General features: G+C 42.9%; 358 protein-coding genes, 2 tRNA genes, 13 pseudogenes and 4 riboswitches (1 of these 377 cut by a window edge). Of the genes and pseudogenes, 88 read left to right on the forward strand and 285 right to left on the reverse strand.

Going from position 1 to position 414900, the window contains the following annotated elements:
* The 17 genes and pseudogenes from DWZ38_RS00545 to DWZ38_RS23225 all read right to left on the reverse strand — a co-directional run.
* Window positions 1-1068: the 5' portion of a hypothetical protein gene (locus DWZ38_RS00545; RefSeq protein WP_117849391.1), read on the reverse strand. It extends 45 nt beyond the left edge of the window; the window shows 1068 of its 1113 coding nt (coding positions 1-1068); the start codon lies at window positions 1066-1068; the stop codon falls past the left edge of the window.
* Window positions 1069-1242: 174 nt separating this feature from the next.
* Entirely contained in the window at window positions 1243-1641 is a 399-nt protein-coding gene (locus tag DWZ38_RS00550) for a hypothetical protein (protein ID WP_117849392.1), read from the reverse strand.
* A 12-nt stretch (window positions 1642-1653) separates the two neighbouring features.
* Window positions 1654-4758, reverse strand: coding sequence for a glycoside hydrolase family 3 C-terminal domain-containing protein (locus DWZ38_RS00555; RefSeq protein WP_117849393.1), 3105 nt, complete (start codon window positions 4756-4758; stop codon window positions 1654-1656).
* Window positions 4759-5147: 389 nt separating this feature from the next.
* Window positions 5148-6530 carry an SGNH/GDSL hydrolase family protein gene (locus DWZ38_RS00560; RefSeq protein ID WP_117849394.1) on the reverse strand — a complete coding sequence of 461 codons (1383 nt, stop codon included), beginning with the start codon at window positions 6528-6530 and terminating at the stop codon, window positions 5148-5150.
* Window positions 6531-6791: 261 nt separating this feature from the next.
* Window positions 6792-7943, reverse strand: a complete 1152-nt coding sequence (locus DWZ38_RS00565; protein WP_178105237.1) for an ATP-binding protein — start codon at window positions 7941-7943, stop codon at window positions 6792-6794.
* 190 nt (window positions 7944-8133) lie between these two features.
* Window positions 8134-8829 (reverse strand): LytTR family DNA-binding domain-containing protein, encoded by a 696-nt coding sequence (locus DWZ38_RS00570; RefSeq protein WP_117849396.1) that lies wholly within the window; start codon window positions 8827-8829, stop codon window positions 8134-8136.
* A 225-nt stretch (window positions 8830-9054) separates the two neighbouring features.
* Window positions 9055-11508: a glycoside hydrolase family 2 TIM barrel-domain containing protein gene (locus DWZ38_RS00575; RefSeq protein WP_117849397.1), complete on the reverse strand. Its 2454-nt coding sequence runs from the start codon at window positions 11506-11508 to the stop codon at window positions 9055-9057.
* Window positions 11509-11759: 251 nt separating this feature from the next.
* Complete coding sequence (locus tag DWZ38_RS00580; RefSeq protein WP_117849398.1) at window positions 11760-12911, reverse strand: cellulase family glycosylhydrolase; 1152 nt, start codon at window positions 12909-12911, stop codon at window positions 11760-11762.
* Between the two features lie 134 nt (window positions 12912-13045).
* Window positions 13046-14350, reverse strand: coding sequence for an alpha/beta hydrolase-fold protein (locus DWZ38_RS00585; protein WP_117849399.1), 1305 nt, complete (start codon window positions 14348-14350; stop codon window positions 13046-13048).
* A 153-nt stretch (window positions 14351-14503) separates the two neighbouring features.
* Window positions 14504-15424 (reverse strand): methyltetrahydrofolate cobalamin methyltransferase, encoded by a 921-nt coding sequence (locus DWZ38_RS00590; protein ID WP_117849400.1) that lies wholly within the window; start codon window positions 15422-15424, stop codon window positions 14504-14506.
* Between the two features lie 269 nt (window positions 15425-15693).
* Window positions 15694-16230, reverse strand: coding sequence for a DUF2284 domain-containing protein (locus DWZ38_RS00595; RefSeq protein ID WP_117849401.1), 537 nt, complete (start codon window positions 16228-16230; stop codon window positions 15694-15696).
* A 4-nt stretch (window positions 16231-16234) separates the two neighbouring features.
* The gene (locus DWZ38_RS00600) at window positions 16235-18052 is read right to left on the reverse strand and encodes an ASKHA domain-containing protein (RefSeq protein ID WP_243000102.1); all 1818 of its coding nucleotides are present in this window, start codon (window positions 18050-18052) and stop codon (window positions 16235-16237) included.
* Between the two features lie 556 nt (window positions 18053-18608).
* Complete coding sequence (locus DWZ38_RS00605; protein WP_117849403.1) at window positions 18609-21971, reverse strand: EAL domain-containing protein; 3363 nt, start codon at window positions 21969-21971, stop codon at window positions 18609-18611.
* Between the two features lie 166 nt (window positions 21972-22137).
* The gene (locus tag DWZ38_RS00610; protein ID WP_117849404.1) at window positions 22138-23181 is read right to left on the reverse strand and encodes an alpha/beta hydrolase; all 1044 of its coding nucleotides are present in this window, start codon (window positions 23179-23181) and stop codon (window positions 22138-22140) included.
* 68 nt (window positions 23182-23249) lie between these two features.
* The gene (locus tag DWZ38_RS00615) at window positions 23250-25727 is read right to left on the reverse strand and encodes a glycoside hydrolase family 2 TIM barrel-domain containing protein (protein ID WP_117849405.1); all 2478 of its coding nucleotides are present in this window, start codon (window positions 25725-25727) and stop codon (window positions 23250-23252) included.
* Between the two features lie 366 nt (window positions 25728-26093).
* Complete coding sequence (locus DWZ38_RS00620) at window positions 26094-26945, reverse strand: hypothetical protein (protein ID WP_117849406.1); 852 nt, start codon at window positions 26943-26945, stop codon at window positions 26094-26096.
* A 113-nt stretch (window positions 26946-27058) separates the two neighbouring features.
* Window positions 27059-27211, reverse strand: a pseudogene (locus tag DWZ38_RS23225) (DUF6783 domain-containing protein).
* Between DWZ38_RS23225 and DWZ38_RS23230 the strand changes: the two are divergent.
* Window positions 27149-27334, forward strand: a pseudogene (locus DWZ38_RS23230) (DUF6783 domain-containing protein); the annotation flags it as partial. The pseudogenes DWZ38_RS23225 and DWZ38_RS23230 overlap by 63 nt on opposite strands.
* 281 nt (window positions 27335-27615) lie before the next feature.
* On the opposite strand, the gene DWZ38_RS00630 reads toward DWZ38_RS23230, so the two are convergent.
* The 9 genes from DWZ38_RS00630 to DWZ38_RS00670 form a co-directional block, all read right to left on the reverse strand.
* A complete protein-coding gene (locus DWZ38_RS00630) occupies window positions 27616-29145 on the reverse strand; it encodes a DUF1593 domain-containing protein (protein ID WP_117849408.1) in 1530 nt (509 codons plus the stop codon).
* Window positions 29146-29286: 141 nt separating this feature from the next.
* Window positions 29287-30807 (reverse strand): ABC transporter substrate-binding protein, encoded by a 1521-nt coding sequence (locus DWZ38_RS00635; protein ID WP_117849409.1) that lies wholly within the window; start codon window positions 30805-30807, stop codon window positions 29287-29289.
* Window positions 30804-31595: a helix-turn-helix domain-containing protein gene (locus DWZ38_RS00640; RefSeq protein WP_021924307.1), complete on the reverse strand. Its 792-nt coding sequence runs from the start codon at window positions 31593-31595 to the stop codon at window positions 30804-30806. Before DWZ38_RS00640 ends, DWZ38_RS00635 begins: the two co-directional genes overlap by 4 nt.
* Before the next feature lie 71 nt (window positions 31596-31666).
* Window positions 31667-33367 carry a histidine kinase gene (locus DWZ38_RS00645; protein WP_117849410.1) on the reverse strand — a complete coding sequence of 567 codons (1701 nt, stop codon included), beginning with the start codon at window positions 33365-33367 and terminating at the stop codon, window positions 31667-31669.
* A 99-nt stretch (window positions 33368-33466) separates the two neighbouring features.
* Window positions 33467-35077 carry a DUF1593 domain-containing protein gene (locus DWZ38_RS00650; RefSeq protein WP_178105238.1) on the reverse strand — a complete coding sequence of 537 codons (1611 nt, stop codon included), beginning with the start codon at window positions 35075-35077 and terminating at the stop codon, window positions 33467-33469.
* A 235-nt stretch (window positions 35078-35312) separates the two neighbouring features.
* Window positions 35313-37343: an amylo-alpha-1,6-glucosidase gene (locus DWZ38_RS00655; RefSeq protein ID WP_117849412.1), complete on the reverse strand. Its 2031-nt coding sequence runs from the start codon at window positions 37341-37343 to the stop codon at window positions 35313-35315.
* 156 nt (window positions 37344-37499) lie between these two features.
* Window positions 37500-38558 carry an alpha/beta hydrolase-fold protein gene (locus DWZ38_RS00660; RefSeq protein WP_178105239.1) on the reverse strand — a complete coding sequence of 353 codons (1059 nt, stop codon included), beginning with the start codon at window positions 38556-38558 and terminating at the stop codon, window positions 37500-37502.
* 62 nt (window positions 38559-38620) lie between these two features.
* Window positions 38621-41656: a glycoside hydrolase family 3 N-terminal domain-containing protein gene (locus tag DWZ38_RS00665; protein ID WP_117849414.1), complete on the reverse strand. Its 3036-nt coding sequence runs from the start codon at window positions 41654-41656 to the stop codon at window positions 38621-38623.
* 266 nt (window positions 41657-41922) lie between these two features.
* Window positions 41923-44694: a glycoside hydrolase family 3 N-terminal domain-containing protein gene (locus tag DWZ38_RS00670; RefSeq protein WP_117849415.1), complete on the reverse strand. Its 2772-nt coding sequence runs from the start codon at window positions 44692-44694 to the stop codon at window positions 41923-41925.
* Window positions 44695-45077: 383 nt separating this feature from the next.
* On the opposite strand from DWZ38_RS00670, the gene DWZ38_RS00675 reads away from it, so the two are divergent.
* On the forward strand, window positions 45078-45782 hold the full coding sequence (locus DWZ38_RS00675; protein WP_117849416.1) for a LytTR family DNA-binding domain-containing protein: 705 nt from the start codon (window positions 45078-45080) through the stop codon (window positions 45780-45782).
* A 1-nt stretch (window position 45783) separates the two neighbouring features.
* Window positions 45784-47238, forward strand: a complete 1455-nt coding sequence (locus tag DWZ38_RS00680) for a sensor histidine kinase (protein WP_117849417.1) — start codon at window positions 45784-45786, stop codon at window positions 47236-47238.
* Between the two features lie 161 nt (window positions 47239-47399).
* Here DWZ38_RS00680 and DWZ38_RS00685 read toward each other — a convergent pair whose 3' ends face one another.
* The 10 genes and pseudogenes from DWZ38_RS00685 to DWZ38_RS00725 all read right to left on the reverse strand — a co-directional run bounded on the left by DWZ38_RS00685 (window position 47400) and on the right by DWZ38_RS00725 (window position 56963).
* The gene (locus tag DWZ38_RS00685) at window positions 47400-47846 is read right to left on the reverse strand and encodes a DUF1934 domain-containing protein (RefSeq protein ID WP_021925187.1); all 447 of its coding nucleotides are present in this window, start codon (window positions 47844-47846) and stop codon (window positions 47400-47402) included.
* A 118-nt stretch (window positions 47847-47964) separates the two neighbouring features.
* Window positions 47965-48786: a glutamate racemase gene (gene murI, locus DWZ38_RS00690; RefSeq protein WP_117849418.1), complete on the reverse strand. Its 822-nt coding sequence runs from the start codon at window positions 48784-48786 to the stop codon at window positions 47965-47967.
* 17 nt (window positions 48787-48803) lie between these two features.
* Window positions 48804-48956 (reverse strand): annotated as a pseudogene (locus DWZ38_RS23235) (DUF6783 domain-containing protein); the annotation flags it as partial.
* Window positions 48957-49040: 84 nt separating this feature from the next.
* Complete coding sequence (locus DWZ38_RS22005) at window positions 49041-49271, reverse strand: hypothetical protein (RefSeq protein ID WP_178105240.1); 231 nt, start codon at window positions 49269-49271, stop codon at window positions 49041-49043.
* A gap of 123 nt (window positions 49272-49394) precedes the next feature.
* Window positions 49395-51338 (reverse strand): GerAB/ArcD/ProY family transporter, encoded by a 1944-nt coding sequence (locus DWZ38_RS00700; protein ID WP_117849420.1) that lies wholly within the window; start codon window positions 51336-51338, stop codon window positions 49395-49397.
* Window positions 51335-52990 (reverse strand): spore germination protein, encoded by a 1656-nt coding sequence (locus DWZ38_RS00705; RefSeq protein WP_178105241.1) that lies wholly within the window; start codon window positions 52988-52990, stop codon window positions 51335-51337. Before DWZ38_RS00705 ends, DWZ38_RS00700 begins: the two co-directional genes overlap by 4 nt.
* 242 nt (window positions 52991-53232) lie before the next feature.
* Window positions 53233-53907 (reverse strand): GntR family transcriptional regulator, encoded by a 675-nt coding sequence (locus DWZ38_RS00710; RefSeq protein WP_021925183.1) that lies wholly within the window; start codon window positions 53905-53907, stop codon window positions 53233-53235.
* A 12-nt stretch (window positions 53908-53919) separates the two neighbouring features.
* Window positions 53920-54774 (reverse strand): 4-(cytidine 5'-diphospho)-2-C-methyl-D-erythritol kinase, encoded by an 855-nt coding sequence (gene ispE, locus DWZ38_RS00715; protein WP_021925182.1) that lies wholly within the window; start codon window positions 54772-54774, stop codon window positions 53920-53922.
* A gap of 141 nt (window positions 54775-54915) precedes the next feature.
* Window positions 54916-56472, reverse strand: coding sequence for an SPOCS domain-containing protein (locus DWZ38_RS00720; RefSeq protein ID WP_117849421.1), 1557 nt, complete (start codon window positions 56470-56472; stop codon window positions 54916-54918).
* An 80-nt stretch (window positions 56473-56552) separates the two neighbouring features.
* Entirely contained in the window at window positions 56553-56963 is a 411-nt protein-coding gene (locus tag DWZ38_RS00725; protein ID WP_021925180.1) for a protease complex subunit PrcB family protein, read from the reverse strand.
* A 186-nt stretch (window positions 56964-57149) separates the two neighbouring features.
* On the opposite strand from DWZ38_RS00725, the gene DWZ38_RS00730 reads away from it, so the two are divergent.
* Window positions 57150-57890, forward strand: coding sequence for a lysophospholipid acyltransferase family protein (locus DWZ38_RS00730; protein WP_117849422.1), 741 nt, complete (start codon window positions 57150-57152; stop codon window positions 57888-57890).
* A gap of 159 nt (window positions 57891-58049) precedes the next feature.
* On the opposite strand, the gene DWZ38_RS00740 is transcribed toward DWZ38_RS00730, so the two are convergent.
* Complete coding sequence (locus DWZ38_RS00740) at window positions 58050-58847, reverse strand: AraC family ligand binding domain-containing protein (RefSeq protein WP_117849424.1); 798 nt, start codon at window positions 58845-58847, stop codon at window positions 58050-58052.
* 251 nt (window positions 58848-59098) lie between these two features.
* Between DWZ38_RS00740 and DWZ38_RS00745 the strand changes: the two genes are divergently transcribed.
* Entirely contained in the window at window positions 59099-61510 is a 2412-nt protein-coding gene (locus tag DWZ38_RS00745) for a glycoside hydrolase family 3 protein (protein WP_117849425.1), read from the forward strand.
* A gap of 20 nt (window positions 61511-61530) precedes the next feature.
* On the opposite strand, the gene DWZ38_RS00750 is transcribed toward DWZ38_RS00745, so the two are convergent.
* Window positions 61531-62049: a nucleoside recognition domain-containing protein gene (locus DWZ38_RS00750; RefSeq protein ID WP_117849426.1), complete on the reverse strand. Its 519-nt coding sequence runs from the start codon at window positions 62047-62049 to the stop codon at window positions 61531-61533.
* Between the two features lie 330 nt (window positions 62050-62379).
* On the opposite strand from DWZ38_RS00750, the gene DWZ38_RS22010 reads away from it, so the two are divergent.
* From DWZ38_RS22010 to DWZ38_RS00770, 5 genes are all read left to right on the forward strand, one after another.
* The gene (locus tag DWZ38_RS22010; RefSeq protein WP_178105242.1) at window positions 62380-62529 is read left to right on the forward strand and encodes a hypothetical protein; all 150 of its coding nucleotides are present in this window, start codon (window positions 62380-62382) and stop codon (window positions 62527-62529) included.
* Window positions 62526-63440: a LysR family transcriptional regulator gene (locus DWZ38_RS00755; RefSeq protein ID WP_117849427.1), complete on the forward strand. Its 915-nt coding sequence runs from the start codon at window positions 62526-62528 to the stop codon at window positions 63438-63440. The genes DWZ38_RS22010 and DWZ38_RS00755 overlap by 4 nt, the downstream gene beginning before the upstream one ends.
* A gap of 183 nt (window positions 63441-63623) precedes the next feature.
* On the forward strand, window positions 63624-64439 hold the full coding sequence (locus DWZ38_RS00760) for a DUF3100 domain-containing protein (RefSeq protein ID WP_021925174.1): 816 nt from the start codon (window positions 63624-63626) through the stop codon (window positions 64437-64439).
* Window positions 64440-64901, forward strand: a complete 462-nt coding sequence (locus DWZ38_RS00765) for a hypothetical protein (protein ID WP_021925173.1) — start codon at window positions 64440-64442, stop codon at window positions 64899-64901.
* Window positions 64902-64930: 29 nt separating this feature from the next.
* Window positions 64931-66265 carry an amidohydrolase gene (locus tag DWZ38_RS00770; RefSeq protein WP_117849428.1) on the forward strand — a complete coding sequence of 445 codons (1335 nt, stop codon included), beginning with the start codon at window positions 64931-64933 and terminating at the stop codon, window positions 66263-66265.
* 184 nt (window positions 66266-66449) lie between these two features.
* Here the strand turns inward: DWZ38_RS00770 and DWZ38_RS00775 are convergent, their stop codons facing one another.
* Window positions 66450-68003, reverse strand: coding sequence for an IS1182 family transposase (locus DWZ38_RS00775; protein WP_117849429.1), 1554 nt, complete (start codon window positions 68001-68003; stop codon window positions 66450-66452).
* Window positions 68004-68114: 111 nt separating this feature from the next.
* Window positions 68115-69179 (reverse strand): Ig-like domain-containing protein, encoded by a 1065-nt coding sequence (locus DWZ38_RS00780; RefSeq protein WP_117849430.1) that lies wholly within the window; start codon window positions 69177-69179, stop codon window positions 68115-68117.
* A gap of 3 nt (window positions 69180-69182) precedes the next feature.
* On the opposite strand from DWZ38_RS00780, the pseudogene DWZ38_RS00785 reads away from it, so the two are divergent.
* Both DWZ38_RS00785 and DWZ38_RS00790 read left to right on the forward strand, forming a co-directional pair.
* A pseudogene (locus DWZ38_RS00785) lies at window positions 69183-69383 on the forward strand (FAD-dependent oxidoreductase); the annotation flags it as partial.
* A pseudogene (locus DWZ38_RS00790) lies at window positions 69382-69653 on the forward strand (TrpB-like pyridoxal-phosphate dependent enzyme); the annotation flags it as partial. The pseudogenes DWZ38_RS00785 and DWZ38_RS00790, both read left to right, overlap by 2 nt.
* Window positions 69654-69770: 117 nt before the next feature.
* Here DWZ38_RS00790 and DWZ38_RS00795 read toward each other — a convergent pair.
* Complete coding sequence (locus tag DWZ38_RS00795; protein ID WP_117849431.1) at window positions 69771-70493, reverse strand: hypothetical protein; 723 nt, start codon at window positions 70491-70493, stop codon at window positions 69771-69773.
* 159 nt (window positions 70494-70652) lie between these two features.
* Between DWZ38_RS00795 and DWZ38_RS00800 the strand changes: the two genes are divergently transcribed.
* Window positions 70653-71342: a peptidoglycan-binding protein gene (locus DWZ38_RS00800; protein WP_117849432.1), complete on the forward strand. Its 690-nt coding sequence runs from the start codon at window positions 70653-70655 to the stop codon at window positions 71340-71342.
* A 174-nt stretch (window positions 71343-71516) separates the two neighbouring features.
* Here the strand turns inward: DWZ38_RS00800 and DWZ38_RS00805 are convergent, their stop codons facing one another.
* Window positions 71517-72158 carry a hypothetical protein gene (locus tag DWZ38_RS00805; RefSeq protein ID WP_117849433.1) on the reverse strand — a complete coding sequence of 214 codons (642 nt, stop codon included), beginning with the start codon at window positions 72156-72158 and terminating at the stop codon, window positions 71517-71519.
* Between the two features lie 241 nt (window positions 72159-72399).
* Here DWZ38_RS00805 and DWZ38_RS00810 point away from each other — a divergent pair, with 241 nt between their 5' ends.
* Both DWZ38_RS00810 and DWZ38_RS00815 read left to right on the forward strand, forming a co-directional pair.
* Window positions 72400-73257: a hypothetical protein gene (locus DWZ38_RS00810; protein WP_117849434.1), complete on the forward strand. Its 858-nt coding sequence runs from the start codon at window positions 72400-72402 to the stop codon at window positions 73255-73257.
* Between the two features lie 87 nt (window positions 73258-73344).
* Window positions 73345-73749 carry a hypothetical protein gene (locus tag DWZ38_RS00815; RefSeq protein WP_117849435.1) on the forward strand — a complete coding sequence of 135 codons (405 nt, stop codon included), beginning with the start codon at window positions 73345-73347 and terminating at the stop codon, window positions 73747-73749.
* Window positions 73750-73824: 75 nt separating this feature from the next.
* Here DWZ38_RS00815 and DWZ38_RS00820 read toward each other — a convergent pair whose 3' ends face one another.
* The 10 genes from DWZ38_RS00820 to DWZ38_RS00865 all read right to left on the reverse strand — a co-directional run bounded on the left by DWZ38_RS00820 (window position 73825) and on the right by DWZ38_RS00865 (window position 84511).
* Entirely contained in the window at window positions 73825-75213 is a 1389-nt protein-coding gene (locus DWZ38_RS00820) for a glycoside hydrolase family 32 protein (protein WP_117849436.1), read from the reverse strand.
* 107 nt (window positions 75214-75320) lie between these two features.
* Window positions 75321-76160, reverse strand: coding sequence for a carbohydrate ABC transporter permease (locus tag DWZ38_RS00825; RefSeq protein ID WP_117849437.1), 840 nt, complete (start codon window positions 76158-76160; stop codon window positions 75321-75323).
* Window positions 76157-77041, reverse strand: a complete 885-nt coding sequence (locus DWZ38_RS00830) for a sugar ABC transporter permease (protein WP_021924801.1) — start codon at window positions 77039-77041, stop codon at window positions 76157-76159. The genes DWZ38_RS00825 and DWZ38_RS00830 overlap by 4 nt, the downstream gene beginning before the upstream one ends.
* Before the next feature lie 72 nt (window positions 77042-77113).
* The gene (locus DWZ38_RS00835; protein ID WP_117849438.1) at window positions 77114-78397 is read right to left on the reverse strand and encodes an ABC transporter substrate-binding protein; all 1284 of its coding nucleotides are present in this window, start codon (window positions 78395-78397) and stop codon (window positions 77114-77116) included.
* Window positions 78398-78541: 144 nt separating this feature from the next.
* Window positions 78542-80155, reverse strand: coding sequence for a response regulator (locus DWZ38_RS00840; RefSeq protein WP_117849439.1), 1614 nt, complete (start codon window positions 80153-80155; stop codon window positions 78542-78544).
* Window positions 80127-81932: a sensor histidine kinase gene (locus DWZ38_RS00845; protein WP_117849440.1), complete on the reverse strand. Its 1806-nt coding sequence runs from the start codon at window positions 81930-81932 to the stop codon at window positions 80127-80129. Before DWZ38_RS00845 ends, DWZ38_RS00840 begins: the two co-directional genes overlap by 29 nt.
* Window positions 81933-82002: 70 nt before the next feature.
* Window positions 82003-82395: a VOC family protein gene (locus DWZ38_RS00850; protein WP_117849441.1), complete on the reverse strand. Its 393-nt coding sequence runs from the start codon at window positions 82393-82395 to the stop codon at window positions 82003-82005.
* Between the two features lie 98 nt (window positions 82396-82493).
* Window positions 82494-83069 carry a nucleoside recognition protein gene (locus DWZ38_RS00855; RefSeq protein WP_117849442.1) on the reverse strand — a complete coding sequence of 192 codons (576 nt, stop codon included), beginning with the start codon at window positions 83067-83069 and terminating at the stop codon, window positions 82494-82496.
* Between the two features lie 105 nt (window positions 83070-83174).
* Entirely contained in the window at window positions 83175-83711 is a 537-nt protein-coding gene (locus DWZ38_RS00860) for a DUF3877 family protein (protein ID WP_117849443.1), read from the reverse strand.
* Window positions 83708-84511, reverse strand: coding sequence for a GNAT family N-acetyltransferase (locus tag DWZ38_RS00865; protein ID WP_117849444.1), 804 nt, complete (start codon window positions 84509-84511; stop codon window positions 83708-83710). Before DWZ38_RS00865 ends, DWZ38_RS00860 begins: the two co-directional genes overlap by 4 nt.
* Before the next feature lie 316 nt (window positions 84512-84827).
* Here DWZ38_RS00865 and DWZ38_RS00870 point away from each other — a divergent pair, with 316 nt between their 5' ends.
* Window positions 84828-85367 carry a nitroreductase family protein gene (locus DWZ38_RS00870; RefSeq protein WP_117849445.1) on the forward strand — a complete coding sequence of 180 codons (540 nt, stop codon included), beginning with the start codon at window positions 84828-84830 and terminating at the stop codon, window positions 85365-85367.
* A gap of 97 nt (window positions 85368-85464) precedes the next feature.
* A complete protein-coding gene (locus DWZ38_RS00875; RefSeq protein WP_117849446.1) occupies window positions 85465-86586 on the forward strand; it encodes a DUF362 domain-containing protein in 1122 nt (373 codons plus the stop codon).
* Between the two features lie 54 nt (window positions 86587-86640).
* Here DWZ38_RS00875 and DWZ38_RS00880 read toward each other — a convergent pair whose 3' ends face one another.
* The 5 genes from DWZ38_RS00880 to DWZ38_RS00895 form a co-directional block, all read right to left on the reverse strand.
* Window positions 86641-87975: an ATP-binding protein gene (locus DWZ38_RS00880; protein ID WP_117849447.1), complete on the reverse strand. Its 1335-nt coding sequence runs from the start codon at window positions 87973-87975 to the stop codon at window positions 86641-86643.
* A 24-nt stretch (window positions 87976-87999) separates the two neighbouring features.
* The gene (locus DWZ38_RS22425; protein WP_178105243.1) at window positions 88000-88233 is read right to left on the reverse strand and encodes a hypothetical protein; all 234 of its coding nucleotides are present in this window, start codon (window positions 88231-88233) and stop codon (window positions 88000-88002) included.
* Window positions 88203-90242 carry a beta-galactosidase gene (locus DWZ38_RS00885; protein ID WP_117849448.1) on the reverse strand — a complete coding sequence of 680 codons (2040 nt, stop codon included), beginning with the start codon at window positions 90240-90242 and terminating at the stop codon, window positions 88203-88205. The genes DWZ38_RS22425 and DWZ38_RS00885 overlap by 31 nt, the downstream gene beginning before the upstream one ends.
* Window positions 90243-90409: 167 nt before the next feature.
* The gene (locus DWZ38_RS00890) at window positions 90410-91645 is read right to left on the reverse strand and encodes a glycoside hydrolase family 43 protein (RefSeq protein WP_147342959.1); all 1236 of its coding nucleotides are present in this window, start codon (window positions 91643-91645) and stop codon (window positions 90410-90412) included.
* Complete coding sequence (locus DWZ38_RS00895) at window positions 91642-92244, reverse strand: hypothetical protein (RefSeq protein WP_117849450.1); 603 nt, start codon at window positions 92242-92244, stop codon at window positions 91642-91644. The genes DWZ38_RS00890 and DWZ38_RS00895 overlap by 4 nt, the downstream gene beginning before the upstream one ends.
* Window positions 92245-92496: 252 nt before the next feature.
* On the opposite strand from DWZ38_RS00895, the gene DWZ38_RS00900 reads away from it, so the two are divergent.
* Entirely contained in the window at window positions 92497-93258 is a 762-nt protein-coding gene (locus DWZ38_RS00900) for a PIG-L family deacetylase (protein WP_117849451.1), read from the forward strand.
* Window positions 93259-93312: 54 nt separating this feature from the next.
* Here DWZ38_RS00900 and DWZ38_RS00905 read toward each other — a convergent pair whose 3' ends face one another.
* The 4 genes from DWZ38_RS00905 to ileS all read right to left on the reverse strand — a co-directional run bounded on the left by DWZ38_RS00905 (window position 93313) and on the right by ileS (window position 103385).
* Complete coding sequence (locus tag DWZ38_RS00905; protein WP_330600049.1) at window positions 93313-93684, reverse strand: PD-(D/E)XK nuclease domain-containing protein; 372 nt, start codon at window positions 93682-93684, stop codon at window positions 93313-93315.
* 107 nt (window positions 93685-93791) lie between these two features.
* Window positions 93792-97316: a leucine-rich repeat protein gene (locus DWZ38_RS00910; RefSeq protein ID WP_117849453.1), complete on the reverse strand. Its 3525-nt coding sequence runs from the start codon at window positions 97314-97316 to the stop codon at window positions 93792-93794.
* Window positions 97317-97613: 297 nt separating this feature from the next.
* Window positions 97614-100091 carry a glycogen/starch/alpha-glucan phosphorylase gene (locus tag DWZ38_RS00915; protein ID WP_347518578.1) on the reverse strand — a complete coding sequence of 826 codons (2478 nt, stop codon included), beginning with the start codon at window positions 100089-100091 and terminating at the stop codon, window positions 97614-97616.
* Window positions 100092-100232: 141 nt separating this feature from the next.
* Entirely contained in the window at window positions 100233-103385 is a 3153-nt protein-coding gene (gene ileS / locus DWZ38_RS00920) for an isoleucine--tRNA ligase (RefSeq protein WP_117849455.1), read from the reverse strand.
* 493 nt (window positions 103386-103878) lie between these two features.
* On the opposite strand from ileS, the gene DWZ38_RS00925 reads away from it, so the two are divergent.
* A complete protein-coding gene (locus tag DWZ38_RS00925; protein ID WP_117849456.1) occupies window positions 103879-105120 on the forward strand; it encodes a D-alanyl-D-alanine carboxypeptidase family protein in 1242 nt (413 codons plus the stop codon).
* Between the two features lie 30 nt (window positions 105121-105150).
* On the opposite strand, the gene DWZ38_RS00930 is transcribed toward DWZ38_RS00925, so the two are convergent.
* The 7 genes and pseudogenes from DWZ38_RS00930 to DWZ38_RS00960 all read right to left on the reverse strand — a co-directional run bounded on the left by DWZ38_RS00930 (window position 105151) and on the right by DWZ38_RS00960 (window position 109889).
* Window positions 105151-106113: a 3'-5' exonuclease gene (locus DWZ38_RS00930; protein WP_117849641.1), complete on the reverse strand. Its 963-nt coding sequence runs from the start codon at window positions 106111-106113 to the stop codon at window positions 105151-105153.
* A 333-nt stretch (window positions 106114-106446) separates the two neighbouring features.
* The gene (locus DWZ38_RS00935) at window positions 106447-106881 is read right to left on the reverse strand and encodes an Hsp20/alpha crystallin family protein (RefSeq protein ID WP_021924877.1); all 435 of its coding nucleotides are present in this window, start codon (window positions 106879-106881) and stop codon (window positions 106447-106449) included.
* Between the two features lie 226 nt (window positions 106882-107107).
* Window positions 107108-107431: a hypothetical protein gene (locus DWZ38_RS22015; RefSeq protein WP_178105244.1), complete on the reverse strand. Its 324-nt coding sequence runs from the start codon at window positions 107429-107431 to the stop codon at window positions 107108-107110.
* Window positions 107432-107514: 83 nt separating this feature from the next.
* Window positions 107515-107613, reverse strand: a pseudogene (locus tag DWZ38_RS00945) (short-chain dehydrogenase); the annotation flags it as partial.
* A 196-nt stretch (window positions 107614-107809) separates the two neighbouring features.
* Complete coding sequence (locus DWZ38_RS00950) at window positions 107810-108076, reverse strand: histidine kinase dimerization/phospho-acceptor domain-containing protein (RefSeq protein WP_147342960.1); 267 nt, start codon at window positions 108074-108076, stop codon at window positions 107810-107812.
* A 158-nt stretch (window positions 108077-108234) separates the two neighbouring features.
* Window positions 108235-109158: a SufD family Fe-S cluster assembly protein gene (locus tag DWZ38_RS00955; protein ID WP_117849459.1), complete on the reverse strand. Its 924-nt coding sequence runs from the start codon at window positions 109156-109158 to the stop codon at window positions 108235-108237.
* A complete protein-coding gene (locus tag DWZ38_RS00960) occupies window positions 109158-109889 on the reverse strand; it encodes an ATP-binding cassette domain-containing protein (RefSeq protein WP_021924875.1) in 732 nt (243 codons plus the stop codon). The genes DWZ38_RS00955 and DWZ38_RS00960 overlap by 1 nt, the downstream gene beginning before the upstream one ends.
* Window positions 109890-110070: 181 nt before the next feature.
* Between DWZ38_RS00960 and DWZ38_RS00965 the strand changes: the two genes are divergently transcribed.
* Window positions 110071-110466, forward strand: coding sequence for a NifB/NifX family molybdenum-iron cluster-binding protein (locus tag DWZ38_RS00965; protein WP_117849460.1), 396 nt, complete (start codon window positions 110071-110073; stop codon window positions 110464-110466).
* Between the two features lie 127 nt (window positions 110467-110593).
* Here DWZ38_RS00965 and DWZ38_RS00970 read toward each other — a convergent pair whose 3' ends face one another.
* Both DWZ38_RS00970 and DWZ38_RS00975 read right to left on the reverse strand, forming a co-directional pair.
* Complete coding sequence (locus DWZ38_RS00970; protein WP_117849461.1) at window positions 110594-111505, reverse strand: DMT family transporter; 912 nt, start codon at window positions 111503-111505, stop codon at window positions 110594-110596.
* 88 nt (window positions 111506-111593) lie between these two features.
* A complete protein-coding gene (locus DWZ38_RS00975) occupies window positions 111594-112826 on the reverse strand; it encodes an MYG1 family protein (protein WP_117849644.1) in 1233 nt (410 codons plus the stop codon).
* A 282-nt stretch (window positions 112827-113108) separates the two neighbouring features.
* Here DWZ38_RS00975 and DWZ38_RS00980 point away from each other — a divergent pair, with 282 nt between their 5' ends.
* The gene (locus tag DWZ38_RS00980) at window positions 113109-113921 is read left to right on the forward strand and encodes an EAL domain-containing protein (RefSeq protein WP_243000103.1); all 813 of its coding nucleotides are present in this window, start codon (window positions 113109-113111) and stop codon (window positions 113919-113921) included.
* Between the two features lie 34 nt (window positions 113922-113955).
* Here DWZ38_RS00980 and DWZ38_RS00985 read toward each other — a convergent pair whose 3' ends face one another.
* From DWZ38_RS00985 to DWZ38_RS00995, 3 genes are all read right to left on the reverse strand, one after another.
* A complete protein-coding gene (locus DWZ38_RS00985; protein WP_117849462.1) occupies window positions 113956-114975 on the reverse strand; it encodes a M14 family zinc carboxypeptidase in 1020 nt (339 codons plus the stop codon).
* Window positions 114976-115028: 53 nt separating this feature from the next.
* Window positions 115029-115892, reverse strand: a complete 864-nt coding sequence (locus DWZ38_RS00990; protein ID WP_117849646.1) for a Sir2 silent information regulator family NAD-dependent deacetylase — start codon at window positions 115890-115892, stop codon at window positions 115029-115031.
* 283 nt (window positions 115893-116175) lie between these two features.
* On the reverse strand, window positions 116176-116325 hold the full coding sequence (locus DWZ38_RS00995) for a 4Fe-4S binding protein (protein WP_117849463.1): 150 nt from the start codon (window positions 116323-116325) through the stop codon (window positions 116176-116178).
* 104 nt (window positions 116326-116429) lie between these two features.
* Window positions 116430-116543: riboswitch (FMN riboswitch) on the reverse strand.
* A 13-nt stretch (window positions 116544-116556) separates the two neighbouring features.
* On the opposite strand from DWZ38_RS00995, the pseudogene DWZ38_RS01000 reads away from it, so the two are divergent.
* A pseudogene (locus DWZ38_RS01000) lies at window positions 116557-116911 on the forward strand (helix-turn-helix domain-containing protein).
* Window positions 116912-117114: 203 nt separating this feature from the next.
* Here the strand turns inward: DWZ38_RS01000 and DWZ38_RS22430 are convergent.
* Window positions 117115-117336 carry a hypothetical protein gene (locus DWZ38_RS22430; RefSeq protein WP_207661309.1) on the reverse strand — a complete coding sequence of 74 codons (222 nt, stop codon included), beginning with the start codon at window positions 117334-117336 and terminating at the stop codon, window positions 117115-117117.
* Between the two features lie 56 nt (window positions 117337-117392).
* Window positions 117393-117812, reverse strand: a complete 420-nt coding sequence (locus DWZ38_RS01010; RefSeq protein ID WP_117849464.1) for a hypothetical protein — start codon at window positions 117810-117812, stop codon at window positions 117393-117395.
* A 222-nt stretch (window positions 117813-118034) separates the two neighbouring features.
* Between DWZ38_RS01010 and DWZ38_RS01015 the strand changes: the two genes are divergently transcribed.
* The 5 genes from DWZ38_RS01015 (at window position 118035) to DWZ38_RS01030 (ending at window position 122834) form a co-directional block, all read left to right on the forward strand.
* Entirely contained in the window at window positions 118035-118544 is a 510-nt protein-coding gene (locus DWZ38_RS01015; RefSeq protein ID WP_117849465.1) for a helix-turn-helix transcriptional regulator, read from the forward strand.
* A gap of 142 nt (window positions 118545-118686) precedes the next feature.
* Window positions 118687-119715 carry a LacI family DNA-binding transcriptional regulator gene (locus DWZ38_RS01020; protein ID WP_117849466.1) on the forward strand — a complete coding sequence of 343 codons (1029 nt, stop codon included), beginning with the start codon at window positions 118687-118689 and terminating at the stop codon, window positions 119713-119715.
* A 204-nt stretch (window positions 119716-119919) separates the two neighbouring features.
* A complete protein-coding gene (locus tag DWZ38_RS22020; protein ID WP_021924862.1) occupies window positions 119920-120090 on the forward strand; it encodes a sugar transporter family protein in 171 nt (56 codons plus the stop codon).
* Window positions 120091-120102: 12 nt separating this feature from the next.
* Window positions 120103-121299 carry a glycoside-pentoside-hexuronide (GPH):cation symporter gene (locus tag DWZ38_RS01025; protein ID WP_262579966.1) on the forward strand — a complete coding sequence of 399 codons (1197 nt, stop codon included), beginning with the start codon at window positions 120103-120105 and terminating at the stop codon, window positions 121297-121299.
* Between the two features lie 26 nt (window positions 121300-121325).
* Window positions 121326-122834: a DUF5605 domain-containing protein gene (locus DWZ38_RS01030; RefSeq protein ID WP_021924860.1), complete on the forward strand. Its 1509-nt coding sequence runs from the start codon at window positions 121326-121328 to the stop codon at window positions 122832-122834.
* Window positions 122835-123053: 219 nt separating this feature from the next.
* On the opposite strand, the gene DWZ38_RS01035 is transcribed toward DWZ38_RS01030, so the two are convergent.
* The 27 genes from DWZ38_RS01035 to DWZ38_RS01165 form a co-directional block, all read right to left on the reverse strand.
* Complete coding sequence (locus DWZ38_RS01035; protein WP_021924859.1) at window positions 123054-124586, reverse strand: DUF5605 domain-containing protein; 1533 nt, start codon at window positions 124584-124586, stop codon at window positions 123054-123056.
* A gap of 658 nt (window positions 124587-125244) precedes the next feature.
* Window positions 125245-126825, reverse strand: coding sequence for a glycoside hydrolase family 43 protein (locus DWZ38_RS01040; RefSeq protein WP_021924858.1), 1581 nt, complete (start codon window positions 126823-126825; stop codon window positions 125245-125247).
* Between the two features lie 124 nt (window positions 126826-126949).
* The gene (locus DWZ38_RS01045; protein WP_117849468.1) at window positions 126950-128239 is read right to left on the reverse strand and encodes a trehalase family glycosidase; all 1290 of its coding nucleotides are present in this window, start codon (window positions 128237-128239) and stop codon (window positions 126950-126952) included.
* A gap of 4 nt (window positions 128240-128243) precedes the next feature.
* The gene (locus DWZ38_RS01050; RefSeq protein ID WP_117849469.1) at window positions 128244-129071 is read right to left on the reverse strand and encodes a carbohydrate ABC transporter permease; all 828 of its coding nucleotides are present in this window, start codon (window positions 129069-129071) and stop codon (window positions 128244-128246) included.
* 14 nt (window positions 129072-129085) lie between these two features.
* Entirely contained in the window at window positions 129086-129964 is an 879-nt protein-coding gene (locus DWZ38_RS01055) for a sugar ABC transporter permease (RefSeq protein WP_117849470.1), read from the reverse strand.
* A 98-nt stretch (window positions 129965-130062) separates the two neighbouring features.
* Window positions 130063-131367, reverse strand: coding sequence for an extracellular solute-binding protein (locus DWZ38_RS01060; protein WP_021926254.1), 1305 nt, complete (start codon window positions 131365-131367; stop codon window positions 130063-130065).
* Between the two features lie 289 nt (window positions 131368-131656).
* Window positions 131657-132730 (reverse strand): response regulator, encoded by a 1074-nt coding sequence (locus DWZ38_RS01065; protein WP_117849471.1) that lies wholly within the window; start codon window positions 132728-132730, stop codon window positions 131657-131659.
* Between the two features lie 10 nt (window positions 132731-132740).
* Window positions 132741-134474 carry a sensor histidine kinase gene (locus DWZ38_RS01070; RefSeq protein WP_117849472.1) on the reverse strand — a complete coding sequence of 578 codons (1734 nt, stop codon included), beginning with the start codon at window positions 134472-134474 and terminating at the stop codon, window positions 132741-132743.
* 43 nt (window positions 134475-134517) lie between these two features.
* On the reverse strand, window positions 134518-137160 hold the full coding sequence (locus tag DWZ38_RS01075; RefSeq protein WP_243000105.1) for an alpha-L-rhamnosidase: 2643 nt from the start codon (window positions 137158-137160) through the stop codon (window positions 134518-134520).
* A 77-nt stretch (window positions 137161-137237) separates the two neighbouring features.
* A complete protein-coding gene (locus DWZ38_RS01080; RefSeq protein WP_117849474.1) occupies window positions 137238-138038 on the reverse strand; it encodes a 3-keto-5-aminohexanoate cleavage protein in 801 nt (266 codons plus the stop codon).
* An 83-nt stretch (window positions 138039-138121) separates the two neighbouring features.
* Window positions 138122-139549 (reverse strand): four-carbon acid sugar kinase family protein, encoded by a 1428-nt coding sequence (locus tag DWZ38_RS01085; protein WP_117849475.1) that lies wholly within the window; start codon window positions 139547-139549, stop codon window positions 138122-138124.
* Between the two features lie 68 nt (window positions 139550-139617).
* Complete coding sequence (locus tag DWZ38_RS01090; protein ID WP_117849476.1) at window positions 139618-141579, reverse strand: beta-L-arabinofuranosidase domain-containing protein; 1962 nt, start codon at window positions 141577-141579, stop codon at window positions 139618-139620.
* A gap of 137 nt (window positions 141580-141716) precedes the next feature.
* Complete coding sequence (locus tag DWZ38_RS01095; RefSeq protein WP_117849477.1) at window positions 141717-142433, reverse strand: GntR family transcriptional regulator; 717 nt, start codon at window positions 142431-142433, stop codon at window positions 141717-141719.
* Between the two features lie 113 nt (window positions 142434-142546).
* Window positions 142547-144550, reverse strand: a complete 2004-nt coding sequence (locus DWZ38_RS01100; RefSeq protein ID WP_117849478.1) for a beta-galactosidase — start codon at window positions 144548-144550, stop codon at window positions 142547-142549.
* A 27-nt stretch (window positions 144551-144577) separates the two neighbouring features.
* On the reverse strand, window positions 144578-145396 hold the full coding sequence (locus DWZ38_RS01105; RefSeq protein WP_319017790.1) for a carbohydrate ABC transporter permease: 819 nt from the start codon (window positions 145394-145396) through the stop codon (window positions 144578-144580).
* Window positions 145386-146270, reverse strand: coding sequence for a sugar ABC transporter permease (locus DWZ38_RS01110; RefSeq protein ID WP_117849479.1), 885 nt, complete (start codon window positions 146268-146270; stop codon window positions 145386-145388). The genes DWZ38_RS01105 and DWZ38_RS01110 overlap by 11 nt, the downstream gene beginning before the upstream one ends.
* A gap of 105 nt (window positions 146271-146375) precedes the next feature.
* A complete protein-coding gene (locus DWZ38_RS01115) occupies window positions 146376-147656 on the reverse strand; it encodes an extracellular solute-binding protein (RefSeq protein ID WP_117849480.1) in 1281 nt (426 codons plus the stop codon).
* Window positions 147657-147828: 172 nt separating this feature from the next.
* A complete protein-coding gene (locus tag DWZ38_RS01120) occupies window positions 147829-148494 on the reverse strand; it encodes an aspartate/glutamate racemase family protein (RefSeq protein ID WP_117849481.1) in 666 nt (221 codons plus the stop codon).
* Window positions 148495-148608: 114 nt separating this feature from the next.
* Window positions 148609-150663, reverse strand: coding sequence for a beta-galactosidase (locus tag DWZ38_RS01125; RefSeq protein ID WP_117849482.1), 2055 nt, complete (start codon window positions 150661-150663; stop codon window positions 148609-148611).
* A gap of 21 nt (window positions 150664-150684) precedes the next feature.
* A complete protein-coding gene (locus tag DWZ38_RS01130; protein WP_117849483.1) occupies window positions 150685-153327 on the reverse strand; it encodes a hypothetical protein in 2643 nt (880 codons plus the stop codon).
* A 69-nt stretch (window positions 153328-153396) separates the two neighbouring features.
* On the reverse strand, window positions 153397-154428 hold the full coding sequence (locus DWZ38_RS01135; protein WP_117849484.1) for a hypothetical protein: 1032 nt from the start codon (window positions 154426-154428) through the stop codon (window positions 153397-153399).
* A gap of 28 nt (window positions 154429-154456) precedes the next feature.
* Entirely contained in the window at window positions 154457-157954 is a 3498-nt protein-coding gene (locus DWZ38_RS01140) for a glycoside hydrolase family 2 TIM barrel-domain containing protein (protein WP_117849485.1), read from the reverse strand.
* Window positions 157951-160323 (reverse strand): glycoside hydrolase family 2 TIM barrel-domain containing protein, encoded by a 2373-nt coding sequence (locus DWZ38_RS01145; RefSeq protein WP_117849486.1) that lies wholly within the window; start codon window positions 160321-160323, stop codon window positions 157951-157953. The genes DWZ38_RS01140 and DWZ38_RS01145 overlap by 4 nt, the downstream gene beginning before the upstream one ends.
* Before the next feature lie 40 nt (window positions 160324-160363).
* A complete protein-coding gene (locus DWZ38_RS01150; RefSeq protein ID WP_117849487.1) occupies window positions 160364-162910 on the reverse strand; it encodes an alpha-L-rhamnosidase in 2547 nt (848 codons plus the stop codon).
* Between the two features lie 204 nt (window positions 162911-163114).
* Window positions 163115-164824: a hypothetical protein gene (locus DWZ38_RS01155; RefSeq protein WP_117849488.1), complete on the reverse strand. Its 1710-nt coding sequence runs from the start codon at window positions 164822-164824 to the stop codon at window positions 163115-163117.
* 98 nt (window positions 164825-164922) lie between these two features.
* The gene (locus DWZ38_RS01160) at window positions 164923-165828 is read right to left on the reverse strand and encodes a carbohydrate ABC transporter permease (protein WP_117849489.1); all 906 of its coding nucleotides are present in this window, start codon (window positions 165826-165828) and stop codon (window positions 164923-164925) included.
* 12 nt (window positions 165829-165840) lie between these two features.
* Window positions 165841-166797 carry an ABC transporter permease subunit gene (locus DWZ38_RS01165; RefSeq protein WP_117849490.1) on the reverse strand — a complete coding sequence of 319 codons (957 nt, stop codon included), beginning with the start codon at window positions 166795-166797 and terminating at the stop codon, window positions 165841-165843.
* A 221-nt stretch (window positions 166798-167018) separates the two neighbouring features.
* On the opposite strand from DWZ38_RS01165, the gene DWZ38_RS01170 reads away from it, so the two are divergent.
* Genes DWZ38_RS01170 through DWZ38_RS01180 form a run of 3 tightly spaced genes read left to right on the forward strand, consistent with a single transcriptional unit; the run spans window position 167019 to window position 171327 of the window.
* Window positions 167019-168860 carry a sensor histidine kinase gene (locus DWZ38_RS01170; protein WP_117849491.1) on the forward strand — a complete coding sequence of 614 codons (1842 nt, stop codon included), beginning with the start codon at window positions 167019-167021 and terminating at the stop codon, window positions 168858-168860.
* Between the two features lie 42 nt (window positions 168861-168902).
* Window positions 168903-169682, forward strand: coding sequence for a helix-turn-helix domain-containing protein (locus DWZ38_RS01175; protein WP_117849492.1), 780 nt, complete (start codon window positions 168903-168905; stop codon window positions 169680-169682).
* Window positions 169675-171327: an extracellular solute-binding protein gene (locus DWZ38_RS01180; protein ID WP_117849493.1), complete on the forward strand. Its 1653-nt coding sequence runs from the start codon at window positions 169675-169677 to the stop codon at window positions 171325-171327. The genes DWZ38_RS01175 and DWZ38_RS01180 overlap by 8 nt, the downstream gene beginning before the upstream one ends.
* A 69-nt stretch (window positions 171328-171396) precedes the next feature.
* Here DWZ38_RS01180 and DWZ38_RS01185 read toward each other — a convergent pair whose 3' ends face one another.
* The 6 genes from DWZ38_RS01185 to DWZ38_RS01210 all read right to left on the reverse strand — a co-directional run bounded on the left by DWZ38_RS01185 (window position 171397) and on the right by DWZ38_RS01210 (window position 179468).
* A complete protein-coding gene (locus tag DWZ38_RS01185; RefSeq protein ID WP_117849494.1) occupies window positions 171397-172824 on the reverse strand; it encodes an alpha-L-fucosidase in 1428 nt (475 codons plus the stop codon).
* A 66-nt stretch (window positions 172825-172890) separates the two neighbouring features.
* Window positions 172891-174348 carry a sialate O-acetylesterase gene (locus tag DWZ38_RS01190; RefSeq protein ID WP_117849495.1) on the reverse strand — a complete coding sequence of 486 codons (1458 nt, stop codon included), beginning with the start codon at window positions 174346-174348 and terminating at the stop codon, window positions 172891-172893.
* A gap of 295 nt (window positions 174349-174643) precedes the next feature.
* Window positions 174644-176119 (reverse strand): glycerol kinase, encoded by a 1476-nt coding sequence (locus DWZ38_RS01195; protein WP_117849496.1) that lies wholly within the window; start codon window positions 176117-176119, stop codon window positions 174644-174646.
* A gap of 187 nt (window positions 176120-176306) precedes the next feature.
* Window positions 176307-177239 carry a transketolase C-terminal domain-containing protein gene (locus DWZ38_RS01200; RefSeq protein ID WP_117849497.1) on the reverse strand — a complete coding sequence of 311 codons (933 nt, stop codon included), beginning with the start codon at window positions 177237-177239 and terminating at the stop codon, window positions 176307-176309.
* On the reverse strand, window positions 177232-178065 hold the full coding sequence (locus DWZ38_RS01205) for a transketolase (protein WP_021924883.1): 834 nt from the start codon (window positions 178063-178065) through the stop codon (window positions 177232-177234). Before DWZ38_RS01205 ends, DWZ38_RS01200 begins: the two co-directional genes overlap by 8 nt.
* A gap of 2 nt (window positions 178066-178067) precedes the next feature.
* Window positions 178068-179468, reverse strand: coding sequence for an L-fucose/L-arabinose isomerase family protein (locus tag DWZ38_RS01210; RefSeq protein WP_117849498.1), 1401 nt, complete (start codon window positions 179466-179468; stop codon window positions 178068-178070).
* A gap of 342 nt (window positions 179469-179810) precedes the next feature.
* Between DWZ38_RS01210 and DWZ38_RS01215 the strand changes: the two genes are divergently transcribed.
* Window positions 179811-180818 (forward strand): LacI family DNA-binding transcriptional regulator, encoded by a 1008-nt coding sequence (locus tag DWZ38_RS01215; RefSeq protein ID WP_117849499.1) that lies wholly within the window; start codon window positions 179811-179813, stop codon window positions 180816-180818.
* A 151-nt stretch (window positions 180819-180969) separates the two neighbouring features.
* A complete protein-coding gene (locus DWZ38_RS01220; protein WP_117849500.1) occupies window positions 180970-181671 on the forward strand; it encodes a LytTR family transcriptional regulator DNA-binding domain-containing protein in 702 nt (233 codons plus the stop codon).
* 34 nt (window positions 181672-181705) lie between these two features.
* Here the strand turns inward: DWZ38_RS01220 and DWZ38_RS01225 are convergent, their stop codons facing one another.
* From DWZ38_RS01225 to dinB, 21 genes are all read right to left on the reverse strand, one after another.
* On the reverse strand, window positions 181706-182623 hold the full coding sequence (locus DWZ38_RS01225; protein WP_347518463.1) for a Sir2 silent information regulator family NAD-dependent deacetylase: 918 nt from the start codon (window positions 182621-182623) through the stop codon (window positions 181706-181708).
* On the reverse strand, window positions 182592-183365 hold the full coding sequence (locus tag DWZ38_RS01230; protein WP_117849502.1) for a protein-ADP-ribose hydrolase: 774 nt from the start codon (window positions 183363-183365) through the stop codon (window positions 182592-182594). The genes DWZ38_RS01225 and DWZ38_RS01230 overlap by 32 nt, the downstream gene beginning before the upstream one ends.
* Window positions 183362-183973: a 4Fe-4S binding protein gene (locus DWZ38_RS01235; RefSeq protein ID WP_117849503.1), complete on the reverse strand. Its 612-nt coding sequence runs from the start codon at window positions 183971-183973 to the stop codon at window positions 183362-183364. The genes DWZ38_RS01230 and DWZ38_RS01235 overlap by 4 nt, the downstream gene beginning before the upstream one ends.
* Window position 183974: 1 nt before the next feature.
* Window positions 183975-184697, reverse strand: coding sequence for an SPASM domain-containing protein (locus tag DWZ38_RS22025; protein WP_243000106.1), 723 nt, complete (start codon window positions 184695-184697; stop codon window positions 183975-183977).
* 10 nt (window positions 184698-184707) lie between these two features.
* The gene (locus tag DWZ38_RS22030) at window positions 184708-185394 is read right to left on the reverse strand and encodes a tyrosine-type recombinase/integrase (RefSeq protein WP_178105245.1); all 687 of its coding nucleotides are present in this window, start codon (window positions 185392-185394) and stop codon (window positions 184708-184710) included.
* 269 nt (window positions 185395-185663) lie between these two features.
* Window positions 185664-186182: a ClbS/DfsB family four-helix bundle protein gene (locus DWZ38_RS01245; RefSeq protein ID WP_117849504.1), complete on the reverse strand. Its 519-nt coding sequence runs from the start codon at window positions 186180-186182 to the stop codon at window positions 185664-185666.
* A 54-nt stretch (window positions 186183-186236) separates the two neighbouring features.
* On the reverse strand, window positions 186237-186839 hold the full coding sequence (locus DWZ38_RS01250) for a Type 1 glutamine amidotransferase-like domain-containing protein (RefSeq protein ID WP_117849505.1): 603 nt from the start codon (window positions 186837-186839) through the stop codon (window positions 186237-186239).
* 219 nt (window positions 186840-187058) lie between these two features.
* On the reverse strand, window positions 187059-187529 hold the full coding sequence (locus DWZ38_RS01260) for a methionine--tRNA ligase subunit beta (protein ID WP_117849506.1): 471 nt from the start codon (window positions 187527-187529) through the stop codon (window positions 187059-187061).
* Window positions 187530-187805: 276 nt separating this feature from the next.
* Window positions 187806-189041, reverse strand: coding sequence for a tyrosine-type recombinase/integrase (locus DWZ38_RS01265; protein WP_117582150.1), 1236 nt, complete (start codon window positions 189039-189041; stop codon window positions 187806-187808).
* A gap of 32 nt (window positions 189042-189073) precedes the next feature.
* Entirely contained in the window at window positions 189074-189250 is a 177-nt protein-coding gene (locus DWZ38_RS01270; RefSeq protein ID WP_004611640.1) for a hypothetical protein, read from the reverse strand.
* Window positions 189251-189384: 134 nt separating this feature from the next.
* Entirely contained in the window at window positions 189385-189597 is a 213-nt protein-coding gene (locus DWZ38_RS01275) for a DUF6462 family protein (RefSeq protein WP_004611639.1), read from the reverse strand.
* Entirely contained in the window at window positions 189581-190018 is a 438-nt protein-coding gene (locus DWZ38_RS01280) for a type II toxin-antitoxin system PemK/MazF family toxin (RefSeq protein WP_117582148.1), read from the reverse strand. Before DWZ38_RS01280 ends, DWZ38_RS01275 begins: the two co-directional genes overlap by 17 nt.
* Window positions 190019-190020: 2 nt before the next feature.
* The gene (locus DWZ38_RS01285) at window positions 190021-190392 is read right to left on the reverse strand and encodes a recombinase family protein (protein ID WP_004611637.1); all 372 of its coding nucleotides are present in this window, start codon (window positions 190390-190392) and stop codon (window positions 190021-190023) included.
* Between the two features lie 10 nt (window positions 190393-190402).
* The gene (locus tag DWZ38_RS01290; protein WP_117582146.1) at window positions 190403-190723 is read right to left on the reverse strand and encodes a helix-turn-helix transcriptional regulator; all 321 of its coding nucleotides are present in this window, start codon (window positions 190721-190723) and stop codon (window positions 190403-190405) included.
* A complete protein-coding gene (locus DWZ38_RS01295) occupies window positions 190713-190865 on the reverse strand; it encodes a hypothetical protein (protein WP_199412695.1) in 153 nt (50 codons plus the stop codon). Before DWZ38_RS01295 ends, DWZ38_RS01290 begins: the two co-directional genes overlap by 11 nt.
* Window positions 190866-190927: 62 nt before the next feature.
* Window positions 190928-191335, reverse strand: a complete 408-nt coding sequence (locus DWZ38_RS01300; RefSeq protein WP_117582142.1) for a recombinase family protein — start codon at window positions 191333-191335, stop codon at window positions 190928-190930.
* 150 nt (window positions 191336-191485) lie between these two features.
* Window positions 191486-191833, reverse strand: a complete 348-nt coding sequence (locus DWZ38_RS01305) for a helix-turn-helix transcriptional regulator (protein WP_117582140.1) — start codon at window positions 191831-191833, stop codon at window positions 191486-191488.
* A 170-nt stretch (window positions 191834-192003) separates the two neighbouring features.
* Complete coding sequence (locus DWZ38_RS01310) at window positions 192004-192207, reverse strand: hypothetical protein (protein ID WP_226801081.1); 204 nt, start codon at window positions 192205-192207, stop codon at window positions 192004-192006.
* Window positions 192208-192383: 176 nt separating this feature from the next.
* Window positions 192384-192638 carry a hypothetical protein gene (locus tag DWZ38_RS01315; protein ID WP_004611568.1) on the reverse strand — a complete coding sequence of 85 codons (255 nt, stop codon included), beginning with the start codon at window positions 192636-192638 and terminating at the stop codon, window positions 192384-192386.
* A gap of 5 nt (window positions 192639-192643) precedes the next feature.
* Window positions 192644-192886: a LexA repressor gene (locus DWZ38_RS01320; protein WP_077326115.1), complete on the reverse strand. Its 243-nt coding sequence runs from the start codon at window positions 192884-192886 to the stop codon at window positions 192644-192646.
* A gap of 42 nt (window positions 192887-192928) precedes the next feature.
* The gene (dinB, locus tag DWZ38_RS01325; RefSeq protein ID WP_117627418.1) at window positions 192929-194179 is read right to left on the reverse strand and encodes a DNA polymerase IV; all 1251 of its coding nucleotides are present in this window, start codon (window positions 194177-194179) and stop codon (window positions 192929-192931) included.
* 235 nt (window positions 194180-194414) lie between these two features.
* On the opposite strand from dinB, the gene DWZ38_RS01330 reads away from it, so the two are divergent.
* From DWZ38_RS01330 to DWZ38_RS01340, 3 genes are all read left to right on the forward strand, one after another.
* A complete protein-coding gene (locus DWZ38_RS01330; protein ID WP_117627417.1) occupies window positions 194415-195149 on the forward strand; it encodes an XRE family transcriptional regulator in 735 nt (244 codons plus the stop codon).
* Window positions 195150-195231: 82 nt separating this feature from the next.
* Complete coding sequence (locus DWZ38_RS01335) at window positions 195232-195432, forward strand: helix-turn-helix transcriptional regulator (RefSeq protein WP_117627416.1); 201 nt, start codon at window positions 195232-195234, stop codon at window positions 195430-195432.
* A 150-nt stretch (window positions 195433-195582) separates the two neighbouring features.
* Window positions 195583-196344 carry a MerR family transcriptional regulator gene (locus DWZ38_RS01340; protein ID WP_199412692.1) on the forward strand — a complete coding sequence of 254 codons (762 nt, stop codon included), beginning with the start codon at window positions 195583-195585 and terminating at the stop codon, window positions 196342-196344.
* On the opposite strand, the gene DWZ38_RS01345 is transcribed toward DWZ38_RS01340, so the two are convergent.
* The 52 genes and pseudogenes from DWZ38_RS01345 to DWZ38_RS01610 form a co-directional block, all read right to left on the reverse strand.
* On the reverse strand, window positions 196306-197427 hold the full coding sequence (locus DWZ38_RS01345; protein ID WP_117582137.1) for an IS1249 family transposase: 1122 nt from the start codon (window positions 197425-197427) through the stop codon (window positions 196306-196308). The two genes, DWZ38_RS01340 and DWZ38_RS01345, sit on opposite strands and share 39 nt — an antisense overlap.
* A 232-nt stretch (window positions 197428-197659) precedes the next feature.
* Window positions 197660-198982 (reverse strand): amidohydrolase family protein, encoded by a 1323-nt coding sequence (locus tag DWZ38_RS01350; RefSeq protein ID WP_347518479.1) that lies wholly within the window; start codon window positions 198980-198982, stop codon window positions 197660-197662.
* A gap of 12 nt (window positions 198983-198994) precedes the next feature.
* Window positions 198995-200881 carry an ABC transporter ATP-binding protein gene (locus DWZ38_RS01355; RefSeq protein WP_117529000.1) on the reverse strand — a complete coding sequence of 629 codons (1887 nt, stop codon included), beginning with the start codon at window positions 200879-200881 and terminating at the stop codon, window positions 198995-198997.
* A gap of 18 nt (window positions 200882-200899) precedes the next feature.
* Window positions 200900-202645, reverse strand: a complete 1746-nt coding sequence (locus DWZ38_RS01360; protein ID WP_117650382.1) for an ABC transporter ATP-binding protein — start codon at window positions 202643-202645, stop codon at window positions 200900-200902.
* 47 nt (window positions 202646-202692) lie between these two features.
* On the reverse strand, window positions 202693-203145 hold the full coding sequence (locus DWZ38_RS01365) for a MarR family transcriptional regulator (RefSeq protein ID WP_117528999.1): 453 nt from the start codon (window positions 203143-203145) through the stop codon (window positions 202693-202695).
* Between the two features lie 64 nt (window positions 203146-203209).
* Window positions 203210-203383 carry a cysteine-rich KTR domain-containing protein gene (locus tag DWZ38_RS01370; RefSeq protein ID WP_002779755.1) on the reverse strand — a complete coding sequence of 58 codons (174 nt, stop codon included), beginning with the start codon at window positions 203381-203383 and terminating at the stop codon, window positions 203210-203212.
* A gap of 51 nt (window positions 203384-203434) precedes the next feature.
* Entirely contained in the window at window positions 203435-205516 is a 2082-nt protein-coding gene (locus DWZ38_RS01375) for a TetM/TetW/TetO/TetS family tetracycline resistance ribosomal protection protein (protein ID WP_117849508.1), read from the reverse strand.
* A 303-nt stretch (window positions 205517-205819) separates the two neighbouring features.
* Window positions 205820-206056: pseudogene (locus DWZ38_RS01380) on the reverse strand (DUF6674 family protein); the annotation flags it as partial.
* 60 nt (window positions 206057-206116) lie between these two features.
* On the reverse strand, window positions 206117-206806 hold the full coding sequence (locus DWZ38_RS01385) for a SpoVG family protein (protein ID WP_117477954.1): 690 nt from the start codon (window positions 206804-206806) through the stop codon (window positions 206117-206119).
* Between the two features lie 3 nt (window positions 206807-206809).
* Window positions 206810-207208, reverse strand: coding sequence for a hypothetical protein (locus DWZ38_RS01390; protein WP_117477953.1), 399 nt, complete (start codon window positions 207206-207208; stop codon window positions 206810-206812).
* A complete protein-coding gene (locus tag DWZ38_RS01395; RefSeq protein WP_117477952.1) occupies window positions 207201-207818 on the reverse strand; it encodes a class D sortase in 618 nt (205 codons plus the stop codon). The genes DWZ38_RS01390 and DWZ38_RS01395 overlap by 8 nt, the downstream gene beginning before the upstream one ends.
* Window positions 207819-207831: 13 nt before the next feature.
* Window positions 207832-215484 (reverse strand): helicase-related protein, encoded by a 7653-nt coding sequence (locus tag DWZ38_RS23240; protein ID WP_117849509.1) that lies wholly within the window; start codon window positions 215482-215484, stop codon window positions 207832-207834.
* A 14-nt stretch (window positions 215485-215498) separates the two neighbouring features.
* Window positions 215499-215867: a hypothetical protein gene (locus DWZ38_RS01405; RefSeq protein ID WP_106492169.1), complete on the reverse strand. Its 369-nt coding sequence runs from the start codon at window positions 215865-215867 to the stop codon at window positions 215499-215501.
* Window positions 215864-216082: a DpnD/PcfM family protein gene (locus tag DWZ38_RS01410; protein WP_015567852.1), complete on the reverse strand. Its 219-nt coding sequence runs from the start codon at window positions 216080-216082 to the stop codon at window positions 215864-215866. The genes DWZ38_RS01405 and DWZ38_RS01410 overlap by 4 nt, the downstream gene beginning before the upstream one ends.
* A 27-nt stretch (window positions 216083-216109) precedes the next feature.
* Window positions 216110-217006 carry a hypothetical protein gene (locus tag DWZ38_RS01415; RefSeq protein ID WP_117568848.1) on the reverse strand — a complete coding sequence of 299 codons (897 nt, stop codon included), beginning with the start codon at window positions 217004-217006 and terminating at the stop codon, window positions 216110-216112.
* Between the two features lie 50 nt (window positions 217007-217056).
* A complete protein-coding gene (locus tag DWZ38_RS01420) occupies window positions 217057-218991 on the reverse strand; it encodes an NlpC/P60 family protein (RefSeq protein ID WP_333491329.1) in 1935 nt (644 codons plus the stop codon).
* Window positions 218992-219100: 109 nt separating this feature from the next.
* Complete coding sequence (locus DWZ38_RS01425) at window positions 219101-219598, reverse strand: aminoglycoside nucleotidyltransferase (protein WP_009247521.1); 498 nt, start codon at window positions 219596-219598, stop codon at window positions 219101-219103.
* An 84-nt stretch (window positions 219599-219682) separates the two neighbouring features.
* The gene (locus DWZ38_RS01430) at window positions 219683-221227 is read right to left on the reverse strand and encodes an ATP-binding cassette domain-containing protein (RefSeq protein WP_009247522.1); all 1545 of its coding nucleotides are present in this window, start codon (window positions 221225-221227) and stop codon (window positions 219683-219685) included.
* Between the two features lie 657 nt (window positions 221228-221884).
* Window positions 221885-224260, reverse strand: a complete 2376-nt coding sequence (locus tag DWZ38_RS01435) for a VirB4-like conjugal transfer ATPase, CD1110 family (protein WP_077326136.1) — start codon at window positions 224258-224260, stop codon at window positions 221885-221887.
* A 92-nt stretch (window positions 224261-224352) separates the two neighbouring features.
* Window positions 224353-224865, reverse strand: a complete 513-nt coding sequence (locus DWZ38_RS01440; RefSeq protein WP_055062573.1) for a PrgI family protein — start codon at window positions 224863-224865, stop codon at window positions 224353-224355.
* A 12-nt stretch (window positions 224866-224877) separates the two neighbouring features.
* Window positions 224878-225288, reverse strand: coding sequence for a DUF4313 domain-containing protein (locus DWZ38_RS01445; protein ID WP_055062572.1), 411 nt, complete (start codon window positions 225286-225288; stop codon window positions 224878-224880).
* 12 nt (window positions 225289-225300) lie between these two features.
* Entirely contained in the window at window positions 225301-226143 is an 843-nt protein-coding gene (locus DWZ38_RS01450) for a hypothetical protein (RefSeq protein WP_004611540.1), read from the reverse strand.
* Window positions 226144-226197: 54 nt separating this feature from the next.
* The gene (locus DWZ38_RS01455) at window positions 226198-226575 is read right to left on the reverse strand and encodes a hypothetical protein (protein WP_005340540.1); all 378 of its coding nucleotides are present in this window, start codon (window positions 226573-226575) and stop codon (window positions 226198-226200) included.
* 266 nt (window positions 226576-226841) lie between these two features.
* Entirely contained in the window at window positions 226842-227381 is a 540-nt protein-coding gene (locus DWZ38_RS01460) for a helix-turn-helix domain-containing protein (protein WP_227701393.1), read from the reverse strand.
* 123 nt (window positions 227382-227504) lie between these two features.
* Window positions 227505-229700 (reverse strand): annotated as a pseudogene (locus DWZ38_RS01465) (type IV secretory system conjugative DNA transfer family protein).
* Window positions 229701-229706: 6 nt separating this feature from the next.
* The gene (locus tag DWZ38_RS01470; RefSeq protein ID WP_004611534.1) at window positions 229707-230825 is read right to left on the reverse strand and encodes a PcfB family protein; all 1119 of its coding nucleotides are present in this window, start codon (window positions 230823-230825) and stop codon (window positions 229707-229709) included.
* Window positions 230825-231229 carry a hypothetical protein gene (locus DWZ38_RS01475; protein WP_077326142.1) on the reverse strand — a complete coding sequence of 135 codons (405 nt, stop codon included), beginning with the start codon at window positions 231227-231229 and terminating at the stop codon, window positions 230825-230827. The genes DWZ38_RS01470 and DWZ38_RS01475 overlap by 1 nt, the downstream gene beginning before the upstream one ends.
* A 9-nt stretch (window positions 231230-231238) precedes the next feature.
* Window positions 231239-232423: a hypothetical protein gene (locus DWZ38_RS01480; protein WP_117849510.1), complete on the reverse strand. Its 1185-nt coding sequence runs from the start codon at window positions 232421-232423 to the stop codon at window positions 231239-231241.
* A gap of 29 nt (window positions 232424-232452) precedes the next feature.
* Window positions 232453-233895: a relaxase/mobilization nuclease domain-containing protein gene (locus DWZ38_RS01485; RefSeq protein WP_330418087.1), complete on the reverse strand. Its 1443-nt coding sequence runs from the start codon at window positions 233893-233895 to the stop codon at window positions 232453-232455.
* Complete coding sequence (gene mobC, locus DWZ38_RS01490; RefSeq protein ID WP_117477940.1) at window positions 233882-234214, reverse strand: plasmid mobilization relaxosome protein MobC; 333 nt, start codon at window positions 234212-234214, stop codon at window positions 233882-233884. The genes DWZ38_RS01485 and mobC overlap by 14 nt, the downstream gene beginning before the upstream one ends.
* 4 nt (window positions 234215-234218) lie before the next feature.
* Window positions 234219-234740, reverse strand: a complete 522-nt coding sequence (locus DWZ38_RS01495; RefSeq protein ID WP_117477939.1) for a multidrug transporter — start codon at window positions 234738-234740, stop codon at window positions 234219-234221.
* Window positions 234741-235133: 393 nt separating this feature from the next.
* Complete coding sequence (locus tag DWZ38_RS01505) at window positions 235134-236111, reverse strand: DUF3991 and TOPRIM domain-containing protein (RefSeq protein WP_117606304.1); 978 nt, start codon at window positions 236109-236111, stop codon at window positions 235134-235136.
* Between the two features lie 4 nt (window positions 236112-236115).
* Window positions 236116-236655, reverse strand: coding sequence for a JAB domain-containing protein (locus tag DWZ38_RS01510; RefSeq protein WP_004611525.1), 540 nt, complete (start codon window positions 236653-236655; stop codon window positions 236116-236118).
* 109 nt (window positions 236656-236764) lie between these two features.
* Window positions 236765-237760 carry a DUF5688 family protein gene (locus tag DWZ38_RS01515; protein WP_117606303.1) on the reverse strand — a complete coding sequence of 332 codons (996 nt, stop codon included), beginning with the start codon at window positions 237758-237760 and terminating at the stop codon, window positions 236765-236767.
* A gap of 14 nt (window positions 237761-237774) precedes the next feature.
* Window positions 237775-238119, reverse strand: a complete 345-nt coding sequence (locus DWZ38_RS01520; RefSeq protein WP_117606302.1) for a helix-turn-helix transcriptional regulator — start codon at window positions 238117-238119, stop codon at window positions 237775-237777.
* A gap of 84 nt (window positions 238120-238203) precedes the next feature.
* Complete coding sequence (locus tag DWZ38_RS01525) at window positions 238204-243582, reverse strand: SpaA isopeptide-forming pilin-related protein (RefSeq protein WP_178105246.1); 5379 nt, start codon at window positions 243580-243582, stop codon at window positions 238204-238206.
* 91 nt (window positions 243583-243673) lie between these two features.
* Window positions 243674-244462 (reverse strand): hypothetical protein, encoded by a 789-nt coding sequence (locus DWZ38_RS01530; RefSeq protein ID WP_242987546.1) that lies wholly within the window; start codon window positions 244460-244462, stop codon window positions 243674-243676.
* A gap of 235 nt (window positions 244463-244697) precedes the next feature.
* Window positions 244698-244871, reverse strand: a complete 174-nt coding sequence (locus DWZ38_RS01535; protein ID WP_015516967.1) for a hypothetical protein — start codon at window positions 244869-244871, stop codon at window positions 244698-244700.
* A 5-nt stretch (window positions 244872-244876) separates the two neighbouring features.
* Window positions 244877-245326 (reverse strand): ATP-binding protein, encoded by a 450-nt coding sequence (locus DWZ38_RS01540; RefSeq protein WP_117568814.1) that lies wholly within the window; start codon window positions 245324-245326, stop codon window positions 244877-244879.
* Between the two features lie 8 nt (window positions 245327-245334).
* Window positions 245335-246255, reverse strand: a complete 921-nt coding sequence (locus tag DWZ38_RS01545) for a ParM/StbA family protein (protein WP_050755693.1) — start codon at window positions 246253-246255, stop codon at window positions 245335-245337.
* A gap of 51 nt (window positions 246256-246306) precedes the next feature.
* Window positions 246307-246561: a hypothetical protein gene (locus DWZ38_RS01550; protein WP_055062764.1), complete on the reverse strand. Its 255-nt coding sequence runs from the start codon at window positions 246559-246561 to the stop codon at window positions 246307-246309.
* A complete protein-coding gene (locus tag DWZ38_RS01555; protein WP_015567903.1) occupies window positions 246548-246697 on the reverse strand; it encodes a hypothetical protein in 150 nt (49 codons plus the stop codon). Before DWZ38_RS01555 ends, DWZ38_RS01550 begins: the two co-directional genes overlap by 14 nt.
* A gap of 546 nt (window positions 246698-247243) precedes the next feature.
* Window positions 247244-247528 (reverse strand): DUF6462 family protein, encoded by a 285-nt coding sequence (locus DWZ38_RS01560; RefSeq protein WP_005340582.1) that lies wholly within the window; start codon window positions 247526-247528, stop codon window positions 247244-247246.
* Window positions 247529-247531: 3 nt separating this feature from the next.
* The gene (locus tag DWZ38_RS01565; RefSeq protein ID WP_008395356.1) at window positions 247532-247990 is read right to left on the reverse strand and encodes a DUF6462 family protein; all 459 of its coding nucleotides are present in this window, start codon (window positions 247988-247990) and stop codon (window positions 247532-247534) included.
* An 8-nt stretch (window positions 247991-247998) separates the two neighbouring features.
* The gene (locus tag DWZ38_RS01570; protein ID WP_008395358.1) at window positions 247999-248220 is read right to left on the reverse strand and encodes a DUF6462 family protein; all 222 of its coding nucleotides are present in this window, start codon (window positions 248218-248220) and stop codon (window positions 247999-248001) included.
* Between the two features lie 239 nt (window positions 248221-248459).
* Window positions 248460-250055, reverse strand: a complete 1596-nt coding sequence (gene lysS, locus DWZ38_RS01575; protein WP_117849512.1) for a lysine--tRNA ligase — start codon at window positions 250053-250055, stop codon at window positions 248460-248462.
* Window positions 250056-250068: 13 nt separating this feature from the next.
* A complete protein-coding gene (greA, locus tag DWZ38_RS01580; RefSeq protein WP_117849654.1) occupies window positions 250069-250551 on the reverse strand; it encodes a transcription elongation factor GreA in 483 nt (160 codons plus the stop codon).
* A gap of 368 nt (window positions 250552-250919) precedes the next feature.
* Window positions 250920-251387 carry an Hsp20/alpha crystallin family protein gene (locus tag DWZ38_RS01585; protein WP_117849513.1) on the reverse strand — a complete coding sequence of 156 codons (468 nt, stop codon included), beginning with the start codon at window positions 251385-251387 and terminating at the stop codon, window positions 250920-250922.
* A 283-nt stretch (window positions 251388-251670) separates the two neighbouring features.
* Window positions 251671-252888 carry a tyrosine-type recombinase/integrase gene (locus tag DWZ38_RS01590; protein ID WP_117456825.1) on the reverse strand — a complete coding sequence of 406 codons (1218 nt, stop codon included), beginning with the start codon at window positions 252886-252888 and terminating at the stop codon, window positions 251671-251673.
* A 105-nt stretch (window positions 252889-252993) separates the two neighbouring features.
* Complete coding sequence (locus DWZ38_RS01595; protein WP_005423220.1) at window positions 252994-253188, reverse strand: hypothetical protein; 195 nt, start codon at window positions 253186-253188, stop codon at window positions 252994-252996.
* 457 nt (window positions 253189-253645) lie between these two features.
* Window positions 253646-253885, reverse strand: a complete 240-nt coding sequence (locus DWZ38_RS01605) for a helix-turn-helix domain-containing protein (RefSeq protein WP_005423216.1) — start codon at window positions 253883-253885, stop codon at window positions 253646-253648.
* On the reverse strand, window positions 253875-254306 hold the full coding sequence (locus DWZ38_RS01610) for a sigma-70 family RNA polymerase sigma factor (RefSeq protein WP_117456826.1): 432 nt from the start codon (window positions 254304-254306) through the stop codon (window positions 253875-253877). Before DWZ38_RS01610 ends, DWZ38_RS01605 begins: the two co-directional genes overlap by 11 nt.
* Window positions 254307-254803: 497 nt before the next feature.
* Between DWZ38_RS01610 and DWZ38_RS01615 the strand changes: the two genes are divergently transcribed.
* The gene (locus DWZ38_RS01615; RefSeq protein ID WP_005342894.1) at window positions 254804-255163 is read left to right on the forward strand and encodes a helix-turn-helix transcriptional regulator; all 360 of its coding nucleotides are present in this window, start codon (window positions 254804-254806) and stop codon (window positions 255161-255163) included.
* Window positions 255164-255277: 114 nt separating this feature from the next.
* On the opposite strand, the gene DWZ38_RS01620 is transcribed toward DWZ38_RS01615, so the two are convergent.
* From DWZ38_RS01620 to DWZ38_RS01630, 3 genes are read right to left on the reverse strand one after another with little or no spacing between them, the layout of a single operon-like run.
* Window positions 255278-255463 carry a cysteine-rich KTR domain-containing protein gene (locus tag DWZ38_RS01620; RefSeq protein WP_082419275.1) on the reverse strand — a complete coding sequence of 62 codons (186 nt, stop codon included), beginning with the start codon at window positions 255461-255463 and terminating at the stop codon, window positions 255278-255280.
* A gap of 29 nt (window positions 255464-255492) precedes the next feature.
* On the reverse strand, window positions 255493-255723 hold the full coding sequence (locus tag DWZ38_RS01625) for a hypothetical protein (RefSeq protein ID WP_055153262.1): 231 nt from the start codon (window positions 255721-255723) through the stop codon (window positions 255493-255495).
* A 37-nt stretch (window positions 255724-255760) separates the two neighbouring features.
* Window positions 255761-257140, reverse strand: coding sequence for an MATE family efflux transporter (locus tag DWZ38_RS01630; protein WP_055153260.1), 1380 nt, complete (start codon window positions 257138-257140; stop codon window positions 255761-255763).
* Between the two features lie 125 nt (window positions 257141-257265).
* Between DWZ38_RS01630 and DWZ38_RS01635 the strand changes: the two genes are divergently transcribed.
* Window positions 257266-257796, forward strand: a complete 531-nt coding sequence (locus tag DWZ38_RS01635) for a PadR family transcriptional regulator (RefSeq protein ID WP_117456827.1) — start codon at window positions 257266-257268, stop codon at window positions 257794-257796.
* A 63-nt stretch (window positions 257797-257859) separates the two neighbouring features.
* On the opposite strand, the gene DWZ38_RS01640 is transcribed toward DWZ38_RS01635, so the two are convergent.
* The 16 genes from DWZ38_RS01640 to DWZ38_RS01720 all read right to left on the reverse strand — a co-directional run bounded on the left by DWZ38_RS01640 (window position 257860) and on the right by DWZ38_RS01720 (window position 275094).
* Complete coding sequence (locus DWZ38_RS01640) at window positions 257860-258762, reverse strand: conjugal transfer protein (protein WP_117456828.1); 903 nt, start codon at window positions 258760-258762, stop codon at window positions 257860-257862.
* A 14-nt stretch (window positions 258763-258776) separates the two neighbouring features.
* On the reverse strand, window positions 258777-259784 hold the full coding sequence (locus tag DWZ38_RS01645) for a bifunctional lysozyme/C40 family peptidase (RefSeq protein ID WP_117849514.1): 1008 nt from the start codon (window positions 259782-259784) through the stop codon (window positions 258777-258779).
* Window positions 259781-261916 (reverse strand): YtxH domain-containing protein, encoded by a 2136-nt coding sequence (locus tag DWZ38_RS01650; RefSeq protein ID WP_117849515.1) that lies wholly within the window; start codon window positions 261914-261916, stop codon window positions 259781-259783. Before DWZ38_RS01650 ends, DWZ38_RS01645 begins: the two co-directional genes overlap by 4 nt.
* Window positions 261913-264366: an ATP-binding protein gene (locus DWZ38_RS01655; protein WP_117849516.1), complete on the reverse strand. Its 2454-nt coding sequence runs from the start codon at window positions 264364-264366 to the stop codon at window positions 261913-261915. Before DWZ38_RS01655 ends, DWZ38_RS01650 begins: the two co-directional genes overlap by 4 nt.
* Window positions 264353-264742, reverse strand: coding sequence for a conjugal transfer protein (locus DWZ38_RS01660; RefSeq protein WP_005611098.1), 390 nt, complete (start codon window positions 264740-264742; stop codon window positions 264353-264355). The genes DWZ38_RS01655 and DWZ38_RS01660 overlap by 14 nt, the downstream gene beginning before the upstream one ends.
* Before the next feature lie 112 nt (window positions 264743-264854).
* Window positions 264855-265355, reverse strand: coding sequence for an antirestriction protein ArdA (locus DWZ38_RS01670; RefSeq protein WP_347518581.1), 501 nt, complete (start codon window positions 265353-265355; stop codon window positions 264855-264857).
* A 60-nt stretch (window positions 265356-265415) separates the two neighbouring features.
* Window positions 265416-265907, reverse strand: coding sequence for an antirestriction protein ArdA (locus DWZ38_RS01675; protein WP_055200583.1), 492 nt, complete (start codon window positions 265905-265907; stop codon window positions 265416-265418).
* A 5-nt stretch (window positions 265908-265912) separates the two neighbouring features.
* Window positions 265913-266134, reverse strand: coding sequence for a hypothetical protein (locus tag DWZ38_RS01680; RefSeq protein WP_055060385.1), 222 nt, complete (start codon window positions 266132-266134; stop codon window positions 265913-265915).
* On the reverse strand, window positions 266131-266265 hold the full coding sequence (locus DWZ38_RS01685) for a DUF3789 domain-containing protein (RefSeq protein ID WP_081021271.1): 135 nt from the start codon (window positions 266263-266265) through the stop codon (window positions 266131-266133). The genes DWZ38_RS01680 and DWZ38_RS01685 overlap by 4 nt, the downstream gene beginning before the upstream one ends.
* Before the next feature lie 3 nt (window positions 266266-266268).
* On the reverse strand, window positions 266269-267474 hold the full coding sequence (gene mobT, locus DWZ38_RS01690; protein WP_207661310.1) for a MobT family relaxase: 1206 nt from the start codon (window positions 267472-267474) through the stop codon (window positions 266269-266271).
* A 185-nt stretch (window positions 267475-267659) separates the two neighbouring features.
* Window positions 267660-269051, reverse strand: coding sequence for an FtsK/SpoIIIE domain-containing protein (locus DWZ38_RS01695; protein WP_117849518.1), 1392 nt, complete (start codon window positions 269049-269051; stop codon window positions 267660-267662).
* Between the two features lie 13 nt (window positions 269052-269064).
* Entirely contained in the window at window positions 269065-269448 is a 384-nt protein-coding gene (locus DWZ38_RS01700) for a YdcP family protein (RefSeq protein ID WP_005423181.1), read from the reverse strand.
* A 15-nt stretch (window positions 269449-269463) separates the two neighbouring features.
* Complete coding sequence (locus DWZ38_RS01705) at window positions 269464-269787, reverse strand: YdcP family protein (RefSeq protein WP_008704175.1); 324 nt, start codon at window positions 269785-269787, stop codon at window positions 269464-269466.
* A gap of 177 nt (window positions 269788-269964) precedes the next feature.
* On the reverse strand, window positions 269965-273018 hold the full coding sequence (locus tag DWZ38_RS01710) for a VaFE repeat-containing surface-anchored protein (RefSeq protein ID WP_117849519.1): 3054 nt from the start codon (window positions 273016-273018) through the stop codon (window positions 269965-269967).
* 577 nt (window positions 273019-273595) lie between these two features.
* The gene (locus tag DWZ38_RS22590) at window positions 273596-274237 is read right to left on the reverse strand and encodes a hypothetical protein (protein WP_243000107.1); all 642 of its coding nucleotides are present in this window, start codon (window positions 274235-274237) and stop codon (window positions 273596-273598) included.
* Window positions 274195-275094, reverse strand: coding sequence for a transposase (locus DWZ38_RS01720; protein WP_243000108.1), 900 nt, complete (start codon window positions 275092-275094; stop codon window positions 274195-274197). The genes DWZ38_RS22590 and DWZ38_RS01720 overlap by 43 nt, the downstream gene beginning before the upstream one ends.
* A 621-nt stretch (window positions 275095-275715) precedes the next feature.
* Between DWZ38_RS01720 and DWZ38_RS01725 the strand changes: the two genes are divergently transcribed.
* The gene (locus tag DWZ38_RS01725; protein WP_117849520.1) at window positions 275716-277074 is read left to right on the forward strand and encodes an MATE family efflux transporter; all 1359 of its coding nucleotides are present in this window, start codon (window positions 275716-275718) and stop codon (window positions 277072-277074) included.
* A 115-nt stretch (window positions 277075-277189) separates the two neighbouring features.
* Here the strand turns inward: DWZ38_RS01725 and DWZ38_RS23245 are convergent, their stop codons facing one another.
* The 6 genes and pseudogenes from DWZ38_RS23245 to DWZ38_RS22035 form a co-directional block, all read right to left on the reverse strand.
* Complete coding sequence (locus DWZ38_RS23245) at window positions 277190-277402, reverse strand: glycosyl hydrolase family 65 protein (protein ID WP_347518583.1); 213 nt, start codon at window positions 277400-277402, stop codon at window positions 277190-277192.
* A pseudogene (locus tag DWZ38_RS01730) lies at window positions 277391-278047 on the reverse strand (reverse transcriptase domain-containing protein); the annotation flags it as partial. The gene DWZ38_RS23245 and the pseudogene DWZ38_RS01730, both read right to left, overlap by 12 nt.
* 357 nt (window positions 278048-278404) lie before the next feature.
* Window positions 278405-279700 (reverse strand): group II intron reverse transcriptase/maturase, encoded by a 1296-nt coding sequence (gene ltrA / locus DWZ38_RS01740; protein WP_117849656.1) that lies wholly within the window; start codon window positions 279698-279700, stop codon window positions 278405-278407.
* Window positions 279701-280457: 757 nt separating this feature from the next.
* On the reverse strand, window positions 280458-281747 hold the full coding sequence (locus DWZ38_RS01745; protein ID WP_117849521.1) for an IS110 family transposase: 1290 nt from the start codon (window positions 281745-281747) through the stop codon (window positions 280458-280460).
* A 182-nt stretch (window positions 281748-281929) separates the two neighbouring features.
* Complete coding sequence (locus DWZ38_RS01750) at window positions 281930-282886, reverse strand: PDDEXK nuclease domain-containing protein (protein ID WP_243000109.1); 957 nt, start codon at window positions 282884-282886, stop codon at window positions 281930-281932.
* Between the two features lie 150 nt (window positions 282887-283036).
* Window positions 283037-283183 carry a hypothetical protein gene (locus DWZ38_RS22035; RefSeq protein ID WP_173767103.1) on the reverse strand — a complete coding sequence of 49 codons (147 nt, stop codon included), beginning with the start codon at window positions 283181-283183 and terminating at the stop codon, window positions 283037-283039.
* Window positions 283184-283435: 252 nt separating this feature from the next.
* Here DWZ38_RS22035 and DWZ38_RS01755 point away from each other — a divergent pair.
* From DWZ38_RS01755 to DWZ38_RS22595, 3 genes and pseudogenes are all read left to right on the forward strand, one after another.
* A pseudogene (locus DWZ38_RS01755) lies at window positions 283436-283660 on the forward strand (SAM-dependent methyltransferase); the annotation flags it as partial.
* Window positions 283661-283747: 87 nt separating this feature from the next.
* Window positions 283748-284641, forward strand: a pseudogene (locus DWZ38_RS01760) (ATP-binding protein).
* Between the two features lie 44 nt (window positions 284642-284685).
* Window positions 284686-284961, forward strand: a complete 276-nt coding sequence (locus tag DWZ38_RS22595) for a hypothetical protein (RefSeq protein WP_243000110.1) — start codon at window positions 284686-284688, stop codon at window positions 284959-284961.
* 283 nt (window positions 284962-285244) lie between these two features.
* On the opposite strand, the gene DWZ38_RS01770 is transcribed toward DWZ38_RS22595, so the two are convergent.
* Window positions 285245-285340 carry a TnpV protein gene (locus DWZ38_RS01770; RefSeq protein ID WP_243000111.1) on the reverse strand — a complete coding sequence of 32 codons (96 nt, stop codon included), beginning with the start codon at window positions 285338-285340 and terminating at the stop codon, window positions 285245-285247.
* A 181-nt stretch (window positions 285341-285521) separates the two neighbouring features.
* On the opposite strand from DWZ38_RS01770, the gene DWZ38_RS01775 reads away from it, so the two are divergent.
* From DWZ38_RS01775 to DWZ38_RS22040, 4 genes are all read left to right on the forward strand, one after another.
* Complete coding sequence (locus DWZ38_RS01775; protein WP_117849522.1) at window positions 285522-286433, forward strand: AraC family transcriptional regulator; 912 nt, start codon at window positions 285522-285524, stop codon at window positions 286431-286433.
* Between the two features lie 88 nt (window positions 286434-286521).
* Complete coding sequence (locus DWZ38_RS01780; protein WP_117849523.1) at window positions 286522-287124, forward strand: HDOD domain-containing protein; 603 nt, start codon at window positions 286522-286524, stop codon at window positions 287122-287124.
* Window positions 287125-287135: 11 nt separating this feature from the next.
* A complete protein-coding gene (locus DWZ38_RS01785) occupies window positions 287136-287738 on the forward strand; it encodes a sugar O-acetyltransferase (RefSeq protein ID WP_117849524.1) in 603 nt (200 codons plus the stop codon).
* Window positions 287728-287874, forward strand: a complete 147-nt coding sequence (locus tag DWZ38_RS22040) for a hypothetical protein (RefSeq protein WP_173767099.1) — start codon at window positions 287728-287730, stop codon at window positions 287872-287874. The genes DWZ38_RS01785 and DWZ38_RS22040 overlap by 11 nt, the downstream gene beginning before the upstream one ends.
* Before the next feature lie 69 nt (window positions 287875-287943).
* Here the strand turns inward: DWZ38_RS22040 and DWZ38_RS22600 are convergent, their stop codons facing one another.
* Together DWZ38_RS22600 and DWZ38_RS22605 are read right to left on the reverse strand one after the other, a co-directional pair.
* Window positions 287944-288354: a hypothetical protein gene (locus DWZ38_RS22600; RefSeq protein ID WP_243000112.1), complete on the reverse strand. Its 411-nt coding sequence runs from the start codon at window positions 288352-288354 to the stop codon at window positions 287944-287946.
* 16 nt (window positions 288355-288370) lie between these two features.
* Entirely contained in the window at window positions 288371-288898 is a 528-nt protein-coding gene (locus DWZ38_RS22605; protein ID WP_243000113.1) for a hypothetical protein, read from the reverse strand.
* A gap of 190 nt (window positions 288899-289088) precedes the next feature.
* Here DWZ38_RS22605 and DWZ38_RS01800 point away from each other — a divergent pair, with 190 nt between their 5' ends.
* Complete coding sequence (locus DWZ38_RS01800) at window positions 289089-289541, forward strand: MarR family transcriptional regulator (protein ID WP_117849525.1); 453 nt, start codon at window positions 289089-289091, stop codon at window positions 289539-289541.
* Entirely contained in the window at window positions 289538-290308 is a 771-nt protein-coding gene (locus DWZ38_RS01805) for a sulfite exporter TauE/SafE family protein (protein ID WP_117849526.1), read from the forward strand. Before DWZ38_RS01800 ends, DWZ38_RS01805 begins: the two co-directional genes overlap by 4 nt.
* 301 nt (window positions 290309-290609) lie before the next feature.
* Here the strand turns inward: DWZ38_RS01805 and DWZ38_RS01815 are convergent, their stop codons facing one another.
* Genes DWZ38_RS01815 through DWZ38_RS01830 form a run of 4 tightly spaced genes read right to left on the reverse strand, consistent with a single transcriptional unit; the run spans window position 290610 to window position 293669 of the window.
* Window positions 290610-291455 (reverse strand): metal ABC transporter permease, encoded by an 846-nt coding sequence (locus tag DWZ38_RS01815; RefSeq protein WP_117849528.1) that lies wholly within the window; start codon window positions 291453-291455, stop codon window positions 290610-290612.
* A complete protein-coding gene (locus DWZ38_RS01820; RefSeq protein ID WP_117849529.1) occupies window positions 291452-292165 on the reverse strand; it encodes a metal ABC transporter ATP-binding protein in 714 nt (237 codons plus the stop codon). The genes DWZ38_RS01815 and DWZ38_RS01820 overlap by 4 nt, the downstream gene beginning before the upstream one ends.
* Window positions 292162-293238 (reverse strand): metal ABC transporter substrate-binding protein, encoded by a 1077-nt coding sequence (locus DWZ38_RS01825; protein WP_117849530.1) that lies wholly within the window; start codon window positions 293236-293238, stop codon window positions 292162-292164. Before DWZ38_RS01825 ends, DWZ38_RS01820 begins: the two co-directional genes overlap by 4 nt.
* A gap of 11 nt (window positions 293239-293249) precedes the next feature.
* Window positions 293250-293669, reverse strand: coding sequence for a transcriptional repressor (locus DWZ38_RS01830; protein ID WP_117849531.1), 420 nt, complete (start codon window positions 293667-293669; stop codon window positions 293250-293252).
* Between the two features lie 228 nt (window positions 293670-293897).
* On the opposite strand from DWZ38_RS01830, the gene DWZ38_RS01835 reads away from it, so the two are divergent.
* The gene (locus DWZ38_RS01835; protein ID WP_117849532.1) at window positions 293898-294854 is read left to right on the forward strand and encodes an L-lactate dehydrogenase; all 957 of its coding nucleotides are present in this window, start codon (window positions 293898-293900) and stop codon (window positions 294852-294854) included.
* A 127-nt stretch (window positions 294855-294981) separates the two neighbouring features.
* On the opposite strand, the gene DWZ38_RS01840 is transcribed toward DWZ38_RS01835, so the two are convergent.
* Genes DWZ38_RS01840 through DWZ38_RS01850 form a run of 3 tightly spaced genes read right to left on the reverse strand, consistent with a single transcriptional unit; the run spans window position 294982 to window position 297238 of the window.
* Entirely contained in the window at window positions 294982-295824 is an 843-nt protein-coding gene (locus DWZ38_RS01840) for a 4Fe-4S binding protein (protein WP_021925574.1), read from the reverse strand.
* Between the two features lie 4 nt (window positions 295825-295828).
* A complete protein-coding gene (locus DWZ38_RS01845; protein ID WP_117849533.1) occupies window positions 295829-295978 on the reverse strand; it encodes a CD1871A family CXXC motif-containing protein in 150 nt (49 codons plus the stop codon).
* Window positions 295979-295996: 18 nt separating this feature from the next.
* Window positions 295997-297238 (reverse strand): TlpA disulfide reductase family protein, encoded by a 1242-nt coding sequence (locus tag DWZ38_RS01850; RefSeq protein ID WP_117849534.1) that lies wholly within the window; start codon window positions 297236-297238, stop codon window positions 295997-295999.
* 176 nt (window positions 297239-297414) lie between these two features.
* On the opposite strand from DWZ38_RS01850, the gene DWZ38_RS01855 reads away from it, so the two are divergent.
* The 3 genes from DWZ38_RS01855 (at window position 297415) to DWZ38_RS01865 (ending at window position 302815) form a co-directional block, all read left to right on the forward strand.
* Window positions 297415-298089, forward strand: coding sequence for a response regulator transcription factor (locus DWZ38_RS01855; protein WP_117849535.1), 675 nt, complete (start codon window positions 297415-297417; stop codon window positions 298087-298089).
* Window positions 298086-299252: a HAMP domain-containing sensor histidine kinase gene (locus DWZ38_RS01860; protein WP_243000114.1), complete on the forward strand. Its 1167-nt coding sequence runs from the start codon at window positions 298086-298088 to the stop codon at window positions 299250-299252. Before DWZ38_RS01855 ends, DWZ38_RS01860 begins: the two co-directional genes overlap by 4 nt.
* 134 nt (window positions 299253-299386) lie before the next feature.
* On the forward strand, window positions 299387-302815 hold the full coding sequence (locus DWZ38_RS01865; RefSeq protein ID WP_117849536.1) for a glycoside hydrolase family 3 protein: 3429 nt from the start codon (window positions 299387-299389) through the stop codon (window positions 302813-302815).
* Between the two features lie 114 nt (window positions 302816-302929).
* Here DWZ38_RS01865 and DWZ38_RS01870 read toward each other — a convergent pair whose 3' ends face one another.
* The 3 genes from DWZ38_RS01870 to DWZ38_RS01880 all read right to left on the reverse strand — a co-directional run bounded on the left by DWZ38_RS01870 (window position 302930) and on the right by DWZ38_RS01880 (window position 306031).
* Window positions 302930-303073, reverse strand: a complete 144-nt coding sequence (locus DWZ38_RS01870) for an ATP-binding protein (RefSeq protein WP_243000115.1) — start codon at window positions 303071-303073, stop codon at window positions 302930-302932.
* A gap of 273 nt (window positions 303074-303346) precedes the next feature.
* A complete protein-coding gene (locus DWZ38_RS01875) occupies window positions 303347-305314 on the reverse strand; it encodes an oleate hydratase (protein WP_117849537.1) in 1968 nt (655 codons plus the stop codon).
* A gap of 156 nt (window positions 305315-305470) precedes the next feature.
* Window positions 305471-306031: a TetR-like C-terminal domain-containing protein gene (locus DWZ38_RS01880; RefSeq protein WP_021925080.1), complete on the reverse strand. Its 561-nt coding sequence runs from the start codon at window positions 306029-306031 to the stop codon at window positions 305471-305473.
* Window positions 306032-306276: 245 nt separating this feature from the next.
* Here DWZ38_RS01880 and DWZ38_RS01885 point away from each other — a divergent pair, with 245 nt between their 5' ends.
* The gene (locus DWZ38_RS01885) at window positions 306277-306828 is read left to right on the forward strand and encodes a prolyl-tRNA synthetase associated domain-containing protein (protein WP_021925081.1); all 552 of its coding nucleotides are present in this window, start codon (window positions 306277-306279) and stop codon (window positions 306826-306828) included.
* Window positions 306829-306933: 105 nt separating this feature from the next.
* Here the strand turns inward: DWZ38_RS01885 and DWZ38_RS01890 are convergent, their stop codons facing one another.
* From DWZ38_RS01890 to DWZ38_RS01905, 4 genes are all read right to left on the reverse strand, one after another.
* The gene (locus DWZ38_RS01890) at window positions 306934-307953 is read right to left on the reverse strand and encodes a sugar ABC transporter permease YjfF (RefSeq protein ID WP_117849541.1); all 1020 of its coding nucleotides are present in this window, start codon (window positions 307951-307953) and stop codon (window positions 306934-306936) included.
* On the reverse strand, window positions 307950-309011 hold the full coding sequence (locus DWZ38_RS01895) for an ABC transporter permease (protein WP_021925083.1): 1062 nt from the start codon (window positions 309009-309011) through the stop codon (window positions 307950-307952). Before DWZ38_RS01895 ends, DWZ38_RS01890 begins: the two co-directional genes overlap by 4 nt.
* Window positions 309011-310528 (reverse strand): sugar ABC transporter ATP-binding protein, encoded by a 1518-nt coding sequence (locus tag DWZ38_RS01900; RefSeq protein WP_021925084.1) that lies wholly within the window; start codon window positions 310526-310528, stop codon window positions 309011-309013. The genes DWZ38_RS01895 and DWZ38_RS01900 overlap by 1 nt, the downstream gene beginning before the upstream one ends.
* Window positions 310529-310674: 146 nt before the next feature.
* Entirely contained in the window at window positions 310675-311658 is a 984-nt protein-coding gene (locus DWZ38_RS01905) for an ABC transporter substrate-binding protein (protein ID WP_117849544.1), read from the reverse strand.
* A gap of 483 nt (window positions 311659-312141) precedes the next feature.
* Between DWZ38_RS01905 and DWZ38_RS01910 the strand changes: the two genes are divergently transcribed.
* Complete coding sequence (locus tag DWZ38_RS01910; RefSeq protein ID WP_021925250.1) at window positions 312142-313233, forward strand: GntR family transcriptional regulator; 1092 nt, start codon at window positions 312142-312144, stop codon at window positions 313231-313233.
* Window positions 313234-313239: 6 nt separating this feature from the next.
* Here DWZ38_RS01910 and DWZ38_RS01915 read toward each other — a convergent pair whose 3' ends face one another.
* From DWZ38_RS01915 to DWZ38_RS01950, 8 genes are all read right to left on the reverse strand, one after another.
* Window positions 313240-314844, reverse strand: coding sequence for a response regulator (locus DWZ38_RS01915; protein WP_243000116.1), 1605 nt, complete (start codon window positions 314842-314844; stop codon window positions 313240-313242).
* A complete protein-coding gene (locus DWZ38_RS01920) occupies window positions 314819-315850 on the reverse strand; it encodes an ABC transporter substrate-binding protein (protein WP_021925252.1) in 1032 nt (343 codons plus the stop codon). The genes DWZ38_RS01915 and DWZ38_RS01920 overlap by 26 nt, the downstream gene beginning before the upstream one ends.
* The gene (locus DWZ38_RS01925; protein ID WP_117849547.1) at window positions 315847-317328 is read right to left on the reverse strand and encodes a sensor histidine kinase; all 1482 of its coding nucleotides are present in this window, start codon (window positions 317326-317328) and stop codon (window positions 315847-315849) included. Before DWZ38_RS01925 ends, DWZ38_RS01920 begins: the two co-directional genes overlap by 4 nt.
* Before the next feature lie 42 nt (window positions 317329-317370).
* A complete protein-coding gene (locus tag DWZ38_RS01930) occupies window positions 317371-319374 on the reverse strand; it encodes a diguanylate cyclase (protein WP_117849549.1) in 2004 nt (667 codons plus the stop codon).
* Between the two features lie 194 nt (window positions 319375-319568).
* Complete coding sequence (locus DWZ38_RS01935; protein ID WP_117849552.1) at window positions 319569-320276, reverse strand: HAD family hydrolase; 708 nt, start codon at window positions 320274-320276, stop codon at window positions 319569-319571.
* 203 nt (window positions 320277-320479) lie between these two features.
* The gene (locus DWZ38_RS01940) at window positions 320480-321871 is read right to left on the reverse strand and encodes a trypsin-like peptidase domain-containing protein (RefSeq protein ID WP_117849554.1); all 1392 of its coding nucleotides are present in this window, start codon (window positions 321869-321871) and stop codon (window positions 320480-320482) included.
* 351 nt (window positions 321872-322222) lie between these two features.
* Entirely contained in the window at window positions 322223-322726 is a 504-nt protein-coding gene (locus DWZ38_RS01945) for a GtrA family protein (protein WP_117849557.1), read from the reverse strand.
* Window positions 322727-322768: 42 nt separating this feature from the next.
* Window positions 322769-325330, reverse strand: coding sequence for a glycoside hydrolase family 3 C-terminal domain-containing protein (locus tag DWZ38_RS01950; RefSeq protein WP_347518536.1), 2562 nt, complete (start codon window positions 325328-325330; stop codon window positions 322769-322771).
* Window positions 325331-325483: 153 nt separating this feature from the next.
* Between DWZ38_RS01950 and DWZ38_RS01955 the strand changes: the two genes are divergently transcribed.
* Window positions 325484-326053, forward strand: coding sequence for a TetR/AcrR family transcriptional regulator (locus tag DWZ38_RS01955; protein ID WP_117849559.1), 570 nt, complete (start codon window positions 325484-325486; stop codon window positions 326051-326053).
* A gap of 149 nt (window positions 326054-326202) precedes the next feature.
* On the opposite strand, the gene DWZ38_RS01965 is transcribed toward DWZ38_RS01955, so the two are convergent.
* The 13 genes from DWZ38_RS01965 to DWZ38_RS22045 all read right to left on the reverse strand — a co-directional run bounded on the left by DWZ38_RS01965 (window position 326203) and on the right by DWZ38_RS22045 (window position 336290).
* Window positions 326203-327420 (reverse strand): histidine kinase dimerization/phospho-acceptor domain-containing protein, encoded by a 1218-nt coding sequence (locus DWZ38_RS01965; protein WP_117849564.1) that lies wholly within the window; start codon window positions 327418-327420, stop codon window positions 326203-326205.
* A 232-nt stretch (window positions 327421-327652) separates the two neighbouring features.
* Window positions 327653-328306 carry a hypothetical protein gene (locus DWZ38_RS01970; RefSeq protein ID WP_178105247.1) on the reverse strand — a complete coding sequence of 218 codons (654 nt, stop codon included), beginning with the start codon at window positions 328304-328306 and terminating at the stop codon, window positions 327653-327655.
* 439 nt (window positions 328307-328745) lie between these two features.
* Complete coding sequence (gene larE / locus DWZ38_RS01980) at window positions 328746-329570, reverse strand: ATP-dependent sacrificial sulfur transferase LarE (protein ID WP_021925263.1); 825 nt, start codon at window positions 329568-329570, stop codon at window positions 328746-328748.
* Between the two features lie 268 nt (window positions 329571-329838).
* Window positions 329839-330768, reverse strand: coding sequence for a cysteine synthase A (cysK, locus tag DWZ38_RS01985; RefSeq protein ID WP_021925264.1), 930 nt, complete (start codon window positions 330766-330768; stop codon window positions 329839-329841).
* 214 nt (window positions 330769-330982) lie between these two features.
* Complete coding sequence (locus DWZ38_RS01990; protein WP_021925265.1) at window positions 330983-331192, reverse strand: hypothetical protein; 210 nt, start codon at window positions 331190-331192, stop codon at window positions 330983-330985.
* Between the two features lie 14 nt (window positions 331193-331206).
* Window positions 331207-331752, reverse strand: coding sequence for a histidine phosphatase family protein (locus DWZ38_RS01995; RefSeq protein WP_021925266.1), 546 nt, complete (start codon window positions 331750-331752; stop codon window positions 331207-331209).
* A gap of 37 nt (window positions 331753-331789) precedes the next feature.
* Window positions 331790-332530 (reverse strand): LytTR family DNA-binding domain-containing protein, encoded by a 741-nt coding sequence (locus DWZ38_RS02000; RefSeq protein ID WP_021925267.1) that lies wholly within the window; start codon window positions 332528-332530, stop codon window positions 331790-331792.
* Window positions 332531-332579: 49 nt separating this feature from the next.
* Window positions 332580-332795, reverse strand: coding sequence for a hypothetical protein (locus tag DWZ38_RS02005; protein WP_021925268.1), 216 nt, complete (start codon window positions 332793-332795; stop codon window positions 332580-332582).
* Between the two features lie 4 nt (window positions 332796-332799).
* Window positions 332800-334020: a M28 family metallopeptidase gene (locus tag DWZ38_RS02010; RefSeq protein WP_117849568.1), complete on the reverse strand. Its 1221-nt coding sequence runs from the start codon at window positions 334018-334020 to the stop codon at window positions 332800-332802.
* 134 nt (window positions 334021-334154) lie between these two features.
* Window positions 334155-334604, reverse strand: a complete 450-nt coding sequence (locus tag DWZ38_RS02015) for an energy-coupling factor transporter transmembrane component T (protein WP_330600077.1) — start codon at window positions 334602-334604, stop codon at window positions 334155-334157.
* A 70-nt stretch (window positions 334605-334674) separates the two neighbouring features.
* Window positions 334675-335925 (reverse strand): transporter substrate-binding domain-containing protein, encoded by a 1251-nt coding sequence (locus DWZ38_RS23050; RefSeq protein ID WP_117849570.1) that lies wholly within the window; start codon window positions 335923-335925, stop codon window positions 334675-334677.
* Window positions 335892-336110 (reverse strand): hybrid sensor histidine kinase/response regulator, encoded by a 219-nt coding sequence (locus DWZ38_RS23055; RefSeq protein WP_021925272.1) that lies wholly within the window; start codon window positions 336108-336110, stop codon window positions 335892-335894. The genes DWZ38_RS23050 and DWZ38_RS23055 overlap by 34 nt, the downstream gene beginning before the upstream one ends.
* A 36-nt stretch (window positions 336111-336146) precedes the next feature.
* Window positions 336147-336290, reverse strand: coding sequence for a hypothetical protein (locus DWZ38_RS22045; RefSeq protein WP_178105249.1), 144 nt, complete (start codon window positions 336288-336290; stop codon window positions 336147-336149).
* A 289-nt stretch (window positions 336291-336579) separates the two neighbouring features.
* On the opposite strand from DWZ38_RS22045, the gene DWZ38_RS02030 reads away from it, so the two are divergent.
* Together DWZ38_RS02030 and DWZ38_RS02035 are read left to right on the forward strand one after the other, a co-directional pair.
* Window positions 336580-338769, forward strand: coding sequence for a nitrogenase component 1 (locus tag DWZ38_RS02030; protein WP_178105250.1), 2190 nt, complete (start codon window positions 336580-336582; stop codon window positions 338767-338769).
* Window positions 338735-340096, forward strand: coding sequence for an oxidoreductase/nitrogenase component 1 (locus tag DWZ38_RS02035; protein ID WP_021925275.1), 1362 nt, complete (start codon window positions 338735-338737; stop codon window positions 340094-340096). Before DWZ38_RS02030 ends, DWZ38_RS02035 begins: the two co-directional genes overlap by 35 nt.
* Window positions 340097-340207: 111 nt before the next feature.
* Here the strand turns inward: DWZ38_RS02035 and DWZ38_RS02040 are convergent, their stop codons facing one another.
* From DWZ38_RS02040 to DWZ38_RS02105, 14 genes and pseudogenes are all read right to left on the reverse strand, one after another.
* On the reverse strand, window positions 340208-341164 hold the full coding sequence (locus tag DWZ38_RS02040; protein WP_021925276.1) for an ABC transporter ATP-binding protein: 957 nt from the start codon (window positions 341162-341164) through the stop codon (window positions 340208-340210).
* Window positions 341154-341948 carry an ABC transporter ATP-binding protein gene (locus tag DWZ38_RS02045; RefSeq protein WP_021925277.1) on the reverse strand — a complete coding sequence of 265 codons (795 nt, stop codon included), beginning with the start codon at window positions 341946-341948 and terminating at the stop codon, window positions 341154-341156. The genes DWZ38_RS02040 and DWZ38_RS02045 overlap by 11 nt, the downstream gene beginning before the upstream one ends.
* Before the next feature lie 2 nt (window positions 341949-341950).
* Window positions 341951-343480 carry an ABC transporter substrate-binding protein gene (locus DWZ38_RS02050; protein ID WP_021925278.1) on the reverse strand — a complete coding sequence of 510 codons (1530 nt, stop codon included), beginning with the start codon at window positions 343478-343480 and terminating at the stop codon, window positions 341951-341953.
* Window positions 343481-343566: 86 nt separating this feature from the next.
* Complete coding sequence (locus DWZ38_RS02055; protein ID WP_021925279.1) at window positions 343567-344388, reverse strand: ABC transporter permease; 822 nt, start codon at window positions 344386-344388, stop codon at window positions 343567-343569.
* On the reverse strand, window positions 344378-345325 hold the full coding sequence (gene nikB / locus DWZ38_RS02060; RefSeq protein WP_021925280.1) for a nickel ABC transporter permease: 948 nt from the start codon (window positions 345323-345325) through the stop codon (window positions 344378-344380). The genes DWZ38_RS02055 and nikB overlap by 11 nt, the downstream gene beginning before the upstream one ends.
* A 4-nt stretch (window positions 345326-345329) precedes the next feature.
* Entirely contained in the window at window positions 345330-346058 is a 729-nt protein-coding gene (locus tag DWZ38_RS02065) for a class I SAM-dependent methyltransferase (RefSeq protein WP_021925281.1), read from the reverse strand.
* 105 nt (window positions 346059-346163) lie between these two features.
* Window positions 346164-346357: riboswitch (cobalamin riboswitch) on the reverse strand.
* 86 nt (window positions 346358-346443) lie between these two features.
* Entirely contained in the window at window positions 346444-348027 is a 1584-nt protein-coding gene (locus DWZ38_RS02070; protein WP_021925282.1) for an AAA-like domain-containing protein, read from the reverse strand.
* Between the two features lie 76 nt (window positions 348028-348103).
* Entirely contained in the window at window positions 348104-348619 is a 516-nt protein-coding gene (locus DWZ38_RS02075) for a cysteine hydrolase (RefSeq protein ID WP_021925283.1), read from the reverse strand.
* Window positions 348620-348920: 301 nt separating this feature from the next.
* A complete protein-coding gene (locus DWZ38_RS02080; RefSeq protein ID WP_021925284.1) occupies window positions 348921-349406 on the reverse strand; it encodes a hypothetical protein in 486 nt (161 codons plus the stop codon).
* 57 nt (window positions 349407-349463) lie between these two features.
* Window positions 349464-349682 carry a glycine radical domain-containing protein gene (locus DWZ38_RS02085; protein WP_117849575.1) on the reverse strand — a complete coding sequence of 73 codons (219 nt, stop codon included), beginning with the start codon at window positions 349680-349682 and terminating at the stop codon, window positions 349464-349466.
* Between the two features lie 67 nt (window positions 349683-349749).
* Window positions 349750-350127 (reverse strand): annotated as a pseudogene (locus DWZ38_RS02090) (pyruvate formate lyase family protein); the annotation flags it as partial.
* 39 nt (window positions 350128-350166) lie between these two features.
* Complete coding sequence (gene ttdB, locus DWZ38_RS02095) at window positions 350167-350799, reverse strand: L(+)-tartrate dehydratase subunit beta (RefSeq protein ID WP_117849577.1); 633 nt, start codon at window positions 350797-350799, stop codon at window positions 350167-350169.
* 15 nt (window positions 350800-350814) lie between these two features.
* Complete coding sequence (gene ttdA / locus DWZ38_RS02100) at window positions 350815-351720, reverse strand: L(+)-tartrate dehydratase subunit alpha (RefSeq protein WP_117849579.1); 906 nt, start codon at window positions 351718-351720, stop codon at window positions 350815-350817.
* A 100-nt stretch (window positions 351721-351820) separates the two neighbouring features.
* Window positions 351821-353086 (reverse strand): SLC13 family permease, encoded by a 1266-nt coding sequence (locus DWZ38_RS02105; protein ID WP_021925341.1) that lies wholly within the window; start codon window positions 353084-353086, stop codon window positions 351821-351823.
* 413 nt (window positions 353087-353499) lie between these two features.
* On the opposite strand from DWZ38_RS02105, the gene DWZ38_RS02110 reads away from it, so the two are divergent.
* A complete protein-coding gene (locus DWZ38_RS02110; RefSeq protein ID WP_021925342.1) occupies window positions 353500-354411 on the forward strand; it encodes a LysR family transcriptional regulator in 912 nt (303 codons plus the stop codon).
* Between the two features lie 72 nt (window positions 354412-354483).
* On the opposite strand, the gene DWZ38_RS02115 is transcribed toward DWZ38_RS02110, so the two are convergent.
* The 3 genes from DWZ38_RS02115 to DWZ38_RS22620 form a co-directional block, all read right to left on the reverse strand.
* Entirely contained in the window at window positions 354484-355104 is a 621-nt protein-coding gene (locus DWZ38_RS02115; protein WP_021925343.1) for a hypothetical protein, read from the reverse strand.
* 150 nt (window positions 355105-355254) lie between these two features.
* On the reverse strand, window positions 355255-355710 hold the full coding sequence (locus DWZ38_RS02120; protein ID WP_021925344.1) for a YhcH/YjgK/YiaL family protein: 456 nt from the start codon (window positions 355708-355710) through the stop codon (window positions 355255-355257).
* A gap of 144 nt (window positions 355711-355854) precedes the next feature.
* Complete coding sequence (locus DWZ38_RS22620) at window positions 355855-356229, reverse strand: hypothetical protein (RefSeq protein ID WP_243000118.1); 375 nt, start codon at window positions 356227-356229, stop codon at window positions 355855-355857.
* A 424-nt stretch (window positions 356230-356653) separates the two neighbouring features.
* Window positions 356654-356729, reverse strand: a riboswitch (cyclic di-GMP riboswitch).
* A 151-nt stretch (window positions 356730-356880) separates the two neighbouring features.
* Here DWZ38_RS22620 and DWZ38_RS02130 point away from each other — a divergent pair.
* The 3 genes from DWZ38_RS02130 to DWZ38_RS02140 all read left to right on the forward strand — a co-directional run bounded on the left by DWZ38_RS02130 (window position 356881) and on the right by DWZ38_RS02140 (window position 358500).
* Window positions 356881-356952 (forward strand) — tRNA-Arg (locus tag DWZ38_RS02130).
* Between the two features lie 109 nt (window positions 356953-357061).
* Window positions 357062-357520 carry a DUF4869 domain-containing protein gene (locus DWZ38_RS02135; protein ID WP_021926607.1) on the forward strand — a complete coding sequence of 153 codons (459 nt, stop codon included), beginning with the start codon at window positions 357062-357064 and terminating at the stop codon, window positions 357518-357520.
* A gap of 5 nt (window positions 357521-357525) precedes the next feature.
* Window positions 357526-358500, forward strand: a complete 975-nt coding sequence (locus tag DWZ38_RS02140) for a hypothetical protein (RefSeq protein ID WP_117849585.1) — start codon at window positions 357526-357528, stop codon at window positions 358498-358500.
* 55 nt (window positions 358501-358555) lie between these two features.
* Here the strand turns inward: DWZ38_RS02140 and DWZ38_RS02145 are convergent, their stop codons facing one another.
* From DWZ38_RS02145 to DWZ38_RS02180, 8 genes are all read right to left on the reverse strand, one after another.
* Window positions 358556-359044, reverse strand: coding sequence for a GGDEF domain-containing protein (locus DWZ38_RS02145; protein ID WP_117849588.1), 489 nt, complete (start codon window positions 359042-359044; stop codon window positions 358556-358558).
* Window positions 359026-359439, reverse strand: coding sequence for a hypothetical protein (locus DWZ38_RS02150; protein ID WP_195588337.1), 414 nt, complete (start codon window positions 359437-359439; stop codon window positions 359026-359028). The genes DWZ38_RS02145 and DWZ38_RS02150 overlap by 19 nt, the downstream gene beginning before the upstream one ends.
* 55 nt (window positions 359440-359494) lie before the next feature.
* Window positions 359495-359791, reverse strand: a complete 297-nt coding sequence (locus DWZ38_RS02155; RefSeq protein ID WP_021926602.1) for a hypothetical protein — start codon at window positions 359789-359791, stop codon at window positions 359495-359497.
* 152 nt (window positions 359792-359943) lie between these two features.
* A complete protein-coding gene (locus DWZ38_RS02160) occupies window positions 359944-360816 on the reverse strand; it encodes a DUF3881 family protein (RefSeq protein WP_021926601.1) in 873 nt (290 codons plus the stop codon).
* Window positions 360817-360985: 169 nt separating this feature from the next.
* On the reverse strand, window positions 360986-362281 hold the full coding sequence (gene serS, locus DWZ38_RS02165) for a serine--tRNA ligase (protein WP_117849593.1): 1296 nt from the start codon (window positions 362279-362281) through the stop codon (window positions 360986-360988).
* Between the two features lie 169 nt (window positions 362282-362450).
* Window positions 362451-362975, reverse strand: coding sequence for a DUF4446 family protein (locus DWZ38_RS02170; protein WP_021926599.1), 525 nt, complete (start codon window positions 362973-362975; stop codon window positions 362451-362453).
* A 9-nt stretch (window positions 362976-362984) separates the two neighbouring features.
* Window positions 362985-363968 (reverse strand): ParB/RepB/Spo0J family partition protein, encoded by a 984-nt coding sequence (locus DWZ38_RS02175; protein WP_021926598.1) that lies wholly within the window; start codon window positions 363966-363968, stop codon window positions 362985-362987.
* The gene (locus DWZ38_RS02180) at window positions 363968-364735 is read right to left on the reverse strand and encodes an AAA family ATPase (protein ID WP_021926597.1); all 768 of its coding nucleotides are present in this window, start codon (window positions 364733-364735) and stop codon (window positions 363968-363970) included. The genes DWZ38_RS02175 and DWZ38_RS02180 overlap by 1 nt, the downstream gene beginning before the upstream one ends.
* A 917-nt stretch (window positions 364736-365652) precedes the next feature.
* On the opposite strand from DWZ38_RS02180, the gene DWZ38_RS02185 reads away from it, so the two are divergent.
* Window positions 365653-366609: an alpha/beta fold hydrolase gene (locus tag DWZ38_RS02185; protein ID WP_021926596.1), complete on the forward strand. Its 957-nt coding sequence runs from the start codon at window positions 365653-365655 to the stop codon at window positions 366607-366609.
* Window positions 366610-367379: 770 nt separating this feature from the next.
* Here the strand turns inward: DWZ38_RS02185 and DWZ38_RS22625 are convergent.
* The 16 genes from DWZ38_RS22625 to rpmH form a co-directional block, all read right to left on the reverse strand.
* Complete coding sequence (locus DWZ38_RS22625; protein ID WP_243000119.1) at window positions 367380-368069, reverse strand: IS200/IS605 family accessory protein TnpB-related protein; 690 nt, start codon at window positions 368067-368069, stop codon at window positions 367380-367382.
* A 76-nt stretch (window positions 368070-368145) separates the two neighbouring features.
* Complete coding sequence (locus tag DWZ38_RS22630; RefSeq protein WP_243000120.1) at window positions 368146-368370, reverse strand: hypothetical protein; 225 nt, start codon at window positions 368368-368370, stop codon at window positions 368146-368148.
* Window positions 368274-368708, reverse strand: a complete 435-nt coding sequence (locus DWZ38_RS22635; protein WP_243000128.1) for a hypothetical protein — start codon at window positions 368706-368708, stop codon at window positions 368274-368276. The genes DWZ38_RS22630 and DWZ38_RS22635 overlap by 97 nt, the downstream gene beginning before the upstream one ends.
* Entirely contained in the window at window positions 368599-368856 is a 258-nt protein-coding gene (locus tag DWZ38_RS22640) for a transposase (RefSeq protein ID WP_243000121.1), read from the reverse strand. The genes DWZ38_RS22635 and DWZ38_RS22640 overlap by 110 nt, the downstream gene beginning before the upstream one ends.
* A 471-nt stretch (window positions 368857-369327) precedes the next feature.
* Complete coding sequence (locus DWZ38_RS02200) at window positions 369328-371133, reverse strand: DUF4340 domain-containing protein (protein WP_117849595.1); 1806 nt, start codon at window positions 371131-371133, stop codon at window positions 369328-369330.
* Window positions 371133-372671 (reverse strand): GldG family protein, encoded by a 1539-nt coding sequence (locus DWZ38_RS02205; protein ID WP_117849598.1) that lies wholly within the window; start codon window positions 372669-372671, stop codon window positions 371133-371135. Before DWZ38_RS02205 ends, DWZ38_RS02200 begins: the two co-directional genes overlap by 1 nt.
* 14 nt (window positions 372672-372685) lie before the next feature.
* Window positions 372686-373549: an ABC transporter permease gene (locus DWZ38_RS02210; RefSeq protein WP_117849601.1), complete on the reverse strand. Its 864-nt coding sequence runs from the start codon at window positions 373547-373549 to the stop codon at window positions 372686-372688.
* Window positions 373550-373552: 3 nt separating this feature from the next.
* Window positions 373553-374641, reverse strand: coding sequence for an ABC transporter ATP-binding protein (locus tag DWZ38_RS02215; RefSeq protein ID WP_117849603.1), 1089 nt, complete (start codon window positions 374639-374641; stop codon window positions 373553-373555).
* A 192-nt stretch (window positions 374642-374833) separates the two neighbouring features.
* The gene (gene rsmG / locus DWZ38_RS02220) at window positions 374834-375568 is read right to left on the reverse strand and encodes a 16S rRNA (guanine(527)-N(7))-methyltransferase RsmG (protein ID WP_117849605.1); all 735 of its coding nucleotides are present in this window, start codon (window positions 375566-375568) and stop codon (window positions 374834-374836) included.
* A 55-nt stretch (window positions 375569-375623) separates the two neighbouring features.
* Complete coding sequence (mnmG, locus tag DWZ38_RS02225) at window positions 375624-377507, reverse strand: tRNA uridine-5-carboxymethylaminomethyl(34) synthesis enzyme MnmG (RefSeq protein WP_117849608.1); 1884 nt, start codon at window positions 377505-377507, stop codon at window positions 375624-375626.
* A 31-nt stretch (window positions 377508-377538) separates the two neighbouring features.
* Complete coding sequence (gene mnmE / locus DWZ38_RS02230; RefSeq protein WP_117849671.1) at window positions 377539-378912, reverse strand: tRNA uridine-5-carboxymethylaminomethyl(34) synthesis GTPase MnmE; 1374 nt, start codon at window positions 378910-378912, stop codon at window positions 377539-377541.
* A gap of 123 nt (window positions 378913-379035) precedes the next feature.
* Window positions 379036-380004, reverse strand: a complete 969-nt coding sequence (jag, locus tag DWZ38_RS02235; RefSeq protein WP_117849610.1) for an RNA-binding cell elongation regulator Jag/EloR — start codon at window positions 380002-380004, stop codon at window positions 379036-379038.
* A 25-nt stretch (window positions 380005-380029) separates the two neighbouring features.
* Window positions 380030-381313 carry a membrane protein insertase YidC gene (gene yidC / locus DWZ38_RS02240; RefSeq protein ID WP_117849673.1) on the reverse strand — a complete coding sequence of 428 codons (1284 nt, stop codon included), beginning with the start codon at window positions 381311-381313 and terminating at the stop codon, window positions 380030-380032.
* Between the two features lie 152 nt (window positions 381314-381465).
* The gene (yidD, locus tag DWZ38_RS02245) at window positions 381466-381690 is read right to left on the reverse strand and encodes a membrane protein insertion efficiency factor YidD (protein ID WP_021925157.1); all 225 of its coding nucleotides are present in this window, start codon (window positions 381688-381690) and stop codon (window positions 381466-381468) included.
* A 33-nt stretch (window positions 381691-381723) separates the two neighbouring features.
* Window positions 381724-382122, reverse strand: a complete 399-nt coding sequence (rnpA, locus tag DWZ38_RS02250) for a ribonuclease P protein component (RefSeq protein ID WP_021925156.1) — start codon at window positions 382120-382122, stop codon at window positions 381724-381726.
* Window positions 382123-382244: 122 nt separating this feature from the next.
* Window positions 382245-382379: a 50S ribosomal protein L34 gene (gene rpmH / locus DWZ38_RS02255; protein WP_005423866.1), complete on the reverse strand. Its 135-nt coding sequence runs from the start codon at window positions 382377-382379 to the stop codon at window positions 382245-382247.
* 818 nt (window positions 382380-383197) lie between these two features.
* Here rpmH and dnaA point away from each other — a divergent pair.
* The 27 genes from dnaA to DWZ38_RS02390 all read left to right on the forward strand — a co-directional run bounded on the left by dnaA (window position 383198) and on the right by DWZ38_RS02390 (window position 414647).
* A complete protein-coding gene (dnaA, locus tag DWZ38_RS02260; RefSeq protein WP_117849613.1) occupies window positions 383198-384562 on the forward strand; it encodes a chromosomal replication initiator protein DnaA in 1365 nt (454 codons plus the stop codon).
* A gap of 278 nt (window positions 384563-384840) precedes the next feature.
* A complete protein-coding gene (gene dnaN / locus DWZ38_RS02265; RefSeq protein WP_021924413.1) occupies window positions 384841-385956 on the forward strand; it encodes a DNA polymerase III subunit beta in 1116 nt (371 codons plus the stop codon).
* A 56-nt stretch (window positions 385957-386012) separates the two neighbouring features.
* Window positions 386013-386228, forward strand: coding sequence for an RNA-binding S4 domain-containing protein (locus DWZ38_RS02270; protein WP_021924414.1), 216 nt, complete (start codon window positions 386013-386015; stop codon window positions 386226-386228).
* Window position 386229: 1 nt separating this feature from the next.
* Window positions 386230-387321 carry a DNA replication/repair protein RecF gene (gene recF, locus DWZ38_RS02275; protein WP_021924415.1) on the forward strand — a complete coding sequence of 364 codons (1092 nt, stop codon included), beginning with the start codon at window positions 386230-386232 and terminating at the stop codon, window positions 387319-387321.
* A gap of 52 nt (window positions 387322-387373) precedes the next feature.
* Window positions 387374-390013, forward strand: coding sequence for a tetratricopeptide repeat protein (locus DWZ38_RS02280; protein WP_021924416.1), 2640 nt, complete (start codon window positions 387374-387376; stop codon window positions 390011-390013).
* A gap of 60 nt (window positions 390014-390073) precedes the next feature.
* Window positions 390074-390949 carry a 16S rRNA (adenine(1518)-N(6)/adenine(1519)-N(6))-dimethyltransferase RsmA gene (rsmA, locus tag DWZ38_RS02285; protein WP_021924417.1) on the forward strand — a complete coding sequence of 292 codons (876 nt, stop codon included), beginning with the start codon at window positions 390074-390076 and terminating at the stop codon, window positions 390947-390949.
* Between the two features lie 682 nt (window positions 390950-391631).
* Window positions 391632-392081, forward strand: coding sequence for a DUF1002 domain-containing protein (locus DWZ38_RS02290; protein ID WP_021924418.1), 450 nt, complete (start codon window positions 391632-391634; stop codon window positions 392079-392081).
* A 454-nt stretch (window positions 392082-392535) separates the two neighbouring features.
* The gene (locus DWZ38_RS02295) at window positions 392536-393441 is read left to right on the forward strand and encodes a S1 RNA-binding domain-containing protein (protein ID WP_021924419.1); all 906 of its coding nucleotides are present in this window, start codon (window positions 392536-392538) and stop codon (window positions 393439-393441) included.
* A gap of 17 nt (window positions 393442-393458) precedes the next feature.
* Complete coding sequence (locus DWZ38_RS02300) at window positions 393459-395126, forward strand: putative manganese-dependent inorganic diphosphatase (RefSeq protein WP_117849622.1); 1668 nt, start codon at window positions 393459-393461, stop codon at window positions 395124-395126.
* 35 nt (window positions 395127-395161) lie between these two features.
* Window positions 395162-395752, forward strand: coding sequence for a flavin reductase family protein (locus DWZ38_RS02305; RefSeq protein ID WP_021924421.1), 591 nt, complete (start codon window positions 395162-395164; stop codon window positions 395750-395752).
* Between the two features lie 60 nt (window positions 395753-395812).
* Window positions 395813-396328 (forward strand): shikimate kinase, encoded by a 516-nt coding sequence (locus tag DWZ38_RS02310; protein ID WP_021924422.1) that lies wholly within the window; start codon window positions 395813-395815, stop codon window positions 396326-396328.
* 89 nt (window positions 396329-396417) lie between these two features.
* A complete protein-coding gene (locus DWZ38_RS02315) occupies window positions 396418-397710 on the forward strand; it encodes a UDP-N-acetylglucosamine 1-carboxyvinyltransferase (protein WP_021924423.1) in 1293 nt (430 codons plus the stop codon).
* A 117-nt stretch (window positions 397711-397827) separates the two neighbouring features.
* A riboswitch (SAM riboswitch) is annotated at window positions 397828-397929 on the forward strand.
* Window positions 397930-398035: 106 nt separating this feature from the next.
* Complete coding sequence (gene metK / locus DWZ38_RS02320; RefSeq protein WP_021924424.1) at window positions 398036-399235, forward strand: methionine adenosyltransferase; 1200 nt, start codon at window positions 398036-398038, stop codon at window positions 399233-399235.
* A gap of 212 nt (window positions 399236-399447) precedes the next feature.
* The gene (locus tag DWZ38_RS02325) at window positions 399448-400380 is read left to right on the forward strand and encodes an SH3 domain-containing protein (protein WP_021924425.1); all 933 of its coding nucleotides are present in this window, start codon (window positions 399448-399450) and stop codon (window positions 400378-400380) included.
* A gap of 263 nt (window positions 400381-400643) precedes the next feature.
* Complete coding sequence (locus DWZ38_RS02330) at window positions 400644-401786, forward strand: HAMP domain-containing sensor histidine kinase (RefSeq protein ID WP_021924426.1); 1143 nt, start codon at window positions 400644-400646, stop codon at window positions 401784-401786.
* Window positions 401783-402472, forward strand: coding sequence for a response regulator transcription factor (locus DWZ38_RS02335; RefSeq protein ID WP_021924427.1), 690 nt, complete (start codon window positions 401783-401785; stop codon window positions 402470-402472). The genes DWZ38_RS02330 and DWZ38_RS02335 overlap by 4 nt, the downstream gene beginning before the upstream one ends.
* Window positions 402473-402505: 33 nt before the next feature.
* Window positions 402506-404056 (forward strand): aminotransferase class I/II-fold pyridoxal phosphate-dependent enzyme, encoded by a 1551-nt coding sequence (locus DWZ38_RS02340; protein ID WP_021924428.1) that lies wholly within the window; start codon window positions 402506-402508, stop codon window positions 404054-404056.
* A gap of 18 nt (window positions 404057-404074) precedes the next feature.
* A complete protein-coding gene (locus DWZ38_RS02345) occupies window positions 404075-404656 on the forward strand; it encodes a hypothetical protein (protein ID WP_021924429.1) in 582 nt (193 codons plus the stop codon).
* A gap of 192 nt (window positions 404657-404848) precedes the next feature.
* Complete coding sequence (locus DWZ38_RS02350) at window positions 404849-405838, forward strand: DNA polymerase III subunit delta' C-terminal domain-containing protein (RefSeq protein ID WP_021924430.1); 990 nt, start codon at window positions 404849-404851, stop codon at window positions 405836-405838.
* 1 nt (window position 405839) lies between these two features.
* The gene (locus DWZ38_RS02355) at window positions 405840-406739 is read left to right on the forward strand and encodes a stage 0 sporulation family protein (RefSeq protein ID WP_021924431.1); all 900 of its coding nucleotides are present in this window, start codon (window positions 405840-405842) and stop codon (window positions 406737-406739) included.
* Entirely contained in the window at window positions 406732-407472 is a 741-nt protein-coding gene (locus DWZ38_RS02360; RefSeq protein WP_021924432.1) for a tRNA1(Val) (adenine(37)-N6)-methyltransferase, read from the forward strand. The genes DWZ38_RS02355 and DWZ38_RS02360 overlap by 8 nt, the downstream gene beginning before the upstream one ends.
* A gap of 68 nt (window positions 407473-407540) precedes the next feature.
* Entirely contained in the window at window positions 407541-408386 is an 846-nt protein-coding gene (rsmI, locus tag DWZ38_RS02365; RefSeq protein ID WP_021924433.1) for a 16S rRNA (cytidine(1402)-2'-O)-methyltransferase, read from the forward strand.
* Between the two features lie 223 nt (window positions 408387-408609).
* Entirely contained in the window at window positions 408610-410532 is a 1923-nt protein-coding gene (gyrB, locus tag DWZ38_RS02370) for a DNA topoisomerase (ATP-hydrolyzing) subunit B (RefSeq protein ID WP_021924434.1), read from the forward strand.
* Between the two features lie 15 nt (window positions 410533-410547).
* Window positions 410548-413067 (forward strand): DNA gyrase subunit A, encoded by a 2520-nt coding sequence (gene gyrA, locus DWZ38_RS02375; protein WP_117849624.1) that lies wholly within the window; start codon window positions 410548-410550, stop codon window positions 413065-413067.
* Window positions 413051-413608: a hypothetical protein gene (locus tag DWZ38_RS02380; protein ID WP_021925030.1), complete on the forward strand. Its 558-nt coding sequence runs from the start codon at window positions 413051-413053 to the stop codon at window positions 413606-413608. The genes gyrA and DWZ38_RS02380 overlap by 17 nt, the downstream gene beginning before the upstream one ends.
* A 70-nt stretch (window positions 413609-413678) precedes the next feature.
* Entirely contained in the window at window positions 413679-414398 is a 720-nt protein-coding gene (locus DWZ38_RS02385) for a lysophospholipid acyltransferase family protein (RefSeq protein ID WP_021925029.1), read from the forward strand.
* Between the two features lie 161 nt (window positions 414399-414559).
* A tRNA-Ser gene (locus tag DWZ38_RS02390) sits at window positions 414560-414647 on the forward strand.
* The last annotated feature ends 253 nt before the right edge of the window (window positions 414648-414900 follow it).

Raw genomic sequence — 414900 nt, forward strand, 5'->3', positions numbered from 1 at the left:
AAGGATTGCCGGTGTATCACCTTTCATGAAGCCTGTCTTGTCTTCTTCTACAGTGTACTCTTTTCCATCATAGGTTGTCTTTGTCATCTGATCATCACCGTAGAAGTTGCACTCAAGGTAGAACTCTGTATGATCTTTGTTTGTAGATACTGTGCAAACAAGGTCAGCCTGGATGTCTTCGATTGTGTACTCTACTACTGTGTACTCGTCATAGTCTTTATTTGGCTCGAACTGTGCCTCTGCCGGAAGGTCTGCTGCTGTTGCTGCTGCACCATCAGTTGCCTCTGCGTCTGCTGCATCTGCATCATCAGCACCGTTGTCGAAGTATACCCACAGATCCTGCTCGATTGCTTTGTCAAGGATTGCCGGTGTATCACCTTTCATAAAGCCTGTCTTGTCTTCTTCTACAGTGTACTCTTTTCCATCATAGGTTGTCTTTGTCATCTGGTCATCGCCGTAGAAGTTGCACTCAAGATAGAACTCGCTGTTGTCTTCTTTTGCAGATACTGTGCAAACAAGATCAGCCTGGATGTCTTCGATTGTGTACTCTACTACTGTCCATTTGTCATAATCTTTGTTAGCTTCGAACATTGGCTCTGCCGGAAGCTGATCCTCTGTTACACCTTTGATTTCTTTCTTGTCGTCAGCTTTTGCATCATCGGAAGCTGCTGCATCACCGATTGGAACCCAGATGTTCTGCTCAAGAGCTTTGTCAAGGATTGCCGGTGTGTCACCTTTCATGAAGCCTGTCTTATCTTCTTCTACTGTGTACTCTTTTCCATCATAGGTTGTTTTTGTCATCTGATCATCACCGTAGAAGTTGCACTCAAGGTAGAACTCTGTGTGATCTTTGTTTGTGGATACAGTGCAAACAAGGTCAGCCTGGATATCTTCGATTGTGTACTCTACTACTGTGTACTCATCATAATCTGCGTTTGGCTCGAACTGTGCCTCTGCCGGAAGGTCTGCTACTGTTGCGGTAGCTGCCTCTGCAAATACAGAAACGCTTGTTGCCATAGAGGATGCCATTGCTGCTGCAAGTACAAGTGCTAAAACTTTTTTCTTCATGATTTTCTCTCCTTTTCTATTGTAACTGCTTGCCGTGCAGTTAACTTCTTACAGTCTTTTTGCAAACATAACATGCCAGATATATTTGCAATTGCTACAGTGTATTTCCACTGTATTTTTTCATTCCCAGGAACAGGTCATCTCACGCCTGTTCCCGGAAGATTCTCAGATAAATTACTCAGCCTCTTTTGCAACTGGCAGGAAGGAAGCTACGATATTAAGAATCATACCAACCACTGCAATGCTGCAGAAGATAATGAAGCTCATAATTGTGTCAATTCCATCCAGTCCGGAAACTACGTATCCGATCTGGTTTACCATTACAGAAGCGCTCCATACAGCTGCGCTTGCCATTAATACTGCATTTACAACCGGGATAAATCCGGTGATCACTTTATTGAAACCAACCAGTACAAAGGAAAGTACCGCAAGGACGATTGCTCCTGCCAGGAAATAATATACTGGCTGGAAAGTGTACATTACTTTTCCATAATAGATTGCTTCTACGATGGCGATAATGCCTGCTACAAGCGTCAGATACAGTCCGATTGATTTTTTTGTCTTATTCATCATCCGCACCTCCGATTACGCTTCTTTTTTGGATTTAACAGTTTTCAGGATTGTCATGATCAGGAACAGGAGTGTCAGTACTGCAAATGCAGTCTCAGCACCTGTCAGTGCATTCTGATACCAGGTTCTTACAGTCTGGATCTCAGTTGTGGAACTGATTCCGTTCATAGCATTGCTCTGTACCAGCTGATACAGGAAGTATTTGATGTTCTTCTTCATCATCTGCTGGAAGTTTACATCTTTCTCGATTGCCTTCTTGGATTCTGCCATAGCACCGATAGTAGAAGTATCATATGCGGAAGAGGTCAGTGTTCCGCCGCCGCCAGCTGCGGTTACGTCTCTCCAGTTCATGTAGTCCGCACCATTAATCATATCGGTTACGAACCATCCCTGATAGCCCCACTCATTTCTTGTAATGTTTTCAAGAAGATTCTTGTACGCACCAACGAAAGAAGTACCGGCACGGTTGAATGCTGTCATAACGCCCTGTGCATTGTTACTGCTCATGCACATCATAAATCCACGAAGCTCGTTCTCACGGGCTGCCTGCTCGGTCATAAAGGTGGACAGACCAGAACGGTTTGCTTCCTGATGGTTGAATGCGAAATGTTTCGGTTCAGCCATGGTTCCCTTGCTCTTAAAGCCAACGCAGAGAGCATTTCCCATGTAAGCAGTAAGAACGGAATCCTCTGAGTAATACTCATGGTTACGTCCGCAGTAAACAGTTCTGTGAAGGTTCAGACCTGGTGCAAATAAGGAGCTCTCATTTGCCCACAGACCATCTTCTCCAAGAAGCTCGCCTTCTCTTTCAACAAGGTCTTTGTTAAAGGTTGCTGCAACGATCGGCTCTGTTGGCATGGTTGCCATACGGTAAGTAGCCTTGTCATCTGTTTCTTCTGTATAGTAGTCTTCCTCAGAAAGGTCTTTTGACCATCTTACGAAATAACCGCCAACCTGGTCACCGGTGTATCCCAAAGGACCGTCGTTTGCGTATGTTCTTGCAAGCTGGATGGAATCGATATTCTCGAAGTCATCACCTGCTTTTTCAATGAACTGAATTGCCTCGTCCAGAGTAATCTGGTTCATAAGCTGATCCCACATCGGATCATCGAAGTCCAATGCTCCGGCATAGTTGCCATTCTCATCAAACTGCATCATGTCGATGAGCTTCATGCCATTGTCTGCGCCCCATGTAATGCCGCTTCCATCACCCTCATTCTCAGTGAGTTCGTACAGCTGATCGGTAAGACCTACCATCATAGCCTCAGTAGGTGTCAGTGACTCAATTGGCTCCCATCCCTTGGACCAGTCAGATCTTGTGGTATATTCAACAGTATCCTCAATCAGATTGTTGATATCCATATCCTGAAGCTGGTTCTCAACTCCTGCGGAATAGGTCTCAATGTCTGTATCTGCAAGATTCCATTTGATTGCATTGTCTGCGTTGATTTCGTCTGTCTCAGCAGTTTTTACAAGTCCGTCTTCATTGCCGTTCTTGTTTGCCAGTACATTGTTCAGTGCCTCATGGGAACCGTTTCCGATTGCGAAGTAGTAGTCTCCTGCTTCCAGTGACCATGCACCCTGTGTACCGTCTGCTTTCACAGCATCCTCATCATAGCTTGCCATGTAAAGAGGATCAAACTCGATGGTTACCTCTTCGGAAGCACCTGGATCAAGAACTTCTGTTTTTCCGTAACCGATGAGCTGGATTGCAGATTTCTCAAGACCGCCCTCTGTGTATGGGGACTGTACATAAAACTGAACTACGGATTTACCGGCAACGTCACCTGTGTTGGTTACATTTACTTTTGCTGTAGCAGTTCCGCCAACCTGTACATCTACAGATTCAAGCTTCTGCTCGAAGGTTGTATAGGAAAGTCCATATCCAAATGGATAAGAAACTTCGTTTGCATAATCCCATGCAGCGCCGTCAGAAGAACCTTCTGTTGTATCTGCATTTCCCTGTCCGAGAATCTCGTCCTCATATCTTGTCTCATAATATTTGTATCCGGTGTAGATTCCCTCGGATTCTACCAGATACCAGTCTGCTTTGTTTTCCTCAGTAAGAACTGCATCGGAGCCAGCCTGGGAATTGTTTGTGTAAAGATATACACCGTAGTTTACCATAGCCGGAGCGGATGTAGAGTTTACTGCATATGTATCAGCGATGTGACCGGATGGGTTCACCTCACCGGAAAGAACATCTGCTACACCGAGGAAGCCGTTTGCACCTGGCTCACCAGCCCATACGATTGCGCCGATTCCGTCATCGTTCTTCAGATCATCGATTTCAACCGGGTTGTTTGTGTTCAGAAGAACTACAACCTTTGTGCTGTGCTCTTTTGCAAGCTCGATCATGGCTTTCTCATTATCGGAAAGTGCCAGCGGACGCTCATAGCTGTCTGCCTCGTCTGCGCTTGTCATGTTCGGGTTGTAGTCGGAAGCCTCAGAGCTGTCACGGGAAATTACAACCAGTGCAACGGTGTCATCTGCTGACTTCAGAACATCGTCTGTGTAAATGCTCTCCGGTGCTTCGCCTACCTTGTAAGCTGCCGGATTCTCATACATGGTTCCGAAGGATGGCTGTAAAGAATGGCCATTCTTTCTGCCGTATGTTCCATTTACATCCTCACTACTGTACAGATCCAGCATATCCTGATTCAGAGAAAAGCCTTTCTCGGTCAGTGCAGTCTGGATGTCATACTGCTTCTGACCTGCTTCCGCATCAATGGAAACAGAGGATCCGATCATACCACCCAGAGTTGGATTGATGGAGTTCAATCCCCAAAGGGTGACCTTGTCAGAAGAAGTATTCAGTGGAAGGGTTGTATCTTCATTTTTGAATAATACAGTTCCTTCAGATGCGATTTCTGCTGCAAGAGCATCCTTCGCTGCGATTACCTCATCAAGGCTTGAGAACTCAGATTTGAAATAAGTGGAATCTGTTTTCTCTCCGTTACTTGTGTCTACGATCTTGTAGCTGGAAACTCCAAGACGTGTGTTGATGAATGCTGCATTGGCATCCACAATAGCCGATGCGCCCACTGTGACTGCAAGAAGACTGGCTGATACTGATGTGAGTCCTCTCCACAGACCTGCGGACTTTTTGTTGTTGCTCATAAGCTCCCTCCTTTTATATTTTGCGCTGCCACAGCGCGTAAGCTTATCTTTTATGGTAGTACTATAACAGATTTTTCCGCTCACGGCTCATTTCATGCGCAGACTGTCAATTTTCATACGCAAATTGCAACCGCTTTTGTCTATTTTCACAAAAACAAGCTTCATTTTTTGGTAGTATAGCACAAATACCGTTGGTAATGTTGTCCAATTGTGACTGGTTCCTATTCAAAAATGACACGTTAGCGGAACTGTTTCCGTCATCGTATCTGCATCTTTTCTGAAATCACGTTTTTAAGATACTTCCATTATAATCTGCAACTGTTAAATAGCAATACTACTGGCATGGACCGTCATTTTCACAACATGATCGGTGCAGTTAGAAATTATCCTTATTTATTTTCACCAAGGAACTCTGTCAGGTACTCTTCGATTACCGGGGTCCACCATTCTACATAGCCTTTGCGGAATGGATGAACCTCATCGTGCATGTACTCGTTGTACAGGTCTGTTCCGTAGATTGCGGTCATATCCTCATTATGGAACATATCTACAACTCCAATTCCCCATTTTTCCTGGATCTGAAGAAGCAAATCTACCATTTCCTCATAGTTTTCCTTCTCGGCATAGGTTCCTGTATAGAACACAACCGGGCAGCCGAAGGTTTCCTTTACATAAGAAATAATGGTTTCGATTGCTCCTGCAATTGTGGTGTCGTCAAAGTCAGCAGGGTCTGTGCTGTCAGTGACTTCTCCCATTGGTTTTCCTGTGGTTGCATCGTTGGTGGACAGCTGAACTACAAACAGATCCGGAGTCTCATCTTTGCTGATCAGCTTCATTCTTCCAACATAGGAGTCTTCCTTCTCGTTTACCAGTGTGGTAGCGCTGATGGCGTATTTTTCGCAAACAGTTCCCGGATGGTTGTCCTGGATGGCATCTACCATGGAATAATGTCCCCCGGCTTGTGCACCGTATGTTACAGAGGAACCAAGCCAGATAATATTAAGCCCTGCAAGAGGATCGGATGGGTCTGCTTCTGGAACTGTTTTCACTGTGTTATCGTATCCGGTTGGCACCTCACTTCCGGCAGGTGCCAGAAGAACATCTCCTACATATGGGAAAACCATTCCCTTCAGAGTCGGAGCCTTGCATCCAAATGCACAGGTAACCTTGATGGTGTCTCCAGCTTTTAATTCCAGGCTCTGTTTAATCAGAAATCTTCCGGAATCCGTGAGAGTTCCTTCGTCGTACTCTCCGTCTTCTGTGTAGGATGCAGGGGAATCTGCCGGAACCTGCAAATCTACAGGCACGGAAAAAGTTTCCCCGTCATTGATAGTAAAGGTAAACGGCTGGGAGCTGAATGCTGCCAGAACCTTAGATACGGTAAGGTACATATCATAAGTTCCTTCTGCACCTTCCGGGACAGTGTATACGATTTCTGTTCCCTGGGCTGCTGCACGGATCATGCCAACTTCTTCGTCATAGGAAGTCGGCTCTTTTTCGTTATCCGGGCCTACGCCTTCGCCCTCAGTGAAGACTGCTTCTGATGCAGGAAGAAGAACCTGGCCTTCTGCAAGTGTGTCTCCAGCTTCTGTACTCGTCTCTACACTTGCCTCAGTTTCAGTACCTTCTTCTGATTCGGTACTTTCTTCTGTCTCAACGCTCTCTTCTGATTCGGCTGTGTTTTCTTCTGCATATACAGTCATCCCTGTTGTTCCCACAGCGGAACCCATCATACACATCACCATAGCCATAATAAATGCCTTTCTTTTCATTTCCTCTTCTCCTTTTCGCTGCGATACCCGCAGGTTTTTCTACCAGTCAAAATACCACAGAAAAAGGGCTATCAGAACAAGGTGGCAAATTCATATGAAATTCTGGCAAAATTATAGCCAACCGCTTTTCCAATGATTTTTAACTCGTTTTTGTACACTTTTCCAACACTTTTTGATGTGTATCTGTACACTTTTCCAATTTTATTAACACTCAATAAAAAAATCCCCCAGAGTCATCCAGAGGATTTTAACTGTTGAATTTTAAAAATATTGCCCTGTGGGAAACAGCATGCTTACAACAAACAGGTTTCCCTCCTCGGAAATTCGGAGGTTTCCGTTGTATTTTTCCACAATGTACTGCATGCTTTTGGTTCCATAGCCATGAAATGCGGCGTCTTTTTTGGAGGACGCTACGGGCAAGCCTTCAGGGGAAAGTTCGGGGAAATGAGAGCAGTAGTTTTCAATTCTTACGCTGACGAAGCTGCCTTTTTGAAATACTTTCAGGAATATGTACCGCTTCTCTACAGCTTCTTTTCGCTCGTGTTCGATGGCATTGTCCAGGCCGTTTCCAAACAAGGAGGCCACATCAAGAGTCTTCATAAAATTTAAGGCTTCCCCGTCAACCATGCAGGTAAAGGAAATTTTCTCCCGCTGGCACAGAAGCTTTTTCTCTGTCAGTACCACATCCAGTGCTGCATTTTCTGTCTGGAATGTACTTTCATAGGCTTCCACTTTGGTCAGTACCTTCTCCAGTTCTTCTGTTTCCGAATTTTCCAGGCGCTGGATTTTGTGAATGTAATGTTTCAAATCGTGGGCGTTTCTGTTTACAAATTCCACGTTGCTTCTGGTCATCTCAAACTGCTTTTTCTCCAATTCCAGAAGCTGGCGGAGCTTTTCATTGTCTGCATTTCTTGTGCGAAGCTCCACAAATCCAAGGGCGACGCCAAGCCCCAGAATATCGCAAAGAATCAGCGGCGGATATACTACCCAGACATCCCGTATTCCATACATCCAGAATAAATAGTGCAGGAAAAATACAAAAATACCAACTGCGATCAGCCAGATCCATGCCGTATTGCTCAGCATATTTTCCAGCCTTTCCTTTGCAAATCTCTTTATGATCAGGAAATAGAAAACACTATAGATCAGCAGCATTAAAATTACCGAAAGTGAAAACTGTACTGTTACAGGTGCTCCGTAAAATATTGAATAAAAAATAACATTATACACGTTGGAGGACAGATTCTGGATAAATAAAGCCAGCATGCAGCTATACAATATTTCCTGGGAATCTGCAGCCAGGCAGAATTGCCAGAAGCCAAGACTGAGAAAGAATACGGTAAAGGAAAATACTCCTGAAACATAATTGCTGATTATATTCGGCAGCACAACAGAAAGCAGCAGAAAAATCATCCCACTGGTCAATGCCCGTAATAGAAAATTCTTTTTCTTTGGCAAATATCTTGTACAAAGGACTTCCGCGAAAAAAATCTGGAAAATATATCCATGCGCCTGGGTAATCCTAAACAAATCCATTTTTTCCATGTTATTGCTCCATGTCATTCTTATTGTTCCATAGCATTATCCACTTCATTGCTCTGCATCATTGTCCCATCTGCAAGGTCAGCCTGTCCAGGAATTCCTTTTTATATTTCTGGGAAAGAACGAAAGTCTGACCTGCTGCTTTGATTTCGTTTCCCTTCCATTCATCCACCATGGAAAGGTTCACCAGAATGGAACTGTTTACCAGCGCAAAATGACTTGCCAGAAAATATTCCTGAATCTCTTTCATCGTTCCCCGCATTTTGTAAACATCTCCGTGAACATGAAATTCCAGATAATGCTTGTTGCTTTCTATATATGTGATCTGCCCCGGAGAAACCTTCTTCGCTCCGTTTGGGATCTTAATATAGTAGGCTTCACTCCGGTCAATATGAGACAGAGCTTTTTCAAATTTGATGCAGAACAGCTCATAAGCCAATGGTTTCACAAGAAAATCGAAGGCATTCACTTCATAGCCCTTCAACGCATACTGCGCCATGCTTGTGATAAAGATAAGGCAGGTGTTGTCCCCTCTTTTCCGCAATGCGGCAGCTGTTTCCAGACCATCCATATGAGGCATTGCAATATCCATAAAAATCAGGTCGCAATCTCCCTTATAGTCATCCAGAAAATTCATACCGTTCTGAAATACCGTAATTTTGTACTGCGCTTCCTGTTCTTTTCCGTATTGTTCTATATATTGTAAAAGCTGTTTCTGATACTCCTGGTCGTCTTCTACTACAGCAATTGATATCATAGGGCAAGGTTCCTCCAGCTAGAGCGTGTTTGAAAAAGGCTTTTCTATATCTCTTTGTAATGCACAACAAGATATTCCAGCAAAGAAGCAGCCAGAATATCTTGTTCTTATTCATCTCTTGCAGCTATTCCTCCTTTTTGAGTGTCAGAATATCTGCATCTCTTTTTAATTATACAGGCATCACTGCCTATTATCCAGAACATATTGCAAAAAACGATAAATTATTTATCCAAGAATCTCCACCTCAGCCACTGCTTCGCCAAGGTCAGACTGTGCTTTTACAACTACTTTGCCAGCGCCGGATTGTGGACGAATGATAGCAAGGGCTTCGCCGTAGTAGGTGTCGGTTTCGGCGCTCTGGTAGCTTTCCGGATAGTATGGGCAGGCGCTGCCGAAGGCGAGGAGTTCGCCGCCTTCTACATCAAGCTTGATTCTGCCTCTTTCCAGTGGCTTGGTCTCACCGTTTTCGTCGGTGTAGCGCATTCTAACGTAGCAGAGATCGGTATCTGCATTCACGCGGGTAAGCTCTGGTTCTGCGCGAAGGACGGTTTCTTTTCCTGCTGTTTTCAGGGATTTCTCTGCAATTACATTGTCGTTTGCATCATAGGCAACTGCCTTGATTTCTCCGTTGTGATAGGTGGTATCAAAGAATACCTTGCAGTCGTTTTTCGGCTTCTTCGTTCCTACACACTCTCCGTTTACGTAAAGCTTTACGTGGTCTGCGCGGGTATAAACCTCAACTTTCGCTGCATTTCCGTCACAGCTATCCCAGGACCAGCTTTCCATGGCATTGGTCATTTTCCATGCGGATGGGGAGTGCGCATCTTTGGTGTGGTCAATCGGAACTACTGCAATTGCCAGGTCTTCCAGTTCGAAAGCCACTCTTGTATAAGTCATCTCGCCAAGAGGCTTTCCAGTAAGGTCGATTCTTCCGGAACCAGCGCTTACCCAGCCGCAGCCGCCATCAAAACGCGGTGCATAATCCTTGTACTCCCAGGCTCCGATTCCAACCTCTCCAAGATAATCCTGCGCTGCCCAGACAAAATCACCGATAATACGTTTGTCCCTTTTTGCTTCCTGCATAAATTGATAAGCATCTGCACAGAAGGTCTCGCTTCCCAGAATCATTCTCTTCGGATATTTCTTCAGGTCATGACGGTAACGCTTGATTCCATAGTTGTATCCGGCCACATCCATGTTTGCGTAAGCATCTCGTGTTTTTACATCACAAGGATAAAGAGTTGCCCCTGTTTTCATAAATCCGGCGCCAAAAATTCCGGCAACTGTGTTATAGAATTCACTTCCCACAGCCTTTTTCTTCTTGGCATTTTCCGCAGCTTCGTCTGCCTTTTTGTCACTGTAAACTCCAAAGCCCATAGAGCTTAAGAAGTTAAAGAAAATGTTGATTCCGCAGCTTACCGGGCGGGTGGAATCCAGCTCATGAAGTCTGTCTGTAAGGGATTTTGTAAGGGCAATTCCCTTTTTCTGAGCGGTTTCAGATACTTCATTTCCAGTGGAATACATAATCACAGACGGGTGGTTATAGTCCTTATCCACCATATCCTTCAGGTCTTTTCTGTAGTTATCCAGGATCTCATCTGCGTAGTCATATTTGGTTTTGTGGATGTACCAGCCGTCAATATACTCGTCCATTACCAGCATTCCCATCTCATCACAGGCACGAAGAAGCGCCTTGGAGCACGGGTTGTGAGCAGAACGGATTGCATTGTAGCCGGCATCCAGAAGAAGACGTACTTTACGGTGCTCTGCAAATTCGTAAGCGCAGGCACCAAGAAGTCCGTTGTCGTGATGGATACAGCCGCCTTTAAGAAGAACACGTTTTCCATTAATCTGGAATCCATTCTCCGGGGTGCAGCTTACCATACGGATACCGAAAGTTTCCTCCTGCACATCCTCTCCAAAGGTCACACGGCACACATACAGATTTGGTTCCTCTGGGCTCCACAGTTTCGCTTCCGGAAGTGCGATTTCACAGGAAAACTTGCCGTCCGCCTGAAGGATTTCCATTGCAGCAATGTTCTCCCCAGTGTTGCCTGCTGACTGATTTTCTCCTTCGCCCTGTGCAAAATTTCCTGCACTGGAAACTTCTCTGTTTCCACTTTTCTCCAAAATCTCAACTTTCACTTCGCCTGCAGTATTTGGCCATGCTTCCACGCGGATCTTCGGCTCTTTATAATCCAGAGTGGTGATCTTCACGCTGTCAAAACGCAGATGCTTTTTCGGCACTGTGTACAGCCAAACCGGACGGTAAATTCCGGTTCCGGAGTACCAGCGGCTGTTTGGCTGATCGTGGTTGATCACTTCCACGCGGATCACATTCTCTTCGCCGAATTTTACATGCTTGGTTGCATCCACATAAAATCCAATATAACCATAGGAATGATAAGCCACTTTTTCACCGTTGAGATACACAGTAGCTTTACGGTAAACGCCTTCAAATTCCAGGATCACTTTCTCTTCCTTTGCCTCTTCCGGAAGTGTGAAGGTTTTCTCATAAGTGTAGTCCTGCGCCTCATACCATCCTGTATTTACGCCGCCAGCACTTGTCTCGCTTCTCTCGTCTAACTGCATGGCATCGTGAGGAAGAGTCACTGCAAATGCGTGCTCTCTGTCACCTGTTTTGTAACAGAGCCAGTTATTATTGAAATTCTGTTTCATGTTTACCTCCTGAAATCTCCCATTTTTTCTAAAAAGCCTAATTATTGCTGTTTAGTGTGCCTAAAAATCATTCCTGCAATCTACACTCCCATACACAACCAGCAATTTCACATACTTTCTGACTATATACTATCAAACAAATAGCAGGCTGCACTATTTTAAGCGCAACCTGCCAAAAAATACACGCAAACTGTATAAATACACTTCATTCTTTATCCAGATTCTTATCACTACCTATTATATATTCTTCCTTACAGCTTTTCCATGAATCTATCCGTTCTCACTGGCATCCAACCTTTTTTCCAGCATCTGCATAAGTCCCAGGAATCCAGGCGAGTGGCATACATGGGCACTTCCTTATCCCGGTACAGCTGATAGTTCCAATAGAAGAAACCGGCAGTATCCTTCCATGCATTCAGCTGAAGAACAGCTGCCTTTCTGTACCATTTTTTGCGGTAATCTTCATACTCGTCACGGATTACCTCATGACCCTTTTTCTTATCCGCAAGCTCATTGCATACGCACCACTCACCTACAAAAACAGGGGTATATTTCTGGGCTTTCTTCAGCAGATGCTGCTGGTATGCAATGAATGCGCGGTATGCCCAGAAGCTGTGAATGTGTGTCACATCTTCCATTGCCTGGATATAAATATGAGTATCGATCATGACATTTTTCATGTGATGCTTTACGAAAAAGTCCTTCCACATTCCCAGGCGGAAACCATCATGAAATACGATTACTTTTTCCTCTGGCAGGATTTTGCGAAGCCGTCCGTAGGCCTGCACATAGAACTTTTTCAGGAATCTGCTGGAAACATGGCGGGAACCTTTGGCTTCTGCTTTGTCTGCTGCTTTCTTTCTGCTGGGTGCAGTCATATAAACGCTGAAGCTGATAGGCTCGTTGAGTACTTCGATTCCAAATAATTCTTCCCGGTCGCGATAGCGCATTGCCAGCCGCTCCAGCACGGTCAGTACAAATTCCACCTCATCCGGCTGCTGGCTCCACTTGCACACGCCCTCGATTCCGCCATTGTCATAGCTATTCTGTCCGCCGGGTGCAGTGTGAAGATCGACGAGAACCTTCAGTCCGTATTTTCCAGCCCAGTCAAAAGCTTTGTCCAGATATTCGATGCATCCGGAGTATGGTTCTCTGTCTCCAAAAATGAAATATGGTACCGGGATGCGTACGGTGTTTAATCCGTGAGAGGCAATGTTTTGGAAATCCTCTTCTGTTACGTAAGTGTCTCTGTGTTCTTTCATCATAGGCCAAAGCTTTTCTTGGGGTACGTTGCGGTTCAGCCAGGTTTCGTCTTCTGCTCCCGTTCCCTTGAAAATAAAAGGCTGCATCCATTTCTCAAGTACCAGCCAGTTGCCAAGGTTGGTTCCAATAATTTTGTCCATATTAAAATACCTCCCATATGTAAATTTCTGATACATCCAAGCCAAATGTTTTTCTCATATGCCAAACGCAGTAATGGCTACATTGACTGACGTAAGTGCGGCGTATGAAAAAATCAATCAAGTCAATATATTATTCAGAATATCTTCTGCAAATAATTATACAACGCCAAATGCCAGTTTCCCATAGAATGATACCTCATAGGAAATACGTCAAACGTCGTATTCACACCGCTGCGCAGCCTTGGCTCAATATCCAGAAGTGCCTGATAATCCTGTACCTGTCCAGGCAATGCAAAATCGAAATTACCGCTTGCCACATACAGATAATGAATTGGTAAATCTGCAAAATCCCCCGCCTGAATGGTATCCTCAAACGCCTGTGCATCCGTCCTGCTTCCGCTAAATGCCCCAAACCAGGAGAAATAATCCAGGCTCTGGCAAAGCACGGAATGATACATGGTCACAGCTCCACGAGATAATCCTGCAAAGGCCCTGTGATCCCTGCTCTCCGAAAATCCGACATCATCCGCTGATTTCGCATAAGTTGAATAAGAAGATTCAATCTCCGGCATCAGATCATTCCGCAGTTCTTTTGCAAAAAAATAGGTCAGCTGATCCAGATCCTCTACACAGTCATCCTCCACATAAAAAGTCGGCGTCACCACGATCAGCGGCTGAATATCCCCGCTGGCGATCAGATTGTCCAGCATAGTCTTGTTATATGGATTGGTTTTCAGCCAGTATTTTTCATCATCCCCTGTACCGTGCATGAGATATAAAATATTATACTCCCTCTCCTCTGAATATCCATATGGCAAATATACGTAAGCAGTTTTCGTTACAGTTCTCTCATCAGTTGCATAGGCTTTCGTTTCATAAACAACTTCCTCTACCGTTCCCGCCTGCTCCGGTTCAGCCCCATCATATTTTTCTGGCACTGCCCACAGCTCGTCCCTGGCCTGTCCATCGGCATTATGTGCTGCCTCATATCTCATTTTCCAGAATCCCAGTGCCCCTGCCGCAATCAGAACTGCTGCCAATAATGGAAAAACTGCCGCTTTTCCAACTGGTGTCTTTTTCCAGACCATATACCCAGTTCCCAGAATTCCCCCAACTGCCGCCACAATGCATTCCACCAGAAACATCCAGTTGAAGTAATAAGTGCTGGTAGAAAAATTTGTATTAAAATACAGGACAAACGCCGCCGCTCCAATCACCAGATACAAAAACGGCATCCTGCTTTTCCACGCAGCAACAGCCAGCAAAATGAACACTACCGCAATTACCCCGAATGTAATAAATGCTGTTTTATCCCCCAGCATTGCAAAACGGACAATGTCAATACAGGCGAATAAAATCAAAATCCCCGATGTAATCCGGCAAATCCAGTCCACCGCATCTTTCTCAAATTTTCTTTGTTTTTCATCACATATCTTCATTACTGTCCCACCTTATGTCTCAGATTATTTTACCACACTTATCAACAATATCAAACCCTTGCCCCTTTACGCCCCATCTGGCAAATTTAATCTATTTTCAGGCAAAAAAGAAACAGCCCTCTGAATTTAAACACTCAGAAAGCTGTCCCCATCTTAGAAGGAATTATCAAGTGCTTCCTGGACAGCCTGTCCGATTTCTTTATTTTTTCCATCCTGTGTTAATTTGAAAACCTTCTGCATTTTCTCATCAAGCGGAGATGCAGGAGCTGGCTGTGCTGCTTCTTCTGCGGCTTTGTTTCCAAACTTACCAATATACTCTAGACAATATTCATCACTCTCTAACAGTGCATTTGTGGCATAAATCATACCAATCATATTCTTGTTGGTAGGATCTACGATAGCACTGTCCATACCAGCATTCATAGCCAGCACCATAAATGCCTGGTTAATATTCTTTCTTACTGGAAGTCCGAAAGAAATGTTGGAAAGTCCACTGGTGATATGGATTTCCGGATATTCATATTTAATTCTTCTACAGCAGTCTGCAAATACAGTTAATGCGGTCTGGTCTGTTCCCAGTGTTACAACCAGTGGATCAATATGTAAACGGCTTGGTGCAATACCGTACTGTTTTGCTTTTTCCATAATTCCGAAGAAAATTTTCATACGGCGCTCTACGGAATCCGGAATTCCATCGTTATCGCAGAGAAGGGCTACACACTCCCAGTCTGTATCTGCGATCACTGGAAAAATAGTGTCAATTTTGTCTCCCTCAAGGGAAACAGAGTTAATAAGTCCCGGTCTTTTACAAAATGGAATGGCTGCGACACAGGATTTTGCACTTGGACTGTCCACACAGATCGGTGTGTCTGTCACTTCCTGTACAAGATCAATCATCCATTTCAAAGTTTCTACCTCTACGTCCTCTTCTACTGACGCACATACATCCAGAAATGTGGCTCCCGCTTCTGCCTGCATTCTGGCTCTTTCTCTGATCAGGTCCGCATCCTTCTCAGCGATAGCTTTGGCAACTGACGGAATGGATCCGTTCAGCTTCTCACCAATAATAATCATGGCATTTCCCTCCAATATGAAATTGTTTTTGCTGCTCATCAGCTGTTTTTTGACAGCTTTTATTGTTCTCTCCGCTTGAATGCCTCCGCTAAGACATTCTTTTCAACAAATTCATTTTATATCAGAAAAAGGGAATGCCGCTTCTCTTTTTTTCTCATTCCATTATACTATCTTACTGTGAATATTTTCACATATTATGATGAGTTCATAAAAAAAACAAAACGCTTCGTCATGTAAATATGAGTTGCATTTTGCTTTTTGATCTTATTTTATTTCAGTAAATAACAACTGGTATAGACAATTTTTCCTGAACCATAATAATAATCCAGATGATTTGCCTGACACACCTGCATGACCAGCATTCCATATGCTTCCATTGAGGAAAAAGCTTCCCCTGGAAAACGGCAGGGCGCATCCGGATAGGTACAGACCTTACACTTCGTACAGCATCCCGCTCCAATAGGCAGCATGTCCGGGTAAAACTTCCGCAGGTCTTTTTCCAATGCATAAAAGGATGCCTTGTGCATGTCCTCGATTCGCATCATTCCCTCCCCATCCATGGAATCTTCCAGTTGTCCAACAGTCTGCACCAGAATCCCCAGCTTGTACTTTCTTACTCTTTTTTCGCATTCTTCCAAAGTACCGCAGCCTGGAGGACAACTCCAGCATTTATTGTATTTATGACAGGAATCAGAAGCGCACATCTGACGAACTTCTGGTTTCAGTTCGATGGTATCACAGGCCAGCGGCACTGTATGGGTAAAACCATGGGACTGACATAATTCCTTTAGCTCTTTAAAATTCATTTTTTCACTTCCCAAATCCAAGCTCGTCTACGAAGCAGTCCTGAAACTCCGGACAAGCAGCCAGCTCCAGAAATTCAATTTTCTGTACGGCCTTTTCTGCTTCATGGCGCTCCTTTTTATTTAACAGTGCAATCTTTGCCCCTTCTCCGGCAGCATTTCCCACACAACTTACTTTCTCAGCAAAGTTTTCTGGAATCAGGCCGATTCGCGCGGCGTTCCTGGCGTTCATGTAATTCCCGAATCCGCCAGCCAGATACACAATCTGAACCTGAGTTTCTTCTACATTTTGTTTCTTCATTAAAAGTCGGATTCCCGCAGCAATGGCAGCTTTCGCCAACTGTACCTCACCAATATCTTTCTGTGTAAGATAAATTTCCCTTTGTGATTCCCCTGACGGCACAAGTACAAAGGTATCCGCTTTCACCTGCCCACTGTGCAAAATTCCGTTTTCGTCCAAAAGCCCAGTGCGCAGAAGTTCTGCTATCAAGTCAATCAGGCCAGAACCGCATAATCCTGTTGGCTTCTCATTTTCAATAGTAGTATACTGCCACTTTCCATTTTCATATTTCACATGGTCAATGGCACCTGGAAGTCCTCGCATTCCGCACTGGATTTTTGCGCCTTCAAATGCAGGCCCGGATGCTGCGGAGCAGGCAGCCAGACCATGTTTATTTCCAAGAATCATTTCTGTATTGGTTCCAATATCCAGAAGCAGTGTGGTTTCTTCTTTCAGATCCTGGCGAAGCGCCAACAGACACCCGCTGGTGTCTGCACCTATGTAGCCTGCAATGTTTGGAAGCAAAATAAGCTGGCCCTTTTTATGAATATGAATTCCATAATCAGATGCCCGTAACGTAAGCGGCTGACTGATTGCCGGAGTGTACGGAGCATGAACTAATGATGCAGGCGAAATTCCAAGAAACAGATGATGCATGCAGGTATTTCCAACAAGGCTGATCTGATAGATATCTCCGGCTTTTTGTGATTTTTCAATAAGGGTTTCTAATATTTCATTGATTGTCTTTCGCACACATTCACTCAGCGCTTCTGTGCCATGTTCCAACACATAATCGGCTCTTTGAATTACGTCTCCGCCATACTGCATTTGAGGATTCATCCGGCTTTCTGTTGCCAGAGTCTGTCCGTTTCTTCCATCAAGAAGATAGCCAACAATTGTAGTGGTTCCAAGATCGATAGCCGCTGTGAAAATGTTACAACATGCTTCTGAATATCCTGCGTCATTTCCAGACTGGTTTTGACAGAGATCCGCTTCCGTGTTGCTACTCTGCCGAAAATCCAGAATTTCATTCTCTGTATAGATTACTTCCCACACTGGCGCAAGCATCCTTTTCTCATATAAGATGCCAGAGAGCTGAACATCTGCAGCCCCCACCTTAATATATGGAACAGCACTGTTTTTGCACCCGATTTCTTCATGATCGTTATGAATTTCCCCGTCCCCATATACCGCAGCCAGCAGTCGTTCCCATTCTGACCTTTTTTCCCAAATCTCCGGTTTTTCCAGGCGGATCCTTTTCACCCGTAAATCTGGCTGGAAATTTACGTTTCTTGAAAATCCCTCACTGAGAATTTTTCCTCTTTTCTTCTTTCCCGGAATCTCCACCTGGCAGTCCCCTACCACCTTGGTCTGACAGGCCAGCACAGGATTTCCATTTACCTTCACCAGGCATTTTCCACAGCTTCCCTGCCCGCCGCAAGGCGCATCCGGCTCCAGCCCTGCCCGGATTTCCGCCTCCAAAACCGTTACCCCCAGCGGAACTTCCATACTGATTTTTTCCCTTACAAAATATACTCTTGCCACTGTCTTACTTGTCCAATCTTTCTATTATGCATTCATGCTCTTTCATCTTTTTGTCATAGCTTACCCCAACAAGCAATATATTTCCTGCATTTCTTCGATACTTCTCCCCAGTCAGAAGTAGAAACCGTATTCACATACTCTGCACGGATTTCATTATTGGGAATCTTTACTGTTTTATTTTCGTTGTCGTGTGCTGGACTGAATTGGTATATTTCAGCAAACCTGTCTTATCTACATAAATATCCGATGCCAGCACTTCCTGAAATTTATAATTCCCAGGATTCAGATAAGTTCCCAAATTTACACCTCATTTCTCCCAGCTACAAGCCTTACTTTTCAAATATACTTATTTTCATTATAGGAGAAATACTTTCCACCGTCAATTTGCAAAATGAAAAAGGATCTCTAAATCATTTTCTCCAAAATCTTATCTGACTTATTCAACGTCAAAAACATAATTCCGGTGCCCGCTGCCCAATGGGTAATATCAAAATCATGCCATAAGAATAATCCGTCCCGGTTAAGTGCCCAGAACGGATTATCATTTAACATTATTTTATTTCTCTACAAACTTCTCCACGAACTCCTCATACGGGCAGGGTCTTCCCCAGAAGAATCCCTGGCTGAAATCCGGCTGGAGGTTCCGGATCTTCGACCACTCTTCTTTATTCTCCACACCCTCAATGCAGAGTTTCAGGTTCAGATTGTGGATCATACTGCAAAACTGATTCAGAAGATAATATTCTCCCTCATCTGCCACTGCACTGGCTGTAAAGGAACGGTCAATTTTGATGATTGCCGGACCCAGCTCACTAAGGTAATGGAAGTTGGAATATCCGGTTCCAAAATCATCCAGTGCCAGCTTGATCTTCATTCGCTGCAGCTCTGTAAGGAAATGTCTCTCATTTATATTTTGCTCCAAAAGATCACTTTCTGTCAGCTCAATAATAAGCGCATCCGCCGGAAGCTTGGCTTTCTCCATAGCTGCGATCACATCCAAAATTACATCTGACTTGGCAGCCTGTACCTGTGAAATATTAATGCTGACCAGAAACTCCGGAAGCACTTCCCGGATCTGGCTGCATTTTCCCATTGCCTCACCCATCATCCAGCGTCCGGCAGGAATAATCAGTCCCGTCTCTTCCAAAATCGGAATAAATTCAGCAGGCGATACCATTCCGAACTTCTCTGAGATAAAACGCATCAGCGCTTCCGCGCCATAAAGCTTTCCGGTTTCTGACCGAAATACCGGCTGATAAAATGCGGTAAATCCCTTAAAGTCATTTATCACTGCATTTCTCAGTTCCTGTTTCAGCTCGCTTCTTCGCAGGAACTGCCGATATTCTTTTTCTTCAAATACATAACAGCGGTTTCTTCCAAGCTTCTTGGCTTCATTCAGGGAAAAATCCGTCAGCTTCATAGCTGCGGAATACCCCATCTCTTCTATGGCATGCAGCGGCAGGATTCCTCCTGAAATTGTAAACATCACAGTATATTCGTTATCTCTGATGAACTGATCCACAGATTCTCTCACTTTATCGTAAAGCTTCTTTACCTCCTTTACGCTCCTGGAAGAAAGATCCAGAATCATAAATTCATCGGAAAATAATCTGTATACCGTCTGATTTTCTGACATGCAGCCGGAAATGCAGACTGCTGTCTCACGCAGTACCTGATCTCCGTATTCCCATCCCAGATTCTCATTAATTTCTTTAAAATGGTCCAAGCCAAGGCGGATCAGATATCCGTTTTCAAAAGGCGGCTTCAGCTTTTTCAGATATTCTCTCAGTCCGGTTTCTCCCAATAATCCGCTGACATTATCCGCTTTCTGCCGTGCTCCGATCTCGTTGATGCAGCCTACCATGTACAGCGGCTTCATGTTTTCATCCCGCACAACATAGCCCCTGCAGTTAATCCAGATGGGTTCTCTTTTGGGATCCAGCCAGCGGTATTCCATATTGTGAATACTGCGGTCTGTACTCAGCAGATCTTTAAATTCTGCTTTCAAAAGAGGATAATCCGGTCCATATACAAACTCTCTGTGACACTCCATCACATCATGAAAAGCATTTTTCGGAATGCAGAACCGTTCCATTGCCTGAGGTGCAATATAGTAAAAATCCGTTCTGAAATCTATCAGATAAAGGTAATTGTCTGTACTCGGGCTGAGCAGGTCGATTACTTTGCAAAACTCCTCCGGTGTAATATCCTGGTACTCTTTTTCCTGGAAAATATCCTCTGCATTTTCCTGCGCCAGCATTTTTTCCATGTCGGCTGCTGCGGTGTCCATGCATGCACGGTTCAGCTTTTTCCTGCGCTTACGGCGGTAAAGCATGATATCGCTTCGTTTCGCAATATCCTTAAAAGCACGGTCTTCATCAGGCAGATAATAAGCATATCCGACGGATACACTTAATGGATAGGAGACCTTTTTGGCTGCTTCTTCAAGCAATATGTCCAGGCGTTTTATACGATCAGCGATCAGGTCTTTCTCATCATTGTGATACACATATGCGAATTCATCCCCGCCAATTCGGAAACAGTTCTGTGCCTCTTTAAAAACCTGGCGGATGCAGTTGTAGCACAGCTTAAGGGCTTCGTCACCTTTCTCATGTCCGAAATTATCGTTGATCACCTTCAGATTATCCAGGTCAAACAGCACAACGCCTGTTTTCTGCAGCTGCGATGCCTGTTCATCCAGCTGCCTGATGGTGTGCTCGTAAGCATTTCGGTTCATGGCTTCTGTAAGCATATCTGTGTTGGCAACCTTCAGCAGATACAAAACCTTCTGCTTCTCAACATACTGGTCATAAAAGCGGGACACCTGTATCCAGATCAGGGCAATAATAAATCCCATTGTTCCAAGAGGAAGGAATATGGATGTAGTCTTAAAATGTCTTGCATAGTATAAAATAAGCTCCGCAACGCCAAATCCCAGCACAATATATAAGGGATAGGTGAACTCCCTTGCAGACTCATTTTCTTCTACCCTTGCCTCATAATGAATAAGCACAAATGTATAAATAACGTTGCATATCATGAGAACATGGGTTACCGGGAGCAGCTGGAACATGTCCACGATTCCGGCACACTGAAGGATCACAGATACCGTCATATCCACCAGATAAAGCACCGGAAAATACAATGCGCCCTTACGGTATTTGCAGCTGCAGATATCGTAAACAAGGAAGTTAAAGGGAATCGGGAAAAGATAAAAGGTAAACAGATCCACATAGTATAAGGTTCTTCCATCCGGAATCAGAAACTGAAGAAATCCGCACTGCTGCAAGGACCACAAGGCAATCAATACAGAAAAGATTCCCAGGTTCAGGAAGATCTCATTTTTCCCTTCTACTTTGGTTTTTCTTTTGCTTTTTATTGCAAAAAAATAGAGCAGCAGACTTACCAGTCCTGTGAATAAAATACCGCAGCTGATAATAAATATGCCCAGGCTGTCGCTGAGGATCCTTAAGATGCAGTCTCCTCTGGTTCCCAGGTAAAGGCTGATGTTGTTTCCATAATATCCGGAATATGCAGGGAGTATACGGATTTCCAGTTCTTTCCCGGCACTGTTCTTGGGAATGTCTGCAATATGCCAGCAGGAACCTGGAGATTTCATGAATTTCGGAGCGTTTTCCTCATGTCCATACTGATAAATTTCTTCTCCGTCCAGCAGAATCTGCACGGACGTATGGGTGGTCTTGAACAAAAGCGACCTCGGAATGTCAAATTCCTCTGGCAGAACCAGATTCTTGGTCTTGATTTCTCCTGCCGTATCAGCCTCCGTTTCAAGCCTTACTGTATTATTAAAGGACACCCGCTCCCCACCCATGCTGCGGTTAAAAATCCAGCCAGTAAACCCAACCGCAAACAATCCAAAGACAATCAGAGCAATCCATAGTTTCTTTTCGATTCTCATAGCTCTCCTTCGTGTAAATCACACATGTAAACACATTCTGGAACTAGCATAGCAAAGTTAGCAATTTTTTTCAAGTATCGCCAAGGTTTTTCAGGAAGTTTTCAGGATACCGGAAAATAAAAAAATCTGGCATAGAGCATTTCTGCTTTTCTGCCAGATATTTGTTTTATTTTGCTAATTTTGTGTCCAGATATTCTTTTAAGGTTCCAAGATTCTCGTCGCTGTACAGCTGGTCGGCGGCGTGTTTGTAATTGTGGAAAAGCTTGTATTCTACCTTGTCTGCACCGATCTGTTCTGTGAGAAGTTCGTTCAGGCGCTCGGACTGCAGGTAGGGGACGCTTAGATCTGCATCACCGTGCCAGATCAGCACGCTTGGGCTGTTTTCCGGGGTAAGGTTCTTTTGGATATAGTACAGGGGGCTGTAGGTATCTTTTTCCTCCTGGGTAAGGGTGTTCACATCCTTACGCATCCAATAAGATTCCACATCATTATAGCCAGTATCCTTGATGGCATCGGTAAGCCACAGACCGGATGCCCACTGAACTACTTTCGGGATTTTCAGTTCCTTATAATCTGCTGCCTGGGTTCCGAATTCCATGCAACCGTAGTAGTTCAGGATTACCTGTACTTCACTGGAAACCGGATTATTCTCATCTTCTCCGATGAACGGCACACTATTGAATTCTTCGTCATTGGAAGCACCACAGATCACGGACAGATAGCCGCCTGCAGATTCTCCCCAAATAGCAAAACGCTCCGGATCGTATCCATATTTCTCAGCGTTGGCACGGAGGAAACGGATTGCGGATTTCACATCCTCCACCCCTGTCGGGAATGCAGCTTCCTGAGCCAGCCGATAATTGATGGAAGCACATGCATATCCATGATCACGGAAATAGCGGTACATCAGCTGTGCCTGTCTGGACTGGCTGTCATTAAAGACAAAACCGCCGCCATGAACCATTACGATCAGGGGCATTGGTTCATCACTGTCCGGCACATATAAGTCCAGATAATCGTTTTCCGATACCTCTGAATACTGCAATTTCTCGTAGGAGTTTCCTCCATCCCATTCTGTGGATTCATCCAGCTTCACAGAAGGTGAATACACATTATGAAAAACCACGCGAACTGCTTCATGGTTATATCCCAATATTCCTGCCACCACAGCAAGACAAATTCCGCCTATCATAAGACCTTTTTTCTTCATTTCATCTGCCTCTTTTCTTATTAGAAAACAGGTTTACAAGTCTCTCAACCGTAAACCTGTGATTTCATTTATTCACATGGAATTTCGGCTACATAAGACCGTGTCTCATCTGTCACTGTGACCTTCACAGGGCCGTTTCCGTCTGCCTGTACCACTGCCATGGCCTCACCATAATAAGTTGCCACCGTATCATCTGTATAGTTCCCTTTTACGTACGGTGCCGGACTGCCAAGGCCTTTTAGGATTCCATTTTCTACTGTCACCTTCAAATTGTGCTTCTCCATCGGCTTCCAGATGCCTTTTGTATCCGTGTACTGCAGCTGAACGAAAGCAAGTCCTTCTGGCTTCACGGATTTCTCCTCCGGTCTTACCTGTAGAATGGTCTCTTTTCCAGCGGTCTGCAGGGAATAGCGGTTGATTTCTTTTCCTTTTTCATCGTAAGAAACAGCCGTAATTTCGCCATCCTCATAGGTTGTGTTAAAGTTGGCGCGGCATTTTTTCACGTTCTTTTTGCCAACACTCTTGCCATTGATAAACAGCTCAACCTGAGCAGCTCTTGCATAAACCTCAACCTTTGCAGGCTCCCCGCTGCAGCCGCCCCATGCCCAGCTCTCCAGTGCTTTGGTCAGCTGCCAGCCAGTGAGACGAAGCTTTTCTTTCTGGTAAACAGGGTCTACTGCGATGAACGGGCCTGTCTCTCTTTCGAAAGCAACTCTGGTGTAGGCTGCCTCCGCACGAGGCTTTCCATTCAGGTCGATTCGGCCGTTTCCGCCAGTCATTCTGGTTGACGGATCTTCAAATTTATAGTCGGAATACTCGGCTGCGCCGTCTCCAACTTCACCGATATAATCCCAGCCTGCCCACACGAAATCACCGATGATTCGCTTGTTTTTCTTGGCAATTTCCCAAAAGCTGTATGCATCCTTGCAGAAGGTTTCGCTTCCAAGAATCAGACGATTAGGATACTTCTTAAGGTCATGCTTGTAACGGAAAATACCGTAATTGTAGCCTGCGATATCCATGTTCGCATAGGCATCCCTGGTCTTCAGATCACATGGATAAAGGGTGGCGCCACACTTCATGAAGTAGTCACCTACCAGGCAGGCGAGGGTATTGTAAAACTCACTTCCAACTGGTTTTTTCTTCTTTTCGGGCTTCGCAGCGGCTGCTTTCTTAGCCTGCTCTGCAGCGAACTTTTCTGCGTTCTCGGCGCTTTTTTCTGCCTTATCATCACTGTAAACTCCAAGTCCGATGGAACTTAAGAAGTTGAAGAAAATGTTGATTCCGCAGGTTACCGGGCGAGTGGAATCCAGGCTGTGAAGGTAGTTTGTCATCTCTCCGGTAAGGGCAATTCCTTTCTTCTGGGCGGTCTCTGCTACCTCATTTCCAGTGGAATACATGATAACGCTTGGGTGGTTGAAATCTTTATCCACCATATCCTTTAAATCCTGTTTCCACCAGCCGGCAAGCTGATTTGCGTAATCATATTTTGTTTTGTGGATGTACCAGACATCTACGTATTCGTCCATCATCAGCATTCCCACACGGTCGCAGGCATCCAGAAGTGCCTTAGAACATGGGTAATGTGCGGAGCGGACTGCGTTGTATCCGTTTTCCTTGAAAATACGCATCTTTCGCTCTTCTGCTTCTGGATATGTACATGCGCCAAGCACGCCATTGTCGTGGTGGAAGCATGCTCCGCGAAGGATTACGCGCTTTCCGTTAATGGTCATACCCACCTGCGGATTCCATACCAGTTCACGGATTCCGAAGGTTTCGGTTACTTGATCTTCACCAAATACTGCTTTGCAGGTGTAGAGGTTCGGGTGCTCCGTATCCCAAAGCTTTGCGTTTGGAACATCCAGCAGAAAGACTGCCTGATATTCTTTTGCAGGCTTTTCGCTAGCTGCAGATGCATTTTTTGTTTCATTATTCTGTGCAGCTACTGCTTTACTTTCTCCAATCGCAGTCAGGACTCTTTTTCCCTCAAATTCAATTTCAAGAGAAACCTCACCTGGCGCGGAGGTCTTTACTGCAACTTCGATCTGTGCCGGATTATAGCTTAATGTGCGGATTTTTACTCCGTTTACAGGAATGTATTTCTCACCGCCAATATGCAGATATGCAGGACGATAGATCCCTGTTCCTGAGTACCAGCGGCTGTTTGGCTGGTCTGCATTATGAGCAATTACTTTGACTTCATTCTCTTCTCCGTATTTGAAAAAGCCATCTGTATTTATGTAGAAATTGGTATATCCATATGGACGGCCTGCTACTTTTTTTCCATTTATGTGGACTTCAGCGTTATGGTAAACACCCTCGAATTCAATAAGGACTTTCTGATTCTCATATTCTTTCGGCACGGTAAATTTCTTGGTATACTCGTAATCTCCGCCGATGTACCATCCAATGTTTCCCTCACCGGTACTCTCCTGGGTACGCGGCTCGCTGAGCATGGCGTCATGGGGCAAAGTCACCGGATAAGCCGCCTCATCGCGGGTAAGACATTTACACATCCATCCTTTATTAAAATCAATCTTCTGCATACAGTAAACTGCTCCTTTCTTTTTCGTCAGACTTCTCTATCCTTTTCCAGCTTCCTCGCCAAGCGGACATATCTGCTTACGCAGACACCACTAAATCTGAAAGCCGATTTACTCCATTCTTAATCTGACTACAGTGTACCGTATTTCCCCGCCCCTGTGGCATGAAAAACGCGAACAGTACTTTTTTATACGCTAACTACCGACAGGAAATTTAGATTCAAAATTCATTTATCTATTTTGTACAAATTAGGTATCCTGTTTTTGTGCAAAACAATGAGGATGAAGATTTTCTCCATCCTCAGCATTAATATTCTTTTTAAATATGCCCAAAGCGGAAAACAGAATTAATTCTACACACTCTGCACTCTATTTTTCTGTAGCTGGCGTCAATCCCGCACACCATCTTTTCACTGTTTTCAACGGTATTTCTAATACATCTGCTATCTCAGTCTGCGGATAGCCTTTTGAAAACATCCGAAATACTTGTCTGCGACTCTTTTCATTCTCCCTTTTTCTCATCTCTTTCTTCATTTCTTTTCTCGTTGCTTCTCTCGCCTCATCCGCATACATTTGCATTGCTCCGTCCCATGCCTTACACACGTCTCTCACCTCCACGACATCATCATCTACTATGGTATACTGTTCCAGCAATATTGCCAGGAACCATCTGGTTTCCAGGCTTAGCTTTTGTATTTCGATTTTGTTATCTTCTATGTATTTTTTCAGTTCTTCTTTCTTACGGCTGTGGCTCATTAGGGAAAAAATATCCCGCCATTCGGTGTGGAACAATTGGGGATTTTGCTCATGGATATCTGCCATGCAAATATCATATTCCGGAAGAAGGCTGGAAAACTCACCTACTTCTTCTGGTATCTCCATCATCTCCTGCAGTTTTTTCTTACTTTGCCACCGCTCTTCTCCCAGATAAAGAACCTGGTGGAAAACCGGCACTAATGGACGTCTTTTTCTGTGTTTTCCTCTTTTCCTGTTTCTCTTCCGGGATTTCAGCTGATCCGTATATTCTACACCGTCATATGTAAAACATCTTACTGGCATTTCATAGTTCGCCCTGCTTTCGGCTTCACAGGCCAGAAGCACTCTGCATCCTGGCTTATCATGCAAGCGGAGAAAGTCCCGTTCCCTTTCCAGATATATAAATTTTACGCCGTTTTCGTCCGAACTCTTTATCTTATGTGTATTGCTGCCAATAGTCTGCAATTGGCATGAAACCCTTTTTTTCCTTTGTACTTCTTTCAAATAAGACGCTTTTATAATCTGCTTTCCTGCAAATAAAGTGCCATTTACAAGATCCGCAAAGCGCTCATTATCCCTTAAATACTCCTGTAGTCCCTAGAGCCTGTTTGAAAAATCATTCCTGCAATCTGCACGCCCCACTTTGCGGTATATTTTGCCCGAATTCAGTTGCCGTAGCCCGCTACGGCGCCCTCATCCGGACAAAATCTCCCACAAATTGTGACGCACATCTTGCAGAAAGCCTCTTTCAAACACGCTCTAGTCTTTTACACCCAAGCGCACCACCTTCTTTATTTTGCTTATTTCACAGGAATTATTTGCCGAACGGCCTGAATAAAATAGAAAACTCCTGAGATGTAAAATAAGCGTAGCATAAAGTACCGGGAGACGCAAGAACTTTATAAACCTTTAAGAGTTTATATATTAATTGTATCATTTTTATTTTATTTTTTCAATACAAAACACTATTTTCTAACATTCTTTACAGGCCCTTTACAGAAAAAGTCTTGCTGATTACTCGGCACGAAATAAGCAAAACTTCGGCTTTGCAGAATTTCCTATTTCATAAAAAAATAGCATCAGCCAGCTCCCTAACCAATGCTATTTCTTTATATCCTATTTCTTCATATCCTTTTTATTCCACCGTCACAATCACTCTCTGATAAGCTACCGGATTGGTTCCGCCGCCGTCTACGCCTTCCATAATAATATGGATAGTGTCACCGGATTTGGCGTCTTCCGGAATTGTAAAAGTAGCTGTCTCCTGGTTTTCACCTGATGCTGTCACCTCAATGGCAACCGGATTTCCATCCTCATCTTCAGCTTCCTCATAAGTATCTCCATATGGATAATGATACCAACGGAAGGTTGTAGTATCACCATCCGGATCCACTGCAGTTCCGTTTAACGTAATCTTGTCTCCAGCTTTCGCAGTCAGATCAATTCCCTCTTCCACAGAAACCTCTGGCAGATGATTGGCATCCTCATACTTGTCGGTCACGCACCATTTTGCTCTCATGGCAAAATCACTCTGGATTGCGGCAATCCACTGTGCAATTCCCTTTTCATTTCCTTTAGCAGCCTGGTACAGACGCACATCCGGATTTTCATCATTCTCCTTCAGGGCGTATCTACCGTCCCATCCGCCATAAGACAAATCCTCAAGGCTGCGAAGCCCGTTAGGAATGGTCACAAACCATGCCGGGGAATCTCCCTCAGAAAGGAAATCATACTGCTCGTAAGCATGTCCAACCCAGAGCGTGTCATCTCCAAGAAGTGCCTCATTGGTACCATACTGATCGGTATCTGCTTCTCCTTCCAGATATGTGCCGTCACCCCAGGTCACATATTTATCCATCAGCGCACCAAGATTCTGCTCAATATTCTCCTTCATCCATGCACTGCTCAGTTTTTCTCTGGACTCATCGGAAAGCTCCTCAAGAGTCGCCCATCTGTAACCATATGCAAGAGTAGAACCAGAAACATCTACCATACGCATAGACGGCCAGTTGGGCTGAATATAGTTCAAATAGCAGTCATCCTGCATTCCCCATGCAAAAAGAATCACTTTTTCACAAATACGATTGTAAAGCTCTTCCCAGCCTTCCTGGTCCTTATACTCTTCCTCAATAGACATCAATGCTCTTGCCACAGTGTTGGCACCGCCACCAACCTCGATATAAAGGGGTCTGTCATCCTCTGCCAGAATCCGCTCTTTCACCAACTCTGATCCTTCTGTCTCCTCGGAAGTATCACTTACGTTTTTAATATTTCCCACTTTTGTGATGGCACGAAGATCATCCGGGGAAGGATAGTCCTCATCATGTATCTTCAGATTGTCATAAACCTCTGCATACGCATCCAGAAATTCATACATCCAGTCAGTTCCCATCCATCTAAGGGATTCTGTAGTATCATCCCCACTGTAATGCAGTTTGGAACTGGTCTGTACGATTCCCTCCAGATCAATGTCGTTAGAATAAAGCAGCGTATGAATTAATGTGTTCATATCGTCCACTTCCCCGTCCTGTGTAACCAGAAGACGAGGCTTTCCCTCTGTTTTCGGAAGTGCCGTAGCAGAATCCGCCGCAAAAACAGACGCAGACAAACTCATAGTTCCAATAATAGTTCCAATCAGTACTGACAGCCATTTTTTCTTATGCATAATATTCTCCTTCTAAAAAAATTTACCCAGTTATCTTCTGCATTTTACCTTTACTTTACCACAACAAACATTTTTATGTTGTCCAATAATGACCAGATTTTTATTCAAAAATGACTTTTACATTTCCCATATGCAATGCCGTCACTCTTTCTCCTGCTCCTTCAGCCACACACCCAGCTGTCGTCTGTTTTCCTCAATAATTTTTTCCATCCCAGCCTCATCCAGTGCCTCCAGAAACTGATTCAGTGTCTTATCCGCATCCTCTGTCATTCCCGTTTCCAGCACCGGACGGTACTCATTCACCACTCTAGAAACCGCATCCACCTCCGCTGCAACCTGATCCGTCTGAAACACATACCCAAGTGTCCTGGACGGTTTGGAATCCTCAGAATAATTTTTCATAAAATCCCGCCAATCTGTACCGTTTTCTCCAAACTGATACACCTGGTCACTGTCCCCATAACAGGTAAAATAGCTGGAATACCCTACACTGCTGTTATCCTTGCCATCTGGATATGCAATAGTCTTTTCCCCTGTTTTTACATAATCTGTTCCCTCCCTGCCATTCTGCAGAAAATTGGCCAGATCACTGTTTGTGTAAATCAGATTCAGCAATTCCATAGCCTTCTGGGGATTCTTGCAGGAGCTGGTAATTCCCCAGGTAAATTCCTGCACAAGAGAAGTGGTTGTCCGGTTGGGCGTCATTGCTACCAGAACTTCATCGAAATCCAGACTCTTTTTGCTAACCAGATGAAGGGTTCCAAGGGACACGCTTGTCCACTGCAAAAACATTTCCCCTTCATTAAACATAGACTGCGCATCCACGCCGCTGTACAAAGAATCTTCCGGTATATATCCCTCATCCCGCCACAGCTTTATTGTCCGGCAAAAATCACGGTATTCCTCAGAAGCATATGCATTCACAATTTCCGTACTATTCAGCGGGTCAAAAATCACACCATAGTTCATATCCCCGCCGAAATCCTCCACGTCAAATAAAGAAGTAAAGGCAGACGAATCCACATTCCCTGCATTGCCGAAAGAAATCAGATAAACGCCCGTGTTCTTTTCCTTTAGCTGCTTTCCGATTTCTGTAAGATTCTGCAATTCCAATTGTTCTGGAACCTCTATATGATATTTCTCCGCAAGATCCTTGTTATAACCAATTCCAGATGCCCTGCCCGGATTCAGATTTGCACACACAGCATACACTTTGCCATTTAAAGAAGTAACCTTCAGAAGCTCTCCTTCTTTTTCCTGAAGATCTTTGCCGTATTTATCCAGAAGATCATTTAACTCTATCAAAGTGCCGTCTGCTGCCAGATCAGACAATGATGTGGTAGTTCCTGTATTCACCAGATCCAGCCGCTGAATCCCCATTTTGGCTTTCTTCAGCATATTGGCATGATCTCCGATGAAGCAGTTTACGATTTTCACTTTACAGGAAATCGCCGGAACTGTAATTTCGTTGATCAGTTCTTCTACTGCCTCTGTGTCCGGATATTTCGCGCCCAGCGTCAGATTTTCGATGGCAATCTCACAAACTTCATCTGCTTCCCCATTTTCCAGCGGGGATATCGTTTCTCTGTCCTGGCAACCCCAAAGCACTACCGCACTCAAAAGTGCCAGCCCGGCGCCCACCAGTATTTTTCCTTTTCTCATAGATCTGATGCCTTTCTGAATTCCCTGGGCGTCATGCTAAAAGTTTTCTTAAACAGTTTGATAAAATACCCGGAACTTGCATATCCCAGTTTTTCTGAAACGATTTCATTGTTCCAGTCTGTATTTCGAAGCAGTTCTTTTGCTTTTTCCATACGGCAGTTTGTAACATATTCCAGCACAGAAATCCCGGTTCTTTTCTTAAACAGCCGCATCATATACTGGGCATTCAGCGCTGCATAATCCGCAATTTCCGTGACAGTCAACGTCTCAGAAAAATGTTCCTGGATATAGGGAATCACTTTCCCGTCAATAATATTCTGCTGCCCTTCCGGAAAAGAAGTTTTCATTGCATCTGGAAAAAGCTTTTTCTCTTTTTCGTCCTTCTGGAATTTTTTCTGTATTTTTTCAACAGCTTTTTCCAGAACTGCTGTCATTTCATCTGTATCAAGAGGCTTGATCAGATAATCGCTGCACCCAATCTGCATGGCTTTCCGCATAAATTTATAATCCGGATAACAGGTGAGAATAATACATTCTATATTTTCGTCATTCAGATCTGCTTTTTCCCTTACGCTTGAAATAAATTCAAGACCGCTTTCCCCAGGCATTTCAATGTCACAGAGAATCAGGGAAATCATTTCCTCTTTCATGATCTCCCGGGCCTGAACCGCGTTGTACGCTCCGAAAGTTTCCGCAACGCCAAGGACCTTCCAGTCTATCCCATCCTGAAGTGTTTTCACACACTGTTCTTCATCATCTACAAGCAATGCTTTGATTTCCATTTCCATATTTTTGGCACTCCTCGCTCTCTATATATCACTGCCTCTTTTTGCAATAGCTGCCCAATCATAATTTGATATTATATTTCCTTCTGCTTCTGTAAATCCAGCAGAATATCTACCACTGCACCAGATGGCTCCTGATTATAAATATGGATCACATACTTATCTCCATAAATCAGCTTCAGCCTTGCCACCGAATTTCGGATTCCCACACCCAATTCTTCTGAAACAATTCCCTTCTCAAGAAACTCCTCCACTGCATCCAGGCTGTCATCTGAAAATCCAATGCCGTTATCTTTTACCTGAATCAAAATCTGGAATTCCTCCAGCTGTTTTACATTTACCTCAATCTTCGTCAGCTCCCCTGGCTTCAGGCCATGCTTAATGGCATTCCCCACAAAGCTCTCTATAATAAAGGGCGGAATAGGCACGATTTTCATTGCCGCTTCGCAGTTTACCTCATAGTCGAACCCATTAGGGTAACGCATTTTCTGCAGTCTCAGATAGTCCTGAATGTGTTCCAGTTCCTGTCCCAGCTGCACGTATCTGGAATTTACATTCACAACATAACGGTAATATCCAGAGGTCAGGCGAATCAGCTGCTTTGTTGTTTTCACATCATTTTCACTGTAATTATAAATGGTATTCAATGTATTCAGAATAAAATGGGGCTGGATCTGACGGCTCAAATACTGTAATTCTGTTTCTTTTCCAGCCAGACGGTCTTCATATATCTGGATCTTCAGGTTTTTGATATGATCCATGAGAAAATTAAACTCCTGAATCACTGCATCGAATTCCCGGCTGCAGTTCGACAGCTCCGGTATCCTGTAATCCAGATCACCTTTCTGGATAATATCCATACTTTTCTGAAGGTACGCCATAGGGGTCAGGATCCATAAATATAGGCAAATTCCGTACACCGCAAACAGCAGCAGAAAGACCGCTGCAAGGCCGGCAATTTCTCCTCCAACTGCCGGAAGCTGGCTTTCCAACGCCTGTTTTTTGATTTCTTTCACAAGATAAAAATCTGCCAGTTCACTGATGGTTCCAGCATAATACCAGCTGTCTTGTTCCTGGTCTTTATAAAGATTTTCTCCAAAAAACAGCCAGGCTTCTTTCTCCTCATCTGGTACCATCACCTGTCCATTTTCATCGCAGATCAGATATTTTTCTGCGCCTTCTCCATCTTGGAAATTCCCGGAGCTTTGCTGCAGATCTGCTGCAATATTTTCGTAAGAACTCCAGGCACCAATATAATAATTGTTGTAATCCAGCATGAAAAATAAATAAGCTTTTTCGCCGCACCATACTGTACTCCACTGGCTAAACCGGGATATGTAATCTTTGCTTTGCACCTGTTCTTTTACAAAATCCGAGACCTGAATGTCCTTCATATAATTATAAAAAACATCATTTTCCGGATAATATACAAACACAGTAAACCCGGAATCCATATCTGCTGTCTGACTGTTGATTTTTTCCAGAACTCTCTGGTTCGCAAGCCAGAATTCCGAGTCCTTTTCCTTCGCTGATGCAATATGCCGGAAATCCCCATCATCCATTACCAGATTAATCAGGCTGTTTCTCAGGAATTTCAGCTGCGTATCAATTCCTGACATTTCAATTTCCACATCAGACTGCAATTGGTTTATTTTTTCATTTCTCGCAGACTCCCTTTCCCGGATTCCTGTAAAAAGAAGCGCTGCGATCACTGGAACCGCAATGCACATGGTTACCAGAAAAAGCCTGACATTCAGAGATATTCGTTCTTTCAATTTTGGAAACTCCTGTAAAAAATAAATTCGTGGTACACTGCCTGTTCACATTGTACCACGAATTTGAGATGTTCAGTTATTCAAATTAAAAATACTCACTCAGGCAACCGTCACCATAACCTGTGCATATCTTGTCATCACTGCATCTGCATTGTCCTGAACTCTTAAGGTAAGGCAGAAGCAGTCACCGGAAGCTGCGTCTTCTGGAATAGTAAAGGAGCCTTCTGCGCTATCTGCTGTCCAGTTATAAATTGTTTCATCTTTTCCGCTATATACACAGCCTGTTGGCTCTGTACTCCAGGTTGCTGTACAATCATCCCCGTCAGGATCACTGACTGCTGCCGCAAAGGAAACAGTCTCTCCCGGTGCCGCGGTAAAATCTTTTTCGTCCATTTCTACAACTGGCGCATGGTTGCAGTTTTCATAGGTATTTACACACCAGTCAGCACGTGCAGCCCATTCAAGCTGAAAATCCAACAGGTATGGATTATATTTCTCAATATTGTTTGTCTCCGGATTTACATACTGTCCGGGAACTACACCGCCGGATAATGTAGACAGGTATCCCGCATCCTCTCCGCTGGCTGTGTAATAAGAATATCTTCCGCCATAGCTTCCGAAGGCACCATTTTCAAAACCACGGAGTCCGCAGGAATACAGACCGATAATGCCAGAGCTGTCGCCCTCCGCAATAAAGTCATAATCGTTATATTCTTTCTCGTAAACGATATTGGTTTCCCCGAACTGATACTTATCTTCTTCATTTTCCAGATGCTGTCCGTCATTAACCAGCTTGTAGACTCCCATCAGAGAACCGTGATCAAACTTGATATTCTCCTTCAGCCAGTCAGCCTGGAATGTGTAAAGTGCATCTGCCTGTCCGTTGATTGCAGTTGAGTATCCGGCATATCCGCAATTGCCAGATGCCATTACAAGATCCGGATATTTGTCTGCAATATAGTCTGTGAATGTAAAGTCCTGTCCGTTTCCGCTTATAAGAACCTTGTCACATACCTTCTGATAAATTTCATCCCACTGGTCTGTTTCTGAATATTCATCATAGATAGAAAGCAGTGCTCTTGCCACGGTGTTAAATCCGCCCCAGGAAAGAATGTAAAGGCTTCTTTCATCATCATCCAGAATTGCCTCTTTGATCAGATCAGAGCCTTCTGTATCTTCCCTCACATCTCCCTCAAACTGCACATTTCCGATTTTGGTAATGCTGGTCAGATATTCCGGGGTAGGATAACCTTCCGCATTCTGAGACAGATATTCATAGGCTTCTGCATATTCATTGTTCCAGAGATTGGAAAGCCAGTCAAGCGGCTGCGCACGGAACTCAGTCATATCCAGAGCTCCTTCTTCCCGGTTCTGGATGTGGTCCATTACCTCTCCCTGGGTATGCTCGCCGTCTCCGGTAAAGTGGCAAAAAGATCCGGACACCACGATTCCAGCCAGATCAATTTCATTAAAAAACAGGCTCTGGTGAATAAAGGAATTCATATCATCCACTTCCAGGTCAGAAGTAATGATAACCCTTGGTTTCTCATCCTCTCCCAGACGGATTTTTCTCTCCTGCGGAGTTGTAATGACTTTTCTCTCTGCCAGCTGCTCATCAATAGGCTTTACGATTCTTCCTGCCTGTGCCTGCACACTTGTGCCAACCAGCATAACACCGGTCAAAAACAATGCTATTATCTTTTTCTTCATATTCAATGTTCTCCTTTTACCGCTGCGGTAATCCTGCTGACCAGGAATCTTTCCCTTTGCTGTAAAAAGCATAGCATATGTTTTTTTCTGCATGTTACCCGATTATGACCAATTTATCGCTCGAAACTGACTTTTTCTAAATTCGAAGCGTACTGAGCAAAAAAGCACTGTCATAGAACTTTAACTTCACATGACAATGCTTTTATTCACTCATATCACTAAATATTCTCAAATATTACAGGCTTGTTTCCAGTTTCCTGCACTCCCCATTCACCTTCAGCACACCGCCCTCGGCGTTTGTCTCTACCTTCAGGTCTTTTCCGTCCCAGGTAAGGTGAACCTGGCCGTCTGCTACAGGAAGGGTGCAGTCGAAACTGTCGAAGAATTCAGTGTGAGGCTCCAGCTCGAATGCCTTTCCGCCAACTGCGGTGAACTTCAGGCCCATAAAATATTTCGCCAGAAAATAGATGGGGCTTGCGGCCCAGGCGTGGCAGAGGCTCTTGCCGAAGCGGTCGCCGTACATGTCATACTGCTCTTCCATTGGTGCCTTGGGGTCGAACTCTTCCCAGAAGGTTACCGCGCCGCGTTCCAGCATGCCGCCCCAGTAGCTGCGCATTTTGTTCAGCACGAACTCCAGATTTCCGGTCTGGCAAAGCATATCCAGTTCAAAGAAATTGAAGTACGGTGTGGTAATCGCCGGAATGGCATCATTCTTAATTACATTCTCCAGAATTTTCTCCTGCTCTTCTGCTGTTGCAATATGGAACAGAATTGCAAAAATATTGGCATGGCGAGTCACATTTCTCTTGCCGGATTCAAAGGAATCAATAAATGCGCCCTTCTCCTGATCCCAGTAGAATTTACGGATCTGGCTGATCAGCTTCTCATACTTCTCAGTGTATTCCGGATTTTTCTCCCCAAGGGCATCACTTACCTTCGCCATTGCCTGCCAGCATGCAGCAAACAGCATCTGCTCTGCGCAAAGGGCGCCTGTCTTGTCCATGTCTGCCCAGTCAATGTAGATCCAGTCATTCTCTCTTCCCACAAGGAAGCCGTTCTCATCCAGCTGTTCCTCACAGAACTCCATAAGAGAGCACATTTTCGGGTAAACCTGACGCACGAATTCCAGATTTCCGTACACTTCATAATGATAGAGCACGCCCAGAATCCAGAACAGGGAATAATCCATAATGGTATTGATATGTCTGGTCATCGGATCATTTCCGCGCAGCGCCAGAAGAGTTCTCTGATCAATATCCGGATCTGCCAGCAGATACTGGTTTACGAAAAAGCTCTGGTAAGCATCACCGGACCAGATCCATTTGTCACGCTTCACGCCATCCAGGAAAAAGATTCCGCTGCAAAGCCGGAAGGTATGCTCTGCCACATCCCAGATTTTGTTCAGCTTCTCATCATTGCTCTTAAAGGAAGCACGCTTCGGAAAATCCACATACTGATAGAATACGGTAATCTCCACATCCTCAGCCTTGCAGTCCGGAATAAACGCGAAACGTACTGCACAGCACGGGCATCTCTTTGTCACCGGATCCGGCTGCCAGCTGTAGTAGCAGTGCTCCAGATCAAGTGCCTCATCCTCAGACTCTCCGCAATAAACTTCTAAGCCACACTCTGCATTTCCCGCAGCACTCTTTCCTACGTTATTCTCTTCTGCAGCAATGTATCTTTCCTGATTATCTCCAGTCTCTTTTCGTTTGTCATTCACGTAAACAGCCGCAGTCAGTTCTGTCTCAAACTCCGCCAGCACGCCGCCGTTTACCTCTGTAATCTTCACCGGCCTGCACTCTTTCTCTGTATACTCCCAAACAGTGGGATTCTGCTCCGGCTTGGTGAAATACTTGCATACGCCAACCGGAACTGCAGGCTGGGAATAATCCTCGGCTGTCCAGGTCTTATCAGAATGAATCACTTCGCCCTGCACATAAGCGCATGGAAAAGCCTCTACACAGCCTGCGTGAATGGAAATTCTCACCTTTCCAGGTCCTGCTGTGATTTTCTTTCCAAATGGATATTTCTTCTCCCCATTTTCCCAGGTTACCAGCACATGGCCCACTGCATTGGAAAATACGGTAAAGCTAGTCTCCTGCTCCAGTTCATAAACGCGGCGAAGAGCCACACGGTTGCGGAAGCCCTCGCTCTTCCAGAATGCCGGCCAGCCAAAGCCTCTCTCCACACGACTGAAATTCTGCTTCATAGCGTGATATAATTCAAAGTCTCCCGGATACCAGATCCAAAATGTGTTTTCCATTTTCATTTCCTCCAGATTTATTTGATCGTTAAATTACTTTCTGCAAATTTATATCTTCTTACATTGTAAAATGAAACCTGGAAAAAAGCTACAGCATCCCACGCTCAAAACCCTACAGATTACGTTCAGGCGGTATCCGATTCTGAATTTCCAATTCTATTTCTTAAAGAAAACAAGCAAAGAATTATACAAATCTGCAATCCAGCAGTTATAGGCATGACCGCCTCCGTCAAACACCACCCACGCCACATTTTTATCCAGGGAAAAACGATCCGGCATTTTTTTCAGCACTTCATTCAGAAACTCTTCGTGATTTCCCAGGGAAAAATCCTCTGTTCCGTTTCCATTGTACCAATACTTAAAATCACAATTCTTGTATTCCTCTGACTCCAGAATGTCCTTAAACTCTTCCACATCTGCCCATACACCGGAGTAAGAGCCAATATAAGCAAACAAATCCGCACAGTGCATCATTCCGGAATTCACTGTTGTCTTTGATCCCCTTGATAATCCTGCAAAGCCTCGATGATCTCTTGTCTTTTGAAGCTTTGTCTCGCTTACATCTTTTCCTGCATAAGTGGAATAGGTGGACTCAATCAGAGGAATAATATCATTTCTAAGTTCCTTCCAGAAATACATAGGCCACTGGTCTGCATAAGGATCCTTTTCATTGTCAAACAGCTCCATTGGATCCAATTCCCGGTATCCCATCTCTTCTGTTGGAGAATAGTACGTTGGGGAAACCACAATCACAGGTTCACACTCTCCTGCTTCTATCATATTGTCCAGCACATTGCAGGTCACTTTTCCGGTGGAACTATCCCCGATCCAGTAATCCTCGAAGCCTCCGGTTCCATGAAGCAGATAAAGTATGTCATATTCCTGATTTTCATCATATCCGTATGGAAGATATACATTCACAGATTTCTCAAGCATAATGTTGCTTTCTCCTGTGACCGCCTCCAGAGCATAGGAATGACAGGTATATGTCAATGTTTCGACAGTCCCCTGTTCTTTACATTCTTCCGCATATGAAGGATCAAGCGGAAGGCTTGTGACAAAACCTTCTGTACCTGGATTTACAGTGCTTTCTTCTGCACAGTCCTGCTCCCATGCATTGATTTCCTCTACAGTATCCTGTGCCAGGACGATGCTTTCCCCTGCAAAAAGAAGCAGAAAAAACAGAGAATATCTCAATAGTTTCTTTGTCTTCATATGTCTCCTTTCCAAAAGAGGCCAGCGCATTATCTGCGCCAGCCTCTCATTATAAATCAATCTTATTTCGCAGCGTTTTCAGCTTCTGCTGCTTTCATTTTCTTTCTCTTAAGAAGAGCACGTACCAGTACAAGAATTGCAATCACGCCGATTACAACACCAGCTGTTACATTGACTTTCATGAAGAGCTTATCCATATTGGATTTTCCGCCAACCGGGTTCTCATCTCCTGCATATGCACCACTGTTTACAATTGTATACATGATGTTTTTGCATGCGTTGCGCATTGCCAGTGTTCCTGTTGCGCTCTGATTCGGGAACTGATTGGATGCTGCATTACCATATCCAAGCATCAGATCATTTCCGTTTCTTACGCAGTTCTCGGAAATCATGTAGCCATAGGATCCGTCATAGTCTGTGATTGCCATGCCGCGGAAGCCCCACTCATCGCGAAGAACGGTCTGAAGCAGGTCAGAGTTTGCACAAGCCGGAACGCTTCCAAGCCAGTTATAAGATGTCATCACAGCCATAGAGCCGCCCTCTAAGCCTTTAATACAAATTTCAAACGGTTTCAGGTAGATTTCTCTCATTGCCTGCTCAGAAACAAAGGTAAGCAGGAAGGATTCACGGTTTGTCTCCTGATCGTTTACTGCGAAGTGCTTAACATATGGGTACACACCCTTGCTTACTGCACCATTTACCTGGTTCATAGCCAGATATCCGGCAAGTACGCCATCCTCAGAATAATACTCAAAGTTACGTCCTGCAAACGCGGAACGATGTGTGTTCATAGCAGGTCCGTACCATCCATAGTTCTTAACATCTGAGAACTCCTGGCCCATAGATTCTCCAACCTCACGGGCAAGCTCTTTGTTCCAGGTCTGTGCAAGCAGTACCTCTGTCGGGTAAGAAGTACCATATGTCTTAGTTACAAAGTTGTTCAGACCGGCAGGTCCGTCACAATCAGATGTTGCGATCTTACCAACAGATGTAACCTCTGCTGTCTGCCATCCACCAACGTTGATCATGGTAGCCATATCTTCGTAAGTAAGCTGATCGAGAAGCTCATCCCATTTTGCGTCATCATAATCCACGCCTCTCAGATCAAAGAGGGTAAGACCATTGTCAGCGCCCAGAGTCGGCATCTTATCATCTGCGTTGTCGTATTTGGTGCTGTCATAAATACCAAATGTGTTTGCTTCTACTTCTGCACGAAGCTCATCAGACATCTGTGCTGCTTCTGCTGTAGGTGCTGCCCAGGAAGCTCCGGCATTCTTGAAGCCGTCTGCTCTGGAAAGCTGGATGAAGTCACCCTGTGTATAATCTTCAAATACGTTTACCGGAGCAGTCTTGTCTGTAGAACGTCCCTCTGTGCTGTAATCAATGTCCTCATCTACGGTAAAGGTTTCTTCTGCAATTACAGTGTGGGAATCAGAACGAACAGAAATTGTGTATTCGCCTGCCTCCAGGATATATCCGCCGCCAGCTACCTTGATCTCATCAGAATCATAGGAAGCCATATCCTCTTTTGCAATCTCGAAGGAAAGTGTCTGAGATTTTCCCGGCTCCAGTGTTTCTGTTTTCTCAAACTGAACAAGGTTTACAGATGCTTTTTCAATACCGCCGTTTGTGTAAGGAGGAGTATAGTAAACTTCTACTACATCTTTTCCGGCAACATCACCTGTATTGGTTACTTCAACATCAAAGGAAACGGTATCCCCATTGTCCTTGAAGTTTGTCATTGTCTTATCAAAGGTTGTGTAGCTTAAACCATATCCAAACGGATACTGCACGCTGCTTTCGTAGTCGATCAGACCTTCGTCAGCAGCTGTTTCATAGAATTTATAGCCAACATAAATTCCCTCTACGTAATTTACGAAAGAAACATTTCCCTTGTAGGAAGAATCTGCTGCAAGTGCCTGTGCTTTCAGATCATCTACGTTTGTGTATGGGAAGTTTCCAATATTGTTAATGTAGTGTGTGGAAAGCAGATTCTTAACATAAGTGTCTGCTGTTTTTCCGGATGGGTTTACAGTACCGTTCAGGATTTCACCAAGTGCTGTGAAACCAGTTTCTCCAGCTCCAGGTGCAAGGATAACGGATTTGATCTGCTCATAGTTATCAACCCAGTCAAGCTCCATTGTATTGTTTGCATTGATTACAACAATTACATTGTCAAATTCGGAGCAAACCTTTTCAATCAGCTGTTCTTCTGTTACAGAAGGCTCCAGATAAGACTCACCCTCTTCGAAATCATCATAGGAACCGTTGTTTGTATAGGTTGCATTCATGTAACGCCAGTTTGCAGGCGCATTGGAGGTTGCAAGTCCCTGATTGTAAGTGCCGTTGATAACAGCGCTCATGTTGGTAGGAAGGTCTGCACCCTCACCGCCAGGACGTCCAAGTACAACCATTGCGGTATCAGAGAAGTCTTTTGCTTCGTTCATGATATCGTCTGTGTAATGCTTCATGTTTGGCTCCGGCAGTGACCAGTCCTGAGCGGACATGGAAATAGTCGGACGCTCTGCACAGTATTCTGTGTACATATTGGAAAGTGTTTCATTTGTTTTATAGCCTGCATCCTGAAGAGACTGCAGAATGCTCACGTTTCCATCAGAATGAGATCCGGCAGAACCGGTTCCGCCATAGATCGGGCAGGTGGAATCCCAGCCAAATACATTCAGGTTTGTTACATCAGAAGATAATGGAAGAAGACCATCGTTCTTTACAAGAACCATACCTTCTTCTCCTACTTTTTCAATTGTGTCTTTGCTCTGCTGGATTGTCTCCTCAGAGAATTCTGCTTTTGATGCATTCAGGAAACCTGAAACGTTTGCATACATCGGACCATAGCAAATGGAATTCACAATGATCAGGACAGCAGTAAGAAATGCCATGAATGCTTCAAGACGAACTGCACAGCGAAATCCCTTTTTCGCAAAGTGAGCAAGGAACATCACAGCTACCAGTACAACAACTGCGGCAATAATTGCATAAATATAGCCTTCCAGCTGTGTAAGGTAAGAAATGAGGTCCGCTTCACTGACACCGAGATTGTACAGGGTTGGTCCAAGAAGCTTTACTAATAAATCAACCATTTTTCTCCTCCTTCATTTTATCCACGCGGCCGTAAAAATATGGCTCATTGGCGGTTGTTTCTTTTAACTTGAATTTTATCATAAATTCATATTGTATAGGACTTTACTTCACAAATTGTTGTGTTTTTGCATGAATTGTCTGCGACAGCCAGCCAAACATCTGCTTTTCGTTTAATCTGTTATCTTACGTAAATTTAAAGCCCGGCAAAGATTTCTCTCTGCCGGGCCATACTAAGCATTGACCAAGGCTTAGCTTAATATTTTATTTATTTGTTTGCTGCTTCATATGCAGAGTAGTCAAAGTTCTGTACCTTTGTAAGAGGCTCTGCTGTATATTTAGCTGTACGGTCATCATCGATCTTTCCGGACCAGTTAAGACCAAATGCAAAGTCATAGGTATTTCCTGCTGCATCTGTGTAGCATTCCATATCACGAGGAACATCCTCAAGCTGAGCTTCAACAGCTTCCATGTTTACAGGCTGCTGGAATACAAGGAGACCAGTTGGCTCTGTCTGTCCAAGGATAACTTCTGCTACAATATCCTCACGCTGCTGGTTGTAGTTTACAAGGATTACGTCTGCAAGAGGCTCAACCTCATCCCAAACCATTCCACGCTCCATCTTCATGGAAACGATTACCGGAACATCACCTGCGTTCTCGTTTGCATACTGAAGAGCTTCCAGATCGCCATAGTTCGGAACCTCGTGTGCTGTTACGCCCTTATAAGAACGGTTCTCTTTTGTTCCGTCTTCAAGAGTTTTTCCACCGATAGAAACTTCACGAGCTGTATCAGCTGTGTACTCGCCATACTGAAGGGATGCCGGATACCAAACCTCCTCAACATCGTCAGAAACCGGCTCGCCGCCGAATGCGCCTGACAGATGAGACTCATAGGAAGGAGCATATGCATTTGTCATACCAACAAGTACATAGTCGCAAGCTGCGATCTCGTCTGCTGTTGCACGTGTAAGATCATCTTTTGTATAGGTTGCATTTCCTTCAGCGTCTGCCTCACCGGTAGGATCGCCAAGGGTATCTGTTACAACATTGAAATACTGGCTAAGCTTGTCAATATCCATTCCCGGAGTCCATGTTGGAGTTCCTTCTGTGATACCACGCATCCATGTTGCGCTCCATCCTGTGTTGTATACATATGGTACGTATACGGTTGGTTTCTCAGAAGCAGCACCGTCAGCACTGATTGTTCCGTCGTTTTTAAGCATAACGATGGATTCTCTCTGGCCTTCTTTTGCGAAGTCGCTGGAACCGTCTGTTGTGATGATTGTATCAGCATAAGCTGTATCAACATATGGATTCTCGAATGTGTTAAGGTTCATCATTACAGCAACGAATTTCTCTGTTGCTGCACGCATGATCTCATCAGCTTTGTCCTGGCCGTCACGATCAACAAGAACACCATAAGCTGCTTTTGCTGTATCAACATCGCTGTATCCACCAAGAAGGTTTACACCATTTTCCCAGCTTGTTGCGATACGGTCAGCTTCTTCAAGGTCTTCAGCTCCCCAAACACCAGCGAACTGATATACACCCCAGTCAGTGATCTTAAGGCCTTCGAAGCCTGCCTCATCAAGCATGCCGTTCAGATATGTATTGTAAGCACCGGCCCACTCTCCGCCGTATGGGTTTCCGTCAGCGTCAACGTCAATACCATACTGTGTCATGATACCTGTAGTACCTGTTTTTCCAGGAAGGTTGAATGCACCATCAAAGAATGTGATCAGGTGTGCTTCCAGATTGTTTCCTGGGAATACTGCGTAACGTCCGCCATTTGCATGGTCATCACGTCCGCCTTCTGTGGAACCGTCACCAGAGAAATGCTTTGTGAAGCAGTATACGGACTCATCTCCCCATCCAAGGTCTTCACCGTTCTCATCATATGTGGACTGCATTCCATTGATATATGCTGTGGCAATGTCAAGTGTAAGCTGCGGATCCTCACCGTATGTGCCGCCTGAACGGGACATGATCGGGGAAGCGATATCAACCTGCGGTCCGAGAAGTGCATTCACACCAGCTGCACGATATTCTTTTGCTGTTTCCTGACCGATTTCAGCTGCAAGCTCTGTATCCATTGTGGATGCCAGGGAAAGAGTCTCAACAAGACCGGAAATGTTAGCCGGGTCAATGGAGATCATAGCCGGGATTCCGTAGAAGCTCTGCTCTGCAACTGCCTGAATTGCGTTTGCCCATTTTGCATGAGCAGTTCCGCCCTGTTTAATGTTACGGGTAACGCCGCCGCGTCCGCCCTGCATTAAGTAAGTATAAGAACCATCATCCTCAGCAAGAGGCTCTGTTGTGAAATCGCCCCAGCCACCGTGTGTCAGGACTGCTGCCATTTCCTCGCCCTGCATCTGGTTCACCAGATCAGCTGCACGCTCTTCTGTAGAGAGTCTCCAGTCCTCATATTTATCAAGCTCACCGTTCTGGTTCATATCCTTAAATGCATAGCCATCAGCTTCAAGAAGTTTTACTGCAGAATCAGCTGCCAGACCAAGAGTATCTCCATCTTCGTTCTCAACTTTAATCCAGCCATCTTCTGTAACGGAGATTGTATATTTTGCATCTGCACTTGGAACAATTCCACCAATTGCATCTGTTGCATCAGAAGCTTCCTCAGCCTGTTTGTATGGATCGTCTGCATTTGCAGCCTGCTTATACGGATCATCTGTAGCTGCTTCAGCCTGCTTATATGGATCGTCTGCGGCTGCACCTGCCTGCTTATACGGATCATCTGCGGCTGCACCTGCCTGCTTATATGGATCATCTGCGGCTGCACCTGCCTGCTTATATGGATCATCTGCGGCTGCACCTGCCTGCTTATACGGATCATCTGCGGCTGCATCTGCCTGCTTGTACGGATCATCGTCTGCGGCTGCTGCCTGCTTGTATGGATCATCTGCAGCTGCCTCTGCCTGTTTGTATGGATCATCTGCAGCTGCTACCGGAACTGCTGCTCCGCTTGCTGCCATACTTGCAGTAAGCATTAACGCCATCAAACGTCTGGTTCTCTGTTTCATATTGTTGTCCTCCTTTTTGTAAGAACTTAACTTTGTTCCTCGCTGTAATAAGAATATAGCACAAATCATTTCATTCTTTGCTTTACTTGCATAAATTGTTGTTTTTTTGCATTAATTGTTAAAAGTCCCGGTTGGTTAGTTATGTCTTTTGTTTATTATGCACATTTGTGTGGTTTGTTTTTTGTGCACTATTTCTAATTTCATTCATTTTGCAATTGTACTATGATGTTAAAAGGGCTGGCTGGTTTTTACCACTTGCACGCCCTGCGTAAACTATATATAATAGGAAAAAGCATGAACATAACATCTGATAAAGAATAACCAGATAACCATTTTTCACTCTGGTTTTATTATATTTATACGAACAGAAAAGGAAAAAATATATGATCAGAATTGCAATTGTGGAAGATGAAGAACAATACGTACAGCAGTTAACGGAATATCTTCAGGAATACCAGAAAAGTTCTAATGAAGAAATTGACATAACCGTATACCGGGATGGAGATGAGATCACTTCCAAATATAAATCTCAGTTTGATATTATTTTGATGGATATCCAAATGAAATTCGTAAACGGCATGACTGCCGCAGAAGAGATCCGCAGCGTTGATTCCAGCGTTGTCATTATCTTTATTACCAATATGACCCAGTATGCAATACAGGGATACAAGGTGGGGGCTATGGACTATATTCTGAAGCCGATCTCCTATTTCGCATTCAAGGAACGCCTCAATCAGGCAATTTCCAAGCTGAAGCACAGAAGCAGCAATTATGTTGTAATTCCTGTGAAGGGCGGAATTATTCGTCTTGATACCTCCGATATCTACTATATCGAAAGCCAGGGACATAATCTGATCTATCACACCTGCACCGGAGTTTACACAGCCTCCGGAACTATGAATGCAGCGGAAGAAGCCCTCACAAGCTATGGATTTTCCCGTGGAAACAAAAGCTATCTGATCAATCTGGCACACGTAGATGGAATCCAGGATAAATGTGCTATGGTAAAGGGCGAGAGCTTACAGCTAAGCCGTCCGCGTCAGAATGCATTTCTCCAGGATCTTACCAAATATTGGGGAGAAAATTAATATGTTACCATTATCCATATCTCCGAATATACCAAGAATTTATACTGCAATTGCAGAATGGCTTTCCTGTATGATCTGTCTCCTGGAAGTTAAGCATCGTGTAAATACCAGGCGCTTCATACTTATTTCTGCAGGCGTCTTATTTTTGCAGTCCATTTTCCTTTATCTTACTCCCGGGCTGGACAATTTACTGTGGATCTTATGTATGGCAGCTGCAGGACTTATGATGTATGCTTTTATTTATCTGTGTGCAGATGTGAACTGGAAGGATGCCGCCTATTACACCATACGCGCTTTTGTAATTGCAGAGTTTGCAGCTTCTTTTGAATGGCAGATTGATCTGTTCTTCCATGAAAGATCTTCACTTACTCCTGTACCGACGGGAAGCAGTATTCTGATCCTGGTTGTTTGCTATGCCATCTTATTTGGAATATGCGAGCGTCTATACCGACGCTACCAGTCAAAAGAACAGTCTCTGAATATTACAGGCAGAGAGCTGGCCTCTTATGCCATCATCGGACTGGCTGTTTTCTGTATGAGCAATTTCGGGTTCGTTGCTCCCGATCTTCCTTTTTATGGAAATTACTCTGACCAGATTTATAACGTAAGAACCCTGGTGGATCTGGGAGGCGTTGCCATTATGTATGCTTACCATGTGCAGCGTATGGATCTTCGCGTGCGTTATGAGCTGGAAAGTGTCCAGAATCTTCTTCACAATCAGTATGCACAGTATAAGCAGGCCCGTGAGGCAGTGGAATTGATCAACTACAAGTATCACGATCTGAAGCATCACATCATTGCCCTGCGTGCAGAGGAAAATATGGACAAGCGCAATGCTTATCTGAATCAAATGGAAGAAGAGCTGAAGAATTACGAGGCACAGAATAAAACCGGAAATAATGTGCTGGATGTTATGCTTACTTTGAAGACACTGTATTGCCAGAAGCATGGTGTTACCATGACCAGCGTTATTGATGGTACACTTTTTGATTTTATGAATGCGATGGATATCAGTTCTATTTTTGGAAATGCGCTGGACAATGCTATAGAATGCGAGCTGAAGATTCCAGATAAAGAGAAAAGGCTGATCCATATTAATGCGCATGCCAGAAAGAACTTCCTGATTATTCTGTTCGATAATTATTATGAAGGGGATATGAAGCTGGGGAACGGGCTTCCGGAAACTACCAAAAAGGATGCGCAATTCCATGGGTATGGACTGAAAAGTGTGCAGTATACTGCTCAGAAATATGGCGGCGCGGTGGATGTGAGCGCCAATGATCATTGGTTTCATTTGAAGATTTTGATTCCAATGCCGGCGCAGACGGAGACGGCGAAGGCGGGTTCGGACGGAGCTACTGAAACAGTGAACACAGTTGCTGCGACTGCAGCCACAGAGACAACGAAAGCTGCTGCAAATACAGCCAGGGAAAAAAATAACAATACTGCAATATAACAATACAGCCAGAAAGCACTTCTATTTTTGAAGAGATTTCTGGCTGTAGTTTTTTGTGAACAAATTTTGCTGCTTGTCTTTCGTCTACTTTGATATCTTTAAGTTTGGTCTGTTTTATTATCTTGAAAACCCCACCTGTGGGAAATTGGCTTCATTATTTCCTACAGCACAAATCCTGCGGCACTTTTGCCTTGTGCGTGAATATCCAGACAACAGTCTGCCACATGCTCCTGGTTTAAATCCAGGGAATAATTCACCTTCATATCAAGGCGGCTGTCGCTCTCTTTCAGTTCCAGATTGGTAGCGGAAATGCCCATTTCCAGGGTTCCAAAAGAAGTCGTGTAGAACGCCATGTTGCGCTTGCCCTGTTCAAATACCATGTGGGTATTTACCTGGCCCTTCTTGCGAACTTCCATTCCTTTCGGGGAAATCTTGATATAATTTACTGTGGGATCTCCGTGATCCTCCAGCATTTCCTCATAACGAAGATAGTGGCTGCCATTGCGGAAATAATACTCTCCCGGAACCACGATCTCAATCGGCTCATCCCCTTCCGGGGCATCCATCATATGTAAACCTTTTACATGAATTAAAACTTCTTTTTCCATGATTTTCTATCCATTTCTTTCTAACAGTGCAATCTGAATTAAATTCAGATTCGTTTTCTTTTGTATAATTACCTAAGCTTCTGCTAATAGTATTGATTCCAGGTTCTACATGTAGCTGTCAATATTTTTCAATATCAATCTTCTGTGTTTTCTCTACATCGAACGGCAGAATTGAGTTCGCAAAACCTTTGAATTTCTCCGCTAAATCGCTTACATAAAAGCGATATGGGAAATCGGACTGGCCCTGGCCTGTACTCTGCATATTCTGCTCCTTCAGAAGCTTTCCAAGCTCAAGAGCTGTCTCATATGCCGGATTCACCAGCTGAACACCCTCCCCCATGATCTGTCCAATAGTGGAACGAAGCAGAGGATAATGGGTACATCCAAGAATCAGTGTATCAATACCCTTTTCCTGAAGCTCTTTCAGATATCTGCTGGCAACCTCCACTGTCACTGGATCGTGTGTCCATCCCTCTTCTACAAGAGGAACAAACAAGGGACAGGGCTTGCCGATTACCGTAATCTCCGGGTCAATCTGCTTCAGAACCTTGGCATGAGTTCCGCTTTCAATGGTGCCCTCTGTGGCAATGACACCTACACGCTTGTTTCTGGTAACCTGCGCAGCTACCTTCGCACCAGCTTCGATCACACCTAAAATAGGAATATCAAATTCTTCCCTTACTGCATCCAAGGCAAACGCACTAGCAGTGTTGCAGGCAACTACAATCGCCTTCACCTGCTGCTCTTCCAGAAAACGGATAATCTGGCGGGAATAGCGAATAACAGTCTCTTTGGATTTGCTTCCATATGGAACACGGGCGGTGTCCCCGAAATATACGATTTTTTCTGACGGAAGATTCCGCATGATCTCGCGGGCAACAGTCAGTCCGCCGATACCGGAATCAAATACGCCTACAGGGGCGTCTCGGTCTATCTTCATTCATCTATCTCCAAATTCTATATTTCTTCCATTCTGTTCCCCCATTTTAACACCAAAGCACCGGGCTTGCAAGTATTTGTAAGCCCGGCACTAAACCATGTTTGTAAAAGCCTTTCTGCAAGATGTGCGTCACAATTTGTGGGAGATTTTGCCTGGATGAGGGCGTCGTAGTGGGCTACGACAACCGAATTCGGGTGAAATATACCGCAAAGTGGGGCGTGCAGATTGCCAGACAAAATTTAGCAATAGCATCATTACTTTACCAGATTCTGGAAAGTCTCCATAATCCAGAAATGAATTCTCGGCTTTGCTGCTTCTTTCTCATTCTCATCTGGATTCTCCATAAAACAGAACTGGGGATAAATGGTTCCCCACCAGGCGAGAAGCTCCGGGCTTTGCTTTTCATTTCCTATCACTGGGAAAATTAGTGAAGCAGACAAAATGGCAACGAATACATGATATTTTATTTTTCTTAAATACAACATAGGAATACCCCGCAAAATAAATTCTGCGATTGCGTTGCTTAGAGCATGTTTGAAAAAAGCTCTAATACCGCAATCGCTTATTAACAGGAGTATTCCCGGGATTCTGTGTCTGTATTCAAACTTTTAAAACACTACTTCCAATTCTTCCCCTTGAATTATCAGATCTGGTAATGCGGGAAGGGCGCCGCGGTCGTACATTTCGTGGTAAAGCTCTCGCAGGGTGACGGCCTGGCTTGGGCTGCCGTCTGGGTTATTTTCCAGAAGTCCCAGAAGGTATTCTCCCAGGGATGTTTCCTGGGGACTGCCCCAGCCTACCGCCTCCGCCGCATTGCTGCTGCGGAAAACATATACATTTTCTCCTATGGTGGGCTCCTGTTTCAGGTATTCCAGCACCTGTTCCCAGCGCCCGCCATCCAGAAGAGACTGCCCCAGTACCAGAATTTCAAGATGTCCCATGTCCAGATATTTCTCCTGGGTGCGGCTGTAAAGCTGCTCTATCTCCTGAAAGGAATCTCCACTAACTGAAGGCGCTGCATTTCCCTGGTCTTCTCCGTTTTTCTCCTGTCCGGTTGCTTTTGGCAAATCGGGCACGCCATAGGTCAGCTGAAATTTTCTATCTTCTATATCCGCGCCAAGAGCCAGCGGATACATCCGCTTCTCCGGCTCCACGCCGCCGCAGCCCGACAACGTAAAAAGCGATATCCCCAATATAATTACAACTACGCTGCACCTTCTTACATAATTACCTAAGTTTAATCCCTCTGCTGCTTTTCTCTGCCGAGCTATGTTAATCGAATTTTTCCCCCATCCTGCTCTATTTCTTTTTTTAAGATTACTGGGCTCTGCTTTTTTCTTCCACCGCTTTTTTCCCATTATAAAAAAGATGATCTGAATAATTAACATCCCTGGTACAAAAATGCAGCCCAAGTACATTTCAAAATAATCACGGATTCTAATGCCGCGAACTTCAGTCACCATGACAACGAAAACCAGCAAACCTATCCACACCCGCCCGGTCCCAAGCCCGGTCTTTTCCACAATTAAATGGCCGTAATGCAGAAAACTTCCCACAGAGAACAAAAGACTGTACAGCAGAAATCCCATCCAAAGTACATCGAACCGCGCCAACACATTTCCTGGCAGGTCCGCGCCTGCAAGCAACGGCAAAATGGGGTAATTTTCATATCGCAGCCGTCCCCAGCCAAAGACTGCCGGCAGAAGCAGCTCCGCGAGAATCAGCAGTACCCCCAGCGTAACCACCGCCAGGGCCACCGTTTTTCCGATGCTGCCCACATATCGAATCTCGCTCCGGTAACTTATATTTTTTTTCTCTCTTGCAGCCTTCTCATTTTCTGCTCTGTCCACTTCTCTCGCAGCCTTGCCTTCTTCTATAACATTTAAATTTCTCGTTTCTCTTACAATCCTTACATTTTCCGTGCTCTTCTTCCTGTCTACATGCTCCAGCAAAAATGGCAAAAGTCCCAGTCCGGAAAATGCACAGATCACATAATATCCGCTCTGCAAAATTCTTCTCCCGGAAAATTCAGAGTTCCACAGCATTTCCTGGAAATACTCCCATCTTCCCTGTCCGGCTGACAAAAGCAGCATCAGCACAACCGCCACAAGCACCAGTCCGCCTGATACCTCTCCAATCCGCCCTCTGCGCTGGATTCCCCGGTGAGTACCAAGACTGCACACGATCAGCGCAATCACACACAGCCACACTCTCTGCACTCCCGTACCAAGACTTACGGATACAATCTCTCCCAGAAGATCCAGCAGAAACGCCGCTCCCAAAATGCAGTAAACAAGATAAAAAATCCCCATCAGCCGCCCCAAAATTTTCCCCGCAGTTTTACACGGATTGGCGAAAGCATAGCCCAGCCGAATAAGAAAAATTACATAAAACAAAAATACCGCAACCGCCAGCAAAGTTCCAGTCAATCCGCTAAGGCCCTGATTCCGCCTCCCACGGAAAAGGCAAAGCAAAAATGGCGCAATGAAGGCGATCACGATCTGCCGATAAAGCTGCCGCTGTGAAATCCGGTTATTCTCTGCAAATTTCATTCACTCTCGCCTCCGTTCTTACCAACCTTGCTTCTTTCTTTCGGATCTTTTTGACTTCCCGAATTATGTGTTTCCTCTACTTCATTCTTTCGTAGCTTTTCTTTTTCCCAATTTCCAGAACCTTCTTCTGACTCATTCTGTCCCTCTTCTTCCTTCGCAGATCTCGTCCTCCGCAGCCGCACACTTTCATCCTCTTTGGCATACATCGGCCTTTTCCACCTTTTCCGAAAAGGCACCCTCAGGATTCCTGTTCCCGTCCCGTTTTCCCTCTTATATTTCACAAAGGGAACCAGATAGGGCACCCCGAAGCTGAGAAGTCCCGCCAGATGAGACACTGTCAGATACACCCCGATCACAATTCCAAAAATCCCCAGATATCCCCCCAGGAACAAAAAGAAATATTTCAAAAGCCGAAAAGCCGACGCAAACTCCTCATTTGGAATCGCCAGCGAGCCAAGAGCTGTGATTGCCACCACCATAACCACAATGGGGCTGACCAGATTTGCCTCCACAGCTGCAGATCCCACGATCAGGCCGCCTACAATTCCCATTGCATTTCCCAGTGCTCCCGGAATCCGCACTCCCGCTTCCCGGATCAGCTCAAAGGACAATTCCAGAAGTACCAGCTCCGCAATACTGGAAAAAGGCACCCCTTCCCTGGCCTGGGCAAAAGACAGAATCATATTCGTAGGCAAAATCTGTGTGTGAAACCGGATCACCGCCAGATAAAGCCCGGGAAGCAAGGTTGCCGCCGCCAGTGCCACATACCGCAGTGCCCGGAGAAAGGACGCCATCTCAAACCGATTGTACCAGTCCTCACTGCTTTCCATAAAACTGTTAAATACGCCCGGAAGAACCAGCGCAGAAGGCGAGTTGTCACACAACAGCACCACTTTTCCATTCAGGATTTCCTTGGATGCCCGGTCCGGCCGCTCCGTAGTCTGATACTGGGGAAAAGGGGAAAACCAGGAATCCTCTGTCAGCTGTTCCAGCATTCCGCTATCCAGAATCCCGTCAATCCGAAATGCTTCCAGCCGTTCCTTCACCTGCTCCAGAAATTCCTCCCGCACCAGATCTTCCATATAAACCATCTGCACCAATGTATGGGAACGTTCCCCTATATAAAATTCCACCACCTTCAATCGGGTATCCCGAAGACGTTTCCGAATCAGGGCGGAATTGGTTTTCACGGAATCGGAAAAGCCCTCTTTGGAACCACGAAGCACCTTTTCCATTTCCACTTCCGTAACACCCATGCTGGGGTATCCGGCGCTGGAAATTTTCATTGCCTGGTCAAAGCCATCCATAAAGAACACAGCATCTCCAGAAAGTACCCCGGTGAACACCTGCTCCATATCCGTCAGCTTTTTCACATCTGCAATTCCCAGACTGTTATATTCCACAAATTCCTGAATCTGCTCTGGCGAAATCTCCCAGAAATGCCCGATCATTTTTCCAAGTGCCGAGTCTTCCAGCATCATATTGGAGGTAGCCACTTCAATATAAACCATCAGACAGTCCACCTTGCGCTCCTCGCCGAGGCGCATCCGCCTGATCTGAATATCCCCACAGTCCTGCAGGCGCTCCCTTACATGCTTCTCATTTACACGAATGTCCTTTGAAATCATAACAATACTATCATTTTTGCTCATTTAAATCACCATATATAATTTCATAGTACACTGAAAATTAAGTATCTGTCATATTGACACAGGACGATTTTTTCATATACAAGATAAACTAAGAATGTGTTACAGCGACTACGACAATCTACATAGCCGTAATATATGGATATCCTGCAAGTCATTATGGTAATTTCCTAATATTTGCTGTACTACAATAAAAAAAAGACACCAGGTATCTCTCCCAGTGTCTCCCAATTCTAAAATTCTATTCATTCTTCCGCTCTGATTGCCTGGATGATTCCCATCCTCTGGTTCTCCAGGTGCTCGAAGGACAACTCCTGCGCCTTCTTCACATCCCGGTTGCGGATTGCATCGGTAATCTCCTCATGCTCCTTCACCAGACGGTTTCTCGCCTCATCTTCTTTTAGATACTCCACACGGTACCGATAAATCTGCTCTCTCAGATTATTCAGCACCTGCATCAGACGCTTATTATCTGCTGCCCGGTAAATAGCCTCGTGGAAATTCACATCCGCTTCGGCCATCTTCACCAGATCACCTTCGGCTGTGCTCTTCTGGAAATCCTGTGCTGCCAGTTCCAGTTCCCGCACATCCTCGTCTGTCATATTGGCGCAGGCCTTCTCAATAGCCATATTTTCCAGAGTGATTCTTACCTCCAGAACATCGTTCAGATCCTTCTCCGTAATGTTGGCAACCTGGGCACCTCTTCTTGGGATCATCACCACCAGGCCCTCAAGCTCCAGCTTACGCATGGCCTCACGGATGGGAGTTCTGCTCACTCCTAACTTCTCCGCAAGGGCAATCTCCATCAGTCTCTCGCCCGGCTTCAGCTCCCCTTTCAGGATTGCCTGGCGAAGTGTGTTAAAAACAACCTCGCGCAATGGAAGATACTCATCCATATGCACTGTGAAATCACTTGTCATTCGTATTTCCTCCTAAAAGACTTCCGTCGCAAAAACAGTCTTAGCCAGCTTGCTTTCCCTAAGTACTGCTGCCGCCTGTTCCATCTTCTCTCTGCTGTCAAAAATTCCAAAAACGGTAGGGCCGCTTCCGCTCATCATTGCCTTGCGGGCTCCGTGATTCTCCATCAGATCCTTGATTTCCTGAATAACCGGATACTTCCCGATGATTCCCGGCTCAAATACATTTCCCATTCTGGAAATCATTCCATCCAGATCACCTTCACGGATGGCAGTTACCATCCCGTCAATATCCGGATGCACTACGGCAGGATCATCTAGCTTCAGATTCTCGTAAGCTGTTTTAGTGGAAACATTTACTCCTGGCTTGCCTACCAGGACATAACACTGAGGAACTCTTGGAAGCCTGGTCAGCTTCTCACCGATTCCCTCTGCAAGAGCAGTTCCCCGCATTACGCAGTATGGCACATCTGCTCCTACCTTCACAGCGCGCTTCATCAGATCTTCCTCAGAAAGGCCGAGACCAAAAATCCGGTTCACTCCCACGAAAGCTGCTGCCGCATCAGAGCTTCCCCCAGCCATACCGGCTGCCACCGGAATGAATTTCTCCAGATTCATCGTCAGTCCCTCTTCAATATGAAATTCATCCATCAGCATTTTGGCGGCTTTATAGACAAGATTCCTTTCATCTGTGGGAACATACGGGATATTGGTGGTAAGCGTAATTCCCGGCTCTGCCTTTTTCTCAATTTCAAGCACATCATACATCTGTATGGTCTGCATGATCATGCGGACTTCATGGTAGCCGTCAGCGCGCTTCCCAACTACATCAAGTCCAAGATTTATTTTTGCAAGTGCACGTAATCGCATAATTCCCCTCCGCTTTTGTACTTTGTATACAATCTCTTACTTTTCTTATTGTAAAATATTTTTGTATTTTTTTCAATACATATGCGGAGGATTTTTGTTGGGGAAATTTATCATTACGCTCTGAAACGTTTGAAAAACAGGCTATCCTTCCACTTTTTTCACCAGCAGAAGCGGCATTCCCGGTGTTACCTGGTCGCTTTCCAGCTCGTTTAATGTGCAGATTTCCTCCACCGTTGTATAAAAATGCTTTGCAATATCCCACATAGTGTCCCCGCTTTTTACCACATAAACCGTGATTCCAGGCATTGCCTGGATTTTCTGCATGTCAAGGGGCTGCTCCTCTACCTTGCTGATGATCATCCTCTTTTCACACTGAAGCACCAGCACATTCAGGCTGATCACGGCTTTCACTTCGATTTCATTGCTGTCGATCATGGAGGTGGACAGCTGCTCCAGATCTGCCTGCAGGAAAAAGGTGCTGTCCTCAGTGATTCCGTTTGCCTCTATCACATGGGAAAATGGCAGCATGCCGTCAACGGAATAGAATGGCATCTCATCATTTCCTGTGATGTAAAGTATTTTCAGGAATACCACGCCTTCCGCCTGGATTCCATTTTCCACCACCTTTGTCTTTTCCACTTTGACTCTGCCCTGGCTGTGGCAGATCTGCAGGATTTTTCCTTGGCTCTCCTTCAGCTCGATCCGGTCAGAAACACGGCACTTGGAATCATTTCGCACCAGCAGGCTTTCCAGGCATTCCTCTTTTCCCTGTAAAATACACTCCTTCAGCGGAGAATATACGTCCAGGACCAGGTCGTGCTCTTCTTCCCGGTAAAGCTTCATATCCAGTTCCAGAACCACATCTACAGAAAGAACCCGCTCTTCCCCATCTGCGTCCGGCTTCACCTCTATGCTCTGGTGCATAACGGAAGCCGCAATGTTGGGAATCATGTCAGCCGTGCAGCCTGTGCAGTCCAGCTCTGTGTTAAATGGCAGCACATACTCTGCCCACTGAAGGGGATTTTCCTCATCCTCGCCGGAATAGAGGACGAAAACTGCCAGCTCACCCCTGGCTTTTATCATGTTGTCTTCCAGTCTCAGGTCAAGCCCGCGCACCTCAATGGTGTTCCACAAAAGCATATCGATATTAGGCTTGTTTGAAGCCAGGGTCACCTCATCCTTGATGCGCAAGGTATCCTTTTTATGTACCATCAGGCTCATCAGCTGTACCTTTTTCTTTTTCACGGAAATGCCATCCTCACTGATTTCTACCGGAAGCTGGATGCCTGTCATCTCATCTACCACTGCGTAAAAGGTGACGATTGCCTTGATATTCAGTTTTCTGGAATGGATCATGTGCACGCTGAGATCTTCAATTTCCCACTTCAGGCACATTTTGTCACCGCCTGCAATTCCTTCCAGATTCAGGGTCTCATCAAAGGGAAGCTTTGCCGCCAGGCTGCAGACTTTCTGGTCCTCTTCCCCCACATAGAGCACATCCGCGTTCAGGTTTCCGCTGATAAAAGCCTTGCCTTCGCTAAGGCGCACCTCGTCCATTACAATATCGCCTTTGCTTTGGATCAGCCTTCCCATATCCGGCTTTGCGTCCGGCACATTGTAATCCGCGTCAAAGGTTACCTGGCTGGTTGCCCGGCTTTTTACATGAAGCATCTGTACACTTTCTTTTCTTAATTCCACTACTCTCCACTCCTTTTGATTGATTAAAATTTCCCATATAAACTTTTGCGATCTGTCAAAAAGCCTCCCCAGGATATCTTCTACTCAAAAATCACAGGTTCCTTCCTGTAAGCCATCTTTACCACAATATAAGGATAAGACGGCGGACTTAAGGTAATTTTGGTATCTGACGGTCCGATTAGTTTTGTTTTGAAAAATATGGCCTGGGAGGTCACACCCAGTTCTTCCACCTGGATGCTGTAGCCTCCGCTCATCTGCTGTCCATAGCCTTTTATCAGAAACAGCTCCTTTTCGCTTTGATAGGTCATCTGAAATTCTTTTCCCTTCTTTTCCTCAATCAGGGCCGTCAGTTCTGCGGGCAGATTTTCCTGTTTTACAATGGAATATTCCAGAGGCTTTCGCGGCTCTTCCTCGATCTTAATAAAACGGCATCCTCCAAGAAAAAGCAGCGACCATAGAATCAGCCCCAGAACTGCTGCTGTTTTTTTCATCCGGTCACCTCAGTCTCCCCTGTTACTGCTTTGTTGCTCACAGCAACCTCCATTTATTTTATTCTATGTGGAATAAAAAAGATTTATTGCAAGAATTTTTCAAATTACATATAATAGACGTAAACACCGTGCAGCAGAGCGTGCTCTAAAAGGCTCTGGCACAGAATACAGAAAGGGAAATATCATATGATTCGTTTTATTTTATGCGTGATCGTCGTGGTTGGATTCCTGATTTTATCCATTCCGATTCTTCTTGTAGAATGGATTATCGGCAAGTTCAATCCCATGGCGAAAGAGATCAGTTCTCTTCGGATCGTTCAGGCGGTCTTTCGGTTCATCCTGTGGGTAGCCGGGGTGAAGCTTACGGTCATTGGGGAAGAAAATGTGCCAACGGACACTCCGGTTCTTTACATTGGAAATCATCGAAGCTTTTTCGATGTACCAATTACTTACCCCCGCTGTCCCATCCGCACAGGCTACATAGCCAAGAAAGAGATGGAAAAGGTGCCGTTGCTTTCCACATGGATGAAGCGTCTCCACTGCCTGTTCCTTGACCGCAAGGATATTAAGCAGGGACTAAAGACTATTCTCGCGGCTATTGAGAAGGTGAAATCCGACATTTCCATCTGCATTTTCCCAGAAGGTACCCGCAGCAAAAATGAGGATGAGCTGGACATGCTTCCGTTCCATGAGGGCAGCTTCAAGATTGCCACCAAGACAAACTGTCCGATTATCCCAATGGCCATCAGCGGTTCCGCCGACATCTGGGAAAGCCATTTCCCAAGGATCAAGAAGACCCATGTCATTCTTGAATACGGCAAACCAATCTACGTAGACCAGCTGGAAAAAGAGGACAAAAAGCACCTGGGCGCTTACACCCAGAATATTATTCACGAAATGCTGGTAAAAAACAGGGCGCAGTTATAACGCCCTGTTTTTTCGTCTCACCGCTTTCGGTGACTGGCCGTAGCGGTCTTTAAATTTCAGCAGAAACCCTTTGTAGTTGGTGATTCCGTTTTTGTCCAGGAGGAATGTGATGTTTTCGTCAGTTTCCAGGAGATCATTATAGAAATGTTCCATGCGGATCTAGTTTACATAAGCAAGGAAGGTCTGTCCAGTGTATTTGCGGAAAAGACGGCAGAAATGTTCGGGGGTAATGGATAAAAGTCCTGCCGCATCTGCCAGGGAAATAGTTTCGCCGTAATGTGCCTGCACATACTCCATGCACAGCTTCATCCGCTCCAGATCCCGCAATGCCCCGTGACTGCCGGAAGCCTCTTCCTCTGTTCGGATTCCTTCTGTGTAAAGAAGAAACAGCAGGCGATAAACAGCAGCCAGAACCAGCAGATGATAGCCCTCCTTTTTTTCCTGGTAAAGTCCGTCTATCTCGTGGAAGATTTCTGCCATCTTAAAATTCAAACTCGCTCTTGCCATGTCTCTATGTTTCTCACCATCCGCAGAATCTTCCGGTATTAATTTCTGACCGTCTTCCATCCTCAGTTCCTGAAAAGATTCCCTCTCCTTCTCCAGGTTATGCTCATTTATACTTCGATCTCCCGGTATAAACTCCTGAAATTTCAGCGAATTCCACCTGGGGGAAACTCGCTCCAGATGAACAGGCGGGATTTGAAGGAGAAAATACCTGGCATCCTCATGGGTATAAGTGTAATGAATATCATTGGAATTCACCAGAAAGATGTCCCCTTTTTTCAGTTCATAGCTCACATCATTAATAGATGCCGTAATCGCCCCGCCTGTCACGTAAACAATTTCCAGGTGTTCGTGCCAGTGAGCCGGCAGAAGCTGATCCCAGGTATTTACAAATGTAAAATGAAGTTTTCCAGGATGATCGTCCAGCACGTTTTCATATTCCGCGTTCATCATTTCACCGTCTTTTCCACAGCGTGTTTAAAAATTTTCTGTTCACTTTGCTAAAGTCAAAATACACCCTCTACTTTCAAATAAACTATACAATATTTCCTGTAAAATATCAAGAAAGCCCTACAAAAGAAGCAATAAACCATCTAGCACATACAACTATTTTCCAGTACAATAATCCTACAAAATACAAAACTGCCAGACAAACGTTTAAAAATTGCATAAAAAATATTTTATCCCAAGGAGGACACCTCAAAATGAACAAATGGACCCGAGTTAAATTTCAGCCAAACCTTCCATTAAAAGAAAGCGGCCGCGTAACCGCAAGCAAAGAACACATCCAGCTTTCCAAAGAAGCAGCCAAGGAAGGTATGGTTCTTCTGAAAAATGAAAATCACCTTCTCCCGTTAGCAGAAGGCACCCGCATCGCACTTTTCGGCAAGGGAAGCTTCGACTATGTAAAAGGCGGCGGAGGAAGCGGCGACGTTATGGTTTCCTATGTACACAATCTATATGATGGACTGAAAATGCAGGAAAATGCCGTACAGATTTATGAACCATTATCTGCATTTTACAAGACAGACATCCAGCACCAGTATGAAAAAGGTGCAGTTCCCGGAATGACTGTAGAACCGGAGCTGACAGCGGAGCTTGCTGACGGTGCCAAAGCCTTTGCGGATGTCGCCCTGGTTGTAATCAGCCGTTTTTCCGGCGAAGGCTGGGATCGTTCCAGCGTTGAGTGCAGCAACGAATTCAATCCCTGGGAAACGGAAACCTCTATGCCGAAAATTTCTGCTGAAGTTTTCCCTGATGGAGATTTCTATCTGACTGCCCGTGAAAAAGCAATGCTTGCTATGGTAAAGGAGCGCTTCGAAAACATCGCTGTTGTTCTCAATATCGGCGGCATCATCGATCTTTCCTGGATAAAAAACGATGACCAGATTGGTGCTGCTCTTCTTGGATGGCAGGGCGGCATGGAAGGCGGACTTGCCATGGCAGAGCTTCTTACAGGAAAAGACAGTCCATCCGGCAAGCTGGTTGATACCTTCGCAGCATCTGCTGACGATTATCCATCCACCGCAAACTTCCACGAATCCTTTGATTATGTAAACTATACAGAAGACATCTACGTAGGCTACCGCTATTTTGAAACCATTCCAGGCGTACAGGAGAAAGTCGTTTATCCATTTGGCTACGGACTTTCCTATACCACCTTTGCACTGGACACCACCGCAATGTGGGAAACAAAAGACCATATTTTTGCAGAGATTCAGGTAACCAACACAGGTGATATGGCTGGCAAAGAGGTTGTACAGCTTTATTTTGAGGCACCTCAAGGACTTCTGAAAAAACCATCCCGCCAGTTGGCCACCTTTGCCAAAACCCGTCTTCTTCAGCCAGGTGAAACGCAGCTGATCCGCCTTTCATTTGCCAAAGCAGACATGGCTTCCTATGATGATCTTGGAAAAATCCAGAAATCTGCATACATTCTGGAAAAGGGTACCTACAAATTCTTTATTGGAACATCGGTGAGAAACACAGAAGAGGGCATCCAGACCATGGAGCTTTCCCACAATATTATCACCAGACAGCTTACTGCCCATATGGTTCCAAGCAGTCTGAAAGAGCGCATGCTTTCTGATGGAACCTTTGAGGCACTTCCGCAAACCCAATGCAATGACATGAACCAGTGTGTATTTGAAAAAATGATTCCCGGAACCGAAGAGGGAATTACCCCCGGCATACGTGGCTGTGCACATGGTGCTCTTTTTGATAACTATGGCAAAAAACAGTTTATTGATGTGGCAGAAGGCAAGCTTTCCCTGGATGATTTTATGGAACAGTTAAGTGATGATGACCTGATTCATCTTCTTGGCGGCCAGCCCAATATGGGCGTTGCAAATACCTTCGGCTTCGGCAATCTTCCGGATTACGGAGTTCCGTCTATTATGACTGCTGACGGACCTGCCGGACTTCGTATCAGCGGCGACTGCGTCATCAACACAACTGCATGGCCTTGCGCGACCCTTCTTGCATGCACCTGGAATCCTGCACTTGTACAGCAGGTCGGACAGGCTGGTGCAAAAGAAGTGAAAGAAAACAATATCGCCGTATGGCTGACTCCTGCAGTAAATATTCACAGAAATCCTCTGTGCGGAAGAAATTTCGAGTACTATTCCGAGGATCCGCTTATTGCCGGAAAAATGGGCGCAGCAATGGTAAAGGGTATCCAGTCCCAGCATATCGGTGCTTCTGTAAAGCATTTTGCAGCGAACAACAAAGAAACAAACAGAAAGCACTGCGATTCCCGTGTTTCCGAAAGAGCTCTCCGCGAAATCTACCTGAAAGGCTTCGAAATCATAGTAAAAGAATCACAGCCATGGACCATTATGTCCTCTTATAATGCCATAAACGGACATCGCGCCTCCGAGAACCATGAGCTTCTGGAAGACATCCTAAGAGGCGAATGGGGCTTTGAAGGTATGGTTACCACAGACTGGTGGACCAGGGGAGAGCACTATAAGGAAATCAAAGCCGGAAACGATGTAAAAATGGGAACCGGATTTCCGGAACGTGTAAAAAAAGCTATGGAAATGGGACAGCTTGGACGTGCTGAGCTAAAGCACTGCGCAAGACGTGTTTTGGAGCTGATTCTGAAAATTGACTGATAAATGTACCAAAAACCTTTTTAATTTACGATCCAAATAGCAGCCATTATTCCCACAACCGTAGCAAGAAGTGCTCCCGGAAGAGTGAAACGGGTTTTCTTCACCTTTGTCATACCGAAATAAACGCTCATACAATAAAATACACTTTCCGTTGCGCTTAGGATAATGGCTGCCATAAAACCGATGGTGGACTCTGTTCCATGTTCCTTAAAAATGTCCAGAAGCAGGCTTGCTGCTGCACTGGATGAGAAAAGACGGACCAGTGCCAGAGGGACAATATCTCCGGGAATTCCAAGAGGACTGAGGATTTTCCCAAGAAGATCTCCCATATATTTCAAAAGGCCAGAGGCGCGAAGAACTCCAACTGCAGTCATAAGTCCGATTAAGGTTGGGCAGATTGATGCAATTGTTTTCAAGCCCTCCCGGGCGCCATCAAGGAAGTCCTGGTAAACATCCCTTCCGGACAAAAGACCAAAGCCAATGATTCCAAATAAAAGAAAGGGTATCATAAGATCGGACAGATATAACATGAATTTCATCTGGAACCTCCTGTTTCAGGTAAAACTGATACTATAATTCATTCTGAATAAGATCAAAAAAATCTGTTCAGAAATACTTTATAAGGTATGCCAGACATTGAAATAAATGATTATCCAGGAAAGATACTCTTCAAGATTTTTTGCATTGATCCCGCCCCTTGATTCATCTGATGTATTTATCGGATATTCTATTGGTCAAAATGCAATATTGGAATTTTGTCTAAATTTCTATATCTGTTTTTGTACATTTTAGCATTTTGACATTGAACCTGAAACACATTATCATAGGAAATAAGCTGCCTAATGAAACCATTCTGTCGGAACGTCTGAATGCAAAAATATTGTAGTTCCAAGACTGGTTCCTGTGTTGCAGATGCCATTGCAGCTCATGAGCCCCTCCGGACACAGGATGCCATGTATCTGCATCTGGTTTACAACCGTAAGAGAATTCAGATGATTAAAAAAGGAGACCTTATATGACACTGCAGCAAATAAGATATTTTATCAGCGTAGCTGAGTCCGGCTCTATCAGTGAAGCAGCCAAGCGTTTGTTTACAGCTCAATCAAGCATTTCCAGCGCTATTAAGGAAATAGAAAACACATATGACATTACTGCATTTATAAGAGAAAGCACAGGCGTACGTCTTACCAGAAGCGGCGAAGAGCTTTTAATTGAGTTTAAGGGAATTCTAAGCCGTCTTGACTACCTGGATGAGAAATATAACGGTTCCAAAAAACGGCCTTTAGGTCTGTCCGTTTCTGCCCAGCATCACATTTGCGGCATGGCCTCTTTTATTTCTGTCATCAATAAATTAAATGAACGCTATGGTTCCTATCACTGTGGTTTTTATGAATGCCGTACCTCAGAAGTACTGGATCGCGTAGAACGGGGACTGGACGATTTGGGAATTATTTTTTTCACAGAGCATAGCAAAGGACAGATGATTCAGGAATTAAGAAATCGTGGTATTATTTTTAATCACATTGTTTATCAGACAGCTCATGCTTACATATGCCAAAACCATCCACTTGCCAATAGCCAGGAAATTAATATTGAAGAAATGATACAATATCCTTTTATTTCCTATGATCGTTCACCTGACACGAACCCTGCTTATACTGATCTTATCATTCCAAATTATCAGGTAAAAAAAATAATCCATGTTTCTGACCGGGCAGCGTCCTATTCTGCTATGCGTTATTGCCATGGATTTGCTATTGGAAGTGGTTACAGATCTTTTGATGATAATTACAGTGACATTATTTCTCTGCCTGTCAAAAACGGAGTTCGCCTTGAAATAGGATGGATTTTACGTCAAAAGCATACACTTTCTGATACCGCCAGCCGTTTTGTGGAGCTTTTAATGCAGAATGAAGCTGTTTCTATGTAGATAAAGATCCGACGATTTTCTTATAAAAAAATAATGCAGTGAGAAAACACCTTTCTTGATATAGCGAAAAAAGCGATGGCTTCCCATCGCTTTTTGGTATGTTCGCAGAAACCAGCTCTCATGTTATACTTACAACGTAAATTGCTACGCACCTGCGCAGAAAAAAAGGAAGGAGTTTCTTATATGGAAAAACTAAAGATTGTCATCAAAAAGTACTGGAAAATTTACCTTGCCGCTCTGGTCATTTCCGCAGTCTGTGATCTGATCGGAACTGTTAAGCTTAACATTGGCGTTGGTACACTTACTCTGTTTCCGATGGTGTTTGCCGTCATATTCGGAGGGCTTTTAGGGCCGGATATTTTTAAAGTATTCAAAACTGAGGAATGTAAAATAGGCGGAAGTCTTGTTCTTGTGGTTTTGGCACCTTTTATGGCAAAAATGGGCATTTCTTCCGGTGCAAATCTTGCAAAACTGGTTTCAGTGGGTCCTGCATTACTTCTTCAGGAATTCGGAAACCTTGGAACGATTCTTTTATCTATGCCTCTCGCATTATTGCTTGGTTTAAAGAAGGAATCTATTGGTGCATGTTACTCAATTAACCGTGATTCAAACCTTGGATTAACTACAGATATTTTTGGACCGGACGCTCCGGAAACAAAAGGAACCTTTGCAGTTTATATCGTAGGTTCTGTAATCGGAACAGTATTTATCAGCATTCTTGCAAGCGTTGTAGCTTCCTGGAATATTTTCGATCCTATTGCTCTTGGTATGGCCAGTGGAGTAGGAAGTGGATCCATGATGACTGCTGCTGCCGGAACATTAGGTGAAATATACCCACAGCAGGCAGAAAATATTATGATTATGGGTGGTGCCAGTGATATGCTGACCGGTATTACCGGAATTTACATGGGTACTTTCGTAGGCCTTCCTCTTGCCAAAAAATTATACGCAATTTTAGAGCCTAAGATTGGACGCAAAAATAATCAGGAGGTTAAATAAATGGTCAGAAAATACTTCGTACAGCAGCTTGGACTGCTTCTCATGGTGTCTGTGATTATAATACTTACAAATGTAATTGGTTACAAAATGCCTGTAAAAGATTCCATTATTGGAGTTCTTTTACTGAGTGCTATTTCTCTTATCGGTCTTACTATAAGTAAATTTATGAGCCGATTTGTTAAGCTTCCTTCTATGATGTATGTATCCCTTCTCGGACTGCTTCTTGCATGTCCTGTTTCACCGGTAAAAGATATCGTAGTGGGAACTACGTCTTCTGTTGCATTTTTAGCTCCGGCTACAGCACTTGGTGCATTTGCCGGTATTTCTCTGGGAAAAGATTTAAAGGATTTTGCAAAAATGGGATGGAAGCTGGTATTGATAACCTTATTCGTAATTACCGGAACCTTTATATTCTCCGCTCTTGTTGCAGACGTTGTTTTGAAAATGACAGGAGCCATTTAACAATCATATGAGATGAAATGAGGTAGCTTATGGAAAACTATGATATTTTAATCAAAGATTGTCAGGTTTTGAATCCTGATATGAGCGTTTCATCCACCTGTTCAGTAGGAATTAAAGACACCTGGATCAAGAAAATCGGTTCAGCAGATGAATTCGCTGATAGTGTTGCCACAGAAACACTTGATGGAAAAGGTAAGCTTGTTATGCCAGGTTTAATAGACGGTCATACCCATACCTGTCAGCAGCTGTTAAGAGGTCGTGTTGCTGATGAATATCCTATGGTTTGGACTCGTTTCCTGGTTCCCTTTGAAAGCAATCTTCTCCCGGAAGATTCTTACGTCAGCGGACAGTTAGCCTGTCTGGAAATGATCAAAAACGGAACTACTGCTTTTGCTGATTCCGGCGGTGTACATATGGAGCGTGTGGCTGATGCAGTTATAGAATCCGGTATGAGAGCCGCAATAGCGAAATCCACAATGGATATGGGCAATGCTATTACAGGCGCAATGAAGGAAACTGCTTCTGAAGCTATAGACCATACAAAAGAGCTGTATAAGAACTATCAGGGAGCCGGCGATGGCCGTGTGGATATCTGGTTTGCTATTCGTCAGGTAATGACCTGCTCCAGAGATCTCATCACCATGGTAGGTGAATGTGCCAAAGAGCTTCATACAGGCATTCATGCGCATTTATGTGAGCATAAAGATGAAGTGAGCTTTTGCCTGCAAAATTATCAAAAACGTCCTGCTGAATTTTTAGATGAAATGGGAATTTTGGGTCCAAATCTTCTGACTGCACATAATGTTATGCTGTCAGACCATGATATTGCATTGATGGCAGAACGAGGAGTAAAAATGATCCATTGTCCAAGAGCCAACCTGGCAAATCATGGCTTCCCGAAGGCTCCTCAGATCCTGGAAGCTGGTGCAAGTGTAGGTTTGGGCTGTGATGGAGCAGCTCCTTCTAACCTGGATATTTTCGATGAGATGAAGGTTCTGCGTTATGCTATGCTGGCTTATTGGGGACTTCCTTCTTTTAATCCGGTAGTTATGACCTGCCCAACTCTTTTGAAAATGGCTTCTCAGGGAGGAGCAAATGCTATCGGACATGGCGATATTCTGGGATCTGTAAAAGAAGGAAAGAAAGCTGATCTGATTCTTTTAAATATTGATCAGCCGCATATTACACCAACTCAGAATCTTGTAAATACTATTGTAGATGCTGCAAATGGACATGATGTAATCGATTCCATCATCAATGGAAAGCTTGTCATGAAAAATCGTGAGGTACTTACATTAGATGAAGAGCGAATTCGCTTTGAAGCTACACAGCATATGAATGAAATCATAAAGAGAGCTTATTAAAAAAAGCAAAAGACTGCTATACCAGAATTTATCAGAGGGGGATGTGAAAAAACTCGATTGAGTTTTTTCGCATCTCCCTTTTTGTACCTGTTGTGTATAAATGACTGAAATCATGCGCAAAGAAAGCGCACTTCCCCTACCCCATAGAAATTCTTTTTTTGAATCTATGCGGCAGTTCTGTTTCTCATCTTTTTTTCTGATATTTATATAGATTGTGGCCTATCGCCACAAGTAAAACTTCCAGTTTGACTGAATGAATACCTCTTCGGACAATTCTCTTGTACCAACGGTCGTTTTTCATAATTCCGAAAGTGCCTTCTGCTTGTATCGAACGGTTCATTCGTAATAACGCACCGTGGATACTTTCCAGGTTTTCGATTACTTCCTGATGCATGGAAGTTAATTCCTGATTGATCCGAACGGTTCGATTCTTATCTGTCTTCTTACATTTCTCTGCATATGGACATCCACTACAGTCTTCGCATTCATACAATTCTTCCTTACGTCCGTATTGATTTCCCCTCACATTTTTTCTGTATAAAAAATGGAATGCTTTATCGTTAGGACATCTCATGACACCTTGCTCATCAATTCTGAAGTTAACTGCACGAAATGGATCTTCATGATATTTCTGATCCTTAGTTTCCTTTTTAAACATTGGAAATTTCATATACTTTTCAATTCCGTTCTGTTCACAGAAAATATAATTGTTGTATGAGCCATATCCAGCATCTGCCACAGGATATTTGGGATAGAATCCATAAGTTTGTTTGAAGTGCTCCATCAAAGGAACGAAACAATCCATATCCGAACGATAATGGTTCACGTCAACAACTGCAATATATTCATCTGTTACACCAATCTGTACATTATATGCTGGCAGAAGCTGATCATTGCCCATGTAATCCGTTTTGATACGCATAAAGGTAGCTGAGTTATCTGTTTTAGAGTAACTGTTTCGATTAGGACCACAGATTTCAATTTTTTGTATGTATTCTTGAAGTTTCTGACAGAAAGTAGTCAAGTGTTCATAATGACGCTGTTCTTTGGATTTTCGCTTTCCACTTCCGTAAACAAATGTACTTGTATCCAGTTCCCATAAAAGTACTAGCTGCTCAACGATTTCATTCAGATAATCCGGTACATACTCCTGATTTGTTGTGATCTGCACCCCGCTCCATGCGATTTCTGCATTAATCTCCTCAATCTCCGCAGTGATTTTTTCGTAAAGCTTGTAACGGAACTTTTCGGTAGCCTTCTTCCATCCCCAGGTATACTTGTTTGCATTTGCTTCAAACTTGGAGCCGTCGATGTAGAGATGTTGCAGATCTACATGCTCATCGTTAAAGATAGCATGATTGATGTCGTTAAAAATGTTTTCAATCTTATCTTGAAGTATTTCATTGATGAAATATCCAAAGGTTCTGTATGACGGAGTCTGATGATCCATGAGATACATGAACCTGATATTAACTTTGCAGTTGTCTTCCAGTTCTCTCAGAGAGCAGTAGCCGCTAGTCATAAATCCGAAAAGTACTGTTTTTAACATGTTGACTGGATTATATCTGAGTCGTCCGGTTGTGTACTCCGGAATATCCGTCAGATACTTGTTTAAATCGATTCCTCCCATCAATCTGTCAAATGTTAAAACAGGATCCAGCAGATCCAAACAATCTGAAAGAAACAGTGGTAAATATCCTTGTTTTGAATTACAATAATTATTGTGTAAAGTTTTCATCGCAAGTTAATTTTACCACAAAAATAGGACCTTTCGCATAAACGAATGGTCCTATTTCTTTTAGGGACTTATTTCACAGCCCCTTTTAAATGCAAAAAAATGACAAAAACTTCAATATTTACCAATCCAATGACTTATCGGTGTTTTGCTAATATAGTCAATTTGTTCTTTAATATATTGATAAGTTCTTGGCTGTTCTTTTTTTAGTTGGTTCCTGTTTAATACCCATCGCATATAAGAGTCAGCAAAGTATTCTGCAGCATTCTCTGTATGTCTTTTATCCTCTTCTTTTTTGAGTTGCTGCATTTTGTTTGTCAAATCAGAACGGTCAGTAATCCAGGCAACAAAATGTCCAAGTTCATGATATGTGACATTTTCAAGAGTTATCTGCTCACTGCCTTTCCATATTCTTTTAGATGTATCAAAAAGTTCTGTACTAAGAGTGATTGATTTATCATAGTCATATGTGCTTGTCAAACCATAAGTCCAATTGCCAATATTTCTATACTTCAACTTAAATCCTGTGGCATTAAATATATCAAGTATTTTTTGCTCTGCTTTGGGTGCAGCCTTTTTGATATCGTATTTTAATTTTGGTGTTGGAGTCGGAGTTGGCATAGATGAATAATATAAACCTAATGGCCTATCAAAAACTGTTATAATGCACTTGTAACGTTTTTTACCTGTTTTTGCATAGATATAAGCTACACCACTATTTTTAAATCTCGCTTTACCTGTTCGTGAAACAGAAGCTACTTTTGCATTACTGCTGCTCCAAGATACCTTTGATTTGCAGTGCAATAGTTTTAATTGAATTACCCTTCCAGTGGAGCTTGCAATATTTGAATAGTTTAATTTTGGATTATTTTTTTTCTTTTTCACAGTAACTCTACACACATATCTTTTTCCATTAAGATATCCAGTAATTTTTGCTTTTCCTGCCCTTTTGCCTCTAACTACTCCATTTTTATTGACAGAAGCAATCTTAGCGTTCGAAGACCTCCATTTTACTTTACGTTTCGCTCCATTGATTCTTAAGGTTATGGTTTTGTTAACATATACTGTTGCTGTCTTTTTATTGATTTTTGGTGCAGCGGATACAGATGTTGTTGATAGCATTAAACACAAAAACATGAAAAATATTGCAATTATTTTGTTGATTCTTTTTGCTTTCATATTCTCCCGAATACAGAGAAATTTAAAAATCTGGCGGCTCTGGACGAGGGAGGATATATCATTGCAGGAGAAGACTGTGTAACAAGTACACCGGGCATTTTTGCAGCAGGAGATATCAGGACCAAACAGCTTCGTCAGGTTGTAACAGCGGTTGCTGACGGTGCAAATGCCGTGATATCGGCAGAAAAATATTGTGATGTTTGAACAGACTTCTGTTTTTGAGGCGGCTCAGATGTTTCCCGCGTGGAAGGAATTCTTCCGGCGCCTGAAAGCGCTCATGCGATCCGGGCAGCTCTGGATGAAGCAATGAAATGTAAAGAGACTGGAGAAGAAAAGACTATTGTGTTTGGACTTACCGGAACAGGATATTTTGATATGTTTGCTTATGGAAGATATAATGATGGAGAAATGAGTGATTATATTCCCACAGATGCAGAACTCCAGGCTGGATTTGATGGAATTCCAAAAATTTAAATCGTAAGATTGCTTCTGTGGGAGTCCCGCAGTAAGTAAAATAAAAACCCGTACCCGGCAGCCGTGACAACATGGCAGCCGGGTATGAGTTTTGCTGGAGGATATGTTCTTGTTAGTTTATGCTTCCCCGAAATGATAGGCGACATTCAGTCCTTTGAATACGTCAGCATTTATTTGCATTCCTTCATATAATTTTATATAATCTTCAAAAGTCCTGTAGCGCTCAACGGAATCACACTGACTGCAGGGATTATCTATAGGAAATATTTCAGTGACACCGTCTGCTGTTTCGACAAATATAAGAGAACAGATACCAAAATTGTCGACCATTGCGAAAGAAACATATTTAGTCAGAGTGCCGTTTATCTGGATTGTGTTTTCTTTAAAGGCTTTTTCCTCTTCGGTTAAGCTGTCAGCAGAAAGCTTTCCCGTTTCGATTAAATATTGTTTGTCTTCAATATCAATGAGCTTTTTCCAGAAAGTTTCCGGGGAGCAGGAAATAAGCTTATTGATATTCTGTTTATTTTTGGAATACCAGACATGAACCTCTGAACCGCAGTATTTCTGAATGTCTTCCGGATTTTCGACTGATATGTCGACCTCTTTACCGTTGTCAGAGGTTACGGTACAAATATTAGTACTGTCTGAACAGGAAGAAAGTGTTCCTTTTATAAATGCATAGGTAATAGCTGATTCCGAATCGTAATATTCTCCGAAATCCTTGATATCATGGTAGACCATGGTTCCCAGAGGTTCTTCCGCCCAGGCGCTTTTTGGAAAAAATACACTTCCCAACAGAATATATGCAATACATGCGCCTTTAAAAAATTTTTCTTTCATATCGCTCCCTCGCTTTCCTTTGTTTTCAATATTGTATCATTATAAGAACATGAGGATGTAGTTGAAATTTTTCTTTAATTTTAGTTTCTGTTTTTCTTCATTTTATCTTTATATAAGGCAGATAACCGGTTATTAAAAAAATAAAGTGGAGAAAAAGATATGGCAACAGCAAGTACGATTATTAACATGGCAAGTAAAGAGATTGGAGTAAAAGAAACGGGGGTGAACAATGTCAAATATAATACGGAATATTATGGACGAGCTGTAAATGGTGAAAATTATCCATGGTGTGCAGTATTTGTATGGTGGGTTTTTAAACATGCCGGAGCTTCTGCTCTTTTTTGTGGCGGTGCAAAAACAGCTTCAGTTTATGAAGTATGGCGATATTATAATTCATTAGGACGCGTTTATAATACTCCGAAAGTTGGAGATCTTGCTATAGTTAGTACAAATAATGGAGGAACGTATGGGCATGTAGGAATTGTAAAAACAGTAACCAGCAGTGAAATTATTACTATAGATGGCAATTCTGGAGATGCAGTTAGAACGTCGAAGAGATCTATTGGTGGAAGAAAAATGTCATTTTGCAGACCTGCTTATGGTTCTAGCGATGGTGGAAGTACCGGAGGTAATTTATCTATGGGATCCAGCGGAACTGACGTCAGAGATATGCAGAGGAAGCTTATTGCTTTAGGTTATAGCTGTGGATCGGCCGGTGCAGATGGTGTTTTTGGACAAGGAACCTATGATGCGGTTTGTAGATTCCAAAGAACTTATGGACTGTCAGTGGATGGTATCATCGGACCGGCAACACGCGCTAAAATAAATTCTTTATATAGTCGTTTGTAAAACAATAATTTATAGATGATCATAACTAATTAAAAGTTGGTACACTGGAGTTTTGACTGATTTCAGTTGTACCAGCTTTTTATCTTTGTAGTAAGCAGGAATCAATAATTAAAGAAGTTATTATTTAAAAACCCGTACCCGGCAGCCGTGACAACATGGCAGCCGGGTATGAGTTTAATTTCCGATTATTTTTTTGCAGAAGCGTTGGGAATATGGCATAAAGATCTGTGCGACAGGACCTACGATAAAGGCACAGATAATAGTTCCCAGTCCAAAGGTTCCTCCAAGCAGAAAACCTGCGATCACAAAGAAGCAGTCTGTCAGGATGCGCACGATGCCGAAAGGTTTGTGACTTTTGTCGCTGATGACAATGGCAACCAGATCATTGGGACCTGTTCCCGCTTCCGATTTGATCACTATGGTCATGCCAAGAGCAAGGATGATACATCCTGCTACAAGGACGATGATGCGCACTGCTATGGGCAGAGAACTGTTGATACAGTCTCCAAGCAGGACGGTAAAAAGATCAATAATAGGTCCGCCAAGAAACATACAGATGATCGTTCCAATTCGTATGTAGCTTCGGTCAATGAAAAGCAGCACCATAATGATCAGAAAACAGATCATCATGTGAGTTCGTCCGTGGGTCCAGTTAAGAGCTGCCGGCCATGGGACACTGCGGAAGATTCCCTGCACAAGGACATTAAAGGGGTCAGTTCCCAGATTTGCCTGAATAAAAAAAGTCACACCCAGGTGAGCAACAGACAGACCGAAAACCAATAAGATAATTTGTTTGATTTTTTGTTTTGGCGTCATAATGTGTAGTTCCTTTTTCTTTATCTTATCAATATTTTATCATATCGGACAAGCTTATAAAAGCAGAATATCAGGAAGGTAAGTTTTACAAAATATGAATTTGCAGGTATAAAATAAAAATAAATAAAAAAGAAAAAAAGGAAATTATTCCAATAAGAGACGTAATTTTGACAGTTTCTGCAAAATGGATAAGTTAAAGGCGTATAATGAAAGAAAAATATTATGTCAGGAGGAAGAGAAAATGAACTACAAGAAATTGACAGCAGTATTTATGGCATTGGGAATAGCAGCAACGTGTTTTTCCGGATGCGGACTGACAGAGGGGAATGGAGGAACATCTGCTTCGGAACCGACCAAGGCGGCGGCCACAGCAGCACCAAAACCTACGAAAGCAGCTGCGCAGACAGGCTCAGGGTCTCAGTCCGGCAATATAGGAAACACATCTTCAGAAGCGGAAAAAGAAATTACATATATAAACGGAGTTTTAACAGATTCCGATGAGGACAGTGTAACAATCGAGTATGGATCTGACGGGGATTTTAATCAGACAACTTTTGATATCAGTAATGCGGATATTCAGATAGGCGAAAACAAGAAACAGGGGGGACCTTTAGCGGCAAATCTGAATCTTAAAATTGGATATTATGTGGAGAATGGAGATTACATTGCTGTTTCTGTATATGGAGACGGAAGTGAAAGTATGACCCCAAGCTGGGTTTATAATTATGAAATGAAGTCCGTCAGCGGAAATGTAAGATATAACGATGACTCTACCATGACAATAGAGACAGGCTCTGATGGAGATTTCTATGAAATGACTTTTGACATCAGCAGTGCAGAGCTGGATATTCAGGTAGATGAAGTGATCGGAGTCAGTGGTCTTAGAACAAGCCTTAATGTAGATGTAAATTATTATGTGAAAGATGGAGTGAACATTGCTACTTATGTATACAGCGATGGGACAGAATATTTTTCACCCAGTCAGCTGTATAATATGGAACAGAGAAATACCCAGGCAGAAGAGGATACGCAGGAGTATGAAGAATCCGGGGATGCAGATTATATAGACGAGGAAGAGGAAACTTCTGAGGATTATTAACAGGGAGGGCAGAATCAAAGGAAAATCATCATTTACAACAGGGGAAAGAGAAAAATGAGATACAAAAGAATGACAGCATGATTCATAATGCTTGGGATATTGCTGGCAGGTCTTCCGGGATGTGGACAGTCCCCGAATAATAAAGAGACCTCCTCTTCTGAGAGCAGTGCTGCCGACGAACCAGAATCGGAAATCATATATATAAACGGAGTCCTTACAGAATCTGATGAGGACAGCGTAACGATGGAATATGGTTCGGAAGGCAATTTTACACAGACTACCTTTGATATCAGCAATGCCGATATTCAGATAGGAGAAAGCCGGAAACAAGGCGGACCACTGGCAGCGAATCTGAAACTGGAAATTGGATATTATGTGAAAGACGGAAAGTACATTGCTGTTTCTGTATACGGAGATGGAAGCGAAAGTATGACGCCCAGCTGGATTTATAATCATGAACAGCAGACTATGGAGGGAAAAACAAAGGAATAAAACAGATATTAAAAAGGGGATGTGAAAAAACTCGATTGAGTTTTTTCGCATCTCCCTCTTTTCAGCTGCACTAAATTACTTCAACCCAGTAGTCACCTTACAATTTGTAACCCTCAGGCTTCCCTCAGAAGCAAACAGGGATAAGCTTTCTCCCGGTCTCTTGTATGCACGTGCATTCAAAGCCACACCATCCACATAAATGGTAGCAATTGTATCATCCACGATCATACGGATGTTGTATTTCTTTCCCGGGATCAGATCAATTGGTCTTTCCAGTCCGATGTTCTGATTTGCAGGCCATGGCCAGTTCGGTTTCTTCTCAAATACATAACGGTTCTCTGTAACATTAAATACAAACTGATAAGATTCTGCTTTGTCCTCATCCTCATAAAATCTCACGCCAAATGTTCTTGTGCCCTCAGAGAACTCCACATCTGCTTCAAATTTGAAAATGTCACCGGTATTTCTTCCAACAACTACTTCTGAACTCTTAGTTGGTGTGTCGATAACGAAATCATCCTTCTTTTCCTCTTTGTCAAAAGCATTCCATACAGTTTCCGGAATTCTTACACCAAGAGTGCCATCCTCTTTCTGGTATACCTCATGTGCCATAAAGGTTCCTGCCCAGATAAAGTTTTCATCGTCATCGTCTTTGTCTTTTGTTGCAACCCAGCCAAACAGGATTCTCTGTCCGTTCAGCTCAAAGGTACGTCCTGCATAATAAGCTCTGCCGTCGAATGCATCATCCTTTGGTGCGATCCATGGACCGTTCAAGCTCTTGCTCATGCGGTAAACCATTTTGCTTCTGTCACTGTATTCTGTTACAATGTGATACCACCAGTCACCAATTTTAAACAGGTCTGGCATTTCATGCATGGTATAAAGGTCCGGTGCCCAGAAATCACCTTCAAACTTCCAGTTTTTCAGATCCTTGGAAGTAAATTTAACGGTTCTTCCTGTCTGTCTTGTTTTTGGTCCCTGCAGTCTTGCTCCAAGAATCAGTAAATACTGGTCATTTTCCTCATCACGGATTACCCACGGATCTCTCCAGTCATCCGGATCATAGCCTTCCTGTGGAGTAAAGGTAAGAGCATCCTGAGTTTTGTGCCAGGTAACCAGATCATCACTATATGCATGCATCAGTACCTGAGATGGTTTTCCAAGTGCCGGATAATCACGGTTGTAGCCGGTGTAGAAAATATGATACTGTCCCTCTGCTTCAAAAACACTTCCTGCGAAAATAAACTGATCCTGCTCTTCGTCAGTTCCTCTTGGAATTGCCACGCCACAGTCTTCATAATGAACAAAATCGGAGGTTGTTGCTAAATCCCAGCCAAATGGCTCGCCAAACGGTCCTGGTTTTCTGGTATCTCTCTGATGATATAAATAAAATTTATCTCCATGTCCGAATGGCATGCAATCACCAAACCATGTTTCTGGAAACTGATAGTATAATTTCTGCATAATATATTCTCCTTTTCTTTACAGGCGTTCATACCACGCCGTTTTTTCTGATTTATAACCAACTCACAGTAATAATTAAAAAATCCTACATTAATGTCACGGTTTACTCATCCCTTCACAGCGCCTGCTGTCATACCTGCAAGCATCTTCTTGCTGCTGAAGAAATAGAAAATAAATACCGGGAGTACTGTAACTGTAATCGCAGCAAAGGTTGCGCCCCAGTCAGTCAGTCCCATGCTTCCCACAAAGTCATTCAGACCCAGTGTAATTGTTTTCATATCTGTGGATCTTGTAAATGTATAAGCATTAATATATTCATTCCAGCAGAAGACAGCCTGCATGGTAGCTACTGTAATGATGGAGTTCAAAGACATCGGCACTACCATTTTGAAAAAGCAGCCTATCGGAGAGCATCCGTCAATAATAGCGGCTTCCAGCATTTCCTCCGGGAAGAATTTATTGAAGGAATAAAACAGCTGGATGGAATAGGATAATGAAAATGCAATCTGCGGTAAAATGATCGCCGGATATGTATTGATCAATCCCATTTTGTTAAAAATACTAAACAGTGGAATTAAGGCAACCTGCATAGGAAGCATTAATCCAAGCAGGAAATAGTTCAGGATTATTTTTCTTCCTCTGAACTTGATTTTGCTAAGTGCAAATCCAGCCATCAGTGCAAATAAAAGTAATGGAACTAATACACCGATTAAAACAATAATACTGTTCTTAAAATAAGTCAGCATATGGCTCTTTGTAAAAACGTTAATAAAGTTTGTTAATATCCACTTAGATGGAAGCGCATATGCCGGAAGCTTTCTGAAGTCATCTAATGACTTAAAGCTGGAGGTAAATACATAGAAGAAGGGATACACCTGCATAATAACCAGGAATAACGCAATGACCCATTTAATAATGCTGGGAATGGAAACTTTTTTCTTTTTCATTCGTCTTCCCCCTCTCCTGAGAATTTACGGAATAATAATCCTACTACCATACAAATAATTACGATCATAATGGCTACGGCACTTCCGTATCCATATTTCATACTGCTGAAGGCCTGTTTGTACATATAGGTTGTCATAAGCTCTGATGCATTTCCAGGTCCGCCATGTGTCAGCAGGTATGAGAACTCAAAGGATCTCAATGATCCATTTAATACCAGAAGACAGTTGGCAATGATAACCGGTTTGATGTATGGAATTTTCACATACAGATATTCCTGCCATACTGCTGCTCCGTCAATCAATGCTGCTTCACCAAGTTCATCCGGTACACCGATCAGTGCTGCATAGAAAATAACCATATACAGTCCCAGATATTTATAAGCCTCTACAAACGCTGTTACGTACAGTGAAATCTGCGGATTTGATATCCACTCCATGAACTTGAATGAAGGGTTTATGAAGGATAAAATCTGATTCACGATTCCAATTGGTGTTACAGAGAACAGTTTTGTAAAAATCTGGCAGATTGCAACTGATGAAATTACTACCGGAATATAATACAAAGTCTGTAAAGCAACTCTGCCTCTTTTGATTCGGGAAAGAAGGACTGCAAACAGTAAGCCTCCAAATACCTGAATTGCCACATTGATAATCGTATAAACAATTGTATGCCATACTGTAGAGCGGAACACGGTATCTTGTGTTAAAAGCTCCACATAATTCTTGAATCCTACAAATATTTTCTCGCCTACACCGCTCCAGTCAAAAAAGCTGTAATAACCTGCCCATACAATGGACACAATAACAAATGCAGTATAGATAAGGAATGCAGGAAAAAGAAACATAAAAATTACTGATTTCTTTCCAAATGCTTTCTGCATAAGACTCTCTCCTTTCTTTAAAAGAGACTGGCAAATTTTCCGCCAGTCTCATTCCTGCACACTTAAAATTCTTTATTTAATAAAAGAATCACAGGTTTCAATAAATTCGTCTGGTGTGGTGATTCCCTGTGCCAGCTTCTGCTGTTCATCAACAATTTTTGTCATTACATCAGAATCAAGCTTGTCATCCCAGGAAGTCCATGCTGTTTCTGCGTCCTCGAACATTGGCTGAGTGTCATAGTACAGCTGCGGAAGTCCTTCTGGAAGAGAATCCTCGTTAAATGGAGAGAATACATGTGCCTGATTGTAGCAAGCATCGGAGAAGTTCTCGCACATATAATCAAAGAATTCCTGCATTGTATCATCATATGTAGCTTTATTAAAGCCTTCTGCAAATCCTGCATGGATCGGTACATTTGTAGCCATATTATCCATGCCTTCTGTATCCGGTACCGGGAAGAATCCGAGTTCTCCGTTATCATACATCTCTTCTGCCAGGCTGATCTGTCCGGAGCCGGTATAGAAGATTGCTCCTGTACCACCGAAGAACAGGTTGCATGCGGATGTAAAGTCTACACTTGCAAATCCAGGCTCAAAATATCCTTTTGTTCCAAGATCAGAAAGAAGATTTACTGCATATTTTGCAGACTCATTTTCACTAAAGGAATCTGTTCCTGCCTGATATCCCTGGATAAATTCAGGACCTGTTACTCTCCATGGAGAGAAGGAAAGGTATCTCATAAGCTGCCATGCATCGGAACCACCTACGATTACCGGAATCTCACCTAAATCTGCAATTTTCTGGCAATCCTCTTCAAACTCTTCCCAGGTTGTTGGTGCATCTGTAATTCCTGCATCTTCAAAAATGTCTTTTCTGTACATGAAGTATTCACAGTACAGACCCTGTGGAAACAGGTACAGATTTCCGTCATCTGCATCAGTAAGGAAATCGCGGATTGCTCCATTCAGTTTATCTGCATATCCGTTTCTTTCCAGCTCTGCACCTACATCAACCAGTGCATCAATGTCCTTGCAGGCTGCGGAAAGTGTTCCATTCGGGCATCCAAAGATGTCTGGAAGTGTATCACTGTTGATGTACATCTGCAGCTTTGTGAAATAGTCCTGCATATCGTTTACAAGTTCAATTTCATAATCCAGGCCTTTCTCGTCACAGAAGTTTTTCAGAAGATAGTCAAAGGTCTGAAACTGCTCTGTTGATTCCGTTCCTTTTAACAGTGCAGTAATCTTGGTTCTCTCGCTGTCTGCTGAAGCGGTTAACGCTCCCATTCCTGTCATAAGACCAGCTGTCATAGCTGCTGTCAGCACCAGAGATACCATTTTTCTCATATTTTTCATTTCATTTTCCTCCTTTTATTTTAGGTTTCCTCGCTTTTGATGATTTTATTTTACCTTCTGGTGCTTTTATAAACAATTGGAAATAAAAGTAAAAATGGGAGATTTGTACACAGTTTCCTTTTGTGCACAAATCTCCCATTGCTTTTAGATATGTTTACGGAACTCATTAGGGGTAATGCCGTATCGCTTTTTAAACACCTTAATGTAATATCCGAAATCCTTATATCCTACCATTTCTGCTATTTCATATTGCTTATAGCGATCATCTGCTATCAGCTTCTCCACATGCTTAAAACGCACATCTGTCAGATATTCCAGAAAGCTTTTTCCTGCATATTTCTTCAGAAGCCGGCTGATATAGGTTCGGCTCACATGAAACTTTTCTGTAAGATCATCCATTGAAATATCCGTGGCATAATTTTTCTCAATGTATGATAATATGCTCTGAACCAGCTTCCGGTTCCGCTCATCTGAGCCTTCTGTATTCTGCTTGATCAGTGTTCCAAACAGATTAAACATACAATTCAGGACTTCTTCTGTAGTTTCACATTGGGAAATTCGTTTTACTCCATCCTGAAGTACAGAAAAATTCCAGTTTTTATTATGTATTTCACTGTCCACTGCACAGGTGTATGGAAACTTCATACACCCAAACAGCAGATCCATTGCTGCAAATTTAACAGCTGCCCCATCCTCCGGTGCCTGGGCAAAAAGCTGGCGCAATTCCTCTTCCGCCTTTTCGAAGCTTTCCTGAAACAGTGTCATCATGAAGTGCATTCTTTCGCCTTGTGTGATCACAAACTCCTTCTGTTCCTCGTATTGCAGGTCTTCATATTTCAGAATAATGTTCATTCCAAGATAAATGCACTGTCTGCAAGCCTTCTGGGCTTTTCGGTACTGGGCATTCGCCTGATATTCATCTTCCGAAATATCACTGATTCCAAAATTCATGCATGCTTTCAAATACCGTTCCACTTCTTCCTGGATTTTCCCACAGGCCTGAAGTGCAAGATCCATACATTTCTGATTTTCTTCCTCTTTCGCAAACAAAAGTATGAAGTTATACTCAGCTGTAGCCGTATTATAATCACTCAACACCTGTATATTGTAATTGTTGAAAATTTCCTCAAAAATATTAATACAGGCAAATTCTTCAATCCATTTGTCGCCTTCGTGAAGTTGTTTTTCCCCAACTACCTTTCTTCCAACACATACAATGTATTTTTCGATGGTCAGCTTAAGGGATTTCGCCTGCTCCTGCACCACTCCTTTTCCCTGAAGCCTTCCATAGAGAAGATTTCCTGCAAATTTAGACCTTAGCTCCGGTACAGACTGATTAAAATACTTCTGTAAATCCCGAACCTCCTGCTGTTCTTCTTTTTTTGCACGTATTTCTTCAGCAAGCCTGGCTGCCATATTTTTTAATTCATCGTAATCAATGGGCTTCAGCAGATATTCCTTCACACCAATACTGATTGCTTTTTGGGCATAGGCAAAGCTGTCATAGCCTGTCAGGATTACAATGACTGTATCTGGATACATCTCGTGAGCCCGCTCGGCAAAATCCAGACCATCCATTCCAGGCATCCGGACATCTGTAAGAATCAGATCTGGCTTTATATGTTCCAGCTTTTCCAGTCCCTCCAGACCATTTTTCGCAGTAGCAGCCACCTGATATCCATAATCAGACCAGGGAAAAGAGCATAAACCATCCAAAATAATATACTCATCATCCAATATCATTACCTGAAGTTCCATCTTTCATAATCTCCTTCGCTTTTTTCAGAGGAATTTCCAGCACAACCAGAGTTCCCTTTTCTTTTTCTGATGTGATCGTCATTTTTGCTTTTCCGTGATATACATATTCCAGACGTTTTTGTACTGCATAAATACCCAGATTTGTATGTGTTCTTTCCGCCTTATGCTCCGGTTCTTCCTCCATTTTTAAAAGAGCTTCCAGCTTTTCTGCAGAAATTCCCACACCGTCATCCTTTACCTTAAATACTGCCATGTCATCCTGGATTTCTCCTGAAATATAGAGGAAACAATCCCAGGTGGCATTTTCGACTCCGTGAACAACTGCATTTTCAACCAGCGTCTGTATTACCATCTTAGGAATTTCCAGTTCATTCAGTTCCTCGTCTACCTCAATATACGAAGTAAATTTATCTCCGTATCTTGTTTCCTGAATAAAAAGATAGTCTTCAATATATTTCAGTTCTTCTTTCACACGTACCATGCTTCGTTTATTGCTGATGCTTGCCCTCATAAGGTTACTGATTGCAGTTACCATCCGGCAGATATTTTCTTCACCCTTTTTTCTGGCCATCCAGTTAATTGTATCCAGCACGTTATAAAGGAAATGGGGATTGATCTGTGCCTGTAATGCCTGAAATTCAATATCTTTATTTACCATTTCCATCTCTACAATCTGCTTCAGCAGCTTCTCAACCTTCTCAATGGTCTGGTTAAAAACCAAATTCATGGCTCCGATTTCATCTGCTCTTCCTTCCGGAAGGCGCACTGAGAAATCTCCTTTTGCAAATTTTTTCATAGCATTACTTGTTTTTTCAATAGGTCTTGTAATTCCGCGCGCCATAATATTAGCCAGAAGAATGCACAGAAGAATACTGATTCCGATCAACATCACAGTGGTTTTTTCCAGTTCCCGGGCCGTTTTCTGTAAAAAGCTGGTTGGAATCATCCCGGCAACTGTAAGTCCGGTTTCTGAGCTTGTCTGGTAAACAAGGTTGTAAGCTTTCCCATCCAGATTAAGCCACAGATTTCCGGAATTTCCATTAATCTGATCCACCCATTTCTGATCCTTCAGATCCATATTTTCCCCGGCACTTTCCAGAAGAATATTGTTATCCTGATCCAGCAAAAATATATGAGCCGACAAGGATTCCTGCGCCGTCAGTGTCATTTTCTTTAAATAACTGATTTTGATAGAAGCTCTTAAAATTCCAAGAGGCTCCATAGTCAATACATCTTTTATCTGTTTTGCCATATAGATCAGATTTTCGTCCACTGCATTATAGTAAACACAGCGTCCGTTGGAATTTTCTGCCATTGCGCAGGAAATTTCGGAGCTTTCTTCGTTAATCCCTCTGTCATTGGAAAGAAGATGGTTGGCACCGTTATAACCATACAGCTGAATATCATTTATATATATGCTTGTATAGCCCTGCAAAAGCAGTCTTCTGATCTGGCCGGCCCTTGAATAATAAGAATAAAGCTCGGACCCATCGGATTTATATGGTTTATCAGATTCCAGTTCTTCCTGTACAATACTGCTGTTTGCGATATATTCAAATGAATTTTCCACCATATCAAAATAATGATCAAGGTTAACAGACAGCTCATTGATCACTCCTGCTGACTGTTTCACAGTCTGCTCTGTTACAATTTCTGATGCAGACATAAACTGTAAAAAGCTGGCTGCCAAAAGTACAACCAGCGTAATGCTAAGTATACAATATAGATATTTTCTCTGAATTGAAAGATTCAGATACCATTTTTTTAACTGTTTCATTTTTCATCCACCTTATAAAAGCCGATACATTGTTTCAGGCAATGTACCGGCTTCCTGTTGTAAATATCCTTTATAAGTACTGACTGAATTCAACCTTCTCTTTATTCGGTCCTTCAATAGTGAAAAACTTTACTCCCTTTTCCCAGAATGGTAAAAAATGAATACTGTCCTGTGTGGTATTCAAGCCAGCCCCGTTAATGTACTGATAAATCTCTTCTATGTCCTTAACATCAAGTGCAACATGATCAATTGCTCCTGCACGAAGAGCTGCTGCGTGATTCTCATAGGTTTCCACAACCAGAGTTCCAAGCTTCAGGAATACAACCTTCTCGTCTGCTTCTTTGTTAACTGTTTCAAAAGCAGTTTCAAAGCCCAGTTTATGATAAAATTCTACGGTTTTATCAATATCGTTTGTTGGAATTCCGATATGCTGGACACCTGTTGAATAGTTTTTCAAATCCATCTTCCATTTCCCCTTTGTATAAATTTGTTTTTTCGAAAAGCTTTTTTACAATATACGCACAAGTTTTCTTATTTGTCAAGATTATAAATTCAGCTCATTTATTTCTTCCCATTCATAATCCTGCAAAATATCACTGCTGCCAGCGTGCTCATTCCGGTAGCAAAAATGGCAGGTCCTACGATTGCAGCAGGATTCGGACTGCCATACTGAGCGCGATAAGCAATCATATTGATGGGTAATAATTGAAGAGAGGAAACATTGATAATCAGAAATGTACACATGGATTTACTGGCAATTGTACTGTAACCATTTAGTCTGTCCAATTCCTGAAATGCCAGCAATCCAGAGCTGGTGCTTGCGTGACTCAGCCCAAGAAAATTAGAAAGAAAATTCAATGAAATATAATAATTGGCTTTCTCCTGATTCTTTAATTCAGGAAAGAGGAAGCGAAGAAGCGGCTGGATTCTCCTTGCCAGCTTTTCCACCAGCCCCGTCTGCTCTGCGATTTTCATAATGCCGGTCCAAAAGGCTGTGATTCCTGCAATTGCAATCACCAGATTCACGGCTTCCTTTGCCGAATTAATTATCGCTTCCGTTACCGCATCCAGGGTTCCTGCAAATGCTCCGTAAATCACCCCAAGCAAAAGCATTCCGCCCCAAAGATAATTCATCATAAAAAAATCCCTCACACAAGCATATTTTATAATATGTTTATGTGGGGAATACTTTTCTATGCATTTGAATATGTAATTGTGAAAATACGCAAAAAATCTGCTCTGTCAGAATCCGAACTCCTCATAATCCTCCGGCAGAAACCTATGATAAATAAAGTGAAAGCCTTCGTCTTTAAAACAATAGTAATAAATATCGTCCTCTTTAGCCACAAATCGGATATAAAAATCAAACTCTCCGTTATTCATATCCTGATACTCTGTTTTTTCCCCATAAGACGCAAACAGATTAAGCAGCTTTTCCTTCGTACAATCGTGCTGCTGAACCAGCTCGATAAGAACCTTGATGAACTCATTCTCTTTCATATTCTCATGTACATACACGCTGCCTGGTTCCGGAATATAAAAACAAAAACGGTCACCTCTGTGGGTAGCGGTCACCTGACCCAGCTTTTGTACCAGCGCTTCCGGCATATGTGATAATCTGGCAGCCATTTCATCTGCGCTGTCCCTGGCAGAAAAGAAATGATTCAGGGAAGACAGAGGATAATATAAATGAATCTTCTCCTCTTTGAATCCAAGCTTGGCCTGTTCTTCCTTTATTACATCTATTAAACTGTTTTCCAGCTTTTCAAATCCCGTCATAATTTCTCCTTTTTCACTTTATAAACCACATACTCGTGGCTGAAATGATAACCCAGCTTCTCTGCCAGCCCAACAGACATTTTATTGGCTGCATCCCAGTTTGGATAAAGCCCTCGTTTGTCACATTCCAGAAGCAGCCGCGCTGCTCCGATATATGCAAGACCTTTTCTGCGGTGGTCTTCACGGGTTACTACCTCAATTTCAATTCCACCATGGCAGCCAAGATTCTCGTCACTTCTTCTGCCATAACCAGAATAAGAGGATATTCCTGCGACTACTTCCCCGCCCGTTAAAATACAAACACCAAGTCCATACTCTCTGTATTGACTATAGCTTTCGTAGTTTGCTGTCAGGTCTTTGCTCCACTGTGTATCTCTGCAAATTTCAAAAAGTGCCTGGTCGATCAGTTTTATTTCGTACTCTCTCGGCAGACTTTGTGTTACCTTCTGAAGCTGCTTTAAATCAAAAACCCCAGGTTCCTTTTTAATTGCATAACGAACTGTTTTCTCGGCCTTCTCTCCGTAGCACTCCTCGATCATCTGTAACCAGTCATCATTTTGAGGCACCAAAATTACTTCCTCTGATGCACTGTTTGCCAACGCTCCGGAAATAACTTCTGAGTCCGTTTTTCCACTCAGGAAGCAGAAATCCCCAAGCATAACAGCACCGCTCTCCGGTTTTTCCAGAGAATCCACATATATTTTTCCCATTACGCCCTGCACCGCTGACCAGACTATACTATCCTGCCAGCCTGCAAAGAGGGCACTGGCTCTGCCTGTTTCTTTTAATTCACAAATCATACTATACTCCTTACGTGAATCACGCTCTGCCCCTTTCCCTCCTTGCTTAATTTGGTTAAGCAATTCCTACGGTTCTATATACTTATCAGGGGAGAAAGTGTATCCGTTCTTATATCTCACAGTTAAATAGAAGGTCTCTTTTCCATCTGTAACCTTTACAAAGCAAATCTTATTATCATCAAATTTGTCAGTAATGTCAATACTCTGGTTATGGAAATAACCCCATACTTTTCATAATTACTTTATCAATTGACTGATTGATTTTTCTTCTTAATAATGCCATAATAATAAAAAATTTGATTGAGGAGGTTTTCTCATGGAATTTCAGACACTTATTGAGAACAGAAGATCTGTGCGTAAATACAGTCCCAATACGGATATTTCCAAAGAACAGATCCAGCAGCTTATAAAGGCAGCCTTGGAAGCCCCATCATGGAAAAATACTGAAACAGGGCGTTATTATTGTGTTTTATCAGAGGATATGAAGCAGAAGCTTCGTAAGGAATGTCTGTGTTACGCTAATAACGATATAAAAACTGAGCATGCCGCTTTGATCGTCACTACCTTTGTACATAACCGCGCCGGCTTCCAGAAGGACGGCACACCTGATAATGAAATCGGTAATGGCTGGGGCTGCTATGATCTTGGTCTTCAGAATGAAAATCTGATCCTGAAGGCTGCAGAGCTTGGTCTTTCCACCCTGATCATGGGACTTCGCAATGCAGATAAGATTCGCGAAATGCTCTCCATCCCGGAATCTGAGACTATTGTCGCTGTTATTGCAGTAGGAACAGCAGATGAAGAACCAAGTCGGCCGAAGCGCAGAGAGCTTGAGGATGTTCTGAAATTTTTTTAAAGCATATTAAAAAATCTGGTAGCATCAAAACAGCTTGACATTAAAGCAATTACAAGAATATTATGAAAATAAATAAAAATCAGAAATGAGGTACATTATGGAAAAATCAACTGTTTATTTCACTGATTTTCGCTGCAAGGTTGGCACAAGCCAGCTGGACAAGCTGAAAAAATTATGTATCGCAGCCGGAATCAAAAATATCGACATGGATGGTAAATTTGTTGCCATCAAAATGCATTTCGGAGAACTTGGAAACCTTGCTTTCCTGCGCCCCAATTATGCAAAGGTAGTAGCAGATCTTTGTAAAGAGCTTGGTGGAATGCCATTCCTTACAGACTGTAACACCCTCTATCCGGGAAGCCGTAAGAACGCCCTGGAGCACATGGACTGTGCTAATCTGAATGGGTTCAATACTGTTACCACAGGCTGTCAGATCATTATCGGTGATGGACTTCGAGGAACTGATGATGTGGAGGTTCCCGTAGAAAATGCAGAATATTGTCCTACTGCAAAAATCGGCCGTGCTGTTATGGACGCTGATGTATTCATCAGTCTTACCCATTTCAAGGGACATGAGGCAACCGGTTTTGGCGGCGCAATTAAGAACATCGGAATGGGCTGCGGAAGCCGTGCAGGAAAAATGGCTCAGCACGCCAGCGGTAAGCCAGTCATCAATGAAGAGCTGTGCCGTGGCTGTAAACGCTGTGCCAAGGAATGCGGAAGTGACGCAATTACATATCCTGAGAAAAAAGCTGTTATCGATTATGATAAATGTAAGGGCTGCGGCCGCTGCATCGGTGCCTGCAGCTTTGATGCCATCCACAATCCACACAGCAATTCCAATGAGCTTCTTTGCCGCAAAATGACAGAGTATGCACAGGCAGTCTGTCACGGACGTCCATGCTTCCATATTGCCCTAGTTCAGGACATCAGCCCGAACTGTGACTGCCACGGTGAAAACGACGCTCCGATCCTTCCGGATATCGGAATGTTCGCAAGCTTTGACCCCATTGCCCTTGACCAGGCTTGTGTAGACGCATGTCTTGCAGCTGAGCCAATCCGCAACAGTCAGCTTGGTGACAACCTTGCGAAACCGGAATGGCATTGCCACCACAATCACTTTATGGATTCTAATCCGAATGTTGAGTGGGAAGCAACCCTGGACCATGGACAGAAGATTGGACTTGGTTCAAGAAGCTATGAACTGAAGAGAATTTAAACTTTAAATAAGGGGGTACCGCATTACTTTAAGCAATGCGGTACCCACTTATATTTAACCTCTTTTTGCCAGATATCTTTTAATCAAAAATGAGCAAAAATATGGAAATGTATAAATTCCATTTTCTATGCCCACATTACTGTCAGCCAGTTTTATTCCCCACTTAATATCACTGTAGTTTTCATTGTCAATCAACTTTCTTAGAGATTTTGAACGATTATTATTTGCCTTTACTTCAACTGGAACCAGTTCGTCTTTCGTTCTGACAAAAAAGTCTTCTTCTAAAGTTGCATTTTCTTTTTTGTAATAATATAGTCCTAAACCCTGTTTCAGAAATGCCTCTGCAACAAAGTTTTCATATAAAGCACCTTTGTAAACACCCATATTTTTATTTGCCCGTAAGTCCTCTTGGGCTTCCTCGTCCAAAGACGCAATCAGCAGTCCTGTATCCGGATAGTACAGCTTAAATTTCAATTCATCATAATTTCCCTTTAACGGTAATTCTGGATAATCCAGACAATAGCACACAGAAACAACTCCCGCATCCTTCAGCCAATCAATACAGCCCGAATACTCTCTGCTTCTTGCATTTTTCTCAATTTTACTTAACTGAAATTTTTTGTTCTCTTTTGCCAGCTGTACCGGAACACTTCTGTATACACTGGCAATTTTCGTTTGGTCTAATCCTTCTGCATATTTTCTAATATCCTCTTCATAATCTAGTTGAATTTGACGTTGAATTTCCAATGTATCGGAAAAGGTGTTCGTTTCTATATATTGCCTGATAACTGCGGGCATCCCCCCAAGCACGCAATATTCAAGAAACAGTTTTTTATAAACAGACAATTCCGTTTCAGAGAATACCTTCCCAGAACACATATGTTCCAGAATTTGTTCGATGTGTAAATCTGAGTAGCCTTTTGCCCAGAGAAATTCCTCAAAATCCATAGAGAACATTTCATAATCTGTTTTATATCCCACACTGTTACTGTGAATTTTTTTATAATTAATTTCCAGCAAAGAGCCGCTGCAGATTACATCAAATCTTCCATCCATCTTAAAAGACTTCAAAGAAGTGGAAATATCAGGAAATTCCTGCAATTCATCAAACACAATCAGAGTTTTTCCTGCAATAAATTTTTTAGAAGGATCAATGAGGGATATATTTTTTATAATATTTTCCACACTATATCCGTCACTTAATATAGTTTTATACTGCCCCTCCAGCACAAAATTTATAGAAACCACATTCTCATAATTCTCATCTGCAAAGTGAATAATAGATTCTGTCTTTCCAATCTGTCTTGCACCTTTAATGATTAGCGGAAGTCTGTTTTCTTTCTCCTTCCACTGCCTTAAGTAACTGTCTACCTTTCTTTTAAAATACATAACCTCACCCCTTCAAAAAGTCAATCACGTTTTTTGAGCTTTTATTCGCAGTTTTATCACGTTTTTCATTACTATTTTAGCACAAAAATCACGTTTTATGTATATTAAATTATTTAAACCTTTATCCGCTTTCCTATCAGCCACAAGCAGACTAGAGTGTGTTTGAAAAAAAATTCCGGCAAACAATGTCCTTCCACCGTTTGCCGGAACTTTTTTAAGATTTCTTTTTATGCTTCTTCCACAATTTTCACGCCCCACGCTGGCATTTGAAGGGCAGCCCCCTTTTCTACGGATGTATTTTCCAACAGTTCTTCGCCGTTCTTATATTCATAGGGCATTTCCAGCTCCACAGCACAATAATTCAGGAAATAACGAATAGTTTTACCCAGATCGTTGGTACCTTTTCGCACAATGATTGGGTAATGATACTTTGGGATTTCCACACCGGCTTCCGGAAGCACGGCTTTATAAACAGCCTTCAGTGTATCTTCATCTGTCATGCAGCCGATGTATACGGCCTGGCCTTTTCCGTAGTGGTTTCGGGTGATAGCGGCGTAATCTTTCCAATTATAGTGCTCGTAAGATGCCAGCACTTCTGCTCCCTCCGAAACCAGAAGCTCCATAAATACATTCGCAGCTGGGTGTGCATTGCCTTTCTGATCTGTTTTTTTCGGAATAATTTCCCCTGTTAAGCCCACATTTTTCGGGAAAGTGAACTGATCGTAATGGACTCCGAAGCAGTTGCTCAGAATATGCGGCTGTACCTCATGGCTTACCTTCACATTTTCGTTTGCAAAAGCACTCTTGAAGGACGCAATCAAAGTTCCTCCATTTTCCACGTACTGATTCAGTCGGTTCAGCAATTCGTCCGGTGCCGCATAAAGGGCAGGTACCACAATTGCCTTGTACTGATCCAGATTCTCAGATTCCGGCCATATAAAATCACATTCCACATTCATTCGATACAAAGTGTCGTACATCCAGCGCATTACATCATTGTAGCCGATTCCACCGTTTCCGGCTGCCCCCGGTGCCTGGTTTTGGATACCAAACCATTTCAATGCAGTAAGTGCTTCATTGCTCACAAGCACTGCCACATCATTTTTCTTTTTCAGATTTACCAGATGCTCTCCAAGACGGGCAAACTCATTTCCAATTATGCAGGCTTCCCGGTAAGTCGCATTTTCCTGGAAATCATGACTGAGAAGCCCCTTCCAGTAAGTTTCGCAGGCATTATGAATAGAATGCCAATGCCAGTACATCACGCAGTTTGCGCCAGATGCCAGGTGGCTGTACGCCTGCAGACGCAGCTGACCTTTATAGGGGGTCCAGCCTGGAAATCCCTGTGCTTCCGTTTCAAGCACCAGGTAATTGTCCTGCTTCAGGGAGCGGATCAGATCTCCGCCAAATGCAATCTCTGTTCCTGTAAGGTTATCCTGTGTAGGATGATAAATATCGGTTCCTGCAATCGTCAGGCATCTGGAAGCATGGAGATGATTAACATCTGGCTGCACTCCATAAGAAAATCCACGCCACTCAAAATCAAGATTATGTGTAATAAACTGATCCTCTCTTTTGTATTCATTCACAATATCTGCCTGCCAGCTAAGGAACCTGTCAACCAAGGTTCTCTGGAATTTTTCAAATTCTGCGCCAAGGCTTCCATTGATCGTACCACGTACATCCGGGAAATCTTCCCAGGCATTGATCCGATTGCTCCAATAGTCAAGGCCGAATTCATAATTTAAAGCATCCAGATCATCATGAAATTTTTCGCGAAGATACTTTACAAACTGCTCCTGCACATTTTTCCCTGCTGTTCCGTAATACTTGGTTTCATTATCCACCTGAAAACCAATAACACATTTTCTGTGAGCAGTGCGTTTCATCAGTTCACGAATCACCCGTTCTGCATAAAAAAGATACACCGGATGGGTAATGTCCATGATCTGACGGGCACCGTAAATGCCTCTTCCTCTTACTGTTTCAGCCAGCACCTCCGGATGCGCCTTCACCATCCAGGTAGGAACTGCGTAGGTAGGCGTACCAATGATCACATTGATTCCTGCAGCTTCCATGGCGTCCATTACTCTTTCTACGTGGGAGAAATCAAATATGCCTGGCTGCGGTTCACAGGTGCTCCATGTAGACTCCGCAATTCGAACGGTGTTGATTCCCGCTTTTTTCATCATTTCCACATCTTTGTCCAGGCGGTCATATGGCATATATTCGTCGTAGTATGCTGCTCCGTAAAGAAGTTCTTTCATGTTCATCCTCCATCTTTCCATCGTTTGCTATTATTGATTGTAACAAATTTGGGTTCCTGTTTATATCATATATTTCAGCAATTTATCATTTTTCTCATATATAATTTCTGTTCATTGGCCGCATGCCGCAAGATATTCTTTATGAACAAAATCTGTTCTTCGGACCTTTATTGGAGTATAAATTCTGATTCCCACTGAATTTCTACCTTATTGCCGTTGAAAGCAAGAGGCAGCCAGATGTATCTGGAATCTGCCAGATCCGTGCTGTTCCAGCGGTCTCCGAAGTAAATCCACTGACCGGATTTCGTCTGGAAAACGCAGGTGCTCTGGGTGTCAAAGGTAATGTCTCCATCTTTTCCCAGGCAAGGGTTTCCGTCGTTTTTCCATTCGCCGAAAATCTCATCTGCGGACCAGACCCGCGCCTGGTTGGACATCCATCCTGTGGTGCTGGAGGACATAAAGTAGTACCGCCCGTTTTCTCCCTTGAAAAGAACCGGAGCTTCCCGCATGGAGCCTGGGAAAAGGCGGATGAAATCTTCCTTGTAAACTGCCTCCTCCGGGTCTGCGGACAGGTATGTGTATTCCTCATTCAGCTTGGAAATGTACATGGTTTTGTTGTTTTCGCTGGTGTAGGCAATGTAAGCGATTCCGTCATCATCCTTGAAAAGGTTCATGTCTCGAGCTTCGCCTTTGGATGAGGGGAAACAGTCGATCTGGCCTTTTGGACACTGACTGAGACGGTATCTTCCAAGGAAACGAAAAGGACCTGCGAGGGAGTCGCTGATGGCTACGCCTGCCATTCCTACGTCATATTTGTAGAAATTTTTCTCAGTGCTGTCATCGCTGTGAAACCAGATTACGTATTTGTCGGTTTCCTCGTTGTACAGCATTTTCGGGCGCTCGATTACGGTATTTTTGTTGATGCAGTTATAGACTTCGTCCAGTTCTTCCTGGCTGTAATCCTGGTAAAGTTCCTGGAAATAGGAATCTTCCTCCAGCTGTTTCCGGGATTCCACTGCCCGAAGGACATCGCCCTGGAATTCCCAGTGGTACAGGTCATCGGATGTGTAGACTGCCACATCGTTGCCGAAATGGCCGGAGGACTTATCCTCGCCTACCCATACGTATTTCTCTGTTTTTCCGCCGTTGCCGTCTGGCACTGACATGAGCTGGATCTGGCCGCCGTGGGCCTGGATGGAATTACCGTCTGTGTCAAGCCAGGCGGCACCAGGGAGAATTGTGTCTTTCCCATCCACTGGCATTTGTAATTCTTCATTTACATACAACTGCGCACTCCCCTTCCCCAAACCGGAAAACAGGTCTGCGATGTCATAGAGTCCGCAGCCGCTTAAAGTTAAAGACGCTGTTATACAAACAGCTAATAGACCACCTATTTTTTTCAAAATATACCTCCCAATGCTGGCAGAACAGGAAATGCAGCTATCAAAACCAGCCCCAGACAGAACAATATTTTTCTTATAAGACTGTCGTTATTTTCTTTCAGCCGTGCTATTGTTAGAATCAAAAGCCCAATTCCATAAGGCATCAACGCCACACTATTGATTCCGCAAAATACAGCCAACAGTGCTGCTGCCAGTGAAACCAGCAATTCCAGAGCTTTTCCCCACACTGCTTCCTGAATTCCTCTGGTTTTCCACATCCATCCCAGCCAAATTCCACACAGCACTACGCTTCCAACTGCTGCCGCACGCATACAGCCGTTCATCCAGTCATCGCCTGTGGCATAAATAATTACCGCAGGGAACGCCCAGAACATTCCGAATATGTATAATATCCTGCTTAACAAACCAATCAGCTTCTGTTCTCTGCTGCCAAACCTTTTCCCTGCCTGCGCCATATCCAATATTTCCCCGAGAATGCAAAGTCCCATCCCCGCAACCACATACATCATGGTAAAAGACGGACTAAACACCATCCCCCGATACGCCGCCGCGAAGCAGACAATAAAACCAATTATAAATGCAAGATTCGTTTTTCTCATATTCTGCTACCTCAAAAATTGTACTTTCTTAAGTATAACAGTCTTTCTTCGGAAAAGCTATCTTAATCTTTTTGAAATGGCTGGAGCACTTCAAACATCGCCTTGTAACTTATGGGGAATATAGTATAATTAAGATAGTTATTTGAAATATAATGAAATCTGATTTCGTTTATATAAATGTTATGATATAGATGCCAAAAGGTCTTTTTACACTGATATCATACTAATAAAAGCAGAAATGGAGTACCTTACATGAACAATCATTTTTCCGCCAGTTCCAACGCTGGCAGAATTCTTTCCTGGCTGGCGCGGCACTGGAAACGGCTGCTGGCTGCAATTGTGATACTGGCTGCGATTGCCTTTGCCGGACATGAATTTTATCTTTTTTATCCTTATCTGAATCTGCCCCATGTAACAACTGCCGACCTGGATGCCCTTGATCTGGACGGGTACGACAAGGTGATGTTTGTGGCGCACCCGGACGATGATCTGCTCTGGGGCGGACGGCATTTGATTGAGGATGATTATCTGGTAGTGTGCATGACCCGGGGAAATGATCCTGTGCGAAGCGCAGAGTTTAAATCCGTGATGGAAGCCACTGGGGACAAATATCTGATTCTTTCCTACCCTGACAAAATCGGAAAAGATCGCAGCAGCTGGAGTTACTGGAAAAAGGATATGGAATCCGATATTGCCACTGTTCTGAACTATAAAGATTGGAAACAGATTGCCACCCACAATGCAGATGGTGAGTACGGTCATCACCACCACCAGATGACTCACCAGCTTGTAGAAGAAGCCTATAAAGAGACAAACTGCGGTGCTGATTTCTATTCTTTTGGAAAGTATTATGTAAACGACAAGATTCCCTACGACCTTGAGGAAATGCCTAAAGACCTTTACATCCAGAAGCGCAAACTGGCTAAGCTCTACGCCAGCCAACGGACTACCGTAAGAAAGATGTATCATATGCTGCCGTATGAATACTGGCAGGAGATAGCAATAGAAAAATAATGTATAACAACAACGGGCAGGCAACTCAACTAAGAGCTGCTGCCCGTTTCTAACTTATTCTTGCTCAATCAGCACTGTTTTTCCCGAAAACGCAAATCCCAAATGCCTGATATCTTCTTTTCGAATTCCCCGTGTTAAAAGCTCCGCATCATAATTTCTTTCCACAATCTGCTGTAAAGCGTTCTGTGCAGTTTCCTCCAGATTCTTTTCACGCTTTGCTTTATGCACTTTAAACTCTATTACGTATGCTCTTTTATTTTCCTCCAAAGGCTCCAGCATGATATCGTATCGTCCCAGACCGCTTTCCCGATTGGAGGTAATTCTGTATTTATCTGCAAGGTCGACCATCAGTCCCAGTACAAAGCCATGATAAAACCGCTCCGGTTCCTGCTGCTCCGCATTTTTCCCGAACCGATATGTATGTATTCATTATGGCACACTTAGAGAGTAAACTCAATCTGAAAAAGTTTAAATTAATACATAGCAATAGGCGGGTGGCTCGTCTGGGAGCACCCGCCCGTTAAAGGAATTACTTATCTGGTTTTCTTTTTGAATTTCTGAAGTATTATTAGTATTCCTTCTGCTGACAAGAACAATACAAGTATCCAGATTATTATTTTGCTTTCATCCCCTGTTTTTGTATTTGTTTCTTCCGGTGCTGTAGTCGGAGTCGGTGTAGCAGTTACAACCGAAGAAGCTGCAACAATAGAAGGCGCATCCGTTGGTGATGGCTCTACAGTCGGTGATGGCTCTAGCGGAGCTTTTTCAATGACAAATCCGGTGGTTGCGGAACCACTTTCAGAATTAATACTTAATGTATGTACTCCAACTGATAGTGCAGAAAGAAATTCTGAATGCAAAGTTATAATTGTACTTCCTTCTTTTTTGTCATAATTATTTTCATTAACAACTTCGTTATCAATTGTTACATTAATAAACTCTGAAAATGGGGCACTTGAACAGAAGGAAAGCGTTTTTCCGGAGTTTACTTGCCATTTTTCATTATATCCATCTATTATTCTCGGCGGTTCGGATTTTATAGCTCTTTTATACCCGCAAATTTTGCAAGCACTATCCTTTTCATTCTCATAAATATGGTCTGCTTCTTCTATTCTTTTCTGGCATACAGCACATTCTTTCCAGTGTTTGTCAGCATTTAACAACCAGTTCTCTCCGCCTTTATGACCTTCTGCCGAAATCTTGATAGTATCGAGACTGCCAATTTCATTTATTCCCTCTTTGTCCTGATATAATTTACCACATACACGACATGTGTAGTATTCTTCATAGCCGGGTTCCACACAGGTTGCTTCTTTCTTCTCTGTCTTTTCTAAGGCATGTCCTTGCGCTGAGATTTCTACCGGACTGCTGATTTCCTTTGTTCCTCCTTCATCTGCAAAGAGTTTCTGACAGGTTTTGCACTTCCAATAGCTTTCGTAGCCTCTCTCTGTACAGGTCGCTTCTTTCCTCTCCGTTTTTTCTAAAACATGTCCTTGTGATGGAATTTTTATCGGCTCACTGATTTCCGTTATTCCCCCTTCATCTGCAAAGAGCTTCTGACAGGTTTTGCACTTCCAATAGCTTTCGTAGCCTCCCTCGGTACAGGTCGCTTCTTTCCTCTCCGTTTTTTCTAAAACATGTCCTTGTGATGGAATTTTTATCGGCTCACTGATTTCCGTTATTCCCCCTTCATCTGCAAAGAGCTTCTGACAGGTTTTGCACTTCCAATAGCTTTCGTAGCCTCCCTCGGTACAGGTCGCTTCTTTCCTCTCCGTTTTTTCTAAAACATGTCCTTGTGATGGGATTTCTATCGCTCCGCTGATTTCCGTTGTTCCTCCTTCATCTGCGAAGAGCTTCTGGCAGGTTTTACACTTCCAATAGCTTTCATAACCGGGTTTCACACAGGTTCCTTCCTTTTTCTCTGTCTTTTCTAAGGCATGTCCATATGCTGGGATTTCTACCGGACTGAGGATTTCCGTTGTTCCTCCTTCGTCTGCGAAGAGCTTCTGGCAGGTTTTACACTTCCAATAGCTTTCGTAGCCTCCCTCTGTACAGGTCGCTTCCTTCTTCTCAGCCTTTTCTAAAGCATGTCCTTGTGCTGGAATTTCTACCGGAATGAGGATTTCTGTTGTTCCTCCTTCGTCTGCAAAGAGCCTCTGGCAGGTTTTACACTTCCAATAGCTTTCGTAGCCTCCCTCTGTACAGGTCGCTTCCTTATTCTCAGCCTTTTCTAAAGCATGTCCTTGTGCTGGAATTTCTACCGGAATGAGGATTTCTGTTGTTCCTCCTTCGTCTGCAAAGAGCCTCTGGCAGGTTTTACACTTCCAATAGCTTTCGTAGCCTCCCTCTGTACAGGTCGCTTCCTTATTCTCAGCCTTTTCTAAAGCATGTCCTTGTGCTGGAATTTCTACCGGAATGAGGATTTCTGTTGTTCCTCCTTCGTCTGCAAAGAGCCTCTGGCAGGTTTTACACTTCCAATAGCTTTCGCAGCCTCCCTCTGTACAGGTCGCTTCCTTCTTCTCAGCCTTTTCTAAGGCATGTCCTTGTGCTGGAATTTCTACCGGAATGAGGATTTCTGTTGTTCCTCCTTCGTCTGCAAAGAGCTTCTGGCAGGTTTTACACTTCCAATAGCTTTCGTAACCGGGTTCCACACAGGTTGCTTCCTTTTTCTCTGTCTTTTCTAAGGCATGTCCTTGTGCCGAGATTTCTACCGGACTGATGATTTCTGTTGTTCCTCCTTCGTCTGCAAAAAGCTTCTGGCAGGTTTTACACTTCCAATAGCTTTCGTAGCCTCCCTCGGTACAGGTTGCTTCCTTCTTCTCAGCCTTTTCTAAAGCATGTCCATATGCTGGAATTTCTACCGGACTGAGGATTTCCGTTGTTCCTCCTTCATCTGCGAAAAGCTTCTGGCAATTCGTACAACTCCAGTATCCTTCGTAGCCTCCCTCGGTACAGGTTGCTTCTTCTTTCTCGATTTTTTCAAGATTATGGTCTAACGCCTGAATTACTTCACTATCCTTGGTTGCTGTGCAATTTTTACAGTGAATGGATTTGACACCATCTTCTGTACAAGTTGCTGGTTGGTCAATTGTAAAATCGTCCTCCCAGTCATGTGAAGCTAATTCTCCATATGCCTCACCACAAGTCTGGCAAATCGCTTGTTCTGTGCAGCTTGCCAAACCGCCTGTATGCTCACACACATATCCGCACTCTTCACAAATTCCACTGTTCCACTCATGTACCTCTTCAGCCACGATCACTGCACCACAGCAATTCCATCTCTTTTCATGGCTGACAGCAGTCTTTATCCACTCTTCATTTCCCTCATCGTGCTCGCATTGAAATCCACAATCCAAACAGCCTCCTGCCTCCCATTTGTGCTGTCCATAACTGTCCTTCCACTGAATATCAGTAGTTGGACAATCTGGATCTATACAATTGTGCCAATGATGGGTTTTATCAGATTCCCAGGCCGAATCCGCTGTATGAGTATGGAAAGTCAGTTTTTCTATCCATCCTGTATTATTCTCACCTACCTGAACACTATCTTCCCATTGCTTTTGTGTGCCGTGATAGTAAATCGTTTGTATAGAATCCCAAGTTTCAAATATATTTGAACCAATTTTTATAACACTGTCTGCAATCCTGACATCAGTACAAGAATGCCCCGAAAAACTATATGCACCAACATTTGTTACTCCCGTGTCAATTACTATTGATATTATGGGGCATTCTACAGTTTCATCATTTAACGCCCACGGTGCGTCGCTGACGCTTGCATAATCTAAAGCATCTCCGCTTCCGCTAATAGTCAGTATCCCCTTATCATCCAAAGTCCATCTTACATTATCTCCAGCGACTCCACAAATACCGCTTTTCATTACGTTATCTGACGCTTCAGGCTCATTTTCTCTTTCCGTGGTCACAACACAGGCTTCAGGAGATTCTATATTTTCTGCCCAAATGGCAACAGGAAAATTCAATGCTGAGCCTACCATAATAAAAAACATCCCCAAAGCTTCTGTTTTTCTTATTTTCTTTAGTCCCTTTATTTTCATAAGCTCCCTCCTAACCTTTTATAATGTTATTCCTATCTTGATATCTATGAATTGCTCAGCAGCAAAGCTGCTCCCGCAATTCTCAAGCACTCGTAATCCCCTGATATTATTATAATCAATTATACAGTATTTTTTATATATTCACAATAATTTTGCGACAATTTATTTATGAAACAAAAAGCTGCATACACATTTGAGTGTAATACTCTTAATGTGTATGCAGCCTTTATTCTGCTTTTTATACACTTACAGTTAATCCACCGTACCCATTCAGATCCGATGTCTGACTTCTCTTATTTATTTCTCTGCAGCCTCACTGCTCTTAGTTACAGTAACCTTATCCAGATGCCAGATATCATCTACATACTCCTGGATAGTTCTGTCGGAAGAGAATTTACCACTGCATGCAGTGTTCAGAAGTGCCATCTTTGCCCACTTCTTCTCATCCTTGTAAGCAGCTTCCACTCTCTTCTGGGCCTCAGCATAGGATCTGAAATCTCCGAGAATGAAGTACTGATCTGCTCTAGAGCAGTTCTTGGTGTTCAGAAGAGAATCATAGATATCTCTGAACAGCTCTGTATCGCTGGAGAAGGTTCCATTGATCAGCTGCATCAGAACCTGACGGATCTCAGCATCTGTGTTGTAGATAAAATCTGGATCATATCCACCATGATTCTCATAATTAATGATCTGGTCAGCACTCATACCGAAGATAAATGCATTCTCCTGACCAACCTCCTCAACGATCTCTACGTTTGCACCATCCATAGTTCCAAGTGTAGGAGCACCGTTCAGCATAAACTTCATGTTACCTGTACCGGAAGCCTCTTTACTTGCAGTAGAAATCTGCTCTGAAACATCTGCTGCTGCAAAAATCATCTCAGCATTGGATACTCTGTAGTTCTCGATAAATACAACTTTAATCTTGCCATTGATAGATGGATCGTTGTTTACAACATCTGCTACACAGTTGATCAGTTTGATGATCTTTTTCGCACGCTCATATGCTGCAGAAGCTTTTGCGCCAAAGATGAAGGTTCTTGGATAGAATTCCATCTCCGGATGTAACTTGATCTGGTTGTACAGATAAATTACATGAAGGATATTAAGAAGCTGTCTCTTATACTCATGAAGTCTCTTAACCTGTACGTCAAAAATGGAGTGAGGATCAACTTCAACACCATTGTGCTCCAGAATATATTTTGCAAGACGTTGTTTATTCTGGAATTTAATGTTCATAAATTCCTGAAGAGCCTTCTCATCATCAGCGTATACCTTCAGCTTGCTGATCTGAGAAAGATCTGTGATCCAGTCTGGTCCAATATGGTCTGTGATCCATGCAGCAAGGTTCTGGTTTCCATGAAGAAGAAAACGTCTCTGAGTGATACCGTTAGTTTTGTTATTAAACTTCTCAGGCATCATCTCATAGAAGTCTTTCAATTCCTGATTTTTCAGAATCTCTGTATGAAGTCTTGCAACACCATTTACAGAGAAGCCTGCAACGATTGCAAGGTGAGCCATTTTAACCTGTCCGTCATAGATGATTGCCATCTTTTTGATCTTCTCATAGTTTCCAGGATATCTGTTCTGTACTTCGATGATGAAACGACGGTTGATCTCTTCGATGATCTGATATACACGAGGAAGAAGTCTGGAGAACAGCTCGATCGGCCATTTCTCAAGAGCCTCTGCCATAATGGTATGGTTAGTGTAAGCAACACACTTGGTAGTTACAGCCCATGCATCATCCCAGCCAAGACCTTCCTGATCCATGAGGATTCTCATAAGCTCAGCAACAGCCATAGTCGGATGAGTATCATTCATCTGGAATACAACCTTCTCGTGAAGCTTCTTGATATCATCGTGTGTCTTTTTGTATTTCTCAATTGCAGCCTGAATACTTGCAGATACAAAGAAGTACTGCTGTTTCAGACGAAGCTCTTTACCGGACATCTTATTGTCGTTCGGGTAAAGTACGTTTACAATATCCTTTGCAAGGTTCTCCTGCTCAACGGCTTTCTTGTAATCACCTTTATCAAAGGAATCAAATCCAAACTCTTCAATAGCAGCTGCATCCCAGATACGCAGTGTATTTACTACATTATTCTCGTATCCAACGATCGGCATATCGTATGGAATAGCCTTGACAGCCTGATATCCTTCATGGATGAATTTGTTCTGACCTGTAGCCTGGTCATATTCGACTCTTACATATCCGCCGAAATGTACCTCTTTGGCATACTCCGGACGACGAAGCTCGAATGGATAGCCTTCCTCAAGCCATGCATCCGGAACCTCAACCTGATATCCGTCTCTGATTTCCTGTTTGAACATACCATAACGATAACGGATTCCACAGCCGTATGCACTATATCCGAGTGTTGCAAGGGAATCAAGGAAGCATGCTGCAAGTCTTCCCAAACCACCGTTTCCAAGTGCCGGATCCGGTTCCTGATCCTCAAGCGCATTGATGTCAATTCCCAGCTCTTCAAGGGCTTCTTTCACCTCACCATATGCACCAAGGTTTAAAAGGTTGTTTCCAAGGGCACGTCCCATAAGAAACTCCATGGACATATAGTATACGATTTTCGGATCCTGTGCCTCGTAGGCGTTCTGAGTATCAAGCCAGTTATCAATGATAACATCCTTCACTGTGTAGCTTACAGCCTGGAAAAGCTGCTCCTGTGTTGCCTCTTCAAGCTTTCTGCGGTAAAGAAATTTAACATTATCTTTTACGCTTTTTTTAAAGGTTTCTTTATCAAACTGTTTGTCAATCATTTTGCTCCTCCTGTAATGTATGATTCAGGCAAGCCTGTTTTCTTATGAAAACACAGCTGCCAGAGTCTCAATCTTATTCGGTTGTACTGCAAACTATCATGATAGCAGGGGGCCAAAATTTCGCCCCTGCATTTTTTATTACAATTTGGTAACTCCAAGTGTTACATGTTCTTTATTAATGTTCCACTCTTTTACATAACCGTCTGTCTCACCATAGACAACTTCCTCAGCAAGAACCTCAGACTTAATCTCTGCCTCATTGGCTTTCATAGTCTCGATAATCTTGTCATTATCTTTTACAGAAACGCGGATCTTATCCATAACCTCAAAGCCAGCCTCTTTACGCATGGTCTGTACCTTACTGATGATCTCACGGACAAAGCCCTCTTCAATCAGCTCAGGTGTCAGGTTGGTATCCAGAACAACAGCGGTCTCACCCTCTGTCTCTGTTACATAGCCCTCTGTCTGTGCAGTCTCGATGAGCAGGTCTTCCTCTGTAAGCTCAACCTTGTTTCCATCGATATCAAGTACAAGAACACCGTTTGTCTTCAGCTCATTCATAGCCTGGCTTCCGTTGATCTGGGCAAGTGCGGTACGGATTCCGCCAAGAAGCTTGCCATATTTCGGTCCAACTGTACGAAGCTGCGGTTTGAAGCTGTAGGAAATGAAGGATTCCACATCCTCTGCAAATTTCACTTCTTTTACATTCAGCTCATCTGCAATAATGTCTGTGAAATATTTATCCATAACCTTCGGAGCTTTTACATACATGGTTCCAATTGGCTGACGGTTCTTGATATTTGCTGTATTACGGCATGCACGGCCAAGAACAACAACATCCAGAACTTCTTCCATATTTTCTTCCAGATCTTTGTTGATCCACTCTTCTTTTACTTCCGGGAAGTCACAGAGGTGGATGCTCTCAGGAGCATTTTTGTCCAGAGATCTTACAAGATTCTGGTAGATATCCTCTGTCATGAATGGGATCATCGGAGCTGCTGCCTTTGCAACAGTTACCAGTGCTGTGTAAAGAGTCATGTAAGCATTGATCTTATCCTGCTCCATTCCCTTTGCCCAGAAACGCTCACGGCAGCGTCTTACATACCAGTTACTCATCTCATCTACAAAGCCCTGAAGTGCTCTTGCAGTCTCCGGAATCTTGTAGTCGTTCAGGTCTTCATCAACGGTCTTTACAAGTGTATTCAGCTTGCTGAGAAGCCATTTGTCCATAACCGGAAGCTTATCATAATCAAGTGTATATTTTGTAGCATCAAAGTTATCGATATTTGCATAAAGTACAAAGAATGCATAGGTATTCCAAAGAGTACCCATGAATTTACGCTGACCTTCCTGAACAGCCTTGCCATGGAAACGGTTCGGCAGCCATGGTGCACTGTTGATATAGAAGTACCAGCGGATTGCATCAGCTCCGTAGGTCTCAAGTGCGTCAAACGGATCAACTGCATTTCCTTTGGACTTACTCATCTTCTGTCCGTTCTCATCCTGTACATGTCCAAGAACGATAACATTCTTATATGGAGCCTGGTTAAACAGAAGAGTGGATTCAGCAAGAAGGGAGTAGAACCATCCTCTTGTCTGGTCAACAGCCTCGGAAATAAAGTTTGCCGGGAACTGTTTCTCGAATAACTCTTTATTCTCAAATGGATAGTGGTGCTGTGCAAATGGCATTGCTCCGGAGTCAAACCAGCAGTCGATAACCTCCGGTACACGATGCATAGTGCCGCCGCACTTCGGACACTTCATGGTAAGCTCGTCAATATATGGGCGATGAAGCTCTACTGTCTTGGCGCGCTCGTCCCCTGTTTTCTCATAGAGATCCTGACGGCTTCCAACGGATTCCATGTGGCCGCAGCTGCACTCCCAGATGTTCAGTGGTGTTCCCCAGTAACGGTTACGGCTGATTCCCCAGTCCTGGACATTCTCAAGCCAGTCACCGAAACGTCCCTTACCAATGCTTTCCGGAATCCAGTTGATGGTGTTATTATTGCGGATCAGATCCTCTTTAACAGCTGTCATCTTAATAAACCAGGATTCTCTTGCATAATAGATCAGTGGTGTATCACAGCGCCAGCAGTGTGGGTAATCATGCTCAAATTTCGGAGCATCAAACAGCTTGCCTTCTTTTTCAAGATCAGCCAGCACCATTGGGTCTGCTTTTTTAACAAATACACCGGCATATGGTGTCTCCGCAGTAAGATCGCCCTTACCGTCTACAAACTGTACAAATGGAAGGTCATATTCACGTCCTACGCGGCTGTCGTCTTCACCAAATGCAGGCGCAATGTGAACGATACCGGTACCATCGCTCATGGTAACGTAATTATCGCATACAATATAGTGTGCTTTCTTGCCCTTGGATGCTACATAGTCACCTGTACATTTGAAAAGAGGCTCATATTCCTTGTATTCCAGATCTTTACCCTTGTAGGTTTCAAGAATCTCATATGCAGGCTCATCATCCTTTGCAAGCTTGCCAAGTACTTTGTCAAGAAGTGCCTCTGCCATATAATAAGTGTATCCGTCTGCTGCTTTTACTTTGCAATAAGTTTCATCCGGATTTACACAAAGTGCAACGTTAGAAGGCAGTGTCCACGGTGTGGTAGTCCATGCCAGGAAGTATGCATCCTCACCTACAACCTTGAAACGTGCAATTGCAGAACGCTCTTTTACTAATTTATACCCCTGTGAAACCTCCTGGGAGGAAAGAGGGGTTCCGCAGCGCGGGCAGTAAGGAACGATTTTAAAGCCTTTGTATAAAAGACCTTTGTTCCAGATTTCTTTCAAAGCCCACCACTCAGACTCAATGTAGTTGTCCTCATAGGTTACGTATGGATGCTCCATATCAGCCCAGAAACCAACAGTTGAGGAGAAATCCTCCCACATTCCTTTGTATTTCCAGACGCTTTCCTTGCACTGCTGGATAAACGGCTCCATTCCGTATTCCTCGATCTGTTCCTTACCGTCCAGACCAAGCTTCTTCTCTACCTCAAGCTCTACCGGAAGACCATGGGTATCCCATCCTGCCTTACGCGGAACCATATAACCCTTCATTGCACGGTATCTCGGAATCATATCCTTGATAACTCGTGTAAGCACATGGCCAATATGAGGTTTGCCGTTTGCTGTCGGCGGTCCGTCATAGAAGGTGTAAGTCGGGCCTTCTTTACGGTTTTCCATACTTTTTTCAAAAATATGGTTTTCTTTCCAGAACTCTTCTACTTTTTTCTCTCGTTCTACGAAATTCAAATTCGTATCTACTTTCTGGTACAAAGTTTTTTCCTCCTTTTTTTAATAAAAAGTCGATATAATAAGAAAAAGCCCTCATCCTGCAAAAGGACGAAGGCTGTCAGCACTCGTTATACCACCTGTTACAATGTACGGGCTCATGGCCGATACATGCTCCCGGTAACGGGGGAACGCCGTTATTCCCTACTGTGATTTCAGAAATAAAACTCCGGAGTGATGTTCGGCTGAATTTACTTGCGGCGGGCTCGCACCGTCCCCGTCTCGCTGTGCCTTTCAAAGCAGCTTACTGTCTCCATCGCAGTCTTTGCCTATTGTTTTTTCCTGTCCATTATAATGGTGAAAAATTCTATATGTCAAGTATTTAAGGCAAATTTGTCCTGAAAAAGGGGGATTTTATGGGAAAAGAAGGGGCTGGCATTTAAATTTCACAGTCTTTTAATAGTTTTACAGAGGTAAAGGTGGTATAATATGATAACGTATGTGACACGATTGCTTTAGAGAAGCAGAAAGGATTTTTATGAGTAAAAAAATATTTCATATGAAAATAAAGCGGATTTTCTGCGGCGCTCTGGCTGTAGGAATGCTTCTGGGACAGACCAGTTCTGTTCTTGCAGAAGCGGTTTCTTCTCCTACGCCTACCCCTAATCCCCATACCGAGTATTATGCACAGGCTGCGGATACAGATTCTATTGAGGGATGGCCAACCGGGCCCCAGATTGAAGCGCAGTCAGCAGTTCTTATGGACCTGAATTCGGAAGCGATCCTGTATTCCAAGAATGCGGATACCCAGCTTTACCCGGCAAGTATCACCAAGCTTCTCACCTGTCTTCTTGGCTGTGAGAATCTGGATACAAGCGCACAGATTACTTTATCCCAGCAGGCAGCTTATGGAATTGAGGCAGGAAGCTCTACCATTTATGGTGATGCGGGAGAGGTTTTCACCGTGGAGCAGGCTCTTATGGGACTGATGCTGGAATCTGCCAACGAGATGGCACTGGCCATTGGAGAAGAGGTTTCCGGTTCTGTGAAGAAATTTGTGGAACTGATGAATGCCAGAGCCCAGCAGCTGGGATGTACCAATACACATTTTAATAACCCAAACGGACTTCCGGATGAGACCCATGTGACCACTGCCAATGATATGGCGAAGATTGCCAAGGCAGCCTGGCAGAATGCCACATGCAGGAAGTTTTTCACCACGGATCTGTATGAGATTCCGCCGACTAATGTTTTCACAGAAACACGTTATCTGCTGAATCATCATAAGATGATGGCGGGCAGAGATTATGCTTACGACGGTGTCCTTGGCGGAAAAACCGGTTATACGGATGCTGCTGGCGCAACCCTTGTCACTTACGCAAAACGTGGAAATATGCTTCTTGTGGCAGTTGTTATGAATTCGGTGAATGGTGCATGGAGTGATACCAAGAGTCTTCTGGATTATGGATTTGATAATTTCGAACGTCAGAGGATTAAGGTGAGCATGAATCCGGTTCCGAAGGAGAACCTTCCAAGTGAGAAATATCTTTTAAATAATTGTGGGAATACGTATCCATTCTATTATACGAAGAATATTTATGTGACTGTTCCTATTGGAACGGATGTCAAGACGCTTACCCGGAAGCAAAGGGTTCTTTCCAATGCGGTTGGGCCGCTTCGGTTGAAGAGTAAGTATTATTTTAATGGACAGATGGTTGGATGGGGAATGCAGTATGAACGGTCGATTCTGGCGAATCTGCTGACAGTTCCAGGGGCGTGATGATCACGCCCCTTTTTAATATTCTGATATTTATTGTTTCGCGGATTCCTCCGCTTTCCTGCTTCGCTTCTTTGCTCGATGGGCCTCCCTTTTCTGGCGGATTTCTTCAGCTTCCTCGTCGGACACATTGGTCAGTGTTTTGATGGCGTAATACATGTTATTCTCGGTTTTGCGAAGCCTGATCTTTCCCATGACGAAGCCATGCTCCTGGCAGAGGGAAATGCTGTAATAGACCTTGGAATTATTCATGAACCAGCGGATCTTGCGCTTGGCTGGATTGTGACAAAGCGGACATTTGGTGCTGGTTACTTCACGATCCTTCATGGCTTTTTCCCTAGAATAAAATTCCCTTGAGACAAACTTATCATAAGTTGGATAGGATACATGGATCTCTTCTCTCTTGCTCTTGGGGTTCTGGTATACATCCAGGGATGAGTTGGGCAAAATATATTCATCTTCTATTTTCTGCAAAACGCACGCGGTGTAGTAAGCATCTCCAAGTGCGCGGTGAAACTCCATTTTCTTGGCAATGCCCATCTTGTCTGCGGCAAATTCCAGGGCGCGGCGCTCGTGATTTTCCTCGTAGCGGATGGCAAATAATTTCTGCACGTCATAGTAGGTTACGGGGCCCGGAATCATGGAAAGCTTGCCATAATACTTCATATTCCGCTGCAGTTCCATCACATCCTGATTTCCCCAGGTAAAAAATATATATTCCTCACCGCACCATTCCAGAAATTCTGTCACAGCCTGCGGAAAGGGCGTTCCATTCTGCAGATCCTTATAATTCATGTGGATCACTTCGTGGATGCTGTCATGAATCCAGTTGTACACCTGGGGCTTGATCAGGCGCTGAAAGCTGTCCACAATTTCTTTCTTTTCATTCAGTTTTACTGCGCCGATTTCTATGATTTCGAAAGGCAGACGGCTGTTGGACCACCTTTTCCCTCCCGGACTCTGATTCCACTCCAGGTCAAATACAATGTAGTTCATGATAAAGTTCCTTCTGTTTCCTGCTGTAAATTCCAGACAAGTATAACAGACTGCGGAAATGATGTAAAGAGAATCCCACAACAGCCGTGGATGTCCTTACACATGAAAAAGCCTGTCGGCGGGTACCGACAGGCGATGGGGGTATGAAACTATCTATATGAAAATTAGGAAATTTTTTTAAATTACAGGAATCTATATGAAAGAAGCTGTTATCAAATGGTTCAGGACTGCCATGTGCAACGAATACTAATTCGCAGTCATTCAAAATTCTTTACGCCAGCCGCCGCTTCTGGTTCACGGAGGGCGCATTATTTATGGTGTGGTCTGCTGTTTTTAGCCTTCAATAGAAATAAATTTCTTCTCTTCCGGCTCTTTCTTCTTGGCTTCCTTCGGGAAAGTAACGGTCAGGACGCCGTTGTCATATTTCGCATGAATGTCCTCATGCTCCAGATCCTTGCCTACATAGAAGCTTCTGGAACACTGTCCGGTGTAACGCTCTCTATGAACATATTTACCATTATTATCTTTCTCATCTTTATTCTCGGTTCTGGACGCCTGAATGGTAAGGTAACCTTCCTTCAGCTGAATCTTCACGTCCTCTTTGTGGAATCCCGGAAGATCCATGCTCAGTTCATAATTGCCATCTACATCCTTAATATCGGTCTTCATCAGCTCCGCATTTCTGTAACCTGCGTTGCTCTGACGCTCTGTCGGAAATCTCATCCAATCATCAAATAAATTCTCTCCAAAAATACTAGGCATTAACATAACTGATTCCTCCTTATATTGTGAACACTCTTGTGTTGAATTATCATTTTCATCAAAGGAACTGGAACTTTTCTTTTTCCTCTTCCTTTGTTCTGTACGTAATATAACACGTATTGTTAGCACTGTCAAGAGGTGAGTGCTAATTTTTTGTGAAGAATTTGTGAAGCCTTAAAATGAAAAAACAACTTCTAATATTAGTCTTTGTCCTATGGCGTAAAACAGCCGCTCAGTGGGAGATTGGCTCCGGCTGAACGGCTGTTTGGAATTTTGGAGTTATTTCTTTATATATTTGCAGATAGCTGACAGAACTTTGGTGATGTCCAGGGGTTGGGATATGTGCTCGTTCATTCCGGCTTCCTTGGATTCCTGGATATCTTCCACGAAGGCATTGGCGGTCATGGCAATGATCGGAATCGTTCCGGCGTCGGTAAGTCACGTCATAGGTGGTTTCTCCTGTATGGTCTTTTTCCGCAATTCCTATGGTAACGTCAAACTCATAGGTGTACAAAGCGTCTTTGGTTAATGCTTTTATTATGCTGTCAATATCCATTCCGTATTTATTCCTCTTGCCAAATGAACATACCTGTTCCGTGTTTCTTTTTTGCCTTTTAGCATACCCTTTGCAGGATGTGTAAATGCACCTTTGTCACTCATCAGAAGTTCTGCTACATTTGCCACTTCATCTGCGGTTCCAGGTCTTCCAGCCAGGCATTTTGCAAACATATCTTTGAATAATCTGCAGCTGTTTCAATCTCAAAAAGATCACCGCCTTCTGCCTTCTGAATAAATTCTTTATACTTTGGTCATCGATAAGTTTCACTAATCTATATGTGAGTGCTAACAGAAAAGCAAGAAAGACAAAAACTGCCAGACAGTGCTCTGTTATAGCGCCGTCTGGCAGTTCTTTACATGTAAAAAAATCCGATATTTAATCCAATATTTTGTCCTCTGGCAGATACTTCCGGATGATTTTACAGAGATCCTTCATCTCTATGGGCTTCACCAAATAATCGTCCATTCCGCATTCCAGGAGGCGTTCGCGGACACCGGTGATGGCATTCATCGGCGTACGGATCTCGTGAGACATGTTGGACAGGAACTCGGTTTTCATCCGGTTCTGTTCCTGGGCACTGTAGCGCTCCTCCATCATCTGCTTCGCCCTTTTAACCAGAAAATATTGGACTGATTGCCACAACCGAACCTGCCGCAAACATACGGGCAATCATCCGGTTGACCTGTTTCGTATTTTTTCAAACATATTTCGTCCCTCTGTAAAAGCTCCCAATTGTAAATATGAGCTATTTTACCCTATTTGGGGACGTTTGCATAGTAGGTATTTTATTATTTTTCTGTTTAACTCAGGAAATTCTCGATAATTACATTCTCTGCTTCCGCTTCGGTCATGCCAAGGGTACGGAGCTTCAAAAGCTGCTCATCGTTGATTCGACCGATGGCGGCTTCATGGATGATGGCGGCATCTACATGCTTCGCCTGAATCTCAGGGATGGAACCTACCTCTGCGTGATCCATGATAATGGAATCACACTGGATATGAGCATGACATTTATTTTTTCCAACTGCCTTAGGATGAAAAATCTGGGAAGAGTTTCCTTTTCCAACAGAACGGGAAATAATCTGGGCGGAAGAACCTGCGCCATTCATACAAACCTCAATATCAGACTCCGCTTTCTGCTCACCGTCTGTCATCAGACGCTCCAGAACAAACAGCTTGGAATCTGCGTCCATCTCCACATTGGTGGTACGGATCGTGGAATCTACCCCTTTGATCTGCACAGTATCCAAAGTGAATACAGAATTTTCCCCAAGTTCAATATTGGTTACCGGATTCAGGACCCTGCTTCCGGTTCCATTTCCTTCGCCGTAATGCTTCTCTTCATAATGAACATTGGCATTTTTTCCAACATGAAAGGTGTGAATGCCATCGTGACGGCTTTCATTGCATCCGCTGTTGTGGATTCCGCAGCCTGCAATAATATTCACGTCTGCACCGTCTTCCACATAAAAATCATTGTAAACCAGGTCTGTCATGCCAGATACGCTCACTACAACAGGGATGAAAACCTTCTCTCCCTGTGTCTTTCCATCAATAAAAATATCGATTCCCGGCTTGTCTTCTTTTTTCCGGATTTTGATGTGCTCACTGTCGCCATGACAGACGGAAATGCCATTCTGGCGCAGATTGTATGCACCTTTCTGCTCAAAACCTTCGCTGATCTTATCCAGCACGCCCTGGGTGGTTTCTTCTACTTTAATCATCAGCATTTGCCTCCTTCTGTCATGCACTTCTGACATTTTTCCTGCTGAAACAAGGTTGGGAAAACGTCCTCTTTGGTACCGTATTTCTTCACTTCTCCATCCTCGATCACCATGATCTTATCCGCCATGTTGATGATTTTTTCCTGATGGGAAATCAGGATCAGGCACTCTTTTTTCTCACGATGGATCTCCTCGAAACGCTTGATCAGCATGGAAAAACTCCACAGATCAATTCCGGCTTCCGGCTCATCGAAAATGCTCACTTTATGAGATTTGGCAAGAACGGTGGCGATCTCAATACGCTTCATTTCGCCGCCGGAAAGAGTTCCATCCAGCTGACGGTTCAGGTAATCCTCAGAGCAAAGTCCTACTGCGGAAAGAAGCTTGCAGCTTTCCTCCTCGGTCAGTTCTTTGCCAGCTGCAAGAGACAGCATTCTTGTGACTGTCATTCCCTTGAAACGGGGCGGTTGCTGGAATGCATAGCCGATTCCCGCATTGGCACGATGGTCAATATCATATTCCGTAATGTTCTCATCATCCAGATAAATTTCTCCGCTGTTTGCCTTCTCAATACCGGCAAGAACTTTGGCAAGAGTGGATTTTCCTCCGCCGTTGGGTCCAGTGATCACCAGCATTTCCCCATCCTTAACATCAAAACTGATGTGGTTCACCAGGCAGCGCTTTTTCCCTTCTTCATTCACTTCAAAAGTCAGGTTCTCTACTTTCAGCATATCTATACCTCTTTTGTGTTTTTTACTTTCTTATTGGAATGTACTCCTTATGGGAAAAGATGTCAACATTTCCTAGTAAGTTTTAGGACGTGTTTGAAACACGCTCTAGGTAAATATCATTGAAAATAAAGTATTTCAGCAGTATACTGGGAGTATGATTAATGGAGAAGGAGATTTTACTATGAAAATTGCAGTAACTTATGAAAACGGAGAGATTTTCCAGCACTTTGGACACACAGCAGAATTCAAGATCTATGAGGTTGCAGACGGCAAAGTTGTGAACGCAGAAGTGGTTGATACCAACGGAAGCGGACATGGTGCACTGGCTGGATTTCTGGTGCAGCATGGGGTGGATACCCTGATCTGCGGCGGTATCGGCGGCGGTGCACAGAATGCACTTGCGCAGGCAGGCATTCGTCTTTTCGGCGGTGTCAGCGGAAGTGCTGATGATGCGGTGAACGCACTGCTTGCAGGCAATCTGGGATATGATCCGAATGTACATTGCAATCACCATGACCATCATGAGGAAGGTCACAGCTGCGGGGATCATGGATGCGGAAGTCATTCCTGCCACTAAATTTTTCCTGATAAAATAACTGGATTGGAATAAAAAGGCTGGTATCCTACATGCTCATTCAATTAGAAAGTTTGAATGCAGCACGTAGAATACCAGTCTTTTTGTTATCTGTATTTTACCTCAATACTTAGCTCTCCTGCACCTTCACAGCCGACGTGGTCTTCTTCTGGGAAACGATCAGGCCTGCAAAAATCAGCGTGGAGCCGATTACGGATGCCACTGTCATTTTTTCATGGAGAACAAACACGGACAGCACGACTGTCACCACTGGTGATACATAAATGTACACGCTGGTTTTCACAGCGCCGATCCATTTGGTTGCCAGGTTCCATAGCAGGAAGCCAAGTGCACTTGCCCCCAGTCCCAGGAAAAGGAAATTCCCCACGACCTGAGGATTGCGGATCAGATCCGGATCCCAGGATGCTTTCTGCTGAATCAGCACAGGGATCAGGAAAATAATTCCATAGAAATAGATTCTTCTTGTCACTGCGATAGTCGGATAATCCCACTCCCCGATCTTTTTCACAAGGGCAGAATATGCGCCCCAGGAAATCATGGCCAGGAATGCAAGGCCGTCACCAAGCGGGTTCAAATTGAAGCTTTTCTGTCCGTTCATACTGATCAGAATTACACCTGCTATGGCAATTACAAATCCAATATAAAAGTAAAGTCCAGACTTCTCATTTTTAAAGAAAATCCCCACCATTACTGCCACAAAAAAGGGTGCACATGCCACAATAATCCCCACATTGGAAGCATATGTCATGGTCAGCGCCGTGTTTTCCAGCATGAAATACAGCACGATCCCGAATAATCCTGCACCTGCAAACGCAAGCTCCTGTCTGGGATTTTTCAGCTTCAGATGATGGGGATAAAAGATCAGCAGCGCCAGAAATGCAAGCACTGCACGGGTAAACAATACCTCCGCAGGCAAAAAATAGTTAAGCAAAACCTTAGTGGATACAAACGTTGCTCCCCACATGATCTGGGTTCCGCAAGCAAGGATATGTCCTGTAATCTGTCTTCTCTCTTCCGTCATTTTTAACTCCTGTTTCTTATCATATTTTCAAGCATACTCCAAGCACAATTAAATTCCGCTGAAATATGTCACATATTTTCTGTTTTTATTACGAACCGGAGGGAATTCTTACCAGAATCTGCTCCCCATTTTTCTCGGCTAATGTCAGAACTGGAATGTGTTTTTTCCGCAGCATATGCACCACCGGGTACGCCGCAAATGTGTTATTTCCTACAAAAACAGCTTCTGGTTTATACTTCAGAATCATCTTTACCTGATCCTTCACAGCTGCTTTCCACTCCTGTCTTTCCATCAGAATTTCCCCGTAAATGCCCAGCATTTCCAGTTCCGGAAGCTCTGGGAAATCAATGTGAACCACCTTTGCAGATTGCAGTTTGGGCAATTGCAGAAGCAGTTCATCAACGGAAAAATCTCCGCCGAAGTTCACAATAATGGGCTTTTCATGGAACTCTTCCAAGCTGATTTCACAGGCTTTTATGGCGTCCTCGAGGGTTCCGGCAGTCATAAGAAAGCCGCCCTTATGACAGAATCCTGCACTTTCAAGCCCGGTTTTCTCTATCAGTTCCTCATTTTCCAGGCCCAGCCATTCCACTGGAAAACTGCATTTATAGTTCAGGGAATACTCTTTTTTCTGTGACTGGATGCAGTAGCCGCCTCTGTTTGAGGGGAAAATCACAAAAGCAATTTCCGTCTCAGACAGCCGTTTCTGGCAGGGAACAAACTCAGGTAAAACCAGAATTTTCGACTCTTCTTTTCCTTTTTTCCCGGAAAGAATTGCCATCTCATGGGCTTCCAGAAGTTCCTCCACCCTCTTATCTGCACGCTCATTTCCACGATACCGCTCGAACTTATTTTCCAGAATCATCCCGGCTACACTTACGGCCTGGAAGAAGGCTTCATCGTTTCCGCCCTGTGCGTCCCACGCCGGATTAAAGTTGCCGATCAATGTGGCAAGCTCATTTTTCTCCCCTGTATTGTCGTTGTTATCAAGGGGCTGCACAAAGGACTGGTCGAACTTTTCCGCCAGTTCCTGACCAAGAATTTCCTCTCCAAGAGCCTCCCAGAGAAGTCCAAATGCCGCATAAGGCACTCCGTTTTCCCGGACGCGGCTGTCCTTCTGGTGATGGTCATACTGCCCCCGCCCAATGTCAAAAACAATGCCGTCGAAGTCTTCCGGAACCTTATTTCCTCTGGAAATGTTGATTTCCGGATTCAGGTACAGCAGCAATGCGGCTGAAAATACGTCGTCTGCGTGGAATTTTCCACTGTGGGTGAATGCAGACGCATTGTTTTTCTTTATCTGTTCTGATAAACTGCTCATAAATTTTTTACCGTTCTTTCTATATTCATATGTACTTAAAGCATTGTAACACAGGCCTTTGACAAAATAAATGCTGTTGAAGATATTTTTCCCCTGCAAAAAACGCCCTCCTGTTTTGAATACTGAAAAAGTTTATCAACAAGGTATTTTCTATACCGTATTCCTGGAATGAGTGTTATACTACTCGTTAGGCTATACTAACCTTTGTAACCAAACTTACTGCGGACACCTGCCTGCACAGTATGTCCGTTCCTGTAACCATTCAAAAAAGGAGGGTTCCTCGTGCCTTTAAACTTAACAGATTTTAATCACTTTTACATCATTAATAAAGTATGCGGACTGGAAAAACAGCGCCATTATCTGGAATCGCTTGGTCGAAAAGAATTCCAGATTTATTTCCAGCCAAAGATCAGCGGAAAGAGCCAGAAAATTGCCAGTGCCGAGGTGCTGATTCGCTGGAAACGTGCAGATGGGGAGCTGTGGTTCCCGGATAGTTTCCTTCCGATTCTGGAAGAAACAGGGGAAATCGAGGCTCTGGATTACTATGTTTATGAGGCGGCTTTCCAGTGGCTTGCAAACAGAAGAAGCGCAGGACTGAAACTGCTGCCGCTGTCTTTAAATGTCTCTCCGGTTCATTTCCGGAAGATCCATACCTTTACGAAAAAGGTTTTGCAGCTGATCCAGAAATACGAAATTCCGTCTGAATATCTGGTTTTTGAGATTACGGAAACTACTTATATTCACAACATTGAGGCAGTTAACAGCATGATTCGGTTCTTCCATGAGCAGAATATCCGCATCTCTATGGATGACTTCGGCTCTGGCTATTCTTCTCTGAATACACTGAAGGATATCCTGTTTGACGAGGTAAAAATCGACAAGCGTTTCCTCTCTGATGACCTTACTGAGAAAGGCAAAATTGTACTTCAGGAAATCTTCCACCTGCTGAAACGCACCAACAAATTTATCGTCTGCGAGGGCGTAGAAACCAAAGAAATGGTGGATTTCCTTATTCAGGAAGGCTGTGATGAACTGCAGGGGTATTATTATTACAAGCCTATGGAGATGGGGAAATTTGAGGAATTAATTGCATAAGACATCGGGCACCTGAAAATCAGGCGCCCCTTTTTTATATCAAATATTGCATTACTCTATACAGATTTATCCATAAATTATTATTTTTCTTATAAATTTCGGGATATTCTTCTGTGCTTAACGGGCATTCTCCGGCTCCGGTTTCGATGGTTATAGCGGGGATTTTCAGTTTCAGAACAAAGTAGTCGCTGCAGCCTGCGGTGGCTGCGGCATCCTGGATGGTAGAATGGAGAGGATAGCCAATTATGGTGGATGCATAGTTGGCAAGAGCCAGTTCTTTTTGGCGGAGATTTCCGCGACAGCCGTAGTCCCAATAAATGAGATTTCCGGAAGAATGATAGGAAATACAGCAGGCAAACTTGTATTTGCTGGCAGTGTGAAGAATGGCCTGGGTTTCCGGTTCGCTGGCTGGGGATGGGCCTTTATAGCCTTCTCCGCATGGAGCAGGTGCGCCTATGTAGGACGCCCAGCCTATATCGAAGTTTCGGTTTAGGTCTACGCCGCGGGCGTTAGCTTTCCACCTCTGGATAAAATTATTTGCTTCCTGCCTGCTTGCTGCACACTTTTTTACGATAGGATTTGCCAGTGCTGCATTCATATTTTGGCATAATGTGACGCCGTCGGGGTTTGCCATGGGGATGATATGAAAGCATATGTCTTGGATGTTATTTAGAGCTCTATGAATATACTTTTTATCTCTGGAAAATGTATGAATTCCATATACATCTTGAAATGAAGCGTATCGCTTACAGGATTGATTTTCCAAACATTTTCCAGTTTTTTGCCGCAAATAATCATTTATTTGGTTCATCATCAGAATTGTATTCATATATTCCCTAGCATGCATGGAAGCCTGTATCAGAATATGAAATCTGCTTTCTATATTTCCCAGAATTACTTCTGTAATGTCTCTTCCTTCTACACTTTTCCCAGCAGAATGCAGCTGCAAAAAAGCAGGATACTCCGCCTGCAAAGCGGCAAGATCCTGCTGCATTTCTTCATATGTATAGTACGGTATTCCCGGAGTAGAAACTGCTTTCTGATAATATTTCATGAGCGACTCCTGCAAAACATACTTCCCTTGCTAATATATTAGCGGCTACATAGTCACAATCTCTCAAAATCTCCCTCTATACAAATCGCCTGGTTCTGTAATTCCGTTGGGCAGGCGGCATCTCTGTAATTGATACATGCATAAACAGCCTTCGGATTGCCTGCGGTCATCTGCCAGAAAGGATATTTGATAATGCCGGGAGTGTTATAACCCACTCCAAGCTCGAGGAAAAGGACCTTCATTCCCTGGTGTCTGCGGATGAAATCATCATATCTGGAGGCAGCTTTGTGCCATCCATCATCTTCCACAAAGGTACTGTCCGCACGTAAATTCATGGTCATTGGAGCGCCGCATTTTGGACAATGAGGTACTAATTCTGACGGAACTGTCATTTTCAGTGCAGCGCGTTGCGGAGCAAGTAATGTGCCGTCTGCTGCCACAGTATAGCCCTGTGCTTCTACCATTTTCTCCACAATTTTCCGGTTATCATATGTCTCATGATGGCATGGTCTGCTGCACTGCCAGAGGCCATAATCTCCCTGTGTATAGAACATTCTATGTTTATCAAAACCAGCTTTCTGGAAACAGTGATCCACATTGGTTGTAAGCACGAAATAGTCCTTCTCCTGTACCAGCCTTAAAAGATTCTCGTACACTGGCTTCGGCGCATTCATATATCGGTTAATATAAATATATCTGCTCCAGTACCCCCAATATTCCTCCAAAGAATCAAATGGATAAAATCCGCCTGAGTACATATCCTCAAATCCATATTTTTCTGTAAAATCCCCGAAATATTTCGAAAATCGTTCCCCTGTATATACAAACCCAGCTGAAGTAGAAAGCCCGGCTCCTGCACCAATCACAACCGCATCCGCTTCTTCAATCGCCTCTTTCAGCTGCTGGATCTTCGCCATCCTTCTTCTGTAAAACAACTGATTTTTTTCTTTAAATAGAATATTCTTTTCTTCCATCTCTGCCCTCAAATATTCGTCCTGGATCTGCAAAAATCTGGGATTTATTTTCTTCGGCACTCGAACATTCATCAGCCCGCGCAAAAGCAGTTTCTGATCTTCCCGCTCTCTTGGAATGGACATTGTTCCATAATTTTCATTCTCTCGCTCATTTAAAAGCTCTTAAATCAGGAAAATTCGTCTCTCATTTTGGTTCATACCTGCCACTATCCAGTCCTTTCTCCGATTATTGTCCTCTCTTCATAATTGCCTGAGCAGGACAAGTTTCCACACATCTTCCACAGTGAAGACAATGATTCTGATCGATTTCCACCGGAATTTTACTAATATCAATACATTTCTGTGGACAGACGGAATAACATAGTTTGCAGCCAATACAGCCGTCATTGTCAGCATTCTCACCTGAAGCATTATCTTATTTTTTTCTTTAAAATTATTATCTTTATTTACATTCTCAATTTTTACAGTTTCTGTATTCATTGTTATCTCCTTTCATCCGGACTTTACCGTCGGTTACGGGATTTCGCCGTATCAGCCATATGGCGCGCAGACTATACTGCCGGTCAGGAATTTCACCTTGTCCTGAAGAACTATTTGTATCATCACAATGGAAAAACATAATGAATCAACATCCCAGTCCACAGCTCCCAATCTCCCAACCTGCCCCGTGGAGACTACCCTCACTCTCATCAGCGATAAATGGAAGGTGCTCATCCTCCGCGATCTGCTTACTGGCACCAAGCGGTTCGGTGAGCTGCGCAAATCCATCGGCACGGTATCTCAGAAGGTTCTCACCTCACAGCTTCGCCAGATGGAAGAATCCGGACTTCTCACCCGCAAGGTTTACGCCGAAGTGCCGCCAAGAGTAGAATAACACCCTGACCGAGCTTGGCTACAGCCTGAGGCCCATCATGGATGCAATGTGGGCCTGGGGAGAAAATTATAAGAAGCAGTATTCCTAAATTTATTCCATAATCAAAGAAAGAAATAAATCAAATTACTTTTCACGCATAAAAAAATCCGGAACTTTGACAAAGAATTAAAGTTCCGGATTTTATCCTTATAATCTGAATTGTTCTCCGGAAATGTCCCTGCATTCCACATAGAATGTTAGAGACATTTCCAGTCATCAAATTCCAATTCTAATATTTTCTCTGTAAATCATTTACCATCTTGGACCAGGGCCAAATGGGCCGCCAGGACCTCTGTGTCCGCCAGGGCCGTGATCAAAAGGGCCGCCGCACATAGGACCATGAGGGCCTCTCGGGCCACCCATCGGAGGTCCAAAGAACGGGCCGTGATGATGGTGATACGGGCCAAAGCCTCTGTAGCGACGCGGTCTGCAAATTGCCATGAGAATTAAAACGATTATAATAAGTGTTAACATAATTTTTTCCTCCATTTTTTCTATCTAATCAATAATTTAGCTTGCCATTCAAAATTTTAATACTGCTTCAGTCTCCTGAGAATCTGCTCCACCTGTGCAATCGCGTCATCGACCTGACGCTTTGCATCATTGATTTTCGACTGTACCAGCCAGTCGGCAACCACGCCGTCCCAGAAGAAATCGGCAAAGGTAAGAAAACCGCCGCAGTCAATTGACAAATCCGTATTGATCGTCACGTCCCTAAGCTCTTTCTGGAACTTCTTCAGATCATACTTGGCATTTTCCATCAGGTGGGAAGCGTTATCCATTTTGGAATGCTTGATCAGGTTTGTAATAAATCCGCCTCCAAACAAATCCACAATTCCCCAGTTCCCAGCTTTCTGAAGTTCTTCCCTTGCTGTCCTCAGGCTGCACAATGCGTTTTCACCAGCCTGTATCGCTTCACTCATTTCTTTCTGTAAATTGTAACCTTCCATTTCATTTCCCTCTTCTTTCGTGTTATACTAAATCCAGTCCGGAAAGCCAGTTTAAAAAGCTTTCTGTAATCTTTAACAGATGTTGTATTGAACTTTATGGGATGATTATAGTGTTTTTGCCTGGGAAAATACACCGCATTTATTGCGGAATAACCCCAATTATTCCGCAGACGCTGCGTAATATGAATTTCAACGCAGCACAAAAAACCAAACGCATCCGAAATGTTCGTAATACAGCAGGGAAAGGAAAAATCCATGGGAAGAAAATCCACCAGAGAAAATAAAACCATTTACCAGCAATTGCGTGAGGAAGACAACCTCCCCCGGGAAAAAGCCTCTGAACTTCTCGCATTTATTTCCGAGGACCGCTTAGAGCGCATCGAAAATGAGAAGGTACAGCCTGCCCCCGAGGACGTGATCCGCATGTCCCAGGTTTACAATGCCCCGGAGCTTTGCAACTACTACTGCTCACATGAATGTCCGATCGGTATGAAATACGTTCCTTCTATAGAGATGACCGAGCTTCCAGCAATCATTCTGGAAACCGTTGCCTCCTTAAATGCGGTCTACCCACTTACCAACCGCCTCATTGAAATATCCAGAGATGGGAAAATCTCCGAGGACGAAATTCCTGATTTTTCCAATATACAGGAGAATCTGGAGAAAGTTTCCCGGGCTATTGAAGCACTTCAGCTGTGGGTAGAGAAGGAAGTGCCCGCCAACCAGAATTAGACTTCATATGCGCCTGTTTTCCTCCTTGACTTGTTTAAATCAATAGTTTAAAATGTTTAAATATAAACATGAGTAAACCATACAGCTCCACCCGTAAGCAATTTTCACCAACCACATTTTCCCCGGAAAGGCAGGTATCCCTATGAAAATAAAAATGGTCGATGTCGCCAGACATCTTGGCATTTCCAAAGCCACCGTCTCCCTCGCAGTCAACGGCAAACCCGGCGTAAACGAACAGACCCGCCAGAAGGTTTTGGAATGCATAAAAGAACTGGAAAACAACGGCGGCGTGTTCCCGGAAAACTCCTCCTTCCAGAGTCCCGACGCACCGCACCGTCTGATCAAGGTGCTCATCATCAACCACCGCAAACAGGTTGTCTGCGACCCGGAGCTGGATTTGTGGACCGAAGTTCTGCGCACCTTTGACACAGAAGCAAGAACCCGCGGCTATCTCTACGGCCTTTCCTACATTAATGAAACGGAATACGAAACCAATGTGGTTATCGAAGAATGCAACACCGAGCTTGTTGCCGGCGTCATTGTTTTTGCCACGGAAATGCAGCCTGCTGACTATCCCATTCTGGAAAAAATCAACAAGCCCATTGTCCTTTACGACTACGAAGCCCCCGACGGCAAATACAACAGCGTCTGCATCGACAATGAAAGCGCGGTGAAAAACAGCCTGAACCTTCTGTACCAGGCAGGTGCATCCGATATCAAATACCTGTGCACCGGCAAAAGTATCTACAATTTCCAGAAACGGCGTGATGCTTTCCGCAACACCATGATCGGCAACGACCACATGCCCGCCAAAAGCGATATCATAAAGCTTGGCCACAACATTCCCACAATTACCGAAAATATGCTCACCTGGCTGGAGCACAATCCCCTCCCGGAAGGATTTCTTTTTGAAAACTACCAGATTTCCATTGGCGTCACCACTGCCCTTCGCAAACGTGGAATTAAATTTCCAGACCGTGTAAAAGCCATTGGCATTGACGAGATTCCGGATTACATCCTTTCCGGTGCCAAGCTGACTCAGGTCAGAATCCCTCATGCTGAGCGCGCTGCCATGGCCATGGACCTGCTGGACAAAGAAATCCATCAGCAGTGGACTACCCGGGTCAAAATCTACGCACAGCCAGATATTCTGCTGAGACAAAGCCTGTAAACAAACACCCTCATCCAGGGCGGATTTAAACAGAATCGTTTAAATTCGTCCTATTTTTACATCATTATGTTCAAATTCCACAGAATTCCTTTATATAAAACAGAGAAAACCCTGTTTTTGTGATTATTCTGTTGAATTTTTGTTGAATTATGATTAAAATATAGTTTTAAAACAAGTTTAAGAAAACGTACGGAGGTAAACAAAATGAAAGGCACAGAAAATGCATACGAAGGCGAAAACCGTTCCCTGCATATGAAAGAACGTATCGGCTACGGCGTCGGTGATTTCGCAAACAACATGATGTACACACCAGTCAACTCCTTCTTCACCTATTTCCTCACAAATGTTGCAGGACTTGGCGCAGGTGTGGTTTGAACCATTCTTCTGATCTCCCGTCTCCTGGACGGCGTCAGCGACCTGATCGTTGGTTCCCTGATGGAAAAGATCCACAGCAAACACGGTAAAGCAAGACCCTGGCTTCTGTGGTGGTGCATTCCATTTGCAGTGTCACTTGTTCTCATGTTCACAGCACCGGATTTTGGAACCACAGGTAAAATCATCTATGCGTTCCTCACTTACAACCTGGCAGTAACTGTTGTATACACAGCGATCAACCTGCCATTCGGTTCCCTTGCAGCTCTTATGACCAAGAACCAAACCGAGCGCGGCTATCTGAATATTTCCAAAATGGTATTTGCATTTGGCGGCGGTATGGTCGTAAACGCAGCAACTCTTCCACTTGTTAAATATTTCGGAAATGATTCTTCCGCATGGCAGAAAACATTCCTGATCTACGGTGTCGTTGCGATCATCTTTTTCCTGATCGTATTCTTCACCACCAAAGAAGCAGTTACCGAAGAAGCAAAGAAAGCCGGATCTGAAGAAAAAGTCAACATCCCACAGGCTCTGAAAAGCCTTATTAAAAACAAATATTGGATGATTCTTCTTGCAATCTTCTTTTTAAACAGCGTAGTAAACGCTTTTATCGGTGTAAACGTATACTATGCACAGTACATTATGAACGATGACAGCTTGGTTGGAAACCTTTCCATTTTCCAGAACATCGCTTCCTTCGCAGCATTTGCAATATGCACAGGTATCATCCGCAAGATTGGTAAACAGAAAATCGCCATCTCCGGTGTTGCAATTTCCTTCATCGGATATGCAATGGTACTATTAAATCCAACCAGCTATGCAGTTCTTTACATTGCAGCAATCATCAAAGGTGTTGGAAACGCAGCTCTTTCCGGTGTTATGTACGGAATGCTTGCTGACACAGTTGAGTACAACGACTGGAAATCCGGCATCCGCGCAGAGGGCCTTGTTTTCAGCGCAAACTCCATCGGACAGAAAATCGGTTCCGGTATCGGCTCCGCAGTTCTTGGCTGGGTACTTGCAGCATTTGGTTTCGTAAGCTCCTCCGCTGCACAGCCAGCTTCCGCAATCAGCGGAATCCGCGTCATCTTCTTATATGTACCGCTTGTTGTGTTCGCGATCATGTTCATCATCCTGTTATTCTACAAGCTGGACAAAGAGTATGGACATATTGTAGAAGACCTGGAGAAGCGTGCTAAGAGAGCATAAAAGTTTTCAAAAAGAAGGGAAAAATTATGGCAAAAACAGTAGAAAAATATAAAGTATTTGACCTGGAACTTTCCGGAACATCCCAGGGAAATCCATTTCAGGATGTACAGCTTACCGCTGATTTTTCCAATGGAATCCAGAAGCTTACCGTAAAAGGTTTTTACAAAGATCAGGGAAAATATGGCATCCGTTTCATGCCTCAGGCAGAAGGTAACTGGACTTATGAGACACACAGCAGCGACCCGCAGTTGGACGGCCAGACAGGTGAATTTCTCTGCACACCAGCCGCAGCAGGCAACCATGGACGTGTGTGCCTGAAAAAAGATGTACTTCCAAAGAAGGAAGTAAACTTCTATGTAACAGAAGATGAATTCCATTTTGCATACGAGGACGGCACCAGATTCCAGCCTTTTGGAACCACCTGCTACGCATGGGTCAACCAGTCCGAACAGGTGCAGGAGCAGACTTTGGAAACACTGAAAAACGCTCCTTTTAACAAGATCAGAATGTGTATTTTCCCAAAATTCTACACCTACAACACCACAGATCCGGAAAGATATGCATTCCAGGGAAACGCAAAAGACGGCTTTGATTTCTCCAGATTTGATAATGTGTTCTTTGAAAATCTGGAAAAAAGAATCCAGCAGCTGGACGAGCTTGGCATCGAAGCAGACATCATTCTTCTTCATCCATACGACCGCTGGGGCTTTTCCAAAATGACAAAGGAGCAGGATATTTTCTACTTATCCTATGCTGCAAGACGTCTTTCCCACTTCAAAAATATCTGGTGGTCCATGGCAAATGAATACGATCTGATGCCTCAGAAAACCGTAGAAGACTGGGATACTTACGCAAGAGTTGTAATGGAAAATGACCCGTACGGACACCTTCGTTCCATCCACAACTGCGTTCCTCTTTTTGACCACAACAGATCCTGGATCACACATGTAAGCGTTCAGCGTGTAGATGTTTACAAGACCGCAGAAATGGTTACAGACTGGAGAAACCAGTACCGCAAGCCTGTGATTGTAGACGAAGTTGGATACGAAGGAAACATTGATTTCGGATGGGGCTGCCTGACTGCACAGGAGCTGACCAGACGCTTCTGGGAAGGCTGCATGCGCGGCGGATATCTGTCCCACGGCGAGACCTATGTGGACCAGGGCGACCAGATCTGGTGGGCTCACGGCGGCACCCTTCACGGGGAAAGCACAGCCAGAATTGCCTTCCTGAAAGAGCAGATGGCTCAGCTTCCAGATGACATCCAGCCTCTTACTCTCACCCCGGAAAACCACGAAGAAAACTGGGATTCCGTATGCCTCCACGACGGCGAAAGCTACTTCCTGTACTACTACGGCTTCTTCCGCCCACTGTACCGCAACTACACGCTGCCAGCTGGAAAGAAGTACAAGATTGAACTGATCGACACCTGGAATATGACCACAGAAGAACTTCCGGAAGTTTATGAAGGAAAAATTCGGATTAAGATGGGGGCTAGACAGTATATGGCGGTGAGGATGAAAGAAGTGAAATAACTGCCGCGGATAGGCGCTGTCGCAGAAAGTTATTGCTAACGCATATCTGAAAAGTTCGTATAATATATGTATCACGATCTATGAAAAATATCGTTTAAGTAAAAACGATGTAAGTTGGCCGATCATTTATGTGCTTTTTATCGCACAAGTGATCGGCCTTATTTCATACAAAATCTAATATTGGAGCTGAAATATTTGCATCATCATTCCAGCTGCCTTTTACTTTACAGCTTTAATTCTCACCGCAATATATTCCTTGCCTGGAAGCTGGACGCGGAATTGTCCTTTGTGGATTCCGCCGTCTGTGATGGTCATTTCCCAGGTATCAATGATTTCTACCTGATACTCTGTGGTATCGTCGAAATAGAAGTCACGGAAGCTTGGGCGCATAAATGTATAGTAATAAATGAAATAGTCTTTTCTTGCCGGGAAGCCAGCTGCGCGGCAGGCAACTTCATCCCATTTGCATGGCATTGGTTCTACGCCAAGACCTGGGGTTTCTTCCATAATTTTTGCCAGGAATTTAATGCGCTCCGGGGAGGTTCCGTGCAGAACTCCGCCGTGTGACCACCAGAGAATGCGGTCCGGGCTGAGGTAAGTTTCACCGTGTCCCGGATATCCGCCGCGGCAGAATGCCTCCCAGAATCTTCTGGTCATTTCTTCTCCGCTGATGTTTCCCCAGCCAAACTGAATGTTTCCTTCATAGCAGATTTCATCCAGAACGACTGGCTTGTGGTACTTCTCACGCCACTCGTTTACCAGCTCGGAGGAACGGTAGGTTTCGGTTCGCTGGATGCTGCAGTGAGTTACCCATGGCAGGTTATAGTCGTAGTAAGCTTTGCAGTTGTGGATGGATCTCAGGTGGTGATATGGATCTTTTTCGCAGATGATTGCGGCATATCTTTCCCAGTCTGCGAGAGTTTTCTCATGCATCAAATCGTACTCATTGGCCAGTGACCACCATACATTGCGATATGCGGAAAAACGTGCCAGAACATATTTCCAGTAGCGGTCGTCATCTTCTGCCTTCATCATGGAAAATCCCCATCTATCGTATGGATGCATTACGATCAGATCTGCCTGGATGCCAAGGGCCATCAGCTTCTTAATACATTCTTCAATGTGCTGGAAATGTGCTGGATTAAATCTGGTAAAGTCCCAGTCATTTCCAGGTGCACAGCCGTTGTATTCGGCGAAATTGTTCTCATTTAATTCAGAAGTGTCGCAGGGTGTTCCCTCATACGGGTAGGTGATTGGCTCGTGAAGGTTGTAATCGTAGTGCTTCGGGAAAATGCAGAAACGGATTTTGTTAAACGCATTTTCTTCCAGGGTTTTCAGGGTCTGCTCCTGAAGCTTTTCATTCTGCAGGTTCCATACATAACAGGTAGTTCCAATACAATGATAAGGCTTGCCATCCTCGTAAGCCAGGTAATAGGTTCCGGCTACGCGGACTGGACCGTGGTTGTCTGCGGAAGGGGCTACAGCTTCAAAACTGCCGCTGACTTCTTCTGCGCTTTCTGTCTGGAAGGAAGATTCGATTTTAAATGTATATGTATCCACAAAAGATGGCATAAATCTTACTTTATAAACACCGTCTCCATCATAGAAACCGTCTACTGTTTTCTTCTCATTTTTACACTCAAAAGTTCCCTTGATCCACTGGTCGCAGAAAGGATTCCCCTCCTTCGGCCCCTTAACTGCAACCTCAAGGGTTCCCCATTTTTCCACAGTTTTTGCATAGTTCATTTCCATAATCAGATACTCCTTTTACTAAAAAATTTCTTTTTCCATAAACATAAAAACCCATGTTTCCTGCTACCATAATACGCCAGGAAACATGGGTTTTGCAATGGAACTTTATTAAGAAAATGTAGGAATTTATTAACCAAAAAGAGCAATCCTTTCATTATTTGTTTCAAACTTTAACTGCTCCTTTTAGCTTTTATATTATTCTTGACAAATTCATTTTAACAGGTTTTAATATATTAATAGACGTACTTTATTCGTATTTTGAGATGATATTTACGAGAAAAAAGAGGATCATAGCACCTTGACAATATAATATACTTAACCGGGTAGCCGGGGGACGTGCTTTCACTCGATCTGGACACCTTACCAGAAGGGAGTAATCATTATAAGTACTTATGAGGAATTGCAAATTATACTTACAACTGCCTTACTAATTGTTGCAATTTCTTTTATGCAAAATCACGAACTTGCTCATTTATAGCTATGATACTAAAACTTCCCACACCAGTACGGTGTGTTGAACATTGAAAATTCAATATTTCGGCCAATAAAAAAGGCATAAACCTGTTCCTCTTGGTATAATAGAGTTGTCGAAAAACCATTTTAACAAAGGTGCGAATCCCATTTTAGGTATGGGAAGTCTTAGTATGATACTAATTTTTTATTTCCTCAAAATCTCAAAATAATCAAAATCTGCCCATTTTCTTCCGCCTGTCATGTCGTGGCAGTACATGCCGAAGTGGGCGCCGGTGAAGCCCTCACTTTGTTCATCGGTGAGGATGTTGGTGGGGACTTCGGCCAATTCACGGAAATTCTGTCCGTCCAGGGAATAGTAGAATTTCGCGTGCAGGCCATCCTCGGTGGTAACGGTGCGCAGGAACAGGGGGCCGTTTTCGGGGATGGCAATCGGAGGGATTACATCATCCACTGCGAAGTGGCTGCTTCGGATTAAACGAAGCTTCGCTGGAATCTTCAGGTCAAGTGACGGACAACCATATTCCTCGTCTCTGGTTTTTACCAGAAGATAGAAGTTTCCCGTATCATACATGTAAGCCAAGCCAGCCATCTGTTCTCTGCATGTTGGCACAAAATCAATGCTGGTTTCTACTTGAACATGACGTGCCTGCTGGCGCCTGGCAATCATGCTGACGTTGCAGCAAGAATTCAGGGATTCCTGGCCATAGAGGCGCAGATAGCCCGGACGCTCGGTCAAACTTGCGTAGCTGTCATAAGACTGGCGCAGAGATGTGTAGCGCACATCCAAAACTCTCCCAAAGTCATCTCTCCCATAATCCTTCCCCTCTTCCTCCGGGAAAATATATTCTGCAATTCCCTCCGGTTCTTCCGTCTCCCATTGGCCAAACCTTCCGCCGCAGGCCAGGCGCAGCCAGCCATCTTCGTTCCACACCATTTTCTGAATTGCGGTCTCGCGGCCAAGGACGCACTGGCGGGTTCCTTTGGGTGGTCTTGCGCATAGATGCACCATGTACCACTCCCCATTCTGAGTGCATACAAGATCTGCGTGCCCGCACTTCTGCAGCTCCTCCGGATTTTCCACATCAGAAGTCAGAACCGGATTGCCTGTATCTTCCTCGTATGGTCCCCAAATGGAACGCGCTCTCGCCATAGTTGCCATATGCTCATAGCTGGTTCCGCCTTCTGCCATCAGCAGATAATAATATTCCCCAATATGGTAAATATGCGGTCCTTCTGTATAATTTCGCCCCGTGCCCGGGAAAACATTCTTCGCCTCTCCAACCAGACATTCCTGCACCGGGTCATACTCCTGCACCAGGATCCCTTTGAAATTATTGATCATATTCACCACATATTTTTTCCCATCTGTATCATGAAACAGGGAAGGATCGAACCCAGAACTATTCAGATAAACTGGTTCCGACCAGCCTCCCCGGATATCCTTTGATTTCACCACGTAATTATGGGTATTAAAAAATCCGCTGGTACGAGTCTTCACATCTGTATAAATCAGCCAGAAATACTCCCCGTCCCAAGAAATATCCGGAGCCCACACGCCGCAGGAATCCGGCTCTCCTACCATGTTCAGCTGGCTCATCCTGGTCAGTGGTGACGGCAGCTGCTCGTAATGCTTCAAATCCTTTGAGTGGTAAATTTTCACACCCGGCCACCACTCAAAGCTTGAATTTGCAATATAATAATCATCTCCTACACGGATAATACTTGGATCCGGGCAAAATCCCGGAAGAATTGGATTTTGAATCATCTCTTCTTACCTCCACTTTATAAAAAAAGATTGTAAAATCGCAACCTTGCTACAATCTTACAATCCTTTTCAATATACATTTTATGATACCAGTGGCAAAAGACCTTTTGACGCTTATATCATTTTATTTCTCATACAACGACTGCAGACACATTGGTTTCTTTCCTTCAAGCTCATCTGCCATATTCAGCGCCAGTATGTTCCAGTTGATAAAACCTCCATTCATAATCGGTTTCCCGTTAAATGGATCGTAATACTCATGAAGACTGCCCGTTTTTTCCAGATCATCTCCAAGAAGGCGCATGGTGCGCTTGTACATAATTTCCGCCTCCATGCAGTACCCGTAGTTCAAAAGTCCGCGAAATACCACATAGTTTGCAACCAGCCAGATCGGGCCAAGCCAGTTGGACGGATTATTGGTAACAGACAGGTCAAACATTTTCTCATCCTTTGAAAGCGTGGTCAGGCCAAAGTCTGAACCAAAGGTATCGGGATCAAAAATATGCTTCACCATATCTGCTGCCTGCTCTTTGGTAGCAATTCCTGCATACATGGGAATGAACCCAGACCATACACGAACCTTGATAGGCAGTGTTTTCCAGAAAACCCCAAGCCCCTGATGGAACCAATCGTATTTTCTGGTCTTAATATCTACATCGACGGAATAGAAAAAGCGGTCACGCTTATCCCAGCATTCCTGCTGGATAGCTGTAATCAAAGCTTCACGTTTTCCAAGAAGCTTCTTTGCCTCTTCCTCTTTTCCAAACTGGCGGTACAGCTTTGCGCCAGCCTCAAGCTCTACGCACATAAAGCTGTTCAGATAAATATTTGCAGTGGAAAATGACGGGCGGCCAAAAGTCGCCGGGTCATTATCCATACCGATCATAATATCATCCTGCCATACATACAGCCCACTGTTTTCGTGGAAATAATAGCGATCATAACAGTCGAAATATTTCGCTGCACCAGGCAGAAATTCCTCAGTCCAGCTGTAATCTCCTGTATAATCACTGATCAGGCACATCTGGCTGCAAAGGAAGGGCTTATGCATATTCATGATTTTTCCTTCTTTGTGCCGCATATTCAGATACGGCTCCGGCCAGTCTGCAACCTCGATCATCATAGGAATGTATCCGTCTTCAAGCTGATGATCAAAAAAGTTGCGAATATTTCCCTGTGCATGCTCTATAATTCTCGGCCTCACGGACGGATCCTCGTAAGAATCTGCCAGATTCAGGAAGCCGTATACGGACCAGTAGGTATCCCAGTCCCATACATTTCCATCATAAACAGAGCCTGGATCAATAAATGGATAGCGGATAAAGCTTCGCGGATTCTTCAGCACATCCTCCGTGTGAGACATTACAAAATTTTTCAGTTCCTGTCTGTACCGCTCTGTCCTTTTATCTTCCATAATATTAACCCTTTACAGCTCCTGCTGTCATACCTTCCATCAGTTTCTTATTCAGTGCCATGTACAGAAGCAGAAGCGGGAATACACTCATGGATACAGAAGCAAAGATTGCACCCCAGTTCTTGGATCCAAACTCATCAGAGAAATACAGAAGTCCTGTCTGAACTGTCTTCAGTGCAGAATCGCTGATGAATGTCATGGAAAACAGAAGGTCATTCCATTTGAAGAAGAACTGAAGTACCAGTACGGTTACAATGGAGTTCTTCATAAGTGGTGTTACAATATGCCACATCAGTCTGTAGATACCGCAGCCATCAATAACGGCAGCTTCCATAATGTCATCCGGGAAGGAGCGAAGATATCCCTGAACCAGATAGATGGAAAGTGACAAACCGAAAGCTATGTAAGTAATGATCAGACAGGTTCTGGTATTCAGCATATTTGTTTTGCTGTAAATCTGGAACAGCGGGATCAATGCGATTGCAACCGGAATCATAATACCGAAACGGAAATACTGTGCAACTGCATTTCTGAATTTCCATTTCATCTTGGTTACAGCGAAACCAACTGTCACAGAGAAGAATACGATAAATACCAGTGCCACTAATGTGGTAATCAAGCTGTTCTTAAAGAATGTGGACATGTGGCCTCTTGTCCATGCATCAGAGTAGTTCTGGAAATAAAAGCCATCGTTTAATGCATAGGCAGGTTTCTCACTCCACTCAGCCTGTTTCTTGAAGGATGCTGTAAGCATCCAGAACAGCGGATAAATTTCAATCATGCAAAGAAGGAAAATTACAATTCCTCGAAAAGCTGCTTTTACTTTTTTCATAATATTTCCTCCTTTCAGTCTTTCACATCAAATTTGTTAATAACAAGAGAACCGACTACACAGATCAGGAAAATCACGATTGCGATAACGCTGGCGTAACCCACCTTATTGTATGTAAATGCAACGTCATACATATACATGGACAGTGATTTGGTTGCGCTTCCTGGACCGCCCTTTGTAAGAGCCATAGCGGACTCAAACATTTTTACAGTACCGGAGAAGCTGAATACAAGGCTGGTGATTACCATCGGACGAAGCAGTGGAAGAAGAATATTCTTAAATAACTGCCATCCGCCGCAGCCATCGATTCTTGCTGCTTCCAGGATATCATCGGAGATATCAAGGAGTGCACCATAGAAAATTACGGAATAGAATCCCATGGCTACCCAGATATCCATTACACACAATGCCCAGAGAGCTGTGCTGGACTGGCCGATCCATGGCTGAACAAGGTTTGTAAAACCAAGAGAGTCAAGTAAGGAGTTTAACAGACCATAGTTTGGCTGAATCTCATAAATCTTTGCAAACAGCTGACCTACTGCAACAGTAGGAAGTACTACAGGGAAGAAAACCAGGGTTCTTACGATAGTTTTGCATCTCCTCAACCAGAATTTAAACATCAGGGAAAGTAAAAGTCCCATTCCAACCTGGCCAATGGTTACTACTAATACATATTTACAGTTTACTGTTAATGCATTTAAAAAGTTCTTGTCTCTAAAAAGTCTTGCATAATTGTCAAATCCGGCAAATTCCCACTGAAGTCCCGGGCTGCCGCTGAAAAATGAATAGTACAGCGACCAGATAACCGGTACCATTACGATGATAGTGTAAACAATTAACGCCGGAATTACGAAAAGGGATATCGCTTTCTTATTACCTAATACCTTGTTCATAAAATTCCTTCCTTTCTGATTTCTGACATAAAAATGGGAGTGTCTGTTGGCAAACACTCCCATTTGAAGTTCAAAGCTTATATTGCCAAAGCTGATACTTACTGCATGTCATATACGTCCTGGATGGACTGCATATATTCTTCGCCAGTCATTTCGCCGTTCAGCAGAGGCTGTACATTTTCCTGTGCAGTCTTGGAGATTTCGCTAGGCATTTTTGCTTCCCACCATGCAAATCCTTCTGTGGATTTGTCAATCTCATCAAGAACAAGCTTGGTGTAACCATCCATATCATCTGCTGCAACATCATATGTGTAACCTTTAACAGTTCCCTGCTCTTCCATTGCAAGGTTTCCGATGTTCTCCATGAAGTATTTCAGGAACCAGCCAGTAGCCTCGTCATATTTATCGTTATCAAGAGCAAGAATGTTACCACAATTCATAGAGTAAGAAGTTGCGGAGCTAACGGACTCATCTGCAACCGGAATGTTAAAGAATCCGATTCCGTCCTCGCCTGCCGGGTTCTGGGAATCATCTGTCAGGTTCTGTGTAAACCAGGAACCATTGTAGAAGATAGCAGCTTTTCCGCTCATCAGCATGGAACCAGCTGTGTTCATATCAACTGTTGTAATACCTTCTCCGAAGTATCCTTTCTCAGCCCACTCTGCAAGTTTATCAGCTGCAGCAACCAGCTTCTCATCTGTGTAAGGAACCTCGCCGTCAGCTGCTTTTGTCATGATGTCGTTTCCTGCTGTTCTTACTGCGTAAGCGTTGATCAGACGGGTTGCACCCCATTTGTCAGATCCGCCGGTTGTAAGAGGCTGGATACCAGCATCGGAAAGCTTCTGAAGAACTTCTTCAAATTCATCCCATGTAGTAGGAACCTCACATCCTGCCTGCTCAAACAGAGCTTTGTTGTACCAGAAGCCTTCTACGTTCAGTCCAAGAGGAAGATCATAAAGATCATCTGTTCCGGATAATCCTTTCAGAAGCTCAACAGCACCACTGTTCAAGTAATCAGCTGTTCCGATTTCATCAACTGCTTCGGAAATATCTTTTACTTTACCGGAATCGATCAGTACGCTAAGCGGAGCACCTGCTTCATAAGCGAACAGATCCGGAAGATCATTGGATGCTGCCAGTGTAGCGATTTTCTGCTGAAGGTTGTCAGAAGCAACCATCTCATACTCCCATGTGAAGTTCGGGTTTACGTTTTTCTGATAATCTTCACAAATCTTATTTAACAGCACACCGTTGTCATTATCTTCTGCCCAGATGGTAAGGATTTTGATGTTTTTCTCAAGCTGTGGATCCTCTCCTGAGTAATCTGCTGCAAATGTAGGAACTGCAAGCATGGTGCTTGCTGTTAATGCTGCCATTAAAATAGCTAATGCTCTCTTTTTCATTATAATTCCTCCAGAATTTTCAATTTTTGATTTTTGGTTAGCCAGTTACTTTTTTCGGTCTCGTTTAATGTTTTTCGCTTATTGTCTTTGTATCCCCGGGAAATATCTTATGCTTATATAATACCAGTTTCCCGTTCATTTACCAGTGCCTAATTTTTATGGTAATGTACAGTTTTTTTAGACTGTTTTATATAAAAATTGTAGTACATTCAGGTAGTTTATTATGCTAAATATGCAAAATACACATATCCAAAACGATGAATACGTGCACTTTGTATATACTCTTATATTATCCCTCTGGATTCCACACATTTCCTTTGTATTCATTGGGAGTCATGCCTTCATGCTTTTTAAAAATATCGCAAAAATATCTGTAATTATTATATCCTACCAGCTCGCTTACTTCATGAACCTTATATCCATCCTGAAGCAGCTTTTTTGCTTTCTTAATGCGCAGGTCTGTAAGATACTTTACATAAGAGGTTCCTACTTCTGTCTTAAAAAGAACACTTAAATATGCAGTACTCATTCCCACTCTGTCAGCAAGCTCGCTCAGTCCAATGTCCTGGTTGTAGTGTTCGTCCAGATATGTGAGCAATTCCAGGATCACCCTGTGTCTGCTTCCTGTCTGGTCTGCTGTCAGATGCTTGTTGATATCTGACAGTACACCTTCACCGTAAGCTTGTATCTGTTCCATAGTCTCACATTTTTCCATTTCCTGGAATGAAACCAGTGAACCACGCTCCACCTGCTTCTGACTCTCAATCAGCACATCACTAAGTACACAAAGATGCTTGTAAAATTCCCTCCTGAAATCCTGCACATCCGGATAGAGTTCCTTAAGGCAGGCGATAACCTGTCTGGAATATTCCCGAAATGATCCGGCATCTCCTCTTGTAATGCTTCGCACTCCACCCTCAAAAATCTGATCAAGCTCCTGGAATTTTTCCCTGTTAGCCTGTGCCTTTTTGTCATCTTCATATCTGGTTTTGGCCCATCCGCTTTCAACACGGGCAAGAGCATTTTTCAGCTTTTCTGCAGTAACCGGCTTATCAATATAATCCTTTACACCCAGGGTCAATGCTCTCTGCGCATACGCAAATTCAGAATACCCGCTAATTACAATAAAATTTGTATCCGGGCATTCATCCTTGGCAGCTTCGATAACAGACAAGCCATCCAGACCCGGAATACGGATATCTGTAATTACCACATCCGGCTTCTCATTTCGGATCACTTCAAGCCCCTGGATACCATCATAAGCAGCACCTACCACTTCATAATCCAGCTTCAATCGGGAAAGCAAAGCCTTGATCCCCTGCACTACAATATATTCATCATCAATCACAACTAAACGATACATAAATTCCTCCTTATTTTACCGGAACTACAATCGTCACTTTCGTTCCCTTTCCCGGACTACTTTCAAAGGTTACTCCATATTTTTCTCCGTAATTCAGCTTTATACGCTCAATTACGTTTCGCACACCGTAACCGTTCTCCAGTCTTGACATATCGTCAATTCCCACGCCATCGTCTTCAATGGTAAAGATCATATTGTTTTGCTCCTGCCAGCCTCGCAGGGAAATTTTACCTTTACCGATTTTCGGCTCAAGACCGTGATACATGGCATTCTCAATAAACGGCTGGAAAATAAAGGTGATTGTCTCCCTCTGGAGGATTTCTCTGCTGATATCCACAAACAGCTCAAAACGGTTATTGTACCTCATGTTCTGCAGCTTCATATAGCCCTGCATCCATTTTACGGAATCTGCAACCTTAATATATTTATTTCCGTTATTTAGTGCCAGCTTGAAATTATCGGAGAGTGCTTCCACCATCTCTGCCATCTGGTCATCCCCGTGCATAATTGCCACAAAATACAGAGAATCCAGGGTATTATAAAGAAAATGAGGATTAATCTGGGACTGCAAAAGCAAAAGCTCTGCCTCACGTTCATTCAGCTTTACAGCCATCAGATGCTCAGAAAGCTCAAGATTCGTATTAACCATTTCCTTAAACTTCTGACCAATACGGCCAACCTCACTGTAATCAAACTCTTCTGTAATATGACGTTCACCCTCGCCAACCTGTGCAATAGTATTTTCCAGCTGCTTCAGAGGCTGACTAATAGTTCTGGAAATAATTCTCGCCATAATGAAGCCTACAATAAGAACACAGCCTGCTACAAGAAATGAAAGCAGCCGAATTCCCTTGCTTTCCTCACTAAGTTCATTTTTTTCTACTACATTTACAATACTCCATCCTGTAGTATAGTTTGTAACAGAAGAGAAAAGATACAGACTGTTTTTTTCCGGATTGGAAAAGGCTTCCATAATAGCAGTTTCCCTCTTCTCATTTCCAACAAAATAAATCAGCTTGCCCTCCTCATCCAACACCATAAAATTGCTGGAATTAAAGCTTTCATTTCCCATGACAAAGGATTTTCCCAAAAGCTTCTGGCTAAGGCCAACTACCATATATCCCATTCCCTCTCCATCAGAAGGATTGATCATATATTTTGCATAACAAAAGCCGGCTTTAGATCCCACCGCCAGAATGCTGTCCTTAAAAAACACTTCTCGTCCCTTAGCTTCATTGGCTGCCTTTACCCAGTCCTCTTTCAGGATATCCTTATCTGCATAATACATATAGAAGTCATAGGTTCCCTGATTGATATTGTTCAGCTGATAAACATGTCCATACAAATCTGTAAATACAATATAGTTCACCCAAACCTGCTGACTGGCCATCTCATTTGCCACTTTTCGAAGCTTTGTCCGGTCACCGGAAGAAAATTTACTTCCTCCATATTTATTTCCGTTTTCCAGAATCTGCTGAAAAGACTTATCATTGAGAAAGCTTCGTCCAACATCCACAATATTTTTCAGATTCATATCCAGCACACGGCTGGAATTCTTAAGCGTAGATTGATAAGAAGCCCGGTAATTCTGCTCAATCGCATCAACAGAGGCTTTATATACAATATTCATCAAAACCCCAACACCTAAAAGGGTGATAAGAAACATGGAAAGAAAAATCTGGTTCTGAATACTCAGCTGCCTCCATGCTTTTTGTATTCCCGAAGCCTGTTTTTTCTTTTCCATATTCTCATCACCCTTTCATATTGTGCCGCAAAAATATTTTAAATTACTGTTCAAACACAATGTGGTAAGTTCCGCTTCCTGCTTCAGCACTCATGTAATCTGCTGCCTTCGTAAAGGTAAGCCCATCGCTTTTTACAACAGCTTTCGCCTGATCCAGACGAATCTGGGCAGTTGTGTTTACCGGAATCTGAACAGTCAAAAGAATCTGTGTTCCCTGGACTTCCCATTTTACACCAACATTGCCATAAATGCTATGATAATTTCCTTCTGTGTACTTCAGATTACCTCCGATTCGCGGATAAAGCACTGCATGCTTGAAGCCCGGCTGCTCCGGATCTGCCTCGATTCCAGCCATTGCGCGGTACATCCACTCTCCGATGGCACCGTATGCGTAATGATTGAAGGAGTTCATATCTGCGCTCCACATACTTCCGTCATCCTTCAGTCCATCCCAGTGTTCCCAGATTGTGGTAGCACCTTTCTTTACCTGATACAGCCAGGATGGGAAATCCTCCTTCAGAAGCAGATCATAAGCATCCTTCAGAGCATGGTTCTGACTCAGCGCATGGCAGAAATACGGAGTTCCTACAAATCCGGTAACCAGATGTCCGTTTTCCTTGGCCAGCAGTTTCTTCAAGCCTTCCACTGTTTTTTCAATATATTTCTCAGGAGTGAGCTGGAAATACAGTGCCACAATATGTGCGGTCTGTGTCTGAGCTGTCATATTACCCTCTGCGTCAAAGAAGGTATCCTGGAATTTCTTCACGATCTTACTGTAAAGCTCCTCATATTCTGCTGCCACATCATCCTTTCCAAGAGCCTTCGCCATTTTTACGAAAAGTCCGGTGGAATATGCATAGTATGCAGTGCAGGTCAGATCATTTGGAGTTGCACCAAAATAGCTTCCCTCTTCTGCATCCAGAGCAACCCAGTCACCAAACTGCAGCTTATAATTCCAGATATAATCCACAGCATGGGCACGCATGAAATCGATCCATCCCTTCATGCTATTATACTGTCTTTTCAGAATATCCTTGTCTCCATACATCAGATACATGGTCCACGGGTTGATGATTGCCGCATCGGCCCATGCTGCTGCAGAATGAGGTCCCTGGCTGAGAAGCCAGTTGCCATCTGTTCGGCCTTCTTCAATGTTCGGAACTACGTGCGGTACGCCGCCCTCCGGTGTCTGGTCAACCTCCAGATCACGAAGCCATTTCTTATAGAAGGTATATGTATTCATCAGATAGGTTGCTGTACGGCAGAAAATCTGCGCATCGCCAGTCCAGCCAAGACGCTCATCACGCTGCGGACAGTCTGTAGGCACATCCAGGAAATTACTCTTCAGTCCCCACAGGAAGTTATGGTGAAGCTGGTTCAGAAGCGGGTTTGAGCACTCCAGCTTTCCGGTGGAAGCCATATCAGAATGCAATGTGCATGCAGTAAAGTTTTCTGCCTTTGGCTCTCCCGGATAGGAAACGATCAGTGCATACTGAAATCCCATATATGTAAAGGTCGGATGCCAGGTAACAGTTCCCTCTTTGGCAAATGTATATTTCATAGTAGCCTTGGCAGCACGAAGGTTATCCAGATAAACATTTCCGTCTTTGTCCAGCACTTCAAAGCAGTGAAGCTCAATTACATCTCCTGGTTTTCCGGATGCAGTGACTTCAATGCGGCCTGCCATGTTCTGCGCAAAGTCCACAACCGTATCTCCTGCAGGAGTTTTAAAAATACGCTTTGCAGGAATGCGGTCCATTACGTGAACCTTGGCTGCATACTGAGCGCGCATTACCTCTGTATCAAAAAATACAAGCTGTACCGGCTTCCAGCTTCCGGAAGGTGTTCCTGCCTTTGACCAGTCTGGAATTTCCAGATTTGCATCATAGGTTTCACCATCATAAATTTCTGCAAAAACAACAGGAGAATCACAGCCGGTCCAGGAGGTATCTGTGCAGATAGATTCTGTGGTTCCATCTGTATAGCGGACCACGATCTCCATGGTAAAAGCTGTCTGATCACCATAATTGTTGCGAGCCTTTGTAAGTCCCATAACCCCCTTATACCAGCCAGGAGCAAGCATAGCACCGGCACCGTTTATACCCTTCTGCAGATATTCTGTTACATCATAGGTCTGGTAAAGAAGATGTCTCCTATAAGAAGTCCAGCCAGGTGTCATTTCATCCTCGCCAACCTTTCTGCCGTTCAGATAAAACTGATACAGGCCAAGGGCAGTGGTAAATGCATAGGCTTCCTTTACTTCTTTTTTAATTTCAAAGGTTCCTCTTACATAGGTTCCCTTGGAAACATTTTTGTAGGAATCGTCTGTCTCTGCTGATACGAAAGGAGCTTTCCATGCAGGTGCACCTTCCTCCCACTCACCATTTGCGCCTGCAAGTGCAGTTACAAAGGAAGCGGTGTCACTCCACAAAGTTTCTTCCTCTCCGTCTGCGGCTTTCACGCGGACAAAATAGCGTTTCGCATTTTCCAGGCTCCCCTTGGCATAAACATGAGCAGACTCCTCGGACTCTGTTTTTCCGCTGTTGTAAATCAAATCTGTAAAATCAGCATCCTTTGCAATCTGAAGCTCATAGGATTTCTGTTTTACATTTTTCTTATCGCTGACAAGCTCCCAGGCAAACTGCGGCATATGAGAAACACCTACAGGAGCTGTTTCATAATCCATATAAATTTTCTTAATTGCGAGCATTTCTTATCCTTGACCTTTCTTTATACAAACGATTCCTGTATGCAGGAATTCATTTAGCGTTTTCTAAGCTTCAGCATCTGTCTTGCCTCATCTGGTGTTGCAGGCTCCAGACCCATAGCGCGGATCAGGTTCACCAGCTTCTCAACAACCTGCCAGTTGTACTGGGCATCCACGCCATCTTCAAGATAATGGCTGTCTTCAAAACCTACACGGACTACAGTTGCGCCCATAGCGATAGCAGCTGCCAGGAATGTCCAGTTGTCACGTCCAAAATGAGTAACACCCCAAAGTGCATCGGATGGAACAAAGGAGCGAAAAGCTGCCAACATTTCAGGTGTAGGCTGCATGCCACCCTTGTGACCGAATACCAGGTTGAATAACATGGGGTCTGCAAATGGCTGCTCAGATTTCACAACTGCCATATTATGCAGCATTCCGATATCAAAAACCTCAGTTTCCGGAAGAATCCCTCTTTTATAAACTGCATCTGCACAGTAGCGGATATCATCAAAGGAATTGATATATACAGCTTCTCCCAGGTTTGTGCTTCCACCGTTCAGTGATGCACTCTCTACCTTGGGATAATCCAAGGGGTTACAGCGATCCTGAATATTCATGTCAGAGACACCACCTGTAGAAGCCTGAACAACTACATCTGTACGTTTCAAAATCTCGTCAAAGCACTCAGACATGTAAGAAATATCCGGTGTAAGGCTTCCATCCGGTTTACGGCAGTGAAGATGGCACATGGCTGCGCCAAGCTTTACGCTTTTCTCAACATCCTCTGCAAGTTTTACTGCATCCACACTGGTTCCTGCCTGTACAGGTGCCAGAGAAATAATTACTTTTCTCATCTTATTACCTCCCATTTAGCATCTCCCCCTCACCCACCGCTTAGTATTCCGCGCACTTGAAGCTGGGGAATGCTTATCTACGTTCAAATTAATTCTTCCACGATTTCCTTCAGAGTACTTACTTCTCCTACATTGCCTGGGAAAATAATATAAGGCATTCCGGGGAATTTACTCTCTTCTCCGGTCATCCAAACCGGAATTCCCTTCTTCACCTGACCCATAACCCGGGCTTTCTTTACATGAAGTGCCTTGGTTCCCACATCTGAGGATGTGATTCCGCCTTTTGCTATAATAAATTTAGGCTTCACCTGAAGCTTGCCGATAATGCTTGTCACAGCATTGGAAATTTTTACGGAAATCTGCAGTTTCTCCTCCGGAGTCATGTTCTCCGGTGCAAGAAGCTGTCTGCTTGTATAAATTACGACGGTTCTGCCTGAAAGGATTTTTTCCTCTGCTGCCTCCACCGTTCTCTCTACCTCTTTCTCCAGACCATTTTCTTCAAAAACGGTGTTTACCTGAAATTCCATAAAGTCAACCTGTCCGTCCAGTTCCTTCAGACAGTTCAGCTGGTCTGTAGTCTTCTTCACATGGGAACCGATCAGAACGATCCCACCGTTTTTGGTCGCACCTTCCAGCTGTGCTTTTCCTAAAAGAGGCTGGTCCAAGATGCGTCCCATTACCTTGGTAAAAGCAGCTGCTGTTCTTGCCATATAATGTTTTCCTTCTTTCATAGCAAGCGCCAGTGCTGCACAAAAAACCTTCAGATCTGCGTAGGAAACTGCGTTCACAATAATCTTTGCCATATCTTTCGCAGATATAAGCTTTGCTTTGATTCCCTGTATATCCAGCGCATTCAGTTCCTCCAGAGAAATTGTGATGCAGTCTTCTTTTTTATATTTTCCGGCTGTTTTTTCCTCTACATATTCCGTAAGGTCGGAGGATTTGTAGCCGAAGGTCTTGTCTTTTGCAAACTCTGTCATTCCGGCAGGAACCAGATTGTCCTGTTCTTTTACGTAATGGATATTATCCATTGTATAGCGTCCGCCTTCTGGGAAAAATGGACAGATAATCTCCCCATCAACAACAACGCCCTCGTTCTTTGTCAGGCCATCTGCCAGAAGCTGTGTTTCCAGCGGATAGTGACCTCTTAAAGTAGAATCTCCACGGGAAATAATCATAAAATCCTGTCCCAGTTCTCTGGCAACCTTTGCCACTCTTGCGGCAATATCCAGATGAACTCTTGTAGTTTCCTCTACAGAAAAGCTCCGTGAATTGGTGAGAATAAAAAACATGTTTTCTTTTTCCTCAAATCCCTTGCGAATGGATTCTTCTTCCCAGTCAGTATAAACCGACACATCATGAACGGTCTGCACACCAGTCGGATCATCATCCAGTACTACTATTTTTTTATGAAAACCTTCCATTGCCTGGGAAAGAAGCGCTTCTGCCTTATCGGCATCTGTTCTATCTCTTTCTGCGGCAGTCCGGAAGGGAATTACTTTGCATTCCATAGTTTCTATAACTCTCCATTCTGTTGGTGTATTATCGCCCAACCAATTGTGGGACACAGTGTTCATTTTTATACGGTATATGCAATTGGGAACCAGATTCTCATCTCGCCGTAATCACGATTATCCCAAGCATAATATGGGATCAGGCGTACATACTTTTTGCTCATACCGTGGTATTTCAGAGGCTGATATAGAGCATTTCTGTCAAACTCAGAACGATCAATCGTGTATTCCTCTGTCTCAAGAGCTGTCATTTTTCTTCCCTCGATTTCAAATTCAACAGGAGCAAACTCTGCATTCAGATCCAGATAAATATCATCCAGAGTCGTTGCATGGGTATCTACACTCTCGCAGCAATATACCAGCGGTCCACGTTCAATGGCAGCCTGTCCCACAGTTTCTTCAACCATGTTATTAGCTACTGTATAGCGGATCTTCATATCCAGATTCAGCTGTACATCCATGTTTTGCAGATCCTCCACAAGAATATCCAAATAGGTTCCTGCATCAGCTGCTGTTAGCTCACGGTTTGCGCCAGCGCCCTTAATAAAGCCGCCTGCAGCCCATCCCGGAACACGCAGTCTTAAGTGAACAGGCGCATTTACCTTCACATTCTTTGCTGTGAAGCGGATTGCTCCATCGAACGGATAATCTGTGGACTGCATCAGTGTGAATTCTCCTCCATTTTCCAGCTTCACCTGAGCTTCACTTGCACCGTACATACCGGTCCATACGCTGTTATCAGATGTAAGATATGCATATTCACTGGACTGGGCAATGGTTCTCGCCAGGTTTGGAGGACAGCAGTAGCTGAGAATATATTCACTTCTTGTAAGTGGCCAGATCAGCTTATAATCAAGCTTCTTGGCGCGTCTTAACATATTTTCATAGAAAAATCTTTTTCCATCCAGACTCAGTGCAGCTAGGTTGGTATTCAACATCATTCGTTCCAGAATATCAAAGTATTCTGCCTTTGGCTCCAGCTGGAACATGCGGTATGCCCAGAAAACGCCGCCAAGAGATGCACAGGTTTCATTGTATGCAGTAATATTCGGAAGCTGATATTCATAGCCATATGCCTGATGAACAAGCTGATGATCAAAAAAGTATCCATACGGAGAAGCGCCATTATACAAGGCTCCACATCCGCCAGTAATATAAAGCTTTTTATCCACAAGACTTCTCCATACTTTGTGGAGAACGTTAATATAATCCGGATCTTCCTCTTCCAGACAAAGATCCGCCACACCTGCATAGAGATAATTGGCACGAACTGCATGTCCAAGAATTTTCTCATGTTGCTTCAGCGGAATCTTATCCTGATTGTCATCCAAGCCGTTCTTTACGCTGTCACGAAGCGCGATCGCCTGCTTCGCAAGCTTCAGATAACGTTCTTCGCCAGTGGTACGATACATTTCCACAAGTCCCATATAATGGGAAGGGCAAACTGCAGTCTGAACCTCTCCTGTGCGCTCTGCCTCTTCATACAGATGCTCCAGATAATCTGCTGTTCTGGCTGCAATTGCAAGAAAGCTGTCCTTGCCTGTAATTCTTTTATGTACACAGGCTGCTGTAAACATATGTCCGAAGTTGTATACCTCGAAATCGTTAATATCTCCCATTCTGGAAACGCCGTTCCCGCTTCTTTCTCCAATGATCTGCTTGGTGGAAAGATAGCCGTCCGGCTGCTGTGCTCTTCCGATGAGATCAATGTATTTTTCAATCTCGTCCTTCAGAAGCTGGTTATCTGTCTGATAAGCCGTATAAATGGCAGATTCCATCCATTTATAAAAGTCTCCGTCTCCGAAAACAGTTCCGTCAAAATCTCCCTGCGCATCTCCGGCGCAGATTTTGAAGTTCTCTACTACATGGCTGATATCCTTGCTGTCAAACATGTGCTTCAGCTGAGGCACAGTGCTGTTCGCGCAGGTATCAAAGCGTTCCTTCCAAAGACCGCCTGTCCATTTTACTTTCATCCCGTCCAGCGCATGTACCTTCGCGTAAGGGGATTTGGTTGTATCTGTCAGCATGATTTTTCTCCTTTAATTATGCAGTTTTGTTATAAACACACTGCTTGCACATTATATAATATAAAAAATTTTACAGTTCTTTTTTTGAAATCTCAAGTCCACATTCTTTATTTTATGTCATGTTTTCTTCGCATGCTCTAACCTTCTGCCCAGAACTGATAATGCTCTGCCAGAACGCTTTCGATTTTCTGATAATTTTTTTCCAGAAGAAGATTGATTATCTTTTGATGAAGCAGAATGAATGTCTCTTTCTGATTCTTCTCCAGAACCAGCTCCACCGTTTTTTCCCTGGACGGAGTGGTAATTCGGTCTACATACTCATGTATGTTGCATAAAATAGGATTTTCCGTGCTTTCTACAAGAGTCAGATGAAAATCAACATCAGCCTGCAACACCTGCTTGGCAGTAACATTTTCGCTCAAAACAACTGTTTTCAGATTATCGAATTTCTTCAAAATCTGGTTCATCTTTTCATCTGTGATTCCGCCTATAATCTGATACAGCATTCCGGTATCCAGAACTTTACGAACCTGAATAATGTCTATTCTCATATTCTTATCCAGAAGAATTCCGTACAGCATCGGGTCTAACATTTTATGATTGTAGGTATCGTTTACAAAGGTTCCTTCCGCTCTTTTTATGTAAACCACCCCATACGCTTCCAGAATTTTAATGGCTTCACGCACAGAATTTCTTCCAATACCAAAATTTTCACACAGCTCCGGCTCAGTAGGAAGTTTATCACCTGGCTGCAGGTTTCCGGCAATAATCGAATCTGTAATCTGTTTCACTACCTGATTTACAACGCTGTCTTTATGAAGCCGCTTTTTCAGTAAATTTTTCTTTTCGGGCATATTTGCTCCCCCTGACTTTTTATAATATATACCGCACTATAAGCACCGGAAATCGCACTGCGCAGGAGTAGGCGATTTTCGGTATTTTAACTCTGGTATTATTATACACTACTTTACAGGCGTTTTAAAACAGCTACATCTCTTGCTTTCAAAATTAGTTTTTCATTTTCCGGCTGTGCCCCAATCAGATTTTCCCATTTGCCTTCCGGAAGCACTATCTGTTTCTCTTCCGCGTTATGATTCATGACAAAATAGAATTTGCCATTTTCATTTTCTCTGCTGGTTACCTCAATCCCTTCTTCCACCTGAAGTACCGGATGCACATCCGTCTCCTCGCATACCTTATGAACAAATATCTTTAAGAATGCCTCATCCGGCTGTGTTCCAAGATAATACGCTTTTCCTTTTCCGTATTCGTTTACTGTGACACAGGGCTCTCCTGCATAAAAATCACTTCCATAAGTTCCAAGTGCCTTTGCATTTTCCAGTCTGAGACGGTCGCACAGGAAGCTGCAGCTGTAGACTTCCTTATTTTTATTCATAATAATCTGATTGGTTTCTTCCGGATAAAGTGCATCTGTCTCTTCCACCCACAGACCAAATACATTGCGAAGCGGACCCGGATATGCCCCAAAGATGCAGCGGTCTGTTTCATCTGCAATGCCTGTCATATAGGTTCCAATCAATGTTCCGCCGTTTTCCACAAATTTAGTTAATCGCTCTGCAAATCCAGGCTTTATCATGTATGCAAGAGGTGCAACTACAACCTTATAGGAATCCAGATCACTTGTGAATTTCACAATGTCCACTGCAATGTTCTGCTTGTGGAATGCACGATAATAATGAGCCACCTGAAGCAGGTAATCCATATCCTTAGTTGGGCCGCTGCAAAGCTCCAGTGCCCACCAGTTGTCCCAGTCAAAGAGAATTCCTACATCGGCATTTGTTCTCGCATCCAGAATCTGTCCGCCAAGCTGATGAAGCTCAGCTCCCAACTGCTCAAACTCCCTGAAAATCCTGGTATCATCTGTTCCTGCATGGGAAATAATTGCACCATGGAATTTCTCCTGTCCGCCAACAGACTGACGCATCTGGAAATATAAAGAGCTGTCTGCACCATGGGCAATTCCCTGATATGCAAGAAGTCTTGCCTCTCCAGGTCTTTTCAGCTTATTATATGGCTGCCAGTTCTGTTGGTTTGGAGACTGCTCTGCAACCATGTAAGAAGCGCCGTCCTTTAGCCCTCTCATAATGTCATGCTTTAATGCCGGGAAAGCAGCGTCATCCTTTGGTGACGGATAGTTGTCCCACCCCACAATGTCCATATTTCTGGTCAGCTGGAACTGATTCAGCTTTTTAATAAATCCGGAAATATTACTGAACACCGGAATGTCCGGAGTAATTCTGCGAAGTACGCCAGCTTCGTTTAAGAAGCATTCCTCTGTGGTATCCGTAACAAACCGCTGGTAATCCAGCTGCTTTGCCGGAAAAAATCTGTCATCATCATTTCTTTCTGTGGGAAGCATGATGGTATCAAAATCATAAACTGTTCTCCCCCAGAAAGAGGTATTCCATCTCTTATTCAATTCTTCTGTGGTTCCATATTTCTTTTTCAGCCATGCACGAAACTTCTTCTCACAATTTTCGCAGTGGCAAAATGTACTGTACTCATTAGCAACATGCCATGCCACAAGCCCAGGGTAGTCTTTGTACCGAAGTGCCATCTGCTCTGCAAGAGCCGCTGCTCTTTCTCTGTATTTTTCGCTGTTTACACAATAAAAATTACGCATTCCGTGAGTACGCTTCAGTCCGTTATTATCCACAGGCATAATTTCCGGATATTTCTTGCTCATCCATTCCGGCTGTGCTGCAGTAGAAGTGGCAAGGCAAACGTAAATTTTATTTTCCCAGAGAATATCCAGAATCTTATCCAGCCATTCAAAATTATAAACGCCTTCTTCCGGCTCAAGCTTTGCCCAGGAAAAAACGGGAAGAGCTACATAATTGATGTGGCATTTCTTGAAATATTCCATATCCTTGCGGATGGTAGCCTCATCCCACTGATCCGGATTATAGTCTCCTCCGAAATAGAGTTCTTTTATTTTCTGTCCTTTCATTCCGATGTCTCCTTAATTGTTTGTATTTTATTTAACAGATCCTGTCATACCTTCAACGAAGGATTTCTGTAAGGTAAAGAATACAATGATTGTAGGCAATGTGGAAAGCACAATACCAACCATTGTCATACCGTAATCCGGTGTAAATCCGGAGGCAAGGTTTGCTACAACCAGCGGCAGTGTAAATTTCGTATCACTCTGCAGTGCGATCAGAGGCCACATGTAGTTGTTCCAGCTTGCCATGAACATGAATATTCCGGCTGCTGCATATGTGGACTTCATCATTGGCATAAAAATTTTGAAAAAGATCTGATATTCATTCAGTCCGTCCATTCTGGCTGCTTCCAGCGTATCCTTCGGGAAGGAATAGGCATTCTGCTTAAAGAAGAAAATCAAAAACGGAGAACCGATTGCCGGAAGAATAATTGCCAGATAATTGTTTAAAAGTCCCATTTTGGAAAACATACGGAACATTGGAATAATCTTTGCTGCAAAAGGTACCATCATGGATGCGATCAGCGCAAGAAAAAGAATTTCTTTTCCACGGCTTGGAAATACAACAAAGGCATAACCTGCAATGGAGCAGATTAAAAGACCTATACCGGTAACGATTACCGCCAGTAAAAGGGAGTTTCCAAATGCTCTCCACAGATTGGAATAGTTAAAAGCATTTGTAACATTTTCTGCCAGTTTATTTCCAAAGGTGAGTTTTCCCATGGTAATGTCAGCAGAGCTATTAGTCATTCCTACAATCATCCAGTAAAATGGGAATACACAAAGTAATGACAATGTCATCAAAAATACATGTTTAAAACCTTCACCAATTAAATGTTTTTTATTCATCATGATCACCTGTCACTTTCTTCTGAACGATTGTAATAAGTACAATGATCACCAGGACCACATAAGAAACAGCAGCTGCATATCCATAATTCGGAACATAGTTAAAGGACAGATCGTAAATGTACTCGGAAATAGTTCTGGTTGCATTTCCAGGACCGCCGCCAGTCAGATTTACAACCTCGTCAAACAGCTGAAGTGTGTTGGTTACTGCCATAATGCTGGTAAGGAAAATAATTGGCTTCAGGATCGGCATTGTGATCTTGAAGAAGGACTGTCTGAAATTAGCACCATCAATTTTGGCAGCTTCATATACTGACTTATCTGTATTTTGCAATGCAGATAAAAAGAAGATCATATAGTATCCGGAATAACGCCAGATCAGGGCAATGATGATAACAAATTTTGCCCAGACAGGATCCAAAATAAATGCAATTGGGGAATTAATCAGTCCAATTGATAACAGAACATGGTTCACAACTCCATCTGTTGCAAAAATGTTCTTAAACAGAATTGCGTAAGAAATAGGAGAAGTTACGCATGGCAGAAAGATGCAGGTTCTGTAAAAGCCTTTCAGTTTTAAGGTTTCAGAATTCAATAAGACAGCAACTAATAATGCAAGAAGCAGCATGATCGGGATCTGGATCACTGCATAAAATAATGTGTTTCCGATTGTTGTTTTAAACCCGGTATCATTGAGCATTCTTACATAGTTGGCTACGCCGCCAAAGGTCAGATTATTTCCTTTTCCTGTTTTTAAGGATAAAAGAAATGCCTGCACCATAGGGATATAACTAAATGCCAGAATCAGCACAGAAGCAATAATTACCATTGTCCAGCCAATACGGGAATTCTTTTTTTCCAATGTGCTACCTTTCATGGAATCTCCTTTCCGTTCTATATCCATTATCTTTTTATTTTAGAAAAGGGGCGAATCACTCCGCCCCCTTAATTTCTTTATTTTAATTATCTTGTTTACGTTTATTTACTGAATAGTCTGGTTAAACTGCTCTTCTGCCGCTGCTAATTCAGTATCCAGATCGCTGCCATTAAGGATGTTAGGAGTCACTGCAAGTAATGCGCTCTGGGCTTCTGCGCTGAATGCACCGGTGTTTACAGATGGAATTAAAGCTTCCCATTCTACCAGTGTTTTATTAATCTGCTGTCCGCTGAAGAAATCAGATGCAGCTTCTACAGCTTCACAATCAGATGCCGGAAGGTAAGTTCCGATGATGTTATTGCTCTTCATAAGAGAATCATACATCTCAACGCTTCCACCGAAAGTCTTGCCAAGGAATTTAGCTGCTGCTTCTGCATTCTTAGAGTTCTTCAGAACAAACCAGCTTGAACCACCCTGGTTGGAATAGTGAGTAGCACCTTCTGTACTCATCTTCGGAATAGGAGCCATTTTCCATTTTCCGCTCTGATCTTCACCAGCCATAATTGTAGATGTAATCCAGCTACCTCTCATAACACATGCTACATCACCATTGTTGATTGCTCCTGCAAATCCGGTCCAGTCACTTACTACCTGGCAGAAATCGGATTCATTAAGTTTTTTGAATACATCATAGCATTCTTTTAATGCATCATTATTTACGAAATCAGCATTTCCATCATTATCTGTGAACCATTTTCCAGTAGACTGAAGCATGATCTGGAACTCTGCAATATCATTCGGGTTGTAGGTCTGAAGCATATGTCCTTTTTCTTTCAGCTTCTCGCCAAGTGCAAGGTACTCATCCCATGTGAGATCCTGCATATCCTCATCGGTTACGCCGATTTCTTCCATATAATCGGTACGATAGAACAGTGCTGCAACACCAGTATCATATGGAACACCATATCCTACACCATCATAAGATACCATGTCTTTCTTGTATGATGCAAAATCATCATAGTTAATATAATCATCCATTGGCAAAAATGCATCTGGATAAGACATCAGATATCCCTGTGCATTTAAATCACTGATAGAAACAATATCCGGTAAATCATCTGTTACACCAGAAGCCAGTACAGTATGAATTTTCTGAAGGCAGTCTGCTTTGGACATTTCTACGAAATTTACAGTTACATCGTCATCCAGGCTATCGGCAACTTCAAATGTTGTACCGTTCATAGTCTTATCCCATGACCACACAGTCAGTTCAACTGGCTCATCTGTTGTCTCAGCTACTACTGTCATTGCCGGTGCAACTACACTTAAGACCATACTTGCAGCTGCGCACATACTAATTGCTACACGAGATACTTTCTTTCTCATTTCTTCACCATGTCCTTTCTATTACGTATAACGTAGGATGTTTAACTTGTTGATATTATACTATCATTTTAGACAAGTTTTGTAAATACTGAATAATAGCTGATTTTAGGTTCTTCTTTTTATGAACTTTAGCTAATATCTTTACCAAAAAAATCCGTAAAAATTAAAGCTTTTACAGTCCCTTTGCTTTCAGTGCTGCAGCCAGTGCCTGTGCTCCAAAGCGAGGGCTGGACAGTACCGGCTTACCGATTTTCTCATGAATTGCATCTTCTGCATATGCCATAGATCCCTGCGCCAAAAGAATCACATCTACCTGATCTGCAATTTCTTCTGCCTTTGCACAAAGAAGTGCTTTAAATTTATCCTGGTCTGCACCGAATGCGTCTACAAGTCCGTCAACCAATTCTACATGGCTGTTCATTTCTCTTGCAACACGGGAGACTGTATTCTTGGTAGGCTCCAGTGTGGTAGGAAGAGTTGCAAGTACGCCTACTCTCTTACCAAGGCGAGCTGCTTCACGGCACATTTCCTCATCAATACGAACGATCGGGATACCTGTATAGCGTCCGATATTCTGTGCGGCATCTGCAACTTCTCCAACAGAAGAGCAGCAGTTTAAAATTGCATCCGCTCCGTCAGAAACAGCCTGCATGTACATTCCGACAAGGCGAGCTGCTGCACCTGCAGTTACATAGCCATGCTCTCTTACCTCTGCAAGAATAGACGGATCCTGATAGTTGAGAATTTCCGGTGTATCTCCGAGATTTTTTCTGATTTCTTCGTTTACACACTCAATAAGCTCTGGTGTTGTGCTGGTATAAACAATTCCTAATTTCATTTTACTTGTCTCCTTCTATAAAATTTTTACGCTTCTAAAACTGTAAAAATTGTACGATTATTTTATATTTATCGTCAAGTCCAATTTCTTTATTTAGTGTCACATTTATTATTGTTATGGCTGTTTACAAATCACCGCCACATCATAAGCAGCTAGCGATAATATTCCGTTAATATCTTCTCCTGTGAGCAAATTCCTGCCTGTTACATTCTTTATCAGGGATTTTTCTCTGCCATGATTCAGATAGAATTCATAGGTAGTGTCTTCTCCCTGACGTTGATGGTATTCCACTTCTCCCGGAAGATCCTTAACTGCAATTCCGGCATCAGCAAGCATTGTTTCAAACAGACTTCCCATTTCTTCAGGTGCAACTCTTGCTGCTATGTAATAGGCACGACCATTTTCTCCGGTATGAGTATCGCTTTCCCATTCTTTTACAGTTAATGCGGCACTTCCCTCATAGAAATCAGTTCCATAGGAAGCCAGGATCTGTGCATCCTGAACCCGTAAGATTTCTGCGTAATCATATACAGTCCATTTTTTTCCATCAGGAAAACACAAGCTGTTTCTATCAGAGGAATATAAGGTGTCAATTTCCTCACTAATCACTCCGAACAACTCTGCCAGCCCGTCTCCTGGAAAACCGCCAAGATAGCACAAGGTATCTTTATCCACATATCCGGTAAAATAAGTGGCTAGAAGCTGACCGCCGTTTTTCACAAATTTCTGCAGATTTTCTGTGGTTCCCGACTGGAGAAGATAAAGCATAGGCGCTACAACTACTTTATAATCACTAAGATCATCACTGGAACCAACCACATCCATTTCTACTCCCAGCTTTTGAAATTCTTTCCAGATTCCAATGCAGGTTTTTTCATAGTTTTTTGTGTTTTCACTTAATGCTTTTACATCCTGGATTGCCCAACGGTTGTCCCAGTCAAATAACAGAGCTGTTTTTGCTTTTACCAGTGTTCCTGCTGCAGGGGCAATTTTTTTGAGCAAAGCACCAACCTCTGCCACCTCCCTGAAAATTCTGGTATCATCCTTTCCAAGGTGATCTACAACAGCTCCATGATACTGCTCAAAGGAGCCGCGGCCTTTTCTCCACTGAAAATACTGAGCAGTATCGGAACCACAGGCAATTGCCTGCATACACGCAAGCTTGTGAACGCCAGGTCTTTTTACTTTATTATACGGATGCCAGTTTACCAGCCCAGGTGCACTTTCCATCAGCATAAAGGGCTTGTCCTTTTTCAACCCGCGCATCACTGCGTGATGAAACCCATTTTCTGTCATGGTTTCATACAAGCTTTCATAATCATTGTTGTATTGTGGATAGCTGTCCCAGGAGATCACATCCAGAAACGGTGCCATTTTTCGGTAATCAAGACCATTGTAAAGCATCATAAAATTTGCTGTCACAGGGATATCCGGGGTAATCTCTTTGAGTACTTGAATTTCAGAATTCATAAAATCATTCATATTCCAGGTAGTAAATCGTTTCCACTCCAGGTTCAGCCCCATAATACTGCCTTCACCATTTGCAAATGGCGGCTCAATCTGATCAAAATCATTGTAACGATGACTCCAGAAGGTTGTCCACCATGCCTGATTTAATTTGTCGATTTCATGATCAAACTGCTCGCTCAGGTACTTCTGAAAACGCTCTACGCACAGAGGACAATAGCACTCTCCGCCTAACTCATTGGAAACATGCCACATAATAAGACCAGGATGCTGTCCGAATTTTTCAGCCAGCAGTTTGTCCATAAGTGCTGTTTTTTTGCGATATTCCGGTGAGGACATGCAGTGATTGTGACGCACCCCATGATGATTTCGCTGGCCGTTTTTTCCAACTCGCATTGCTTCCGGATACTTTTTATCCAACCATGCAGGTCTTGCGCCGGATGGTGTGGCAAGGATCGTATAAATGCCGTTTTCATATAAACTGTCCATAATTTTTTTCAGCCACTCGAAGTGAAATTCGCCTTCCCTAGGCTCATATACGGACCAAGAAAAAACGCCAAGTGTAACACAGTTCACACCTACTTTTTTCATCATTCTGATATCTTCTTCCAGAATGTCAGGACGATCCAGCCACTGTTCCGGATTATAGTCTCCACCATGGACAAAACCATTTAATTTGGAGAATAAAATTTGCTTTTCCATAATTTATATTTCCTTTCATTCTCAAATATACGTCTCTATCACCGGTGCTTCTGTAATTCCGGTTGCAGGTAGCTGCAGGTGAGTAGATGCACCATCTTTCAACTTCCAAACCAGAGTAGTATCCACCTTGATTTCAAGATGGTTTTCACCGTCCAGAAGTGCATCTGTAATCTCCACTTTTGCAGGGAAACCAGCCAGATAACCCACGTCTTCTCCGTTTAATTTCACCTTCAGGCAATCCGCCGCTTCCGGGAATTTCAAGCTATAATGCTCTCCTTCGTTCTTCTTCCAGTTGAAGCTTCCTGTATATAGATAGCTTCCCGTATAAGCTGGAAAATAACCCCTTCCGTTCATGTTTGGAAGCTCTTTATCTGCTTTTAGCTGCAGAGTTTTTCCCCCTTTGGTAGTTACTTTCCACGGAATATAGAGAGTAGTCTGTTTCTCAAGACGAAGTATATCAGGCTCAATTTTTTGTCCTTCTTCTTTAATATGCTTTATTGATTCCAGACATAAAAAGCAGCTCTCTCCAGGCTCCAGACTTCCCAGAATCTGATGTGCATAGCCTTCTGTCTGTGCCGGATAAGACTTCAAATCAAAGCTTTTAGCGCGATTAAACCAGGAATCATAAAGGGTCAGTCCATCCTGTTTTTCATCCTGTACAAGCAAAGCAAAATCAGCTCTTCTGAACACGCTTTCGTTAAATAGCATTGCGCAAAGCCCTTCCTCTGTCTGGTTCACGATCATACGAAGATCCTGAAGGTTTTCGGAAATTGTTCCCTGACCGCTATCTGTAACTGCAAGTTTACGCATCCTATGCTTTTCACTTTCTGCCACAGCTTTTTGGGCCAGATTATCTAATGTTACAATTTCCACCCACTTAGAAAATGCTTCTGGCAGTTCTGTTCCTTTGGTAGTTTTTTCAGGCAATTTATCAATTATGTAAACCTTTAATTTATTTTTCTGATTGGCTTCTATAAACTGTACTACACGCTCATCCAAACACTGCACATATGGAAGAATCAGACTTGCGTAGGTCTTGTCCAGAATCTTCAGAACTCCATTTTCTACGATAGCTTCTGCAAAAACATCTGCCGGAATCACATCATAATCCAGCTGTTTTTCCATAAGGGCACGGCCTGGTTTCTGGAAGTACATTGCTTCGCCGCACCACTCGCTTTCTCCGTGATAAAGGATTGCCGCATCTGCCAGATGGATTCCATTGCTGAGAAAATGGGCACTCCTGTTCATGTATTGCATGAGCCAGGTGAAACACTCAAATCCCGGATTATTACCGCCTGCATAAAAATGCGGCGGACAATCAGGATCCGGATATTTCATGGAAAAAGCATGTGGCGTGAACTCATTAATTCCTCTTACAAGCATATGGTTAGTCAGCCATTTCATAAAGGAATTCCCTTCTGCCCATCCATAGTTTCCGAAGATTTCACACAGCGCACGGTCTTTTTTGTTTTTCTGAATATGAGCTGCCGAGCTTCCTAATTTGGCCAGTCCGAAATGGAAAAATTCGCCGTCGCGGTCTCCTGCAATCCATTGATGAACCGGTTGTGTAAATCCCGGTACAATCTGATGATGAACAACATCAATGCCAGCCATATGCTGTCCTTCCATTTCCCTGAAATAATGTCCGATGCTGCAGCCCATCCGTGCATGTGCATTGTCATCTTCAATAATATGTCCGATATATTCTACACCATGTACCTGACACCAGCTTCCAATCTGACCGCTGAAGCAGGTGTGTACCAAATGGGTCATTGCATCCATATATTCTGTACGAACCTTTGTGGTTTTTTCTTCAGAATCGTACCACAATGCAGGAAGATTGGTGAGAAATTCCTCTTTCCAGGTCTCTGTTAGTTTTCTTTCCAGCTCATCGCTCCAAGGCAATCTGATATCTTTCTGGCCTAACATGTTGTCAAAGGGATAGCCTTTTACGTTGCCAAGCTCTGGCTCATCAGAGAAGAAGCCAGCAATCACATTTCCGAAATATTTACTGTAGCGAGCGTAATGCTTTTCATAAACTTCATCCAACAATACCTTGACAGATGAGGAATCGATCAGATTCATATAATGATCTCTTCCGCCCCCGGTTCTGGTGGTAAATAAGATAAAAAGGCGATAAGCTCCTTCCGGAAGATCAAAGTACACAAAACCGTTTTCCATGGTATCTGTAAGATCCAAAATGCCGCTTCCTCTTACTGCCAAGGTCTGTCCATCTGGCTTTGGTACTGCCAGAATTCCCAGTAGTCTTCCATCTGAAGGAATAAAATTTTCCACCAGGACTGCACCGCTGCGGCAGGGACCCATAATGTCCATATGTCGCTCTACAAGGTACAGCTTTGACTTTTCCGGGTGCTTTTCAAATCCGCCGTTAGCATATCCGGTTGGAAACTTTTTGTCATCCAGAATCCAGAGACGAAGCCCTCTTTTTTCAGCTTCTGCACAAATAAAATCCAGATTTTCCCACCACTTAGGGCCACAGAAATCCGGATGTGGTCTGGATTCCAGACACACCTCACGGATACCGCATTTCTCTATTTTATCCAGCTCTTTTCCGATTGTTTCATTATCTTCCCCTTTCATCCAAAGGAATGGCAAAATGTGGCTGGTACACTTTCCCTGAAGCAAAGCTTGTAAATGTTTCATACGATCTCCTGTTTCTTTTGTATCATAATATTGGTTCGTTTATGTGCGATTATTTTTATCAGAATCAGATCAAAATTTCTTATTTGCTGCTACGCATATGGTTCTGTATTCGCCGTATGTATTGGTAGGATCTCCTTCTTTCCAAGGGCGGGTTGCACAGTAAAAATGGTACAAGGTGTCATCCTTTTTTACAATAGATGCCTTGTGTACATGACCGCTATAATAAGTTCCCTCCGAGCCAAAAGAAAGGATTGGTTCCCTTACCTTTTCCCAGTGAAGAAGATCAGCAGACAGGGCCAGTCCTTCCTGTGCATGACTGTGTCCATCCTCATAAATCTTGCCATAACCAAAGTAAAAGTTCACCCAAATATTTCCGTCTTTCACAATATATGGATCAGACACAAAACGCTCATCCCAGGATTCCCGGTTTACCTTCATCACTGGATTTCCTTCATATCTTTCCCAGTGAAGAAGATCCTTTGAGGTTGCAACACCTGTCTGTTCTGTCCAGCGTTCTTCTTTGTCTTTTGCATTATAAAACATGTACCAAATGTCATTATTGCGGATAATGCAGGCTTTATAGAGTCCGCCTGCTTCCCAGTCGGCACCGTCTTTCCAGGAGAAGCAAGGCTTATCAGGAAAGTGCCAATCCAGCAGTTCTTCGTCTTCTGTCCACGCCAGACCAATTTCAGCCGGGCCACTTTCATAGCCTGTGGAAGGATAAGAATGATAAACCAGCCAATATTTTCCATCTACTTTTCCAAGCTTTGGAATCTGATTAAAATCATCACTTTCTTTAATCATCCAGGTGGCTGCACCGCCAATGCGATCCCAACGGTCGGAATCCAGATTTCGTTTGAGAATTACGCCTTTATGCTCCCAGTGAAGAAGATCATCACTGGTTGCTAAGGCTGACTGATATCCTTTGCCGTCGAAGCCTGTATACAACATGTAATACTTGTTCTGATGCCAGAAAACAAATGGAATATCTACTGCTTTTTCATCAAATGCACCAAGAATTCCGGATCCATGAAGTACTGGTTTTTCATAACGGTAAGGAGTCAGATACTTCTGTATTTTCGGGTCTGTTAATTCGATCATTTTATGTATTCTCCTGTTTTATAATCTATTATTTATCAACCTGGCATGTTTTAGGGACTGTGCACAGCTTCATCTTAACAGTGCCGCAGGTGCCGTCTCTTATAATAATTGGAGGCTTTCTCACATTTCCCCAGGATATATGCGGGTAGGAAAAATCCTGGTTTATCATCAGCTTAACAGGCTCTGTATGATTCGTTCCAAGTACTCGCAGATAGTCAAGAACTATATAACAATCTGTGGCGTCTTCCGCTTTTTCCCCACACACCTCAATACGAATCGTATGCTCTCCATAAGGCAGGTCTTTAATAGAAAAAATCGGCAAATGATAACACTTATCGTAACCTGCAGAACAGCAGGAGAAATCAACTCCGGCACTTCTCTGGCTGATATGGGATGCTTTCTTTTCCCCGTCTACATATACGTCTGCCATACCAAACGCAGGATCCTGAGGGCCGTACCATAGGATTCCGGTGCCCTGAAATTTACAGGTAAATGCGGCGCCTTTTTCCCTGCTCCACATCTCCGTTCCGTGGTCACTTTCCTTCTTATCCGTTACCTGATACCAGGTTCCGGTATAGGCAATTCGCGAATCAGATTCCAGAATTTTTTCTTCTTTCGGATCGAGCACTTCCAAACGGATATTAGCTTTGGAGACTTCCCGACTTCCATTCTGATCGGACTTCTTTTTGGCACCGAATATTTTCAGCATTCCAATTTTTTCAGCATCTTTTTCCCTATTAAATGCATCCTGTATTTTAGTTCGATTCTCATTATAAACATACGCTTCTGCAACATCCTCTTTGGTACTTTTGAAATCATTACTTCCATGATATTCTCCATCATAACGCCCAAAAAGAATATCATCTCGCATGTCTTCTCCCCAGGAAGTCACTGGCATTTCACCCCAGATATTGGATCTGGTAAAGCGCTTTGCAGTTCCCTGATTTCGTGAAATATGGTCCGTGGGATAAAGAGAAATTCGTCCCTCCTGATCCGGATCCAGATTTCTTCTCCAGGATAAAGTGTCCACAGATGGATCCAGAATATATGCTATTCCAAGCTCATCCAGCCCGCCGCAATCTACGCCTACACGAAGCTTCATCTGCTTGGGAAGATGCTTTTCCAGGTGAAGGATCTGATATGTTGTGTAGAAGGTTCCGTCATTTTGAATCTCTATTATCCACTCTATAGATAGCGTTTTTTCATATCTGCCTTGAATTCGAACTTCTACAAAATCCTGTTTTTCTTTCACCGCAAAAGAAGTCATATACCAGGCTCCAAGCTTCAGGTATGGTACATTTAATATTGGACCGCCAACCAGAATTTTATTATTTTGCCTTGCCCAGCCGCCGGTCAGAAGACCGGTTTTAACATTGAAAGAAAACTTAAAATCATTTCCTGTTATGAAAACTTCCTGGTTTTCTTTATGAATCTTTAAAGCTTTTATATTTTCTGTTTCATCTGCACTTAACTCAAACAGCGGAGCTTCCACATAATCTCGGGAAAACACCTTCATTTCATCTATCTGGCAGTTATTTCTATCCAGGAATTCCAGTGTCACCGGAGACTGATTCTCTGCATTTTCCAGCGACAGTAAAACCTTAATCACCTTTCCCGGCGCACATTCCGGAAGCTTCCAGATACCGTTTTCGTCACCGCATTTCCACTGCACTTTGACTTCATTTAAATTGGTGTGACAGAAACGATTTTCTATAATCAACAGAACCTTTTTCTCCTGAGCCTTTACTTCGCTGTGAATAACTTTAATTGGAGAATAGGCTTTTCTGGTCATGTAAAACTCCGGTTTCTTTCTTCTCCAGACATCAATAATTCCCCATTCCATCTGTCCGTTCCCACCATCATAAAGATCCGTTTCATCGATTCCAGCCCAGATTGCACCGCCAAGAGCACCCTCTGTATTCCAGATATTATCCCAGAAAATACGGATGCTTTCGCCCCAGTAGCTTCTGATGTTTGGATCTCTTCGCATCTCCTCACGGTTGTAGCAGGCTACATGCACATATTCGTCATGAAGCACAGGCATATCTTTTCCAGGTGCACCTCCCACACTTAAATTGTCCTTTTTTCCTGCCAGATCAGCATTGTATTCAGAGTAATGAATGCTCCAGATATCCGGCATTTCATGTTCTTCCCGAATAGTCATTGGATAGCTGAATTTTGTCATTCTGGTAGGATCCTTCAAATGCGCAAAGCGATTAAGAAGATCAAAGTTATGACCTCCAAAGGACTCATTACAAAGAGACCAGATAATTACACAAGGATGATTGTAATCCCTTGCCATTGTTTCTGCAAAATGACTGAGATAACGGTTTGTTTCCTTAGGATCACGCTGTGTATAGGGCAATGTCCTTGCAATAAATGCCAGTGCCAGTTCATCCTCCACATAAATTCCATGCTCATCACACTGGTCAAGAAAATATTCGCTTGGCGGATAATGGGAGGTTCGAATATAGTTGCAGTTTGCTTCTTTAAACAATGCTACATCCTGTTCAATCAGCTCATTGGTCAATGCACGTCCATTTCTTGGACTGATTTCATGGCGGCACACACCGCGTAATTTCACCTCATTATGGTTTACAAATAGACGATTACCCTTGCGTTCCAGCTTTCTGAGACCCACCTTTTTTTCTGCCTTTTCCAGTAGTTCCCAGGTACCAGAGATAGAATCTAATTTATATAATATAAGTTCAAATCTGTATAGTCTTGGGTGCTCTGCATCCCAGAGAACCGGGTTGGCTACGTACAGCTGATCGGTGTAATAGCCTTTTATTTTATTGTCTAAAACCAGAGATTTCTCCTTTGTTTTTATACCGTTTGGATCATATAAAGCAAACTCAGCTTTATATACAGCATTACCAGCAAGCTGACCTTTTTCCTTCCCGACAGCCATTTCTGCAGACTGTATTTTCCCCTTCTTATCTATGCTTCCAGGCATATCTGCCAGATCCATATCCACCCGCAGGCTGCAGGTTTCCATATCCTCGTCAAACAACGGTGACAGATAAAGTGCGTTCACATAAGCTTCCGGCAATACATACAGCCAACTGCTGTGAAGCATTCCTCCATGGCTATAGGCACTGACAATATCTGCTTCTTCATCCACATCAATAGCAAGAGAAAACGTCTGTTTTCCACATACTTCCTCCGTAATGTCCACATTCCATGTAATAAATCCGTTTTCATGATATGCCACCTGTTTTCCATCCACATAGACTGTGGCAAAACCATTAATCCCCTGGAATTTCAGCACAATACGGCTATTTTCCTCTCTCTTTGGAAGCTGTATCTTCCTCTCATAGCTGTAGTGCTGTGATAATCCCTTTTTGTGAAGAATTCCCATGTCAAAGGGCACCTGAACCTGTTGTACTGCACCGTCTTTTTTGTCTGTTACTTTCCAGCTTCCATCCAGGCAGATTACTGAATTTTCTGCCGCTTTACTCCATTTTGGAAGGGGAATCACTCTTGGCATAGGATAATTTTTTAATTCATCTATAGTCATATTCATTTGTCTTCCTCCAACAGCATTTGTATTCTGAAAGACTCCCGCACGCCTGGAATCAGCTTTACATCAGGTCTTCGAACGCAGCCTCGTACCATTCTGGGATAATTGAAATCTACTGCAATATTCATTTTGAATCCACCTGTGTAGCTGCTTCCTTCCAATACTGCATAATCAATCGAAGTATATGTATTCTGCGCTTTTTCTTCTTTTGCTCCGGTTACTTCTATGCGAAGTGTATGTTCTTTTTCTTCCAGTCCATGTACTTCTGCCAGTATCTGTCTGTAGCGTTTTTCATAGCCTCTGCTCATTCCCGGAAAATCTACTTTCGGTGGGTACTGACTCACATCTTTCTTCCAGAGTTCTCCGTCCAAATATACGTTACACATCCCATATAAAATATCCCATGGCCCATAAACAGTGATCCCTGTCCCTGTAAAACTCAGTTCTGCGTAATCTCCTGCTGTATTGCTTAATGTCTCAGATCCGTTAAGATTTCCACAGTAATCTTCCATTTTTATCCAATTACCTACATAATTTATTCGCGGATCCAAATTATTTACAATAGCTCCTTCTGTTAATTCAGGTGCCGGTTCTAACCGAACCTTACACCCCTGAAAAACCCTTCGTACTCTATCCGGTTCTGTTACATAATAAGCTCCACCCTTCTCTCCTAAGCCACCACTTGAAATGCCGATTTCTGCTTTCACGCGGTGTGGCATATGGCGGAATAGCTTCTGAACTTCATATGCAGTTTCTAGTATTCCATTCTGAAAAAGAGTAAGATAAAAACAAAGATCAAGGGTATTTTCATAGGTTCCGCTTATCTTTATCTGTACATTTTCTGCCCCATCCACAGAACAAATTTCAAGGCTTCTCCCTATCCATTTTCCAAGTAAGAATCCTGCTGTATTCAAAAACGGGCCGCCTTTTATCAGTACTTTTTTTCCTTGTTTTTGTATAAGCCCAGCTTCCTTTAGCAGACATTTTTTTCTGGAAAAAACATAAAAAGTATTGTCATTTTCTATGTAAAGAGCATCTTCCGTCCACTGAATTTTCCAGTTTGTATTACGGATTTCATTCTGCCTTCTGAAACAATTTATCTTTGTTTCCACCACAGAATTCTCATTTTCCAACTCCGCGTATGCTTCTTTTGAAGCTGCTCCATATGCATTTTTCAAGTGATAATATTCTGGCTTCGGATTATGATTCACGTCCAGAATTCCCCATTCATAATCCATCAGCCCTTCAAAGCTGCCGTCCTCATCCACGCCAGCCAGCACTGCTCCACCGAGGCACCCTGAAGTCCGAGCTGATTTTTCTACAAAAGTACGAATACTTTTTCCCCAGAAATCACGGATTCCAGGATCTCTTTGAATTTCATCCCGGTTATGACATACTACCGGTGACCAGACCTCGTGAAGTACAGGCACTGGATAGTCTGCATCTGCAATCATATATCCAATCTCATTTTCTGCCCCGGGTGTGTGGAAAATCACCATCTGATCATATGTCTTGTCAAAAGAAAGGCGCCAGTCAATATCATGAACCGGCCATACATCCATCTGTGGTTCTTCTTCCGGAATGGACATTGGCAAGTGGAAGGTCATTAGGCGAATATCATCCAGTTCCCTGATGCGGTCACGAATGATTCCAAAATTTACTCCCCATGCGCAATCATGTCCCAGTGACCAGAGAAGCACACTGGTATGGCTTCCATTTGCAAGCAATTCTTCTGCTGCTGTTTCAAATTCTTTTTGCATATGTGGCAGCTCACTGATGTTTTTTTTGGTCTGTCCCAGTTCATAGAAAGGAGCTGTATTTTCCACCCAGAAGCCCATTTCATCACACAGCTCCAACATTTTTTCACTGAATGGATAGTAAATACTGCGGATAAAATTAATGTGTGCTGCCTTAAATAATTCCAGATCACGGCGCAAAACAGTCTCCCAATTTTCCATCTTAGAATCTGGTTCACGGTAACAGATTCCCAGCAGCTTTACAGGCTTATGATTCCAAAAAACCTGCTGATTTTGCCGCTTCAAAGAACGAAATCCAAGCTTTTGTCCATGCCTTATATAGGTCTTCTCATTATTCCTATCTGATAACTCAAGCACTATATTCACCTGGTACAAAGCCGGATTTTCAGGTGTCCAGCACTGTACTCCCTGGCATTTAAATACAGCCGTTTTCACTCTGGCAGTGTCTTGTCTGAGCTCACCTTTTTCTTTCACAAGGACACTATTTTTATCTCTGATTTCCAGAAAGGCGGCAACATTTTCTTCATTTGTACTTTCTCTGTATTTTATGGTCAATTCCATCTGTCCCTCTGGATTTTCTGCCGTATCCAGCCATATCAGCTCCTGTTTTCTCATTGCTTATTCCCCCGACGATCTATCCTTATTGTTTTCTTATTTATATCTCATACTCATAATATCCGCTTCCCACAGTCATGATTTCCTTCCCATCTGGTGATTCCAAATGCGCCGTAAGTCCCGGCGGAATCTCGCAGAAAACTCTGGTCTTCTCATTTTCCTTTTTCCACTTTACATTGATTTTTCCATAGGGATGCATAGTCCAGGCATTTACCCAGTCCACGCCTTTTTCCGGGTGCGGACGAATTCGAATTTCTTCAAATGGGAGCCCATCGCGAACCAGCTCCAATCCTCCAAGAGATCCATAAAACCATTCCTCAATGCTTCCAAGCATCAGGTGATTCTGAGAGCCATGAATGTTCCCAGGTTCTGGTCCATCCCATTCCTCAGTAAGGGTTGTTGCTCCATTTACTACCTGATAGCCGTATCCTGGTCTATCTGTAATATTTGTCATCTCATTCAGCACATCTGACATACCATATTTCATCAGCGCAGCAATCAAAAACGGATGTCCCACATCTCCTGCTGTAATAGCATATCCTCTTTTTACCACATCATCCTTCAGCTGTGAGACTACTTTTTCCAGATATTTCTCCGGCACTAATCCCACAATCAGACTCATGGCCTGGGCTGCCTGACTCCCGTTGGCATAACGCCCGGTTTGATCATCCAGAAACTGCTGATTATATTCTTCAAAGACAGATTTCATCTTCTTCCTATATTCCTCTGCATCTTCATTTTTCCCAAGGAGTCCGGCAATTTCTGACATTACCTGAAGATCATAATAGTAAATACAGGTTGCCACAACCGGAACCGGTGTATTCTGAGAGTGGGGTGTGCAAGGACCGATATCCAGCCAGTCTCCAAGTCCGTGATGAAGCACTTCATGGTGCGTTTTGGAAGAAAGGTACTCCACATATTTCTTCATTACCGGGAAATATTTTTCCAGTAATGCAAGATCTCCGTAGCGTTTGTATGCATACCAGGGAGCCAGCACACAGGCACTTCCCCACTCAGGTGAATCCAGAAATCCCTTATGCCATTTATCAAATCCAGTCACATATTCCGGACAAATATCCGGTATCAGACCATTTTCCCGTTGGGAATCTGCCATATCTCCTTCAATTTTTGCATACAAATTATGCACATCCAGATTATACATAATGGAAGGTCCGATCAGATGTGTCTGCTCCAGCCAGCCCAGCTTTTCCCTATGCGGGCAGTCTGTGAAATAACTTTTCGTATTGCTTTTGATTGCCTGTAAAACAATCTCATGTATTTGATTAAACAATGTATTAGAGCAAGAAAAATCACCTGCCTGGTCGATATCAGGGTAAATAAATTCACCCTGCAGGGTAACTTCTTTCTCTGGTATGGCTCCCATCATTTCCACATAACGGAACCCTGTATAGGTAAAATCCGGTGCAAATTCCTGTTCTTTTTCCCCATTTAAAATGTATGTCCAGGCGTAGTCTTTTCCTGTTATAGACTGATCAATCCGTCCGTTTTTATCTAACTTTTCCGCAGTTTTCAGAATCACCTTCTGTCCTGCTTTTCTGCCATCTGTTTTCAGGAAAATCCTTGCCCATCCGGAAAAATTTTTTCCTAGATCGTACTGCCATACCCCTGTTTCTACTTCTCTCACACTAACAGGTTGATAGATTTCTTTTATCTTTAATGGTTCCATTGGTGCCGGTTTCAGTTCCCCTGAAGGTGGTTCCACACACACGACAGCTTCCCAAATTTCCGATGTATCTGAGTTCAAATATTCCTTTGTCCATCTTCTTCCATCGAAATCTTCTCCACCGTAAATACAGCAAAATTTAATCGGACTTTTTGCTCTTTTCCAGGATTCATCCGTCACCACATATTCCCGGCTGTCGTCCTCATAAACCAGTTCCAGCTGGCACAAAAACTTGGCTTTTCCGTAGGAGCGTTGGAAATACACATAGCGACCTCCCGGAACATTAAACATACAATCCCCCAGCTTTACCAGAATTATATTCTCTATATTTTCCCCTTCTGCAAAATATTCTGTCACATCATATGCCGTATAAAAGCAGGTCTTTCGAAAGTCTGTCCAGCCAGGTTCCATTACATGATCAGACACTCTTTCTCCATTAATCCAACACTCAAAAGCCCCCATTCCACACACATAAAGCTTGGCCAGCTTCACCGCCTTTTTACAGCCAAATTTCTTCCGGTACAGGTGATATTCATGGTCCTTTGTCTCACCAATGAACTTCCCTTTCCAGTCCTCGCGATTATAATAGGCGGTCTCAAAGGAGCTCTCTTCCTCTGCAGTTATCACACCCTCATCGCTGGAAAATATACAGCTTACATGCCAGGTCATTCTTTTTCCTGACTGAAGCTCCTTTCCTTCATACTGAATTCCAGCCATCCGGGAAGATTCTACAGTTCCGCTGTCCCAAACAGAATTTCCCTGCTCATCCCAGACCTGCACCCGATAGCTTTCCTGGCGCACATTCCTTTTTTCTGTCTCAACTCTCCAGCCAAATACAGGTTTTTTACTTCCTACCAGGATATTTTCCCGGCGATTATCTGTCATCAGATCGTACAGTTTCATTGCATATTCCTCCCTCTTTATGGATAATTTATTATAAAATTTACCTGATATATTTTGAATGGAAAAAACGTATATCTCCTATGTAGATTTTTCATATCCCCCACATTAAAAAGCCCTCCCCAGCGAAAGCACATAACCTGTGCCTTTCCGCTGGAGAGGGCTTCTCTTTATGAAAGCAGAATTTTTAAAGCCTTATTGTTTATCTTATTTAACAGTTTTCTCATTCAGAGTTTCAATGATTTCATCAAAGTCTTCATCTGTCTGGCTCTTGATGTCATCAATGTAATCTTCCCATGCATCGTCATCATTAATGTCGTTCTCACCTGTGATAAACTGAAGCGCAAGCTCTTTTACTCGTGTCTCGCAGGTTCCGCCATATCCAAGCTCTGCTTTTGCAGAAGACTCTTCGGCAGTCAGATAGGTAACCGGTGCTCTGTCGTATGGGGAAACAGAATCCTCTCCGCCGTTGGCATCAGACTCAACCCAGTATTTTCCTTCATAGTAACCTTTTTCAGCATTCCACCATGGCTCCGGATTAGAAGCAACCTCAAGCATTGCGTTGAAATCAATCGGGTTAAATGGAATACCGGTTCTGCAAACGCTAGAAGAGGTAAGTCCATACTCAGCGGATTTTGTTGCAGGTGTTGCATCGTTCAGAATATCATCTACGAAAGTCTTAGTTCCATCAGCTTCTGTATAGGTTTCGCCTTCAACACCCCAGTTCATAAGGTTTACCATCTCATCAGAATACTGATAGTCAATCATTGCTACTGCATATTCCGGATGCTCGGTTTCTGCGCTGATATAAATACCCATATTTGCATTCAGAGATTTTGCTGCCTGTCTGGAACCCCATTTCCAGGCAGTACCATACTCTGTATTCTCTGGAAGATATGCAAGACCCCATTCCATGTTGTCATCTGTCTTAGCAGCATTCCAGCTCGCTACAGATCCAGACCAAAGTGTCGGGCAAATACCGCCAACATTTGTGGTAGCCTTTGTCTGGCCCTGATTGAAGTCTGCTGTTGCAAACTCAGGATCAATATATCCAGCCTCATATAAGCTGTTCAGATATTTCAGGCACTCACGGAAGTTATCCTCGATCGGTCCAAATACCCATTCCTCACCATTGTAGTACAGGCAGTCCCATGTATGGAAAATTCCAACAAATCCACGGTACAGGGAATAATCTTTTGTGTTGTTGATAATAACATAATCAAGATCAAGTGATCCATCGTCAATCTTTGCCTGCATGTCAGAGCAAAGCTGTGTAAACTCATCCAGTGTAGCAGCCGGCTGCCAGCCGTTTTCCTTAAGAAGATCAAAACGATATGCAAATGCTGTGAAGGACTGTGCTCCCTGGATATCATCCGGGTTGTAGAAGCCATCCATAAAGTAATACATGGATCCGTCCTCATTCTTTGCAAAATTCTCGCCACCGTTTGTCTCTTTCATATATTCCGGATAGTAAACCATATAATCGGAATAATCAGCAAGATTTAATAAGGTTCCGTCCTCACCGTACTCATTGACAGCTGATCCCTTTGTTACAGTAGCAATATCCGGAACTGAACCGGACTGAAGTACAACCAGCTCATTTGCCTGATAGTCCGTTGCAGGTGTTCTTGTCCATGTGATATCAAGCTTGCAGCCAAGGTAATTCTCCATAGCCTCCTGCCATTTTTCCTGAACCAGTGTTCCATCAGAAGACTGCTGATAATCTGCGATGCTTACTTCCAGATGTAAGGTTCCGTCCTCAAGCTCCGGAAGCTCAATGCCATTATCTGCAGCTGTTGCTTTTGGTGCTGAATCCTCTGCCCATACAGCAGTTGTTCCCATGGTTGTGAAAAGTCCTGCAGCCATTGCTACTGACATTCCCATAGCGGTAAGTCTTTTGGTGGTTTCTCTCTTCATAATTTCCTCCATTTTCTTTTTTAGACATTGTTGAATAGTAAACGTGTGTCTTTTATTTATAAGGAAAGCTGTCCCCCAGCTTCCGTATAATCTGAATATCAGCCCTTAACAGCTCCTACCTGTACGCCCTGTGCAAAGTATTTCTGGATGAACGGATATACCAGAAGGATTGGTCCTATGGTTGCGATTACGCAGGCATACTGTACATTCAGACTGTTTAGGTTACCGTTACTGATCATCTGCTGTGCATCACTCATGTTTGCAGTACCAGATGTAAATACAATTTTTCTAAGAAGCATCTGAATCGGCTGTTTTGCAGGATCCTTAATGTAAAGAAGTGCTTCATAGTAGCTGTTCCATACGCCAACAACGGAAAACAGACCGAAGGTTGCGTACAATGCTTTTGAAAGGGGCACATAAATCTTTGTAAGAATCTGGAACTCACTGGCTCCGTCAATTCGGGCGGCTTCCCTTATTTCCGGGGAAATTCCCTGATAGAACGAACGATAAATGAAAATATTGTAAGCACTTACCGCATTTGGCAAAATCAGTGACCACCAGCTGTCATACAGACCCAGATTCTGGATCAGCAGGTAAGTAGGAACTGTACCACCACTGAAAAACATAGTGATCAGCAGGATAATGGACAATGGTTTTCTCAGTACGAATTCCGGTGCCATCATAACGTAAGCCATAAGGGAATTCAGCACCAGGCTGACGATCATAGTTCCCACGGCGATTACAATCGTGTTCCAGTAAGCTCCCAGGATATTCTCATCCTTGAATAAAGCTTTGTATCCGTCCAAATGAAATTCCTTTGGAAAGAAAGTAACCTGACCGGTTGTGATCATGCGGTTGCTAGACAGTGAAGTGGCAATTACATTCAGGAACGGATACAGAAATATAATCGATACAATGATCATGAATGCAATGAGGAACACGTCAAATGCTCTGCTGCCAATATGTATTTTGTTATTCTGTTTTTTTGCTTTTCCAAATGACATGAATTTTTCCTCCTACCACAAACTGTTTTCCGGGTTGATTTTCCTGGTAATCATGTTTGCTCCAAATACAAGAGCAAAACCAATGACTGAAATAAACAGGTTTACGGCTGTTGCATACGAGAATTTACCTTCCACGATACCTTTCTGGTAAACAAAGGTTCCGATTACTTCCAGCTGACTTCTGTTTGTGTCGTTCTGCATCAGAAGGATCTTGGTATAATCACTGTTCAGCACGTTTCCAAGATTCATGATCAGAAGAATCGTAGTGGTTGGCTTAATAGTCGGCCAGATAATATTTTTGATCTTCTGCCAGCGGTTTGCACCGTCAATATTTGCTACATCATATAAGGTTACGTCTACATTGGATAGTGCAGACAAATACATGATGGAACTCCATCCTACTGTCTGCCATACCTGTGAACCGAGATATAAAGGAAGGAAATACTGGCTTCCATTATTCATGTCCACTCTCGCCATTCCCAAAAAGTCTCTCACATCGTTGAAAAGTCCGGTAGTAGAGCCAAATCCATTTAGCATGGAACAGATAACTACTACAGAAAGGAAATGAGGAATATAAGAAATTGTCTGTACCGCACTTTTGAATACCTTTCCTCTTAACTCATTCAGCAGAATGGCAAAAATAATTGCCGCCGGGAACGTAAATAGCAGATTCAGAACTCCGATTTTCAGTGTGTTCCATATAATCTGTCCACTGTTTACATTTTTAAAAAATTTAATAAAATTTTTCAGCACAGGCTCCAGCCAGTTGCTGCCCCAGACACCTTTTGATGCTTTATAATTCTTAAATGCGATCAGAATTCCGTACATTGGAACATATTTGAAAATGATCAGCATGATCAGCGGTGCCAGTGCCATAATGCAAAGGGCTTTCTGTTTCCATAGCAGCTGCCAGAATGTTTTTTTCTTTGCCGCATATGGAATAGACGTGGTATTTGACCTTTTCGCCATATTTCTCTCTCCTTCCGGTCTTGTTTTTCTGATGTAATTATTGTATTGTATAAATCGCAGTGTTTGAATGGAAGATTCATAATTTTTTCATGTATATTTTACATTTTTTTCAGAGTTTTCCCGCTAAATATGGAATATTCTCAGGTTTGTCCAATAATTTTCCATGACACCCTGTAAAGGATTTATTGTAAAATAGGATTAAGAAAGGACAGGCATTATATATGAAAAAGCACAAAACAATCCTGCTTCCCCTTGGACGGCAGTTTTCTATTATCTTAGTATTATTTATTGTCTGCACGGCAGGCATTACACTATACAACACTCAGGATTACGTTCGGGTACAGACTGACTTTCTTAGCAGCAGTCTGGACTCTTACTCCTCGCAGCTTGCCAAAAATACCCAGGAAGCCTACGATAGCTACGAAAATATATGCTATAGCGCGGCATACAGCTCTGTAGTTCAGGATTTTCTCAGCAGTAAGAACAGGCAGAGTTCCTATGAAGCTTATCAGGAACTGCGAACACAGCTGGAAAATACCTTCCTTCTGAATCCATATATTTCTGATATTGCAGTTTACGGACAGGACGGAACCTTTGCCTCCCTTGGAGGATCTGCATTCAGCTACAAGCCCTTTGCCGATAAGCTTGAGGAAACCTCGTTTCCCTACTGCACCGTTGGCACCACCTTAATAAACGGAACCAACTGCCACATCCTTGCCATGCCAATCTGTACCTTAGGTACCGGACAGAGCCAGCGCCTTGGCATCCTTTTTCTGGCCATTGACATTAATCATCTGCTTAGCAACTCTATGACCAATATGAATAGCCAGAAGCTTTATGAACCGGAAATCCTGTTTGCAAATGCACAGCAAGAACTGATTTATGGAACAAAAAGCCTTTACCGTACCGTTCTTAACACCCCCGCGCCTCAGTCTGAAACAGACACCTACGAAGTAAAAGCAAACAGCTCCCCGGTAACCTATATCGCAAAATGCTATTCCTTTCGCAAGCTTGGACTTTCCCTTTATGTACTTGTAGACAAAAGTCAGCTAACCAGCCAGATCCAGACTATTTCCCTGCGTCAGTTTCTCGCTACAGGCGCAATACTTCTGCTGGTTTTCCTCTTTGTAACCTTCCTTTACAAGCCATTTTTGGATTCGCTGAAGCAGCTGATTGATTTTATGAAAAGTATTTCTGCCGGAAACAGAAAAGCAATCAGAAAAGGTGCCCAGATTCATCAGGGCTTAATTGGATCTACCGAAATCAACGATATTTTTAACGCATTTAACGAAATGCTGATCAAAACTGAAGAACTGAATCATGCCATTTTTGATTCCTATACCAGAATGTATGAATTGGAAGCCAACAACCGCAAAACAGAAATTGCATTTCTGCGAAGCCAGATCAATCCGCACTTTCTTTACAATACGCTTACCATGATCTGCGGTATGGCTGCGGAGGGCATGACTGATAAGATTATTCTGGTTACAGGTGCTCTTTCCCAGATTTTTCGATACAGCATTAAAGGAAATGACATGGTTCCTCTGCGGGAAGAACTGGAAATCGTAAAATCTTATCTGATGATCCAAAAGGAACGCTTTGCAGACCGCTTCACAATTGAATATAATTTTTCTGATGATGCCTATGACTGCCTGATACCCAAAATGGTCATCCAGCCACTTGTAGAAAATGCAATTGTCCATGGACTGGAAAAAAGTCTGAAGCCTGGCTCTATTCTGATCGGTGCCGGACGAAATCCCCAGCACGGTTATCTGGCCATCTGGATTTTTGATACCGGTGTGGGAATGCCTCCGGAAAAATTACAGGAGCTGCGCCATTCCATTGCGGCTTCCGTTCATGACAAAACCGGAGATGCTTCTGCTGATCTGGCAAAAATGGATGCGCAGAATCACGACAGCATCGGAATTCTAAATGTCAATAGCCGTATGGTGCTTTATTATGGAGCTGACTACACTCTTATCATTGACTCTGAAGAAGGTGTGGGAACTAATATTCAGCTGCGGGTTCCTTATCAGACAAATGATTTTTCACAAACATCATAACCGTTCACCCCTTCACCAGGGCATCTAAAGGAGAATATTTATATGTATCAGGCAATTGTAATTGACGATGAAAAATGGGTTGTAAAAAGTCTGATTGCTACCATCAAAAATCAGGACTATTTTGAAATCACTACTGAATTTTATGACGGCCTGTCCGGTCTTGAATATATCCGTATTCACCAGCCTGCACTTGCATTTGTGGATGTAAGGCTTCCTGGCATGGGTGGACTGGAAATTCTGCAGGCAGCTCATGCGGAAGGCTTATCAACTCTTTTCATTATGATAAGTGGACATGCTGAATTTGCGTTTGCTCAAAAAGCAATGTTTCACAATGCGATCGGATACTGTCTGAAGCCATTTTCCCGAAGTGAGCTTATGGATTCCATGCAAAAGGCCTATCAGCTTCTTCAGGAGCAGGAGCAAAAAACAGAAAATCAAGAAGTTTCTTTGGAAGAGCAGCCAAACATTTTTCATCCTCAGCATCTTGTTTCTTCCCACAAGTCTGTGCAGATGATGATTGATTATACAGAGAAGCATTATCAGGAAGATATTTCCATACAAAATCTTGCAGAATACTGCAGCATCAATCCTAATTATGCCAGTCAGATTTTTCGTCAGGAAACAGGAGGAACCTTTGTCAGCTATCTGACTAGCCTTCGGATTGAGCATGCTGCATGGCTTCTTGCACACAGTGACCAAACCGTATTTGCCATTGCCACTCAGGTTGGCTACAGTGACTATTTTTATTTTGCAAAGGTGTTCAAAAAAGTAAAAGGATGCACACCTACCGCTTATCGAAAGGATTCTGAAGAACATGTATAATCTTATTTCTAAACAGTTATTGGGGATTTCCATTGCAGCCGCTTTGATTTTCACAACCACCGGTTGTGGTTCCTCTTCAACTACTACAAAAACCAGCCGTCAGGCGCTTCCTGAATCCATTCAGAATCTGTCCTTTGATGAGCATTTAAATATCAGTGTTGGCTACTGGAATATTGAAGAGATGGAAAAAGCAGCCGAACCAGATGCTATGACTCAATATATTGAAGATTTATTTAATATTACGCTGGAACCGATAGCAGTAACCTGGTCAAATTACAAAGAGCGTTATCAGATTTTAAGTGCTACCGGAAGCCTTCCTGATGTTTTTGCCACATTAACACTTTCTTCCAACGACAATAATGACTCCGCAACCTTTTCCGATTTTATCAATACCGGTGCCATCCGTGCTCTGCCGGAGGATCTGACAAATTATCCGCATCTGAATGAGGTTTTGGATTCTGTATCCTACACAAAATATACAGACGGCAAATATTATGCTATTCCCCGTGTTTCCTTCCTGGATCCCGTTCTTGGTGCTACAGATGCTGCCATGCTGGTCCGCCGGGACTGGATGGATAGCCTTGGAATCTCCGATCCGGAAAGCTTTCAGGATTTTGCAGACATGACAATTGCTTTTGCCAAAAATGATCCGGACGGAAATGGCATTGATGATACGCTTGGTTACAATGTTAATTCCATAAATGCACTTGGAAAATGGGTGATTCTTGGCATCGCTCCTGAATGCAATGTTTATTCCTGGACGGAAAATAACGGTTTCTATGTTCCTTCCTGGTCCACTGATGCATTCAAGCAAGTAGTAAAGAATTATCGCCTGCTGTACGAAGAGGGCGGTCTGGATCCTGATTTTTACACCAAATCCCCCTCTGCTGTTATGGACGACTTCGCAGCAGGACGGCTCGGTGCCCTGGAATATAAATCCTCCCCTCCTTCACTTATGGAATTAAAAAACAGATGGGATGCCTTAAATGACAAGTCCTTCGAGGACTGTGTGGATGTACTCCCTGTTTTTCCCGCACAAGACGGAATTCGATACAGTAATTCCTCCAGCAGCTTCTGGTCAGAATCTTATATTTCCTCGGATGTAGACGATACAAAGGCAGAGCGCATTCTTGCTCTATTTGAATTTCTTCTTTCTGATGAAGGACAGGATTTCTGTCACTATGGATTAGAGGGAATTGATTATGAAAAAGATAAAGATGGAAATTATTCCTGCCTTCTGGATACAAAAGGAGAAAGCCTTACCACAGCTCTTGCCAGAAAATATCCATCTTCTATTTTGTTTTCCAATATTGCAACCTGGGGCGGAAGCTGGAAAGATTTTGAAGTCAATGATATGAATACGCTCCGTTATGGAAAATTTGCAACTATTCTTGCTTCTGAATCCGCTAATTACTGCAAGGAGCACACTACGCAGGTCAGCCGCCCTTATGCATTTATGAGCTATCCAAAAGAACCAACAGAGGAATTTAGCACCTCCAATGCATTTAAACAATTCATAAGCTGTATTATCGGAAATGACGATGCCGTAGACATGTGGGAAAATGTGTTAACGCAAATGCGCTCTGACGGACTGGACGAATATATTCAAAGGCAAAATGAAAATTTCGCAGAATCACAAAATTAATTTAAAAATCCCCACCTGAAGCTTTGCTTATACAGCAATCATTTCAGTGGGGATTTCGTATGGAAAAAATCAATTAATTTTCAAAACATAAGCACAATCACAAGGCTTCTTTTCCGGTGCTTTTACATAAAGCCCGTCTTCTTTTCTGTAAAAAGCAAGCTCACCTTCATTTCCCAGCATAGTTACCTTCTTAATCTCACCGTCAAGAGCACCACCCTTACGAAGTGTACGGATACGGAACTCTCCATCCTCGGGCCAGCCAAATGCAATAGCATAAAGAGCATCGCCATGTGTGGTAAAGCGGAAGTCCTGAGCAGTAAGAGTATCACTATGCACATCAACAGCATCGCCCTTATCAAGCTGCTCCTGAATTTTTCCCACATCATAATTGGCATCATCTACTGTAGTAGGACCTTCTGCTGCCACCTTAAATGGCCTTGTCTCATAAATTGCTTCACCGTTTAAGGCCAGCCAGTCTCCGATTTCTTCCAGAATACGCACTGCATCCGGATGGAAGGAACCATCCGCATATGGGCCTACATTTAATAGAAGGTTTCCATTCTTGGATACAATATCGCAAAGCTGATGGATAATCCTCTCTGCTGATTTATATTTCGGATTTTGTACCATACACCAGGTAATATTATCCTCCAGACGGTCGTCAGACTGCCATGGGAAGTCCTTTGGGGAAGAAAATCTTCCGCACTCAATATCATAAACACCGATATCCTTAGGATAGTCCTCCTGCTTGTATGTAATGATTCCGTCCTTAATTCCTCTGGTGTTGTAATAATATTCGGCTACATCATAACGGTAATCTTCCTGGATAATGCAGGTACGGCTGTCAAAATACACCTCATCCGGCTCATACTTGTCGATAACCTCCAACACCTTATCCCGCCAGCTTTTGCAAAATGCTTCGTCCGGATAGCGATAAGGAATATAGCGATTTGTCTCAAGAGGCAGTGCAGGACCGTAATATTTTTCGTTTTCCGGAATATACACATCCGCCTCATTATCCGTTGACATAAACCATCCCCACAGCCACTGATGGTGAAAGGTTGCCACTGTACGAATTCCCTGCTTGCGAAAGGCCTCTGTGCATTCTCCCACAATATCACGGTGAGGACCATAATTCATACTATTAATTGGATTAACTGCGCTGTCCCACATGGAAAAATTATCTGCATGCTCACTAACTGCACCGGCATATTTTGCACCGGAACGCTTTACAAGAGAAGCCCACTGATCCGGATCAAATTTTTCTCCTTTGAGCATATCATAAAAGTCCTTATAGCCAAAGTCATGAAGACTTCCATAGGTTTTCTCATGGTACTGGTTCTGCTCTAAGCCTTTGCAGTACATATTTCTGGAATACCACTCGTTTTGATATGCCGGAACGCTATATGGTCCCCAGTGAAAAAATAATCCAAACTTTGCATCTCGAAACCACTTTGGTGCTTCTCTTTTTACATTGTTCCAATTGACTTCTCTCATGTTTTCCAATACTCCATTCTGCCCGCAGGCGATTTTCGTTGCACTGCCGTGGGCAGGCTGAATTTATTATAATTTTATTGATTTCTTATAGAAAGACAGAAGCGGCAAAAAGGTCACTTCGTCCACTGGTGGCTGTTTAATCGGATCTGCCTGCCATACAAAGGAAAGCTCTGCTTCATCCTCCACTTCTCGGGCTAATTCCAGATAAAGATGATTTTTGTTCTCTCTGTTTCCGCGAATGTGAAGGATCTCCACCTCACCCTGACTGTCTGTCAAAGTAAACCCGCTGTCTTTTCCCTCTGCTGAGTAAACCAGGAAACAATTCTTAACATGATCGCAGGTAAGCTTCAGCCAGATTCCGCTTCCCTCCAGCTGAAAGCTCTTTTTTTCCGCTTCGTCTGCTCTCTCAACCTTTACAAGCTCAGGCGGCTGATACTCTTCCTTTCCATTTAACACATGGGCACATTGCTTCGCCAGCTTTTCTCCAAGCGCTACATTAGCCTGTGCTGTATTATGAATTCCATCGCAAAGGCTTAAATTGGAAGTTGTCAAAACAGAAACTCCCGGAATCTCCTTCGCAGCTCTTGCCTGGGCATCACGCACCATTCCCCAGCACTCGTCATTGATTCCATTGATCTGTCTGTTCAGCTGCATGGTAAAAAATGGGATCTCATATCCCAGTTCTTTTCTGGTTGCTTCCACGTACTCTCTAAAATGCTCCAGATATTTTTCTGCCGGTCCCGGATTGGTATCTGAGCAGCCCTGATACCAAAGCACTCCTGCATATCTTCCCCCGGTCTCATGAATCTTATCCACCATATTTAAGTACAAATCTCCGTCCTTTGGATTCCATCTTTCCATAGGAGAACCGCCAAGAGAAGTCTGAATCAATCCCACAGGCATTCCTGTCATTTTCCCATAAGTCTTTCCAAACGCAAGATAAGGAGATACCCCCGGCACACCCATCTCTTCGTTGGCTAGCGATCCGGCAAAAGTACTTTCATTCATAGGATGGCTTGCAATATCCCACTTGCTTCTGTTACGATACAAATGCACATCCATGCTAGGTGGATCAATGCAAAAATCCCTGCTGTATCCCGCTGAATTAGATTGACCTGCAATAATAAACAGGTTTCCTACTCCCAGATGGAGCACACAGTCTCCACGATAGAGCCATGTGAGATCCGGAACAGTGCTCTTTGTTTCCAGGCTGGTATCAATCCTGTAAGGTCCTCCGGCCGGAATCTCCAGCGTCACCTCAAATTCTCCCTGAAACTTCTCATTACATGTGAAATGATCTGCATTTGTCCAGGGAATTACCGTCATATTGTCATCCTCACTCATAACCCTCACAACCGGAGTAACCCTTTCAACCCCCACTTCAATTGCTGCCGGATGAACCTGAAAGTTTCCCTTTAAAGCCACAGTTGCCTTACCATTCTCCTGCTGCAAAATTTCCCAATCTGCCGGAGCCTTCGTTAACGTAATTCCATGCATTTTATTACCCTCTCTTTCTGGCTGCATAATCTATTTAAACACATACACTGCTTACTTTAATACCTGACCAAAGCACAAATTCCATGCTCGTCTTATTTTTCATTATAAAGTCTTTTCAAATTCATTGGTATATTCATTTTTCAGACCATTATGTAAATTTTTCAGATATATGAAACTGCCTGCACCTCTTACAAGTAGTCTTGAACCAGGATTTTATGAATATAGGACAAGCCCCATGAACACTGTCCTGACCTTTTATAGGCCAGCTTGTTCATGGGGCTTGCATATAGGAGACGGACTAAACCATCTTAAATACAAATTGTTATTTGTTTGTAATCACGGAAGCCACAGCCTTCTTCCATCCGGCATACTTCTGTGCCCGTTTCTTTGCATCCATATCCGGCTTATAAGAAACCCGGTTCAATTTTCCGAAGATACTGTCATCCCAGACACCAAGCTGCAATCCTGCCGCATATGCCGGTCCAATTGCAGAAAGCTCCTCTGAATCCGGAACCAGTACCCCGGCATCTGCGATATTACTCTGAAACTGCATTAAGTAATCATTTCTGGTGGGACCGCCATCTACGCGAAGCTCCTTCACCGGAACACCTGCATCCTCGGCCATTGCCTGTACAACATCTGTAATCTGATAAGCAATACACTCAAGTGCGGCTCTCACAAACTCGGCTTTACGGGTGGTACGGCTCATTCCTACAACAGATGCTCTTGCCTCGCTATCCCAGTAGGGCGCACCAAGACCACTAAATGCCGGAACCAGATACAGGCTATCCTCCTGAATTGCAGCCTTCGCCAATGGACCAGTCTCCCCAGGTGAAGCAATAATCTGCAGATCATCCTTCAGCCAGGTAATAACAGCACCTGTATAATTCAGGTTGCCCTCAAGCACATAGTTCACCTTGCCGCCGATTTTCCATGCCAGAGAAGTAACAACCCCGTGTGTACTCAGAATCGGCTTCTCACCGATGTTCATCATGATAGAAGAACCGGTACCATAGGTAGACTTGATCATGCCAGGCTGCAAACATCCCTGTCCAAATAAAGATCCGTGAGAATCACCCAGTACACCGTGAATCGGAATTTTGTGAGGAAGCAATCCCTCAAAATCAGTTTCTCCAAAACAAGCATCAGAATCTGTCACCTCAGCCATATTTGCCGAATCAATACCAAACAGCTTACAGATCTCATCATCCCACTTCAGATCAAAAATATTAAACAGCTGGGTCCTGGAAGCATTGGAATAATCTGTTCTGTACTCCTTACCCTCTGTCAGCTTAAACACCAGCCAGCTGTCAATAGTACCATGACAGATTTCGTGGCGTTCTGCTGCCTCCTTTGCACCTTCTTCATTTTCCAGAAGCCATGCAATTTTAGAAGCCGGGAAATATGGAGAAAGATTCATTCCTGTTTTCTGGCGGATCACCTCAGCCGCACCGGCAGCCTCCACACGGGCACATACATCTACTGCACGGGCACACTGCCATACAACTGCATTTCCATAAGGCTTACCTGTAATACGGTTCCATGCAAGGGAAGTTTCACGCTGGTTGCTGATGCCAAGACCAACCACACATTCTTTTTCAACACCCTCAAGCAGTTCCCGTACAACCTCAAGTACATTGCTGTAAATCTCCTCCGGATCATGGGAAACCCATCCCTTCTCATTGATGATCTGCTTATGCGGACGGTCTGTGCGGCGCATAATACTGCCAGTCTCATCGAAAAGAAGCGCCTTGGTACCCTGGGTACTCTGATCAATACTTATGATATATTTTGCCATTTTTGCTATCCTCTTTTTTCTAAAATACAACGACAGGCGTGCCTGACCAGGTACCCCTGCTGTCCTCGCACCTTACGATGCATGCACAGCCTTTGGATCCCCTGGATCTGCATTTCTGCAGTCTGTCAGTCACGCCTGAGCCTGTTCATTATTTATCTGTAAAATCTTTCAAGAAAAATCCCGGCTCTTATTTCAGAGCTTCAACTGCCTTCTTGGCAATTCCCTCAGCATTTAATCCATAATAATCAAATACTTCCTGTGAGGTTCCTGTGATAACCGGAGCATCCGGAAGAGCCATGTTCAGCACTTTTCTCGGGCACTCTGCACCAACAACCTGTGCAACCATAGAGCCAAGTCCGCCAAACGGTGCATGCTCCTCAACTGTGATAACAGCCTTTACATTCTTGGCAGCCTTCACAACGCCCTCAGCATCCAGAGGCTTCACGCAGTACATATCCAGTACAGTTGCGGAAATTCCCTGAGTCTCCAGTAATTTGGCAGCCTCGAAAGCCGGGCGAACCATCTCGCCGCATGCGATGATCGCAACATCTGTTCCCTCTTTCAGAACAGTAGCCTTATCCATTTCAAACGGACAGTTATCCTCTGTATAAATATCCTCAACCGGATTTCTTCCTACGCGGATATAAGAAGGCTTCTCATCCTTTAACAGAGCCTCAACCAGATGTTTTGTCTGATGACGGTCACTTGGAAGATATACTCGCATATTTGGAATTGCAGCCATAGCAGCAATGTCCTGTGCGGAATGATGGCTCATTCCAAGCGCGCCATAGCTTACACCGCCGCTGATACCGATCAGGGTAACATTGGTGTTGGAGTATGCAACATCAATCTTAGCCTGCTCATAGCTTCTTGTTGATAAGAAGCAAGCCGGGGAGCATGCGAAAGGTTTCTTGCCGCATTTTGCAAGACCTGCTGAAATACTCACCAGGTTCTGCTCCGCAATACCTGTCTCAACAAACTGTTCCGGGAAATTATCTGCAAATGGTGTCATAGATGCAGAGCCTCTGGAATCACTGCAAAGCACCATAATATCCTTATCGTCTTTCGCCTTATCCATCAATACTTCACAAATTGCCTGTCTGTTTGGAATCTTATTCATGAAGAGCTGCCTCCTTTCTTGCTGCAAAATCCGCAATGATCTGATCATATTCTTCCTGGGTCGGAACCTTGTGATGCCAGTTTGCTTTGTTTTCCATTACAGAAGATCCACAGCCCTTTACAGTATTGGCGATCACTGCCGTTGGTTTTCCTTTTACTGTTTTTGCTTCCTCAAAAGCCGCATTTAACTGGTCAATATCATTTCCGTCTTTTACATCAATTACATGCCATCCAAAGGAACGGATACGTTCATGAAGATCGTCATGTCCCATAACATCCTCTGTATTTCCGGAAATCTGAAGACGGTTACGGTCGATTACTGCGCAAAGGTTGTCCAGCTTGTACTGATGTCCTGCCATGAAGCCTTCCCATACAGAGCCTTCAGCTAACTCACCGTCACCCATTACTGTATAAACACGGTAATCTCTGTTGTCCTTTTTGCCTGCAAGAGCCATGCCCACACAAACCGGAAGTCCATGTCCGAGAGATCCGGAATTCATTTCGATTCCAGGAAGCTTATTGTTCGGATGTCCGATATATTTAGAACCAAATTTAGAGAAGTTTGCTTTGATATCATCCAGATCCAGAAATCCTCTTGCTGCAAGTACTGCATAATATGCTTCTACAGAATGACCCTTGCTGAGTACAAAGCGATCGCGATCCGGATCATCAAGCCTTTCCGGAGAAACATTCATCTGGCAGAAATACAGGCTGATCAGAGTATCGATCACGCTCATATCACCACCGATATGACCGCCCTTTCCGGCAACGATAATGTCTACAGTATCTTTTCTTAAATCAAAAGATTTTGCCTTTAAATTTTCCATTCTCATTCACCTCTTAAATATGCTTTCACATCTTCTTCAATAGGATCATATAAATCAGGAGTGATGCCCATATATTTGCATGCCTCGTAAAGTACCGGAACTACATCCTTGTGGATACCTACACAGTGATGGATATATGGACCCTCTACGATCTTAGCTTCCAGACGTTTGATATTCTCTACCTCAACCCACAGGTAAGTTCCCATTCCTTTCGGTCCATCAACACCTTTGGCTTTTCCAAGAAGCATGGAGTATTCTCCGTTATCACCATCAAAACGTGCCAAAGTAACTTCCCCATGTTTTGCTTCTGCTGTAATGCTTCCCGGATGGCTGAATGCCAACGGATAAGTAAGCTTCGGTGTTTCTCTTGCAACAGAAATCGGCCATGGTCCGCAATGCTGAAGAAGCTCGCCGTTCTCAATATCAGGATGACGGATAGTCCAGTCTGCGAAGAAGCTTCTTGTGTCATCAAGTGCTGCTGCCTCAACAAGAAGAGCTGTAATTGCACCATGAATATCGGTCTCACATACAACCGGAATTCCCTCTTCGTTCAAAAGAGCATTTGCTGCACATGGCATAATTCCGATTTCACTCTGCAGCTGGTTCCAGCACTGGATTGCAGCTGCCTGGCAGCCATATTTCTTAATGAGATTTCCCATCGCAACCTTAAGGGCAGCTACGTTCTCAAGCTCGTTGTCTTTTACACAGATTTCCATGTTTGCACGGCAATACTCAACAACCTTTGCGACCTCAGTTCCCTCTGCTTTTGCTTTCTTCATCTCATCTGTAAGCTCAGGCATTGGGATAGGGGTCAGCTGAATGTTGAATTTCTCAAGAAGCTCACCCTCGTTGCACATGGTAGACCAGAACTCGTATGGTCTTGTTGAAATCTGAAGAATTCTCATGTTGCGGAAGGTTTTTACTACATTACAGACAGCCATGAAATCGCGAAGGCCTCTCTCGAATACAGGATCGTTCAGTCTGCAGTTTGTCATATAAGTAAATGGAACACGGAATCTTCTAAGTACTTTACCTGTTGCAAAAAGTCCGCACTGGGTGTCACGAAGGCGAACGCCGTTCTCATCTGGTCTTTCATCAAGAGGTCCCCACAGAAGAACCGGTACGTTTAATTCCTTTGCAAGTCTTGCACACTCGAACTCAGTTCCGAAATTGCAATGAGGAAGGAAAAGTCCGTCGATTTTTTCTTTTTTGAATTTCTCTGCAATTTTGATGCGGCCCGCTTCGTCATAAAGAAGACCTTCTTCATTTACATCTGTGATATCTACAAAATCAATTCCTAACTCTCTTAATCTGTCTGCAGTAAGTCCACGATACTTAACTGCGTCCGGTGCGCTGAAAATGCTTCTTCTGGTTGGCGCGTAACCAATTTTAATGTTTGCCATTTTTTGCATTCCTCCTTGTGATTTTAAGTTTTTGTATGTACATTTTGTTTGTCCGATTTCAGGAAAGCTCTAATTGTCTCACAACTTTTGCTATTTCTTCATATCGTCTTTGCTTTTCCTTATGGCTCTAGTATAGGTCTCTTTCAACTTTATTCCAATAAAAAATAAAGTGTTTTCAACTTTATTTTTACTTTATTTCTTGCAAATATATTGTTTATTTTTCATTTAAGAAGTACAATATATACAACATAGAAAACTTCTGCCTGGAAAATCTAAACATTTTCCACAGAAATCACTTTAAACTGGCAAAATCACTGTAACTTTATCCGGGAGGTGCCGCAAATGTCCATTACTGCCAAACAACTGGCTGAAAAACTGAATCTTTCACAGACTGCTGTCTCCATGGCACTGAACAATAAGCCTGGCGTCAGCACCGAAACCCGCCGCATGGTAGTAGAAGCCGCAGAGAAATACGGCTATGACTTTACCAGGCTTTCTTTAAAGAAAAATAAAGTCGGAAGCATCTATGCAGTCAGCTACCGTTCCCATAATGCCATCATGTCCTATTCCCCTATTTTTGACGCAATGGTTGAGGGCATGGAGTCCATGGTGCAAAAAGGCAACTACAAGCTGAAGGTCATCACCTTCTATGAGAAAAGGGACAACCTGGAGCATTATCTGGAAGATCTTCGAACTACAGATTGTGTGGGGATCATTTTATTTGGTACAGAAATGCGTGAAGAAATGGTTCGACCGTTTTTAAAGCTTCCTTTCCCGGTAGTAATTCTGGATGCTTACTTTGAAAATCTGAACTGCAATTATGTAGTCCCAAACAACCGCCAGGGAGCGTACCTGGCCACAGATTACCTGATCAGCCGCAGAATGAAACAGCCTGGATATCTGCAGTCTGCATATCCTCTTCGTAACTTTTCTGAAAGACTTGAGGGCTTTTATCATGCAGTCCATGCCAATGGAATGTCTCGTTCCCGCTGCATTATCCACCAGCTTTCCCCGTCTATTGATGGTGCAATGGCAGACATGCTGGCTGTGATCGACCGCGGCGATGCCCTGGCAGACTGCTATTTCGCAGATAATGACCTGATTGCAATCGGCACCATCAAGGCTCTGCGCCTGCGGGGCTACAAGATTCCGGAACAAATTGCAGTAGTTGGCTTTGACAATGTTTCCGAAGGACGCATTATTGATCCTGCGCTTACTACCATCAGCGTCCCCAGGCATTATATGGGACAGGTTGCGGCCAGAGAATTGCTCTCCCAAATTGAAGAGCCAAGACAGCACACCTGCAAAATCGAGGTTTCTGCAAATCTGGTTAAACGATTTTCGGTATAATGCCTTATTTTTCAAATAATTCTGGAATCTAAAGATATTTTCCCCTTCCTATATTAGGTTCCTGATATTTTGACCCGGATATCTTCAATTTATACTGACAAATCTTTACAGATATGGTATACTTACAATAAAAATCGGGAGGGGCATTTATATGGATGAGAAAGTATTAAAGTTTTTCAAGAAATATAATATCCATATTAATGATATCAAATATTTGCTTAGACAGAATAATAAGACTTGTATCTATACAACTGACGAACGTGTAATAAAAACTTTTATCACAGTGAAGGACCTGTTCAAGGAGCTTAGACCTTATAACTATATTTGCATCAATAAGGGAACTGTAGTTGCCAAAGAACAGATTAAATACATAGAAAACTGTACCTATCACATGCTGGACGGCACCTGTCTGGAAGGTCGTAAACGTGGTGCCGCCAGTCATAAACAGCTAAACAAAGCTTTGCGTCATGAGTTTTCCAAAATTACATCCACTGATGTCTGTACACGTTTCTCCGTATTGGATAACATGCCCCTTGCCTTTTGCGTGATCGAGCTTATTTTCAATGAAAACGGAGCCGGAATTGATTTCGTGTTTCGTTATTGTAACAAAGAACTGCTCTTTCTGGGAAAGAAAATGCCGGAAGAAGTGCTGGGGCACTCTCTCTATCAGGTATTTCCCCAAAATAATAAAAAGCTTCTGGCTGCCTATACCGATGTTGCAGTAAACGGTAAAAGCTATCACCTTCAGACATATAGTGTCCAGCTTCAAAAACAACTTATTCTCAAATGCTTCCAGCCTGTGGAGAATTTTTGCGCATGTATTTTGGTTCCGGCTGATGATTTTTTGAAATAGCAGGCAAAGGGGCTGTCTATTTCCCGACAGCCCCTTATATAGTTATGCTACTTGAAAATGGATTATTCAGAACCACTCCGATATCTTCATTCATGCAGACAGACTTTCTCCTTATTTCTTCCGGCGCATATGCTTCACCCTGGTTCAGACACACATAAAATGCATGTTGAAATGTGCTTGTCATCTGCCAAAACGGATATTTTATAATACCAGGAGTATTATATCCTACCCCAAGTTCAAGGAACACTATTTTCTGCTTTTTATGATCCTGTATAAATTTCTCGTACTTTTCTGCTGCCCGGTGCCATCCGTTATCTTCAACAAATGTCTGATCCGATCTAAGATTCATACTCATTGGCTTACCACAGCGCGGGCAATATGGAATCAGCCCCGCCGGAACCGTAAGCTTTATTTCTCCGTCTTCCGGTTTTTGCAGTTCCCCGTCTTTTATCTGAAATCCCTGACTCAGCACCATTTTTTTAATCTTGTCTTCATTGTCATAGGTTTCCTTATGGCAAGGCTCACTACATTGAAACAACCCATAATCGCCCTGTGTATAAAATATTCTGTTTTTATCAAAGCCGGCCTTCTGGAAACAATGATCCACATTTGTTGTCAGAACAAAATAATCCTTCTCTTTCACCAGATCATACAGGTTCTGATATACTGGTCTGGGAGCATTCATATAACGGTTGATATAGATATACCTGCACCAGTATCCCCAGTGCTTTTCCAATGTTTTATATGGGTAGAAGCCTCCTGCATACATATCGGAAAATCCATATTTCTTTCTGAAATCCGAAAAATATTTTTCAAATCTTTCACCGTTATACACAAAGCCGGCTGATGTGGAAAATCCCGCACCAGCCCCTATTACAACAGCATCTGCTTCCCCAATTTTTTCTTTTATCTGTAAGATCTTATCCGAGTAACTGTTTGTAGAGTCGTTCATCTTCCTCTTTAAAAACATTAAATATCACCTTTATCTTTGATTTTGTCTTTTCTTTATATTGCTTTACTGTCTGCACTGCAAGCTCAGCAGCTCTTTTATTTGGGAACATAAACACCCCCGTTGAAATGCAGCAAAAAGCAATACTCTTTACCTCATTCTCATCAGCTATCCTAAGACATGATTCATAGCAGGATATCAATAAATGCTCATGTTTCTTTGTCAGCTTTCCCTGTACGATCGGACCAACTGTATGAATCACATGATCACATGGCAGATTAAATGCTGGGGTGATCTTTGCCTGCCCTGTCGGTTCTTCATGTCTCTGTTTTATCATCATATGATTGCAATAGTTTCGAAGCTGAATTCCTGCATAGGTATGAATGCAATTATCAATACAGTCATGGCAAGGCTGATAGCAGCCTGTCATACCGCTGTTGGCCGCATTTACGATTGCTCCCACTCTAAGTCTTGTAATATCACCCCTCCAGATAGAAAGATCAGGTTGTACCTCCCTGATATCTGCCAATGTGACAGTGCCTTTCTTCTCATTTTCTTCTGAAAGGTACGCATCCTGAATCTGCAAAAATGCGTGGTCCATTTCCCCTGGCATTCTTATATTCATAAGCGATCTGAGCAGCATTCTCTGCTCGCCTGCATCTGATGGGATCTGCATATTCTCATATTCCGGTCGCTCTTTCAATAAGCCTTTAATTAAATATTTTCTTCTGTCATCCTGATTCATTTCCTGACCACCGCTTTCACCGGACAGTTTTCATAACAGTTTCCACAGTGCAGACAGTGCTCCTGCCAGATGACAAAAGGTGTTCCCTTCTCAATACATTTTTGTGGACAATGTTTTATACATGTCCCGCAGCCGATACAGGATTCCGTTATGTAATATCCCTTTTCTTTTACATTTACATTTCCCAGAATATATGTCTCCCGGAAAATTGGATTTACGCCAAGATTAAAATACTCCACTTCAGCCTTATCAATACAGAAAATAATTCCGATTTCTCTTGTATCCCCTGGATATACATTAGCAAGATATGGCTGTTCTTCAAAAATGATATCCATCCATTTTTTCTGTTCATTCTCTGCTACTGCGTAAGCCTTTCCTGACAAACGAATCATTTCTTTATATTTGGTATAAGCAAGAATCTGAACTCTGCCATCTTCCATTAATTCTTTACAAAAGTTTTTACCTCTGGCAGTGAAAAAATAGAATGCATCTGGCTCATAATGAATCGCACTGATATTCCGTATCTGTGGTGCTCCTTCACTGTCCACTGTCGCAAATGCAAGTACTCCCACCAGTTCCATTTTTTTCAGACATGTTACTAAATCCACTTTATCGCTCCTCCAATATCTCCCCGGTAATCTCATTTTTTGTCTTCCAGCACTGCGGATCTGCCCCATAAAAGTTACCGCTTGTTCCATTGGCAACTGCCGGACATCCCCGGCACCATGCCTTAAGTTCACATTTGCTGCATTTTACAAATTTATCATAATCTCTGTATTTTTCCATCTGACAGATCCAGACGTCTGCCAGTCGGTCTTCAAAAATATTGGCCACTTTACTGTCTGTCACCCTTCTGCATGCCATAATATCTCCATTGGAAGATATGGTAATATGACAGTTTCCACAGTTACAGCCACCATAGATCATTCCTGCCTCTGTACTCTTGGGAAGCTTAAACTGTCCCGTTTCATATTCATACAGCGTCCACAAATGATCCTTTTTATTAAAATAGGTCGCACATCCTGCCTTTTCATATGCCTTATACTTTGCATCACAGACTTCCAGAAGTTTTCTGTATTCTTCCGATGTCATGCTTGTGTCAACTTCACCACCTGTAGGCACATAGCGGGAAAATGCAAAAACCTTTACTTTCGCTTTTACAACTTCATCAATAATATCCGGTATCTCTTCCATATTTGTTTTGGATACCGTACTCATAATTACACTTTTTATTCCTGCTCTGTTCAGACATCCGATTTTTTCAATCGTCAGATCAAAACTTCCCGGCTTTCTGAACCAGTCATGAGTTTCTCGCATTCCATCAAGGGACATCTGGTACTTCTCACAACCACAAACAATGTGTGGAGACGTGTTTTTGAATGCCTGCTCTTTCGGCGCTTTCACGAAAAAACTGAATGACACTATCTTTTGTAAGATAATCCCCTGTCCATGAACTTGGGAACAGAATCCCTCTTGGCCTGCCACATTGAAACCAGTATTCTGTCAATATTTCAAGCGTCCGGTCTGCAAGCAAAGTATAACGGTCAGATCGGCTTTTTCCATCGCGGATGTGTATGGTTTTGTTCGTGCGTGAAATATCATCATAATGAAGGTGTGTGACTTCTGAAACACGAAGTCCACCTGAATACATAGTAGCGATCATAGCTTTATGCTTCAGATTTGGTGTAGCATCAAGAATAGCTGATATTTCTGCTTTTGTAAGCACCGTTGGTAACTTTCTGTCCCTTTTCATACGAGGTATGTCATCATCATCCCAATTCATCTTCAATACTTTTTTGTAAAAGAAGCGGATTCCTAAATGGTAGTGATTGTATGTTTCTGGTGAAATCCCAGAAAGTTTCTTTTCAGTTAGGAATATATCAACATCGTCAGTTGTTAATGCATCTATATCCTTGGCTGTGTGGTTCAAAAAATGAGCAACACTGGTACAGTATGCATGAATCGTGGAATCCTTGAGATTCCGTTTATTCGCAGCAGATCTAATCTGATTAAAAATTTCTTCGTACATAATAAAATCCTCCATGTAAAGTAAATCGTAAATGTATAAACACTGCTTACATGGAGGAGCATTAGCATAATAAAACTGCTTGCCAGAAAGGCAGCTCAATGGTATTCTTATCATAGGCAGTGGGGATGTCGATCCTGTTTGATTGTTGGTTGTGGTGACTTAACAATACTACTTGTAGGACTTGGTTTCCACTGCTTTTTATTAAGTTATAGAAAAACTGCGCCACAGCCTTGGCAGGCCATCGCGCAGCGATTTTGTTCAACTTGAAGTTATAGTGCAATCTTTTTCCATTTTCTAATCTTGGTTCTAAAGGTTCCGAACGGAGCAACTGTATTAACATGTATGAATTTGTATACTTCCCAGACAGCTGTTTTAGTTGCTTCGTCAGCCCATTTTCTCATATGTGGTTTAAATAATTCTTCATCACTCAGAGAATCAATCATTGCATAAATAGAGTTGATATTCTCATTCAATCTGTCTTTCAATTCTTGCAGTGACAGCTGAGCATATGTATCTGTAAACCATTGATATAATTCGCCAAGCTGATTCCACTTAAAATTATCCGAAGGAGTATTGACAGGAATACCCTTTCTTTCGTCTGATTCCCATTTAATAACAAGAGTTGTCCAGCCAACCTGATAAGCAAGATTTTCTGCCGGAGTTCGATCGACCTCATCAATTCTCTTATCTTTTAAATGCTCCGGAATATCATTAAATTCTGAAATATACTTTGCAAAGCTTTTATTTATCTCGTTTTTAAGCTCGTCTTTATTCTCATATGTTCTCAATAGTCTATCTCCTCAGCTTCCGATTTTCCAGTTTCAAAAAAAGGATTTTTCAAATTAGTCTTTGCAAATAACCCTTGAACCTTCACCATCAATTACAATTCCCTGATGGTTGTTAATAGGGCATAGATTCAAATCCGAAAACTCAGTCATTATTTTCTCGGTAACTTTCTTAAATGGTGCTGTAAGATAATGCGGAAGAACATAGAAATCAATCAAATCAAGCCCTGCATCATCTTCTTGTGAGTAGTCCTCCGGCTTTTCATCCATTTGCTCGATATATTGGATGCTTGGAGCGCATATAATTGCGCCTGCCGACTCGCCGATCATCAATTTTCCATTTGCCAATTCCTTTTTCAGCAACCCATCAGTTCTTGTTTTACGGAGTTGGTCCATAAGAAAGAAAGAATTTCCGCCGGTAAAATATATCACATCTGCATCTTCAAAAACAGACTGTATCGTTGAATAAGCCTCCGTTGAAATATCAATTTCAGTTACGATTGCTCCCAACTTTTTGAATAATTTTCGAGCCGAGCCGACATAACCGGTGTAGCCTTCACGCAACGAAGCTGTTGGAATAAATGCGACTTTCTTATTTTCAATTTCTTCCTTTATCAGACTTCCTACACTTGAAAAATGCGAACATAAAAATAGTTTCATCAATATTCTCCTTTATAAATTTATATTTCTGTTTGTTTTAAAAATGGGCAACTCCGATTGGAATTGCCCACTCATTGCACTAATTATGCGATTTTTTCTTGCTTGCACCGATTTCTGCATCAAATGATGTAAGTTTGATGTAAATCGCTGTTTTTTCAGTTTTTTATCAAATGAAGTACGTCCCGTCTATTTGGTAAAACGGTACATCTTTACATCATCTTAATAGAGCTTTGCACCTGCTGGAATATGGTCATCAACCATCAGAAGATGGAGCTTTTCTTCGCCTTCTTCTTCGTGGATAGCACTGAGGAGCATACCGCAAGAGTCAATGCCCATCATAGCTCTCGGTGGAAGATTTGTGATAGCGATAAGAGTCTTTCCAACCAGTTCTTCCGGCTCATAATAAGCGTGAATACCGCTTAAAATGGTTCTATCTGTGCCTGTTCCGTCATCAAGAGTGAACTGTAACAGTTTCTTTGACTTCGGTACTGCGACACACTCTTTGACCTTTACTGCACGGAAATCTGACTTGCTGAATGTGTCAAAGTCAACTGCTTCCTCAAATAAAGGCTCTATCTTTACCTTAGAAAAATCAATCTTTTCAGGCTCAGTTTTTACATTTTTTTCAGGTGCTTCAGAAGCTGTATTATTTACATCATTTTTCTTATTTACACCATCTAAGGACTTCATTGTCGGGAATTTTTTTGATTGCTAAGCTAACTCTTGTATATCCTTGCAAACCCTTGGAAAATAGGCTTTCCCGGATTCTATATACTTGGTCACTCTTGGACGTTTTTTTGACTTTTGTGCGTCTAAAAGATGTCATTCGCCTTAAAATACGTCTTTTTATTTTAAGACATGTACTGCCGTGTCAAACACTTCAATACTAGATGAGTATAGCATATTTATCCCAGTATGAATAGGTATATTTTCAATCTTCAAAGAGTTCAATCGCAGGACTCTTTTCTAAAAAATATCCATATTTTTTGATAATTTCTCAATTACTGATTTGGTAACATCTGGGTTTGCTTCTGCATATATGTTCATGGTAGTCGATACATCAGCATGTCCCATTACCTCTTGAATTACTTTGATGTTGGTTTCATTCTCGCAAAATCTTGATGCAAACGTGTGTCTGAAGATATGGCAGGAGAATCTTGGAATCATAACAGGTTCTCTCTTCTCCTTTTTAGCAGCCACCTCTTCTTCTGAATTATGTGTATCCACAATTCTCTTGATTGCCCGGTTTACTGCTGCTGGGTTATGTGGCATCCCAAATCGGTTTGTAAATACAAAATTGGTCATTCCATCCACATTCTCAACGCAAAAGCCTTCCTGCTTCTGTCTCTCATATTCTTCCTGAAGCACATCATATACCTGCTGCATCATAGGTATTCTACGATTACCAGCTTCTGTCTTTGGCAAAGATACTCTAAACTCACATTTATATGAATCATCCGCTCTCTGGTAATAGGTCAAGCTATGATTGATATCAATGATTCGATTTTCCAAATCAATATCATCCCAGCGTATCCCAATTGCTTCTCCTATTCTGCATCCAGTTCCTAACAAAAATACAAAGAATGGATACCAGTGATAAAAGAACGGATTCTTTGCTACATACTCCATGAATTTTCTCTGCTGATCCACAGTCAACGCTCGCCTTGTTTTTCTGGCACCACCATTACGCTTTTTTACTTCACAGTATGCTCCGTCTACCGGATTCTTCCTTATGATATCATCTCTGACAGCAAGTTGAAATGTAGGTCTTAGTACTGTGTTAATTGTCTCAAGCGTATTAATCTGTAATCCCTGATTATTAATCAAGTCTGTATAAAAGAATAACACGTCTGAGTATTTCACATCTCTTACTTTCTTCTTGCCAAATGTATCACGAATAAAATGATTCCATGTATACAAATAATTACTGTAAGTAGTGCTACGCAATTCTGTTTTAGTTGATATGTACCTGTCAAACAAAAAGTTTACATCAGCTTTTCCTGCGACATAGATATCAAGTCCATCCAACTGGTCTTTTTGTAACTGTTCTTCTCTTTCTCGAAGCCTCACCAAAGACTTTGCATAAATGGTTCTTTTCTTGCCTAATGGATCAATATATACATATGAGTATCTTCCGTCGCCTTTTCTGTAACCCTCACCCTTTCTTAATACTCTGCCTTTACCATCTTTTCTACAAGCCATTATTCTCTCCTTTCCGGAGAAAAGAGCCTGTTCTACTGATTAGCCTGCTGCTTCATTTGTAATTCAACACCCATTCTAATCAATTGCGAAATGGATAGATTATGAGTCTCAGCATACTCAACCATTATCTGGTATTCCTCTTCTTTGAATTTAACAGTTACCTTATGATCAAAAGGTTTATCTGCTTTTGGTCTTCCAGTTCTAGCCATCTGTATGCCTCCTTCATATCTTAGTCATATTATACTTTTGGTCTGACCGAAAGTCAATACATTTTTTCTCTCTTGGCTCATTTTTCTCCATACTTGTTTGTATTTCTTCTATATCAATGCGTCATTTCTCATAATTACTTATAAAACTCGTCATCTACAATATGGAAAGTCTCCAGATATTCATCAATAATATCCAGATTAACCAACACCAGCTGATTCACTTTATAACATGCCTTTGCATCCTTCGCTAACTGCATAAACTTTGACACACTCATTGAATACATCTCTGCTCCTTCTGAATATCTGACAAATCTTTTATTATTAGTCTTTTTAGTTCTGCTGTCCATTTGCTAACTCCTCCATTACCATTTTGCGAGCTACAGGTAACAGATCAAACTGTCGTATCAATGCTCTGTCTATTTCTTCTCTCACGCCGGAATCCTCAATGATAGTTCCACTTTTTGCTCTAATGCAGCCTTTTGAAATTGTCTGTGCATCTTCAGGCATAAAATCAGATATCTTACTTAATCCAAATCCACTCACATCCTTCGGATTTAAAATCACATGTACCGGAATATCCTTTAACTTACTGCTCAAAGGGACTACTGACACCTGTGGTGCACCATCATGATTACTGGCATCACATGAAATAATTATTCCTGGTCTGATTCCTCCCTGGATGCCATGTGGATTTTTTCCAAAATCTGCATACACGACATCAAATTTATTATACTTACCATATCTTCTTTTTTCTGTTCGTCTGCTCATATCTATGCTCCCTTCTTGATGTGCATATCCAATCTGCCCTCATCTACAGTCACCACAATGCCGCCTGCTTCAATAACCAGTCCTACCTTAAAATAAGCATCCGCAACACTGCTGGATATAGCTGCCATATTCGCAACAACTACTCCACTGATTTGCTTTTTGCGGATCATATTCACAATCTGATTCCACTGGCGATCAACATCTCTCTGCGAAAAGCCATTGCGTCTTATCTTTCCCACGATTGAATATTCTTTTCTCTTTACAAATTCATGTATATATTTGCTCTGCTTGTCTTCAAGCATATTTACTTTTTCCAATGGAGCCTGCACTGAAAGATATTCTATGCAATCCATCTTTTTAATCTTTCTTCTCATTCTCTGCCTCCTATGCTGACTTCAAAGCCTGCTCTATCATAAAATCAAATGTCTTTTCCAAATAATCCTGCTTATCTGCAGGTAACCGCTTTAGCCTCGAATCTAATGAATCCGGTGTACAGTCTATTGCAAGTAAGCTATTTGCGTCTGTTTCATAAACTTCCATAAGCATATACAAATTTTTCATGCTCAAGTTTCTTCCTCCTTGCTCCACCTGTCCAAGCGTCGAAACACTTATTCCGGTTTTAGCGGCAACCTCTTCAATGAGAAGTCCTTTGTCCTTACGGATATCACGAATCACCGGACCAATTTTATATCCTTCATATTTCATCGTCGTACCCTCCATTGTCCCGTGCCATTTCTCTAAGCATCTCTACCGCCGCATCTTCTGTCTCATACTGACCAAGCCACTTCCCACTCGAATCATGTACTACTGTACCAAATGCAGTCTGTGTAAATCTGCAATCCTTCACAGCCGGGACTTGTTTGTCCCGACCCGAAAGATTTCCTGCTGCTTCTCTACTAGAGAACTCCTTTAGCATCCGAAGTCCTCTGCATGAGATACAGTAATTGGCACCGGACCGACTTCAAGAGAATAGAGCCATATGCCCATATCAGTAATGGTATTCACAAATTCTTCCAGATCATAAATGTCATCTGTGATCTCATTCAGGCTTCTGACTACTACAACCTCAAAGTCTTCCTCTTTAAGTGTTGAAAAGAAAGCATTCAGACCTTCTCTGTCATAGTCCCTTGTCATTGAACGATCACAATACGCATCATTGATTATTACTCCATTAGGCATTGCCTGATCACGCATACTTTCAACCATTTGAACTACATTAAGTTCTGCTCTGCGTGACTTTACAAATGCAATACCCTTTGCAAGCTCCTGATTATCTGTACCTTCGTTTCCTACTACGTTAAAATCTCTTTTATTCATTTTGTTGTCTCCTTTACGATTTCGTATTGGAGAGTTTTGGCGCCTCCACTCTCGTGGTGTGCTGTATCTCAAGCACATGTTCATTCTAGTCTCTTACTGCTTTATTGCCGACCGTGTACAGGCGACAATTATGTCGTGTAAACACGACAATCACTTTCCAACTGACACGCTTTTCATCGCTTTCATCATTGCAAGGCACTGTCTTATCTGCAATTCATCCATATCTGAAAGAACATCCATTGCCTCAGATAACAGTTCTGAATTTTCTTCATTCTTTCCATACATTATGAAATCAACAGATACACCAAGTACGATTGCCAGATTATCTAATGTCTGTGTCTTAAAATCTCCACCATTTTCAATCGCAGATATTGCCTGTCTGCCTATACCTACTCTATGAGCTAACTCATCCTGTGATAATCCTATCGCCTTTCTACTGTCAGCAATTCGTAATCCTCTCTCATAATCCTTTTCTCTTGTCTGTGCTTTACTGCTCATAAATCCTCCTTGCCGCCCTTGGAAACGAACAAGTCGGATTACCTTTACAGCACTAAAAAAGACGCACGAGGAAACCAGTATCATAAATACTGTTCGTTTCCCCTGCGTCTCTGGTGCTTCCATCTTTTGATGTGCCCTTATCAGGTGGGCTATAATTTAATTTTCAATCGTTATATTCTGAAAGTTCCATTCTCAGAATGTTCCTTCATCATTCCCTCGGAATACTTCTTGAGTATCATCACTCGCTTGCATCTGTCACACTTAATTCCAATATTCTGAAGTGCCACAGCGGAATCATCACCGCATACAAAATATTCCATCATTAACTTGTTGCATTTTTTACATCTAATTTCTATAACATTTTCTTTGTTCAATTCAGTTCGCTCCTTATTCATACAAAATCATCAATCTACAATTCTGTACTCGTAAAGGAAAGGGAAATCACCTTTGCAAGCCTTTTGCCGAGAGTTCCGATGAATGTCTGCACATTCCCCGGCTTTGCTGATCTAAAGCCAACTGATATGAATTGTGCTGTAAGCACACAATCACATCAGGCTCCGGCTCTTTCCATAAACCACATATTGTTATCTTCATAGAAAAGGAATATTTCCTTTCCATCTACCACGCAGGTATAACGCTCTCCAACGCCACCAGCCCTTGTACTGGCTGCTCTACGCTTGTCTTTTACTCGTGTAATCTCATACTTTCTGCCATCTTCCCATGTTATCTCTTTGGGAATGAGCAGTCCGTCCTTTGAAAACTCTGCAAGTACATCAACATATACCTTATTGCTCAATGTAATCACCTTCCTTACAAGATTGCTATTGCTCTGGAAGCATCCATCTTCCTTGCTATATAGCCTTTTTCTTCTAATATTTTCAGATGTGCATAAACACTTGAAGTCGATGCCACCCCTACCATCTTGCATATCTCCCTGATAGTAGGAGCATAGCCATTCACACGCTGATATTGCATAATGCTTTCATACACATTCTGCTGCTTCTCCGTCAATGGTGCTCTGTCTACCAGATTAATTCTTGCTGCTTCGCTCATGTTCCGCCTCCCTCTTCTTTACTCTATTGGCACTTCTCGTTGCTAACCTGAAAAGTACCCATGTGGATGTACTGTGTGTTCTTCTTTTGCATTGACTGCCGACAGAATCCTGTCCCGGTACATGAGTCCCCTCTGGATACTGTAAAATCCAAATCTTCTGCGAATCTCATCCACAGCATTATCCATCTTCATCTGCTTTTCCCGTTTCTCCACACTTGAGAACAAATCTATCTGCTCCCAATAATTATCTGTTACCAGATCTGCACCTCTGACACCAACACTACGGATTGGCTTGCTCCAGTTATAGTTTTCCTTAAATATCTGATAAGCATATGCAGCTATCTCTCCGGTGATGTTTGTTGCATGGTCAATCTTTTTCTGACGGGTAAAAGAGAATAACTCATTATCCCTGACACTTATCTCAACCACTCTGCACCGGAATCCATTCTCACGAAGTCTTGCTGCAACACTCTCAGCCAGAATATAAAGAACAATCTTTACATCCTCATCGCATACTAAATCCTTTGGTGTCGTTGTGCTGTTTCCCACCGATTTGATTGGAGCGTGGGTATTCTCCAGCTTGACAGGTGAATCATCATAGCCATTAGCAAACGACCATAAGATACTGCCCATCTTTCCAAGGTGACTATTAAGCACATCTTCATCTGCCCTTGCAAGATCACCTATGGTTTTGATACCAAATAATGCAAGCTTTCTGTTCGTACTTTTGCCAACGTATAGAAGATCTGCCACCGGAAGTGACCATGCCTTCTGCTTAAACTCACTCTTATACATAGTTGTGATTGCATCCGGCTTCTTGTAGTCAGAACCCAGCTTTGCAAATATCTTATTGAAAGAAACACCAACACTTACTGTGATGCCAAGCTCTGACTTCATTCTCCTGCTGATTTCCTGTGCGATAAGCAATCCATCTCCTTTAAGGGAACTGCTCCCTGTCACATCAAGCCAGCACTCATCAATCCCATATGGCTCCTGCCTGTCCGTATATTCTGCATATATCTCATGTGCCATTCTTGAGAACCGAAGATATAAGTCCATTCTTGGTGAAACAAATGTTATGTCAGGGCAGACCTGCTTTGCCTGCCAGAGTGCCATTCCTGTTTTCACACCGTACTTCTTAGCAATATAGTCGGCTGTTAAGACAATCCCATGTCTTGCCTCCGGGTCACCGCCTACTGCCAGTGGCTTTCCTGCAAGCTCCGGATGATGCAGATGCTCAATCGAGGCATAACAACAGTTGATATCTGAATGAAGTATTACCCTGTCTCCCATCTTCATCACCTCCTGCATTTAATCTGTCACTACCATAACCTTTAGTCCAAGTATATGAGTAATGTTTCTTACAGGGCATAGTATAACCCCAAGAATAATCGACTGTCAACGGACACATGTGTCCTTTTTCCCATTATATTGGATTTTTAACTTGAATAATTGGCACTATTGCTATATACTATGGAGTGAAAAGAGACATTTGAAATCAACAAAATGAAAGAAAAGAGGCGTATGCATGTACTCAATCGGAGAAATCATTTCATCATATAGAAAAAAGAAAGGCTTGCTCCAGCAGGATCTCGCTGATGAATTAGCTAAGGAAGGTGTTACCATTTCCTACAAAGCTATATCTAACTGGGAAAGAAATCTTGCTGAACCAAGCGTTACCATATTTTACAAGGTGTGTAGAATCCTTGGTATTACTAATATGTATGAAGCATATTTTGGAGTAAATCCTGCTGATCCTTTTTCATCACTTACTGATGAAGGCAGGGAAAAAGCTATGGATTATATTAATCTGCTCCACGCATCCGGAATGTATGAAAAGCAGACTGCTAAGATAATTCCATTCCGAAGCATTGATATTTTTGAAAATGCTGTATCAGCTGGAACCGGTAACTTCCTTGTAGACGGACCGAAAGAGACTGTATGTATAGATGAATCTATCTTACCGGAAGATACTACTTTCGGTGTCCGTATTAGTGGTGACAGTATGGAACCTGAATTCCACGATGGTCAGATTGCATGGGTATTACAGCAGGAATCTGTTGCTAATGGAGAAATCGGCATCTTCGCTCTTAACGGAGAAGCCTATATTAAGAAATTACAAAACGATAAAGACGGAATCTTCCTTATCTCGCTTAATGAAAAGTATGCACCTATCAAGGTTGGAGAAAACGACCGCTTAGACATATTTGGAAAAGTTCTTGGAAAATCTGATGCTTCTGCTATTACAGGACATTACCGATAAATCGCAAGTCCTTTTTATTAGACACATTATTTTTCATAATTGACAATAAGAAAATATATATAGAACTGAAAGAAGGGATTTTATGGCGGTTACTAATAATATCAAAGAAATCCGCGAACAGCGTGGCATTTACCAGGATGACCTTGCCGCTGCTATTGGATACAGCACCAAAACTGTCGGCAGGATAGAGCGTGGGGACAGCACCCCATCTGCCGAATTTATGCTGCGGATATCAAAGTACTTTAATATGCTGGTGGAAGATGTATTCCATGTGGAAGATTGAGTCGGAGCAGCAATCCGGTTCACCTTCTATTTTGGACAGCTTTTCATGTCCTTATCAACAACTATAGTTTTTTTGATAAATGCTTGACTGTAAACCTTGTTTATAGCTTATTATTAAGTAAAATAGAGTTGCTCGAAAGGAGGGCATAATATGACTATAAAAGACGTAGAAGAGCGAACAGGTTTATCCCGTTCTAATATCCGTTTTTATGAAAAGGAAAAACTTATTGAGCCTTCGAGAAATGAAAGTAATGGTTATAGAGATTATTCTAAAAATGATGTGGAAAATATAAAGAAGATTGCATATCTACGTACATTGGGAATTTCTATTGAAGATATACGAAATATTATATCCGAAAAAGTAACATTGCAGGAAATGCTTGAGAAGCAAAAGGAAGTATTAAAAAATCAGATTACTGATTTGAATAAGGCGAAACTCATGTGCGAAAAAATGCTGGATGAAGGAAGTATTAGTTATGAAAAATTACAGGTAGAACAGTATGTAACAGATTTTCATGACTATTGGAAAGATAATCGAACTGTTTTCAAACTGGATTCAGTCAGCTTTTTGTATATATGGGGAAGTATGCTTACCTGGACTATGATTACCGCACTATGCTTGATTATTGGGGCTTTGTCTTATTCTAAGTTGCCGACAGAAATTCCAGTACAATGGAGTAAAGGAGTGGCAACATCCCTAGTTAATAAAAACTGGATTTTTATTTGTCCTGTTATATGTATCATAATCCGTTATTTATTAAAACCTTTTATCTATGCGAAATTGCAGATGAACAATTATTATGGAGAAATTATAACAGAGTATTTGACAAATTATATGTGTTTTATGGGTTATAGGACAAAACGTGTTGATGGGTTAATCCCATTCAACAAACGTTCTGTCATAATTATGTAAATCACTCCATACAATGGCATCGCCCCAACTAGAAAGACTTTTTTCAAGTTTATTCTTTTCATTCATTTTTTGATATATTGCCGCAATGCTTTTATCGGTTGGCATAACATTTATTATTTCAGACAATGAAAGCGGTTCAGGCGAGTGCATATAGCACCACCAGTAAACCGCTTTTATTCTTCTTTCAACAGATAATCCTCTATGATTTCTAAGCATTTCCCTAAGTCTGGAATTGACACTGCCTTCAATTCTGTTATTGGTAGAAGGTGTGTTAAATTTGTCCCTTAATTCTTTGTCCAGATAAGTAAACAGCGTGTTTTCCCTGATAAGTTTAATTAATGACTTTTCTGCTTTCAGTATCCGTTCATGTGTAGGACGCCTGTTTCCATTTTCATCAACTGTCATTTCATTCAGGAAATCCTCATACTTATTTATCCATTCAATAAATCTTTTTATCCATAAATCCGCTTCTTCTTTTGTGTTTATTTTCAAGAGTTCTTTTGCCATGTTATATAGCTCTTTACCTGCCATTGAATTAGGTCTTGATGTCGTGTAACGCCTTACCTGGCAGAATACATGGAAAACGCATCTTTGGTGTTTTGCACCCGGCCATACTTTTTTGAGTGCCTTTGCAAACCCTGTTCCACCGTCAGATACAACCATTCTAGGTTCCGCTATACGTTTCATTAAAGCCGTCCATGCAGCGGCATATTCATATCTGCATAAATACCAGCCAAGGACATATTTATCATCACAACAGATTAAAATGCACGCTTTTCTTCCCAGATAAATACCATCAAGATACAAGACATCCCTGCTGTCCTCGACTTTAGGCGGCATAGGCCATATATTCCAATATTTAGCGGTTTTGCGTCTGAATGTTCTTCCATCTCCGGGCATTGATGACTGGGATTCCTTTCCAAACAACCAATCCAAGAAGATTTGCAGTTCTTTGGCAGAGTTGTCTATTTTGTGTGTAACTGATGAATTGCATTTCCTGCAAAGCCAACGTTGTGACCCTGCTTTTGTCTTTCCAGCTTTAATACATTTATTTCCACATACAGGACAATTTACTTGATTCATTTAATCTTCCTCCGTTGTTGCTGTTTCAAGGAAGATTAAACCTTGTTTTTCCCTTTATTTGCAAGGGATGCAGGTGTTTTTATCAACACGTTTTGTCCACCCTCAAAGTTGTTTCAAAAAAGATTGAACCGCCCCCAGCCCTTGAAATTCAAGGGCTGAAGGCGGTTTCTATCAACACATTTTGTCCTATAGGTCTATATGAATAAAAAAGCCCCGCCGCAGCGGGGTTTTTTTATAGGAATTTATCAAGTTCAGTCTCGACACACTTATTTATTTTAACTTTAGGATTTTCCATAATCGTTCCTCTTGCGACAACCATTTTTACATGTCGTAATGCTCTGAGGTCATCGAGTGGGTTTTCCTCGGTTACAATCATATCTGCACATTTATCTTTTTCGAGCGTACCGGTAATATCACCGATTCCCGCCATTTCGGCAGCTCTTGCGGTTGCCGTATACAGTGCAAACGCATTGGAAACGCCCGTATATTTGTGGAAATAATACAATTCTCTCCAGAAATCATACTGTGTAATCCACGGACATCCGACATCATTGCCAAGAACGACAGGTATATCATTTTCAAGTGCCGCTTTCGCACATGCAATTATTCCCTCAAACACAACATTTCCGTTAAACTGTTCAACTTCAGTTGCGTTGGTAATCGAACGATCAAACAATGCATACGGAAGTGCAGGCGAAATTGTTGTGCAAAGAAATGCTTTTCTTTCCTTGAATAACTTAATTGTATCATCATCAATTTTTGCACCGTGTTCAATTGAGTCAACACCATTTTCAAGAGCAACACGCACCCCCTGCGGAGATTCGACATGTGCAGCAACTAAATAGCCATTTTCATGTGCCTTGTCACAGACTACCTTTACCATTTCCGGAGACATTTTCAGTTCACCCGGAACACCTTTTTCTTTTGCGTCCATTACGCCGCCAGTAATCATAAGCTTTATCAAATCAACCTTTTCTTTTTCCGATTGCTCCAGATGTTTTAAGGCTGTATCTATACTGTCCGCCGCAACAGCAACAGAGCCAGCCATATGTCCGCCAGGCACGGAAATCCCTTCATTAGCGGCAAGTATTCTAGGTCCCATCTTTGTTCCTGCATTAATCTCATCTCTTAATTTTGTATCAAAACTTCCAAGTCCGCCAACCGTTCTTATTGTTGTCACACCGCTCATAAGCTCTGTTTTTGCAAATCCGGCAACCATACCGTATGCAATTGAACGCATAAGTGCATTTCCCATAAGTATTTTTACAAGTTTCTCATTATCACGCTGTTTTTTCTGCGGCTTGCCATTACCTGCAAGGTGAACATGCATATTTATAAGACCGGGCATAATATATCTGCGTTTTAAATCAACTTTTTCATATCCATTCAAATCCGTGCCTGCCTTGACAATATCCTCAATTTTATCATTGTCCGTAAGTATGACGAAGCCCTCTTTTACCTGCATATCTTTGGTTCCGTCAAGTATTTTTCCGTTAATATAAGCATATTTCATATTTTTATACCCCGTGTTTTTGAAATGTTTATTTAATACCAATTAATCAAAATCTTACGCACTGATTGACTTTCCTGTGTAAAGCTGATAGTATCTGCCTTTTTCTTCCATAAGCTGGTCATGTGTACCACGCTCAATAATTCTTCCCTGTTCCATAACCATAATACAGTCTGCATTCCGTACCGTAGAAAGACGATGAGCGATAACAAATGAAGTTCTTCCTGTCATAAGTGCATCCATACCACGCTGTACAAGTTTTTCTGTACGTGTATCAATAGAAGAAGTCGCCTCATCAAGAATAAGAACAGGAGGATCTGCAACTGCCGCCCTCGCTATTGCAAGAAGCTGACGCTGTCCCTGACTAAGGTTCGCACCACCGCCGGTAAGCACTGTGTTATAACCATCAGGAAGTCTTTTTATAAATCCATCAGCATTAGCAAGCTTTGCGGCAGCTATACATTCTTCATCAGCTGCATTGAGTCTTCCATATCTGATATTGTCCATAATCGTGCCTGTAAAAAGGTTGGTATCCTGTAAAACAATGCCCAGGCTTCGGCGTAAATCGTCTTTTTTAATATGATTAATATTAATTCCATCATAACGGATTTTACCATCCTGTATATCATAAAACCTGTTAATAAGGTTGGTAATTGTTGTCTTTCCGGCACCGGTAGAACCTACAAACGCAAGCTTCTGACCAGGTTTTGCGAACATTTTTATATCGTGAAGCACGATTTTGTCAGGATTATATCCAAAATCAACTCCATCAAATGTAACATCACCCTGAAGTCTTGTATACATTTCATCTTTGTTTGCAGCATTTGGTTTTTTCCATGCCCACATCTCTGTCAGTTCTTCAGTTTCATGGATTTCACCATTTGAATCATAACATATATTTACAAGTTCAACATCACCTTCATCTGTCTCTGGTACTTCATCACAAAGGTCAAATACCCTGCCGGCACCTGCCATAGCCATTACAATACTGCTTACCTGCTGGCTTATCTGTGTTACAGGCTGTGTGAAACTCTTGTTTAATGAAAGAAATGCTACAAGTGTACCAATTGTAAGTCCTGAAAAGCCGCTTAATGCAAGCACACCACCTACAAGTGCACACAAAACATAACTTATATTTCCTATATTTTCATTGATAGGCATTGTAATATTTGCAATTTTATTAGCATTGTTGGCACTTTCTCTTAACTTGTTATTAATCTGCTTAAACTGTTCAAGACTTTCCTGCTCATGACAGAATACCTTAACAACCTTCTGCCCTTCCATCATTTCCTCAATATAAGCATTTACTTTACCGATATCTTTCTGCTGTTCAATGAAATATCTGCCAGATGCAGCGGAAAGCTTTGATGTCACAAAAAGCATAATTGCAACCATAATAACAGATACAATTGTAAGTGGTATATCAAGAACTATCATACTTACAAATGTTGATACAAGTGTTATAAGTGAATTAAGAACCTGTGGAATACTCTGGCTTATAAGCTGTCTTAATGTATCAATATCATTTGTATATACCGACATTATATCTCCATGTGCATGTGTATCAAAATATCTGATTGGAAGTGATTCCATGTTAGTAAACATCTCTGTACGGAGCTTTTTCATAGTACCCTGACCAACATTTACCATAATTCTGTTATATCCGTAGGAACATAAAACACCCACTGCAAATATTGCTACAAGTTTTAAAAGAGCCTGTGCAAGCGGTGAATAATCAGGAACTGCCATCTGGGTAAGAGGCACAATGTAATTATCAATAAGTTTCTGTATAAATAAAGTTCCACATAATGTCGTAAGTGCCGAAACCAATATGCAAACGACCACCATGAAACATGCCAATTTATAATTTTTTACTATATAAGAAAGAAGTCTTTTTAATAATAAAAGCGGATTCTTCTCTTTGTTCTCATTTTTATTTTTCATGTCTTCCTCCTATTCTCACTATTCTGCCGATTCGTCGAAATCGCCGCCGCCCTGCATCTGAACTTCACAGATTTCGCGGTAAACTTTGTTATTTTCCATAAGATTCTCATGTGTATCAAAGCCACTGACTTTTCCATCTTCAAGAACAATAATTCTGTCGGCATCCTGAATACTTGAAATTCTCTGCGAAACTATAAGCTTTGTTGTTCCCGGAATTTTCTGGGCAAATGCCTGTTTGATTTTTGCGTCTGTTGCAGTATCTACAGCACTTGTCGAATCATCAAGAATAAGAACCTTTGGTTTTTTAAGCAATGCTCTCGCAATACAGAGTCTCTGTCTCTGACCACCTGAAACATTAGTACCGCCCTGTTCTATCCATGTATCATACTTCTTAGGCATTCTCTCGATAAATTCATCAGCACATGCCTGTTTACATGCCTCAACACAATCTTCATATGAAGCATTGTCATCACCCCATCTGAGATTGTCAAGTATTGTTCCTGAAAACAGGACATTTTTCTGTAATACTACAGCCACCTGATTACGGAGTGCATCCATATCATAAGTTCTTACATCTTTTCCGCCAACACATACAGAACCTTCAGTAACATCATAAAGACGGCTTATAAGGCTCACAAAACTTGATTTTCCGCATCCTGTACCACCAATAATACCAATTGTCTCACCTGCATTAATATGAATATCAATATCATGTAAAGTATCCTCTGTACTGTTTTTTCTGTATGAAAAATTAACATGATTAAAATCGATTCTTCCGTCTTCCACTTCTTCATAAGGTTTTTCCGGATTGGCAAGGTCCGCTTTTTCATTAAGAACTTCTGAAATACGCCTTGCACTTGCCGCACTCATTGAAACCATTACAAATATCATTGAAAGTATCATAAGTGCCATAAGCATGCTCATTACGTAACTGAACATTGATGTAAGATTACCAGTTGTAATTGAACCCGACACAATAAAATGTGAAGCAAACCATGACAATGCAACAATACATCCATATACAACAAGCATCATAGTCGGATTGTTAAATGCAAGAAATGACTCGGCTTTAACAAATGTTTTATAAAGATTATCTGCCGCTTTATTAAACTTTTTATTTTCATGCTCCTCACGTACAAATGCCTTAACAACACGGATTCCTGAAATATTCTCCTGAACGCTCGCATTGAGTTCATCATATTTTTCAAAACCTGATGTAAAAACCGGTGTTACTTTATATATAATAAAGAAAAGTACAAATCCTAAAAATATAAGTGCAACAAGAAATATAATACTTAATCTCGGACTTATTATTACACACATTGTAATACTGCAAATCATCATGAGAGGTGCCCTCACAACACTCCTTATTATCATCTGATAAGCATTCTGTACATTAGTTACATCAGTTGTCATACGTGTTACAAGACCTGCTGTACTGAATTTATCAATATTAGAAAATGAAAATGTCTGTATATTTTCATACATTTTCTCTCTCAGATTACACGCAAATCCTGTTGATGCTGCCGCCCCATACTTTCCTGCCTGTATACCACAAAAAAGGCTCAAAAATGCTATAATAAGCATTATTCCACCATAAATACCAACCTTTCTCATATCTCCGGCCTGTATTCCTTTATCAATTATTGAGGCTGTTATAAATGGAATAAGAATTTCCAAAAAAACTTCAACTGCAGTAAATATTGGCGTTATAATTGATTCTTTTTTATATTTGCCAATACATTTTGCTAATGTTTTTATCATATTTTTATCATTCTCCCTTCGATTAAATTCACCTTATAAGTCTACAGTCAGCATGACTTGATACTGTCATATACTTTCTGCAAAAGATTTCTAAGCTGTCCTTTTTCATCATCATTAAGTGCCTTTAAAAGTTCCCTCTCATTTTCATCCATTGAAGCTCTTGCCGTCTTGCATATCTCCTCACCTTTTGCCGTGAGCTTTACATGTTTGATTCTTTTATCATTTGAATCATAAAACCCCTCTATCATCCCATTTTTTTCCAGACGTGCAGCAATTCCTGCCATCGTTGCCTGTTTAACTTCAAAATGCTTTTCAAGTTCTTTTAGCGTTATCGTCTCATCGGCTGCCTCGCTGATAGTTGCGAGGACCTTAATCTGCGAAAGGGTGACATCATTGCACATCAACGTATTATTAGCCTTTCTTCCAAGTGCATCGTTAAGTCTCTTTATAAGTTCACCGCAATGCAATGTTTCTCCAAACATATGCTCATTCCTTTTCATAAAATTTGATAAATAGTTTCTTCTAGATGCTCTAATATATTACAAAAATAATCGGCTCTGCGTCTTAAGCGTCTGGCTCTTTGATGACAGTTATCTTCAAGTTGTCAACTTTAATCAATCTTTCTTGTCTGCATTTTGGACAATAAAGGGGATAATTCTCCAAAACAGTGTCCTTCCTAATTTTATTACGGGTTTTGCTCCCACAAACAGGACACAATATCCATTCGCATTTCATCATAATTAGTCTCTAATCCTTTCAAATCTCATTTTATATGACTTTTGCAAGCTGTTAAGCTAACTTGTGGAACATATGCCGAACCTTATCTATACGGCTATTCGGGCGGCGGGGTTGGCAAATAAATTTACCAATAGCTGGCTGGTATCCTTTTAACTCTGTCAAGCAGACTCCCTGCCCATTTGTGAAATAAGTTAAATCGTTCCTGTATTCTTGAATACATCTAGCAGGGATTTCTCCTTTCAGAATGACCTCGTCATTCTTTATCTGAGTACTTACAATATCTGCACAATACCTTGGAGCATCATGATACGCCCGTGAGAGATATTCCTGCGGTGCATAAATTTCAAAGTGGAGATATGGCTCTAATAGTTCTGTCCCTGCTTTTTTTAAAGCCTGCTCCAATACGATAGGGGAAAGCAGCCGAAAGTCTGCGGGGGTACTTACAGGACTATAATACAATCCATATTCAAAACAGATTTTACAGTCTGTCACTTTCCATCCATACAGCCCCTGCTCGCAGCCATAAAGAACCCCCTCCATAACCGCATTTTGGAACGATTGATTTAAATATCCAAGTGAAACTCTGCTTTCATACTGCACTCCGCTTCCAATAGGGAGCGGCTCTATGGACAACCCGACAGAAGCCCAGAAAGGATTTGGCGGGACTTCTATGTGGATGGTATATTCTGCTTTTCTAAGCGGTCTTTCCATATATATAACAGTAGGCTCTTTTATTTCTGCCTCCACATGATATTTTTCCTCAAGGATGGCACAAATGACTTCCATCTGCACATTCCCCAAAAAAGAAAGTATAATCTCATGCGTTGTAGTATCCACATAATATTTTAAAAGAGGGTCGCCATCTGAAATTTCTGTAAGTGCCCCAAGCAATATTTCCCGCTGTTCAGGTTTCTTTACTGCAATCGTTGTTTGGAGCATAGGGAGAGGATTTTCAATAAATTTTCTCTGCGGCAACAGCATTTCGTTCCCCAAAATACTGTTTAGCTGCAAAACATCATTTGGTAAAATTACAATATCACCAGAGCAGGCTGTATCGGATGGATATAATTCACCGTTTGTCGGAACACACATCTCTGTGATTTTTATTTTCTCTTTTTCAGATATTCTAATAACATCCCTCAAATGCAATGTTCCGCTATATATACGCACATAAACAAAACGCCGCCTTTTCTCTGAATATTCAATCTTAAAAACCTGCCCGCATAATTCAGATTGACCTTCAGGCGTTGATGAATAAAATTTACTGGCAATCACTTCTATAAGCTGCCGAATCCCCAGATTGTTTTTAGCGCTTCCGTGATAAACGGGAAATAACGTTCCGTTTTGGAATCTCCTGTTTTCTTCCTGTTCCAGTTCTGACATTTTAAACGGTTTCCCTGACATATATTTCTCTAATAGTTCATCGTTTCCCATAATTACCGCATCCCACTGTTCCATATCGTCATTGTCCGTTACATTTATATGGGGATGCTGCCCAACCTTTTGCTTCACTATAATTTCCGAAGAAAGCTTTGCTTTCATTTCCCGATATACCATTGGCAAATCAATCCCCTCTTGGTCAATTTTATTGATGAAAAAGATTGTCGGAATCTTCATTGTCTGTAGTGCATGAAACAGTATACGGGTCTGTGCATGCCCAACCTTTTGCTTCACTATAATTTCCGAAGAAAGCTTTGCTTTCATTTCTCGATATACCATTGGCAAATCAATCCCCTCTTGGTCAATTTTATTGATGAAAAAAATTGTCGGAATCTTCATTGTCTGTAGTGCATGAAACAGTATACGGGTCTGTGCCTGTATGCCATCCTTTGCAGAAACTAATAATACTGCTCCGTCTAAAACGGATAAAGAACGGTATACTTCCGCCAAAAAATCCATATGGCCTGGCGTATCTATAATGTTGACTTTTACATCCTCCCACTGAAAAGATGTCACTGCTGTCTGGATAGTGATTCCCCTTTGACGCTCCAAATTCATTGTATCTGTCCTTGTTGTGCCTTCATCTACGCTCCCTAGTTCTGCAATTGCACCACTGGTATATAATAAACTTTCCGTTAATGTTGTCTTTCCTGCGTCAACGTGAGCCAGAATGCCTAAGTTAATTATTTTCATGTGATTTTCCTCCTATCAACACCCAAAAAAGGGCATAAAAATACCCAGTGATAAATACTCCTATCACTGGGTAAATAACTCCAATAGCCCCAAAACACTTATATGTTTTCGGGCATATAAAATTACATGATAAAAGTATTCTTAAACTGGGTACAAAAAACTAAGCCCCATATTAAAAGTGAAACGGGACTGCTACTTTTTGTTCCCACTATCAAATTGACAGTTTATTTAAGAATACCTTGCCGCATATTTATTAACTCCTTGTATAAAACTGAATCTAATTATATTCCTTAACCCTTTATTTGTCAAGCCCTTTTTAGCATTATTGACAAGAGTATCTTCCTGCATTTCTTTGATCTGGTTCTGCATATTGGTGAGTTCTTCCGTCATGGAATCAATCTTTTTCTCCAGTCCATCCACATAGCTGCATATCTCAAATACATCGTTTGCCTGCTCTTTCATGGCATTTTTCTTTAATAAGTCGAGAAGTTCTCTTATGACCTCCTCATTGGTAAGTGTTTTTCCTGCTTCCATATCCATTCTGTTTCCTCCATTCTGTAAATGTGGCAGCCTTGGCCGCCCCTGTACTCTGATTACTGATTATCGAAAGGGCGTCGCCTCTTTGTCCTTCTCTTTATCGGGATTGCCATGATGTTTCTCTGCACTCTCTCTTGCATTTTCGTTGCTCTTATCCTTTGCTTTCTCATATTCAGAGATAATCTCATTATAGAGTTTTTCCCTGAAATCCTTTGTGACCGGATAGCAGACATCCTGGTAGATTGGCTTGCCCTGCTCGTCCACCTGCTTTGTCTTATAAGAAGGCATTGATACAAAGATTTTCTCTTTGCCCTGCACGATATTGATGTTATTTACGATGAAACTGTTTTCAAAATAAATGCGTGCAAGTCCCTTGATGTTACTACCTTCCCTCTCATAAGGTGTTACAGTTACGGAAAACTCCGGCATTTCCTGTGTACGCTCCTGCTTCTGTGTCTCCTCTTTCTCCGGTTCCTTAATTCTTGCATAGGCATCAAGGATATTGGTATAGAGTTCCTCTCGAAACTCTGCTGTGATAGGATTGCACACATCCTTATAGATCACACCGTTGCTTTCATCACGCTCATTGGAGCGGTATCTTGGCATTGATACAAAAAGCTCTCCCTTATCCTTATTCTCAAGGATTGCAATATTGGTAATCTTAAATGAATCACCAAATACTACTGTTGCAAATCCTTTGATGTTGCTGCCCTCTTTTGCTCTTACTTCGTTTACTTTAATTGAATACTTCATATGCTATTCCTCGCTTTCTTTTTGTTCTTTGTTTTGCTCCGGTATGATAAGCTCACACCAAAGCTGTTCTATCTGTTCACAAGACAATCTGCCATTAAGCCAGTTGCCAAGTGTAACGACCATTCCATCCTGCTCGTAATAGAGCCACTCCTGTGTTTCAATGTTCCCCTCATACACGATAGTCACATCAAAATCAGGCATAAATAATCCTTCCTCTGCATCCCATACACAGGCTATTCCCTGTCTGAGTGTCAGATTCAGGCTTTCGACATACACAGACCAGCCGCTTACGACTATCTGAAAGTCATCATCAATCTCAGCAATATCATCCTCGATGTCAATTAGCTCTTCCATTTCTGCTACTGCCTCTTCTATCTCACCTAATCGGTATCTCTTATTCATCCATCACCGCCTCCTTATAAATGCACCTGACCACAAAACGCATGGTTCCTTTCTGGGAACAGGTAAAAAGAGTTAATTCTTTTTCTGTACCCTGTGTCTTGATGCTGTTATCATACGGATTTACTACCTCTGTCTCTATTACCTCATAGATATGCTTCAGCCCATTTTTGTCGGTTATCATTACTTCATCACCTATGGATATCTGACTTAGTGGTGTAAAAAATGTGCCATATCTGCTGCCATTATGACCGCACAATACACAGTTGCCACTTTCTCCGATTCCTGCAGTCTCTTCTATATGACCAATCCCTGCATTAAGCACTTTACTTGTGGTTCCTTCCATTACCGGATACCTGATATCTAAGCCCGGTATCTCAATGATGCCGATAACACCGCCTTCTTTAAGAATGGCTTCATCCTCTTTACTAATGGAGGTTTGCTCTTCCTCCACATCTGTTTCTTCATCGTAATCATCCTCCAATGTCTGCTCAAATTCACTTATGAGCTGTTCTGTCTGTTTTTCTCCGGTTGTCCGCCAGAAAAAAGGGACTGCCATAATGGCAATCCCTGCTGCAATCAGTAGTCCTGCGACCACTTTTCTTATGCTCATATTATTCACTCTCCTATCGTGTTCTGCCCTCTCTGTCGGCTGGATAAGCACCTTTATCCTCTGCTACAATTGCTGCAGATTCCATTCTGTCATCATCTTCTCTTTCTTCCTCCGGTCCGCTCAGGTCTGCATCCACAGCCTTTGCGTTCTCAAGGTCAAGCTGGGCATTCAGTTTACACTGCCTAGCCAGCTTTTCTTCCAGTTCCTTGCTGTACGCAAATGGCTTGTCATACTCTGCCTTTGATGCTTCAAGGTCATTCTGGTACTGCTCAATCTTCTTTTCAAAGAAATCAATGTTCTCATGGAGTCCATTGAACAGGTTTTCCAGCTTCACCATGCTGCCGACAGGACTTGTGGAAAGCTCTGCTTTATACTCTGTCTTTCCACGAAGCACCATATAATTGATGCCAAGGAAGTTCTTTTCCACAAGCAGCTCAAATCCGTGGAATTTACCGATTACAGTTGTCTCTCCGGTCTTACATTTACTGATTGCTTCAAGCATCATCGTTCCGCCATCCACACGCTCTGTGTAAGTTACTTTGCCTATGGTAATGGCAAATTCCGGATTATCAATCAGCTCTTTATCCCTTGCCTTTACATCCTCTCTTACATTGGCAAGCTTTTCTGTTGCTGTCTTAATCAGCTTCGGATACTTAATCATAAAGTTATCCTGCAAGCCATATCTCTGATTGTCATAGGATGCCTTTAAGAGCTTTAATCTCTGGACATCATTGTCAATCTCCATCTTTTCCTTGATTAAAGGATTGCCTGTGGCAACCGCTTTAATCTCTGCATAGGAAAGTGTTGCCTCGTCGATATCCTCACAGCTTCGGCTTACAGCCTTGCTTGTCATGACCTGACTGATGAATCGCTGCTTATTTTCAACAAGCGACCAGTTGTATGCATCAAATGTCCCTTTGGTGACATATCTGTAGATTGCCACCTCTTCATTTTCATTACCCTGTCGTATGCCTCGTCCTTCCCTCTGTTCAATAGAAGAAGGCTTCCAAGGGCAATCCACATGATGCATTGCAACAAGGTGTGTCTGCACATTGACACCTGTTCCACACTTGTCCGTTGAACCGATAAGAACCTTCTTTTTACCTGTCCTCATCTCCTTAAAAAGTGCGTCCCTTTGTGCATCCGTCTTGGCATCATGAATAAAAGCTATCTCATCTGCCGGAATACCATACTGGATCAGTGTTTCTTTCAGATAATCGTAGATGGTAAAGTCCTTATCTGGTCCCGGTGTGCCGATGTCCGAAAAAATAAGCTGGCAGCCTATATGACCATCAGCATTTCCTTTCTCATATTCTTTCCATACATTCTCCGCTACCTTATTGAGTTTTCCATCCGGATTGTTCGGCGCATCCTTATCAATCAGTCTGGCATCCGTTCCAAGAAGTCTTGCCTCATGGGTAATCTTTAGAAAGTTATCCACGCTTGGATCAACTCCACCGCCTCTGATACGCTCTGCCCTCACAACAAAGTCTTCCATGACCTGCTTCACATACCAGTCAGGCTCCGACTCCACTATAATAGGCTTGCCGCCACGGAGAGCTGGCACATCAAGGTCAAGCATGTCTGCGGTCTGCACATCTGCTACCTCACGGAAGATATTCATAAGCTCCGGCAGATTCGTAAACTTATTAAATCTGCTCTTAAAACGAAATCCGCTTCCCTCTACAGTAAGCTCAAGTGCTGTTGTCACTTCACCAAAGTTTGCTGCCCAAGAATCAAAGTGATAAATCCCCATCTCTTCAAGTGCCGCTTTCTGTAAGTAAAGCTGCATGACATACATCTCACACATGGTATTGGATATTGGTGTACCTGTTGCAAACACAATACCCCTGCCATCATTTATCTCAGACAAATACTGGCATTTAAGCTGCATATCCGTTGACTTCTTAGCTCCGCTACTGCTGATACCTGACACATTATTCATCTTGGAAAAAATCGCAAGGTTCTTAAAATTGTGTGCCTCGTCCACCATGATAGAGTCCACACCCAGCTCCTCAAAGGTTATAAGGTCATCCTTTCTGCTCTCATCAGATAGAGATTTCAGCTGTTCCTCCAGCTTTTTCTTCTGGCTTTCCATCTGTTTTACAGTCCATCTCTCTCCGTTACGCTCCTTCATCTCATCAATCGCATAGCTGATCTCATCAATCTGCTCATTGAGCATTCTTTCCTTTCTCTCTGCTGAGATTGGAATTTTCTCAAACTGCGAGTGCGACATGATGATACAGTCATAGTCACCAGTTGCAATCCTTGATACGAACTGCTTTCTGCGGCTTTTTTCAAAATCACGCTCCGTGGCAACTAAGATATTTGCTGACGGATAAAGCCTTAAAAACTCTGATGCCGTCTGACCGATAAGCGGCTTTGGTACAACCATGATTGTCTTATTGGCAAGTCCAAGTCTCTTCTGCTCCATGCAGGCAGCCATCATCTCAAATGACTTTCCGGCACCGACACAGTGTGCCAGCAGAGTATTTCCCCCAAGAAGAATTCTTGCCACCGCATTTTTCTGGTGTGGCTTTAACTCAATCGCCGGATTCATTCCCGGAAACTGTAAGTGACTTCCGTCATACTCACGCAGGCGGATGTTATTAAATGTCTCGTTGTAATACTCCACATATTTCTGTCTTCGCTCCGGCTCTGCAAACAGCCACTCCTTGAACTTCTCCTTGATCATGTTCTGCTTTTCCCTTGCAAGCATTGTCTCATTCTTATTGACTTCGTAATGATACCTGCCATCACCGTCATCAATCCTGTCCCTGACTGTTACTGTCTTTAGATTCAGCGTATCCTCAAAAATAGAATAAGCATCCATGCGGCTTGTACCATAGGTCTTAGTAGCCGCCACTGAATGCTTATCCATGCTTTTATTCTCGATGAACCATTCCATGCTCATCTTATTTAAGTGTACCTGAATGCCTGTATTGTAAAACTGGCTTCTGACTGCCCTTGCCCGTCTTGGTGTATTGAGAAGCTCATAGATAAACTGCTCATAATCAAGCGGCTCAATCCATGTCGTGCCAATCTTTACATCAATATCCGAGGCTTCAATCCACTCCGGCTGTACCTTTTCAAGTGCTGCCACATTGCCTGCAAATTTTTCTGCCTGCGGATTGCCTGTATCCGCTGCCATAGCCTTTGCTACACGAAGCTTGTCTCTCACATTGCCGGAAAGATACTCGTCTGCCGTCTCCCAGCCGATGTCGGGATTGTTCTCGTTGTAGCGGTCGGGATTTAGGAAAATCAATCCATCCAGCTCTTCCACAAGAACTGCCCTTCTAAGCTCTGCCAAAGCATCATCACTAAATGTTATCTCATCAGCTGTCTGCCCGGACTTTTCTGCAAGTTCTTCCTTTACATTAGTAATATCCGGCTCATAGATAGAGAGCATATAGGCAAGATTTACATATCCAAATTCATTGACGGATACATTCAATGCTTCCACAGCAGTCTCAACCCTGTCTATGACAGTCTTTGCCTTAATCGTCTGCTTATAAAACATATCCGCTTTTTTCACCTCCCCGTCTTCATTTACTTCTTCAAGACTGCAAAGAAGTGGGTAATCGCTGTCATCTCTGAAAGCTATTCTGTTTGCTTTTGAAGTAATGGCTCCATACTGCTTTACGAAGGCATCATATTTTACATTAAGAAGTCTCTGCTTATCAGAAAGCTCCTCCTCGCTGCAGCCATCCATCTGGATATCAATCAGATCTCTTGTTATCTGTCTGATTTCATCAAGGCTTCTGATTCGCTCCTCGGCAGTCTGTGATACTTCTTTTCTTACCATCTCGGAATTTTCCCTGTAATAGAGTTTTCCTTCAAAAAATGTGTAAGTGTAGTTTCTCACATCCGGATCAGCCGGGATAACTTCCTCCGTCTGCTCCGCCTCATCTGCCACTCTCTCAAAATCTGTCATCTGGGCTTTGATATTACCGATAGCTTTGTTTAATGCTTCATAAATATTGAAGTTCTCATCATCATTCACGCAGACTGTGTATCTGCTGTCCTGTCCGTAAATCCTTGTGTCATATTCCATAGATCCAAGCATCATTTCCGGATGCTCTGCAAAATAAGAGTTGACTGCAATGCCATTCTCAGTTACACCAAGGTGTACCCAGTCCGGCTCAATATCAATCTTTCTCTCCCTTTTCTGCAAAAACAGGATATCTGCTGTCACTTCGGTTCCTGCATTATCTTTAAATGCAGTATTCGGAAGTCTTATCGCTCCCACAAGCTCTGCTCTTTCAGCCAGATACTTTCGGATAGTAGGATTTGCCTTATCAAGTGTTCCCTTTGTGGTAATCACCGCAACCATGCCTCCCGGTCTTACCTGATCAAGTGCTTTTGCCAGAAAATAATCGTGGATACGGAAGTTATACTTGTTGTACTTCGGATCAAAAACCTTATAATCACCAAATGGCACATTTCCGACAACTACATCAAAGAAGTTATCCGGATATGTGGTATTCTCAAATCCTGTGATACTGATATTGGCATTCTGATAAAGCTGCTTTGCAATTCTTCCCGAAATGCTGTCAAGCTCCACCCCATACAGCTTACTTCTCTGCATAGGTGCCGGCATACTCCCAAAGAAGTTACCGATACCCATAGATGGTTCTAATACATTGCCGCCTCTGAAACCAAACTGGACAAGTGCCGAGTTCATGCACATGGCAATCTCCGGTGAAGTATAAAAGGCATTGTTTACTGTTGCCCTAGCTGCAGCATACTCTTCATCCGATAACATCTCTTTGAGTTCTTTGTACTCTTTGCTCCAGCCTGCGTTTTCCTCGTCAAATGCCTGTGACAGTCCGCCCCATCCGACAAACTTCGACAAGGTTTTCTGTTCCTCCGGTGTTGCAAGCCTGTTTTCTGATTCAATCTGCTTTAAAGTACGAATTGCATCCATATTCCACTGATATCTGGTCTTGGCACCGCCTTTTTCCATTTCCCAGAGATTGTAATGGAAGTTGTGCTTCGTCTGCCCGGCAACATTCTTCTCATTTTCAAGACTTTCTACTTGCTGTACTGGTTCCTGCTTTGGTGTAAAATCTACAGTTTCCTGTGATTCTGTATCAGCCTGAATATCATCCACAGATACTGATACCACATCATCTGAAACTACATGTCCATTCTCATCAATCTTGGTTTCCCATCCATTCGCTATTGCTCTTTCCCTGGTTTCAAGACGATTAGCTTTTACACTATCCTCGATGTCAAAGAATCTCTTATAGACCGGATTCATCTTATCCCTGTCAGCCTTCTGCTTTATCTCTTGATAATACTTTTTCTGGTCTTCTCCGCAGTAAAATGGCTGTTTTACCATATAGGATAAAATCTCATATAACTCACGCCAGTCGAGAGCACCTTCCTTACGCACACCATTCCTGTTCTTATAGCTGATCTTCACATATCCACTTCTGATTGAGTACTCCACAAGACCATACTTATTGTTGGAATATGCCTTTCTTTCTGCATTATCTGTCCCTAATGCAATATCCCTGATAAGGTCAAGTTTATTGGGCATAAATGCAAAATCAGACTGCACCACATCCATAAGGAATGCCCTAAACGGAGTGTAGCAGCTGCAATCTGTTACAAGAATCTCCGCCGCATCACGCAGGTCTTCATCAAGCTCTGCAATACGCTTGGCATAATCAATCGGTGTAATATACTGAAGCTCTGATGGATCTTTTTCAGTTGTTTCAGCTTCTATCTCTGCACCATATTCTGCCTGTGTTACCATGCGGTCTTCATCGGCAGTTTCCTGTGGTGTCATGCCTTTTGCACTTACATAATCTCTGTTAGAAGCATAGCTCTCCGGCTCATCCGGTATTGCATAATCATCAATCTCTGATTCTGCCTCCTCCGGTTCCACTTCCCGGTATTCGGCATCAATGACCTCATCATCCTCACGGAGTCCGTCCATCGCAAGCTCATCAATACGAGGTGTCTCAGGCTGGTATTCCCCTGTAAGAATAAGGACACCAAGCTCTTTTTCGATATCTTTCCACGAAACATATCCTTCAACCTCTCCATCCTCATCTCGCCACTGAAAACGCAGTCCATTCCCATGAAATGTGTCATATCCGTGCAGTCCCAGTCCGTCAACCGGCCAGCCTGCACCTCCCTGACCATATTCTGCTTTGATACGCTTTGCCCTGGTTCCTGCATCAATCTCAGTTTCAAAAATCTTGCATACCCTGCCCTTGCCACCGATAAAACCTGTACCTCTCATAAGCACCTGTTTGATATACTCACTTGGTACTGTTGCAGACTTTTTGGGATTCAGGTAATTGTATTTACCTGCTAATGCAGCTTTTCTGTCCTGCTCGAACTGACGCATAAACTGATTATTGTTTTCGTCCTCAGTATGAATAGTGCCAATGCTTGCCTGCCCATTCTGGTCGAAAAAAAAGGAAGCCTGTGTATATTCGGCTTCCTTACTAACACCCAATGAATTGATTTCATCAAGTTCCCTATTCAGTTCTGTATCATCTGATTCTAGTGGAATCGCATCACTATCTGATTCAGTACCACTTCCTCTGCCTGCATCTTCGCCTGCTCTCTTATCTTCCACATCTCCATTGTCGATGACGGATTCTGTGGCTTGTGCTTCGCCAGATACTGCATCTCCAGCTGGTCGTACAGCTGGTTCGCTTCCTCCTCTACCGCTGACATCTTCTCGTACATCTTCCCGAATCTCATCAGCGTCTTGTATCTTGCCGGCTCGTTCTCCTTTAGATAGTTCATCGCCATCCTTCCGTATTTGCCCAGCTTCGTGAGATCCTCCGTCTCGTCCGGCATCTCTATCTGCGGATAAAGCAGTCCGTCCACTTCCTTGTAAGTCATTTCTTCTAACATATCCAATTCTCCTTTCGCTCTCGATTGCCTTTAAGTTACGACTAAATTCTCTAAGAACACTACAGGAGACATCGCATACAATGGAACCAAGACGGTAAATGATCTCTTCGTCTTTGATATTTACGATCTGACTAAAATCCTGTTCTTGCACAGATAAGTCAAATCCGCATCTCGTCCCTACAGCATACATGACACTTGCATATACAAGCTGCTCCATGTCCATTTCCTGCTGTAAGCCATTGCGTTTCTTACTTTCTTCCTTTATCACACTACCTGATAGCTGCATAAGTTCGGTCATTCGGTCTCCGAACTCTTCTTTTATTATAAGCCAAACATCTGTTCCTGTAAACTGTTTTAATATATTTTTTAGAGACTCCCTGTCGCTGTTATCGTACTGCTCAATCTGACCTTCTGACACAAGAAAATCCACATAATCCTTAAGATTTTCTCCCTCAAGGTCCCATGTCAGCTTAACATTCTTCCCTCCGGTATCACTGATATCAAAGATATATCTCATACGGGGATTCAGTGCCCTTGACGGGAAAATGGCACAGCCTTTCGCACCACGCTTTACATATCTTCCCACCTTTTTCCAGGTATCATAATCTGCCATAAGTGTGCTTCTCTCCGGAGATCTCTGAGCTGTTACCATAACGATATTGTCAAATTCATAGCGGTACAACTGACCTGCAACCTTTAAAACATCTTTCCAGTTCTTATCTGTTCTGGTGATGTTACCAATTTCAGAATCGTATATCGCTTTGACCTTCATATCAACGCCCATACCTTTGTCCTCCTCTACTTAAACATCTCTGCAAACAATCCCTTAAAGAGCTTTAACTCATCCTTATCCAGCTCGATTGCAAATTCATTGTCGATTGCCTGTTTTTCGCATTTATCCTTTTCCTTTGCAATCTTACGCACCACACGAAGAAGCACATAGCACTCCTTGGACTTTGCAATGCTCTGTTTAAAGGTCAGCTCATCCTCATCGACTGACTTCTGTGTCTGATAGATAATCTCTTTTAACTTATCATTGATACCATCTACTTCCTCAAGGGAAATAATAACGGATGCCTTAGAAGCACCCGATCTGTCCCACTCCTTATGAAGTTCCTTTACTAAAAACTCCATGTTCTTAATTACTGTTGTTGAATCACTTTTCATCTTGCTCTTCCTCCGTTTTCTTTTAATGAAGAAGGGAGCTGACTTTCGCTGATAGGTGCAAAATCAACTCCCTTCATGTCCTCTGCTCCAAGGACTATCTGCTCTGCATAATACATATCCATTGCCTTATTGATGGCATCGTCAAGCGACTCTGCCTTTACTTTCTGTACTCGTGAAAGCACTTCTTTTATCTCAACATCAAATTCCTGTTCCATATGATATCGCCTCCTGTAAAAATCTCATCACCGGCTCTTTTCTTCCTTTACCTGTCTTTCCTTAAAGCCTTCATCGTACTTTCCATCTTCCAGCCTGTCGTAAAAACAGTCCTCTTCAATCGTTCCAAAATCCTCATACATCTGGTGAAGGAAGTCATTCTGCAGCTTCTTTGGTACATCATCATCCTTTGACATATCCTGATAAAAATAGAACTTCTGCTTTAGCTTTGCCCTGTAATCATAGATATCCTCTATCTTTTCCGGTGTGCCATACTCCCTCTTGTATGCCTTGAAATTTGTAGTTGAAAGTGTGGAACCTAGATAAATGCCATGCTCCCACGATACCCCGATTGTGGTATTGTCCTTTGTAGGCTTCTCATCCTTCGGATAACGCTTATACTCTGTCGCACCAAGGGCGATTGTAAGGGAACCTGACTTCATATCCATCACCACAAGATTCCTTGGTGATAATGCTTCAAGCACCATGTAATCATGGTCATTGAAGTTATGAAATGTCTGTCCCCTTTCAAATGAGCGGTTCTCCATTTCATAATGCAGGTTAAAATCATCCACCCAGCCCTTATCGGTCATTCCAATCTCCTTAAGCTTTGCAACACATTCAGAAGAACTGGCTTCTTTATCAAACCGGAATTCTTTGGAATCGTTATAAAATCCCTGAAGAAAATGTCCGAGCTGAATATCATCCAGACAGAATCTCGCAGATACAGTTACATTTGCTGCCCTGTAATACTCTGTGAAGTTATCTGCTTCACCAAGTGTCCTTCCAAGCTGCAACAAATTTTCTGCAAGCTCTGACATATCATCAATTGCTATAAAACTCTTATAATCATCCAGAGTCATCAGCATATTTGTCTCTGTTCCCCTGTCGTTTTCTGTTACCAGTATCATATCTTTTAAATCCATTCTTACCTCCAGTCTCAGAGAGGGACTATGCCCTCTCTGCAAATTTCCTGTTATGGTCTTCCTATCACAACAATCTTTCCTGTGCTTGCCACATCCCTGTAGACCACACCAAGACTTTCATTAAGTGCCTCTACCACCTTGCCATTTCCGACATATACTGCCACATGGCTGATGTTCTTATATCTTCCATTGCTTGTAAAACTGTAAAAGATAAGGTCTCCCGGCTGTAACTCATCAAAGGAGACAGTCTTTCCGGCTTCATCAAGTCCCTGTGCCTCCGCTGCCGCTGTGGTTGCACCGCCATAACTAATATCCACGCCTGCATCTTTCCATGAATAATAGGCTAAGGAACTGCAGTCATAATAGTTACCGCTGTCTCTTAAATCCTGACTATAAGGAAAACCAACTCTGTGTAGTGCATAGGAGCAGACTGTTTTCTGCCTGCTGTCTGTAATTTCGTTTAGGATGGCATTGATTTCATCCTCAGTCATGGAGCTTACTCCCGGACTGCCGCCTCCACCTCCACTTCCGCTTCCGGCATATCCAAGCTGTCCCATAAACTCAGGACTCATGATCTGCTCAAGCATTTCCACCTGATCAGAATTAAATCCATAGACCGAAATCATATCCCTGTACGATTTTAGTGTGACATTCACATACAGAACCGACTTCGTGACAGTAGTTACATTACCGTCTGCATCTGTTTCTTCCACATCTTTTGTTCCTGTGCTTGTGGTGTATGAACACATATCATTTACAACTGCCTGCAGCCAGCCTTTTGAAGTATCATTCATGACTGTTGCAGTATCTCCGACACCATGCTTGACCATATAGACAGCCATGATGTCATAGTAATTGCTTGGGTTTTCTTCCATACCTTCATAGTCCACATATACAAGCTCTCCAAGGTCATATCCGGTATGCTCATTCACTTTCGTATTCACATCCCGGTTAAATTCCTGCACATAAGCACTCGTTACTGTCTGCACGGTATCTCCTGATTCAAGTGGTGGCAGAAATAAAGCAAATGGAGAATTGTAAAGGATTGCTATCGCCGCAATAACCGGAACCGCAATCATGGCAACTACAAGAACAAGTAATAAAAGCACCAGTCCGACAATCGGTGCCGCTGCCTTTACCCAGGTAATCGCTTTTCGCACAATCAGATCCTTTACCAGCTTTGCCACGCTGTCTGTCTGATTCTCCTGTGCTTTCATCTTATCCAGAAAGAATTTTATCTTCCTGCTCCGGTTGGTCATCTTTTCATCCTTGACCTCTATGGACACACCTGCTGCATATCCAGCTGCTATGCCAATTGCAGTACCAACTCCCGGTGCAACCGCTGTTCCTGCCGCTGTAGCAGCTGTCTTTGAAGCAGTTTTCGCTGCAACCTTGGCAGTAGTCTTGGCTGTTTCTTTTGCCGTCTCTTTAGCTACGGTTTTGGCAGTATCTTTGGCAGCTTTCTTTGCTGTCTTTTTTGCCAGCTTCTTTCCTGCATCTACCTTCTTGATTCGCTTCTTTGCCTCGGCTGCCGCCTTTTTCCTGAAAAGTGCTGCACCCTTGGAAGCAGTTCCGGTAACAGGTCGGCTTGCTTCATATGCAAGATATGCTGCCTGCGATACCTCCTGACCACCTTCCACATGCTCCGTTACTGCCCCGGCTGCAAGTGCACCTGTTCTTCCTGCAATGTGAAGATTCGTGTTCTTGGTCTTGATGGAAGTGTTAGATTCTCTATAGTTTCGCTTAAATCTTGATAATCCTTTATTCTTCGACTCTGACTGATGAATGGTACTCTTGCGATATGACTTCTTTCTATCCGTATTAGTTACCTTTGCACCAGCTGTCTTAGGACCTCTCTCTACTGTATAGATGTTACTCCCCTTAATCTTGGCTCCCTTCGGTTCGTGGGCATGAATCTTGGCTTTCTCCTTGGTGTGAATGACCATCGGTTTGTCATCAACCTTTCTAATTTTCAATTTTCTCACCTCCTACTTTGAAAAATAAAATAAGCCGCTAGGGAGCAAAAATTACTCCTTAACGGCTATGTAAAATCATTCAATATTCAATTATTAAAAGCAACATGAAACTGAAATTTTACTTTTCCTTATATTCATCTGGTATTGCTATTTGAAATGTTTCACACAACAGCATCACATCATGCACATCATTTTTATCGTGTTCATATCCCAAATGAAGCATTACCTGACTCAATGGTTCAATACAAGAAACAGTTATATCTCCAACTTTTCCAATACCGGAAAAAGTTTTTGATGGAAATATATCTCCCTCATAAACAATTCCGTCATCTGTAAATTCAAAACAATGTAAATCAATGATTCTTTGTTTATCATCTTTCCAGACAGTATGACCATCCGTTGTATAATCAGTATTTACTTCCTCAAATCCATGCTGCTTAATCACATAAATATAATCATGATAATGTTTCAGTTCAACAAACAAATCAATATCATTGTGTATTCTTGATTCTCTTTTAAGAAGTGCATCAACACCCCATCCGCCATCTAAATATACTTTAATTTCGTTTTGCAAAGCATATTTTATAATTTCACATGCATCTTCTGTACGTACCATAATCTATCCTCCAAATTCAAATCTTTGTATGCTTTCCAACTCACTAAAAGCCTGAAATTTGTCAGTCTTTCATCCTTTTTGTTATCAATCACCAATTAGCTGTAATCCATTAGGATTTAGCTGATATATTTTATCGCACACCTCTTCAATATACTTTCTATCGTGAGAAATGCTAATGACAGCCCCCGGAAATTCTCGGAGCATTTTTCTTATTACCGGACCGGACAATGGTGAAAAATTTCTTGTCGGTTCATCCAGAATAAGAACATTTGCACCACTTAAGCTCATCCTCAAGAGAAGCACTTTCGCCTTTTGTCCGCCTGATAACTCCCGAATCGGATGCTCCATTTCATCTGGTGTGTATTTAAGTGAACCAAGGTATGTTCTAATTCTTGTACGCTCTTCTTTATCTCCTGTTTTATCAAGGTAATCAACCGGTGTAACATCCAAATCCAGCAGGTCTTCATAAGTTTGAGGCATATATTCTGCTTTAATGTCATTCCGATTTAGGAGTTCTTCCGCTATCTTTTTTAGAAGAGTCGTTTTTCCTGCCCCGTTGGCTCCTATCATACAGATTTTTTCTGAACCTTTTATTTTTAAATGAATTCCTTCTGCTAAAATTCTTTTGCCATCCGGAGTCACAAGCTTTGAAAGTTCATATTCTATGACCGTTTTTCCTGCGGGAATGTGTGAGTTTTCATCCCCTAATTTGACAAAGATTGCTTCTTCCTGTTCCGGCATCTGAGTCATATTTTCATCTTCTTTTTCAAATCTTCGTTCCATTGCCTTAACCGTATGCATTTTGTCCTTTAAGTTTTTGGCAACAGACGGTGCTTGTCTGGTACAACTTCTTAATGCACCTTGTACACTCTGCATAACTCTTTGATATTTTTCATCGCGAATCTTTTTCTCCCTACGGTCACTCAGTGCCCGCTGTTTTTGGATTTCAAATTTATGAAGCCGTTCTTCCACATAGCGTCTATAGGGAAGCTTTGCCACGGTATATCTCGCCTTTGTTTTTCGTATAATCTGCTCGATATGTATCACCATGTTGGCAGTACGCTCTATCAGCGTTTCATCGTGTGAAATAAAAAGCACAATGTGCTTCCAGTCATTTATGATTTTTTCCAGTAATGTAAGCGTCGCAATGTCGATGTCATTGGAAGGTTCGTCCAACAACAGCACAGAAACATCGCGAATGAAAAGCCTCATAAGTTGTGTCTTGACTTTTTCGCCTCCTGAAAGACTACCCATTGTCTGGTTACTGTAGAAAAAATCATTTTTCATTCCAAATTTTCCCGCAATAACAGACAATTCTTTAGGCGTTTTCTCCCAGAATATTTCCTCTTCAGAAAAATATTCGTATATTGTTTTTTCCTTATCTTCATCGAGCATCTCCTGCGGAAGATAACCAAGACGTTCGTGTCCCATTATCCTTTCCCCATCTGCTTCTATATAGTTTTCTACAAGCGACGGATTGTATATCCACTTCATTAATGTCGATTTCCCATTTCCCTCTTCTCCAATAATAACTGCCTTATCTCCATCATTTAGCACAAGGTTGAAATCATTAAGAATTATTCTCAGGTCTTTTTTATGTGTTAAATTTAATTTTTTTATCTGCAACATTAAAGTTTCTCCTTTTCGAAGTCTGAGCCAATTATTATTTTGAACACACAAAAACGAGTCTTTTTTGCATACGCAAAAATAGACTCGCTAAATAGACCCTTATTTCTTTTCCAAAAGGAAAACAAAGGAAATGCCTCTTGCGATAATCCAACTTAAGCGTACACAAAACAAACCTATTCTCTACAGGCTCAATAACTATATGTGTCTTACTTAAATCAAATTATCTATTAATCATTTCCTCACCTTACACAAAATGTGCCTTTCTTTCTTCTAATGGCAATACTATCATACTGTATTTTTTGTGTCAATACATTTCACCTTATGGAAGTGCAAATTCAAATTTTCTTTTCCCTAATAATTACAAATATTCCTTGGAAATTGCTTCCACACCATACATTTCCATAAATGCATCCAGGTCCGCTGCATCCCCAATCAACATATTCTCGTCAAAGTGTACGATAAGCATATCTTAAAATCCAGCCACATGTTCTCCGGTACAAATGATACATTTTAGAACTGCTTCCTTATTTATTTTTCATATCGAATCTTATATGCTTTCTTCTTAAAAATAGGGAATATCTAATTTATTATCATCAAGGTCGGACATTCATCCGACCTCTTGATTATACTATAGATTCTATAAAAATTCATCTGTTATCACTGCAGCATTGCTTCTTTTTTCTTCTGTTCCGCAATCTTCTCATGAATGTTGGTATTATACAGCCTGTACAAATCCGTATCCTTGCTGATCTGATTATCAAAGGGAATTACTACCGAACCACACTTAATAAGTCCCATTCCAGAGGCGGTATTAGTTACGAACCGAAGCTGTGCCTCTGATACCCCGATAACCTCCGCCATCTTTGAACTATCTGTATTTGCCTGCTTCAAGAGTGCCACAAACTCAGAGTTTGCAAGCATTGTGGTTGCTGTGTAATTCTGCAACAGATCGACAACATTCTGCGTGATACCGGTACAAAGACCTCCCTGCTTTCTTACCTTCTTCCAGAGCTGCTGCAAGTATTTTGCAGAATACTCGGAATTAAGCAGAACATGGAACTCATCAATATAGAGCCATGTTGCCTTGCCTCTCTTGCCATTCTCAACAATCCTGTTCTGAATGGATTCCATCATAACAAGCATTGTGATAGGACTAAGTTCTGTACCCAAGTCCCTGATGCCATATACTGTAAATCTGTTATCCACATCCACATTTGTCTGGTGATTGAAGATGTTAAGCGAACCATTTACGAAAAGCTCTAGTGACAGTGCAATGTCCTTTGCTTCCTCCTCCGGCTGCGCCATAAGGATATCGTAAAAATCACTCATCACCGGGATATACTTCTCTTTGCTTCTTGCAATGTCGATATACAGCTTTCTCACGCAGCGGTCAATGATTGACTTCTGTCTTGAATTTAAGCTGTCTCCGATACACTGCTCACAAAGACCAAGCATAAACTCGCCTTTTTCTCTTACCATTCCCTTGGAATCATTCGGATCAAGGCTCCATACATCCATCTCCAGCGGATTCACATAGTTATCCGTGTAAGTGGACATATTTACCACTGTTCCACCATAAGTCTCAGCAATATCAAAGTATTCGTTCATTGGATCTATGACGATTATCTCATCATCTCCCGACAAGAATACGCTGCCCATTTCCATCTTACAGAAGAAGGATTTACCGGAACCCGGCACTCCGAAAACGAAGCCATTTCCGTTTATCAGCTTCTTTCTGTTACCGATATTCACATTCTTGCTGATCTGATTGATACCATAATAGTTCCCTGTGCTGTCATTTAATTCCTGCACATTGAATGGCATAAGCACCGCAAGTGACTGGGTAAGAAGGGTACGCATTGTCTCCACCTGTCTTACACCAATCGGAAGCGCTGTGTTGAGTGCCTCCCTCTGCTTTAAGTAGTGTGTATCAATCGTACAGCTGTTACGCTTTCCGATAGTCTCCACTGTCTCACAGACGCTATCAAGCTCTTTTTTGCTCTCTGCCATAAGAATAATAGTAACTCCCACGAAGAAAAGGCACTGGTCATTCTCACGAACATCATCCATGATTTCCTCAATCTCCTTTTTCTCCGTTCTCTTGGCATATGAAATTTCCGTAGAAAAGTCGTTATTCTTATTACGGACTCTCTGCTGCTTAATGATATCCGACTCAATACCAAGGTATTTCTTCTGAAGCACCTTTGTAGTCAAATCCTTAGGAACAGGCACCACATCAATGCTCGTGATGGAATGAACCGGAAGGGAAGTAATCTCATTGATAAATCTGTCTGACAAACTGCTCGGATACTTTTTGATAAAAAGTGCCTTGCAGAATTTACTCTCATCCTCAAAATGGTCCGGGAAATATTTCACCATCCCATTGCACAGATCATTTCTAAAATCTGCTCCGACCTTCTTTGCCTTTTTGATATCAAAATCAAAGCTGCCCTCATCTCCAAGATGATAATAATCATAGAGCACTTTCAGTCTCTCATTGCCATTAAGCGGAACAATCTCTGCCCCAAGCTCAATGAAAGCCTTGTGTATCGTTGCCTCAAGGGTAGCAAACTGTGCCTTTGCCTCCTCGAAGTTCTTTCTCTCAATCGTGATTGTCAGGTATCTCTCCTGCTCAATCCCCTGTCTGCCCTCAATAATCTTCTCCTCAATGATGTCATTGTAGATTCTTCTATAATTATTGAAGCCATCGTTTTTCTCAGCAATCAGAACCTTGTCACGGAGTTCATCCATGTTTTTGTTCTTATTGTTGATCGTAATCTTATAATTACAGTCCAGCGAATTTAGGAACTTGCAATACCTCTCGAAAATACCGATCTGCTCATCCTCCGTTGCTGTCGTGTAATTGATGTCCTGAAAGCGGTAGCATTTGGAATACTTATTTTTGCTCACTTCAAAAATGCCGTTTTCAGCCACCGCCATAATCTCTATGGTTTCCTGAATGGATTTAGGTGTCTTATACAAAGGCTCACTCGCCTTCTTTAATAACTTAAATCCGTCTGTAAATAAACCCATGTCTCTAACCTCGCTTTCTTATAATGAAAGCCCGCCGGGAACTTCACCCTGCGGGCTGTGTTCCCGACCTTGCGGTCAGATACTATTCGTTTCTAATGCATTGCCTTATATGCTGCAATGCCTGCTGCTGCCGCCACAATGACTGCGACAAGTCCAAGCAGCATGTTTCTCGTCTTTTTCTTCATTGCTTCAAACTCCTCCTGCTTCTTTACAGCCGAATCAGCTGTTACAGTCTCCGGTTCAGCCTTTCTGCCTTTCTTCTTTACCTGTTCATTCTGTTCTGCTTCTAACTGCTTTATTGCAGGCTCTCCCTCTGTTGATACATAGGTAAGTGTCCTGTTCCCAAACATAAAATGCAGCTTCTTTCCCATATACTCGTAGAAATTCATCCCGTTAAAGGAATAGAATCCGCCAAGTGCAATCGGTGCCACACAGGGAATTGCCACATAAGCAGAACCCGTAAGACCGATATACTTGTAAAGAAGAAGGACGATACCGCCACCGACTACTACGCTTGCAATGGAAAATATAAGCTGCCTTGCAGTAAGTCCCATCGCAACCGATTCCTGATAGCGGTCAATATCCTTGTTTACTTCGATTACCATTGTCCCTGCCTCCTATCTTGATAAATCCTTTGTCTCCGGCTTTCTTGTCATTCCAATATTCGCCTCATACTTATCCATTCCATCCGGACACAGTTCTCTAAGCTTATCTACATTGAACAGATAAAGCGGATATTCGCAGAAACCACTCCTTTGCGTGAATCCTGTAAACTCTCCAATGTCATTGTCTGTAATAAACTTTTCAATATCCGGCATGTCATTCACATTCAGATATCCGCAGTAATTTGGTGCTGCAACCGACAAATTCACAGTCACATCCCCAAAATGCTCCTCATGTCCATCTTCATTACACATAAGACCAATAAACATTGCCCTGTTATTCATATACTGCTGGATATCAAATGTCACCTGCGTTTCTCCGGTTATGCTTGAATTATAAGTAACCTGTTTCTTTTCATTATCCATTTCTGCCTCCTTCTATAATCCAAATGCCTTGCTTGTAAGTGTCTGTGCTCCCTTCACACTTCCAACAGTCATTGCTATCGTAAATGTCATTTCACACAGATAGATAAGTGTCTGTGCCCAGTCAGCGTAACTTCCTGTAAATGCCGGAAGTCCTGCATTGATAAATGCATTACATACCACAATTGCAAGTGCCATCGTTACTGCCTCGAATACACACGAAAGAAAATATTTGCAGTAGGTAGCCATTGTATGACTGACCATTCTGTTTCCTGCCATTGTGGAGCATGCAATCGCACCAAGCGGCACAATAATCAGTATCTTTAAGAACCTGAAATACACTGTGTAAATGATAAAGAATCCACAGATAATAATGATGATTGCAAGCAAAGCTGTAAGTATCAGCATTACCAGACTCTCACCAAATCCGAGTCCCTTAATGATGTCTGCCTGTGTACTGTCAATGGCAAGCTGCGTCGTTGTCCCGGCAGATATAAGTCCCACCAGATTTCCTATGGAAGTAAAAAACGCTTTCATAATCGTGACATTATTTGCAACAAACCATTCTGCAAGTCCCAGTCGGATAAGCATACGAAATATAGACTCAAACCTCATCTCATCTTTTACATCTATGCTTTCCGAGCAGAAACCGATAACAAAGAACAGCACAACGAGGGAAGAGCCGACCGCTACAAAGACCGGCTCAATACCCTCAATAACTGCCCAAGGACCTCCGCCCTTGAAACTGACCGGTGACTGTCCAAGCATTGCAAAGACCAGGGATATCTGATTGTTCCAAAACCCAAACACCGCCTCAAGAAGTGCAAGGATCTTGTCTCCAAGCTTAAAAATATCCATACTTGTTATTCACCTCTTTCCTTTTACTAAAAGGGGAACTCTTTTTCCCCAATCTTAGAAGCCTAAGAATGTCAGTACTGTTGAAATACCAGCCATCATGACACCTGCTACAATTCCTTTCAGTGCAGAGTTCATAGTAGATGAATCCTGCTGCTGATAGGCTTGTGCGAACTCCATGACATTCTTTGCAAGAATGATGACACCAACAGCACCAATGACTGCAATGATAAGTGTCTTTAAGTTCTCAAGCGGCTGTGTTACTGCGGAAGTACCTGTACCTGCTGCAAAACAAGTAGTGCTCATAAGCATTACTCCCATAAGTGCTCCGGATAATGCCGGAACGAATCTCTTTTTAAAGTGAATGAATCTGCTCTTCATGCCTTTCTCCTCCATCTGATTGTTGTTTGTCGTAATAATCTGTTCTTTTCTCATGTTGTTTAATCTCCTTTTTTGAAGTGACAGAAGCGGAAAAAGCCAGAAAGGAATACACATATTCCAATCCGGCTAGCTTTCCGAACGGAATATATGCATTCCTTTCTGTCCTGTTGATAGTTACTCTATGATAATCAGGCAATGCCTGTTGTACTGGTTAATCGGGCTTTCCCCGATGCGTTTTTGCTGTGACCATCTCCTTTCAAGGTATGAAAAAAAGCACCTTAACCATATGGCTAAAGTGCTAATTTACTCTCAAATTTGCTTTATTCTAAAAGCATTCCATCAATTATTGCAAACTTTGTCTTAAATATAGATCTATTCTGGCAATATCGTAATATGACATCCTGTACATAAGGTCTTGTACAATAACTGTCTACCACAATCTGTTTATCTTCCTCTTTCTCTATCCTCTTAAATATGCCTTTTGCATTCCAATCCGTCTTTACAGCATCTACTAAATCATTACTCATCTCAAGATGTGATAAAATCGTGGAATTCAACTCGGTTTCTTTAATTTCAGATATTTGTCCATAGTCATTAAGTTGCTTCAATTCTCTCTTAATTGCCTCCGTGTAACTTGTCATATTATTATCTCCTATCAATAAGTATTCAGGTGTTACATCTAGTGCCTTTGCTAGTTGTAAAAGATTATACGCACTTGGCTCTTCATTGAGTCTACCTTGTTCATAACGTCGTATACTCTGAACAGATATATTTGTTATCTTACCCAGCTCTTCCTGTGTATAGTTTCGTATATTACGCAACTCTTTTAATCTATCTGCAAAAGTCTTTTCCGTATTCATCCTGTACCTCCAATATAAAATAATTTCTGTCTTTTGTAACTGCTCACATGTTAGTAGTCCAATAAGCTGAAGCATACTATGTGAGCAAATTATATCATATACTCTGTAATATATCTAAAAACATTACTGCTTCTTTCGATATGAACTCATCTTCTCCACAGTAACCTCCGGATAAAAGTAAGTAAGAATCGTTGCCTTCGGAACTCCTGCCGCAAGTGCCTTCTTCACTTCCTCTTTCTGCTCCGGTGTATATGACCAGTGCAGCATTCGGTTTGTGATTGTATCCTCCCACTTAGGCTTTTCCCTCTCAGGATTCCTTACAGGCTTAGTACCAGCACTTCCATTAGAAGAGTTAGCACATTCTGTAGTATCAGACTTCTGTGACTCATCGACATACTCAAGCTCATTTGCCTGCTCCCTGTCAATCTTTGCTTTCTGCTCTGCCTCATCCTGCATGGAGAATCTTCTGCTTAACTCCGCATCACCAAGCATCATAAACTGCTCATAGGTAAGAGAATCTATATACACATTCTCGCCCTTATCCCTCAGCTTTTCATAATACTTAACTGCCTTGTCTGAAAGAATCTCAAATGGCGGACCGATAAGATTATCTGCTCCTCTTATCTGATGAACATAAGGCTCTCCCTTGCCATCTGCTGTCTGGTTAAACATCGAATGATTGAACGGTATGAACTTATTGTCCATGATAGGATCAAAACCACGGATAAAGATAATACATTTCTTATTATCCAGCTTTCTGACTTCATCGGGTGTAAACAATTCTCTGCCTAATACATCATAGTTTCTTGAAGAGCTTCCCTGTCTGCCCTTTGTTTCTCCACTTGACTTCTTATCAATCGTACCTTATCCAAGCGGCTCTGACACATACTTATGCGTACTCTGCTCGTTTCCACCGAGATAGATGAACGTATCGCAGTTGCCGGGAATTGTCTCCCAGGTATCTTTAAAAAGTGCTTTTAACTGGGCAAAGTTCTGAATAATGATAATACTTGAAATCTCACGGCTTCGCATTGTCGATAACAGTGAACAGAAGTCATCTGGCAATGCGACATTCGCAAATTCATCTAACATAAATGTCACATGGATTGGCAGCCTTCCACCACAATTAAAGTCTGCCTGATAGTACAATTCCTGAAATATCTGCGTGTATAACATACCGATAATAAAGTTATAGGATTTGTCACTATCCGGGATTACACAAAAGAGTGCTGTCTTTGTCTCCCCATCTCCGTTTACACCAATACCGATATCGGACAGATTAAGCTCATCTTTGGAGAGTAATCGTAAAACCTGCTTATTTTCAAGAAATGCAAGTCTTGAGTTGGCACTGATGATAATGGAACGGACGGTATCTCCTGCACCTCGCATACATTTGTTGTACTGCTTTACTGCCGGATGATTAGCTCCGAGTGGGGAACTCTCCTCTAAGAACTTCATTCGCACATCCAGTTTCGACGCCTTTCCCTGCTCTGTCACTTCTGCTTCTCCAAGAAGCTTCAGTACTGTCTCAAAGTTTCTCTTTGCCGGCTGTACTTCAAGCCACACATAATAAAAGATTGACTGTAAAAATAATCCTTCTGCTTTCTCCCAGAATGGATCACTTGGAGTGGAACCCTTTGGTGTGGTATTACTGATAAGATTGGTAATCAGCTTTACAACATCTGTTTCCTCTCTGATATAGGAAAACGGATTATAGCAGTCCGACTTATCCATCTCAAGCAGATTGATGACCTTCACATTGTATCCGTTATTCTTTAACATCTGCCCGCAACTTCTAAGAATCTCACCTTTTGGATCAGTACAGATAAAAGAACAGTTATGTGGCATCTGCATCAGATTCGGCTTTACTTCATAAAATGTTTTTCCTGCTCCGGAACCACCACAGATAAGTATATTTCCATTGAGCTTGAGTCTCCTAAAATCCAGCGACATCTTCACATTTTGGCTGAGTATCCGGTTGAAATTCTCATCCTTATCTGCAAGTATCTTGTTGACCTGCTTCGGATTTTCAAATCTTGCCGTACCAAATTCCTTACCGGGCATATAGTTTCTCTGACTGGTGTAATACATGACAATAGCCATCGCATAGATACCTAATGCAATGGCTACTGCTTTTACTGTATTGGAATTGTAATAGTTGGCAAAGGGAACAGCACATACTTCATTGAATCTGTCCATAAATTCATTAAAGGCAATCCCTTCTGCCCACGCACCATTTATCAGATAACCAAGATACCCGGCTAACACTGCACCCACAAGGATGAATATCAGTGACGGCTTTTTCTTTGTTGTCTGCATAGGCTGCTACCTCGCTTTCTTCGTGGTAACAGTTTTCTTCTGTGTGGTCTTTTTCTGCTGCTTCTGTACTTTCTCGTAACGCTCCCTGACAGATGACTCCACCTTGTCGTAGTGAGTATAAAGCTCGGTTCCTTTCTGGGTTGTCACCACACGATTCTGCTCATCGTAAAGCTTATAATCCTTGGTGGAATCAAGGAAAGTAAGCATTGTCTTTCCACCATGAATCTCCATGATGTTTTCCTTACGGAGCCATACATATCTTGCCTCTTCTCCCCATGTGCCGGGAACTCTGGTCTTAACAGCATGGTCATTCTCTTCGATAATCAGCTTCTTGCTGATAGTCACATCTGATAAGTTCGCATTCTTTGATGCTGCAACTGCCCTCATTCTCTCAGCAAGGTCCTGATAGCCTCTAACACGATTGATAAATGCATCCTTGTCCATCATGACTGTATGGGTGCCATCCTCATTTTTCTTTCCAAGCACACCGATTGTCTCTAGCTGTTTGATAACACTTTCAGCCTGCTCACCATTGATACTGAAATTCTCCTTGACCTGATCCACACTGATAGCTTTCTTTTCCATTGCAAACATTCCGACCTTTTCGATCAGTCCGTCAATAGCGGTATTAACCCTATCCCCTTCTATCGTGTGGCTTTTCTCGTTTCCCTGCTGTTTCTTCAAAAAATCCATCAGCTTGCCAAGGGATTTTTCATCTCCATTCTTCAGATAATCGTCAAATGTGGCAATCTTACCAAACTTGAGCTTCTGTATCATCATATTCACACGGGGAACTGCCTCTGTATGAAAGATTACCTCACTCAGTCCATCTTTCCTGTTACAGTCTGGAAGTACCGAATACAGGATTCCATACTTCTTTGCCATCTTTTCAACCTTTTTCATATCTTCGGTATTAAACTGTAACACCTGTAAATCGCCACCTTTTAAGATCAGCTTTCTCATGGATGTCTTGCCAAGTGACTTTTCATAATCAAGCATCCCTTTTAAGAAATCTATTGCCTTCTGCATGGCAGCAATGCCGCCGCTTCCTACCTTCATGGCAATCTCAATGCCATCATAAGCTACACGGATGATCTGCACCGCTTCCTGAATCTCTTCTGCCATTATCGCACCTCCACTTTCTCTCTAACTGTTGTTTTAAGCGTTTCTGTCTCTGTAGTACGGATTTCCTCGGCTGATACATCAATACCATAAGTAGTCAAAATATCTGCCAGATGATTGATTGCTTTCTCCTCCTCGATACGATACATTTCAAGTGCCACAAGCAGGTTTTCCACCTGTTCCACCCATGCAGGCTTCATATCATATTTAGACCTGTATGTGACCATAATCTCGTCCGACTCAGCCTTATCCGCTGAATGTGCCAAAGCTTCAATAAGAGAAATCGTGTCTTCCTTGCTGCCACTTCTGAATGCGAACTGGACAACAAAGTTTTTCTCTTCCTCTGTAAACTGATGCTCCACACCATTCATTTCTGTTACTGCTTCATTTACTACTGCTAAATTCATAAGTTCCTCCTAATCTGCCATGCTGTTTTCAAGCACAGCAATCTCAATGATCTCCTTCATCTTTTCCGCTGAAATGTTGTTGTTTATAAGCTCTACAAGCTGTGACTCAGTAAGTCCCTTTTCTATTGCACTCTTAATCTGCACAAGCTGCGCCGGAACAAGGTCTCCCGATGCAACCAGCTTTACAATGTCTGCTCTTGACTTTTTCTTAAATGACAGTCTTGCAAAAAGACTTGCCACTCCGCTGTTGCTGCTCTTTCTCACACTTCGCTCAATCGGAAGTCTCTGCACCACATTTCCAGTACCATCAACTACCGGAATCTGATAATAGACCGGAATTCCATTTGCCACAGCCTGCATATTCTGAGGAACTGCAACTGTATCAACCATCTTTTTATCTGCCTGTGATACGGACTGGCTTTCCTGCGGCTCTGCCTTACTTTCTGCCTCTTTCTTATTCTCTGTGGCAACACTTATGATCTTATCTTCCAATGACTCTATTCTGTCTCCCATACGCTTCATCTCCTTATCCTTTTTCTCAATATCATCCCTGAGTCTTGCAATCGTACTGCTTGCCTTATTCAGTTCATTCTGCTGACTGTTGATAAGAGCGTCCTTATCCTGGTTCTCCTTGACTAGACGCTCCCTGACTTCCTCGTCATCTTTGGAAGTTTCTATTTCAGAAAGCTTCTTATTCAGGGCATCATACCTTTCATTCTGATGATTGATCTTTGCAACCACTTCATCCATCTGAGCTACAAGACTTTTCACATACTCTAAATCCTGTGGCATCTGCTCTTTGGCTTTATTAAGCTTATCTAATACCACATCAAACATCCTGCGCATGTTTACTGCTGTATCATCTTTTTGGACTACCTCTCTGATTGCATCAATCGGCACACCTTTTTCATAGTAATCCAATCCTGTCTGCATCTTAGGTGCTGCCATCCTGCTATCTTTCAGCAGCGTTAACAACTCTTCTGATACACCCTTATGCAGACATTTTGATAACACCTTCATCTGCTCAATGTCATAACTTTTGTTAAGATACAGACCGATTTCATCATCAGTCAGTCCATATTCATAATCGCTTTTGACAAGAGCAATAACCTCACTGTCCATATGCTTATTACGAAGAATCTGTATCTTTCTCTCAATCGCCATTTCACTTAATGGCTCTCTTTTTTCTTCCATATATGCCTCCTAACCACTAAAAAAACAGCCTAACGTACCGGCTGTTCTTTTCTGTCTCTTATTGTTTCTTTGTCATACTGCTTCTCTTCTGCCGAAGCTGATACCGTAAGTTCCTTCCATATTGATCTTCCAAGATTAAGTTCCTTTGATACCGCCCGTTCTGCCTTACAGTCCTGTGCATACTTGCTCTCATATTTTTTTCTAAGACTCTCGACCTCTTCCACACTGTATCCCTGTGCCAGAAGCTCAGTGTTAAGCCTTTCCCATGCATTGTGCTCATCTTCAAAGAAGGTATCCCCACTCTGATAACACGATTCCGCATCATCAAGCCCCCGGATCTGTTCAGCCTTGTCAAAAATATCTTTGAATCTTTCCTTAGCCTTATAGGTCTTACTCTTTTCCTTTGATGCTTCTTTTTTCTTATCCGTCAGATTATCAAGTACCGATACAAGTTCTTCCGCACTCTCAATCTTATGCCTTACCAGAAATAGATACTGCTCCTGCAGCTTATGCATCTTTCGGATATCATCCTTATACTTCCATACCTGACTGTATGGCTTCTTTTTCAGCTTTCCAATCCGGTAAAGCTTTGCATAATATCTTTTCTGCAAGCCTGACATCTTCGCCCTGCGGTATCTTTTGACATAGCACTTTACTATCGCTGCCTGTTTTTCCTCATTCTGTGACTGGTAAAAAGATAAATCTTCCTTAGCAATACGCTCCACAATAGCTTCCTGTGAATAATTCTCGCCAAGAGTCTTACATCTTCTGAATCTTGTCATCCCCTGTGGTCTGACTGCCAGATACTTTCCCTGCTTGACCTCATATCCTTTTTCCGACAGCAGTTCCAGAAATCCTCTGAAATCATTTGCCTGTAAAATGCAGGCATCCAAATCTCTTTTTATCATATCTGCCCACACAAAGCTGCCTTCACGATATTCGCTCCAATCCTTATAATTCTCGTGCTGTTTCTCTTTGCTGCCATCCTCCACATCTATAATGGAAAGACCATACTCCTGACACAGCTTATTGGTAATCGGCTGGATATACTTTGCCCAGTCACCTTTCTCGTAGCGATACTTTTTCCCATCCACAAAGCTTACACTGTTAAATACAATGTGTGAATGAACATGGTCTGTATTATCATGAACCACAAATACCGCTTCATAGGCATCGCCAAGATATTCTGCTACAAACTTCTGTGTTATCTCAAAAGCCCTGTCCGGTTCCACCTCATCCTCTTTGAAGGAAAGAATGATGTGATACCCCTGTCGCTTGTCTGTTTTTCCAAACTGCTTCTTTGTATCCATCATCTGTTCAAAAGCCATATCTGCCTGACAGTTAACAGCTCCCACAAGTCTTCCTCTCTGAGTTTTCTCAGGATTCATCACATAATCCAGTGCCCGTTTCAAATGCCTTGCATGAAAAGAATTCCCGCTGTCCTTCATGTGAAGTATCTTACTGATTGCCAATCTTTACCACCGCCTCGCTGACAGACTGATTCAGCTTTTTCATATATGTCACAAGCTGTTCCTTATCTTTCTTGGAATACAGCTGTGCATTGCTGTTAAATACAATCTGATTGATGTTAATGCCGATTCGGTTTATCTCATTGATAAGCTCTTTAAGAAGTTTCCTTACTTCCGGATAATCATTTGGTTTCTGACTGATTAGAAGCCTGATATATTCGGCTTCATTCATTCCATTTGCCTTTGCCTTATCAGAAAGTACCTTCGCTTCCTGTGGCATAAGTCTTAGTGTTTTCCTTATACAATGAACTTTATCCGCCATAGAATCACCTTCCTCTCTTACCCGTACTGTATTCTCTTACTCCTTCTGCTACTGTTACAGCAACTTTTTCCAGTTCTTTATTACCCAGCTGGGCAATAACCCTGTCTGCAAGCTCTGTGGCAACTTCTATAAGTTCCTTACCATAACAGGTTTTATCAAACAATCTGTCCAGTCTCTTTTCATCTGCTTTCAGACTTTCATACTTGCTCTGATACTCGTTATAGTCGTTAAAATCCTTTGGATCACTCCTGTGTGCTTCCGCATCAAGTATCAGTTCATAGTTCCATTCACAGACAATATCTATAACATCATCTATCGGGTATGGTTCAATTTCACCATTCTCCTCAGCTACATCCTGCCTGTACATCTTCCCATCTGAATCTATGCCAATGGCATAATCATGTCCTTCCATATAGTTAAGCAGAATTGCAGCATCTTCTATCGAAGGGTTTAGTAAGATATCAAATGTGTCTGCCCAGGCAATAAGTTCCTCTGGTTCTGCGATTATTGTAAGTTCTTTATCCATTGCTTTCCTGCACCTCCCTTATCCGTGTTTTGTATATCTCTTCCACCCACACGCCTGTCTGAATCTCTTAGGTTTACGGCTAGATACGCATTAGAGACATCTCTGTCCTAATGCCATCTAGTTAGGGAGAAAATCTCCCTAAAACCCTCTGTTTATGAAAGTGGGGGCGCTTTTTGCCCCCACTTTGCTACTTTGGGGGCGCTTTCTGCCCCCATTTTGTTATTTTGGGGGCGCTTTCTGCCCCCACTTTTATTTTTACTTCAGTCCGGATTTTGTCGTGTCCAAATTGTGGGGGCACTTTTTGCCCCCACTTTGACATTTTGGGGGCGCTTTCTGCCCCCACTTTGCTGTTTTGGGGGCGCTTTCTGCCCCCACACATCAAAATCCGGTTTCTCATGCCCTGACTGGTTCATCTGCTCGCTTATTCATCCTGTTCAGATTAAGCTTTGCCGCTACAAGCCACTCGTTGTAATCCTTATATCCGGCTGGAGGCGGGCAGTCTTCTACCTCATATCCAAGCTCATAATACTTTCTCATAAGTTCAGCTGCCGCCTTCCGTCCCGGCTCATCTCCATCAAGGCAGAACCGGATGGAAGTAATCTGCGGATGTTCTCGAAGAAATGTCTCAAGCGGGGCATCTGCAAGCATTCCAAGTGCCAGCTTATTTGATTCATAATCCGTGAAGATATCAACATAACTCATAAGGTCGATTGCTGCCTCAAATACTACAAGCTCTGTACTGTTAACATTTACTACATTAAATCCATAGTTTTTATCATTGCCTGTGACATCACACTTGAATGGCTTGCCCTGCTTATCAAACACGCCCCTCATACTTGCAAATCTTGTCACTCCATTTTTATCATTTCCCTTGAAAACAACATTGTGGTAATGCCTGCTCTCATAAATCAGTCCGTCTTTTAAAAAAAGATCTATGACTGCTCTGCTGATTCCTCTCTCCTGATTCAGATATGAAATAAGATAGGAATTATCTCCTGCCGGTTCCGGTAGGACAAACGGCTTTCTCTCCTCTGCCTGCTTCTGTGATACCTGATGAACAAGTGGTTGCTTTACAGGATTCTCGATTCTTCTGTATCCTGCAAAGTCCAGAAGCCAGAACACAGCCTCTTTTACACTCATTCCACAAAATACCCGTAAGAAATCTATCTGTGAGCCGCCATTGTTGCCTTTGTCAAACTGCCTTGACCATCTGTACCAATGGCTTCTGTTATAGATACGGATGGAATCCATCTCCTTTAAAGTGTGGTATTTGCCAATCCTCTTTACTGTATACCCAAGGCTTTCTGCAACTGCACACAGGTCAACACTCTTTGCTATGACAAGCTCTTCATCCGTAAATCTTCCATCCATGCTTTCACCTTGCCTTTCCCTGCTCTGCTACAAGCGGTGACTTGATATCAAGTGTCCGGTAATCTGTGCTCAAGGTAATCTTAGGATTATCAATCATGCCTTTTTCCCTGAAACTGAAAAATTCACGATTGTCTCCACCGACTATGATATGATCAATGAGCGGTATTCCCATCAGTTCACACAGCTTGTTCATGCGGTCTGTCATCATCGTGTCTGCCTTGCTTGGGAATACATTTCCGGATGGATGACAATGGATTAACATCATGCTTGCAGCATTGCTTAAGATACTTGATTTAAACAGCTCTCTCGGATGTGCCATTGCCTCATTTAAAGAACCAACACTTGCAAAATGCACATTGATAGGTTTTAAATCTGACCTTAGATTGACCACACACACTACTTCCCTGTCAAACTGGCACATACAGTCTCCCATGACAGCAGCTATATCCGCCGGATTATTAAAGGTGTGCTCCGAATAAATCGGAGCATCCTTTACAAGTCTTACCGAAACCACATCAAGCTTGAAGTCATTCTTCTTTGGCATCAGACACCGCCTCCTCTCCAAACTCGACACGGATAACAAAGTCACCTTTCTGGCTGTTTATGAGAGCAATGAGTTCTTCCATTGTAAGTTCCTGCTCCATAACTGCCTCCTATCTGGACTTTTCCTTAGAGTCATATACAAGCGGTGGTTCTGCCACAATGCCATCGAGTCTCTTATTCGGAGTGTCTGTAGCAAGTGTGAGCTTTCTTAAATCCTTATCATAGTGATATACCTGATTGGAAAGTCTCTCATCGAGGTCTACAGCTTCCATGTTGACCTGTACAACCATTTCTGCAAGTTCCTCCGGGCTTCCCATTTCTGAGGATACGGCAAGCACCTCATGCACACTTGAAGGTAAGATATAAAGATCACTGCCAAGGTTTTCTGCCAAATCATGCAGTTCATTCTCATAGAGCATATTTACCGCACCATTAATACCTTTACTGTTGGAAATCACCCACAATGTCTGCTCCGGTGGAATCTCTCCAATCATCATCTCTGCAATCTCTTCCGGCATGCCATCCTTTAAAAACATATCCTTCATCACATCATTCATGCTTCTTACCGTAGGCGGGAAAAGTCTTCTGGTATTCTCCGCAGCACACTTAAACAGCTGTTCCTCATTCATTCCGAGTCTGCCAGCAAGTTCATCGGTAACTTTTGTACTCTGAATACCATTCTTATCTTCATTAATCACTACTCTGTACACAATAGAGAGATCCTGGAACTCCCTGTGCGGAACCTTCTCCAAAAACGACTTATTCTGCTGTGTATTGATAATCTGAAACACAACCCTTTCACTGGCATCTTTTAAGATGCTATCCACACTAACCGGTGGAATCTCTTCAAATGCTTTCACCATAACATCACAGGCTCCCATAATTGTCTGTTCCAAGTCCTCACAGTTCTGATATCTCTTATACATATCGTTGATATAAATGGTAGGTGAGATATGCTTGCCCTCTTCTCTGAGGCTTAACCCATCAAGAGTCATATTTACCTTTTCAACAGGTGCAGTCACAACCTCCATCCCTTTGTACTTCTCCGGCATATAATCCAGAAACTTTTCCTTTACTACTTCCTTAAAAATCTCATAATTCATCATATTACGGTTCCTCCTTAATCTAAATTGTCGTATAAAATCCCTTCATCATCGGGATCTGCATGTTTCCTGTAGCTGTAGTCTTCATCTATCCCCTCATCCGGAATTAAATGACCTCTTTTCTTTCTGTAATAATTCTTCAAAAACATACATTTTCTGCAATCTTCACAGAACAATTCTTCCGGTTCTACTCCCAGAGCTGCAGCAATTCTTTTCAGTGTTCCTGTCTTAGGGGTTCTCGAACCATTCTCGTACTGGGCAATCCTTACATCCCCACGATTCATAAAGCCACATTTTTCTCCTAATTCCCTGAGCGTCAGCTTCTGCTGTTTTCTGTAATATCTGATTCTTTCTCCAACCACTTTCGTTTCCTCCGTAAAACTAAAATGACAGGGAACATAAGTCTTAGGCTTACATTCCCTGCCGGGTTAATAGTTCTTTAATTGTTACTGATTCTTCTTTTTCTTTCTTCCACGAAGTCCTACTCCAACACCTGTAATAAGTGCAAGTGCACCGATTCCAAGGTAAAGAAGTGGATTTGCATTGTCGCCTGTCTGTGGAAGCTTAGGCTCTGTCGGTACATTGGCAAGCTTAAGAGTTGCTACAACAACATCCGGTGCATTGTCATCATATCGAAGAGTTACATCGTGAGCTGTTTCATCAAGGATATATCCGTCAGCTGTTTTTGTCTCAACTACTGTATAATGGATATCTTCCTTAAATGAACCATCCTCATTGTAAGTACAGATAGGAAGCTCCTTGCTCTCTGCATGACCATTCTTGTCAGTAGTGAGTGTATCAAGCACCTTTCCGTCCTTATCCCTTACTTCAAATACAACACCCTCGATCGGCTTTCCGGTTACTTTGTCAGTTTTCTCAATGACAATCTTACCGACTGCCTGCTCATCCTTCATGGATACCTTCTGGATTTCTGCTGTCTCCTTTACTTCAAAGGTTACATCACTTGCCACCTTATATCCATATGGTGCAGATTCCTCTCTGAGTGTGTACTTTCCGACAGGAAGTCTCTCAATCATATGAGTCTTTCCTGCCTCTGATGTCCAGCTCTCAATAAGCTTTCCATCAGCATCAATAACTGAAAGCTTTGCTCCAGGCAATTCTTTCTTGCCTGTGATATCAGTCTTTGAAATTTCTACCTTGATCGGTGCATTTTCAAATGCTGCCTCAAACTCGATAACCTTTACCTTATCTCCCTGATATGAAGCATCCACATCAAAAATCTTATCAGACTTCACATAGCCCTTTGGTGCCTCAATCTCCTTGACATAATACTGTCCAAGTGGAAGGTCAGAGGTAAATGCAGCCTTTCCATCCTTGCCTGTTACTGTTCTCTCAATCTGCGTATCAGCTTTTACGATTACCGTGCCATCTTTGTTTACGATATCTTCTTTCGCAAATAAACCAAATACTGCTCCTTCAAGTGCTTTCTTAGTCTCTGAATCCGTCTTGGTTACAGTAATCTGCACTTTCTGACGCTCATTTGTCACATCCATTCCTGCGAAAACAACCTTTGTATTCTGGTCGATATAGGAAAGGTCTGCCTCAATCGGTGTATCATCTAATACAAATCCATCAATGGTCTTTGTCTCAACAAGATAATACTTGCCAATCGGAAGGTCATCAATTCTTGCGATACCCTTATCATTTGTCACGATGGTTGCCACCTTGTCTCCTGCCTTATGATATACAGTGTCAAGTCCGTCAGCACTTACGATATTCTCTTTTGCATATACATCAAAAGTTACTCCTGCAAGGCTGTCCTTGAAGAAATTGAAGATAAAGTCGTACCAGTAACCCTTCATAAGAGTAGTATCTGTTACAAATTCGCCGTCCTTATTGATAACGATGGAACCTGTAGGAACTTCATCCTTCATCTCTACATGCTGCACTTTGCCAGTGTCCTCTACTGTAAACTGGATATCTGCTGCCTTGAGATATCCGTAAGGAGCAAATTCCTCACGAAGAGTGTAAATCTCTCCAACTACAAGTCTCTTGATTACATGTGCTTCCTTAGCATCAGATGTCCATGTGTCTACCACATTTCCATCCTTATCAAGTACAGTAAGTGTTGCACCTGTAAGCTCTGCACCGCTTGTGATATCTGTCTTTGTAAACTCAAAGGTTGTAGGAGTGTTCTTATACTCGCTGTTATATACAGCAGTCTTAACATCCTGTCCCTGATATTTTGTATCAAAGTTTACTGCTTCCTCATTTGTCACATATCCGGCAGGCTTTACAAGCTCCCTTGCAACATATTTTGCAAATGGATAATTCTTAACAAAAGCAATCTTTCCATTCTCATCAGATGTTGCCTTCTCAAGAAGTGTGCCTTTCTCGATAATAACTCTGCCATCAGCATTCTTGATATCCTCATCTGCATAAAGACCAAATACTGCACCTGCAATCGGTGTGTTATCTTCTGCATCAAGCTTAGTCACTGACATATCAAGCTTCTGTCTGTCATCTGAGAAAGTAAGGCTTTCCTTGATAACAGGTGTCTTATCATCCACATATGTGAATGTCACTTTCTGCTCATTCGGATTTAATACATATCCGTATGGAGCTTCCACTTCCACAACTCTGTACTGTCCAAGAGGAAGATTCTTTGCTGTTGCCTTTCCATCCTTGCCAGTTGTAAGAGTTGTCACAAGGTCTCCCTTGCTGTAATACTTAATGCGGTTTCCGTCTGCATCCTTCTGGTTGTCTGCTGTGTAAATATCTTCCGCAGCATAAACTTTGAATTTTGCTCCGGCAAGTGAGCCTTCCTTATAAACAAACTCTTTCTCATATGAGCTTGCAAGAAGTCCACCCTTGAATCCGTCAAGTACCTCTCCCTTCTTTTCTACAGTCAGCTCTCCGACTGCAGGGGCATCGGAATATTCCACGGTGATGATTGCATCATTTGTATCACCATCTGTCTCAAATGCTGTATCAGTATCAACCGAGATGTTGACATACTTATCATTTACAACATATCCAAATGGTGCAGACACTTCCTCAATGCGGTAGTTACCGATTTTAAGTGCCTCCGGTAAGATTAAATCTCCGTCCTCATCAGTAAAGAATGAAGTATGCTCTACCTTTGACGGATAAGTTGTGTACTGCTTTACATATTCGTTCTTATCAATATTGAAGATTTTAAACTCTGCATTTGGCACAAGTACTGTCTGCTTTGTATCGGAATCCTTCTTGATTACACGAAGCTTTGCAGTAAACTCCCTGTCAAGGAATACTCTCCATGTCTGAGGTTTGTCAGGATGGTTCTCGCTGATTTTTACCTCAAATGGCTTGATCGTCTTCATGTTATGCGGAGTCTTTGACTCAACTACCACATAAGTTCCATAAGGAATTGCAATGGAAACTGCATGCCCCTTGTCATCGGATGTGATTGTTGTTGCTCCGTTTTCCCCGATTACAACCGGAGATGCCTTGTCAAAGTCATAACTTCCATCTGCCTTTACAGGTAAAGATGATTTCAAATAAGCTGTAAACTCTGCACCTGCAAGCAGTCCTGCTTCAGTATCATCGCCATTGTCAGATACCTTGATAAGCTGGAATGGCTGCTTGATTACCTGCTCTGCTGAAGTTGTACTTCTTGATACCTCTGCTACAAGGTCTCCCTCATAATCACATACCACATCATGTTCCTCTTCGTCTAAGAGATACCCCTCTGATGGAGTGATTTCCTTTACATAATAATTTCCAAGGTAAAGGTTATTGACCTCTGCCTCTCCATTCTTATCTGTTGTAAGTGTTGCTACAAGGTCACCTGCTTTGAATACGACTCCTGTTGCTCCGTCCGGATGCACGATATCGTTTCTTGCATAAAGACCATAAACTGCACCTTCAAGGCTTGCATCTCCCTGGGCAACTGCCTTGCCTGATTCCTTGTCTACCTTGTAGATATGAATCTTTGCTGTCGTTCTGTCATTCACAAATGTATGACTGAATGATGCCTTTGCCTGTGTTTCAGGTAATACATTGAAATTGAAGCTGTAAACATCTTTACTGTTTCTGATATACGCATATGGTGCCTGTGTCTCTGATACATAATATCCGTTAGAGATTGGCAGATCCGCGCTGTAGCTTGCCTTTCCGTCCTCACCTGTAGTTACTGTCTCAAGAGCTGTACCCTTTGTCACAATAACCTGTCCGGCATAGTTTTTGATGTCATTTCCGGCATAAAGTGTGTACTTGCCGCCTTCAAGAGGGTTCTCTGTGTCAGAGTCCTTCTTTACGACAGATACATCCGCTTTCTGTCTTGTATTCTCAATCGTAGTTGATTCATACTGGACTGTCACAGTCTGGTGCTTATACTCAACTGCTACTGTCTGAGGTGTGGTATTGATTGTATATCCGTCAATGCTCTTAATCTCAGTAATCACATAAGTTCCAAGATGAAGGTCAGATAATACCACCTGTCCGTCAGTTCCTGTTGTTAGGCTTTCTGCTACAACATCGCCAGCACTATACACCTTTGTACCATCTGCCTTGTAGATATCTGCCCCGGCAGTTACCTTGAATGCTGCTCCGGAAAGCTTCTTTTTCTCATAGGTGAAATTGCTTCCATTCCATGAACTAAGCACCTCACCCTCTTTATAAATTGTGATTGCTCCAAGCTGCTCTTTATCTGTTGCAGAGATTCCCGTTGTCTGTCCTGCTTTTACAGTAAGTGTATGAACCTTACCGGAAAGGACATATCCCTTTGGTGCGGTAATCTCTTTTACATAATAAGTGCCTGCAACAAGTGCAGCTGACTTTGCATATCCGTTTCCATCTGTTGTCATGGTCTGTACTCTGTTTGTGCATCCGCTGTCAGAATAGATTCCATAGACTGCACCGGAAAGCTTCACTCCGCTTGACTCATCTGTCTTTGTAAGCTCACCATATCCGATATTCTCTGTCTTGACCTTGATATATGCTTTGATAGGATCTGCTGTCGGTCTTTCAGAAATAAACTCCTGATATCCGCTCTTTCCTGTAAGCCAGAATACACAGCTTGATGTGGTCTCAACCTTGCCAGCATTGGATGTGAATGTTCCTGTTGTAGCTGTAGTATTCACGCTCGTTGAAGAGATTGTAATACTGTTGCCATTCTTATCAACAGAATATCCGCTGATGCCAAAATCAAAATCCGATAAAACACCATTGCTGTCAGATAATGTTGTTTCAAATCTCTGACTTCCATCATTCCACTTTAATTCATAAGTTGGTGCCTCACTGGTTCTGCGTGATGCAAAACTTGGAAGTGTTGCATTGTAGGAGCTGCTGATATTGTCTCTGAGTCTCTCATAATAGCTGTATGAAGAATCAGGACTTGGTGCTGTGTTGCAGAGCTTTCTCGCTGCCGAATCACCACTTCCGGTTCCAAAGATATCTGCTACAATAACCCATACCATTGCCTGAGTTGCGATATACTCATCGCACTGACTGTTGCTTGGTGCCGCCTTTTGTGTACTGTTAAACCCATAATAAAGGCAGTAACTTAAAAGCTTTCTCTGCTGTGCTGACATTGATGTGCTCGCATCATCGTAGCTGTTCATAAGCTGACCGCCATCTGCTCTTAATCCGAAATTCATACAATATGCAGAATTTCCGTCAAGAATTGAATACAGAATCTTGCCATGATTATATCCGGACTTCAGCTCACTTACTTCTCCGGAATTTTTGACTGACGCATTCCAGAACGCAATATTTGCCTGCGGACTGGCTGCAAATGCTGTTGTTCCATTCGTAAAGAGTGTTCCAACCAGTGTGAGCATTGCCATAAATCCTGCCATAAAACGCTTTAGTTTCTGTTTCATGTGCTCTTTCCTCCTTAATTTACGCATAAAAAAAGAAAGACATAAGTTTATGGCTTACATCTTTCTTCCTTCTGCTTCTATTCGTTTTTATTTATCTGTGACATCGAAACTCGTAATAGTCTGTGCCGCCTGTCGTGTAAACTCCATCATAACTGATGTAGAATACCGGATCTGTTTCCAAAAGTAACATACTTGCAATATATTCTGCGATTGCATCCTCAGATGATAACCGCTGTCCATCAATGGTACTTGCTTTGTTGAGGTCTGTCTCTACAAACACACTATAATAAGAGCCTTCCATACCATCGTAAGGATAGTACTCATTGTACTCTTCCTGCGTGATACTGCCGTCATTCAAATGATTCTGTAAATTCTGCTGTGTGGTAATCATCCCTCCTGCCTGACACTTTGCTGTTGCAAGTGACACAACATTCTGTGGACTGTACGCCACGGATGCAGGCTGTGGATTGCTCACATTGTCTTTCGGACTGTCTGTAGTCTGACCACCATTACCTGCATTACTCTGATTTCCACCAGCTTCCTTATTACCACTTGCAGGAGCTTTCTGTTCCGGCTCGTCATCCTGCTCTGACTTTTCTTTCTGCTTTGAAGCAGTTTCATTATCAGCAGACTGGTTATCTTCCTTATCAGTCTTCTCTTCTGAATCCTTAACCTCGGCAATATCTTTCTCTGTCTCTTCACTTCCAGCTTCGGTTGTGACCTCTGTAACAGCTTCCGTTGCCATTGCTACTTCTTCAGTTGGTTTTACGCTTTCCATCTGTTTCTCTGTCTGATTATCAGCCTTTTCCTTACCACCATTACAGGCAGCCATTGAAAAGACCAGTACTGCGGATAATAAGATAATACTTATCTTCTTCATAGTAATCACCCATCCCTTCTCCGCAAGAGGGACGGGCTTTGTGTTCCGTGCCATCCACCCTTGCGGTGAACTATTTATCTGTAATGCACGGGACACATAGGACTGTCCCGTATTCTGTGCATCTTAAACTCCTTTCATTATACCAGCTCTCTTATTTTAAAGAAATACTGCATAAGTCTTCTGTTTTTCTTGTAATTTAAGAATAAACCCTTTACCTGCATACGCTCACCTCCTCTCAGAATGTGCCCATTCTTACGAATGAAAGAAATATCCTTGCCACCATAGCGAATAGAAGAAGAATTATTCTGGCAAGTCCTAAGACCAGCTTCAACGCTCCAAGAATTATCCTCAATATCCACTTGAGTATCTCTAAAATTACTGTTCCTACGGCTCCCATAACTCTTCTCATAATAATCAGTCTCCTTTCGACATCCATCCCATTGCAAGTCCTGCAACATCTGCATCGTCCATAACATCTTCTGTAGGTTCTTGTGCTTCATTATTGGCTGCCTGCATTATTACCGGCTGACCAACATTCATCCCGGATATCACTCCGCCTAACAGCTTTATTACCTCTTTTCTAGCCTCATTGGTTGCTGCTTCAATGACCTCTTCCTTAATGTCATCAATATCTTCTGACCGGATATATTCAGCCCTCTCTTTTTCCTTCTTCTTGATAACAAAAGTTTCTTTTCCATAATTATCAATGTAGAACTGAATCGCATCTATAATGAACTGGTTCTTAGATTTGAAAATCTTCGGATCAAGGTTCTGAATCACATCATTGATTTTCACATGCTGAGGATTGCTCATGTTGAGGCGGACAGAAGTTTTTACTTCATATTCAAGTCTTCTTCCCATCATCTGCCTCCTTATGATAATCGCTTAGTGCTTTTAAGTCCCATTGTGGCAAGCTGCTCATATCCTCTTGCATTTGCCTTTACATCAAGGTTATAGGAAATGTTCTTAGCATCATGACTACCAAAATTCTTCATCACAACTGCCCCGCCACCGACAAATACAATCGGTGTAGTCTTTAAGTTATACCCAAACTCACGGATTGAGTTATATACCTTATCAACAAAATCCTCTATCTCTGCCTTGATAATGGCAAAGTATTCATCATCAATATCTGACCTGCCATATCGCATGATATTCTGTATCTCTGACTCGTCTACCTCTCCGTTAAGTTGTCTTACACACTGTTCATTGATAGAACGCATACAGGTAATAAGACCTTTTGGTATCGTCACACACTTTGATTCATCCGGTGACTTGTTGATTACCGGCATAATGTCGATTGTCCAGCTACCGATATCTACTATCAGCGTTTTCTTTGCCATTGTAGGAATCTTGTCCACTACTGCTGCATAACACTGAGGGAATACTGCCACATCATCCATTTCAATATAATACGGCTCATTCTCATATTTGAAGCTTACACGCTTATTCTTTGTCAGGTACTTGATAAAATCATTCTTCTCTGCTCCAAACCTTGTAAGTGGTAGTCCTACGGCAAGGAATACCTTTGCCTCTGCAAGACCTCTTCTTTTAAGTTCCTTAGCAACTGCTGCAAGAGTGAGAAGATAAAAGCTGTCATCTTCGACCTTTGTATCCTTTACTTCCTGCCTCACAGTTCCAACCTTATAGAACTTTCCTTCATACTCAAGTACATCGCCGAAAAGTGCCGGAGTTGTTGTAATCTCCTTAACTCCTGTGACAAATACCTGAGAGATTGTTTTCATCATTGACCAACCATGATCAATGCCGATTACTTCTAACTTGTTATTCATATGTTTTGCACATCCTTTCTCCTTAAATAGCCACTTGAACATCTTAACCACCTACTTTCCTATCAGCTTTCGCATACAAGGAAAACAATAACCATTCCCTTGATAATATGGACATCCGACACATTCCGCTGGAAGCTTCTGTTCTTTTTTCTTAGATGGTTTACAACATGTTCCATTGGCACATCTGTTGTTATGTCCCCAGAAGAATCTACAATGCATACAATCTTTTAATTCTCTTTCAAGCTTTTCTTCTGGAGATACAAACCTGCGTTTCTTATGCTTATCTCTTTTTTCAACTGTTCCCACCAGAGCTCTCCTCCCTTCCAAGGAGTGATTGCTCTCTTATATTTTCCAATATCCTGTCCGACTCACCTGCTGTCCTTGCTAATGAATACAATACAATAAGAACAATAATTATAAATGCTATGCTAAATCCCATCATCACTTTATCCTCCTTCAAATTAGTTGCCATATAGACAAAATTTGAATTTGGAAGTGATATAGTCTACATGGCTATGCTTAATGCTAAGCATGTAGGTACACGCCAGTCTTCTAGACTCCTATATCGCCCCGTGTACAAAGAGGTGTTCTCACCTCCGGGAGTTACAGACGAGCCACAAAATGTGTTTCACGACGCCCTTCTGAATTATCAGAAGCACTATCTCCTCTTTTAGCCTTTTGAGGATAAGGACAAACTTCTCGCCCTCTGTGGTTGATTATCCTTACGCAACATGCCGAATCCTTTTTCCAGATTTCCATCCAACTTCTCACCCTTCATCTTTCGATCCATCAGGCTACTAATATGATAGCTGTGACTTTCATCCTCCAGGTACATGCCCCGTAATTTTACTACCTACAGAAATTCTGTAGTGCAAACTACTTTGCAAATCTGTAACTGATTATTCAATTGTTATGTCCAATCTCTCTTGGACAATTGATATTCTACAATGCACTTTAATTTTACGGAAGTGACACCACTGGTGTATTTTTACGAATTTTCACCAGTTTTTGGTGTATTTGTCATTTCCTTTAATTTGTTCCATGTATGCTTAGGCAGTTCTCTTGCCGGCTCTCTGAATCGTTCAAGATATTTTTCAAATAATTCCGTATTGATTAATGCTGAATTACCGACTTTATAGACTGCTCCTGCCTCTCTCGCAATTACTATGATTCTAGATTTACTTATCCCATAAATAATCGCTCCTTCCTCTGCATTGACAAATTTTTTCATAAAATCCTTTGTATCTGAATAGCACTTATATGAGTAACTCATTCATCAGTCTCCTTTCACATTTGGCAATGGATGTTTCATTTCTGTTGGCGGTTCTCTGAATTGCTCCATATAATCATCAAAAATTTCCAAATTTATTAATATAGTATTTCCCTTAGCTGTTCCAATCTTATATACAGCACCCGCTGCTCTAGCCATTTCAATAAATCTATGATGCCCTATGCTATATGTCATTGAAGCTTCCCCAATTCTTACAAACTTCTTTTCTACGATTTTGTTTGAACTAGGCACTCTTGCAAAATGTTTCATAAATTTCATCAACCTTTCCTTATGTACTAATATAATCTTTGCAAGCTGATATCTTGCTCCAGCAGCTAATGCTATATCCATTGCCTCATCTCGTGTTACATCTAATAAAGCCATTACTTCATCAATACGAATAAATCTTGGTTTTACAATTTCTTTTCTATAGGCACTAACTGAACCACTCAATGTATTTACCATAACATCACCTACTTATAAAACTCAGAATCTGTAATATGAAAAGTTTCAAGATACTTATCCAATATTTCTGTATTAACAAGTACAAGCTGACCAATCTTATAACAAGCCTTGGCATCCTTAGCCACTTCTTGAAATTTTGTCATTCCCATACTGTACATCTTTGCACCATCTGAATATCTTACAAACTTTTTTGCATCCTCATATCTATCTTTCTTCTTTGATTCATCCATTGCTGTGCTCCTTTCACTTTGACTTCATAACAAATGACGTATTTTCTCCATAACGCAAAAAAGAGGACATCTTCTAAATTTCTTTAGAAAATGTCCTCTTAGTAGTTCATATTCGATTGAGTCTTATTCTTTTCAGATTGTGTACTCTTTCATACTGATGTAAATGACTATGCCAAAATACGTCTTTTAATGCGTCCTTTGACGTACTCAAATGCCTCAATCCCGCATAAACACTAGGTTTATTTATCCAAGCTCTTCATTGTCGGGAACAGCAGGACATCACGGATAGCCCGGCTGTCTGTCAGAAGCATTACCAGACGGTCAATTCCGTATCCGATACCACCTGTCGGCGGCATACCGATTTCCAATGCGTTCAGGAAATCTTCATCTGTATGGTTCGCTTCCTCGTCACCAGCGTCTGCAAGAGCATCCTGTGCTGCGAAACGCTCTCTCTGGTCGATCGGGTCATTCAACTCGGAGTAAGCATTACACATTTCCCATGTATTGATGAAAAGCTCGAAACGCTCTACCTTACTCGGATCAGAAGGTTTCTTCTTGGTCAGAGGAGAAATCTCAATCGGATGATCCATGATGAAAGTCGGCTGAATCAGCTCTTTCTCACAGTACTCTTCGAAGAAGAGATTGATAATATCACCCTTCTTATGACGCTCCTCATATTCAATATGATGCTCTGCAGCAAGTTTCTTAGCTGCCTCATCATCTGCAACTTCATCAAAATCAATTCCTGCATATTTCTTGATCGCATCGTTCATAGTGAGACGTGCAAATGGTTTGCTAAGGTCGATCTCGATTCCATTGTAGGAAATCTTTGCGGAACCGCAGACCTTCTCTGCCAGATAACGGAACATGGACTCTGTCAGTTCCATCATTCCCTCATAATCTGTATATGCCTGGTAAAGCTCCATCAGGGTAAATTCCGGATTGTGACGGGTATCAACACCCTCATTACGGAATACACGGCCAATCTCATAAACTCTTTCAAGTCCGCCTACGATCAGTCGTTTCAGATAAAGCTCCAGAGAAATACGAAGCTTCACATCTTCGTTCAGCGCATTGTAATGGGTCTCAAATGGTCTCGCAGCTGCGCCGCCGGCGTTGGAAACCAGCATTGGAGTTTCCACTTCCATGAAGTCACGGTCTGCCAGGAAATTACGGATTTCTTTCAGGATCTTGGAACGTTTGATAAATACGTTCTTGCTGTCCTGGTTCATGATCAGGTCTACGTATCTCTGACGATAACGCATATCTGTGTCAGTCAGTCCGTGGAATTTCTCCGGCAGGATCTGTAAGCTCTTGGATAAAAGAGTCATCTTCTCTGCATGAATAGAAATTTCACCGGTTCTGGTTCTGAATGCGAAGCCTTCCAGTCCCCAGATATCACCGATATCAGATTTCTTGAAATCTGCATAACAGTCTGCTCCAATCGCATCTCTTGCTACATATACCTGGATATTTCCCTGTAAATCCTGAATGTTGCAGAAAGAAGCTTTACCCATAACACGCTTAAACATCATACGTCCAGCAATTGCTACATGGATCGGACTTGCGTCCATAATGCTTCTTCTCTCTTCATAGTCTTTCTTCAGAACTTCCTTTGCCTGCTCCTCATCAAGACCTGCTGTATCCGGCTCTGTGCGGTCTTTAAGAAGCTCAGCCTCATGTGCCTCATAAAGATCCTTTACTTCCTGTGAATGATGGGTCTGGTTAAATTTTGTTATCTGAAATGGATCCTTGCCATTCGCCTGAAGTTCTGCCAGTTTGTCACGGCGTATTTTCAGAAGCTGATTCAGATCCTGATTCTTCTGCTCTGCCACTTTTGTGCCTCCCTTAAATATTACGCTGGATTTCCAGCACTTTGTACTTCATGATACCAGCTGGCAGTTCCACTTCTACTACATCGCCTGTATGAGCTCCCATAAGAGCCTTTCCTACAGGGGATTCGTTGGAAATCTTGCCTTCCAGGCTGTTTGCCTCTGTAGAGCCAACCAGCTTCAGTTCTATATCTTCTTCGAACTCAAAGTCATGTACTTTAACCTTACATCCTACGCTGATCTTGTCAAGATCTACTTCATCCTCAACTACGACCTCAGCGTTCTTCAGGATTTTCTCGATTTCTTCAATACGTGCTTCGATATCTCTCTGCTCATCTTTAGCTGCATCGTACTCTGCGTTCTCAGACAGGTCTCCCTGCTCTCTTGCTTCTTTGATCTTGCCTGCTACTTCTTTTCTTTTTACTACCTTTAAATCATGCAGCTCTTCTTCCAGTTTTTTAAGTCCTGCATAGGTTAGTAAGTTCTTCTTTTCTTCCATTTTAGCCTTACTCCCTTTCATTCCGGCGGCGTCCATCGCCCCGGGTCATACACTTCTTATATGCTGCTTCTCCCGGAAAATTCCCCTTAAAGACTGCAAAATATTTCAAATTCGCTCTAAACGGACATGTCCGCTAATGCGGACACTTAATCACTCAAAAGGGTACAAATTCACTAGGATATTCACAGTTTCATCATTATAGCTAAATCAGCATGTATTGTCAAGATGACAAACTGTCGTTTCCCAAACTTTTCCCGCAAAAAAAGATGCCGTGGAATCATTTTTCAACGATCCCGCGGCACCTTCCAAGCTATTCACTTATTTCACCTTTTCTCCCGGGTCAGACTTCCCGACGAAAGGAAAAATCATTAGCCTTCAATGGCAATATGTTTCTTCTCTTCCACTGCTGGTTTCGCTTCTTTCTTCGGAACGAACAGTTTCAGAATACCATGCTTAAATTCGGCCTTAACATCCTCCTGCTGAATATCCTCGCCTACATAAAAGCTTCGGCTGCAGGCACCTGCGTAACGCTCCCTGCGGATATAACGTCCGGATTCTTTTTCTTTCTCATCTTTATCAAGGCCTTTCTCTGCGCTGATGGTCAGATAACCATTCTCCAGAGAAGCTTTAATCTCATCCTTGGTAAATCCAGGAAGATCTACAACCAGCTCATAGCCATTGTCCATTTCCTTAATATCAGTCTTCATCACATGACTGGCTCTCTTGCCATAGAGCTTCTTCTCTGTGTCTTTAACTGCTTTATCATCATAATAGAATGGAAAATCATTAAATAAATCATCAAATAAGTTTTCTCCAAAAATACTAGGCATTAACATAAGTCATCTCTCCTTTTTATATATGCTATTTACCTTGTTTCCTGGAACTCAGGTGGTGGAGAATTCATAGAGCTTTCATTTCTTTTCTCTCTTTTTATCCTCTTCCTTTGTTCTAGTTGTAATATAGCACTTGTTATTAGCACTGTCAAGTGTTGAGTGCTAATTTTTTGAGATTTTTTTTGCAAACCTTGATTTTACGGGGTTTGCAACACTTTTTTTCCTTATAATCATCACTTTTTCTTGATTTGACACCATTTTGACACCAATTTTTTTATTTTTGGTGTCAACTAATTGCTACGCTTTCCAGCCTTGTGATTTCACTCTCAATTCTGGACATCTCACTTACATGGTTATATACGTCCATTGTTACATCTATGTGGGCGTGTCCCATAATATATTGAAGAACTTTTACGTCTATCCTCTTTTCTGCCATTCTGGTACAAGCCGTATGTCGCATAATGTGAGCGGATACCGTTGGTAACAATTCAGCATTTCTATGTTCAGTCTTTGCAATTTGAACTTCTTTTTTGTTATATGCGTCTACAATATTATATAAGATATTGTTTATTGCACTAGGCATGAGCGGTCTGCCGGACTTTGCCATGAAAATGAATCCTTTATAACCGTCTATCTCAACATCTTTTCCTTTTTGAAGCATAAAGTTTAATTTCTTTTGTTCTTCAAATGCTCTTTGTACATCTGATGTCATAGGGATAGTTCGGATTCCAGAATCCGTCTTTGGCGTGGAAATATGGAATTTATAGCCATCTCCTAAATCTTTATAAATCAACTGATGGTCAATACTTACCGCTTTTGTTCTGACATCTACATCTTCCCAAGTCAATCCAATCAGTTCTCCGCACCTTACACCAGTTCCTAACATGATTCTGAGCATTGGATAGTAGGTGTTGTATACTTGATTATTTTTCACAAATTCCAGCATTTTTTCCTGTTGTAAAACTGTTAAGGCAATACGTTCTTCTGCCTGTCTACCATAATCACTGATAGAAAACTTTGCCGGATTCTTGCGGATAATATCATCATCAACAGCCATTTCCAGTGCCGGATAAATCATATTGTTAATAAATTTTATTGTAGAATATGCGTATCCTGCTTTAGAAAGTTTTGAGTAAAACGATTTGATGTGTGATGGTAAAATCTGAACAACCTTGATGTTTCCAATTTCGTCTTTGACACGATTCTCCCATGTTTTCAGATAATTTGCTCTAGTAGATTCTTTCAGCTCCCTAGTGGACATATATCTTTCAAACAATTTATTAAGAGTAAGTTTTTTGATTGCTCCATCGGTTAAAATGTTATCTTCCAAGTCTTTTGCAATCTGCTTTTCCTTTTCCCTTAATTCCGGTAAATCCTTTGCATATACTGTCAGACGTTTTCCACTTCTTATATCTGTATAACGGTAACTATATCTACCATCTTTACGCCAGCTTTCGCCCTCTCTTAATTTTCTTCCTTTATGGTCTTTTCTGCTATTTGCCATGAGAAACATTCCTTTCTGTAATAGCCCCCTTTTTTGTTCTCATGACGTGGTTATGTCTATAAATATTATACCATATATCACAAGAAACATAAATGAAAAAGGGTGTTATTCTTCCAGATATGAGAGGTAATTTTTGACTTTTTCTACCGAATAAAGAACCCTACGTCCAATCACAATTTTTGCTCCTGCCTGTTCTCCAATCTTTCTTGCAGTAGCATGACCACAAGATAACATTGCAGACAATTTATCTATATTTACCGTTATCGGCTGTGAGGTTGGTCTTTCTTTTGTTTTGTTCATCTGTCAGCCCTCCTTTTACCGACCTGTATTATCGTCATTTTCTGCACACCAGTAAAAGTATCACTCTCCTTTATCATATGCTTTTTACAAGCAGTCAGACGGCTTCGGCAAGCTCCGCTGGTATCTCAACCATTCCCATTCCTGTGGGCTGAACCGTGTCATACGGGTGTATCATTATCCTGTGTTGCAGGTCATGGCAGAACGACTTTTCCAACGGTCGCTCCCAGATCATTGCATGAATCGCTATCTCCCGATTGGAAAAGTCACGGCGTACAACCTCTGATGGCTCACTGCAAGCACAAACGTATCTGACTGCTTTATTCAGTTGTCAAAGAACTGTTAGGCTCTTGTCAGCCTGTATCAATTCATTTTTGCAAATGGACTAATACAGAATGATAAGAAAAAGCGGAACAGGAAAGAGGGGAGTTTGTTAAATCATGCTCCGCTCAAATATTACTTAATGTTCGTCTATTTCAAATTCACATATCATTTTCAAAAGGGCTTCTCTGATACGTCCCTTTAATTCCATATCAACCACAATGTATACGTTACCGTACTCATCGTAAAACGGGCGTAAACAGCATTTTGATATGTAGGCTTCATAGAATAACAACAGCTTTTCTATGGCGTTTTCGTTACCGTCCACGGCTGATGATATGAGAAAAAATGATGGAAGTGTGTGTTGCTTATTCTTCATTTGTTTTCTTCTCCTTTAACTGCTTTCTGATTTCTTCAAGTGAATTTCTTCTGTGTCTGTATGATGTGCTTCGGTTGATATTCAGCTTTTCGCCTATCTCCGAATCACTCATATCCAAGAAGAAAAACATCAATACAATGTTTCGGTTCTGCTCCGGCAACTGTTTCAGTGCTTCTGCAAGTTCTTCATCAAGTACACGGATTTCTGTACCGCACACATCGAACGTTGTATATTCACTTTCGTAATCGTCCCATACAATCAATTTCTCAACAACAATCTCTGGAAGCTCACAAAAGGATACTTCCTTTGCCTGTCGTCTTGCTAATTCCTTGCGGTAGTTACGGACAATGCCTTTCACAACCTTTTTGAGCTTACAGTCAAACTGACACTGTATTGTCTTTTGGAAGTCTGATGGTTTCAAAATCACACCCCCTTTCGCTATGAAGTGAAAAGTATGTATCCCTCTTTCCGCACCATATCTGTACGGCAAGGTGTGATTTGTTGCAGGATTGAAAAAATTTTTTGTAAATATGAAAACAGCCTATTTGCACCAATAACAAATAGACTGTTTTTAAAACATCTGATATATGAGTTTTTAATTCATGTTCAAGGACTGATGATGTACTAAGAAAAAGACGGAATAAATTCGGTTGTCGGTATAGACTGCCTGTTTTACTTAGAATCACAAATTGCTCCTTGACCAGAGCAAGCCTGTGAAAATAGAAAAAGGACAGCTCTGGTTATACCAAAACCGTCCCTATATTTTTGGACATTATAAAAGAGATTACCCACAGAACGGTTTTTTTTATTTACCGAACGAGGTAATATTTTTATCGAATTTATAGTGCATATAATATGAGTTTTTAACACATTCTAATCACATAACATGAAGTATAAACTCATGCTAGGTGATTAAAAATGAGAAAAAAGAAAGATACGCACAGCTTTGATTTTCGTCCTTTAGGACTGGCAATCAGAGAAGCCAGAGAGAAAGCAGGGCTTTCCAGAAATGATTTAGGCGATAAAGTCTTTTACGGAGAACGTCATATCGCAGATATTGAAAATATCGGGAAACACCCTAGCTTTCAGTTATTCCATGATTTAGTTACCATGTTCAATATATCTGTTGACGAGTATTTCTATCCAGCGAAGAATGTTGAAAAAAATACAGCCCGCCGTCAGATAGATTCGTCACTTGATTTATTGAGTGATAACGAATTAAAAATCATTCAAGGTACGATTGACGGTATCTTGAACAGCAGAGAGAATAAGAAGTGATTTGCTTCTTATTTTCTCTGTTTTTCTATACAGATTCTTCAACGCTTATTTGCTGATCTGCTCCGCAGGCAACAAATAAGAGCCGATAATATATAAGTTACAATAACTTACAAATTATCGGCTCTGCGTCTTAGCGTCTGGCTCTCTGATAATTATATTTCCATGTTTTATATTGATTAGAGTTTCCTGTTTGCACTTCGGACAGAATAACGGAAAATTTATCAATTCTGTATCGTCCCGTATTTTGATTCGTGTCTTGTTGTTACAAATAGGACATAACACCCATGATTGATTACTCATAGAAGCACCACCTTTGCGACAATAGATTTTTAAAATTTAATCTTTGTCTTTTTTGTAATCGTATAAATATATTCCTCTGGTGTGGGACGCTTATTTCTAAACAACTTTCTGAAATTCGCTTGTACCTCTGGGTCGGTGCTGGTCATTGCTTCATCAATAGTAGCTTCTATATCAGTCCGAATATCAGCAAGCGATGCTCCATCTGCTTTAGCACCAGTTTTCAACATTTTTTTAATATGTCGTTTTTTTAATCCTACCATATTTTTAATCTCTGTTATATAAAAGCGTTCCTAACCTTTATGTATTTTGTTGTCCAGATAAAAATTTCTGTTTTGATAAAGCAAGTTCTTTGTGTAAATGCACCGCCATAAAAATAGTAATCACAGCAGAAAGTACATCAGCGATTGGCTGGGCGTACATAATGCCGTTGATTCCCCAAAATACTGGAAGAATCAGAATTACAGGTATGAAACAAATTCCTTGCCGACAAGCTCCTAAAAAGAAACCAGCTAACCCTTTCCCAAGAGCGAGTAATAATGAAGAATATACAGTATAGAAGCCAAACAACATAAATGAAAAACCATTTATCCGTAAAGATTGAGTTCCTACACGAATCATATCTAAATCCATTTTTGTGAATTGTGATATGATTCCTTTTGAAAATATTGCCAATATCAATCCATAAATAACACAAAATATGGTAGACCATAAAATTGATGTTTTAATTGCTTCTTGTAAACGGTAAAATTTCTTTGCACCATAACTATATCCGGCAATCGGCTGAAAACCTTTAATAAATCCAAATACCATCAAACTTCCCATAGAAACAATTCTTGTCACAGCCCCCATACCAGCAATTACAGAATCTCCATAGACCATAGATTTTGTATTTACAAAAGAAATAGAAAGGCTTGTTAATATCTGAAAAACAAGTGTTGGTATTCCGATTTTAAATATCTCTGACATAATATCTTTTGTAAATGAAAAATTCCTAATTCTAAAATGATAGGTACTTTTTTTTCTAAGAATAAATGTTAAATAAACTAATGTAGAAACAATCTGTGAAATAGCAGTTGCGATTGCCGCTCCTGCAACACCCATATTTAATATATAAATGAATACAGGGTCTAAACCAATATTCAATATTGCACCAGTCATTAAGGCACACATAGTTGTTTTTGCCGCTCCCTCACTGGTTACAATATTATTCATCGTTACATTAAACACATTGAAAATACAAGAAATAATATAAATGCTGGCATAGGTAATAGCGTAAGGCATGATACTGTCTGTTGCTCCTAAAAATTTAAGAATAGGACGAAGAAAAATTATGGATAAAATAATCATAATTGCACCTACAGTAATACTACTATACAATGCCGTACTTGCTACTTGATTTGCTTTTTCTTTGTCACCCTTTCCTAATAATCTAGACAGATAAGATGCTGAACCATTTCCAAACAGTAAGCCTAATCCCACTACTACTTGACCAAGTGGATAAACTACTGAGATTGCTCCCATCTGACTTGTACCCAAACTACCTACAAAATAGGCATCCACCAGATTGTAGATAGCATTTACCATCATACCCAACATGGTAGGGATTCCCATAGCCATAAGGGCTTTTGGTATCGGAGCATTTCCTAATAACTCCATTTTGTTGTTACGATTGTTCATTCAAAAATCTCCTTTCTCTTGACATGAATTATAAAATATAATAGTATAAATTACAGCATATTTAGCTGTAGGAATTATACTACTATAATTTATAGTAACTGTCAATATAAATGGAGGAAAAATTTATGGCAACGATTGATTTAATAGTATTAGGGATTCTCAAAAAAGAATCCATGAGTGCATACGATATTCAAAAAATGGTGGAATATCGAAACATCTCTAAATGGGTAAAAATTAGTACCCCCTCAATCTACAAAAAAGTGATTCAGTTAGAGGGAAAAGGCTATATCACTAGCACACAGGTTAAAGATGGAAAAATGCCAGAAAAAGCAGTTTACACATTGACTGATTCTGGAAATTCTCAATTTGAAAAACTTATGCTAGATATATCCTGCAAACCAATTCATATTTTTTTAGATTTTAATGCCGTAATTGTCAACCTTGACAGTTTATCCAAAGATAATCAAAAACTATGTCTTGATAATATCGAAAATAATATTAAAATGCTTAAATCATATATAGAGGAAAATAGGAATTTTAAAAAGAATATTCCTGAAATCCCCGAAACTGGATTAGCCGTTTTAGAACAACAGGCTATTCTTGTACAAGCAATCGAAACATGGATTATGTCAATGAGAGAGCATCTTAATTTGTAATATCCCTCCAAAAAATATAAAGGGCTTGCTATGCGTAGTTTATACGAAAGCAAGCCTTTTGTCTTATTTAATAATCTTCCAGTTATCGTCCTTATGAAGCACAAGCTCATACTGTGAGATTTGTGTCATTTTCGACTTGTTATCCAGATACTTCACAGACACACTGACCTTGAGGTTATCGCCGTCTTTGGTAAAGACAGGGTTTACCAGTTCCGAAAATACATAGTCGCCGGATACAGGAGCAAGCACGCTGGCTTTGACATAATAGGCAAGTTCTTTTTCCGTAGCTGTCGGATAGAGCTTAAAGAATGTTTCCAAGAAAGCGGTAGCGTCCTTGACAGTATCGGAGCTGACACTGACATCTGTTTCCTGTGCTTTCGGTTCATACTTTGATTTCTGCACTGCCGGAGCAAGGGTAGGATTCTGGGTAATGACCATTGCACCGTCCTTATCCACATGAACGGTCACTGTGTAGTTTTCTGTGACTGTCTGTGTCTGTTCTCCCTCTTTTACCTGCTGATCTACTTCGTAGGCAACGGTAAAATCGTTCGTTCCAGGCTGTTCTACATTCCAGACCAGCACATTTGTAACGGTAGCACTGGTTGGTATATCTGTTCTGATGGTATCGGCGTTCAAGTCCTGTAATTCTTTGGTAATGTATTTACTGATTTCTGTTGTCCTTGCTTCAATGGCTTCCTTGCTGGTATCCCATGAGTAGTAGGCTTTCGCAAAGTTCTTGACGAAATTTTCAATACCGTTGGTATCGTTCAATCTTAACTGAATGATTTCTTTTTCATGTACCGTGTGGGTGTCAATGGCGGTAAAGTTCTTATACACACCAAAACTGGTGCTTGCCAGAAGCACCGCCCACAACAGCAGGACAGATTTCTTATGTGTCCCGACTTTCATGGTACGCACTTTCTTATTCTTAGGTGCTTTCTCTGTTTTTTCTTTCTTCTTAAACATATTTCAAGTCCTTTCTATTGTTTGATTCTTCCGGCACAAATGATGTGCTGTTGCCAGTAGGCAGAGGTCAAATCAGTATAGCCGATTGGATTTCCGGCATGATACATCTGATTGTTTCCCACATAGATTCCTACATGGGTAACATAGTCGCTGGTGTTATAGGTGGAATGGAAAAAGACCAAATCGCCAGCCTGTGCCTGTGACAATGGGATATGCTGGGTTGCGTCATACTGTGACTGTGCGGTTCGTGGCAGGCTGATTCCGGCTTTTCCGTAGCACCACTGGGTAAGACCAGAACAGTCAAAAGAGGTGTTCGGGTTACTGCCACCGTAGACATACTTCCAGCCTTGATACTTCAACGCTTCATTCATAACAGCCTGTACCGTTTCGTTGCTGAACTGCTTCACGGTCAGATATTGGTTGACCAGCTCCACATAGAACATATTTCCGTAGTTATACCGCCAGCCACCATTTTTACTGACCGCTATCGGGTTCGTATAGGTCACTTTTGTACCGCCGGATTTATTCTTTGCGAAATTCTCCGCAAGGTTGAAGCCGTGCTTTTTTCCATTTTTCGCCACATAGTCGGTATAACCACCACCATAGTTATAAGACTGTATGACCACGTTAATGTCATTCATGCCTTTTGCTTTACAGGAAGAAAGCAGGGACGCAAAATATTTACACCCCTGCTTAATGGATTCTTCTGTACTTAAGGAGTTTGGCGGTAGTCCCAGACTTTCGCTGGACTGCATGACATCAATAGCCGTACCGCCACTTTCTACCTGTATGATGGCAAGCAGGACGTTCACATACTCCGAGATACCGTTTTCTCTGGCGTATTTTTCTACCATCGGCTGATGTTTGAGGACATCGGCTGACAGGTTCATGCCAGAATAGACAGGCGAATAGCTGTTGGAACTGTCGTCATCTTCGCCGGAAATCAATATCCCGAAAAAAAGGACGATGGAGAAAAGGACAGGAAATATCGTACCTATGATAAGGATACGTTTTAATCTCATTTCTTCCGTCCTTTCTCTGGTTGCTTCGTAACAGTCTTACGATTCTGTTTTTGGTTAACCTGTTTCTGTATGGTTGTTTTCTTTTGATTACTTCTGGATTCCACTACATTTGGCTGGTTCGTTCTGGTAACACCTTTGACCTGTTGCTCCTGTCTGATATTGGTTCGGACAGTTTCTTTTCCAGCCTTGACTTCTGCATTTTTTATCACAGGAGAAGTAGCAGGACGCTTCATATCCGGCTTTATGACCGTATCGGTCTGTGCTGTTTTTGGAACAGGTGTGGCAACAGGGCGTTCATGGCTTCTGATAGCTCCGGCTGTCGCTGATCCATTCGCATGAACTGTCTGCCTTGCTTCCTGTGCTTTCTGTAATTTCTGCTTTTTCTGTGAGATATTTTCCCTGTGCAGGTTACGTTTCTGTGTACGCTGTTCCTGTCGGTTTTCCCGTTCTTCCACAACGCCACGCTTAAAGTCTGATACATTATCCTTTGCTTTCTGTTTGGCAGAATGGACAGCATAACCAGCCTGTGTCGGCAGGTCTTTCACATTTTCTTTCAGAGAAGAAGCACTGTCACGGACTTTATTTTTCGTATCCATCACAGCACCCACAGCAGAACCAACACGGCTTCCCATGCTGGCAGAGGTATTTTCCCGTTTCTTTGGCGGTTGGTTCGTTGCTGGCTTTCCGGCTCTGGCAACACTTGCACCTGCCACCGCACCTGCAACACTTCCAGCACCGACAGCCCTTGCAATTCGGCGTTCCATACGTCTTGCCCTGTGTCGCATGAACACCATCGGTCTACGGAATATCCGGCGACCTATCTGCTGGCTGTCATTGGCATTAAGGCTGAACATACTCATTAGCTCTCCGAGCTTCATGTAGATTCCGGCAAAACAGATTATCTGCAAAAACGCCACCATGAAGAACGGATAATCTGTGGAAATGTTGTAGAACATACTGGAAATCGAAAATGCCACGGTCACAATCAGCGTGATTCCAGCTCTTGTCATAATGGCGTTGAATACACGGACAACTGCCTGTTTCGCCATGTTCTCATAGGTCGGTATCATGGACAGTAAAAAGCTGACAGGCAAAAACATGGCATATATGATAAAAAGTATCTGGGAAAATAACATCATGCCGGTAAGCAGAAAGATAAAGATTGTGATACCGAGATTGAAAATGAGCAGGAAGAACACCATGCCAAGACGGTTGACGACTTGCGGAATGGTAAGGTTGTCATTGTCGTTATCCTCAATCTCTGTTTTGACGACATTTTCCCTTGTTTCCCCATCTTCGTCTGACGGGCTGGCAGATACTAGAGCTTCCACACGGTCAGTCCCGATTTCTTCGGTATCGCTGTTCCCAAACTGCAACAACAGCCACGGTTTTTCTACCTGTATCGCAAACAGGCTGTCACGGATAAGGTCTACGCTGTCCTTGCCTTTGCTTTCTGAATCGGGGAGCATGATTTTTGTCCCCAAGTCCAGAGAAGCGGTGCTGATGTCCGAACTGAAATCATTGATTTTCTGGATATAATTGGGAGCATAAGCAATAAAGGACGCAGACACAATGAACACCACCACAAAGTTGATAACAGCGTGAAGTGCTTTGCTTGTTTCCCGTTTGAGAAGCCCTGTATAGGCGGTGTAAACACCTACAATCAGAATGATAATGAGCAGGAATCCCACATAGAATCCACTGCTGGAAAATCCATGTTCGGTCACTCCGGCAAGTGTCTGGATACTTTTCCCGATACTGTCTGCCATGTCATTGATGAAGTCCAGCTTATACGCCTGTTGCACCACATATCCTGTGGCATTGCTAAGATACAGGCTGATTGTCCAGACAAAATTTGTGATACAGTAAAGCCCGTACTGCACCGATTTTCCAATGCCGTCCAGCCAGTTCCACGGAAGCCATGACCAGCTATTGTCCACATAGAAATCAAGCTGATAGTTGGAAAGCGGATACTTTGAATACAGGTTGTCTGCATTGACCGTATCATCGACCAGTCCAGACGCATGAGCTACCGTCCCAAGCAGGGACAACAGTACCAGTGTAACGGTCACGGCAAGCAGAACCAGTTTCAGTACATGGAATACCTTTTCTTTTGTGATAGATTTTATCATTCCAAATCCACCTCACTTTTTATCGGCGGTCTGGTATCAAAAGCATGGAGCAGTTCTACAAAGACAGGGTGTATCTGTACCACACCGACACGTCCGTATAAATCCTGCATTAAGCATTGTCCGTTCTCCAAATCCCTCAACCGTTTCTGGTTGTTTTCGTCCTCACTGTCCAGACCGAAAAACTCTAAGGTCTGCTTGATTTCATTGGTATCTGTGGAGCGGAACGCAAACTTTAAGCCGATGTTATTTTTCAGACTTTCTTTCGATACGTCCCCAGAGGATTGTGTCACAAAATAGACTCCGGCGTTCATGGCTCTACCAGCACGCACCAGCTTATTTGAGAGTGTTTCTCCCTGTGCCACATTCAAGAACGCCCATGCTTCGTCAAGGTCTACAATCTTAAAAATGCTTCGGTCACTGTGAATGAAGTCAAGGGCAAAGGTACTGATAACAATTAAGATGGATACCGACAACAGTTCAATGGTCGTGTATTCTTCAAAGGTAGTATCCTTATCCGGCAGAACCAAATCTGCAACCTGTATGATGTTGAGCTGGTTATCCAGACTGATTGCATTTTCCACCGAACCGTTCGAGAACAAAAGCTGTGCAAAATCATAGTCCGTAAAACTTTCGATATGGTCTGCAATATTACGGGATACGGCGGTATCCTCTTTTCGCAGTTCCTCAATGACCTGTAACAGCCCGTGGTTCTGGTTCTGGGATACGGTACGGACAGCTTTTCTAAGGACAGGGAACTTTTCGCCGTCCCTTGAAGAAATTCCTGTAAGGAAAGTCAGAATGTCGATGGCAAGACTTTCAGCATCCTTGACATCTTTCATAATCACATACGGGTCTAACAGCCCTTGGTTGCTGGAATCACTGGTAATGTTTACAATGTTGATTTCCTCTGCAATCTCCGGCAGTGTTTCTTTCCAGTTTCCACGCTCACTTTTCGGGTCTAGGATAACTGCCTGTCCACCGAACAGGACGGAATAATACACCAGCAGGTTATTACAGAATGACTTTCCACCGCCAAGCGAACCCACAAAAGCAGAAGCCAACGCATTTGTGACCGTACCTTTTACCCCTTGACTGGCAAGGGACGGTTGCAGATAGACATTTCTTCCCGTATCCACGGAATAGCCGATATAGATTCCTGTATTTTCTCCCAACATCTGGGTAGCACCGAAGCCAAGTCCGGCTAAAAAATCGGATTTCACATACTGGATATAATCATTGATATAACGCTTGCTGGCTGGAAGAAACTCTCCATGCAGTCCCATCATATCTCCGGCAGGACGTACCAGCTTCACGTTCAAATCATCGTAAAAGTCCTTGACTTCATCACAACGGCGTTTCAGTTCGTCAAGATCGGGTGCAGACACCCGTATGACGTAACTTAACTTGTACATACTTTCCTTGCTCTGGTCTAAATCTGTTTCCAGTTCATCGACACTGTCTAAGGCTTCCACCACATTTGAACTTGTTTCATTTCCGGCTTGATAGGCGTGATTGTCCAAGTCCTTTAATTCCTTTTTCTTGTTGCGGACAGTGGTTAAGGCTTTCTTATTTCCCACAATCTCAACATTCATGGAAGTATCCACAGGGAATGTGAACTGCTGTTGCTGGAAATAAAAGATTTCCGATGATGGGAAGTCCAACTCCCCGACAATGGCATTGACCGTAAAGTAGGACACATAACTTTCACTGTCCTCATGTTCCAGACGCAAATATCGCTGGCTTTCTTCCACCACACAACGGGTAGGACGGATAAGGTCATAATACTTAATCAGTGTTTCTCTTTTTAATTTTCTTTTTGGTAGAGGATACACATAATCTTCATAGGCTATCCCGTCCCTGCCGTAAAGGTGTTCCATCAGATAGGCAAAGTCTTTGGCTTCCAGTCGGCGGATTTTGAACCTACGGGAGATTTTGTTTTCCAGTAATTTCTCCATCTTCACATAACGGTTGATTTCATCATTGCTCATGGAAACAAAGTCATTCATCAGCGTGTGCCTTACCTCATTCAAAAACTCACGGAATGTCAGAAATACCGATTTTTTGATGTTCTTCAGATTGACTTCGTCCTCTGTGACCATGAGCTTGAATCCCAGAAAGAAACGGTAATCAACTTGATTGTCGCCTATCATGGATACAAGGGCTTCGGTCTGGTCATCTATTTTCTGATAGGCGATTTCCTTTAATTTTCCCGTTACCAGCTTTTTGGATTGTTCCTGTATGCTTCGGATTGAGCTTTCGGTTGCAATCTGTAACGCATGAATCTTTCCCTCACGGGACTGTGCGATAAGCTGACGGAAGCTGTCATGCACAAAGTATTTCTGTTCTGGGGATAAGAACGAATAATTGTAAGGTATCAGCTCATAGTAGGCGAACACCTCATTGTCCTTGTTCCAGACAAGGTTGTTGTCGACATATTTAATCGGGAACATAGGTCACACTCCTTACTGCCGTGATAGTTTCCTCAAATTTCTGCTTATGCAGGTTCACGGCTTTTCCGGCATAAGTCACTTTGGGACGCAGGGCATACAGAACCATCGTCTTGATGTAACTGTATGGCTTTTTCCCGTCAAAGGTTTTCTGTGACATAAACCATGTAAGGGCAACGGGAATCCCGAAATATTTCAAAAACGCACCCTCAATCATGGAAAGTGGCGGTACATCTGCAAACAGAATGATGATAAATTCCGTCAGCACGAACCATGTAATCTGGGTAAAGGTCACAGGGAATGGCAGGTTTACATCATTGATGGCATACAGTACCTTTTCCACGTTCCAGATACTTGTATAACTTCGGATTTTCTTCACTTGTAAATGCTCCTTTCTTCATTTTCCTAACAACAGGGACAGCCGGATTTTCCAGACTGCCCCAAGAGAAAAGCTGACAGTAGCACCAGTGGCGGTGCTGATCTGCCAGCCTTTAACGCAGTACCTCACAGATACCAGCGTTTGTTGCAATAAATGTCCCCTCTATATCGAGGTCACGCCCGTAGGCTTCATAGTCGATATAGTTCTGTAAAGAGGACGGGATTTCTCCGAGTACCTGTTCTTCATCAATCAGATAGTAGGCTAAATCGGTCATCGTTTCACAGCCGGAATACAGAATGATGTCGTCCTTATGTTCCACCAGTTCTTCCAGACTGCCATAGCAGGATATAAAACTGTCCAAGTCGTCCAGCAGGTAATCTGGTAATTCTTCCAACTGCTCATAGATACGGTTCAATTCTTCAATAGAAGTGTATTCGCTAATCTCCATCGGGAAGTTGTCCGTATCATGGATTGCGTATTCTTCGTACTCTGCATTTAAGCCGATACGTTCTGCAATCACTTCTTCGTCCAACGGAAAAGAGAACCAGTCCCCGACTAGTTCTCCCTCATTGTATTTGCCGAGATTGGCTATATAGACTTGCATATCATCAATCATAAGCGGTTCACTTCCTTTCGGTTGTATTCATAAAATCTGCCATAAGCAATACCACCATCAGAGCTTGAACATACCGTTGTTGCAGAGAGCATAACGTCCTTTTTCTTCCAGTTCATGGGCGTAGGCTTCCAGATTAAAATATTTCTTTCCCTTTTCGGAGAGAGCAGAAAATTCAATGTTATGCTCCAAGCGGTAACGGGCAACGTCCATGATGTTGTGGCACTCTGGATAAAACAGAAATTCTTCTGATTTCTGCAATAAATCCTCTACACCGCCACAATAAGGAATCAACTCTTTGTATGCCTGCTGAACTTCTGGCGATAAATCCGTGTAAGCAAAGTATAGCTTGTTTAATCGTCTGACAGAAGTTGTCCTTACAATATCGCCAGCAAAGGGGAGCTTCATATCTGTGATTTGATAGTCTTTGCTGTCAGCTTCCACACCGAGCAGGTCACGGAACAGCTCATAATCAATGGGTAAATCAAACCAGCGAGAGGTTTTATCCTCTGCTGATTTGGTCGTTTCAATCAATACACTACATTCTTCCATAGGCTTTACGCTCCAATAATCTTATTGAATAACTGTAACAATACGTCTTTTACGCCGGATGCATTGAATACAAGACCAACGGCTATTAAGGCAACTACCAAGAATCCGATGAGTTTGGAAAACTCACGCTTGAATCCCAAGTAGATACCGATAACAACAATCGCCATCAGCACAAGGCTCTGTGCGTTGCTTAAAAACCAGTTATAAAGGTTCTGTCCAAAATTCATGCTTTCTTTTCTCCTTTCAGTTCCATCATTTTTCGGTCAGACTGTCTGCCAGCCTGTAAAATACACATGGCAACCACGCCAACTGTTCCCCCTAAAGAGAAGAACAGGAAGTCAAATAATAATCGTTGCATTTTTCAATTCTCCTTTTCTAAAATCACATCTTCGGTAGATGTGGTCTGCTGTTCAATTATCTTGTAATGCTTTTCCGTCAGTTTCGTGGATTTACGGATTTCTTTCAGATAATCAATCCCTGTTTTCGCTGTGATTGTTTCCAGCATTTTGAGTGTCGGGTCAACCTGCCGTTGAATCCAGCGTAGGGTTCTGTCCAGTGTGTAGGGTTCGGGTTTGGTCGTGAGCTTTAACGGCTCTCTGTTTTCCCCGATGAACCACGCCCAGCGGACAGATAATTTCCAGTCGCTCCGTTTCTTGTCTGCTTCCTTATCCACAAAGCGTACATAACGGTTGATAATAGAAAATGCCGTCCGTTCAGCGTCATAGTAAGTCAGCAGGTCACGGACAGCATAATAAGCACGTTCATTTTTTAACCGTATTTCAAATCTGTTTTTTATCGGTGCTTCCTCAATGGGAATCCCAAGTTTGATGTACTGCTCATAGCTTTTTTCATAGACACAGAAGTACACCTCACTTTTCAATGAGCCGATATAAAGTGTATAGCCCATACCAGCCTTGTCCTGTTCCTCATGCTTGACCAGTTCGCCGGAAGCATAGGACTTAAAGGAACGGAATACCGATATACATTCCTCATTCCGGCATTTTTCGGTCAGTTCTGGAATATCTAACATTCCCGTATGGTCATTGATGGCAAGGTCAAGGCGTTTCATCACACCACCGTCCACCAGAGCGTCCATAAGGAAATCATACCAGCTCCGTTCCTGTGCCAGCAGATAACTTTCAAACTGGCGACAGCCTTTTCCTTTCAGTTCCAGCAGGACACCTTTTTCTTCATCGGGAGAAGTATATACGAAAATATCTCCGATGTAGTAGTGTTCTGTATAACTGTAATGCCCGAAGTCCTCATGTATCATGTACTGAATATTGAGCTGTAAAATATCTTTGATGATGTGTCCAATATCCAGTGTCGGAAACCGTATCCTCACATAATCAAACAGCATGGTAAGCGGTGCTTCTGGATTGAATTTTTCCAGAGCTTCCAAAAGTTTTACTTTCATTTCTTCTGTGACCGCCACCTTGCCGGATTCGATACGGCTTAAATGTTCACGGCTGATTCCAGCCATGACCGCAAGTTTCGTCTGGGATACACCGTACTGCAAACGTTTGTCTGCAAAATCCTGTATCCACTCTGTATCATTCAGTGCGATACCCCCTTTACGAAAAAACTGTGACATTTTTTATCAGATGTCACAGCAGTAAAAAAAGCTACCAAACGCTTGATTTTAGCCAAGAATCGGTAACTTTTGTGTATGTTTCCTTGTGATTTGTGCCCCTCTGTTAGATACCGAGGGGCTTAATATATGCTGGCGTGGCTACCGCCACACCAGCAAGGCTAGTCCGTACCTGTGGCTTTCGCTCCGCACGCCACCTGTCCGTCCTGCCTTATGTGTGCAAGTTTCCCAATCGTACCCAAGAAATCATAGCTTTTGGGTACAAGGGGAGTATAAAATTCCGAGATGACACTTGTTCCTACATCACAGTATCCACGCCCTTTGATTTGCTTCTGGAAAAACTGCTTTTTCACATCACTTCCAAAGAGCATACCATAGCCAAGTTCACTCAGCCGACCAAGTCCCACACGGAAATTGAAATTATCTCTGATACCATCTCCGAAATATTTTGCGTCTGGACGCTGGCAAGCCACAATCAGAAAGTATCCAGCCTGTCTGCCGAGCATAACGATTTTCTTTAGCTGGCTTAACAGGGCAGTGCTTTCCTTTGTCGTCAGCATTTCCAAAAACGCCACATATTCATCAAAGATAAGGAATTGTGGAGCAAGCCCCAGATAAGCATAGTTTTCTCCTGTGCGGTAGTTCGGGTGCAGTTTCATTTCTTCTGAGCGTGTGACCATGCCCTCATAAAAGGCATTGACGCAGTCAATCATATCGTCTTTCGTGTGGTAGACATTTCCCATGACTGTTCCCAAATCTGCAAGGTCAGCGTTCTTCGGATCAAGAATGTATAAATCCGCATTGGTTCTAAGCAGGGCTTCAATGATGGTCAACAGAAAATAGGTCTTTCCACCGCCAGTACCACCACAGATAAGGGCATGGGGAAGTGAATCATATTCCCACACCAGATTTTTCATTAACCGCAGACCGCCGTTTTCGGCAATCACTTCATCAATCGAAATACGGTTCGCTATCATATCATAGAGCAGGGTGTATTCGATATAGCCGTCATGCAGTGTCTTATCAGTCAGCTCACAGTACAGCCCCGATTCCAATTTGTCCTCTAAGGACAGAAGCTGTTCTTGATATTTTCCCATTGTGATTTCACACAGGATATGGAGCAATCCATTTTCCATCTGGTAATAAATTTTCGGAAACCACACGATTTTTTCTCTTGATCTGCTTTGCAGGTCAGTGAAAAAAACGCTGTCTTTGGTGTTCTCCGCTTCATACCATTTATTTTCCAGCACCATGCGAGCCAGCTTTTGTCTGTGTAGCAAACGCTTGATACGGTCATATCCGTAACGGTAGTAGAGGAAAGCGACCAATGCACAAACACCAGTCGCTATCAGAACCGTAATGGAATTGTAGGCAGTCCAAGTAATTCCGGCATGGAGCAGGTTAAAATCTTTCCAGTCTATAACAAGGAGCTGTCGCAGATTCAGTAGCAGGAACACCGCAACGAACAGGAGCAACAGCCAACCGATACAGAAGTGATAGACCAGCGATTTGTCACTGGCACGAATCCTGTTACCTTTCTTTTTCCACGTCATACGCTAACACCTCTTATTTCTTCGGCGGTTGCTGTGGAGCATTGTTCTGTGGATTTCCGGCATGAGTGCCTTTGTTCTTCAAAACAATATCGTCTGCCTTTACATACCAGTCCACATCTGCACCACGGTAATTTGCATTGGCTACCGTATCTGCAACAGGATTGATAAGTTCCACTTCGGCGTTGTAGTCATAGTCCTTTAACGGAACAGTCGCCGGAACGGATACCTGTATCATGCGTCCCTGTGTGTTGCACTTTAAATCGTAAGTACGCTCCTTGATTTCTTCACTGACCGTTCCATCTTCATTCTGTACATGAACCTCACGGCGTAATGCGGAGAACTTCAACACTCCAAAAGTCTTTTCTTTATCAATGACGATTCCATTTGCTAATCTCATAATCTGAATACCCCCTTATTTACTTTCTGCTGGTAACATATCGTCTGCAAGTAAGATGTAATTGACAAATCCACGTTCCCCGATTTTATAGCCATCGGTAGTAATTCGTGGGTTGATAAGTTTTACTTTCTGCTCCGGCGAGAAGTGTTTTTCACCAGCTTTGGCAGGAAGTGTCACAACTACATCATCGGCTCTCTGCACATCGGAATACAGGTTGTAGCTTCTGGTAATGACAGCCATACGCCCGTTGATTCTCTGCTGTTCCGTAGTATTTTCTCCGGCAAACTCCAAGTTTCCGAATGTCTTTTCCATGTTTGGTACGACAAATCTTAATTCCATAAATGATTGACCTCTTTTCTTTCTGTTTTAGTTTCTTTCCTGCTGTACTTTGTGGGGAGCTACACTCCCCACGCCCCTAGTGGACTTCACGCTCCCGTAAATCAGAGCTTCACGGGAGCGTGAAGTTGCAAAAAGGGTGGCGACCTTGAACGCTCTACCAACCGCTACGTTACCGCCTTACGATTTTTTTCTACGGCGTTTGAAGTAAAGCATACCGCCAAGCCCTACGCAGGAAAGACCGAGCATGGCAAGATAAGCATAGATATTGGTATTGTCGCCTGTTTTTGGACTGTCACTTGTCTTAGTAACCGTAGATGGTGTATCCGGCGTGTCGGTATCCTTTGGTGTGTCTGGGATTTCCGGCACTTCCTTGATTGTCACAGTCTGTCCATCGTCTGTGATGTCCTTATGTTCTGTTACTTTCTTTGGTTCGTCTGGATTGCTCATATCGTATAATTCCTCAAATGTGACAAGGCTCTTGCCACCAAGAGAAGAACCATCAAAGGTAAAGGCAATCTCAACCGTCATTTTTTCATTGTCGGCTGTAAACTCATAATCATTGGATACTTTCTTTCCATCAATCAGAAGTTCTGCATTTTCCTCTTTTAACATCTGCCAGCCGGAAAGTTTGTATTTTGTTCCAACTTCCAGACCATCTAATGTGACTTTATCCACAATCGTTACATCTTTTCCAGCTTCGATTTCTTTCTTGCCGTTCTTGTCCGTAGCGGTCGTATGGATTTTGATGATACGTTCCGTGATAAGAACGGTCTGTCCATCATCGTTGATGTCTTTATGTTCGGCAACCTTGACAGGCTCTTTCGGATTGCTCATATCGTACAATTCCTCAAAAGTAACAAGGTTCTGACCGCCAAGAGCTGAACCGTCAAAACTGTAAGTAACCTCAACCGTCATTTTTTCACTGTCAGCAGTGAAAGTATAATCACTGTCTACACGTTTCCCGTCAATCAGAAGTTCGGCGTTTTCTTCCTTTAACATCTGCCAGCCGGAAAGTTTATATTTTGTTCCAGCTTCCAAGCCATCAAGTGTGACTTTGTCCACGATCTTGATGTTTTTTCCGGCAACAATCATTTTTTCGCCTGTTTTTTTGTCGGTAGCTGTGGTGTGGATTGTGATTTCTTTTTCGTATGCATCGGTCAGTGTCCCTAAATCTACGGTCACTTTATTTCTGGATACGACTACCTCAAAAGCTGGAATCAGCTTAAATCCGGCGTTGGAATCACACTTTAATTCCTCAATCACATAGGTATCATAGAGTAATGCACCTTTGCTGTCGTCTGGTTCAGATGTACCAAACCATACACCGTCCTCACTGGATTTTCCGGCATTGGTATTGACCTTGTGGGAAGCCCAGCTTGAAGCAGTGGAGAACTGACCGTTTTTGTCAGTAACTACAATGTGGGATTCTCCTGTTGTCTTGCTTGTAATTCTGAATGGAACACCTGCAAGACGTTTGTGTGTACCTGCACCGATTTTTACACCCTCAATATCGCCACGCTTAATCTGGTTGTAGACAGAGTGGGATTTGTCGGTCAAATCCACGATTTTTCCATCTTCCGTGATAGAAAAGTCGATTGCTTTTGCACCGTCTGCCAAGTAGCCCTCTGGTGCTTTGCTTTCTTCTAATCTGTATTTTCCGTAAGGGAGCAAGTCAGCAGAAGTAGAAGCGATTCCGTCAATGCCTGTCTGAATCTTCTTGACAGTTTCATTCTTGTTATATAATTTCCCCTCAACCAGTACAGGACTGTCATTTAAGGAAATGATATTGAACTCTGTGTACTGTAAGGTCGCACTTCCCTGTGCTTTGGTATCCTTTGTTTCAAGGTCACGTTTCTGGATTTTCACACCGCCACGGATAACCTTGTCAGATACGGAATACTGGTTACTTCCAGAAAGTACAGCAAGTTCGCCAGCTTCGGAAATCTGTGTAAGGTATGTTCCCTTAATCTGTTCGGAACTTCCGTCAGCCTGCATATATGCATCATCTAATAAGTAGCCGTTTGGTGCTTTTGTTTCTGTTACAGTGAGTGTACCAAGTGGCAGTACATTTTTACCGTCCTGTGTATAGAAGCTGTCGCCAGATACTTTGTAGCTGTCGGCAAGTCTGGATACATAATGGCTAGTTCCGTCACTGTCTTTTTCGGCAACGGTTTTCGTTGTCCATGTACGGGTAGCTTTTGCTGGAAGATTATCTGCATTGTAGTAACCGTCATAATAGCTCCATGTGAACTCTGCACCCTCTAAAGAAGCATTTCCCTGTGGACTGGATTTGCCTGTTTCCATGTCAATTTTGAATAAATCAATCAAAGTTTCTGTAACTTTTGGAGTGTCGGCAACAGTCAAAGTCGCTGTTTTTCCAACTTCCACATTTAAGGCATGGACAGTAGAATCCAGCTTGTAACCCTTTGGAGCAGAAAGTTCTTTGATGTAAACTGTTCCGGCTTTTACCTCAACTTCTTTGGTATCGCCGTTTCCATCGGCAGTAAGTGTGGCAAGCTGGCTGTTACAGCCCTTATCAGAATAGACACCAAATGTCGCACCCTCAAAGGAATAGCTGGCGTTACCATCTGTGACCGTTGGATTGGAAGAAGTCTTTTTGACTTTTGCATTTCCCACATTTAACTTCGCCCAGAACTGTCCGATGTCCTGTCCTTCGCCAGTATAAATGTAACCGCCACATTCATAACGTCCCTTGTTTGCTTTCACAAATGCTTTCGCACCAGCGTACACTTCATTCTGTACCGCCTGTGAAATTTCATTATAGGAAGCTCTGACGTTATCGCACTGCCAGCCGAGCTGTTCACTCAATCTCTGCCAGACAACACACTGTTCCAGCAAGTATCCCTGTTTGTAATTCAAGTTCGTATGAGAAGCGGTATATTGCTTGACGTACTCTAAGGAAAGAGCAACGTCCGCAATTTGATCGCTACTCATACGGGTGCTTGCGTCAGAACGTGTTTTATATCCATTCTTAAAACTGGTATTGATGTCCACACAGTAGGCAGTTTCGCCCTCAACTTTCATGTGTCCCTCATTGAATGTAGATTTGATAGAACCGTCATTCATAACGTGTTCAATGTAGCCGACACGTTCTGCTGATTCTGTCCAGTATTGATTGCCGGAAGCATGAACCGCCGTCACTGGTAATGCCGTGAGAATGGTTGCAAAAGCAAGCGTTCCTGTCAGCAATCGCTTTACTAGCTTATTCATATTTCTTCTTTCTCCTTTCGATTTTGGGTATGAAAAAAGCCGTCCATTTCTGAACGACTGGAAATAGAAAAGGAACGCCAAAAGTGTACGTTCCATAGTCTATAAAATATTTAATTTTTCTCTCTGGTGTGCTATCTGACGCCAATTTTGACCCCAAATTTCTGAAAAATGACGATTTTTGATGAACAGCTACAAATTTTCAAAATACGTGAAACCCTTGTAACTAGGGCGTTACGGGACTATATGAAACTAGACAAAACCAACGTCACAATAACAAGAGGTGAGTGCTAATTATTTTGTGAAGATTTTGTGAACGCTACAAGCCATGCAAAATGGTGAAAATAACGCCCCGCAAGTTTACTTGCGAAGGCGTTTATTTTTGCTATTTTATAGGGCGACAGCCCTACAGCGAGGGAATTCTTTCCCGAGCTGTGCATGGCGTATCTCACAGCTTCACAGGGATTTTCACTTTCTTTCGCACTCGATTTTCTTGATTTAACCACATTTTTACGACAAATCTTTGGAAAAATATATTCGTCTGATTTTCTTACCACATTTTACGACAACGACTTATGGTTTATACCACAGCAGGTACGGTTTCCGGCAGGTGCATTTTAGACATTTCATTCTCCACATGAGACTTTTCTGCAATATGATTGTAGACATTCATGGTGATCTGTGCATCTGAATGGTCTTCGCTACGGTCGGCGCTAAACGGATGTCCATTCTTTGTATTGAAGATGAATCCACTGCGTCCTCCAATCTCCACATTACTCTGCAAACCAAGCATCAGATTCAGTTCTCTCTGCTTACGGAACGCATCATATACCATCTGCGTCATAGGAATATCTCTGATATCTGCATCCGTTTTGGTTTCTGAATTATGGAAACAATATCCTTCACCGCCTTCATAATACACAAGCTGTCCACCTACATGAATCTCCCGGTTCTTCATATCCACATAGACTTGTTGATGAATCAGCTGTTTTAAGGCCTTTGTCATAGCATTTGATTTTATATGTGTTTCGATATTTTTCACGAAAGTGGCAAAAAATATCTGACTGCGAATGCCCTGACTTAATTCAAAACGAAACTCCTGTACGCTTTTTGTACGATACTCAGAAAAATGTTCGTTCTGATAGGGCAGAATCTTCATGGCACAGTAACTGATGTTAATCAGATTGACAAGCATTTCAATCCCTTTGCAGCTTCGCACCATATAGTTACAAAAAGACCAGAACGTTTTCTGTTCATAGTAGCTTGTTTCAATATTCCTAATGCCGATATCGGTATTATGTTCCACCGGAACGAGTACAAAAACAGCGGAATATATTTCATCCTGTCACTTCCTGTCTGGTTTAATGGTTCTTTTTCCTGCCAGGCACAGAAAATCTGCAAGTCTTCCGGGAAAATGGTGCTGAAAAACAGGCGTTTTGTACCGTGTTCTTTTTCAGTAGCGGTCACATAAGCCTGAATTTCCCGACATCCAAAAAGGTTGGTGATCACACGGTGTGCTCCGATATAGTAATCTCCGATCTTTTCATTGGAAAAAGCAAAATCTGTTTCAACAGAAAGTCTCTTCCCATGTTTGGCGGGACGTCCTCTGCGGCCGGTATGTGCAGGAGCATACATGACAGAATCAATCCTGGCATTGCCGATAAGATCCAGATTCAGGTATTCATCAACGATTGAAACCAGATTTCGCTTTGTGTACCAGCTGTCACAGAGGATAATAACCTGCTTTTTCTCCTGAAATTCAGGCATGACCTGACGGATCATGGATGCAGCAAGTTCCAGCTTTGATTCTTTTTTCTGCCACATGCGATATCCAAGAGGAAGTGAAAGATAAGATACCCTGTCATTCTTCCATACAGGTGTGCAAAGCATAATACTTACAAAGCAGTGTCCATTCAGATAATTGGAACCATTATGTGCGGCATGGTCAAAGAGTTTTGAAACATTCTCAAACCGAGTTCCTGCCTTTGCTACCATGGTATCATCCACACAAAGAAATATCGGCTGTGTTGCCAGTGAATCCGGTATCATTCTCAAAGCAACTTTAGCTGTGATATTCATAAAGTGGGAATAATCAACTTATGCATAGGAACATGCGTGGTAAAAGGTATTGAGGGATTTTGTGGTAATCCCAGACAAAAAGTGCTGATATAAAAATCGAATGGAATGTACAGATTCCAATGTTAGTATTGATAAAACGAGTAAAAACAAAGTATCTGCTGTTGGAGCAAAAAAAGTTTCAAAATAAATCAAAAAATATTTGTGAAGTCTACCAGTCAGAGTCTTTTCGTTGTATAATGTCTTTGTCGTACAGGGTCACTTTCCTTTGTAATGTTTTGGAGCAAACTCATTATACATCAGAAAGCCCTGTACGATATTTTTTTATGAAAAAGTTGTAAAGTGGTGGTCATATTTGTAAATAGCCATTGTCTCTACAGAATATATTGCTGCAAATATAAAGTCTCCATCCATAATTTATTGCTTTTTGCAATTGAAGCAGGGGACTTAACTGATTCAGGTAATATATCTACAATAACAGATAAATTTATATCATCTGGATGAAATATTATATTTCATTTTTCACGTTAATGATATAAAATTATCAATGTAAATATCAGAGCATATTTGAAAAATCATTCTCAATCCTTTTCAAATATGCTCCGGAAAGGAACTTTTATACCAATGAAAACCAGGATTCAGGATATGACCTCCGGTTCGCCGGGACGGTTGATCATTCTTTTTGCAATTCCCCTGATGTTGGGGAATATCTGTCAGCAGCTTTATACAATGGTGGATACCATGGTCGTTGGCCAGATTGCAGGTGTAGAGGCTCTTGCAGCACTGGGCGCTGTTGACTTTCTGATGTGGGTTGTCACAGGAATATCCACCGGACTCACCCAGGGATTTTCCATTCAGCTTTCCCAGTATTATGGGGCAAAGAATTTCGAAAATCTGCGTAAATCTCTGGCACACAGTTATCGGCTGACCGCATTCATCGCAGTGGGAGTATTCATTCTCAGCCAGTCCTTTGCTTCACTGATATTAACAGGACTGCATACACCTTCCAATATTATCGGAATGTCTCTGTTATATCTGCGCATCATTTTCTGTGGAATCCCGGCCACAGCCGCCTATAATATGTTTGCCTCTGCCCTAAGGGCTATGGGAAACAGCAAAACACCACTGACTGCAATGATCATCGCATCTGTGCTGAATGTTTCACTGGACATCCTTTTTGTGGCAGGCTTCGGATGGGGTGTTGCAGGAGCAGCAATCGCAACTGTAATCGCACAGAGCTTCTCTGCTGTTTACTGTTTCCTGATTTTACGCAGAATTGATATCGTTCATCTGACCAAAACAGATTTTATGCCTGCCTCCGGCATGAATGCCCGCCTGATGAAGCTTGGCATTCCTGTTGTATTCCAGAATATCATCATCGGTGTGGGCGGTCTGGTAGTCCAGTATGTGATCAATGGCTACGGTTTCCTTTTTGTGGCAGGATTTACAGCTACAAATAAGCTTTATGGTCTGCTGGAAATGGCAGCTATTTCCTATGGATATGCCATCGTTACTTATGTGGGACAGAATCTGGGAGCCGGAAAGATTGACAGGATCAGGAAAGGTGTCCGCAGCAGTATGCTGCTTTCCCTGCTTACCTCACTGATCATTTCTGCTGCCATGTTTTTATTTGGAAAAAATATTCTCTCACTTTTCATTTCAGGTGAACCACAGCAGACACAGCAGGTACTGGCAATTGCTTTTAAATACCTCTCTATTATGGCTGCCATGCTCTGGGTTTTGTACTTCCTGTACGTGTACAGATCTGCACTTCAGGGGCTGGGAGATACCTTAATGCCTATGGTAAGTGGTATGGCTGAATTTGTCATGCGTATCAGTGCTGCACTGATCCTTCCCCATTTCATCGGACAGGACGGTATTTTCTTTGCAGAGATCGCAGCATGGAGCGGAGCCACTATGATTTTATGCATCAGCTATTATGTGCGGATGCATAAATATAATTATAGCAATCCTCTTAATTAATGCATTTGAGACAGTTCAGCAGAGTGCAAAAGACAACATGATTTCACCCCAAAAGAAACGGCTACAAACCCAGTAAATATGTGATAACATATCAATGGGCATTGTAGCCGTTTTATCATCTTGCAACTTTTATTTCTTCCGGATACAAAGATTTATGGATACATTCTCCATTGCACCATACCTGGAATCCTTTTTCCCGGTGATATTTTTCTCCGGTTTTATCATAGATACTGCTCAGTTCTTTTTCCTGGCATTTTATTTTTTCCAGTCTGTAGCAGGACCATTCATCCGGAATCGTAGGCCGTATACGGATTTCTCCGTTTTCCATTACACCGCTTTTCAGATAGCGCTTTATCAACTGTACCACACGTTCATCTTTTACATTCTTCCGGAGAAGATTTATGAGAATTTCATGATTAAGAGTATCGAAGTACTTTGACAAGTCAAGGACTACAGCAAATGTATAGCCTTGTTCGGCATACTCCTTAACCTTAAGTATTGCATCTTTTGCACTTCTGTTCGGACGATAGCCATAGCTACCATCTGCAAACAGCGGTTCATAGATTGGCACTAACTGTTGGGTTATTGCCTGTTGAAGTGTACGGTCTATCACTGTTGGTATGCCAAGCTTTCGCACACCACCATCTGGTTTTGGAATCTCAACTCGTCTTACTGGAGACGGAGTATACTTTCCACGATAAATGCGGTCGGTTAACTCTTGTTGATGTTCCTTTAGATATGGAAGAGCCTTCTCAATGGTCATGCCATCAATTCCCGGCGCTCCCTTGTTTGCCTTAACTCTCTTATATGCTCTGTTAAAGTTGTCTTTATACAGTATCGCTTCCAAAAGTCTCGGCTGTGCACTGTCTCTTTCTTTCCATATCCGATTGAATGACCTAGACGCTTTCACATACCCTTCATGTTCCGCATTATCTCTTTGCGAACAGCCATTGTTTTCAATGTTTTCTGCCATAGACGGTCATTCCTCCCTATATAGTCAAGTCTTTTTTCCTTGAAAATCAAAGATTTTTTAGTGTTTCATCAATAAATATCTCAGAAGAAGGAGCCATAGGAATGGACATTTCTCTGTATCTGGTACGAAAATAGTGGATTTTGGGTGCACGAAGTAAAACGTCTTCTTATTTCGTTTTACATGGCCTTGTGTGTACCCATCCATCTACGGCAGCGAACCTCCCATGTCTACCAGGATCATCAGTCTATGCCGAGTCCTAACTTGTCGGGTAGAAACACCTATTACTAAGTATATCCCCCACAGATCCGTACGTGCCCAATTCAGGCATACGGCTCTTCACGACACTTATGCCTCAGATTATCCATATAGGCTCACATAAATACGTGGTCTTACTATAGGATGCTCCTTCAAAAATTGATTGAATCCATCCCATGTATAACTTTTCCTCTGACTACGCCTATTCATCCAAAAATAAAGAATCTGAATAACTCTCTTACGGAAGTTATCCATCATTTGATAGTTATCACTTATTCCATAATAATGGTAATACCCGATTAAAATCTGATTTACTTTTGCAAGAATATATTTCTTCTTTTCAAATCTCATGTCGCGTATAGTGATATTCATCTGTTTACATTTCTTCCGATATTTCTTATTGGCAGTTTTATGTTTTACTCTGAAATTACCGTTTCGGCTTTTGGAACAATAATGAGTGAAGCCTAGGAAGTCAAATGTTTCTGGTTTGTTCCCCTGTCTTTTAAGGTTATCAGCAGTGAATCGACCAAAATAAATTAATCGAGTCTTTGATTCCTCTAAGGACAGCCCGAAGTGATTCATCCTTCTCTTAAGATGTTCATAAAAGAGTTCTGCGTCATTCTTATATTGAAAGCAGCACACAAAATCATCCGCATAGATAACTATGTCTGCATATCCTTTTAGCAGTGGTCTTATTTTCTCATTAAACCACCATATAAGAACATAATGCATATATATGTTCGCAATTATTGGTGAACATACGCTTCCCTGTCCGGCACCGAATTCGTCAACATAAAATTCTCCATTCTTAAGAATACCTGCTTTGAGCATCTTTTCTACCAGTCGGAGCACACTGCTGTCTGTAATTCTTGATGAAATAAATTTCATTATCCAGTCATGATTCAAATTATCAAAGAAGCCTTTTATATCGGCATCCAGTATATAATTCGTCTTATGTCCTTCAATCATGTCATTTAGCATTCTTATAGCTCCATGGCAGTTGCGGTTTGGTCTGAAGCCGCACATATTACTGTAGAAGTGGGGTTCAAAGACCGATTCCAAAACTTTCCTAAGTGCTTCCTGAACCAGTTTATCTTCATATGAATAGATACTAAGAGGTCTGGTCTTACCATTCTCTTTTGGCATTTCCACTTTACGTGCTGGTCTAGGTCGATAGCTTTTATTCTTAAGCTTCTCCACTAGCTGTTTTAGATTGTTATCAAGATTTGAGTTATATTCTTCTTTTGAAATGCCATCAATCCCGACCGCTTTTCTGCCATCCATTTTGTAGTGGCATTCTTTAAGCATCTCAATGTTAATCAAATGCCCAATAGAATTAAATTTCATTTCTGGATGTTGTTTTGATAATTCTGAGATTCTCTCAAGTTTTGTTGTCATTATTTGTCCTACCTCTGAGTGTAGATAATGTTTCCCTTTTGATATGATGTCGTGTGGCTGGATATATGTTATCCGTTCTCGACTTCCCTCCAGTGGCATTACCCACCTTCATTAGTACTATTCGGCCATCCGACTACCTATACTCCATTTGATTTCCTTTTCTCATTCGTACGTCATACCTGTTAACACAGGAAAGTATAGGTTCTCCCCAGGTAACATACAGACATTGTAAAACATGGCTGGCTCTCAGACTCCGCCGTAGCATATGCTTCCTAACCCAAACAGAAACATACGTATTGTCTTCCGTCCGAAAGAAAACGTCGACCTACGGGTTACGTAGATTTCGGAGCTCAATCACTTTCAGCCCTATTTCCTAACTGTTTACACTTAGAATACATCGTTACCTCTGTATCCCCAAAACTCGCTACCAGTGGTGCGGCTACACCTTACTGGATGAGATTTCCACTCATTAATCTGTATGCCCTTCTGGGCGTACCTCTCGTCCCGCCTGTCCATAACCAGGGTGTCAGCTCAGCTCCTTTACAGGGTCATGCCCTCTGGAATATATTCCTGCCGACTACTGGCTCATTCTTTGTTTGTTGTATTACTGACTTCTTTCCTGTAACAGCACCTTCCGGTGGACGCTTTCCTGTTACATTCCATTTACTTCTTAATTCCAGCTATCATGGCTGGTCTCAGCCTTCCAGTTCCCTCTCTGAAGGACTCAGACCGGCCATGATACACTGTTTCTTTCTCTTTATGCTGCTGGCTGTATTTCTGGTCTTACGATGTCATTCAGCATCTTCTGACCATCATAATCTACACCTTTGGTTAGTATCGTATAAAATATCCGGATCAGCTTACATGCCACCGCTATCACTGACTGCATCTTTTTCAATGGATTTTTCTCCCTTGTCCGGTAATAACTATGGATCTCTTTGAACTCCTTGTTTTTTCCGATCACGGATATCGCAGATTCATACAATGCATATCTCAAACGCTTTCTTCCTCTGTGACTGATCCGGCTTTCTCCGTTGTGTTTCCCGGAGCTGTCCGCAACAATCGCATAACCGGCAAGCTTCTGCACCTGCTTTGGATTATCAAAACGTCCAATGTCTCCTACTTCTGCAATAAAGCAGCTCACCGTCTTTATCCTTATCCCATTGATCTTCATCAGCTTATCTATATAGGGAATCTCAGAAAGCGTTTTCTCTATCTCTTCCATAAGTTCATCCATCCGTTTCTTATATCCTTCGTAATCTTCCAGCAGGTTTCGGATCTCTTTTCTGGCACTTCTTGGTGCTTCCGTATTTCCGATGCTGTGCTCCGCTGCTGTTACCAGGGTCGTTGCCCTCTTAATCCCAGCGCCTTTCAGCCTTGCATCTCTCCATATCTTGTTTACACCTTCCACTCCAAGTTCCCTGATATCACAGGGCATCGGTGCCTGTTTGATTACCATCAGTCCGCTTACTGCATCCGGATTCCTGTAAACGTCTTTGATCTCCGGAAAATAAATGCTGAACCAGCGGGCCATCCTGTTTTTGATCTTTGTGATCTCTTCCTGTGTCTGAATTCGAAGGTTAGACAGATTTCTGATCTCTGCATAGATCCCGGTTGGGATATATGGATATGAGAATCTTCCTTCATTTACCAGACCTGCAATTGTTTTTGGATCTTTACGGTCATTTTTACTTGGATTATTGTCATCCAGCTCTTTGGATTTCTTGACATGATGCGGATTCACATGTACCGGCTTCATTCCCTGTTCCTGCAGGTACGCTCCAAGGTTCAGCCAATAGTGACCTGTTGGCTCCATTCCTGGAATAATAACTTCCATTCCGTGTTTCTCTGCTATATCGTCCATCCATTCTTTGAATGCTGCAAATCCAGCTTCATCGTTACTGAAAGCAAACGGCTTCTTTGAGTACTCATAATTGCGCCAGCTAAAAGCCCTTGCATAATGGGTTTCACTTCCCACATCAATACCAATGATTAAAGTTTTTTCCGTAATAGATGCAATTTTTGCGTTCTGTGTGTTATAATTCATTTCAAGTACCTCACTGTTTAATAAGATTTTTTACTAACCGTGCAAAGTCAGTAATCTTATTTTACTCTGAGGTATTTTTTTCTCAACCTTCTTTCTCGGAATTCCTTATATTTAAATTATACAAGAAGCTCCTTTCTGCTACAATATATTTATGGTTAATAACCCTTACAGCCAGTAAGGAATTATCCATCTTGTTGCTTAAGCTGTATAATGATGGAGCAATAGGTATGTGTAATTTCCGACGTTTTTAAATCAATCAATACAAAACACTTCAAAATGTAATTGTAAAAAACAAGATCAATGTAATAATCTTCTTTTTCAGTTCGAATATGCTGTTGTCTCGCTACAAACGCATATCCTTTCCCCAACTCCATGAGAAATTTTTGAATATGCGTGATAATTCTCTGCTCCAATTCGCTTTCTGTAAAGTCTGTATTAGAAGATAATCCAAGAAATTCTGCTATTACTGGATTTTTGATAAATTCCAGCTTATCAGCCTGATAAGAAGCTGTCAGTTCTTTCATTTCTTTTTCAACAGGTTCTACATTTTGAGACATGAGCATTCGGTAATAATACTGTGAAGAAATATTCCGTTGCAAAGTCCGAACTGACCATGTTTGCTCCTGTGCTTCTTTTGCATACCATGCCCGTGCCTCTGCTGATGTTTCCTGAAGCAAAATTCTATAATGTGTCCATGACAAGGGACGCCCAGACTTTGGACGCAGTGAGTCCAAAATTTGAGGAAATTCCTGATGAAATTTCACATATTTATACAGACTACTAAAATCAAAACCTTTACCATATTTTTCTTTTAATTCTGCTGATAGCTTTTTCATAGTTTTTTTGCCATAGTCCGCTTTTCCATTTTCATTCAGACACTCTATAGCAATTCGTTTTCCCAACAACCAGTTCCTTTGAACCAGAATTGTATCGACAGCCGCATACGCAATACTTTGTGCACTCTCCACGATTTCGCATGTATCAGCAAATAAATCTCCTGTTTCATGATAAGCAATCATACTTTTATTTAATTTTGGACTCGGTGAATCCAAACTTGTTTTTTCTTTTTCAGAATGTTTTTTTCCATCAAAGCAACCTCCTTTTCGATAATTGTTGCGACACTGTCGCAACTTTTCCATTTTGAAGTTCCAGATTGACACCCCAAAACGATTTCTTTAAATCTCCAAAATCTATGTTCTTATTTTACCCCAACTCTTTCATTCTGCCTACTGCTATTTCATGTTCACATATAATAATGATGTCGCAATCCACGACCTCATCGCCTTCATTTAAACATAAATCAATTCCTTGAGAATAATCTCTTCTGCAATCGCTTTGTGTTGATTAGCAGCTCTTACCCAGACCATCTGTTCACCTGACTTATAAGTAAGGTTCGAGATCAGATATCCATTTACATTCGTGTACGTTAATTTCATTTTATTAGCACTCTCCATTTCTCATCATTTTTTGACCACAAATTTACGACATTTACGACAAATCTGACACTGCTTTACAATACCAGACAAAATGACTGATGCCTCGGAAAGCCTGTAAAACAGGCACTTCCAAGACACACAAAGCAGGACAAAAATCGACTTCCATTATCAAGAGGTGAGTGCTAATTATTTTGTGAACTCTTTGTGAATTTGTGATTGTTTGTGATTTGTGATTGTGAATGTTCACAGATATTGTTCAGCCTTCCGGAACAGGCAACAAACTGGGACTGGTTCTCTGAAAAGATTATAAATGCCAGAAGACCAATCAAGGCATTGAACCTTTTTGCCTATACCGGATGTACAACACTTGCAGCAGCTGCTGCCGGAGCAAGCGTAACGCATGTAGACGCATCCAAAGGTATGGTTGCATGGGCAAAAGAAAATGTAGCTTCTTCCGGATTATCTGACAAGCCAATCGGCTCCCTGTTATAATACCCATCAATACGCATATACTATCTATATCTCTATCCTCATTGAACAAGACAACTTATTCATAATATTGTCTTGCGCACAAGACAATATTTTCTAGAAGCCAATGTCAACTATTGCTTTGTTGGTATCAGAAGAACCGGAAAGTCATATATGATGTATCAACAAATAAAACAATTAGAAGCCGATGGAATTCCCTTGTCCCAAATTATTTATGTAAATTTTGAAGATGAGCGTCTTTTGGAAATGACTGCTGAAGATTTAAATCTCATTTTAGAAATTGGATTAGAAATATCCTAAACTGATATCAAGCCATATTTATTTTTAGACGAGATTCAAAATATTAACGGGTGGGAGAATTTCGTTCGCAGAATTGCAGATATGAAGTATCGAATCAATATTACCGGCAGTAATAGTAAAATGCTAAGCAGCGAAATAGCTTCCACTTTAGGTGGGCGTTTTGTTATTATGAATATTTATCCATATTCTTTCTCTGAATATCTTATTGCAAATAATATGACAAAGAATTACCTGGATGTTATTAGCACCAAAGACAGAGCAGATGTCCAAAATCAATATAACAAATATGTAACCTATGGAGCATTTCCAGAATTAGTTGAGATAAGAAATAAACGAGCTTTTTTAAGCAGTATCTATCAAACTGTATATCTCGGTGATATTATAACCAGAAATAAAATCACCAATAATTTTGCAATAAGGCTAATCCTAAAGAAAATTGCAGAATCTGTCACAAAACCTTTATCGTATAACCGACTGACTAATATATTAAAAAGTAGTGGAATGTCTATCGGTAAACAAACCGTAATAAACTATGTCAGCTATATGACAGACTCCTACCTGCTCTTTACTCTGCAAAACTATGCCGCCAAACTTGTAGAAAAAGAAACTTCTCCTAAGTATTACTTTATGGATACCGGACTTCTAGGACTTATGCTGCTAGACTGCTAGACTGCAAATCTGCTCAGCTGGAAAATCTTGTTGCAATCGAGCTGATGCGACGTTATGGTACCGAAAATGTCTATTTCTTTGAGAATAATGTAGAAATTGACTTTTATGTACCATTAGACAATCTTGCTATCCAGGTCAGTATGCAGGTTCTGGATAACATAGATACAAGAAAACGTGAAACCAGAGCCTTTGTGAAGCTAAATAATTTTATCCCCAACGCCAAATGTATTCTCATTACTAATAGCGAAGAGGCGGTTATTGATTGCGATGGAATCAATATTGAGGTAATTCCTATTTGGAAATGGTTGTTGGATAACTAATCGGTATACGGTGCTTTCAATAGTTGACGTGCACGGGCTGGTAAACTGTGGCTAAATCATAATAGCCACTGTTCCCAGTTCTTTCAACAAGGATTCCCTTACCGAAAGCACACCCTGGTGTGTTCCATATTGCTCTGTAAATACATACGGTAGCGTACGTCTGCCGCCATAACCATTTTCTGTTCCACTGCCATTTGAAGTGCCAAACTGGCATTTCAAGTTACTTTACCACACAATCATTTCTTATGAGTTCCCAAAATCTTCCCATTTTACCCTATTTTTCTCATTCTGCCCACTGCTTCAAAATCACTTCTTCCCGTTCTCTGGCTGCTTTATCTACTTCCAGAAGGTGTTCTCCAATTGTATCCTGTAAAAGCATCACCTGAGTGCTAATTATTTTGTGAGGCTTTTGTGACCTGGCTTTGTGCCTTTTTGTGACGCTACTATTTTTTATAATCTTCCGAATGCATCTGTTTTGATTGATTGACAATTACCGAGCTATTCCCGTATATTTAACCCATAAAGCAGATACAAAATCCCAGACGTACAGGTGATCAAACATGAAAAATATCCATAGCATTGAATTTTATACTGGAAGTAAGGAAGAATTGCTTCCCGGTTTTGAAAAAGATTTTCCCTATATCGCTTCGAGGGCAGAACTTGACAAATATATAGGATGTTATGTACCGTGGCACTGGCACAGGACAGTGGAACTTTTTTATATGGAAAGCGGCAGCATTGAATATGATACGCCAGGAGGAAAAATATTGTTTCCGGCTGGAAGCGGCGGCATGATAAATCCCAATGTACTCCATATGACAAAAGCAATATCGCAGAAAGAAAAGAATATACAGTTACTTCATATTTTCGACGTATCCTTACTTGCCGGAGAACAGGGAAGCAGGATTGAACAAAAATATATTTCGCCTGTCATAACAGCCCCGCAGATTGAGGTAATCCCGCTTTTTCCGGGCAATGCAGAAGAAGAAAGGATTTTGAAACTGCTTGCTGCCTCATTTTGTTTATCCGGTGATGAATTTGGATATGAAATAAAACTACGGGAAGCTCTAACGGAAATATGGCTCATGCTTTTTGAACGTTCTCGTTCTATGCGTGAAAAGAAAAATGAACATAACAAAAGCAACGATAAAATAAAGCTGATGATGATATACATTCATGAACATTACAGAGAAAAAATATCTATTCCGGAACTTGCTGCGGCAGCATATTTAAGCGAAAGGGAATGTTATAGAGTGTTCCATGACTGTCTGCACATGACACCCGTAGAGTATATAACAGCTTACCGTTTACAAGTTGCCTGTCAGATGTTGGCAAAGGGGCAGGAAGCTGTTACTGTTATCAGTCATGAGTGTGGTTTAGGGAGCAGCAGTTATTTTGGAAAGGTTTTTCGGGAATATGCACATTGTTCACCTATAGAATATAGGAAAAAATGTCAGAATAGTGATAGGTAATGGCGGAAAAGAAATATTTTTCCTATGTCTTTTGCATTATAATGATACTTGTAAAGAAAATCAACAATTTACAGGAGGTGAACGCAAGGTGGTAAAACTGAACATTCAGACCGCGGAACTGGCATTAAGGGAAGCGTCAGAATCCAATCCGGGAGCATGGGCAGACCATTCCCGGTTTGTAGCCGAAGCATGTAAAAACATCGCATCACATTGTAAAGATTTATCTTCTGAACAGGCATATATTTTCGGGCTGTTGCATGATATTGGACGCTATGCCGGAGTGAGTTCGGAAAGGCATCTGATAGACGGCTATCGGTACTGTATGGAGCGCGGATGGGAAAAAGCTGCACAGATATGTATATCCCACGCATTTATGATACAGGATATTGCCACATCTATCGGTGAGTTTGACGTCAGTGATGAGGATTACCTGTTTATGAAAGAATTTGTTGCAAATGCGGTATATGATGATTATGACCGTCTTGTACAGTTATGTGACGCATTGGCTATGCCGACGGGGTTCTGTCTTTTGGAAAAGCGATTTGTAGACGTGACAATACGGTACGGCGTTCACACGGCGACAATAGACAGGTGGAAAAAGATTTTAGAGATTAAAGAACAGTTTGAAAATCAGATTGGCTGTTCTATCTATTCTCTGCTTCCGGGCATTGTGGAAAATAGTTTTCGTTAAGGAGGGATATTATGTATTACGAATCCAGTGATTTTTTGGAAACTGCGGACAGCGATACATTAAAGCAGATTGCCCGCACAAGGGAATTAACACGGGAATATTATTTTTCTGATTATGTAGATATGGAAAAACGCACTTCCATTCTTCGGGAGCTGTTGGGTGGAATGGGAGAAAATGTGGCAATCGACACGCCTTTTCATTGCGACTATGGGAAAAATATATTTTTGGGAAATGATGTGATAATCAATATGAATTGTACCTTTGTGGATAACAAAACTATCCGAATTGGTGACAGGGTATTGATTGCGTCAAATGTGCAGATGTATACATCTTCGCACCCTGTATTGCCACAGGAAAGGCTTGTGCCGGATTGGAGGGAACGCAAGACAACATTTTTCAGAACCTATGCACGTCCGATAGAGATAGAAAACAATGTCTGGATTGGCGGCGGCTGTATTCTTCTTCCCGGAGTCACTATAGGAGAAAACAGCGTGATAGGGGCTGGAAGCGTGGTTACCCGCCCTGTCCCTCCTAATTGTGTTGCAGTAGGGAATCCATGCAGGGTACTACGTTATTTTGATACAGACAGGGAAAGGTGGCAGCATGAAGTATAAGCATATTGTTTTTGACATTGACGGTATTACTATTAAGATTCCCACTATGAAAAGCACAGCTACGATTGCCAGAATCCTGATAACCCATACTTCTCCACCTGTATATGCTATTTTCTGGTTAAATCCATTATCATAAGTTGGATATACCAGCCATTTACAAAATCGAACATACCACATGAATGGAGTCATGAAAAAATCTATGAAATCATGTTGAAAAGCACCATTCTGTAGAATTGCAAACAGAACTACCATAATGTATCCCATTCCCCAGAAATACTCCATACATTCCAGTCGCATAGAATCGTTTATTTAAATCCTGTAAAGAAATGCTGGACATATTGGTGATTCCAACTACATGCTGGATCAGCGATACTGCCACAGACTCTCCGGTTCCACCATTTCCTTTCAGTGTAAGGAATTTCTGAAACTGCGTATCCTGTGTCATGCAGTATCCAAAATACTCCCAGAATGTCTGCTGTTCTTCTTTGTTAGGAAGAGACGATGCAAGATACTTTTTGATATTTTCTCCACCCTGCAATACCTGCTCCCTGTCCTCCGGATAATAGGGAAATGGTATCTGATTGATTGTCAGATAATCTGGATTGTGTTCCAGCATTTCACCCGTAACCGGATCATAATATCCATTTTACCCCATCATGGTCTTCCAAGAAAACACCATGCTCATAATAATACGGTGTGATTCCCACCACAAAAAACTGAACATTCTCCACCAGATAATCTACAATCTCCATATCCCGGACACCTTTCACATTCTCTTTTGCATCAAATAAGTGAAAACAGCTCAGTTCCGGTTCTTCTTTTGGATCTCGCTCAAACCGAAGAATATACTGTTCCAGTAATTTCTCAACTTCTTTCTGATTATCCAGTTTGCCAAGATACTCTTTCTCTTTGAACAACTGCCAGCCTGCTTTTCCATCAAGACCAGCGTCTTTGAAAAATGTCAGTAACTTATCATTTACCCACTTCACTGAACAGGAAGCCACATAATGATAGGCACTCTGACAGCTTCCAGTAAACTGAATAGCTCTCATTTCTTCTATAAAGGAATCTGCACTGAAATAATATCCGTCATCTTCCTGGACCAGACAAAATGACTGATGCCCCGGAAAGCCTGTAAAACAGGCACTTCCAGGACACACAAGACAGGACAAAAATCAACTTCCGCTGTCAATAGGTGAGTGCTAATTTTTTGTGAAGAATTTGTGAACTCGTATATCCTTATATAGAGACTTTCCTTTTTTTGCTGTCGCATATTGACATATCGCAAAATTTATTCTAATATTAGAATGTTTAATTTTAGAACAATTGTAAAGAAGGTGACACTACATCATGAATCCAATCGACCTTATCTTCATTAGTACCAAAACCATGAAGGCATACGAAGCCTTTTGTCAGCCTGTATGCAAAAAATTCCAGCTGAATCAGACAAGCTTTGATGTACTTATGTTTCTGGCAAATAACCCCAAATACAACACAGCCAGAGATATCTGCGAGATTCGCGGAATTCGCACCGGAATTGCGTCTGTAGCAGTTGATTTTCTGGTATCAAACGGCTATCTGCTACGACAGCCAGATGACATAGACCGACGAATCTGGCGTCTGCTCATCACAGAAAAAAGTGCTCCCATCATTCAGGAAGGCCGAGCTGTTCAACAGGAATTTGGAAAGCGCCTGACTGATGGTATCTCAGAAGAAGAGCTTGCAGCTTATACACAAATCATACAGAAATTCAAAGAAAATATTCTTGCAATTACCCACAATAAGAAAGGAGAATTATTATGATTACAACTGTCATTGTCTGTATTCTTGCCGGACTTGGTGCAGGGCTTGGCACAGGCTTCGCCGGAATGAGTGCAGCTGCAGTAATCAGCCCTATGCTGATCACGTTTCTCGGAATGGATCCTTATCAGGCAATCGGAATCGCGCTTGCCAGTGATGTACTGGCCAGTGCAGTTTCTTCCTATGAATATGGAAAGAACAAAAACCTGGATATCAAAAACGGTCTGGTAATGATGTTCACTGTCATGATTTTTACCTTTATTGCCAGCTTCCTTTCCAAATTTATCTCAGGAAATACTATGGGAAGCTTTTCCACTTTTATGACTATGCTTCTCGGTATTAAGTTTATTGTGAAACCAGTTATGACCACCAAGGAAAAAATGATGGCTGTTGACAAAAAAACCCGCATTATCCAGTCCATCCTCTGCGGCACTGTAATTGGTCTGATTTGTGGTTTCATAGGTGCCGGCGGTGGAATGATGATGCTTCTTATCCTTACCTCCGTACTTGGTTACGAACTGAAAACCGCAGTCGGAACAAGTGTCTTTATCATGACCTTCACCGCATTTACAGGTGCTGCCAGTCACTTTTATCTGGGCGGTATGCCAGACATTACCGTTCTGGTTCTCTGTGCTGTAAGCACTTTGGTATTTGCCCGCCTTGCTGCTGTATTTGCGAACAAAGCATCTGCCAAAACACTGAACCGTGCACTTGGCGTTGTGCTTACCGTTCTTGGCGTAGTTATCCTGGCGGTAAAATTTTTCCAGTAGCAGCCAGATTACACCTGCATTAATTGCAAAAAAGGACAGGCAACTCAGTATTTTTAAACACTGTTTTGTCTGTCCTTTTTGTTACTGCTATTTTATCAAGTTAGGGTCAAAAGGTCTTTTGCCCCTAACTTGATATCTACGAATTGCTCCGCAGCAAAGCTGCTCCCGCAATTCTCGAACATTCGGAATCCGCTGATTTACTGCGTAAATCGTTACTTCCTCATGTTCGGCGGGTCCCAAGTTCAAACGCCTTATCGTGCAAGCACGAACGGCTTTTTGATCTTTTGCCCCTGATATCATTTTATCTTTCCAATATTTTTCCTATAATGCTTGTTACAAAAAATGCGGCTATGTCTACTGCCACAATAGTAGAGCCAACCGGGGTTCCTCCCAGTATAGAAATAATGATTCCAAAAAACGCACACAGCACGGACAAAATTGCTGAACAAATAATCACAGCCCGAAAGCGCTTATAAATCCGCATAGCTGACAATGCCGGGAAAATAATCAGCGCAGAAATTAAAAGAGAGCCTACCAGATTCATAGCCAGTACAATAATTACCGCCGTAATCACCGCAATCAGCAAATTATACACATCTGTTTTTGTTCCTGTCGCTTTGGCAAAATTCTCATCAAAGGTTACTGCAAATATCTTGTGATAAAAAACCACAAACAAAATCACCACAATGACAGAAACAACTACGCAAAGCCATACCTCCGCTCTCGTCAATGTAAGAATAGAAGTGGATCCAAACAGACTGCTGCACACATCTCCGGAAATATTGGCTCCCGTGGAAAATACATTCATCAAAAGATATCCCACAGCCAGCGCTCCCACTGAAATCATTGCAATTGCTGCATCTCCCTTTATCTTTGTGCTCTGACCGGTTCGAAGAAGCAGCACAGCACAGATTACTGTCACAGGCATTACAAACAGCATGTTGTTACTGAAATTCAGTACTGAAGCAATGGCCATAGCACCAAATGCCACATGAGAAAGTCCGTCACCGATAAAAGAAAATCGCTTAAGCACTAAAGTAACGCCTAACAGGGAAGAGCACAACGCAATGAGAATTCCAACGATCAGCGCATACCACACAAATGGATACTGAAAATAAAATGTCAGCTTTTCAATAATTCCGCTCATGCTTTTGCCTCCTCTCCTGCAGTCACAAGATGTTTCCCAATCTTACTATTCATATATTCCTCTTTTGTTCCAAAGAAAAGTCTGTGTCCGATATGAAGCACATGACTGGCGTAATTTGCCACTTCCCCAATGTCATGTGAAATCATAATAATTGTTACATGATCTTCTTTATTTAATTCACTGATAATCTGATACATATCCGCAGTTGCCACCGGATCCAGGCCGGAAACCGGCTCATCCAGAAGAAGGATTTTTCTCGTAGCACATAAGGCTCTGGTAAGAAGCACTCTCTGCTGCTGTCCACCGGAAAGCTCTCTGTAACAACGAGCAGCCAGATCGGTAATTCTTGTTTTTTCCATGAGTTCTCTGGCTTCCTTCTTCTCGGCCTTGGTATAAAACGGGCGAAGTCCCATTCTGCCCAGAAAGCCGGACATAACAATCTCTTCTACAGATGCCGGAAAGTCTCTCTGAAGAGCTGTCTGCTGAGGAAGATATCCAATCTCATTGATTTTCAGTCCATCCCCCATGGTAATGGTTCCTGCCATAGGCGACTGCAGATGAAGAAGAGTTTTCATTAACGTAGATTTCCCTGACCCGTTTTCTCCTACAATACAAAGATAATCTCCGGAATTTACGGTAAAGTTCAGTCCTGACAAAATAGCTTTTCCCTCATAGCCAAGAGTCAGATTTTCACATGTGATCAGTTTCATAATGCCTCCTTCAGAATCTCAAGATTATTTTCCATGATAGAGAGATATGTAGTTCCCTCTTCTACTTCCTTCTTTGTAACAGACTGCATGGAATTTAAAGACAAAATCTTCTGATCTTTGGTTTTCGTATTTTCAATCACTGCTTTCGCAATCTTCTGGTCTGAGTTTTCTATAGTGAATACCACCGGAAGCTTCAACTCATCTAATTTTCCGGCAAGAAATGTAATGGTTTCAAAGCTTGCATCTGTTTCCGCAGAACATCCTGTAAAGGCAGCATAATAGGTAAGCTCATAATCATCTGTCAGATAGCGGAATGGAAAACGATCTGCAAAAAGGACTGTTTTAAACTGAGACTGTTCTACAGTTGTCTTATATTCCTGATCGAGGACCGCCAACCTCTCCTCATAAGTATCTGCATTCTGCTGGTAAAGCTTTGAATGCTCCGGATCAGCGTCGGCAAGGATACTGGAAATGGTGTCACAGAAAAGAGACGCATTTTTCAAAGACAGCCAGACATGCTCGTCATATTCCAGATCATCATCATGGGTGTGTCCGTCTTCGTGGGCGTGTCCATCTTCGTCCTGCATCCCCTCCACAATTTCTTCCTCTTTCACCTGATCTCCCAGCACCTCCATCAGATTGACGACCTTTCGGTTCGGGTTTCCGGCACCTTTCAGCACATCAGCTACCCAGGCATCAGATTCGCCGCCTACATAAATGAATATGTCACAGGTGGATACTTTCAAAATATCTTCCATTGTAGGCTGGAAGCTGTGCATGTCAGTTCCATTGCCAAGAAGCAAGGTAAGCTCCACATTGTCAGCCTGTTCACCCAGGATTTCTTTTACCCAGTCATATTCCGGAAAAATGGTGGCTACAATCTGAAGCTTCTGACTATCTGAACCGGCATAATTTTGTCCGCTTCCATTAGCCTCACTCTGGCTTTCCGTCACACCAGAATTGTCAGATTCCACCCCAGACGCACTTACACCGCATCCTGCAAGAAGACCTACAGTGCCTATTGTGACAGCTGACAAAAGTAACTTTCTGAATTTATTTGTTAATTTGTGCATAATCAACCTCATTATTTTTCTCTACACTCCTTACAGATTCCATAAAACACCGTCCTGGTAAAATCCCACTGAAATCCATGGTCTGCCAGCATATGCTCTCCCAGATGTGTCATCTCTTCACATTCCAGATGAATCACCTTTCCGCACTTTTCACATTTGCAATGAAAGCATACATGCTTATGACAATGCTCATCATGTCCCAGATATTCGAAGCATGCGCTGCTGGTTCCGTCCACCACATATTTGGCAACCAGGCCCTGTTCTACCATCCGGTCAAGCTGGCGGTAAACCGTTGTAATTCCAATGGAACTTCCCTGACTTTTAAAGTATTTACATATATCACTGACCGTAACATGTTTACCTTTCATAGAGCACAGATAATTCTCCAGCTCTGTAATCTGCCTGGTACGATATTGTGCTTTTTCGCTCATTGCTTGCGCCTCCAATTTGAAAATCATTTTCATATTATAACAGGTTCTTTTTTAAAGTCAATATGAAAATCATTTTCATTTTTAACATACTTTATTTTTTTACAGTGCAATCTAAAATACACTTGTTTCTACCACACACAAGTGCTATTCTATTCGCAAGTTAATACATTAAAGCGGTTACTAATCAAATCATGAGCCGTAAACATTCTTTCAAAGGAGACTACTATCATGGAAAATATAAGTTATGGAAAAATTGTTCTGATTGGTGCAGGTCATGTGGGATCTGCAATTCTGGACTCTCTTCTGCGAATGAATCTTGCAGATGAGATTGTTGTCATAAACAGAAATGAAAAAAAAGCATTAGGGGTCGTACTGGATGCCAGCCACACCACTGCCTTTGCATACAGTGCCAATGCAAACATCCGCGTGGGTACCTACGAAGACTGTAAGGACGCCCAAATTATTATCAACACTGCAGGTCCCAGCATTCAGCCTGGCAACTCCCGTGACCGTATGGTGTTGCTGCAGACCAATGTGCAGGTGATGAAAGAAATCATGACACAGATCACTGCTTACACCCGGTCTGCTATTATTATTAATGTTTCAAATCCTATGGACATTCTTACCTATATTGCACAGACGGAATTCAACTATCCTCGAAATCTTCTGATTGGTACCGGTACTCTCCTGGACACTGCCCGCTTTAATAAAATGCTTGCCGACTTGTGTGGTGTAGATGCCAAAAATGTCACCGGCTTCGTTCTGGGGGAACACGGTGGGACCAGTTTTATTCCATGGAATGCAGTTAATATTGTTGGAATTCCTTTTCATGATTTTCAGAAACAGTTTGGCCTAAAAAAGCCAATTGACCGTGAGAAGCTGCTTCATGAGGTGAAGGTCAGCGGTTTGGATATTGTAGAGCTAAAAGGCTACACAAGCTCTGGCATCGCCCTCAGCGTCTGCCGTCTTGTAGGAGCTATTATGCGAAATGAACGTGCAGTTGTACCTGCTTCCGTTGTTCTTACGGGAGAATATGGATTAGAGGGAATCGCAATGAGCCTTCCATGCGTTATTTCCAGAAACGGTGTGGAACGCACACTGCAGATTCCGCTGGATAAAGAAGGTGAGAAAAATCTTAAGATCTGCTACGAGTATCTTCGTAATGTAATCGAGAGTATTTCCTGACACCATAAACAATAAAAGCTTACTACAACTTAAACATACATTTTTCCATGTCTAAATTGCAGTAAGCTTTTTTTCTTATAAAACATACCTAAAGTTAATCCCTATAAAAATGGTAGAAGCATTCCTGTTATCTCTTGCACCCACTCGCAATGGCATGTACCGGACAGGCCTGTTTACATCTTCCGCAGCGGATACACTCCGGGCTGTTAGGGTTTTCCACAGGGTTGACTTCCATCTGACAGGCTTTTGCACATTTTCCACAGCGGATACATTTATCCATATCTACACTGTATCTGTAAATGGATACCTTATTAAATATGGAATAAAAAGCTCCAAGGGGACAAATATATTTACAGAAAGGTCTGTAAATAATAATGGACAAAATAATCGTTACGATCAAAATCGTATTTTTCCATATGTACAGCCAGCCAATGGCACCGCGCATCGCTTTATTCAAAAGCACCAGCGGAAGTCCGCCCTCCAACGTTCCGGCCGGACAGATCAGTTTACAGAAATAAGGAGCTCCCTGTCCCATTATATCTGTAAGGAATAGTGGGAGCAAAATTACGAATACCAGGAAAATCACATATTTCAGTTTTCGAAGTACTTTGTCCCATTTAAAAGTACGGATTTTCTTTGGAAAAGGAATCTTATTCAGCAGGTCCTGGATCAGACCAAATGGACAGAGAAAACCACACACCAGTCTTCCCAGGATCGCGCCTACGAAAATCAGAAATCCGATTACATAATAGGCAAATTTAAAGTTCCAGCTTCCAACCACAGCCTGTAAGGAACCAATTGGACAGGCTCCTGCTGCTCCGGGACATGAGTAGCAGTTCAGTCCCGGAACACAGGCATTTTTCAGCTTTCCTGTGTATATTTTTCCAGTTACAAATCCGGATATATGTGAATTTGTAAGCAGTGCCCAAAGTGCCTGTATGGTATGTCTGGGCCAGTTTTTTATATTCATTTTTTTATCCAATTCCGATACACTCCATACAAATATTTACAGCCTTTGTAAAGACAACCGCCATCTCTCCGCGGCTGATCCCATAAATCATCATCAGAATGCCTGCCGCTGCAAGAGCAATGCCTGACCACTTTGAATCTACTAATTTTTTCATAGGTTACTCCATTTTTGATTATTTGCCTGCCTTAATTTCCTCAAGCTGCTTCTCTACAGCTGCCTTCCAGTCTTCCAGACTTTTGCTGCCCATAATCGGTTCTCCTACAATATTTCCATCTTTATCTACAAAGAAGGATTCCGGGAAACTGCTGAGACCGCTGATACGTCCGTTCATATTTCCTGCATCCGGAATCAGAAGCGGATAGGTAACTCCTGTTTTTTCCTTGAGAATCTGAGCCTTTTTCACAGTATCTTCATCTGTAGTTCCGTCCTCGCCTACAGAATCAATAACCATTCCTACTACACCCACGCCCTTCTCTTTCATTTCCTGATAAAGCTTGTCAAGGTCTGGCATTTCATTTACGCATGGAGAACACCAGGTTGTAAAGCAGTTTACAAGAGTCAGATCATAGTCGCTGAATACTTTTTCTGTATAGGCATTTCCGTCAATATCAGTTGTCTCAAATGCACCTACATTTTCTGCATCTGGATTTGCATTTTCTGCCGGCATATCAAATACGGATTTGCTTGGATCAAATGCTGTCATTTCTGTGATTGTAGTTTCAATTTTTTCAATCTCGTCTGTCAAATCAGACTCTGCATTTTTATTAATGCTCAGATAATACTTGTAATTTCCATCCTCGCTGGTTCCCAGCTCTTTGTGCTCGTTGCAGCCAGTGATGGAATCCAGATCATCGATCACATCCTTGCTGTAAACTCCAAGTGTACCAACTCTTTCGATGCTCTTAAGCCAGTCATCATAACCGGTTCCAAGGAGATTTACATCTTCGTTCTTCTGCTCCTCAGTAAGCTTATTCCAGTGGAAAAAGGCATACTTAAAGCCAGTCATGTCATCATTCCATTCTTCCTCTGTGACCATAAGCATATCAGAAGTTTCCATCTGTTTCTTCAATTCTTCCGGAAGGACTGCCTTTAATCCAAGGAATGGGAAATCATAGGAATCCTGAACATTCATATTAATATCTGCTGCTTTTACTGTTTTTTTCACAGGTGTGCCATCTTCGGAGAAAACAGCTGTCTCAGAGCTATCACCAGCTACCACTACGCCTGCTTCATCTGCTGATACAGCTGCTCCAGCTTTGTCTGCGGAAACGGCAGCTCCGGCTGCATCTGCCGGTACTGCCATACCAGCTTCTTCTGCTGATACGCTTTCAGCCTTGATCATAACCGGATTGAAAGATGTTGCTGTCAGAACTCCTGCTGCCAGAATTGCCATAAGTCTTTTTTTATTCATCATTTTTAATTTTCCTTTCAGCGTTTTTTATTTATCTGAACGTATTTTAACATCTTTCCTATAAAATCTGTGTTAAGATTTTTATTTTTTTCAAAATATGATAATATAAAATGAGTATCAGAATGTCTTTTAGCACTCGTATCTTATTTACACAAAATTACATTATGGAAGGAGACAATATGCACATTTTAATTATAGAAGACGAAGAGCAGCTCTGCCGTTCTGTTGCAGAGGGACTTCGCATAGACGGTTATGAAACAGATATCTGTTTCGATGGAGACGAAGGGCTTTGCCTGTGTATGACAGAAAATTATGACCTGATCCTGCTGGATCTGAATCTTCCCGGCACGGACGGTCTGGAAATTCTCCGCCAGTTCCGGGAACACAATACCAATACCCCGGTTCTAATCCTGTCCGCCCGGGATCAGATTGAAGATAAAGTAAACGGTCTGGATCTGGGAGCAAATGACTATCTTACCAAGCCATTTCACTTTCAGGAGCTGGAAGCCAGAATCCGAAGCCTTACCCGACGGAAATTTGTTCAGGAGGATGTATGCCTGAAATGGAATCAGCTCACCTTTGATACCAGAACAAGAGAAGCTTCTGTAAATGGAGTGCCGCTTTCCCTTACCAGGAAAGAAAGCAGCCTTCTGGAATATTTCCTGCTCCATCAGAACCGGATCATTTCACCGGAAGAAATGATTGAACATATTTGGGACGGAAGCGTAAATACCTTTAGTAATTCCATCCGAGTGCACATTTCATCTCTTAGAAAAAAACTAAAGGCAGCAATTGGATTTGACCCTATTCAGAATAAAATCGGCCAGGGCTATATATTGGAGGAATACAGATGACGAAAAAACATTTCCACACCTCGCTTCAGCTGAAGCTTACTTTATTGCTGTCCTTACTGATGATTGTTTCCTGTGTTCTTATGTACTTCTTCATCAGCCATTCTGCCGTATCGGGAATGGATGGATTGCAGAACTACATGATCAAGGTAGACCCACAGGATGGAGATTCACCTATTACCTTTAATGTAGATCCCAAAGCTCTTTTTCCTCAGTTTGAGCAGGAAATCCAGGAAACCAAAGAGTCTTTTCTTCTTCGAAGTGTTATTGCCACCACGATCATTATTCTTCTTTCCAGTGTGTGTACTTATTTTCTTACGAAAAAGGCCCTTACACCACTGCAGAAGCTAACCAGCGAAGTCAGTCAGATTCAGGCTCAGAACCTTTCCACCCAGCTTCCAGTTCCAAATTCAAAGGATGAAATTGCACAGCTGACCAGCTCTTTCAATGAAATGCTGACCAGGCTGGACAATGCCTTTAGTACACAAAAGCAGTTTTCTGCAAATGCAGCTCATGAGCTGCGGACACCTCTTGCAGTATTGCAGACCAACCTGGAAGTTTTTGAGAAAAAACAGAAACCGGAAATGATTGAGTACAGACAGCTTTTCACTATGATCAAAGAACAGACCGCAAGGCTTTCCCAGCTAGTCGGAACCCTTCTTGACATGACGAACCTGAAATCTGTTCCACGAACCGATCAGGTTTCACTGGAAGAGCTTGTAGATGAGGTTTTCTGCGACCTGGATCCAATTGCAGAAAAAGCAGGAATTTCTATCCATTTTAATGACAGTTCCAATCAGGATTTGCATACCGATGTTACCGGCAGCTATGTACTTCTTTATCGTGCTGTCTACAATCTGGTGGAAAATGCCATTAAATATAATCGCCCCCATGGTTCTGTCTCAGTTTCTGTCAAACAGGAAAACGGACAGGCTATGGTTCTGGTAACGGACACCGGCATCGGCATTTCACCTGAAAATCAGAAAAAAATCTTTGATCCTTTTTTCCGTGTAGACAAATCTCGCAGCCGAGCCATGGGCGGTGCCGGACTGGGGCTGGCACTGGTTGACTCTATCGCTAAAGAGCACCGGGGAACCGTGAAGGTACTGGAAAGCAGCAGCGCAGGGAGCACGATAGTGCTTATGCTGCCTGTGGATAATTCCTGAAACTTTTTTTATTAAAGTTTAGAGGTAATTTTTATGTTAACTATTTCAGACAAAAAAACTGAAGCAGATACTTAGAGCATGTTTGAAAAACAGGCAGACCATTTCACCAACTCTCAGCACGAAAGGATATAAAAATGAAAAAAAAGTTAAAAAAATGCCGCAAATTTGCTTCTTCTGTAGTAGCTACAACCATGGTTATGTCAACTATCAATGCACCTCTTGCAATCTATGCATCAGACAATTCTGCACAGGAATCTGCTGAAAAGATTGAATTTAAAACAGCTGGTGAGGACTCCATCTACAAAGGACTTCCACTGTTTGATGGTATCCCGGCCCACCTGGATGCATATCTGGATGTGCTGATGGATTACATCGGAACTGAAGGAATGGTTCGCTACGCCCTTGGCTACCGTGGCGATTACCAGCTGCGCTTTGGCGAACATGCCGGAAATATCATTCCAGGTTCAGAACTATTCGGCGATCATGTGCAAGGTGTTTCTACAGATTTCCCGGCAATCATTGCACTCGGTCAGACCTGGAACAAGGAACTTGTTAAAAAAGTAGGTAAAGTAATTGGAACTGAAAACCTGAACACCTGTGATTTTCTGGATACCATCAGTAACTTTAATGCGGTCACCTGTACTGCAATGCAGGATCTTCGTGTAAATCCGTTAAGCGGACGCTACGATGAAGGTTTTGGTGAAGACGGAACCCTCGTTTCGGAAATGGTTGATGCAATGGCGACAGGTGCTTCCGGAATTGAAGAGGAAGAAAATGAGGATGGCTTCTGGACAAAATGTATTGTAACCACAAAGCATTACACCGACTATGCCGGACAACAGTTCAGACGTTCTGCCAACATTGCAAACAGTCTGAGAAGTGTTATGGAACAGCAGGCAAAAAATATCAAAAAAGGTATTTCTGACGGTTCCGTCAGCGGTTTTATGACAAGCTACGGACGTACTGCCGGTATTCCTAACAGCCTTTCTCCACTGGTACAGTGGATTCAGAGTTTTGCCCCTTGGGGTGAGGACGGTGGAAATTATGTAGTAACTGACTACTCCTCTGACTGGCAGCTTTACTCTGAAAACAGCATGGGAAATGGATATGACAATTCCTATGTTCCAACTTACTCTGATGCCCTTTCCCTTATGCTTATGGCGCGCACCGGACAGGGCGCAGCCAACGACCAGTCCACTCTGAAAGAGCCAAACACAGAAAATCAGGACGCAGTTATGGCAGAGCTGGAAAACGGCACCTCCGGTCTTTCTCTTGGCGATATTAAAAAAACAGCCCGGGCACAGGTGATTCCGCTGATTCGAAATGGCATATTTAACGAACGCGACGAAAACGGTTATCCTGTCAACTATCCATTCATTTCAGAATCTATGGGCGCAAGTGACACCGCATATGACTACACAAATAATGAGCACCAGGCAGTTGCACTTCAGGCTGCTCAGGAAAGTATTGTCCTTCTGAAAAATGACAACAATATTCTTCCACTTGCCAAGGACGCAAATGTTGCAGTTGCCGGACCGATATCGGATGCACGTTTCAAAACCACTTATGCGGTTGGACGGACCCCAGATCTGGAAAATGCAGGTCTTTCAATCGGCCGCGGTATGATGGCCGTTGCAGGAGAAGATACTATTACAATGACTTCCGACGGCAATATTATTGTGCTGAAAGCTTCCCAGAATGGAAAATATGTGGTGGCTGACAAAAACGGAATACTTACCGCTTCTGCGGACACTGCCGATGAGGCATCCAAATTCGAGGCATATTCCTGGGGACAGGGCAACGGCTACAGCTATAAATGTGTAGATAACAATTCTAATAACGGACTATGGCTGAAATTCTCTGAAGACAGAGACGGAAATATTGAATTTGGAGTAGTGGGAACAGAAGAACTGAACGTTGCTGACACCGGACTTTCTGCAACTTCTTACACTGCAACTCTTCCATCTAGAATCAGCATTGCCACAAATGATGACGGTTCTTCAAATATTCTTCTCAACTGCTACAGTGAATCCTTCTTCGGCGCAGAGAGCACTTATTATAAAAACACCCGTCTTCTCACAACTGCAGAAGATGGCACTGTAGGATATACTGACCAAATCGTGGACAAAGACGGCCAGACCACCCTTGCAGCCGAAACACAAAACCAGTTTACCGTAGAAACCGTTCAGGAAACAGGAAGTGTAACGGTAAATGCAGGTGCTGACTATGCAGTAGTTGTCGTAGGTGCTCCTACCCGTCATAGTGCTGGCGAGGGAAGCGATCGAAGTGATCTTTACCTTGGAAAAGACCAGTACGAACTGATTGACAATATTTCTGCTGCTTATCCTGGCAAAACAATTGTTGTGATCAACAGCGTTTTCCCTGTAATTGCAGAAGAAATTCAAAATAATGAAAATGTTGCAGCAATTGTATACGCTCCATATGCCGGACAATATGACGGATATGCAACTGGACAGGTTCTTTATGGTGATGTAACTCCTACTGGAAAACTGACCTCCACCTGGTACGCAGATATGTCTGCATTCCCACTTCTGGATGATTACAGCATTCCAGACGGAACCAACAACACTACTGATCTGAACGGCATTGCCCCAAGATATACAGTTGATATTACCCAGGCAGACGCAGCAGCGACCGGACTTACTTACCAGTATACAAACGCACCTGTTACTTATGATTTTGGTTATGGACTGAGCTATACTACTTATGAATACGGCGAACTGAGCATCGGAGAACAAGACACTGACGGCAATTTTACAGCTACCGTTTCCGTAACAAATACGGGTGACAAGGCTGGGGCAGAGATCGTTGAGCTTTACGCTTCCAATCCGGATTCTACCTATGAAAATTATGCTCCTAAGAAACGTCTGGTTGCTTTTGAAAAAATTGAGCTTGATACCGGAGAGACAAAGGAAGTGACCTTAAAGGTTTCTGGTGAAGATATGGCACTGTGGAACAGCAACACCGATGAATATGAAATTGAAGCTGGAACTTATACTTTCGAAGCAGGTGCTTCCAGCCAGGATGTAAAAGCAACTGCACAGGCTGAAATCACAGGATCTGATTTTGATGGTCTTGATATCAGTGAACCAGTTTGCGTATATGACAAGAGCTTTGCTGCTTCTAATCTGACCTATAACGAGTATTCCAAAGCTCACACCGCTGAAAACCTGAAAAATGATGTGCTGGTTGGCGGATATTCAACTGTTATGGCAAGAAACGAAGGCGCATGGACAGCCTTGAATGGCGTAATTCTAGACGGCATTACCAAACTGACTGCTTCTGTTGCTTACGATGGCGAAGGCGAAACCGGAATCGAAGTTCACCTGGATTCTCCAGATGGCGAAAAGGTTGCAGAATTTAACTTTGGTGCGACTGATGTGAATACTTATACGGTGGATGCAGTTGAAGATTATGAAGTGCATGAGCTTGGTTATACAAATGTGGAAGCTGAGCTGACTTCCGAAGTTTCCGGAACACATGATGTTTATCTGGTATTTAAGAATGCAGATACACAGATTTACACGGTTCAGGGAAATTAAAATAAATGTCTAAAAAAGCCTTGCTGCAAAAGCTATAATGCTTCTGCGGCAAGGCTCTCCCCGGTGTAAAGACATGCTTATCTTATAATATATTTCGTACCTCTGCCTCTGCCCTCAACCATTATAATGCCTTTTTGCCCCATACTCGTCAACGCCAAAAAATATCATACCGCCATCGTAATTTGAAAAGGCGCTAACAGTTTTCAAAAAAGTGTTTGTAACATTTTCTTTAAACTCTATTGTTCGTGTTTCCTTCATACGATTCAGCTCCTTTTCAATTATATTTCTATTATTATATGCAAAAACGCGCAAAAAAACAATCGTATTTTTTTACGATTGTTTTTTTGATTGATTTCAATTATTGTTTGTGCTCCTCCTGATAAACTACGAAGCAATTGTTCTGCTATGAGCAAGTAGCGAAGCGGACCTGGAATATCCGCTTGACTTACTTTATCACGGCAGATTATTTCCCGCAGCCAGGGGCTTCACTTGACATCCTTCCATATGTTACTATAAAATTTTCACCACCGCTTATTTCTCCAGCATATAATCCTTAATCACATCATGGTCTCTCAGTACCTTCTCGACTAAGGTGCCCTTAATTGCTTTCAGCAGAGGTTTCTTTACCAGATTCAGCGGTCCAGGAAGTTCAATTTCAAGTGGTGATCTGCCATCCATCAGTTTAACACTGGCATCAAGAAGTTCACGTACATCGTAAACACTGCCCCAAACTTCCGGAACACCACGGTCAACACCCATAAGTCCGTATACAGCCTCCATAGCAGTACGTACAGAATACTCAGTTGTGAAAATAGTGTCTCTTGGAGTCTCAGCGAACTGTCCAAGGAATGCGAAGTTCACACAGCCATCCGGGATAACGTCCGGTCTGTCGCCTTTTGCTCTTGGCATGAAGAATGCTGTGATATATGGCATCATGGTCGGTACGCAAACCGCGCTGTTCTCAGCCAGATCCTCAATCTGATTGGTCGGCACACCCATGTGATACAGCCACTCTTCTGTAATCTCTTTACCGGTGCACTCCTTCATCGGTTTCTTTACATAGTCGCCAGGTACATCTGTGAAAAGACCATATACCCAAACGCAGACTTTATCTTTATCCTGATCCTTGAACTGACCCTGACGGTTGATAGTCCAGCTTAACAGCCAGCTGGAATCCTGGCAGCTTACAATTCCGCCGGTAACAACATTTCCGCTCTTTGGATCTCTCTTACAAATATCTGTAATATAAGGAATGATCTTGTCATCCAGTGTAGTAACAGTTGCAGACTCCCAGTTTGTCTTTGCAATGTCAGAGCAGAATTTCTCCGGATGTCCAAAGGACGGATCCTGTTTTGCAATATTTTTCCAAAGGCTCCAGCAACCGCTTGTACGAACCTCAGCATCTCCGTTTGGAGCATGGTTCTGGTCACCGTAGATAGTTCCCTCTGTACAGCTTCCGTTGGTAACAAATACATAGTCATTTTCAGTAAGAAGGATTCCCTTCTCAACACCTTTTACTTTGCACTCAATGGCTGTTGCCACTTTCTTTCCATCGTGGATATCGAAAAGTACATTGGTAACCTCTGTGTTGAACTGGAAATCAACACCTGCTGCCTCCAGATATTTCTGCATTGGAAGAATCAGAGATTCATACTGATTGTATTTAGTGAATTTCAGAGCACTGAAATCCGGAAGTCCGCCAATGTGGTGAATGAATCTCTGGATATAAAGCTTCATCTCAAGTGCGCTGTGCCAGTTCTCGAATGCGAACATGGTTCTCCAGTATAACCAGAATGTAGAATTCAGTACCTCATCATCGAATACATCTTCGATGGTCTTGTCATAAAGATCCTCATCCTTTGTAAAGAACAGCTTCATGATCTCCATGCAGCCCTTCTGGCTCAGGTTGAATTTGCCGTCTGTATGAGCATCTTTTCCCTGATTTACAGTTGCACGGCAAAGAGAGTAGTTCGGATCATGCTTGTTCAGCCAGTAATACTCATCCAGTACAGATGCGCCTGGTTTCTCCAGAGACGGAATGCTGTGGAACAGATCCCAGAGGCACTCGAAATGGTTCTCCATCTCACGTCCGCCTCTCATTACGTAGCCTCTCATTGGATCGAAGATACCGTCACATGCACCGCCTGCAATGTCCATTGCCTCCAGAATATGAATGTGGTCTCCCGGCATCTGTGCGTCTCTTACCAGGAAACAAGCTGCTGCCAGGGAAGCAAGTCCGCTTCCTACCAGATATGCATGCTTGTCATCTACGCCTTCCGGTTTCTCCGGGCGGGCAAATGCTTCGTAATTACCGTTTGTATAATAAATGCCCTTGCTGTTTTTCTCGTTTTTGCCGCGCTCTGTATTGCGGTAATTCGGGTCTACGTGTGCTTCTGTGATCTGTTTCTCCTCACGGCTCTTATTTGCCAGAACTGCTACTCCTGCACCAGCTGCGGCAAGTGCTGCCATACCTAATACGGAATGTTTCTTCTTTGACATAAAAATTACCACCTTTCATTCAGACTATTTATAATTTTCTATTTCTTAGTATTTCCTGTTTCTGAGTGTATTCTACGTCGAAAATAAATTTTCCTCAATTTACAAAACAAGGCAGATGACAAAAAACTTATCATCCGCCTGATTTTGTAAAGTATGTTATTTATTTTTCTCCATATTCCGCAAAGAATTCCCCACATTTCCGTGCATCGTCACAGTAATCAAACCTGCCATTTCTTCCGGGGATTCTTTCATTCCACGTTTGATCCAGTCCAGCATGACACCTACGAAGCTGTATTTATAGAAGTTTGCAATAAATTTCTTCTGCTCTTCTGTGACCATAAGATTCTCACTCTGTTCTTCTACTACGCCCTCGATCAATTCATAGGTAAGGGCATACAGATAATTCTCCACCCTCTCTCTGCTGACGGACCTGTATACATTTAAAATAAACGGCTTATTTTCCAGCACTGCCTCAAAAATCTGAAGAAGCCCCTCCTGCCAGGTGTCATAGGTCTTTTTCCCCTGCAAAGCCCGGGAGGCGTCCTCGATGCATGCCCACTCTACCAGATCATAAATATCCTTAAAGTGATAATAAAACGCCATCCGGCTAATGCCGCAATCTGTTGTCAGGTCACTGATGGTAATCTTATCCAGCGGCTTCTGCAGCAGAAATTTCTTCAAAGATTCTTCCAGTGCATTCTTTGTAATATTGTTCATTCAGATATGCTCCTCCTGATTATTCTGTAATCATTCCTTTCAGTTGCATATCCCTATCTTACCATAAATAATCTGCTTCCCGGTAAACTCTTCAAAGAATTTAGAAAAGTTTAAGAATCATGCAAACCAATCTCCTTCTTTACAGTAAAACTGCACCATGCTACAATAACCCCAAACCCAGCCAAAAAATTCAGCTGTTCAGCGCACCTATGCGCCGCAGCTATCATAAAAGGAGCACAATCACTATGGAATTAACCCTTGAAACCGGACGTCCTTCCGATACCACCGGAAGGCTTGAAAAAGAAATACGCGTATATGATTTTCTGGATTCCCTGAATATACCGTATCAGAGAGTCGACCACGAAGCTCTCATGACCATCGAAGCCTGCAAAGATGTAGACAAAATCCTGGACGCTGTCATCTGCAAGAACCTGTTCCTCTGCAATCGCCAGGAGACCAACTTCTACCTTCTCCTTCTTCCCGGAGACAAAAAATTCAAAACCAAGGAAGTTTCCTCTCAGCTTGGCGTAGCCAGACTTTCCTTTGGAAATGAGACTTATATGGAAAAATACCTGGACATCACCCCTGGCTCTGTAAGCGTCCTCGGTCTGATGAATGACAAGGAGCATCACGTTCAGCTGCTTATTGACGAGGATCTCCTGAAAGAGCCTTATATCGGCTGCCATCCCTGCATCAACACCTCCAGCCTGAAAATTGACATGAAAGATATGATGGAAAAAATTATCCCGGCAATGGAGCACGAACCGATCTTTGTGAAGCTGGGACAGGAAGAATAATTTTTTTCCCAATAAAAGAACTGCTGGACATCCATGGAAATTAAATTCCGGGATGTCCAGCAGTTCTTTTATTTTCCATGCAGCCTCATGCCGCACTTCTAATCCTTATTTACTCTTTCTCTCCTTCACCAGTGCAAACACACTCTGAAGCACAATAAAGAAGCAAAGCAGAATCGCTGTTACAATGTTTGACCAGGAGCTGATCAGCTTACCATTGGTCTTAACTAATGTAGAAATAGTACCGTTGATCAATACTCCGAACAGAGATCCAAGCACATTTCCCACACCACCGGTAAGAAGGGTACCGCCGATAACTGCGGAGGAAATGGCATCCATTTCCAGTCCGGTTGCCTGTGTGGTTGTACCAGCCATTGTGTTCAGACAGTAGCAGATACCTCCGATAGAAGTCAGGAAGCTGGAAAGTATGTAAGCTTTCATCTGTGTTTTCTTAACATCAAGTCCCATCAAAGTTGCTGACTGCTGGTTTCCGCCCACTGCGTAAATACTGCGTCCGAAACGTGTATATTTCAGCATCAGATAAATAGCGAGTACTACGATCAGCGCCACAACCACTGTTACACGAAGATAGGGATACTGCATAATGCCTTTCTTGTTCAGATATCCTCCAAATGGAAGAGAAATCTTGAAGCTGGAAAGTGTAGTAAAGATCTTGTCAGAAACAATACTAACCTGCTCTTTACAGATCACAGCTGTCATGCCTCGTGCAAAGAACATACCTGCCATGGTTACGATAAACGGCTGAATCTCCAGATAGGAAATACAGAAGCCCTGAACAATACCAAACACAATACCGATTGCAAGGATCAGAAGCATCAGCACCGGGCTGGACCAGCCCCACTGCTCAATTCCAACTGCAAGGATCATACAGTCCATGGCAACCAGGGAACCTACGGAAATATCGATTCCTCCAGTCAGCATAACACATGTCATACCTGCTGTAATACAGATCAGACCTGCATTGTTGATCAGGATATTCAGGAATGTCTGGAAGCGGGTAAAACCTTTGTCCGCATATACGATACATCCTGCAGCATACATTACAAAGAACAATACAATGGTAATCAGCAGCAACAGGTTATTGCTGTTTATCTTTTTCTTTTTCATGCCCGAGCTGCCTCCTTTCCGGATTTCTTTGTCAGCTTTTTAAAGAATGCTTTGGCTGGCTCAGCCTGAATAACTACGATGATAATAACAACGATTGCCTTAAATACCGGCGCCTGTGCAGAGGAAACACCAAGTGCATACAGGGTTGTGGTAATCGCCTGAATGGTGTAAGCTCCGATAATGGAACCTGCCAGGGAAAATTTACCGCCGCCAAGGCTGTTTCCGCCAAGTGCTACGGAAAGGATAGCATCCAGCTCCATGTTCAGACCGATGTTATTGGTATCAGCGGAATAAATTCTGGAGGTTGCAACCATACCTGCAAGGCCTGCACAAAGACCGCAGATCGCATAGCACATCAGGATGATCTTTGAGGAATTAAAGCCTGCGATACGGGAAGCTTTTTTGTTAATACCAACACTCTGGATATAAGTTCCAAGTGCAGTGTACCGAAGTACAATAGATGCAATTGCCACACAAACTGCAGCAACAATAATCGGTGTGGGGATAATTCCGCAGTAACCGCCGAGCTTCTGGAAAGATGGTACACGTACATAAACGATCTGGCTGTTGCAAAGAAGAAGTCCTACCGCACGGCCTGCCGACCATAGGATCAGTGTGGCAACCATAGGCTGGATATTCATATACGCAACCAGGAAGCCGTTGAACATACCGCAGATCAAAGTTACCAGAAGACCTGCCCCGATACCAACCAGCAGCGGATGTGCATACTGCTGAACATTTACATTTCCATATCCTGCAAGGATCATACAGCAGACACCTGCGTAAAGACTCATAACAGAACCAACGGAAATATCAGTACCGCCGGAAGCTGATACAACCAAAGTCATACCGATTGCCAGAATTGCAATTTCACTTCCACGGTTCAGGATGTCAATGAGACGTCCGTAAAGCACACCGTTTTTAATGGAAATCATAAAGAATCCAAGGGGTGCACTGCCTGTTGCAATATCATATACTACGTTGATCAGCATAACCAGGATCATACTGAAAATCGGAAGGAACAGGCGTTTCTGCGTTAATTTTTTTATGCTGCTCATCACTTGTCACCTCCTGCAATTGCTTTCATTACGTTCATCTGGTTCATATCCTGCTCATCAATCTCTCCAACCTTCTGGCCGTCTCGAAGAACCGCCATACGGTTGCAGGTACGAAGCATTTCCTCAATCTCAGAAGAAATGAAGATCAGGCTCTTACCTTCATCTGCCAGCTTCAGAACCAGCTTCTGGATCTCTGTTTTGGTACCGATATCAATACCTCGTGTAGGCTCATCCAGAATCAGGAAATCTGGATTTGTGGCAAGCCATCTTGCCAGGATAACCTTCTGCTGGTTTCCACCGGAAAGCTGCTTGATCAGAGTCTCACGGCTTGCACATTTGATCTGGAGAAGATCAATATACTTGTCTGCGATCTCACACTGCTTTGCCATAGGAATCTTTTTCAAAATGCCCTGTTTTGCCTGTACGGCAAGAATGATATTTTCTCTTACAGAAAGGTCTGCAATAATGCCTTCTGCTTTACGGTCATCAGGGAGAAGTCCCATTCCAAGATGCATAGCATCAATTGGATTCTTTACTTTTACTTCCTGGCCTTTTACCTTCAGGGTTCCGGTCTGTGCACGGTCAGCTCCGTAAATGGCACGGGCCAGCTCGCTTCGTCCGCTTCCAAGAAGTCCGGTCAGTCCGATAACCTCTCCTTTGTGAATATCAAGATCAAACGGTTTGATGGTACCAGCGTGGCTTAATCCGCGGGCTTCAATAACCATCGGCTCTTTTCTCTTATCTCCAGTAGTCTCCGGTTTGATGGATGCCAGATCATCGAAATCTTTTCCCATCATAGCTGCTACCAGCTTTACTCTCGGCAGGTCTGCAATGTCATATTCTCCTACCAGCTTACCATTTCGAAGAACTGTGATTCCGTCACATACCGCATATACCTGCTCCAGGAAATGGGTAACGAATATGATTCCAACACCCTTTTCCTTCAGTCTGCGCATCATGGTAAAAAGCTTTTCTACTTCACGGTCATCCAGTGAAGAAGTGGGCTCATCCAGGATCAGCACTTTACAATCCATATCTACAGCACGGGCAATTGCGATCATCTGCTGCAATGCCAGTGAATATTCTTCAAGATTACGTGTTACATCAATGTCAAGCTCCAGCTGCTTCATCAGTGCTGCTGCCTGACGGTTCATGGCCTTTCGGTTGACCGTGCCAAGCTTTGTTAAAGGCTCACGGCCTATGTACAGGTTCTCTGCCACTGAAAGATTCGGACAGAGGTTTACTTCCTGATATACAGTGGAGATACCCTTTTTCTGGGCATCCATGGTATCTTTATTTACAATGGGATGATCAAATCCTTCCAGATAGATTTCTCCGGCTTCAAATTTATTTACGCCAGTCAGGCATTTGATCAGTGTGGATTTACCCGCGCCATTCTCTCCCATCAGCGCACGGATTTCACCTTTTTTCAATGTAAGGTCCACGCCTTCCAGTGCTTTTACACCTGGGAATGTCATGCAGATTCCCTGCATTTTCAATACTACTCCTGCCTCCAACGCGATTCCTCCCTTCCCGTTACGAGCAACATTTTTTCATTCTCCTCATTTGCCAGCAGGACTGCGCCACAGTCCTGTTCAATGATAAGGGGGAGGAAAAATCCGCCCTGGGACTTTCCTCCCCCTGTAAGTTCACACTTTTCTAATTAGTAAGCACGTCCGTCCAGAACTTCCTGAGTCATAGTTGTTGCATATTCGCTCTCGATTCCAGGTGCTACGAATGCCTGATCCTCAACAAGTGTTGTCTTCTCATAGTCTTCGCCAGCCTGCATTTTCTCGATAACGCCCTTAACGGTCTCAGCCTGGATTGGGTTACACTCAACGTCACAGTTGATCTTTCCGTCTAATGTGTACTGAAGTCCGTCATGTGTTGCATCGAAGGAAATAAGAGTTACATCTCCGTCTACACCATAGGTGATACCTGCTGCATCCATTGCATCCATTGCGCCGTATGCTTCGTTATCATTCTGGCAGATAACTACGTTGAACTGTCCCTCGTAGGATTTGATGAAGGACTCCATAACTTCCTGGCCGCCAGCCTGTGTGAAGTCACCGGACTGGGAATCAAGGATTGTCCAGTTGTCATGCTCGCCAGCTACCTGATTGAATCCATCTGTACGTCCAAGTGTTGCGGAAGCTCCTACGGAACCTTCGATTACAAGGATGTTAGCGTCTGCATCGCCAAGATACTCAGCCAGCCAGTTTCCTGCTGTGATACCTTCGTTTGTGGTGTTTGTTCCAACCCATGCGTCATATAAGTCATCGCTTGCTTCGATTTCACGGTCTGCAATGATTACCGGGATTCCGGCATCCTGTGCTTCCTGAAGAACGGTGTCCCAGCCAGCGGACTGGATCGGAGCGATTACGATATAATCCATATCTTTACTGATGAAAGTACGAACAGCTTCAAGCTGTGCAGCATTGTCATTGTCGCAGTCTACAAGGTCAAGGCTGTATCCAGCATCTTCTGAGAAAACATCCTGATAGTTCTGGGTGTTTGCTGTACGCCAGTCTGACTCATGTCCAACCTGTGCATATCCAACTGTTACCAGATCATCTGCATATACTGGCATAGCCATCATGCTGAGTGTTGCTGCTGCGAGTGCCATAACTGCTAATTTCCTTTTCATAGTGTTTGTTCCTCTCTTTCTTTTTAAAGGTTTTACGTTTTTCTTGATGTCTATAATTTAGCTGAAATCAACATAAAATTCAATATTACTTTCCGTGTTTTTGGCAGTTTCGTCAGTTCATCCAATACAGATTTTGTTATTTTAGTAGTGAAATAAATACAGATTTGTATTATAATGATTCCTAACCTGCAAAAGGTGGAATTTTTTACGGATTATATAGGAAAAACGTTTGTTTTCTTAAGATATCCCAGAAATATTCCTCTTTTTTCCCCGTTTTTCACTGCGGCAAACTGTCCAACAACGTATAAAAAAGTTTAACTTCCCGAAAAGAAAGTAAGATTTTCTTTGGTAAAAAACCAGGAAATTTTCTATTTATAATTTTTTACGGTAGGAAAAATTATGAGATTTTTTTAACACAGTAAATAATTTTTTCATTTATAAGAACGCTGCCGGAAAAACGGCACATCTATTCAGGAGGAACCTATGGCAATCAAATATAAATGGCTCACCGAACAGCTGCGGGACTTGATTCAGGAATATATTCAAAATGGAAGGAACAGGCTGCCCGCAGAACAGGAATTATGCGCCCGCTATCGGGTCAGCCGCCAGACCGTGCGGGCTGCACTGGCAGTCCTGGAGGAATCTCAGGAAATCCGCCGGATAAAGGGCAGCGGCTCCTATATTACCGGACTTTCCGACCAGGAATCCCGCAACGTGATCGGTGTCCTAATCCCAGATGAACAGCAGTACCAATACCCCGCTTTTGTAAATAACCTTCGCACAGCCCTGGCAGCCTACGGCTATACCTGCAAAGTTTTCCCCACCTACGGTCATCAGGATCAGGAACGGCAGATTCTCCAGTTTCTCCTGAAAAATCCTCTTCGTGCCATTCTTGCAGAACCTGTAAAAAGCGCGCTGCCCACTCTCAACACCGAGCTTTATCAGATGCTTCTTCAAAAGGGAACTGCCGTCTTTTTCCTGGGCTGTGCCTACCCTGGCCTTTCACAGGTTCCGGTTCTTTCCGGCAATCCGGATTACGGAGCCAGCCTGCTGGTACAGGATCTGGCTGCCAAAGGCCATACCTGCATTGCAGGCATTTTCCAGATGGATGACCTGCGGGGACATCAGCACTGCCAGGGCTTTCTGAACGCCATGGAAAATCAGGGGCTCTTGGTTCCGGACCGAAACCTTGGATGGTTTACCACAGAAGATCTGGATGATTTCAGGCAGAATCGGGATATCCGTTTTCTGCAGAAATTCCTGGAAAAACTCACTGCTGACTGTACTGCAATCGTCTGCGAAGATGACTTTATTGCCTGGCTGTTGTGGGAAAAGCTTTCCCTCTCTTCCTCTGCTCCATTTATGGAAACACAGCCCTCTGGCAGCATCTCCCAACTGGCATTGTCGGCCTTCAATACCAGTTATCTCACCGCTTCCGGGCTTTTGCGCGCCGCCACTTTGACCAGTCCAACCCATGAGCCCGCCCAGATGGCTGCCCGGATGATTGCAGACAAATTAAAAGGACTCCCTGTCTCTTCACAGGAAGTCCCATTGCAGCTGCTGCCGCCCAAATAAAAACGATTATGCGCTGCCCTTGCTTCTGTATTCCCTTGGACTGCAGCCCATATTTTTCTTAAACACATAGCTGAAATAATGAGGATCCTTATAGCCCACCTCCTGCGCAATCTCCCCGGATGACTTATCCGTTTCGCGCAGGAGCTTCTTCGCCCGCTCCATTCTTTTTCCAGTCAGATATTCCACAAACGTCTTCTGCATCTTCTGACTGAAAATAGCACTGAAATAATTGGCACTCATATTTACAGCTGACGCAACCTCGTTCAGGGAAATGCTCTCCCTGCAGCAGTTCTCATCAATGTAATCCAGGACCTTTCTCATGGCACTGGTCCCCTGGGATTCACTTCTCTCATCCCGGATGTCCACTGCTGCCTGAAGCATATCCGTACAATACTCCGCCACCTGGGAAGCTTTCAGGCATGTTTCCTCATATTTCTCATCAATCCGGCCCACATATTCTTCCTTGGCAACGCCAAGAGATTCCAGATACATGATAGTCGTAAAACGAATGTGAAGCACTACGTAATCCCGGAACATTCTGGATTCCAGAGCCTTGCTCATACCGCTTAAATACCCCTGGACAAAATCCTGGATTTCGCAGCTGGTTCCCTTGGTAAGGAAATCCTTTATGACTTCCGGATTCAGCTGAGAAGAATCTACTCCATCCAGCCGGTTCTCTCCCTGTGAGTTTACATAATTCTCCAAAGTCTTTTCCGTAAGAACATGCAGCCCTGGCACCATAAAGCGGTATGCAAAATAGTGGTTCACACTCTGATAGCACTGGGAAAGCAGACTCAGCCTTTCGACTGGTTTTCCCACAGCCACATACCACTCCAGCTGATCCTGGTCTCCGCAGGTTCTTTCCATATATTCCACACAGTTCCCGGTCAGCTCTTCCAGTTGGGACATTTCTCCTTTCACCAGAACGCCATAGCTGTTTACATTCCAGCGGAAAAGCAGATACTGCGGATAGCGCAGAAAATAGTGAAGCACTTCGTCCTGTTTTTTCAGGAAGCCTTCCATCTTGTCCTTATTTTTCTCCTGAAGATATAAGAATAGAAGATTGTACCCTGCTGCGGTAATCTCAATGGACTGGCGGTCTGCCTCGTCGTAAATCTCCTTAACGGAAAGTTCCCCTTCCAAAATTTTCTCCATAAAACGGCGTCTGGAAAACTGCTCGTACTCCTGGATCTCATTCTGAAACTGGGTGCGGTAATCCTCCTGTTCCTGGTCTTGTTCGATCTTATCCTTCAATTCAAGAAGAACGGTTTTCAGTTTCATCCTGGTTACCGGCTTCAGCAGATACTGATCCACTCCTACCTCTATCGCCTGTCTTGCGTATTCGAAATCATCGTATCCGCTGACAATGATGATCTTCATCCGCGGAAATTCCTTGCTTACAATTTTGCTTAAAGAAATCCCATCCATAAAAGGCATCTTAATGTCTGTAATCAGCACATCCGGCCTTGTTTTTCGGATTAGAGGCAGCGCCATCTCTCCGTCAGCAGCTTCCCCCACAAAGCGATATCCAAACTGATCCCAGGGAATCCTGTCACGCAGACCTTCCCGGATCACAGTCTCATCTTCAACCAGAAATACCTTCAGCAGCATCTTCATCCTCCCCTGCATTCTCCTGCGTATATACCCGTTCCGGAACATAATACGCTTTTTCTACTTCTTTACCTGCTTCCATATCCTTTATAACCTGTTCCACATATTTTCCCTGGTCCGGATTACACTGGACGTCAATGTTGATTTCACCGTTTCTTACCAGTTCCACTCCAGCATCTACCGCGTCAAAGGAAATCACTGTGATATCGCCGTTTACGCCAGTTGTTTTGCCAGCAGCATGAATAGCCTCCAGGGCTCCGAACGTCATGTCATCATTCTGGGACACCACCACATCAATATCCTCATATTTCTCCAGAAGCCTTGCCATCTCTTCTTTGCCTTTGGCTGTGGTAAATTCTCCGTCTACCTGTTCCAGAATATTCCAGTTATGCTGGATCTTTGCAGTCTCATTGAACCCTCTGGTTCTTCCAATGGTAGCAGTTGCCCCTTTGGTTCCCTGCAAAACCACAATGTTTATTTCATCCTCATCTCTTCCCTGTTCTTTCAGGTAATCCTCCAGCCAGTATCCCGCATCCTGTCCTTCCCGGATAAAGTCAGAGCCTACCCATGTGGTATAGAGGGAATCATCCGCTACCTCCACAGTACGGTCCATAAGGATCACCGGAATCCCTGCATCCTTCGCCTCCTGAAGCACAGTGTCCCAACCGGTTTCCTCAATGGGCGAAAGCACAATGTAGTCCACCTGCTGGGAGATAAAGCTTCGGATTGCCTTGATCTGGTTGGCCTGTTTCTGTCTGGCATTGTCAAAAATCAGCAGATAGCCATTGGCTCTGGTAAAAGCATCCTGAACAGACTGGGTGTGTGCGGTTCTCCACACGGATTCACTTCCTACCTGGGAAACGCCCACTACGATTAAGTTGTCATCCTCTGCAGGAGTTTCCTGCACATTGCCGCTTCCAAAAGGGCTTCCAAGAAGAACCAGCGCTACCAGCACAAATACAACCGGCGCCACAGCCCAGATGTTTTTCTTTATAAACTGTCTCATAAGCGTGCCCCCTCCTGCTGTGGCTGTACATTTGCGGCATTCTCTGCCGAGGCTTCCAGAATAGCAGGAATCACAATCTCCACCGTAGTTCCTTTGCCCTTTTCAGACTCAATCTTCATGCCGTACTCATAACCGAAATACATATGGATACGCTCATTTACATTTGCCAGCCCAAAGCCCTTCTCCGTCTCCTGACAAGGCTTCTCGATCTGCTGGCGAAGCTGCGCAAGTTCTTCCTCATCCATACCCACGCCGTCATCCCGGACAGTCAGGCGGATAATATCCCCCTCTTTTTCCCCGTGAATGTGAATGCATCCCTTGGCACGCTTATATTTGATTCCATGATAAAGCGCATTCTCCACTACCGGCTGAAGTGTCAGCTTCAGGATCTGATATTTATAAATTACCTGATCCAGCTGAATGTCATATTCCAGAATATCCCGGTAACGCATTTCCTGGATCTGCAGATAGCTGCTGATGTGCTTCTCCTCTTCCTTAATGGAAATAAACTCCTTTCCTTTGCTGAGAATCTCACGGAAAAAGTCCGACAAGGTAACAACCATTGTCACTGCTTCGTCTGGCTCATTGGATTCGATCAGCCACACAATGGTGTCGAGTGTGTTGTAAAGGAAATGCGGCTGGATCTGCTCTTGGAGGAGGCGCAGGTCTGCCTTTCGCATTTTGCGCTCATCTTCCTTCACCTTGTCGATCAGGGACTGCATATTTCCCGCCATCTTATTAAAGCTCACCGCAAGTTCCGCAACTTCATCGTCAGAATTCACCTGTGCCCTGGCATTGAAATCTCCCTGGGCAATTTTCTCCGTCACGGAATTCAACTGCCGGATGGGCTGAAGGATTCCGGAAACGATCATCACCGCACTGACAGCCACTACTGCAATCAGCACCGCGATCAGAATGCTGCACACCACCATAAAGCGTCCAATCTGTTTTTGCAGGGTGTCTGTAACCTTTTCCATGTACCGGGTCTGATAGTAAATGTAATACTGGATGTCATCCTGGATCAGCTCTGTAAGAATATAGATATTGTTATCCAGCATCTCGATATTCTCACTGTACCGGCCTCCGGCATCGATGCTGTCCACAATATCATCCACTCTTTTTTCCAGAGCATTGATGTTTCGCAAAAGACTCTCCAGCCACAGCTTACTTTCTGATTCTGTAGTGATTGCCGTAAGTCTGGTAAACTCACTGCGCAGTTCCTCGATCAGGACATATGGATTCTTCAGGCTTTTGTCCGACTCAATGTTATCCAGCGTCACATAGCCAACTACCAGTTTATAAAGGCTTTCATCCATTTCCTCTTTGAAATTCAGGTTATAATTGTTGGCAACTGTCATGTTGCTTACAATCTCCGAATATGTGTTGCTGTAGCTTGCCATGGAAGCAAGCAGATACATTACCAGAAGAATAAACGGCAGTGTTACCACTGCCGCTAATGTAAGAATTTTCTTTTTCATAAAGCAGAGCGTACCTCCCTTTATTCAAAATCCCGTATTTTTTTATATGCTCTCAAGCAGCTTCCCTGCATGGCTTCCCTGGGAATAGGTGGGCTGCTCAGCGGCTTTCGCCATCTCTACCGGAATATTTCCTGCAATATCCTTCAGACACTCCAGAAGAAGCGGGTTGAAGGTTCCGCATTCTCCGGCAAGGATCATCTCCATTGCATTCTCATGGGTAAAGGCTTTCTTGTATACACGCTCGCTTGTCAGTGCGTCATATACGTCCGCTACAGAAACTACCTGGGCGGAAATGGGGATCTCTTCGCCCTTCAGTCCATCCGGATAGCCTTTTCCATCGTAGCGCTCATGATGCCATCTGCAGATCTGATAAGCAACCTTCACAAGCTCCTCGTCCTGGTATACGCCAAGGCTCTTCAGCATGGAGGCTCCGATCAGAGTATGCTTCTTCATCTCCTCAAACTCTTCTTTGGTCAGTCTGCCCGGTTTGTTCAGGATCTTCTCGTCGATTCCCACCTTGCCGATATCATGAAGGGCAGATGCCACTGTGATCATGTACTGATCCGACCACTGCAGATGGTATTTATCCGTCTTCTGCACAAGTCTCTCCAGTAAAAGTCCGGTGAGCGTCTTGATGTGCTGAACGTGAAGTCCGCTCTCTCCATTACGAAATTCTACGATATGGCTGAGAATATCTACCAGAATCTGACTATTTTTTTCTTTTTCCCGAATTTGATCCGTTACAAGTGTGATTAGGTGCCTCTGTTTTACGTATAATTTAATGGTATTATATACACGCCGATAAACAACCTTGGAATCAAATGGACGGCTGATATAGTCAGAGACTCCCATTTCGTAAGCACGGCGTATATATGATTCTGTCTCTTCACTGGAGATCATAATGACCGGAATATCTTCCAGCCAGTGATCTCGGTTCATTTCATCCAGAACTGCGAAACCGTCCATACCAGGCATAACAATGTCCAGCAATACCAGCGAGATTCCTGCGCCATACTGCCGCAGCATTGACAGACACTCCTCCCCGCTGCAGGCCTCCATAGTCTTAAAATCAGGGTGCAGGATCTCCGCTAGTATTTCACGGTTCAATTCAGAATCATCTACGATCAGAATCTGCTGCTTCAGCTCATTACGGTCAACCTCTGTACCGTCCTCATCCTGATTTCTTATTTCATTCGTCTCTGTCACTACCAGGTTCTTATGTGTCTTCGCCTGATACATAAAGCGGTCCGCTCTTCCCACAACACTTTCAATGGTCTCATCCGCACTGGCAATGGTACCTCCAATGCTTACAGAGAGCTGGATTCTGGCATATCCCGGTATGGTAGCTGCATGGATCCTGTCCAGAATCTCCTGCAGTCTGTGGGTAAACTCTGCCTCTTTCACATTGGGAATGATCAGAAGAAATTCATCCCCGCCGTAACGAACCAGAATATCGGTCTTACGAATGTATCTGGAGATCACCTGGGTTACTGTGGCAAGGGCCATATCGCCTGCCTTGTGTCCATATGTATCATTATGCAGCTTGAAGTCGTCCAGATCGATCATTGCAATTCCGGCAGGACCCTTCTGGTTCTTCAGTTCTTCTTCGAAATAGCGTCTGTTATAAACCTTGGTCAGCACATCACTGTACAGCCGTTCATTATATCCTGTAAGATTGCGGATCAGACGCTCTCTGCCTCCCTGGGCGATCAGAGAATTCTTATCCATACATTTAAGCAGCTCCATAACATATGGCTTGCCGTCAATCTCCAGGTACTTGACCATAATCTGGTAAATATCATCGCCAATGAATTCCAGCTTGGATAATTCTTTCTTTCCCATCAGTGCATCCATTGCTACGCATCCGCTGCACTGATGGGCCAGCTGCTGTACATCATTTCCGATGTTATCAGAAGTGCTTTCTCTCTCTTTCTTCAGTGACTCCAGGGCTTCCTTATCAAGAAGCCGCACTTCACTAAAAATTTTACGATAACAGGCCATTTCTGTTTCTGCCTGTTCCATTGTAATTTTGTAATCTGAATCCATATTTTATCTTCCTCTTCATCGTGAAGCCTGTGATGCAAAAAAATGACCGCACAGCCACAGTCACTACCGGGCTATACGGTCAGCGCCAGCTGCAAATCAGATGGCATCATCTAATTTACTAATATGTTTATTATAATCAACCAAACGTTATTTGTCTATCTTTAGTTCGCCTAACATACACGCAAAAATAGAATTCAGATTAATTTTTCTACTAATTTTCTTAGTTCTTCTTCTGTATATGCGATGTAATCCGGTTCTGCCATACCAGGTGATACTGTATATCTGTGGTGATTCATCCAGATGGTTTTCCAGCCGGCATTTTTGGCCCCCGTAATATCATTCTCCAGAGAGTCTCCCACCATATAGGTATTGGCAGGATTCATTCCCCACTTCTCTTCTGCTATCCGGAAAATCTGCACATCAGGCTTAGCTACGCCTACGCCAGCGGATACGATCAGCTGATCCTCTGTAAACCATTTGTCCAGTCCCAATGTATGAAACTTCTGCACCTGGTGGGCAAAAGGGCCGTTGGTGATCACCCCCATTTTCACGCCGGCTTCCTGGCATGTATCTAACATTCCCGCAAGGATATCGGACACATGAAGATGAGACTGATTTTCTTTATATCTTGCCTGAAAAACTTCCGCCTGTTCCCGGGTAAAAGGGATACCCATATCCTTCATGGTGTTCTCAATTCTGTACAGCCTGGACTCGTGGATAGAAACCTGTCCGCTCTCGCTGAACAGAAACATTTCCGCGCTTCTTTTCCCAAAGATCCGGTAAAACAGCTCCGGATCCAGCAGCGCTCTTCCAAGACTAAATTCACACGCCGTAAGCAACGGTTCCATCTGGCTGTACAGCGTGTCATCTATATCAAAAACCAGAGAAATTTCTTTGTTCATCAAATCGACTCTTTTCTACACTTTTCTACATTACGTGATTCAATAATTATACCGTTTTACGTCAGGATATGCAATGGATTCTTTGAGCGCAAAAGGCGCAAAAAAAAGAGACCCACCTGTTATAGATGAGTCTCTGCAGTTTCAAATCCAAACCCGGAATCAGTCTTGAATTCCAAATTCAAACTGTATTTTATTTTTGTTCTTTAGTTCCAGCCTTCGCCATACTGAAGTCCGGCACCGCCTTCATTGTTCTGCCAGTCTTCTAAGAGATTTCCGTCCTCATCGGTTGCACCATCCTGATTCTGGGAATCCTTGGAGTCTGCATTCTGTGTATCCTCGCTCTTGCCAAGAGTTACGGTAACAGTCTCTTCTTTGTATTCTTTTCCGTCTGGAACTTCAATGGTAAGCTCAACATCCTCGCCTGGCTCGTAGTAGGAAAGGAAATCAACCAGCTGTTCTTTGGTAGTTACGGTCTTGCCTGCGAACTTGGTAATGATGGATCTTGCTTCGATACCAGCATCATCTGCTGCACCGCCCTCAGTAACCTCTCTTACCAGCACGCCTTCCGGAACACCGTAAGCTTCCGTTACCGCACTGTCAACAGTCTGAACTGTGATTCCAAGAACACCGTGATCCTCAACCTTATCTCTGGTCTCCTCATTCATCAGACTCTCAATAGTATCTGTTACATCAGAAATTGCGATTGCATAACCAATACCCTCAACCTCTGTGGAAGCAAGCTTTGCAGAGTTGATACCAACAACCTCACCGTTCATGTTCAGAAGAGCACCGCCGCTGTTGCCAGGATTGATTGCTGCATCTGTCTGGATCAGATTGGTAGCGGAATTGCTGTCGCTGTCATAATCACCAACCGTATCATCAGAATTCAGCTGACGGTTTTTAGCACTTACAATACCGGTTGTTACGGACTGGCCATAACCAAGGGCATTACCGATTGCAACAACCTGCTCACCAACCTTCAGGTTATCTGAATTACCAATTGTTGCGATGGAAATTGCATCCATTGTGTCGCTGTCAATATCGTCCAGGGAAACTGCAACAACTGCAAGGTCTTTCTCGCTGTCATAACCTTTTACCTTAGCTTCGCATGCTGTACTGTCGCAGAAACCAACGGATAATGTCTCTGCACCATCTACTACATGGTAGTTGGTCGCAATCAGAAGCTCTGTATCATTCTTACCAATGATGATACCGGAACCGCTTCCCTGAACCTCTCTCTGCTCAGGAGAATAAGCACCGTACTGACCAAACATTCCATAGTAGCTCTGAACCTCTTCTACAGATTTAGTTGTAATGGAAACAATACTTGGCATTGTCTCTTCTACAATATCAGATACATCCAGGCTTCCCTTTGCTGTACTTTCTTCCTTGGAATCGGAATCATCTGATTCCTTGTCGGATTTCAGTAATGTAATCTGCTCCTTGCTAGCTGCCTGTACGCTCTGCTCATAACCTGTCAGATAGTTCACTCCTGTATATGTTCCTGCTGCAAGACCACCTGCCAGTACTGCGCAAAGACTAATGCTTGCTGCCTTTTTCAGTTTTCTCTTTAATTCTTCATTTCTATTCTTCATGATAAAAGCCTCCTTTAGAAACTCTGTTATGTTTTCTTTCAGTAACTATTCTGCAGTTACTATTCCGCGAGGTGTTTTTTGTGAACGTAGTTCACAGAAAACCCGAGAATTGCGGCGCGAAATCATGCTTTGCATGATTTCTGTGCATCGCGGAGCGGTAATTGTGAAGGTACTGAACAATTACCTCTTTCATTTGATAGTTCACAGTATAGAGACAATTTGTGTTCTCTTTGTGGGAAAAATGTGTTTAATTTGTTAAATCCTGTTTTATCTTACCATTTAAAAACCCGGACTGCAAGGCAATCCGGGTTTTGGCCTGTCACTATATCGGGCAAGAATAGCAACCAATTTTTACTTGTTTGGCATGATCCAGAATTTCATGGTTGGGTAGCTGAGAACTACCTGAACCAGAATGTTCAGCACGTTTGCAAGAGTTGGTGCAAGTGCTTCGGAAATTCCGATGTTAATGAAAAAGCTCTGGCTGTAAGCCGGAAGTGCTGCGGAAACAAGTACTAGCACAACAGCAAGTATAATGTATTTCGGAACTGCTTTTTCAAACGCTGCATTAGATTTGAAAACCAGGTTCTTCTGTACGAAAAAGTTTACGGTCTGTGCTGCTGCAGTCGCAACCAAAAAGCTTAAGAATCCGCATAATCCAAGGTTGGACTTAATGTTGTCTGCGTAGTTGAACACCAGGAATTTAAATGGTGTGTTTGCAAAGCTTTTGAAGATAAAGCCTGTGCACAGCCACATAATGATAAAGTTTGTGATGGTTGCGCAGTTTGATAATACGTTGAATTTAATGAACTCCCAGATATTCGGATGGTCTGCGATTAACTGTTTGATTTTTCCCATGATAATACTCCTTATTCTTTATTTTTCTGTCTGTATGATTTCTTATTTCTGCTCTTCCAGGTCTTTCTCATACTGCTTGTTCAGCTTCTGGTTTCTGAAAAATCCGCTGATCACTTTTCCAAGTCCGCTGAAGTGGCCGTTTACTACTCTTACAAGACCTTCCACCATTTCCATGGAAACCATGCCGCCTGTCATCTTCGCGATGGCACGGAAAGGCATGTTGTACTGGAACAGAGTATTCAGATCCGGAACTCCGGCAGCTTCGCTCTTCTTCAGTTTTTCGCCCAGCTTCTTGCAGATGAAACGGGCAATTCCGCTCTTTGCATAATACATCTGGCAGAGGGCATCGTTCATGCCAAGCTCTCCGCTCCAGCTTCCGTCTGGAATGGAATGTCCCAGAATGGTCTCGAATTCTTCGTTTCCAACCTTCTGGATTTTTCCGTCCATATAAGAAGCAACGCGATTGGTATAATATGGCATTATCTCAGTGGTTCCGATAATAGCAAGTGCATTCTGAAGACGGATATCTGCGCAGCTTGCACCGATCATAATGCTGTAAACGCCGCCTTCCACTTCCCATTTGTTTGTTTTCATATTCCAGTAGCGGAATGTTTTGTCATCGAATTTAATGGTAACGGTCTTCTCTTCGCCAGTCTTTAAGAACACTTTTGTGAAGCCCTTCAGCTCTTTTACCGGACGGAAAACCTTTGCTCCCGGAAGTCCTACATAAAGCTGTGCGATTTCTGCACCGTCGTATTTTCCAGTGTTGCGGATAGTAAAGGTAACGCCATCCGGTTTTACCTGCAGATTTTCATACTCGAAGGTAGTATAGGAAAGTCCATATCCAAATGGATAATTTACCGGAACTCCTGCAGTGTCAAAATAACGGTATCCTACATAGATTCCCTCTCTGTACTCAGAATTGCGCTCCTGAGACGGATAATAATTGTAGGAAGGAGTATCTTCATATTTCTTGATATAGGTTTCTGCCAGCTTTCCGGACGGATTGATCTTACCGGAAAGAATGTCCAGAACCGCGCCTGCACCAGCCTGTCCCATCAGTGCTGTGTGAAGCAGCGCCTTGAAATGGTGATGCCATGGCATTTCAATGACCGAGCCAGCACTGATAATACCGATCATGTTGGCGTTTGCTTTTGCAAGCTCCTGGATCAGGTTAATCTGGTTCTGAGGAATGCGAAGGTGCTTACGGTCAAGACCTTCTGTCTCGCTCTTCTCATTCAGTCCGAAGAAGAACAGGACCACATCGGAACGGCGTGCAAGATCCACAGCCTCTTTTTTCATGGCTTCGTCTTCCTTGCCGTCACGCTGATATCCGTGAACGATTCCGGTTACGGAAATTCCGCTGGACTCCAGCATGTCCTTAATGGAATCCACTTTTGTGGAGTTTACCATGGAGGAACCGGCACCCTGGTATCTTGGCTCGAATGCGAAATCACCGATCACGGCTGCCTGAACCTTCTCCCCAACTGGAAGGATTCCGCCTTCATTTTTCAGAAGAACAGCACTTTCCTCACATGCCCGGCGTGCCAGCTTATGATGCTCTTCATGCAATGCTTTTTTGTCTGCCGCTTTTTTGTAATGCTTTGCATTCTCTGTTGTAGTAAGTACCAGATCAAGAAGCTCATCTACACGCTCGTCAATATCCTTCTCGCTGATCTTTCCGCTCTCTACGCTTGCAATCAGCTCTCTTGCTGCGTCAAGACCTGGGGTAGGCATTTCCAGAGTGGAACCGTTTTTCACACCAAGGGAATGATCGTTGGACGCGCCCCAGTCTGTGATAACAGAGCCGTCAAACCCCCACTCGTCACGGAGAATATCCTTCAGAAGATGCTCATTCTCGTTGGCATAAACGCCGTTTACCTCGTTGTAGCTGCTCATTACGGTTTTAGCATTGCCCTCTTTAATGGCAATTTCAAAGCCTGTAAGGTAAATCTCACGAAGTGTTCGCTCATCTACAACCGCATTCATAGCCATACGGCGAAGCTCCTGGCTGTTTACTGCGAAATGTTTTGCACACGCTGCTGCACCAGTGCTCTGTACGCCGCGGATAAATGCTGCCGCCATTTTTCCGGAAAGATAAGGATCCTCGGAAAAATACTCGAAATTACGTCCGCAAAGAGGATTTCTTTTAATGTTCAGTCCCGGTCCGAGAAGAACGTTTACTTCCTCTTCCATGGACTCTTCTCCAAGTGCAACTCCTACCTTCTGCTCCAGTTCTTCATCCCAGCTGTTTGCCATGGTTGCTGCTGTTGGAAAACAGGTTGCCGGAACGGACGGGTTGATTCCCAGGTGGTCTCCTGCGCCAGCCTGCTTACGCACACCGTTTGGTCCGTCTGAACAGAAGATTGCCGGAATGTCCAGTCTTGGAAATTCCCTTGTCTGCCACTCGCTTTTTCCGCTAAGGAACGCGGCTTTTTCTTTCAGGGTCATGTTCTCTATAATATTCTGATACTTCATTTCCTGTAAAATCTCCCTTTCTGTTGTTTCTGTTTCACTCCATTTTTCTGAGTTTACTATAGCACAACCCCGCCTGAAAAAGACGGGGTTATCATAAACTGTCATTTTATTGCGCAAGATGTACATTTTTTAGTTCCCACTGCTCCAGAACACGCAAAAATCTCCTTGCCTCACCCGCAAATTCACGTTATACTAACCCTTATTAAAAACGTTACTCTTTGTAACACAAGCTGTTTTTTGCATCCGTACTACAGATTTATTTTTAACAGGAGCTTCACCATGGAAAAACAGAAATCTTCAAAAAACACACCCAACCAGCAGACCCGTGAGAAAATCGTAAATGCCCTTCTCACCCTGATTAAAGAAAAGCCGCTGTCCACCATTACCATAACGGAGCTTACCCAGCTGGCAGGCGTTTCCCGAATGGCGTTTTACCGGAATTTCTCCACCAAAGAGGAAGTGTTTTCTTCCCATTTGAAAGACATTCTGCAGAAATATCAGGAAGAGGACCGCAAGCAGAATCTGCAGGGAATCTACTATGACCGCGCCCACATGATCCACTGCTTCGAATATTGGTACCAGTACCGGGACTTTTTTGACGGTCTTATCCACTGCGGCTTCGGCAATATTTTTCTGGAATACCTTACCAGATACATTATCTGGAAATGGAAAAGCACCTGCCAGGATGCCAGCCAGTATTACCGGCTGTCCGCCTTTGCAGGTGCTCTGTATAATGTTTATTTCTCCTGGGCTTACAACGGATATCAGGAAACGCCCCAACAGCTCGCCCAGGTTCTGAATGTTCCATGCACTGAACAGCCTCCTTGCCGTTGGCAGCCTGCTCGGTGATAATCTGGTACTCTTCCAGAATGGTGCAGATGATCTCCATATTCAGATCATTGTCCTCTGCTACCAGAATCCGTTTTCCCGGGAAAAGAAGGGCCTTTTCCGGCACAGCTTCCTTTCTCTCATCCGGGCTTACCGGGCGCAGCCTGATGTTAAAGCTGAAGCTGCTTCTCTTTGATCTTGGATTCCAGCAGCGGCTGCAGCCCCTGAACCAGTTCCAGAAGGTTGCATTTTTCCTCCACCTGACGCATCTTTCCGCTTTCAATTTTGGACATATCCAGAATGTCGTTGATCAGGCCAAGAAGATATGCGGAAGAGTGCTGGATTTTTTTCAGGCAATCCATTCTCTGTGCCTCAGTCTGACCTTCCTTCAGGGCAATCTCCGTCATACCGATGATTCCATTCATTGGCGTTCGGATCTCGTGTGACATACGGGCAAGGAAATCCAATTTGGCTTTTGCAGAAAGGTCGTGACGCTCCAGATTTATGCGGTTCTGGATAATGGCGCTGATCTCTTCCAGACACTTGCGTTCCTCTTTTTTCTCAAGAACAGCCGTGTCAATCTGGCGAAATACAATACTTCCAGAGTGCTGTCCATTGTCTGCCATATGGAATACAAGATCCTGGTTCCCATTGGCAAAAGGATGGATCAGCGGCTCGTTTTCCATTGTTTCCCCGGTCAGAAGAAGCTGCTGCAGTTTCAACGCCAGGATATCCAGCACTACCGAAGTATTTCCTTCCCTGTCAAACAGGTTCAGTGCAATGGAAGAAAGAGTCATTTCTTTCAGGCGTTCGTCTTCCAGAATAAATGGCTTGGACCAGTATCCCAGATTTGCCATGTTAATATTAGCATCCACATAATCCCCTGCAGTCACGTACGGCTGATAGAAAAAGTCATCTGCACTTCGGTTTCCATTTCCCTGGAACCGAAAATCTGTACGCCATGGTGTATCCAGTGAAATGGACATACTCTGGGAAAGCTTCTTGCTTCCGCGCTCCATCTGCAGATCTGCGTGAGAAGCCGTTTTGGTCATTGGGTCAGAATCCCGCACCCAGAAACCATTGTATTCACATTCTTCCTCCGTGGATTTATCATTTCCCAGCACCAGGAAGATTCCGGAAGTGGAATTGTACTGCAAAACCTCTACCATATCATAGAAAACAGCTTCCAGATATTCCTCCTGCACATCGTCAGAACCCAGAAATCCCTGAATATCCATCTCATGTTCATCCAGGAGCCTGGCCAGTGCAGCATAAAGCCCGTCACTTTCTTTATTTACGCTGCTCCACTGCTCGATCATGTCATTTTCCAGGACTACCTTGCGGTTCTCTACAGTGTGGCTGTCCAGGCCAATCACCGTGTCCTCCATGCTTGTACGGATTCCGCTTCACAGTCCGTCTCACCGCCTTTCCATCACATCTCATGGTTATGAGTTTGCTGCTGCATTTAAACTATTGCAGAATTCCTCATACCAGCTCTCGAAATTCTCATCGGTGAGATACTGCGCCAGTGCCTCTTCTTTACTCTGACCGCCTGCAACAGCTTCTTCCAGAACTGCTTTATCAGCTTTTGCTTTGTCAGACAGAGAATAATCCAGAATTTTACGGGTACTGTAACCATTTGCAAAATTTCCAGGAGTATAAAAACAGGTTTTCTGGAAAAATTGGATAGCTGCTGTCTTCTGTCTCTACAGAATCCGGGAAGTACACTGCAGATGAAGTAGAACCAGTATAAGCGATAACATCTCCTGTTTTCACATCATCTGAACGGAATTTTCCCAATGAAGCAAAATAGCCTTTCATAAACGGCACGTAATAATTATCCCAGATACGGCGAACCAATTCCTTGTCTGTGTTAAGGGTTACTTTGCCGTCTTTTACTTCAAACAGTTCCTTACCCATCTGCTTCATGCTGATAAGAAAATAATTTGACATAGAGTCTCTGCCGTAAAAGGCTTTTCCATCGGCCGGGACATCCGGGGTCTGCGCGTCCGTCCACTCATAATACCGCTGCGCCACCTGGACAATTCCCTCTGTGGTGGCAAGCTCATCTACAGTAGTTCCAGCAGCCTCTGCAAAGGGCTCCCAGTCGGTCTTATTGAGCATAGTGATCTCAGTGGATTTGGCCACAGGGAAAAGATACAGGGCTCCATCCTGGTTAAAGTAGCCTTCCTGAATGTAGGAATCTACATATTTAGACAGCTCATCTTCTGTGAAATACTGGGAAAGATCGGCAAGCTTGTGATGTATGAGCAAGCTGCTCCTGCACCTCTTTGTTTTCCGCAAATACAGGTGAATGTAATAACAGCCATTCAAAACATTCCGGTAAAAACAGCTCCGCTTTGCTCAGCATTAAATCATACATATAAGGTCCTATTGCAGCACCATCTCCAATCAAAGTAATTCCTTTCTTTGCATACTTGGAAAGATTACTGTTTCCATGACTGGTTCTTACCTTATTTCTCTTTCGTCTTCGCGAAATAAAATATTTAACATATTTCAATACCTACCCCTTCTACAAAAATCAAATTATTTTTTCATTATAACCTTTAAAGATTATACTCCTTTCAGGAATCCAATTACAACCTTGTTTATTCGCCAATTTGTGACATGAATAGATATTTGGGCATAAAAAACAGGATCGCAGCGCATATGAAACGCTGTAATCCTGTTTGCATATTTTTCAAAGTGAATTTTATTTCTTCAAAGTCTCGTTCATACTTCCCATACGGTATCCCTGGAGATCCATGGTTACGTAGGTGAATCCGTATTCTTTAAAGGCTTTTACGATCTGCTCGCGGTTTTCAAGTACTTTTGGGAGCTCGTCCGGGAGTACTTCGATTCGGGCCAGGGTGCCGTGGATGCGGACGCGCAGCTGGTGGAAGCCAAGGTCCAGGAGAAGCTGCTCGGCTTTGTCTACCATGCCAAGCTTTTCTTTGGTGATGGTCTCTCCGTATACAAATCTGGAAGACAGACAGGCAAAGGACTGTTTCTCCCAGGTTGGAAGGCCAAGATCTTTGGAAAGGGCGCGAATGTCTTCTTTATATAATTCGCTGTGGCGCAGCGGACTCTTTACCCCAAGCTCTGCTACAGCCTGAAGTCCTGGTCTGTAGTCGCCGTTGTCGTCCATGTTGGAGCCTTCTGCTACTGCATTTAATCCTTCTTTTCTGGCAATCTCCCAGATTTTCTCGAATAATTCTTTCTTGCAGATGTAGCAGCGGTTGGTCGGGTTCTGGCAGAAGCCTTCGATTTCCAGTTCTTCGGACTCTACTGTGATGTGACGGATACCTTCTTTTTCACAAAAGGCCTTGGCTTCTTCCAGCTCTCTCTTTGGAAAAGAACAGGACATAGCAGTAATCGCCAGACATTTGTCCCCCAGTACATCATGGGCAGTTTTCAAAAGGAAGGTGGAGTCTACGCCGCTTGAAAAAGCTACGGCTACGCTTCCAAGGCTGCGTAAGTATTCTTTCAGGTTCTCGTATTTGATCTGCTGTTCTTTAGTTGCAGTTGCTTCACTCATTTGATTATCCTCCTATGGAAGTTTGATGCTGTTTATCACACTGGAAGGCCTCCTCCCTGCGCGAAATAACAATTTGGTTTATGTTACTATGAAATACCCTAGTATGTCAATGGGATTAGTTATAGTTGGGTTTAAGTATATTGTTTCGCCGTTGACAAAAAGGACTGCCGCGGTGAAATGCTTTGTTCAAACATATCCGTTACGACAGTCCTTATGTTTATTCGCTTTTATAATGTTCCGTTAAGACCGCTGCGCGGCAATCCGGAATTTACTCAGTAAACAGCGGTGTAGAATAATATCTGTCACCGGTGTCTGGGAGGAGGGCTACGATTACTTTGCCCTTGTTCTCAGGTTTCTTTGCATAATTTATTGCAGCGCTTAATGCAGCACCGGAGGAGATTCCTACAAGGATTCCTTCTTTGTGAGCAAGAAGTTTCGCTGTTGCAAATGCTTCGTCAGCTTCTGCTTTATAAACTTCATCATAAATCTTGGTGTTCAGAACTTCCGGAACAAATCCGGCTCCGATTCCCTGGATCTTGTGCGGGCCAGCTTTGCCCTCGGATAATACAGGAGATGTAGCAGGCTCAAGAGCTACGACCTTCACATTCGGATTCTGCTCCTTCAGATACTCACCAGTTCCGGTAAGGGTTCCGCCTGTACCAACACCTGCGATGAAAATATCAACCTTGCCTTCAGTATCTTTCCAGATCTCTGGACCTGTGGTAGCTTTGTGTACAGCCGGGTTCGCCGGGTTCACAAACTGTCCTGGGATAAAGCTGTTCGGGATCTCCGCTGCCAGCTCGTTCGCCTTGGCAATGGCACCCTTCATACCCTTGGTTCCATCGGTCAGAACCAGCTCTGCGCCGTATGCTTTCAGAATGTTTCTACGCTCAACACTCATGGTCTCCGGCATGGTAAGAATGATTCTGTATCCCTTAGCTGCTGCAATAGATGCAAGACCGATTCCGGTATTTCCGGAAGTAGGCTCGATGATAACGGAACCTTCCTTCAGGATTCCCTTCTGCTCTGCATCCTCGATCATAGCCTTGGCAATTCTGTCCTTAACGCTTCCTGCCGGGTTAAAGTATTCCAGCTTCACAAGAACGGTAGCTTCCAGTCCAAGTTCCTTTTCGATATTTGTTACCTCAACAAGCGGAGTATTTCCAATTAATCCAAGTGTTCCCTTATAGTATGCCATATCCATTCCTTTCCCGGCTGCCCTGCCGTATCTGCCAAAACTGCAGTTTTTATACTGGCGAAATATTATTTTCAACTGTGGTACATATTGCTTTTTCATCCGTTGAATGGATATTACCACTATTAACCCACTATGTCAATAGGTTTTTAGGATTTAATGGATAAAATTAAAATACCAGGGCTCCGAAACCTTTTGTTCTTAGGGTTTATCCTTCTTATAAAACCTCATTTACCATATCGTAAGCGTCTTCCAGTGCATCCAGCGCCTCAGTAAGAGTATCCAATTTTCTCTGGTCTGCGCCGTCCTCGTCAAACTCCTGGATCAGCGCTGCAAACTCATCCTTCAGTTCTCCCATATAATCCGCAATCTGCTCCAGCTTCTCCTCTTTTTCCATAACTGCTGAAAGATCGATAATTTTACCCATTCTGTCATTTCCTCCTATTCGTCAAAATCATAACGCACAACCGCGCAGTTCTTTACTCCAAATGCTGCATATTCCTCATTTGTCATATCATGGAAATAGGACTGCACCATTCTGGCAATTCCATTATGTGCCACCAGAATATAAGTCTTCTCCCCGGACTCTGCTTTGATCTCATCCAGCAGATTATAAATTCTCTGTGCCAGATGAAGCATGGATTCCCCACCTTCATAGTTGCAGGCGAAAATTTCTTTCGCCTTTTTAAAATCCGCACCGTTTCTTGGCGTGCCCTCCCATTTTCCAAAATTCTGCTCAATCAGCCTTGGCTCCACTCTTCTTGGAATTCCGGTGATTTCGGAAATATATCTTGCAGTTTCTGCCGCACGAATCAGCGGTGAGTACAGAATCTCATCTGCCTTAATTCCCTCTTCCGCAATCTTCCTTCCGGTCTCCACAGCCTGCTCATGACCAAATTCTGTCAGCGCAATGTCTGTAGCACCGCAAATCTTATTTTCTACATTCCAGATGGTCTGCCCGTGTCTCACAAAATATAGATGTCCCATCCTTATTCCTCCTGATGTTTTTCCAAAAACTATAAAATTATCCTGTTTTTCCCCGCATGCGGCGTCTGGTGCTTCGCCAGCTGTAATCCGCAAAGGTTTCCTGTATTTCCCTGCGCTTTAAACGGCTGATGGGAATTTCTGTCTGATCCGATAATTTCAGCACATCGGTAGGCATTGCCGCAATTTCCCGCATGGAAACCAGCGCCCAACGGATAGGGCGGCAGAACTCTTTTTCCGGCAAAACCCTCTCAAGCTCTGCAACAGACATGGATACCTCCATCACGCCTTTTTTGGTGTGGACTTTTGCCCGTTTTCCATCGGCCTCCACATAAAGGATGTCGGAAAGATAAATGCTCTCTTCCAGCCGTCCTACTTTCACGTTCACAGTCCTCAGGGAGTAAACGCTGTCGAAAAAGCGGTCCAGGATTCCGAAAAGCTTTTCTTTTTTCACAGGCTTCACAAGGTAGTGGAGCGCTTCGATGTCAAAAGCTTCCGCTGCAAATTCCGTACTGGTGCTTTCAAACACAATCTGCACCCGGCTGTTCCTGACGATCAGGGCTTTGGCAGTTTCCATCCCATTGATGCCGTCCATAAAGATATCCATAAAAACCAAAGAATACTCCGATGTATCCGAAGCCAGAAATGCCTCACCGGAAGTAAATTCCTGGATTTTCACATATAAATTGTTCTTGTCTGTATACTCAGAAAGCAGATTCACAAGAACCTGGCGGTCTTCTTCCAGGTCATCGCAAACCGCAACTTTTATTTCCCCATTCATACAGTGTCCCTCCCGATTTCATAGCTCTAGAGCGTGCTTGAAAAAGGCTCTAGAGCAGCTTCACCAGCTCATATCTCTCATCAAACACAACTGAATCCCCTTCCTCAATTCCCCCGTCATAAAGCATCTGGTCCGCCTGGCGGGTCATCATTTCGCTTCCGTCCTCGCCTCTAAGAAGCACCACTGCCATAACCGGAGACCCCTCACTTCTCTCCTCACAGCCGAAATCCACGTCTTCCTGAATTTCCATAACCTTGTACTTCATCTTTTTACTGCTCTTTTCTTTTTCTGAAAAGGTACTCGTCCAATTCTGTCTTGATTTTCTCCGGAATCTCTCTGGAAACCGGACACACAACTGCATTGGCAAAACGCTCTGTGAACTTCGCCAGGAAATCAATATCCTTCTGCAGCTGCTCCATAGACATCACTTCCATCAAATCATAGCGGCAGTGGATTGGTGCCACATTGGAGCTTGCAAGACGGGCAAAGGAAAGGGCCGGAACACTCTTGTCCGCAAATGGAGTAGAGTCACTGGAATAAACGCCCTGTTTCGCCTCTACCGGGAATCCCACCTCTGCTGCCATATAAGAAATATAATGCGCCAGCTTATCCTCTGCAGAAACACATGCAATGAATTTTCCCAGGTAAGTTCCGATCATATCCAGGTTAATGTTCAGCGCCGCTTTTTCCAGTTCAGATTCATGGTCGCGAACATACGCCTTAGAACCCAGAAGTCCGCGCTCCTCACTGCCGCAGAATACAAACCGCAGTCCATAGTTCAGTTCCTTATCCTTCAGCTGCTCCATAATTCCAAGCAGACCCGCGCAGCCGCTCATGTTATCATAAGCGCCGTGAGACAATGAGGTGGTATCATAATGTGCACTAAGCACGATGTATTCCTCTCTTTTTCCTGGAATCTCCGCAATTACATTGTGGGATTCCCCGTCATACTCATGCTGGAAAATTTCCAGGCGGATATTTTTCACCTTGTTTTTCACAAGCTCCATAGCCTGGCCGGAATGGATCATAGCGCAAAGCACCTTGCGCTCCTCCCCAACTGCAGCCTCGCGAAGATCTCGCTGGTCAATATCTGTATTTGGATAATGCACGTTTCCGTACTGGAAAATAAGTCCCTTCGCCCCAGCTTTCATCAGATCATGGTAGCTGAAAAATCCAACGCCCTGATCCAACAGCACGATTTTGTCCTTTGCACCAGCCAGGGAAACCGGATCCATTCCCGGCATATAATAAAGCTCCCCTTCCACCACTCCGCTTCCGCAGCAACTAAGAGCCTTACATGGAATCTCCTGTCCATCCGCCTGCAGATGAACCTCTTCAATGTCTCCCATTGCCACCCGGAATCCTTCCAGATGCGCAGGCACTCCAAGCTCCTCACACTGGCTCTTCAGAAACTCTGCAACCTGCAGTTCCTCCTTCGTTCCGCTTGCATGAACGAAGTCTGTTGATTCAAAAATATGCTTTAAGTTCATAACCTTTTTGCTCCTTTGTCATAAATCTTCCTATCCCATGATTCTATCATTTCCCCCACCCGTTTACAATTAAAAAAGCTCCAAATCCATCTCCCGACAGATCTGAAGCCATTTTCAAAAATAAAACCCTCTTATCAAACAAATGGATTATAAAATCTTCCCAACTTTATCGTCACTGTCAAACTGATCACCAGCAGCAGGACGCCGATTCCCAGTACAATGAAATCCCTTCTTGCAAAGGGGCGTCTGGTGTACCAGGTTCGTTTTTTGTCTTTGCCGAAGCCGCGCAGCTCCATGGCGTTGGAAATGGTGTCGATTCTGTTCAGGCTGGTAAGGATCAGCGGAAGAAGGATATTCACTGAGTTCTTCAGCCTTGCAAAAAAGTGCTCATTTATTCCCAGCTCCACGCCTCGTGCCTGCTGTGCCTGGCTGATGCTGTGATAATCCCTCTGGATATCCGGGATGTACCGAAGGGCAATCGCCACCGAATATCCCACCTTATAGGAGATCCCAATGCTGTTCAGACTGGCCGCAAACAGCCCAAGTAAGATCCAGGTATTATAAGTGAAATTCAATATATCCATATTCCAGCTGGTTCATATCCAGAATGGAATTCACCAGCGTCAGCAGATAATTGCCTTCTGTAGTAATGTTTTACAGAGACCGCTCCAGCCTTGCGCTGTCGTTCTTATACTTCTGTGCAATCTGCGTCATTCTCAGAACCACGTTCAGCGGAGTCCGAATATCATGACTCATCTTGGAAAAGAAATTCTGCTTGACCTCATTGGCTTCTTTGGCAGACGTAAGTGCTGCTGCAAGCTCTGTCGCAATACGTTGCTGTTTATTTTTACTCTTCACAGACAGCACTGACAGAATAACGAAAAACAGAATCAGGAAAATCGCTGCGAGCACCACCATCAGATAAACGGGATTATCAAACAGGAATGCCACTATGCTGGTTTCTGTTACCGCCTCCGTGTTTTTCTGTACAATCTCCTCGCCAAGCTGCCGGAAAATATCTGCCAGCGCTTTTTCCCAGAGTCCATAAAAGTGGTAATCATCCCTGGCATTGACTCCCATTTCCATGCTCAGGGCGGCACCTGGAACAATATCTACGCTTAAACGATTCTGTACATCATTTCTCGCCAGTTCCTGGGCTGTGTAGCTCATAAGCAGCGCACCGTCCACATTGCCTGTTGTAACTGCTTCAACACAGTCTTCATTGTTTTCCAGGGTTATAACTTCTACCTCCGGCCACATCTCGGAGATAATCTGTCTGATGGAAATATTGTTGCTTACCATTGCCAGCTTCTGGAATTTACTGGAGGAGCCACGCTTTCTAAGAACCGATACGGTTGTGGTCAGATAAGGATCTGTGGTTTTGTACGCAAAGGTTCCTTCCTTATCGTAGCTGCCGTCCACATCCATCCAGACATCCACGTCACCGGACTCCTGAAGCTCTGCAAGAAGCTTCGTCTCCTCATCTGTGAACTCCGTATTCTGATTCTGGGAACCGTAATATTTGTTGTACAGTTCCGCTCTCCAGTTCGGTGTTTCCCGGTTCATGCAGTCAATGGCATTGTCGATCTGGTCGATCAAATCCTGGTCTTCCCTGCGGGCCATTATGTAATATGGGGTCTGTCCGAAGTTCTCTATCACACTCTCATCTTCCAGAATGCGGATGTAGCTGTTTACCAGCGCATCCACCTCATCATTGATCAGTGCATCGGTAAGCTCTGTAGGAGTTTCATAATAAATAATCTCACAGTCAAAGCCTTTTTCTTTGGCAAATTCCTTGAAGCTGTCGTTATAGGTATGCCGTGCCAGAAGACCGATGCGCAGGCCATTGTAGGTAGAATAGTCACCGGCCACTACATCGTGTTGCCCACCTTCACGTTCATGCATGTGGTCGCTGTAATCGCCGGATGCTTGGAAAAAGCAAATTCCGTTTCTCTTTCCTCCGTTTTCCTTGCTGCAGTATAAATGTCAATGTCTCCGCTTCGCAGCATTTCCTCGCATTCCTTTGCGGTCTTGTCATAGCCTACATAAGAAAACGTGCACTGCAGATATTTGGAAACATCCTGCATCATCTCATAACCGTAACCGGAACGTCTCCCGTCCTCATCCTACATATGATAGCAGTCAAACGCATAAAATCCAATCTTATACTCCGGCGTATCTTCCTGCGGCACAGCCGCTGCAAACGTCTCGCAAGCCGTCATCAGCACCAGCAAAATCCCCCAGACCAGCGCCATTACTCGCTTCCTCATAACCCTTTCACCCTCATTTTCCACCATCTTCTTTCCAAAACAAAATATAAAAACAGCCTTCTAACATCATGGCTTTTTTTCTGATGTCAGAAAGCTGTCCAGGTCAGTTTTATAAATAAATTTTACAACTGTTGACCTTTAAGTTCAACTGGTTTTATAAGAATATTTCCATGCCAGAAAATGTGCCGCAGCTCTGGAAAAAACGCCTTTTTCTCCCATGCAGACATTGTATCCGCCACCCCTATATGATATCCTTATACACAGTAAAAATACACAGAGGAGGAACATCATGCAAATTGCAGTTTACGGAAAAGGCGGAATCGGGAAATCCACCATGAGCGCCAATCTGAGTGCTGCCCTGGCGGCCTGCGGCAGCAAAGTACTCCAGATCGGCTGCGATCCCAAACACGATTCCACGCGTCTTCTGCACCACGGCAGAAAGGTTGTCACCATTCTGGACTATCTTTTAAATACCCCTGAAGACGAACAAAAGCTGGATGATGTGTTAATGACAGGATTTCTGGACACTGGCTGCGTGGAAGCAGGAGGTCCCAGACCTGGAATGGGCTGTGCCGGACGCGGAATCCTGACCGCTTTTGATTTTCTCAACCAGTTCCACGCCATGGAGCATTATGACCAGATCGTATATGATGTGCTTGGTGATGTTGTCTGCGGCGGCTTTGCCGTTCCTGTCCGCAGACAGTATGCCAATGCCGTTTTTCTTGTAACCAGCGGAGAATCTATGGCAATTTATGCCGCCAATAACATTCTCTGCGGAATCAAAAACCTGAATCCAAATGGCAGCCAGATTGCCGGAATCATCTACAACAGCCGCGGCGTAGGCGACGAAAGCAAACGGGTAGAAGATTTCGCACAGGCTGTGCACCTTCCCATTCTTGCCCGCATCCCCAGAAGCAGCAGCTTTGCCCAGGCAGAAAAAGAAGCCATGACTCTTGTAGAAAAGGATCCAGACAGCACAGAAGCCAAGATTTTCCTCGAACTTGCAGGGAAGCTTTTAAACCAGCCCAGGCTTTATCCTGCTCAGCCATTATCCGAAGAGCAGATGGAATTATTTATGCGCGGCGACACCCCTTCCCAGGCCACAGCACCTGTCCAGGAAAAGAAGCCTGCAGTTGTGATTCCCCCAACACCAGCTGCGCCTTCCGGAACCAAGAAGCGGGCACTGTCTGACCCGTTCAGCCGTGTTCCTTTATACGGCTGTGCCTACCGGGGCGCAGTTGACCTTGCCATCCACATAAAAGATGCCGCCGTTCTCGGCCATGCCCCCAAAAGCTGCACCTGGTATGCCATCAATGGCTTCAGCAGCTACGCCAGGAGAGGCTTATATGAACGTGGAATCCTCTATCCCGCCTTTGTCCCAAGACAATTCGAAAACACGGATATCACAGTAAATGATGCTGTATATGGCGGCATAGACCATGCCCGGCAGAAAGCACTGGAAATGGCAGCGCGGGGGATCCGCAATATCATCGCTGTTACCGCCTGCATTCCTGGATTAAGCGGAGATGACCTGGTTCCTCTTCAAAAAGAACTGAAAACTCTTGGAGTGAATATGTATATCATCCACACCGACGGAATCGAAGCCGGAGACTACAATGACGGCATGGCTCTCTGCTACAAAACCCTGGCCCTGGAAGCTGTGGATTCTGATGTGACACCAGAACCAGACTGCATCAACATTGTCTATGAACCCACCATCTCCTCCCAGACCGACAAGAACTTTATGGATCTTCAGGACATGCTGGAAAAAATGGGCATCCGCATCAACTGCCGTTTTCTCTGCGCTGAGTTCATGGAAAACATTCGCCAGTTTAAGAAAGCACCTTATTCCATTATGGCCCGTTATGATGAGCTGGGCCATCAGCTGCAGAACATATTTGAAGAGAAATATGGCTGCAAATTTCTGGACGGGGAACTTCCCAGAGGCTTTTCGGAAACCGCTGACTGGCTGCGCATGGTAGGAAGACTTTATGGCAAAACTGCAGAAGCAGAGCAGGTAATCGCAGAAAAACAGCTTCAGTACCGCAACCAGATTGATGCACTGAAGCCTTTGTATAAAAATAAAAAAGTACTCTTTTTCCTGAACAACAAAATTATCGACTGGATCTTTGAGCTGTCCCGCGATCTTGACTGGAATGTAGTAGACTCCATCCTCATCGGCAGCAAGGAGGACAGAACTATGGACTGGAGACACCAGTTCTCAAAGGACTGGGATGGAAATCTGGAATCCCTGAAAAAATCCATAGCAGAGAAGAAGCCGGACCTTATCATACTCAATCATTCCATTGCCCAGGCCTGTATTCCGGCTGATATCTTCACAGCAAATCTGTCCCGGGACGTTGGTTCCGGCTTCTTCGCAGGAACCGAATGCGCCCTGCGGTGGAGCCAGCTGTTTGAAAACTCTTTAGAAGGAAGGTGGAAGCATGACAAATCAATATTTGAGAAACTCTGTCGCTGATCACATCACAGGTGCCATCTCCGCCTGTGAAGGAATCCGAAACAACCTTGTAATCCTGAATGGTCCTATTGGCTGCAAAACTTACTACACCTTCAGCGGCGTAGATTCTGTAGTGCGAAGATCTGACCTGTGGAGTCTTCGCGGGGAACTTCAGCTGGAGGACGCCATGGATGACCACCTGCTGCGCAGCCAGTACTGTGTGGGAAGCGCCCGCACTCCGGCAACCAATCTGCGCTACACAGACTACATTTTCGGAACCGGGGAACAGCTGCACCGTGCGCTGAATGATTTTTTTGCGGAAAGAAAATACGACCTTTTTACTGTGATCCAGACACCCGGCACTTCTCTTCTGGGAGAAGCCTTAGAACCAGAGCTTGATGAGATCAGCAGTGAATTTCAGATTCCCCACCTTTTCATTGAATCTCCTGCCTTTTCAGAGAATTCCATGATTGGCTATGATGAGACCACTGTTCGCCTGATGGAGCTTTTATGCGACCGGACTTCATCTGGGAACAAAGATACCGCCACTCCCCGTGTAAATCTTTTCGGCTTTGACTCCCATGAGAAATTTCCGGAAGGCGGCCTTAAAGAAATCACCAGACTATTAAAACTGTGCGGCATTGAAGTTCATACAGCAGTTGGCATCAACTGCCCGGTCTCCGATTTCCGTACCATTGGGGAAGCAGATGCTAATATTATTCTCTGTCCGGAACGGTGCAAAAAAACAGCCGAGTACCTTCGCACTCATTTTAATGCACCGGTTTACGAAACAGGAGGCATGCCCATCGGCTTTGATCTTACAGAGAAATTTGTCCGGGAAATTTCAGAACTGCTGGGCACAGACTGCACCGCCGCATTAGATGACATTGAAGAAAACCGCGCCCGGGCTTTCTACTACATTGCACATTGCATGGGAAGCAGCGGTTTCCCCAAAGATCTTCGTTATGCAGCAGAAGGAGAACCTTCTGTCCTCTGTGGGTATGTAGATTTCCTTTCCGGTTATCTTGGCATTAAACCAAAGGCGATCCATCCTCTTTACACCCAGTGCCATACAGAAAATCTGATCCGGGAAAAGCTTCAGGAGCTTCACTGTGAAGATGCCCTGGAACAGGATATTGCAGCTGTCAATAATGTGCTTCTCCTGGCCGGCGCAAACACTATTGTGGAATTAAATACCTACAGCAATAACATTTTCGGAATTGAAACAGCCAATCCCGGCTCCGGATACATTCACGTAATTCCCAAAACATACGTTGGCTGCCAGGGTGCCCTGTACCTTCTCGAGCAGGTTCTAAACGGCACTAAATTGTTGCGGTCGTGGCTTTAAAGAAATACACCTGATTTCTTATCCATCAGAAGCTTGCACTGCAAGGCATAAAAAAGGTTGTTCGATACGCTCTCGAACAACCTTTTTCTAAAAACACCTGAATATTATTTCTTATTCCGTGAACTGAAAACAAGCCACCTTATGTCCCGGTTCTACTTCCTGCAGAGGCGGTACGTTTTCCTTACACTTCTCTGAACACCAACTGCATCGCTCTGCAAAGGCACAGCCCTTCCGGATTTTCAGAGGGCTGGGAGGTTCGCCCTTTGGCGCTGCAATCTCTTCATTCTGATCACAGTACACATCAAAAATAGAACCCAGCAACATTTTTGTATACGGATGCATAGCCTTCTCACCAAGGGTTTCGCTTTCCAGAAGCTCCACGATCCTGCCAAGATACATCACTGCGATCCGCTGGCTTACGCTCCTTACCAGAGCCAGATCATGGCCGATAAACAGACAGCCAATGTTCTTTTCCTCTACAAGCTTTACCAGCAGCTGCGCAATCTGATTCTGTATGGAGACATCCAGCGCCCCTGTTGCCTCATCACAGATCAGAAGCTTGGGCTGAATGGAAATCGCACGGGCAATTGCCACTCTCTGCAGCTGACCGCCGGAAAGCTCATGAGGATAGCGGCTGACGAATTCTTCTGGAAGTCCAACCTCCTGAAGCAGTCTGCCCACTTCTTTCAGACCTTCTGCTTTGCTGATCCCATCGAAGTTCCGCCTGGCTTCCATAAGATAGGTTCCCACCTTCATTCTTGGACTAAATGAACTTAAAGGATCCTGGAATACCATCTGGATATTGCGGCGAAAACGCCTTTTCTCGCCGCCTTTCAATCCGATATAATCTTTTCCCTCCAGCAAAACCTTTCCATCGGAAGTCGGAGTGATCCCGGCGATCATTCTGGCCAGGGTACTTTTCCCGCAGCCGCTCTCTCCTACGATTCCCAGGCATTCGCCCTTCTGAAGGGAAAAACTAACATGATTTACTGCATACAGTTTTTCTTTTTTTACCGGAAATGTTTTGTTCAGATCCATCACTTCCAGAAGAATCTCATTACTTTGCAAATCGTTTTCCCTCCAGCCTTGGCACTGCTGCCAAAAGACTTCTGGTGTATTCATGCTTCGGATGGAAAATCACATCATCCCGCTTTCCGAACTCCACCAGTTTTCCCTGACACATAACTCCAATCTTATCTGAAATGTAGGAAGCAACTCCCATGTTGTGGGTTACAAGAATGATCGCTGCCTGATACTGCTCACGAAGCTTTTTCATTTCTCTTACAACCTCTGCCTGGATCGTTACATCCAAAGCAGAAGTGGGCTCATCTGCAAGCAGCAGCTTGGGCCTTGCAGTCATTGACATGGCAATTCCCACGCGCTGCTTCATTCCGCCAGAAAGCTCAAAGGGATAAGAGCCAAGCACACGTTCCGGATCTGTCAGATGCATCTTTGTCAGCATCTTTTTCTCCAGTCCGCGGCACTCCTCCTTCGGCATTTTGCGATGAACCAGAATTGACTCCCGATACTGAGAATCCACGATACGGATAGGATCCAGGGAAGCTCCAACATCCTGGAAAATCATTGCAATTTCCGTTCCACGGATTTTCTGTAGGGAGCGTTCATCCAATTCCAGAATGTTTTTTCCCTGAAATAAAATCTTTCCGTCTGTTACCTTGCCTCCAGGAGGCAGGATTCCCAGAATCGCGCGAATTAAAGTTGTTTTTCCGCTGCCGCTTTCACCTACAATGCTGACAATCTCCTTCTCTCCGATGGAAAGGGAAACATCGTCTACAGCGGCCTTTTGCCCCTGGTAGCTGATCGTACAGTTCTCAATGTTCAGAATATCCATAATTATTCAGCAAGTGTCCACTTATTTGTTACAAGATAATAGTCAATCGGGAATACAGTTACATTCTCGATTTTGCTGTTTACCAGAGTTACATTCTCATTTGCATACATCCAGATTGCCGGAGCGTCATCAGCAAGAACTTGCTGTGCTTCTACGAATGCGCTTACACGGTCTTCCTGGGTAAATGCAGCATCCAGCTTGTCCAGAACTGCCTGGAACTCATCGCTGTGATATCCGCTGTAGTTGTCGCTTCCGCCATCAGACCAGCGGTTCATCAGATATTTCTGTCCGTCACCAGCATTTACAGTCTGCCAGTTCGGGGATACCAGCATATCGAAATCACCAGCTGCACGCTTGTCGCTTACGTTCTCAAGCATCTCGATCTGAACGTCTACACCGATCTGTTTCCACATATCCTGCAGAGTCTCGCTGACTGCAGTGGAGGAACCGTTGGAAATAGAAATTGTAAGGGAAAGATTCTCTCCGTCCTTATCTACGATTCCATCTCCGTCTGTATCGCTGTATCCAGCTGCCTCAAGGCACTCTTTTGCTTTATCAAGGTCATAGGTCTGTGCAGTTACTTTGTCAGAATCATAACCAACAGACGGCGGGAATGCAGTTCCGATTGGAGAAGAATATCCGTTTCCTGCAACCTGTGCAACAACGTCACGGTCTACTGCATAGGATAATGCAAGACGAAGGTTCTTATCGGAAAGAGGATTTCCTTCGCGGCAGTTTAACTCGAAGTCGTTCTCTCTGGTACCGGTTACTTTTACGATGTTGATATCATCATTGTTCTCAACACGGCTGAGGGAAGTAGCATCCGGTCCCTGTGCAAGGTCGATATCTCCGGAAAGCATTGCATCTGCCTTTGTATCGCTTCCGATATTCTTTACAGTGATGCTCTTGATCTCCGGTGCTCCGTCCCAGTAATTCTCGTTTGCAACAAGCTCGATTTTCTCCTCAGATACATACTCAGATACTGCGTACGGACCTGTGCAGATCGGCATTGTGTCATAGTTGCTGGTGTCAGCAGTGGTGTCAACGATAACAGTCATAGGCTCTGTAAGCTGTGCTACAAATGCGCTGTACTCTCCGTCAGTTGTAAATACTACATATTCTCCGTCAACATCGATGCTTGCGATTTTAAGGTCTCCTCCACGGGAGTTGTTGTCGATAGATCTCTGAATGGAATCTTTTACGATTTCAGGTGTTAACTCTGTACCATTGCTGAATTTTACGCCCTGGCGAATATGGAAACGATAGGTTGTGTCATCTGTCTGCTCCCACTCATCTGCTAACTGTCCAACAATCTCCATGTTTTCGTTTACAGTTACAAGTGTCTCACCAACACCGCAGCGGGTAAGGTTCCATCCGCACCAGTCTGTTGCCGGATCCATACCTTCAATGTAAGTGAAAAGTGCCAGATTGATGTGGCTGTCGTTGTCAGCAGCAAATGTTGTAACACCGCTTCCCATTACGCTGCAAGCCATAACTCCTGCAAATAATAAAGACATTAACCGTTTTTTCATTTTGTTTTTTCTCCTCCTGTTGTTATGTGCATGTTTACTTTATCTATGTTCATCCTTCCAACCTCTGGGGCGGAAAGTAAACATCATTATTTTTTTCCTTTGGGATTCATCAGATCCTGAATACAGTCTCCCAATAAGTTGAATATAATAACATTTATCAAAATTACCATTCCCGGTGCCATAAGCATCCAGGGCGCTGAATACATATAATCTTTTCCTTCTGAAAGCATGTAGCCCCATTCCGGCGTAGGCGGCTGAGAGCCAAGTCCTAACAGGGAAAGTCCTGCAATCGTCAGAAGCTTGCTTCCAATATCCTGGGTGATATTTACCAGAAGGGAAGGCATAACATTTGGGATAATGTAACCTGTCATAATGCGGAAATTGTTGGCTCCGCCCAGTCTGGCCTGTTCTATGTAGGTATTGTTCTTTATGGAAAGAACCAGGGAACGGCTGATTCTCGCGTAATAAGTCCATCCAGTGAGGGTCATTGCAAGGATCAGATTGGGAAGTCCTGTTCCCAGGAAGCTAACCAGTGCAATTGTGAAAATTGATCCTGGAAAAGCCATGAGCATATCGGAAAGACGCATCAACACTGCATCAAACGCGCCGCCCCAGAAACCGGCTGCTGTTCCCACCAGAATTCCCACAACTGAAATAATCGCAGTCACTGCAAAGGCAATCAGAAGAGAAGTTTTTCCTCCATAGAGGATTCTAGAAAAAATATCTCTTCCCATCTGGTCTGTTCCCAGAAGATACTGTTTGCAAGGTGCTTTCAATAAATCGGTATAGTGTGTTTCAAGAGGATCGTATGGAGCAAATTTCCCGGCAAACAACGCAAACAATAGGAAAATCACTGCAAATGCTGCCGAAATTCCAAAACGGATCCATATTTTTTTCTTACTCTTCATGCTGTACGGCTCCTCTCCTGATTCTTGGATCAAGCCACTGATATGAAATGTCCACCAAAAGATTTACCAGAACGTAAATGCATCCCATCCACATAACATATCCCTGGATCAGCTGATAATCTCTTCCGGAAATAGCAGCCACAGCCGCACTTCCAATTCCATTCCAGCTGAAAACCGTTTCCACGATCATGGTTCCTCCAAGCAGGCCGCCGAAGGACATTCCCAGCATGGTTACTACTGTAAGCAAGGAGTTGGGAAGCACATGGAAAAAGATGGTGCGGAATCTTCCCACGCCTCTGGCCTGACAGCCATTGATGTATTCTTCGTTCATCTGCTCTACCATTACCGCCCGGATTCGCCTTATATAATATGCGCTCATGCTTAATGATAAGGTGATGGCTGGCATGATCAGGCTTTTGAAGGAATCTGATCCGCCAACCGGAAGCCAGTGCAGATTGACTGCCAGCAGATAGATCAGCATCATACCGCCCCAGAAGCTTGGCAGTGAAATTCCAAGGAAGGACATAAACCGGATAATATAATCTGCTGCCTTATCCTTATACACTGCTGATAAAATTCCCAGCGGAAAAGAAATCAGAAGCATCAGAATAAAAGAAGCAACTGCCAGCTTAATGGTATTGGGAAGCTTTCTTCCAAGCACCTGGGAGACCGGCTGTGCATACTTTACCGACATTCCGAAATCACCGTGTAAAGCTCCCTTCAGCCAGCTTATATACTGTTCGCCGAAGGATTTGTTTAATCCATATTTTTCTTCAATCTTTGCAATTACTTCTCTGTCATGACCAGCACCCATGGATTCCGCCAGCTGCTCTGCCGGATTGGATGGCAGAATATATGTAAGTCCAAAGGTCATAATGGAAAGTCCAAACAGGATAATTACAAGTGAAACTAGTCGCTTACAAATTTCTTTTTTCACTTTTTCAGCCTTTCTGTGCTACAATGCAAAAGCTCATTGGCAGCGGACTGCCAGAAACTTCTACCTGTATTTTGCGAAATCCCAGGTCTACCAGTTTACCAAAATCCCATGCCGGGCGGTCAACCTGGCTCATGGGCAGTTTTTTCGCAATTTCTTCCATAATATGGAAATCTACATTTTCTTTGTTATGGCGTGCGTGACAGCCCTGATTCTCTTCGTCACCGTACAGCTTCTGAAATTCCTGGTACATCTTTTCATATTTCTCGCTGAAATAATGGCGGTAGTAATTTCCATCTTCCAGAATCAGAATTCCGCCTTTTTTCAGAACCCGGCTTACTTCCTCATAGGCTTTATCCGCATGCTCCAGATTCCAGAATACATTTCTTGACACCACTGCATCGAAGCTGTTGTCCGGAAATTCCAGATTCTGTACATCCATCTGCTTAAGATCCGCCTTCAGATTTTCCGCATCCAGATTTTTTCTGACTTCTTCCAGCATTTTGGGGCTGTAGTCCACGGCAGTTACCTGATATCCCATAGACGCTAACAAGGTGGTAAAAAATCCGGCACCGCAGCCATCGTCCAGTACCGTGCACCCTTCTTCCAGAGAATTGCGGAAAATATTTTCCCAGTGCTTTCCCGGTTCTGTCTTTCGCTCTTCCATACTGGCATCAGAAAATCCGCCAGCTCTCATGTCCCAGTATGTCTGAATATCCTTCAGTAATTCAGCCATTTACCTTTGTCCTCTCTGTTTTTTCAATAATAAAAGCCGCTGAAGACACAGCGGCTTAACGGCATAATATTTCTATTACACGCAACCTCTATACTGTGACTCGCAGCAAAAGTTCTTCATTCCGGCCGGTATTCTGGCTCCAGCGTCATCATACTGCTTTCCCTTCCCGATTACTCAGTGGATATAAAAGCATACTCGACTGTTACAGCTACGGCATAGCACAGGATTCTCACCTGTTTCCCGTTTACTCCGCCGCGTTTTACAAAAACGTGGCAGGCACCAAAATGGTTTCTTTATTAAATTTTTATACTAAAATCATGCAAACTGAGTTTAATATAATATTTTGCATTTGTCAATGAAATTGGCAGAATCCGCGATTATTTTACTAAACAACCACTTCCAAAATTCGTTTCCCCTCATAACTGATTTCCCGGATTCCGGTCTTTTTAGACTTATTAAAATTAAAGCTCAGCAAATATCCTTTTTCCATCTTATAAAATTCCAAATATTCAAAAAGCTGCTGCTCTCCACGGGTATTATATTCGTTTCCCCTCCAGATTTTCAATTCAATTATAAAGCGTTTTCCCTTATAATCAACGATTACATCCGTCCTTCTGCTATCCCTGGTTCTGGCCTCAATATAATAATTTCCCGTTCCATTTATAATAGGTTTTAAATAAAGTAAGAAAAGTTTTCTTCCATTTTCCTCTATAAATTTTTGATCGTTTTCTGCATATATTTCTTCATAATGCTCACAAAATTTTTCCATCACCAGATCCATCGGAAGCATTCCGGACACAATAAATCGATTACGTTCTATCCCGGCATCCTTATACAATTCACTGTTAATCGCCATTTCCGCCAAAAACAAATCATATAATTGTGTTTCAAAAATTCGATTGGATACTGCAGTAAGCCCATTCCTATCTTTTAAAAATCCAAAAGTCACTCCCAGATTAACTAATGGATTTTCAATCTTAAATGGGAAACTTACTCCGCCAAACAAAATACTTTGGAGCATTTCCTTCAATTTCGGATAATCTGACAGCTTTTTCACCATATCGTCAAATAGTGTGTTCTTTTCTCCCAACAGCATCTTCACCGCCGTAAGAAGCCCATCCTTACTCCAGCCTTCCTTCTTAGTAGGAAAAAGCTCACTTCCCGAAACTCTTTCATCCACTAGCTGACAAAGCCGTGACACCAGATATGGATAACCGGAAGTATAATTGTACAAAAATTCACTTACCTGCTCTATATCCATTCCAGTTTTAAAATCACTCTCATATTCCAGCAGCATAGCTCTAATATCCTGGATGGAAAAGTCCATACTTATATCAAAATCTACTGCAATATTCCATGGACTGTTATATTTTGACTCTTCTTCAGGATGTATTTTCACCTTCAAAGTCTTTATATCATATACGCCTGCCAAAACAACCGACTGGAAAGTCTGATCTTTTCCCTGCTGCATACGAAGATACTTTTCGCGAAGAAGCCCAAGAAATGATAAAAAGATCTGATTATCTGAGCTTTTGTCCACCTCATCGATCATAAGGATCACTGGCTGACCGCACGCTTTACACAGGGAACTGATCTTTGCTCCCAACGAGCGCAAGGGAAATTTTTCCAAAATAGGCTGATACCATTCTTCTACTATTTTCTCATCCGCATTTTGTTCTTTCAAACAATCGCCTATATCCAGCATAAGACCTTCTGCCAGACTGGAAAGTGACTGAAAATATTCATCCGCAGATTCAAAGCTCAGACTCAATACAATATAATTCTCCCTTAATCTTTTTTCAAGCAAATAGAGTGTGGTTGTTTTTCCATATTGTCTTGCACGATTTATGGTAAAATACTGCCCGTTTTCAATGTATTCACTGATAATCCGGTCAATTCTGCCACTGATATCTACCATATAATTCTTTTCCGGAATACATGTTCCTGTAGTGCAAAACCTTTTCTTCATACAAACACCTCCTCCATCTGTCATTTATAAAAAAGTATACCCAATTTTATTCCTGTCCGCAATCCGCCAATTAAATTTAAATTACCTCGATCTGGCAGGCCTTCATGGCTTCCAGTGCTCTCTCGTGGCTTTCCGGGGTTACTCCTGCGCAGCAGAGGGAATCTACAATGATCGGCACCTCTGGAAGAAATGCTTTGAGCAGCATAGCATTGGAGATGACGCAGATGTCGGTGCAAAGTCCCACCAGTGTAATGCTGTCGATGGCTTCTGATTTATTGAACTCCTTCAGAACTTTTCCAAGAGTTTCACTGCCGAAAGTAGGCTTGTCAATGGGACCGGACTCCAGAAGTTCCGCGATCTCCTCGCGGATTTCCCAGCCATAGGTTCCCCGGATGCAATGCTCCACCGGGAGCTTTCTGCCCTCCTGGGTCTGCAGGTAATCTCCGCCATGTGTATCCCTTGTAGCCAGAACAAGTCCATTGAAATTCTTCACTCTGTCTACCACATTGGGCACAATTGCTTCCGCCTCTGGCGTGCCAAGCGCCCCGTCTATAAAATCATTCTGCATATCGATCACAACTAAAATATCCATGCTGTTCCCCCTTTGTGTTTTTCACGCCCTGATAAATTCATCATAATTTTTTCGAAAACATACTTTTTCTTACTATATCACCTTATCCGAATTTCGTACATACCCTTATACAAGAAAGCCGCTTCTACGGGACACAAAAAACAGCCGCCAGGCCCTGTATAGGGTTGTGACCTGCCGACTGCTTTCCTTTTTCATCTTACCCTTTAATCAATACGTTAGAGGTGTTTATCTTTTATTTTTGAAACGATAGCGGAGAAATTTTTATCATCATCCGTACCAAAGTTTTCACGTTCTTTTTCCCTCATGGTACGGTTCTTGCGATTGTGTATAGAAAAACCCTTTCTTTTCCGACTGTAAACATAACAACGAAATAAATGACGATTCCAGGCTGAATTGCAGAATCTGCACCCAGTGCAAAATTGCACCAGAGTACAAGACAAAGCCCTGTTACAAGCCATATCCAGTCAGGTATTCCAAAAGGCTGACTGGTATACAGCCTATGAAAGGGAATTACCAGAAGACCGCCTACAAGAGTTCCGATCACCCGGTTAATTCCATTGTGGAAGCCCTCCTCAAACTGGCTTCCCACCCCGTACACTGCACCGATCAGTGCAAAACAGGGATTTCGCCCTCCCAAAGGATATTCATAAATAACAGAAGTAATCAACACTACCAGAGCTGTACGCCACATACGTTCTGTCAGACGGGGCGATTTGAAGTTTTTCAGCGGCGTAAGCTGCCACTTGTTTTTCACTTCAGCTCTGTCCAGCATTTCCTGTGGTCCCATTCGCAGCACTCCTGACTATGCCGTTATCAGCTGGTTTTTTTGACCCCAGCCTGATTCCTACAGTGTCTTATGGCAGGTACGTGCAATAACATCAAGCTGCTGTTTCTTTGTTAAGGAAATAAACTTCACAGCATAACCGGAAACACGGATGGTAAAATTCTGATACTCCTCTTTTTCCGGATGCTCCATTGCATCGATCAATTTCTCTGTGCCAAATACGTTTACATTCAGGTGATGGGCATCCTGTGCAAAATATCCGTCCAGAATCTGAACCAGGTTATTCTTGCGCTCCTCATCCTCATGTCCAAGTGCATACGGATTACATCATCATACATGTTTCTGCTGCCTGCACTGCCATACGGATTCCACCGTAAGGCATAAATGCACGTTTCAGCGGCTTGTCTGTCTGAAGACCTACAATCTGTTCCAGATCCTTCATATCCTCACTGATATAGCCAGGACCATATGCGGTAAGTCCGGAAACCACTTCTGTTTCACATTCCAGCACGCCGCCTTTCTCGCGCTCTTCCTTCTGAAGCTTCTGAACATGGTTCCATAACTTTTCTGTTCTGGATGTAGGACCTGTCAGAAATGACTCGTCACCATCATATGGTGTGTAGTTTTTCTGGATAAAGTCACGGACATTGATTTCTTCCTGCCAGATTTCTCCGCGAAATCCGTCCCATGCTCCATTACTGTCAAACTTTCCCGGGGCTGTCATTGGCATTGCCTTTCTCCTCCTTTATTTTGTGTAAGCTTTTTATTTGATAAATTTAACTTCCGGATAGATAGCCTGCTTTGCAGCTTCTTTTCTCTCGTTGAAAATTACCTTGTTCTCTTCGAACAGGTTGCGTCCCTGTGCATCGATGGATACGATCAGCGGACCAAATTCTTTTACCTTGTTGCACCATAAAGTCTCCGGCATTCCAAGCTCATCCCAGTGATGCTCTACAATCTTCTCAACCTCTGTTGCAGCTACTACTGCACAGCCAGCCGGGAATACGCAGTGGATTGCACCAAATTCCTTACATGCGCGCTCTGTGTTCGGGCCCATTCCGCCTTTTCCTACGATCACTCTTACGCCTGTTAATTTGGTAAATTCATACTCGAATTTCTCCATACGCATGGAGGTTGTCGGTCCAACAGAAACCATTTCGTAATTATCCTCTGTTCCCTCAATCTTGCGGACAATAGGACCCGCATGGAAAATTGCTTTGTCTTTGATGTCATATGGAAGCTCTCTTCCATACTCAACCAGACGGCGGTGAGCTACGTCACGGCAGGTCATCAGATCTCCGTCCAGCCAAACAATATCGCCGATTTTGATATCAGCCAGGTCTTCTGCACTGATTGGTGTAATAAGAACTTTTTTATCTCCTCTGATTTCGATCATGATTTTTCCCTCCGATTATGCGTTGAATTTCCATGTGGAATGTGTATCACAGGTTACTGTAAGGTCAGAATTTACAATAAGGTGACCACGGCGGTGTGACCAGCAGCCTACGTTTACTGCAACACCGATTGTGGATGGATGACGAGCTGTGTTCTCAATGTTTACTCCCATTACAGAATATTTTCCGCCCATTCCCTGCGGTCCAAGGCCAATCGCGTTGATTCCGTCTTCCAGAAGCTTTTCCATTTTTGCTGCGTTTGCGTTGTCATTGTGAGAACCGATCGGACGCATCAGGGCTTTCTTGGAGTTAAGGGCTGCGGTCTCTACAGAGGTTCCTACACCTACGCCAACAAGAAGCGGAGGACAAGCATTCAGTCCATATGTTGTCATCTGGTCCAGAACGAAATCAGTAACGCCCTCATAGCCTGCGCCTGGCATAAGTACCATTGCTTTTCCCGGAAGAGTACATCCGCCGCCTGCCATGTATGCGTAAATCTCACATTTATCACTGTTCGGAACGATATCCCACCATACAGTCGGAGTTCCTTTTCCAACGTTTCTCTTTGTGTTGTACTCATCGAAGGTCTCTACTGAGTTGTGTCTTAAAGGCGCTGCGAAAGTAGCCTGTACAACTGCTTCTTTGAGAAGTGCTTCCAGTTCATTGATGTAAGGGAAATTTGTTCCGCATTTCAGCCAGAACTGAAGAACTCCTGTATCCTGGCAGCTCGGACGGTTCAGCTCTACAGCCAGTCCCTGGTTCTTGGTCATTGTCTCATAAAGTACCTTTGGAAGTGCTGCGCTTTCCTGGGAACCAAGCTCTTCCAGCTTTGCTACTACGTCATCCGGTAATTTTTTTCCAATATGGGCAACAAAATCTGCTACCATGTCTGTTAATACTTTAACTCCATTTTCTTTAGTCATGATTTACCTCCTGATTATTAAATGGTTGATATTTTTGGCATTTGATTTTTGGTTATTATTTATCTAAAGCAGTATAGTTCCTGCTTTATTTCCTCATCTCTTACGGATAGAACGGGAAAAGGATCGGCAGTAAGATCATACAGATCACAAAGGATACCAGAATCAGCGGCAAGCCTGATTTCACGTAATCCTTGAATTTATATCCTCCAAGTCCTACTACCATGGTGTTTGCAGGCATTCCAATCGGTGTTGCATATGCACAGGAGCCTGCGATTACAGTCGCGATAACCACTGCTCTTGGATCTGCTCCAAGGTTGTTTGCAAGGGAGACTGCAATTGGAATCATCAATGCGGTAGTTGCTGTGTTTGACATAAAGTTTGTCAGTGCACAGGTTACAATGAAGATTACCAGAAGAAGTACGATCGGGTTCGGATCTGCACCAAGAAGTCCAACGATCTTGTCTGCAATCAGTTCTCCGGCACCAGTTGTGTCCAGTGCTTTTGCCAGTGTCAGCGATCCGCCGAAAAGAAGTACAACCTTCAGGTCGATGGAAGCCAGCGCTTCTTTTTCAGAAAGAACTCCTGTCACTACCAGAACAATTGCACCGATGCATGCGGAAAGCTGAATGCTGATTCCGATCACTTCCTCGAAGATCATTGCAAGGATTACAAGAACCAGAACTACTAATGAAACGATCTGTTTCCATTTTGGAACATCACTGAAATCTTTCTGTTCTTCCACTGCTGCCCCTGCGACGCCTTTTCCATCCGGAAGGAACTTGTATCCGATGAAAATGAAGTAGAGGATTCCAACGATCAGCATCGGAATTCCAACTGGTGCATACATGAAGAAGCTTATGGAAAGTCCCATTTCCTGGAGTGCATTGACTCCCATCAGGTTTCCTGGTGCGCCGATGATGGAAAGATTTCCGCCAAGTGCTGCTGCAAATACCAGCGGCATCAGAAGGCGGCTTCTTGAATAGCCAGATTCATCGGCGATTCCACAGACTACGGGGATCAGCACTGCTGCTGTACCTGTGTTGGATAAGAATCCTGACATCACGCCTACGATGACCATGATCGCGATGATCAGTGTTTTTTCTGTTCTGGCAAATTTGGTAACCAGACCTCCGATTTTATTTGCCATTCCTGTTTCAAATAGTGCCTGTCCTACTACGAACATTCCGACGCAGAGGATTACGTTGCTGTTTACGTACTGTGAAAACGTTGTAGATACATCCAAAACTCCGGTGATCGTCAATCCAATCGCACAGATGGAAGCAGTGAGCCCAAGTGGAATTTTTTCGAGGATGAAACTAATGATGGTGAACACAAGAAACAGCAATGTGATAGTTGTGTGAGACATTTCTGTACTCTCCTTTCACGTGTTTGCTTTTTTTGTTTCGCATTTTTTCGCTTTGTATTTCTTCTGTCTCTATTTTCCGTCTTATTTTTCTCCTGAAAAGTATCGGCCGTACACGTTTCTTTTGATGACTTTATTATAGCCTGTGTACCTGTAAAAAAACAAATTAATGGGTTGCATAACCCCATAAAAATTTTTTATAGTCTCAATTTCCAGGTGTAGTTTTTGTGCAATATTGCTATGAGATAGCAATTATTTGAAATAAATATGGAAATTATTATAGGTATGTGGTATTTTTAAGAGGAAATGAGCCAGAAAGATATAGATTTCAAGACTTTTCTAAATCAGAATAACCACTTGGATTTGCTTTATGTAAACCTTACTTTATACAAAAATGTAATTTAGAGGTGCCTATTATGACTCTTAATCAACTCCGCTACTTCTGCACTGCCAGCCGCTGCCACAGCATCACCAAAGCAGCCGAAGAATTATATGTCACCCAGCCCACCGTGTCCGTAGCCATCCGTGACCTGGAAATCGAATTTGGAATCAGTCTTTTTTACCGGAAAGGAAATCAGCTGATCCTTACCCAGGAGGGAGAGGCACTTTACGAAAAAGCCACCTACATTCTTCAGTACTGCACCGAGCTTCAGGCTGACTACTCCAGCATGGCAAGAGTGAAACCGCCTCTTCGCATCGGGATTCCGCCCATGCTGAGCACGGTCTTTTTTCCGGAACTGCTCACTGCCTTTCGCCGGGAGCATCCGGAAATTGCTGTCGTTCTGGAAGAATACGGCTCTGTCCGCGCCTGCAATCTGGTTCAGGATGACACCCTGGATCTGGCTCTGGTTAATATGGAGCAGTATAATATTGATAAATTCCATAATGCGGTTCTGGCAAATGACCAGGTTGTTTTTTGTGTGAGTAAAGACCACCGACTGGCGGACAAAAAATCGGTTACTACCAAAGAAATGTCAAAAGAAGATATGGTTTTCTTCAACGCTGATTCCGTGCAGAACCAGCTGTTAAAAACACGGTTCGAAATGGACGGCTACACGCCTAATATCGTCATGCGCAGCAGCCAGATCTACACGACCCTGCAGTTTGTAAAAACCGGAAAATACGGCTGCTTCCTTTATACCAGCATGACTGACAAATTTGCCAGCTCCGGGATCGTCGGCATTCCCCTTAATCCGCCTGTTCGCGTAAAAATTGGAATGGTCTGGAAAAAGGGAAAATACATCAGCGGAGATATGCAGAAATTCCTGAACTTTACCAGGATGTACTACAGGGAACATCCGCTGACGCAGAAGAGTTCTGCGCCGTAAAGTTAATCATCAGAATACAAAAAGATACTACTTACCAGTAATATACTCATAAGTAGTATCTTTCCAATTTTACTAAATAAAGTACTCAATAACCTCTTCCACCGGCACTCTGGTTTTCTCATTATAAACCAGCACAGCCTCCCGGGCATTTACTTTTCCAAGGGCATACAGGACGTCTTCTTCACGGTTGAAATACCGGAAAGGCACTTCCCGGTTGTATGCTCTTGGATGTTCCAGATCAATGAGGATATCTTTTTCCTCGTAAGGCTCATCCCAATAATAAGGATCAAACAGCAAAATACTGCCGTCCTTCACTCCGGTAAGGAGCACATAATGGGGTTCATCCAGAAACAGTCTTACCACGGCTGCCCCGCCATGACTCAGTGCCTGGTTAATCCTACTCCCCGGACCTATGTACACCTCAGATCCCGACAAATATTCACTGCTTACCGTCATCATCCCAAGGTTCCCAAACTCATTCAGCCAATTGGAAAGAAACATCATGGCCGCCCTGGATGTACCTCTTTTTCCCGGAATGCCTTCTTTGCTGTAGCAGTCCAGACAGTAAAGCATGGTATTTCGGATCACCTCCGGCGGGATCTCATCCCTGTCAAACAGATAAATAATCGCATTCAACATGGATGTGGGTCCGCAGTCATATTCTGAAATCTGATAATGCAATGGATTTTTCACGATTTATGCCCCCTCTTTTGTACAACTCCTCAAATAATATGTCATTATAAAAATGCTACTTACAAGCATGATACTTATAAGCAGCATATTATATGGTTCCTGTTTTTTCAATAAGAAATTATATTGTATTTCCCTTCCGTCACAAACAGCTTATTTCACTGGAATCTTAAACACAATTTTCTTCGCAGGTGCCGGCTCGTCTGCTGCAACTCCTGGCATGTGTCCGTCATCCGGTGCATAGAAGCCGAACATTCCCGGCTCCAGTACCGTATACCCCTGCCATGGACCAGCCACATAAAGAATAGAATCACTCTCCGGTGTCATGTCATTCTCCACTGTAAGATTCCGCAAAGAAGCCCAGTAGATTTTCTCTTTTCCCTCTATTAGATACTGTAAATCACAATATTTCTTGTGGGATTCCATCTGTGAGCCCTCTAACGGTCTTGTAGTATAACTCTGCACAGAGGCAAACACACCATTTTCCAGATCATATCTGCCCGCCGGAAGATTTTCCTTCTTCTGCTTCTCAATAAATGCCAGAACCATGTCTGCATACTCCTGCAAATCTCCATAAAGATGCAGCTTGTCCGCATAATCTGTAATCATAAAAACTTCCCCCTCCATTTTTTACTTGACTGCTTCATCATCGCAGTCCTCTGTTTTTCAGGTAATTTGATTATATTAGTTTAAATGGATTCGCGCCATTACATTTTGCCTGACTTCTGATTTTCTTTTCGAGAAAATACGTCTCTACAGCCACCGTCTCAGCACATCCCTGAGCCGTGTCATGTCCAGTGGTTTGGAGATGTGTTCGTTCATTCCTGCATTTTTGGCAAGCAAAATGTCTTCTGCAAAGGCATTGGCAGTCATGGCTACAATGGGGATAGTTTTTCCGTCCTGTTTGTGGAGCGAACGGATTGCTGCCGCCTGCCTGTTCTCCCCTTCAGTCCATGCCAGCGGAGAAATTGCTATGGATTTAAACTGCTTCTCATTCATTGTGCAGTACTCGAACCGGAAAATATCCTCCGGCTTTTTCAGCCTGCTCCTGATATTTTCCGGGGAAAAGGCCTCTTCCAGGGTAAGCTCACTGGAAACCGTCTTAAACTTAGACGCCATAGCTGCCACAATTTGATCCCCTGGCTGATAAGCTTAAGATTCTCCTGCATCTGCATTTCGCCTTTACCGCTGATATATCGAAACCGATCATTTTCAATATAAGCACAGTTTTTTCCATAAACCACATTTTTCAGTGATCCAGAGGTTCTGTTCATAAATTCCTCATAGCTGTACCCAAGATTATGCAGGAAAAATTCACTGATATAAGCAATCGTCAAATTTTCATCATAATATCCTGCAATAAAACCAACGGCGTGATTGTGGTAAATTGTTGATTGTATTGCAGAATAAGCTTCCTCACTAAGCTACAGTTCCTCAACGGAATACAAAAGTTCCTCTTTATATAACTGTTTCTTCATTTTCACTCTACTCCATCTATATAAAAAAACACATACTGCAGCATTCGCCATAGTATGTGTTCCTATCCCGATTATTCTGCAGCTGGCTGCCATTTTACAGGCCCTATAGTTTTGCGTCACAGCCTTTCGACTGCTTTGCCCATTTATAAATTTGTTTAGAACATTGTATACAATCTCTCTCTGAATTGCAATTGTTTTTCAACAGGTTTCCTAATTTATTTTTATCCGTTTTGCCATTTCCTCACGAAAGAAAAACCTTGTAATTTGTTTCTAAATATAGTACAATTGTACCTACAGATTTGTCCTGTTAGTTTAACGGATAAAACAAGCGCCTCCTAAGCGCTAGCTGTGGGTTCGATTCCCGCACGGGACGCTTATCTAGGAAAGCGGGTGAAACTCCAACGGAGGTGTTGGAATTTCACTCGCTTTTTGTTTTTCCCAGACTGACAGCTCAAAATTTATATCTGCATCGGAGGCATTATATGCTGACAATCATATACGGAGACGAACCGCAAAGTATTTACAATACGAATGTTTATTTTAAAAATACTTATGATCCGGAATGGTTTGAAACAGAACTTGCCAGAAAAATGGTTGAAGATATTGATCACTCAAATATTTTAAGCAGTGAATGTATTAGCAGTCCTGTTCTGGGACAAATCCCACCAGAAAGATTATCTGGCGGAGTCAAGACTTTGTTATTGATTCTAAATGAGCCAGACAAAATTTTTAATGCATCTGCATGTGGTGATAATTGCGCAAAATGGCTGTTAGAAATTGGAAAGATCAAGGACATAACAATTAATCTCAGGCATATGATGGACTTTGGAAAAAATACTGCCTTTGAAATAAAAGTAAAAAACGGAGGCGAACTTGTCCATTCCATGCGTGAACTGCTTCCAATAGCCAGTAAATATCTAAATGAAATGAAACCGGAGTGATAAGCATGAAAGGTTCTCATAGAATAATTGTTGAATCACGAAAAGTAAAATATGATTTTATTATAAAACGAAATATCACAATTCTTACAGGAGACAGTGGTTCAGGAAAAACCGTATTAATTGATCTCATTCATGATTACAGAAGATACGGTGCTGACAGCGGAGTACAACTCTCTTGTGACCGTGCATGCCGTACAATTGATAGTGAAGACTGGGAAAGAGAATTAAAAGAAATTTCAGATAGCATCATATTTATTGATGAGGGAAATCGTTTTCTAAAGTCAAAAAAATTTGCAGAACTGGTACAAGGTTCTGATAACTATTTCGTAATTGCAACCCGCGAAAAGCTTCCAACGCTTCCCTACAGCATTAATGAAATATACGGTTTTCGTGAATCCGGCAAATTCCATAATACCAGACAGACTTATAACGAACTGTATCATTTATACGGTGAAATTTCCGCAGAAACTACCATAGTTCCGCAAATGATAATTACAGAAGATTCCAATTCCGGTTACCAATTTTTTTCTGAATTAGCAAAAGCTCAAAAGATTACTTGTATTTCAGCAGATGGAAAATCAAATATCATTCAAAAGCTGGAAGAAAATCGAGATATAAAAGGAACAAAACTTATTATAGCTGATGGAGCTGCTTTTGGTTCTGAAATGCGTGAGCTAAATGTATATTTAAATAACATCGAAAATGCGGCGCTATATGCGCCGGAATCTTTTGAATGGCTGTTGCTCTCCTGCAATATTATACCAAATATAAATGTGCAAAATATTTTGCAAAAACCGGAAGACTATATAGAAAGCAAGGACTTTGTCAGCTGGGAAAGATTTTTTACTGCACTGCTGATAGATAAAACCAAAACTTCTTCTGTATGGTCTTACACCAAAAAGAAACTCTCAAAAGCATATTTGTCTTCTAAAGTTATAAATTCAGTAAAGAAATTTATGAAATTGATTAAATGGGTATAATCGCCGGGCCACTCGCTTCAAGGTGGCTCGGCGATTATCTATAAGTCTGCTTAACTTACTTCTCTTTCATCTTAAACGCAGCCTTTCCATTTTGTTTCACGTTATACAACGCGGAATCGGCGTTTCGGCACAGGGAGATGAAATCTTCGCCCTGATCTGGGAAAGCGGCTCCGCCGGCGCTGGCTGACAGCTGCACCTGTTCGCCGGTTGGAAGCGTCAAGTGAGAAATCATCCTCTGGAAATCTGCCATATAGTTCTGCACTTCTTCCACCGTCAGGTTCTTTAAATAAACTACAAACTCGTCACCGCCATATCGGCCGATAATACTTTCCGCAGGGAAACACTTCTTCATGGTTTCTGCAAAATGCTTCAGGCAGAAGTCTCCATTATTATGTCCATATGTATCGTTATAGCTTTTGAAATTATCCACATCAATAAAAATGAAAACCCCCGGCGTCTTTTTATACATTTCATCTTCCACAGACTTCTGAAATGCCCGGCGGTTAAGGATTCCGGTAAGAAAATCTATAGCGGACAGTCCCATATAAAGCTGTTTATCCTTTTTTTCCAGCTTCCCGATGCATTGACATCACCGCTGCTGATACAGGTAACATAATTCTGTGAATTCGCATTTAACAGCTGAACACTGATTTTTCCCTGAAGCAGTTCATAAACTCCCAGCTGTCTGAGGTTCTCTATCATAATAGACACATACAGACTGTGAATCTGCGAGGAATCCTTCACCGGGACAAAAACTGTCATAATCATATTTCCAGTCTGGCTGGACTGATAGGGATCTGAATTAAAGGATTGCTCTGATTCCAGTGCCTGCTGATTCAGATTCTTCTGCAGACGCTCCAGAATTTTTTCCGGTGTCTCCCCTTCCATGGACTGAATCATTTTCACATCTTCCTGTACATAATTTTGCAGGTATTCCATGGAATCATTCATTTTTTCCGCATACAGGCTTGTGATCAGTTCCAGATGTTCGGTATTATACTTCCGGGCAATTCTGCTGAGATGGAAGTACGCGGCCACAATAATGGCCAGACAGACGGCCAGATATAAAATAAACAGTAATTTTTTTCTCGCTGTCCGGGTTGGAAATACAGGTATAATCCACCACTGCTGATTCTTCTTCCGCCTGAGCCTGATCTGTTCCTGAATTTATCCCCAAGTTCTGGGAACAGCCTCCCAGCAGAAACGCGGCAGATCCCAATACAGCAGCCAGGCCTAGCTTTATTTGTTGTCCTTTAAAAGGTGATTTACTTTCAAACATTTGTACTTTCATAAAATCTCCAGATAGTTTACTGCTCTTTTTTACAATTATATACCCCGCCCAAATCCGCTGTCAATCTAAAACAAAGCCGACAGAGTTTTTTGTTCCCTGTCGGCTTCTGCTGAAAATCTTAATTATTTTTCTTTCCCATGCGGTGTTCTTACTTAAAAATGCAGCTGTCCCTGCAGCCAGATCAATCCCTTGAAACGCCGGCCAACTTCCGGTTCTCCAAGAAGATCGGCTTTGTTTATGCAGACATCAAACTGAATATCATTGCACTCAATTGTCATCTGGCATAATTCTTCGCCTGTGAGAATATTTTTGAATGTGACATATTCCAGGATTTCTCCCATAATACTGTACTGGTCACACTCGATTCCATGAGGCATAAAATAAGAATCTACAATGGTAAATACATCATCTGTCACAATACGCTCGGAAATCATGGAATACGTGTCCATATCTTCCATGGTAAGGTCTTCCATGGCCTCCTCATCACCGTTTCTGGCTGCTGCGATCAGGTTATTGCGGTTCTTTGTCAGCTCCCGCTCTACTTTCACAGCTTCCTTATCCTTCTGCACCGGGAAAAGAATCTTTCCTTCTCTTGCAAGTCCGGTAATGGTCAGCGGCTGTCCCTCACGTAAATTTCCCTTATATTTCTCCAGCATATATTCTGCCGGATTCTGCAGATAAAAGATCAAAGTCACACCAAGACGCAAATCATCGCATGCACCTGCATAGGACTCTTTCTCAGAATGTCTTTCCACAACTACATGCTCCTGGGTCGTGATTCCTGTGCCGCGAAAAAATGGAAATGTATATTCCACGTGAAACTCATTTTCCTCGTCATACTGCCCACAGACTGTAATTCCGCAGTCGCAGCCATAATTCTTGGAATATTCCACAAAAACTCCGTCTGGATGATTTTCTACCGCAATTTTTTCATCGTAAGTACTCATCACATCCCGGATAATTTCCTGCATTTCCTTGCGTGACTTCACTTTCGAAAAGCCAACAGCTCTTAAATAACTGTGCACACTATCACCTCCCTATTCTATGATTTAGGCTTCTTATTTCATAATGTTTTTGTACGATATGATATGTTCTCTTCTGCCGTTTGTGACTGTTTTATTTTTCGTCCGCAAAGCAGAAATTCAGTTTAAAGTTCTGTTTTACGGACTTTGTTGTTTCTTGTCAAATTAAGTCTTATTTATTGGACTTTTTCTCGATTTTTGTCATTCCGCCCATGTATGGCTGAAGTGCAACTGGAATATTTACGCTTCCATCTGCATTCAGGTTATTCTCAAGGAATGCGATCAGCATTCTTGGCGGAGCAACTACTGTATTATTTAAGGTATGTGCAAGATATTTCTTGCCATCTTTTCCATTTACACGGATTTTCAGACGACGAGCCTGTGCATCACCAAGGTTGGAGCAGCTTCCTACCTCGAAGTATTTCTTCTGTCTTGGAGACCATGCTTCAACATCAAGAGATTTCACTTTCAGGTCTGCCAGGTCACCGGAGCAGCATTCCAGTGTACGAACCGGAATATCCAGGGAACGGAACAGATCTACTGTGTTCTGCCACAGCTTGTCAAACCACATTTTGCTCTCTTCTGGTTTGCAAACTACGATCATTTCCTGTTTCTCGAACTGATGGATACGATATACACCTCTCTCCTCAAGTCCGTGAGCACCTTTCTCTTTACGGAAGCATGGAGAATAGCTTGTAAGAGTTTTCGGAAGCTCTTCTTCCGGAATGATCTGGTCGATAAATTTACCGATCATGGAATGCTCACTGGTTCCGATCAGGTAAAGGTCTTCGCCCTCAATCTTGTACATCATGGCATCCATCTCAGCAAAGCTCATAACGCCAGTAACAACGTTGCTTCTGATCATGAAAGGCGGTACGCAGTATGTGAAGCCTCTGTTGATCATGAAATCACGGGCATATGCGATAACTGCGGAATGAAGTCTTGCAATATCGCCCATCAGATAGTAGAATCCGTTACCAGCAACACGTCTTGCGCTGTCAAGATCGATTCCGTCAAAAGCTTCCATAATCTCTGTATGATATGGAACTTCGAAGTCCGGGACAACCGGCTCACCGAATTTCTCAATTTCTACGTTCTCGCTGTCATCTTTACCAATCGGTACAGATGGATCAATGATGTTCGGGATTACCATCATATCTTTCAGAAGCTCTTCCTCTACTTCTTTCTCTCTCTTGGAAAGCTCCTCGATACGCTCGCCGGACGCAGCAACCTGTTTCTTAACTTCCTCAGCCTCTTCTCTCTTGCCCTGGCCCATAAGAGCACCGATCTGTTTGGAAATTTTATTTCTCTCTGCACGGAGTGCCTCAACTTCCTGTTTGATCTCACGGTTCTCTTTGTCCAGCTCCAGAACCTTGTCAACCAGTTCCAGTTTGCTGTCCTGGAATTTGTTTCGGATGTTCTGCTTTACCACTTCCGGATTCTCTCTCACAAATTTAATGTCTAACATGTCTTCCTCCTGTACTGATACGTTTTTTGTATCTGTTATTTTTCATTTCTTTTATTTGTGAATTATATAGACAATACCGCCGGCGGGCGACATGCCTGTTTATTATTTTTTGCTGATTTCTTATTGCTGCTTCAATCTCTGTTATATAGGAAAGTTTCTGTAGAAAACCTTATTCATCTTTCTCAATATTTTCCAGACCGAAATTAACAGCTTTTCGTAAAGCTTCCAGTTCTTCCTGGCTCAGCATCACATAGGACTCTCCCTTTACGATTTCTTTCAGATAAAGGAAGCAGTTGTCTCTGCTGTGCACTGCATTCAGAATAACACCTGAATTATCCTGATCCAGAAGTGCAAGCGCAAAGCTCAGTTTACCTCCAACGTCATCAAATGCATCATACTTCTCAACGCCATATTTACTGAACATGGTTTCCAGATGGTGTTTGATCAGATTGATGTCATGTTCATGATCTTCTTTCGCTTCATAAAGACGATCGATCTGGGCAAATTTGCGTACAAATACTTTTTCAAGAGATTGTGCGTCACTGCCTTTCATGAACACTTTGTATTTACGTTCCAGGCGGCTGATCCGCATCTTGCTGCTGAATACATTTACAGCCAGAACGATTGTCAGAATCAACAGTAAAATAATAATGATGCCAGGGTCCATTCCCAGGCTGTCAAAAATACTGCTCATGCACACTCCTTATCTTATTGATTCAAATAATTCAATGATTCTTTCCAGTTCGTCTCTGGAATAATATTCAATTTCAATTTTACCTTTGTTGTTCTTCTTTCTGTGGATGAAAACCCGGGTTCCTACGATTCCCTTCATTTTCTCCTCGAGGCTTTCGTATATTGCATCTTCCGCAGTATTTACCTGCTTTTCCGCTTTTTTCTTAGGCGGTTCAACAATATGTTTCACAAGTTTCTCTGTTTCGCGAACACTTAACTTCTCGTCGAAAACCTTCATTGCCACGCTTGCCTGTTTGTCCTTGTCAGGAATAGCAAGGATGGCACGGGCATGTCCTGCTGAGATCATCTCGTCAATGAGCATCTGCTGAACTCTTTCGTCCAGCTTCAGAAGACGAAGGGAATTGGTTACTGCAGTTCTGCTCTTGGAAACTCGCTCAGCAATGCTGTCCTGTTTCAGTTTAAACTCATTGATCAGGCGTTTGTAGGCCATTGCCTCCTCAATCGGGTTTAAGTCTTCCCGCTGAATATTCTCAATCAGGGAAATCTCTACAACCTGCTGGTCGTTAAACTCTTTGATAATAACCGGAACTTCTTTCAGGCCAGCCAGCTTGGCAGCTCGCCATCTTCTCTCGCCTGCAATGATCTCGTAGTAGTCACCTTTGTCAGATACCAGAAGCGGTTGTAAAATACCGAACTGTTTAATGGACTCTGATAATTCTACCAGAGCATCCTCATCGAACTGTTTTCTTGGCTGAGTTCTGTTCGGCTCTACTTTCGAGATTTTCACAAGCATTTCTGTTTTCTTTACTTCTGTCGGCGCATCTGCAGTCATTTCTTTTTTGTCTGAAGCGGGGACTGTAGTTTTTACACTCTCAGCCTCCTGCTTTGGATTTACTTCTTTTGTAATGGGCTTTGGTACTGGTTTCTTCTCTGCTGGTTTCTCAGGGAAAAGAGCATCCAGTCCTCTTCCAAGTCCTTTCTTCTTGACTGCCATTATTCAACCTCCCTGTTTATCACTTCTTCTGCAAGAAGGCGATAGCTTTCTGCTCCGGTAGATCTGGGATCGTAAATCGTGATCGGCTGTCCATAGCTTGGAGCTTCTGCCAGTCTGACATTTCTTGGGATAATTGTCTTGTAAATATTCTGCTGCAGATTTTCCTTAACATTCTCTACTACCTGCAGTGACAAGTTGGTGCGCGCATCATACATAGTGAATACAACGCCTTCGATTTCCAGATTGTTGTTCAGTCTGTCTTTGACCAGATCAATTGTATGTATCAACTGTGACAAACCTTCCAATGCGTAATACTCGCACTGGATTGGAACCAGTACGGATGTGGCTGCTGTAAGTGCATTGATGGTGAGCATATTGAGAGATGGCGGACAATCGATAATAATATAATCGTAATTGTCCTTTACTTTATCTGTAATCTCTTTCAATATGTATTCTTTATTGTCGATACCGACCAACTCAATTTCTGCTCCAGACAGATTTACATTAGACGGTATTAAATCCACATTTTCTACTACATCTTTTACAATTGTTGTCTCAACATCTGACTGTCCTACCAGAAGTTCATATAAGGTATCTTCTACTGCATTTTTGTCAACACCTAATCCACTGGTAGTATTTCCCTGAGGATCCATGTCAATCGTCAGAACTTTCTTTCCCTGTTCTGCAAGGCATGCCGAAAGGTTAATCGCTGTTGTTGATTTACCAACGCCGCCTTTCTGATTTGCAACTGCAATCGTTCTGCCCAATATCAACCCTCCCTTTCATAAGATTTTCGAATTGCTTCACTTTTCCATAGTTTCTTCAATCCTATCATAGAACTATTGCTATTATAACACTTTTAAAATTATCGTGCCACATAATGTTTCACGTGAAACATAGAAAATGCCTTTTTATTTTGTAAAAATATTGTCTATTTTTATCTTTAAAATTATTATACCCACTTTGAATGTAATTCAAACGGGTAGGTGATATTTATTAATGATAGGCTCAATACTTTGTAAAAGGGCGGTTTAGGTAATCAAGGCGGACGCTTTCCCCCAGGTGTTCCGGGGGAAATCTGGTTGTTGAAATCTATTGCTCCACAGAAGTGAATGCAATGCGCATGAAATGTTATGGCTTAAAGTTACAGCTAAAACTGATTCCAAGATAATCGGCTACATAACATCCTGTAAGAACACTTGATATTACTGTGCATAGAACAACGGATCTTAATTAAATTCTTCAGATTTTATCTCTACTCCCGAAATGACCACTTAATAATAACGGGCAGATATTGTGTATTGGTTAAAACTCTCCCCAGCGCCAGTGAAAAAGTATCGTTTTAGCGCATTCCCCTTACCAGTAACCAGTGAGCTCGCAAGGTATATTCGTGAGCAGGTCATTTCAGGAGCGGTCTTAACGTAGACGAGATCCACTGTCTACGGAGACTTAGCATCGAAGGCTCTCCTGAGATGCTTAGTCGCAGTTGACAGTTAGCTTGGCGGAGTGTTGCGACGACCTGCGATGAATATACCTTGTGAACTCGCGTCCGGGCAACGATTGCTTCACTAAGCCGCCCTTTTAGATATCAACCGCAGAGTGTACAAATCCCACAAAATTATTGTAAAATTCACCTGTAAGGCGTATAATATACATACAAATTCAAAGGAGGTTCTCTATAAAAATGAAAGAAAGTAAACACAAACTTTTGACTCTGGCTGCCTTAACCACTATCGCTGCTGGTGTCATCCATCTGTCCAATAGAGTGATTGTTGCCTCTTCACAATTAAAAGAAATGCTCGATTTTTCCAACCACAACTACTACAAATGGCGTTTCGGAAAAATATATTATACAAAGAAAGGCACCGGTTCTCCTATTCTTTTGATCCACGATGCCATGCCTGGTGCAAGTGGATATGAATGGTCACGTGTTGAGAAACATCTTGCCCAGGAGCATACAGTTTATACTCTCGATTTGTTAGGATGCGGACGTTCTGAAAAAGCTGGAATTACATACACTAATTTCCTCTTTGTACAGGTCATCTGCGATTTTATCAAGAATGTTATTAAAGAAAAGACTGATATAATTGCCAGTGGCTTCTCATGTTCATTTGTTACTACTGCTGCCGCATATGACAAAGAAAACATTAATAAAATTATGTTTGTCAATCCTGTAAGTATGGCTTCCCTGGCCCAGATTCCTACTCAGAAAGACAAAATATTTAAATTTCTCGTAGAACTGCCAGTGTTTGGAACCTTTATTTATCATATAAATGTTTCACGTGAAACAATTAGTGATTTCTTCCTGGATAAGCTTTACTACAATCCATTCCACGTAGATGGTGATGTTTTGGACGCTTACTACGAAGCTGCTCATAAGGGTGGTTACTATGCCAAGTATTTATATTCAAGCCAAAGTGCTAAATATATGAATATTAACATTCGTCATGCCCTCAGCACACTGGATAACAGTATTTATATTGTAGAAGGCGAAGACGAGTCAAACGGTGCAGGAATTGTAGAAGACTACTGTAAAGCTAATCCAGCAATTGAGTCCGCAACCATTCCTTATTCCAAGCATTTCCCACATATTGAAAACGTAGAAGCGTTTCTCGAACAGGTTGGGGCGTTTTTCGATTAACGCCATTTATTTTTTATATAACAATACTCGCTTTTTCTTTTGTTATTTCAAAGTCTTGAAATGTTTTTTAATAACATTTCAAGACTTTTTCATTGTTCACTTATTCATTTTCTTATCTTTTGCACATTTTGTGATATGTATTTTCATCATAATATTATCTTTTTCTCGCTATTTATCTCTTTCTTTGCGCATTTCATCTAATATATTGATATTTTTTATTTTTGGCAGGATTATTTTTCCTAATTAGGCTGCACGTATTTTGTTATTATTTTTATATTTCCTCATTGTTTTGTTTGTTGTTTGCACAATGTGTTTTGGATTGTGCCTAGAAAAGTTTTTCTGTGAAACAAAGCACGTGAAACGCAAGAATAATCTTTCAGGCGTATTCTAATGTAACGTTCCCTGCGCGCTTATTAGTAAGGCGTATGTTCTGACGCTTTTATTTTATGTCGATTTTCATTGCTATTTTCTTTTGCAAGTCCTATTTTTATCTCTTTTGCTTTCAAAAGTGCTATTTTTAGTACTTTTATTATTCTTTTATTGTGGCAGTCCACATTTTCGTGCTTTTAATATATTTTCCGACATTATTTTCGTACTTTGTAAGTGGATTTCACACGACTAAAGTCGCGTGCTCCTCAGTCGCTTTAAGCGACAAGGCTAAATATCGGCGGATACGCCTGTAACTTAGGATATGCGCAGTCATGCGCTTTTCCATGCCAGATATGGCAGGTTCCAACATCACAGGTAGTCCGCTGTATATCTGCCTGTGTTTATGCTGCTCTTAAAAGTTCCATTTCTAAAAATAATTCTCCTAAGTCCGCATATACACATGAGATCCTACGCTTTACTGAAGGGACTTTTGCCTCCAGTAAAGACCTTTCCGTTGCCGGAAGGGGTTTTAAAAGTTCTCTGATAAAATATCTTGCCCCGATATTATACGATGCTGACAGATCACAGTTATATCTTTTTCCGGTCTGGAATACACAGAGGCTGTGGTTTTTCGGGTCACGGGATACCCTTCCGGAGCCATCATATGCAAGCCTGCTTGTATCCCATGCGCAGACTCTGGATACCCGCATCCCTTTTCTATGTGCCTGATGTTCACAGCGTTTCTGGATATCCCGTTTTCTCCACAGATGCAGTTTCTGTTTTTTCTCTCCGGATATCTTCCCCTGCATTTCCAGATATTCGAATACGATCACATCTGCATGGTTTTCCTCTGCATATCTTATGATTGCACCTGCGATCTTCTTTCCCAGCTCTATATTCAGGCGTTTCGTATATGCCCATCTTCCCCGTGACTGCGCAGAGCCGTGTTCCCTCTGGAACTTCCGGATCCGTCCCAGCGTGCGATACATCCAGTCTTTTTCACTGGGATGATTGATAAATCTTCTTCCCAGGACAGTTCCGTCTGCCCGCATAATGGTACAGACTGCATCGGTATTGATCCCCAGATCCACACTGCAGATGACCTGTTCTTTTACCGGTGTTTTTGTAAGTGTTATTTCTTTCGTATAGGAAAAACGCAGGAAATATTTATGGTGTCTTTTCTCCAGTATCGGGGGCAGATGCCTTTTTCCCCGACCAGTTCTTACGAAGATATTCCATATCTGTATGGTTTAAACGCACACAAAACCATTTCCAGTCATGGCCATCATACAATTTCAGATATGCTTCCTCTTTTCCTTCTGCTCCCTCTCTGTACATGACACCACGGTAAAAAACAGGCATGGCATGATTCTCATACACCAGTTTGGGCATCCCTGTTTTTTCCCCTGACTTTGTCCACAGATCCATCCGTGTTTTGTAAGAAGATACACTTCCCAATGCATGCCGGATTGCAGCTCTTCTGAGGTAGGATGGCATCTTCGGGAAGCGGAAGTCAAAATCAAAACGTGCAGGATTTTTTTCGTAGTATGCACCAGATGCTCTGCGGCATTAAAACGCCTTTTAGCATCCGGGATCTCTTCCAGTTCTTCCCACACCTGCTCATATATTTCTGTCAGATAGCTGACCGCAGACCGATAGAGTCCCAGTGTCTGGCGGATCGGGATATTCTGTTTTCGTGCTTCTACGCCATAGCTGGATACTGTCTGCATCTCTTTTCCTCCAACAAACCATTTCTTCTGTCAGGCTTTTTTCTTTTTCCTTTTGTCCTTCGATGTAAACAAGCAGATGGATATGGTCCGGCATCACCTCCATTGCCAGGATCTGAAATTTATATTCTTCTGCAAGATCCTGTAACATTTCTTTACATTCTGTATCGATTCCATTTTTTAAAACCTTTTTCTGTATTTTGTACACCAGACAAGATGATACTGCAAAGAACAGCCATATCCCCTACCATATGAAAGTTTGTTATATCTATATCAAATATATCTTTTCCATATAAATATTATATCATATGTATCTGTTTGTGTAAACGTTTGTTCTGTTTTTTGTAAAAAAATTTGCGCGTCTAACTCATCACTGGAAGTAACGAGAATGCGACGCGCAGTTATTCAAAAACAGTAAAGATGCATGATAGTAAAACACATTCCGCGATGCAAAAGTAAGTTTCCGCAGAATGTCTATTTTTTTGTGAAACCCAAAAGAGTAAAAGAGCTCCGATGCAAAACTAGCATCTTAGTTTTACATCGAAGTTCTTCAAATTTGCCGCATCAAAAGCCAGCTACATCAAATTATTTTATTTCTTATCCAACCCGTTTTCGCAGTCTATCATTCTGCAGCATCTGTTTCGTCTTCCGCCAGGCTATTAGAAGCAGCAGTTCCCTCTTCTTCAGTGTTATCATCCGTATCACTTGTACTGTTCTCCTCTATCCCTGCAACAGTTTCAAATGCCTGGAATAATTCTTTCGCTGTCATTTTGTTTATCAGATATGTTTTTCTATCTGTAACGGCAGCATAGTAATTGGTATCGTAGGAGTAATATTCTACGGTTGTTTTATTTCCGTCAACATCTGTGAAATCTACTGTCATTTCAGGGTCTGCGTTTGACTCAAATTTGTCAGTAAGTCGTTTTTGTGCAGCCAGGTTGATCAGTTTATTGTAGAAAGTGGTAAATGTAGCACCGTCCAGCTCGGCGCCATTCAATTTATAGGACAATGTTACAGTCGCGGAACTTGAGGCATCCTCAGCACTGTCATCTGCACTGTTATCTACATCAGCCTCATCACTGCTTTCCTCTTCTTCCGAAGATGTTTCACGTGAAACATTTACAGTGTACTCATCACCTTTGTAATTTACATCCAATGTTTCCAGGTTATTAACTGACAGATAACTTACTGTCAGATCCCAGAAATCGGCAGCTGTTTTTCCCAGGAAGGTGTCCAGCGTATCTTCTGAAATTGTATAGATTTCATTGCTGTCATTTACGCGTACATATCGTCCGCCGTCAGATGACTCATCGCCAACCTGAATCACAAGCTCGCGATCAACCATCTCGGTCTCAACCTCTTCCTCAGAATCTGTGTCAGCTTCATCTACAGCCTCTTCTACATCTCCCTCGGAATCCGCAGTAGCTTCGTCTGTATCTGTATCGTTCGCACTTTCTGCATCATCATTTTCTGCTGTGTCATCCGCCGTGCTCTCCTCAGAATCGGCAGCTTTTTTCTCATCCTGGTTCGCATTCTCAGGTGCCTCTGTAGCGTCCTCTGAGCCGTTTTTAGCCTCATTTTTCTCATCAGCGGAGTCTTTCTCGACTTCTTCCTGATAATCCACCGTAATTTCAGCATAAGGCTTATCCAAACCATACTGAGAAAGCTCTTCATCTGAGCAGTCGTAGTTAACAAAGCTTGCATATGCCATGCCAGAAACGGCACTTGTCAGGGATGTAGTTTTTGCAGAATCTGCCTTTTCCGTGTTGCCGTTTTCTGTTATGTTCCAGAAGTTATTTTCATCCTTTTCAATGCTATAGGAAAAATCTTTTCCATCCACAGACACTTTACTTATTGTGGAGGAATCCACTGTTGGGAAAGTTCCGCTCTCAGCAAAGTCATACAAGGTTCCTTCAAAGGACTGGAATGTGGAATTGCTAACTACATAAACAGTGGAGGAATCTTTATCCAGGTCAATGTATTCCTGGCTGGTAGAATCATTCTCCATGCCAACGCGAATAACCGTTTCACTTCCATCTTCCATTGTCACTGTGATTGTATTTTCCGGCTGATCCAGCTCGTACTCAGAAGCGTCTTCCACATCTTCCAGTGTTCGTTCCGCTTTCACAGAGCTCAGGGAGCTGATCAGAGTATCCATTTTATCCTGGTCTACAGGAAAAGCAGTCTCATCGCTTTTCACCCAGGAATCTCCATCTTTCTCAAAAGTAACTTCTTTTTTATCCATTACAAATTTAACAGATTTTACATCATCGGACGCAATAGAAATAATCTCCTGAGATTCCTCCTCATCGGCTTCTGCCTCTTCGGCATCCTGCTTCGCCACGTAGGTTTTTACACCTACGTAAGCTCCGCTGAGAACAACCAAAACGCCCACTGCTGTAATAAGATTTACAGATTTTTTCTTCATCAGGCTTTTCTCCTCTTTAACCAGATCATAAATCCAACTAACAGGAATGCTCCCGGAATCAAACCAATCACACAGATCTTCCAGAAGCTTGCATCATATGCTGTCAAAGTCAGATAAGATACTTCCAGGCTCTTGGACGGGATAGAGACTGTTGTGCTGTCCTCCGTGTCAACAAGAGCACTTAAGGAAGCCATTACCAGTTTCTCATTTCCGCCGGAAACCATCTGGTTCACCTGGCTCTGAAGTAAATTTGATGTTGAATAATAAATAATGTGCGTTTCTTTATCAGTATCAACAGTCTCTGTAATGCTTACACCCAGATCAAACGGACCATCAACATCTCCATCTTCTTTTGAAAGAGTTCCGCTGTTCACATCCGTCTTGGAATAAGCACTATCAGAGGTTGTGAGAAGACTTTCAATCGTTACAGTATCTCTTACATCTTCTGATTTCTGAATTCCCTGTGCGTATGGCATAAGAATATAATATCCAGAAGAAACAAGATCAGAAGTAATGTCTGTACTATTTATGGTAGGTACCAGATAATATGGCATCTGTGCCGCATAGTGCTGGGAATCTCCCTCAAACACCAGGCCATCTACTCGATTTACACCATAATTTTCAAGTACAGCGTCAAAATTCGGCATTTCCTGTCCGGTGTAATCAGAGAAAATCATTGCTTTTCCTCCATTTTCCAGATACTCGATCAGCGCTGTTTTCTCATTTTCTGAGATATCGGTTGTAGGCGCATCAATCAACAGACAGCTCGCATCCTCTGGAACGCTTCCCTCTGTAAGCAGATTCAGGGACTTAATCTCCATGTTGGCTTTCTCAATGTCTTCCTTCACTGTGGAATCCAGATCCTGCTCTCCATGTCCCTCTAATGTATACATCACCGGCAGGTTCTCGCTGGTTACATATGCAATGGCACTTGTAATCTGTCCTTCTCCATCGAACCCTGTTGTCTTATAACTGTATGTGTTGTAATCAAGGGATGATTCGTATATATTGTTATAATTTACAACTTTATTCCTGTCACCGCATACAATAATCAGACTGTTGGATGATAAATTATCACTTGTGTATTCACTGATAAATTTCGGATTTACCACCGGGTCCTTCTGTTCTACAGTAATATGATCAGACTCATCTGCATATCTCTGAAGCAGGTTGCTGATGTTTTCGTCCTCACTTCCTCTCTGGGCAATCTGATATATGATCACATCTTTGTCCAGATCCTTCAGCATTGCTTTTGTTTCATCTCCGATTGTATAAAGTTTTTCGGAGCTGATATCAAGCTGGGTGTATTTAGAAGGAAGATTTCCAACTATCATATTTATAACAATAATGATAGCAACAAATACAACAATCATAATAGAACTGTAGCTTCCATTTTTCAGATACTTTTTGTTAATTGTATCTTTAAACTTTTTCCTTTGTTTTTTGCTACTATTGTTATTGTTTTCTGTCTTCTCTACACTTTCCGTATTTTCTTCGTTTATGTTGTTATTGTTATTATTTTTCTTACTAAAAAACATTTCTTCCCACCTCCTTAATTCCAGCGTCTCTTCAGTATTGTCTGCATGGTAAGGAATATGCAGATTGTAATTACAGATACAAAGTACAATACTCCAGTCACATCAAAAATACTGTTTGTGAAATTTTCAAAGTGAGAGCTTAAATTAAATACTTCCATCACTTTCTGGATTCCGCCTTCAAACACACTGGATTTTACTACATAAATAATCACCAGCACAGCCTCTCCAGCTACACAAATGATACCTGAGATCACTGCATTTTTGATCATGCTGTAAATCATAAGGCTCAGTGCAATGATCAGAAGTCCAAATGTTACGCATGTGGACATTGCGGTCTGTGAAAAGAAGGATGAAATACCGTTCATCATATAAAATGCGAACAAAAATACAAAGGTCAGAACCGCAGCAATTACCTGGCTCTCAGTGATTGCTGAGAAAAATACGCCGATTGCAATGTTTGCACAGCCCAGAAGGAAAAATCCAAGGAGCGCTGTGTATGCGGATCCAAAAGCTACTGTTCCGAACTTTGACATAAGCAGCGGATAAGTTGCCAGAACTGCAACAGGAATTGCATAAATGGTAACAAGTGCCAGATATTTTCCCATTACAATGCCGAACACAGATACCGGAGAGGTCAGCAGCAGCTGATCGGTTTTCTGTTTTCTTTCTTCAGCAAGTACACGCATGGTCAGGATCGGCACTGCGATCAGGAACACAAAGGTCATAGCATTTAATGTGTATTCAAATTTTGGATATGCTGCTGTAAGCTGATATGCGGAGAAATAAATTCCCGCAATAAGCAGTACAAAGAACATAAACAGATATCCAACCATAGAAGTCAGGTAGCTTTTCAGCTCCCTTTTATAAATAGCAAGCATGGTTTACTCTTCCTCCTTTTCCTCATCGGATCCGTTTTCTTCTGCTTCACTTTCCCCAGAATCTTTTTCATTCAGATAGTTTTCTGCATCTGCAGCGGTTTTAAAAAACGGCTTTCCTGAATTCTTTTTCTCCGGATTTTTATCTTTCTTCTCACTTTCCGTAAGTTCAAGGAAAATCTCCTCCAGAGATACTTTCTTAGACTGCATTTCAAGGATCGGACAGTCAGCATTTACCATGCTGTAGAATACTTTCTCACGTACATCCGTATTCTCCTCTGTGCCCACTGTGACGCTGTATACGCCTTCTTCTGTGCTCTTTGTATCTTTCTTAACCGTAACCTCTTTCACGCTTTCTACGCTCTCTAAAGCGGCTCTGATGGTGTCTTTCTGACCCTTGACAAGAAGATTCAGGTTGTTGGAGCCTGCTGCCAGTTTTCCAAGATTCTCAGGTGTATCGCTGGCTACCAGCTTTCCATGGGAAATAATCAGCACGTAATCACAAATTGCACTGACTTCGGAAAGAATATGGGAGCTTAAGATTACGGTGTGTTTCTTTTTCAGGCCTTTGATCAGCTCTCGGATTTCGTTGATCTGTTTCGGGTCAAGGCCTACCGTTGGCTCATCCAGAATAATGACTTCCGGGTATCCAAGCACAGCCTGTGCAATACCAACCCTCTGTCTGTAACCTTTGGAAAGGTTTTTGATCAGACGGTTTTTCATGTCTGTGATTTTTACCATATCCATAATTTCTTCGATCATGGATGCTTTTTTAGCTTTCGGAATTTTCTTCAGATCTGCAACGAATTTCAGATATTCCAGAACTGTCATATCAAAATAAAGGGGCGGCATTTCGGGTAAGTATCCGATGCATTTTTTTGCCTCCTCAGGTTCTTCCAGAATATCATGACCATCAATTACTACTGTTCCCTCGGTGGATGCAATATATCCGGTTATCATATTCATGGTTGTGGATTTTCCGGCGCCGTTAGGACCCAGAAATCCGTAAATCTTACCTTTCTCAATTTCAAAAGAAAGGTGGTCTACAGCGGTATGGTCGCCATAGCGTTTTACCAGATTTTTTACTTCAATCAAGTTTCTTTACCTCCTTCAAGTTGCAAGCATCAGGAGTATCCCTGACAACTTTCTATGATAATTCTATGTACAAACTGTGAGGAAATTTAGATGATTGTGTGAGAAAAGTGTGATTATTTTGTGTTGGAAATGTGTTTTGGAAAGTAAAAAATTCCAGGCAGCAAAATCTGCCCGGAATCTTCTTTTTAAGACTTACGCCAGCGGCTCTTTAGAGGGCAATCCAGCCTTCCTTGGATACTTCTTTGCAGTTGGTTTTACCTTCTTGATTACGACGAAAGAACGGTCCATATCAGTGTCCATAAGTGGGAATTTTACCACGTCCTGAACTTTGCCGCCGAGGATTTTTACGGCATTTTCGGCCTGGGTAAGTTCCTCGTCGATCTTACCGGATTTATAGGAAATAAAGCTTCCGCCTTCTTTTACAAAGGGGATGCAGTACTCGGAAAGAGTACTTAAATTGGCTACAGCGCGGGAGACGCAGAAGTCGTATTTCTCCCTGTGCTCTTTCTGTTTGGCGTAGTCTTCAGCTCTTCCGTGGACTGCGGTTACGTTCTTAAGCCCCAGCATTTCAATTACCTCATTCAGGAAATTTACCCTTTTGTTCAGGGAATCCAGAAGGGTAATCTTCAGCTCCGGAAAGGCAATTTTCAGTGGAATTCCAGGGAATCCGGCGCCGGTTCCAATGTCAATGACAGATTTTCCTGCAAGCTTATTCTGGTCAAAATTACTTACCTTTACAATCGAAAGGCTGTCCAGGAAATGCTTCAGAATTACTTCCTCATACTCGGTAATTGCAGTCAGATTCATCACCTTATTTTTCTCCACAAGGTACTCATAATAGGTGATAAACTGCTTTTTCTGGTCCTGGGAAAGGGCAATTCCAAGCTCTTCAAGGCCTTTCTCAAAGAGAGTTAAATCGTATTCCATATATGTCTCCTTACGTTAAACTGCTTTTTATTTTTATCCGTTAAAACGTACCAAATTAATGATTCTTCCCGTACTGCTCCATATACACTAACAGTACCGAAATATCAGCCGGGGAAACGCCGGAAATTCGGGATGCCTGTCCAATGGAAACCGGTCTGTAAAGTTCCAGTTTCTGGCGCGCCTCAATGCGCAGGCTCTTTACTTTCTCATAGTCCAGATTTTCAGGAATCTTCTTAGCTTCCAGCTTCTTAAACTGCTCTACCTGCTTCATCTGGCGGCGAATATAGCCGTCATATTTAATATTAATATTCACCTGTTCCTGCACATCCCAGGCAAGCTCCGGTCGATTCTTGTCAATAGGAGCCACATCCTCATAAGAAAGCTCTGGTCTGCGGATCAGTTCAGCAAGGCTGATTCCGGACTTCAAAGGGGTGCTTCCCTTGCTTTCCAGAAGGCTCTGAACAGCCTCTGTCATACCTACATTTGTATTCTCAACACGCTGGATCTCTTCTTTGATCAGGCGCTCTTTTTCCACTACTTTTGCATAGGTTTCATCATCCACAAGACCTACTTCCCAGCCTTTTTTGCGAAGTCTCAGGTCCGCATTATCCTGACGGAGAAGCAGACGATACTCTGCACGGCTGGTCATCATACGGTACGGTTCATGGTTTTCTTTGGTAACCAGATCATCAATCAAAACGCCGATATAAGCCTCAGAACGATCCAGGATCAGCTGGTCTTTTCCCAGTACTTCCATGGCCGCATTGATGCCTGCGATCAGTCCCTGGGCTGCTGCCTCCTCGTATCCAGAGCTTCCGTTAAACTGCCCGCCGCTGAAAAGTCCTTTGATTTTCTTAAATTCCAGTGTTGGATAAAGCTGTCTTGGATTGATGCAGTCATACTCGATCGCATAAGCATTTTTCACGATTTTGGCATGCTCAAGGCCTGGTACGCTGTGGTACATTGCCTCCTGCACATCCTCCGGAAGGGAGCTTGACATACCGCCAATATACATCTCATTTGTGTACATGCCTTCTGGCTCGATAAACACCTGATGTCTCTTTTTATCTGCAAAACGAACTACTTTATCCTCAATAGACGGACAATAACGTGGACCAGTTCCCTCGATCATACCGGAATACAGCGGGGAACGATCCAGGTTCGCGCGAATAATATCATGGGTAGTCTCATTGGTGTAAGTCAGCCAGCAGGATTTCTGCTCAATCTGCACGTCCTCCGGGTCTGTGGAAAAGGAAAACGGCACCACTCTTTCGTCACCGAACTGTTCTTCCATTTTGCTGTAATCAATGGTATTTCCTGCAATTCTGGCAGGTGTTCCGGTCTTGAAACGGAACATTTCGATTCCAAGCTCCTTCAGGGAATCGGTCAGATAATTTGCCGCCTGAAGTCCATTGGGGCCTGTATAATTGCTTACATCACCGTAAATACATCTTGCCTTCAGGTAAGTTCCGGTACACAGAACAACTGCCTTACAGTGGTAAACTGCGCCAGAATAAGTCTTCACTCCGGTGATTTTCCCATCCTCAACAAGAAGCTTGGTTACTTCTCCCTGGCGGATAGTCAGGTTCTCCTGATTCTCCAGAGTCTTTCTCATTTCGTTGCTGTATGCCTGCTTGTCGGCCTGGGCGCGAAGGGAGTGGACAGCCGGACCCTTGGAACAGTTCAGCATTTTGGACTGAATGAAGGTCTTGTCAATATTTTTTCCCATTTCGCCGCCCAGGGCATCCAGTTCACGTACCAGATGGCCCTTAGAGCTGCCCCCTACATTGGGATTGCAGGGCATCAGTGCAATACTCTCTGCACTGACTGTAAACATAATGGTATCGAGCCCCAGTCTTGCGCCTGCAAGTGCTGCCTCACAGCCTGCATGACCTGCACCAACCACTACAATGTCATAATTTTCTTCCAGTGTTTTCATGATCAATCTCCTCGTATAATCTACACATCCATTATTTTCCCATACAGAATTTACTGAAGATCTCGTTCACCAGATCCTCGCCAACTTCCTCTCCTGTAATCTTTCCAAGGCTTGCGTAGGCAGCCATCAGATCAATGGAAAAGAAGTCCTCCGGCATGCCGTCCTCGATGCTTCTTCGCACCATGGAAAGGCTTTGGGCTGCCTCCTCCAGTGCCTCCTTGTGGCGGGCATTGGTAATATAAACCTCATCATTAAAAGAAATCTTTCCGCTGAAAAACATGGACTTAATCGTCTCAGCAAGCTGGGTGATTCCAGTCTCTTCTTTGGCAGAAATGGGAATCACTGGATGAGAAGTTCTCTCTTCCAGCGCCTCCATGCTTACTGCAGACGCAAGGTCTGTTTTGTTATAAAGCACAATGGCTTTTCTGCCTTTCAGCATCTCTATGATCTCTTCATCATTTTCGTCAAGAAGTGTGGAACTGTCAACCACGTACAAGATCAGGTCCGCATCTTTTGCCGCCTCACGGGCACGGGATACGCCGATTTTCTCCACTACATCCTGGGTTTCACGGATTCCCGCAGTATCCACAATTTTCAGCGTGATTCCATGAAGAGTGATGTACTCTTCCAGAATGTCTCTTGTGGTTCCCTCAATATCCGTTACAATGGCCTTATTTTCCCCAACCAGAAGGTTCAGAAGGGAAGACTTGCCGGCATTTGGCTTTCCTACGATAACAGTCTCAATTCCCTCTCGGATGATCTTTCCGTCTGAGGAAGTTTTCAACAGGCCGTCGATGGATCTCTGTTCTTTTTCCACAATTCCGAGAAGCTTCTGTGGATATCCATCAAGGCTGATGTGCTCCGGGTCATCAAGTGCTGACTCAATAAAAGCAATTTCATAAATCAGATCATTCCGGATCTCCTTGATTGTCTTCTGGACAGAGCCTTTCAGCTGGCTCATGGAACTTCTCAGGGCATATTCATTCTTCGCCTGGATCACATCCATAACAGCCTCTGCCTGGGAAAGGTCCAGTCTGCCGTTGAGGAATGCCCTCTTGGTAAACTCTCCCGGGCCGGCTATTTTAGCACCGTTTTTCAGGACGGTCTCCAGCACACGGTTCATGGCATAGACACCGCCATGACAGTCAATTTCTACGGTATCTTCTCCTGTGAATGTTTTGGGCGCGCGCATAACCATAACCAGAACTTCATCTACCGCTTCTTCCCCATCATAAATATAGCCATAGTGAATGGTATGGGTGGGTACTTCTTTGATCTTCTTTTTCCCGCCCTTGGAACGGTAAATGCGGGATATAACGTCCATGGCTTCCGGGCCGCTGATTCGGATGATTCCGATTCCCGAAGCACTCACAGCAGTAGATATCGCTGCAATTGTTGTATTCATGTGATTTCCTCCATGTTTGATTGCTTCTCTTATTATACAAAAAAAATTATCCCAGGGAAAGACATGAAAACAAAAGCCTAATGCTTCCGTTCTTCCATCTTTCACCTGGAATAACTTAATCATTTACCATCTTTTTAATTTTACTACAACGTGGCGGTATGGCTCTTCGCCCTCGCTGACAGTCTCCACATACTTGTTGCCCTGAAGTGCTGAGTGAATGATTCTTCTCTCATATGGGTTCATTGGCTCAAGTACAACTGGCTTTCTTGTCTTCTTAACCTTGTAGGCAATTCCTCTTGCAAGATTCTCCAGAGTCTCCTTGCGGCGTCTGCGGTAATCTTCTGTATCAAGCTTCACCCTGATATAATTGGTCTTGCCCTTGTTTACAACAAGGCTTGTAAGGTACTGCAGGGAGTCAAGGGTCTGTCCTCTCTTACCGATCAGGATTCCCATATCCTCTCCTTCAAATGCAACCTCAAGGCATCCGTCATTTGTGTTGTATTTGGAAGTGATCTCCACTTCGCCAAGATTCATGGATGCAAATACATCGCGAAGGAATGCAATTGCTCTGTCCTCAATGTCTTTAATCTCAGCCGGATCGGTGATGATCTCAACAGGCTTGGACTGCTTTGGCTTCTCTTCTCTTGGCATTTTTTCTTTTACAGGTTTTTCTTTTGCCGGACGTTCTTTAAAATTTTTCTCTTTTGCAGGGCGCGGCTGTTTTTCCTTTGTATCTTTAAAAGGTTTTGGCTCTTTCGGCTCTTTTACAGGAGCTTTTTCTTTCACCATCTCACTCTTTTGAGCCGGCTTCTCAGCTTTTGCAAAAGCCTTAGGTGGCTTTTTATTGTGCTCTTCTTTAATCGCATCAACCTTAACAGTATCTACGATTTCCTGTATTTCATCCTCTTCAGAAACAGTATTGATCTTGCGTGCTTTGATAATTGCCGGTTTGCTTCCGATACCAAAAAATCCGGAACTACCTTCAGAAACCACTTCAATATCCAGCTGATCACTGGACACACCTAATTCGATACACGCCTTGGTGATTGCTTCATTCTTCGTTTTTGCTGAAAACTGGATAAACTCCTCCATCTATGAAACCCTCCGTTCCCGACCGTTACTTCTTCTTGTTTCTTTCGTCAAAATCCCTGACCATATTTGCTTTTGCTGTAATACTTCCAGCCTTCGCATTTCTTGCTTTCTGGTAGGATTCCTCAACTTTTCTGGCTCTTTCTTCTGCATTTGCATTGCTGGAGCCTTTGTCAATCTTGGTATTAATATTTTTTGTAGACTGATTTGCCTGATTGGTAATCTTCTGCGGTGGAAGTCCTTCTTTGGTACGCTTCTTTTCAAGCTTCTTCATGTTTTCATTAATCAAATCATTAATGTCCATCTTATCCAACAGGCGGTTAATCACCAGCTGCTGTATGCTTCTTACAACTGCACTGGCAATCCAGTAAATACCAAGACCTACCGGGAAAGTAAAACAGAATACAGCTGACATAAGCGGCATAACTGTATTCATAGTCTTCATGGAAGCCTGCATAGTATCATTACTGTCACCAGAAGCTGCTGCCTGCGGCATCAGTTTATAGCTTAGCACCTGAGTAGCCCATGAAAGAATAGGAATCATAATTGCAGCAATTGCCAAAGCTATGGAAGCTCCTTCAAAAGCAGCCTTAATGTAATTCAATGGCTGGTCTGCAATGTTAAGTCCGAAAAAGTTCTGCATCTTTGAAATCTCAGCAGCTGTTGTATTGATAGTATCTGAAAATCCGCTGAATTGATTCATAGATGCAAGATCCTTCCACTGAGAAGGAGACAATGCATAAAGGAAGTCAATCACAGAATCACTGGTAGCCTTACCATTATCCAATGCAAGCTGTACACGGGTCATTTTATTGTCTGTAATAAAATTCTGAATCAGATCTGTATATCCGCTTACGCCAATAATCTGATCGACAAGACCTGTAAATACAGTCTTTACGCTTCCAACATAACCCGGAATTTTGTAAATTACCTGCCATAATGCCATCAGGACAGGAAACTGAATTAACAGCTGAACACAGCTTCCGGTAGGTGAAACACCGTATTTCTGATATACAAGCTGAGTTTCTTCCTGCATTTTCTGCATGGATGCCTGGTCTTTTTTATCTTTGTATTTCTTCTGAATCTTCTGAAGCTCTGGCTGCATAACACTGCTTAACTTAGAGAACTTTTGCTGCTTAACCTGCAACGGTGTCATAAGCAAATAGATAATAATACTAAAGATAATAATACAAAGACCCAGGTTCTGAATACCCACCAGATCCAGGACTCTGTAAATTCCATCCATGATCCAGCCCATAATTGAAGCCAGCTGACCAATAATAGGAATACTGCTCTTCGTTAATAAAATCATATCCAAGTTTGTTTCCTCCTAGGCTTTAACTATTCAATTGTCAATGTTTTGCTGTATATAATTCCGGCTTACAATGTCATTTATTGTACTTTTATTGTAAAAATATTATCTTATAAATCTATCATTGTAAAAAGAACACTTTACAGCACCTTTTATGGTACAGGGTCGTATCCACCATGTGAAAAAGGATTACAGCGCAGAATTCTCCACGCTGCAAGAAGCCCGCCCTTAAGCGCACCATATTTTTCGATTGCTTCTAAACCATACTGAGAACATGTGGGAATATAAGGACATTTTGTTCTCTTCATCGGCGATATATATTTCTGATAGAGACGAATCAATCTGATCATAATATTTTTAGGTTTCCATCTGTTCATAATATGACCCTCCCACGGAACGATCTGCGAGTACTACTGCTCTCCTGCCTGACCTGATCCGTTCTCTGATTCTTCTGAATGAACCTCAGCCTCACGGCGGATCTTCATTCTTCCTGCAAGGTGCATAAGTGCACTCTCGATCTCCTGGTAGGTCCTGTCCTTGGCATTTGGCCTTGCGACCACTACAATGTCCAGCCCCTGACGAAATGATCTCTCATTCAGGCGATAGCTCTCTCTGATCAGTCTGGTGACTCTGTGGCGTACCACACTATTCCCTACTTTTTTGCTTACTGATATTCCCAGACGATTCTCCATGTGCCTGTCATGGTTCTCAAGCACATACATCACCAGATACCGATTTGCCTGTGATGTTCCTTTTCGGTATACTCTTTGGAATTCGTTATTTTTCTTTAAGGAGTCTGAGTATTCCATCTGATTCTCCTTTTGCTTATTTTCATAATGCCGCACTCGCTTTATCTTAGCTGTATAAGGCGACATATTCTGATTATTTCTTTATAGAAGAAAAGACCACAGAAACTGCGGTCTTAACGGTCTTAAGCAGATAACTGCTTTCTTCCTTTTAATCTTCTGGCAGCTAATACTTTACGTCCGCCTTTTGTGCTCATACGAGCTCTGAAGCCATGGACTTTCGCTCTTGATCTTTTTTTCGGCTGAAATGTCATTTTCATAGGTAAAGCACCTCCTTTATCTATATGGAATTTAAAATTATTAACCTAATCAGAACATCATTTCAATTATATTCATAAATGCGTCCCTCGTCAAGCAAAAATTCTTGCAAAATTAAAATTTTTATATATTTTTAGTTATCCACTTATTTATCCACACTGTGCATAACTTGTCCTAATTTTGAGGTTTACGTAACATTATCCACATTTTGTGGATAACTTGTGGATAACCCGTGGATTTTCTGCAAAACTATCCACTTTTTAATGTTGATTTTTACGCATTTATTACAAAAAACAGCATCTTTCGAGGGGTTTCGACAGTGGATAGAGTTATGCACATAAATTTCAATTATTGAAACCTGTAAAACCATGTTATGGTAACCAGTTTAGTTATCAACCTTGTTATCCACATTTATCCACACACAAAATGTTGATAACTTTGCAGGTTATTCACAAGATATCCTCCTGGTTTTCCATGGGAATTTTTCATTATCCACTGTATTTTTCTTTAATTGTGGATGTATTGTGGACAATTCTACACGATTCTTCCTTTATTTTTTCTTTTTTTCCGCGTTCTGCTACATTTTTACCCTATCTCCTCAGGTCTTCCACCTTTATGTGGATTACTCTTCCATTTTTTCGTAAAAAATCCGGAAAATGTGCATAATTTTCTTATTTATATAAGAATTTCTCATTGCTAAAAAACGTGATTTATTATAATATATATAAGGATATTTATGTCCTTTAATGGCTTCTGTATCGGGGAAACCGATTATTTCCCTCGATATGTTTATAAATCAGATGTGTTACGGGAGGAAAACATGAGCACAGTAATAGAAAAATGGGATGAAATCCTGGAAATTGTGAAAAAGGAGCACGATCTTTCCGATGTTCGCTTCGATACCTGGCTGAAACCCCTGAAGGTTTTCGATGTAAGTGGAAACGTGGTTACCATTATCGCATCTGATCAGGTACGTTTAAGCTATATTAATAAGAATTATAAGCTGCCTCTGCAGGTTACAATAAGCGAAGTTACCGGAATGACGGATTGTGAAGTTAAATTTATCCTTCCAGAAGATGTTCCCACCAAGAAATCCACTTCCGAATCCACACCTGATCAGAATAACCGTTTTAAGGACAGATGCGAAGAAGCAAATCTGAACCCGAAATATACATTCAATACCTTTATTGTGGGCAGTAACAACAAGCTGGCACAGGCAGCAGCCCTGGCCGTAGCGGAATCTCCGGGAAATACCTACAATCCGCTGTTTATCTACGGTGGAGCAGGACTGGGCAAGACCCACCTTATGCATTCCATCGCCCACTTTATTATTGAAAATGATGATGACAGCAAGGTTCTCTATGTTACCAGCGAGGAATTTACCAATGAGCTAATCGAGACGATCCGTAACGGAAACAATACCGCTATGAGCAAATTCCGTGAGAAATACCGTAACATCGACGTCCTTCTTATTGATGATATTCAGTTTATTATAGGAAAAGAATCCACTCAGGAGGAATTTTTCCATACATTTAACAGTCTCTACAGTGCTAACAAGCAGATTATCATATCTTCCGATAAACCGCCGAAGGATATGGAGATTTTAGACGAGCGCTTCCGTTCGAGATTCGAATGGGGCCTGATCGTAGACATTACTTTACCGGATTACGAAACCCGAATGGCTATTCTTCATAAGAAGGAAGACATGGACGGCTACAACGTAAGCGAAGATGTTATCAAATATATTGCCAATAACATCAAATCCAACATTCGTGAGCTGGAAGGTGCCTTTAATAAAGTAGTTGCATATGCAAAGCTTGAGAAAAAAGAGGTAACTCTTGAGCTGGCCGAGCAGGCACTGAAGGATATCATCGCCCCCAATGAAACCAAACAGATTACCGCAGACTACATTATATCTATGGTAGCAGAGCATTATAATGTAAGCACTGCAGACCTTTGCGGAAATAAGAGAAGTTCCAAGATTGTTATGCCAAGGCAGGTTGCCATGTACCTTTGCCGCGAAATTCTGGCGATCCCGCTGAAAAATGTAGGACAGTATCTTGGAAATCGTGACCATACAACCGTTATGCACGGTGTTGAGAAGATTGAAAAGGAGCTCCAGACCAACGAACAGCTGCAGAGCACAATCGATACTTTAAAGAAAAAAATTAATCCACAAACTTAACACATTTTTTCCACATTTCATGTGTATAAGATGTTGATACTATGTGTATTAATGTGAATAACTTTTGCCTTAAAAATCGCGAATGTGGTTTTACACAGGTTATTCACACCCTAATCCAATAGTTTTACACGAAGTTATCCATATCCGAAACCCTTTTAATCACTGGGCGGAAGGGAGTTTTTCACATATTCACACCCCCTACGGCGGATACTGCGGATATCTTCTTAAATATATTTAATAAAAAACCCATTTTCTCCAGAAAGGAAGTTATACACATTATGAAAATCATTTGCTCCAAAACAAACCTGTTGAAGAGCGTCAGCATTTCATTAAAAGCTGTACCCTCCAAAACAACAATGCCAATTCTGGAATGTATTCTGATTGATGCAACTGCTAACCAGATCAAGTTTACAACCAATGACATGGAACTTGGAATCGAAACAATTGTTGAAGGTTCTATAGAAGAAAAAGGTATGGTTGCTCTGAATGCAAAGATCTTTTATGAGATTATCCGCAGACTTCCAGACAACGATGTTACCATCAAAACAGATGATAAATACACTGCAACCATCACTTGTGAGAAAGCAAAATTCAATATTCCAGGAAAATCTGGTGAAGATTTCGCATATTTACCGATGATTGAGCGAGATGACCCCTTAACTATCTCTCAATATACATTAAAGAATATGATTTATCAGACAATATTCTCAATTGCAGTCAACGATAACAACAAATTAATGACTGGTGAGCTGTTTGAAATTAAGAACAATTGTCTGAAAATTGTTTCCCTGGATGGACACCGTATTGCGATCCGCAAAATGCCTCTCAAGAAAGACTATTCTGACCGCAAAGTTGTGGTTCCTGGCAAGACTCTGAACGAGATCAGCAAGATTTTATCCGGAGAAATGGATGATGTGGTAAGTATTTACTTTACAAATAACCATATTTTATTCGAATTTGACCAGACAATGGTAGTTTCCCGTCTGATCGAGGGCGAATATTTCCGTATTGACCAGATGCTTTCCAGTGATTATGAGACCAAGCTTTCCATAAACAAAAAGGAATTTCTGGATTGTATCGATCGTGCCACACTTCTTGTAAGAGAGGGAGACAAGAAACCAATCATTATTCATATCACAGATAACAATATGGAGCTGAAGATTGATTCCGCTATGGGTTCCATGAATGAGGACATTGATATTGAGAAAGAGGGAAAAGATATCCTGATTGGATTTAATCCCAAGTTCCTGATCGATGCCCTTAAGGTTATTGATGATGAAATGATCGACATTTATCTGGTAAACCCGAAGGCACCGTGCTTTATCAGAGATGAAGAGGAAACTTACACATATCTAATCTTACCAGTTAATATAAATCAGAACCAGGCAAGATAAAGCTGGCTTTTGGTAAGACAGGAAAGGCTGCCGAAAGGGCAGCAGGAGGTATATTTTTGGAAATCAGAATCAGAGATGAATTTATCAAGCTGGGCCAGGCACTGAAACTGGCTGACCTTGTTTCCGATGGTGTTGAAGCCAAATATGTGATTAACGACGGGCTTGTGAAAGTAAACGGAGAAGTGGACACCAGAAGAGGCCGCAAGGTTTATGGCGGTGACGTTATTTCCTATAACGGCCAGGATGTGAAGGTTCTGTCAGGAAACGAGTAATATGGCTTATATTGAATCCATAAAATTAAGCAATTTTCGAAACTATGAGTCATTGGAGCTTTCTTTTGACAAAGGAACGAATATTTTCTACGGGGACAATGCCCAGGGAAAAACAAACATTCTGGAATCTGTCTATCTTTGCGGGACGAGCAAATCCCACAAAGGAAGCAAGGATAAAGAAATTATTCGGTTTGACCAGGAGGAATCCCATATCCGGATGATGGTAGGAAAGGATTCCATGACCTACAAGATCGACATGCACCTTCGGAAAAATAAAGCCAAAGGTGTGGCAATCAACGGACTTCCCATCAAGAAGGCCAGGGAACTGCTGGGAGTGGTGAACCTGGTTTTCTTTTCCCCGGAGGATCTGAACATTATCAAAAACGGACCGGGAGAGCGAAGAAGGTTTATGGATGCAGAGCTTTGCCAGCTGGATAAGCTGTATCTCACGGATCTTGCAGACTACAACCACGTTCTGAATCAGAGAAATAAGCTTCTGAAGGACATGTACAGGCAGCCAGAACTTGGTTCCACTTTGGATGTATGGGACATGCAGCTGGTTACCTATGGACGGAAAATTATTGAAAAAAGAAGAGAATTCGTGGAAGCGCTGAATGAGATCATCAGGGAAATTCACCGGAATCTTACTGGCGGCATTGAGAATATAGAAGTGATCTATGAGCCAAGTGTGGAGAGTGAAGAGCTGGAGCAGAGTCTCTGGCGGAACCGTGACCGGGATCTTCGGATGAAAATGACATCTTCGGGACCGCACAGGGATGACCTGATGGTTTCGGTAAATGGAATTGATATCCGCAAGTATGGCTCACAGGGGCAGCAGAGGACGGCTGCGCTTTCCCTGAAGCTTTCGGAGATTTATCTGGTGGAGAAGATCGTTCACGACAAACCGGTACTGCTTCTGGATGATGTGCTTTCCGAGCTGGACAGCAGCAGGCAGAATTATCTTCTTGAAAGCATACACGATATCCAGACCATGATCACATGCACTGGCCTGGATGATTTTATCAGTCATCAGTTTCAGATCAATAAAGTTTTTCATGTTGTGGCGGGACAGGTTTATTTGCCGCATAAATAAGCTTGCGAAGTAGAATAGGTTATGCTAAACTTGCAGTAACTATGGAAAGTTGGTGAAAATTTTGGATAAAGAAGAATTTCGGGTTAAACTTGAAGAGATTAACCATTTAGTAGAACAGAAAGATTATAAAGGCGCTATGAATGTAGTCGACAGCATTGACTGGCGCCGGGTAAAAAATGTTCGGACACTTTGTGTGGTTGGTGAGATTTACGCAGCCAATAAGCGCTATGAGGACAGTAAGGAAATTTTCCTCCTTGCTTATCACAGAGCTTCTATTGGCAAGAATATTCTTTATCGCCTGGTAGAGGTTTCACTGAAAATGGGAGATGTTTCCGATGCGGTGGAATACTATGAGGAGTATAGAGAGGTTGCGCCGAATGACAATACCCAGTACATTCTGAAGTACAAAATTTTGAGAGAGAAGAAAGCACCTCTCGCAGAGCAGATCAAGGTTCTGGAGGACTATAAGGAGAAGGAATTTACCGAGAAATGGTCCTATGAGCTTGCCAAACTGTATTATCAGGACGGAGACAAAGAGAAATGTCTTGAGCTTTGCAATGAGATCATCCTCTGGTTTAATGAAGGCAGCTATGTTATGAAAGCCATGGACCTGAAGCAGCGTATGGGTGCCCTTAAGGGTGAAGAGAAAGAGCGCTATGAGCAGCAGTTTGTGCCCAAGCTTCTGAAGCCTGAGGATGTGGACAGCATCAAGGTAGAGGCAGAAGAAAAGTCTGCTGAGCCTCAGACTAAATCAGGTGAGCAGGAAATCGAGAGCATTCAGATCAAGTCTGAAGAGCTGGATGAGGTGGAGAGTCTCCAGGATAAGATTTCCAAAGGTCTTCGTGATATTTTCGGAAGCCGCAAGATGGAAGAGACAGAAGACAGCATGGCTTCTTCTGTGACAAGCGAAGAAGTTCAGGAAGAAATGCTCCGTGATCCAGCAACTGAGAAAGAGTACGCAAGCGTACCGGAGCTTGAGCCGGAGACCGGAAAGGTGAAAGAAGAGAAAAAGGTTGAAGTTGAGGAGAATCCAGCAGAGCAGGATTCTGAGGCTGATGCCGACAGCAGTGCAGATGAGGCTGCGGAAGGTGAAAGTGTTGAAGAGCCTGAGACTACTGAGGATACAGAAGAAGCTGTAGAGGAAGTTGCTGAAGCAGAAACAGATGCTGAAGAAACTGCAGAAGAATCGGTTGAAGCAGAGCAGGACACCACAGAAACAGAAGAGGAGTCCCAGGAGGCAGCACCTCTGAAAATGCCGACCCTGAATATTCCGGAATCCATGAAGAATATGAATCCGGATGAAGTGGAAATTCCAAAGGCACCTGCACAGAATAATCTTTTTGGCGATGACTCTGAAGAAAAAGAGGAAGCAGCGGAAGAAGAGAAGCCGGAAGCTGATCTGAAGGATTTCAATCTTGAGGATACCATCCTTGCTGCTGCATCCGCACAGGGAATTGAGATTCCGGACGAGCATCCGGATGAAGCAAAAATAGAGGAAGAGAACGAGGAAATTGCAGAGGCTGCAAAAGAAGTTCCGAAGAAATCCCATAAGAAGAAAAAACCTGTTGTACAGCTTGAAGAAGAGGAATTTTTAAGTGAGGAAGATCTTCAGGCAGCAGAGGATGAATTCATGAACGGACCAGCTGGACGCAGAAATGCAGATGAAGCTATGTCTGAGGACGAGTTCATTGCCAATATGCTTAAGGAAAGCATGGGACAGGATGAAGACGAAGTTCCCAATATTGCAGCCGTAGAGGATGCGAAAGAAGTGGATGATGATTCTGAAGACGATGAGTATGACGAGGATTCCGAATACGAGTCTGAAGATGAGGAAGAAGAAGCTGAGAAGGCACCTCTTAGTGAGGAAGAGGAACTGGAGCAGTTCATCGATTCCATCCAGCCGAAGAAGAAAAATAATCCGTCAGATATTATTCCGAGGGAGAAAACTCTTACAGATGATGAGAAGAAGCTGTTTACATACTTTGTAAAGGTTCCGGGAATGAAGGAACAGCTGATCAGTGCACTTTGCGATGTGCAGATGGCAGCAGCTGACAAGACCTCCAAGACTGGAAACGTCATTGTTATGGGCGGCAAGGAGACAGGTAAGACCAGACTGATCGCAAGCCTGATTCCGGCAATCTGTAAAGAACTGAATCTGCCGGCATCCAAGGTGGCATATGTATTTGCAGACCAGCTGAACGATATGGAGATTGCGAAAGTAGTGAATAAGCTTCGCGGCGGTTTCCTGGTTATTGAGAATGCCAACCAGCTTACTGCAGAGACAGTGGAGGTTCTGGATAAAGCTATGGAGTTCCGTACAGACGGACTTACTGTGATCATTGAGGATGAGAAGATCGGAATGCGCAAGCTGATTGCCAGATTCCCGAAATTTGCGAAGAAATTCACGTCCATGATCAACATTCCGGTATTTACCAATGACGAGCTTGTAAACTTCGCAAGAGTTTATACGAAAGAAAATGGATTTAAGATCGATCAGATGGGAATGCTTGCATTGTATAATCTGATTGGTGTGAACCAGAAGGAAGACCAGCCAATGAACATCGGTGCAGTGAAGGAAATGCTTGACACTGCAATGGCGAAATCTCAGGGCGGACTTCTGAAGTTCAACAAGAAAAAGAGAGTGGACCGTGATGGATTTACGGTTCTCTATGAGAAAGATTTTGCGAAATAAATAATGACAGAGCAGTGGTGCTTAACCGCTGACAATATTTTAAAGAAAGAGGAAATGAACATGACCAGACCTTATTTAGGAAACCCGAAGTATACCATTGAAGTCCTTCAAAAGTATAATTTTGCTTTCCAGAAAAGGTTTGGTCAGAATTTTCTTATCGATACTCACGTTCTGGAAAAAATTATCGATGCTTCCCAGATTACCAAGGATGATTTCGTTCTGGAAATTGGACCTGGTATTGGAACTATGACCCAGTATCTGGCGGAGGCCGCCAGGGAAGTTGTGGCTGTGGAGATTGATAAAACATTGATTCCTATTCTGGAGAATGACACGCTTAAGGACTGGGATAATGTGACTGTGATCAATGAGGATATCCTGAAAGTGGATATTGCGGCGCTGGCGCAGGAGAAAAACGGCGGAAAGCCCATCAAGGTTGTTGCGAATCTTCCGTACTACATTACCACACCGATCATCATGGGACTTTTTGAGAATCATGTCCCCATTTCTTCTATCACCATTATGGTGCAGAAGGAAGTTGCGGACAGAATGCAGGTTGGACCAGGAACGAAGGATTATGGCGCATTGTCGCTGGCTGTACAGTATTATGCGAAGCCCCAGATTATTGCCAATGTTCCGCCGAACTGTTTTATGCCAAGACCAAAGGTGGGAAGCGCTGTGATCCAGCTGGTGCGCTATGAGGAGCCGCCGGTACAGGTGGAGAATGAGAAGCTGATGTTCAGGCTGATTCGTGCATCCTTTAACCAGCGACGCAAGACACTGATAAATGGGCTGAAGAATTCACAGGAGCTGGATTTTTCCAAAGAAGAGATTGAGAAAGCTATGGCTGAGACCGGAATTCCGGCAAACGTAAGGGGCGAGGCTCTTACATTGAAGGAGTTTGCGGATCTGGCGAATGCGTTTCATAAATTAAGATAAGAAGGAAGGTAAGAACGGGGCTTTGGCCCCGTTCTTAATATCTGCGGATTGCTACGCAGTTTAGCTGCTCCCGCAATCCTACAAACATTCAGAATCCGCTGATTTACTGCGTAAATCGCTACTTCTTCATGTTTGTGGGTTCCAAGTTTAAAAGCGTTACCATGCAAACACGCTCTAACGCTTTTAAGTTTGGAACCCTGATATTACAAATAAAAATCACCCGGTGGCTAGACGGGTGATTTTTATTTTGTCTCAAATATATTTTTTAAAAGGAAGGAGAGTCAATCACTTCTAAGTGACTGACATATGAAAAAGAAATTTTATAAAAATAATGTTGGCTGTTATTATTTTTATGATGTTAGTATATCGGGAAAGTTTGAAAGAATCGTGTTTATCTTATGAAAAATTAGTGAACGAAATTGAAAAGATTTGTAACCGCTGGAAAAAAGCCCCTTTTTTGAGCATTAGTTATAAAAATATTATGAAGTTTTTAGATGCATTTTACAAATTCAAAAGAGGAATGTAGTATAATAGGCTGGAATCTGGAAGAGAATGAGGTGTGTATATTTGAATGGTTTTGGGACGAAACAGGACAAATATACCAGATATGAAGAGGTATCAGCTCATTTGTGACCAGTTTCAGGTAATTTGTGAACGAAACGTTAATCAGGAGGTAACTATCATGATAAAAATGAAAAAATCAGCAGCACTTATTCTTGCAGGAGTTCTTGCATGTTCCGCACCAATGCCGGTTATGGCATCAACAGACACTGAAGTGGTAGAGAGTCTTCTTGACAGCGGAATTGATTTTCTTGCTTCCGATCCCCAGAAGGCAGTTGATATTATTATGTATGCCAAGGATCTTGTTGACCAGCAAAATATTACAGATGACCAGGTAAGAAGTGCCATCACTCAGGCAGCAGACCATTTCAGTGTAACCTTATCCGATTCCGAGGCAGATTCTCTTGTTTCCGTTGTACGCAAGGTTCTGGATGCACAGATCAATGAGGATGCACTGAGAAGTGATGTAAATTCTGTGTACAACAAACTGAAAGATATGGGTGTGACAAAGGATGATGCCAAGGGTCTTGTGGCAAAACTAATTGATTTTGTAAAAGGATTGTTTGAATAAAAATAAGAAAATGTGCAAAATGTATAGCTTTATCAAACTAAAGTGTGAAATGTGATGTATTATTTTTATAAAAATAGAGGAAAATGAAAAGACAAATTGTGCAAATAAACCAAAAGTTCATTAATAGTTCATATTTTGTTCATAAGTATCTGATACTATATAATCAGTTCGAAAGAACACACACAGAAGACGTTGTAATGACACCATTACACATAAAATTTTTTCATAATAATCGCCCCGGCAGCCACTGTCGGGGCACTCCTCGTTTTATACGGGGATTTTTTTATTTGCAAGGAAATATTGGTGTGCTATAATGAAGCCAAAAACATGGGCGTAGCACATGTTTTTGGCGCTACGCAAACGGAGCGCAGCGGAATTCGCGGTTTCCGTCGGGCAAAGCACATAGTTTCGCGAATCCCGCGGTTTTTCCAAATTAGGAAAGGAGTCATAGGTCATGGCAGAGACAATGAAAGATTACGAAGCTGAACTGGAAGCTTCTTTTAAGAAAATTGAAGAAGGCGACATTCTTACAGGAACAGTTGTGAGTGTAGATGATAAAGAAATTATTGTAGATCTGAAATATTATGCAGAAGGAATCATCCCGATAGAGGATTACAGCAGAGAACCTGGATTTAACGTAAAAGAAGAGGTACATCCAGGAGATGAAGTTTCCGCAACAGTAGTAAGAAAAGATGACGGAAACGGCAACATCCTTTTATCCAAAGTAGAGGCAACAGATGTTCTCGCATGGGATAAATTAAAAGAAATGAAAGCTTCCGGCGAAGTTCTTGACGTAGTTGTAAAAGGCGTTGTAAACGGCGGCGCAGTTGCCTATGTAGAAGGCGTGCGCGGCTTTATCCCTGCATCCAAGCTTGCCTTAAGCTATGTAGAAGATACCAACGAATACCTGAATAAACATATCCAGGTTCAGGTAATTGACGTAGATAAAGAGGACAAGAAGCTGATTCTTTCAGCCAAAGAAATCCTCAGAGAGAAAGCAGAAGAGGAAAGAAAGAATAAAATTTCCAATATCCAGCCAGGCTTTGTAACAGAAGGAACAGTAGAAAGCCTTCAGCCATACGGTGCATTTGTAGACCTTGGAAACGGCGTATCCGGACTGGTACATATTTCCCAGATCTGCGAGAAGAGAATCCGCAAACCATCTGAAGTACTTGCTGTAGGAGACAAAGTAAAGGTAAAGGTTACTGCAGTAAAAGACGGCAAGCTGAGCCTGAGCATCAAGGAAGCAACCGATATGATGGCAAAAGAAGTGGAAGAAGAGGAAATCGAAATTCCACAGTCAGGAGAAGAAGCAACCACATCCCTGGGCTCATTATTTGCAAACATTAAGCTGAACTAACAGAAGGAAGAATGTGAATGAAGAATCAGAAAGTATTTGTAATGGGACACAAAAATCCGGATACAGATTCCATCTGCTCCGCGATTGCTTATGCTGATATCAAGAACAGAACCACTCAGACCAAGCGCTACATTCCAAGACGCGCAGGCCAGATCAATGAGGAGACCCAGTATGTGCTGAACCGTTTTGGCGTGCAGCCGCCAGCCTATCTGGGAAACATTGGAACGCAGGTAAAGGATATGGACATTCGTCCGAAGCCGGATGCAGACCGCACCATGTCCCTGAAAAATGCCTGGGATATGATGCAGAACAAGGGAATTGTTACCCTTCCTATCTGCAACAGTGATGATGAACTGGAGGGAATCGTAACCATCGGAGATATTGCCGATATTTATATGGATACCAAGGACAGCTATCTTCTTGCCAACGCCAGAACCCAGTACAACAAGATCAAGGATACCCTTGACGGTGAGATTGTAGAAGGAAACGGACACGGTTATTTTACCAAAGGAAAAATCCTCATCGGAACCGCAGATCCGGAGATGATGAAGAAATACATCGAAGAAAACGATATGGTTATTCTTGGAAACCGTGAAGAAGATCAGCTAAAAGCAATTGAGATGAACGTAAGCTGCATTATTGTGGGAATGAATATCCAGGTAAGTGAGAAGGTAATTCAGAAAGCACATGAGAGGCAGATCGTTATTATTACATCCCCATATGACACTTACACGATTGCCCGAATGATCAACCAGAGTATTCCGGTAAATTACGTGATGAAAAAAGATAATCTGGTTACTTTCAGCACGGAGGATTTCACTGATGATATTCAGGATGTTATGATCAAGCACCGTCACCGTGCTTTCCCGGTTATCAATAAAAGGGGAAAATGCGTGGGAACCATTTCCAGACGAAATTTCCTGGATATGCACAAGAAGCAGGTCATTCTTGTAGATCACAATGAGAAAGACCAGGCTGTTGACAATATTGAGAAAGCAGAAATTCTTGAGATCATCGATCATCATAAGCTTGGTTCTCTTGAAACCATGAAGCCTATCAACTTCAGAAATGAGCCGGTAGGCTGTACAGCGACAATCCTTTACCGGATTTATGACGAGCAGAGACTGGAAATTCCGCCTAAGATCGCGGGACTTCTTTGCGCTGCTATTATTTCTGACACCTTAATGTTCCGTTCTCCGACCTGTACACAGCAGGATAAGATTGCAGCAAGCGCCCTTGCCCTTATTGCAGATATCAAGATTGAAGAGTTTGCAAGAGAAATGTTCAAGGCAGGAAGCAATCTGAAGGATAAGGCACCTGAGGAAATTTTCTATCAGGATTACAAGAAATTTATTGCAGAGGGAAATGTGGCATTTGGTGTTGGCCAGATCAGCTCCATGGACGAGGAAGAGCTTCAGGAAATCAAAGCCCGCCTGAAACCGTTTATGGTAAGCGAGTGCGGCCGTCATGGAATTTCCCGTGTTTACTTTATGTTAACCAATATTATGGACGAGTCCTCCGATGTAATTTATTACGGAGAGGGCAGCGAGGAGATGGGAAAAATTGCGTTCCAGCAGGAGCCTGAAGATGAATGCTTCCACCTCAAGGGCGTAGTTTCCCGTAAGAAGCAGATGATTCCGGCTATGATGGAGGCTGCTCAGGTCATGGCAAATGATTTCAACTAATGCCCATTTATTTCACATAAAAGAGGAGTAGAAATATGGCAAAACAGACCTGGAAACCAGGCAATATGCTTTATCCCCTTCCAGCTGTGATGGTCAGCGTTACAGACGGAGAGGGCAACGATAATATCATAACGGTGGCGTGGGCTGGTACTGTGTGCACTAACCCGCCAATGGTAAGCATTTCCGTTCGTCCCAGCAGATTTTCCTACGACATGATCTGCAAGACGAAGGAATTTGTCCTGAACCTTACCACAGAGGAGCTGGCATACGCTACCGATTACTGCGGTGTGCGCTCCGGCAGAGATGTAGACAAATTCCAGGAGCTTCATCTTACCAAAGAAAAGGCAGATCATGTGAAAGCACCAATGATCGGAGAGTCACCTGTAAATATCGAATGCAAGGTGAAAAAGATTGAGAAGCTTGGTTCCCATCACATGTTTCTTGCTGAGGTTGTGGCAGTGCATGCGGATGAAGCCTACATGGATAAAAACAATAAATTCCAGCTGAATCAATCCAAACTGATGGTGTATTCCCATGGAGAATATCTGGGCCTTGGCAAAAAGCTGGGCACGTTCGGATACAGCGTAAAGAAGGGGAAAAAACGCGCAAAAACCCGAAATAGGTAACAATTTCTTAATGGGATTGCAATAATGTTTATTCTGTGTTATTATTAAAGGGAATATCGAATGAAAATAAATAATATTACATTAATTGGAATGCCCGGTGCAGGTAAAAGCACTCTGGGCGTTGTTCTTGCGAAAATACTTGGATATGAATTTTTAGATTCAGATCTTTTAATACAAAAAGAAGAAAAAAGACGTCTTTATCAGATCATTGATGAAGAAGGCGAAGAAGGTTTCAAGGCCATCGAGAACCGTGTAAATGCGTCTATAGAAACGGAAGACACTGTAATTGCTACCGGAGGAAGCGTGGTATACTGCAGTGAAGCGATGGAGCATTTGAAATCAATTGGAAAAGTAGTGTATCTCAGACTTTCCTTGGAGTCTCTTGAGAAAAGACTTGGAAATCTTAAGAAAAGAGGCGTACTTTTGAAGGAAGGGCAGACTCTTAAGAGTCTGTATGAAGAGCGTGTTCCCTTATACGAGAAGTATGCAGACATTGTGGTAGATGAAGAGGGGAAAGATTTGGAAGCAAGTCTGCAGGCACTTTTGGAAACACTACAGAAAGAAATAAATAAGTAACTTGGCAGGCTGCTGTTTATGGTGGTCTGTTTGAACTGTAGACAGAGGAGAGCCAGGAGCTCGTGGAGTAAGAATAATAGAGGTGTGTTATGGAACAGTATGTGATTAAAGGTGGAAATCCGCTTGTAGGTGAAGTGGAGATAGCAGGTGCGAAGAATGCTGCCCTTGCTATTTTATCAGCAGCTATCATGACGGATGAGACCATCCTGATCGAGAATCTGCCTGACGTTAGAGACATCAATGTTTTACTTGAAGCAATTGCAGGAATCGGTGCACAGGTTGACCGAATTGACAAGTCAACAGTTAAGATCAATGGTTCTACCATTGGGGATGTAAGTGTAGATTATGAGTACATTAAGAAGATTCGTGCATCATACTATCTTCTTGGTGCTTTGCTTGGCAAATATAAAAGAGCGGAAGTTCCGCTTCCAGGCGGATGCAATATTGGAAGCCGTCCAATCGACCAGCATCTGAAAGGATTCAGAGCCCTTGGTGCCAAGGTGGATATTCTTCACGGCGCAATTGTTGCAGAGGCAGCGAATCTTCATGGCAGCCATATTTTCCTTGATGTGGTTTCCGTTGGAGCGACGATTAACATTATGATGGCAGCATCCCTGGCACCAGGCCGCACGATTATTGAGAATGCAGCCAGAGAGCCTCACGTTGTAGACGTTGCCAATTTCCTGAACAGCATGGGTGCCAATATTAAGGGTGCAGGTACAGATGTGATCCGTATCAAAGGTGTGGAGAAGCTTCACCGTACCGAATATTCCATTATTCCGGATCAGATCGAGGCTGGAACTTTTATGTTCGCGGCAGCAGCTACTGGCGGAGATGTGACTGTAAGAAACGTGATCCCGAAGCATCTTGAGGCTACCACAGCCAAGCTTGAGGAGATTGGATGCGAGGTACAGGAGTTTGATGATGCAGTACGTGTACGCGCTGTGAACAGACTTCATCGTACTCATGTGAAGACTCTTCCATATCCGGGATATCCTACAGATATGCAGCCCCAGATTGCAGTGACACTGGCACTTGCAGAAGGCACCAGTATTGTAACAGAGAGTATTTTTGAGAATCGTTTCAAATATGCAGACGAGCTTTCCAGAATGGGTGCATGCATTAAGGTTGAGGGTAATTCCGCAATCATTGATGGTGTGGAGAAGCTGACAGGTGCAAGAGTAAGCGCACCGGATCTTCGTGCAGGAGCAGCCCTTGTAATTGCAGGCCTTGCAGCAGAGGGAATCACCATTGTGGATGATATTGTTTATATTCAGCGTGGATATGAGAATTTTGAGGAGAAGCTCCGCAGCCTGGGTGCTGAGATCGAGCGCGTTTCCAGCGAGAAAGAGATCCAGAAATTCCGTCTTCGCGTAGGTTGATAGGAAGGAATTTATAAGGGATTTGTTACAAAATAGTCAAATCCTCTTAAATGTCTATTGACATTTATAAGCAATCAGTATATTGTATTGCTTGCAACAGGAAAACTGAAGAATAGCCTTTTATTCAGAGTGGTGGAGATACATAGGATCTATGAAGCCACGGCAACCCCTTGAAGAAGAGGAAGGTGCCAACCTGAGCGAGTAATCGAACAATAAGAGGATTGTTTATATAAACGTCATTTATAAGACAGTCCGCTTGTCCGGGCTGTTCTTTTTTTGCGGGAAATGCAAATCCCGTTCAACGAAGAAAGGAAAAAAATAAGAAATGGAAAATAAGGAGAAAATTTTATTTACATCCGAGTCTGTAACTGAAGGTCATCCGGACAAAATCTGTGATGCGATTTCCGATGCTATTCTGGATGCACTGATTGCACAGGATCCAATGAGCCGTGTAGCCTGCGAGACTGCTACCACTACAGGTCTTGTTCTGGTTATGGGAGAGATCACTTCCAAAGCAAACATTGACATTCAGTCTATCGTAAGAGAAACAATCCGTGAAATTGGTTACACCCGTGGAAAATTCGGATTTGATGCAGATACCTGCGCAGTTATCACAGCACTGGACAAGCAGTCCACAGATATTGCAATGGGTGTTGATAAAGCACTTGAGCAGAAGGAAAACCAGATGGATGAGGACGAGCTTGATTCTATCGGAGCTGGCGACCAGGGCATCCAGTTTGGTTATGCTTCCAATGAGACAGAAGAGTACATGCCATATGCAATCAACATGGCACATAAGCTTGCACGTCAGCTGACTAAGGTTCGTAAAGACGGCACTCTGAAATACTTAAGACCAGATGGAAAAACACAGGTAACTGTAGAGTATGATGAGAATGGCAAGCCATTCCGTATTGATGCAGTTGTATGCTCTACCCAGCATGATCCGGATGTAACGCAGGAGCAGATCCATGCAGACATCAAAAAATATGTATTCGATGAGATCATTCCGGCTGATATGGTAGATGAGGATACCAAGTACTTTATCAATCCTACCGGACGTTTCGTAATCGGAGGACCAAACGGAGACAGCGGTCTGACAGGACGTAAGATTATCGTTGATACTTATGGCGGAACAGGTCGTCATGGCGGCGGAGCTTTCTCCGGAAAAGACTGCACAAAGGTTGACCGTTCTGCGGCTTATGCAGCACGTTATGTTGCAAAGAACATTGTTGCAGCAGGACTTGCTGACAAGTGCGAGATCCAGCTTTCCTATGCAATCGGTGTTGCACACCCAACATCTGTTCATGTAGAGACATTTGGAACTGGTAAAGTATCTGATTCCAAACTGGTAGAGATCATTCGTGAGAACTTTGATCTTCGTCCGGCTGGAATTATCAAGATGCTTGATCTTCGCCGTCCGATCTACAAACAGACTTCTGCTTACGGACACTTTGGCCGTACAGATGTAGACCTTCCATGGGAGCACCTGGACAAGGTTGAGAATCTGAAAAAATATCTTGCTTAATTTATCAGGGGCTGCAGCTATTGCTGCGCTGTGCAAGTGAGAAATTTGTTATCCATAATAGCCTGGGAGAGACTTGAGAGAGTTTTTTCCAGGCTTTTTTGTTGTAAAAAATAATTCTACGTTTGTAGAAAAAACTCTTGACATTTTATTTCTACAGTTGTAGTATATAACCATCTTCTACAAAAGTAGAATGATAACAGGAGGAAACGCGTATGAAAAGGAGAAATTTATTAACAACAATTATGGCAGCTGTTATGGCTGTAGTTATGATAAATACTGCGGCAGGATGCGGAGAGACCAGCGGTCAGACCACAGCACCTGCAGCATCCAGTCAGAGTGCTTCTAAGAGTGAATCTGGCACTGCGCAGAAGAGTGAGGCGAAATCCAGGACGAATAATGTGCCAAGCTCTGCTGCAGCAAAAGCCGCTTCCACTGATAAAAATTCCAGTGAAAATATCCAGAAAACGACTTCCTTTAAGCTTTATATCACTTCGAAGGATGGCGTGAATGTGAGACAGAAGCCATCTACCAGTGCGGACTCTCTTGGTCTTGGGGATTATGGAAGCTCCTATACCTGTGAAGGCTCTGTTATGGGGGAGGACGGTTCATCCTGGTATCAGATCAGTTATCTGGGTCAGACTGGGTATGTGGCAACTGCATATGCATCAAAGAATGATCCTTTTGGCAGCAGCTCTGAGAAAAAGGACACATCCGCCGGTTCCGCTGCTTCTAATTCCGGGAATACAGCAGGAACTGCTGACGAGGATGACCCGGATGGGGAAGCTTATCTGAATCTGCGGACCATATATCTGACTTCAGAAGATGGAACCGTGGTGGCAATTAAAGAGCAGACCAACGGCGATTATGCATACCGCGATGACAGCGGCGTTGGCTATGTTGCCATTGATGAGGATACCCAGTGGAAGGATCAGTACGGAAATACCTATTCTGTTTTGAATGATGAAACACATCGTTTTGGAATTGTAATGGAACAACATACCATTACATCATCTGACGGCACGACGGTTACCGTTACCGAAAAAGCAGATGGCGAATATCACTACCGTGATGACAATGGAACTGGTTATACCGACAATGGCGATGGAACCTGGACCGACGAAAATGGAAATTCTTATACGGAGTAATTGAATATACAAGTTAGCCCTTTACAGGGAAATTCCCCTTTATAAAAACTGTCCTTCTTGCGGGCAGTTTTTTTCTTGCCTGGAATGTGCTTTACGCCGGTCCATTTTTTTAATAGAAAATTTAGAGATGGAAATGCAGCTTTATGCTATAATTCTAATATGATGCCGGGAAAAGCTGACTTTCATATATTGTGATGGCGTCGGCTGGCAATATGTCCGCTTGGCCCGGAGATTATGACAGACAAAAAGAGGAGAAAGCTGCTATGAAGCTGAAAACAAGAATTATTCTGGGATTCACCATGATTATTCTGATGCCGCTGCTCTTATTCGCTGCTACCCTATATGGCTTCAGCCAGTCACAGAAAACGCAGGTTCAGACGGAAAGTGACGGCACAGTCTATGATATTTCCATAATAGATTCAGCAGACAGCCAGGGCAGGGTGCATGTGATGGCCAAGGACCTTTTTATCAGTGCATTTATTATTCTGATTTCTGTTGCGCTTGTGGTTGGTCTGTGGGTGTACCGAAGCATTGCCGTACCGCTGGTGAAACTAAAAAAAGCGACGCAGAATATCAAAGAGGGAAATCTTGACTTCGTCCTGGATGTGGAAGGAAATGATGAATTTTCAGAGCTATGCCAGGATTTTGAGGAGATGCGCCGCCGTCTGAAGGAATCCACAGAAGAGAAAAATCTCATTGAAAAAGAGAATAAAGAACTGATCAGTAATATTTCCCATGATCTGAAGACCCCCATCACAGCGGTAAAAGGCTATATAGAGGGAATCATGGACGGAGTTGCAGACACACCGGAGAAAATGGACCGTTATGTGCGCACCATCTATAATAAGACCAACGAGATGGACCACCTGATCAACGAACTGACCTTTTATTCTAAAATTGATACCAACCGCATTCCCTATACCTTCAGTAAGCTGAATGTAGAGGATTATTTTGCAGACTGCGCAGAAGAAGTAGGACTGGAACTGGAAACCCAGGGAATCGAACTGGTATATGCCAATTATGTGGAAAAGGACGTTATGGTAATCGCTGATGGAGAACAGATCCGGCGAGTTATACATAATATTATCAGCAATGCTATAAAATACATGGATAAGCCAAAGGGAATTATCCAGATTCGAATTAAGGATGTGGGCGATTTCATCCAGATTGAGATCGAAGACAATGGAAAGGGAATCGGGCCGAAGGACCTGCCTTATATTTTTGACCGTTTTTACCGCACGGATGTTTCCAGAAATTCTTCCAAGGGCGGAAGCGGAATCGGTCTTTCCATTGTGAAGAAGATTCTGGAAGATCACGGCGGCAAGGTCTGGGCCACAAGCCGGCTTGGAATCGGCACTATTATGTATTTTGTACTTAGAAAATACCAGGAGGTACCAATGAAATGAGCAGAATACTAATCATAGAAGATGAAGAAGCAATTGCGGAGCTTGAGAAAGATTATCTGGAGCTTTCCGGATTTGAGGTGGTTATTTCCAACAGAGGAGACCTGGGGCTTGAGAAAGCATTGAACGAGGATTTTGATCTGATCATTCTGGATCTGATGCTGCCTGAGGTGGATGGATTTGAAATCTGCCGTCAGGTAAGGGAAGCTAAGAATACTCCGATCATTATGGTCTCCGCCAAGAAGGATGACATTGATAAGATTCGCGGATTGGGACTTGGAGCAGATGATTATATGACCAAGCCTTTTAGCCCAAGTGAGCTTGTGGCGAGAGTAAAGGCACATATGGACCGCTATAACCGTCTGATCGGTTCCACGGTACAGAAGAATGACACGATTGAGATTCGCGGAATTAAGATTGATAAAACTGCCCGCCGTGTGTGGGTGAATGGGGAAGAGACTACTTTCACCACTAAGGAATTTGATCTCCTTACATTCCTGGCGGAGAATCCAAACCGGGTATTTACCAAGGAAGAGCTTTTCCGTGAAATCTGGGATATGGAGTCTGTGGGAGACATTGCCACCGTTACCGTCCATATCAAGAAAATCCGTGAGAAAATCGAATATAACAATGCGAAGCCGCAGTACATTGAAACAATATGGGGAGTTGGATACCGATTTAAAATGTAAAGTCCTGAAATTACAGGCAGACAGAGAGGTAAAATGGAAAGACTGTATAAAGAACTGGAGAACTACGGCAACTCAGATTTTTATCCGTTTCACATGCCTGGACATAAGAGAAATAAGGCATGCGTGGAGGGGGATTTTCCCATTGAGAGGGATATTACAGAGATAGATGGATTTGACGACCTGCATCACAGTGAGGGCATCCTTCTGGAAGCCCAGAATGCACTTTCCCGTTTATACGGAACGAAGAGAAGCTTTTTCAGTGTAAATGGAAGCACGGCAGGGTTATTGGCTGCGATTTCTGCATCTGTGAAAAAGGGCGGTCGGATTTTGACAGCCCGCAATTGCCATAAGGCAGTTTATCATGCAATTTATCTGCGAGACCTGGTGCCCACGTATATTTATCCACAATCCGATTCAGATTTGGGGATAAACGGCGCTATTTCCGTATCCCGTGTGGAAAGATGCCTGGAGGAGAATCCGGATATTGAAGCGGTTCTCATTACATCACCTACTTATGACGGTGTGGTGTCGGATGTGCGAAGGATTGCAGATGTTGCCCACAGTTATGGGATTCCGTTGATTGTTGACGAGGCGCATGGGGCACATTTCCGGTTTTCGGACTATTTTCCGGCTTCGGCAGTGGACCTTGGTGCAGATGTAGTGATCCAGAGCTTTCACAAGACACTGCCTGCTATGACCCAGACTGCAGTGCTCCATCTCTGCAGCGACCGTGTAAGTGAGAAGCTGATCTGCAGATTCCTGGGAATTTATGAGACAAGCAGTCCGTCTTATATTCTTATGTCCAGTCTGGACGCCTGTGTGGCAAAGCTGGAGAAAGACAGCGGACGGATGTTTGATGAATTTGCAGAAAATCTGGAGACTGCACGGAAGCAATTAAGTAACTGTGAATATATCCGTTTGTTCCAGGCACCAGACGAGAAATCCGGGGAAAAGGATGCGCAGGACAGAACGGAAATATTTGCCTATGACAGATCCAAGCTGATTTTATCAACAGTCCACAGCACTTTGAACGGACCAGGGCTTTCCCGGATCCTTCGCGAGAAGTACCATCTGGAAGTGGAGATGACTACGGAGAACTATGTGCTTGCACTGGCAGCAGTTGGCGATACCAGAGAGGGATTTTCGCGGCTTTGCAGGGCGGTAGAAGAAATTGACCGTCAGGAAGCGCAGAAAATAATAAGTGAATCAGACGCAGGAAAACAGGAATACAGGGAAAGTAAACCGGATGTTTGCCAGAGCTGTGAGGGAGAAGCGCGCACAGATGAGCGCAGAAATGGAGACTGCACCTGCAAATGCGGCTCTATGAAACAGCTGATGTCCATTTCCCAGGCCATGGAGGCGCAGGCTCAGTTTTGCCTTCTGGAAGAGAGCATTGGGAAAATTTCCGCGGAGTTTGTGTATCTTTATCCCCCGGGAATTCCTATTATCGTGCCAGGAGAGCAGATCACTGGACTTTTTGTCCGGAATGTGAGAAGATGCAGGGAGCAGGGGCTGAATCTTTATGGACTCTGCGGTGAGAATGAAGAATCAATTTGCGTAGTAAAGGAGCAGGCAGAGGTGTAATCCCCTGCCTGAATAATTATGGGAAAAATATTTTACATTATGGGAAAAAGCGCATCCGGGAAGGATCATATCTATGCCAGACTGGCTGCACATGAGGAGCTTGGACTGAAAAAACTGGTTTTGTATACAACCCGTCCGATCCGGGCGGAGGAAGAAGACGGCAAACAGTATTATTTTGTGGATGATAAGAAGCTGAAAGAGTTTCAGGAGAAGGGCTGTGTAATTGAAGCACGTGCCTATCATACGGTACACGGAATCTGGACTTATTTTACAGCAGATGACGGACAGGTGAATCTGGACGCATCAGATTATCTGGGAATCGGTACCCTGGAATCTTATGTGAAAATGAGAGAATACTATGGGGAAGAGGCACTTTGCCCAATCTATATTGAAGTGGAGGACGGAGAGCGTCTTGCAAGAGCGTTGAATAGGGAGAGAAGCCAGAAGACACCCCGCTATGAGGAAATGTGCAGAAGATTTCTGGCAGACCAGGAGGATTTTTCCGAAGAAAAAATTGCTGCTGCCGGGATTAAGAAAAGATTCCAGAATATCGATCTGGAAAAATGCGTGGAAGAAATTGCACAGTATATCAAAGGCTGACATTACAGAGCACAGACACAGATTTAAACTGCATTGTACACACATTTATAACCCGAAATTCAGAATTATTTCACAAAAAACTATGGCATGATTTTGTCGTACATGATAGAATTAGAACGAGAATACAGTCAGACTGTATTTGTACAAAAAGTTACTATAAAGTAACCAAAATGATAGGGTGAGGTGATTCCAATGTTAGGGTTTAATGACATTATAGGACATGAAGAAATTATCAGGCATTTGAAGAATGCTATAGAGACGGAGAAAGTGTCCCATTCTTATATTTTTACAGGTGACCCTGGTTCTGGAAAGAAGCTGCTGGCAGGAACCTATGCCATGACGCTGCAGTGTGAAGAAGGCGGTACAGAGCCGTGCGGACACTGCGATTCCTGTAAGAAGGCCATTGGCAAGAATCATCCGGATATCATTATGGTGACCCATGAGAAGCCAAATGTCATTACCATTGACGAGATCAGGGAACAGGTTATCAATGATGTAGATATTAAGCCTTACTGCAGTCCGCATAAGATCTATATCATAGCAGACGCGGAGATGCTGAATCCTCAGGCGCAGAATGCCCTTCTGAAGACCATCGAGGAGCCGCCGGAATATGCTGTGATCATGCTTCTTACAAGCAATATAGATGCACTGCTGCCCACCATCCGTTCAAGATGCGTGCGTCTTGACCTGAAGGTAGTAGATGACGGTCTTGTGAAGAAATACCTTATGGAGCATCTTCATATACCGGATTATCAGGCTGAAATTGATGCGTCCTACGCTCATGGAAGCATTGGCAAGGCGAAGAAAGCTGCTACTTCCCAGGAATTTGCAGACATGACCCAGAATGCCCTTCGTATTCTGAAGAATGCAGATAACATGGAGGTCTATGAGCTTACAGAAGCCATTAAGGAGCTTTCCAATGACAAGCAGAACATTGGAGATTACCTGGATCTTTTCCAGTTCTGGTTCCGTGATGTACTGATGTTTAAGGCTACACGGGAAGTAGATAATCTTGTTTTCAAACAGGAAATAAATTATATAAGGGAACAGGCAAGCCAGCGTTCCTATGAGAATCTGGAGAAAATTCTGGATGCACTGGAGAAGACTAAGGTACGTCTTCGCGCCAATGTAAATACAGAACTTGCCCTTGAGCTTTTGTTCCTTACAATCAGGGAGAAATAGAATGGCAAAAGTAGTAGGCGTAAGATTTCGGAATGTAGGTAAGATTTATTACTTCAATCCGAAGAACTATAAAATGAAGCCGGGCGATCACGTAATCGTTGAGACTGCCCGCGGTGTTGAGTATGGAAAGGTGGTGCTTGCACCTAAGGAGGTAGCAGATGACCAGGTAGTACATCCTCTGAAGGAAGTGCTCCGCGTAGCGACTCCGGATGATGACGATAGAGAGAAATACAACAGAGAGCGCGAGAAGGATGCGTTCAAGATCTGCCAGAAGAAGATCCGTGAGCACGGTCTTGAAATGAAGCTGATTGACGCAGAATACACCTTTGACAATAACAAGGTCCTGTTTTATTTTACAGCAGATGGCAGAATTGATTTCCGTCAGCTGGTTAAGGATCTGGCATCTATTTTCAAAACCAGAATCGAGCTTCGCCAGATCGGTGTAAGAGATGAGACCAAGATTCTGGGCGGAATCGGAATTTGCGGCAGATGTCTTTGCTGCCATACCTACCTTTCCGAGTTTGCTCCGGTATCCATCAGAATGGCCAAGGAACAGAATCTTTCTCTGAATCAGACCAAGATTTCAGGTGTCTGCGGAAGACTGATGTGCTGTCTGAAGAATGAGCAGGAGACTTATGAGGAGCTGAACCGCAGACTTCCGGGAATTGGAGATACTGTTACCACACCAGATGGAATCCAGGGCAATGTACAGAGTGTAAATGTACTTCGCCAGCTGGTGAAGGTTGTTGTGGAAATCGGCGATGAGAAAGAGATTCAGGAGTTCCCTGTAGCGGAACTGAAATTCCGTTCCAGAAAGAAGAAAGTGAAGGTTTCCGAACAGGAAATGAAGGAACTGCAGGATCTTGAAGACAAAAAGGGAGATTCCAAATTAAATGATTAATGATCTTGTGAAGGAGAATGAACGTGTGGATGACTTGCAGAATGGATATTACATTATCCAGGATCCACAGAAATTCTGCTTCGGTATGGACGCTGTTCTGTTATCTGGATTTGCCAGAGTGAAGAAAGGGGAGAAGGTTCTTGATATGGGAACCGGAACCGGGATCATCCCGGTGCTCCTTGCATCCAAGACACCAGGAGAGCATTTCACTGGTCTGGAGATTCAGGAAGAATGTGCCGAAATGGCGGCAAGAAGTGTGAAATACAATAACATGGAGGACAGGGTCAGTATCAGACAAGGCGATATCAAAGAGGCTGCCGGCATTTTCGGGGCAGCTTCTTTTCATGTTGTGACATGCAATCCGCCTTATATGATCGGCCAGCATGGGCTGACCAATCCTCATATGCCCAAGGCAATTGCCAGACATGAGATTTTGTGCACCCTTGAGGATGTGGTAAGCCAGGCTGCTAAGCTTCTGGGGGACAGGGGCCGTTTTTATATGGTGCACCGGCCCTTCAGGCTTACGGAAATTATGAATGTGCTGACGAAGTACAAGCTGGAACCGAAGCGAATGCAGCTGGTTTACCCATATATAGACCGGGAACCGAACATGGTACTGATTGAGGCCCTTAAGGGCGGAAATTCCAGAATCACAGTGGAAAGACCGCTGATCGTCTATGAGAAGCCGGGAGTTTATACAAAGGAAATCCTGGAAATGTATGATATGGTCTGATCCGACAGCAGAAGAATGCTGTAATGACGGATCGGAAACAGAGCCGATTGCAGAAGGGAGAACAGGATATGAGCGGTAAATTATATTTATGCGCCACGCCTATAGGAAATCTGGAGGACATTACCTTGCGGGTTCTCAGAACACTGAAGGAAGTGGATCTGATCGCAGCAGAGGATACCAGAAACAGTATCAAGCTGCTGAATCATTTTGACATAAAAACACCGATGACCAGCTATCACGAATACAACAAGGTGGAGAAAGCATACACACTGATTGACAAGATGCGTTCCGGTGTGAATGTAGCGCTTATTACAGATGCAGGAACTCCTGGCATTTCAGATCCGGGAGAAGTGCTTGTTGCCATGTGTTATGAGGCTGGCATTGAAGTGACATCCCTGCCAGGTCCTGCTGCCTGCATTACAGCGCTTACCCTGTCGGGCCTTTCTACCCGCAGGTTTGCTTTTGAGGCCTTTTTACCGCCTGACAAGAAGGAGCGCAAGGCAATTCTGGAAGAGCTGAAAAGTGAGACGAGGACCATCATTCTCTATGAGGCACCCCATCATCTTGTAGGCACTTTAGAGGAGCTTTATGAGACTCTGGGCAACCGCAGGATGACTCTTTGCCGAGAGCTTACCAAAAAGCACGAGACCGCATTTTGCAGTACTATTAAGGATCTGCTGGATTTTTATCAGGACCAGAAGCCCCTTGGTGAATGCGTTCTTGTAATTGAGGGAAAAAGCCGCGAGGAGATTCGGGAAGAAGAAAAAGCAGCATGGGAAGAGATGTCCATTTCCCAGCATATGGAAGTTTATGAGAAGCAGGGAATTGCCCGCAAGGAGGCAATGAAACTGGTTGCCAAAGACCGCGGCGTGACCAAAAGAGAGATTTATCAGGCTTTGCTGGAAATAAAATAGAAAAACTATAGGAAACATGTAAAAAAAGGCGTATTTTTGACGGATATTCGTTGAAAATACGGCCTTTTTTTTACATGCGGAAATGGCTTTTAACTGGCAAAAACGGGGATTTTGTGATATAATAAATTAGTATTTTTATGCACAAAAACAGGAATGAAATCTGGCAGCAGAGCAATGCCATAAATTCCTGTGGTTTTGAATAGATGATAACAGGAGGAATATCATGGGCGAAACAAATACGGAATACGGAGCGGACCAAATCCAGATTCTGGAGGGCCTGGAAGCCGTACGTAAGAGACCGGGTATGTACATTGGAAGTACATCCAGCCGCGGTCTGCACCACCTTGTATATGAAATCGTGGACAATGCCGTAGATGAGGCACTGGCCGGTTACTGTACAGAAATCAATGTAGCAATCAATCCTGATAACTCCATCACAGTTGTAGACAACGGACGAGGCATTCCGGTTGGAATTAATCATAAAGCCGGTATTCCGGCAGTAGAGGTTGTATTTACTATTCTTCATGCCGGAGGTAAATTCGGCGGTGGAGGATACAAGGTATCCGGCGGTCTTCACGGTGTTGGAGCTTCGGTCGTTAATGCACTGTCTGAGTGGCTGGAAGTTTCCATCTGCAGAGATGGAAAGAGGTATGAGCAGCGTTACGAGCGCGGCAAGACAATGTATCCGCTGAAGGAAGCTGGAGAGTGTGGGGATGCTACAGGAACAACCGTTACTTTCCTTCCGGACAAGCAGATTTTTGAGGAGACCGTATACGATTATGACATTCTCAAGCAGCGCCTCCGTGAGATGGCTTTCCTTACCAAAGGCCTGAAGATTATCCTTGTAGATAAGCGTGAGGGCATGGAGCGTGAGAAAACCTTCCACTACGAGGGCGGTATCCGTGAGTTTGTAACTTATCTGAACAGAAGCAAGGAAGCTCTGTACCCGGAGATTATTTACTGTGAGGGCGAGAAGGACGGCGTAGCCGTAGAAGTTGCCATGCAGCACAATGATTCCTACACAGAGAATACCTACGGATTTGTAAACAACATCAATACCCCTGAGGGCGGTACTCATATCACAGGTTTCCGAAACGCTATTACCAATACTTTTAATGACTATGCAAGAAAGAACAAGCTTCTGAAGGACAGCGAGCCGAATCTTTCCGGTGATGATATCCGAGAGGGCCTGACAGCCATTGTCAGCGTCAAGATCGGCAATCCCCAGTTCGAAGGCCAGACCAAGCAGAAACTGGGCAACAGCGAGGCCAGAGGCGCTGTAGACAGCGTTGTAAGCAAGCAGCTGGAGATTTTCCTGGAGCAGAATCCTACAGTAGCCAAGGCGACTGTAGAGAAGTCCGTACTTGCACAAAGAGCAAGGGAAGCTGCACGTAAGGCCCGTGACCTGACCAGAAGAAAGTCTGCCCTTGACAGCATGTCCCTTCCAGGAAAGCTTGCGGACTGTTCCGACAAGAACCCTGAGAACTGCGAGATCTACATCGTAGAGGGAGATTCTGCGGGCGGTTCTGCGAAGACAGCGCGTAACCGTGCCACACAGGCAATCCTGCCTCTTCGCGGTAAGATTCTGAACGTTGAGAAAGCCCGTCTTGATAAGATTTATGCAAACAAAGAGATCAAGGCAATGATCACTGCTTTTGGAACCGGAATCCATGAGGATTTCGATATTTCCAAGCTGAGATACCACAAGATTATTATTATGACAGATGCCGATGTTGACGGTGCCCACATTGCCACGCTGCTTCTTACATTCCTGTACAGATTTATGCCGGAACTGATCAAGCAGGGCTATGTATATCTGGCGCAGCCGCCTCTTTACAAAATCGAGAAAAACAAAAAAGTCTGGTATGCTTATGATGATGATGAGCTCAATGCCATTCTGACAGAAATCGGACGAGATTCCAACAACAAGATCCAGCGTTACAAAGGTCTGGGAGAGATGGATGCCGAGCAGCTTTGGGAAACCACTATGGATCCGGAGAAACGTATTCTTCTTCGCGTAACAATGGATGAGGCTGCAACCTCTGAAATTGACCTTGTATTTACCACACTGATGGGTGACAAGGTAGAGCCGAGACGTGAGTTTATCGAAGAAAATGCGCGTTTTGTAAAGAATCTGGATATCTAGGAGAGATAAAACAATATGGATGACAAGATTTTTGACCAGGTCCATGAGGTGGATCTGGAGAAAACCATGAAAGAATCCTACATCGAGTATGCCATGAGCGTTATCGCTTCACGAGCACTTCCAGATGTAAGAGATGGTTTGAAGCCGGTACAGCGTAGAGTGCTGTACTCTATGATTGAATTGAACAACGGTCCGGACAAGCCCCATCGTAAGTGTGCCCGTATCGTTGGTGATACCATGGGTAAATATCACCCTCATGGTGACAGCTCTATCTACGGAGCACTTGTAAATATGGCACAGGACTGGTCTTTCCGCTATCCGCTGGTTGACGGACATGGAAACTTTGGTTCTGTGGATGGTGACGGCGCCGCTGCTATGCGATATACAGAGGCACGTCTCAGCAAGATTTCCATGGAGATGCTTGCTGACATCAACAAAGATACCGTTGATTTCCAGCCGAACTTTGATGAAACCGAGAGAGAGCCAAAGGTTCTCCCGTCCCGTTTCCCCAACCTTCTGGTAAATGGAACCACAGGTATTGCCGTTGGTATGGCTACTAACATTCCGCCTCACAATCTTCGTGAGGTTATTAATGCTGTGGTAAAAATTATTGACAATACCATTGAAGAGCAGAGAGAAACTACCATGGAGGAGCTTCTTGACGTTGTAAAAGGTCCGGATTTCCCTACTGGAGCCACCATTCTTGGAAGAAGGGGAATCGAGGAAGCATACCGTACCGGACGCGGCAAGATCCGTGTTCGTGCAGTCTCCAACATCGAGACCCTGCCAAACGGCAAGTCCCGTATTATCGTTACAGAGCTTCCATACCTGGTAAATAAGGCACGTCTGATCGAGAAAATCGCAGAACTTGTCCGCGATAAGAAGATTGACGGAATTACAGACCTGAACGATCATTCCAGCCGTGAGGGCATGCGGATCTGCATTGATCTTCGTAAGGATGCCAACGCAAACGTTGTTCTGAATCAGCTGTACAAGCATACCCAGCTGCAGGATACCTTTGGCGTAATCATGCTTTGCGTGGTTCCTCAGGGTGACAGTCTGGTACCGAAGGTGCTGAATCTGAAAGAGCTTCTGGAGCATTATCTTGCCCATCAGGAAGATGTTGTAACCAGAAGAACCAAATACGACCTGAATAAGGCACAGGAGCGTGCACATATTTTAGAGGGTCTGTTAAAGGCACTGGATAACATTGATGAGGTTATCAGGATCATTCGTGCTGCACGTAATGTTCAGATTGCCAAGCAGGAATTAATGGACCGATTTGAACTTACAGATGTACAGGCTCAGGCAATCGTTGATATGCGACTGAGAGCTCTGACAGGTTTGGAAAGAGAAAAGTTGGAAGCAGAATATGCAGAGTTAGAGGAGAAAATCCGCAAATTCCTGGCAATTCTTGCAGACAGAAATCTTCTTCTCCGCGTTGTAAGAGAAGAGATTCTTGCAATTGCTGACAAATATGGTGATGAGAGAAGAACTGCTATTGGATATGATGTATACGATCTTTCCACAGAGGATCTGATTCCAAGGGAAAATACTGTCATTACGATGACCAAGCTTGGCTATATTAAGAGGATGACCGTAGATAATTTCCGCAGCCAAAACAGAGGCGGACGCGGAATCAAGGGAATGCAGACCATTGAAGATGACTATATCGAAGAGCTTCTGATGACCACCACACATCACTATCTGATGTTCTTTACCAATACAGGACGAGTATACCGTCTGAAAGCATATGAGATTCCGGAAGCAGGAAGAACGGCAAGAGGTACGGCAATCGTGAACCTTCTGCAGCTTATGCCGGGAGAACGTATTACAGCGGTAATTCCTATGCGGAATTTCGAGGAAGGCCGTTATCTGGTTATGGCAACCAAGAATGGTCTTGTGAAGAAAACTCCGATGGAAGAGTATGCAAATGTGCGTAAGACCGGACTTGTGGCAATTACCCTTCGAGATGATGACGAGCTGATTGAAGTAAAGGCAACGGATAACAACAAGGATATTATGCTGGTTACCAAGGATGGTATGTGTATCCGGTTTAAAGAAACAGATGTAAGAAGTACTGGAAGAAGTTCCATGGGTGTTCGCGGCATGAACCTGGATCCAGGAGATGAGGTTGTGGCAATGCAGCTGAATTCCCAGGGCGATTACCTTCTTGTCGTATCCGAAAATGGTATGGGCAAACGCACAGCCATGAGTGAGTTTACCTGCCAGAACCGTGGCGGTAAGGGTGTAAAATGCTACAAGATTACCGAAAAGACAGGTAATGTTATCGGTGCCAAAGCCGTGAATGAAGAAAACGAGATTATGATGATTACCACTGAGGGAATTATCATTCGTATTACCTGTGCCGGAATTTCCATTCTTGGAAGAATTACATCTGGTGTGAAGCTGATCAATCTTGATGAGGGTGTAACTGTGGCAAGCCTTGCCAAAGTTCGCGAAAAAGTCGAGGAAAATGCAAACGGCGGCAGCAGTGAGGAGCCTGTGGAAGAAGCAGATGAAAAAGAAAACTAGAATAATCATTCTGGGTATTGTTCTGGTGCTTGCCATGGCAATGTCCGGATGCGGTGTAAACCAGAAATCACCTGAGGGAGTTGTGGAATCCCTTATAAAAGAATACGTAAACGGCAGTGAAAAGAAAGTGAAAAAGTGCTATTCAGGCGGAGACGATGCCAATGAGCTTCTTCAGACGGAAATCGATGCTACGCTTCAGTATTTTGCCGCACACAATCCAACGAAAGTGAAGGTGGAGGAGTGCGATAAGCTTTCTGAGAAAGACAAGTATACTTACGTTTATATTTATTATAACCTGGTTCTGGAAAACAGCCAGGAATATCCATGCGTGGGTACCTACATGGTAGAGAAAAACGGAAGCAAATATTATGTTATGCCGCCGTCTGAGATTACAGATGAACTGAGAACTCAGGCAGCGACAGATTATGCCAAGTTTATGACAACAGATACTTACAAGAATTATACGAAGGCATACAATGTATTTGTGAAAAAGAACCCGGGATATGAAGAAAAAATTGCAAATAAGCTAAACGCAGAGTAAGGGGAGGCTGCTGCAGGATATTAAGATCTTGCAGCAGTCTTTTCTCATATTTCAGAAAGGAACTGCTAAAATGAAAAGAATTATAGTAATGGTTTTGAAAAACATATTATTTGTGCCATATTACTGGATTATGTTAAATTGGTACGCTGCGCATGTGGACCGCTATACAGAAGAACAGCTCTATGCAATGCTGAAAAAAATCGATCACGCGGCCAACCGAGGCGGAAATCTGCATATTGACGCCCACGGTGTGGAAAATATACCTTCAGAAAATGGATTTATATTTTATCCCAATCATCAAGGATTATATGATGTGCTTGCAATCATGGAGGTGTGCCCGGTACCTTTTTCAGTAGTTGCCAAAAAAGAGGTTGGAAATGTTCCGTTCCTGAAACAGGTATTTGCATGTATGAAAGCTTTCCTGATTGACAGGGAAGACATCAAACAGTCCATGCAGGTTATTATCAATGTTACAAAAGAAGTAAAAGCAGGAAGAAACTATCTGATATTTGCAGAGGGAACCAGAAGCAAAAACGGAAATCACCCACAGGAGTTTAAAGGCGGAAGCTTCAAAGCGGCTATGAAGGCAAAGTGCCCGATCGTTCCGGTAGCTCTGATCGATTCCTATAAAGCGTTTGATACCGGATCTGCCAAAATGCTGGATGTACAGATTCATTTCCTGAAGCCGATGGAGTATGAAGAATATAAAGATATGAAATCCACCGAGATTGCAGCTGAAGTAAAAAGAAGAATTGAGGAAACAATCCGGGAAAATGCCAGGGATTTCTAAGGAATTCTGCTAAAAAAGTGGGAAAAATGGCGGAGATAATAAAAAATAAAATAAAATTAGAAAAAACCATTGACAAGGTGAAATATTTTAAGTATAATAACTCATGCGCTGTGAGAAATGCGCACTCCACAATTTAACAGCAGTTAAGTAGTTCGGAGACTGGAGAAGTACTCAAGAGGCCGAAGAGGTGCCCCTGCTAAGGGTATAGGTCGCTAACGCGGCGCGAGGGTTCAAATCCCTCCTTCTCCGTTTTAAATTTTCTAAGATTTATAAAAAATCAAGAAAATTTAAAAAAGTAGTTGACAAACACTTCTACTTATGATAAAGTAGACAAGTCGTCAACAAAGACAAAAACTTCATCAAAAAGTTTTAAAAAAACTTGAAAAAAGTTCTTGACAAACGAAAAGAGATGAGGTAAAATAAACAAGCTGTCGCAAAGAACTGACAGTGAACAACCTTGATAACTAAACAGTGAAACACATACGATTCTCGAAAATTTCTT

The sequence above is a fragment of the Ruminococcus sp. AF31-8BH genome (assembly GCF_003460605.1).
In the GTDB taxonomy this organism is placed as follows: domain Bacteria; phylum Bacillota; class Clostridia; order Lachnospirales; family Lachnospiraceae; genus Blautia_A; species Blautia_A acetigignens.

Excerpts from the sequence above, each read along its gene's own strand:
- DWZ38_RS00550 (WP_117849392.1), bottom strand. The coding sequence starts at position 1,641 with ATGATGAATAAGACAAAAAAATCAATCGGACTGTATCTGACGCTTGTA.
- DWZ38_RS00555 (WP_117849393.1), bottom strand. The coding sequence starts at position 4,758 with ATGAGCAACAACAAAAAGTCCGCAGGTCTGTGGAGAGGACTCACATCA.
- DWZ38_RS00560 (WP_117849394.1), bottom strand. The coding sequence starts at position 6,530 with ATGAAAAGAAAGGCATTTATTATGGCTATGGTGATGTGTATGATGGGT.
- DWZ38_RS00565 (WP_178105237.1), bottom strand. The coding sequence starts at position 7,943 with ATGATTTTTCTGCTGCTTTCTGTTGTGCTGCCGAATATAATCAGCAAT.
- DWZ38_RS00570 (WP_117849396.1), bottom strand. The coding sequence starts at position 8,829 with ATGATATCAATTGCTGTAGTAGAAGACGACCAGGAGTATCAGAAACAG.
- DWZ38_RS00575 (WP_117849397.1), bottom strand. The coding sequence starts at position 11,508 with ATGAAACAGAATTTCAATAATAACTGGCTCTGTTACAAAACAGGTGAC.
- DWZ38_RS00580 (WP_117849398.1), bottom strand. The coding sequence starts at position 12,911 with ATGGACAAAATTATTGGAACCAACCTTGGCAACTGGCTGGTACTTGAG.
- DWZ38_RS00585 (WP_117849399.1), bottom strand. The coding sequence starts at position 14,350 with ATGAAGATATGTGATGAAAAACAAAGAAAATTTGAGAAAGATGCGGTG.
- DWZ38_RS00590 (WP_117849400.1), bottom strand. The coding sequence starts at position 15,424 with ATGATTATTATTGGTGAGAAGCTGAACGGATCCATTCCGTCAGTTGCC.
- DWZ38_RS00595 (WP_117849401.1), bottom strand. The coding sequence starts at position 16,230 with ATGAATTTTAAAGAGCTAAAGGAATTATGTCAGTCCCATGGTTTTACC.
- DWZ38_RS00605 (WP_117849403.1), bottom strand. The coding sequence starts at position 21,971 with ATGAGAATCGAAAAGAAACTATGGATTGCTCTGATTGTCTTTGGATTG.
- DWZ38_RS00610 (WP_117849404.1), bottom strand. The coding sequence starts at position 23,181 with ATGAAGAAAAAAGGTCTTATGATAGGCGGAATTTGTCTTGCTGTGGTG.
- DWZ38_RS00615 (WP_117849405.1), bottom strand. The coding sequence starts at position 25,727 with ATGCAGAAGATTGATTTTAATAAAGGATGGATGTGTAAATGTCTTACC.
- DWZ38_RS00630 (WP_117849408.1), bottom strand. The coding sequence starts at position 29,145 with ATGCATAAGAAAAAATGGCTGTCAGTACTGATTGGAACTATTATTGGA.
- DWZ38_RS00635 (WP_117849409.1), bottom strand. The coding sequence starts at position 30,807 with ATGAGAAAAGGAAAAATACTGGTGGGCGCCGGGCTGGCACTTTTGAGT.
- DWZ38_RS00640 (WP_021924307.1), bottom strand. The coding sequence starts at position 31,595 with ATGGAAATGGAAATCAAAGCATTGCTTGTAGATGATGAAGAACAGTGT.
- DWZ38_RS00650 (WP_178105238.1), bottom strand. The coding sequence starts at position 35,077 with ATGAAGAAAAAGATAATAGCATTGTTTTTGACCGGTGTTATGCTGGTT.
- DWZ38_RS00655 (WP_117849412.1), bottom strand. The coding sequence starts at position 37,343 with ATGGAAAACACATTTTGGATCTGGTATCCGGGAGACTTTGAATTATAT.
- DWZ38_RS00660 (WP_178105239.1), bottom strand. The coding sequence starts at position 38,558 with ATGAAGACAAAGAAACTATTGAGATATTCTCTGTTTTTTCTGCTTCTT.
- DWZ38_RS00665 (WP_117849414.1), bottom strand. The coding sequence starts at position 41,656 with ATGGTTGATTTATTAGTAAAGCTTCTTGGACCAACCCTGTACAATCTC.
- DWZ38_RS00670 (WP_117849415.1), bottom strand. The coding sequence starts at position 44,694 with ATGAAACAGAGAACCAGACGTTTGATGGCGTTAATGCTTACTGCAAGT.
- DWZ38_RS00675 (WP_117849416.1), top strand. The coding sequence starts at position 45,078 with ATGATCAGAATTGCAATTGTGGAAGATGAAGAACAATACGTACAGCAG.
- DWZ38_RS00680 (WP_117849417.1), top strand. The coding sequence starts at position 45,784 with ATGTTACCATTATCCATATCTCCGAATATACCAAGAATTTATACTGCA.
- DWZ38_RS00685 (WP_021925187.1), bottom strand. The coding sequence starts at position 47,846 with ATGGAAAAAGAAGTTTTAATTCATGTAAAAGGTTTACATATGATGGAT.
- murI (WP_117849418.1), bottom strand. The coding sequence starts at position 48,786 with ATGAAGATAGACCGAGACGCCCCTGTAGGCGTATTTGATTCCGGTATC.
- DWZ38_RS22005 (WP_178105240.1), bottom strand. The coding sequence starts at position 49,271 with ATGTTGTATTTAAGAAAAATAAAATATCATGTATTCGTTGCCATTTTG.
- DWZ38_RS00700 (WP_117849420.1), bottom strand. The coding sequence starts at position 51,338 with ATGAAATTTGCAGAGAATAACCGGATTTCACAGCGGCAGCTTTATCGG.
- DWZ38_RS00705 (WP_178105241.1), bottom strand. The coding sequence starts at position 52,990 with ATGAGCAAAAATGATAGTATTGTTATGATTTCAAAGGACATTCGTGTA.
- DWZ38_RS00710 (WP_021925183.1), bottom strand. The coding sequence starts at position 53,907 with ATGACAAGTGATTTCACAGTGCATATGGATGAGTATCTTCCATTGCGC.
- ispE (WP_021925182.1), bottom strand. The coding sequence starts at position 54,774 with ATGCGATTACGTGCACTTGCAAAAATAAATCTTGGACTTGATGTAGTT.
- DWZ38_RS00725 (WP_021925180.1), bottom strand. The coding sequence starts at position 56,963 with ATGAAAAAAACAGCAGCAGTTCTGGGGCTGATTCTATGGTCGCTGCTT.
- DWZ38_RS00730 (WP_117849422.1), top strand. The coding sequence starts at position 57,150 with ATGATTCGTTTTATTTTATGCGTGATCGTCGTGGTTGGATTCCTGATT.
- DWZ38_RS00740 (WP_117849424.1), bottom strand. The coding sequence starts at position 58,847 with ATGATGAACGCGGAATATGAAAACGTGCTGGACGATCATCCTGGAAAA.
- DWZ38_RS00745 (WP_117849425.1), top strand. The coding sequence starts at position 59,099 with ATGAACAAATGGACCCGAGTTAAATTTCAGCCAAACCTTCCATTAAAA.
- DWZ38_RS00750 (WP_117849426.1), bottom strand. The coding sequence starts at position 62,049 with ATGAAATTCATGTTATATCTGTCCGATCTTATGATACCCTTTCTTTTA.
- DWZ38_RS22010 (WP_178105242.1), top strand. The coding sequence starts at position 62,380 with ATGCAAAAATATTGTAGTTCCAAGACTGGTTCCTGTGTTGCAGATGCC.
- DWZ38_RS00755 (WP_117849427.1), top strand. The coding sequence starts at position 62,526 with ATGACACTGCAGCAAATAAGATATTTTATCAGCGTAGCTGAGTCCGGC.
- DWZ38_RS00760 (WP_021925174.1), top strand. The coding sequence starts at position 63,624 with ATGGAAAAACTAAAGATTGTCATCAAAAAGTACTGGAAAATTTACCTT.
- DWZ38_RS00765 (WP_021925173.1), top strand. The coding sequence starts at position 64,440 with ATGGTCAGAAAATACTTCGTACAGCAGCTTGGACTGCTTCTCATGGTG.
- DWZ38_RS00770 (WP_117849428.1), top strand. The coding sequence starts at position 64,931 with ATGGAAAACTATGATATTTTAATCAAAGATTGTCAGGTTTTGAATCCT.
- DWZ38_RS00775 (WP_117849429.1), bottom strand. The coding sequence starts at position 68,003 with ATGAAAACTTTACACAATAATTATTGTAATTCAAAACAAGGATATTTA.
- DWZ38_RS00780 (WP_117849430.1), bottom strand. The coding sequence starts at position 69,179 with ATGAAAGCAAAAAGAATCAACAAAATAATTGCAATATTTTTCATGTTT.
- DWZ38_RS00795 (WP_117849431.1), bottom strand. The coding sequence starts at position 70,493 with ATGAAAGAAAAATTTTTTAAAGGCGCATGTATTGCATATATTCTGTTG.
- DWZ38_RS00800 (WP_117849432.1), top strand. The coding sequence starts at position 70,653 with ATGGCAACAGCAAGTACGATTATTAACATGGCAAGTAAAGAGATTGGA.
- DWZ38_RS00805 (WP_117849433.1), bottom strand. The coding sequence starts at position 72,158 with ATGACGCCAAAACAAAAAATCAAACAAATTATCTTATTGGTTTTCGGT.
- DWZ38_RS00810 (WP_117849434.1), top strand. The coding sequence starts at position 72,400 with ATGAACTACAAGAAATTGACAGCAGTATTTATGGCATTGGGAATAGCA.
- DWZ38_RS00815 (WP_117849435.1), top strand. The coding sequence starts at position 73,345 with ATGCTTGGGATATTGCTGGCAGGTCTTCCGGGATGTGGACAGTCCCCG.
- DWZ38_RS00820 (WP_117849436.1), bottom strand. The coding sequence starts at position 75,213 with ATGCAGAAATTATACTATCAGTTTCCAGAAACATGGTTTGGTGATTGC.
- DWZ38_RS00825 (WP_117849437.1), bottom strand. The coding sequence starts at position 76,160 with ATGAAAAAGAAAAAAGTTTCCATTCCCAGCATTATTAAATGGGTCATT.
- DWZ38_RS00830 (WP_021924801.1), bottom strand. The coding sequence starts at position 77,041 with ATGCAGAAAGCATTTGGAAAGAAATCAGTAATTTTTATGTTTCTTTTT.
- DWZ38_RS00835 (WP_117849438.1), bottom strand. The coding sequence starts at position 78,397 with ATGAAAAATATGAGAAAAATGGTATCTCTGGTGCTGACAGCAGCTATG.
- DWZ38_RS00840 (WP_117849439.1), bottom strand. The coding sequence starts at position 80,155 with ATGGAACTTCAGGTAATGATATTGGATGATGAGTATATTATTTTGGAT.
- DWZ38_RS00845 (WP_117849440.1), bottom strand. The coding sequence starts at position 81,932 with ATGAAACAGTTAAAAAAATGGTATCTGAATCTTTCAATTCAGAGAAAA.
- DWZ38_RS00850 (WP_117849441.1), bottom strand. The coding sequence starts at position 82,395 with ATGGATTTGAAAAACTATTCAACAGGTGTCCAGCATATCGGAATTCCA.
- DWZ38_RS00855 (WP_117849442.1), bottom strand. The coding sequence starts at position 83,069 with ATGATGAATTATCTTTGGGGCGGAATGCTTTTGCTTGGGGTGATTTAC.
- DWZ38_RS00860 (WP_117849443.1), bottom strand. The coding sequence starts at position 83,711 with ATGACGGGATTTGAAAAGCTGGAAAACAGTTTAATAGATGTAATAAAG.
- DWZ38_RS00865 (WP_117849444.1), bottom strand. The coding sequence starts at position 84,511 with ATGATTTGTGAATTAAAAGAAACAGGCAGAGCCAGTGCCCTCTTTGCA.
- DWZ38_RS00870 (WP_117849445.1), top strand. The coding sequence starts at position 84,828 with ATGGAATTTCAGACACTTATTGAGAACAGAAGATCTGTGCGTAAATAC.
- DWZ38_RS00875 (WP_117849446.1), top strand. The coding sequence starts at position 85,465 with ATGGAAAAATCAACTGTTTATTTCACTGATTTTCGCTGCAAGGTTGGC.
- DWZ38_RS00880 (WP_117849447.1), bottom strand. The coding sequence starts at position 87,975 with ATGTATTTTAAAAGAAAGGTAGACAGTTACTTAAGGCAGTGGAAGGAG.
- DWZ38_RS00885 (WP_117849448.1), bottom strand. The coding sequence starts at position 90,242 with ATGAAAGAACTTCTTTACGGAGCAGCATACTACGACGAATATATGCCA.
- DWZ38_RS00895 (WP_117849450.1), bottom strand. The coding sequence starts at position 92,244 with ATGAGAAAAACGAATCTTGCATTTATAATTGGTTTTATTGTCTGCTTC.
- DWZ38_RS00900 (WP_117849451.1), top strand. The coding sequence starts at position 92,497 with ATGAACAATCATTTTTCCGCCAGTTCCAACGCTGGCAGAATTCTTTCC.
- DWZ38_RS00910 (WP_117849453.1), bottom strand. The coding sequence starts at position 97,316 with ATGAAAATAAAGGGACTAAAGAAAATAAGAAAAACAGAAGCTTTGGGG.
- DWZ38_RS00925 (WP_117849456.1), top strand. The coding sequence starts at position 103,879 with ATGAGTAAAAAAATATTTCATATGAAAATAAAGCGGATTTTCTGCGGC.
- DWZ38_RS00930 (WP_117849641.1), bottom strand. The coding sequence starts at position 106,113 with ATGAACTACATTGTATTTGACCTGGAGTGGAATCAGAGTCCGGGAGGG.
- DWZ38_RS00935 (WP_021924877.1), bottom strand. The coding sequence starts at position 106,881 with ATGTTAATGCCTAGTATTTTTGGAGAGAATTTATTTGATGATTGGATG.
- DWZ38_RS22015 (WP_178105244.1), bottom strand. The coding sequence starts at position 107,431 with ATGGATATTGACAGCATAATAAAAGCATTAACCAAAGACGCTTTGTAC.
- DWZ38_RS00955 (WP_117849459.1), bottom strand. The coding sequence starts at position 109,158 with ATGATTAAAGTAGAAGAAACCACCCAGGGCGTGCTGGATAAGATCAGC.
- DWZ38_RS00960 (WP_021924875.1), bottom strand. The coding sequence starts at position 109,889 with ATGCTGAAAGTAGAGAACCTGACTTTTGAAGTGAATGAAGAAGGGAAA.
- DWZ38_RS00965 (WP_117849460.1), top strand. The coding sequence starts at position 110,071 with ATGAAAATTGCAGTAACTTATGAAAACGGAGAGATTTTCCAGCACTTT.
- DWZ38_RS00970 (WP_117849461.1), bottom strand. The coding sequence starts at position 111,505 with ATGACGGAAGAGAGAAGACAGATTACAGGACATATCCTTGCTTGCGGA.
- DWZ38_RS00975 (WP_117849644.1), bottom strand. The coding sequence starts at position 112,826 with ATGAGCAGTTTATCAGAACAGATAAAGAAAAACAATGCGTCTGCATTC.
- DWZ38_RS00985 (WP_117849462.1), bottom strand. The coding sequence starts at position 114,975 with ATGAAATATTATCAGAAAGCAGTTTCTACTCCGGGAATACCGTACTAT.
- DWZ38_RS00990 (WP_117849646.1), bottom strand. The coding sequence starts at position 115,892 with ATGGCGAAGATCCAGCAGCTGAAAGAGGCGATTGAAGAAGCGGATGCG.
- DWZ38_RS22430 (WP_207661309.1), bottom strand. The coding sequence starts at position 117,336 with ATGTTAACACTTATTATAATCGTTTTAATTCTCATGGCAATTTGCAGA.
- DWZ38_RS01010 (WP_117849464.1), bottom strand. The coding sequence starts at position 117,812 with ATGGAAGGTTACAATTTACAGAAAGAAATGAGTGAAGCGATACAGGCT.
- DWZ38_RS01015 (WP_117849465.1), top strand. The coding sequence starts at position 118,035 with ATGTTCGTAATACAGCAGGGAAAGGAAAAATCCATGGGAAGAAAATCC.
- DWZ38_RS01020 (WP_117849466.1), top strand. The coding sequence starts at position 118,687 with ATGAAAATAAAAATGGTCGATGTCGCCAGACATCTTGGCATTTCCAAA.
- DWZ38_RS22020 (WP_021924862.1), top strand. The coding sequence starts at position 119,920 with ATGAAAGGCACAGAAAATGCATACGAAGGCGAAAACCGTTCCCTGCAT.
- DWZ38_RS01030 (WP_021924860.1), top strand. The coding sequence starts at position 121,326 with ATGGCAAAAACAGTAGAAAAATATAAAGTATTTGACCTGGAACTTTCC.
- DWZ38_RS01035 (WP_021924859.1), bottom strand. The coding sequence starts at position 124,586 with ATGGAAATGAACTATGCAAAAACTGTGGAAAAATGGGGAACCCTTGAG.
- DWZ38_RS01040 (WP_021924858.1), bottom strand. The coding sequence starts at position 126,825 with ATGATTCAAAATCCAATTCTTCCGGGATTTTGCCCGGATCCAAGTATT.
- DWZ38_RS01045 (WP_117849468.1), bottom strand. The coding sequence starts at position 128,239 with ATGGAAGATAAAAGGACAGAGCGGTACAGACAGGAACTGAAAAATTTT.
- DWZ38_RS01050 (WP_117849469.1), bottom strand. The coding sequence starts at position 129,071 with ATGAAAAAAGTAAAAGCAGCTTTTCGAGGAATTGTAATTTTCCTTCTT.
- DWZ38_RS01055 (WP_117849470.1), bottom strand. The coding sequence starts at position 129,964 with ATGAACAAGGTATTAGGTAATAAGAAAGCGATATCCCTTTTCGTAATT.
- DWZ38_RS01060 (WP_021926254.1), bottom strand. The coding sequence starts at position 131,367 with ATGAAAAAGAGAGCATTAGCTATTTTAATGGCAGCATTAACAGCAAGC.
- DWZ38_RS01065 (WP_117849471.1), bottom strand. The coding sequence starts at position 132,730 with ATGTATCGTTTAGTTGTGATTGATGATGAATATATTGTAGTGCAGGGG.
- DWZ38_RS01070 (WP_117849472.1), bottom strand. The coding sequence starts at position 134,474 with ATGGAAAAGAAAAAACAGGCTTCGGGAATACAAAAAGCATGGAGGCAG.
- DWZ38_RS01075 (WP_243000105.1), bottom strand. The coding sequence starts at position 137,160 with ATGGATTATGAAACAGCTCCTGTAGGTGTTTCTCATATGCCGCAGTTT.
- DWZ38_RS01080 (WP_117849474.1), bottom strand. The coding sequence starts at position 138,038 with ATGAGAAAAGTAATTATTTCTCTGGCACCTGTACAGGCAGGAACCAGT.
- DWZ38_RS01085 (WP_117849475.1), bottom strand. The coding sequence starts at position 139,549 with ATGGAATGCAAAGTAATTCCCTTCCGGACTGCCGCAGAAAGAGATAGA.
- DWZ38_RS01090 (WP_117849476.1), bottom strand. The coding sequence starts at position 141,579 with ATGCTGACAGATACAACCAAATCCCCTTACGCGAAGGTACATGCGCTG.
- DWZ38_RS01095 (WP_117849477.1), bottom strand. The coding sequence starts at position 142,433 with ATGCCCGAAAAGAAAAATTTACTGAAAAAGCGGCTTCATAAAGACAGC.
- DWZ38_RS01100 (WP_117849478.1), bottom strand. The coding sequence starts at position 144,550 with ATGAAAGGACAGAAAATAAAAGAACTCTATTTCGGAGGAGACTATAAT.
- DWZ38_RS01105 (WP_319017790.1), bottom strand. The coding sequence starts at position 145,396 with ATGATGAATAAAAAACATTTAATTGGTGAAGGTTTTAAACATGTATTT.
- DWZ38_RS01110 (WP_117849479.1), bottom strand. The coding sequence starts at position 146,270 with ATGAAAGGTAGCACATTGGAAAAAAAGAATTCCCGTATTGGCTGGACA.
- DWZ38_RS01115 (WP_117849480.1), bottom strand. The coding sequence starts at position 147,656 with ATGAGAAAGAAAGTATCTCGTGTAGCAATTAGTATGTGCGCAGCTGCA.
- DWZ38_RS01120 (WP_117849481.1), bottom strand. The coding sequence starts at position 148,494 with ATGAAATTAGGAATTGTTTATACCAGCACAACACCAGAGCTTATTGAG.
- DWZ38_RS01125 (WP_117849482.1), bottom strand. The coding sequence starts at position 150,663 with ATGGAAAAGCAAATTTTATTCTCCAAATTAAATGGTTTTGTCCATGGT.
- DWZ38_RS01130 (WP_117849483.1), bottom strand. The coding sequence starts at position 153,327 with ATGAAACATTTACAAGCTTTGCTTCAGGGAAAGTGTACCAGCCACATT.
- DWZ38_RS01135 (WP_117849484.1), bottom strand. The coding sequence starts at position 154,428 with ATGATCGAATTAACAGACCCGAAAATACAGAAGTATCTGACTCCTTAC.
- DWZ38_RS01140 (WP_117849485.1), bottom strand. The coding sequence starts at position 157,954 with ATGAATATGACTATAGATGAATTAAAAAATTATCCTATGCCAAGAGTG.
- DWZ38_RS01145 (WP_117849486.1), bottom strand. The coding sequence starts at position 160,323 with ATGAGAAAACAGGAGCTGATATGGCTGGATACGGCAGAAAATCCAGAG.
- DWZ38_RS01150 (WP_117849487.1), bottom strand. The coding sequence starts at position 162,910 with ATGAAACTGTACGATCTGATGACAGATAATCGCCGGGAAAATATCCTG.
- DWZ38_RS01155 (WP_117849488.1), bottom strand. The coding sequence starts at position 164,824 with ATGAAGAGAGAAACCACCAAAAGACTTACCGCTATGGGAATGTCAGTA.
- DWZ38_RS01160 (WP_117849489.1), bottom strand. The coding sequence starts at position 165,828 with ATGTCATTTGGAAAAGCAAAAAAACAGAATAACAAAATACATATTGGC.
- DWZ38_RS01165 (WP_117849490.1), bottom strand. The coding sequence starts at position 166,797 with ATGGCGAAAAGGTCAAATACCACGTCTATTCCATATGCGGCAAAGAAA.
- DWZ38_RS01170 (WP_117849491.1), top strand. The coding sequence starts at position 167,019 with ATGAAAAAGCACAAAACAATCCTGCTTCCCCTTGGACGGCAGTTTTCT.
- DWZ38_RS01175 (WP_117849492.1), top strand. The coding sequence starts at position 168,903 with ATGTATCAGGCAATTGTAATTGACGATGAAAAATGGGTTGTAAAAAGT.
- DWZ38_RS01180 (WP_117849493.1), top strand. The coding sequence starts at position 169,675 with ATGTATAATCTTATTTCTAAACAGTTATTGGGGATTTCCATTGCAGCC.
- DWZ38_RS01185 (WP_117849494.1), bottom strand. The coding sequence starts at position 172,824 with ATGAGAGAAGTCAATTGGAACAATGTAAAAAGAGAAGCACCAAAGTGG.
- DWZ38_RS01190 (WP_117849495.1), bottom strand. The coding sequence starts at position 174,348 with ATGCAGCCAGAAAGAGAGGGTAATAAAATGCATGGAATTACGTTAACG.
- DWZ38_RS01195 (WP_117849496.1), bottom strand. The coding sequence starts at position 176,119 with ATGGCAAAATATATCATAAGTATTGATCAGAGTACCCAGGGTACCAAG.
- DWZ38_RS01200 (WP_117849497.1), bottom strand. The coding sequence starts at position 177,239 with ATGAATAAGATTCCAAACAGACAGGCAATTTGTGAAGTATTGATGGAT.
- DWZ38_RS01205 (WP_021924883.1), bottom strand. The coding sequence starts at position 178,065 with ATGGAAAATTTAAAGGCAAAATCTTTTGATTTAAGAAAAGATACTGTA.
- DWZ38_RS01210 (WP_117849498.1), bottom strand. The coding sequence starts at position 179,468 with ATGGCAAACATTAAAATTGGTTACGCGCCAACCAGAAGAAGCATTTTC.
- DWZ38_RS01215 (WP_117849499.1), top strand. The coding sequence starts at position 179,811 with ATGTCCATTACTGCCAAACAACTGGCTGAAAAACTGAATCTTTCACAG.
- DWZ38_RS01220 (WP_117849500.1), top strand. The coding sequence starts at position 180,970 with ATGGATGAGAAAGTATTAAAGTTTTTCAAGAAATATAATATCCATATT.
- DWZ38_RS01225 (WP_347518463.1), bottom strand. The coding sequence starts at position 182,623 with ATGAACGACTCTACAAACAGTTACTCGGATAAGATCTTACAGATAAAA.
- DWZ38_RS01230 (WP_117849502.1), bottom strand. The coding sequence starts at position 183,365 with ATGAATCAGGATGACAGAAGAAAATATTTAATTAAAGGCTTATTGAAA.
- DWZ38_RS22025 (WP_243000106.1), bottom strand. The coding sequence starts at position 184,697 with ATGTCCCTTGATGGAATGCGAGAAACTCATGACTGGTTCAGAAAGCCG.
- DWZ38_RS22030 (WP_178105245.1), bottom strand. The coding sequence starts at position 185,394 with ATGTACGAAGAAATTTTTAATCAGATTAGATCTGCTGCGAATAAACGG.
- DWZ38_RS01250 (WP_117849505.1), bottom strand. The coding sequence starts at position 186,839 with ATGAAACTATTTTTATGTTCGCATTTTTCAAGTGTAGGAAGTCTGATA.
- DWZ38_RS01260 (WP_117849506.1), bottom strand. The coding sequence starts at position 187,529 with ATGAAGTCCTTAGATGGTGTAAATAAGAAAAATGATGTAAATAATACA.
- DWZ38_RS01265 (WP_117582150.1), bottom strand. The coding sequence starts at position 189,041 with ATGGCTTGTAGAAAAGATGGTAAAGGCAGAGTATTAAGAAAGGGTGAG.
- DWZ38_RS01270 (WP_004611640.1), bottom strand. The coding sequence starts at position 189,250 with ATGGCTAGAACTGGAAGACCAAAAGCAGATAAACCTTTTGATCATAAG.
- DWZ38_RS01275 (WP_004611639.1), bottom strand. The coding sequence starts at position 189,597 with ATGGACAGCAGAACTAAAAAGACTAATAATAAAAGATTTGTCAGATAT.
- DWZ38_RS01280 (WP_117582148.1), bottom strand. The coding sequence starts at position 190,018 with ATGAGCAGACGAACAGAAAAAAGAAGATATGGTAAGTATAATAAATTT.
- DWZ38_RS01285 (WP_004611637.1), bottom strand. The coding sequence starts at position 190,392 with ATGAGAAGAAAGATTAAAAAGATGGATTGCATAGAATATCTTTCAGTG.
- DWZ38_RS01290 (WP_117582146.1), bottom strand. The coding sequence starts at position 190,723 with ATGAAATATGAAGGATATAAAATTGGTCCGGTGATTCGTGATATCCGT.
- DWZ38_RS01300 (WP_117582142.1), bottom strand. The coding sequence starts at position 191,335 with ATGAATAAAAGAGATTTTAACGTAGTAGGAAACGAAGGTACAGATAAT.
- DWZ38_RS01305 (WP_117582140.1), bottom strand. The coding sequence starts at position 191,833 with ATGAGCAGTAAAGCACAGACAAGAGAAAAGGATTATGAGAGAGGATTA.
- DWZ38_RS01320 (WP_077326115.1), bottom strand. The coding sequence starts at position 192,886 with ATGAGCGAAGCAGCAAGAATTAATCTGGTAGACAGAGCACCATTGACG.
- dinB (WP_117627418.1), bottom strand. The coding sequence starts at position 194,179 with ATGGGAGACAGGGTAATACTTCATTCAGATATCAACTGTTGTTATGCC.
- DWZ38_RS01330 (WP_117627417.1), top strand. The coding sequence starts at position 194,415 with ATGTACTCAATCGGAGAAATCATTTCATCATATAGAAAAAAGAAAGGC.
- DWZ38_RS01335 (WP_117627416.1), top strand. The coding sequence starts at position 195,232 with ATGGCGGTTACTAATAATATCAAAGAAATCCGCGAACAGCGTGGCATT.
- DWZ38_RS01340 (WP_199412692.1), top strand. The coding sequence starts at position 195,583 with ATGACTATAAAAGACGTAGAAGAGCGAACAGGTTTATCCCGTTCTAAT.
- DWZ38_RS01345 (WP_117582137.1), bottom strand. The coding sequence starts at position 197,427 with ATGAATCAAGTAAATTGTCCTGTATGTGGAAATAAATGTATTAAAGCT.
- DWZ38_RS01355 (WP_117529000.1), bottom strand. The coding sequence starts at position 200,881 with ATGAAAAATAAAAATGAGAACAAAGAGAAGAATCCGCTTTTATTATTA.
- DWZ38_RS01360 (WP_117650382.1), bottom strand. The coding sequence starts at position 202,645 with ATGATAAAAACATTAGCAAAATGTATTGGCAAATATAAAAAAGAATCA.
- DWZ38_RS01365 (WP_117528999.1), bottom strand. The coding sequence starts at position 203,145 with ATGAAAAGGAATGAGCATATGTTTGGAGAAACATTGCATTGCGGTGAA.
- DWZ38_RS01370 (WP_002779755.1), bottom strand. The coding sequence starts at position 203,383 with ATGATGAAATGCGAATGGATATTGTGTCCTGTTTGTGGGAGCAAAACC.
- DWZ38_RS01375 (WP_117849508.1), bottom strand. The coding sequence starts at position 205,516 with ATGAAAATAATTAACTTAGGCATTCTGGCTCACGTTGACGCAGGAAAG.
- DWZ38_RS01385 (WP_117477954.1), bottom strand. The coding sequence starts at position 206,806 with ATGAAGTATTCAATTAAAGTAAACGAAGTAAGAGCAAAAGAGGGCAGC.
- DWZ38_RS01390 (WP_117477953.1), bottom strand. The coding sequence starts at position 207,208 with ATGAATAAGAGATACCGATTAGGTGAGATAGAAGAGGCAGTAGCAGAA.
- DWZ38_RS01395 (WP_117477952.1), bottom strand. The coding sequence starts at position 207,818 with ATGAGCATAAGAAAAGTGGTCGCAGGACTACTGATTGCAGCAGGGATT.
- DWZ38_RS23240 (WP_117849509.1), bottom strand. The coding sequence starts at position 215,484 with ATGGGCGTTGATATGAAGGTCAAAGCGATATACGATTCTGAAATTGGT.
- DWZ38_RS01405 (WP_106492169.1), bottom strand. The coding sequence starts at position 215,867 with ATGAAAAGTGATTCAACAACAGTAATTAAGAACATGGAGTTTTTAGTA.
- DWZ38_RS01410 (WP_015567852.1), bottom strand. The coding sequence starts at position 216,082 with ATGGAACAGGAATTTGATGTTGAGATAAAAGAAGTGCTTTCACGAGTA.
- DWZ38_RS01415 (WP_117568848.1), bottom strand. The coding sequence starts at position 217,006 with ATGGATTTAAAAGATATGATACTGGTAACAGAAAACGACAGGGGAACA.
- DWZ38_RS01425 (WP_009247521.1), bottom strand. The coding sequence starts at position 219,598 with ATGGTACGTACAGAAGATGCATGTGAAATTATAAAATATGCTTTGCAA.
- DWZ38_RS01430 (WP_009247522.1), bottom strand. The coding sequence starts at position 221,227 with ATGTTGCAGATAAAAAAATTAAATTTAACACATAAAAAAGACCTGAGA.
- DWZ38_RS01435 (WP_077326136.1), bottom strand. The coding sequence starts at position 224,260 with ATGGGTTTATTTACAGACGGATTTAAGTTATTAAAGAAGGCGAGTGAG.
- DWZ38_RS01440 (WP_055062573.1), bottom strand. The coding sequence starts at position 224,865 with ATGGTAATCGAAGTAAACAAGGATATTGACCGCTATCAGGAATCGGTT.
- DWZ38_RS01445 (WP_055062572.1), bottom strand. The coding sequence starts at position 225,288 with ATGGATAATGAAAAGAAACAGGTTACTTATAATTCAAGCATAACCGGA.
- DWZ38_RS01450 (WP_004611540.1), bottom strand. The coding sequence starts at position 226,143 with ATGGATATTTTTAAGCTTGGAGACAAGATCCTTGCACTTCTTGAGGCG.
- DWZ38_RS01455 (WP_005340540.1), bottom strand. The coding sequence starts at position 226,575 with ATGAGAAAAGAACAGATTATTACGACAAACAACAATCAGATGGAGGAG.
- DWZ38_RS01460 (WP_227701393.1), bottom strand. The coding sequence starts at position 227,381 with ATGAATACGGAAAAGACTTTTGCAGATAGATTAAAAGAGTTGCGTAAT.
- DWZ38_RS01470 (WP_004611534.1), bottom strand. The coding sequence starts at position 230,825 with ATGGCAGAAGAGATTCAGGAAGCGGTGCAGATCATCCGTGTAGCTTAT.
- DWZ38_RS01475 (WP_077326142.1), bottom strand. The coding sequence starts at position 231,229 with ATGAATTTAGCAGTAGTAAATGAAGCAGTAACAGAAATGAATGGTGTG.
- DWZ38_RS01480 (WP_117849510.1), bottom strand. The coding sequence starts at position 232,423 with ATGGAAGAAAAAAGAGAGCCATTAAGTGAAATGGCGATTGAGAGAAAG.
- mobC (WP_117477940.1), bottom strand. The coding sequence starts at position 234,214 with ATGGCGGATAAAGTTCATTGTATAAGGAAAACACTAAGACTTATGCCA.
- DWZ38_RS01495 (WP_117477939.1), bottom strand. The coding sequence starts at position 234,740 with ATGGATAAAGAACTTACAATAATCGCAGAACCAGAGGAACTTATTGCC.
- DWZ38_RS01505 (WP_117606304.1), bottom strand. The coding sequence starts at position 236,111 with ATGGATGGAAGATTTACGGATGAAGAGCTTGTCATAGCAAAGAGTGTT.
- DWZ38_RS01510 (WP_004611525.1), bottom strand. The coding sequence starts at position 236,655 with ATGCCAAAGAAGAATGACTTCAAGCTTGATGTGGTTTCGGTAAGACTT.
- DWZ38_RS01515 (WP_117606303.1), bottom strand. The coding sequence starts at position 237,760 with ATGATGAATTATGAGATTTTTAAGGAAGTAGTAAAGGAAAAGTTTCTG.
- DWZ38_RS01525 (WP_178105246.1), bottom strand. The coding sequence starts at position 243,582 with ATGAAACAGAAACTAAAGCGTTTTATGGCAGGATTTATGGCAATGCTC.
- DWZ38_RS01530 (WP_242987546.1), bottom strand. The coding sequence starts at position 244,462 with ATGAAGAAGATAAGTATTATCTTATTATCCGCAGTACTGGTCTTTTCA.
- DWZ38_RS01535 (WP_015516967.1), bottom strand. The coding sequence starts at position 244,871 with ATGAGAAGAGTTATGGGAGCCGTAGGAACAGTAATTTTAGAGATACTC.
- DWZ38_RS01540 (WP_117568814.1), bottom strand. The coding sequence starts at position 245,326 with ATGATGGGAAGAAGACTTGAATATGAAGTAAAAACTTCTGTCCGCCTC.
- DWZ38_RS01545 (WP_050755693.1), bottom strand. The coding sequence starts at position 246,255 with ATGAATAACAAGTTAGAAGTAATCGGCATTGATCATGGTTGGTCAATG.
- DWZ38_RS01555 (WP_015567903.1), bottom strand. The coding sequence starts at position 246,697 with ATGATGGGATTTAGCATAGCATTTATAATTATTGTTCTTATTGTATTG.
- DWZ38_RS01560 (WP_005340582.1), bottom strand. The coding sequence starts at position 247,528 with ATGAGTTACTCATATAAGTGCTATTCAGATACAAAGGATTTTATGAAA.
- DWZ38_RS01565 (WP_008395356.1), bottom strand. The coding sequence starts at position 247,990 with ATGGTAAATACATTGAGTGGTTCAGTTAGTGCCTATAGAAAAGAAATT.
- DWZ38_RS01570 (WP_008395358.1), bottom strand. The coding sequence starts at position 248,220 with ATGGATGAATCAAAGAAGAAAGATAGATATGAGGATGCAAAAAAGTTT.
- greA (WP_117849654.1), bottom strand. The coding sequence starts at position 250,551 with ATGGAAGAAAAGAAGAACTTACTAACCTATGCAGGACTTAAAAAACTG.
- DWZ38_RS01585 (WP_117849513.1), bottom strand. The coding sequence starts at position 251,387 with ATGTTAATGCCTAGTATTTTTGGAGAAAACTTATTTGATGATTTATTT.
- DWZ38_RS01590 (WP_117456825.1), bottom strand. The coding sequence starts at position 252,888 with ATGGCAAATAGCAGAAAAGACCATAAAGGAAGAAAATTAAGAGAGGGC.
- DWZ38_RS01595 (WP_005423220.1), bottom strand. The coding sequence starts at position 253,188 with ATGAACAAAACAAAAGAAAGACCAACCTCACAGCCGATAACGGTAAAT.
- DWZ38_RS01605 (WP_005423216.1), bottom strand. The coding sequence starts at position 253,885 with ATGAAGAATAAGCAACACACACTTCCATCATTTTTTCTCATATCATCA.
- DWZ38_RS01615 (WP_005342894.1), top strand. The coding sequence starts at position 254,804 with ATGAGAAAAAAGAAAGATACGCACAGCTTTGATTTTCGTCCTTTAGGA.
- DWZ38_RS01620 (WP_082419275.1), bottom strand. The coding sequence starts at position 255,463 with ATGAGTAATCAATCATGGGTGTTATGTCCTATTTGTAACAACAAGACA.
- DWZ38_RS01625 (WP_055153262.1), bottom strand. The coding sequence starts at position 255,723 with ATGGTAGGATTAAAAAAACGACATATTAAAAAAATGTTGAAAACTGGT.
- DWZ38_RS01630 (WP_055153260.1), bottom strand. The coding sequence starts at position 257,140 with ATGAACAATCGTAACAACAAAATGGAGTTATTAGGAAATGCTCCGATA.
- DWZ38_RS01635 (WP_117456827.1), top strand. The coding sequence starts at position 257,266 with ATGGCAACGATTGATTTAATAGTATTAGGGATTCTCAAAAAAGAATCC.
- DWZ38_RS01640 (WP_117456828.1), bottom strand. The coding sequence starts at position 258,762 with ATGTTTAAGAAGAAAGAAAAAACAGAGAAAGCACCTAAGAATAAGAAA.
- DWZ38_RS01645 (WP_117849514.1), bottom strand. The coding sequence starts at position 259,784 with ATGAGATTAAAACGTATCCTTATCATAGGTACGATATTTCCTGTCCTT.
- DWZ38_RS01650 (WP_117849515.1), bottom strand. The coding sequence starts at position 261,916 with ATGATAAAATCTATCACAAAAGAAAAGGTATTCCATGTACTGAAACTG.
- DWZ38_RS01655 (WP_117849516.1), bottom strand. The coding sequence starts at position 264,366 with ATGTTCCCGATTAAATATGTCGACAACAACCTTGTCTGGAACAAGGAC.
- DWZ38_RS01675 (WP_055200583.1), bottom strand. The coding sequence starts at position 265,907 with ATGGAAGAATGTAGTGTATTGATTGAAACGACCAAATCAGCAGAGGAT.
- DWZ38_RS01680 (WP_055060385.1), bottom strand. The coding sequence starts at position 266,134 with ATGAATTTTGGACAGAACCTTTATAACTGGTTTTTAAGCAACGCACAG.
- DWZ38_RS01685 (WP_081021271.1), bottom strand. The coding sequence starts at position 266,265 with ATGCAACGATTATTATTTGACTTCCTGTTCTTCTCTTTAGGGGGAACA.
- DWZ38_RS01695 (WP_117849518.1), bottom strand. The coding sequence starts at position 269,051 with ATGACGTGGAAAAAGAAAGGTAACAGGATTCGTGCCAGTGACAAATCG.
- DWZ38_RS01700 (WP_005423181.1), bottom strand. The coding sequence starts at position 269,448 with ATGAGATTAGCAAATGGAATCGTCATTGATAAAGAAAAGACTTTTGGA.
- DWZ38_RS01705 (WP_008704175.1), bottom strand. The coding sequence starts at position 269,787 with ATGGAATTAAGATTTGTCGTACCAAACATGGAAAAGACATTCGGAAAC.
- DWZ38_RS01710 (WP_117849519.1), bottom strand. The coding sequence starts at position 273,018 with ATGAATAAGCTAGTAAAGCGATTGCTGACAGGAACGCTTGCTTTTGCA.
- DWZ38_RS22590 (WP_243000107.1), bottom strand. The coding sequence starts at position 274,237 with ATGGTGCGAAGCTGCAAAGGGATTGAAATGCTTGTCAATCTGATTAAC.
- DWZ38_RS01720 (WP_243000108.1), bottom strand. The coding sequence starts at position 275,094 with ATGAATATCACAGCTAAAGTTGCTTTGAGAATGATACCGGATTCACTG.
- DWZ38_RS01725 (WP_117849520.1), top strand. The coding sequence starts at position 275,716 with ATGAAAACCAGGATTCAGGATATGACCTCCGGTTCGCCGGGACGGTTG.
- DWZ38_RS23245 (WP_347518583.1), bottom strand. The coding sequence starts at position 277,402 with ATGGAAAACGGAGAAATCCGTATACGGCCTACGATTCCGGATGAATGG.
- ltrA (WP_117849656.1), bottom strand. The coding sequence starts at position 279,700 with ATGACAACAAAACTTGAGAGAATCTCAGAATTATCAAAACAACATCCA.
- DWZ38_RS01745 (WP_117849521.1), bottom strand. The coding sequence starts at position 281,747 with ATGAATTATAACACACAGAACGCAAAAATTGCATCTATTACGGAAAAA.
- DWZ38_RS01750 (WP_243000109.1), bottom strand. The coding sequence starts at position 282,886 with ATGGAAAAGTTGCGACAGTGTCGCAACAATTATCGAAAAGGAGGTTGC.
- DWZ38_RS22035 (WP_173767103.1), bottom strand. The coding sequence starts at position 283,183 with ATGAAATTAACGTACACGAATGTAAATGGATATCTGATCTCGAACCTT.
- DWZ38_RS22595 (WP_243000110.1), top strand. The coding sequence starts at position 284,686 with ATGCGACGTTATGGTACCGAAAATGTCTATTTCTTTGAGAATAATGTA.
- DWZ38_RS01770 (WP_243000111.1), bottom strand. The coding sequence starts at position 285,340 with ATGCTTTTACAGGATACAATTGGAGAACACCTTCTGGAAGTAGATAAA.
- DWZ38_RS01775 (WP_117849522.1), top strand. The coding sequence starts at position 285,522 with ATGAAAAATATCCATAGCATTGAATTTTATACTGGAAGTAAGGAAGAA.
- DWZ38_RS01785 (WP_117849524.1), top strand. The coding sequence starts at position 287,136 with ATGTATTACGAATCCAGTGATTTTTTGGAAACTGCGGACAGCGATACA.
- DWZ38_RS22040 (WP_173767099.1), top strand. The coding sequence starts at position 287,728 with ATGAAGTATAAGCATATTGTTTTTGACATTGACGGTATTACTATTAAG.
- DWZ38_RS22600 (WP_243000112.1), bottom strand. The coding sequence starts at position 288,354 with ATGCTGGAACACAATCCAGATTATCTGACAATCAATCAGATACCATTT.
- DWZ38_RS01800 (WP_117849525.1), top strand. The coding sequence starts at position 289,089 with ATGAATCCAATCGACCTTATCTTCATTAGTACCAAAACCATGAAGGCA.
- DWZ38_RS01805 (WP_117849526.1), top strand. The coding sequence starts at position 289,538 with ATGATTACAACTGTCATTGTCTGTATTCTTGCCGGACTTGGTGCAGGG.
- DWZ38_RS01815 (WP_117849528.1), bottom strand. The coding sequence starts at position 291,455 with ATGAGCGGAATTATTGAAAAGCTGACATTTTATTTTCAGTATCCATTT.
- DWZ38_RS01820 (WP_117849529.1), bottom strand. The coding sequence starts at position 292,165 with ATGAAACTGATCACATGTGAAAATCTGACTCTTGGCTATGAGGGAAAA.
- DWZ38_RS01825 (WP_117849530.1), bottom strand. The coding sequence starts at position 293,238 with ATGCACAAATTAACAAATAAATTCAGAAAGTTACTTTTGTCAGCTGTC.
- DWZ38_RS01830 (WP_117849531.1), bottom strand. The coding sequence starts at position 293,669 with ATGAGCGAAAAAGCACAATATCGTACCAGGCAGATTACAGAGCTGGAG.
- DWZ38_RS01835 (WP_117849532.1), top strand. The coding sequence starts at position 293,898 with ATGGAAAATATAAGTTATGGAAAAATTGTTCTGATTGGTGCAGGTCAT.
- DWZ38_RS01840 (WP_021925574.1), bottom strand. The coding sequence starts at position 295,824 with ATGAATATAAAAAACTGGCCCAGACATACCATACAGGCACTTTGGGCA.
- DWZ38_RS01845 (WP_117849533.1), bottom strand. The coding sequence starts at position 295,978 with ATGAAAAAATTAGTAGATTCAAAGTGGTCAGGCATTGCTCTTGCAGCG.
- DWZ38_RS01850 (WP_117849534.1), bottom strand. The coding sequence starts at position 297,238 with ATGATGAATAAAAAAAGACTTATGGCAATTCTGGCAGCAGGAGTTCTG.
- DWZ38_RS01855 (WP_117849535.1), top strand. The coding sequence starts at position 297,415 with ATGCACATTTTAATTATAGAAGACGAAGAGCAGCTCTGCCGTTCTGTT.
- DWZ38_RS01860 (WP_243000114.1), top strand. The coding sequence starts at position 298,086 with ATGACGAAAAAACATTTCCACACCTCGCTTCAGCTGAAGCTTACTTTA.
- DWZ38_RS01865 (WP_117849536.1), top strand. The coding sequence starts at position 299,387 with ATGAAAAAAAAGTTAAAAAAATGCCGCAAATTTGCTTCTTCTGTAGTA.
- DWZ38_RS01870 (WP_243000115.1), bottom strand. The coding sequence starts at position 303,073 with ATGAAGGAAACACGAACAATAGAGTTTAAAGAAAATGTTACAAACACT.
- DWZ38_RS01875 (WP_117849537.1), bottom strand. The coding sequence starts at position 305,314 with ATGTCAAAGAAGAAACATTCCGTATTAGGTATGGCAGCACTTGCCGCA.
- DWZ38_RS01880 (WP_021925080.1), bottom strand. The coding sequence starts at position 306,031 with ATGAACAATATTACAAAGAATGCACTGGAAGAATCTTTGAAGAAATTT.
- DWZ38_RS01885 (WP_021925081.1), top strand. The coding sequence starts at position 306,277 with ATGGAATTAACCCTTGAAACCGGACGTCCTTCCGATACCACCGGAAGG.
- DWZ38_RS01890 (WP_117849541.1), bottom strand. The coding sequence starts at position 307,953 with ATGAAAAAGAAAAAGATAAACAGCAATAACCTGTTGCTGCTGATTACC.
- DWZ38_RS01895 (WP_021925083.1), bottom strand. The coding sequence starts at position 309,011 with ATGAGCAGCATAAAAAAATTAACGCAGAAACGCCTGTTCCTTCCGATT.
- DWZ38_RS01905 (WP_117849544.1), bottom strand. The coding sequence starts at position 311,658 with ATGAAAAGGAAATTAGCAGTTATGGCACTCGCAGCAGCAACACTCAGC.
- DWZ38_RS01910 (WP_021925250.1), top strand. The coding sequence starts at position 312,142 with ATGGCAATCAAATATAAATGGCTCACCGAACAGCTGCGGGACTTGATT.
- DWZ38_RS01915 (WP_243000116.1), bottom strand. The coding sequence starts at position 314,844 with ATGCTGCTGAAGGTATTTCTGGTTGAAGATGAGACTGTGATCCGGGAA.
- DWZ38_RS01920 (WP_021925252.1), bottom strand. The coding sequence starts at position 315,850 with ATGAGACAGTTTATAAAGAAAAACATCTGGGCTGTGGCGCCGGTTGTA.
- DWZ38_RS01925 (WP_117849547.1), bottom strand. The coding sequence starts at position 317,328 with ATGAAAAAGAAAATTCTTACATTAGCGGCAGTGGTAACACTGCCGTTT.
- DWZ38_RS01930 (WP_117849549.1), bottom strand. The coding sequence starts at position 319,374 with ATGGATTCAGATTACAAAATTACAATGGAACAGGCAGAAACAGAAATG.
- DWZ38_RS01935 (WP_117849552.1), bottom strand. The coding sequence starts at position 320,276 with ATGAACAAAGAAATTTCTCTGGTTTTTGATATAGATGACACGCTGTAC.
- DWZ38_RS01940 (WP_117849554.1), bottom strand. The coding sequence starts at position 321,871 with ATGAAGAATAGAAATGAAGAATTAAAGAGAAAACTGAAAAAGGCAGCA.
- DWZ38_RS01945 (WP_117849557.1), bottom strand. The coding sequence starts at position 322,726 with ATGGGAAAAATCAAACAGTTAATCGCAGACCATCCGAATATCTGGGAG.
- DWZ38_RS01950 (WP_347518536.1), bottom strand. The coding sequence starts at position 325,330 with ATGTACATCTTGCGCAATAAAATGACAGTTTATGATAACCCCGTCTTT.
- DWZ38_RS01955 (WP_117849559.1), top strand. The coding sequence starts at position 325,484 with ATGGAAAAACAGAAATCTTCAAAAAACACACCCAACCAGCAGACCCGT.
- DWZ38_RS01965 (WP_117849564.1), bottom strand. The coding sequence starts at position 327,420 with ATGGAGGACACGGTGATTGGCCTGGACAGCCACACTGTAGAGAACCGC.
- larE (WP_021925263.1), bottom strand. The coding sequence starts at position 329,570 with ATGAGTGAAGCAACTGCAACTAAAGAACAGCAGATCAAATACGAGAAC.
- cysK (WP_021925264.1), bottom strand. The coding sequence starts at position 330,768 with ATGGCATACTATAAGGGAACACTTGGATTAATTGGAAATACTCCGCTT.
- DWZ38_RS01990 (WP_021925265.1), bottom strand. The coding sequence starts at position 331,192 with ATGGGTAAAATTATCGATCTTTCAGCAGTTATGGAAAAAGAGGAGAAG.
- DWZ38_RS01995 (WP_021925266.1), bottom strand. The coding sequence starts at position 331,752 with ATGGGACATCTATATTTTGTGAGACACGGGCAGACCATCTGGAATGTA.
- DWZ38_RS02000 (WP_021925267.1), bottom strand. The coding sequence starts at position 332,530 with ATGAATGGGGAAATAAAAGTTGCGGTTTGCGATGACCTGGAAGAAGAC.
- DWZ38_RS02005 (WP_021925268.1), bottom strand. The coding sequence starts at position 332,795 with ATGAAGTACAAGGTTATGGAAATTCAGGAAGACGTGGATTTCGGCTGT.
- DWZ38_RS02010 (WP_117849568.1), bottom strand. The coding sequence starts at position 334,020 with ATGAACTTAAAGCATATTTTTGAATCAACAGACTTCGTTCATGCAAGC.
- DWZ38_RS02015 (WP_330600077.1), bottom strand. The coding sequence starts at position 334,604 with ATGGATATATTGAATTTCACTTATAATACCTGGATCTTACTTGGGCTG.
- DWZ38_RS23050 (WP_117849570.1), bottom strand. The coding sequence starts at position 335,925 with ATGCATGAACGTGAAGGTGGGCAACACGATGTAGTGGCCGGTGACTAT.
- DWZ38_RS23055 (WP_021925272.1), bottom strand. The coding sequence starts at position 336,110 with ATGATGCAGGATGTTTCCAAATATCTGCAGTGCACGTTTTCTTATGTA.
- DWZ38_RS22045 (WP_178105249.1), bottom strand. The coding sequence starts at position 336,290 with ATGAGGAAGCGAGTAATGGCGCTGGTCTGGGGGATTTTGCTGGTGCTG.
- DWZ38_RS02030 (WP_178105250.1), top strand. The coding sequence starts at position 336,580 with ATGCAAATTGCAGTTTACGGAAAAGGCGGAATCGGGAAATCCACCATG.
- DWZ38_RS02035 (WP_021925275.1), top strand. The coding sequence starts at position 338,735 with ATGACAAATCAATATTTGAGAAACTCTGTCGCTGATCACATCACAGGT.
- DWZ38_RS02045 (WP_021925277.1), bottom strand. The coding sequence starts at position 341,948 with ATGGATATTCTGAACATTGAGAACTGTACGATCAGCTACCAGGGGCAA.
- DWZ38_RS02050 (WP_021925278.1), bottom strand. The coding sequence starts at position 343,480 with ATGAAAAAACGGTTAATGTCTTTATTATTTGCAGGAGTTATGGCTTGC.
- DWZ38_RS02055 (WP_021925279.1), bottom strand. The coding sequence starts at position 344,388 with ATGAAGAGTAAGAAAAAAATATGGATCCGTTTTGGAATTTCGGCAGCA.
- DWZ38_RS02065 (WP_021925281.1), bottom strand. The coding sequence starts at position 346,058 with ATGGCTGAATTACTGAAGGATATTCAGACATACTGGGACATGAGAGCT.
- DWZ38_RS02070 (WP_021925282.1), bottom strand. The coding sequence starts at position 348,027 with ATGAAGAAAAGGTTTTGCACTACAGGAACATGTATTCCGGAAAAGAAT.
- DWZ38_RS02075 (WP_021925283.1), bottom strand. The coding sequence starts at position 348,619 with ATGGATATTTTAGTTGTGATCGATATGCAGAATGATTTTATAGACGGG.
- DWZ38_RS02080 (WP_021925284.1), bottom strand. The coding sequence starts at position 349,406 with ATGGGACCACAGGAAATGCTGGACAGAGCTGAAGTGAAAAACAAGTGG.
- ttdB (WP_117849577.1), bottom strand. The coding sequence starts at position 350,799 with ATGATCGAAATCAGAGGAGATAAAAAAGTTCTTATTACACCAATCAGT.
- ttdA (WP_117849579.1), bottom strand. The coding sequence starts at position 351,720 with ATGACTAAAGAAAATGGAGTTAAAGTATTAACAGACATGGTAGCAGAT.
- DWZ38_RS02105 (WP_021925341.1), bottom strand. The coding sequence starts at position 353,086 with ATGTCTCACACAACTATCACATTGCTGTTTCTTGTGTTCACCATCATT.
- DWZ38_RS02110 (WP_021925342.1), top strand. The coding sequence starts at position 353,500 with ATGACTCTTAATCAACTCCGCTACTTCTGCACTGCCAGCCGCTGCCAC.
- DWZ38_RS02120 (WP_021925344.1), bottom strand. The coding sequence starts at position 355,710 with ATGATTACAGATTATGCGGACAAGCTGCATCTTTATGGAGATTTGCAG.
- DWZ38_RS02135 (WP_021926607.1), top strand. The coding sequence starts at position 357,062 with ATGCTGACAATCATATACGGAGACGAACCGCAAAGTATTTACAATACG.
- DWZ38_RS02140 (WP_117849585.1), top strand. The coding sequence starts at position 357,526 with ATGAAAGGTTCTCATAGAATAATTGTTGAATCACGAAAAGTAAAATAT.
- DWZ38_RS02145 (WP_117849588.1), bottom strand. The coding sequence starts at position 359,044 with ATGGGACTGTCCGCTATAGATTTTCTTACCGGAATCCTTAACCGCCGG.
- DWZ38_RS02150 (WP_195588337.1), bottom strand. The coding sequence starts at position 359,439 with ATGGAATACCTGCAAAATTATGTACAGGAAGATGTGAAAATGATTCAG.
- DWZ38_RS02155 (WP_021926602.1), bottom strand. The coding sequence starts at position 359,791 with ATGAAAGTACAAATGTTTGAAAGTAAATCACCTTTTAAAGGACAACAA.
- serS (WP_117849593.1), bottom strand. The coding sequence starts at position 362,281 with ATGTTAGACATTAAATTTGTGAGAGAGAATCCGGAAGTGGTAAAGCAG.
- DWZ38_RS02170 (WP_021926599.1), bottom strand. The coding sequence starts at position 362,975 with ATGAGCAGTATTTTTGACAGCCTGGGAATGGACCCTGGCATCATTATT.
- DWZ38_RS02175 (WP_021926598.1), bottom strand. The coding sequence starts at position 363,968 with ATGGCAGTCAAGAAGAAAGGACTTGGAAGAGGACTGGATGCTCTTTTC.
- DWZ38_RS02185 (WP_021926596.1), top strand. The coding sequence starts at position 365,653 with ATGAAAGAAAGTAAACACAAACTTTTGACTCTGGCTGCCTTAACCACT.
- DWZ38_RS22630 (WP_243000120.1), bottom strand. The coding sequence starts at position 368,370 with ATGCCCAAACTGGTGTATGAGAATCATGCCATGCCTGTTTTTTACCGT.
- DWZ38_RS22635 (WP_243000128.1), bottom strand. The coding sequence starts at position 368,708 with ATGCAGACAGTATCCAGCTATGGCGTAGAAGCACGAAAACAGAATATC.
- DWZ38_RS22640 (WP_243000121.1), bottom strand. The coding sequence starts at position 368,856 with ATGTTACAGGATCTTGCAGAAGAATATAAATTTCAGATCCTGGCAATG.
- DWZ38_RS02200 (WP_117849595.1), bottom strand. The coding sequence starts at position 371,133 with ATGAAGAAAAAATCTGTAAATCTTATTACAGCAGTGGGCGTTTTGGTT.
- DWZ38_RS02205 (WP_117849598.1), bottom strand. The coding sequence starts at position 372,671 with ATGTTTTTTAGTAAGAAAAATAATAACAATAACAACATAAACGAAGAA.
- DWZ38_RS02210 (WP_117849601.1), bottom strand. The coding sequence starts at position 373,549 with ATGCTTGCTATTTATAAAAGGGAGCTGAAAAGCTACCTGACTTCTATG.
- rsmG (WP_117849605.1), bottom strand. The coding sequence starts at position 375,568 with ATGGAATACGATTTAACTCTCTTTGAGAAAGGCCTTGAAGAGCTTGGA.
- mnmG (WP_117849608.1), bottom strand. The coding sequence starts at position 377,507 with ATGAAAACACTGGAAGAAAATTATGACATTGTAGTGGTTGGTGCAGGT.
- mnmE (WP_117849671.1), bottom strand. The coding sequence starts at position 378,912 with ATGAATACAACAATTGCAGCGATATCTACTGCTGTGAGTGCTTCGGGA.
- jag (WP_117849610.1), bottom strand. The coding sequence starts at position 380,004 with ATGGAGGAGTTTATCCAGTTTTCAGCAAAAACGAAGAATGAAGCAATC.
- yidC (WP_117849673.1), bottom strand. The coding sequence starts at position 381,313 with ATGATTTTATTAACGAAGAGCAGTATTCCTATTATTGGTCAGCTGGCT.
- yidD (WP_021925157.1), bottom strand. The coding sequence starts at position 381,690 with ATGAACAGATGGAAACCTAAAAATATTATGATCAGATTGATTCGTCTC.
- rnpA (WP_021925156.1), bottom strand. The coding sequence starts at position 382,122 with ATGGAATACTCAGACTCCTTAAAGAAAAATAACGAATTCCAAAGAGTA.
- rpmH (WP_005423866.1), bottom strand. The coding sequence starts at position 382,379 with ATGAAAATGACATTTCAGCCGAAAAAAAGATCAAGAGCGAAAGTCCAT.
- dnaA (WP_117849613.1), top strand. The coding sequence starts at position 383,198 with ATGAGCACAGTAATAGAAAAATGGGATGAAATCCTGGAAATTGTGAAA.
- dnaN (WP_021924413.1), top strand. The coding sequence starts at position 384,841 with ATGAAAATCATTTGCTCCAAAACAAACCTGTTGAAGAGCGTCAGCATT.
- recF (WP_021924415.1), top strand. The coding sequence starts at position 386,230 with ATGGCTTATATTGAATCCATAAAATTAAGCAATTTTCGAAACTATGAG.
- rsmA (WP_021924417.1), top strand. The coding sequence starts at position 390,074 with ATGACCAGACCTTATTTAGGAAACCCGAAGTATACCATTGAAGTCCTT.
- DWZ38_RS02290 (WP_021924418.1), top strand. The coding sequence starts at position 391,632 with ATGATAAAAATGAAAAAATCAGCAGCACTTATTCTTGCAGGAGTTCTT.
- DWZ38_RS02295 (WP_021924419.1), top strand. The coding sequence starts at position 392,536 with ATGGCAGAGACAATGAAAGATTACGAAGCTGAACTGGAAGCTTCTTTT.
- DWZ38_RS02300 (WP_117849622.1), top strand. The coding sequence starts at position 393,459 with ATGAAGAATCAGAAAGTATTTGTAATGGGACACAAAAATCCGGATACA.
- DWZ38_RS02305 (WP_021924421.1), top strand. The coding sequence starts at position 395,162 with ATGGCAAAACAGACCTGGAAACCAGGCAATATGCTTTATCCCCTTCCA.
- DWZ38_RS02310 (WP_021924422.1), top strand. The coding sequence starts at position 395,813 with ATGAAAATAAATAATATTACATTAATTGGAATGCCCGGTGCAGGTAAA.
- DWZ38_RS02315 (WP_021924423.1), top strand. The coding sequence starts at position 396,418 with ATGGAACAGTATGTGATTAAAGGTGGAAATCCGCTTGTAGGTGAAGTG.
- metK (WP_021924424.1), top strand. The coding sequence starts at position 398,036 with ATGGAAAATAAGGAGAAAATTTTATTTACATCCGAGTCTGTAACTGAA.
- DWZ38_RS02325 (WP_021924425.1), top strand. The coding sequence starts at position 399,448 with ATGAAAAGGAGAAATTTATTAACAACAATTATGGCAGCTGTTATGGCT.
- DWZ38_RS02330 (WP_021924426.1), top strand. The coding sequence starts at position 400,644 with ATGAAGCTGAAAACAAGAATTATTCTGGGATTCACCATGATTATTCTG.
- DWZ38_RS02335 (WP_021924427.1), top strand. The coding sequence starts at position 401,783 with ATGAGCAGAATACTAATCATAGAAGATGAAGAAGCAATTGCGGAGCTT.
- DWZ38_RS02340 (WP_021924428.1), top strand. The coding sequence starts at position 402,506 with ATGGAAAGACTGTATAAAGAACTGGAGAACTACGGCAACTCAGATTTT.
- DWZ38_RS02345 (WP_021924429.1), top strand. The coding sequence starts at position 404,075 with ATGGGAAAAATATTTTACATTATGGGAAAAAGCGCATCCGGGAAGGAT.
- DWZ38_RS02350 (WP_021924430.1), top strand. The coding sequence starts at position 404,849 with ATGTTAGGGTTTAATGACATTATAGGACATGAAGAAATTATCAGGCAT.
- DWZ38_RS02355 (WP_021924431.1), top strand. The coding sequence starts at position 405,840 with ATGGCAAAAGTAGTAGGCGTAAGATTTCGGAATGTAGGTAAGATTTAT.
- DWZ38_RS02360 (WP_021924432.1), top strand. The coding sequence starts at position 406,732 with ATGATTAATGATCTTGTGAAGGAGAATGAACGTGTGGATGACTTGCAG.
- rsmI (WP_021924433.1), top strand. The coding sequence starts at position 407,541 with ATGAGCGGTAAATTATATTTATGCGCCACGCCTATAGGAAATCTGGAG.
- gyrB (WP_021924434.1), top strand. The coding sequence starts at position 408,610 with ATGGGCGAAACAAATACGGAATACGGAGCGGACCAAATCCAGATTCTG.
- gyrA (WP_117849624.1), top strand. The coding sequence starts at position 410,548 with ATGGATGACAAGATTTTTGACCAGGTCCATGAGGTGGATCTGGAGAAA.
- DWZ38_RS02380 (WP_021925030.1), top strand. The coding sequence starts at position 413,051 with ATGAAAAAGAAAACTAGAATAATCATTCTGGGTATTGTTCTGGTGCTT.
- DWZ38_RS02385 (WP_021925029.1), top strand. The coding sequence starts at position 413,679 with ATGAAAAGAATTATAGTAATGGTTTTGAAAAACATATTATTTGTGCCA.